The organism is Psychrobacter sp. TS_SC_6 (assembly GCF_056156305.1).
The window spans coordinates 1,845,486-2,306,858 of the sequence record NZ_CM149590.1 but is presented as its reverse complement, the minus strand read 5'-3'; the positions used below and the strand labels follow the sequence as shown (position 1 = coordinate 2,306,858).

Annotated in this window: 372 protein-coding genes, 9 tRNA genes, 1 other RNA gene and 8 pseudogenes (2 of these 390 running past the window's edge); 228 read left to right on the top strand and 162 right to left on the bottom strand. The window is 42.4% G+C overall.

Annotated elements, in window-relative coordinates; all coding sequences use genetic code 11:
* From AC0J5Y_RS09755 to AC0J5Y_RS09725, 7 genes and pseudogenes are all read left to right on the top strand, one after another.
* Nucleotides 1–732, top strand: the 3' portion of a protein-coding gene (locus AC0J5Y_RS09755; protein ID WP_475130501.1) for a hypothetical protein. Its footprint begins 432 nt before the window's first position; 732 of the gene's 1,164 nt are visible here — the last part of the coding sequence; its start codon lies off the left edge, out of view; its stop codon occupies nucleotides 730–732.
* A gap of 36 nt (nucleotides 733–768) precedes the next feature.
* A protein-coding gene (locus tag AC0J5Y_RS09750) for an IS3 family transposase (protein WP_475129904.1) occupies nucleotides 769–1,856 on the top strand; the annotation gives its coding sequence in 2 pieces (ribosomal slippage) (nucleotides 769–1,021 and nucleotides 1,021–1,856; 1,089 coding nt in all).
* Between the two features lie 217 nt (nucleotides 1,857–2,073).
* Complete coding sequence (locus tag AC0J5Y_RS09745) at nucleotides 2,074–2,256, top strand: hypothetical protein (protein WP_475130500.1); 183 nt, start codon at nucleotides 2,074–2,076, stop codon at nucleotides 2,254–2,256.
* 52 nt (nucleotides 2,257–2,308) lie between these two features.
* Nucleotides 2,309–3,474 (top strand): IS3 family transposase gene (locus tag AC0J5Y_RS09740; RefSeq protein WP_475130351.1). Its coding sequence is split into 2 segments (ribosomal slippage): nucleotides 2,309–2,564 and nucleotides 2,564–3,474, totalling 1,167 coding nucleotides; the frame shifts between segments, so codons are not numbered across the junction.
* A 305-nt stretch (nucleotides 3,475–3,779) separates the two neighbouring features.
* Nucleotides 3,780–4,142, top strand: a complete 363-nt coding sequence (locus AC0J5Y_RS09735) for a hypothetical protein (RefSeq protein WP_475130499.1) — start codon at nucleotides 3,780–3,782, stop codon at nucleotides 4,140–4,142.
* The gene (locus tag AC0J5Y_RS09730) at nucleotides 4,135–4,551 is read left to right on the top strand and encodes a hypothetical protein (RefSeq protein ID WP_475130498.1); all 417 of its coding nucleotides are present in this window, start codon (nucleotides 4,135–4,137) and stop codon (nucleotides 4,549–4,551) included. Before AC0J5Y_RS09735 ends, AC0J5Y_RS09730 begins: the two co-directional genes overlap by 8 nt.
* Nucleotides 4,552–4,749: 198 nt before the next feature.
* Nucleotides 4,750–5,010: pseudogene (locus AC0J5Y_RS09725) on the top strand (site-specific DNA-methyltransferase); the annotation flags it as partial.
* Nucleotides 5,011–5,056: 46 nt separating this feature from the next.
* On the opposite strand, the gene AC0J5Y_RS09720 reads toward AC0J5Y_RS09725, so the two are convergent.
* Nucleotides 5,057–6,222 (bottom strand): IS3 family transposase gene (locus AC0J5Y_RS09720; RefSeq protein ID WP_475130351.1). Its coding sequence is split into 2 segments (ribosomal slippage): nucleotides 5,057–5,967 and nucleotides 5,967–6,222, totalling 1,167 coding nucleotides; the frame shifts between segments, so codons are not numbered across the junction.
* 77 nt (nucleotides 6,223–6,299) lie between these two features.
* On the opposite strand from AC0J5Y_RS09720, the gene AC0J5Y_RS09715 reads away from it, so the two are divergent.
* The 11 genes from AC0J5Y_RS09715 (at nucleotide 6,300) to AC0J5Y_RS09665 (ending at nucleotide 23,053) form a co-directional block, all read left to right on the top strand.
* Nucleotides 6,300–7,733 (top strand): DNA methyltransferase, encoded by a 1,434-nt coding sequence (locus AC0J5Y_RS09715; RefSeq protein WP_475130497.1) that lies wholly within the window; start codon nucleotides 6,300–6,302, stop codon nucleotides 7,731–7,733.
* Nucleotides 7,734–7,736: 3 nt separating this feature from the next.
* On the top strand, nucleotides 7,737–10,436 hold the full coding sequence (locus AC0J5Y_RS09710) for a DEAD/DEAH box helicase (protein WP_475130496.1): 2,700 nt from the start codon (nucleotides 7,737–7,739) through the stop codon (nucleotides 10,434–10,436).
* Nucleotides 10,437–10,439: 3 nt separating this feature from the next.
* Entirely contained in the window at nucleotides 10,440–13,286 is a 2,847-nt protein-coding gene (locus tag AC0J5Y_RS09705; protein ID WP_475130495.1) for a TrlF family AAA-like ATPase, read from the top strand.
* A gap of 680 nt (nucleotides 13,287–13,966) precedes the next feature.
* Nucleotides 13,967–14,290 carry an H-NS histone family protein gene (locus AC0J5Y_RS09700; protein WP_475130494.1) on the top strand — a complete coding sequence of 108 codons (324 nt, stop codon included), beginning with the start codon at nucleotides 13,967–13,969 and terminating at the stop codon, nucleotides 14,288–14,290.
* Nucleotides 14,291–14,506: 216 nt separating this feature from the next.
* Nucleotides 14,507–15,337, top strand: a complete 831-nt coding sequence (gene gspN, locus AC0J5Y_RS09695; RefSeq protein ID WP_475130493.1) for a type II secretion system protein N — start codon at nucleotides 14,507–14,509, stop codon at nucleotides 15,335–15,337.
* Nucleotides 15,338–16,249 (top strand): type II secretion system protein N, encoded by a 912-nt coding sequence (locus AC0J5Y_RS09690; protein WP_475130492.1) that lies wholly within the window; start codon nucleotides 15,338–15,340, stop codon nucleotides 16,247–16,249.
* A 208-nt stretch (nucleotides 16,250–16,457) separates the two neighbouring features.
* Nucleotides 16,458–18,713 (top strand): type II secretion system secretin GspD, encoded by a 2,256-nt coding sequence (gene gspD, locus AC0J5Y_RS09685; RefSeq protein ID WP_475130491.1) that lies wholly within the window; start codon nucleotides 16,458–16,460, stop codon nucleotides 18,711–18,713.
* Nucleotides 18,714–19,031: 318 nt separating this feature from the next.
* Nucleotides 19,032–19,187 (top strand): hypothetical protein, encoded by a 156-nt coding sequence (locus AC0J5Y_RS09680; protein WP_475130490.1) that lies wholly within the window; start codon nucleotides 19,032–19,034, stop codon nucleotides 19,185–19,187.
* 71 nt (nucleotides 19,188–19,258) lie between these two features.
* The gene (locus AC0J5Y_RS09675; RefSeq protein ID WP_475132148.1) at nucleotides 19,259–20,269 is read left to right on the top strand and encodes a TatD family hydrolase; all 1,011 of its coding nucleotides are present in this window, start codon (nucleotides 19,259–19,261) and stop codon (nucleotides 20,267–20,269) included.
* 72 nt (nucleotides 20,270–20,341) lie between these two features.
* Nucleotides 20,342–21,232, top strand: coding sequence for a tRNA threonylcarbamoyladenosine dehydratase (locus AC0J5Y_RS09670; protein WP_475130489.1), 891 nt, complete (start codon nucleotides 20,342–20,344; stop codon nucleotides 21,230–21,232).
* A 21-nt stretch (nucleotides 21,233–21,253) separates the two neighbouring features.
* Complete coding sequence (locus AC0J5Y_RS09665; protein WP_475130488.1) at nucleotides 21,254–23,053, top strand: GAF domain-containing hybrid sensor histidine kinase/response regulator; 1,800 nt, start codon at nucleotides 21,254–21,256, stop codon at nucleotides 23,051–23,053.
* 127 nt (nucleotides 23,054–23,180) lie between these two features.
* Here AC0J5Y_RS09665 and efp read toward each other — a convergent pair whose 3' ends face one another.
* Nucleotides 23,181–23,753 (bottom strand): elongation factor P, encoded by a 573-nt coding sequence (efp, locus tag AC0J5Y_RS09660; RefSeq protein WP_475130487.1) that lies wholly within the window; start codon nucleotides 23,751–23,753, stop codon nucleotides 23,181–23,183.
* A gap of 193 nt (nucleotides 23,754–23,946) precedes the next feature.
* Here efp and epmB point away from each other — a divergent pair, with 193 nt between their 5' ends.
* The 8 genes from epmB (at nucleotide 23,947) to AC0J5Y_RS09620 (ending at nucleotide 34,517) form a co-directional block, all read left to right on the top strand.
* Entirely contained in the window at nucleotides 23,947–24,954 is a 1,008-nt protein-coding gene (epmB, locus tag AC0J5Y_RS09655; protein WP_475130486.1) for an EF-P beta-lysylation protein EpmB, read from the top strand.
* A 176-nt stretch (nucleotides 24,955–25,130) separates the two neighbouring features.
* Complete coding sequence (locus tag AC0J5Y_RS09650) at nucleotides 25,131–26,855, top strand: hypothetical protein (RefSeq protein ID WP_475130485.1); 1,725 nt, start codon at nucleotides 25,131–25,133, stop codon at nucleotides 26,853–26,855.
* 240 nt (nucleotides 26,856–27,095) lie between these two features.
* On the top strand, nucleotides 27,096–29,189 hold the full coding sequence (locus AC0J5Y_RS09645; protein WP_475130484.1) for an EAL domain-containing protein: 2,094 nt from the start codon (nucleotides 27,096–27,098) through the stop codon (nucleotides 29,187–29,189).
* A gap of 143 nt (nucleotides 29,190–29,332) precedes the next feature.
* On the top strand, nucleotides 29,333–29,791 hold the full coding sequence (locus AC0J5Y_RS09640) for a c-type cytochrome (RefSeq protein ID WP_475130483.1): 459 nt from the start codon (nucleotides 29,333–29,335) through the stop codon (nucleotides 29,789–29,791).
* Nucleotides 29,792–29,841: 50 nt separating this feature from the next.
* Nucleotides 29,842–30,870 (top strand): AAA family ATPase, encoded by a 1,029-nt coding sequence (locus tag AC0J5Y_RS09635; RefSeq protein ID WP_475130482.1) that lies wholly within the window; start codon nucleotides 29,842–29,844, stop codon nucleotides 30,868–30,870.
* 142 nt (nucleotides 30,871–31,012) lie between these two features.
* Nucleotides 31,013–32,062: a hypothetical protein gene (locus AC0J5Y_RS09630; protein WP_475130481.1), complete on the top strand. Its 1,050-nt coding sequence runs from the start codon at nucleotides 31,013–31,015 to the stop codon at nucleotides 32,060–32,062.
* A complete protein-coding gene (locus tag AC0J5Y_RS09625; RefSeq protein WP_475130480.1) occupies nucleotides 32,059–34,344 on the top strand; it encodes a transglutaminase TgpA family protein in 2,286 nt (761 codons plus the stop codon). The genes AC0J5Y_RS09630 and AC0J5Y_RS09625 overlap by 4 nt, the downstream gene beginning before the upstream one ends.
* Before the next feature lie 20 nt (nucleotides 34,345–34,364).
* A complete protein-coding gene (locus AC0J5Y_RS09620) occupies nucleotides 34,365–34,517 on the top strand; it encodes a DUF4031 domain-containing protein (RefSeq protein ID WP_475130479.1) in 153 nt (50 codons plus the stop codon).
* Here AC0J5Y_RS09620 and AC0J5Y_RS09615 read toward each other — a convergent pair.
* Nucleotides 34,514–35,380, bottom strand: coding sequence for a LysR family transcriptional regulator (locus AC0J5Y_RS09615; protein WP_475130478.1), 867 nt, complete (start codon nucleotides 35,378–35,380; stop codon nucleotides 34,514–34,516). The two genes, AC0J5Y_RS09620 and AC0J5Y_RS09615, sit on opposite strands and share 4 nt — an antisense overlap.
* A 211-nt stretch (nucleotides 35,381–35,591) precedes the next feature.
* Between AC0J5Y_RS09615 and AC0J5Y_RS09610 the strand changes: the two genes are divergently transcribed.
* Nucleotides 35,592–36,701 (top strand): S-(hydroxymethyl)glutathione dehydrogenase/class III alcohol dehydrogenase, encoded by a 1,110-nt coding sequence (locus AC0J5Y_RS09610; protein ID WP_475132147.1) that lies wholly within the window; start codon nucleotides 35,592–35,594, stop codon nucleotides 36,699–36,701.
* A gap of 157 nt (nucleotides 36,702–36,858) precedes the next feature.
* Here the strand turns inward: AC0J5Y_RS09610 and AC0J5Y_RS09605 are convergent, their stop codons facing one another.
* Both AC0J5Y_RS09605 and AC0J5Y_RS09600 read right to left on the bottom strand, forming a co-directional pair.
* Nucleotides 36,859–37,167 carry a DUF2164 domain-containing protein gene (locus AC0J5Y_RS09605; protein ID WP_475130477.1) on the bottom strand — a complete coding sequence of 103 codons (309 nt, stop codon included), beginning with the start codon at nucleotides 37,165–37,167 and terminating at the stop codon, nucleotides 36,859–36,861.
* A gap of 28 nt (nucleotides 37,168–37,195) precedes the next feature.
* Nucleotides 37,196–37,864: pseudogene (locus AC0J5Y_RS09600) on the bottom strand (DsbA family oxidoreductase).
* A 219-nt stretch (nucleotides 37,865–38,083) separates the two neighbouring features.
* On the opposite strand from AC0J5Y_RS09600, the gene AC0J5Y_RS09595 reads away from it, so the two are divergent.
* A complete protein-coding gene (locus AC0J5Y_RS09595; RefSeq protein ID WP_475130476.1) occupies nucleotides 38,084–38,647 on the top strand; it encodes a GNAT family N-acetyltransferase in 564 nt (187 codons plus the stop codon).
* 238 nt (nucleotides 38,648–38,885) lie between these two features.
* Here AC0J5Y_RS09595 and AC0J5Y_RS09590 read toward each other — a convergent pair whose 3' ends face one another.
* Nucleotides 38,886–39,155 (bottom strand): roadblock/LC7 domain-containing protein, encoded by a 270-nt coding sequence (locus AC0J5Y_RS09590; RefSeq protein ID WP_475130475.1) that lies wholly within the window; start codon nucleotides 39,153–39,155, stop codon nucleotides 38,886–38,888.
* Between the two features lie 396 nt (nucleotides 39,156–39,551).
* Here AC0J5Y_RS09590 and gdhA point away from each other — a divergent pair, with 396 nt between their 5' ends.
* Complete coding sequence (gene gdhA, locus AC0J5Y_RS09585; protein WP_475130474.1) at nucleotides 39,552–40,898, top strand: NADP-specific glutamate dehydrogenase; 1,347 nt, start codon at nucleotides 39,552–39,554, stop codon at nucleotides 40,896–40,898.
* A 127-nt stretch (nucleotides 40,899–41,025) separates the two neighbouring features.
* Here gdhA and hutI read toward each other — a convergent pair whose 3' ends face one another.
* The 5 genes from hutI to hutU form a co-directional block, all read right to left on the bottom strand.
* On the bottom strand, nucleotides 41,026–42,345 hold the full coding sequence (gene hutI / locus AC0J5Y_RS09580) for an imidazolonepropionase (RefSeq protein ID WP_475130473.1): 1,320 nt from the start codon (nucleotides 42,343–42,345) through the stop codon (nucleotides 41,026–41,028).
* Nucleotides 42,346–42,422: 77 nt separating this feature from the next.
* Nucleotides 42,423–43,466 (bottom strand): formimidoylglutamase, encoded by a 1,044-nt coding sequence (gene hutG / locus AC0J5Y_RS09575; protein ID WP_475130472.1) that lies wholly within the window; start codon nucleotides 43,464–43,466, stop codon nucleotides 42,423–42,425.
* Between the two features lie 183 nt (nucleotides 43,467–43,649).
* Nucleotides 43,650–45,212 (bottom strand): histidine ammonia-lyase, encoded by a 1,563-nt coding sequence (hutH, locus tag AC0J5Y_RS09570; protein WP_475130471.1) that lies wholly within the window; start codon nucleotides 45,210–45,212, stop codon nucleotides 43,650–43,652.
* Nucleotides 45,213–45,303: 91 nt separating this feature from the next.
* On the bottom strand, nucleotides 45,304–46,686 hold the full coding sequence (locus AC0J5Y_RS09565) for a YjiH family protein (RefSeq protein ID WP_475130470.1): 1,383 nt from the start codon (nucleotides 46,684–46,686) through the stop codon (nucleotides 45,304–45,306).
* 46 nt (nucleotides 46,687–46,732) lie between these two features.
* Nucleotides 46,733–48,466, bottom strand: a complete 1,734-nt coding sequence (gene hutU / locus AC0J5Y_RS09560) for a urocanate hydratase (RefSeq protein WP_475130469.1) — start codon at nucleotides 48,464–48,466, stop codon at nucleotides 46,733–46,735.
* A gap of 231 nt (nucleotides 48,467–48,697) precedes the next feature.
* Between hutU and AC0J5Y_RS09555 the strand changes: the two genes are divergently transcribed.
* From AC0J5Y_RS09555 to AC0J5Y_RS09540, 4 genes are all read left to right on the top strand, one after another.
* Complete coding sequence (locus tag AC0J5Y_RS09555; protein ID WP_475130468.1) at nucleotides 48,698–49,456, top strand: UTRA domain-containing protein; 759 nt, start codon at nucleotides 48,698–48,700, stop codon at nucleotides 49,454–49,456.
* A 314-nt stretch (nucleotides 49,457–49,770) separates the two neighbouring features.
* Nucleotides 49,771–50,607, top strand: a complete 837-nt coding sequence (locus AC0J5Y_RS09550; protein ID WP_475130467.1) for an amino acid ABC transporter substrate-binding protein — start codon at nucleotides 49,771–49,773, stop codon at nucleotides 50,605–50,607.
* A gap of 14 nt (nucleotides 50,608–50,621) precedes the next feature.
* Entirely contained in the window at nucleotides 50,622–51,359 is a 738-nt protein-coding gene (locus tag AC0J5Y_RS09545; protein ID WP_475130466.1) for an amino acid ABC transporter permease, read from the top strand.
* 73 nt (nucleotides 51,360–51,432) lie between these two features.
* On the top strand, nucleotides 51,433–52,176 hold the full coding sequence (locus tag AC0J5Y_RS09540) for an amino acid ABC transporter ATP-binding protein (RefSeq protein WP_475130465.1): 744 nt from the start codon (nucleotides 51,433–51,435) through the stop codon (nucleotides 52,174–52,176).
* A 107-nt stretch (nucleotides 52,177–52,283) separates the two neighbouring features.
* Here AC0J5Y_RS09540 and AC0J5Y_RS09535 read toward each other — a convergent pair whose 3' ends face one another.
* The 11 genes from AC0J5Y_RS09535 to uraD all read right to left on the bottom strand — a co-directional run bounded on the left by AC0J5Y_RS09535 (nucleotide 52,284) and on the right by uraD (nucleotide 63,091).
* Nucleotides 52,284–53,231 carry a DMT family transporter gene (locus tag AC0J5Y_RS09535; protein ID WP_475130464.1) on the bottom strand — a complete coding sequence of 316 codons (948 nt, stop codon included), beginning with the start codon at nucleotides 53,229–53,231 and terminating at the stop codon, nucleotides 52,284–52,286.
* Nucleotides 53,232–53,502: 271 nt separating this feature from the next.
* Nucleotides 53,503–54,150, bottom strand: a complete 648-nt coding sequence (locus tag AC0J5Y_RS09530) for an anthranilate synthase component II (RefSeq protein WP_475130463.1) — start codon at nucleotides 54,148–54,150, stop codon at nucleotides 53,503–53,505.
* Between the two features lie 31 nt (nucleotides 54,151–54,181).
* The gene (locus AC0J5Y_RS09525; protein WP_475130462.1) at nucleotides 54,182–55,600 is read right to left on the bottom strand and encodes an anthranilate synthase component I family protein; all 1,419 of its coding nucleotides are present in this window, start codon (nucleotides 55,598–55,600) and stop codon (nucleotides 54,182–54,184) included.
* Nucleotides 55,601–55,661: 61 nt separating this feature from the next.
* On the bottom strand, nucleotides 55,662–55,937 hold the full coding sequence (locus AC0J5Y_RS09520) for a Trp family transcriptional regulator (RefSeq protein WP_011514242.1): 276 nt from the start codon (nucleotides 55,935–55,937) through the stop codon (nucleotides 55,662–55,664).
* Between the two features lie 243 nt (nucleotides 55,938–56,180).
* Entirely contained in the window at nucleotides 56,181–57,017 is an 837-nt protein-coding gene (locus AC0J5Y_RS09515; protein WP_475130461.1) for a bifunctional allantoicase/(S)-ureidoglycine aminohydrolase, read from the bottom strand.
* A 113-nt stretch (nucleotides 57,018–57,130) separates the two neighbouring features.
* Nucleotides 57,131–57,673, bottom strand: a complete 543-nt coding sequence (locus tag AC0J5Y_RS09510; RefSeq protein WP_475130460.1) for an ureidoglycolate lyase — start codon at nucleotides 57,671–57,673, stop codon at nucleotides 57,131–57,133.
* A gap of 229 nt (nucleotides 57,674–57,902) precedes the next feature.
* A complete protein-coding gene (puuE, locus tag AC0J5Y_RS09505; protein ID WP_475130459.1) occupies nucleotides 57,903–58,883 on the bottom strand; it encodes an allantoinase PuuE in 981 nt (326 codons plus the stop codon).
* Between the two features lie 60 nt (nucleotides 58,884–58,943).
* Nucleotides 58,944–60,455, bottom strand: coding sequence for an NCS1 family nucleobase:cation symporter-1 (locus AC0J5Y_RS09500; RefSeq protein WP_475130458.1), 1,512 nt, complete (start codon nucleotides 60,453–60,455; stop codon nucleotides 58,944–58,946).
* Nucleotides 60,456–60,601: 146 nt separating this feature from the next.
* A complete protein-coding gene (locus AC0J5Y_RS09495; RefSeq protein ID WP_475130457.1) occupies nucleotides 60,602–61,954 on the bottom strand; it encodes a urate hydroxylase PuuD in 1,353 nt (450 codons plus the stop codon).
* 208 nt (nucleotides 61,955–62,162) lie between these two features.
* On the bottom strand, nucleotides 62,163–62,531 hold the full coding sequence (uraH, locus tag AC0J5Y_RS09490; protein ID WP_475130456.1) for a hydroxyisourate hydrolase: 369 nt from the start codon (nucleotides 62,529–62,531) through the stop codon (nucleotides 62,163–62,165).
* Nucleotides 62,532–62,569: 38 nt separating this feature from the next.
* On the bottom strand, nucleotides 62,570–63,091 hold the full coding sequence (uraD, locus tag AC0J5Y_RS09485; RefSeq protein WP_475130455.1) for a 2-oxo-4-hydroxy-4-carboxy-5-ureidoimidazoline decarboxylase: 522 nt from the start codon (nucleotides 63,089–63,091) through the stop codon (nucleotides 62,570–62,572).
* A 335-nt stretch (nucleotides 63,092–63,426) separates the two neighbouring features.
* Between uraD and AC0J5Y_RS09480 the strand changes: the two genes are divergently transcribed.
* A complete protein-coding gene (locus AC0J5Y_RS09480) occupies nucleotides 63,427–64,092 on the top strand; it encodes a TetR family transcriptional regulator C-terminal domain-containing protein (RefSeq protein WP_475130454.1) in 666 nt (221 codons plus the stop codon).
* 161 nt (nucleotides 64,093–64,253) lie between these two features.
* Here AC0J5Y_RS09480 and AC0J5Y_RS09475 read toward each other — a convergent pair whose 3' ends face one another.
* Nucleotides 64,254–65,531 carry a nucleobase:cation symporter-2 family protein gene (locus AC0J5Y_RS09475; protein WP_475132146.1) on the bottom strand — a complete coding sequence of 426 codons (1,278 nt, stop codon included), beginning with the start codon at nucleotides 65,529–65,531 and terminating at the stop codon, nucleotides 64,254–64,256.
* A 763-nt stretch (nucleotides 65,532–66,294) separates the two neighbouring features.
* Between AC0J5Y_RS09475 and AC0J5Y_RS09470 the strand changes: the two genes are divergently transcribed.
* On the top strand, nucleotides 66,295–68,370 hold the full coding sequence (locus AC0J5Y_RS09470) for a TonB-dependent receptor domain-containing protein (RefSeq protein WP_475130453.1): 2,076 nt from the start codon (nucleotides 66,295–66,297) through the stop codon (nucleotides 68,368–68,370).
* Nucleotides 68,371–68,614: 244 nt separating this feature from the next.
* Entirely contained in the window at nucleotides 68,615–69,853 is a 1,239-nt protein-coding gene (locus tag AC0J5Y_RS09465; protein WP_475130452.1) for a PepSY-associated TM helix domain-containing protein, read from the top strand.
* Between the two features lie 40 nt (nucleotides 69,854–69,893).
* Here the strand turns inward: AC0J5Y_RS09465 and AC0J5Y_RS09460 are convergent, their stop codons facing one another.
* From AC0J5Y_RS09460 to AC0J5Y_RS09445, 4 genes are all read right to left on the bottom strand, one after another.
* A complete protein-coding gene (locus AC0J5Y_RS09460; protein ID WP_475130451.1) occupies nucleotides 69,894–70,664 on the bottom strand; it encodes an ATP-binding cassette domain-containing protein in 771 nt (256 codons plus the stop codon).
* Nucleotides 70,665–70,709: 45 nt separating this feature from the next.
* Entirely contained in the window at nucleotides 70,710–71,780 is a 1,071-nt protein-coding gene (locus tag AC0J5Y_RS09455; protein WP_475130450.1) for an iron chelate uptake ABC transporter family permease subunit, read from the bottom strand.
* A 62-nt stretch (nucleotides 71,781–71,842) separates the two neighbouring features.
* Complete coding sequence (locus AC0J5Y_RS09450) at nucleotides 71,843–72,949, bottom strand: ABC transporter permease (protein ID WP_475130449.1); 1,107 nt, start codon at nucleotides 72,947–72,949, stop codon at nucleotides 71,843–71,845.
* A gap of 81 nt (nucleotides 72,950–73,030) precedes the next feature.
* Complete coding sequence (locus tag AC0J5Y_RS09445; RefSeq protein ID WP_475130448.1) at nucleotides 73,031–74,083, bottom strand: siderophore ABC transporter substrate-binding protein; 1,053 nt, start codon at nucleotides 74,081–74,083, stop codon at nucleotides 73,031–73,033.
* 377 nt (nucleotides 74,084–74,460) lie between these two features.
* On the opposite strand from AC0J5Y_RS09445, the gene AC0J5Y_RS09440 reads away from it, so the two are divergent.
* The 3 genes from AC0J5Y_RS09440 (at nucleotide 74,461) to AC0J5Y_RS09430 (ending at nucleotide 76,703) form a co-directional block, all read left to right on the top strand.
* Complete coding sequence (locus tag AC0J5Y_RS09440; protein ID WP_475130447.1) at nucleotides 74,461–75,405, top strand: TonB family protein; 945 nt, start codon at nucleotides 74,461–74,463, stop codon at nucleotides 75,403–75,405.
* A gap of 106 nt (nucleotides 75,406–75,511) precedes the next feature.
* Complete coding sequence (locus AC0J5Y_RS09435) at nucleotides 75,512–76,201, top strand: MotA/TolQ/ExbB proton channel family protein (RefSeq protein ID WP_475132145.1); 690 nt, start codon at nucleotides 75,512–75,514, stop codon at nucleotides 76,199–76,201.
* A 100-nt stretch (nucleotides 76,202–76,301) separates the two neighbouring features.
* A complete protein-coding gene (locus AC0J5Y_RS09430; RefSeq protein ID WP_475130446.1) occupies nucleotides 76,302–76,703 on the top strand; it encodes an ExbD/TolR family protein in 402 nt (133 codons plus the stop codon).
* 175 nt (nucleotides 76,704–76,878) lie between these two features.
* Here the strand turns inward: AC0J5Y_RS09430 and AC0J5Y_RS09425 are convergent, their stop codons facing one another.
* Complete coding sequence (locus AC0J5Y_RS09425) at nucleotides 76,879–77,424, bottom strand: DUF2799 domain-containing protein (protein WP_475130445.1); 546 nt, start codon at nucleotides 77,422–77,424, stop codon at nucleotides 76,879–76,881.
* A gap of 321 nt (nucleotides 77,425–77,745) precedes the next feature.
* Between AC0J5Y_RS09425 and AC0J5Y_RS09420 the strand changes: the two genes are divergently transcribed.
* Together AC0J5Y_RS09420 and topA are read left to right on the top strand one after the other, a co-directional pair.
* Complete coding sequence (locus AC0J5Y_RS09420) at nucleotides 77,746–78,342, top strand: hypothetical protein (protein ID WP_475130444.1); 597 nt, start codon at nucleotides 77,746–77,748, stop codon at nucleotides 78,340–78,342.
* A 279-nt stretch (nucleotides 78,343–78,621) separates the two neighbouring features.
* Complete coding sequence (gene topA / locus AC0J5Y_RS09415; RefSeq protein WP_475130443.1) at nucleotides 78,622–81,291, top strand: type I DNA topoisomerase; 2,670 nt, start codon at nucleotides 78,622–78,624, stop codon at nucleotides 81,289–81,291.
* A 92-nt stretch (nucleotides 81,292–81,383) separates the two neighbouring features.
* Here the strand turns inward: topA and AC0J5Y_RS09410 are convergent, their stop codons facing one another.
* The 3 genes from AC0J5Y_RS09410 to lon all read right to left on the bottom strand — a co-directional run bounded on the left by AC0J5Y_RS09410 (nucleotide 81,384) and on the right by lon (nucleotide 86,003).
* Nucleotides 81,384–81,947 (bottom strand): superoxide dismutase family protein, encoded by a 564-nt coding sequence (locus AC0J5Y_RS09410; RefSeq protein ID WP_475130442.1) that lies wholly within the window; start codon nucleotides 81,945–81,947, stop codon nucleotides 81,384–81,386.
* 141 nt (nucleotides 81,948–82,088) lie between these two features.
* Complete coding sequence (locus AC0J5Y_RS09405) at nucleotides 82,089–83,240, bottom strand: META domain-containing protein (RefSeq protein ID WP_475130441.1); 1,152 nt, start codon at nucleotides 83,238–83,240, stop codon at nucleotides 82,089–82,091.
* A 138-nt stretch (nucleotides 83,241–83,378) separates the two neighbouring features.
* Nucleotides 83,379–86,003, bottom strand: a complete 2,625-nt coding sequence (gene lon / locus AC0J5Y_RS09400) for an endopeptidase La (protein ID WP_475130440.1) — start codon at nucleotides 86,001–86,003, stop codon at nucleotides 83,379–83,381.
* Nucleotides 86,004–86,321: 318 nt separating this feature from the next.
* On the opposite strand from lon, the gene AC0J5Y_RS09395 reads away from it, so the two are divergent.
* The gene (locus AC0J5Y_RS09395) at nucleotides 86,322–87,683 is read left to right on the top strand and encodes a Na+/H+ antiporter family protein (RefSeq protein ID WP_475130439.1); all 1,362 of its coding nucleotides are present in this window, start codon (nucleotides 86,322–86,324) and stop codon (nucleotides 87,681–87,683) included.
* A 176-nt stretch (nucleotides 87,684–87,859) separates the two neighbouring features.
* On the opposite strand, the gene AC0J5Y_RS09390 is transcribed toward AC0J5Y_RS09395, so the two are convergent.
* Together AC0J5Y_RS09390 and AC0J5Y_RS09385 are read right to left on the bottom strand one after the other, a co-directional pair.
* Nucleotides 87,860–88,117, bottom strand: coding sequence for a hypothetical protein (locus AC0J5Y_RS09390; RefSeq protein ID WP_475130438.1), 258 nt, complete (start codon nucleotides 88,115–88,117; stop codon nucleotides 87,860–87,862).
* Complete coding sequence (locus tag AC0J5Y_RS09385) at nucleotides 88,117–88,740, bottom strand: 5-formyltetrahydrofolate cyclo-ligase (protein WP_475130437.1); 624 nt, start codon at nucleotides 88,738–88,740, stop codon at nucleotides 88,117–88,119. Before AC0J5Y_RS09385 ends, AC0J5Y_RS09390 begins: the two co-directional genes overlap by 1 nt.
* Before the next feature lie 252 nt (nucleotides 88,741–88,992).
* Between AC0J5Y_RS09385 and fumC the strand changes: the two genes are divergently transcribed.
* On the top strand, nucleotides 88,993–90,396 hold the full coding sequence (gene fumC, locus AC0J5Y_RS09380) for a class II fumarate hydratase (protein ID WP_475130436.1): 1,404 nt from the start codon (nucleotides 88,993–88,995) through the stop codon (nucleotides 90,394–90,396).
* A 187-nt stretch (nucleotides 90,397–90,583) separates the two neighbouring features.
* Entirely contained in the window at nucleotides 90,584–91,462 is an 879-nt protein-coding gene (locus AC0J5Y_RS09375; RefSeq protein ID WP_475130435.1) for a hypothetical protein, read from the top strand.
* Between the two features lie 79 nt (nucleotides 91,463–91,541).
* Here the strand turns inward: AC0J5Y_RS09375 and AC0J5Y_RS09370 are convergent, their stop codons facing one another.
* The 8 genes from AC0J5Y_RS09370 to AC0J5Y_RS09335 all read right to left on the bottom strand — a co-directional run bounded on the left by AC0J5Y_RS09370 (nucleotide 91,542) and on the right by AC0J5Y_RS09335 (nucleotide 101,342).
* On the bottom strand, nucleotides 91,542–92,360 hold the full coding sequence (locus tag AC0J5Y_RS09370; RefSeq protein WP_475130434.1) for a MipA/OmpV family protein: 819 nt from the start codon (nucleotides 92,358–92,360) through the stop codon (nucleotides 91,542–91,544).
* 99 nt (nucleotides 92,361–92,459) lie between these two features.
* Nucleotides 92,460–93,506 carry a rhomboid family intramembrane serine protease gene (locus AC0J5Y_RS09365; protein ID WP_475130433.1) on the bottom strand — a complete coding sequence of 349 codons (1,047 nt, stop codon included), beginning with the start codon at nucleotides 93,504–93,506 and terminating at the stop codon, nucleotides 92,460–92,462.
* Nucleotides 93,507–93,605: 99 nt separating this feature from the next.
* Nucleotides 93,606–94,814, bottom strand: coding sequence for an alpha-hydroxy acid oxidase (locus tag AC0J5Y_RS09360; protein ID WP_475130432.1), 1,209 nt, complete (start codon nucleotides 94,812–94,814; stop codon nucleotides 93,606–93,608).
* A gap of 192 nt (nucleotides 94,815–95,006) precedes the next feature.
* Entirely contained in the window at nucleotides 95,007–96,764 is a 1,758-nt protein-coding gene (locus tag AC0J5Y_RS09355) for an L-lactate permease (protein ID WP_475130431.1), read from the bottom strand.
* A 285-nt stretch (nucleotides 96,765–97,049) separates the two neighbouring features.
* Nucleotides 97,050–98,276, bottom strand: a complete 1,227-nt coding sequence (glcF, locus tag AC0J5Y_RS09350) for a glycolate oxidase subunit GlcF (protein ID WP_475130430.1) — start codon at nucleotides 98,274–98,276, stop codon at nucleotides 97,050–97,052.
* Nucleotides 98,277–98,302: 26 nt separating this feature from the next.
* Nucleotides 98,303–99,361, bottom strand: a complete 1,059-nt coding sequence (gene glcE / locus AC0J5Y_RS09345; protein WP_475130429.1) for a glycolate oxidase subunit GlcE — start codon at nucleotides 99,359–99,361, stop codon at nucleotides 98,303–98,305.
* Entirely contained in the window at nucleotides 99,358–100,836 is a 1,479-nt protein-coding gene (locus AC0J5Y_RS09340; RefSeq protein WP_475130428.1) for an FAD-linked oxidase C-terminal domain-containing protein, read from the bottom strand. Before AC0J5Y_RS09340 ends, glcE begins: the two co-directional genes overlap by 4 nt.
* Before the next feature lie 197 nt (nucleotides 100,837–101,033).
* On the bottom strand, nucleotides 101,034–101,342 hold the full coding sequence (locus AC0J5Y_RS09335; RefSeq protein ID WP_475130427.1) for a glutaredoxin family protein: 309 nt from the start codon (nucleotides 101,340–101,342) through the stop codon (nucleotides 101,034–101,036).
* Between the two features lie 226 nt (nucleotides 101,343–101,568).
* On the opposite strand from AC0J5Y_RS09335, the gene mtgA reads away from it, so the two are divergent.
* From mtgA to AC0J5Y_RS09310, 5 genes are all read left to right on the top strand, one after another.
* On the top strand, nucleotides 101,569–102,255 hold the full coding sequence (gene mtgA / locus AC0J5Y_RS09330; RefSeq protein WP_475130426.1) for a monofunctional biosynthetic peptidoglycan transglycosylase: 687 nt from the start codon (nucleotides 101,569–101,571) through the stop codon (nucleotides 102,253–102,255).
* Nucleotides 102,256–102,424: 169 nt separating this feature from the next.
* On the top strand, nucleotides 102,425–104,695 hold the full coding sequence (ppk1, locus tag AC0J5Y_RS09325; protein WP_475132144.1) for a polyphosphate kinase 1: 2,271 nt from the start codon (nucleotides 102,425–102,427) through the stop codon (nucleotides 104,693–104,695).
* A gap of 287 nt (nucleotides 104,696–104,982) precedes the next feature.
* Complete coding sequence (locus tag AC0J5Y_RS09320) at nucleotides 104,983–105,153, top strand: hypothetical protein (RefSeq protein WP_475130425.1); 171 nt, start codon at nucleotides 104,983–104,985, stop codon at nucleotides 105,151–105,153.
* A 52-nt stretch (nucleotides 105,154–105,205) separates the two neighbouring features.
* On the top strand, nucleotides 105,206–105,487 hold the full coding sequence (locus AC0J5Y_RS09315) for a hypothetical protein (protein ID WP_475130424.1): 282 nt from the start codon (nucleotides 105,206–105,208) through the stop codon (nucleotides 105,485–105,487).
* A 102-nt stretch (nucleotides 105,488–105,589) separates the two neighbouring features.
* Nucleotides 105,590–106,096: a hypothetical protein gene (locus tag AC0J5Y_RS09310; protein WP_475130423.1), complete on the top strand. Its 507-nt coding sequence runs from the start codon at nucleotides 105,590–105,592 to the stop codon at nucleotides 106,094–106,096.
* Between the two features lie 241 nt (nucleotides 106,097–106,337).
* Here the strand turns inward: AC0J5Y_RS09310 and AC0J5Y_RS09305 are convergent, their stop codons facing one another.
* Nucleotides 106,338–106,979 (bottom strand): MiaE family protein, encoded by a 642-nt coding sequence (locus AC0J5Y_RS09305; RefSeq protein WP_475132142.1) that lies wholly within the window; start codon nucleotides 106,977–106,979, stop codon nucleotides 106,338–106,340.
* Between the two features lie 744 nt (nucleotides 106,980–107,723).
* Between AC0J5Y_RS09305 and AC0J5Y_RS09300 the strand changes: the two genes are divergently transcribed.
* The 11 genes from AC0J5Y_RS09300 (at nucleotide 107,724) to AC0J5Y_RS09250 (ending at nucleotide 121,860) form a co-directional block, all read left to right on the top strand.
* On the top strand, nucleotides 107,724–109,928 hold the full coding sequence (locus AC0J5Y_RS09300; RefSeq protein ID WP_475130422.1) for a malate synthase G: 2,205 nt from the start codon (nucleotides 107,724–107,726) through the stop codon (nucleotides 109,926–109,928).
* 551 nt (nucleotides 109,929–110,479) lie between these two features.
* Nucleotides 110,480–111,568, top strand: a complete 1,089-nt coding sequence (locus tag AC0J5Y_RS09295) for a porin (RefSeq protein WP_475130421.1) — start codon at nucleotides 110,480–110,482, stop codon at nucleotides 111,566–111,568.
* A gap of 210 nt (nucleotides 111,569–111,778) precedes the next feature.
* Entirely contained in the window at nucleotides 111,779–113,413 is a 1,635-nt protein-coding gene (locus AC0J5Y_RS09290) for a CTP synthase (RefSeq protein ID WP_475130420.1), read from the top strand.
* Between the two features lie 189 nt (nucleotides 113,414–113,602).
* Nucleotides 113,603–114,478: a 3-deoxy-8-phosphooctulonate synthase gene (gene kdsA, locus AC0J5Y_RS09285; RefSeq protein WP_475130419.1), complete on the top strand. Its 876-nt coding sequence runs from the start codon at nucleotides 113,603–113,605 to the stop codon at nucleotides 114,476–114,478.
* Nucleotides 114,479–114,517: 39 nt separating this feature from the next.
* On the top strand, nucleotides 114,518–114,760 hold the full coding sequence (locus AC0J5Y_RS09280; protein ID WP_475130418.1) for a hypothetical protein: 243 nt from the start codon (nucleotides 114,518–114,520) through the stop codon (nucleotides 114,758–114,760).
* A 135-nt stretch (nucleotides 114,761–114,895) separates the two neighbouring features.
* A complete protein-coding gene (locus tag AC0J5Y_RS09275; protein ID WP_020444055.1) occupies nucleotides 114,896–115,120 on the top strand; it encodes a heavy-metal-associated domain-containing protein in 225 nt (74 codons plus the stop codon).
* A 334-nt stretch (nucleotides 115,121–115,454) separates the two neighbouring features.
* Nucleotides 115,455–117,803, top strand: a complete 2,349-nt coding sequence (locus tag AC0J5Y_RS09270) for a heavy metal translocating P-type ATPase (RefSeq protein WP_475130417.1) — start codon at nucleotides 115,455–115,457, stop codon at nucleotides 117,801–117,803.
* A 319-nt stretch (nucleotides 117,804–118,122) separates the two neighbouring features.
* Nucleotides 118,123–119,439: a phosphopyruvate hydratase gene (eno, locus tag AC0J5Y_RS09265; RefSeq protein WP_475130416.1), complete on the top strand. Its 1,317-nt coding sequence runs from the start codon at nucleotides 118,123–118,125 to the stop codon at nucleotides 119,437–119,439.
* Between the two features lie 91 nt (nucleotides 119,440–119,530).
* Nucleotides 119,531–119,839, top strand: a complete 309-nt coding sequence (locus AC0J5Y_RS09260; protein WP_020444053.1) for an FtsB family cell division protein — start codon at nucleotides 119,531–119,533, stop codon at nucleotides 119,837–119,839.
* 112 nt (nucleotides 119,840–119,951) lie between these two features.
* Entirely contained in the window at nucleotides 119,952–120,767 is an 816-nt protein-coding gene (locus tag AC0J5Y_RS09255; protein ID WP_475130415.1) for an IspD/TarI family cytidylyltransferase, read from the top strand.
* Nucleotides 120,768–121,236: 469 nt separating this feature from the next.
* Nucleotides 121,237–121,860, top strand: coding sequence for a BLUF domain-containing protein (locus tag AC0J5Y_RS09250; RefSeq protein ID WP_475130414.1), 624 nt, complete (start codon nucleotides 121,237–121,239; stop codon nucleotides 121,858–121,860).
* 390 nt (nucleotides 121,861–122,250) lie between these two features.
* Here AC0J5Y_RS09250 and AC0J5Y_RS09245 read toward each other — a convergent pair.
* The 3 genes from AC0J5Y_RS09245 to pyrC all read right to left on the bottom strand — a co-directional run bounded on the left by AC0J5Y_RS09245 (nucleotide 122,251) and on the right by pyrC (nucleotide 124,763).
* Nucleotides 122,251–122,326 (bottom strand) — tRNA-Glu (locus tag AC0J5Y_RS09245).
* A 458-nt stretch (nucleotides 122,327–122,784) separates the two neighbouring features.
* Entirely contained in the window at nucleotides 122,785–123,525 is a 741-nt protein-coding gene (gene rnt / locus AC0J5Y_RS09240; protein WP_475130413.1) for a ribonuclease T, read from the bottom strand.
* Between the two features lie 167 nt (nucleotides 123,526–123,692).
* Nucleotides 123,693–124,763: a dihydroorotase gene (gene pyrC, locus AC0J5Y_RS09235; RefSeq protein ID WP_475130412.1), complete on the bottom strand. Its 1,071-nt coding sequence runs from the start codon at nucleotides 124,761–124,763 to the stop codon at nucleotides 123,693–123,695.
* 353 nt (nucleotides 124,764–125,116) lie between these two features.
* Between pyrC and AC0J5Y_RS09230 the strand changes: the two genes are divergently transcribed.
* Nucleotides 125,117–126,355, top strand: coding sequence for an argininosuccinate synthase (locus tag AC0J5Y_RS09230; RefSeq protein WP_475130411.1), 1,239 nt, complete (start codon nucleotides 125,117–125,119; stop codon nucleotides 126,353–126,355).
* A gap of 131 nt (nucleotides 126,356–126,486) precedes the next feature.
* Here the strand turns inward: AC0J5Y_RS09230 and AC0J5Y_RS09225 are convergent, their stop codons facing one another.
* Entirely contained in the window at nucleotides 126,487–127,755 is a 1,269-nt protein-coding gene (locus AC0J5Y_RS09225) for a hypothetical protein (RefSeq protein WP_475130410.1), read from the bottom strand.
* Nucleotides 127,756–127,888: 133 nt separating this feature from the next.
* Here AC0J5Y_RS09225 and AC0J5Y_RS09220 point away from each other — a divergent pair, with 133 nt between their 5' ends.
* Entirely contained in the window at nucleotides 127,889–128,404 is a 516-nt protein-coding gene (locus tag AC0J5Y_RS09220; protein WP_475130409.1) for a L,D-transpeptidase family protein, read from the top strand.
* 133 nt (nucleotides 128,405–128,537) lie between these two features.
* Here AC0J5Y_RS09220 and AC0J5Y_RS09215 read toward each other — a convergent pair whose 3' ends face one another.
* Together AC0J5Y_RS09215 and AC0J5Y_RS09210 are read right to left on the bottom strand one after the other, a co-directional pair.
* Nucleotides 128,538–130,094: a CYTH and CHAD domain-containing protein gene (locus AC0J5Y_RS09215; protein WP_475130408.1), complete on the bottom strand. Its 1,557-nt coding sequence runs from the start codon at nucleotides 130,092–130,094 to the stop codon at nucleotides 128,538–128,540.
* A 268-nt stretch (nucleotides 130,095–130,362) separates the two neighbouring features.
* On the bottom strand, nucleotides 130,363–131,949 hold the full coding sequence (locus AC0J5Y_RS09210; protein WP_475130407.1) for an isocitrate lyase: 1,587 nt from the start codon (nucleotides 131,947–131,949) through the stop codon (nucleotides 130,363–130,365).
* 692 nt (nucleotides 131,950–132,641) lie between these two features.
* Between AC0J5Y_RS09210 and AC0J5Y_RS09205 the strand changes: the two genes are divergently transcribed.
* Both AC0J5Y_RS09205 and AC0J5Y_RS09200 read left to right on the top strand, forming a co-directional pair.
* Nucleotides 132,642–133,631 (top strand): LysR family transcriptional regulator, encoded by a 990-nt coding sequence (locus AC0J5Y_RS09205; protein WP_475130406.1) that lies wholly within the window; start codon nucleotides 132,642–132,644, stop codon nucleotides 133,629–133,631.
* A gap of 340 nt (nucleotides 133,632–133,971) precedes the next feature.
* Nucleotides 133,972–135,351, top strand: a complete 1,380-nt coding sequence (locus tag AC0J5Y_RS09200) for an NAD-dependent succinate-semialdehyde dehydrogenase (RefSeq protein ID WP_475130405.1) — start codon at nucleotides 133,972–133,974, stop codon at nucleotides 135,349–135,351.
* Between the two features lie 140 nt (nucleotides 135,352–135,491).
* Here AC0J5Y_RS09200 and purN read toward each other — a convergent pair whose 3' ends face one another.
* Both purN and purM read right to left on the bottom strand, forming a co-directional pair.
* Nucleotides 135,492–136,184: a phosphoribosylglycinamide formyltransferase gene (gene purN / locus AC0J5Y_RS09195; protein WP_475130404.1), complete on the bottom strand. Its 693-nt coding sequence runs from the start codon at nucleotides 136,182–136,184 to the stop codon at nucleotides 135,492–135,494.
* Entirely contained in the window at nucleotides 136,184–137,233 is a 1,050-nt protein-coding gene (gene purM, locus AC0J5Y_RS09190; RefSeq protein WP_475130403.1) for a phosphoribosylformylglycinamidine cyclo-ligase, read from the bottom strand. The genes purN and purM overlap by 1 nt, the downstream gene beginning before the upstream one ends.
* A 363-nt stretch (nucleotides 137,234–137,596) precedes the next feature.
* On the opposite strand from purM, the gene AC0J5Y_RS09185 reads away from it, so the two are divergent.
* The 3 genes from AC0J5Y_RS09185 to AC0J5Y_RS09175 all read left to right on the top strand — a co-directional run bounded on the left by AC0J5Y_RS09185 (nucleotide 137,597) and on the right by AC0J5Y_RS09175 (nucleotide 140,552).
* Nucleotides 137,597–138,706: an AI-2E family transporter gene (locus tag AC0J5Y_RS09185; RefSeq protein WP_475130402.1), complete on the top strand. Its 1,110-nt coding sequence runs from the start codon at nucleotides 137,597–137,599 to the stop codon at nucleotides 138,704–138,706.
* 276 nt (nucleotides 138,707–138,982) lie between these two features.
* Entirely contained in the window at nucleotides 138,983–139,795 is an 813-nt protein-coding gene (gene hda, locus AC0J5Y_RS09180; protein WP_475130401.1) for a DnaA regulatory inactivator Hda, read from the top strand.
* Between the two features lie 55 nt (nucleotides 139,796–139,850).
* Nucleotides 139,851–140,552 (top strand): DUF2057 family protein, encoded by a 702-nt coding sequence (locus AC0J5Y_RS09175; RefSeq protein WP_475130400.1) that lies wholly within the window; start codon nucleotides 139,851–139,853, stop codon nucleotides 140,550–140,552.
* Nucleotides 140,553–140,653: 101 nt separating this feature from the next.
* Here the strand turns inward: AC0J5Y_RS09175 and AC0J5Y_RS09170 are convergent, their stop codons facing one another.
* Both AC0J5Y_RS09170 and AC0J5Y_RS09165 read right to left on the bottom strand, forming a co-directional pair.
* Nucleotides 140,654–141,136, bottom strand: coding sequence for a Dps family protein (locus tag AC0J5Y_RS09170; protein ID WP_475130399.1), 483 nt, complete (start codon nucleotides 141,134–141,136; stop codon nucleotides 140,654–140,656).
* 240 nt (nucleotides 141,137–141,376) lie between these two features.
* On the bottom strand, nucleotides 141,377–142,036 hold the full coding sequence (locus AC0J5Y_RS09165) for a YcxB family protein (protein ID WP_475130398.1): 660 nt from the start codon (nucleotides 142,034–142,036) through the stop codon (nucleotides 141,377–141,379).
* A gap of 450 nt (nucleotides 142,037–142,486) precedes the next feature.
* Between AC0J5Y_RS09165 and serS the strand changes: the two genes are divergently transcribed.
* Nucleotides 142,487–143,773, top strand: coding sequence for a serine--tRNA ligase (gene serS / locus AC0J5Y_RS09160; RefSeq protein ID WP_475130397.1), 1,287 nt, complete (start codon nucleotides 142,487–142,489; stop codon nucleotides 143,771–143,773).
* Nucleotides 143,774–144,085: 312 nt separating this feature from the next.
* The gene (gene tkt / locus AC0J5Y_RS09155; protein ID WP_475130396.1) at nucleotides 144,086–146,083 is read left to right on the top strand and encodes a transketolase; all 1,998 of its coding nucleotides are present in this window, start codon (nucleotides 144,086–144,088) and stop codon (nucleotides 146,081–146,083) included.
* Between the two features lie 83 nt (nucleotides 146,084–146,166).
* Here the strand turns inward: tkt and AC0J5Y_RS09150 are convergent, their stop codons facing one another.
* Nucleotides 146,167–146,769, bottom strand: a complete 603-nt coding sequence (locus AC0J5Y_RS09150; RefSeq protein WP_475130395.1) for a YceI family protein — start codon at nucleotides 146,767–146,769, stop codon at nucleotides 146,167–146,169.
* 266 nt (nucleotides 146,770–147,035) lie between these two features.
* On the opposite strand from AC0J5Y_RS09150, the gene AC0J5Y_RS09145 reads away from it, so the two are divergent.
* Nucleotides 147,036–148,085: an NERD domain-containing protein gene (locus AC0J5Y_RS09145; protein WP_475130394.1), complete on the top strand. Its 1,050-nt coding sequence runs from the start codon at nucleotides 147,036–147,038 to the stop codon at nucleotides 148,083–148,085.
* Nucleotides 148,086–148,155: 70 nt separating this feature from the next.
* On the opposite strand, the gene AC0J5Y_RS09140 is transcribed toward AC0J5Y_RS09145, so the two are convergent.
* The 3 genes from AC0J5Y_RS09140 to exaC all read right to left on the bottom strand — a co-directional run bounded on the left by AC0J5Y_RS09140 (nucleotide 148,156) and on the right by exaC (nucleotide 151,346).
* Nucleotides 148,156–148,500 (bottom strand): DUF779 domain-containing protein, encoded by a 345-nt coding sequence (locus tag AC0J5Y_RS09140; RefSeq protein WP_475130393.1) that lies wholly within the window; start codon nucleotides 148,498–148,500, stop codon nucleotides 148,156–148,158.
* Nucleotides 148,501–148,677: 177 nt separating this feature from the next.
* Nucleotides 148,678–149,706: an alcohol dehydrogenase AdhP gene (gene adhP / locus AC0J5Y_RS09135; RefSeq protein ID WP_475130392.1), complete on the bottom strand. Its 1,029-nt coding sequence runs from the start codon at nucleotides 149,704–149,706 to the stop codon at nucleotides 148,678–148,680.
* A gap of 113 nt (nucleotides 149,707–149,819) precedes the next feature.
* Nucleotides 149,820–151,346, bottom strand: a complete 1,527-nt coding sequence (gene exaC, locus AC0J5Y_RS09130) for an acetaldehyde dehydrogenase ExaC (protein WP_475130159.1) — start codon at nucleotides 151,344–151,346, stop codon at nucleotides 149,820–149,822.
* Between the two features lie 507 nt (nucleotides 151,347–151,853).
* Here exaC and AC0J5Y_RS09125 point away from each other — a divergent pair.
* From AC0J5Y_RS09125 to AC0J5Y_RS09115, 3 genes are all read left to right on the top strand, one after another.
* Complete coding sequence (locus AC0J5Y_RS09125; protein ID WP_475130391.1) at nucleotides 151,854–153,800, top strand: AAA family ATPase; 1,947 nt, start codon at nucleotides 151,854–151,856, stop codon at nucleotides 153,798–153,800.
* A 139-nt stretch (nucleotides 153,801–153,939) separates the two neighbouring features.
* Nucleotides 153,940–155,115 (top strand): type I glyceraldehyde-3-phosphate dehydrogenase, encoded by a 1,176-nt coding sequence (locus tag AC0J5Y_RS09120; protein ID WP_475130390.1) that lies wholly within the window; start codon nucleotides 153,940–153,942, stop codon nucleotides 155,113–155,115.
* A gap of 92 nt (nucleotides 155,116–155,207) precedes the next feature.
* Nucleotides 155,208–155,298, top strand: a tRNA-Ser gene (locus AC0J5Y_RS09115).
* 83 nt (nucleotides 155,299–155,381) lie between these two features.
* Here the strand turns inward: AC0J5Y_RS09115 and AC0J5Y_RS09110 are convergent.
* The 3 genes from AC0J5Y_RS09110 to AC0J5Y_RS09100 form a co-directional block, all read right to left on the bottom strand.
* A complete protein-coding gene (locus tag AC0J5Y_RS09110; RefSeq protein ID WP_475130389.1) occupies nucleotides 155,382–155,600 on the bottom strand; it encodes a hypothetical protein in 219 nt (72 codons plus the stop codon).
* A gap of 215 nt (nucleotides 155,601–155,815) precedes the next feature.
* Entirely contained in the window at nucleotides 155,816–156,145 is a 330-nt protein-coding gene (locus AC0J5Y_RS09105; protein WP_475130388.1) for a CopG family transcriptional regulator, read from the bottom strand.
* Nucleotides 156,146–156,339: 194 nt separating this feature from the next.
* Nucleotides 156,340–156,415, bottom strand: a tRNA-Asn gene (locus AC0J5Y_RS09100).
* A gap of 313 nt (nucleotides 156,416–156,728) precedes the next feature.
* On the opposite strand from AC0J5Y_RS09100, the gene AC0J5Y_RS09095 reads away from it, so the two are divergent.
* From AC0J5Y_RS09095 to copM, 4 genes are all read left to right on the top strand, one after another.
* On the top strand, nucleotides 156,729–157,217 hold the full coding sequence (locus tag AC0J5Y_RS09095) for a M48 metallopeptidase family protein (protein WP_201532215.1): 489 nt from the start codon (nucleotides 156,729–156,731) through the stop codon (nucleotides 157,215–157,217).
* A gap of 43 nt (nucleotides 157,218–157,260) precedes the next feature.
* Complete coding sequence (locus tag AC0J5Y_RS09090; protein WP_475130387.1) at nucleotides 157,261–158,208, top strand: DMT family transporter; 948 nt, start codon at nucleotides 157,261–157,263, stop codon at nucleotides 158,206–158,208.
* 131 nt (nucleotides 158,209–158,339) lie between these two features.
* On the top strand, nucleotides 158,340–158,984 hold the full coding sequence (locus tag AC0J5Y_RS09085; protein WP_475130386.1) for a DUF411 domain-containing protein: 645 nt from the start codon (nucleotides 158,340–158,342) through the stop codon (nucleotides 158,982–158,984).
* Nucleotides 158,985–159,043: 59 nt separating this feature from the next.
* Entirely contained in the window at nucleotides 159,044–159,754 is a 711-nt protein-coding gene (gene copM, locus AC0J5Y_RS09080; RefSeq protein ID WP_475130385.1) for a CopM family metallochaperone, read from the top strand.
* Nucleotides 159,755–159,898: 144 nt separating this feature from the next.
* Here the strand turns inward: copM and AC0J5Y_RS09075 are convergent, their stop codons facing one another.
* Nucleotides 159,899–160,051: a hypothetical protein gene (locus AC0J5Y_RS09075; RefSeq protein ID WP_475130384.1), complete on the bottom strand. Its 153-nt coding sequence runs from the start codon at nucleotides 160,049–160,051 to the stop codon at nucleotides 159,899–159,901.
* 291 nt (nucleotides 160,052–160,342) lie between these two features.
* Here AC0J5Y_RS09075 and AC0J5Y_RS09070 point away from each other — a divergent pair, with 291 nt between their 5' ends.
* Genes AC0J5Y_RS09070 through AC0J5Y_RS09055 form a run of 4 tightly spaced genes read left to right on the top strand, consistent with a single transcriptional unit; the run spans nucleotide 160,343 to nucleotide 163,891 of the window.
* Nucleotides 160,343–162,103 carry a TrkH family potassium uptake protein gene (locus tag AC0J5Y_RS09070; RefSeq protein WP_475130383.1) on the top strand — a complete coding sequence of 587 codons (1,761 nt, stop codon included), beginning with the start codon at nucleotides 160,343–160,345 and terminating at the stop codon, nucleotides 162,101–162,103.
* Between the two features lie 50 nt (nucleotides 162,104–162,153).
* Nucleotides 162,154–162,855 carry a potassium channel family protein gene (locus tag AC0J5Y_RS09065; RefSeq protein WP_475130382.1) on the top strand — a complete coding sequence of 234 codons (702 nt, stop codon included), beginning with the start codon at nucleotides 162,154–162,156 and terminating at the stop codon, nucleotides 162,853–162,855.
* 15 nt (nucleotides 162,856–162,870) lie between these two features.
* The gene (locus AC0J5Y_RS09060; RefSeq protein ID WP_475130381.1) at nucleotides 162,871–163,416 is read left to right on the top strand and encodes a DUF3124 domain-containing protein; all 546 of its coding nucleotides are present in this window, start codon (nucleotides 162,871–162,873) and stop codon (nucleotides 163,414–163,416) included.
* A 43-nt stretch (nucleotides 163,417–163,459) separates the two neighbouring features.
* The gene (locus AC0J5Y_RS09055) at nucleotides 163,460–163,891 is read left to right on the top strand and encodes a DUF6122 family protein (RefSeq protein WP_475130380.1); all 432 of its coding nucleotides are present in this window, start codon (nucleotides 163,460–163,462) and stop codon (nucleotides 163,889–163,891) included.
* Between the two features lie 179 nt (nucleotides 163,892–164,070).
* Here the strand turns inward: AC0J5Y_RS09055 and AC0J5Y_RS09050 are convergent, their stop codons facing one another.
* From AC0J5Y_RS09050 to AC0J5Y_RS09030, 5 genes are all read right to left on the bottom strand, one after another.
* Complete coding sequence (locus AC0J5Y_RS09050; RefSeq protein WP_475130379.1) at nucleotides 164,071–164,403, bottom strand: hypothetical protein; 333 nt, start codon at nucleotides 164,401–164,403, stop codon at nucleotides 164,071–164,073.
* A 154-nt stretch (nucleotides 164,404–164,557) separates the two neighbouring features.
* Nucleotides 164,558–166,063: a tripartite tricarboxylate transporter permease gene (locus AC0J5Y_RS09045; RefSeq protein WP_475130378.1), complete on the bottom strand. Its 1,506-nt coding sequence runs from the start codon at nucleotides 166,061–166,063 to the stop codon at nucleotides 164,558–164,560.
* Nucleotides 166,064–166,068: 5 nt separating this feature from the next.
* Complete coding sequence (locus AC0J5Y_RS09040; protein ID WP_475130377.1) at nucleotides 166,069–166,524, bottom strand: tripartite tricarboxylate transporter TctB family protein; 456 nt, start codon at nucleotides 166,522–166,524, stop codon at nucleotides 166,069–166,071.
* Between the two features lie 117 nt (nucleotides 166,525–166,641).
* Nucleotides 166,642–167,661 carry a Bug family tripartite tricarboxylate transporter substrate binding protein gene (locus AC0J5Y_RS09035; protein WP_475130376.1) on the bottom strand — a complete coding sequence of 340 codons (1,020 nt, stop codon included), beginning with the start codon at nucleotides 167,659–167,661 and terminating at the stop codon, nucleotides 166,642–166,644.
* 501 nt (nucleotides 167,662–168,162) lie between these two features.
* Nucleotides 168,163–169,452, bottom strand: a complete 1,290-nt coding sequence (locus AC0J5Y_RS09030) for an SLC13 family permease (protein WP_475130375.1) — start codon at nucleotides 169,450–169,452, stop codon at nucleotides 168,163–168,165.
* Nucleotides 169,453–169,793: 341 nt separating this feature from the next.
* On the opposite strand from AC0J5Y_RS09030, the gene AC0J5Y_RS09025 reads away from it, so the two are divergent.
* Entirely contained in the window at nucleotides 169,794–170,519 is a 726-nt protein-coding gene (locus AC0J5Y_RS09025; protein ID WP_475130374.1) for a GntR family transcriptional regulator, read from the top strand.
* Nucleotides 170,520–170,640: 121 nt separating this feature from the next.
* On the opposite strand, the gene ppc is transcribed toward AC0J5Y_RS09025, so the two are convergent.
* Nucleotides 170,641–173,421 carry a phosphoenolpyruvate carboxylase gene (gene ppc, locus AC0J5Y_RS09020; protein ID WP_475130373.1) on the bottom strand — a complete coding sequence of 927 codons (2,781 nt, stop codon included), beginning with the start codon at nucleotides 173,419–173,421 and terminating at the stop codon, nucleotides 170,641–170,643.
* Nucleotides 173,422–173,832: 411 nt separating this feature from the next.
* Here ppc and truC point away from each other — a divergent pair, with 411 nt between their 5' ends.
* Nucleotides 173,833–174,603, top strand: coding sequence for a tRNA pseudouridine(65) synthase TruC (truC, locus tag AC0J5Y_RS09015; protein WP_475130372.1), 771 nt, complete (start codon nucleotides 173,833–173,835; stop codon nucleotides 174,601–174,603).
* A gap of 319 nt (nucleotides 174,604–174,922) precedes the next feature.
* Here truC and AC0J5Y_RS09010 read toward each other — a convergent pair whose 3' ends face one another.
* The gene (locus AC0J5Y_RS09010) at nucleotides 174,923–175,777 is read right to left on the bottom strand and encodes an AraC family transcriptional regulator (protein ID WP_475130371.1); all 855 of its coding nucleotides are present in this window, start codon (nucleotides 175,775–175,777) and stop codon (nucleotides 174,923–174,925) included.
* Between the two features lie 172 nt (nucleotides 175,778–175,949).
* Between AC0J5Y_RS09010 and AC0J5Y_RS09005 the strand changes: the two genes are divergently transcribed.
* From AC0J5Y_RS09005 to AC0J5Y_RS08940, 14 genes are all read left to right on the top strand, one after another.
* Nucleotides 175,950–176,363, top strand: coding sequence for an organic hydroperoxide resistance protein (locus AC0J5Y_RS09005; RefSeq protein ID WP_475130370.1), 414 nt, complete (start codon nucleotides 175,950–175,952; stop codon nucleotides 176,361–176,363).
* 401 nt (nucleotides 176,364–176,764) lie between these two features.
* Nucleotides 176,765–177,043, top strand: coding sequence for a peptidylprolyl isomerase (locus tag AC0J5Y_RS09000; protein WP_011514138.1), 279 nt, complete (start codon nucleotides 176,765–176,767; stop codon nucleotides 177,041–177,043).
* Between the two features lie 327 nt (nucleotides 177,044–177,370).
* Nucleotides 177,371–177,607: a hypothetical protein gene (locus AC0J5Y_RS08995; protein WP_475130369.1), complete on the top strand. Its 237-nt coding sequence runs from the start codon at nucleotides 177,371–177,373 to the stop codon at nucleotides 177,605–177,607.
* A 668-nt stretch (nucleotides 177,608–178,275) separates the two neighbouring features.
* On the top strand, nucleotides 178,276–179,163 hold the full coding sequence (gene otsB / locus AC0J5Y_RS08990) for a trehalose-phosphatase (RefSeq protein WP_475130368.1): 888 nt from the start codon (nucleotides 178,276–178,278) through the stop codon (nucleotides 179,161–179,163).
* Nucleotides 179,160–180,764: an alpha,alpha-trehalose-phosphate synthase (UDP-forming) gene (locus AC0J5Y_RS08985; protein ID WP_475130367.1), complete on the top strand. Its 1,605-nt coding sequence runs from the start codon at nucleotides 179,160–179,162 to the stop codon at nucleotides 180,762–180,764. Before otsB ends, AC0J5Y_RS08985 begins: the two co-directional genes overlap by 4 nt.
* A 19-nt stretch (nucleotides 180,765–180,783) precedes the next feature.
* Nucleotides 180,784–181,872 carry an acyl-CoA dehydrogenase gene (locus AC0J5Y_RS08980; protein WP_475130366.1) on the top strand — a complete coding sequence of 363 codons (1,089 nt, stop codon included), beginning with the start codon at nucleotides 180,784–180,786 and terminating at the stop codon, nucleotides 181,870–181,872.
* A 56-nt stretch (nucleotides 181,873–181,928) separates the two neighbouring features.
* Entirely contained in the window at nucleotides 181,929–182,720 is a 792-nt protein-coding gene (locus tag AC0J5Y_RS08975) for a PIG-L deacetylase family protein (RefSeq protein WP_475132141.1), read from the top strand.
* Nucleotides 182,704–183,435 carry an SAM-dependent methyltransferase gene (locus tag AC0J5Y_RS08970; RefSeq protein WP_475130365.1) on the top strand — a complete coding sequence of 244 codons (732 nt, stop codon included), beginning with the start codon at nucleotides 182,704–182,706 and terminating at the stop codon, nucleotides 183,433–183,435. The genes AC0J5Y_RS08975 and AC0J5Y_RS08970 overlap by 17 nt, the downstream gene beginning before the upstream one ends.
* 50 nt (nucleotides 183,436–183,485) lie before the next feature.
* Complete coding sequence (locus AC0J5Y_RS08965) at nucleotides 183,486–184,160, top strand: glycosyltransferase family 2 protein (protein WP_475130364.1); 675 nt, start codon at nucleotides 183,486–183,488, stop codon at nucleotides 184,158–184,160.
* Between the two features lie 117 nt (nucleotides 184,161–184,277).
* Nucleotides 184,278–184,949 (top strand): 2Fe-2S iron-sulfur cluster-binding protein, encoded by a 672-nt coding sequence (locus AC0J5Y_RS08960; RefSeq protein WP_475130363.1) that lies wholly within the window; start codon nucleotides 184,278–184,280, stop codon nucleotides 184,947–184,949.
* Complete coding sequence (locus AC0J5Y_RS08955) at nucleotides 184,946–185,938, top strand: FAD binding domain-containing protein (protein WP_475130362.1); 993 nt, start codon at nucleotides 184,946–184,948, stop codon at nucleotides 185,936–185,938. The genes AC0J5Y_RS08960 and AC0J5Y_RS08955 overlap by 4 nt, the downstream gene beginning before the upstream one ends.
* Before the next feature lie 2 nt (nucleotides 185,939–185,940).
* Nucleotides 185,941–188,394 (top strand): molybdopterin cofactor-binding domain-containing protein, encoded by a 2,454-nt coding sequence (locus AC0J5Y_RS08950; protein WP_475130361.1) that lies wholly within the window; start codon nucleotides 185,941–185,943, stop codon nucleotides 188,392–188,394.
* A gap of 95 nt (nucleotides 188,395–188,489) precedes the next feature.
* Nucleotides 188,490–189,842 carry an XdhC family protein gene (locus AC0J5Y_RS08945; protein WP_475130360.1) on the top strand — a complete coding sequence of 451 codons (1,353 nt, stop codon included), beginning with the start codon at nucleotides 188,490–188,492 and terminating at the stop codon, nucleotides 189,840–189,842.
* Nucleotides 189,835–190,566 carry a nucleotidyltransferase family protein gene (locus AC0J5Y_RS08940; RefSeq protein WP_475130359.1) on the top strand — a complete coding sequence of 244 codons (732 nt, stop codon included), beginning with the start codon at nucleotides 189,835–189,837 and terminating at the stop codon, nucleotides 190,564–190,566. Before AC0J5Y_RS08945 ends, AC0J5Y_RS08940 begins: the two co-directional genes overlap by 8 nt.
* A gap of 159 nt (nucleotides 190,567–190,725) precedes the next feature.
* On the opposite strand, the gene AC0J5Y_RS08935 is transcribed toward AC0J5Y_RS08940, so the two are convergent.
* Nucleotides 190,726–191,157 (bottom strand): Lrp/AsnC family transcriptional regulator, encoded by a 432-nt coding sequence (locus AC0J5Y_RS08935; RefSeq protein ID WP_475130358.1) that lies wholly within the window; start codon nucleotides 191,155–191,157, stop codon nucleotides 190,726–190,728.
* A gap of 168 nt (nucleotides 191,158–191,325) precedes the next feature.
* On the opposite strand from AC0J5Y_RS08935, the gene AC0J5Y_RS08930 reads away from it, so the two are divergent.
* The 4 genes from AC0J5Y_RS08930 to AC0J5Y_RS08915 all read left to right on the top strand — a co-directional run bounded on the left by AC0J5Y_RS08930 (nucleotide 191,326) and on the right by AC0J5Y_RS08915 (nucleotide 195,939).
* Nucleotides 191,326–192,420: an ornithine cyclodeaminase gene (locus tag AC0J5Y_RS08930; RefSeq protein ID WP_475130357.1), complete on the top strand. Its 1,095-nt coding sequence runs from the start codon at nucleotides 191,326–191,328 to the stop codon at nucleotides 192,418–192,420.
* A 228-nt stretch (nucleotides 192,421–192,648) separates the two neighbouring features.
* Nucleotides 192,649–193,608 carry an arginase gene (locus AC0J5Y_RS08925; protein ID WP_475130356.1) on the top strand — a complete coding sequence of 320 codons (960 nt, stop codon included), beginning with the start codon at nucleotides 192,649–192,651 and terminating at the stop codon, nucleotides 193,606–193,608.
* 86 nt (nucleotides 193,609–193,694) lie between these two features.
* Entirely contained in the window at nucleotides 193,695–195,098 is a 1,404-nt protein-coding gene (locus AC0J5Y_RS08920; RefSeq protein ID WP_475130355.1) for a YjiH family protein, read from the top strand.
* 388 nt (nucleotides 195,099–195,486) lie between these two features.
* Nucleotides 195,487–195,939: a hypothetical protein gene (locus AC0J5Y_RS08915; RefSeq protein ID WP_475130354.1), complete on the top strand. Its 453-nt coding sequence runs from the start codon at nucleotides 195,487–195,489 to the stop codon at nucleotides 195,937–195,939.
* Between the two features lie 224 nt (nucleotides 195,940–196,163).
* Here the strand turns inward: AC0J5Y_RS08915 and AC0J5Y_RS08910 are convergent, their stop codons facing one another.
* Entirely contained in the window at nucleotides 196,164–196,865 is a 702-nt protein-coding gene (locus AC0J5Y_RS08910) for a hypothetical protein (RefSeq protein ID WP_475130353.1), read from the bottom strand.
* 352 nt (nucleotides 196,866–197,217) lie between these two features.
* On the opposite strand from AC0J5Y_RS08910, the gene AC0J5Y_RS08905 reads away from it, so the two are divergent.
* Both AC0J5Y_RS08905 and AC0J5Y_RS08900 read left to right on the top strand, forming a co-directional pair.
* Entirely contained in the window at nucleotides 197,218–197,658 is a 441-nt protein-coding gene (locus AC0J5Y_RS08905; RefSeq protein ID WP_475130068.1) for a transposase family protein, read from the top strand.
* An 8-nt stretch (nucleotides 197,659–197,666) separates the two neighbouring features.
* Nucleotides 197,667–198,050: pseudogene (locus tag AC0J5Y_RS08900) on the top strand (transposase family protein); the annotation flags it as partial.
* A gap of 238 nt (nucleotides 198,051–198,288) precedes the next feature.
* Here AC0J5Y_RS08900 and AC0J5Y_RS08895 read toward each other — a convergent pair.
* A protein-coding gene (locus AC0J5Y_RS08895) for an IS3 family transposase (RefSeq protein WP_475130352.1) occupies nucleotides 198,289–199,454 on the bottom strand; the annotation gives its coding sequence in 2 pieces (ribosomal slippage) (nucleotides 198,289–199,196 and nucleotides 199,196–199,454; 1,167 coding nt in all).
* Between the two features lie 237 nt (nucleotides 199,455–199,691).
* On the opposite strand from AC0J5Y_RS08895, the gene AC0J5Y_RS08890 reads away from it, so the two are divergent.
* From AC0J5Y_RS08890 to AC0J5Y_RS08870, 5 genes are all read left to right on the top strand, one after another.
* Nucleotides 199,692–200,857 (top strand): IS3 family transposase gene (locus AC0J5Y_RS08890; RefSeq protein ID WP_475130351.1). Its coding sequence is split into 2 segments (ribosomal slippage): nucleotides 199,692–199,947 and nucleotides 199,947–200,857, totalling 1,167 coding nucleotides; the frame shifts between segments, so codons are not numbered across the junction.
* 355 nt (nucleotides 200,858–201,212) lie between these two features.
* Complete coding sequence (locus AC0J5Y_RS08885) at nucleotides 201,213–202,640, top strand: TolC family protein (protein WP_475130350.1); 1,428 nt, start codon at nucleotides 201,213–201,215, stop codon at nucleotides 202,638–202,640.
* A 5-nt stretch (nucleotides 202,641–202,645) separates the two neighbouring features.
* Complete coding sequence (locus tag AC0J5Y_RS08880; protein WP_475132140.1) at nucleotides 202,646–204,901, top strand: type I secretion system permease/ATPase; 2,256 nt, start codon at nucleotides 202,646–202,648, stop codon at nucleotides 204,899–204,901.
* An 11-nt stretch (nucleotides 204,902–204,912) separates the two neighbouring features.
* A complete protein-coding gene (locus AC0J5Y_RS08875; RefSeq protein WP_475130349.1) occupies nucleotides 204,913–206,082 on the top strand; it encodes a beta-barrel domain-containing protein in 1,170 nt (389 codons plus the stop codon).
* Nucleotides 206,083–206,434: 352 nt separating this feature from the next.
* Nucleotides 206,435–207,556, top strand: a complete 1,122-nt coding sequence (locus tag AC0J5Y_RS08870; protein ID WP_475130348.1) for a Fic family protein — start codon at nucleotides 206,435–206,437, stop codon at nucleotides 207,554–207,556.
* Nucleotides 207,557–207,664: 108 nt separating this feature from the next.
* Here the strand turns inward: AC0J5Y_RS08870 and AC0J5Y_RS08865 are convergent.
* From AC0J5Y_RS08865 to AC0J5Y_RS08850, 4 genes and pseudogenes are all read right to left on the bottom strand, one after another.
* Nucleotides 207,665–207,912: pseudogene (locus tag AC0J5Y_RS08865) on the bottom strand (IS3 family transposase); the annotation flags it as partial.
* Between the two features lie 2 nt (nucleotides 207,913–207,914).
* Nucleotides 207,915–208,487 carry a transposase gene (locus AC0J5Y_RS08860; RefSeq protein ID WP_475130347.1) on the bottom strand — a complete coding sequence of 191 codons (573 nt, stop codon included), beginning with the start codon at nucleotides 208,485–208,487 and terminating at the stop codon, nucleotides 207,915–207,917.
* Complete coding sequence (locus tag AC0J5Y_RS08855) at nucleotides 208,459–208,770, bottom strand: IS630 transposase-related protein (RefSeq protein ID WP_475130346.1); 312 nt, start codon at nucleotides 208,768–208,770, stop codon at nucleotides 208,459–208,461. Before AC0J5Y_RS08855 ends, AC0J5Y_RS08860 begins: the two co-directional genes overlap by 29 nt.
* A gap of 58 nt (nucleotides 208,771–208,828) precedes the next feature.
* Nucleotides 208,829–209,868 (bottom strand): annotated as a pseudogene (locus AC0J5Y_RS08850) (IS3 family transposase); the annotation flags it as partial.
* Between the two features lie 269 nt (nucleotides 209,869–210,137).
* Here AC0J5Y_RS08850 and AC0J5Y_RS08845 point away from each other — a divergent pair.
* From AC0J5Y_RS08845 to AC0J5Y_RS08830, 4 genes and pseudogenes are all read left to right on the top strand, one after another.
* The gene (locus AC0J5Y_RS08845; RefSeq protein WP_475130345.1) at nucleotides 210,138–210,437 is read left to right on the top strand and encodes a hypothetical protein; all 300 of its coding nucleotides are present in this window, start codon (nucleotides 210,138–210,140) and stop codon (nucleotides 210,435–210,437) included.
* Complete coding sequence (locus tag AC0J5Y_RS08840) at nucleotides 210,434–210,730, top strand: hypothetical protein (protein ID WP_475130344.1); 297 nt, start codon at nucleotides 210,434–210,436, stop codon at nucleotides 210,728–210,730. The genes AC0J5Y_RS08845 and AC0J5Y_RS08840 overlap by 4 nt, the downstream gene beginning before the upstream one ends.
* Before the next feature lie 37 nt (nucleotides 210,731–210,767).
* Nucleotides 210,768–211,142, top strand: a complete 375-nt coding sequence (locus AC0J5Y_RS08835) for a hypothetical protein (RefSeq protein WP_475130343.1) — start codon at nucleotides 210,768–210,770, stop codon at nucleotides 211,140–211,142.
* Nucleotides 211,143–211,232: 90 nt separating this feature from the next.
* Nucleotides 211,233–212,405: pseudogene (locus AC0J5Y_RS08830) on the top strand (IS3 family transposase).
* A gap of 253 nt (nucleotides 212,406–212,658) precedes the next feature.
* Here AC0J5Y_RS08830 and AC0J5Y_RS08825 read toward each other — a convergent pair.
* Nucleotides 212,659–212,735, bottom strand: a tRNA-Val gene (locus AC0J5Y_RS08825).
* Nucleotides 212,736–213,031: 296 nt separating this feature from the next.
* On the opposite strand from AC0J5Y_RS08825, the gene AC0J5Y_RS08820 reads away from it, so the two are divergent.
* Nucleotides 213,032–214,009 (top strand): glutathione S-transferase family protein, encoded by a 978-nt coding sequence (locus tag AC0J5Y_RS08820; protein WP_475130342.1) that lies wholly within the window; start codon nucleotides 213,032–213,034, stop codon nucleotides 214,007–214,009.
* A 113-nt stretch (nucleotides 214,010–214,122) separates the two neighbouring features.
* On the opposite strand, the gene hemB is transcribed toward AC0J5Y_RS08820, so the two are convergent.
* The gene (gene hemB, locus AC0J5Y_RS08815) at nucleotides 214,123–215,130 is read right to left on the bottom strand and encodes a porphobilinogen synthase (RefSeq protein WP_201531192.1); all 1,008 of its coding nucleotides are present in this window, start codon (nucleotides 215,128–215,130) and stop codon (nucleotides 214,123–214,125) included.
* Nucleotides 215,131–215,217: 87 nt separating this feature from the next.
* On the opposite strand from hemB, the gene AC0J5Y_RS08810 reads away from it, so the two are divergent.
* On the top strand, nucleotides 215,218–215,352 hold the full coding sequence (locus tag AC0J5Y_RS08810) for a hypothetical protein (RefSeq protein ID WP_475130341.1): 135 nt from the start codon (nucleotides 215,218–215,220) through the stop codon (nucleotides 215,350–215,352).
* A 14-nt stretch (nucleotides 215,353–215,366) separates the two neighbouring features.
* On the opposite strand, the gene AC0J5Y_RS08805 is transcribed toward AC0J5Y_RS08810, so the two are convergent.
* The 4 genes from AC0J5Y_RS08805 to AC0J5Y_RS08790 all read right to left on the bottom strand — a co-directional run bounded on the left by AC0J5Y_RS08805 (nucleotide 215,367) and on the right by AC0J5Y_RS08790 (nucleotide 223,321).
* Complete coding sequence (locus AC0J5Y_RS08805; RefSeq protein ID WP_475130340.1) at nucleotides 215,367–217,163, bottom strand: efflux transporter outer membrane subunit; 1,797 nt, start codon at nucleotides 217,161–217,163, stop codon at nucleotides 215,367–215,369.
* Nucleotides 217,160–220,462 (bottom strand): efflux RND transporter permease subunit, encoded by a 3,303-nt coding sequence (locus AC0J5Y_RS08800; protein ID WP_475130339.1) that lies wholly within the window; start codon nucleotides 220,460–220,462, stop codon nucleotides 217,160–217,162. Before AC0J5Y_RS08800 ends, AC0J5Y_RS08805 begins: the two co-directional genes overlap by 4 nt.
* Nucleotides 220,463–220,497: 35 nt before the next feature.
* Entirely contained in the window at nucleotides 220,498–221,844 is a 1,347-nt protein-coding gene (locus AC0J5Y_RS08795; protein WP_475130338.1) for an efflux RND transporter periplasmic adaptor subunit, read from the bottom strand.
* A gap of 547 nt (nucleotides 221,845–222,391) precedes the next feature.
* Nucleotides 222,392–223,321, bottom strand: a complete 930-nt coding sequence (locus AC0J5Y_RS08790) for a polyprenyl synthetase family protein (RefSeq protein ID WP_475132139.1) — start codon at nucleotides 223,319–223,321, stop codon at nucleotides 222,392–222,394.
* 658 nt (nucleotides 223,322–223,979) lie between these two features.
* Here AC0J5Y_RS08790 and rplU point away from each other — a divergent pair.
* The 3 genes from rplU to lolA all read left to right on the top strand — a co-directional run bounded on the left by rplU (nucleotide 223,980) and on the right by lolA (nucleotide 225,690).
* The gene (rplU, locus tag AC0J5Y_RS08785; protein WP_011280837.1) at nucleotides 223,980–224,291 is read left to right on the top strand and encodes a 50S ribosomal protein L21; all 312 of its coding nucleotides are present in this window, start codon (nucleotides 223,980–223,982) and stop codon (nucleotides 224,289–224,291) included.
* Nucleotides 224,292–224,385: 94 nt separating this feature from the next.
* On the top strand, nucleotides 224,386–224,643 hold the full coding sequence (gene rpmA, locus AC0J5Y_RS08780) for a 50S ribosomal protein L27 (RefSeq protein ID WP_010199200.1): 258 nt from the start codon (nucleotides 224,386–224,388) through the stop codon (nucleotides 224,641–224,643).
* A gap of 360 nt (nucleotides 224,644–225,003) precedes the next feature.
* Nucleotides 225,004–225,690: an outer membrane lipoprotein periplasmic chaperone LolA gene (gene lolA / locus AC0J5Y_RS08775; protein ID WP_475130337.1), complete on the top strand. Its 687-nt coding sequence runs from the start codon at nucleotides 225,004–225,006 to the stop codon at nucleotides 225,688–225,690.
* 95 nt (nucleotides 225,691–225,785) lie between these two features.
* Here lolA and scpB read toward each other — a convergent pair whose 3' ends face one another.
* From scpB to mrdA, 8 genes are all read right to left on the bottom strand, one after another.
* On the bottom strand, nucleotides 225,786–226,346 hold the full coding sequence (scpB, locus tag AC0J5Y_RS08770; protein ID WP_475130336.1) for an SMC-Scp complex subunit ScpB: 561 nt from the start codon (nucleotides 226,344–226,346) through the stop codon (nucleotides 225,786–225,788).
* 57 nt (nucleotides 226,347–226,403) lie between these two features.
* Nucleotides 226,404–227,270 (bottom strand): segregation and condensation protein A, encoded by an 867-nt coding sequence (locus AC0J5Y_RS08765; protein ID WP_475130335.1) that lies wholly within the window; start codon nucleotides 227,268–227,270, stop codon nucleotides 226,404–226,406.
* 32 nt (nucleotides 227,271–227,302) lie between these two features.
* The gene (trpS, locus tag AC0J5Y_RS08760; protein WP_475130334.1) at nucleotides 227,303–228,391 is read right to left on the bottom strand and encodes a tryptophan--tRNA ligase; all 1,089 of its coding nucleotides are present in this window, start codon (nucleotides 228,389–228,391) and stop codon (nucleotides 227,303–227,305) included.
* A 125-nt stretch (nucleotides 228,392–228,516) separates the two neighbouring features.
* Nucleotides 228,517–229,608 carry an LpxL/LpxP family acyltransferase gene (locus tag AC0J5Y_RS08755; protein ID WP_475130333.1) on the bottom strand — a complete coding sequence of 364 codons (1,092 nt, stop codon included), beginning with the start codon at nucleotides 229,606–229,608 and terminating at the stop codon, nucleotides 228,517–228,519.
* Nucleotides 229,609–229,872: 264 nt separating this feature from the next.
* Nucleotides 229,873–230,259, bottom strand: coding sequence for a 30S ribosomal protein S9 (gene rpsI, locus AC0J5Y_RS08750; protein ID WP_182406801.1), 387 nt, complete (start codon nucleotides 230,257–230,259; stop codon nucleotides 229,873–229,875).
* 10 nt (nucleotides 230,260–230,269) lie between these two features.
* On the bottom strand, nucleotides 230,270–230,698 hold the full coding sequence (rplM, locus tag AC0J5Y_RS08745; protein ID WP_010199223.1) for a 50S ribosomal protein L13: 429 nt from the start codon (nucleotides 230,696–230,698) through the stop codon (nucleotides 230,270–230,272).
* A 211-nt stretch (nucleotides 230,699–230,909) separates the two neighbouring features.
* A complete protein-coding gene (gene rsmD, locus AC0J5Y_RS08740; protein ID WP_475130332.1) occupies nucleotides 230,910–231,596 on the bottom strand; it encodes a 16S rRNA (guanine(966)-N(2))-methyltransferase RsmD in 687 nt (228 codons plus the stop codon).
* Nucleotides 231,597–231,632: 36 nt separating this feature from the next.
* On the bottom strand, nucleotides 231,633–233,621 hold the full coding sequence (mrdA, locus tag AC0J5Y_RS08735) for a penicillin-binding protein 2 (protein ID WP_475130331.1): 1,989 nt from the start codon (nucleotides 233,619–233,621) through the stop codon (nucleotides 231,633–231,635).
* Nucleotides 233,622–234,246: 625 nt separating this feature from the next.
* Between mrdA and AC0J5Y_RS08730 the strand changes: the two genes are divergently transcribed.
* From AC0J5Y_RS08730 to adk, 6 genes are all read left to right on the top strand, one after another.
* A complete protein-coding gene (locus AC0J5Y_RS08730) occupies nucleotides 234,247–235,581 on the top strand; it encodes a hypothetical protein (RefSeq protein ID WP_475130330.1) in 1,335 nt (444 codons plus the stop codon).
* Between the two features lie 239 nt (nucleotides 235,582–235,820).
* Nucleotides 235,821–237,866, top strand: a complete 2,046-nt coding sequence (locus AC0J5Y_RS08725) for a heme lyase CcmF/NrfE family subunit (protein ID WP_475130329.1) — start codon at nucleotides 235,821–235,823, stop codon at nucleotides 237,864–237,866.
* A 1-nt stretch (nucleotide 237,867) separates the two neighbouring features.
* A complete protein-coding gene (locus tag AC0J5Y_RS08720; RefSeq protein WP_475130328.1) occupies nucleotides 237,868–238,518 on the top strand; it encodes a DsbE family thiol:disulfide interchange protein in 651 nt (216 codons plus the stop codon).
* Nucleotides 238,515–239,090: a cytochrome c-type biogenesis protein gene (locus tag AC0J5Y_RS08715; protein ID WP_475130327.1), complete on the top strand. Its 576-nt coding sequence runs from the start codon at nucleotides 238,515–238,517 to the stop codon at nucleotides 239,088–239,090. Before AC0J5Y_RS08720 ends, AC0J5Y_RS08715 begins: the two co-directional genes overlap by 4 nt.
* Complete coding sequence (gene ccmI, locus AC0J5Y_RS08710) at nucleotides 239,087–240,367, top strand: c-type cytochrome biogenesis protein CcmI (RefSeq protein ID WP_475130326.1); 1,281 nt, start codon at nucleotides 239,087–239,089, stop codon at nucleotides 240,365–240,367. The genes AC0J5Y_RS08715 and ccmI overlap by 4 nt, the downstream gene beginning before the upstream one ends.
* A 219-nt stretch (nucleotides 240,368–240,586) precedes the next feature.
* Nucleotides 240,587–241,243 (top strand): adenylate kinase, encoded by a 657-nt coding sequence (adk, locus tag AC0J5Y_RS08705; RefSeq protein WP_475130325.1) that lies wholly within the window; start codon nucleotides 240,587–240,589, stop codon nucleotides 241,241–241,243.
* Nucleotides 241,244–241,632: 389 nt separating this feature from the next.
* On the opposite strand, the gene secB is transcribed toward adk, so the two are convergent.
* The 4 genes from secB to rsgA all read right to left on the bottom strand — a co-directional run bounded on the left by secB (nucleotide 241,633) and on the right by rsgA (nucleotide 244,543).
* Nucleotides 241,633–242,088, bottom strand: a complete 456-nt coding sequence (secB, locus tag AC0J5Y_RS08700; protein WP_475132138.1) for a protein-export chaperone SecB — start codon at nucleotides 242,086–242,088, stop codon at nucleotides 241,633–241,635.
* Nucleotides 242,089–242,280: 192 nt separating this feature from the next.
* Nucleotides 242,281–242,544, bottom strand: a complete 264-nt coding sequence (gene grxC / locus AC0J5Y_RS08695; RefSeq protein WP_475130324.1) for a glutaredoxin 3 — start codon at nucleotides 242,542–242,544, stop codon at nucleotides 242,281–242,283.
* A 292-nt stretch (nucleotides 242,545–242,836) separates the two neighbouring features.
* Nucleotides 242,837–243,292 (bottom strand): rhodanese-like domain-containing protein, encoded by a 456-nt coding sequence (locus tag AC0J5Y_RS08690; protein WP_475130323.1) that lies wholly within the window; start codon nucleotides 243,290–243,292, stop codon nucleotides 242,837–242,839.
* A 147-nt stretch (nucleotides 243,293–243,439) separates the two neighbouring features.
* Entirely contained in the window at nucleotides 243,440–244,543 is a 1,104-nt protein-coding gene (gene rsgA, locus AC0J5Y_RS08685) for a ribosome small subunit-dependent GTPase A (protein ID WP_475130322.1), read from the bottom strand.
* A gap of 251 nt (nucleotides 244,544–244,794) precedes the next feature.
* Between rsgA and orn the strand changes: the two genes are divergently transcribed.
* A complete protein-coding gene (orn, locus tag AC0J5Y_RS08680) occupies nucleotides 244,795–245,382 on the top strand; it encodes an oligoribonuclease (protein ID WP_475130321.1) in 588 nt (195 codons plus the stop codon).
* A 278-nt stretch (nucleotides 245,383–245,660) separates the two neighbouring features.
* Here orn and AC0J5Y_RS08675 read toward each other — a convergent pair.
* Both AC0J5Y_RS08675 and AC0J5Y_RS08670 read right to left on the bottom strand, forming a co-directional pair.
* A tRNA-Asp gene (locus tag AC0J5Y_RS08675) sits at nucleotides 245,661–245,737 on the bottom strand.
* Nucleotides 245,738–245,802: 65 nt separating this feature from the next.
* A tRNA-Val gene (locus AC0J5Y_RS08670) sits at nucleotides 245,803–245,878 on the bottom strand.
* A gap of 326 nt (nucleotides 245,879–246,204) precedes the next feature.
* On the opposite strand from AC0J5Y_RS08670, the gene AC0J5Y_RS08665 reads away from it, so the two are divergent.
* From AC0J5Y_RS08665 to AC0J5Y_RS08635, 7 genes are all read left to right on the top strand, one after another.
* A complete protein-coding gene (locus AC0J5Y_RS08665) occupies nucleotides 246,205–247,803 on the top strand; it encodes a cardiolipin synthase (RefSeq protein WP_475130320.1) in 1,599 nt (532 codons plus the stop codon).
* 102 nt (nucleotides 247,804–247,905) lie between these two features.
* A complete protein-coding gene (locus tag AC0J5Y_RS08660) occupies nucleotides 247,906–249,405 on the top strand; it encodes a tetratricopeptide repeat protein (protein ID WP_475130319.1) in 1,500 nt (499 codons plus the stop codon).
* A gap of 122 nt (nucleotides 249,406–249,527) precedes the next feature.
* Nucleotides 249,528–251,108: a 3-deoxy-D-manno-octulosonic acid transferase gene (locus tag AC0J5Y_RS08655; protein WP_475130318.1), complete on the top strand. Its 1,581-nt coding sequence runs from the start codon at nucleotides 249,528–249,530 to the stop codon at nucleotides 251,106–251,108.
* Nucleotides 251,109–251,116: 8 nt separating this feature from the next.
* Complete coding sequence (locus AC0J5Y_RS08650) at nucleotides 251,117–251,857, top strand: 16S rRNA (uracil(1498)-N(3))-methyltransferase (RefSeq protein WP_475130317.1); 741 nt, start codon at nucleotides 251,117–251,119, stop codon at nucleotides 251,855–251,857.
* A gap of 252 nt (nucleotides 251,858–252,109) precedes the next feature.
* Nucleotides 252,110–253,234, top strand: coding sequence for an extracellular solute-binding protein (locus AC0J5Y_RS08645; RefSeq protein WP_475132137.1), 1,125 nt, complete (start codon nucleotides 252,110–252,112; stop codon nucleotides 253,232–253,234).
* Nucleotides 253,235–253,287: 53 nt separating this feature from the next.
* Nucleotides 253,288–254,973, top strand: coding sequence for an ABC transporter permease (locus AC0J5Y_RS08640; RefSeq protein ID WP_475130316.1), 1,686 nt, complete (start codon nucleotides 253,288–253,290; stop codon nucleotides 254,971–254,973).
* Nucleotides 254,974–255,132: 159 nt separating this feature from the next.
* Nucleotides 255,133–256,491: an ABC transporter ATP-binding protein gene (locus tag AC0J5Y_RS08635; RefSeq protein WP_475130315.1), complete on the top strand. Its 1,359-nt coding sequence runs from the start codon at nucleotides 255,133–255,135 to the stop codon at nucleotides 256,489–256,491.
* Nucleotides 256,492–256,564: 73 nt separating this feature from the next.
* Here the strand turns inward: AC0J5Y_RS08635 and AC0J5Y_RS08630 are convergent, their stop codons facing one another.
* Nucleotides 256,565–257,443: a methyltransferase gene (locus AC0J5Y_RS08630; protein WP_475130314.1), complete on the bottom strand. Its 879-nt coding sequence runs from the start codon at nucleotides 257,441–257,443 to the stop codon at nucleotides 256,565–256,567.
* A 654-nt stretch (nucleotides 257,444–258,097) separates the two neighbouring features.
* On the opposite strand from AC0J5Y_RS08630, the gene gyrA reads away from it, so the two are divergent.
* The 6 genes from gyrA (at nucleotide 258,098) to AC0J5Y_RS08600 (ending at nucleotide 264,465) form a co-directional block, all read left to right on the top strand.
* The gene (gene gyrA / locus AC0J5Y_RS08625) at nucleotides 258,098–260,887 is read left to right on the top strand and encodes a DNA gyrase subunit A (RefSeq protein ID WP_475130313.1); all 2,790 of its coding nucleotides are present in this window, start codon (nucleotides 258,098–258,100) and stop codon (nucleotides 260,885–260,887) included.
* Nucleotides 260,888–260,999: 112 nt separating this feature from the next.
* On the top strand, nucleotides 261,000–262,070 hold the full coding sequence (gene rarD, locus AC0J5Y_RS08620; protein ID WP_475130312.1) for an EamA family transporter RarD: 1,071 nt from the start codon (nucleotides 261,000–261,002) through the stop codon (nucleotides 262,068–262,070).
* A gap of 224 nt (nucleotides 262,071–262,294) precedes the next feature.
* A complete protein-coding gene (locus tag AC0J5Y_RS08615) occupies nucleotides 262,295–262,963 on the top strand; it encodes a glutathione S-transferase (protein ID WP_475130311.1) in 669 nt (222 codons plus the stop codon).
* A gap of 87 nt (nucleotides 262,964–263,050) precedes the next feature.
* Nucleotides 263,051–263,311: a hypothetical protein gene (locus AC0J5Y_RS08610; RefSeq protein WP_475130310.1), complete on the top strand. Its 261-nt coding sequence runs from the start codon at nucleotides 263,051–263,053 to the stop codon at nucleotides 263,309–263,311.
* 32 nt (nucleotides 263,312–263,343) lie between these two features.
* The gene (locus AC0J5Y_RS08605) at nucleotides 263,344–263,961 is read left to right on the top strand and encodes an MBL fold metallo-hydrolase (protein ID WP_475130309.1); all 618 of its coding nucleotides are present in this window, start codon (nucleotides 263,344–263,346) and stop codon (nucleotides 263,959–263,961) included.
* A gap of 12 nt (nucleotides 263,962–263,973) precedes the next feature.
* Complete coding sequence (locus AC0J5Y_RS08600; protein WP_475130308.1) at nucleotides 263,974–264,465, top strand: MBL fold metallo-hydrolase; 492 nt, start codon at nucleotides 263,974–263,976, stop codon at nucleotides 264,463–264,465.
* 9 nt (nucleotides 264,466–264,474) lie between these two features.
* Here the strand turns inward: AC0J5Y_RS08600 and AC0J5Y_RS08595 are convergent, their stop codons facing one another.
* Nucleotides 264,475–265,440: an ATP-binding protein gene (locus AC0J5Y_RS08595; RefSeq protein WP_475130307.1), complete on the bottom strand. Its 966-nt coding sequence runs from the start codon at nucleotides 265,438–265,440 to the stop codon at nucleotides 264,475–264,477.
* A 69-nt stretch (nucleotides 265,441–265,509) separates the two neighbouring features.
* On the opposite strand from AC0J5Y_RS08595, the gene AC0J5Y_RS08590 reads away from it, so the two are divergent.
* On the top strand, nucleotides 265,510–266,529 hold the full coding sequence (locus AC0J5Y_RS08590) for a protein kinase domain-containing protein (RefSeq protein ID WP_475130306.1): 1,020 nt from the start codon (nucleotides 265,510–265,512) through the stop codon (nucleotides 266,527–266,529).
* Nucleotides 266,530–266,624: 95 nt separating this feature from the next.
* Here the strand turns inward: AC0J5Y_RS08590 and AC0J5Y_RS08585 are convergent.
* The 3 genes from AC0J5Y_RS08585 to AC0J5Y_RS08575 form a co-directional block, all read right to left on the bottom strand.
* A tRNA-Leu gene (locus AC0J5Y_RS08585) sits at nucleotides 266,625–266,709 on the bottom strand.
* A 214-nt stretch (nucleotides 266,710–266,923) separates the two neighbouring features.
* Nucleotides 266,924–268,651, bottom strand: coding sequence for a sigma 54-interacting transcriptional regulator (locus AC0J5Y_RS08580; protein WP_475130305.1), 1,728 nt, complete (start codon nucleotides 268,649–268,651; stop codon nucleotides 266,924–266,926).
* 43 nt (nucleotides 268,652–268,694) lie between these two features.
* A complete protein-coding gene (locus AC0J5Y_RS08575; RefSeq protein ID WP_475130304.1) occupies nucleotides 268,695–270,083 on the bottom strand; it encodes a two-component system sensor histidine kinase NtrB in 1,389 nt (462 codons plus the stop codon).
* A gap of 134 nt (nucleotides 270,084–270,217) precedes the next feature.
* Between AC0J5Y_RS08575 and rimO the strand changes: the two genes are divergently transcribed.
* The 13 genes from rimO (at nucleotide 270,218) to AC0J5Y_RS08510 (ending at nucleotide 285,587) form a co-directional block, all read left to right on the top strand.
* Nucleotides 270,218–271,813 (top strand): 30S ribosomal protein S12 methylthiotransferase RimO, encoded by a 1,596-nt coding sequence (gene rimO / locus AC0J5Y_RS08570; protein WP_475130303.1) that lies wholly within the window; start codon nucleotides 270,218–270,220, stop codon nucleotides 271,811–271,813.
* Between the two features lie 183 nt (nucleotides 271,814–271,996).
* A complete protein-coding gene (pyrH, locus tag AC0J5Y_RS08565; RefSeq protein WP_011514039.1) occupies nucleotides 271,997–272,722 on the top strand; it encodes a UMP kinase in 726 nt (241 codons plus the stop codon).
* Nucleotides 272,723–272,847: 125 nt separating this feature from the next.
* Nucleotides 272,848–273,402 carry a ribosome recycling factor gene (gene frr / locus AC0J5Y_RS08560; protein ID WP_011514038.1) on the top strand — a complete coding sequence of 185 codons (555 nt, stop codon included), beginning with the start codon at nucleotides 272,848–272,850 and terminating at the stop codon, nucleotides 273,400–273,402.
* A gap of 257 nt (nucleotides 273,403–273,659) precedes the next feature.
* Complete coding sequence (gene uppS, locus AC0J5Y_RS08555; RefSeq protein ID WP_475130302.1) at nucleotides 273,660–274,418, top strand: polyprenyl diphosphate synthase; 759 nt, start codon at nucleotides 273,660–273,662, stop codon at nucleotides 274,416–274,418.
* Nucleotides 274,419–274,593: 175 nt separating this feature from the next.
* Complete coding sequence (locus AC0J5Y_RS08550; RefSeq protein WP_475130301.1) at nucleotides 274,594–275,403, top strand: phosphatidate cytidylyltransferase; 810 nt, start codon at nucleotides 274,594–274,596, stop codon at nucleotides 275,401–275,403.
* Nucleotides 275,404–275,509: 106 nt separating this feature from the next.
* Nucleotides 275,510–276,718: a 1-deoxy-D-xylulose-5-phosphate reductoisomerase gene (gene ispC / locus AC0J5Y_RS08545; protein WP_475130300.1), complete on the top strand. Its 1,209-nt coding sequence runs from the start codon at nucleotides 275,510–275,512 to the stop codon at nucleotides 276,716–276,718.
* A 58-nt stretch (nucleotides 276,719–276,776) separates the two neighbouring features.
* On the top strand, nucleotides 276,777–278,150 hold the full coding sequence (gene rseP, locus AC0J5Y_RS08540) for an RIP metalloprotease RseP (RefSeq protein WP_475130299.1): 1,374 nt from the start codon (nucleotides 276,777–276,779) through the stop codon (nucleotides 278,148–278,150).
* Between the two features lie 263 nt (nucleotides 278,151–278,413).
* Nucleotides 278,414–280,849: an outer membrane protein assembly factor BamA gene (bamA, locus tag AC0J5Y_RS08535; protein WP_475130298.1), complete on the top strand. Its 2,436-nt coding sequence runs from the start codon at nucleotides 278,414–278,416 to the stop codon at nucleotides 280,847–280,849.
* 150 nt (nucleotides 280,850–280,999) lie between these two features.
* Nucleotides 281,000–282,016 (top strand): UDP-3-O-(3-hydroxymyristoyl)glucosamine N-acyltransferase, encoded by a 1,017-nt coding sequence (gene lpxD, locus AC0J5Y_RS08530; RefSeq protein ID WP_475132135.1) that lies wholly within the window; start codon nucleotides 281,000–281,002, stop codon nucleotides 282,014–282,016.
* Nucleotides 282,017–282,127: 111 nt separating this feature from the next.
* Entirely contained in the window at nucleotides 282,128–282,637 is a 510-nt protein-coding gene (gene fabZ, locus AC0J5Y_RS08525) for a 3-hydroxyacyl-ACP dehydratase FabZ (protein ID WP_011280792.1), read from the top strand.
* A 174-nt stretch (nucleotides 282,638–282,811) separates the two neighbouring features.
* Entirely contained in the window at nucleotides 282,812–283,591 is a 780-nt protein-coding gene (gene lpxA, locus AC0J5Y_RS08520; protein WP_475130297.1) for an acyl-ACP--UDP-N-acetylglucosamine O-acyltransferase, read from the top strand.
* Nucleotides 283,592–283,885: 294 nt separating this feature from the next.
* The gene (locus AC0J5Y_RS08515; RefSeq protein ID WP_475130296.1) at nucleotides 283,886–285,403 is read left to right on the top strand and encodes a sodium-dependent transporter; all 1,518 of its coding nucleotides are present in this window, start codon (nucleotides 283,886–283,888) and stop codon (nucleotides 285,401–285,403) included.
* A gap of 52 nt (nucleotides 285,404–285,455) precedes the next feature.
* Nucleotides 285,456–285,587 (top strand): methionine/alanine import family NSS transporter small subunit, encoded by a 132-nt coding sequence (locus AC0J5Y_RS08510; RefSeq protein ID WP_475130295.1) that lies wholly within the window; start codon nucleotides 285,456–285,458, stop codon nucleotides 285,585–285,587.
* 432 nt (nucleotides 285,588–286,019) lie between these two features.
* Here the strand turns inward: AC0J5Y_RS08510 and tgt are convergent, their stop codons facing one another.
* Nucleotides 286,020–287,171 (bottom strand): tRNA guanosine(34) transglycosylase Tgt, encoded by a 1,152-nt coding sequence (gene tgt, locus AC0J5Y_RS08505; RefSeq protein WP_475130294.1) that lies wholly within the window; start codon nucleotides 287,169–287,171, stop codon nucleotides 286,020–286,022.
* 219 nt (nucleotides 287,172–287,390) lie between these two features.
* On the opposite strand from tgt, the gene AC0J5Y_RS08500 reads away from it, so the two are divergent.
* A complete protein-coding gene (locus tag AC0J5Y_RS08500; RefSeq protein ID WP_475130293.1) occupies nucleotides 287,391–288,053 on the top strand; it encodes an SOUL family heme-binding protein in 663 nt (220 codons plus the stop codon).
* A gap of 58 nt (nucleotides 288,054–288,111) precedes the next feature.
* Here the strand turns inward: AC0J5Y_RS08500 and asd are convergent, their stop codons facing one another.
* Nucleotides 288,112–289,245, bottom strand: coding sequence for an aspartate-semialdehyde dehydrogenase (gene asd, locus AC0J5Y_RS08495; protein WP_475130292.1), 1,134 nt, complete (start codon nucleotides 289,243–289,245; stop codon nucleotides 288,112–288,114).
* Between the two features lie 492 nt (nucleotides 289,246–289,737).
* On the opposite strand from asd, the gene AC0J5Y_RS08490 reads away from it, so the two are divergent.
* Nucleotides 289,738–290,859, top strand: a complete 1,122-nt coding sequence (locus tag AC0J5Y_RS08490; RefSeq protein WP_475130291.1) for an endonuclease/exonuclease/phosphatase family protein — start codon at nucleotides 289,738–289,740, stop codon at nucleotides 290,857–290,859.
* A gap of 579 nt (nucleotides 290,860–291,438) precedes the next feature.
* On the opposite strand, the gene AC0J5Y_RS08485 is transcribed toward AC0J5Y_RS08490, so the two are convergent.
* Nucleotides 291,439–292,836 (bottom strand): peptidylprolyl isomerase, encoded by a 1,398-nt coding sequence (locus AC0J5Y_RS08485; protein ID WP_475130290.1) that lies wholly within the window; start codon nucleotides 292,834–292,836, stop codon nucleotides 291,439–291,441.
* A 193-nt stretch (nucleotides 292,837–293,029) separates the two neighbouring features.
* Nucleotides 293,030–296,020, bottom strand: coding sequence for an LPS-assembly protein LptD (locus AC0J5Y_RS08480; RefSeq protein WP_475130289.1), 2,991 nt, complete (start codon nucleotides 296,018–296,020; stop codon nucleotides 293,030–293,032).
* 326 nt (nucleotides 296,021–296,346) lie between these two features.
* On the opposite strand from AC0J5Y_RS08480, the gene AC0J5Y_RS08475 reads away from it, so the two are divergent.
* Both AC0J5Y_RS08475 and murU read left to right on the top strand, forming a co-directional pair.
* A complete protein-coding gene (locus AC0J5Y_RS08475) occupies nucleotides 296,347–297,462 on the top strand; it encodes an aminoglycoside phosphotransferase family protein (RefSeq protein WP_475130288.1) in 1,116 nt (371 codons plus the stop codon).
* A 69-nt stretch (nucleotides 297,463–297,531) separates the two neighbouring features.
* Complete coding sequence (gene murU, locus AC0J5Y_RS08470; protein WP_475130287.1) at nucleotides 297,532–298,260, top strand: N-acetylmuramate alpha-1-phosphate uridylyltransferase MurU; 729 nt, start codon at nucleotides 297,532–297,534, stop codon at nucleotides 298,258–298,260.
* A 119-nt stretch (nucleotides 298,261–298,379) separates the two neighbouring features.
* On the opposite strand, the gene AC0J5Y_RS08465 is transcribed toward murU, so the two are convergent.
* The 4 genes from AC0J5Y_RS08465 to AC0J5Y_RS08450 form a co-directional block, all read right to left on the bottom strand.
* Nucleotides 298,380–298,496: a DUF2474 domain-containing protein gene (locus AC0J5Y_RS08465; RefSeq protein WP_475130286.1), complete on the bottom strand. Its 117-nt coding sequence runs from the start codon at nucleotides 298,494–298,496 to the stop codon at nucleotides 298,380–298,382.
* Nucleotides 298,497–298,591: 95 nt separating this feature from the next.
* Complete coding sequence (gene cydB / locus AC0J5Y_RS08460; protein WP_475130285.1) at nucleotides 298,592–299,608, bottom strand: cytochrome d ubiquinol oxidase subunit II; 1,017 nt, start codon at nucleotides 299,606–299,608, stop codon at nucleotides 298,592–298,594.
* Nucleotides 299,608–301,104, bottom strand: coding sequence for a cytochrome ubiquinol oxidase subunit I (locus AC0J5Y_RS08455; protein ID WP_475130284.1), 1,497 nt, complete (start codon nucleotides 301,102–301,104; stop codon nucleotides 299,608–299,610). Before AC0J5Y_RS08455 ends, cydB begins: the two co-directional genes overlap by 1 nt.
* A gap of 457 nt (nucleotides 301,105–301,561) precedes the next feature.
* A complete protein-coding gene (locus tag AC0J5Y_RS08450) occupies nucleotides 301,562–304,162 on the bottom strand; it encodes an esterase/lipase family protein (protein WP_475130283.1) in 2,601 nt (866 codons plus the stop codon).
* Nucleotides 304,163–304,578: 416 nt separating this feature from the next.
* Here AC0J5Y_RS08450 and AC0J5Y_RS08445 point away from each other — a divergent pair.
* Nucleotides 304,579–305,666 (top strand): IS3 family transposase gene (locus AC0J5Y_RS08445; RefSeq protein ID WP_475129904.1). Its coding sequence is split into 2 segments (ribosomal slippage): nucleotides 304,579–304,831 and nucleotides 304,831–305,666, totalling 1,089 coding nucleotides; the frame shifts between segments, so codons are not numbered across the junction.
* A 239-nt stretch (nucleotides 305,667–305,905) separates the two neighbouring features.
* Here the strand turns inward: AC0J5Y_RS08445 and AC0J5Y_RS08440 are convergent.
* The 3 genes from AC0J5Y_RS08440 to AC0J5Y_RS08430 all read right to left on the bottom strand — a co-directional run bounded on the left by AC0J5Y_RS08440 (nucleotide 305,906) and on the right by AC0J5Y_RS08430 (nucleotide 309,463).
* Nucleotides 305,906–307,054: a tetratricopeptide repeat protein gene (locus AC0J5Y_RS08440; RefSeq protein WP_475130282.1), complete on the bottom strand. Its 1,149-nt coding sequence runs from the start codon at nucleotides 307,052–307,054 to the stop codon at nucleotides 305,906–305,908.
* 224 nt (nucleotides 307,055–307,278) lie between these two features.
* Nucleotides 307,279–307,917 (bottom strand): 2-polyprenyl-3-methyl-6-methoxy-1,4-benzoquinone monooxygenase, encoded by a 639-nt coding sequence (coq7, locus tag AC0J5Y_RS08435; protein ID WP_475132134.1) that lies wholly within the window; start codon nucleotides 307,915–307,917, stop codon nucleotides 307,279–307,281.
* A 205-nt stretch (nucleotides 307,918–308,122) separates the two neighbouring features.
* Complete coding sequence (locus tag AC0J5Y_RS08430; RefSeq protein WP_475130281.1) at nucleotides 308,123–309,463, bottom strand: MFS transporter; 1,341 nt, start codon at nucleotides 309,461–309,463, stop codon at nucleotides 308,123–308,125.
* A gap of 470 nt (nucleotides 309,464–309,933) precedes the next feature.
* Here AC0J5Y_RS08430 and AC0J5Y_RS08425 point away from each other — a divergent pair, with 470 nt between their 5' ends.
* Together AC0J5Y_RS08425 and AC0J5Y_RS08420 are read left to right on the top strand one after the other, a co-directional pair.
* Nucleotides 309,934–313,284 (top strand): autotransporter assembly complex protein TamA, encoded by a 3,351-nt coding sequence (locus AC0J5Y_RS08425; protein WP_475130280.1) that lies wholly within the window; start codon nucleotides 309,934–309,936, stop codon nucleotides 313,282–313,284.
* Between the two features lie 77 nt (nucleotides 313,285–313,361).
* Nucleotides 313,362–318,356, top strand: coding sequence for a translocation/assembly module TamB domain-containing protein (locus AC0J5Y_RS08420; protein ID WP_475130279.1), 4,995 nt, complete (start codon nucleotides 313,362–313,364; stop codon nucleotides 318,354–318,356).
* A 153-nt stretch (nucleotides 318,357–318,509) separates the two neighbouring features.
* Here AC0J5Y_RS08420 and hemP read toward each other — a convergent pair whose 3' ends face one another.
* A complete protein-coding gene (gene hemP / locus AC0J5Y_RS08415) occupies nucleotides 318,510–318,674 on the bottom strand; it encodes a hemin uptake protein HemP (RefSeq protein ID WP_020443783.1) in 165 nt (54 codons plus the stop codon).
* Between the two features lie 213 nt (nucleotides 318,675–318,887).
* Between hemP and AC0J5Y_RS08410 the strand changes: the two genes are divergently transcribed.
* From AC0J5Y_RS08410 to AC0J5Y_RS08320, 19 genes are all read left to right on the top strand, one after another.
* Complete coding sequence (locus AC0J5Y_RS08410; protein ID WP_475130278.1) at nucleotides 318,888–319,964, top strand: NUDIX domain-containing protein; 1,077 nt, start codon at nucleotides 318,888–318,890, stop codon at nucleotides 319,962–319,964.
* Between the two features lie 565 nt (nucleotides 319,965–320,529).
* Entirely contained in the window at nucleotides 320,530–321,636 is a 1,107-nt protein-coding gene (locus AC0J5Y_RS08405) for a lipocalin family protein (RefSeq protein ID WP_475130277.1), read from the top strand.
* A 342-nt stretch (nucleotides 321,637–321,978) separates the two neighbouring features.
* Nucleotides 321,979–323,424, top strand: a complete 1,446-nt coding sequence (locus AC0J5Y_RS08400) for a glyceraldehyde-3-phosphate dehydrogenase (RefSeq protein WP_475130276.1) — start codon at nucleotides 321,979–321,981, stop codon at nucleotides 323,422–323,424.
* A gap of 280 nt (nucleotides 323,425–323,704) precedes the next feature.
* Nucleotides 323,705–324,916, top strand: a complete 1,212-nt coding sequence (gene cgtA, locus AC0J5Y_RS08395; RefSeq protein WP_475130275.1) for an Obg family GTPase CgtA — start codon at nucleotides 323,705–323,707, stop codon at nucleotides 324,914–324,916.
* A gap of 69 nt (nucleotides 324,917–324,985) precedes the next feature.
* On the top strand, nucleotides 324,986–326,158 hold the full coding sequence (proB, locus tag AC0J5Y_RS08390) for a glutamate 5-kinase (RefSeq protein ID WP_475130274.1): 1,173 nt from the start codon (nucleotides 324,986–324,988) through the stop codon (nucleotides 326,156–326,158).
* A gap of 127 nt (nucleotides 326,159–326,285) precedes the next feature.
* Nucleotides 326,286–327,422 carry a uroporphyrinogen decarboxylase gene (gene hemE / locus AC0J5Y_RS08385; RefSeq protein ID WP_475130273.1) on the top strand — a complete coding sequence of 379 codons (1,137 nt, stop codon included), beginning with the start codon at nucleotides 326,286–326,288 and terminating at the stop codon, nucleotides 327,420–327,422.
* Between the two features lie 92 nt (nucleotides 327,423–327,514).
* A complete protein-coding gene (argC, locus tag AC0J5Y_RS08380) occupies nucleotides 327,515–328,582 on the top strand; it encodes an N-acetyl-gamma-glutamyl-phosphate reductase (RefSeq protein ID WP_475130272.1) in 1,068 nt (355 codons plus the stop codon).
* 232 nt (nucleotides 328,583–328,814) lie between these two features.
* Nucleotides 328,815–329,570 carry a hypothetical protein gene (locus AC0J5Y_RS08375; RefSeq protein ID WP_475130271.1) on the top strand — a complete coding sequence of 252 codons (756 nt, stop codon included), beginning with the start codon at nucleotides 328,815–328,817 and terminating at the stop codon, nucleotides 329,568–329,570.
* Between the two features lie 102 nt (nucleotides 329,571–329,672).
* Nucleotides 329,673–330,080: an ATP-dependent Clp protease adaptor ClpS gene (locus AC0J5Y_RS08370; protein WP_475130270.1), complete on the top strand. Its 408-nt coding sequence runs from the start codon at nucleotides 329,673–329,675 to the stop codon at nucleotides 330,078–330,080.
* A 531-nt stretch (nucleotides 330,081–330,611) separates the two neighbouring features.
* Nucleotides 330,612–333,149, top strand: coding sequence for an ATP-dependent Clp protease ATP-binding subunit ClpA (gene clpA, locus AC0J5Y_RS08365; protein WP_475130269.1), 2,538 nt, complete (start codon nucleotides 330,612–330,614; stop codon nucleotides 333,147–333,149).
* A 137-nt stretch (nucleotides 333,150–333,286) separates the two neighbouring features.
* Entirely contained in the window at nucleotides 333,287–334,024 is a 738-nt protein-coding gene (locus AC0J5Y_RS08360; protein ID WP_020443774.1) for a uracil-DNA glycosylase, read from the top strand.
* Entirely contained in the window at nucleotides 334,025–334,618 is a 594-nt protein-coding gene (gene tadA, locus AC0J5Y_RS08355) for a tRNA adenosine(34) deaminase TadA (RefSeq protein ID WP_475130268.1), read from the top strand.
* A 177-nt stretch (nucleotides 334,619–334,795) separates the two neighbouring features.
* Nucleotides 334,796–335,554 carry a (d)CMP kinase gene (cmk, locus tag AC0J5Y_RS08350; protein WP_475130267.1) on the top strand — a complete coding sequence of 253 codons (759 nt, stop codon included), beginning with the start codon at nucleotides 334,796–334,798 and terminating at the stop codon, nucleotides 335,552–335,554.
* Between the two features lie 306 nt (nucleotides 335,555–335,860).
* On the top strand, nucleotides 335,861–337,555 hold the full coding sequence (rpsA, locus tag AC0J5Y_RS08345; protein ID WP_475130266.1) for a 30S ribosomal protein S1: 1,695 nt from the start codon (nucleotides 335,861–335,863) through the stop codon (nucleotides 337,553–337,555).
* Between the two features lie 317 nt (nucleotides 337,556–337,872).
* Complete coding sequence (locus AC0J5Y_RS08340; protein ID WP_475130265.1) at nucleotides 337,873–338,178, top strand: integration host factor subunit beta; 306 nt, start codon at nucleotides 337,873–337,875, stop codon at nucleotides 338,176–338,178.
* 162 nt (nucleotides 338,179–338,340) lie between these two features.
* The gene (locus AC0J5Y_RS08335) at nucleotides 338,341–338,769 is read left to right on the top strand and encodes a lipopolysaccharide assembly protein LapA domain-containing protein (protein WP_475130264.1); all 429 of its coding nucleotides are present in this window, start codon (nucleotides 338,341–338,343) and stop codon (nucleotides 338,767–338,769) included.
* 73 nt (nucleotides 338,770–338,842) lie between these two features.
* Nucleotides 338,843–339,541 (top strand): orotidine-5'-phosphate decarboxylase, encoded by a 699-nt coding sequence (gene pyrF, locus AC0J5Y_RS08330; protein WP_475130263.1) that lies wholly within the window; start codon nucleotides 338,843–338,845, stop codon nucleotides 339,539–339,541.
* 122 nt (nucleotides 339,542–339,663) lie between these two features.
* Complete coding sequence (locus tag AC0J5Y_RS08325; protein ID WP_475130262.1) at nucleotides 339,664–340,461, top strand: metallophosphoesterase; 798 nt, start codon at nucleotides 339,664–339,666, stop codon at nucleotides 340,459–340,461.
* A 156-nt stretch (nucleotides 340,462–340,617) separates the two neighbouring features.
* Nucleotides 340,618–341,454, top strand: a complete 837-nt coding sequence (locus AC0J5Y_RS08320; protein ID WP_475130261.1) for a histidine phosphatase family protein — start codon at nucleotides 340,618–340,620, stop codon at nucleotides 341,452–341,454.
* Between the two features lie 128 nt (nucleotides 341,455–341,582).
* Here the strand turns inward: AC0J5Y_RS08320 and rpsT are convergent, their stop codons facing one another.
* Nucleotides 341,583–341,849 (bottom strand): 30S ribosomal protein S20, encoded by a 267-nt coding sequence (gene rpsT / locus AC0J5Y_RS08315; RefSeq protein ID WP_011513993.1) that lies wholly within the window; start codon nucleotides 341,847–341,849, stop codon nucleotides 341,583–341,585.
* Between the two features lie 528 nt (nucleotides 341,850–342,377).
* Here rpsT and AC0J5Y_RS08310 point away from each other — a divergent pair.
* The 5 genes from AC0J5Y_RS08310 to AC0J5Y_RS08290 all read left to right on the top strand — a co-directional run bounded on the left by AC0J5Y_RS08310 (nucleotide 342,378) and on the right by AC0J5Y_RS08290 (nucleotide 350,121).
* Nucleotides 342,378–343,079 (top strand): NAD-dependent epimerase/dehydratase family protein, encoded by a 702-nt coding sequence (locus AC0J5Y_RS08310; protein ID WP_475130260.1) that lies wholly within the window; start codon nucleotides 342,378–342,380, stop codon nucleotides 343,077–343,079.
* A 129-nt stretch (nucleotides 343,080–343,208) separates the two neighbouring features.
* Nucleotides 343,209–343,724, top strand: coding sequence for a ribonuclease E activity regulator RraA (gene rraA, locus AC0J5Y_RS08305; protein ID WP_475132133.1), 516 nt, complete (start codon nucleotides 343,209–343,211; stop codon nucleotides 343,722–343,724).
* 229 nt (nucleotides 343,725–343,953) lie between these two features.
* Nucleotides 343,954–347,685, top strand: a complete 3,732-nt coding sequence (gene mfd, locus AC0J5Y_RS08300) for a transcription-repair coupling factor (protein ID WP_475130259.1) — start codon at nucleotides 343,954–343,956, stop codon at nucleotides 347,683–347,685.
* A 233-nt stretch (nucleotides 347,686–347,918) separates the two neighbouring features.
* On the top strand, nucleotides 347,919–348,350 hold the full coding sequence (locus AC0J5Y_RS08295) for an HIT domain-containing protein (protein ID WP_011513989.1): 432 nt from the start codon (nucleotides 347,919–347,921) through the stop codon (nucleotides 348,348–348,350).
* Nucleotides 348,351–348,702: 352 nt separating this feature from the next.
* Nucleotides 348,703–350,121 carry an adenylate/guanylate cyclase domain-containing protein gene (locus AC0J5Y_RS08290; protein WP_475130258.1) on the top strand — a complete coding sequence of 473 codons (1,419 nt, stop codon included), beginning with the start codon at nucleotides 348,703–348,705 and terminating at the stop codon, nucleotides 350,119–350,121.
* A 142-nt stretch (nucleotides 350,122–350,263) separates the two neighbouring features.
* Here the strand turns inward: AC0J5Y_RS08290 and fdx are convergent, their stop codons facing one another.
* The 8 genes from fdx to AC0J5Y_RS08250 form a co-directional block, all read right to left on the bottom strand.
* Entirely contained in the window at nucleotides 350,264–350,602 is a 339-nt protein-coding gene (gene fdx / locus AC0J5Y_RS08285) for an ISC system 2Fe-2S type ferredoxin (protein ID WP_133104469.1), read from the bottom strand.
* Between the two features lie 97 nt (nucleotides 350,603–350,699).
* Nucleotides 350,700–352,577, bottom strand: coding sequence for a Fe-S protein assembly chaperone HscA (gene hscA / locus AC0J5Y_RS08280; RefSeq protein ID WP_475130257.1), 1,878 nt, complete (start codon nucleotides 352,575–352,577; stop codon nucleotides 350,700–350,702).
* Between the two features lie 104 nt (nucleotides 352,578–352,681).
* Nucleotides 352,682–353,263, bottom strand: coding sequence for a Fe-S protein assembly co-chaperone HscB (gene hscB, locus AC0J5Y_RS08275; protein ID WP_475130256.1), 582 nt, complete (start codon nucleotides 353,261–353,263; stop codon nucleotides 352,682–352,684).
* Between the two features lie 59 nt (nucleotides 353,264–353,322).
* Nucleotides 353,323–353,643 (bottom strand): iron-sulfur cluster assembly protein IscA, encoded by a 321-nt coding sequence (gene iscA, locus AC0J5Y_RS08270; protein ID WP_011280745.1) that lies wholly within the window; start codon nucleotides 353,641–353,643, stop codon nucleotides 353,323–353,325.
* A 215-nt stretch (nucleotides 353,644–353,858) separates the two neighbouring features.
* Nucleotides 353,859–354,245 (bottom strand): Fe-S cluster assembly scaffold IscU, encoded by a 387-nt coding sequence (gene iscU / locus AC0J5Y_RS08265; RefSeq protein WP_011513983.1) that lies wholly within the window; start codon nucleotides 354,243–354,245, stop codon nucleotides 353,859–353,861.
* Nucleotides 354,246–354,452: 207 nt separating this feature from the next.
* Nucleotides 354,453–355,679 carry an IscS subfamily cysteine desulfurase gene (locus AC0J5Y_RS08260; RefSeq protein WP_475130255.1) on the bottom strand — a complete coding sequence of 409 codons (1,227 nt, stop codon included), beginning with the start codon at nucleotides 355,677–355,679 and terminating at the stop codon, nucleotides 354,453–354,455.
* Nucleotides 355,676–356,188: an Rrf2 family transcriptional regulator gene (locus AC0J5Y_RS08255; protein ID WP_011513981.1), complete on the bottom strand. Its 513-nt coding sequence runs from the start codon at nucleotides 356,186–356,188 to the stop codon at nucleotides 355,676–355,678. The genes AC0J5Y_RS08260 and AC0J5Y_RS08255 overlap by 4 nt, the downstream gene beginning before the upstream one ends.
* A gap of 378 nt (nucleotides 356,189–356,566) precedes the next feature.
* Nucleotides 356,567–357,214 carry a hypothetical protein gene (locus AC0J5Y_RS08250; RefSeq protein WP_475130254.1) on the bottom strand — a complete coding sequence of 216 codons (648 nt, stop codon included), beginning with the start codon at nucleotides 357,212–357,214 and terminating at the stop codon, nucleotides 356,567–356,569.
* A gap of 508 nt (nucleotides 357,215–357,722) precedes the next feature.
* On the opposite strand from AC0J5Y_RS08250, the gene AC0J5Y_RS08245 reads away from it, so the two are divergent.
* Nucleotides 357,723–357,995, top strand: coding sequence for an HU family DNA-binding protein (locus tag AC0J5Y_RS08245; protein WP_011513979.1), 273 nt, complete (start codon nucleotides 357,723–357,725; stop codon nucleotides 357,993–357,995).
* Nucleotides 357,996–358,326: 331 nt separating this feature from the next.
* A complete protein-coding gene (locus tag AC0J5Y_RS08240) occupies nucleotides 358,327–360,201 on the top strand; it encodes a SurA N-terminal domain-containing protein (RefSeq protein WP_475130253.1) in 1,875 nt (624 codons plus the stop codon).
* Nucleotides 360,202–360,328: 127 nt separating this feature from the next.
* Here AC0J5Y_RS08240 and purH read toward each other — a convergent pair whose 3' ends face one another.
* From purH to mrcB, 6 genes are all read right to left on the bottom strand, one after another.
* The gene (gene purH, locus AC0J5Y_RS08235) at nucleotides 360,329–361,909 is read right to left on the bottom strand and encodes a bifunctional phosphoribosylaminoimidazolecarboxamide formyltransferase/IMP cyclohydrolase (RefSeq protein ID WP_475130252.1); all 1,581 of its coding nucleotides are present in this window, start codon (nucleotides 361,907–361,909) and stop codon (nucleotides 360,329–360,331) included.
* A gap of 201 nt (nucleotides 361,910–362,110) precedes the next feature.
* A complete protein-coding gene (gene fis, locus AC0J5Y_RS08230; protein WP_475132131.1) occupies nucleotides 362,111–362,371 on the bottom strand; it encodes a DNA-binding transcriptional regulator Fis in 261 nt (86 codons plus the stop codon).
* Between the two features lie 216 nt (nucleotides 362,372–362,587).
* Nucleotides 362,588–363,838, bottom strand: a complete 1,251-nt coding sequence (locus AC0J5Y_RS08225) for a DUF3426 domain-containing protein (protein WP_475130251.1) — start codon at nucleotides 363,836–363,838, stop codon at nucleotides 362,588–362,590.
* Nucleotides 363,839–364,015: 177 nt separating this feature from the next.
* Nucleotides 364,016–364,942 (bottom strand): 50S ribosomal protein L11 methyltransferase, encoded by a 927-nt coding sequence (gene prmA / locus AC0J5Y_RS08220; protein WP_475130250.1) that lies wholly within the window; start codon nucleotides 364,940–364,942, stop codon nucleotides 364,016–364,018.
* 116 nt (nucleotides 364,943–365,058) lie between these two features.
* Nucleotides 365,059–365,943: a tetratricopeptide repeat protein gene (locus tag AC0J5Y_RS08215; RefSeq protein ID WP_475130249.1), complete on the bottom strand. Its 885-nt coding sequence runs from the start codon at nucleotides 365,941–365,943 to the stop codon at nucleotides 365,059–365,061.
* Nucleotides 365,944–366,042: 99 nt separating this feature from the next.
* Nucleotides 366,043–368,526 (bottom strand): penicillin-binding protein 1B, encoded by a 2,484-nt coding sequence (mrcB, locus tag AC0J5Y_RS08210; protein WP_475130248.1) that lies wholly within the window; start codon nucleotides 368,524–368,526, stop codon nucleotides 366,043–366,045.
* Between the two features lie 415 nt (nucleotides 368,527–368,941).
* Here mrcB and AC0J5Y_RS08205 point away from each other — a divergent pair, with 415 nt between their 5' ends.
* Nucleotides 368,942–371,803: a heavy metal translocating P-type ATPase gene (locus AC0J5Y_RS08205; protein ID WP_475130247.1), complete on the top strand. Its 2,862-nt coding sequence runs from the start codon at nucleotides 368,942–368,944 to the stop codon at nucleotides 371,801–371,803.
* Between the two features lie 110 nt (nucleotides 371,804–371,913).
* Here the strand turns inward: AC0J5Y_RS08205 and AC0J5Y_RS08200 are convergent, their stop codons facing one another.
* On the bottom strand, nucleotides 371,914–372,636 hold the full coding sequence (locus AC0J5Y_RS08200) for a Bax inhibitor-1/YccA family membrane protein (RefSeq protein WP_133104482.1): 723 nt from the start codon (nucleotides 372,634–372,636) through the stop codon (nucleotides 371,914–371,916).
* A 394-nt stretch (nucleotides 372,637–373,030) separates the two neighbouring features.
* On the opposite strand from AC0J5Y_RS08200, the gene AC0J5Y_RS08195 reads away from it, so the two are divergent.
* Nucleotides 373,031–373,939 (top strand): NAD(+) kinase, encoded by a 909-nt coding sequence (locus AC0J5Y_RS08195; protein WP_475132129.1) that lies wholly within the window; start codon nucleotides 373,031–373,033, stop codon nucleotides 373,937–373,939.
* Between the two features lie 55 nt (nucleotides 373,940–373,994).
* Nucleotides 373,995–374,306, top strand: coding sequence for a YeaC family protein (locus AC0J5Y_RS08190; RefSeq protein ID WP_011513968.1), 312 nt, complete (start codon nucleotides 373,995–373,997; stop codon nucleotides 374,304–374,306).
* A gap of 92 nt (nucleotides 374,307–374,398) precedes the next feature.
* On the opposite strand, the gene AC0J5Y_RS08185 is transcribed toward AC0J5Y_RS08190, so the two are convergent.
* From AC0J5Y_RS08185 to alaS, 4 genes and pseudogenes are all read right to left on the bottom strand, one after another.
* On the bottom strand, nucleotides 374,399–374,773 hold the full coding sequence (locus tag AC0J5Y_RS08185; RefSeq protein ID WP_475130246.1) for a HopJ type III effector protein: 375 nt from the start codon (nucleotides 374,771–374,773) through the stop codon (nucleotides 374,399–374,401).
* Nucleotides 374,774–374,943: 170 nt separating this feature from the next.
* Nucleotides 374,944–375,111: pseudogene (csrA, locus tag AC0J5Y_RS08180) on the bottom strand (carbon storage regulator CsrA); the annotation flags it as partial.
* 366 nt (nucleotides 375,112–375,477) lie between these two features.
* Nucleotides 375,478–376,764, bottom strand: a complete 1,287-nt coding sequence (locus AC0J5Y_RS08175) for an aspartate kinase (protein WP_475130245.1) — start codon at nucleotides 376,762–376,764, stop codon at nucleotides 375,478–375,480.
* A gap of 309 nt (nucleotides 376,765–377,073) precedes the next feature.
* On the bottom strand, nucleotides 377,074–379,746 hold the full coding sequence (gene alaS / locus AC0J5Y_RS08170) for an alanine--tRNA ligase (RefSeq protein WP_475130244.1): 2,673 nt from the start codon (nucleotides 379,744–379,746) through the stop codon (nucleotides 377,074–377,076).
* Nucleotides 379,747–380,174: 428 nt separating this feature from the next.
* Between alaS and AC0J5Y_RS08165 the strand changes: the two genes are divergently transcribed.
* Nucleotides 380,175–380,387 carry a hypothetical protein gene (locus AC0J5Y_RS08165; protein WP_475130243.1) on the top strand — a complete coding sequence of 71 codons (213 nt, stop codon included), beginning with the start codon at nucleotides 380,175–380,177 and terminating at the stop codon, nucleotides 380,385–380,387.
* Between the two features lie 163 nt (nucleotides 380,388–380,550).
* On the opposite strand, the gene AC0J5Y_RS08160 is transcribed toward AC0J5Y_RS08165, so the two are convergent.
* Entirely contained in the window at nucleotides 380,551–381,972 is a 1,422-nt protein-coding gene (locus AC0J5Y_RS08160) for a L,D-transpeptidase family protein (RefSeq protein ID WP_475130242.1), read from the bottom strand.
* A 378-nt stretch (nucleotides 381,973–382,350) separates the two neighbouring features.
* Here AC0J5Y_RS08160 and prmB point away from each other — a divergent pair, with 378 nt between their 5' ends.
* Nucleotides 382,351–383,523, top strand: a complete 1,173-nt coding sequence (gene prmB / locus AC0J5Y_RS08155) for a 50S ribosomal protein L3 N(5)-glutamine methyltransferase (protein ID WP_475130241.1) — start codon at nucleotides 382,351–382,353, stop codon at nucleotides 383,521–383,523.
* A 65-nt stretch (nucleotides 383,524–383,588) separates the two neighbouring features.
* Entirely contained in the window at nucleotides 383,589–384,692 is a 1,104-nt protein-coding gene (gene aroC, locus AC0J5Y_RS08150; RefSeq protein WP_475130240.1) for a chorismate synthase, read from the top strand.
* A gap of 30 nt (nucleotides 384,693–384,722) precedes the next feature.
* On the opposite strand, the gene AC0J5Y_RS08145 is transcribed toward aroC, so the two are convergent.
* Nucleotides 384,723–386,087 carry a glycerophosphodiester phosphodiesterase family protein gene (locus tag AC0J5Y_RS08145; protein WP_475130239.1) on the bottom strand — a complete coding sequence of 455 codons (1,365 nt, stop codon included), beginning with the start codon at nucleotides 386,085–386,087 and terminating at the stop codon, nucleotides 384,723–384,725.
* A 158-nt stretch (nucleotides 386,088–386,245) separates the two neighbouring features.
* Here AC0J5Y_RS08145 and AC0J5Y_RS08140 point away from each other — a divergent pair, with 158 nt between their 5' ends.
* Nucleotides 386,246–386,917 carry an alpha/beta hydrolase gene (locus tag AC0J5Y_RS08140; protein ID WP_475130238.1) on the top strand — a complete coding sequence of 224 codons (672 nt, stop codon included), beginning with the start codon at nucleotides 386,246–386,248 and terminating at the stop codon, nucleotides 386,915–386,917.
* A gap of 85 nt (nucleotides 386,918–387,002) precedes the next feature.
* Nucleotides 387,003–387,381: a transfer-messenger RNA gene (gene ssrA / locus AC0J5Y_RS08135) on the top strand.
* 69 nt (nucleotides 387,382–387,450) lie between these two features.
* On the opposite strand, the gene AC0J5Y_RS08130 is transcribed toward ssrA, so the two are convergent.
* Nucleotides 387,451–388,416 carry a DUF2939 domain-containing protein gene (locus AC0J5Y_RS08130; RefSeq protein WP_475130237.1) on the bottom strand — a complete coding sequence of 322 codons (966 nt, stop codon included), beginning with the start codon at nucleotides 388,414–388,416 and terminating at the stop codon, nucleotides 387,451–387,453.
* Nucleotides 388,417–388,904: 488 nt separating this feature from the next.
* On the opposite strand from AC0J5Y_RS08130, the gene AC0J5Y_RS08125 reads away from it, so the two are divergent.
* The 10 genes and pseudogenes from AC0J5Y_RS08125 to AC0J5Y_RS08080 all read left to right on the top strand — a co-directional run bounded on the left by AC0J5Y_RS08125 (nucleotide 388,905) and on the right by AC0J5Y_RS08080 (nucleotide 402,648).
* Entirely contained in the window at nucleotides 388,905–390,494 is a 1,590-nt protein-coding gene (locus tag AC0J5Y_RS08125) for a class I SAM-dependent DNA methyltransferase (RefSeq protein ID WP_475130236.1), read from the top strand.
* On the top strand, nucleotides 390,484–391,920 hold the full coding sequence (locus AC0J5Y_RS08120; protein ID WP_475130235.1) for a restriction endonuclease subunit S: 1,437 nt from the start codon (nucleotides 390,484–390,486) through the stop codon (nucleotides 391,918–391,920). The genes AC0J5Y_RS08125 and AC0J5Y_RS08120 overlap by 11 nt, the downstream gene beginning before the upstream one ends.
* Nucleotides 391,921–392,045: 125 nt before the next feature.
* Complete coding sequence (locus AC0J5Y_RS08115; RefSeq protein WP_475130234.1) at nucleotides 392,046–392,321, top strand: hypothetical protein; 276 nt, start codon at nucleotides 392,046–392,048, stop codon at nucleotides 392,319–392,321.
* An 18-nt stretch (nucleotides 392,322–392,339) separates the two neighbouring features.
* On the top strand, nucleotides 392,340–395,534 hold the full coding sequence (locus tag AC0J5Y_RS08110) for a type I restriction endonuclease subunit R (RefSeq protein WP_475130233.1): 3,195 nt from the start codon (nucleotides 392,340–392,342) through the stop codon (nucleotides 395,532–395,534).
* A gap of 426 nt (nucleotides 395,535–395,960) precedes the next feature.
* A complete protein-coding gene (locus AC0J5Y_RS08105; protein WP_475130232.1) occupies nucleotides 395,961–397,466 on the top strand; it encodes a hypothetical protein in 1,506 nt (501 codons plus the stop codon).
* A gap of 23 nt (nucleotides 397,467–397,489) precedes the next feature.
* Nucleotides 397,490–399,517 carry a hypothetical protein gene (locus AC0J5Y_RS08100; RefSeq protein ID WP_475132128.1) on the top strand — a complete coding sequence of 676 codons (2,028 nt, stop codon included), beginning with the start codon at nucleotides 397,490–397,492 and terminating at the stop codon, nucleotides 399,515–399,517.
* 12 nt (nucleotides 399,518–399,529) lie between these two features.
* Nucleotides 399,530–400,222 carry a hypothetical protein gene (locus tag AC0J5Y_RS08095; RefSeq protein WP_475130231.1) on the top strand — a complete coding sequence of 231 codons (693 nt, stop codon included), beginning with the start codon at nucleotides 399,530–399,532 and terminating at the stop codon, nucleotides 400,220–400,222.
* A 286-nt stretch (nucleotides 400,223–400,508) separates the two neighbouring features.
* Nucleotides 400,509–401,760 (top strand): annotated as a pseudogene (locus AC0J5Y_RS08090) (IS256 family transposase).
* A 31-nt stretch (nucleotides 401,761–401,791) separates the two neighbouring features.
* Entirely contained in the window at nucleotides 401,792–402,067 is a 276-nt protein-coding gene (locus AC0J5Y_RS08085) for a transposase (RefSeq protein ID WP_298910444.1), read from the top strand.
* Nucleotides 402,068–402,192: 125 nt separating this feature from the next.
* The gene (locus AC0J5Y_RS08080) at nucleotides 402,193–402,648 is read left to right on the top strand and encodes an IS3 family transposase (RefSeq protein WP_475130230.1); all 456 of its coding nucleotides are present in this window, start codon (nucleotides 402,193–402,195) and stop codon (nucleotides 402,646–402,648) included.
* A 478-nt stretch (nucleotides 402,649–403,126) separates the two neighbouring features.
* Here the strand turns inward: AC0J5Y_RS08080 and AC0J5Y_RS08075 are convergent, their stop codons facing one another.
* Entirely contained in the window at nucleotides 403,127–403,732 is a 606-nt protein-coding gene (locus AC0J5Y_RS08075; protein WP_475130229.1) for a hypothetical protein, read from the bottom strand.
* 94 nt (nucleotides 403,733–403,826) lie between these two features.
* Between AC0J5Y_RS08075 and AC0J5Y_RS08070 the strand changes: the two genes are divergently transcribed.
* A protein-coding gene (locus tag AC0J5Y_RS08070) for an IS3 family transposase (protein ID WP_475130053.1) occupies nucleotides 403,827–404,992 on the top strand; the annotation gives its coding sequence in 2 pieces (ribosomal slippage) (nucleotides 403,827–404,082 and nucleotides 404,082–404,992; 1,167 coding nt in all).
* Nucleotides 404,993–405,126: 134 nt separating this feature from the next.
* Here AC0J5Y_RS08070 and AC0J5Y_RS08065 read toward each other — a convergent pair.
* The 10 genes from AC0J5Y_RS08065 to AC0J5Y_RS08020 all read right to left on the bottom strand — a co-directional run bounded on the left by AC0J5Y_RS08065 (nucleotide 405,127) and on the right by AC0J5Y_RS08020 (nucleotide 416,340).
* Nucleotides 405,127–406,488: a tyrosine-type recombinase/integrase gene (locus tag AC0J5Y_RS08065; protein WP_475130228.1), complete on the bottom strand. Its 1,362-nt coding sequence runs from the start codon at nucleotides 406,486–406,488 to the stop codon at nucleotides 405,127–405,129.
* Nucleotides 406,489–406,653: 165 nt separating this feature from the next.
* Nucleotides 406,654–406,740 (bottom strand) — tRNA-Leu (locus AC0J5Y_RS08060).
* A 125-nt stretch (nucleotides 406,741–406,865) separates the two neighbouring features.
* A tRNA-Cys gene (locus AC0J5Y_RS08055) sits at nucleotides 406,866–406,939 on the bottom strand.
* 357 nt (nucleotides 406,940–407,296) lie between these two features.
* Nucleotides 407,297–407,482 (bottom strand): hypothetical protein, encoded by a 186-nt coding sequence (locus AC0J5Y_RS08050; RefSeq protein ID WP_475130227.1) that lies wholly within the window; start codon nucleotides 407,480–407,482, stop codon nucleotides 407,297–407,299.
* 565 nt (nucleotides 407,483–408,047) lie between these two features.
* Nucleotides 408,048–409,061 carry a formate dehydrogenase accessory sulfurtransferase FdhD gene (locus AC0J5Y_RS08045; protein WP_475130226.1) on the bottom strand — a complete coding sequence of 338 codons (1,014 nt, stop codon included), beginning with the start codon at nucleotides 409,059–409,061 and terminating at the stop codon, nucleotides 408,048–408,050.
* A 60-nt stretch (nucleotides 409,062–409,121) separates the two neighbouring features.
* Nucleotides 409,122–411,455 (bottom strand): FdhF/YdeP family oxidoreductase, encoded by a 2,334-nt coding sequence (locus AC0J5Y_RS08040; RefSeq protein ID WP_475130225.1) that lies wholly within the window; start codon nucleotides 411,453–411,455, stop codon nucleotides 409,122–409,124.
* 592 nt (nucleotides 411,456–412,047) lie between these two features.
* Nucleotides 412,048–412,842 carry an ABC transporter ATP-binding protein gene (locus AC0J5Y_RS08035; protein ID WP_475130224.1) on the bottom strand — a complete coding sequence of 265 codons (795 nt, stop codon included), beginning with the start codon at nucleotides 412,840–412,842 and terminating at the stop codon, nucleotides 412,048–412,050.
* Between the two features lie 31 nt (nucleotides 412,843–412,873).
* Nucleotides 412,874–413,773 carry an ABC transporter permease gene (locus AC0J5Y_RS08030; RefSeq protein ID WP_011513926.1) on the bottom strand — a complete coding sequence of 300 codons (900 nt, stop codon included), beginning with the start codon at nucleotides 413,771–413,773 and terminating at the stop codon, nucleotides 412,874–412,876.
* 349 nt (nucleotides 413,774–414,122) lie between these two features.
* Nucleotides 414,123–415,151 carry an ABC transporter substrate-binding protein gene (locus tag AC0J5Y_RS08025; RefSeq protein WP_475130223.1) on the bottom strand — a complete coding sequence of 343 codons (1,029 nt, stop codon included), beginning with the start codon at nucleotides 415,149–415,151 and terminating at the stop codon, nucleotides 414,123–414,125.
* Nucleotides 415,152–415,290: 139 nt separating this feature from the next.
* Nucleotides 415,291–416,340, bottom strand: a complete 1,050-nt coding sequence (locus AC0J5Y_RS08020; protein ID WP_475130222.1) for an ABC transporter substrate-binding protein — start codon at nucleotides 416,338–416,340, stop codon at nucleotides 415,291–415,293.
* A 410-nt stretch (nucleotides 416,341–416,750) separates the two neighbouring features.
* On the opposite strand from AC0J5Y_RS08020, the gene AC0J5Y_RS08015 reads away from it, so the two are divergent.
* On the top strand, nucleotides 416,751–417,188 hold the full coding sequence (locus tag AC0J5Y_RS08015) for a hypothetical protein (protein ID WP_475130221.1): 438 nt from the start codon (nucleotides 416,751–416,753) through the stop codon (nucleotides 417,186–417,188).
* A gap of 112 nt (nucleotides 417,189–417,300) precedes the next feature.
* Here the strand turns inward: AC0J5Y_RS08015 and metG are convergent, their stop codons facing one another.
* Together metG and AC0J5Y_RS08005 are read right to left on the bottom strand one after the other, a co-directional pair.
* Nucleotides 417,301–419,403, bottom strand: a complete 2,103-nt coding sequence (metG, locus tag AC0J5Y_RS08010; protein WP_475130220.1) for a methionine--tRNA ligase — start codon at nucleotides 419,401–419,403, stop codon at nucleotides 417,301–417,303.
* A gap of 408 nt (nucleotides 419,404–419,811) precedes the next feature.
* Nucleotides 419,812–421,227: a GntP family permease gene (locus AC0J5Y_RS08005; RefSeq protein WP_475130219.1), complete on the bottom strand. Its 1,416-nt coding sequence runs from the start codon at nucleotides 421,225–421,227 to the stop codon at nucleotides 419,812–419,814.
* Between the two features lie 358 nt (nucleotides 421,228–421,585).
* On the opposite strand from AC0J5Y_RS08005, the gene AC0J5Y_RS08000 reads away from it, so the two are divergent.
* From AC0J5Y_RS08000 to dcd, 6 genes are all read left to right on the top strand, one after another.
* A complete protein-coding gene (locus tag AC0J5Y_RS08000) occupies nucleotides 421,586–422,299 on the top strand; it encodes a CoA transferase subunit A (RefSeq protein WP_475130218.1) in 714 nt (237 codons plus the stop codon).
* 91 nt (nucleotides 422,300–422,390) lie between these two features.
* Entirely contained in the window at nucleotides 422,391–423,020 is a 630-nt protein-coding gene (locus AC0J5Y_RS07995; RefSeq protein WP_475130217.1) for a CoA transferase subunit B, read from the top strand.
* 136 nt (nucleotides 423,021–423,156) lie between these two features.
* Nucleotides 423,157–423,957, top strand: coding sequence for a 3-hydroxybutyrate dehydrogenase (locus AC0J5Y_RS07990; protein WP_475130216.1), 801 nt, complete (start codon nucleotides 423,157–423,159; stop codon nucleotides 423,955–423,957).
* A 270-nt stretch (nucleotides 423,958–424,227) separates the two neighbouring features.
* Nucleotides 424,228–425,454 (top strand): iron-sulfur cluster carrier protein ApbC, encoded by a 1,227-nt coding sequence (gene apbC, locus AC0J5Y_RS07985; RefSeq protein WP_475130215.1) that lies wholly within the window; start codon nucleotides 424,228–424,230, stop codon nucleotides 425,452–425,454.
* Between the two features lie 145 nt (nucleotides 425,455–425,599).
* Nucleotides 425,600–426,742 carry a DUF2804 domain-containing protein gene (locus AC0J5Y_RS07980; protein WP_475130214.1) on the top strand — a complete coding sequence of 381 codons (1,143 nt, stop codon included), beginning with the start codon at nucleotides 425,600–425,602 and terminating at the stop codon, nucleotides 426,740–426,742.
* A 136-nt stretch (nucleotides 426,743–426,878) separates the two neighbouring features.
* Complete coding sequence (dcd, locus tag AC0J5Y_RS07975) at nucleotides 426,879–427,454, top strand: dCTP deaminase (protein ID WP_149489812.1); 576 nt, start codon at nucleotides 426,879–426,881, stop codon at nucleotides 427,452–427,454.
* Between the two features lie 88 nt (nucleotides 427,455–427,542).
* Here the strand turns inward: dcd and AC0J5Y_RS07970 are convergent, their stop codons facing one another.
* Entirely contained in the window at nucleotides 427,543–427,986 is a 444-nt protein-coding gene (locus tag AC0J5Y_RS07970; protein WP_475130213.1) for a ClpXP protease specificity-enhancing factor, read from the bottom strand.
* 126 nt (nucleotides 427,987–428,112) lie between these two features.
* Nucleotides 428,113–428,727 (bottom strand): glutathione S-transferase N-terminal domain-containing protein, encoded by a 615-nt coding sequence (locus tag AC0J5Y_RS07965; RefSeq protein ID WP_475130212.1) that lies wholly within the window; start codon nucleotides 428,725–428,727, stop codon nucleotides 428,113–428,115.
* 359 nt (nucleotides 428,728–429,086) lie between these two features.
* Here AC0J5Y_RS07965 and AC0J5Y_RS07960 point away from each other — a divergent pair, with 359 nt between their 5' ends.
* Together AC0J5Y_RS07960 and AC0J5Y_RS07955 are read left to right on the top strand one after the other, a co-directional pair.
* Nucleotides 429,087–430,415: a tyrosine-type recombinase/integrase gene (locus tag AC0J5Y_RS07960; protein ID WP_475130211.1), complete on the top strand. Its 1,329-nt coding sequence runs from the start codon at nucleotides 429,087–429,089 to the stop codon at nucleotides 430,413–430,415.
* A 128-nt stretch (nucleotides 430,416–430,543) separates the two neighbouring features.
* Complete coding sequence (locus tag AC0J5Y_RS07955; protein WP_475130210.1) at nucleotides 430,544–431,341, top strand: hypothetical protein; 798 nt, start codon at nucleotides 430,544–430,546, stop codon at nucleotides 431,339–431,341.
* Between the two features lie 354 nt (nucleotides 431,342–431,695).
* Here the strand turns inward: AC0J5Y_RS07955 and tnpC are convergent, their stop codons facing one another.
* The 3 genes from tnpC to AC0J5Y_RS07940 form a co-directional block, all read right to left on the bottom strand.
* The gene (gene tnpC, locus AC0J5Y_RS07950; protein WP_475132127.1) at nucleotides 431,696–433,384 is read right to left on the bottom strand and encodes an IS66 family transposase; all 1,689 of its coding nucleotides are present in this window, start codon (nucleotides 433,382–433,384) and stop codon (nucleotides 431,696–431,698) included.
* Nucleotides 433,385–433,495: 111 nt separating this feature from the next.
* Entirely contained in the window at nucleotides 433,496–433,840 is a 345-nt protein-coding gene (gene tnpB, locus AC0J5Y_RS07945) for an IS66 family insertion sequence element accessory protein TnpB (protein WP_475130209.1), read from the bottom strand.
* The gene (locus tag AC0J5Y_RS07940) at nucleotides 433,837–434,235 is read right to left on the bottom strand and encodes a transposase (protein ID WP_475130208.1); all 399 of its coding nucleotides are present in this window, start codon (nucleotides 434,233–434,235) and stop codon (nucleotides 433,837–433,839) included. The genes tnpB and AC0J5Y_RS07940 overlap by 4 nt, the downstream gene beginning before the upstream one ends.
* Nucleotides 434,236–434,372: 137 nt before the next feature.
* Here AC0J5Y_RS07940 and AC0J5Y_RS07935 point away from each other — a divergent pair, with 137 nt between their 5' ends.
* The 8 genes from AC0J5Y_RS07935 (at nucleotide 434,373) to AC0J5Y_RS07900 (ending at nucleotide 439,002) form a co-directional block, all read left to right on the top strand.
* Nucleotides 434,373–434,609 (top strand): helix-turn-helix domain-containing protein, encoded by a 237-nt coding sequence (locus AC0J5Y_RS07935; protein WP_475130207.1) that lies wholly within the window; start codon nucleotides 434,373–434,375, stop codon nucleotides 434,607–434,609.
* Complete coding sequence (locus AC0J5Y_RS07930) at nucleotides 434,606–434,866, top strand: hypothetical protein (protein ID WP_475130206.1); 261 nt, start codon at nucleotides 434,606–434,608, stop codon at nucleotides 434,864–434,866. Before AC0J5Y_RS07935 ends, AC0J5Y_RS07930 begins: the two co-directional genes overlap by 4 nt.
* 261 nt (nucleotides 434,867–435,127) lie before the next feature.
* Entirely contained in the window at nucleotides 435,128–435,328 is a 201-nt protein-coding gene (locus AC0J5Y_RS07925; RefSeq protein ID WP_475130205.1) for a hypothetical protein, read from the top strand.
* Nucleotides 435,321–437,441, top strand: a complete 2,121-nt coding sequence (locus tag AC0J5Y_RS07920) for a DUF3987 domain-containing protein (RefSeq protein ID WP_475130204.1) — start codon at nucleotides 435,321–435,323, stop codon at nucleotides 437,439–437,441. Before AC0J5Y_RS07925 ends, AC0J5Y_RS07920 begins: the two co-directional genes overlap by 8 nt.
* A gap of 355 nt (nucleotides 437,442–437,796) precedes the next feature.
* Nucleotides 437,797–438,216: a hypothetical protein gene (locus tag AC0J5Y_RS07915; RefSeq protein WP_475130203.1), complete on the top strand. Its 420-nt coding sequence runs from the start codon at nucleotides 437,797–437,799 to the stop codon at nucleotides 438,214–438,216.
* Nucleotides 438,217–438,293: 77 nt separating this feature from the next.
* Nucleotides 438,294–438,548 carry a hypothetical protein gene (locus tag AC0J5Y_RS07910; RefSeq protein ID WP_475130202.1) on the top strand — a complete coding sequence of 85 codons (255 nt, stop codon included), beginning with the start codon at nucleotides 438,294–438,296 and terminating at the stop codon, nucleotides 438,546–438,548.
* Between the two features lie 3 nt (nucleotides 438,549–438,551).
* Nucleotides 438,552–438,803 (top strand): hypothetical protein, encoded by a 252-nt coding sequence (locus AC0J5Y_RS07905; protein WP_475130201.1) that lies wholly within the window; start codon nucleotides 438,552–438,554, stop codon nucleotides 438,801–438,803.
* Nucleotides 438,784–439,002: a hypothetical protein gene (locus AC0J5Y_RS07900; protein WP_475130200.1), complete on the top strand. Its 219-nt coding sequence runs from the start codon at nucleotides 438,784–438,786 to the stop codon at nucleotides 439,000–439,002. The genes AC0J5Y_RS07905 and AC0J5Y_RS07900 overlap by 20 nt, the downstream gene beginning before the upstream one ends.
* Nucleotides 439,003–439,367: 365 nt before the next feature.
* On the opposite strand, the gene AC0J5Y_RS07895 is transcribed toward AC0J5Y_RS07900, so the two are convergent.
* The 4 genes from AC0J5Y_RS07895 to AC0J5Y_RS07880 form a co-directional block, all read right to left on the bottom strand.
* Nucleotides 439,368–440,084 carry a cytochrome c1 gene (locus tag AC0J5Y_RS07895; RefSeq protein WP_475130199.1) on the bottom strand — a complete coding sequence of 239 codons (717 nt, stop codon included), beginning with the start codon at nucleotides 440,082–440,084 and terminating at the stop codon, nucleotides 439,368–439,370.
* Nucleotides 440,084–441,289, bottom strand: a complete 1,206-nt coding sequence (locus AC0J5Y_RS07890; protein ID WP_475132126.1) for a cytochrome b — start codon at nucleotides 441,287–441,289, stop codon at nucleotides 440,084–440,086. The genes AC0J5Y_RS07895 and AC0J5Y_RS07890 overlap by 1 nt, the downstream gene beginning before the upstream one ends.
* A gap of 22 nt (nucleotides 441,290–441,311) precedes the next feature.
* Nucleotides 441,312–441,896 carry a ubiquinol-cytochrome c reductase iron-sulfur subunit gene (petA, locus tag AC0J5Y_RS07885; protein WP_475130198.1) on the bottom strand — a complete coding sequence of 195 codons (585 nt, stop codon included), beginning with the start codon at nucleotides 441,894–441,896 and terminating at the stop codon, nucleotides 441,312–441,314.
* A 431-nt stretch (nucleotides 441,897–442,327) separates the two neighbouring features.
* Entirely contained in the window at nucleotides 442,328–444,274 is a 1,947-nt protein-coding gene (locus AC0J5Y_RS07880) for an ATP-binding cassette domain-containing protein (protein ID WP_475130197.1), read from the bottom strand.
* A gap of 198 nt (nucleotides 444,275–444,472) precedes the next feature.
* Here AC0J5Y_RS07880 and AC0J5Y_RS07875 point away from each other — a divergent pair, with 198 nt between their 5' ends.
* The 3 genes from AC0J5Y_RS07875 to AC0J5Y_RS07865 all read left to right on the top strand — a co-directional run bounded on the left by AC0J5Y_RS07875 (nucleotide 444,473) and on the right by AC0J5Y_RS07865 (nucleotide 447,820).
* Nucleotides 444,473–444,754 (top strand): SlyX family protein, encoded by a 282-nt coding sequence (locus AC0J5Y_RS07875; protein WP_475130196.1) that lies wholly within the window; start codon nucleotides 444,473–444,475, stop codon nucleotides 444,752–444,754.
* Between the two features lie 221 nt (nucleotides 444,755–444,975).
* Entirely contained in the window at nucleotides 444,976–446,181 is a 1,206-nt protein-coding gene (locus AC0J5Y_RS07870) for an OmpP1/FadL family transporter (protein ID WP_475130195.1), read from the top strand.
* A 367-nt stretch (nucleotides 446,182–446,548) separates the two neighbouring features.
* Entirely contained in the window at nucleotides 446,549–447,820 is a 1,272-nt protein-coding gene (locus tag AC0J5Y_RS07865) for an OmpP1/FadL family transporter (protein WP_475130194.1), read from the top strand.
* A 413-nt stretch (nucleotides 447,821–448,233) separates the two neighbouring features.
* Here AC0J5Y_RS07865 and putP read toward each other — a convergent pair whose 3' ends face one another.
* Entirely contained in the window at nucleotides 448,234–449,733 is a 1,500-nt protein-coding gene (gene putP, locus AC0J5Y_RS07860) for a sodium/proline symporter PutP (RefSeq protein ID WP_475130193.1), read from the bottom strand.
* Nucleotides 449,734–450,269: 536 nt separating this feature from the next.
* Entirely contained in the window at nucleotides 450,270–451,142 is an 873-nt protein-coding gene (locus tag AC0J5Y_RS07855; protein WP_020443718.1) for a LysR family transcriptional regulator, read from the bottom strand.
* 308 nt (nucleotides 451,143–451,450) lie between these two features.
* On the opposite strand from AC0J5Y_RS07855, the gene leuC reads away from it, so the two are divergent.
* From leuC to AC0J5Y_RS07830, 5 genes are all read left to right on the top strand, one after another.
* Nucleotides 451,451–452,869 (top strand): 3-isopropylmalate dehydratase large subunit, encoded by a 1,419-nt coding sequence (gene leuC / locus AC0J5Y_RS07850; RefSeq protein ID WP_475130192.1) that lies wholly within the window; start codon nucleotides 451,451–451,453, stop codon nucleotides 452,867–452,869.
* A gap of 47 nt (nucleotides 452,870–452,916) precedes the next feature.
* Nucleotides 452,917–453,567, top strand: a complete 651-nt coding sequence (leuD, locus tag AC0J5Y_RS07845) for a 3-isopropylmalate dehydratase small subunit (protein ID WP_475130191.1) — start codon at nucleotides 452,917–452,919, stop codon at nucleotides 453,565–453,567.
* Between the two features lie 174 nt (nucleotides 453,568–453,741).
* Nucleotides 453,742–454,488: a hypothetical protein gene (locus AC0J5Y_RS07840; protein ID WP_475130190.1), complete on the top strand. Its 747-nt coding sequence runs from the start codon at nucleotides 453,742–453,744 to the stop codon at nucleotides 454,486–454,488.
* A 90-nt stretch (nucleotides 454,489–454,578) separates the two neighbouring features.
* Nucleotides 454,579–455,682: a 3-isopropylmalate dehydrogenase gene (gene leuB / locus AC0J5Y_RS07835; protein ID WP_475130189.1), complete on the top strand. Its 1,104-nt coding sequence runs from the start codon at nucleotides 454,579–454,581 to the stop codon at nucleotides 455,680–455,682.
* A gap of 584 nt (nucleotides 455,683–456,266) precedes the next feature.
* Complete coding sequence (locus AC0J5Y_RS07830) at nucleotides 456,267–457,442, top strand: L,D-transpeptidase family protein (RefSeq protein ID WP_475130188.1); 1,176 nt, start codon at nucleotides 456,267–456,269, stop codon at nucleotides 457,440–457,442.
* A gap of 183 nt (nucleotides 457,443–457,625) precedes the next feature.
* Here AC0J5Y_RS07830 and infA read toward each other — a convergent pair whose 3' ends face one another.
* The 4 genes from infA to AC0J5Y_RS07810 form a co-directional block, all read right to left on the bottom strand.
* Nucleotides 457,626–457,847, bottom strand: coding sequence for a translation initiation factor IF-1 (gene infA / locus AC0J5Y_RS07825; protein ID WP_010199824.1), 222 nt, complete (start codon nucleotides 457,845–457,847; stop codon nucleotides 457,626–457,628).
* Between the two features lie 124 nt (nucleotides 457,848–457,971).
* A complete protein-coding gene (gene truA, locus AC0J5Y_RS07820) occupies nucleotides 457,972–458,814 on the bottom strand; it encodes a tRNA pseudouridine(38-40) synthase TruA (RefSeq protein WP_475130187.1) in 843 nt (280 codons plus the stop codon).
* A gap of 33 nt (nucleotides 458,815–458,847) precedes the next feature.
* A complete protein-coding gene (locus tag AC0J5Y_RS07815) occupies nucleotides 458,848–459,933 on the bottom strand; it encodes an asparaginase (RefSeq protein WP_475130186.1) in 1,086 nt (361 codons plus the stop codon).
* A 151-nt stretch (nucleotides 459,934–460,084) separates the two neighbouring features.
* On the bottom strand, nucleotides 460,085–461,373 hold the 3' portion of the coding sequence (locus AC0J5Y_RS07810) for a FimV/HubP family polar landmark protein (protein WP_475130185.1). 244 nt of this gene lie beyond the right edge of the window; 1,289 of the gene's 1,533 nt are visible here — the last part of the coding sequence; its start codon lies off the right edge, out of view; its stop codon occupies nucleotides 460,085–460,087.

Here is a 461,373-nt window from a genome sequence, read left to right as displayed (position 1 = left end):
AATAAAACAGGTTATCAGATTCAAATACTGTTTGATTTTATTCGGGATAAGGGGTTTGTACCTACACTTCAGGCATGGGTAAACCCTTGGCCCAAAGTAGGGGCAAAAGCTGAAAGAACTGATAAAGAATCTATTGAATGGCAGGATACACGTTGTCCAAGTATGCATCAGATGTTAGCTTTGGCAGATTGTTTTGCAAAAGCTAAAACTCGGGAAGACCAGTATTGGTCTAGCATTGTGGCATTATTAATGTTTGCACCTGGAAGAGGTGGTGAGCTTTCAGAATTAACTATTGATTGTATTCATCGAGGCGAGAATGGAGCACTAGGTGTTAGGTGGTATGCTAACAAGGGGTTTGGTTATACAATTAAGTGGGTTCCAAAAGACCTTGAAGAGACTGTGCTAGAAGCACATAGGAGGCTAATGAAGATTGGGCAACCAGCAAGAAAAGCTGCTAAGTTTGCTTACGATAACCCTAATACTTTCTTACGTCACAAAAACTGTTGCACTTCAAAAAACCTCTCTGAGAATGAGAAGTTAAATGCATACGAATTTGCATGTGCAATGAATTTTTCTGAGTCTACTACTGATAGACTACTGGATGATTATATAGATTTACACTCTGATGCTGCTTGGATTGCTATCGGAGAAAACACTACCAGATGGATCAAAAAATTAAGAACTAATGGTAGTCCGGTAATCCCCCCAATAAATAAGAACACTTACAAATAGAGATTAACTGCTAAAATACACCAGCAGGAGAATCCTATGAAAAAGACACGCTTTAGCGACAACCAAATCGTCAACATCCTAAAACAAGCCGAACAAGGCGTCCCTATTACCGAGCTATGCCGTGAGCATAACATCAGCCAAAGTACCTTTTATAACTGGCGCTCAAAGTATGGCGGCATGGATGCCACACTTATCAGCCGTCTTAAAGAACTTGAAGTTGAAAATGCCCGCCTTAAAAAGATGTACGCTGATGAATGTCTTAAGTCCGATATTCTACAGGATGCCATGTCAAAAAAGTGGTAGCGCCCCAAAGGCGCAAAGGGTTGGTTTGTCACTACATTGAAGATCGTGGTATTGGTATCCGCAGGGCTTGTAGCATCTTTAACATCAGCGTCACCTGTTATTATCACAAGTCGGTGGTAACAGATGAGAACCAGCAAATAGCGGACTTACTTATCAAACTGACTGATGAGAACAAGAACTGGGGCTTTGGCTTGTGCTTTTTAACCCTGCGTAATGTCATGGGACTGCCTTACAACCATAAGCGGGTATATCGCATCTACTGCGAGCTTGAACTCAACCTTAGAATCAAGCCTAAGCGTCGCATTAAACGTGCTAAACCAATACCATTAGCAGTACCTGATAGGATTAACCAAAGCTGGAGCATGGACTTTATGCACGACGGCTTAACTGATGGCCGCGGCTTTAGACTGTTCAATGTCATTGATGATTACAACCGTGAGGCACTCACCATTGAAGTCGACTTCTCGCTACCGGCGCAAAGGGTCATACGCAGTCTTAATCAGCTTATTGAGTACCGAGGCAAACCTGTGCAGATAAGATGCGATAACGGCCCTGAATACATCAGCAATGCGCTCAAAGACTGGGCTGAGCAGCAAGGCATCATCTTAAGCTATATTGAACCTGGCAATCCACAGCAAAATGCGTATGTAGAGCGCTTTAACAGAACCATGAGATATGATTGGTTAAATCAGGAGCTGTTTGATAATCTAGAGCAGGTACGCGCACAAGCAGAAAACTGGTTATACCATTATAATCATAAGCGCCCAAACATGGGCAATGGCGGTTTTACACCGATACAGAAACTCAATCAGGCAGCTTAATTCTATTTATTAGGTGTCTTAAGTTTGGGAGGGTTACCGTCCTATATATAGAGACTTAGCTAAAAGTACATTAGAAGAGTATAAACATGCGAGCTGGCCGAATCTAAATTCTATTGATCGGCCCATTTGGGAATCCTTAGTCATAATTCGTGACCGTGAGTTTCATAATCAGTTCTCTGCCAGAAATTTTTCATGGCGTTTACCCACGGTTAACGAATTGAATGCCCAATTAGCTATCCGAGACAAACTGAAAAATCCGCCTAAAACCCTTTTTCAGAGAATGGGTTATAAAGACGAAGATAGAACTGAAATTCGTTTAACTTCACATCAAATTCGTGTTTGGCTATCCACTAATGCTGAGCGTGGCGGTATGGATGCTTGGCAGTTTGAGCTATGCTGAAGAAACCGTAGAGATAAACTTGGTAAACTAAGCACAACAACAGGAGTTTACCATGACCAAGAAAATCAGAACCTACAGTACAGAATTTAAAGCCGAAGCCGTCAAGAAGATAGCGGATAATAATGGCAATATTTCAGCGACCGCAAAGCAGCTTGGTATCGCCATGCAAACCTTATCTAATTGGCACAATAAAGCCAATCAAGGCAAGCTTGTCGGCACAGAGCAATACGATCCTGAGCTTATGAGTGCTCTTCAAGAAATAAAGCAGCTCAAACGACAACTTAAAATCGCTGAGGAGGAACGCGAGATCTTAAAAAAGGCGACGGCGTACTTCGCGAAAAACAGCTCGTGAAGTATGCCTTTATTAAAGACAACCAGCAAATATTTAGCATCACTTGCATGTGTTGTGTTTTGAAAGTAAAGCCCTCAAGCTACTACGATTGGCTAAGCCGCGATATCAGCGACCAACAGATACATCGCAACCAGTCTGAGCTATTGGTTAGAGCCGCTCACAGTGAAACGAAAGAACGTTATGGCGTAGATCGACTGCATGCTCATCTAAGTGAGCAAGGGCATTATATTAGCCAGTATATGGTCAGAAGCATCAAAGAAGAACATAGCATCAAATGCCGTCGCCATAAGCGCTTTAAAGTCACCACCGACTCCAATCACAACAAACTGGTCTATCCGAACGTGCTGGATCAGCAATTTGATGCCAGTCGCCCTAACCAAGCGTGGGTCAGTGATATTACCTATATCTGGACAAACGAGGGCTGGTTGTATTTAGCGGGAGTCAAAGACTTATACACCAAAGAGCTGGTCGGCTATGCCATTAACAAACGTATGACCGCTGATCTAGTATGCCGTGCACTCAATATGGCAATCAAGAATAAACGTCCAAGCAAAGGGCTAATCGTTCATTCAGACAGAGGCAGCCAGTATTGTAGCCATGCGTACCACAAGATTATCAAGCAGCATCACTTTACAGGCTCTATGAGTGGCAAAGGCAATTGTTATGACAATGCGCCAATAGAGAGCTTCTGGGGCACATTAAAGAATGAGTTGATATATCATAAGGATTATAAAACAAGGTTTGCCGCCATTACCGATATCATTAGATATATCGAGCTGTATTACAATCAGACTAGGATTCAAAAGGGCTTGGGCTATAAGTCGCCAAGACAGGTGTGGTTTGACTTTTACACTCAGGCTGCGTAACTAAAATCTCCCAAGTTTGGTTCTACGGGATTGACAGCAGGGGTCAGTTAGCGAGATGGGCAGGACGAGCAAGAATAAACGACAACCGTCATTATGATCTTCGAACTAGTGAAGAGCGAGATCAACAAGCTAGAAATATCATAGAATTTAATGAGCGTCCTACTGCGCTTCAAGCTATAAAGCATAATTTGCCTGTAAGTTATAAGGACTTAGGTTTAAATCGCATAGGTATTGCTGATGTCACCGAGTATGGAATGTGCACTCATGACTATGCTATGTCACCGTGTACTAAGGGTGGCGAATGTATGACGTGTAAAGAGCATGTATGCATCAAAGGGATGCCTAATACTTTAGAGAGTATCATTAGATTAGAAGGTCAAGTAGAATCACAATTCGAAAAAGCAAAGCGTGACGAAATTAGCGGTCACTTTGGTGCTAACAGATGGATAACTCATCTTAAATGGAAGTTGGCACATATTCGCACGCAGCGTGTATTAATTGAATCAGAGGACACCGCTGAAGGGACTGTTTTATGGATTCCACCAGACCATGACCCTAGTCCAATCAAGCGTGCTCTAGCACAAAATGATCTACAGGTTTCAGCCAGTAGCGAAGATTATGTTGAAGAATCTACACTTAATTTACTACTAGGAATCGAAAATGCCTAAACAAATTATCACACAGAAAACCCTCCAAGTTGCGTTGCATGAACTAGATAATTGGAGCGGTAAGCTAACATGGGACAAGTATGCTGAACAGCTTGCCAAAGTATTAGGTGAGGATACGATTAGTCGGCATACCCTAATGTCATACAAGGTGCTAGTTGAGGCTTTTAGGGAGCGAAAAGGAAGTTTGAAAGAAGCTAAAAATAGCGATGCACCAGATATTACGCTAGAGTTTGCAAAGAAACAAATTGATATGCTAGAAGCTAAAGTAAGACGACTCGAAAGTCAGAATGAGAAGTTACTAGAACAGTTTGTAAGATGGCAGCATAACGCTTATATGATGCCGAAAGTAGATATGAGGTTGCTTAATCAGCAGCTGGATAAACCTTTGACCAAAGTAAATAGAAGATGATTAGTATGCTTCTATACTGCCGTGTATTGAACTTAAATAGCAGATGTATACCTTTATAGATAATTATGCTTTAAGCAATTGTAAGGCTAAATTTAGAGCTCTAAACCATCAATAAAGGTGCTAAATACACTTAATGAATTGACTTAACTCAAATTCTTAACTTATAGAAATTAGATATTTAACCAACTTGGAAGAATCATGCCGTTATTAGACTGGGTAAACCGCAATCAGGCAGAAGAAACTGCTGATCAAGTACCATATCATTTGCTTAAGTTTGAGAAGTCTTATGGTGATAGCGATAAAGCAAAAGATAACTTAATTGTTAAAGGCGATAATCTTCATGCTTTGAAAGCACTACTGCCTCTATATGGTGGTCAAGTGAAGTGCATATTTATTGACCCTCCATACAATACAGAGCAGGCTTTTGAACACTATGATGATAAGTTAGAACATGCCCAGTGACCCCTGCTGTCAATCCCGTAGAACCAAACTTGGGAGATTTTAGTTACGCAGCCTGAGTGTAAAAGTCAAACCACACCTGTCTTGGCGACTTATAGCCCAAGCCCTTTTGAATCCTAGTCTGATTGTAATACAGCTCGATATATCTAATGATATCGGTAATGGCGGCAAACCTTGTTTTATAATCCTTATGATATATCAACTCATTCTTTAATGTGCCCCAGAAGCTCTCTATTGGCGCATTGTCATAACAATTGCCTTTGCCACTCATAGAGCCTGTAAAGTGATGCTGCTTGATAATCTTGTGGTACGCATGGCTACAATACTGGCTGCCTCTGTCTGAATGAACGATTAGCCCTTTGCTTGGACGTTTATTCTTGATTGCCATATTGAGTGCACGGCATACTAGATCAGCGGTCATACGTTTGTTAATGGCATAGCCGACCAGCTCTTTGGTGTATAAGTCTTTGACTCCCGCTAAATACAACCAGCCCTCGTTTGTCCAGATATAGGTAATATCACTGACCCACGCTTGGTTAGGGCGACTGGCATCAAATTGCTGATCCAGCACGTTCGGATAGACCAGTTTGTTGTGATTGGAGTCGGTGGTGACTTTAAAGCGCTTATGGCGACGGCATTTGATGCTATGTTCTTCTTTGATGCTTCTGACCATATACTGGCTAATATAATGCCCTTGCTCACTTAGATGAGCATGCAGTCGATCTACGCCATAACGTTCTTTCGTTTCACTGTGAGCGGCTCTAACCAATAGCTCAGACTGGTTGCGATGTATCTGTTGGTCGCTGATATCGCGGCTTAGCCAATCGTAGTAGCTTGAGGGCTTTACTTTCAAAACACAACACATGCAAGTGATGCTAAATATTTGCTGGTTGTCTTTAATAAAGGCATACTTCACGAGCTGTTTTTCGCGAAGTACGCCGTCGCCTTTTTTAAGATCTCGCGTTCCTCCTCAGCGATTTTAAGTTGTCGTTTGAGCTGCTTTATTTCTTGAAGAGCACTCATAAGCTCAGGATCGTATTGCTCTGTGCCGACAAGCTTGCCTTGATTGGCTTTATTGTGCCAATTAGATAAGGTTTGCATGGCGATACCAAGCTGCTTTGCGGTCGCTGAAATATTGCCATTATTATCCGCTATCTTCTTGACGGCTTCGGCTTTAAATTCTGTACTGTAGGTTCTGATTTTCTTGGTCATGGTAAACTCCTGTTGTTGTGCTTAGTTTACCAAGTTTATCTCTACGGTTTCTTCAGCATAGCTCACAGTGGCTTTCTATGATGTATCCAAGAGTTCAATTGTTGAGAGATTTTTTAAGAAGTAATGGCTTGTTCTTTATTATTTTAAGTGATCATCAAATTCACTACATGAAAGTAATGTGTGATGAAATATTTGGTAGGTCTAATTTCATTAACCAAGTTAGCTTGAAAATGAAAGAAACTGCTGGTGCATCAGGTGGTGGTGAGGATAAAAAGCTTAAGAAAAATATCGAGTATCTATTAATCTATTGTAAAAACCTAAACAGTTTTTCTAAATTTAATGACGTAAAGGAAGAAGAGGATTTATTTGAGTACATCGAAGATATGAAAGAAAAAGGTAAGAGTTGGAAATATACAAGAGTAGTAGAAAGCTTTGGTGAAAAAACTTATTTAAAGAGTATTGAAGATGGTGCTGGTGAAGAGATTAAGATATATAAGCATGAAAATGTGGTTTTAACTTCTATTTCAACGATATCTAAGCGCGATGACTTAACTGAAAAGGAAGTATATTTAAAGCACTATGAAAATATCTTCCGAGATACTAATGCTCAAAGCTCGATTCGCAAAAGAGTTCTAGAGTCAGTCGATGAAGGAGAGTTTTTCAGTATTGAATATGTTCCTAAGTCAGGTAAAAATAAAAATAAATTAACAACTGTTCATTATAAAGGTCAGAAATGTGATCAACTGGCTTGGCTAAGAGATATAGCGTTTAAGAAGGGTCGTAGAATAGTTAGACAGTCTAAGCTTGGAACATACTGGGAAGGGTTTCCGTTAAACAATCTAACTAAAGAAGGTGGGGTGAGGTTTCCTCAGGGGAAAAAGCCAGAGGCTTTAGTTAAAAGAGTATTAGACCTTTGTACAGTCGAAGATGACCTAGTCATGGACTCTTTTTTAGGCTCAGGTACTACGGCTGCTGTGGCTCATAAGATGAAAAGAAAGTATATTGGTATTGAAATGGGAGAGCAAGCAGAAACACACGTGCTCCCTAGGTTACGTCAGGTTATTAATGCGGAACAAAGCGGTATATCTAAAGACGTTAATTGGAGTGGTGGTGGTGGGTTTAATTACTTAACACTTGGATCAGCTGTATTTGACGAGACACGGCTACTACATCCAGATGTTAAGTTTAGTGATCTAGCTAACTATGTATGGTGGTTAGAAACGAAGACTCCTCTACAATCTACTCAATACTCTACGCCCTTCTTAGGTGTGCACAATGAGGTCGCTTATTATTTATTATATAACGGTATTTTGGGTAACAAACGTCCAAATGGAGGTAACCTTTTGACTCCTAAAGTTTTAAAGCATCTTGATGAATGCTATCAGCATGATGGCAAACGTATAATTATTGGTGAGGCTACACGTATTGGTGACTCAAGCTTAGAAGCATTAAATATCGAATTTAAGCAAATTCCATATGCTCTCTACGGTACTCAGGCGATTAAGGACTAGAATATGAGCTTAAGATTAAAGAACTATCAGAAAAAATCGCTAGAGGCTTTAAACAGTTTTTTCGTACTAGCTTCTTCAGTTGGTGCTAAATCTGCTTTCGAGGAATGCGTTGCCGAATATAGCTTTGAACGTGTTAATTATAATGACCGCCTTGAAGGTGTACCAAGCGTATGCTTACGTGTCCCTACAGGTGGAGGTAAAACATTGATGGCAGCGCATAGCATCCCCGTAGCAGCTGAAAACTATGCTAATACTGAGACGCCTATTGTGCTATGGCTTGTGCCTACTGATATGATAAGAACCCAAACTTTGTCAGCATTGTCTAATCTTCATCATCCCTATCGAAAAGCTTTGCAAGGCTATTATGGCGATCGATTGAAAGTATGTGATATTGAAACTCTACAGACCTTAAATAAGCATGATATTGAGGGTTCGTGTGTGGTCATAGTTACCACCATACAGGCTTTCAACATAGATAAGGATAAAACCTATCAGCGTAACGCCTATGCGTTTGATGAAAATCTAAGTGAGTTTTTTAAGAATTTATCAGCTGATCAAGTTTCGAGATTAGACAAAGTAACTGAGGATACTTTACAGTATCAGCAGTTTTTGACTAAAAAAGATGTAGGTCGAGTAAAGCATTCCTTAGTTAACTTTTTCAATATTTATAGACCTATTATTATTGTTGACGAAGCGCATAAAAACCGAGGTGGTAAAAGCTTCTTCCCTACACTACAGCGTCTTAATCCTAAATGCTTAGTAGAGTTCACTGCTACCCCTAAAGATAACAATGTGCTGTACTCTGTATCTGCTGCTGAACTTAAAGCGGCAAATATGATTAAACTTCCAGTTGTATTAACCGAGCACTCCCACCAAGACTGGCAGTCTTGTATTCGTGACTCACTCATTCACCGTGCAAACCTAGAGGTATTAGCTCAAAAAGAATATGAATATATTCGTCCGATTTTATTGATTCAAGCTCAAGATAAAAATGGTGAAGCTAACGTTGATGCTGTTAAAGACTACTTACTTTCAGAATTTAGTATCGATGAAGACTGGATAGCTATCTCTACAGGTCAAACCAAAGAGCTTGAAGACGTTAACTTATTTAGTGAGTCTTGTTCTATAAGAGTTGTTATTACTGTAGAGGCGTTGAAGGAAGGTTGGGATTGTTCATTCGCTTATATTTTAGCCAGTTTACAAAATATCAATTCGGCTACTGATGTAGAGCAGTTATTAGGTCGGGTATTAAGAATGCCTTATGCCAAAGAACGTGCTCAGCCTGAGCTTAACAAAGCATATGCACATGTTATATCAGATAGTATTGCTGAGGCCACTGCTAATCTAAAAGACCGTATGGTAGAAAATATGGGTTTTAATAGGTGGGAGGCAGATGCTGCTTTAATTCCAAACACTCAACCTGAATTAGGATTGGATGAAGTAGAAGGTAGTGCCACTCAGCCTAAAGAGCCTGAAGTATCGATACCTTTACCTTTCGATTTAAAGACAGAGGAGTTAGAGCCAGAATTGCAATCATCGGTTAAGAAGTATGAGACTAGTCAAGGCTCATCACTGGTGATTATGAAAGGTACAAGTGATGAGGTATTTGACAGAATACAAGACATGGCGTTAAACCAAGCAACACCTAAGCAACAAGAAAGTATACAAACCTCCTTCCAAGAAGCCAGAGCACAAAGACAAGCCTCTTTAGCTCCTGAAAACTGGAACGCTACCTTCGCACCTATTCCACAGTTAGGTCTGTTGTTAGAAGGAGATTGGCAACTTGCAGATAAGGAAGCCATCGAAGATAGTGTTGAGTGGAATTTACTAGATTTCCCAGTGAGTTTAGAACAGTTTAGTATCAGAGAGACTGCCACCAGCTTTGAGATTGATATAAGTATTGAAGAGAAGTCTCTTAGCTACAAACACCTAGATACGAAGCAGCTCCATTTTGAAGATATGCCAACGCCTATTTCAGAGAATGACTTAATTAACTGGCTAGATAAGAAGACCCGAAGGGCAGGATTAACTCAGATACAGCTGAGAGCGTATCTTATAAAGCTGCTGTCATATCTCATGAATGAAAAGAAATTCAGTTTGACTAGTTTACATCGTGCACAATTCCAGTTAGCACAAGCCGTAAATGATGAAATTAACAGGCTTTTTAGTTTGGCTAGAAAAAAAGCTTTCCAGTCTGACTTATTTGAGCATCTCAAGGTAAGTGAAAGCGTTACTCAGCATAACTCTTTTGAGTTTAAAGCAGGAATATATCCTGTGCGCAAACCATATCGTGGTAGTTATAAATTTAGCAAGCATTTCTATACCCAAATAGATGATCTTAAAGAAAAAACCGACGCAGGGAAAATTACAGAAGAGTTTAAATGTGCCCAGCTTTTAGACTTTCATCCAAAAGTTAAGCATTGGGTAAGAAACATACCTAAACAGCCACATTCATCTTTTTGGTTACCGACACAAAAGGATTACTTTTATCCTGACTTTGTTGCTGAGCTACTAGATGGTTCTATTTTCGTACTTGAATATAAAGGTGGGCACATAGATACTGCTGACGATGCTCGCATTAAAAATGACATTGGTAAACAATGGGCCAAAGATAGTGACGGTACGCGAATATTCTTGATGGCGACTGCTCAAGATAAGTCTGGGCGAAGTTTAGAAGAGCAAATTAATCAGGCGATTGGGTAAAATATGATTGATAAGTATCAAGGAATGAAATGGTTGAAGTGTGATCTTCAAGTCCAGACACCCGCAGATGCGAAGCATTGGACGGGAGAGAAGCTAATCAAGGGAGAAGAGCATTTATCAGCAGAAAAATTTGCCGAAGCATGTTATGAGCTTAAGTTAGATGTAGTAGGTATAACTGAACATAATTTTTTATCGAAAGACTTTATTCCTTTTTTGAAGGAAGCTTTTAATAATATCTACACGAAATATCAACATCAAATAACGCTTTTACTAGGTTTCGAATTTGAGGCAGCTGGTGTCGGTAAAGGTGTTCATATCCTATGTTTATTTGATTCTGATACAGAAATTGATAAAGTTGATAGTATTCTAACCGAATGTGGCGTGGGCGTACCTAGGATAGAAAATGGTCAGCTTAAAAAGTCTGATAGAAACCTAAAAGAAATTATAAGAATCGTTCAAGATAGTCATAAGGGTATTGTTATATTGCCTCATGCAACTAGCAATGATGGCCTTTTTGATAATGAAAAAATATCTGATTGGGTACAACAGGATCAGTTCATAAACCCATCACTTCTTGCTATTGAAATACCTAGACCTATAGAGAGAATGTCAAAAGGTTATCAGAAACTAATATTAGCGACTGATGACTGTCATCCTGACTGGAAACGTATTAGACCTATTGCAACTTTGATGTCATCTGATAATAAAACTTTAATTGATAAAGACTCAGAAGGAAATCATAAGCCTAATAGTTTAGGATATCGTTATTCATGGATAAAAATGTCTAAACCTTCTATTGAGTCATTGAGACAGGCTTTTCTAGATCACTCTTCTCGTATTAAGCTTCCCGATGATGTAAACAATGACGTACATCCTGAAACAATATCCGAAAATAATATTATTAAATCTATTTCTGTTAGAAATGTGAAATTTTTAGAAGATCAAGAAGTGCATTTCTCTCCCAGTTTTAATTGCATTATTGGTGGTAGAGGTAGTGGTAAGTCAACGCTTATTGAGTATCTTAGAACTGCTTTCAAAAGAGATAATCTTGAAAAAAGCACCAAAGCTTCAGAAAAAGTTGAACGTGTTAAAAGTACACTAAATTCAACAGGTGCAAAAATTGAAGTTCATTGGCAAAGTAACCAACTCAACCAAGATACGATAGTTTGGCAAAATGATACAGGAGCTTCGGTAATTAGCCGAACGGTAGTTGATAATGACAAGTATTTTAATGACCTACCTGTCAGTTTCTATAGCCAGCAGCAGTTAAATGATCTATCCGCATCAGTTGTGGTCAATGATGGTAATAGACAGGCTGGAGGGCTTTTAGATCTTCTCAATAGTTTGATTAGAGATGATTTATCAAGACTTCACGAGAGAGAAGTTGAAATTAAGCTTGAGATTGATGCAACCTATGTTCAACATCGAAACCTAATAAAGATGAGATCAATCCAACAAAATCTTGAACATGATTTTAATGAATTAGATCTCAAATGGAAGGCTCGTAAAGACATACAAGAAGATGCGACACTTCATGAACTGCTTATGGCTGAAAAAAATCATCTAAATGCTGTTTGGAATGAGTTTATAAGCAATAAAAAGGCGTTAGAAGAAAGTTTAGATAGATTTTCTAGCACTAAAATAGTAGCTTTATTAAAGGAAACTCCTAATAACGAGTGGATAAAAATATTTGAGAAAAGGGTTGAGTTAGCTACTCAAGAGCTTGTAGATAACGTCAGAAAAGAGTTGATACAATGCAATGATAAGATTGTTGAAATTACACAAAGTGATGCAGGTCAAGAGGTAGTTGGTCAGTTGAGGAAGGCTAACGAAGAATTTGAAAGTGCATGTCGTGAACGTGGAATGTCTATTGACGATGTTGCCAACTTAAGTGCTCTTAATACAGATAGGATTAGTAAGAGGGAACTATTGCATGAGAAAAACCAGCAAATAGAAGAAGCTGAAACTAATGCTAAAGATATTGAAAAGTTACTCAGAGGTTTGCATAAGGTTTGGAATGATCAATACGAACTTAGATCCAACTTAGCACAACTCAAGTCGGATGAGATGAAGGAAGATAAAACTGAAAACTCCATGATTGAAGTTAGTGTTTTAAAGCAACAGGATTATAGGAGCTTCGAAAAGCACTGGAAGGAGTTTTCTCCATCGGATGCACGTACTCGGCTAGGAAAAAACTGGACTAAAATAGGTGAGACGATATATGCTAGTTATGTTTCATCCGATAACTTTACAGCCTCATCACCTTGGGATTTACTCAATGACTTGATAGATAAAAATGCTGAAAAAGTTAATCTTAATCTTGAGGTTGATATAGACACAAAAAAGATAGGTATAAAAGAAGAACTTTATCAATACATTACTTCTAATCCAGATCAGTGGTTGAACCTGCGCTGTCAGAGAGTTCTTGATAGCGTAGATATTGAGTTGTTTAGACACGATGGAAAAAGTGCAGGGAGTATTTCAGATAATAATCTGTCAGATGGGCAAAGGAATACGGCTGTTCTAGCATTGCTACTTTCACAAGACGGTGGACCGCTGATAATAGATCAACCAGAGGATGAGTTGGACTCTAACTTTGTATACAAAGAGCTTATCCCATTGCTTAGAAATATGAAGCATAAAAGACAACTTATTATAGCTACACATAATGCTAATTTACCTGTAAACGGTGATGCTGAGATGGTTTACGCATTTGATGTTGAAAATGGTAGGGGTGTAATGAAAGCATGCGGTGGATTAGATAATCCTGAAGTAACGACGGCTATTCTAGATATCATGGAAGGTACAGAAGAAGCCTTTCGAAGAAGAAGAGAAAAATATAGCTTCTGATGAATATTTACCAAAAAAGTTGATTAAAATGCCAATAAAGCTCCAATAATGCTTTAAATCAACCATTATATTAAAAATAGTTGATTTAAATATATTTAATCTATACAATATATTGAAATTAAAGGCTTTTTTTATATCTAACGTTTCGATTTTCTTGATTATGTATTCATTACCGTTTTAACTTATACAATAACAAGATGTTGTATTTATGACTAAGAGCCCCCGTAATTACGGGGGCTTTTAGTATGTACAGATAATGAAAGTGTAAGGAGTCATTCATATCATTAAGTCAATTTAAAACCGATATGCCAATAGAACCTGTGCATCAATGTGCCTTATAGTAACTATACAGCCTTAATCATTACGGAGGCTATTTAAAGAAAGATTAATAAACAAAGCTATTTATTTAATATCATTAATTGTCATCGAATTAACCATCATTTATTGATTTTAGCAGGAAATAATGACAAGTCATTGTTATTGTCAGTATTTTTGTTTATATTAGCGTTGCTTATAATTTTAAGCATTCGAACCATATTTATCATTAAACAATCAAAAGTTTATCAATATTTGAAAGATTTATCATTTAATAATTACTGGTATTTAGTAATTTTTAATTAATCTGTTTTTTAGTATGAATACTATTTATTTATACCCTTTATATTAATATGGAAAACACTATGAACAAAAGTAATGTTATTGATTTAAACAGCTTAAATGTTGATGAGCTACGTGCTATTACTGAAAATGCGCAGCAGCTTATTGCTCAAAAGCAACACCAGCGCTTGTATGATGCTTATACGCAGTTTGAAAAAATCGCTGAAGAAAGCGATGCTAGTATCGAGGAGATTTTACAAGCGGGCGAAAAACTAGAAAAGAAGCGTAGCATTAAATACCGTAATACCGAAAATGACGAAGAAACATGGACTGGTCGCGGACGTAAACCAACATGGTTAGTAGAGGCATTAGCGTCAGGTCGTCGTCTTGAAGTTTTTGCTATTTAATTTTCTAATGGATAGTCGCTGTTATATTTAGCAATGAACGCTTTGTCTATAAAGTTCTGTTTGATTGACAAGTAGATTGAATCTTTATAGGCAGATAAAAGCCAGTATCTTTTTACCACTATTTTGGTAAAAAGATACTGGCTTTTTTGCTGTCATCTGTATGCTATTGTTTGCTATGATAATGACGTTTTTAGCTGATATAAGAGTTATGCCATCGTGCCCCAAGTATCTGCCTCGTCTCATAAGCGTCCCCGTAAGCTGTGGTGGTTGATTGGGCTGGTCTTATTTGCGCTATTTGCTATTTTGCAGATGCCCGCAGCATGGCTACTTGAAAAATATGCACCAGAGACGCCTTATGTACAGCACGTATCCGGTAACGTATGGCAGGGCGCTGCGATTTGGCAGATACCTCTGTCAGCGACGCCATTGATCGGGGCAGCCGAATGGTCATGGCAGCCGTGGCATTTATTATTGGGTAAGTTTGGTGCGGAGATTGATATTTTATCAGAGCAAACTCGCCTCAATGGGCAGGTAGAAATAGGCGCAAATTCTTGGGAAGTCACAGACATGAGCGGTAAAGTTGCGCCTGAGACTTTGTCTCGGGTTGTCGATTGGCAATTACCAAATACGCCAATTCAGGTCAATAATATCTCGCTCAAACGTCAGTCTGGTTCAAACGATGGTGACTCAAACAGTGACTCCAATAGAAACACATCCGGCTTTCGTCAAGCGTCAGGTCAGCTGACATGGATTGGCGGCGAGCTTGGCTATCCTAGCGGTGGCAAAATATTTTATCTCACCATACCGGCGCTGCGTGCTGAGCTGAGCACCGAGCAAAAAAATAACAAAAATCTGCTGCATATCAATCTTGTCAACAATCAGGACAAGCGTTTAGGCGACTTGTATCTTGATGGCGATAATATGTTGGATGTTAGCTTGACCCAGCGTCTGCTCGAGAGTATGCCTGAATACAAGGGGAAAGCGCCGCAAGATACGCCTGTGGTTAGTGTGCGTCAACCACTGTTAAATGGGCTAGGGACACACTAGATGATGACGCTCCCTACAAGTTTAAAACCTGTGCTAAATATTTTTAACCGCTTTGCCATTTGGCTGCTATTATTGGCAATCACTTGGTTAAGCTGGACGGCAGCGCGACTCTTATGGCTACTGCTTGCGCCACCGTTAGCGCCGACATTACCACTGGTACCTTTACAGGATAACGCCTTATCCGCTCCAGATTATAGCAGTCTATTTGCTATTTTTGCCGACCCTGATCCTATCGCTGCGGTGGTGCAGCCGCCGCCTAATATTGTGCTAAAGGGTGTATTGCTCGCCATTCCAGAGAGTTTGTCTTCGGCACTTTTAGAGGTCAACGGTGAAGTCAAAAATTACCGAATTGGTGACACTTTAAAAGACAGCGAGTATACCTTGGTTGCGGTTGCTTGGAACGTGATTATTATCGCCGATGCTATGGACAAGGAAACGGTGATTCGGATGCCAGAAGCCATGCCACTTGATCAAAGTGCAATGATGGCAAACGGGGTCAGTAACCAGCGCTTGCAAGATAACAGTATGTTGCCTAATGCGCCTGTTGCGCCTGTGCCTGATCTGGGCAATACGGACAGTCAAGCAGCTGCCGCAGCCCCTAGCGACAGCGCGCCTACATCAGCAATTGATGAAGCGGTGACTGAGTTGCAAGCGAACCCTGCCAGTTATTTGAGTAGAATGGGTGTGATGGCAGGCGGCGATAGCTATCAAGTCACGGCGGCAATGCCTGCTAATATACGCAATCGCTTGGGACTAGAATCAGGTGATCGAGTACTGAAAGTCAACGGGCAAAGTGTCGGTAGCAATCCTGCTCAGGATGCTCGCGTATTACAACAAGTGAAGCAGTCAGGGGAAGCGCAGATAGAAGTACAGCGCGGCGATCAAGTCATTACCATTCGTCAGAAGTTTTAGCGCATATAATATAGTGACGTTTTTCCTTAAAGTAAGGGTTTGTTGGCTGATAGGGTAGTTAACATCACTTAGTAGCATTTAAAATTATGACTTATTAAAAGCGTCAAAGCATTAAAGCATCATGACTTATCAAACTCAGTAACCATTACATTCAATAGTCATTGAATTCAGTATATACCAAGCGCCATCACTGTAGGTAATCATCAATATGGTCAGTTCTTATAATTTTTCAGTCACACCTTTGTATCATATTTTGCAGCGTTTGATGCGATTGTGCCGTCCTCTCTGCTTAGCTATACCATTATGGGCGGCTAGTACGGGGCTGGTGAATGCTGAAAGCTGGAAGGTCAATTTGCAAGATGCTGATATCAAAGCCTTTATCAATGAAGTGGCGACGATTACCAATCAAAACTTCGTCCTTGATCCACGCATCAACGGTAATGTGACTGTGATCTCCAACAAGCCGTTGTCACGTGATGAGATTTATCAGCTGTTTTTGAGTGTGATGCAAGTCAATGGTATCGCTGCTATTGATTCAGGAACAACGATTAAACTGGTGCCAGATAACGTCGCCAAACAAACCGGTGTTGCTGTTGATTTACGTGGTGAGAGCGTCGGTGAAACCTTGGCAACGCGGGTGATTTATCTGACAAATACCCAAGCAGCAGAAGTCTTAGGCGTTATCCGTCCGCTCATGCCACCGTCTGCACATGCCGCTGCTGTGCCTGGAGTCAATGCTTTAGTGCTGTCCGATCGTGCTGATAGTCTAAATCAGCTGACAGCGCTTATACGTGATTTAGACAGTAATGTGAATGACAGCTTACAAGTCATACCACTACGTCATGTCGATGCTGAGCGTATGATGGAGTTGATTAGCGCACTGGTAGCGAGTGCTGGTAGTGGTCAAGCGCAAGGTGGCAGTAATCAGCTAAAGGTTATCGCCGACACAGCGAGCGATAGACTGTTGGTTAAAGGCAGTCCTGAGATGATTGCCAAAGTTCAAGAGATGGTTAATCAATTGGACACAACGCCTTCAAGACGCTTAAGTGGTCTACGTGTTTTCCGCCTAAAATATGCCAGTGCCGGTCATATTGCTGAGATGCTGCGTGGTCTCCTTGCCAGCCAATCTATCAATAGCTCTGGCGGTTCTTCAACATTAGAGTCAGCATCATTGAATGATGCCGCTGCTACAGGGTCGTCGCTAACTGGTGGCGCTAATAGTAAGGTAGGTAGCAATAGTATCGGTGATACTGCTGCTACGCCTTTAGCGAATAAGAGTTCAGCGGGTACAAGTATCGGTATCGGTGGTCGACCTTTTAGTATTATCGCTGATGAAACTCAAAACGCCGTCATTGTTAATGCAGCACCTGAGCTGATGTTTGAGATCGAAGATGCTGTCAATCAGTTAGACAGCCGCCGTTCGCAAGTATTGATTCAAGCAGCTATTGTCGAAGTCTCAGGCGATGATGCAACGCAGCTTGGGGTTCAGTGGGCACTGGGTAATGCTAATAGTGGTTATGGCGTGGTGAACTTCAATAACGTGGGTGCAAGTGCAGTTTCGCTTGCTGCTGCTGCTTTGTCAGGTGGTACAGGTATAAGCGCGGCAGCAGGCTCCATTGCTGGTGCTTTGCTGGGCATTGGCAGTAGTAGTAAAGACAGCAAGGGTAATGCACAGTTTTATGGTGCTATCTTGCAAGCACTTGATTCCTCTACCAGTGCCAATCTGCTGTCCATGCCTTCGATTTTGACCTTGGACAATGAAAAAGCCAGTATCTTAGTGGGTCAGAACGTACCGTTTGTGACAGGCTCTTACACTACAGGTAGTGACTCATCGACCAATCCCTTTCAAACCATTGATCGCCAAGATATTGGTATCAATCTAAACGTCATCCCGCACATAGGGGCGAACGGCACTGTACGTTTAGAGGTATCGCAGGAGGTTTCCTCGGTCGTACCGGGCAGTACAGCAAATGCCAGCGGTCTTATCACCAATAAAAGCCTAATCAATACCACTATTTTGGCAGATGATCAGCAGACCATTGCCTTAGGTGGCTTGATGCGTGATAACTCAACCACGCGCCAACAAAAAGTGCCAGGTTTGGGCAATGTACCCCTTATCGGTCGACTGTTCCGTTCAGACAATGACAATAGCCAAAAAAGCAATTTAATCATATTTTTACAGCCGACTATCCTTCGGGATGGCGGTGCGGTAGCAAGCGTGACAGAGCGTAAATACAATCAGATGCGCGTCCTTCAGCTGGTCATCGATAAAAACGGTACGATTAAACAGCTACCATTAAGTGGTACCGAAGGTTGGAATGGTGATATTAGTGCTGATTACGAGCTTATGCCACTCAATCCTTTGATTCCTAAACGTGATCAAAAGCCAAAAACAACTTCCAAAGGTTTTACTCGTGTGGATAGTCCAAGCACAGGTATCACAACTTATCCCTTAAATCGTTAAGTGCTTTTATGGCTGTTTGCTAATAGATTATCTAGGCTTTTAGCGCTTACCAAACTCTCCTTTCATGTCTCTCTTAAAGTTTTACTATGCTTAAAAGTACGGTTATTACATACACCGTACTTTAGTCTGTGTATTCATATAATAGATAAACATATGCCTTGGCTATACGCGTATAATAAAAAAAGATAACATGGGTATGTCAAGCTTTAACTGATAGTACGATATATTTGTTAAAATAGATAAAGGTCACCTATAAAGCCGTATTTATCAAATATCGGCTAAGTACTATTCTTCAGTTAATTTTAAAAGGCAACTATAATGACAAGCACTAATAATAAAAAAAAGTGGCTGGCATTAAGCGTAGTGGGTATTGCATTGGTACTGATACCAAGACGCAGTAGTCAAAAGGCGCACAAACCAGTGCCTGAGAATGATGACTCTATAGAAAAAACTAAAAGCATAGATAGTGAGTAAAATGATTCTTTAGAAAGTGGTTAATGGGAAAGCTGACTTATCATAGCAATGATGAATTTTGGAGTTTCTTGATGACGGTGATTGGAGCATCAGATATCAATAATAAAGTAAGAACGAAGATTTTTCCTTTAATTGATACTCATACGCATTTTGATGCTCCTGTGTTTGATAAGGATAGAGGTGAGCAGGCGCAATTTGCCTATGATAAAGGTGTGCGCCATTTAGTTTTGGTTGGCTACTTGCATCGATATTTTGCACGGCTTTATGAGAATCAGCAGCAGATAAATGATCTTTGTCAGTTGGATAAAAAAAATCATTTGAACCAAAAAAAACGTTTTCCTAAAGTACATATTGCGCTAGGTTTACATCCTTTTTATATTGAGCAGCATATAGAAGCCCATTTGGAAGAAATGGCGCAAATGCTAAATGAACAACGTCCATTGGCCATTGGTGAAATAGGTTTAGATACCTTTACCGATGCTATGAAGCAGCCTGAAACGTTTGCCAAACAGCAGCGGTTTTTTATTGCGCAGTTAGATATGGCAGTGGCACATCAGCTACCTGTTATGCTGCATATTCGTAAAGCACATGCCGAAGCACTGGCTTTACTAAAAGCACATAATTATGACGCGCATAAGCTTGGCGGCATTGCCCATAGTTTTAGTGGCGGTGTACAAGAAGCCAAGGCTTTTGCGAAATTAGGGTTTAAGCTTGGCGTGACCGGGCAAATAACCAATCCCAATGCGAAAAAACTGCGCCTTGCCATTCAAGCTGCGGTTGAGAGTTATGGTATCGACTGTTTGGTTATCGAGACAGATTGCCCAGATATGATGCCTATCCTATGCCAGACGTTAGATGACAATTTAGAAGGTGTATCATCTAATGACACGTCTGTACTTGGAGGAGATAAAAATAGCGAATGGGGTGATACATCTATGCATAGTAGGAATATTCCTGCTAATTTGCTTTACGTATTACATAGCTTGAGCGACTTAATAAATGTTCCTGCGGCTATTCTCGCTCAGCAATTGTGGCTCAATAGTTGCGATGCTTTGCAAACTAAGTGGTCTTATACGCTTTGAAGTTTTTAGCGCATACCAATTAATATACAAATGTTTTAACAATAAAATCTTTAAAAGAGTTTCCACATCGTTATGAATGAAAACACACAAATGCAATCAGACATTATCCAGCCAGAGCCTATTGAAGAGCAGATGTTTGTATCTGAAACATTAGAGACACCTGATAGAGATGCCGAGCAGTATGAGCGCCGTTTTAAAGGTACTCAGACACTGTATGGTAATGCTGCAGTAGATACATTTTCTGCTGCGCATGTTTATGTGATTGGTGTGGGCGGTGTCGGTTCTTGGGCAGCAGAGGCTTTGGCGCGTACGTCTGTTGGTGCTATTACATTAATTGATTTAGATATATTGGTCGCATCCAATGTCAATCGGCAGCTGCCCGCTTTAGATAGTACCTTTGGGCAAAGTAAAATTGAGGCGATGGCAGCACGTATTCGTGAAATCAATCCAAAAGCTACGTTGCATTTGGTTGATGATTTTTTGACTACTGAAAATGTCGCAACATTACTGCCCAGTCGTAAAGAAGCAAAAACGGCGGCACAAACCGCTCCGATTGTGATTTTAGACTGTATCGATGATATGGATGCCAAGCTTGCCATTGCTTTGCATTGTCGCTTTAACAAACTAAAATTGGTCTGTGCTGGCGGGGCAGGTGGTAAAATAGACCCCAGTCAGATCAGAGTCGGCGATTTACGAGACACTTATCAAGATCCATTATTGGCCAAATTACGTAACAAACTGCGCCATGAAAAGGGCATCAATAGTACCCTAAAAGAGAAATTTGGTATCAAGTGTGTTTATTCGACAGAACCACCGCGCGTAGACAAGAGCTGTCAAACAGGTGGTTTGCACTGTGGTGGTTATGGCTCGGCGGTCGTCGTCACCTCAGTGGTTGCCATGATTATGGTAAGTGAGGCATTACAATTATTGCTTAAGCAGGCGGCTGTTAAACCAAGCCCCTGATATGAATTTATGGAGTCCACCTTGTCTATATCCAACGTACCAGACTTTGATTACCCTATGGCAGAAGATGACGCTGAGCGTATTAATAGACTTAAAAAATATCAGGTACTCAATACTAATGAAAAATCTTCCTTCACGCGCCTAACTGAGCTTGCACGACTATTTTTTAAGATACCAATAGTTGCCATCACCTTTATGGATGAGAAAACACAGTACCTAAAATCTGCGCATGGGCTGGACAATATTTTTACTACGACGCGTAAAGTCGCCATCTGTAATTATACAGTGCTCTCTGATGAGGTTTTTGTAGTACCAGACTTAGCAGCTGATACGCGTTTTAGCCAAAACCCATTGATCACAGAGTCACCTTATCTGCGCTTTTATGCCGGTGCACCCATCATCATGTATGAAGACGGCAAAAAGTATCGTTTTGGCTCTTTATGTCTAATGGATATAGAGCCTCATCACGATTTCAGTGATGAAAAAGCCAACATGCTAGCCCAGTTTGCGACGATGGCAGCCGATGCTTTACAGCTGCAAGAGCAACAGCGCAATGCCAGACATGCCAATGATATGAAGTCATCGTTTTTGGCCAATATGAGTCATGAGATACGTACACCGATGAATGGTATCATCGGTATGGTTGAGATGCTCAGTGACACCATGCTGAGCGTTGAACAAAGAGAGTATATCGAGAATATAAAAGTATCAAATGAACATTTGCTCGCGATTATCAATGGTATTTTAGACTTATCAAAAGTTGAAGCCGGTAAAATGACTATAGATTCTATCCCGATGAATTTATCTAGTCTTTGTAATGAGGTCGTTGGCTTATTTGCTATCAAAGCTCGCCAACGCGGCTTGGTTTTAGACTATCACTATACCGAGTCACTATCGCCCTATGTTAAAGGGGATCCCGTACGTCTTAAGCAGATCATGGTAAATTTGGTCAATAATGCGATTAAATTTACTCGTGAAGGCGGGCGTGTAACGATTGATGTTAAACATATGCAAGACAATCCGTATCTAGATAATAAGGATTGTGATCACGCTAAAGGAAGTAGTGATAGTCGTTTAGATTTAGCCATTGATGATAAAAATGACACAACGATCCATCAAGAAATGACTTTATGTATTGAGGTTACGGATACAGGCGTCGGTATTAAGTCTGAATCATTAGAGGCAATATTTGATGCTTATGACCAAGCAAATAAATATACCCATAGGCTTTATGGTGGTACCGGACTTGGATTGTCTGTCTGTAAGTCTCTAGTTGAGCTAATGGGTGGCTATATCGAAGTAGATAGTACAGTCGGCGTTGGCACGACCTTTAGGGTATTATTGCCGCTACCATGTATTGCTACAGAAGATTATGAGATATGGCAAACGGACAATGACTTTACCATAGCGTTGCCGAGTGATGAGCTGGTCGGTCATATCTTGTTGGTTGAAGATGATAGTGTGAACGCGATGATTGCCAAAAAAGCCCTTAATAATGGTGGTCATACGGTCACTCACGTCAATGACGGGCAACAAGCTATTGAGATATTTGCTTTATATCCTGAGCGTTATGATGTCATTTTGATGGATCATCACATGCCGATTATGGATGGGGTACAGGCAACCATCAAACTTCATGAGCTGTATGCTCCCCAAGATTTGCCGCCTATTATTGCGCTGACTGCCAATGCAATGGATGGCGAGCGCAAAAAATACCTTGATGTGGGCATGCAAGATTATTGTACCAAGCCTTTTAAACAAGAGCAGCTGAATGCGTTGGTTCAATATTGGTTGATGCATAAGCAGTCGTTAGAAGAGTAGCTGGCAGTTTAATTCGACCCTTTATTATTCCTGACTTATTTGCTAGCCATTAAAAAAGCTTAACCGATCGAAGATCGGTTAAGCTTTTTTGTTTTTACAGACAGACTAAAGCTATTTGTTAATAGCTTTAGCTAACGCGCGTTTGATAATCGCCAGTACGAGTGTCTACACGTACTACTTCACCTTGCTGCACAAATAATGGTACACGTACCACAGCGCCAGTCTCTAACATTGCAGGCTTGCCGCCGCCGCCTGAGGTATCACCACGTACACCCGGATCAGTTTCAGTGATTTGCAATTCAACGAAGTTTGGCGGTGTTACTGAAAGAGGAGCACCGTTGAATAGAGTGATGGTACATAGTGCATTGCTGTTTTCTTTTAACCACTTTACTGAATCGCTCATCGCTGTTTTGTCCGCTTGAATCTGCTCAAAACTCTCAGGATGCATGAAATGCCAAAATTCACCATCGTTATAGAGATAGTTCATTTCAGTGTCCATGACATCAGCAGCTTCTAAGCTATCGCCTGACTTAAAGGTTTGTTCCAATACTTTACCACTACGAAGATTGCGCAATTTGACGCGGTTAAAAGCCTGTCCTTTACCTGGTTTGACAAACTCGTTTTCAAGAATGGCACAAGGGTTGCCATCGAGCATGACTTTGAGACCAGATTTAAATTCATTGGTAGAAAAACTTGCCACGGAAGACTCCTAAGGGTTTAAAAAAAGGGTTGAAAAAAAGGATGGTGAATATTTTTAGTGAAAATGGAGTGCCAGATTTACCGTGCTAAAAGATATGAGCCATTCTGGTACATAAACGATAGGACGTTTGCTTTGATAGGCGACGCCCTAACAGCGTATAATATCGGCTTTTGGGCACAGGTATTAGGTTGTCATGATAAACCATTTAATCACACAAAAAAACTGGCAAACGCAATTATCCGAAGCCATTACCTCGATTGATGAGCTGCTTGAGATATTAGAGCTAAAATCTCTGCGCTCAGAGGTGTATGTGCCTAAGTATTTTGAGCTGCGAGTACCGCGTGCCTTTGTGGCAAAAATGACCGTTGGTGATCGTGATGATCCTTTGTTAAGGCAGGTGTTACCCAATCATAAAGAGCAAATGGCAGTGACGGGCTATGTGGCTGACCCACTAGCCGAAAATGCGCATAATCCTGTTAAAGGCGTACTGCATAAATATCAATCAAGACTGCTATTAACCATTACTGGTGCTTGCGCGATTCATTGTCGTTACTGCTTTCGTCAGCATTTTGACTATAGTGCCAATATGCCAACTGCCAGCGCAAAACAGGATATTATCGATTATATCAGCGCGCATCCTGAGATTAATGAAGTTATCTTAAGTGGCGGCGATCCATTAAATGTGACCAATAGACGTCTATTTGCTTGGCTAGATACCTTGGAGGCGATTGGGCAACTGACAACCATTCGTATACATACCCGTCTGCCGCTCGTGATTCCAGCAAGGCTTGATGATGCGTTATTAGAGCGTTTGTCACAAAGCCGCTGTCAAATCGTCATGGTCATTCATGGTAATCATGCCAATGAGATTGATGCGTTGACCGCAGAGTATTTGCAGCGCGCTCGTGCCGCAGGAATTACTTTATTAAATCAAGCAGTACTTTTAAAAGGTATCAACGACAGCGTTAGTGCGCAAACGGCTTTGAGCCAGCGTTTATTTGCGGCAGGCGTGTTGCCTTATTATTTACATGTGCTAGATAAAGTAGCGGGCGCGGCTCATTTTGACAGTGATGAGAAATTTGCCATTGAGCTTTATTGGTCGCTATTGGCTAAATTACCGGGCTACCTAGTACCCAAACTGGTCAGAGAATTGCCAAACGAACCTTTCAAGGTACCAATTAATGTTTACAATAATAAGTAAATTGTGCACTATGATAGGATTTTTATTTTGGCAAATACATAACAAGAAATAGATTTGAGAAAATTATAAATAAGCAACATATATAGAAGAATGGTTAGGTATGATAGCAACATTCTTTTTTTAAGAATATATCCTTTTACACTCATGGATAACTTACGCAATTACTAAGGATGGTAATGGTAAATTTATCGACGTTTCAAGCGTATTTAGCGGCTGAACCCTCTTTGTTAGAAGCTTGCAATAAGTCTAAGAGTAGCAATGAGCCGCACTTGTATAAATGGGCAGCACGATTGCCAGCGCAAACAGAGGCTCAGCAAGTCGAACAAATAGAAAAAGTATTAACAGAATTGCGCCTGATTCCTACTGATGATAGGCAGCGTTTAAGATTGATTGAGATTGTCATTAATGCCGCCAGTCAGCTGATTGCGGCGCTACGCCAACAGTACATTTATGAGACAGGGGCGCTCAATGAGGCTCAGCTTGGCTATGTTGCTCAGGTGAAGTCGCTGTACTATTCATTGATTATGACCTATGACGGCGTGATACGCCGCAAAATTATCTTTTTGAAGGATAAGCAGCAAGCACCTTCAAGTAATCTGTTGCAGCGCTATTTTACCAGTGAAAAATCATCTCCTGTTACTTTGGCGATTGCTACTTACCAAACGCTACTGATGTATCAAAAACTGCTATTTGAAGATGGCTTTTGCTATCAAAAGTCGCCAGCCTATATATGGGCCAATGTAAATGACTTATATCTCAACGCATGCCAGCAGCGAGCATCACATATCGTACTGAGTGCTTACATCCCAGTGCAGCAAGGTGATACTATCCATCACTTATATTGCCAAATATGCTTGCATGAGTTGCTAAATGTACGTGCACTGCGTCGACCTCATATCTTACTGCTTCAGCGTCTGCTGCCAGCGTGGAGTGCACATATCGTTGCTACCATAGAGCCGCGCACAGCAACGCGAGTGTTCGTCAATCTACAGAGTAAAGAGCCGCCTACTTATTTAACCGCATTATCTACTATCAACCCATATGAGGCTCATCACACCTGCTTATTTATAGAGCTTGAACCTTTATTGACGTATTTACAATCGCGTATAAAAACCTTAATCGATACTGATCGAAGAGGGATTGAGTATTTTCTGATTAATACCGTTTCAATGGCGATAAGATATCGTTATATTCAACCAAAGCGCATGTCTTCTATTGATCACAATACAAAGCAGACGGTAACGCTAATATCGGGTTTTAATGAAATACATTACCGTATCAGTAACGGTGAAGCTTTCAGCAGTTTAATAGCATCTAAAAACCTGCCAGAGTATCAGCAGCCGCGTTATGATACCTTGCCAAAAAACATTGCTACCCATAAAGAATTAAAGGCGGATACATTTGAGGGTAATAATCAGTTGTCACACTTTTGTACCCTACGCCTGTTTCTAGATTCATCTGAGCCATCTAGAGCATCTAAGCCAACTGATAAAATTGAAGATCTCGCTTCCATCGCACCACCTTTACAACTCATGAGCCTTTTTTTGTTGTGCCGCATAGATAAGGCTACCGCGCCTAGATGGTCCATGGGAGTGGTGCGTTGGCTTAATTTGGATAGCGCAAGACCCGAGATTGAGTGGCAAATCCTTGGTCATAAGATAATCGCCTGTGGCATTGGTCTACAAGATAGACAGAAACGCAGTCAGCATTTTGTGCCAGCGCTTATCATTGGAGCAGATGAACACCTACAAACATCTTATAGTCTACTATTACCAACTTCTCATTTTCAGACAGATGACAAGGTTCTCATGCGCATCAGTGATCAGCATAAATCTTTACGTTTGGGTCGTATTTTGATGGTGACGGATGAGTTTAGCCAATATGCTGTGGTACAGGGTTAATGATGTTAATCTACAGTCAACCTAGATCCCTAAAGACTCAGTCACTCGTGTATAGAATACAGTGATTGTGCTGAATTATTTAACAATTACCGTGGCAAGATAGGCAGCGGGTGGATAAATTATTGTTTATAATGACAACGAAAACAACGACGCTGTTCTTTAATATTCTGCTGTTTTTTATCTGTTTGGCTACCGCTCAGCGTCGATTCATATTATTTTTTAAGATTAAAAAGGCTTCCTATGCGTACTCAGTCTCTCTTGAACTTATTGGTTGTCGATGCTGATCAGCTTTATGCTGAGCGCCTTGTGCAGTTACTTGGTTCGTACTATGACAGCGTGAATTTGGGTTTTTTGGACGATAGAGATGAGCTGCTAAAAACATTGCGTCAATCATGGGATGTACTGGTTTTTGGTCAAGCATATGATATGAGTTTTACTGACGTGGTTGCTATCATTCAAGAGCAAAATATTGATTTGCCATCGGTTTGTTTGATAAATAAAGACACGGTAGCCAATGCTAACAATGACGAAGGCTTGCCGTCTATCATGAATGGTACGATGGTCAAAGCGCTCTATGCAGAGCAAGAAATGGCAGTCATCATGGCTATTTGCTTATTGCATGAAAACTTGCACAGTCGCCAACAGCTTAAGACATTGCAATCTGTGCTCTCTGAAGCAGAACAGCGCGCAAACGTATTGATCAAAAACTCAAAAAGTGCAGTCGCATACATTGATCAAGGTATTCATATCTTTGCCAATGATTCGTATCTGCAGTTATTTGGTTTTGAGGCGATGAACGATATTATTGGTATGCCTGTGATTGATTTGATTGCAGGCGGTGATAATGTTAAAGCTGTTAAACAGTTTTTACGTCAGTTCGACAAAGGGAACCGTAAAGACGTTGAGTTTAATTTTGAGAGTAGACGTAAGGATGGCAGTACGTTTGAAGCAAAACTACAGTTGGCAATAGCGACACTAGATGGTGAGCCGGTCACCCAGATTATTATTCAACAAAATAATAGCAATAGCATTGAAGTCGCCAAACGTTTGGCTGAAGCTGAGCGTAAAGACAGCTTGACGGGCATTGATAATCGCCACAGCTTTGAAGAGCAGCTGGCGGCAGCATATGAGCAGGCAAGAAAAGGTGCTTTAACGGCGGCACTTTTGTATGTGCAACTCGATAATGTCGGAAAAATTAGAAGCAGTTTAGGTCTGCAAGGTATTGATAGCACGGTGAAACAAGTCGCTAATACCTTAGATGAGCTGGTAGTCGATGGTCATGTCAGCCGCTTTAGTGATACAGCATTCACTATTTTGGTAGAAAATCAGACGACAGCTGCGCTTGAAAAGCTGGCTGAACAGATTGGTATGAGTATCAGTAAGATGCTTATTGAAGTGGATAAGCGCACAACCAACACGACAGCAAGTACTGCTATTGTTAAAATTGAGAAAAATACGCCTGAGCCTAGAGTGCTGCTTGAGCGCGCCATGGATGCCATCAATCAAATCATGATAACGACCTCCAATCATGGCGGTCGTTATCATCTATATGATGCAAGTGAACACGCCAATAGTGACGATCATGCACTGGCAGAATCTCTGGTCGATGCCATTACCAATAATCGCTTTGAGTTATTGTTTCAGCCGATATATGATATTAATAACGACCGTAGTGACTTCTTTGAAGTATTCGTGCGGCTGCCGCTAGCAGATGCTGAGAATACCGTATTGACGCCAGAACAGTTTATGGCGGTTGCAAAATCTCATCAATTATTAGAAAAAATAGACCGCTGGGTATTAATTAATGCCTGTAAAAGAATCAATGAAGTGCGTAAAACCCATCCAGAGGCGCGATTACTGGTACAGCTAACCAGTGCGTCCTTAATTGATAAAAAACTGCCCAGTGTTGCAAGCCAGCTCATCAATGCCATCGGTGGTAAAGCTGAGGCGTTGACACTGCAGTTCAATGAAAAAGACCTCTCAGATTATTTAACGGTAGCGAAATCTCAATTCACCGCGCTCAGTCAGGTAAACTGCCAGCTTAGCATCAATAATTTTGGCTCATCCGTAAAATCTGTGGAGCTTGCCGATTTTGTTCATCCTAATATGGTGCGTTTAGCCCATAATTATATCGAAGGGATTGATGCCGCTGACAATTTAGAAACGGTCAAATCAATTATCGTACGTACCAATGAGATTAATGTTGATGTATTGATGCCTTATATTGAAGATGCTGCAACCATGTCTGTTGCATGGAGTGTCGGTGCACGCTACCTACAAGGCAATTACTTAGAAATGCCGAGTAACAGTATCAAAGTCGCTACTGAGAGTTAAGTCTTATCCTATATTCATAAATACTATATAGATACTCTGCATTTATGGTCTACAGACGGCTATCGATGTCTATCAACCTTTGCATTATAGGGTGTTTGATGTAGACTCATCGACATCAATACCTATTAATTAAAGATGACACCATGTCTATAGTCAATAAATATCAAATGGTCGGTATGCTTGTCGCCGCTTTGCTGCTAAGTGCTTGTGAGAAAACGCCGCCTTATCACCGTGCGCCGGTGACATTGCCATTATATACTCAGGGTGATGCTATTAAGGGCGCTATTATTTATCGAGAGGCTTGCGCTCAGTGTCATCAGCTCAATGCTGGTCTCAATAAAAAAGGCCCACAGCTGATGAATATATACGGTGCGCCCGCGGCCGAGCTAGAGGATTATAATTATAGCGCAGGGCTAGAAAAATCGGGCTGGGTATGGGATGCTAAAACACTTGATCCTTATATTGCCGATGCCGAAAAAGCCATGCCAGAGTCAAAAATGCTATCAAACCCTATGCCGGATGCCAAAGAGCGTGCAGATGTCATCGCTTATCTGTCTACGCTACGTGCGGCGGCACCGATAACGGAAGCTAATGCCCAGTAACGCCTGATTTATCATCGCTACTTCCCTAAAAAATGAGCCAGTAATTTACTATGACCCATTCAGCTACCGAAACATCATCTGCATTTGCGCCTCAGTCAACAGTAGAGGTAGCCAGTCAATCCACTTTTAGCCCTGCTGACTATCGCCACAATCAGCAAAAAATTGCTCAGTTAATGGCGCAATTGAATCAAATTATATTGGATAAATCGCAAGTAGTGAAGCTTGCGCTTAGTGGTATTTTAGCAGGTGGTCATTTATTGCTACAAGACTTGCCAGGTATGGGCAAGACAACTTTGGCTCAAGGGTTGGCACAGTTGCTAGGGTTAAGCTTTAGTCGGGTGCAGTTTACCAATGATATGCTACCAGCCGATATCTTAGGGATGAGTATCTACGACCAAAGCAAACTAAAATTCGAGTTTCGTCCTGGCCCCATTTTTACGCAATTGCTGCTTGCTGATGAGATCAATCGCTCCAGTCCTAAAACGCAAAGTGCGCTACTAGAAGCCATGGAAGAGCGGCAAGTAACGCAAGATGGGCAAACCTATCGCTTGCCGCAGCCGTTTTTTGTGATAGCCACTCAAAACCCTTTGCAGCAAGCGGGTGTCTACCCACTTCCTGAGTCGCAGCTAGATCGATTTTTATTGTGCTTATCGCTTGGTTATCCATCAGCTGCAGCAGAGCGAGCATTGTTAAAAGGTCAAGATCGCCGCGAGCTTTTAAACAGTTTGGGTACGGTGCTTGATACAGAAGCGGTATTATTGGCGCAGCAAGGGGTTAAGCAGGTACACATTGCAGATGTGGTCTTAGATTATCTTCAGCGTCTGGTTGCAAAGACGCGGGCAAGCTCCGAGTATCATGGGCTGTCGCCGCGCGGTTTATTGTCGCTACAGCGTGCCGCGCAGGCTTACGCCTATGTATCAGGACATATGGAGGTCACGCCTGAAGATATTCAAGCGGTATTTGCTGCAGTCACTGATCATCGTTTGGGTCAGCGTTTTGTGCCAGCCTATGTCACGGGCGGGCAAGTTACCTCGACCATTTCTCAACGTATTTTGGCAGAAGTAGCAGTTATTGTTTAGATATTTATAATTCGATAAATGCTCATCTAAAATCATTGAACACTAAAGGCGATTCTCTAGGTGGTTATTCAACATATTGGTATCAAATGCTTTCTCTGAATATCAATGATATTGTCAATTTTATGGTAACGATAGGGTAGCCATGAGCCTTTTGCCAAAAGCTTTCACCGTACCAGTCGCCTCAGCAGCCAATCGATGGTTCGCCTCGCGTGCGCCCAAAAGTGACAGTGCCAAACTTAACTTGCGTAATGTCTATATATTTTTTAGCCGGGAAGGCATGCTATTTGCGGTGCTGCTGATCATTACTTTTATTGCCGGTATTAACTATGGCAATAACTTGGTGTTAGGGTTGTGTTTTTATTTGGTCAGCGTTTGGCTGATCAGCTTTCATGTAACCTTTACGCACATTTCAGGTTTGCAAATACGTTTGCTTGAGGTGACTATGGCAGAAGCAGGTGCGCCTGTTTGGGTTACCTTACAACTCCGTAGTGAGAGCCGACAACCTAGACGACAGCTTGTGTTTGACTTTGAGCAGCCGAATAAAAAGCCCAATAAGCGTGCTGGTAAAAAGACTAAAGACAGTAAGGACAATCAACATTCTGTGCTGGTGACCCAATTACAAGGCGAGCAAATTATTCGTCTGCCTATTCAAACTCATACTCGTGGTCAGCTTGAATTGCCACGGTTAAAAATAAAAACGGTTTACCCTTTGGGTATCATGCGGGCGTGGTCCTATGTTTATTTTGCCCGTACTGCTTGGGTCTATCCAAAACCTGAAGTATTTGATTGGCAAGCGCAGTATGCAGTTGCCAGTTTGGATGATTTACCTATAGGCGGGCAATATCATCAAGGTCAAGACGACTTTGAGCGGCTAGATGGCTATATCGAAGGAGAGTCACTGGCACGGGTTTCTTGGGGTCACGTAGCGCGCGGTCAGGGTATGCTTACCAAGCATTTTGCCGATCCTGTCGGTCACGAGCAAACCTTGGATTATGCCGATATGCCAGCGGCAAATCATGAGCAGAAGCTGGCACAACTGGCACACGGCACGCTCATATTAGGGCAGATGGGTGTGCCGTTTAATATGTGCTTACCAAATGAGGCACCGTCTGATGCTTCCTCTGCGGTAATGATGGGCGAGGGCAACAGCTTTGCACAAGCGTGCTTGCTAAGATTGGCAAAAGCGCCATGAATTCTAAACGATCTTCCTCAAATGACATTGAAAATGTATCGATCGATTTGCTTACTACAAACTCTACAGAGACAGCCATTTTTGAGCAATTGGCAACGGGTCAAAGCACCCGCTCTAGTGTTGAATACGGTTACGCTAGAAAATGGTATCGCAATTTTTTGGCGCTACCAGCCTATTACTGGGTATTAATTGCCCAAGTCATTGTTATTTTACCTCATGCGGCACACTTACCATTATGGCTAATGGGTTTTGCTGTCGTCAGTATTATTGCCCAATTGCCACGCATCAAAGTGCGTTTTAAAAAAATAGCATATTTAAAACGCGTCTATCAAGGCATGCAAATGCTTGGCTTCTTGCTGGGTCTTGTCGGTCTATGGCTGACCTACAATACTGCATTTGGACTGGATATGGGCGTGGCATTTTTAGTGCTCTGCCTTATCAGTAAACTGTGGGAGCTTTACAAGCGCCGCGATGCTTATGTGGTGTTGAATCTTTCACTGTTTGTACTTGCAGCGTTGTTTTTGATGGATCAAGGGTTGATAACGACTTTAGAAGTGATTGTTGGCACGATTGTTGTGTTGCTGGCATTTATCGCGCTAAATGATGATGGTAATAGTCGCGGTGATGGTCGTCTGCGCACCTTGGGTGTATTGGGTATTGGAGCATTGCCATTATTGGTGGTGCTGTTTTTGTTTTTTCCGCGTCTGCCGCCATTATGGTCAGTACAGTTATCTGGTCAGCAAGCGACTACAGGCGTCTCTGATAGTATGTCGCCGGGTGATTTTGCCAATTTGGGACAATCAACTGAGCTGGCTTTTCGCGTTGAATTTGAAAACAATCGTCCGCCACAACAGCAGCTTTATTGGCGGGGTTTGGTCTTTAGTGAGTTTGATGGCGTCACATGGCGGCCAAGCCCTCAGCAACGACAATGGCAACCTTCACCGCAAATGCCTGCTTGGATTGAAAATGCATTGGCGACCGTCCCTGACGAGGTAAAAGTCGCACCCAGCAGTTATGAGATTATCTTAGAGCCCACACAACAAAGCTGGCTGTTCGGACTCGATTATCCTTTTAGCCAGCGTCCTGACGTCAGTATCACCTCGGACTTTACTTTATTAAAAAACCAGCCTGTCACGCAGCAGCTGCGCTACGATGTATTACAATTCACGCCGATGCGTATCGACCCTATTTTGGAAAATGAATCGCGGCAGCTGAATTTGGCATTGCCAGCCGATGGTAATCCGCAAGCACGGGTACTGGCTAAGCAGCTTTTTGCCCAATCAGGTTCTGATCCAGTTCGCTATATGAGCGCTATTGAGCGCTGGATTAATCAAGCAGATTTTCGCTACACGTTATCACCGCCACGGCTGAATACCAACCGTATTGATGAGTTTTTATTTGAGACCAAAGCGGGATTTTGTGAGCATTATGCTTCTAGCTTTACCTTTATGATGCGGGCAGCGGGTATTCCGGCACGAGTTGTGGCGGGCTATCAAGGCGGCGAGCTGAGTCGCAGTGGCAATGTCTGGGAAGTGCGACAAAAAGACGCCCATGCTTGGACGGAGGTTTGGCTTGAAGGGCAAGGTTGGGTACGTGTCGATCCGACAGCTTTTGTTGCACCTGAGCGCGTTGAGCAAGGGATGGATGCGCTGACGCAGTCGCAGGGAGCTGCAATGTTTGGTGATGGCACTGGCGCACAAATCAGCTATCAGCAGTATCAAATGCTCCAATCTTTGCGCCGCTTATCAGATCAGGCCAGTTACTATTGGCAAAAAGACGTCGTCGGTTATGATCAAGACAAACAAGCGGACTCACTACTCAAATGGTTTAACATCCGCTCAGTGATGCAGCAGATTATTTGGTTGGCAGTGAGTGTTATTACCGTCATGTTAATTCTCGTTTTTGTCATTTGGCAACGCCGCCGCAAGCGCTGGCATCCAGCAGATCTGCCACTTGCACAGTTATCCAAACGTATTGGCAAGAATAATAAAACGTTGGCTAGGTTTGAGAGTGAAGGGCAATTGGCATGGCTCGAACGCTTGGCAGCAACGCTGGATAACCGCACTGACGATATGATGACTCAGGATCGTCACCTTGAAAGTGATAATGCCAAAAAGTTAACAAATTCGGCTAATTCAAAAGGCCTGCACGCAAAAATTGAGCAGATTCAACAAGACTATCGGCAACTGCGTTATGGACGCCTTAGCACATTGGATACCAGTGATCGCGAATATCAAACACGGCTGAAACAGCTTAAGAAACATATACGCCAACTGCTGTAAATGTTTTAGGGAATAGTAAAATGGCCATATACGTGGATTTTGTGAGAATAACCTTCAAAGGTTATCAGTGGTGTCATATGTTGGCCGATACGTTACAAGAACTGCATGCGATCTCGCTTTTCAGAGCAGCGTTTTTCTTTGAGACATATTTTTTGATAGAGGGCACGCCCTAGGCTAAGCGTTTTGCCAAATAATCTACCAGCAATCTAATTTTTGGCGATAAGTGACGGTTGCGAGGGTATACTGCCCATATTCCTTCTTCTTGCTCTCTATATTCGTCCAATATCGTCATTAGACGCCCAGTTTCTAGGTATTTTTGCACATAGTAATCTGGCAATTGTACGATGCCAAGCCCCTTTAATGCCGCATCAACCAAGCTATAACCGCTGTTATACCGTATTTTACCGCTCACGCGTATATTGCGCTCTGTATCCGCTTCTTTAAAATGCCAATAATCAAGTGTCCCTAATAAGCAGCTGTGTTGACTGAGTTCATCCAAGGTTTTTGGGCGACCATATTTCTCAAAATAAGCGGGCGATGCACAGACAAAGTTGGTACGGTGACTGAGTTTTTTGGCCATCATCGTAGAGTCGCTCAGCTTACCGATACGTATTGCCAAATCATAACCACCTTCAATCAAATCAATCTTCTGATTGCTCAAAAAAGCCGTCACTTCGATATCACTATATTGCACCATAAAATCATTTATCAGTGGCAATAGCTGCTGCTCTCCATAGGTGACAGGAGCTGTCAGCTTGATTCGACCTTGCGGTTTTGACTGCAAATTACTGACCGCTTGCTCTGCGGCATCGAGTCCATCAAGGATGCTGCGGCAATGCTGATAAAACACCCTCCCTTCTTCTGTTAGCGACACTTTACGAGTGGTTCGATACAGCAGTTTGGTATTGAGCCGCTTTTCCAATGCAGTGACTTGCCGACTCACTTGCGCTGTCGAGATGACAAGCTTTGCCGCCGCTTTAGTAAAGCTCTCAAATTCTGCCACGTAGACAAACTCACTGATACCATCCCACTTCATAATTATTACCACTGTGTAAAAGATATTTGCAAATATGCTATATTATCATTAGCAGGGAAGTAATATAAAATAATCACACTATTAGACCTCTTGCAAAAGTACCGTTTTATTGACCTCCGCTAACAGAGTATCAAGGGCTAGCAATGACTTATGCAAGAGATCTATTAAAATTCAATCATTAAAAGGAGAGACTTTTATGTCAGACAAATTTATTAAATCAAAAGCCGCCATTGCTTGGGGTCCTAATCAGCCATTATCGATTGAAGAAGTGGATGTCATGTTGCCACGTAAAGGCGAAGTATTGGTTAAAATCATTGCCAGTGGCGTCTGCCATACTGATGCGTTTACCTTATCTGGTGAAGACCCAGAAGGTGTATTCCCAGCGATTTTAGGTCATGAAGGTGGCGGTATCGTTGAGCAAATCGGCGAAGGCGTGACCAGCGTGCAAGTTGGCGATCATGTCATTCCTTTATACACTGCAGAGTGCGGTAAATGTAAGTTTTGTACTTCAGGTAAAACCAACTTATGCTCGGCGGTGCGTGAGACTCAAGGTAAAGGCTTAATGCCAGATGGCACCACCCGTTTTTATAAAGATGGTCAGCCAATTTACCATTATATGGGTTGCTCAACCTTCTCTGAATATACAGTATTGCCAGAGATCTCTTTAGCCAAAGTTGACGCCAATGCACCATTAGAAAAAGTTTGCTTGCTAGGGTGCGGTGTCACCACTGGTCTGGGCGCAGTCATGAATACCGCTAAGGTTGAAGAGGGCGCAACGGTTGCTGTTTTCGGTCTTGGTGGTATTGGCTTAGCAGCTATCCTCGGTGCAAAAATGGCAAAAGCCAGTCGTATTATCGGCATTGATATTAACGAAGATAAATTTGAGCTCGCCAAAAAGCTTGGCGCAACTGATTGCATCAACTCTAAAGACTATGACAAGCCTATTCAAGAGGTCATCGTTGAGATGACGGATGGCGGTGTTGACTACTCATTTGAATGTATCGGTAATGTCGATGTTATGCGCTCAGCGCTTGAGTGCTGTCATAAAGGTTGGGGTGAGTCAGTCATCATCGGTGTTGCTGGTGCCGGTCAAGAAATCTCAACCCGTCCATTCCAGCTAGTGACTGGTCGAGTCTGGAAAGGCTCAGCATTTGGCGGGGTTAAAGGCCGCTCAGAGCTGCCCGGCTATGTTGATCGTTATATGCAAGGTGATATTCCATTAAATGACTTTATCACTCATACGATGCCATTAGAGGACATCAATGAAGCCTTTGACTTGATGCATAAAGGCGAGAGTATTCGTACAGTTATTCATTTTTAACTGGTAGCAGTTATAAAATTAGCGCTATAGAATACGAAAAAGCCGCTCCTATCATAGGGGCGGCATTTTTTGGTCTATCTTTTAGTCTTTTTTAAAGCTATGCATATCTTCTAACATCCCCGTAAACCTCTGGTATAGTTAAAATACCTTAAAAACGCTACGGTACTGCTGGTATAAATTTTTTGCAGCCTCTGTCTGCGTAGGCACAGCAAGCAAGAAAAATTGATATCAGCAGTATGTTATGTATCGATATTGCTTTTCCCTGACTATATAGCCATGGCTCCATATCATCGACTACTTGATTATAAAAATGCGGACCTACATTTTCGATGATAAACTCCAATAAGAATTTAGCGGGCAAATTGCCAATATCGATATCAAATTCATCATTCATATAAACCGGCAGTTGATCTAAGATAAGAATCTCAGTCTCGTCTGATAGGGTGATTGGTTTATTTTTATTCATACAAATGGTCCTACTAAAAAATCTTAATTTACTCTTTCATATTGGATAGCTGCTCTAAAATATTGATATAATTGTTCACGCCTTGCGCGCCACTAACCAAGTGCTGCTCATTAAAAATGATTGCAGGGACGCTTTGGATACCTTGCCTCTACCAATGCTGCTCTACCTCACGTACATCATTGGCAAACCGCTGGTCCTCTAAAACCGTCAACGCTTCTTTACCATCTAACCCAATCTCTGCAGCGATATCAGCAAGTACCGTGATATCAGAGAGGTTTCTGTTATCGGTAAAGTGTGCGCTAAATAATGCCTGCTTTAACTCATGCATGCGCCCTTGCTGCTCAGCCCCGTGCAAAAGCTGATGCAGATTAAAGGTGTTGTGCATACGCAGGTCATCATTAAAGTTAAACTCAAAGCCCACATCAGAACCTGCCTCGGCAATTCTGGCACGGCTAGCATCTGACTCGGCTTTGCTTGAGCCGTATTTTTCCATGATATGCTCACGCATGTTTTGACCCTCACTTGGCATATTAGGATTTAGCTCAAACGGATGCCAGTGTATTTCATGGTCAGTATTGGTCTGCTCTAGTGCGGCTGCCAGTTGGCGATAGCCGACGACACACCAAGGGCAGACGACGTCTGATATGATATCGATGCGTAGTGGCTGCTCTGATATTAACTGCCCTGATTTTTCCATATGTTTTACCTAATTTATTGTCTGTTTTTTATCTAATGAAGTACCATTTGAAGTAAGCTTTCTTACCTGAAGCTGACTGTAATCAGTATACTTATTAAGCGATACTAAGATAAAGGCTAGATGATTACAATGGCGGATAAGTTGCTAATGATAAATACCAGCCATAATCACAAGCCAACTATTGATTATGGCGATTTAATGAGTTTTATAGAGTACCAAATGAAACCTTATATAGAAACAGAGCGTCTTTATCTTAGACAGTGGCAAGCAAGCGATTTTGCAATATTTGCTGCTATGAATGCCGATCCAGAGGTGATGAAGTATTTCCCCAAGCTTTTATCAGCTAAAGTGAGCGATATTATTGCGAATAAATGCCAGCAGCTGATTGCAGATAATGGTTGGGGGTTTTGGGCGCTCAGTTTAAAAGAGGGTTCAAACAAAAACGATGCTTTTATTGGTTTTGTTGGTTTAAATCAGACGCATGCTGATATGTATTTTGCGCCCTGTGTTGAGATTGCTTGGCGACTGCGTAAGGATTTTTGGGGACGAGGCTATGCAACTGAAGCTGCTCGTGCGTCTTTAGATTTTGCTTTCAGCGAGCTAGCGCTTGAGGAGGTGGTTGCATTTACTGCTGTGATTAATAAACGCTCTCAACTGCTTATGAAGCGTATCAGGATGACTGATACGCAAAACAATTTCTATCATCCTGCACTTGAGGCAAATCACTTACTCGCTGAACATGTGCTATATAAGATTACTTGGCAGCAGTGGCAGGCAGTTTGAGTAGCTTTAGAATGAGCGTTGCCACATCAGAAGAGAAGGCCTTAATGTATTACCATCTCATTGTGAATGGCTATTTCCATTATTTAAATGTACTAACGAGTCATTGCATATAAACAGTGTGCAATGCCTTAAATAATTTTTATAAGACAAGGTGCCTATTTTCATTTAAAGTGTTATTGATAAAGCGATTGATAGCCAGATGAGGTATCAAACAGCGTTGATGGTTCTTTAACACCACTTAGCCCATTAATTCCATCAATGCCTCCAAAGCACATTCAATATCTAAGAATATTAAGCCAAGTTTGGCATTCAGTTTAGCCCTAATATTCATTGCAGTCTTATAACCTGATGAAGTCATGATTACATAGTTTTTCACACCTTGAATCATAATACGGTCGGTGCTACCACGAGCCAATTCGCGACCAATACGATCACCCAGTGACAATAAAAGCTGCATAGCTCGAATGCGCTCTTCATCGACGTCTTTTGATAGTGCTAATGAAATCATTATTCATTGTTAAAGACAAATGCTTCAATATTCGCTTCAGTTGTCTAAAGCTTTCTAAACTAATCACCTTTTTTTAATTATTAAGTTTTTACTACGCACTATTTTCAGATATTTTAATGATAACAACTTATCCATAACTTTTGATGATGCTGATATTTACTAGACGTGTACATCAAAAAAATGATATACAGTTATGAGATAAAAATAGTCTGGACTTATTTATCTTAATTTAGAGACCCAAACCGTTGGATTCTAATCCCACCAGTTGTTATACCAAATAGCGTATAGTAGCGACATCAATTCCACTTCTGCGCTTACCATCCTATCGTTTGCGGGCATACGATAAAGCGTCGATGTAGATCAGCATGATTTCAATTTCTACCTTAAGGAACTTATATGAGTATCAGTCAGGCAATCGAAAAAATCGAAGCACGTTATGCCCATCAACCTGAGTTTATTCAGGCAGTAAAAGAAGTTGCAATCACGATTGCGCCACTATATGACTCTCATCCTGAATATGATGCTTTCAAAGTTTTCGAGCGCTTGGTTGAGCCTGACCGCGTGATGGGTTTTCGTATCAACTGGGAAAACGATAAAGGTGTAGTACAGGTTAATCGCGGCTGGCGTGTTCAATTTAGTAACGCGTTAGGACCTTATAAAGGTGGTATTAGATTTCACCCAACCGTCAATCAATCGGTGTTAAAATTCTTAGGTTTTGAGCAAATTTTTAAAAATGCCTTGACCGGTTTGCCAATGGGCGGCGCTAAAGGCGGTTCTGATTTTGATCCAAAGGGCAAGTCAGACAACGAAATCCGTCGTTTTTGCTATGCTTTCATGCGTGAGCTGCATCCCTATATCAATAAAGATACAGACGTACCGGCTGGTGATATCGGTGTTAGCGGACGCGAAATCAGCTATATGTTTGCCATGTATAAAAACCTGACCCGCGAATACGGCGGTGTATTGACTGGTAAAGGCGTAGGGTTCGGTGGCAGTTTGATGCGTACGGAAGCGACGGGCTATGGCGCGGTTTACTTCTTAGAAAATATGCTAACGGCTCAAAACGAACACATAGACGGTAAGCGAGTACTGGTTTCAGGCGCGGGTAACGTCTCTCTACATGCTGCTGAAAAAGCTCATATGCTGGGCGGTGTTGTGGTCACCGTATCTGATTCGCAAGGTACCTTGTATGATGGGGCGGGTCTAAATCAAGAAAAAATCAACTGGTTAAAATCGCAAAAAGCAAAAAGCCAACCATTAGCAGATTACGTTGCGGTCTATGGCGGTGAATGGTTCGCTGGACAAAAGCCTTGGCATATCAAAGGCGATATCGCTATCCCATCAGCCACGCAAAACGAAGTGAATGAAGACGACGCTAAGCTGATGGTTGAGAACGGCATTAAGTACGTGGTTGAAGGTGCTAATATGCCATTGACTGCAGAAGCCATTGATCATATCCGTTTGCACCGTGTGCACTATGCTCCAGGTAAAGCGGCAAATGCAGGAGGCGTTGCCGTATCTGGTCTTGAGATGTCACAGAACTCAGTACGTCAGTACAAAACTTTTGAAGAGATTGATGCGCGTTTAAAAGTTATTATGAAAAATATTCATGACGACGCTGCTGAAGCCTCAGAAAAATACCATCAAACTGATAAAGGTTATATCGATTATATGACTGGCGCTAATATCGTCGGCTTTAAACGTGTTGCCGATGCCCTAGTTGCTTATGGTATCTTGAACTAAGAGTGGTTTATAGATCATTAAGTTGTTAATGTCATAAATTCTTTTCATAAACCAAAAAGCCCTAGTCATTGATTGATTGGGGCTTTTTAGGATTTAAAAGAGCGTGGTCAAACACGAGTGGTAAAGTTTAACGCCATGCACCTTTGATCATAATACCTTTAATAGGATTTAGCCCCATTTGATAGGCTAAATCAGCAGGGCGAGTGATATCCCAAAGTGCCAAGTCTGCATCACAGCCAACTTCTACACGCCCTTTATCAGCTAGACCTAACGCTTGAGCTGCATGAACTGTTGCCCCTGCCAATACTTCTTCAGGGGTCATATAAAATAGGGTACAGCCCATATTCATTGCTAATAACAACGACGTTAATGGGGAAGTGCCAGGGTTGCAATCTGTCGAAACGGCCATCGGTACTTGATGCTTACGCAGCTCTCTAATCGGTGGCAACTTGGTATCCCGCAAGGTATAAAACGCGCCGGGTAATAGCACTGCAACCGTATTGCTGGCGGCCATTTTTTTGATATCGTCTTCTGATAAGTGCTCGAGATGGTCACTTGATAGCCCTTTATATTCTGCAACCAACGCACTACCGCCTATGTCAGATAACTGCTCAGAATGCAGTTTGACTGGTAAGTTTAATGAGCGTGCGACTTCAAAAACCCGTTTGATTTGTTCGGCACTAAAGGCAATGCTTTCACAAAAGCCATCGACTGCATCGACCAAGCCTTCTGCATGTAAGATAGGCAGCCATGCGCAGACTTGTTCAATGTAGTCATCGGCACGGGCTTTGTACTCAGCTGGTAGGGCATGGGCAGCCAGATAAGTCGTGCTCACATGAATATTGTGTTTTTCGCCCAGTTGGCGCGCAACGGTGAGCATTTTACGCTCAGTTTCTAGGTTCAAACCATAACCCGATTTGATTTCGATACTGGTGACGCCTTCTTTAATGAGAGCAAGCAAGCGTTTTTCACTTTGGATAAATAGCGCTTCAATACTGGCCGCGCGGGTGGCACTGACCGTGGCGACAATACCGCCACCTTGAGCAGCAATGTCTTGATAACTGGCACCATGCAGACGCGCTTCAAACTCATTGCTGCGGTTGCCGCCATAGACGATATGAGTATGGCAATCTATCAATCCAGGCGTTATCCAATGACCATCAGCGTCAGTGATTTGCTGACGCTGATAATGGGTGAGATAGGGTGTTATTTGCGTATGCGCCCCAATCCATGCAATTTTGCTGCCTTTGATACCGATAGCTGCATTCTCTAACTGACCGTATGGGATGCTATCAGCATCTTCTTTTTCATAAATATTAAAACCATAGTGCGCTGAAAACGTCGCAAGATTGGCATTGATAATAATATGGTCAAACGCAGTTAAAACATCCATAGCATCCGTAAGATTGATAGAGGCGTCAAGTATCTGTTCGCTAGAGTTGTTCATAATAAGCTCCTGCTTAATACTGATAATCAGGTAAATATATAAAATTCATTTCTAAAGTTAAGCTTGTAAGCCTTTATCTATAAATTCAGTAAATGCTGCTCAATAATAGTCGCCAAAAGACGAGCAGCAACTTTGCAGCTACGCGAATCAATATCAAAAGTAGGGTTAATCTCAGCAATGTCAGCTACTTTTACTTTACCAGACGCCATAATAAGTTTGACGGCGCGCTCAACAAAACTGAGCTCAATGCCATAAGCGGCTGGCGCACTGACGCCAGGGACAACACTCGATGGCAGGCAATCCATATCAATGGTCATATAGAGCACATCGACTTTACTAATAAATGCATCGATTTGCTGGGCGAGCATATCCCACGGCTGATGATGGCAGTCTTCATCACTGATAATGTGCACGCCCAATTGCTCAGCACGATCAAAGAGCGCAGCGGTATTAGAGAAACGACTGACGCCAATACAGCAATAATTAAATGGCTGACCTTGCTCATCAAGGTGTTCTGCAATTTGTCGAAATGGCGTACCTGAGGTGGCGACATCAGACTGACGAATATCAAGATGAGCATCAAAGTTGATAATGCCAATACGCGGCGGCGCATCTGTATCACTATTACTGTCTATCTGCTGTAGAGCTTGCCACAAACCTAAAAAGCTACCATAAGCAATAGCATGACCACCGCCAAGACCGATGGGTAAGCCGCCTTGCTTGATAATCTGGCTTACCTTATCGGCATATTTGCTCTGAGCTTGCTCAAGTGTACTCTCGGCAAAACCGTCGTTGTCATGACAATGAATATTACCCGCATCACCTAATAGAGTTGTCAGTTGATTGTCAAAGCGCTGCTGTAGCTCAGCGATGACTGGCAATGCAGCAAACGCCTGACGAATCAATGGCGGTGCAGCTCTTGCGCCCACACGTCCTTGATTGCGCCTGACACCTTGGTCACAAGCAAAACCGATCAAACCAATACGCTGGCTTATACCATCAAAAGCATAAGGCTGAGCCAACTGATACCAATAGCGAGCGCGAGCTGTCTCAAACGGCTCTGCGCGTCCTATCCATCGGTTCATATCGGCGACAGTATGGTTAACCATTGCGATGGTCATCAAAGACCTCCTTTTTCTAATATAGTTAATCCAGAATAAAAATGATGTATACGTTAATGGTGTTCTACTGGTATAAATTTTCTTCGCTGGCTGTTCGCAAGCGTGACAGATGCTTCATAAAATTCACACCAGCAGAACAGTAACCTTTTTAAAATGGATCGACTATATAAACTTACCGACTCTTTATTTTGATTCGTACCAATCGCGGCGCAGTTCTTGCCAATGCTCAGCAAGCGTGCCAGCTAATACCAGCTGTTTGGCTGCTTCAATATCAGGGGCTAGGTAACGGTCTTTATCATAAAAAGTCACTTGCTCGCGTAGTTTCTGATGTGCCACAGTCAAAGGTTCTGAGGTCTCTAATCCGCGATGGAAGTCGATACCTTGACCAGCGGCTAATAGCTCAATCCCGATAATGGTGGCAGTATTTTGTGCCATCTCATAGAGGCGACGTGCGCAATAAGTCGCCATTGACACATGATCTTCTTGGTTGGCAGAAGTTGGAATACTATCAACACTGCCGGGGTGGGCAATGGACTTATTTTCAGATGCCAGCGCTGCGGCGGTTACATGAGCAATCATAAAGCCTGAGTTTACCCCAGCATTATCCACTAAGAATGGCGGCAAGCCACCTGATAAAGTCGCATCGATCAGCAAAGCCACACGGCGCTCAGACATAGAGCCAATCTCGGCAATGGCTAGGGCTAAAATATCAGCAGCAAAGGCGACGGGTTCAGCATGAAAGTTACCGCCTGATATAGCGACCGGACCATCTTCATTATTGAAGATAAGTGGGTTATCAGTTACCGCGTTTGATTCGATTAATAACGTTTTGCCCGCTTGGTTGATGATATCAAGGCATGCGCCCATCACTTGTGGCTGGCAACGCAGGCAGTAAGGATCTTGTACTCTGTCGTCTTGCTCGCCATCATGCGAGGCGCGAATGGCACTGCCTTTAATCAATTGACGATGTGCTTTGGCGATTTCAATTTGACCATGGTGACCACGTACGTCATGAATACGAGCATCAAACGGCGCATCTGAGCCTTTAGCCGCATCGATAGACAGTGAGCCGACGATGGTTGCCGTCTCAAGCAAATCACGTGCTAGGAAATAACCACGTAGTGCCAGTGCGGTGGATACTTGAGTGCCATTAATCAGGGCAAGACCTTCTTTTGCCGCAAGGGTGATTGGCTCAAGACCATGCTGTGCTAAAGCATCAGCGGCGAGTACTTTTTTACCAGCGACATAGACGTGACCTTCACCCATCATCGCAAGCGTCATATGCGATAAAGGTGCTAGATCACCAGACGCGCCAACGGAGCCTTTGGCTGGGATATTGGGCGTGATTTGATTATTAATTAAACCAAGTAAGCTATTAACCACCTCTCGACGTACGCCAGACACACCTTGTGCTAAGCTGGCAACTTTCATCACCATGATCAATCGCACCACATTGTCTGGCAACGCTTCACCCGTGCCCACCGAGTGAGAGACGATCAAGTTACGCTGAAGCAGTTCAAGCTGGTCATCACTGATACGCGTCTTCGCCAACAGACCAAAACCGGTATTGATACCATAAGCGCTTTTATCACGGCGGATAATCGTTTGTACATCTTCGTGTGAGGCATCTATTGCCTCATAAGCGCTATCAGGCAAGGTCAATCTGACGGGCTGCTCATAGATATCGCGTAGTATCTCAAAGCTAAGCTGACGTGGCTGTAGGGTTAGTTCTTTTATAGTAGTCATGCGTATTGTCCTAGTGTTAAATGTTATTGGCTGTATTTATTATATGGGGGTAGTATTGATATTGTGTTTGTATTAATAGGTGCAATCTATCCTAACTTATCCAGCCAAAAGACATTGCCAAATGTCCAAAAGCTGCTGCCAGTAAGATACTAAGTGCTACACGCTGGAACCAAACGATGACCATTTTCCCAACAGAGATAGGAATCTCAGTTGCTAGTACACACGGAATCATAGCGGAAAAAAATAGCACACTGCTAATGGAGATAACGCCCGCCACATAACGAGTCAACAGGTCAGCTTCACTGAGTAATAGCGCTGGCAAGAACATTTCAGCCAATCCCGCTGACATACCTTTGGCCGCCACAAGTGGTTCTGGCAATCCGCCTAACCACGTAAATGGATAGAGCAGCAACCCTAAGGCGTCAAACACTGGCGTGTACTTGGCCAATAATAAACCAGTGAGTCCAACGGCGATAATAGAGGGCACAATAGCGGCTGCCATTGTCAAGCCATCACGAAAGTTGGTCCATAGAATTTGTTTAAAATCTGATGCACGGCGTGACGTGGACAAACCTAGCTCATATGCCGCTTTTAGACGCGTGCCTCTTTTGTAGTCTAAATGTGGACGCTCTACCTCATTATCAAACTGACTAATTGGTGGAATACGGGCAGTGATAGCGGTGACGATAAAAGTAATCACTAGCGTTGACCAAAAAAACAGATTCCAAAATTCCATCAATCCCAATGTTTTGGCAACAATTACCATAAACGCGGCTGATACAGTTGAAAAACCGGTCGCAATGATAATGGCTTCACGCGCAGAATATTGCTTTTGCAGATACACACGATTGGTAATTAACAGCCCAATCGAATAACTGCCCACAAAAGAAGCAACTGCATCAATCGCTGATGCACCCGGCGTTTTCCAGATAGGTTTCATAATCGGCTGCATCAGCACGCCAACCATCTCAAGCAAACCAAAACCCACTAAAAACGCCAGAATCAAAGCCCCAAGCGGCACAATCATACCAACGGGTAGCGCCAGTTTTTCAAATAGAAACGGCAGCATATCTTTTTCCATCATGAAGGCTGGAGCGTTACCAGTGATATACATTACAGCTAATACCAGTCCCAGTACTTTAAAGACAGTTAGGATTTTATGGGTGATGTTTTTGCGCCATGAGCCATCAATAAACGGTTTACTTACTCCAAATATCATCAGCATAAACAACAAAGTCACAGATAAAGTATATTGCTGATTGACCAGATAAGTTGCGCCATGGTCGAACAAAATCGTACTTTTTTCACCAATGGTAAATGGCACAAAAAACATCACCAAACCGATCATACTAAAGACAATCAGTTGCAGTAAGGCAATGGGTTTTGACAGCAATATCTCTGGCGTTGTCGTATCGGGCACGGTGTTAGCAACTTGCTCAGTTTTCCCTAGTTGTAGGGTATCTTGCTTGGTCATATTATCTTCCTTGATAAAATCATGTGATCTATGTGTCTATAGAGAATTACTTAATCATCGGTAGATTTAGACCATAATCCTGAGCAGTTTTAATCGCCAGCTCGTAGCCAGCATCCGCATGACGCATCACACCAGAACCGCAGTCATTGACCAATACACGCGACAAGCGTTTGGCTGCGGCATCCGTACCGTCAGCGACGATGACCATACCTGAATGCTGCGAGTAACCCATGCCAACACCGCCGCCATGATGCAATGATACCCAAGTCGCCCCGCCTGCGACATTGAGCATGCCGTTCAATAGTGCCCAATCCGATACTGCATCTGAGCCATCTTTCATGCTTTCGGTTTCGCGGTTTGGACTGGCAACAGAGCCCGTATCCAAATGGTCACGACCGATAACGATAGGGCCTTTTAGCTCGCCGTTTTTGACCATCTCATTAAAGGCAAGACCTGCTTTATCACGCTCACCGAGACCTAACCAGCAGATACGAGCTGGCAGACCTTGGAACTGAATGCGCTCTTTTGCCATATCAAGCCAGCGATGAATGTGCTGGTTTTCAGGGAACAGCTCTTTGATTTTTTGATCGGTTTTATAGATGTCTTCTGGATCACCGGATAGCGCCACCCAGCGGAACGGGCCTTTGCCTTGGCAAAACAGCGGACGAATATAAGCTGGTACAAAACCGGGGAAGTTAAAAGCGTCTTTGACTCCTTCATCAAACGCCACTTGACGGATATTATTACCATAATCAGTCGTTGGGATATCCATTGCCTGCAAGTCTAGCATCGCCTGTACGTGTATGGCACAAGATGCAGCAGCTGCTTTGGTCAATGCAGCGTGTTGCTCTGGATCTTCTTGTGCTGATCTCCATTCTTCAACGCTCCAGCCACTTGGCAGATAGCCATTGATTAAGTCATGGGCTGAGGTCTGATCGGTCACCAAATCAGGCTTCATGCCGCCAGCTTTGGCGCGCTTAACCATCTCAGGTAAAATATCTGCGGCATTGCCAAGTAGGGCGATTGAGACCGCTTCACCAGCCGCCGTATGTTGTTTGATCAATTCATAAGCATGGTCAAGATTGTCAGCTTGTTTATCTACGTAGCCTGTACGTAGACGGAAATCAATACTAGACTGCTGACATTCTATATTTAAAGACGTCGCGCCAGCAAAGGTCGCCGCTAGTGGCTGCGCGCCGCCCATACCGCCAAGACCCGCGGTCAAAATCCAGCGTCCTGCCCAGCTGCCATTATAGTGCTGACGACCTGCTTCGACAAAGGTTTCATACGTGCCTTGGACGATGCCTTGCGTGCCGATATAAATCCAGCTACCCGCCGTCATTTGCCCATACATAAACAAGTCTTTGCGATCGAGCTCATTGAAATGCTCCCACGTCGCCCAGCGCGGTACGAGGTTAGAGTTGGCAATTAATACACGCGGTGCATTTTCATGCGTTTGAAAGACGCCTACCGGTTTTCCAGATTGCACTAATAAGGTCTCATCGTCTTCTAATTCTTTTAGTGATTCTAAAATTTGATCGTAGCTTTCCCAGTTACGAGCAGCGCGTCCGATACCACCGTACACCACTAGACTTTTTGGGTTTTCGGCCACATCAGGATGCAGATTGTTTTGTAGCATACGATAAGGCGCTTCGGTCAGCCAGCTTTTGCAATGAAGTGTACTACCAGTAGGGGCGGCAATCTCACGACTTTCGTCACGGCGGGTAAACCCGTTATTTTCGACTTGTGCGTTTTTGCGCGTTCCATTTTCGGTGGTCATAACCATTCCTTATGATTGTTTATACAGTTGTCTAATAAGATTGTTTGCTGTTATGCAAAGTTGTATATACAAATTATCAAAGATTATTTTTTCATGCAAGCAATTTTTTAGTATTCATCAAATTATTTATAATAGAGAACCGCAAGGTCGGGTGTTTGGATGCAGGTTATGATGATTGTCATGATATTATGGCGCTCTTCTTATGGGCAAAATTGACGGTTAAAGACGGATATGACAAAGACGATTCCGGCGTATCAGCGGATTAAACAGGCGATATTGGACAATATTCATGCGGGCAAATGGCAGGCGGGCAATGCGATTTCTACAGAAATGGCGTTGGCAGCGGAGTTTGGCGTCTCTCGTATGACGGTCAACCGTGCTTTAAAGGAATTGAGCGAAGAGCGAGTATTGGAGCGCCGACAAGGGTCGGGCACGTTTGTCGCCCAGCAGCAGTTTAATCATACCTTTGTGGAAGTGCGCAATATTGCTCAAGATTTAAAGTCGGCCAATCGTGATTATCAAGCACAAGTTGTCAGTAAGCGCGTGATTACCGCTGCTATGTTCAATGATGAGCTACGGCGTAAATTTGGTCTTGAGAAAATGGTTGAAACTTCTGAATCGAAAGAAGGTAAAAGTATTGATAGCGAAGCCGCTGTTTTATATGAGGTCAAAATTATCCACTTTGCGGATGGTCAGCCGATACAGTTTGAAGAACGCTGGGTCGATGCTCTAAAGGTTCCTAATTTTATCGAGCAAGATTTTAGCGTGGTCAATACCAGTGATTATCTTATTGCAAAAAGCCCACTGGAGCGTGGTAGCTATACTATTCGAGCGCTGGCTGCTCCAGATGAGATTGCAGCGTTACTACAGATTACCCCGCAGTCGCCTACATTGGTACTTTGTCGTCAAACTTATTCAGCAGGTCAAGTATTAACTTTTGTCAAAATGTGGCACGCAGGTGAGCGGTACCAGTTTTCAGGTGAACTATAACAACCTTACGCATATTCACTATTTTTGTGCGTTTATACTTTCTAAATTGCGTTAATATACACATGAGCAGGTATTTAATTGGCAGACTTAGAATAAGTATTTGTTATAAAATGCCTCAAATTTTTAAGAAAAAAATAAAACCAGCATTGAAAAATATGCTGTGTATCCTCAAATTGAGCAGTCACAGTCAAATAATACCAAGCAGATATTTATGATGATATCTGATTATTTTTCAGTACATTTTTATTGGCAGGACATATTTTGCTTTATTTGACTCAGTCACTTTTATTTACTCACTATGATAAGGACGTCTTATGAAACGTCGCACGCTTTTAGCCCTTGCCGCAAGTACCGTATTGCTTGCCGCTTGTGGTCAATCACCTACCAATGATACTGAAACCAAGTCAACTGATACCGCTACAAGTGGCGGTTCTGATTTGCTACAGCGTATCAATAACGGCGGCACTATCAACGTCGGTACCGAAGGCACTTATCCGCCATTCACTTATCATGATGAGAGCGGTAAGTTGACCGGTTATGATGTAGAAGTCACCCGTGCCGTTGCTGACAAACTTGGCGTTAAAGTTGAGTTTCAAGAAACTCAGTGGGATGCAATGCTCGCAGGTTTGGACGCCAAGCGATTTGATATGGTGGCCAACCAAGTCAGCTTAACCACGCCTGAGCGTTTGGCAAAATATGATAAAGCGCAAGCATATAGCTGGTCAGGCGCAGTGGTTTTAGCGCCAAAAGATGATAACCGCTATAGCTCGTGGGAGTCGTTAAAAGGTCTGCGCAGTGCTCAATCATTGACCAGTAACTATGGTGAGCTTGCAGAGCGTTATCAAGCAGAAGTTGTTCCTGTCGATGGCATGGCGCAAGCGATTCAGTTGGTTAAACAAGATCGCGCTGACTTTACTATGAATGACAATCTTGCGGTTTTGGACTACCTAAAAAAATTCCCAGATGCAGCGCTTGAGATTAAACTGACTGCCCCTGTTAGTGAGCAGACTGGTTCAGGCTTGGTAATGATAAAAGGTGATGATGAAGTATTGGCAAAATTAAACGAAGCCATGGCAGCATTAGCAGCTGATGGCACGCTCACCAAGCTGAGCCAAGAATTCTTTGGTGCTGATATAAGCCAACAAAAATAATGCTAGCTTCTATTATGGCAGCCTCTATAACCTCAGGGTTAGCAGATTTATTGGCATTACTGCCATTTATGAGTCCTGATCGGGCGCAGATTGTTATCTCGTCCTTTTGGCCGATGCTTAAAGGCGCTATCTATTATTCGATACCGCTGGCATTGATATCGTTTGCGATCGGTATGGCAATTGCGCTGACCGTGGCACTGATTCGTATTGTGCCGCGTGCTGGTTGGGTTCATGAGATTGTCTATAGACTTGCTCGCATCTATGTGTCTGCTATTCGTGGCACGCCAATGCTGGTGCAGTTGTTTATTATCTTTTATGGACTACCAAGTGTCGGGGTTAAGCTTGATCCTTTTCCGTCAGCAATTATCGCTTTTTCGCTTAATATTGGTGCTTATGCATCAGAGACGGTACGTGCTTCTATCTTGTCGATTCCCAAAGGACAGTGGGAAGCAGGGTCGACTGTAGGATTGACTTATCTACAAACCTTCCGCCACGTCATTTTACCGCAGGCACTGCGCGTCTCCGTACCGCCGCTATCTAATACCTTTATCAGTCTGGTAAAGGATACTTCGCTAGCATCGCTCGTATTGGTGACTGAGCTGTTTAAACAAGCGCAGATCATCACTGCGCGTAACTATGAGTTCATGCTAGTTTATATCGAAGCGGCCGTTATCTATTGGGGTATTTGTCTGTTTTTGACCTTTATCCAAGGTAGGCTTGAAACACGTCTTGATCGTTATGTTGCCAAATAATATCGCTATCACCTCATGATATATTTCTCCCTCCTTTAACCTATGTGTTTTTTAATTTGCAAGTGGATGTCTTATGATTCAAGTCACTAATATTCACAAAGCTTTCGGCGGCAATCAAGTGCTTAAAGGCATCGATTTGACCATCGAAAAAGGCAAGGTGGTGGTAATATTAGGGCCATCAGGGTCGGGAAAAACCACTTTTTTGCGTTGTCTGAATGCGCTAGAAATACCTGACCAAGGCGTGATTGCCTTTGATGATGGCAGTTTAACGGTTGACTTTGCCACTAAACCTAAGAAAAAAATCTTACTTGCGCTGCAACGTAAGTCAGGTATGGTCTTTCAATCTTATAACTTGTTTCCACATAAGACAGCCATCGAAAACTTAATGCTTGGACCTACGGTGGTACAAGGCCAAAGTAAAGCGCAAGCACGCGAGCAAGCATTAGTATTACTCGATAAAGTGGGTTTGTCTGATAAAGCAGATCTCTATCCGTTTCAGCTATCGGGTGGTCAGCAGCAGCGTATTGGTATTGCTCGTGCATTGGCGATTGAGCCGTCTTTACTACTATTCGATGAGCCAACGTCTGCGCTTGATCCTGAGCTAGTACAAGACGTGCTTGAAACCATGAAACAGCTGGCATCAGAAGGTTGGACGATGGTCGTTGTTACTCATGAAATAAATTTTGCCCGCGATGTCGCTGATCATGTGGTGTTGATTGAAGATGGTAAAATTGTCGAAGAGGGCAGTGCCAAGCAATTATTCGAGGATTCAAAGCATCCGCGTACGCAAGCGTTTTTACAGCGTATTGAACAGTAATAAGCTTGAAAGATGTTAAATAAAAAGCCCCAGTTATTCATAGTAGGGGCTTTTTTTATTTAACAGAAAGAAATCTAAGGCTATGAAAAGTGATTGTAGGATATAGATTAAATCCTTTGCCGTCTTTTTAGCCAACGTGGTACACGAGTAGTAGTACCGTTTAGCACAGCATTAAATAAAGCTGCTAGCAGAATGAGTATGACGCCGACATACTGAATCCAAGATAATGATTGATGCAGTAATAGCGTTGCCAAAGCAATCGCGGTTAAAGGCTCAAAGATAGTAAACACTGATGCACGGGTGGCAGGTAGCTTCTCTAATGCCTTCATATAGAGCGCAAAGGGCACGACGGTTCCAATCAAAGACAATCCTAATACATAGCCCCAAGTAGATAAGGGTAAGGTTAATAGTTGTCCATAAGTGTTATAGGTTTCAGGTAGTAGGAGCAGTATGCTAGCACTGATGGTAATAGAGGTAAAAAATACTAAAGGAGCAGGGTGCGCGTCATGCATAGCGCGCTTACCTAATACCCCATATAGGGAATAACATATGCCTGATAATAAACCTAATGCAATACCCCAGTTGACTTGCGCCTGCTCACCTAACATTGTCAAGCCGACACCAAATACTGCCATGAGTGCCAGTAGGGCTGACTGCCGAGTAATGGATTCATTAAGCAAGAATGCTGAAAATAATAAGCTAAAAACGGGCGCAGTATATAGCAAGGCGACTGCAGGACCAGCACCGACATAGATAACGGCAAAAAAATAGCAAACCGACATGCCGAGTACACCAATCAAAGACTGTATTGCCAGTCCGAGCCATTGCTTGGGGCCTAGCTTAAGCAGCTGTGGCCATAGTTTTGGCAACATGACCAGGATGATAAGAGCGGCGGTCACGATACGTAAAATAGTCGTTTGCCAGCCGCTAAAGCCATTTTGATTGAGGTAGGTTGAGAATATCCCTAAAGTACCCCAGCAGACAGCGGCTGTAATGATTTGAATGGTGCCTATCCATGACTGCCGTGCTGACATTACGCTATCGGTATGTGCCATATCGCTCTCTATTTTTATTTGTTATCAGGTTTAAAGAATAAGTGGTCCAAGCCTTCTGGCTCATTACTTAATAGTATGCTGAAATAACAAAAGACAACCTGGTTAAAGGCTGCCTTTTGTTTGTTTTTTCAGTCTATCATTAAAGCGTGAATTAGGTACTAACACAAGTCACTTAGATATAAAATGCAATTTATTTGAGTTAGGTGCAGGCTTCACTTGAGCTTATTACCCTTTAGCTTCATATCCTCCAAACCAGCTTAAGCATCGTGATTTACACCTGAAGTAAAAAATTCGTTAGCAGACGCTTAGCACCTTCGGTCGCAAACGATTCTGGGTGAAATTGTACGCCTTGGATCGGATACTCGTTGTGTTGCAATCCCATAATCTCATCACCTGCTAGTGCCGACTCAGCCAAACCTAAATCGTTATGTTCATCATTAGCGACGACGGCAGTGACCGTTAAACAATCCGGTAGCGTGTCTGCTTTGACCATCAATGAATGATAACGCATGATCTCAAGCTCTTGCGGCAGTCCTTGATATATACCTGCCTCATTATGGCGTATCGACGAAACTTTACCATGCATCGGGACATTGGCACGTACCACATCACCGCCGAACACATGGGCAATGCCCTGCATCCCCAAGCAAACACCTAATAAGGGCGTGGTCTTGCCCATCACTTCAATCACTTCGCTACAAACCCCAAAATAAGCGGGATCGTCCGGTGCGCCAGGGCCGGGTGAAATAATGATTCGATCTAGATTCATTGCTTGCACGTCGGCTAGAGTAATCTCATTATTACGCTTGACGATGACGTTTGCTTGTTTATCGCCATCCAGCGTCTGTAAAATCTCGCCAATATATTGGTAAAGATTGAAGGTAAACGAGTCATAGTTATCGATAATTAAAACATTCATGGGTAAACTCTTTAATAAAAATAGTGTCAATTTACGGATGCATAAAGCTGTCTAATACCACTTTCATCGCCGACAGTTTGCGCTGGATTTCTAGATACTCATCTGCTGGATTGGAGTCATAGACATTGCCGCCACAGGTTTGCGCGTAGGCCGACTCGCCATTGATAAATAAGCTGCGAATAGGAATGGCAAAAATACAATCACCGTTGAAATTAAATGATCCTAGTGCGCCGCCGTAAGCACCGCGACCATCTGGCTCTAGCTCGTTAATCACTTTGATGGCTTCCACTTTTGGCGCACCTGACAACGTACCCGCAGGGAAATTACTGGCAAGGGCGCTAAACATATCTTCGTCAGGATGCAAAATACCGACGATTTCAGAAGAGATATGCTGTACGTGTGAGAAGCGTTTGATGTCCATTAGGCTACGTACTTTGACCGTACCAAACTGTGCCACACGGCCAATATCATTGCGATGCAAGTCAACCAGCATATTGTGCTCAGCAATCTCTTTATCATCATTAAGCAGGGCGCGGGCAAGCTGTCGGTCTTCGATCACATCGACGCCGCGTTTGGCAGTGCCTGCTAATGGATAGGTTTCCATCTCACCTTGACGCAAGCGAAACAATAGCTCAGGTGACGCCCCAATGATGCACTGCTGAGCAAATTTCATAAAGTACATGTGCGGCGATGGATTGACGGTGCGCAGTTTTTCATAAATCGGCATCTTATCGCCCGCAATGCGATATTTGGATTTAAAGCCGACTTCACATTGAAAGATACGCCCAGAGATGATGTCTTCTTTGACTTGCATGACGACTTTAGCGTGCTCTTCTTGACTCATGCCGTCACCTAAGAACTCAACAGTGGGCAATTCATAGCTTGGGATGGGGACATCAAGTAAGGCTTTGATTTGTTCAATGCGATTGTCTTGCTGTGCGGTCGGATAGTAAAAATAAAAAATCTCACCTGTCATTTTATCAAGTGTTAAGCCATCCAAATACACACCAAATTTAAACGGCTCAAAGTCTTCGCTCGGCTTAGCATTTAGGCTGGGTTCAAAAAAATTCACACTGTCATAGCCTAGATAGCCGACGAGACCACCGCTTTGATCGCGGGCAATGACATGCTGCGGGGTAATTTTGCGCAGTAATTGATAAGGATTGTCGGTTTGATAATGGCGTGTTTCAGCTGTTTTATTATCGGTAATGGCAAGGGTAGTGCGATCCAAGGCAGCGATGGTCATAACCGGATCAAAACCAATGGCATGGTGACGCGAAATGTGGCTTTCTTCGCCCAATGATTCGAGCAAATAACAAGTATCAAAAGCGCCTTCAATACGTTTGAATAACGCAAAAAAATCAATATCTTGCGTAAGTTTAATCCGCTGCGGCTTGCTGGGAATATCAATAGTAGCAGGCTGGTCATATTGTAGGGTAGGAGAGGTCATAACGAGGTCCAAAGTAATTCAAATAGGTCTTATAAAATAAATTCAGCTAATATTCTTGGCGTTAATTGTCTTGTCTGTGAGTGGCTAGCAGTGCGCTTACATCGTGAATTTGCATGGCTTTAGCGCCACGAGAGACCGTTGCGATACCAACGCCCAGCTGTTCGGATATGTCACGCTGGGTGATGCCACGTTCGAGCAAATCAAAAATACAGATGCGATTGGCAATCTCGTGTTGCTCTTTAGTCGTCAGTAGCGCTGTTAATAGCTCATCGATATCATTACTGTCATTGCAATGGGCTAAATGCGTCAACAAGCTACGATAAGGGTCAGTGCTCATAATATTTACTCTTAATAAAAAAGAGGTAAGTGGCTATCTTGTTTCAGTATTCTAGTACAGTAGTACATAAAAAACAAGTAAAGTGATTGATTTTTTAGCATTCTTGGTTAAAGCACTGTTTAAAAATATGAACTTAAGCATAAAATTAAAAAGCCAGCTAATCGTAATAAGCTGGCGTTACTATTAAAATTTTTGCTGGTGTTCTAAAGAACAATGAACGACTGTGCCTTTAGATTAGATGACTTATTTTACTGGACGGATAAACGGCATATGTCTATTCACGTCTTTATATAACAAGTATCTAAATGGACCCGGTCCGCCAGCGTAACAAGATTGTGGGCAGAATGCACGCAGCCACATAAAATCACCCGCCTCAACCTCTACCCATTCACCATTTAAGTGATAGACGGATTTACCTTCTAGTACATATAAACCATGTTCCATAACATGAGTTTCATCAAATGGAATCACGCCACCTGGCTGAAACGTCACGATATTGACATGCATGTCATGACGCATATCAGACTGCTCTGTAAACCTTGTGGTTTTCCATACGCCATTGGTACCCGGCATCTCAATGGCTTCAACATCATGATCGCTGGTTACAAACGCTTCAGGCACGTCAATACCTTCACAGTGTTGATAAGCTTTACGGATCCAATGGAATTTAACGTGCTTGTCGCTATTGTTCTTTAGCGTCCATTTGCAGCCAGGTGGTAAGAATGCATAGCCACCTGATTCAAGATGATGCGACACGCCTTCAATCGTCATGTCCATTTCACCTTCAACGATGAATACGACGCCTTCGGCATTTGCATCTAGCTCAGGTTTTTCTGAGCCGCCATTTGGTGCGACTTCAACAATATACTGTGAGAAGGTTTCAGAGAAACCGCTTAAAGGACGTGCAAGCACCCACATGCGCATGCCTGTCCAAAAAGGCAGATAACTGATCACGATATCAGTTAGTACACGTTTAGGAATAATCGCATAAGCTTCGGTGAAGATAGCACGATCGGATAGTAATTGTGTTTGAGGAGGCAAGCCGCCAGTTGGTGCGTAATAAGTGCTTTTTGTTGTCATGGTTCGTGTTCCTTAGGGGTTTGGTACCGCGATAAATTTGTGTCTGAATCTTTGATTTTTATGCGATTAATGCTCTGACATTAGCATAATTCTTCATCAGTTGACGATAGCCATTAAGCCTGATCTTTAGCTTGCTCAGCAGAGATATCAATGCAAACTTCCCACTCATCAATCTCGAATTCATGGCAGTTATTACCCTCGCCGTTGATACGATCAATCACTAAAAAGTCACAATCCGCTTTTAGCGCCAGTAGTGGATGATGCCAAACATTGGCATCATACTGTACACCTTGATGCGAATGAGCATAAAACACTTCTAAATCATCAGCTGATTTAGGCGCATCGCCAGCTTTTGCTACAACGACTATATAGTCTGTGCCATTCATAGAAAAGAACGCTTGCGTGCCAAATGGATGGTATTCCATCACCGATAACGTAATAGGGCAATCACGTCTTTTGGTACGGAAAATACTAAACCCAACTTCTCCGCCATCATGAGTGACTTTTGAGATGGCATTATGACGACAGGCAAAGCCGCGATTGATATCCCAGCTGTTTTCAGGGCATTTTTCTTGATCATCATAAGGCTCAATCACTGAGCCATAAGGCGCAAAAGCAGCTTTAGTTAAAGGTTTGGCAATGATTGTAGTTTTCATAAGTTCACCTTTAGATTAGATTAATTAGCAATATTATTTATTTGTTCTAGCAACTTATTAAGTGATAGATCTATTTGAGCTCAGAAAATACCGGACACAAGCTGTCATTTTTAAGCAATTACAGCATTCAGGTATCAACCACCTCAAGCGTATCATTCGTTAGCTTACGTGGTTTCTATGACCTACATACTTATTGATGTGATGATACGTCTTATGATTGTTGTTACGACTACATCCAGTTGGCGGTATTATCGGCCGTGGCTGGATGATTTTCATACCAGTGCTTGGCGATTTCATCGCGGCGGCAGATCCAGACATCGGGTTTACTGGTGATGTATTTTAGAAACTGTTTGAGCGCGGTTATACGACCAGCACGGCCAATGATGCGGCAATGCAAACCAATGGTTAGCATTTTTGGTGTATGCGAGCCTTCTTCATATAAAGTGTCAAAGCTGTCCTTTAAATACTGATAAAAAGGTTCAGCATTGGTAAAGCCAGGGCTTGAAGAAAAACGCATGTCATTGGTTTCAAGCGTGTAGGGAATGACCAGATGCGGTTTGCGAGCGATTTTGTTGCCTTCTTCTACTTTAACATTGAGCCAGTAAGGCAGCTCATCAGCATAAGAGTCAGAGTCATAGATGTAGCCGCCTTGTTCTGCGACCAGCTCGCGAGTATTTGGGCTATCGCGACCCGTGTACCAGCCAAGAGGCTGATTGCCGACCATACGCTCAAATATTTCAGTGGCGCGGCGCACATGCTCACGCTCGGTCTCGCGGTACATATATTGATAGGTGATCCAGCGCAGTCCGTGACTGGCAATCTCATGACCATCTTCTAGAATGCGCTCGACAATATGCGGCGTTTTTTCGGCAGCGGCGGCACAAGTAAAGGTAGTAATAGGTAAACCATATTCTTTAAAAGTATCTAGTACGCGCCAAACACCCACTCGGCTACCATATTCAAAGGCGGACTCAATCGACTGATGGCGGTTGTTAAATTCTGGCGTACCTAAAACATCTGATAAAAAACGTTCTGACTGACCATCACCATGCAAGACACTGTTCTCTGCGCCTTCTTCGATATTTAGCACAAACTGTACGGCAATCTTAGCGCCGCCCGGCCAATTGGCTTTGGGTGGATTGTCGCCATAGCCTTTTAAATCACGTGGATAAGCGGCTTGATCAAAATCGCTGGTTATCTTTTTTGTCATGGTGTTTTATCCTTTATAAAAACAGAGTAATAAATCTATTAGAAATGTAATAACTATTTTTTATTCTACTATGGTGTTAGGATCTACTGCATAAGGGCGCATTAATACCCAATACACAATGCCACCTAGTGCTGCGCCTAATAAGAAACCGTAACCTTCAAGCTTGGTCAGTGCAGGTATCAATACCGTGGCGATAGAGAATAAAGCGCCGATTACAAAGGCGATAAGCGCACGGATATTCCAGCCTTTGTAGTAGTAGTAAGCGCCCGTTGGTTGCGCAGAAAATAAATCATTCATATCGATATGTTGACGTTTAATCAGGTAATAGTCGATGACTAAGATACCAAAGAATGGAGCAATGACCGCACCAATAGCATTTACAAAACCGACAATACCGATCTTACTGATGAATGATAACCACAATGCACCAACGAAAAAGGCGATAACAGCAGTAATTAAGCCGCCCATGCGAAAGTTAATATGCTTAGGAAATAAGTTAGCCAAATCGTAAGCAGGGGGAATAAAGTTTGCAACCATATTGATACCGACGGTTGCGGCAAAGAAGGTCAGCGCTGCAATAATGGTCAAGGGTAGAGAATCTACGCGATCAACAATGTCCGATGGATTGGTCAATGCTTCGCCAAATATTACTAAGGTTCCAGCAGTAATGACCAAAGCGATGAACGAGAAAAACACCATGTTGATGGGTAGACCGAGTAAGTTACCCAAGCGCATATCGCGCTCACTACGCAAAAATCGTGAGAAGTCACCGAAGTTGATGACGACTGCGGCAAAATAAGCCACCATCGTACCGACGATAGCAGTAAATGCCTGTATGGAATTCCCACTATAATTACTGCCACTAGCGAAAATAGAGTTAATCGCAGGTAACAACTCAGAGCCTGATTGATACCAGATGACGCCCATAAGAATGACCATCACGACATAGACCAAGGGACCTGCCCAATTCAAAAAGTGCTTGATGGGCTCGATACCTGCCCAAAACAGCAAAATCTGAAATATCCAAACGATGACAAAGGCCATCCAAGCGGTACTGTTCAAGCCTAAAAATGTCGTATCTGAGCTGCCTATAATAATAGTCAACAAAATGGCAACTGCGGTAGAGGCAAAGTAAGTCTGCACCCCGTACCAAAAGATACCGATAATAGCGCGTAAGATGGCAGGTAAGTTAGCGCCATTGATACCCATGCTGGCACGTATCAAGACTGGAAAAGGGATGCCATATTTGACACTAGGCTTACCAGTTAAGTTGACCATCAGCATGACGATGAATCCTGAGCAGATAATCGCTGCCATGACCCACCACCCATTCAGTCCATAACTCAAAAACAAGGAGGCCGCTAAGGTATAACCGAATAAGCTCTGAATATCATTGGACCAAACATTAAATATCGCAAACCAACCCCAATTACGCTGTTCAGGCTGTAGTGGGGCAAGATCTTCATTATATAATCTTGAGTTTTTGCGTTCTGGATTAAAGGTATTGCAATCATAGAGCTCGCTATTGGATTGAGTATTAAGCTGACTTCCTTGCTCATTTGCAGTGGACATCCTTTTCTCCCTTTAGATTGGAATCAATCGAAACAAACATTGTTAACACTTATTAATGTTTATTGTTAACACTTTAAGGATGTCTAGGTCATTGGTCAAGGTAATTGTTTGATCAGCGTTTACTCTTCTTTGTCTAGAATGCTCATTTATAACCCTGAAGCATAAGCGACCAGTTGTTGGCGCTCTTCATCGCTTAGCTGAGTGATATTACCCAGTGGCATATAGCCACTTTGTACGGCAGTCACAATCTTAGCTTGATGCGTTTTTACGTCTGCAGGGGTTTGGACAATAATCCCCGCTGGTGGTGCGTTAAATCCAGCTTGTGTGGGTTGTGCCGCATGGCAAACGCCGCATTTTGCTTCTACTACTTTTATGATAGCGTCATCAGCTGAAGCAGCAACAGGTACCACTTCGGTAGCGGCAGTTCCCCCAGCAACCGCATTGGCATCAGCCTCTGTAGCAGTGGCAGTGGCAGGTGCTACTGTATTCGTATCTTGAGTGACAGCAGTAGGCGGTGTATTTGTCGGTGCTACTTCAGTGACAGCAGGCGTCTTGATTGGAGAAACTGGTAATGGCTCGATAGGTGCTGGACGCATCCAGACAATTAGTAGTACGGTTGCGATCGCAGGAATCACTAAGAACTTTGGTCTATGGCGACCCAAGTGTTTTTCGTTGAAGTAATGACGAGCTGTTGCCGTAATGACACCAATGAATACCAATATCAACCAACCATGCGCATGTGAATACATCATTGGATAGTGATTACTAATCATGATAAAAATGAGCGGCAAGGTAAAGTAGTTATTCATTAATGAGCGGTTTCTTGCCATCAATGCCAAATCTGCTACTTCTGGACCTGGCTTTACGCCGCGGCGTACACAATCTACGAGTGCACGCTGAGCTGGCATAATACCGAAGAAAACATTACCTGCCATGATAGTACCTAAAATGGCACCGACATGGATAAAGGATGCACGATCACTAAACAGCTGGTATGAGCCCCAAGTGGCGAGAATCATGAGTACAAAGATAGTGATACTAAAAGCCAGTTTATTTTTGCCGACATTGCTGCGTACAATGACTTCATAAATAAAGTAGCTACCGAATAAGAACAGTAGACTGGTCGATATAGCACCAATACTGCTACCAAAGTCAACTTTGCTCGGATCAATCAAGTAAGCCGTAGCATTGATGTAGTAGACGATAATGAGCATCGCCATACCGGTCAGCCATGTGGTGTAGGCTTCCCACTTAAACCAATGCAGCGTTTTTGGCATCTCTTCAGGTTCGAGCTTGTATTTGGCAATTTCATAGAAACCACCACCATGTACTGCCCAAAGATCACCTGAAATGCCTTTTTTGGCTTTCCATTCTGGCGGCTTCTGAAGACTCATATCTAGCCATACGAAATAAAATGATGCGCCAATCCATGCTACACCAGCGATCACATGGAACCAGCGAAAGAATAAGCTTAGCCAATCGAGAAGATATGCACCCATGTTGTCAATGTCCTTTTATATTATTATATCTTGGTAACTCGTAGCGACTTTTGCTCACCTTCGTTATTATAAAAAATTGTGATACAACATAGCGATACCAGCATTATTCATTTGGTCGTAAGTCACTGACCTCATTGTCAGATGTTCAAAGTTTCCAGCGCTCGTTTGGTCTTGTTTTTATAATGTTTCGAGTCATAAAGCGATAACTTTATGATCCGCGATAAGTGCCGTAGCCGTGTGCGCTAAGCAGTAGCGGCACATGGTAGTGACCGTTGTCTTGTATCATAAAATCGATGACCACTTGTGGATAAAATGCTGTGAGGTTTTGTGTATCAAAATATGCTTGGGTATCAAAGGTCAGCGTATAGCGACCGATATCTAAATGATACTGGGCAATATCAATTTCTGGATTAAATGCCCAGCTATCTGGTGTCACGCGACCATCAGCGTTGGTGACACCGTTTGCCAATAATGACGGCTCGCCACTGGCGCTAATACGATGTAGCGTCACTGCGATATCAGCAGCAGGCTTGCCAAGATGGGTGTCTAAAATATGTGATGAGAGAGTACCTGACATAATAATTCCTTTTATGTATGAGAGAGACAAAGCAAGATTTAAGCGTCGCCTAACAGTTTTTGTAAACGTAAACGCGTGATTTTATTTTGTTCAGTAGCCGCATTGAGCAATTCAGTCTTGCGATCATTTGGCAGGCGAGCTTGCAATAGATCAAGCATTTGCTGCGCGCTTTTACCAGTTGCAAAGACGATAAAGATAAAGCCGAATTTATCGAGATAGTCTTGATTGCCCTGTGCTAACGCTTCAAGTACTGCATCTTCAGCGTCATTGGCGCCTGATTGCTCATGAGCGGCACTGTCTTGCGTATTGCGATACTTCTCCTTTAGTGAGTCGACATTACCGATCTGTGGATGACCATCAAAAGCTTCTAGCAAGTTAGCTTCACTCACTTTAGCTTGTTGCCATGCGTCATCGCTTGCGCTCAGTAAAGCCTCTGTATCTGCAAACGGACGCGCGTCTGCCAAGGTTTGCGCCCATTGACTACTGGTACAGCACGTTAGAAATTCTGAGGTCGCATTGGCTTGCGAGAGGGCGTTCAGTTGCGGTAGTGATAAGCTCACAGTGATATCCTTATCTGTTGACACAAAGTGTTGACGGATACACATTTATCATTTGAGTGATATGAATTTATAAGGTACAGACAGTATCGTGTGCTGATATTAGTCTGTTGATTACTTAACTCAGGGAAAACTCAGGTGAAAGTAGTATCGATTGAGTCATAATTGGTTAATATATATCCATTCTGCTTAAACCTGACTAAATGGTCAACTACTTTATGCAAAATATTTTTATTTTTTTCTAGATATGCTAATAATCAGTGTGTTTATTCACAGTTTATCTCAAAGTCACGCTAGAATATGGTACTTACTGATATAAATGTCTAATGGTGCAACCTATGACTCAAATTTCTAAAGCAAAAGCTTCATCCGCCTCTGAGAGCGTGGTTCATCGCAATCAGCAGGATATTCGCGCCCAAAACCAAGCGGTGATTTTGACTGCCGCTGAAGAAGAGTTTGTGCTGAAAAGCTATCGCGGTGCCACCATGCAAGGTATCGCCGATCGAGCAGGGCTGCCAAAAGCCAATGTGCATTACTATTTTAAGAGTAAGACCAATCTGTACAAAGTGGTTTTGCGTGCCATCATTCAAGAGTGGAATGATGGCTTGGTGACGATGACAGTAGACAGCGATCCAAGAACTGTTATCGAAAAGTTCGTCCGTACCAAATTGCATCAAGCATTTACAAACCCAAATCGCCATAAGCTATTTGCGTTAGAGGTTATCGGCGGTGCCCCGCATTTACATGATTTTATGTCGACTGCGATGAAAGATTGGGCGCTGGATAAAACACAAGTTATGAAGATATGGCATGAGCAAGGCAAAATCGCCATTGCTGACCCTTTACAGCTATTGATTTTGATTTGGGCAACCACGCAGCGCTATGCAGAGTTTGAAACAGAAATCGTCGGCTTAATGCAAAAGAGCGCGTATGATGAGACAGACGAGGCACGCGCTGCTGACTTCTTAATACCTTTTATACTACGAGGTTGCGGACTCGAGTAGTGGTAGATTGGAACAACTGCTATTACTGAATGGCTTGACGTATAAAGGATTGCTTTAACGATATCGCTGCTAATTAGCGCTTTATCATTAAAACAATCCTTTTTCGTGTCATTCAGAAAAGCTTTTTACATTGTCTTATACAATCATCTGAGCTTTCACTATTAAGCGGCTTTTATGTCATCTTCAAGATGCTGTTCAGCCGTATCAAACTCAGTGCCAAAGCTTTTTGGTAAAATCATATCAAGCGTAATCGCGATAATACCCGATACGGTCACTGCTGAGCCAAAGATATTACGGAACATCTGCGGCATTTGTGCAAATACATCAGGCACAAAGGCAACACCCATCGCCAAACCTAGAGAAGTGGCTATGATTAAGATATTACGATGGGTAAAGTTTACGGTCGAGAGTATGCGAATACCAGCAGTCGCTACGGTTGCAAACATCAGCAGTGTCACACCACCAACTACTGGTTTTGGCAGCTGAGTGAAGATAGCACCTAGGATAGGGAATAAACCCATAAAAAATAAGATACTACCGACATAAAAACCCACATAGCGACTAGCGATACCCGTCATCTGAATAACGCCATTATTCTGGCTAAAAGTAGTGACTGGGAAGCTGTTAAAGATGCTAGCAATGGCAGAGTTGACACCATCAGCTAATACCCCACCTTTAATACGCTTCTCATATAGTGGACCTTTGATAGGCTCGCCTGAGATCATCGAGGTCGCGGTCAAATCTCCGGAAGTCTCAATACTGGTAATGATATACATAAAGGCAATCGGTATAAACGCTTGCCAATCAAAACTAAAGCCAAACTTAAAAGGCACAGGTACAGTCAGTAGCGGGGCTTGTGAGACTAATGAGAAGTCAATACGACCCATAAATGCTGCTACCAGCAAGCCTAACATCAGACCAATAAAAATAGCGCTTGAGCGAATGACTTTATTGGGTACGATGCTAATAAGCACGACACTGATTAATACCCCACCGCCCAGTAGCAAATTCTCCATGCTACCAAAATTCTCTGCACCAACACCGCCTGCTAGATCGGTTAGACCAACTTTGGTTAGTGACAAACCAATAGTGACAATGACACAGCCGGTGACGATGGGGCTCATCAAGGATTTAAGTTTAGTAATAAACTGACTCAAGAATATCTCGACAAAGGCACCTAAAAATGTCACGCCAAAAATAACAGAGAGAATCTCCTCAGGACTACCACCTCGGTTTTTTACCACAAAACCTGCGGCTAACACTGCCGCTAAGAAACCAAAGCTGGTGCCTTGCAGAGCCATTAGCCCTGAACCGACAGGACCAAATTTACGGGTTTGAATAAAGGTTGAAACCCCAGATACCATTAGCGCCATACTGATCAGGTAGGGAATATGCTCACCTAGACCCAAAGCACCGCCAATAATCAATGAGGGCGTAATAACACCAACAAAAGCAGCGAGTACATGCTGTACCGCACCTAAAAATGCTTTTACAGGGCAGGACGGTCGTGCAGTCCGTACAATAAATCGGGATTTCCTTGAGTATGCTCACTCATTTTGGCTTTCTCCTAAAGTGACTTTTAGTCCAAGCTCTGTAAAGATATTTAGAGACAACGTTACGTGGATAAATAGGAGACATATGAGGGTCTCTATAAACCCTTATCGCTGCTAGCTGTTTACACAGTATCAAATACAGAGTCGCATGATCCTTATGCAAATACATGCAAGCAAATAACAAGTATTTCTCAGTCTGACCGATAGTCACATTTACAAACCTGACTAATTAGTCAACTATATTAGGGTATATGTAGTTGGCAGTATATTGCAATCCTTTTTTTGCCATTACGCGTTTATAAATAATTCCTCAGTCGCTGATAATTGCCTGTGCATATGACTCATTATCTTCTAAACACTAATATATTAAAGGGATTTGTCAGATGTGCAGAGGCTAATGCCAGCATACACAGCCACTAAGAGAAAGTTTCTCAGATTAAATATTGCCAAATTGTTAATACTTCGTTATTATGCCTGTCAATATTTAAACGCTAATCATTATCATTAGTGTTAATAACGTCATTATTATATGAAACTTAACAATTATTAAAGCACCAAGCTTTTTAAAAGTGATTTTGGGCAAAAATTACTGATTATTGGTTTCTTAAACAAGTTTTAAAATTCTTTTATTAGATAAAGTGAGTATGTTATGCGCGAAGTAAAATCAGCAAGATTTTCTAGTCGATTGACCGTATTGTCTATGGGCGTAGCAGCAGTATTAGGTGCACAAGTGGCGAGTGCTGCTACCTCAGAAAATATGCCGAGCACTACCTTACAGACCATCACTGTGACGGCAAACAGCTCAGTACGTGAAAGCGTGCAAGAGCGCGGCATGGATGTAGAAGGCTATACCCCAGCTGCGCAGGCAAGCCACTTAAGTGGCTTTTTAAATGTCGTACCCGGTGTCACCGTAGGCGGTACGTCAACAGTTAATCAGCGCATACGGGTGCGTGGGCTTGACGATACCAATCTCAAAGTAACGATTGATGGCGCCCGTCAAGAAGGCACGCTGTTTTATCATATGGGCGATGTGACCATTGACCCTGATTTATTAAAACAAGCGGAAGTGTCAGTCGGCAATAACTCGGTAACGCTAGGTAATGATGCGCTAGGTGGTGCAGTGGCCTTTACAACGGTTGATGCCGTAGATTTATTGAAACCGGGGCAAAAAATCGGTGCCAAATTGCACGCAGGTTATGCTAGCAATAATGACGAACTACTCACCTCAGCGACTGTGTTTGCTGCACCGTCTGATAAAGTAGATTTATTGGCTTATTATGGCAAGCGCGATACCAGCCCGGGCGAGGATGGTGATGGTCGTGAGCTGTTTGAAGACAGTACAAGTGAAAATATCTTATTAAAGGCTGGCGCTTATATTGCCGATGATCATCATTTCGGCGCCAGCTTTAGCCGTACTGATAAAGAGGGTATTTTCCCATTCCGTCCTGATTTTCCTAGTCGCACTGATGCCCCAATACCGCAACAAATTAAGCGTGATACTTTCGGCCTTGATTATAAATTCAATCCTATCAATAAGTTGATTGATGTTGATGCTAATGTTTATCAAACCGAAACACAGATTTCTCGCGATACCGACTATACAACAAAACCAGGTTATAACTGGGAAGCAGGCGTCAAAACCACTGGTGGGAAAGTTCAAAATACCAGCATTATTGATACTAATTTTGGTACACATAAATTAATCGCTGGTGTTGAGCACTATAAAAAAGAATCTGAGCTTGAGCGCGACTTCGTTAAAAAGGGCACAGATGAAGCCAAAAATACCTCGGTCTATTTAGAAGATCAGTGGAAAAATGGCAAATTAGCTCTAACGCCGGGTGTACGCTATGACCGTTATGAGTCGCCTGAATTTGTTGCTGGTGGCAAAACTTATGATAACGTCGTCGGTGCCCTTGCTGCCAGTTATGAGATTGCGCCGATGACGCAAGTGTTTGCCAGCTATAATCAGCTATTTAACGGTCCTGATTTGAGCCAAGCAATTTTTAACTCAAACGGTGACAATACCTACGTTAATAGTGACTTAAAAGCAGAAGAAGGCTCAAATGCTGAGATTGGTATCGTTACCACATTACGGGACTTAACAGTAGCAGGGGATGCGCTACAACTGAGCGGCAAATACTTTGAAACCGATATCGAAAACTACATTGAATTTGTTCGTTCTGGTGGTACCAACATTGGCTTAGACTGTGCAACTGGACAACAAGGAACAACAAGTTCACCTAAGCCTTGCCAAGGTGCGGTCAATAAAGATGAAGACTTTAAAATCAAAGGTATTGAGCTTGCTGCTGATTATAAAATGGACAATTTTAGTATGGGTCTAAGCTATGCTCGCGCTCGTAGTAAAGGTGAAAAAACAGGCGATAGCATTCCATCTGTCACTGGTGGTAGCTCTAACTCAGGCGATCGTTACATGGTGAACTTAAACTATGAGCCAAATGATACCGTTGGTCTAGGTTGGCGCAGTACTTATGTGGCATCAATAACCGACAATAAACAAAATACCAAGCCAAATTATGATGTGCACGATGTGTATATGAATTTTTCACCACGTCAACTTGATAATATAAAGGCGACGGTTGGGGTATATAACCTCTTTGATGAAGCTTATGCCAGTCATGCTTCAAGATACAGTGCATCAGATGACAATTTTACCGACTTTGAACCCGGTCGCAATATCAAAGCATCTTTAACTTATCAGTTCTAAATTTATACCAATCATGCGTAAAAAATGAGTATCAAAAAAGCCAGCTGCTTTATGTAAGAGCTGGCTTTTTTATGTTGAAACCTCTTTTTTAAATCATATGTCTTTTTTAAATCGTTTTATACGTCTTTAACACATCAGCATTTAGCGCAATTCTAACGCTAAAATTAACAAAGAATAATAATCAATGATTTCATTTAACCTGCGCCAAATTTGCCTATGGATTCACCGTTATACTGGACTTGTGATGGCCACTTTTTTACTCATGGCTGGTATAACGGGCGCACTATTGGCATTTCACGATGAGCTGGACGTGGTATTTAATCAGCGTTTGGCGGTTGTTGAGCAAGCGCAGACACCGCCATTGGCTATCGCCACCCTGCATGACAAGGTGATAAGCCGCTATCCTGAATACAGTTTTTCAACCATGCCCGTGGCAATCGAGCTTAACCGCGCTGTTGTCTTTGCGGTTGATAAAAATAAAGGTGATGTAAAGGTAGAACCTAAACCCTTGTTCCAAGAGGTGTATATCAATCCCTATACTGCGGATATCATTGGGGCACGTGATAAAGACGAGTGGGCATGGCGCAATACCATGTGGAAAGTGTTCTGGCTGCATCGTGAGTTATTGCTTGGTGATATCGGCAAGCTGGTACTGGGTATTATTGCGCTTGTTTGGACGATGAATTGTTTTATTGGATTTTATTTAACCTTTCCGAGAGCACTTAAAAAGAAAAACACTCAAAAAAATACAATACCTAAAAAACGTGCGTCGTTTCTAAAGCGCTGGCTGCCTGCGTGGAAAATCCGAACCACAACCAATACCTTTAAGCTTAATTATGATGTGCATCATGCGTTTGGTTTATGGTTGTGGCTGATGCTGTTTGTGATTGCTTGGTCAAGTGTGGGTTTTAATTTGCAGCAGATCTATAAGCCGGTGATGCAAGCGGTGGTAGGGCTTGATAGTAAAGCAGGCAACAAAGGCAAAGAAAGTAAATCAAATAAAGCAGATAAATCTAGCGCCCCAGTGAGCACTGAAATGATCACTGCTAATATTGTTAATAAAACCAATAGTATCGATTATTTAAGCAAACAAGCGAATATTGCCGCGCAAGAAAACGGCTTAATCGTACAGCAATTATTGGGTATTCGCTGGGTTGAGGAGGATAAACAGTGGCAGCTGCGCTTTAAAACCAATCAAGACATTGGCAAGAAAAGTGGCGCGTCTTCAATTACAGTAAATGCAAGAGATGGTAGCGTTGAGAAAGTAAATTTTGCTTATCAAAACGCCTCATTTGGTCATAAAGCTGATCAATGGCTATCCACCTTACATATGGGACATATCAGTCATGGTGTCGGTCATCTGGCATATCAGATATTCTTGGCATTGATTGGACTAGCCGTTGCCGTCTTGTCTGGTACTGGCGTGTATTTGTGGTGGAAAGGTCGACAGCAACGCTTAAAATCTTTGCGAAAGCTGAGATAAAATAGGTCTAAAAGTGACAAAGCCGCTTATAAGTACGATTTTAAGCCGCATCTACGATTACCGGACGACCTTGATGATTAAGTACAGTCACATCAACGTTATAGAGATCTTTCATGGTTTGTTGGGTGATGACATCGACAGGACGTCCAATAGCTTGTACTTGACCGTCCTTCATGGTCACCACCGTATCAGCAAACTGGGCGGCTTGATTGATGTCATGGAGGACAATGACCACGGTTTTTTGCTGGCTATGACTTAACTCGCGCAGCTCACGCATCAAGCGTCCGGAATGATACATATCGAGATTATTTAGCGGCTCATCAAGCAATAAATACGGCGTATCTTGGCAAACAATCATCGCAATCAGCACTCGTTGGCGCTGTCCGCCTGATAAGGCAGATAAAAAACGCTCCGCTAAGGACTCAAGCTCAAAGCGCTCGATAATCTCTTTGACATTTTGCTGATCTGTCGCCGTAGGTCGTCCTTGATGATACGGGTAGCGCCCAAACATCAGCAATTCATGCACTCGCAGCCGACCTTGTACATGATTGTCTTGACTAAGCATTGCTACCGTTGTCGCAAGGGTACGCGCATCGCATTGAACAATATCACGTTCCTCATCATCTACAGCAAAGCTAACCTGTCCGCTTTGCAAGGGTTGCAACCGCGCCATCACCGAAAATAACGTCGATTTACCAGCGCCATTGGGACCAATTAAAGCGATGACTTGTGACGGTGGCAACAATAAGTTGATATCGTGTAAAATCTGCTGCTTGCCAATATGATGCGATACACCCGTTATTTTTATCATAATGCTTCTTTTTTTAGCTGAATGTTTAATAAGTGTTTAGAATTTTTAATTCAAGCGCCGCTGGCTCATAAATATCAATGCTAAAAATACCAAGCCGCCTGCCAGCTCAATAACGACGGATAATACGCCTGCCATACCGAGTACTTGTTCAAAAAGCGTTTGACCAAGTACCAAGCAAATCATCGCTACTAAACTCACTAAAATAAGCCGTTCGCTATGATACATATGACGCGCCATTCGATTGGTTAAAGCGCAGACCAATAAGCCAAAAAAGGTCACTGGACCGACCAACGCCGTAGCTGTAGCAACCAATACCGCGATAACAGTTAATAGCCCAAATGCCAAACGTTGATAGTTAATACCAAGGTTAGTTGCCTGCGCTTTACCCAACATGAGCACATCACATGGATACCGCCAGCGCCAAATAAATAGCGCACTCACGACACAAATAAATAGACTGATGACTAATAGCTGCGGATTGACCGTATTAAACTGCGCGTAACTTGCTGATTGCACCACTACAAAATCATCCGGATTAATCAGTCGCGCAATCAAGGCTGATAAGCTGCGAAACAAGACTCCAAAAATAACCCCCACCAATATCAGCCGCGTTAAATCCTGACTGCTTTTGGAAAACAGTAATTTAAACAGCAATAACGACGCGCCAAACATCAATACAATCTCAAGCGAAAATTTGGCAACTGGATTAAGACTGGTGAAGCTAATCGCCCCGAGAAAAAATACCAATACGCTTTGTAATAATACATACAGCGAATCAAAGCCCAATAATGAGGGCGTGAGGATAGGGTTATGGGTTAAAGTCTGGAAAAGCAGAGTAGAGACGCCAATCGCATAGCCGACAACCATCAGTGTCAATAGTTTTTTACCCCGTAGTGGCAGAGCAAAGTCCCAATGCCCATGGACATTGAGGGTTAAAAATAATATAGCGGAGATTAATAAAACAAGAGCAGCAACATATTTAGGATATTGACTGATAGCCAACCATAGCCTTGCCCGGAATTTTAACAGGGGGTTCAGGTTGGCGGGAGCATTCTTAGCAGCACTATCAATAGTAGCATCAGTCGTTTGACCAGATGAGGCAGAAGGTAAAAACATACGCTAATCTTATAAAAGAGAGTGGCAAGTAAAACAATGATAATTTAGATAATTTAACTCATTTAGGACTCAGCAGGCGCACGTAATAACAGCCATAAAAAAACTACCGTTCCGACCACACCAAAGACGGTCGCTACCGGAATCTCGAACGGATAGCGAATCGAGCGCCCGATAATATCGCATAGCAACACCGCTGAAGCGCCCAATAACGCTACCGCTGGCAAGCTGCGCCTGAGCTTATCGCCCATAATGCGACTAACGATATTCGGCACGACCAAACCAATAAAAGGAATCATTCCAACCGTCACGACGACCACGGCACTCATCATGGCGACCATACCAACGCCAATCCATGTTACATGACGCTTACTAATACCCAAATTTAAAGCAATATTATCGCCCAAACCAATGATGGTCAGCTTATCGGCGATAATATAAGCAATGATACATAGCACGCCAGTTAACCATAGCAGCTCATACCGTCCTGACAACACGCTTGAGAAATCACCAAATTGCCAAACGCTGAGCATCTGTAACGTTTCTGTTTGATAGGCAATAAAGGTGGTAATAGCATTAATAATTCCGCCAAAGACAATGCCAATCAACGGAATCATTAAAAAATCTGTCGGCGGAATACGATGAATCAGCAGCATAAAGAGCATCATGCCAAATACCGCCGCAATGGTTGCCACACTCATTTTTATAATTAGCGCGCTGGCCGGAAAGAGCAGACTCACCACCAGTAAGCCAAGAGCAGCGCTTTGAGTTGCGCCAACCATAGATGGCTCTACAAAGCGATTCTTGAGTACCACTTGAATAATCATCCCAGCCACTGCCATGGCAATGCCGGTCAAAATAATAGCAATCGTCCGTGGTAAGCGGCTGACCAACATCAGTGAGCTGTCTGAGTTGGTACTATGATTGATGAGGCTATGAAAAACACCTGACCATGAAAAGTCAGCAACACCGATAGATAAACTTAGCAATACCAACATTCCCATGAGGACAAAGCTTGCTGTATTTATTAACCAAGGCGCTATTTTTGCGTGTCGTGATTTAGGATTTAACTGACCATTTACCTTCTGCTGCCATCTTAAGGGTACAGAAGATATAGATGTATCACTATTAGCGTTATCAATATCAGTGGCGTGATTAGAAAATAGAGGCATGACGGCTGCTAACTTATGGCTGGCGTAAAGGGTAGACGCAAGAATGGGCACTTACGTCTGTTTTTCAACGAATAAAAATGTTTACTTTGCTTGGCTAAATGCTGTTTTAATCGCGGTCAAATCTTGCATCCACTGATAATAGCCGCCAAATGCTAGGTATGAATCTGGGCTTAGATAGACCACTTGATTCTTTTTCCAAGCCGTCGTTTGCGCGACTAATGGATTGTCCAAGACAGCTTTTGCACCAACGCTTTCTTCACCGATAGCCGCGCTACGGTCAATCACAAACAGCCAGTCAGGGTTGGTTTTTTGCAAGTATTCAAAGGAAACCGGCTGACCATGATCGGCGTCTTTTATCTGATTATCAACCATAGGTACGCCAAGTACGGTATGGATAAAGCCAAAACGTGACTTTTCACCATAAGCAGACAACTTATTACCATTAACCATGATGACCAAGCCATTGCCGTTATCTTTGGTTGCTGTTTTCGTCTCACTAATAAGACCGTCGATATCCTGTTGCAACTTCAAGGCTTGATCGCTTTTGCCAAATAATGCACCCAAATCATGCAATCGCTGTTTGCTAGACTCATAGATATTGGTAGTATCAATACTCATATCGAGCGTTGGGGCGATGCTTGAGAGCGCATTATATTTCTCTGCCATACGCGAGCCAACCAAGATAGCTTGTGGCTGCATTGCGTTTAATGCTTCAAGATCTGGCTCAAATACTGTGCCGACTTCTTTCGGAGCTGGTTGAGTTTTTGAATGCAGATTATTCAATTTTAGACCGCTTGGCATGCCATCAACAGCGACATCGAGTGCTGCCAAATCCTGCATCAAGGTCATGTCATAAACGACTAGCGGGGATGGGTTGATTGCTAAATCAACAGAACCCTTAATGGTATCAACGCTAATAGTGGTCGCAGAAACCGCCTCGTTAGTGGCGACATTTTTGGCTTGATCAGCGGTTTTATTTTCAGTGTTGCTATCTGCGGGTTCTGAGTCATTAGATTCAGGAGCGCTACAGCCAGTTATGGTAATACTAGCAAGCAGTGCAGTCATTAGTGCAGCTATTAAGGGACGTTTAAAGACAGGAGTAGCATGGTGGATAGAGAATGAGGTAATAGACATAGATAACTCGGTATAGGACGGGTTTTGGCAGTTTTATACAACCTGCTCGATAAAAATCTTCATTTAACAGCAGGTTAAATAATTCAGCTGCTATCATAAAGTAATTGAGACGTATTATCAATAAAGATGATAATGATTTTTATTAGTTAAGTGTATTAAGGTTATAATAAACTCGCATACTGAACTAGATTGAGCTTAAAAACTCACAATGCTAACTGAAATACTAGAAATTTACTATTGATAATAATTATCGTTTGCATTATTATCACCACCATTCTATGACGGTTAAATGCTAGAGTATTATGAGTTCAACGGATTTAGAGACGCCCCCACTTAGATCAATCTTGATAGCTATACTAGTTGTAGTAGGGCTTCACGTGCTTACGGCAGTGGCATTGGTGGCAATGAAACCGTCTGCGCCGAAAGTCGCGCTACCCAAACAGACGCCGCCTATTGAAATAGAGCTGGTATCATTACCTGCTGCTTTACCTAAAGAGCCGGTAAAAGTTGCCAAAAAACCTGTTGAAAAAGAAGTGACTAAGGTTGTGATAGATGAAAGTACACCAGCGCCAAAACCACAGGCTATAATAAAACCAAAGGCAGTCACAGAGACGCCAAAACAACCAGTGGTACAAGAACGCAAACCTGATATTACACCGCTGGTCAAAAAAGAAAAGACAACGTCGATTGCCCAAGAAAAGCCGTCACAAAAACAGACTAAGCAAGAAGAGCCAGATCCTGCCATTGATAAAGCCATATCTGAGCAGCTTGCTAATAACCAAAAGGTCAACAATCAGCAAGCTGAGCAGCATCGATTTGTAGCAGCACAAGTGGAAAAAGCAGCGCAAGAAGTACAGATGCAACAGGCGCAAGCTCAGGAAGCGCAAAGAGTAGCAAATGCTAAAGCCGCTCGAGATGCCCAAGCTAAAGCGAGTGCCGAAGCAGCAAATGATGCGGCTCAAAAAGCAGCAAGAGCGGCTAAGCAAGCAGAAGAGGCCGCTAAAGCCGCCGCTGCCAGCAATACACCGATGAATTTTAATGCCAGTAGTGCCAATTGGCGTGCGCGTCCCAACTTTAGCTTTCCTGATCGTGGGGCACGTGGTGCCAATTCAGGCGATACCTTTAACTTGGTGTTATTACTACGCGTGAATAAGCAAGGCGGTATTGATAGCGTTAGTTTGGTACAGTCTTCTGGCAATGCCATTTTAGATAGAGAGGCACAACGCCAAGTGCGCTCAGGCAAGTTTAAACCCTTTACTAATGATGCTGGCGCACCAGTGGTTGGCAATGTGACCTTGCCTGTGAGCTACGCAGTACCTTAATGATTATCCATCTATAAAAACATACATTATAATCTTTTCACGATAAGACTAAATGCGATAGTCGCTGCAGGTTTATGTGATGGCACAACTTACTAGGGAGTCTGATATGGACTTTATGCAATACTGGCAAATCAGCGACATGGTGACAAAAACTTTGTTCTTTTTGTTGCTTGCTTTATCTGTTCTTTCTTGGATCACGGGTATTATTCGTGTGCTACAAAGTCGAAAATTGGCAGCAATGGTTGCCGATGACTTAAGTCAGCAGATTCAGGCAAAACGCTCAGAATGGAGCGTGGCAGATACTGCGACACGGCGCTTGATGACAGAGCAGACGTTACTAAAGCACATTGGTCGTTACCGTTTTGCTAGCGAGCGCGGTTTGCCAATCCTTGGTACAACGGCAGCCATTGCGCCATTTATCGGTCTGTTTGGGACAGTTTGGGGTATTTTTCATGCTCTACATAATATTGGCATGAGCGGTCAAGCGGGACTTGGGCAGGTAGCGGGACCGGTCGGTGAGGCACTTATCATGACAGGTTTAGGGATAGCTGTGGCCATTCCAGCGGTGGTATTCTATAACCTTGCCGTACGTATCAATCGTAGCATCATGTACCATGCAAATGATCGCGCCCATGATTTACTGGCACAATCTGCTGAGCTGGCAGTCACACAACAATCATCAATAAATAATGAACCTGCCGTGACTCAAGCTCAGTTAGTAAAAGGTAATCATACAGAGACTCAAGCCCCTCAACAAACAGAACATTATCATAAATCAGCGCCATCACAGCCGTAACCCTATTTATTGATAGGGTTTTACATTAAAAGAAAGCGAAGCGACAGATAAGCTAAAAAGTAATAGCTTTGATGATTATACAAAATGTATCGAGAATATTATGGCATTTCAATTGGGTGATGATAATAGTCAAAGCATGAATGAGATGAACCTCATTCCGCTGATCGACATCATGCTGGTATTGATGATTATCTTTTTATTGACGGCGACCGTACTGAATCCAACGGTACCATTAGATTTGCCAAAGACCAGTGCGACGTTAAATGAGACACCACCCGAAGCGATCCAAATCAGTATTGATAAAGATGCAGGGATATTTTGGGACAGCGACCCTATTAGTATGGAAGAGCTAGAAGTACGCTTGCAGCAGCAAAGTGCCGCTGGCAAAAATCCTTCTGTACAGCTACGTGCTGATAAAGACAGTAAATATGATACCGTCGCTCAAGTGTTGGCGGCAGCGAGTGAAGCGGGGCTAAGCAAAATAGCCTTTGTAAATGAATAACTGTTAAAGCCATAAGACTGTTAGAAATATCAGCAAGCTTATTGACAGAAAAATCAGCAGAATAATAATAAGAACCATTAAAATAATAAACTTTCTCTCCGGCCTCACAAGGTAATCTTGTGAGGTTTCCTTTATTTTATTGATGTATTATCCAACTTTTATTCTTTATAAATGCTTACCAGCCGTAGCCAAACGGGCGATAACCGTAGCCGCCATAGCGTCCAGGACCATAACCAAACGGATAAGGCGAACGCAAGTAATCAAGGTCACGTTGGCGAATATAGTAGTAACGTCCTTGCGCGTAAGCTTCTTCAAGTTTTTCAATGCCTTCAAGCGGACAGACAGGTTGCCAGTCGTAACCTTCACGACCACGCTTATAAGCATTTAGCTCGGTACAGTAATTTTTAAGCCCTAGCTGGCGACCTTGTTCCCACTGAATGCGGTTTGGCATCACAGCGCCAACACTGGCACAGCTATTGGCATAATGCCCAAAGTAATCACCCGAGCGCCCATTGATACCGTCAGCATAGCCAACTTCTTGCCAGTTATTGCTTTGGCACTGCTGTGGTGTCAGGCTTTTTTGGGTGGTAGCACAGCCTGATAAAGTAAATAGGGCAACGCTCATCAGCGTTGACACAACACAGTATTTATTGATCAGTCGCGTGCCCGATTTATGAGTAAAATTGGCACTTAATGAGTTTCGCTTAATAAGATTATTCATAATAAACCTGCGCGCGTTTAAAATTATGGTTTATCATAGCACCTTTTTAGGCTGACAACTTTTTGTATCCTGTTATCGAACAAGTAAATTTCTGTACTAAGTATTTGATATGCCAATGTAAATATCAGTGACTTTATAGGTAAGCTACTTGCTTGTCTCATGACGATAGAGAATCTAGCAAGCGGTAATTTGTATACTTGCTCTCTATTCTTCTTGATTTTTGCGTGCTGACACGCATCATAAATACGGTTCTAAAGGTCAGTCATATATATAAATAAGCGCTGCTATGAGCGAACTTATTAGCTAAAAGGTCAGATTGTCATGGGTATGTGGATTGCTATTCTCATTGTACTATTCGTATTAGGGAGTATGATGGCGCTCAAGCCGAGCGGTATCGATCAGCGTTTAGATAAGCTGCGTATGACCGCGCGCCGCTTGCAGCTCAATCCAAAGCTGGTCACTTGTCCTGACTGGATAAAGGGTAAAGACAACGAGCATGGTCGCGGGATGATGGGACAGTATTGCTTAATATTAGAAAATACCAATCTGCCATTTACCCGCTATCAAGTGATTGATGGGCAATGGCGACCAGATAGCAGTTTTGTCGATACGACTACAGAGGATAATAAGCTTATTGTGCCAACGGCCATTCGTGCTACTCAAAGCAATACCCATACGGTAATTAAGAAGCCCAATGTCAGTTTGGACAAGATGCCACTTGATTTGCCAGTCAGTATTGAACCCTATGTAAAAGGCTTATTGACTAAGGCCAATAGTATTGTGATTTATTGGGAAGATATTGCGTACGTGCGTCCTGCGACCAACCCTGCTTATCAGCAAAAATTGATTGAGAGCGATTTATTATTGCTTAAGCAAAAGCTTGAAGAGTGGGCGCTACAGATGCAAAAAAGCCTATAGAAATCGCGACAAGGTAGCAAATTGTTTTTTTGTCTCCATAAACACACGATATGCAAGTGCTTTTGGCAGACGTTCAGTCATTTTCAGTTGACAGTTTAAGCCTTAGCAGTGTAACGTCTTTATAACTGAATCCTTTCGTTATGGTTAACGTTTGTTTTATAACCGATTTTACTAGCAGCCATTACTACAATAATTTGCCATGCTCTTATAACCAAACTTATAAATGGCATGCTGTTAGACAATTCTTATTTTAATTTACTTATTATGGTGTCGTCACCTATGACAAAACCCACAACTAAAAAAAGCGCAGTGCCCGCTGCTGATAAACCCAAAGGTCGCCCAAAGGGTAAGTCTTTGGTGATTGTTGAATCACCCGCCAAAGCAAAAACCATCAATAAATACTTGGGTGATGATTTTATCGTGCGCTCAAGTATCGGTCATGTCCGTGATTTACCAGTCGGTGCGAGCAAAAGCGCAAAGAAACCAGCAACGACCAAAAAAGATGACAGCCTGACCAAAGAAGAGAAGACTCAGCAAGCATTGGTACGGCGCATGGGCGTTGACCCTGAGCATGACTGGGCAGCAGTCTATGAAGTCTTGCCAAACAAAACCAAGGTTATTAAAGAGCTAAAAGCCTTAGCCAAAGACGCTGATAAAATCTATCTTGCAACGGATATGGATAGAGAAGGAGAGGCGATTGCTTGGCATCTCAAGGAAGTCATCGGCGGCGCGGACAGTAAATATGAGCGCGTGGTCTTTAACGAGATTACCAAATCTGCTATTCAAAATGCCTTTAAACAGCCGTCCAAGCTCGACATTGACCGTGTTAATGCTCAGCAAGCGCGTCGTTTTTTAGACCGTGTCGTTGGCTTTATGGTATCGCCATTACTGTGGCAAAAGGTCGCTCGTGGTCTATCTGCCGGTCGTGTACAGTCAGTTGCTATGCGCTTGGTTGTTGAGCGCGAGCATGAAATTCGCGCCTTTACTCCAGAAGAATATTGGCAGATTCATGCCGATACTCATATTGCTGAGAGCAAAGCCACAGACGCTGAGCAAATTGGTATTCGTTTAGAAGCGACCAAGCAAGGCGGCAAAACGCTAAAGCTCATTAATAAAGAGCAGACCGATAAAGTATTAGAAGTTCTTGAAGCAAATGAATTTATTGTCAAAGAACGTGAAGAAAAGCCAACGCAGTCACGTCCAAGCGCGCCTTTTATTACTTCGACTTTGCAACAAGCAGCCAGTACACGATTAGGCTTTTCAGTTAAGAAAACCATGATTTTGGCGCAGCGTTTGTACGAAGCGGGTCATATTACTTATATGCGTACCGATTCGACTTTTTTATCAGGTGATGCACTTGCTGCTGTACGTGGCTATATCGAAGACAGCTATGGCGCAAAATACGTGCCAGAAAAGCCGAATTTCTATGGTAATAAACAAGGCGCACAAGAAGCGCATGAAGCCATACGTCCGTCTAACGTCAATATAAAGTCAACGCAGCTTAAAGGGGTTGAGCGTGATGCGATACGTTTATATGAGCTAATCTGGCGTCAGTTTGTGGCCTGTCAGATGTTACCAGCAAAATATTTATCAGTGAACTTATTCGTTGCTGCGGATGATGTCGAGCTAAAAGCGCGTGGTCGCACCTTGGTATTTGATGGTTATACTAAAGTCATGCCACCTGCCAAGACCGACGATAACTTATTACCTGATGTGAAAAAAGGTGATAAATTAACAGTAGATAAGCTTGATCCGAGTCAACATTTTACTAAGCCGCCACCGCGTTTTACTGAAGCAAGCTTGGTTAAAGAGCTTGAAAAGAAAGGTATTGGTCGTCCATCGACCTATGCTTCTATCATCTCGACCATTCAAGATCGTGGCTATGTAAAACTAGAAAACAAACGGTTATTTGCCGAAAAAATGGGTGATATCGTCACTGACAGATTGACGGCAAGTTTTCCAGATTTGATGGATTATACCTTTACCGCCGCGCTTGAGGACAAGCTTGACCATGTCGCAGAAGGCGATACAGACTGGAAAGATGTCCTCGATAATTTCTACGGGGATTTCAAGACGACCCTTGATCGCGCTAAAGAAAAAGATGGCATGCGCCCAAATGATCCGACTGATGTACCAGATGTGCATTGCGATCTTTGTGATCGTCCGATGCAATTGCGTACAGGCTCAACCGGCGTATTCTTAGGGTGTACAGGTTATAACTTATCACCAAAAGAGCGCTGTAAAGGTACTAAGAACTTAATGCCAGTCGAAGCTTTTGCCAATCTTGATGATGCAGAAGGTGATGATGAAGCGGCAGAAGTCAGAGATTTGATGGAGAAAAAGCGTTGCCCGAAATGTAGCACGGCAATGAATGGTTATATCGTTGATGGCGGTCTTAAGCTACATGTGTGTGGTAACAATCCTGATTGTGATGGTTACATCTTAGAAGAAGGCAAATTTGAAGTTCCTGGTTCTGATTCTCCAACTATTGACTGTAATAAGTGTGATGGGCAGATGGAGCTAAAGACTGGACGATTTGGTCCTTACTTTGCTTGTCAGCAATGTGACAATACCCGTAAAGTGTTAAAAACGGGTGAGGCTGCGCCGCCACGTATGGATCCTATCCATCTACCAGAGTTAAAATCGGTCAAGCATGAAGATTATTTTATCTTACGTGAAGGGGCAGCTGGCATGTTCTTAGCCGCATCTAAGTTCCCTAAAGTGCGCGAGACACGTCCGCCAAAGCTTACTGAGCTGCGAGAGATTAAAAATAAAATGGAAGATAAATTCCAGTATCTGTTTGAAGGACCAGATGAAGATCCGGATGGTAATCCGACGATTTTACGTTGGTCGCGTAAGAAAAAAGAGCAGTATATCGGCTCTGAGAAAAATGGCAAAGCCACACGTTGGGGCGTTTACTGGCGTAAAGGCGAGTGGGTAGAAGAATAACGGTTTTTCTATCGACAATAAAAAACCCTCTTAACCATATAATTTGGCTAAGAGGTTTTTTTTATGCAATTAAGCTCTCATCTTAAAACTTATTAGACTTTTTCAATGATACCGCAAGCCACGCGATCACCTGCATTACCCGCTGGTTGACTGGTGTAATCGTCAACACCGCTGTGCACGATAAAGGCTAGACGGTTAACACTATATTTACCGGCATCAGCAGCGGAGATTTTCTTATCTACATAGTTGATGGTTGCAACACCATCGGCATTTGCTGTTAGATTGGGCAGGTCGCCTGCATGACCATTCATGTCATCTGGATTAGAATGTGGTTTGTTATCTGGATTAAAGTGACCACCTGCGGCTTTCCCCATATCCGCACAGCTACCGGTTTCATGAATGTGTAATGACACGGTCTGACCCGGCTGCAAGTTCATCAGCTTACCGTATACCTGCACACCGCCATCAACGGGACGCAAAAACATTTGACCGACTTCATTTTTATCACCAGCAACAGCATTAATGGTCGATTTTAATACAGGTTGGTTTAAAGGATTGCCGGTTTGCATCTGACCTTCTACCGTTTGCGTTTGGCAACCTGTCATTGCTAAAGCAGAACTACATAATATTGCACTTGCAAGCATTGTCTTATTCATTATTATCTCCGTTTTAAATTCGTGTTTTTGATATCATCAATGATTTACTGTATCAGTATAGCTAGGCACTTGAAGGAGTTATTCACTAAAAGCGCAACAATCGGTTAATAAATGTAAGTTACTTATGGGGTCGGAATTTATTTACGGTGTTTTCTTGGCTTCGTTTTGCCATACTAAGGTTTCGCCTGTTGCCATCATTTGCAATAGGTTATAACGAGGTATATCGGTCTGATTGTCAGATTTTGGTGATATCGGTTGTGAGGGTTGTAAGCTTAAACTAAGAGTGCTTTTACTATTACTGATAAGTTTAGAGAGCTCGCTCTCAATTCTATTACCTGTCTCGCCGCAACCCATAAGTGTTTGTGGTCCTGAACCGACTAATAAAGTATGGTCTTTCATAAAAATAAAAGGACCGCCAACACCATTGCAGCTAGAGCTGAAAAACGCATATTGACTATTATCATACCCTCTAAATTTTAATGACACTGGAAAATCTGGATGATAAAAATCACCAATAGGCTGGCGAGATATTACCTGCCCTTTGTCATTGATAGTATTACGAACAGCGCTAACCAGTTGCCAGTCATAGCGCTCTAACAAGGCTTTATTAATAGGTAGTCCAGTCGGTTCTTTAAATGTTCTAACCGTACCATCAAATGTTAATGTATTTCCATTTTCGATTTTAACAACCAAGTTTTTCGATGCCATCTGAGTATTAACGAGATTGCTTTTTGCGACTGGTAATAGCTCAATATCTAATTGCATAGTGCTACTGTTATCAGGAAATAATGCTTTGATATTTGTATTATTTGTTTCATTTTCAGGAGCGTTTTTGCAGTTTGAGGGTTTTTCATTTAGCCTGCTACCATACTCAAAAGGTGGTGCAGACATCCATATGAATTTGATAGCAAAATGTTGGCAGCCTTGAGATAAGTTCAGTGAACTGGGCGCGATTTCTAAAGTAATCGGTGTATCAGTGCTAATATTAATGGCGTTACTTTTCTTATCTTTAATATGTGTTAACTGCCAATGATAATTACTTGCCCATTGCAGCGTTGTAGCTTCAGAAACTCTTTCATTAGCTACCACTACGATCTTTTCTTCTAGCTTTTCAGTTTTTACAATGGACTGATATGATATTGGATCAGAAGTGCTAGAGCCAGTCACTATTGAGTTAGTAGGTATATAGTTATCCTTTGCAATATTAGACTGACAGCCTACTAACCCTACTGGAAAAGAGATAGCGAGCAATAAGGATAGCGTTAAGCGATTTAAAATTAGGTGGTTTAACATTATGGCTATTTCCGAATAAACATTTGTCTAAAATATAGCATAAGGTTTAATATAGATTGTTGTTTTTTCATGCCAAAAAAAGCCACCCTTCATTACGAAGAGTGGCTCCTTAATTTATTAGATTAGTAACTAATCAGATTAGTTGTGTAGCGCTTTACCTTTGGTCTTATCAACCGTTACTTTGGTAGGTTTTAGTGGCACTGGCATACTGATCAAAGCCACTTTTAATATCTCATCAATCGTCGCCACTGGCTGAATGATTAGACCTGCTTTGACATTGTCAGGGATATCCGCCAAGTCGCGCTCATTAGTCGCTGGAATCAAGACGTGCTTGATTCCACCACGATGCGCCGCAAGTAGCTTCTCTTTTAGACCACCGATACGTAAGATTTTACCACGTAACGTAATCTCTCCTGTCATGGCAATATCTGAACGAATCGCGATACCTGTTAAGGCTGAGACCAGCGCTGTGGTGAGCGCGCCACCAGCAGATGGACCGTCTTTAGGTGTGGCGCCTTCTGGCATATGGACGTGGACGTCAGTCGTTTTAAAGGTCTCGTAGTCAATCCCTAAGCTATCACCGCGAGCACGTACTACGCTCATGGCAGCGCGAATAGATTCTTTCATCACATCGCCGAGTGAACCAGTAAAACTAAGCTCGCCTTTGCCTTTCATGGCGACGGCTTCGATGGTTAATAGTTCGCCACCGACCTGTGTCCATGCTAGACCAGTGATACGACCAATTTCAGGCGCTTCTTCAGCCAGACCATAGTCATATTGATGCACGCCTAAATAGTCATCAATGTTTTTGTCATCGACTACGACCAGTTGACGTTCTGCTCTTTTCGGAGCGCGGGCGCCATGCGTTTCGACCGAACCGCGAACGACTTTACGGCAGATTTTATTCACTTCACGCTCAAGGTTACGTACACCTGCTTCACGGGTATAGCTACGCACAATGCTATGCAGTGCTGCCTCAACGATCTCAATCTCGCCTTCTTTAAGCCCGTTATTTTTGATCGCTTTTGGCACCAGGTACTTCTGCGCGATATTCACTTTTTCTGCTTCGGTATAACCCGGTAGACGAATCACTTCCATACGGTCAAGCAACGCTGGCGGGATGTCCATGCTGTTCGCAGTACAGATAAACATCACTTGTGATAAATCTAAGTCCATATCTAAATAATGGTCATTGAAAGTATCATTCTGTGATGGGTCTAGCACTTCAAGCAATGCTGATGCTGGATCACCGCGGAAGTCATGCGCCATTTTATCGATTTCATCCAATAAGAAAAGCGGGTTTTTGACTTCTACTTTTGCAAGTGATTGAACAATTTTACCTGGCATTGCACCGATATACGTACGGCGATGACCACGAATCTCAGCTTCATCACGTACGCCGCCAAGCGCCATACGTACAAACTTGCGACCCGTTGCACGAGCAATCGACTCGCCCAATGAAGTTTTACCAACACCCGGAGGACCGACCAAGCAAAGAATAGGACCGCGCAGTTTTTTCACTCGTGATTGTACAGCGAGATACTCTAAGATGCGATCTTTGACATCTTGTAAGCCATAATGGTCTTCGTCTAGGACAGTTTTAGCTTTATCTAAATTGATAGAAACTTTAGTCGTCGCATTCCACGGCGTGTCCAAAATCCATTCAATATAGTTACGCACCACTGAAGATTCGCTCGAAGCCGGTGGCATCATTTTGAGCTTTTTCATCTCTTGCTCAGCTTTTTTGCGCACATCTTCTGGCAAGTCAGCTTCATCAAGACGTTGTTCAAGCTCAGCCACATCATCTTCAGCATCGAACGCACCGTCATTCATATCTGACAGCTCATTCTTAATGGCTTTCATCTTCTCATTTAAGAAGTATTCACGCTGATTGTCTTCCATTTGCTGACGGACAGCTTCTTGGATATCTTGTTCGATGTTTTGCTCAGCACTTTGCTTGACCAAATATTCAGTCAAAGTGTTGATATGGGTTTTGATATCATTTTGCTCTAAAAATGACTGTTTGATATCAAGATCCATCGACACACGAGTTGAGATAAAGTAGACCAACTCAAGCAAATCATCGATACGTTTTGCAACGCGCGTTAGCTCGCGCGCATTACGTAGACGTGCATCCGCATAGCTTTCAAACAGCGAGGTTAAAGCTTGAATCGTGTTTTTCTGCTGGCTCTCATCCATACTGACATCAAGGTCTGCACGCTCAAAGCTTGCCATCAATAATTCATCGTGATTTTCGATAGCATCGACGCGCGCACGATATTGACCCTCGATTAAGACTTTGATGCAGTTCTCATCGCTATCATGCGGCATGGTGCTGACGATGCGGCAGACCGTACCGTACTGGTATAGATTGTCTTGATCGATGTCTTCGGTCAAAGAGTCTTTTTGAGCCAAAACCAGTACTTTGTTGCCGTACTCAGCTTGTGCCAGCTCAACGGCTTTTACCGATGGCTCACGACCGACAAACAAGGCAATTTGCATATGCGGATAAACAACGACATCGCGCAGTGCCAATAATGGCAGATAATCTTCAACAGTATCTTCTTTACTGTCTTTCGCAGTGTCATCTTCTTGAGCGGCGTCAGACGCTGACTTGTTTTCTACTGCGTTATCAGACGCTGATTCTAACTCGTTCTGTTGCTCGTTTCCTAGCTCACTTTGCTGCTTGTTGTCATCAGCAACGTTAGGGGATACGTCGACATTGATGTCGATATTGTCTTTATCAATTTTATGTTCATTCATATATTCTTCCTCGTTCACCAGACTTGTAAAGTCAAGTTAGTGGTTCATGTTTAGATAAATGGTGCTGCTATATAAAATTGCAAGGCTCTGTTATCAACAGTTGAGAGAATATTGTGCCTTTATCTACTTTTTCTCTTCAGGCTATTAGGTTTTGCGCGTGGGTTTTATTTGTAAAATCAGGTAAAATAGCGCGCGTCTTAATCGCTCCGTTCAAATAGCAACTGTGTGGATTAAAAGGCTGAGACGACATAAGTAAATTGGCAGCATACCAAAATGGGTCGATAGCAGGCTACAAAGTATAGGATAAGGGGCGAGAATATGACCATCAATGCGGTACTACTGGCAGTTGTCATCATGCTAGGGTTGTCACTAGCGCGAGTGCACGTCGTGCTGAGCTTATTAATCGGTGCGCTGGCAGGTGGGCTCATCGCTGGTCTCGGTATGACTGATACCTTGAACGCCTTTCAAGAAGGGATTAAAAACGGCGCGCAAATCGCGCTGTCATATGCGCTGCTAGGTGCGTTTGCAGTAGCGATCGCTCATTCCGGCTTGCCACAATCTTTGGCAGGGGCGGTGATTAAGCGCATTGATGCAGGCGGCACCAGTGGCATGATTAAATACATGCTGTTTGCAGGTCTTGTCACTATGAGCTGCTTTAGCCAAAACTTAATTCCGATTCATATCGCCTTTATTCCGCTGCTTGTGCCGCCATTATTATTGGCATTTAACCGCATGCATATTGATAGACGCCTGATTGCTTGTCTGATTACCTTTGGACTTGTCACGACTTATATGTTTATTCCGTATGGGTTTGGCGATATTTATCTCAATCAAATCATGCTTAAAAACGTTGGTGAAGCGGGCATTGATATTACTGATATTTCTGTGGTTAAAGCGATGGCAATTCCTGCATTAGGGATGCTAATCGGTCTGCTGATCGCGGTATTTATCAGCTATCGTAAACCGCGTCAGTATCAGCAGCTAGCAATTGATAAAGCTGCACATGATGAAGTGTTAGAAGGTGACGCGTTAAGTAAAACTGCGGCTACGGCGCAGAAACAAAGTAAAATGAAAACGCTGGTGGCGTTGGCTGCAATTGTCACCGCTTTTGTGGTGCAGCTTTATACAGACTCGCTATTGCTGGGTTCTATGTTTGGCTTTGGTGTCTTTATGGCGACAGGCGTCGTCAAATGGCGTGATGCCGATACAGTGTTTAATGACGGTATCAAACTGATGGCGATGATTGGCTTTATTATGATTACGGCGCAAGGGTTTGCGGAAGTCATGAAAGCGACTGAGCAGATACAGCCTTTGGTTGATGGGGCGGCAGCATTATTTGGCGGTAATAAAGCGATGGCGGCGTTTATCATGCTGCTGATTGGTCTGATTGTGACCATGGGCATCGGCTCGTCATTCTCTACCATTCCTATTTTGGCAGCGATTTACGTACCGCTATGTATCTCGTTAGGATTTTCGCCACTCGCGACGGTTGCGATTATTGGTACGGCTGGCGCGTTAGGTGACGCAGGGTCGCCAGCATCAGATTCGACATTGGGGCCAACTTCTGGTCTAAATATCGACGGACAGCATGACCATATCAAAGACAGTGTGGTGCCGACCTTTATTCACTACAATATTCCGTTATTGGTGTTTGGTTGGATTGCAGCGATGGTGTTGTAGGTTTTTTAACTTAAATACTATCTAATAAAAAAGCCACTATATAGGTGGCTTTTGCATTTTGAGCTATTGGTTTGTCTTTAAGTGTTAAAGCTGAGTAGGATTCGCCCTACGCACCATAAAAAAGTTAATCTCGACTATCGGTGCGCGAGGCGCACCCTACAAGTTATTCAATATTTTTAAGTATGATCCTTGTCAGAGCTTTCATCAAAATCCTTAATTTCACCATTCAAGCTACTCAAAAATTCATCACTTTGCGCCATTAATTCATTTAAACGGCGTTCATTGATAGTATTTGCTAACTCGTCAGCGCTAAACGGTTGCTCTTGACTGTAGTAACGTTGCTCTCTAGCGTCCTCGTTGCCTAACGTTTGCAAATACTCGTCCACATTGTCAGCGCTAGAATTTTTTTCAGACTTTTTATGGTTATCTTTCATCAAAACCACCTTATGCCATTTGGTGTAATGAGGCCGTCTAATGGCACATCCCACGGCTGACGTTGTAATTGTTCAACCACCTGAAAATCATAACACCAGCCAATCTTTAACGGTTTTTTAGCGCCTGACTGATAGATTTTACCAAGCGTGGTGTCATAAAAACCGCCACCCATACCCATACGATTGCCGTTTAAGTCTACTGCTACCAGCGGGCAGATAATCACGTCTAATTCTTGCGCCCATAATAGCTTGCGATTTTGATTTTGTTTCATACCTAGGCGATGGATGCGGGTTGGCACATTTAACAATTTAGAATGGTAAATTGGTACAAAACGCAGCCTTTTGTCATTTTGACCCTGACTATCACGACCTAACGAACCCACAACAGGCAAATAAGGAAAATAGCCTAAGTGTTTACACCAATTTAGCAGTGGCTGTGTGGGCAGTTCACCAAAGCCATCATAATATAAGCCAATACGTGCATTCACTGGTAGCCGCTGCTGTAGCTTAGATAGATGCAAGCTTGCGGACAGAGCATATTGTCTACGTGCGCCATCACTTAACTGACGACGCTGGCGAGTAAAGTGTCGTCTGGGTGGGTTATTGATTTTATATGAGGTCAACTCAAGTTCTTTTGATTGAGGTTTTGATTGAGGAATTTTGGGTTCAGGATACATAGAGAGACGGTCCGGTCATATGTTAAGTTGGTAAGGACAGGCGTTTTTAGACGCGACTCGAGGCTATTTGTGAATATTCAACACGTTCTAGTCATGCTATCATAACGCCACTTTATATCGTATTCTCCTTTATGTGCAGCAGATGTTGCATTTTTTATGACTCAGCAATAAAACAACAAACCATCAAAGAGGGTAGTTATGTCGACACAGAATCAGGCAACTCGTATCGAAAAAGACACCATGGGCAACGTAGAAGTCCCAGCTGACGCTTATTGGGGTGCGCAAACGCAGCGTAGCCGTGAAAACTTCAAAATCGGTGGCGAGACATTGCCGCGTCCGATGATTGAAGCGATGGCGCTGGTCAAAAAAGCCGCTGCCATTACCAACGCCAGCCTTGAGCGTATCGACGGCGATAAGCGTGATCTAATCGTACAAGCGGCTGACGAAATCATCAACGGTGGTCTGGTCGATCAGTTCCCGCTAGTCGTATGGCAGACAGGGTCTGGCACACAGTCAAACATGAACATGAACGAAGTACTTGCCAACCGTGCCAACGAAATTGCTGGTTCTGAGCGCGGCAGCTACACGCCAATTCATCCAAATGACCATGTAAATCATGCTCAATCTACCAATGACAGCTTCCCAACGGCGATTCGTGTTGCTGCGGCTCGTGAAATCAATGGTTTATTGGTTCCAGCAGTAAAAGCACTACGTGATACGCTAGCTGCCAAAGCCAAAGAATTCGATAGCATCGTAAAAATCGGTCGTACGCATTTGCAAGACGCCACGCCTTTGACCTTAGGCCAAGAGTTCAGCGGCTATGTCAGCCAACTTGACCATTCATTGACTCGTATTGACAACGCGTTACAAGGCTTATATGAGTTACCACTAGGCGGTACGGCGGTTGGGACTGGTCTAAACGCCCATCCTGATTATGCAGTAAAATCAGCTGAGCAATTAGCGACATTGTCTGGTCTTCCATTTGTGACGTCACCAAATAAATTTGAAGCGCTTGCCGCTCGTGATGCGGAAGTGTTTGCTTCAGGCGCACTAAAAACGCTAGCAGCGAGCTTAAATAAAATCGCTAACGACATTCGTTGGTTGGCATCTGGCCCTCGTTGTGGATTGGGCGAATTGACGATTCCAGAGAATGAGCCAGGCTCATCTATCATGCCGGGTAAAGTGAACCCAACTCAGTCAGAAGCCATGACCATGGTTGTGGCGCAAGTCATGGGTAACGATGTCACTATCAGCATGGCAGGTGCATCAGGTAACTTTGAGCTAAACGTTTATAAGCCAGTTATCGCGTTTAACTTGTTGCAATCTATCAAGCTACTTGGCGATGCTTGCAACAGCTTCAACGAAAACTGTGCTGTGGGTATCGAGCCAGTAAAAGACAAAATTGATGACTTCTTGCATAACTCATTGATGCTAGTGACTGCATTGAACCGTCATGTTGGCTATGAGAATGCAGCAAAAATCGCTAAGACTGCTTACAAAGAAAACAAAACGTTGAAGCAAGTGGCGGTTGAGTTAGAGCTATTAACTGAAGCTCAGTTTGATGAGTGGGTGATTCCTGCTGATATGGTACATCCTAAGTAATTGTTCTAATGATTTCTTAGAATAGCAAAAAGACCTTGTCATGTGGCAAGGTCTTTTTTTGGTTGTAATTAGCATATCAAATTAAGAGAGTAACACTATATACTGATTGCTAGAGAGAAACGCTATGACTGATTTTTAGATATATATTTTCATATTATTGTGTATGTTATAAAACTGGAGCTCATGAATGTTTTTAAGTTCTAAGTCGCTTGAGAAGTTACGTATTTTGATTAATGAAGATACTGAGTATAGGTCAGGTCCTCAGCTTGTTCGCCTATTTAATAATCTTGGATTCAATGATACTTACGAACAAGGTTTCCCATCACGCTGGGTATATACTGATAAAAAATTGGAAGGTATTAATGGAACTCCTCAGCTAGATTGCTGTATCAAAGAATTATTTAATCCTGCCAACTTTATAGACCGTTTAGAAGACTTAGATAACTATATCGCGGGATTTAATAAATATATTGCTTTTGATAAATGGAAGGTAGTTCGTAACGGTGCTAATATTGATTTTAAGCGGTTGGATAAGATTGAGGTGCAGGAGCCTTTAAAACCTAATCAGACTAATACTGAGAACCAATTTTTAAGTCAGGAATTTTCAAATGTTTCTGTACAAAAAATTGGTTTAGAAGGAATGGTGTCGGAAGTAATAGAAGGAAGAATAAAAGAAATAGAAAGGTGCTATTCTTCAGAAGCCTATTTGTCTGTGATTATCATAGCAGGCAGTACTCTCGAAGGAGTTTTGTTAGGTTTAGCGAATCAGTATCCTAGACATTTTAATACTGCAAAATCCTCTCCTAAGGATAAATCAGGTAAAGTTTACGAACTCTCCAAATGGTCGCTAAGCTCTTTTATTGATGTTGCTTATGAATTAGGTTTGGTACAACATGATATTCAGAGATTTAGCCATACGCTACGAGATTTTCGGAACTATATTCATCCGCATCAGCAAATGAGTGTTGGATTTAATCCAAGAGAAGATACCGCCAAAATATGTTTACATGTATTGAAGGCAGCTATTCAAGAAATTGGAGAAAATATCTCAAAGGTTAAAGTATAGTTTTTATCAAATGTTCTATAAAAAAAAGACCTTGCCACATCACGCGGTAAGGTCTTTTTTTATAACGATCTAATCTCAATTAAAACTTATAAAGCAACCCAAGCGTCGTCGTTGCATCCGTACGCGAGTCAACCATTGGACTGTCATATTGCTCATTTGGCAGATAACTTAAGCTTTGATTGGCAAAGCCCGCCCAGCGCTTACTGAAATCATAGTTGGCACTAACATTAATATAAGGATTCAAGCTTGAGTTGGCGGTATAAGCAGCGACGCCGCCCGTTGTTCTAGTTGACTCTGTATCGCTCACGCCGTAGTAGTATTGATTGTAGTCGGCATCATTGTACTCAAATCCAACGCTTGGATAGACCGTTAGCTTGTTTTTGCTAATTTTACCAATATAGCTTAAGCGGGCAGTATTACCGCCGCTACGATCTAAGATATCTGTTGCATATTGAGCACGAAAGCCACCAACCGGTGTCAAACGCGTATAGCTTAAGCCTGCAGCAGCAGAGGCTTTACGCTCATCAAGTTCGCTTAGTGCGCCAGTAGCATCATCAGGATCAAACTCACTGCCAGCGAGCTGAGCATAAGCAGCAAGCTGATTTTTGCCATCATTGATGATATAAGCACCTGCTTGAGCACCGCGTGCGTAGATTCTATTATTGTCATAGAACACCCCTGGCAATACTTTTATCTCGGTGCTTTCTTCCAAATCATAAGCAGAGTTGACTGCCATGACGTTGACACCGACGCTTAACTCAGCATCAGGATCTTTCGGTAGGTTTTTATTGAAGAGTGCTGCATTAGATAGGCTGGCTGCGCCAAGCATGACAGTAGCCGTCAACGTGCTAAGCAAAGCACGCTTAAAAGTAGGGGATAGCGATGATGATGTAAACATAATTTGTTCTCATAAATGATTGAAAAAAACAGATGAAGATAGAGAAATGTGCAAGATTCTTATTACGTTAGAGCCAGTTAAAAACAAAAGGGGTGTAGGCTAAACAGTGCTTTGCTCGATGGCATTGAGCACTTCTATTAATTGCTGATGGATATCTTGCCACCACCACATAAAGCCAAGGCTAATCAATAACATCACAACCCACGGCAGCAACTGCCAAATAAGCACAGATTTAATGGCTGTGCTTTTCTCATTCAAGGTTTCGTTAGGAGTAGGGCGAATAGGATTGGTAGGGTTAACAATTACGTTTGAGTTTACACCACTATTATTATCCACATGACTCTCATTATGCAAACTATCATGATTTAAATGAGGGTTGGTTGAATGAACATCATTATCAAAGTCAGTGACGCTATTCACTGGCGTATTAATATAAGTGGTGTGATATTCGTTTTGTTGCTCACTTTGATAATGGGGTAAATAATCATTCTCGTAAGTGGCAATATTCTGTATGACAGCTGCCATACGTTGACGATAGGCAATCGCAAAAGCCAGTGCAATGATAAGACCGGTAATCGCACCGCCAATGTGACCAGCATTGTCGATACCCGGCACTGCAAAACCATAGACTAGGTTGATGCCCATAATAAATATCAGGCTTTTAAGATTCAGCACCATGCCATTGACTGATATCTTAAATAGTGCAGCAATCAATAACGCCGCGCCAATACCCATGATACCGCCTGATGCGCCTGCAGATAATCCGGCTTGTCCTGTCCCGTCCACAATACCTTGCCATGTGACGTAATTATTCAGTAAGTTGCCACCGATTGCTGCCAGTAAAAATAGCGCCAAAAACCTCGCTGAGCCAAACATCGGCTCGGCAATTTGCCCAAAAAAGTACATGGCAAAACCATTAAACAGTAAATGCATCAGCCCAATATGCAAAAACGCACTGCTGACCAAGCGCCATGGCTCATTATCCATAGTAAAAGGTAAGGCATTGGCACCCCATTTTATCAGCGCTTCAGTTGAAGGATTATTGGCATCGACACCCGTTAATACCTGCATGATAAATAGCCCAATAAAGCTGACTAATAACACAGTAGTGATAGGCGCTGTCTTTAATAATTGTTGAATGGTCATAACATCTAATTATCAATAAAAAATTATCAGTACAGTATAAAGGGTATAGATAGTATAAAGAAAGCGACCAACAACTCTAAGCAGCTATCTTATCTATACTTACCAGCGCATCGGCGCTACGTAAGGCAAGGCAGTTTTAAGATGCTCGTAAGTACCTTTGACTAAGATATCATCGCGCACTTCATTGATATCGGTATGACCGCAAAACGCCATGCTGATATCACATTCGTTATAAATCAGCTCAAGCGCTCGACGGACACCATCTTCGCCATACGCGCCAAGACCATAAAGAAAAGCGCGACCAATCATCGTGCCATTGGCTCCTAAGGCCATCGCTTTGAGTACATCTTGCCCAGAACGAATACCGCTATCGAGCCAAACTTCAATCTGACTGTCTTCAGCACGCACGGCTTGTACAATATCGGATAGAGATGAAATGGAAGAAGGTGCGCCATCCAATTGGCGTCCACCATGATTGGAGACCACTAGCGCATCGGCACCGCTACGAGCTGCCAGTACAGCGTCTTCTGGCTCCATGATGCCTTTGATAATCAGTTTGCCACCCCACATGTCTTTAATACGAGCGACATCATCCCAGCTCAGGGCCGGATCGAACTGCTCAGATGTCCATGCGGATAGCGATGAGATATCTTCGACGTTTTTGGCGTGACCGACGATATTACCAAAGGTACGGCGGCGGGTTTGGAGCATATTCATACACCATTCCGGCTTGGTCATCAGGTTTAAGATGTTGGCAAGCGTCGGTTTAGGTGGCGCAGATAGACCATTTTTAATGTCTTTATGACGTTGACCGAGTACTTGTAAGTCGGCGGTCAGGATGAGCGCTGAGCAATTGGCTTCTTTAGCGCGGCGAATCAAATTGGCGATAAAGTCCATATCACGCATCATATATAGCTGAAACCAAAACGGCTGGCTGGTATGGGTGGCGACATCTTCGATAGAGCAAATACTCATGGTCGAGAGTGAAAACGGTACGCCAAAATTCTCTGCTGCCTGTGCCGCGAGGATTTCTCCGTCTGCCCACATCATGCCAGTAAAGCCTGTTGGCGCAATCGCAACCGGCATTTTTACGGGCGTGCCCAACATTTCGGTGGCAAGCGAGCGTCCTTCCATATTGACCAATACCCGCTGACGCAGTTTGATACGGTCAAAGTCGGTTTCATTATTGCGATAAGTGGTCTCAGTCCATGAGCCTGAGTCGACATAATCATAGAACATGCGAGGCACTTTGCGCTCAGCAACCCGTCGTAGGTCTTCAATTTCAGTGATTTTGCTCAAATCTTTCATGGGTTCTTCCTTGATGCTTATTGGGTAACTGTTTATTAACTACGATATTGGTGTGATTAATATTTTGTCGTTAATCATTGAATGATATTAACTTAACCGTGACATAGAACTGACGCTATCATAGTTAGTATAATAGCGTCAGTTCAAGTGCTGAGTGCGGATTCAAAGATTTACTAGTACAGCTAACTCATGTTAAGTAGCCGTTTTTTTACTCGTGATTGCCATGATGCCAAAAAATGCGATTGGCCAAATGACAGCCAATATCCACCACCACATTTGACCGAAAATAATACCCATACCGATCAATCCTGCCTGAATCACATAGTATGTCATTGCGACTAAGGTTTTGCGAATAACATAGCCTTCTTTATCCATCAGACCAACCACCGCGCAAGCAGCAACGACGTTATGTACCGCAATCATATTACCTGCTGCGCCACCGACCGCTTGCAGTGCTACTACTTGTGCAGCAAGGTTGGCATCTAAGCCGATTTGACTGGCGGTTGACCACTGAAAGTAAGCGAACATCATATTACTGACGGTATTTGAGCCTGCAATGAACGCACCCAGTGCGCCAATCCACGGAGACACGAGTGGCCATGTATTTTGAAATGCACCAGCGGCACTCTCAGCCAGTAAGATTGGCATAGCGGGTAGCGAATTTGCGACTTCAGCAGCTGACCCAGAGTTGATGAATACTTGTACCATCGGTACCGAAAACAGCAAGGCTGGTGCGGCAGCTACCATGGTTTTTGCAGAACTACTCCAACTACGTTTGACGGCTTGTCCGTTCATTTTGAACAACAAGATAGAGATTAGGGCAACAATAATTAGAATGATACCTGGAGAATAGGCAAGTTGGATTTTACTAGAAATAGTGGTACCAAAAAGATTGGTAAATTGTATAGTGGTCAAATCTCCAGTCAAAAATGCCTTCAGCGGTGCAATGACTCGAGTGATGATTAGTAGACCAATAACGATGAGATAAGGAGAAAATGCCCGAACCAAAGAAAATCTTGGTGCAATGGAATCATCAAACTTTTCTTCAGGTAACGAGCCGAGCCAGTCTTTATCCCATTTAGCGCGTGGCGCAAAATCAAAAATCTCTTTAGGCATCAAAAAGCCGCGCTTTGCTGCAGGAAGCACAATCATAAGACCGATAAAACCGCCGACCAATGATGGGAACTCAGGACCTAGGTATTTAGCCACTAAATAATAAGGAACGGTAAAGCAGAGACCAGCAAAAATTGCAAAAGGCCATACTTTGAGCCCTTCAACGAAGGAGCGATTCTTACCAAAGAACCGAGTCAAAAATCCACTCAAAAGTAACGGAATTAGAAAACCCACCAGCGCATGTATCAGACCGATGTTACCCGCAATTTGTAATAGATAGTTTTCAGTTGAGAGTGGCACAATCGCTTGCGTTATATCTGGCTTATCATTGATACCAGTCCAAACGCCAAGTAATACTGGCGTACCAACGGCACCAAATGATACGGGCGTCGACTGAATAATTAACATAGCCATAACTGATGCCATCGCTGGGAAACCTAAAGCGAGCAACAACGGTGCACCGATAGCAGATGGCGTACCAAATCCTGATGAGCCTTCTATCAGCGAGCCGAATAACCACGCCACAATGATAACTTGAACGCGTCTATCGGGCGAGATGTCCATAAAGCCTTTACGAATAGCGACAATAGCGCCCCCTTCCTTCAAAGTATTCAGCAATAAAATAGCCGCAAATACAATAAATAAAAGCGTGAGTGCGACGATGATACCGTTTACAGTAGCGGCGGCGACTTGGGCACCACTGGCTTGCCAAACGAACAACGCTAATAGCGCGGTTACTAAATAGGCAACGCCCATAGAAATCTTGGCAGGCAGCCGCAATATGACAAGTAAAACGAGGACGACCAAAATAGGCGCTAAGGCCAAAAAAGTGTACATAATAAACCTTCCTTGGTATATGTAGTTGGAGTCATCTTTGAGATATCATTGAAGGATATTTCTTTTTTGTTTATCAGTATTAAGCCAAAAGAAGCCTATAGTTTTTTGGTGCTGCGGGCGTCATTCAAATGGCAGTAAAGAACTTATTTCAAAAATTAGCTGAGACCTTGAATCCTTTGTTACAGTGATTATCCTTACCGTAACTGTATTACAGTGACGGTATTTACTATTATTGCGCTTACTATGACTAAAAGCTGAATGACTGTTCTTTATAGTCTATTCAGCTCATGATGGCTTGATTGGTGAGGGATCTAACAATTCGATCCAATGCTTGACTGGGACGGACGCATGGCTGCCTAAATGCAATTGGCATCCGATATTGGCTGTCACAATCTGATCTGGGTTATCGATGGTAAGATCGTTGATTTTATTGGTGAGTAGTTGCTGGCTCAGCTTAGGCTGAAGGAGCGAGTAAGTACCAGCAGAGCCGCAGCATAAATGTCCGTTTTGGGTTTTAGAGAGCTTAATCCCAGCGCGTTGCAATATCTGCTCAACATGACCGCCTAACTGCTGAGCGTGCTGTAGCGAGCAGGGGCAGTGGACAGCGGTCTTGCGATTCGTCTGTTTTACCACCAACTTTTCTAGGTCTTCTTTGATTAGAACTTCACTCAAATCTTGGGTCAGTGCACTGATACGCTTAGCTTTAGCCGCATAAGCGTCGTCATGTTTGAGTTTTTCGCCGTATTCTTTGACCATCGAGCCGCAGCCTGAGGCGCTGATGACAATGGCTTCCGCCCCAGATTCGATATATGGCCACCATGCATCGATATTGCGCCGCATAAACGCAAGACCTTCTTCATGGGCTGGCATATGATAGCTCACAGCGCCGCAGCATCCGGCATCTGGCGCAGCAATCAAGCTGATGCCTAGCCTATCAAGTACTCGGGCGGCGGCATTGTTAGTATTGGGGGTGGCAGAAGGTTGGGCACAGCCCTCTAGCACCAGCATTTGACGCGAGTGTTGCTGTGATGGTCGCGGACGGGTGATTTGCTTAACAGGGACTTGGGCTTTTAAGTCGCGAGGTAAAAAGGAGCGAAACAGTTGCCCGAGTTTTAAGAGAAACCCAAATCGGTGCGGATAGGGCAATACCTTTCTGATAAGCCAACGTTTGAGTCTTTGATTGGCAGGTCGCGACAGTTGTTCTTCCATAATATCGCGGCCGATTTCAGCCAAGCGGCCATATTTTACCCCAGAGGGGCAAGTGGTCTCGCAGCTACGACAAGTCAAACAGCGGTCTAAATGAAGTTGGGATTTTTCGCTAACATCACCAGTTTCAAGCATTTGTTTTAGTAAATAAATACGGCCGCGAGGACCGTCACGCTCATCGCCAAGCTCTTGATACGTGGGGCACGTGGCATTACAAAATCCACAGTGAACGCAAGTACGCAAAATATCATCGGCTTCTTGAATATCTGGGTGATCCAGATATTTTATATTGATTTGAGTTCGCATTACGACTTCCTTGTCATCGAGCCAATCTACATCCAGCTGTATAAACGATAGGGATTGAAAACACCATTCGGATCAAAGGCGTGTTTGAGGCGTTGGTGGAGCTTTTGCAGCGCCTCAGACTGAGTATGAAAGACCTCCTGACGCCTGTCACCACCGCGATAAAGGCTGACCTGACCACCTGCAGCCTCAGCGAGCGCTTCTAATTTGTCCACGGTAAAGTCGCCACGAAGCCAGCGCTGTGATCCCCCCCAATCAATCAGCCAGTCTTCTTTTGGTAGCATATGCACAGCGCTACTTTTTATAGAAAACCGCCATAATGAGGACGCGTCTAAGAAATAATCCAATTGCTGCTCACGAAGCATTGACCAAAACGCATCTGTATCCTCTAATGTCGCGCCTTGCCACTGGTTGACAGTACTGTCTACCGCACTTCGCGCGCCTGCCAAGCGCAAATATAAATGATCGTCAAACCAACACGCCCCCGTTAAAGGTTTAGATTGCCCTGAGAGGCGGTTCATGGTCTCAATAGCCTTTGCAGCGTCCATTTCCTGCTTGACAGTCACAGTGGCGGCAGGCTTAGGCATGACTTTTAGACTGACTTCAGTGATGATACCCAAGGTGCCCATAGCGCCTGCCTGCATCCGTGAGACATCATAACCGGCGACGTTTTTCATCACCTGACCGCCAAAGCGAAGTTCTTCTGCATGGCCATTAATCAGGCGAATGCCTAAGACATGGTCTCTTATTGAACCGCTCCAAGGTCTTGCTGGACCTGATAAATGACAGGCCAAGGTCCCGCCCAAGGTTGCTTGTCCGTCAAATGCCGGTGGCTCAAACGCTAAGCACTGATTGTGTTCTGCTAAGACGCTATTAATCTCAGTAATAGAGGTTCCAGCACGAGCAGTCAGCACCAATTCGATCGGCTCATAACTGATGATGCCTTTATGCTCGCGAAGACTGATGGGATCGCCTATTGGCTCACGTCCCATAAACTGCTTGCTGCCCCCGCCCATGATTTGTAGTGCTGTGCCGTCGTGGCTGGCTTGTCTTACCCGCGCAATCAGCTCTTGACTAATATCTGTCATGCCAGATCTCCTCGCTGTGGTTGAGAGTCATGGTTGTGCTCAGGTCTGTCAAGGGTACGGTACTCTTGACAGCGCTTGAGCACTGGAATGCCCTTACCTGGATTTAACGTACCAATTGGGTCAAAGGCGTGCTTGATTGCATGAAATTGTGTCAGTTCTTGATCGTTAAACTGAATCGTCATTTGGCGGATTTTTTCGACGCCAACCCCATGCTCACCAGTTATGCAGCCGCCTACCTTGACGCAAAGCTCTAAAATCCGGCTGCCAAATTCTTCAGTGCGCTCAAGCTCTCCTGGGACATTGGCATCAAATAAGATAAGCGGGTGCAAATTGCCGTCCCCAGCATGAAACACGTTGGCGACGCGCAGACCGTATTGATCTGAGAGTATTTGCATTTCGGTTAAGACATGGGCAAGTTGGCTACGCGGAATGGTGCCATCCATGCAGTAGTAGTCAGGGGATATTCGTCCGACGGCAGGAAACGCCGATTTTCGACCTTTCCATAATAAGGCGCGCTCCGCCTCACTTTGCGAGACACGTGTTGTGGTTGCGCCAAGCTCGATAAACAGCTGCTCAACCTCTGCAATCTGTTCTTGAACTTCCGCCTCGCTACCATCTAACTCACACAGCAGCAAAGCTTGGGCGTCAATTGGGTAGCCTGCATGGGCAAACGCTTCGGCGGCTATGATGGCAGGACTGTCCATCATCTCAAGTCCGGCTGGAATAATACCTTTGGCAATCACGCCGCCGACCGCGTCTCCTGCGGTTTGAACATTGTCAAAAGCGGCCATGATAACCTGAGCCTTTTCGGGGCTAGGTAGTAGCTTGACCGTCACTTCTGTAATTACCCCAAGCAGCCCCTCAGAGCCGGTAATCAGAGCCAACAAATCAAAGCCATTGCTATCGAGACCTTCACTACCAATAGTGATGAGATCCCCTTCGACTGTGACCATCTCAACCTTTAATAAGTTATGAGTGGTCAGACCATATTTGAGACAATGGACACCGCCTGAGTTTTCGGCGACATTGCCACCGATGGAGCAGGCAATCTGTGAAGAAGGGTCTGGGCCATAATACAAGCCGTATTGACTTGCCGCCTCACTAATAGCAAGGTTGCGCACGCCTGGCTGCAAACGCGCGCTACGGGAAAGAGGATCAATATCAAGGATATGTTTAAATCGGGACAATACCAATAAGACGCCATCAGGGTTGGGCATCGCGCCTGCACACAAGCCCGTACCGGCACCGCGCGCCACCACAGGGATTTGATAGCGATAACAGATTTGCATAACCTTGCAAACTTGCTCAACAGTTTCTGGGAGCACCGTAATGAGGGGCATATCGCAATATACCGATAGGCCATCACATTCAAAAGGCTTTTGCGTCTCCTCATCATTGATCACGTACTGAGGCTCAATAAAATCGCGAAACAGCTCTGCTAGAGCAGCTTTATCAGGTCTTTGGCTCTGATTCATGGTGGCATTCCTTTGCTCACTAAACGGTCGACACTCACTGTAGTATTATACAGATGACCTCAAGCTTATAATAAAAAGGGAAAGATTGGCTATCAATATATAGGCTAAAATTGAATAAAATGATAGATAATGTTTTGAATTGGTAGGAATTAAGCTTGTTTGTGGCTGTGTTGAATAAGCGAGCAGGGCTGTCAAAGTTACGATAAACGCTGTAAATCCAGTACTGAAAATGGATAATCTAAGCGTTTTGTCGGTGTCAAAATGACAGGGATCGTCGTCGCAAAGGCCATCATAAGCGGCTCAGAGAAATCGGCAATATCGACAGGCTCATAAGTAACGCGTTGCACCATTTGTAGCTGTGTCATCAGCTGTTCAGCAATAGTACATAAATGACAACCTGAGGTGCCAAGTAGCCACCATTTGGTCATATTTTCAGGAGAACCAAGCTCAGGTTTTTCTTCAATCATATGAGCACGCAATGTGCTTATATTATTATTCTCGTACATAGCTACCCTCTTATATTAACCCTAAATGCAAAACTTACAAATCCAACGTTCTTTTTTGCTGATTTTTTACGTGTACTCATGTGACATGATAAAGAAGTGGGGTAAATAATGACAGCGATTGTGAGATTAGGTAAGATGAGCTGCTATTTATAATTGCTGACCTATATTGCTAGGCTAAGCGCTCCTTACTTTCTCTAACTATATTTCAATCACTTGGACAACACCCATGACAAGTTTTGGCACATTTATCAAACGACTATTATTGGCATTCATGGTGTTGGTCGTCGCATTCCATGTGTTGGTTGCAGGGCTGCTATTAATTTGGAAAACACAGCCGATCAATAACAGCATGTTTATGCTCACTCATCGCATTACGGGCGGGGATGTTAGCCAAACTTGGGTTGAATATGACGCGATTGCCAAATCTGCCAAACAAGCGGCGATTGTCAGTGAGGATTCGACGTTTAGCCAGCACAGCGGCTTTGATATAAAAGGCATTAAGGCGGCACAGAAAAAGAACGAAGAGACGGGGAAAATGTCAGCGGGCGGCTCAACCATCACTCAGCAATTGGCCAAAAATCTATTTTTGACCTCGCATCGCTCTTATACCCGAAAAGCTGAAGAGGCTGTTCTCACCATAATGATTGAGACATTATGGGATAAGCAGCGGATCTTGACCGCGTATTTGAATGTAGCAGAGTTTGGCAACGGTATCTATGGTGTCGAGGCTGCCGCGCAGCATTATTTTGATAAATCGGCAAACAATCTAAACCGTGATGAGTCTGCGCTCTTAATAGCTATGCTGACCAATCCAAAATACTATCAAGACAATCAAGGGGACAAGCGCTTGCGTAATAAGCAGCGCATCATCAAAAAGCGTATGAAAAATGCCGTATTGCCACAGTCTGCATAGGCGTACTGTCATTGAAAGTAAACACGGCAAAGTCTGTTTACGGAACAGCCTCACAGCCTATTTTTAAAGTAACAATCCTAGAAAGTATGGTATAAAAGCAAGGGCAGAATCAGATTGTTATAAAAATAATGCTAAGTTGATAATGGTGAAGGAGTATAACGTGTCAGAGATGGATAATACCCAGAATAATAATGAGATTACTGATGTTATTGAGGTGGATATTGATACAAATGACGAGGTCAATATAAACGGTGGCACTGATAATAATGTCCAAATAAGTACTCCCTCTACTAGCCTTACTCATTCAAATGGTAATAAAGCATTAACCGAGATTGATTGGCAACGTTCGGAAGAAGGCAATTATTCACCCAGCAGCTATATCAATCGTGACTTGTCTTTATTGCAGTTTCATCTGCGGGTCTTGGCACAAGCGGCAGATCCCCACCATCCTTTGCTTGAGCGTTTATTCTTTTTAATGATTTTTTCCTCCAATATCGATGAGTTTTTCGAGATTCGCGTTGCTGGTATCATGCAAAAGCTGAATCTGGGAGATGTGTCGACCAGTGTACATGGTATGCGTCCTAGTGAAATTCTTAATAAAATATCAGCAGTGACTCATGACGCCATCGCTGAGCAATACCGTATTCTAAATGAAGATATCTTGCCAGCACTGGCACTTGAAGATATTCGCTACCTAAAGCGCGATGAGCTCAATGCTGAGCAATCTGCATGGATGAAGCGCTATTTTACTGAGCAAGTATCGCCGGTATTGACACCTATTAGCATTGATCCTGCGCATCCATTCCCGCGCTTGGTGAATAAAAGCTTGAACTTCATTGCGACTTTGGAGGGCAAAGACGCCTTTGGTCGCGATATCAATTTGGCTATCGTACCCGCGCCGCGTAGCTTGCCGCGCGTGATTCGTTTGCCTGATGAATTAACTGGTGGCAAAGAGCACCATGTGATGCTATCAGCGATTATCCATGAGCATATCGGTGAGCTATTCCCTGGTATGAATGTCACCGGCTGTCATCAGTTTAGGCTGACGCGTAATGCGGATTTGGACTTGGCAGATGATGTTGATGACATTGCCAAAGCCCTAGAAGGTGAGCTTGAAAACCGCCGCTTTGGTGATAAAGTGCGGCTTGAAGTCACCACTGAATGCCCAACACCAATTAGTGACTATTTGCTCAATGAGTTTGAGCTGCATGACAATCAATTATATCGTGTCAATGGACCGGTGAACCTAACGCGGCTGCTGTTTGATTTTAATATCCCAGCGCTGCGTTATCAGCCTTTTACACATGTAATACCAAAACCGTTTCGCCGCGACGTCGACAAGCTTGATAAAGCAACCAGTATGTTTGCCGCAATGCGTAAAGGCGATGTCTTGGTGCATCATCCGTTCCATGCGTTTTCGCCGATTATCAATTTACTTTGGCAAGCTGCCAGTGATCCAAAAGTATTAGCGATTAAGCAAACGCTTTATCGTTCAGGTACCAATTCAGAAATTGTCAAAGCGCTAGCTGCAGCAGCACGTAATGGTAAAGAGGTGACAGCAGTCATTGAGTTACGCGCGCGTTTTGACGAAGCGTCTAATATTGCTGTTGCCAACTATCTGCAAGAGGCAGGGGCGGTAGTAGTCTACGGTATTGTCGGCTACAAAACCCATGCTAAACTCATGCTCATTGTGCGCCGCGAAGATGAGAAAATGCGCCGTTATGTGCATTTAGGCACGGGTAATTATCACGCAGCAAATGCTAAAGTCTATACCGATTATGGATTATTCAGTGCGGATCCTGATATCTCAGAAGACGTCCACAAGATATTCCAAGAGCTAACCGGCATGGGCAAACCTGCCAATCTCAAAAAGCTATTGCATGCACCATTTACTTTGCATGATAAATTGATGAGCTTTATCGATGATGAGATTACTCATGCCAAGGCGGGCAAGCGCGCTCATATTATTGTTAAAGTAAACGCCTTAACCGAACGTCGTTTGATTGATAAACTATATGATGCGTCACAAGCAGGGGTCAAAATTGAACTGATTTTGCGCTCCATATGTTGTCTGCGTCCGCAAGTGAAGGGTCTGTCTGAGAACATCACCGTACGTTCTGTTATCGGTCGTTTTTTGGAGCATACTCGCATCTATTATTTCTATAATGATGGTGATGAGCGCTTGTACTGTGGCAGCGCCGATTGGATGGATCGTAATTTGTTCCACCGTGTAGAGGTAGCGTTTCCGATTGAAGATAAAAAATTGTCTAAGCAAATTTATCAAGACGGACTGTTGAGTTACCTTCAAGACAATAAGCAAGCGTGGATACTCAGCGGTGACGGTAACTGGCAACGAACCAAGCCAGCGTCAGATGAAGCGCCTCACATTGCCCAAGAGCATTTATTAAAGGTGATTAATCGTGTTGGCGAGCCGGTGTAATTGTTTTGTTTATTAGCGGTTATTAAGGCGATTAATCTCATTTAGTATTTTTAATGGTATCCACTTTTTCCAACAAATATAACAGCCAAGCATAGAGATTACTTCTTGCTTGGTTTTTTTTAGCCTACCAATCTTACTTTCTGGTTACAAACTGTCTGGTAAGCTCACACTTATTCACATATTTATACGGCAGTACACTGGTGAACGTATCAAATTTATTCCTATAATTAAATAGATGTAAACATTCACCCTTATAAAGTATTTCAATAAGAAAACAGGATTTCACCATGAGTCATACCAACAACAATAGCTCAGATATCAAAAAAGCCGCTGAGCAAGCAGATAGCCAACAGATTGAGAAAAATTTAGAAAATGGCAAGCCAGTTGATGTACCAGAATTATTAACAGAAGAAGAGCAAACCTCTTTTATCAACGATGACTTACGTACAGACAAATAGTTAGCAAAAAATTATTGAAACCCATATTAATAAAGCGAGCGAGGGAAAAGCCATGTCACATGATAGTCAATCAGACAATATTCAAACTACCAACATGCACCCAAACAATGAAGAGCCTGTATTCGTCGACGATCCAGCGAAGCTACATCCAGATAATCCATCGGACAGTTATGAAGGTCGTAAGTACAAACCCGAAATTGACGGACCTCAGCAGAAGTCGCAGGAGACGGATGAGATATACGCTGACCCACGTAAAGAAGAAAATCTGCCTCCAGGTGGCAAAAACGTTGGTGATCTAAACGCTTATGATCTATCCCAAAAAGGCAATAAATAGTTTTCCATCGTCGTGACTCTCTTAATTCTCATATAAATGATCATTGTTAGACGTCTGATGAAGAAACAAAAAGAAAGATACATTAAAAATAAGGATATTACGATGGAAACCAAAGATCCAGCATTAAACAAAACGCCTATTAATCGTAGTGATGCTCATACCGGCGACACGTACGCGCGCACAGTCGATACCATCGCAGCCGATGATAGGACAGAAAAAAGCACCGAGACATTTCAAGAAACAGTCATTGGTACCAGATATGTGAGCGATGATATCGAGCATGGCGACCATAGACATGAAGACATTCATCATAATAGTCATAACATGATGTCTACCGACGATAGTATTGAAAATCATACCACTATTAATAAAGGAACAGATACGTTCCAAGAGAATGTGGTAGGATCTGAGCATGTCAATGATGGCGATAATGCTGCCCGTCAGCCAGACCGCCGCGATCAAAAGGGCAATGCTTTTGATGATGGTATCAATGAACATACCACTATTGATCAAGGGGCCAAAAGCGAAGGCATAAACGATTTAGATCGCTATGCAAATATTGATAATGCCCAAACCCGCGTGTTAAATTCAGATGGAAAAGATTTTTAAAACATTTAGACAATTCAGATAATTTGAAAAAGGTGTTGCAAGTACTGACGTACGATACGTCGCTTGCAACACCTTTTCTTATTTACTCACTATATAGTCAGGGAAAAGCAATATCGATACATAACATACTGCTGATATCAATTTTTCTTGCTTGCTGTGCCTACGCAGACAGAGGCTGCAAAAAATTTATACCAGCAGTACCGTAGCGTTTTTAAGGTATTTTAACTATAGACTTAATAAATTAGAGAGTAGCAGGATTGCCGCTATGAAAACGCAGCTCAGTATCTGGAGTTGATATCAGTTCTGCTTCTACTTCTTTAAAGAACGCCACACGCTCATCGATATTGTCTTCAGACAATGACTGCGCCAGTGCCAGATAATCCTCAAAATGACGACTTTCTGATTTTAATAAATAACGATAGTATTTTGCCAAACGCTCATCATGGATAACCTCAGAAAGTGCCGCAAAACGTTCACAAGAACGTGCCTCGATAAATGCGCCAATGATAAGCACATCTACCATAGCAGCGGGTTCATAAGTGCGTTTGTGCTTTAGCATCCCTTTGGCATAGCGTCCAGCACTTAGATATTTCCATGCTTGCCCGCGCTCATTCATAATGCCGAGCACTTGCTCATAGTGCAGCATTTCCTCACGTATCAATTGTGCCAATTTACGCTGCAAATCATAAGAGAACTCATAGCGAAAGATGAGATTCATTGCGGTACCGGCGGCCTTTTTTTCACAATTGGCATGGTCTTGAATAATCAGCGGTAAGTTATTAACAGCGGCGTTGACCCAAGCTTGGGAGGTACGTGCGCCCAAGAAATCAAAAATAGGCGATAAATCCACCTTTAGTGGCGTACTAAGTTGGGTGATAGACATGATATCAACGCTATCACTACTGTTATCTTCAGAATCTATTACAGGTTGATTCCCTACCGTAGTTGAAGGCTCAGATTGAAAATTAGAAATAGTTTTAGGCATAGATGCATTTTCTTGGTTTATGGTCATGGTTTGCTTGGACTTTATCGATGAGTGGATTGATAAAATAATGAAAAAAAGTAGATATATACGCGCGATATATATTTAAACTCTTCAAACTACTTCGATATGATAGATAACCATTACGCATAGAGTAATATCGTAATGATTACTTACAGTTTATACTTGTGAGTAATTTAGTAAGATAGCAAGGTAATCGTTGATGGCGCATACGGTATATAGACTATCATTTATCTACAGCACAAGCATTTAGTTACTAAATGGGGTTTCCTTGTTTATTACCTTATTTGGTAGTAGGATAATATTTTGCTTTTAACGTATTTTGTCTTACTATTGATTGTCAGCTGATAGCAGATAGTCAATAGTATATCAACTATCAATCGCGTCTCAAAATCTAAGGTTTATAGCCTATCTTTATGTAAAACCTATCTAGATAATACAACGTTAAGCACCGCTCAAATAATGACGGCCAATGTAACGCAGCAGTAAATTTACTTGGCTTGTCGCTTATTTATTACTTTGTAACCCTGCTTTATGCACCTTTTTGCATGAATGTGTACATGGACGAGGTATGTTTTAGCAGCCCAGTATCAACAACTCTAACAAACAGATAAGGATAACAGTATGAGCCAGTCTTCTAATGCCAATCGTGTTCAAAAAGGCATTCTTGCCATTGATCAGCAGCTGTTCAATTTTATCGAAAATGAAGTGCTGCCGAAAGTCGGTATTGATTCAGACGGTTACTGGTCAGGTTTTGAAAAGGTCATCAAAGAGTTTACCCCGCGTAATAAAGCACTGCTTGCAACGCGTGCTAAGATTCAAGGACAGATTGACCAATGGCACCTGCAACATCCTACCAAAAATGGCGACATTGATTATCCAGCGTACAAAGCATTTTTACAAGAAATTGGCTACCTATTACCAGAAGGCGAAGCGTTCAGTGTCAGCACAGAAAACGTCGATGATGAGATTGCCCGCATTGCAGGACCGCAGCTGGTAGTACCAGTACGTAATGCCCGCTATGCGTTGAACGCCAATAATGCGCGTTGGGGCAGTCTATATGATGCTTTATATGGCACCAATGTTATCAGTGATGAAAATGGTCAGGAAGCAAAAGGTGGCTACAATCCAACACGTGGCGCAGCCGTCGTCGCTTATGCCAAAAAATTCCTAAATGAAAACTTTGCCTTAGCATCAGGCTCCTATAGCGATGTAACAGGTTTTAGAGTCGTTGATGGTAAGCTTGAGATTGCGCAAGGCGATAGCAGCACGCAACTAAAAGATGCCGGACAGTTTGCAGGTTTTGTAGGCAACGCTGATAGTCCTAGTGCTGTGTTATTAAAGAACAATAACTTGCATGCTGAGATTCAAATTGATGGCAATCATCCTATTGGCAAAGATGATCTTGCACATATTAAAGACGTGTTATTAGAATCGGCGCTGACCGCGATTCAAGATTGTGAAGACTCCATCGCTGCTGTTGATGCAGAAGAGAAGGTGGAAGCGTATCGCAATTGGTTTGGCTTGATGAATGGCGATTTGCAAGAAACCTTTGAGAAAGGCGGCAAGACCCGTACGCGTAAACAGAATTCTGATCGCGAATATACTACGCCAGAGGGTGATACGCTGACCTTGCCAGGTCGCGCGCTTCTATTGCTACGTAACGTCGGACATCTCATGCAAAATCCATCGATTTTGGTAGATTTAGGCAATGGTCAAGAAGAAGTTTTCGAAGGTTTAATGGATGGTTTGATTACACCATTATTGTCATTGAATGATTTAAAAGGTAAAACCGAGTTATCAAACTCACGTAAAGGTTCAATGTATATTGTGAAACCAAAAATGCATGGTCCTGATGAGGTAAAGATGGCGAATGACTTGTTTAACGCCTCAGAAGACCTACTGGGCTTAGAGCGTTATACGATAAAGATCGGCATTATGGATGAAGAACGCCGTATGACGGTCAACTTAAAAGAAGCCATTCGCCAAGCAAAAGAGCGTGTTATTTTCATCAATACGGGCTTCTTAGATCGCACAGGTGATGAGATGCATACCAGTATGAATGCCGGTCCATTTGTCCGTAAAGGCGATATGAAGTCGCAAACGTGGCTGCCTGCTTATGAGCAGTGGAACGTCGATATCGGTCTTGAAGTAGGTTTACAAGGTCACGCGCAGATTGGTAAAGGCATGTGGGCAAAACCTGACGAGATGCAAGAGATGATGGACACCAAGATTGCTCATCCACAGGCAGGTGCCAATACGGCATGGGTACCATCCCCAACGGGCGCTACCTTACACAGCATGCACTATCATCAAGTCAATGTCGCTGAGGTTCAAGATAGCCTGAAATCACGTGCGCGCGCTAGCGTAGATGATATCTTAACCATTCCATTGGCAACAGATACCAATTGGACTGAAGAAGAAAAACAGCAAGAGATTGATAACAATGCTCAAGGTATCCTAGGCTATGTTGTACGCTGGGTAAACCAAGGCGTCGGTTGCTCTAAAGTACCTGATATCAATGATGTCGGCTTGATGGAAGACCGTGCGACATTGCGTATCTCAAGTCAGCACATTGCCAACTGGTTACATCATGATGTGGTCAGCGAGCAGCAGGTCATGGATACGATGAAACGCATGGCTAAAATCGTTGATGAGCAAAACGCTGGCGATGCTGATTATCAACCAATGGCGACTGACTTGGACAACTCCTATGCCTTCAAAGCCGCGTGTGATTTGGTGTTTAAAGGTCGCGAGCAGCCAAGTGGTTATACTGAGCCATTATTGCATCAAGCACGTCTAGATCTAAAAGCCAGTGCTGGCTGCTAAAAGCTAAAACAAGACTGAATTTAGCAATAAGCACCCTTTAAGTGAGGTAAATGACTGCCAATAAAAGAGGTAAGTCATTGTCCATCTGTCGCACTGTTGATTGCCAAAATTTTTAGCGTTCCTGATTTCGTTCGTCATTCTCACCCTTATTCGTTTTAAACGAGTAGGGGTGTTTTTTTGTCAAAATTTTCTTTAAGGCAAAACCTTATACAGAGGATGGGTTTGAAAGTTTTTCCCAACTAAAGCTGCAAAAAAATGTTGCAAATTATGTCAAAGTTGTTATGCTTGTAGCTGAAGTATGAGTTTGGTAACGGATGTTACGCAACAGAGCGATAAAGACCAAAGTTTACATGGCAGTTACTTTTTTAATCCCAGTTATGTAAGTCATGGTTTTTTTCATCTTACGGTAATAGAACTTCGCCACACTTGTTTCTGACTAATCTCGGTAGCCAGTTACACATTATATCTTTGAGGATTTGTGACGATACCATTTTGGGCACCGGCTAATAATAGCTCGCTCATTACTAAAATTGTAAAGTGGAGATACCCCCATGAAAAAACTACTTTTAGCTACAGCAATCGCTGCTCTATCTGTATCTGCAGCCAATGCAGCACCAACTGTTTATGGTAAAGCTTTTTTAGCGGCTGACTACGTTAATACCGATTTTGATTCAAATACAGGTTCTCCTGCTTTCAATTATGATGAAGATGAAGTACAGATCAACTCTCATGCTTCGCGTATTGGTATCAAAGGCTCTGAAGCCATGACTGCTAACACTGATGTTATCTATCAGTTAGAGTATGGCACGCGCATTGATGGTGATAGCAATGGTTTCACTAACCGTGATACTTATCTTGGTGTAAATAACAAACAGTTCGGTGAGTTCCGTGTTGGTAAAAACCAATCAAGCCTAGCTAGCATTGACAACGTAGTTGTTGGTCAAGGTTACTGGGATAACCTAGGTACTACAAGAAACGAAAACGAAGCTGTTGACGCCTTAAACATGGCTGATAGTAACCGTATCCCAAGTTCAATCATCTGGACTGCACCTAAGTATAATGGTCTACCATTACAATTGACAGCAATGTACAGCTCTGATGATGCAAACGGTAACGACAATGCAGGCTTTGGTGTTGCTGCTATGTTTGATCAAGGTACTGGCTTCACCGCTGGTCTAGCTTATGACAAAGATCAAAACATCAATGGTGATATTATCCGTGGTACGGCTACTGTAGATTTAGGTAAATTTATCGCAGCTCCTGTAACACTAGGTGCTCTATATCAAGTAGCTGATTATGACGGTGTTGATAACTCAAGCAACAGTAAAAAAGAAAAAGGTTTAATTGTTAGCGGTCAAATGGGCTTAACCAACTTTGCCCGTCCAGCTTCTATCTATGCTCAATATAACAACACTAGTAATTTGAACGGTTTTGAAAACTCTGATTCAGACCAAATCGTTGTTGGTGGTAAATACTTCTTTAAAGACAACATCATTATGCATGCTTATGCTGGTATGAATAAAGCTGATAATGCTGGTTATGCATGGACTGATAGTTCAGAAGAGAACGACCAATTAGTTCGTACGTCTGGTGATTCTGAAATCATCGTAGTTGGTACTGGTCTAGAATACAAATTCTAATCTAACCATTAGAATCTGAATAAAAAACTCATCCTTCGGGGTGAGTTTTTTTGTTATGGCTTTTTTAATGAGTGAGTAAGTTATAATAGCTGAGTGTTTATAGCAGACAAACGCTAAAAATGCAGAGTTTCAAATAGTTTGTGCTTTTGCCCTATATTTTTTGACGTATTTTTAGTAAAATCCTTCTTTACCAATTACCGACAGAGTACTATGACCAAGTTTATATTTGTGACCGGTGGGGTAGTGTCCTCACTAGGAAAAGGTATCACCGCAGCTTCCCTTGCTGCTGTCTTAGAAGCACGTGGCGTAAACGTGACCATGACTAAGATGGATCCGTATATCAACGTTGATCCAGGCACGATGAGCCCGTTTCAGCATGGTGAGGTATTCGTAACCGAAGATGGCGCCGAGACAGATTTGGACTTGGGCTATTACGAGCGTTTTTTACGCCATTCAAAGATGAGCAAAAGCAACAACTTCACCAGTGGTCGCATCTATCAAAATGTCTTAAATAAAGAGCGCCGTGGTGAGTATCTTGGTGGTACGGTGCAGGTGATTCCGCATATTACGGATGAGATTAAGAGCAAAATTCTTGCCAGTGGCGAAGGCTATGATGTCGCTATCATCGAGATTGGCGGTACCGTCGGTGACATCGAGTCGTTACCCTTTATGGAAGCAGTACGCCAGATGCAAGTCGAGCTTGGTCGCAATCGTGCCATGCTGATGCATCTCACGCTGGTGCCTTATATCGCCAGTGCAGGTGAAACTAAGACTAAACCAACGCAGCATTCAGTCAAAGAGCTGCGTTCTATCGGTCTGCAACCTGATATCTTGATTTGCCGCTCTGATCATCATATCTCACAAGACAATCGTCGCAAGATTGCACTATTTACCAACGTTGAAGAGCGTGCGGTCATTATGTGTGAAGATGCGCAAAGTATTTATCAGATTCCACGTACCTTACATGAACAAGATCTCGATGATTTAATCTGTGAGCGTTTTGGTCTTGATTTACCAGAAGCAGATTTGAGCGATTGGGATAAAGTTGTCGAAGCGCAGCTGAATCCTGAGTCGACGGTAACAGTAGCCATGGTTGGTAAATATGTTGAATTACCAGATGCCTATAAGTCAATCAATGAAGCATTGTTACATGCCGGTATTACTCATAAATCCGACGTCAAAATTGATTATATCGATGCTGAACGTTTAGAAGACGATGACAGCTTACTAGCGCAACTGCATAATGCTGATGCCATCTTAGTGCCAGGCGGCTTTGGTGAGCGCGGTACGATGGGTAAGATCAAAGCCATTACCTATGCTCGCGAAAACAACGTACCTTATTTAGGTATCTGTTTAGGTATGCAGCTTGCAGTGATTGAATATGCGCGTAACGTGCTACATATCGATGCCAATTCTTCTGAATTTGATCGTAAAACTGCTGAGCCTATCATTGGCTTGATCACCGAATGGTTAGATGAGCGCGGCGAATTGCAGATTCGTAGTGATGATTCAGACCTTGGTGGTACGATGCGTTTAGGCGCGCAGCAAGCTGAGCTGGTCGCTGGTAGTAAGCTTGCCCAAATCTATGGCTCGACCAATATCACTGAGCGTCATCGCCATCGTTATGAGATGAATAACCGTTATATTGAGCCATTAGAGCAAGCAGGTATGACCATATCAGGGTATTCTGCCAAGCAGCACCTAGTTGAGTCAGTTGAACTTGCTGATCATCCATGGTTTGTTGCGGTACAGTTCCATCCAGAATTTACCAGCTCGCCACGCGGTGGTCATCCATTGTTCAATAGCTTTGTAAAAGCAGCAAAGAACTATAGAGAAGCGAAATAATCGTTAACTTATTGCCGCTTTTGATATAAAAAAGACTGATCTTCGGATTGGTCTTTTTTTTGGCTGATTTTTTGGCAGTGGTTTGCATGCAGATTTTTCTAATGGTTTACGGCTAATTACGCTTATAGCCTTTTTTTAATTGACCTATCAGTTACAATAACAGATAACAATAAAGAGGATACCTACTCAATGGAAAACCTACCAACCGCGCAGTCGCATATTCAGCTTAATACACCTGATAATAAAAACATCAGTATCGGTAATGATCAGCCATTTGTCTTATTCGGTGGCATGAATGTTTTAGAGTCTAAAGAGATGGCGTTTGAGATTGCTGAGCAGTATGTCGATATTTGCCAGCGTTTGGGTATCGGCTACGTGTTTAAAGCCAGTTTTGATAAGGCCAATCGCTCAAGTCTGACCTCGTATCGTGGTCCGGGGCTAGAGAAAGGTATCGATTGGCTTGGGCAAATCAAAGAAAAATTCCAAGTGCCGATTATCACCGATGTCCACGAACCTTATCAAGCGGCACCAGTCGCTGAAGTAGCTGATATTATCCAGCTGCCTGCGTTTTTATCCCGTCAAACAGATTTGGTGCATGCGATGGCAAAGACCGATGCGATTATTAATATCAAAAAAGCGCAGTTCTTAGCGCCGCATGAGATGCGCCATATCGTCAATAAGTGTCTTGAGGGTGGTAATGATAAGCTTATCCTGTGTGAGCGCGGTAGTGCCTTTGGTTATAATAACCTAGTGGTTGATATGCTGGGTTTTGATACCATGAAGCAGATGGAGATACCCGTGTTCTTTGATGTGACGCATAGTTTGCAGCAGCCGGGCGCGCGTAGCGATAGCGCGGGCGGACGACGTGAGCAAATCACAACGCTTGCACGTGCAGGTATGGCAACTGGATTGGCAGGATTGTTTTTAGAGGCGCATCCAAACCCAGAAATGGCAAAATGTGATGGTCCGTGTGCGCTACGTATGAGCCAATTAGAGCCGTTTTTACGCCAGCTTAAACAGCTTGATGACTTGGTCAAAGGCTTTGAGGCTTTGGATACTCATTAATATCATCAGTTATGAGAGGATAAGACAGTGGCGATTAAAATGGCACAAGTAAGCATTGAAAACATCAATGATTCAAAAGGTTTAGATAGCGTCATGACCGCTTTGAAGAATATAACGGGCGTCACCGCTATTGAGTTAGATGCAGGCAGTCACATGGCGTTGGTGCGTTATGATGATACCAAAACCAGTATCCATGCCTTTACCGCCGCGATCAGTATGGTCGATTATGTCACTCAGCCATTTCCTATCGATGCCCCGCAAAATCCACGTTATCATGATTAGACTTATAAAAGTATAACCAAACTGACTTGTGGTCAACGCCAATAGCTCTTATGCTGGTCTTGGGTCTTTTGATAAAGTCTTATACCCTTAAAGTACACAAACCATTTATTCACAGATAAAAATAAGGAGCCGAACATGGCAAACCAAACCCGTATTATTAAAATTGATGGCATGACTTGTGGTGGCTGTGTGGCAAGTGTCCATAACGCCACTGCTGATATCGATGGTTTAGATGACATCAGTATCGAGCTTGCAGACAATCAAGCGACAGTTACCTTTGATGATAGCAAAACCAGTGCAGAGACGATTGCTGCTGCTATCGATGACGCAGGCTTTGATGCCACTGTTACCAACGCTTAATTTTATGCTTTGTTATAAACAAACCAGCTATCATGGCTGGTTTTTTAATGGTTAAAAACCATGGCTATCAGAGTAGTGTTCTCAGCTCTCTTATTTCTGCAATATGTCCTTTTAATCTGAAATAATTGGTTGGCTGAAACAGTTGAGTTGGTGCTAATCATGACCATTTACTATATAGGTTGATACACTAGGATGACTACTATTTAGATGCTCTGAAAAACAATATGATATTAATCTTTAGAATGTACTGCTTGTTTGATTTGGATTTTTATTCCTCCACTGATAGATTTTTATAGCTCATACAAATTTATAAACGCCATAACGAGTTTTATTTATGAATGATTCTACCCGTACCAATAACCAAAATACCTACGACGTCGATACCGATATCCAGTCTAATACCCCGCTTACGCCGCAGCGTGCGCATTTGCAGCTGGCAATAGAGGGGATGACGTGTCAAGCCTGTGCATCACGGATTGAAAAGGTTTTGAATAAAAAGCCATCGGTCTATGAGGTCAGCGTGAACTTCGCAGGCGAGACCGCCAATGTGGATTATGATCCGACCCAGACGACGGCAGAGCAGGTGACGGAATGGGTCAACAAAACGGGTTTTGTCGCCAATTTGCAGGCAGCTGATAGCTTGTTTGCTCAAAAAGATGAGGATGCAAGCACTCAGTATCCATGGCGTTTGATTGGACTATGGGTCTGTTTGATACCGTTTTTAATTGGTATGGCAGGTATGCTTTTTGGGCAGGGTATGTCATGGATGCCACCGGTTTGGATGCAATTCATATTAGCGACTATTGTACAGTTTGGATTTGCATTGCCATTTTATAAAAGTGCTTGGGCGTCTATTAGAGGCGGTCTTGCCAATATGGACGTACTGGTCGTCATCGGTACGGTAACCATTTGGGCATATTCAACGTATCTGTGGCTGACCCATGGCGATGATAGCTTAAACAGTCTGTTGCAAAGTGGACATGCAGGCGGACACGGACCAGCTGTGTATTTTGAAGCAGGCGTGATGGTCATTGCTTTTGTGCGTACGGGTAAATATCTTGAAGAGCGCACTAAAAAGCACAGTCTGAATAGTATTGATTTACTATTATCGCTGACACCAGACGAAGTTGAGCAACAGCAGCCAAATGGTGAGTTTAAAAATATCGCTCTCAAAGAGGTACAAGTAGGTGATATCTTGCGTGCCAAACAAGGTAGCCGCGTTGCAACCGATGGAGTGGTCATCGATGGTGCTGGCTGGTGTGTCGAGAGTCATTTAACTGGTGAGTCAGTACCGCTTAAGAAAGAAGTAGGCGATGGATTATTAGCGGGTGCCTTGGTCGAAAACGGTAGCTTGTTATATCGCGTCAATGCCAAGGGTAGCGATACTAAACTTGGTGATATGGTACAAGCATTAAGCGACGCCCAAGGCTCAAAAGCCAATTTGGCACGTCTTGCTGATAGAGTCACTGCGGTCTTTGTGCCCGTTGTGGTAGTGATTGCACTGGTTACCTTTGGTGTGACGTGGTGGCTGACTGGTATGCTCGATACCGCTTTGATGCACGCGGTATCGGTGTTAGTCATTGCTTGTCCCTGTGCGCTTGGTTTGGCGACACCAGCCGCAATCATGGCAGGTATGGGCGTGGCTGCGCGTCACGGTGTTTGGTTTAAAGATGCGCAAAGCTTAGAAGCCGCAGGCAATATCGACACGGTGGTACTTGATAAAACGGGTACCTTAACCATTGGTAAGCCGACTATCGTGGACCATGTGATGGTGGATAAATCAATAGCGGTTGATGATGTACTACAGATTGCCGCAAGTATTGAAGTACATGCCAGTCATCCGCTCGCAACTGCTTTGGTCAATGCAGCGACAGCACGTGGTTTATCCTTATTCGATGTGTCTGATATCAGCGTTATTAAAGGTGCAGGTATACAGGCAAATATTGAAGGCTTAGGTGTGGTAAAGGTTGGCACAGCAGAGTTTGCCAATCTTGTATTGCCTAAATTGATGCCAAAGGTATGGCAAATCGCTAGTACTGTTGCGATTAGTATTAATGATGAAGCACTGGGTGCATTTGCTTTAGCAGATGACTTAAAATCAGATACGCCGCAGGCGATTACTGCGCTACAAGATGCAGGTATTAATGTCATTTTGATGAGCGGTGATAAACAATCTGTCGTCGATCACGTTGCCGGACAGCTAGGTATCGAAAAAGCGTATGGCAAGATGAGTCCACGTGACAAGGCCAGCCAAATTGCTCTACTGCAAACAGCGGGTCATAAAGTCGCTATGGCAGGAGATGGCGTCAATGATGCACCAGCGATGGCAACTGCCGATGCCAGCTTTGCCATGTTTGAAGGCACGGATGTCGCCCAACATAGTGCCTCTGCGCGCTTGATGGGTGAGTCGCTGATGCATATCGACGCCGCGCAAAAAATTGCGAATGCCACGCTGCGTAATATCAAACAAAATCTGTTTTTTGCCTTTATCTATAATTGCCTTGGTATTCCGCTCGCTGCTTTTGGCTTTTTGAATCCTATGATTGCCGCTGCTGCTATGGCGCTTAGCTCAATTTCTGTATTAATGAATGCACTGCGTTTAACGCGTTTTAAGACAAAGGTTGAGCTGACTAATACCGTATCAAACTCCCACACTAAAGCAGAACGTCTAATAAAAGCGTAAGAGTTATATGACGTTTGATATCATAGGTACTGAGATAAATTGATAGCGGCTCATTTGACTATTAATTGGCGATTTTATGACCGTCCGTTGCTTTAAGATAAGGGAAGTTTGGCAAAATTTATGCTATGATACCAAGCACTATAGCGAATGGTTAAGGGATGAAATAAACCTTTGATTACGTTTAAAATAAGCCGATTGTATTAATCACCAAAGCTTTTTTTGCGCATTACTATACGATATTCTGCTTTATATTTTTTGTATTCTAGTTGCCGTTATTTATCTCATAAACTTGGCATGACCAAAGGAATTAACAGACATTATGTACGCTGAAGAAACCAACAACGTCACCGCAATTAAAGACATTCGCGCTCGTGAGATTTTAGACTCACGTGGTAACCCAACGATTGAAGCTGATGTGATTTTAGCTGATGGTACTATTGGCCGTGCTGCTGCTCCAAGTGGCGCATCGACTGGCTCACGTGAGGCGCTTGAGCTACGTGATGGCGATCAAAGCCGCTATATGGGTAAAGGCGTCAAAAAGGCGGTAGCTAACGTCAATAGCCAAATCCGCAGTGCTTTGATGGACAAAGATGTTACTGCTCAGCAAGCCATTGATGATGCAATGATTGCGCTAGACGGTACAGAAAACAAAGACAATCTTGGTGCCAATGCCATACTTGCGGTTTCACTTGCGGTTGCTAAAGCGGCTGCTAAGTCACAGAGTCTGCCATTACATCAATATATCGCTGATCTGCGCAACCAGACGTCGCTTACGATGCCTGTACCGATGATGAATATCATTAATGGTGGTGAGCACGCGGACAATACCGTCGATATTCAAGAGTTTATGATTGAGCCGGTTGGTTTTAGCAGCTTCTCAGAAGCATTGCGTGCTGGTACCGAAATCTTTCATAGCTTAAAGTCTGTTCTAAAGTCGCAAGGCTTGAATACTGCTGTTGGTGATGAAGGCGGCTTTGCGCCAAATCTTCGCAGCAACGAAGAAGCTATTACCGTTATCATGCAAGCGATTGAGCAAGTAGGCTACACAGCTGGTAAAGATATTCACCTAGCTTTAGATTGTGCTGCTACTGAGTTCTATAAAGATGGCAAATACATCTTGGCAGGCGAGGGCAACAAATCTTTTGATAGCCAAGGGTTCTCAGATTATTTAGTGGGTCTTACACGTCAATATCCTATTATCTCTATTGAAGATGGTCTTGATGAGTCAGATTGGGATGGCTGGAAATACCTAACTGAGCAAATCGGTGATAAGGTACAGTTGGTCGGTGATGATTTGTTTGTGACCAACCCTGCTATCTTGCAAGAGGGTATCGATAAGAAAATTGCCAATGCGATTTTGATTAAGTTTAACCAAATCGGTACCTTGTCAGAAACACTAGATGCGATTTATCTGGCGAAGAAAAATGGTTATGCGACGGTTATTTCTCATCGTTCAGGCGAAACGGAAGACAGTACTATTGCTGATTTAGCGGTAGGTACTGCGGCTGGTCAAATAAAAACTGGCTCACTATGTCGCTCAGATCGCGTTGCAAAGTACAATCAGCTACTACGTATCGAGCAGCAAGTACGTGCAAGCTATCGTGGTCGCGAAGAGTTCATTGGTCTACGTGGTTAATCAGCCAAAATTGTCGCTTACGCTGGGCGATATATAAATATATCGCCCAGCAAGTTTATATTCTCTTTATATCGTTTGGCGTTATTATATTATGAAATACTTTAGCCAATTTATACTACTTGCGTTAGCCGTTGCCGTGCTGTCAGGACTGCAATATCAGTATTGGCTGGGTGAAAATGGTCGCGTTGAGCATAATAAGCTTCTGACTGAAGTGGATGAGCAGCAGCGCTTAAATGACAATCAAGTATCAGCAAATAACTTACTGCGTACCGATGTCAATGATCTAAAGACTGGTCTCGAAGCGGTAGAGGAGCATGCTCGTTTGGATTTGGGTTTGATTAAGCCAAATGAGACTTTTGTACAAGTATCAACCGCGCCTACCACTCATAGCCGTTATTGATTTTGACGTACAGTCGGTATTGATTCTAAAGTCGTTGCAATGAGCTATTATTGATAATAATAGTTTTTTTCATTTTATACCTCTTAATACCCATCTTTCTTATCCTATTTTCATGGAATCAACCCATGAGTACTGCATTATGAATACCACTCCTGATATCCATGCCATGATCGTTGCTGCTGGACGCGGTAGTCGCTTTGGCGCGTCTATTGCTAAACAGTATACTTTACTACAAGGTCAAACCTTATTACAGCACAGTGTGGCACGCCTGGCTGAGAGTAATTATATTGATCAATGTCTATTGGTTGTGGCTCAAGATGATAGCACTGCTCAGACACTGAGCTTTGCGCTTCCTATCTATTATGCTATTGGCGGTACTGAACGTTGGCAATCCGTGCAGGCAGGCGTGGAGGCAATGATTACTGCGGGCGCAGATGAGTCGGATTTGGTTGTGATCCATGATGCAGCTCGTCCTGCAGTGCCAACTCATGATATTGATGCGGTCATTCAAGCAGCGATGCTAGAGCCTTATGGTGCTATTTTAGCGACACCGGTTGCTGATACCCTAAAACAGTCTTACATAGCATCTAACACACTATCCTATCAGCAACTGAATACTCAGCCGGAGCTTGTTAATAATCAAAGTGGTTATGACACGCTTCATACTTATGCTCAAACAACCATTGATCGCAGCCATATGTGGCAGGCACAAACACCGCAAGTATTTAGGCTTGGACAATTACAAAAAGCTTTGAGCTATGTCACTGAGCATAATCTGGCTATTACCGACGAAGCCAGTGCTTTTGAGTATTTAGAACTGCCGATTCGATTGATAACAGGCAGTCGCCAAAACATCAAACTGACTTATCCTGATGATATTATTTTACTGACAGCCATTCTCAAGGCTCAATTCGCCTCTGGCTTATAAAATTCTTATCACACTCCGCTGTCTGTATTTTTTAACTTTATAAATTTTTTATTCTGTCGTAAGAATATCAAATATTCATCAGATTTATCTCTGTAAGGCTTATGTTGCAAGCTCTATAGCTAGTATTAAATTTGAGACATGAAATGACAATCATAAATTTTTATTATTTATATTTACTAAATGACCATTTATTTTTCCTATAGTATTTTTGACAGCCTTAGATATTTTTTAGATGAATATTTCCTAAATATTGTTCAATATTAACAACTTGTTATTTGACATAAACATATATTGCTTTGATCACTAAAACAGCCTATGATGTAACCAACTTAATACAATTAATATAAATATTTATAAAATCAATAATATACCAAGCCGATTTGTATTTAGAAACGTCTTGCTTCTATGTTTTTTCTAAAAATGAGTATGGTTGTCTTAGCTACATTTACCTAATATAGGGAGAAGCTGATTGTCACCAACGATTGATTCTACAAATCCAGTAATGTCAGATCTATGCCAGCTTGTATATCTGAGCCATATTACGTCTACTGGTCTATCCAACTCTAGTACGCTTAACGATATCGCAGAAGTCGCAAATAAGCTGAATAAAATTGATGATATTACAGGTATTCTTTGCTATGGCAATGGTTACTTTTTTCAATATGTCGAAGGTACTGAGCAAGCACTGACCAACCTTAAAAATCGCTTGTTAATAGATGATCGCCACAAAGATTTAGAAATATTAGATTTTTCAGCGATTGATGAACGCCGCTTTAAAGGATGGTCATTACGCTCTATTACGCTTGAGCGCTGGATGGTTAATGAGCCTAAGCTAAAAGCCTTTATGCCTTTTAGACCTGATAGCTGGAAGTCAAACGAATGGCAGCAGTTTTTAGATATTCTGCAAGGCTATTATGAAGCGCAAGAAGTGACCGGTGATACTGATTCTCAGCCTATAAAATATAGCACGCTAGGGTTAACATTGGGCAAAGTAGTAGGGCAGCACCAAGCATTTTTCTTGATCCAAACCATATTGGCTGGATTGATTGTGTTAGCGCTATTGTGGCTGATTCTATCCGATAAGATTTTCTAAATGTCTGTATATGTATCCATGAAGTCAGCATGAATTGCTGGCTTTTTTGTTTTTACAATCAGGTATGAAGTGGTTGTGAGGCTGTACGGACAAGGCGTAATATAGTTGAAATACTTTAAAGTCGCTACAGTGCTACTGGGATAAATTTTTCGAAGCCTCTGGAGTGCAAAGCGCACAGCAAGCGAGAAAAATTGATACCAGTAGTACAGGACTATTGATGTATCGATTTTACTTTTCATTGACTATAGGTATGTTTTCTACTGAGAAGTAGAAACTAATACACATAAAAAAACCCTATCACAGTATGTTGTGATAGGGTTTTTAGTGGTACGCTTATTAGTCTTATCGAATGCTTAACAAGCATATTTGCTAATAAGTGACGCCAAATAGTGGCGTCCCCAGGGGGATTCGAACCCCCGTTACCGCCGTGAAAGGGCGGTGTCCTAGGCCTCTAGACGATGGGGACTAGTACAACGCTTCAGCTGCTTTCACCTTTATGCTGAAGTGGTGCGTATTTTAATGGGGTCTGCGCTTGCTGTCAAGCCTTTTTCTCCGTCTTTTCAAAATTAAATATCTTTTTTTAAGCGCGCGACGGGGATGCAGGTCATTACGCTTCAAATGATATCGAATCCACAACGAAGTACACGCACTGATCGTTAATGCAAGCAGCATATAACCGATGATCGTCGCCCATAATTTAAACTGTGGTTCCATCGTAAAGTCCCTCATAATAAGCTTTAATCGTCTATAACAGACGTTAAAAGCACAATAGGTAACTTAAACCATCTATAGATCTAATCATCGCTTGAGCAAGATGTACGTAAATGATTAAATCGTCCTGTTAAATTGTAAGGTTAAAGTTAGTAAGTCTTACAAATAGCATTATTATGGGTAGCGAGCAATACGTACTCTGTAATAACTGATTTATTTGCTATTATCAGTCACAGTTTCTGTGATTTCAGGCTCGCTGTGCATGGCATTAGCGAGCATAGGATAATTATTTAAGATATAACAAAATAGCTCAGCGGTCTTTTGCGTATCATACAGTGCTGAGTGAGCATCGTTACCATCAAAATCAAGCCCTGCGGCTTTACAGGCACGTGCTAGAACTGTTTGACCAAAGGCAAGGGCTGATAAAGTCACCGTATCAAAGACTGAGAAATTATGGAAAGGATTGTGGCTCTTATTATTGGTACGTAATACGGCGGCATTTAAAAATGCCAAATCAAAATGCGCATTATGACCAATTAACACACATTGACGACAGTCTTCAGTACGGCGTACTTCTTTTAAACCTTTGAAAATACGACGTAGCGCTGTTTTTTCGTCTTCAGCAATGGCTTTACGCAGTGGATTATTGGGGTCAATACCGGTAAAGGCGAGGGCGCTTGGCTCAAGATTTGCCCCTTCAAAAGGTTCGATATGGGCATTGAATGCCTCACCAGGATAAAAAACACCCTGCTCATTCAGTAGCACAGGAATACAGGCAATCTCTAGTAAGGCGTCAGTTTGCGCGTTAAAGCCTGCCGTTTCGACATCGACCACCACCGGTAGAAATTTACGAAAACGTTCTTTTAATTTCATTGGTGCTAGCGTTTCAGTAGTCGCATCTGTAGTGGTGGCTACATCAACTTTGGGTAAAGCAACATCATTTTGAATGGTCATATCAGGTTAAATCGCTTTTATCAGTCAGGCTATTATATTAAATAAAAAATAAACATCCTATGACGCTCATATCCTTTTTAATAGAAAGGTGGCATTGCTATCATAGGATAAAGCAAAGTGACTCTACTTTATAAAGAAAAGAGAGCTTGCATTAGAAGTTATCAAAACTATCCTTTGATGGACCAAGGTAATGTCTCACCTGCCATCAGCGGTGTCAACGAACTACCATCAAAGTAAGGATAAGCTGCTGGTATCTGCATGGGCGCATTGATCAGGGTAACGGTGCTTTCATTGACAGGCAAGCCATAGAATTGCGCACCAAAACGACTGCTAAACCCTTCGAGTCTATCGATTTTACCAACGCTATCAAACGCGGTGGCGTAGAGTGGTAGCGCAGTCGCTGAGCTATAGCAGCCTGCACAGCCACAAGCGGCTTCTTTTTTATCGGTTGCATGAGGCGCAGAATCGGTGCCCAAAAAGAATTTTGGATTGCCGCTGGTGGCGACATCTAATAATACTTTTCGATGACTCTCGCGCTTTAAGATAGGCAAGCAATAAAAGTGCGGTTTGATACCGCCAAGCAATAAGTGATTGCGGTTAAACATCAAATGCTGAGGCGTAATCGTAGCAGCGACTTGATTGCCCTGTGACAAGACAAAATCAGCGGCATCACTGGTGGTAATATGCTCCATCACAATTTTCATGGTTGGGAACTTTGCGATGATTTGTACCATCACTTCATCCAAAAAGCGCTTTTCACGATCAAAAATATCAACATGGTCGTGAGTGACTTCGCCATGTAGCAGCAAAGGTAGATTATATTTTTCAAGCGCTTCAAAGACATTGACACAGGCATTGATGTTGGTGACGCCATCAGCAGAGTTGGTGGTGGCGCCAGCAGGATAGAGCTTGACCGCTTGTACGATGCCAGACTTTGCCGCCAGCTCAATATCTTGTGCGGTGGTATGATCTGTGAGATACAAAGTCATGCGTGGGTCAAATGATGCTTTACGCTCAGCGCTCAGATTGCTCGCTTCTAGATGATGCATGATACGCGCGCGATATGCTTGAGCGTCATCGACATTTTTGACTGGTGGTACAAGATTTGGCATACACATAACGCGATTAAAGCTCTCTGCCGCATGAGGGACTGTGGTTGCTAGCGCCTTATCGTCACGCAAATGAATGTGCCAATCATCGGGCTGTAGGATGGTCAATTCTCTAATTGAATCAGTCATAGTATCGTCGCGCTCTATATCGTCATATCTGGGAGTAAAAGGGAGTCTTGCTGTGCGGCTATCATAACAGATTTGCTTACCTGACTAAATATGTGGCTGAATATCTATACATAATATCTCTACAGAAATGGTAGGTAATTTATTCATCTGTAGAAGTAAGATGCCATGTTCACTCTATTATTGGCGAGAAAATTATTGCTTTAGTGGCAACCAAACTTGGGCAAAAACCTCATACCTAACGGCAGTGCCACTTTTGCCAATGGTAAATATGATGTACACTGAGCGAGCAATCTATCTTCCTCGTGATATAGTCGATTTACCTATCATTAAATTCCTCATACTAGGAGTGTTTCATGGCTCAGCTTGATCCAAAAACTATTAATAAAATCGTGTTGGCATATTCAGGGGGTCTTGACACCTCAATCATCGCTCGATGGCTACAAGAAACCTATGATGCAGAAGTGATCACTTTCACTGCGGACATTGGTCAAGGTGAAGAAGTTGAGCCTGCGCGTGCTAAAGCTGAAGCCATGGGCATCAAACATATTCACATCGAAGACTTGCGCGAGGAGTTTGCTCGTGACTATGTGTTCCCAATGTTCCGTGCCAACGCCATCTACGAAGGAGAGTATCTGCTTGGTACTTCTATCGCGCGTCCACTCATCGCCAAGCGTTTGGTTGAAATCGCCAAAGAACATAACGCTGATGCGATTAGCCATGGTGCAACCGGTAAAGGTAATGACCAAGTACGTTTTGAGCTAGGTGCCGTTGCATTGTCTCCAGATGTCGTGACTATTGCGCCTTGGCGTGAGTGGGATTTATCAAGCCGTGAAAGCTTGATGGAATATGCTAAAGAGCATAATATTGCCATCGATTATGCAGGCAATAAGAAAAAATCTCCGTACTCGATGGATGCCAATTTATTACATATCTCTTATGAAGGCGGCATTTTAGAAGATCCATATGCTGAAGCAGAAGATGACATGTGGCGCTGGTCAGTAAGCCCAGAAGAAGCACCAGATGAAGCACAATATCTGGAATTAGAGTATGAAAAAGGCGACATCGTTGCCATCGATGGCGAAGCGCTTAAGCCATACGAAGTAATGATTAAGCTTAATGAGGTTGGCGGTAAGCACGGTATCGGACGTTTGGATATCGTTGAAAACCGTTATGTTGGTATGAAGTCACGTGGTTGCTACGAGACACCAGCGGGCACCATTATGTTAAAAGCGCATCGCGGTATTGAGTCATTGACACTTGATCGTGAAGCAGCCCATTTAAAAGATGAGCTGATGCCACGTTATGCTAAGACTATCTACAACGGCTATTGGTTCAGCCCTGAGCGTATGATGCTACAGGCGTTGATTGATAAGTCACAAGAGTATGTTAATGGTACGGTACGTGTCAAATTATACAAAGGTGCGGTAAGCGTGGTTGGTCGTAAGTCAGATGATTCACTATTTGATGAAAAAATTGCGACCTTTGAAGATGATGCGGGCGCCTATGATCAAAAAGATGCAGAAGGTTTCATTCGTCTAAATGGTTTACGTTTGGCAATTGAAGCCAGCCGTGGTCGCGATTTATCAAAATAAGCAAAGTTAACGAGAGGTTTTTGAAATCCCTGATGAATTAACTGACCGATAAAAAAGAGTCGCTATTTATATAGCGCCTCTTTTTTTATTGCTGATAGGTTTTTATTACACTATTTTCAGGCGCGGCTTTGTCATTCAGCTTTTGACTTTTTATCATAAGCAGCGGTATCTTCTTCCACTATGACGATCGCCACATCTTGTTCTTCAGATTTGGAGTCTTGCGCTAATACTTCTTCTCTTGCAACTACAATACCGTTAGATTTTTGCGTTTGATATTTGATGGTTGCCAAAACTCCAAGACCGCCAATAACAAGCAGAATCAGCAAAATAACAGGGTTTTTCCATAGAGGCGTAGATGCCTCGTATTCAATCGGCTTTTCGCTAAGAGTGCTTGGCGTATTATTATTGTTGCTATTACTGCTCAGCAATACTGAGCTGACCAAAGGCGGCTTTGGTGGGTTGATAGGTTCAGAAGTAATACGTAATCGATTATGCTGCAAATATCTCTCTGATATTTTAGCCAGTTGTACTAGCCAGCGTTGATGTGGCAAGCCAATAGCCGTCATCGGTGCAAACATCAATAGGTCATTGTGTTTACCTTGTTGGATGTTTTCAGCTGAGCGTCCAATGGCTTTTAAGTAGTTGCCAGTTGCTAACCGCATGTCTTTTACTGGCTCAAATTGTTCGGGTATGAATGCTATCAGCTCATACCAGTAAGGATCAAAAGCTGGCGGGTTATCTCTCAATTGCTCAGTGCTTAATAGGTAACGTTCAGTACTGTTTACTGACTCTGTTTCTGAAGTCTCTTCTGCTGATAAAATGTTTTGCGTATCATCGCTATCGTCTGCTGATTCGGTAAGTGCAGACTTTGGGACAAGGGCTGCAAAACGTGCTTGGGATAAAAACTGTGGCTGTAGAGTAAACCATTTATTAATCTCATCATGATCAAGCTGGCTATATTCGACTAAAATAGCCAGCTCGCGTAGCACTATCACACATAAGGAAGTAAGTAGGATTTGCACTTGTGGCGTTGTCGCATCAATCTGAGCTGCAATATACTCACTGGCTTTAGTCACACGCGCATTGTCATGAAATATCGCATCGGCGGCATCATGGCGATGGTACAACGTTGTATTTAGAGTGGCAAAATTCATAGAATTGTACTGGCGCAACTCTTTGACGGCACTGCGACCAAATAGCTTTTTGCTCAGAGTTTGTCCTTGATGGCGCTGCTGATACGCGAGAAGGGCGCTGATAATCGCTTGCAAGCTGCCATCCATTGCCAGACGTGCTTGCGGCAATGACAGCGCTGCTGCATCTGCTAATAATGACACCAAGGGCTTGGTATCTTGATATAGAAAATCATACATCGATACCCGTGTCGGTGAAATAGTCGTCATAATCTGCTAGCATCAAAAGTGTGCCTTTATATTAAGGTGCCAAATGCTTTGATACAATCCCTTGATAATACAAAGTCTCACTCATTTTTAGGCCCCTAATAGTCATCATCGAAATAACTGCCGGAAAATTGCTATGACAGATAACGAAAATATTACGACCCAGATAGTGATTAGCATTGCTCAGCAAACTTTGACCGTTTCTAAGCGGCAAAAAGTTATTGCTCACTATCCTGTGTCAACGGCTCAAAATGGGATAGGCAGTCAACAAGACAGTGGTTGTACACCACTTGGTCAGCATATTATTGCAGAAAAAATAGGCGGCAATGCGCCAAGTCATGCGGTATTTATTGGACGTATAGCGACGGGAGAAATATATAATGCTGAGCTTGGGGCCTTGAATCCCAAACGTGATTGGATACTAAGCCGCATTCTTTGGCTAAGTGGTCTTGAGGAAGGCTTTAATAAAGGCAGTAATAGTCAAGGTAGTTGTGATACTTACCATCGCTATATCTATATTCATGGAACGCCTGACAGTGAGCCGATGAGCGTGCCACTCTCACATGGTTGTATACGTATGCGCAATCAAGATATTATCGAATTGTTTGAGCAGGTGCAGGAAGGAACAGCAGTGACTATTATCGCTCAATAAAAGTAGTATTAAGTAGCAGTAGTAGCAATGTATGGATTATAAATTGAGTCGACGATATAAAAAAGACAGCCATTATTAAGTAGGCTGTCTTTTTTCTCTAATATTGGTACCTATAGAATGACAATATATTCAATCACCAAAATACTGAGCAAGCATAAAACTTATCCAAACGTTTTTCTGTGGCTTTCTCTATCGGTACTAAAGAAGCATTTAACCAGCCTGCTGCATATAAAGCAGAAGAGTCAGAGCTGGCTTTACTTTGATAGTACTGCTGATAGTCAATCATATTGAGCTGTTTATCCAGCACCTTCTGCGCTTTTACAGCACCTTTTAGCCAACGTTTGGTTTTCTTCTTGCCATATAAAGGTGCTACTAATTCGCTGAGAGAACATAGGTTTTTTAGATGAGTATGTAGGTTGTGCAATGCTTTTATGATGGATTCTTCCTCTAACTCATTATCTGAATCATCATAGCTGTCCTCTAAATATTGCTCAGCTTCAAGTAATTTGTCATAGTATTTAATAAGTACTTTTTCAAGCTTACTGATAGCCAGCTTATCTGTTTGAGGCTCAAGGCTAGGATCGCTCATAGTAAAGGCGATGAGCTCAAGCAACATGATCTGGAAGTCGTTAGCACTGATTGCAGTCATTGGTATAATTTTGATAGCATCAATATCCGCTGTCCAATCAACGATAGGTGCACCGTGCTGTTGTAACATTGGTTCAATATGAGTACTAAGATGAGTAAGCTTACGATAATCAGCGAGTAAAATAGCAGTTTGTTGTAGTATGGCTGACCAATCCGGATTGATCTCATCTGAGAAGCTATTAAAGGCTTGTAGTACAGTGTGCAAGCGCTCTATACCGATAGATAGCTGTAAAAGGTGTCTATCGTCTTTACTGCCTGCTACGATGGCGCTGCTATTTGGGAGTATTTGCAATAAGCAGTTATGCACGACAGCGCGTAAAAAAGCAGGCATAGTGGTTTTTTTATTGATATTAAGCGTGCTCAAGTCAGCAGCAGTGGCTGAGCTATAACTTCGTCCCTTAATAAGCAAGCCACCACGCTCTGCTTTGGTCACAGTAGAGACACACAATTTATGACGTTGACACCACGTTTTAGCCGTCGTAAATAAAAAATCTAACTCACCGGATATGAGTTCAAATTCAACTTCTTGAATGGCATCTCTTTGAGTATCATCAGTACCATGGATAATTTCTCCATAGTCGTAAGCCATCTCAATACTGTTAACGACTTCATCGCTCGTATCTTCTATCAATAAGCGGGTAGTACGCTCTACATCAGTCAGATATAAACGGGTCAGTTTTTTAGCCAGTTTTTTGAGCTTAAAATCTGTCAAGGCTGGGATAATCAGGCTATCTTTATAAATCGTTAAATCAGGCATCAGCGTGTTATTTTCGAGCATCGCTTGTACTTGCTCATTATCTAAGGTGGCATTGTGCTCTAGGCGCGCTGCGATACCATCGCCACCCGCTTTGATAGTCTGCACCCAAGCATCACCCTCCTGACGAATACGTAGGCCAATACCAGCCTGTGCCAGCTGCTGGTCAGGGGTGTCATAATAATGCGCAGCCAGTTGTGTTACTTGTGATGATTTGACTTTCGCTTGGCGCATAAGCCCTTTTAATCGTGACTCTGGTACCAAGAATTTCAGCTCTATCTCTTGCATGATGGCTCCTGATTGTTTTAATAAATTTATGTTATTACCATCGTATGAAAGCTATCAGTGAATAACAAGTAAAATTTTCGTTTGGTTGGCTAAATCGAGCCAAATAACTATTGAGTAGATGAATATCAGTTAATTAGAACGGTGACTGAATAGTTCTGTTATCTGGGTAGATATCGATATTTATAGCACATAAAAAAGCCGCCCTACCATGTAGGACGGCTTTTCTTATAACTTTTACTTATAAAATGCACTTATAAGTGGTCGGACATTAGAACTGGTTCATTGTATTCTTGCCGCCGCCAGCTTTAAGGGCGTTTTCACCAGAGAAGATCTCTTTATGATCATCGCCAAGGTCGGAACCCGCCATTGCTTGGTGTTTAACACAAGCGATGCCTTCACGGATTTCTTTACGTTGGACGCCAGCTGCATAAGCAAGCATACCATCTTCACCGAAATAGCCTTTAGCAAGTTCATGAACGCTAAGAGCCGTGGTGTGATAAGTAGGTAGCGTGATTAAGTGATGGAATACACCCGCTTCACGTGCTGCATCGCGTTGGAAGTTTCTAGCCGCTTCGTCAGCTGCTGTATCAAGCTCAGTACCATCGTAATCAGCACTCATCAAGTCAGCTTTGTTATAGGCAGATAGGTCTTTACCTTCTTCTTCCCACTGAGCGATGATTTGCTTACGGAAGTTCAGCGTCCAGTTGAATGATGGGCTGTTATTGTATACAAGCTTGGCTTTTGGCTGCTGCTCTTTAATACGGTCAACCATCATTTTGATGTGTGCGACGTCTGGAGTCGGTGTTTCGATCCATAGTAGATCAGCGCCGTTTTCTAGAGCAGTTACACAGTCGAGTACCACACGGTCGATATTGGTTTCTTCACGGAACTGATAGAGACCGTTTGGTAGACGAACTGGACGTACTAGTTTGCCGTTATGCTTAAGTAAGCTGTCATTCTCTTTGGCGTTTTCTAATGTGACTTCTTCCATCTCGATAAAATCGATGTACTGAGAAGCAAGATCGCCTGGCTCATTTGATACTGGGATTTTTTGCGTTAATGACGCGCCTTCAGAGTCAGTACGGGCAACGATTACGCCGTCTTCAACACCAAGCTCTAGAAATGCATAACGAATCGCGTTTATTTTAGAGATGAAGTCTTCATGCGGTACGGTAACTTTACCTGCTTGGTGACCACATTGTTTGGCATCAGATACTTGGTTTTCAACCTGAATGGCACAAGCACCCGCTTCAATCATTTGTTTGGTCAATAAATACGTTGCTTCTTCGTTACCGAAACCTGCATCGATATCTGCAATGATTGGCACAACATGCGAATCAAAGTTTTCGATTTTTTCTAAGATAGCTGAGGTATCTTGACCCGCTTCTTCAGCAGCATTTAGCTCGCGGAAATAATCGTTCAATACTTTTGCATCCGCTTGACGCAAGAAAGTGTAGATCTCTGCAATCAGCTTAGGTACAGATGTTTTTTCATGCATAGATTGGTCAGGTAGTGGACCAAACTCAGAACGTAGAGCTGCTACCATCCAACCAGACAGGTAGATGTAAGTTTTAGACGTTGTGCCAAAATATTTTTTCTTCGCATACATGGTTTGCTGTGCAACAAAACCATGCCATGCACCTAGAGACTGGGTGTATTGAGACGTGTCATTGTCATACTCTTCCATATCTTGACGCATGATTTTTGCGGTGTACTTAGCAATATCTAAACCTGTTTTGAAACGGTTTTGTGACATCATACGTGCCGCATCAGTTTCGCTGATGTTCTGCCAGTTACCGTGTTTTTGTTTTAGTTCACGTACTAAATCGATCGCTGATTTATATGCAGTTGACATCTATGGTCTCCTTGGTGGTGAATAAATAAGTAAATTAAAATAATTTTGGTCTATATAGAAAGATGCTGGTAGAAGTAAAAGTTTGAAATATAAGCTTCTCCCGTGAGCAGTCTCTACTAAACTATAAGAAAATGGTGATAAAAGCAATTAAAACCTGTCTATTTGGTCAGCTTTTAATTTTAACGCTCTTTTTTGAACAATTATTTCAGAGTTAATTGGTTGTTTTATAAGTATGTTTTGCTACTGAAGTAACTATTACCCTAAAGCGTATAAGATATTTGTCCAAGCCTAAAAATAAGCACAAAAAACTAAGTTTTTATAAGATGCTTTTATAAGTTTTATGTGCGTATTTCAGCACGAAAATACGATAAAATGCACTTAGTAACGCATTCATTGAAATATGTAGCAACGGTCTAATGTTGAATAGTCCCTAATGAGCGCTTGCTAGCCACTATAGCTAGGTTACCTTGATTTATCTAGTTTATGATTATTATCTTGGGTATTTCGTTTAATTATAGTATATATAAAACAATGGCTTGTGTTGGGTGGATTCAGTTATAATAAGCATATTCCAAAATAATTAACATAAAAATATCCTTATATCATGCTGTTAGAGATGAATTATAATAAATGATAGGACAAAAAATATCACGTTTATGGTGGTATTTATTCTAAGATAAAGAGAAAAATATATGAATTTGCAACGGGTAGATTTAAATTTATTGGTACATTTGGATGTGTTGTTGCGAGAAAAAAATGTCACACGTGCTGCTGAGCAGTTGGGCATCACTCAGCCAGCGATGAGTAATATTTTGCGCCGTCTGCGTAAGTTATTTAATGATCCTTTATTGGTGCGTTCATCTGAGGGGATGACACCGACCGAGCGCGCTCTTGAATTACAACCTCGTATCCGTGAGATACTTGCCGATTTGACGCAAGTGTTAGAGCCACGTACCGAGTTTCGCCCTTATAGCACCTCACGTGTTTTTCGTATTATGACCTCAGATTATGCTGAGGCGACCTTGGTTCCGAAATTGGTGAAAGCGCTACGATCAGAGGCACCAAATGTCATTTTGGATTTCTTAACACCATCGGATGTGTCCTATCGTGATATGGAGCAGGGGCGTGTAGATTTGGCAATCAACCGCTTTAACGAGATCCCGCAAAGCTTCCATCAAGTGTTGGTATGGCGTGATACCTTTAGCTGCCTATTATCATCTGAAAGTCCTTATGCTCATCGCTTTAATCTCAAAAACTACCTTAAAGCGCAGCACGTTTGGGTATCGAAAACTGGAATGGGTGTGGGCTTCGGTGTCAATCCAGAAAAATCTGGTGGCTTAGGTTCTATCGATCAAGCTTTGCAGCGTTTAGGTCAAAAACGTCAAATCAGCGTCTTTACCCGTCACTATCAGATGCCTGCTATGCTGGCAGCAAACAAAGATTTGATTGCGACTTTGCCGACCCGTGTGGCAAAAATGCAGGCCAATAACGACAGTATTATGATGGTCGAGCCACCATTTTTTATCCCTGAATTTGAGCTAACGATGGCGTGGTCACCTCTACTACAGCACCATCCAGCGCATCGCTGGTTGCGCCAGCTGATTATGCATGTGGCACGTCAAATTGTCGATGATGAAGAGAATCCACCACAAGAAATCCCTGTGATCAATCATTTGTTTTAGGTTGTTTGTTATACAGCTGTATACCGTCTTTTAAAGCTCAATCTTGTATTAAACCAGCGATCACGCTGGTTTTTTATTTGTCTAAAGATGTCAGAACTTCCTGCATGAGAGGCTCTATACAAGATTTAAGTTTGCTTAATAACACCGTCACATTCTTAACATCTTGCGCACAATTCTTTATAACTTGTAAACCTACTCGCCCAGTACTTTGTTATTATGGTTAAACATTAAGAAAAATGATGAAAAAGATCTATATTGTTAAGTTATTCTATAAAGTTGAGCTGTTAGCAATAGGTTGTTTCATATACTAAAGATATTGTAATAAATAAGGATAATAATCATGGCAGATATTACTACTGTAAACCCAGCAACAGGCGAAGATATTAAAGAATATAACTATATGAGTAACGATGAAGTCAACAACATTGTTGAAGCCTCGCATCAAGCGTTTCTAGAATGGCGTAAAACTAGCCATGAAGAGCGTGCGAAGGTTATTAATTCTATCGGCGAGACCTTGATGAAGTACAAAGAGGAGCTGTCTCGTCTTATGACTGAGGAGCGCGGTAAACTATATAGTCAGAGTCTACAAGAAATTGATCTATGTAAAGCGATTTGTGATTACACCGCAGAGAAAGGTGTGGCAGCCCTTGCTGACGATGAACGTGACATCGAAGGTCTCAAAAAGGGTATTGTTACTTATCAGCCCATTGGCATTATCTACGGTATGCAGCCTTGGAATTTTCCAGCTTATCAAGTGTTCCGTTATACCATCGCCAATTTGATGGCAGGTAACAGTATTTTGCTTAAGCACGCAGCAAACGTGACTGGTTCTGGCTTATTAATTGAAAAAATATTCCATGAGTCTGACTTACCGAACGATTTGTTCCGTACGATTCTAATTGATCATGATCAGTCAGAAAAGTTAATTGGTAATGATAAAGTACGCGGTGTGACGCTTACTGGTAGTGATGGTGCAGGTAGCATCGTCGGTCAGCAAGCAGCAAAAGCAATCAAAAAATCAGTCTTAGAGTTGGGCTCAAATGACGCATTTATCGTTTTAGAGGATGCCGACTTAGAGCTTGCAGTACAAACTTGTACTTTAGCGCGTCTTATAAATAACGGCGAAACTTGTGTTGCTGCCAAGCGTTTTATCGTTGTCGACAGTTTATATGACGAGTTCCGTAAGCGCATCGTTGAAGAGTTTGCAAGTAAAAAAGCCGGCGACCCTATGGATGACAGCTCTGATCTTGGTCCACTAGCGCGTAAAGATCTGCAAGAAAAATTGCATGCGCAAGTAGAGGAGAGTGTCAGTAAAGGCGCTACTATCTCTGTTGGTGGTAAATTACCAGAAGGTAAAGGTAGCTTCTATCCAGCGACTATTTTGGAAAATGTCGAAAAAGGTCAACCAGCTTATGATGATGAGCTATTTGGTCCCGTAGCATCACTAATACGTGCTAAAGATCAAGACGATGCGTTACGTATTGCTAACGACAGCCGTTACGGCTTAGGTGGCGCTATCTTCTCTAAAGACGAAGACAAAGCTATCCGTCTAGCCAATGAGCAGTTTGATACGGGTATGGTCTATATCAATGGTTATGGCCTTGCAAATCCGGCATTACCTTTTGGTGGCGTGAAAAACTCGGGTCATGGGCGCGAACATGGCGGTTTCGGTATCAAAGAGTTCGTAAACATCAAAGGTGTGCACGTTCATAACAGTTGAGACTGTATGCAGCTTTTAAAGCTAAAACGCTTTAGGTATTAAGTAGCGAAAAGCCCAGTCATTCATAAATTGAGTGACTGGGCTTTTTTTGGTCAATATTTTGAAATGAGTGCTATCTTTCTGTGCTTGTTGATATTGCTTTAACTGTTTAAATATAGCTTCAAAGGTAGCGTCGGCATACAGATGCGTTGCTGATTTAATAATTGCTCGTTGTTCAACGACAATACACCTTTGGCCAATAGCAAGATTGTCCAAGGTAGTAGCTGATGCTCAAGCGTTTGTACACGCGTTTGCAAACTGCCAGCAGTCTCTTTTTGATGCACCTCTAACAAGGCTTGGGTCAAAACAGCACCTGCATCAAGCTCAGCGGTAACGACATGAATGCTGCAGCCATGCTGACGCTCACCTGCTTGAATGACACGCTGATGAGTATCGAGACCTTTATAAGCAGGCAAGAGCGCAGGATGTAAGTTAATCATTGGTGCTGGCGTGTTATCAATAAATTCAGCACTTAAAACACGCATAAAACCAGCTAACACAATCAGATCAGGTTGCCATGTGGTTAGTTGGGCGCTGGCATGACTCTCAAAAGTTTTGATTCCCATGCGTTTGCCATTAGCAACGTGAGATAAGACCGCCACTGGAATGTCAGCATCTTTTGCCCGTGTGATGGCATAAGCGTCTTCACGGTTACTAATAACGCCGACAATCTCAATCGGTAGCGCACCAGCTTGCATGGCATCAATCAATACTTGTAGATTGCTACCACTACCTGATACCAAAACGGCAATGCGTAATGGTTTGTTATGAATTTTTGTATGGCTGTCTGACATTAACGGTACACCACAGCATCCGCTTCGCGACTAACCATCTCACCTAACTGCCATGCTTTTTCGCCAGCATCACTTAACGTTTTAATAGCAGCTTCTGCTTTCTCTTTTGGTACGACGATAACAAAACCAACGCCGCAGTTAAAGGTACGATACATCTCACTTTGCTCGATATTACCTTGGGTTTGTAACCACGTGAATAGCTCTGAGAACTGCCAGCTATTCGTATCGATGCTAGCGGCTAGCGTTTCAGGTAATACACGGGGCAGGTTATCGGTTAAGCCACCGCCAGTGATATGTGACATCGCATGTAGGGCTGAGCTACCAAGCGTATCTTGCAATGCTTTAATCGCTTTAACATAAATACGTGTCGGTGCCATTAAGGCATCTTGGATAGACTGACCATCTAGCTGTTCATTGCTACTAGTCACATCCACACCGCTTACTTCAATAACTTTACGCACCAATGAATAACCGTTAGAATGTGCGCCACTTGAAGCAAGGGCAATCAATACATCGCCTTCAGCCACATTTTCGCCAGTGATGACTTCCGCTTCTTCAACCACACCGACGCAGAATCCTGCTAGGTCATAATCATCGTCTTGATACATACCAGGCATCTCAGCGGTTTCACCACCAATCAGTGCACAGTTTGACAGTTTGCAGCCTTCACCAATACCAGTAACAACAGTAGCAGCAACATCGACGTCAAGTTTACCAGTTGCATAGTAGTCTAAGAAAAACAAAGGCTCAGCACCGCAAACCAATAAGTCGTTAACACACATGGCGACCAAGTCGATACCGATGGTGTCATGGCGATTCAATTGTAATGCCAGTTTAAGCTTAGTACCCACACCGTCAGTACCAGAAACTAGTAAAGGTGAGGTGTAACCAGTTGGAATGCGACATAGCGCTCCAAAGCCGCCAAGTCCGCCCACCACTTCAGGACGTGAGGTGGCTTTTGCCACGGATTTAATACGTTGCACCAACGCATCGCCAGCATCAATATCAACGCCAGCATCTTTGTAGCTTAAAGAAGGCTTGTTACTCATGGTCATCTCACAAATTTTATAGGGAATGAAGGTCAGTCAGTAAAAACGCGTGTCGGTCATATGAATTTTGCAGATTGTGCGCGCATTATACCCAAAAATCACCCTTACTCGCAAAACAACTTGCTTTTATTTGACCTAAACTTGCTTGATATCTATCTAATATTTCAGAAAGACGGCAATAAAGATAACATGAAAATTAAGAAACAAAAAATGACGGCTTTTTTATAGGACTCTGCGATAATAGAAGGCTAAAATTATGGTCAATAACTGTTTACTATTGGAATGTTGTTGTTCAATAAGATCTATAATCAATTTTAAATCAAATCACCCTTTTAAATCAGCCCATTCGTAGGACTAGCCTTCATGACAAACCAATCAATAGATCCCTTTTTTCGACGCCTATTTATCGTCGTTGCTATTGTTGTGGCTATGACTTTGTTGTACTTAACGATGCCGGTCATTATGCCGTTTGTCTTTGCTTTTGTGTTGGCTTATCTGTTTAATCCGTTGGTCAAACGCTTATCAAAATATATCAAACGTTGGATTGCCATTATTATCGTGTATTCGACCATTACGCTGAGTATGGCACTGCTACTGTGGTGGCTAATACCGACTCTGTGGCATCAGCTGCAAGCAGCGTGGGAGTATCTGCCAAAGGTGGTCACTTGGTATAATGACGTGGTACGTGAATGGTTTGCTAGCAATAGCCGTATTCGTTTGCCTGAGCTTGAGGCGAAGGGCTTCTCTGAGACCTTAGTTGAATATATGCAAACCAATTATAAATTTGAAGATGCTAGTACCATGATGAGCCAAATACTGGTGTCCAGTATGAAATTCATTAATAATGCAGGGCTTATCGTATTGGTACCAATTTTGACCTTTTATTTCTTATTTAATTGGGATCAGCGTTTACATACGTGGAAGATGGCGATACCAGCGCCTTATTGCAAAAAGGTAGTGGCAATCGCTCAAGAATGTGATCGCGCCCTGATGGCATTTATTAAAGGTCAGCTATTGGTCATGGTATTATTGGGTGCTATTTATGCTGTACAGTTACAGCTTATTGGGCTTGAGCTTGGGCTGATCATCGGTATGGTTGCTGGTATTGCTAGCTTTGTACCGTATTTGGGCTTTGGTATTGGCTTCGTTGCCGCGATTATCGCCTGTCTGTTCCAGTTCGGCTTAGATTGGACGTATTTATCCTTGATTGCTGGCGCATTCTTGATTGGACAAGCTGCCGAAGGCTATATCTTGCAACCGCTACTATTGGGCGACAAAATTGGTCTATCGCCATTATGGGTAATATTTTCGGTACTGGCAGGTGCAAGTTTGCTCGGTTTCGTGGGTATGCTGATTGCGCTGCCAGTTTCTGCTGTCTTGAACGTGTTATTCCGTCATTTTTATACTCATTATCAAACGACTGACTTTTATAAAGGTCGTAAGCAGTTGGCGTTGTTTGACAAAAAATACTGACCTTACAATCTTATTCAGTAGAAACTCACTGGGTTATATACTTTATTATAATGAGTGAGTGAGTTACTTGCTGAATAAAACAGGATTGATAAGGTGTAATGGGTAAAAGACTTGTCAGTCATTTTGCAAATATGTTATATATAGGCGCAGTAGTAATGGTATTGACCTTTACTAGGTTGGCTTTGGATAAAATGAATTTTATCAAAGTCAGTTTATAAGTATATTAGTCGTTTAGCCTTTTTATTGATTGTGCTACGCAAACCGAGTTGATGATTCATGGCAGAAGCACAGCTAAGTCTCAATCTGGACATAAAGCATGATGCAAGTCTCAGCGACTTCGCTGGTCCGGGTTGGATGTCTATTATCGATGCAGTGCGGCAGCTCCATGTCGGCCTGATAGGTCAGCTGTACCTATTTGGCAGTCCTGCTACTGGCAAATCGCACTTATTATCCGCTATTTGTGAGTCGTTTATTGAGATGGACAAGTCAGCGATTTGTCTGTCGTTAAACGAGCTGATTCATACCGATGTCAATGTATTATCATCGCTAGAAAATTTCTCTTTGATTGCGATCGATGATTTGGAAGTCATTGAACAAAACAGTCAATGGCAAGAAGCTTTATTTCATCTGATCAATCGTAGCCGCGAAGGGCAGCGCCAACTTTTATTTGCCGCTAATAAGCCTGCATCCGAGCTGCCGTTTCAGTTAAGAGATTTGCTTACCCGTTTGGCACAAGCGCCTTCATTCAAAGTACCGACAGGACAGGATTTTGCAGACCGTGAAGCATTGTTGCAGTCGATATTGCGCAGGCGTGGTTGGCAGTTTGATGAACGTATTACCAATTATCTGCTCACTGAAGGACCACATCGTATTGGCGCAATGATGGAGGTGCTCAATTACATTCAACCCATGTTCTCCAATTTGGGTCGTAGTAATATATCAAAAGCGGTCATTGCTGACGCGCTGCGGACGATTGATGAGCAGACGCTTGCTGCTGAACTTGCTGATATCGCACAGGAGTCGCAAGTAAACAGTGATGCCGCTGATCAAGACCATCATACTCAGCATACGATGCCACTTGATTTTTAGCAGTCAGAACACAAACTTTCTATCCGAAATGCTTTTTACTACTATTGGAAAAATTATGAAATCAAATGCGTCTTTGCTAAAAAAGCTGTCTATCAGCACGGTGTTTGTCGGTGCAGCTTTTGTGTCTATGCTATCGCAAGCGGCAGTCACCTTAGTAGTTGATGATCATATCAAAGTGACGGCAATCAATGGTCAAGAGCTGACACAGAGTGTTCTTCAGCCATTGACCAAGTCATTTACCTTGCAGCCAGGTAAGCATGTGATTACCGCTAAATATGATCGTCTTTATGATCTGCGCCGTGATGAGCATGATTATTTGCGTTCAGGTAACGTCAGTGTTGCCGCTGAATTGGCAGACAATCAGACCTACCGCTTAACCATGCCAAATCAGCCAGAAGACTATGCAGCTGCCAAGAAGTATGCTGAACGTCCAACGCTTGCGATACAAAGTAATAACACCATCATTGCCAGTCAAGAAAGCGTCGGTGGCAGTAGCAATAGCTTGTTCTCAGGTCTTGGTAAAGCATTAGGTGGCGTTTTTGGTGGTAGCGGTGATGCTGAGCTACAAAACCAGCGTGCTATTGCTGCGCTCGATCAGCCATCCGTAAGCACTCGAGCGTCTGTGAATACGGGTGCTACCGTGACGCAAACGACAAGTGTCAACGCATCTACCAGTTCACTTGATCAGTTTATGCAGATTTGGCTACAAGCCACACCTGCTGAGCGTGAAAAAATGCGTCAATGGATGCAAAAATAAGCGTTAAACACTGATAGGTTAAAAAAGGTAAAAAGATTACACATAAAAAAGCACCTATATTAGGTGCTTTTTCTACTTTAGATTTTATGGCTATTTAGCTGTTAGCCCAAAAAAGCATTATACATCCAGATTAATTTTTCTTGCTCTTGTACATAAGCATCAACAAGATCTGCTGAACCCTGATCTTCTGCTTCTGCTGCTAGAGTCGACACTTGACGTTGTTCTTCAATTAGCTCTTGTAAACCTGTTACAACGCCTTTAACGCAAGTAGTGCCGTCTTTAACATTCTTATCTTCTTGAATACTGGTATGCTGAGCAAAATCGCTATAAGCATGTAACGGTGTGCCGCCTAAGGTCAAAATACGTTCAGCGATTTCATCGATTTGGATTTGCAGCGAGGTATATAGCTCTTCAAACTTTGGATGTAAAGTGAAGAAATGCTCACCTTTGACGTTCCAATGATAGCCACGAACATTGATATAAAACATATGGTAGCTAGATAGCAGACCATTTAACTTGCTGATGACTTCGCTCATATCTGCTTTTTCTAGACCGATCTGGTTAGTGTCGTTATTATTACTCATTATATTATCCTTTTCATTGAGTGTAGGTTTCAAACATCAAGTTATTAAACCTTTAAAATTAAGAAATTTATCGCGAGCGACTATCAACCTAAAGCATAATAGTCGCTTATTATGCGTTACTCAACCTTTGATGCTTACCATCATAGCAAGCAATTAAAAATAAGTTAAATGAATCAAATTAAAATTTGTAATATGTTTTATAAAACAACTAAATCTTTGATCTAACAGAAAGCGCTAAGCCTATTTAGCAGGTATCTGTAAGCTTTCAGAGTTCAGACCTTTTACTGCGACGACTTCTAATAAGTGCTGGCGTACCGTATCGATAGGGAATTTTTGAGCTTGCAAGCGTTTAGGAATAATCTGACTGCCTTGCTGACCTTTCATTTCAAACATCATAAAAATATAGTCATCTGTCTCATCCCAGCTCTTCACAGCGCTCCAAGGAATCACCGCTTGTTGGGTGCTGCCTGCACGCATCTGCATACCGCGCATCTGATTGCTAAACATATCTGGCTGATTAACAGGCACTGCCATTATCAGACCATGCTTCTGTACACCCAGCTTCATTTGGCGCATCTCATCAGGCATCTCTTGCTCAGCGACTTGCTTTTCAAACTCTTTTTTCACATACCATTTAAAACCAAGCGTACGAACCAGTAGGTAAATAACAACGGCTGCTAGCATGACCCAAAAGATAATGGTCGAATAACCGGTCAAAAAAACCAGTCCAGCAACGGCTAAAACCACAGCGACTGCCATGATGATCCATTCTTTAAGCTTGATACTCGACAGACCAAATGACGGGCTGGCACTAGCAAATAGCTCATACTGTGCTTGATGAAATTCTGCCTCGGTTAGGTTTAAGGCAACAGGTTGCAGCGTGTAGGGGTACAGAGCCATAAAGGTTTCTCAAAGACTTATAGTGAAAGCGTTAAATTAAAAGCGCCAAATGTCGACAGCGAGGTAATATTTGGCTGGAAATAGAATAAAGATATGCGCTTATCTTACCGAAAATCGCCCTTAAATGAAACATATAAGCCACTCTGTTCGCTAATAGATACCATATTTCAGCCATTAGTAAAGGTAAGTCATATTTATAGAGAGCTTGCGACCTTAAATTATATGATTAGTACGTTAATATGAATAACCATTTCCTATTTAAAGATTACGAGAATAGAAGCTCAAAACTCAGTCAAGAGATGGGTAAAAAACTGCCAAAACATGGTCAAAATAGCCGCAGCTTGGTATTATAGTAGCTACCACCTAATTTTAAGCACTATCGGGCAATCGAGCTCAGATTTTCATTATTTTCACACCTTTTATCCACTTTTAGCGCGACAGGCACCTATTATGATAGACCCAAAACTCTTACGCGGCGATTTGACAGATTTACAGCAGCAATTGGCCACCCGTGGTTATACGCTTGATATAGCGTTCTGGCAAAATATTGAGAACGAACGTAAATCGCTACAAGTAAAAACCGAAGAGTTGCAGTCGCGCCGTAATGCAGGCGCAAAACAAGTTGGAGCGCTCAAAAAATCTGGCGAAGATGCTAGTGAGTTGCTGGCTGAGATGCAAAGTGTCAGTGGTGAGATTAAGACAGCCGAAGACGAGCTACGTACCTTACAAGAGCGCATTAGCCAAGCGGCAATGCAAATTCCAAATATCCCAGCAGCAGATGTGCCAGTTGGTACATCAGAAGACGATAACGTCGAAGTACGCAAATGGGGCACACCGCGTGAGTTTGATTTTGAGATTAAAGATCATACGCATATTGGTGAGACACTTGGTATGCTCGATTTTGAAGCAGCAACCAAGCTTACAGGGAGTCGCTTTAATGTTTTAAAAGGACAGTTGGCGCAGATGCATCGCGCCTTGATTCAATTTATGCTGAACACTCATACGATTAAGTATGGCTACACTGAAACCTATGTACCGTACATCGTCAACTCTGAAAGCTTAAAGGGCACGGGTCAGCTGCCAAAGTTTGAAGATGATTTGTTTAAATTGAGCAATCATACGAATAATAATGACATGGATTTTTATCTTATTCCAACGGCAGAAGTACCGATGACAAACTTGGTACGTGGTGAGCGCTTGGATATCAAAGAGCTGCCATTGAAGTTTACTGCGCATACGCCGTGTTTCCGTAGTGAAGCTGGCTCGCATGGTCGTGATACCCGTGGTCTGATTCGTCAGCATCAGTTTGAAAAAGTCGAGATGGTCAATATCGCCACAGCTGAACAATCAGATGAGCTGCTTGAAGCGATGACTGGACAAGCAGAATTTATCTTGCAGCAGCTTAATTTGCCGTATCGCACTGTCAAATTGTGCACCGGTGATATGGGCTTTGCTGCGCAAAAAACTTATGATATCGAAGTCTGGTTACCAAGCCAAGAGACCTATCGTGAAATCTCAAGCTGCTCAAACTGCGGCGATTTCCAAGCACGCCGTATGGGTACACGTGTTAAGGACGGCAAACAAACCAGTCTTGCACATACCTTAAACGGTTCAGGTTTGGCAGTCGGTCGTACGTTATTGGCAGTGATGGAAAATCATCAAAACGCTGATGGAAGCATCACGATTCCAGAAGTATTGCGTCCGTTTATGGGCGGTGCTGACACGATTTTATTATAGTTTTTTGATATGAGGGTTTTTGACATATAGTTCTTTGATGATTGATAGCAATTAGTGAGTTGGTATTCAGGCTCGCGGATTGTGTTTTATCGCGGTAAGTATCGGTTAAATTGATAAAACTGATACAAATTATTATTAAATACGAACGGTTCTGTCAGTGCATTTTTGGCTAGATAGAGTGCAAATATGTTAATATTACCCCTGTATTTACAGATTATTCGTTAAGGGCGCCTATTGCGTCCTTATTTTATGACCCTCTGAGTAAACTCTCCTCTTATCCTCCATACTTCTACCCGAATATTAGGACACTCTATGCCAGCTCCAATTAGCGAACGTAAATTAGCCAATGCCATCCGTGTACTGTCGTTTGACGCGGTTCAAAAAGCCAATTCTGGGCACCCGGGTGCACCAATGGGTATGGCTGATATTGCCGAAGTTTTGTGGCGCAAGTTTTTAAAGCACAATCCTGCTGACCCAAGCTGGCACAATCGTGACCGTTTTGTTTTGTCCAACGGTCATGGCTCGATGCTTATCTATTCGTTGCTACATTTATCAGGCTATGACATGAGCGTTGACGACCTAAAAGGTTTTCGTCAATTGCATTCAAAAACGCCGGGACATCCAGAGCTTGGCTATACGCCAGGTGTTGAAACCACCACTGGTCCATTAGGGCAGGGTATTGCCAATGCGGTTGGTTTTGCAATTGCAGAAAAGACGCTTGCCGCGCAGTTCAATCGCGACGGTCATAATATCGTTGATCATCATACCTATGCATTCTTAGGCGATGGTTGCTTGATGGAAGGTATCAGCCATGAAGTTTGCTCGCTAGCGGGCACATTAGGTTTGGGCAAGCTGGTATTCTTCTATGATGACAATGGCATCTCTATCGATGGTAATGTTGAAGGCTGGTTTACTGACGACACCCAAGCACGCTTTGAAAGTTACGGCTGGCAAGTTATCAAAGTTGATGGTCACGATACCGATGAGATTACGCAAGCTACTGAGAAAGCAATTGAAGAAACGACTAAGCCAAGCTTGATTATTTGTAAAACCACCATCGGCGCTGGTAGCCCAAACAAACAAGGCTTAGCAGCCAGTCATGGTGCGCCACTCGGCGATGATGAAATCGTCTTGACGCGTGATGCATTGTCTTGGACGCATGCGCCATTTGAGTTAGATGATGAGATTTATCAAGCGTGGGATGGTAAAGCCAAAGGCGACGTCTTGCAGAAAAACTGGGATGCAAACTTTGAAGCGTATAAAAAGGCTTATCCAGAGCTAGCAGCTGAGTTGCTTCGTCGTTTAGAGGGTGATTTGCCAGCGGATTTTGAGCAAAAAGCGCAAGCGTATATTCATCAAACGCAAGAAGCGGGCGGTGATGTTGCCAGTCGTAAAGCCAGTCAGAATGCTATCAACAGCTTGCAGCCATTATTGCCAGAACTACTTGGCGGTTCAGCGGATCTTGCTGGCTCGAACCTTACGCTATTTAAAGGCGCCAAAGGTATCGAGAAAGACACTGACGGCAACTATATCTATTACGGCGTACGCGAGTTCGGTATGACTGCGATTGCCAATGGTATCGCCTTGCATGGTGGCTTTATCCCTTACGTAGCGACGTTCCTCATGTTTATGGAATACGCACGTAACGCGGTACGCATGGGCGCACTCATGAAGCAGCGCGTCATTCACGTCTATACCCATGACTCTATCGGTCTGGGTGAAGATGGTCCAACGCATCAGCCAGTTGAGCAATTGACCAGCCTACGTACCACGCCAAACCTACGTACATGGCGTCCGTGTGATGCGACCGAATCTGCTAGTGCTTGGGTTGAGGCAATTAAATCAGAAAGTAATCCATCAGCGTTGATCTTTAGCCGTCAAAGCTTGCCACATCAAGCGCGTGATAGCGAGCAAGTAGCGAACATCACTAAAGGTGGTTATGTACTTGCGAAAGAGCAAGGCGAGCTACAAGCGATCATCATCGCGACAGGTTCAGAAGTCGGTCTTGCGATGGAAGCGTATGAAACGTTGAGCGCAAATGGTGTTGGCGTACGTGTGGTCTCTATGCCATGTGCAGAGGTTTTCGTCGAGCAAGATGCAAGCTACCGTGAAGCAGTATTACCTGCCAATATCCGTGCCCGCGTCGCGGTAGAAGCGGCACACGTCGATTACTGGTATAAGTTCGTTGGTCTAGATGGCAAAGTTATCGGTATGACTACTTATGGCGAATCTGCACCTGCTGATCAGCTATATAAAGAGTTCGGTATCACCACTGAAGCAGTAGTTGCTGCGGTAAATAGTTTGGTGTGAGTTCTTAAAACTGCTTAAATAAAAAAGAGTTGCTAGGATTTCTAGCAACTCCTTTTTTTTGACTATTTTTAAAGCTATTTCAACTAATTAGCAGCAATTAGCCTTCCTGATATCTCAAGCGGGATGATATTGCTAATCACTTTTGGAAAAGCAGTAACCCCGTAGTTGTAACGATCTACCAAACCTGTCGCGCGAAATTTTAAGGTAGGTCTAGAAGTGACAGGGTCATTCTCTACATCTGACAATTTTACTCTTACCGTTAAAGGTTTGGTTTGACCCAATACCGTAAAGTCACCTGTCACATTGGCTTCCTTAGCATTTATCATGCTGACTTTTTTAGAAACAAAAGTCATCGTCGGATATTGTTTCGTATTCAAAAGCTCTTTTCGGCGCAAAAATGAATCTCTCAAGCTGCGATCAGTATTGATACTATTGGTAAAAACAGTAAATTTAATGGTGGTGCTGGCAGGTTTATTGACGTCATAATTGATGGCGCCATTGACCTTGTTGAACCTGCCGTCAGTCATGGCTTTACCCAAATAATTGACCTCGAACTCGACATTGGTCTTTGGGACGTCCAGTTTCCATTTTTGCGGAACGGTCGCCGCCAATCCCATGACTGGTAATGATAATAGTAGGCAGCTGCTGAGCATGATTTTCAGCAAAGAGGTGACAGGTGTGGTCATATGTCTGATCCAAAGAGAAATAGGCGGTATATCAGTAGTTAAAATAATTTAATTCAAATGGTTCTATAGTAATTAATCCGTGCTCTATTCTTTTTAGAATCAATCGACTATAGTAAGGCGATATCCTACTATAATTAAGCGATTTCAATGTACTATTAAAGTTATAAGCGCTTGAGGCGTGTTAGGTAAATGGTTTAAGACAGATAGCATACTATTTTAATTATAAGTGTTTTTATCTTTTTTATTGGAAAACGATTATGTCCCTCATGTCCAGCTTCAAAGGTGTTTTAGGTGAAACAGTCCTTAATGTTGCCATGTGGTTAAAGCTAGAAAAAGACCTTTATCATCGTTTAAATAATATCACTTTACCATTAGCCAATGGTGGCAGTACGCAAATCGACCACATCATCGTTTCCGTATACGGCATATTTGTCATCGAAACCAAAAACTATAAAGGCTGGATATACGGAAAGGAAACGCAAAGGCAGTGGACACAATCTTTCCCGAATGGGAGTAAATACAAATTTCAGAACCCATTGCGCCAAAATTATCTGCACATTAAGACGCTTGCAGATTTATTAGGTTTGGAGCTGTGCCATTTCCATTCGATGATTGCCTTCATTGGTGAGTGCGAGCTAAAAACCCGTGATGAGTTGCCTGAACACGTATTGACCAGTGGCATGGTGTCTTATGTGAAGAAAAAGCAGGATAAGTTACTTACTGAAGATGAGGTCACATCCATTGTTGAGCAGATAGAAAGCAATAGATTTAGCAAGTCTTGGCGCACCAACAGAAAGCATAAAGCCTATCTAAAAGATAAGCATAGCAACTCAAGCAAGTTGCCTAGCGATCATTCTAATAGTCAGTCAGTTGCTAAAATGACTAATAAGCTGACACCTGAGCCAGTAGTAAAAGAAACGGCTAAAAGAGCCATCCTGAAAAGTAGAGAAATGCAGCGATGGTCTGGTCAAACTGAGATTGAATCCAGCGATTTACCAGTTGATAGTCTGAATACTCAGCAGACAATGATACCGCACAATATTGCTGATAAAGTGTTTCTGACACCATTTGAGATTGTAGAGTTTGAGCCACAGGTGGAAGCACCTGCGATATTTGAAGCAACAGACGATGCTGCTAATCTCGTCCAAATACCAACTTGCCCGAGATGTAACGGCGAGATGGTTGAACGCACTGCGAAAAAAGGCGCACGCCAAGGACAATCCTTTTATGGGTGCGCGCAGTTTCCCAAGTGTCGCGGTGTGGTCAATGTAATACCAAACCCAAAAAGTACGATTAGCTGTGTCAAACTTTTTTAGTCTACAAGGCGTAGTACTTTCACTCGTTTTTCTTGCTACTCTAATTTTTGTGAATGGTGTAAGCTAATAGCTATTTAACAGTTTCATCATCGACCGCACATACCTCAGAGCGCACAATAAAGCGTTTGCCTTCAGGTATTTCTAGCGAAAAACTGGCGCCGCGTCCGTCGACCACATCAATGGTCAGATCAGTGTGCTGCCAAAGTTTGTGCTGTGCTTTGCCCATATAAAATGGACAGCCAACTAGCTCGCCGATCAACACATCTTGTCCACCCACTTTAAACTCGCCAAGTGGATAGCACATGGGTGAGCTACCATCACAGCAGCCACCTGATTGATGAAACATGAGTTCGCCATGTTTGGATTTTAGTAGCTCAATTAACGCTTTGCAGGGTTCTGTCGCTGTCACTTTCATGATGATTTCCTTATCTTGAATATAATCAGGTCAATATAAAAAGTCGCATCGTCTTCAATCACGTTATTCATAACATGTGATTGAAAATGATGCGACCTATTGTTCGTGATTAGGGCGTGTTCAAACGCCCTAAATGTACCAATCAACAAAGCAAGATTAAGCTATCACAAGACATGCCTACATACTGTAGTCAATGACAATGCGACCCTCGATTTTGCCGTCACGCATACGCTGGAAGATATCATTGATATTCTCTAATGGCTCAGCGGCAACGGTCGCTTTTACTTTGCCTGCGGCGGCCATCTCTAATGATTCTTGTAAGTCCAGACGGGTACCAACGATTGAGCCACGAATGGTAATGCCGTTCAAAACCGTATCAAAGATTGAGACGGGGAAATCGCCAGTTGGGAGGCCATTACAAACTAAGGTACCACCGCGTCGTAACATGCCTAATGCTTGATCAAATGCTTTTGACGATACTGCTGTCACGAGCGCCCCATGAGCGCCGCCGATTTCTTTTTGTAAAAACTCTCCTGGATCAGTATTTTTGGCATTTACAGTGACTTTTGCCCCCAGTTTTTTGGCAAAGTCGAGCTTTTCGTCGTCAATATCAACAGCAGCAACGTTGAGTCCCATGGCAATGGCGTATTGCACAGCCATATGGCCAAGGCCGCCGATACCTGAGATGACGACCCAATCGCCTGGCTTGGTATCGGTCATTTTTAGACCTTTATAGACGGTAACACCCGCACATAACACAGGGGCAATCTCAACAGAAGCAACACTTTCTGGAATAATGCCAACATAATTGGCATCTGCTAGGACATATTCTGCAAAGCTGCCATTGACGGAGTAACCAGAGTTTTGTTGCTTTTCGCACAAGGTTTCCCAGCCGCCCAAGCAGTGCGTGCAGTGTCCACAAGCAGAGTAGAGCCAAGGCACACCAACGCGATCACCTTCTTTGACGTGGTGGACATTTTCACCAACGGCAGTGATTAGACCAACGCCTTCGTGTCCAGGTATAAATGGTGGACTGGGCTTAACGGGCCAGTCTCCTTCAACCGCATGCAGATCAGTGTGACAAACGCCTGATGCTTGCATCTTAACGACAATTTGGCCAGCACCTGGCGTTGGAATGTCCACTTCTTCAATTTGCAAAGGTTGTCCAAATTCACGTAGCACGGCGGCTTTCATTTTGTTACTCATGTGATTTATCCTTATTAGGTATTTTTAAATGACGATTTTATGAATATCAGCCAAGCACTCTATGGTTTTGTCATCTTGACGGTACGCCATAAAGTGCTGTGGACGTTAATGCTCTAGAAAAACCCCATTGCTTTCGGACTATAAGAGACCAGCATGTTTTTGGTCTGCTGATAATGATCGAGCATCATTAAATGGTTTTCGCGTCCGATACCAGATTGCTTATAACCACCGAAGGCGGCGTGTGATGGATAGAGGTGATAACAGTTGGTCCATACGCGTCCCGCTTGAATACCACGGCCGAAGCGATAGGCTTTATGCACACTACGTGTCCAAATCCCAGCACCTAGGCCATATAATGTATCATTGGCAATTTGCATGGCTTCCTCATCGTCTTTAAAGGTAGTAACAGCCAGCACCGGTCCAAAAATCTCTTCTTGGAACACACGCATGTCGTTAGTGCCCTCAAAAATAGTAGGTTGCACATAATAGCCATTGCCAAGATCACCGTCATGTTTGGCTCGATCACCGCCAACTAAGACTTTTGCGCCTTCTTTTTTACCGATATCAAGATAAGAGAGAATTTTTTCTAACTGATCTGAGCTTGCTTGCGCACCAATCATGGTGTCAGTGTCTAATGGATTGCCCATTTTGATGGCTTCGACACGGGCGACACAGCGTTTGATAAATTCATCATAAATGCTTTCATGGACGAGAGCACGCGATGGACAGGTACAGATTTCCCCTTGATTCAGTGCAAACATCACAAGACCTTCGACGGCTTTGTCTAAGAAATCATCGTCTTCATCCATGACATCGGCGAAGAAGATATTGGGACTCTTACCGCCCAGCTCTAGGGTGACAGGAATGATGTTTTCGCTAGCGTATTGCATGATGAGACGACCCGTGGTGGTCTCGCCCGTGAAGGCAACTTTATTGATACGTGGGTTGGAGGCTAGAGGCTTACCCGCTTCAACGCCAAAACCATTGACGACGTTAAGCACGCCCTTTGGTAAAATATCGGCAATACCGATGGTCTCAAGCATAAACAGAATAGAGGCTGGTGTTTGCTCGGCAGGTTTTAGGACAACACAGTTACCAGCGGCAAGGGCAGGTGCCAGTTTCCAGACCGCCATTAAGATAGGAAAGTTCCACGGGATGATTTGACCGACGACGCCAAGTGGTTCATGAAAATGATAGGCAACGGTATCGTCATCGATTTGACTGATGCCGCCTTCTTGTGCACGAATGGCGCTGGCGAAATAGCGAAAGTGGTCAATGGCTAAAGGAATGTCTGCGGCGAGGGTTTCACGCACGGGTTTGCCGTTTTCATAACATTCGGCAATGGCGATGGCTTCTAGGTTGGCTTCCATGCTATCAGCGATTTTGAGTAATAGATTGGCACGTTCAGCGACGCTGGTTTTGCCCCACGCGTCTTTGGCGGCATGAGCTGCATCGAGGGCTTTTTCGATGTCGGCTTCTTTGGAGCGGGCAACTTGGCAAATGGTTTTGCCATCAATGGGGCTTGTGTTGTCGAAGTATTCACCATCGAGTGGCGCGGTCCATTCACCATTGATGAAGTTGTCGTATTTTTCGCGAAATTGGACTGGGCTACCTTCCGTATTGGGATTTGCGTACAGCATGAAACACTCCTTGTTGTGTTGTTTGTTTTATCGGATAATACAGGTGCAATTTTATCTATCTTAATATCTGCTATGGCAACGCAATATCAGTTACTATTGTGATTGCTTAACAGCAATTTTTCTCTATCGCGTTTTATACTACTCGACTTTTTCTGGCAATTATACTAAAATTTTATAATGACTTATGAGTCAATATATAACTTAAAGTTTTCTTTTTGAGTAAAGTTAACATCGCTGTAATGCTTTATTTAAAAAGCGATGAAAAAAATATCGGAATAAATTTCTTGTTGGAAAAGTCAGGCGGCAATGTATTGACTTTTTGAATTTTCATGAAATAAATTCTATTTGAATATATCTTATTAACAATTGTTCGTTTAAATGATGTGCTTGAAAATCGGTTACCTATGAGCGCTGCTGGTCTTATGTGAACCGCTGCGCTACTCTGTCAGTCATCATGACCGTGTTATGGTTATTATCTTTTTTTATATTATTGGTTGGTTTTGATATATGCGTCAATCTTCTGCTCTTGATATCTTGAAAACAGGTCAAAACGTCTTTTTAACGGGCTCAGCAGGTTCAGGTAAGACCTATACGCTCAATCAATATATTGATTATTTGCGTGCGCGTCGTGTGCCTGTCGCTGTGACTGCCAGCACTGGTATCGCCGCGACTCATATGAGTGGCACGACGATACATAGTTGGTCGGGCATCGGAATCAAAGATGAGCTGTCCGATCGCGATTTGAGCAATTTGTCGCGCAAACAGTTTTTGGCCGATCGATTAAAAGACACGGCAGTGTTGATTATCGATGAGATATCGATGCTGCATGCCAAACAGCTCAATTTGGTCAGCCAAGTACTCAAACATGTGCGCAAAAATGACAAAGCTTTTGGTGATATCCAAGTGGTCGTAGCAGGGGACTTTTTTCAGTTACCACCCATTGGTAGTAAGGGCGAAACCAATCGCGAGAAGTTTGCTTTTATGTCAGAAGCTTGGCTCGATGCTAAGTTTCACATTTGCTATTTATCTGAACAGCATCGGCAAGTGAGTGAGGCGGCGAATGGCGGACTTGATTTGGATGATATTCTCAATCAAATTCGCCGTCAAGAAGTGACGTTTGAGGCGATTGCTGCACTTGAGGCGACCTATAACCAAAACGTCGATATCAAGCGCACGCGTCTTTATACCCATAATCTTAATGTCAATAAAATCAATGACAAAGAGCTGGCTGACTTATCTGGCGAGATGATGCGCTTTGAGGCGACGTCGACTGGCGATAGTAAGCTGGTTGAGACGCTGAAAAAAACGGTACGTACGCAAGATGAGCTAATACTCAAAGTTGGCGCTAAGGTGATGTTTATCAAAAACAATACCGAGCTTGGTGTCTCTAACGGCACGATGGGTGAATTGATCGGCTTTACCGCTGTTAAGATTGAGGATGGCAAGGACAACAGCGATGCCTTAATCGAAGATGATGACGATAACACTGCCGATGATAAAAACACTGGCGACGATAAAAAAACGATCAAGGGTAAAAAAAGCGCCGCCAAAAAAGACGTCGATCAAGCAAAGATCAAAAAACCAGCCACCCAAAAAATGCCCGTGGTTAGGCTCAATTCAGGACGCGAAGTCATCGCGGAGCCAGAAGAATGGATTATCGAAGACGAGACGGGCGATGTGCTCGCAAGCTATGAGCAAGTGCCATTATGTCTAGCTTGGGCGATTACCATTCATAAGTCGCAAGGCATGACGCTTGAAGCTGCTGAGATTGACTTGTCACGTACCTTTGAGCTTGGGCAAGGATATGTGGCGTTATCCCGGCTAAAGTCGCTGGCAGGCCTGCAGCTGCTCGGTATGAATGATATGAGCTTGCAGCTTGATCCACTGGCACGCGGTGCAGATAAGCGCTTTTTGGTATTGTCTGATGAAGCGGATGCCAATTATGCAATGCTTGATGAAGAGAGCATGACGCAGGCACATGAGAAATTCACTCTCAAATCAGGTGGTACGCTGAGTAAATCCGTGATTGATGCTTATGCCAATCTACAAAAAAAGCGCCGTGAACAACAGCAAGCTCAGCAAGATAAAAAACAAAAACTGGGCAATCAGGTCTCTGATAAGTCAGACAGTACTTTACTCGCCACACGAGTACTTCTTGAAGAAAGTTTATCTATTGCGGAGATATCGCAAGAGCGCCAACTGTCACAAGCGACGATCATGCGCCATATTGCTGAGTTGAAATCTCAAGATACAAGCCTAGCTTGCGACCATTTGCGCCCAGCAGACGAGATTATGACGGCAGTTGGCAATGCTTATGTGGCGATTAAAGTTGCTAATAACCCAAATGACTTTAATGATGATGGTAGTATTAAGCTGCGTCCGATATTTGAGCATTTAAAGCAAGCCATTGATTACAATACCATTCGTTTGGCATTGATATTTATTACGCCTTAGTCAAGACTAAATTGCTAGAGTTTATTAATAGTCATGTGCTTGCTGTTTTGTGGTTTGCTGCCTTGTGGTTTACCGTATTGATATAGCTCATGGCTATGCGTCATTCTTTTTCATGCCTCTATTATAGCGATACCCCTTTATGCCTGATTTTTCTAGTGCTACCTACCGTTTGACGTCCAATCCTGCTACCGCAGGGTTTCATACGACCAGTGACCAGACTCAGCCTCTGCGCGTGGCTATCAATGGTTTTGGTCGTATTGGGCGTAATGTATTGCGCGCATTATTAGAGCGCTTTGAGGTGCTGGGACGGGCGATTCATGTGGTGGCGATTAATGATGTGGCACCCGCCGAAACCTTATTGCATTTACTTAGGTTCGATAGCACACATGGGCGTTTGAGCCAGCTTGGCGTGACAGCGGATATCGTACAAGATGGCTTCACCGATCATCAGCAAAAGCCCTGTGCAACAGCAAAAAATGATATTCAGCTGTGCTTGACCAAAAATAATCTTACTTACTGCATTCGTTTATTATCAAGAGAAAACCCAGAAACACTGCCATGGAAAGAGTTGCAGGTCGATGTGGTGCTTGAGTGCACCGGACACTATCGCTCATATGAGCAGGCAAGCTTGCACATAGAGGCGGGCGCCAAACAGGTGATTATCGGTGCCGCACCATTTGACCATGTCGATGCTTGTATCGTGATGGGCGTCAATAGTGATGCTTTGACGCGTAATCTGCCTATTATTTCTAGCGTCTCTTGTACCACTCAGGCGCTCGTACCGCTTATTGATACCCTTGATAAGGCATTTGGCGTTGAGTCGGCGATGATGACTGAGATTCATGCAGTGACGGCTGATCAAACTGTACTTGATCAAGCGCACCGTGACCTAAGGCGTGCGCGTGCCTCTGGTTATAATATCATTCCGACGACTTCAAGCAGTATCGCTGCTACGGAACGCGTGCTACCAAATATGGTGGGTAAAATAAATGGTCATTCAATCAGAGTTCCGACGATTGATGTCGCTGCTATTGATGTGACGTTTGTATTTGAAACGTTAAATGTCAGTATTGATGCGATACGTAACGTTTTAAAATCAGCGAGTCAGGCGCACTTAGCGACGATCATGGACTATACAGAGGAGCCGCTGGTCTCAAGTGACTTTATCCATCAGACAGAATCATTGATTATCGATGGTCAGCAACTGATGCAAGTCGGCAATCAATACAAGGTTTTTGCTTGGTATGACAATGAATGGGGCTATGCCAATCGCATGCTAGATATGTGCTTGCATCTTGCTTCAAACAAGCTTTAGACTCATGATTATAAACCGTTCAAAAATTAATTTAATTTTTTTGACATAACTGCTTGCATTCTCATTTCAGATCGCTATAATGATGCACAAATGGAGACGTGGCAGAGCGGTTGAATGCACCGGTCTTGAAAACCGACAAGGGTTAATAGCCCTTCGAGAGTTCGAATCTCTCCGTCTCCGCCAAATTCGAAAATCCCCAATCAGAAATGATTGGGGATTTTTTTACATTGCTGTTTTATATTGCTACAAGCTTTAAAACCTTTGTTTTATTTGGCTAATAACTCGTCAAATTCGATTTTCTGCCCATCTACTAATATCATTTTACCCTCAGTGATCTCAATGCTTACTCCTGTGTTGTTTTTAATAGCACGCATGACATTGATATCTTCAATACTACTCTCAATGATTATTTTACCAGATGGTTCTGAAGCGATAGGTGGCTCAAACTGGGTCAGTGGTACATTGAAACGTTTATTTTTGGTCAAACGTTTTATCTTTCATCGTGAGAGTTCCAAATTCATAGTCAATAACATAACCTTGTTTAAACCCATTATCTGATACCTCCATATGAGCTGTGATAGTTGTTATCTTAACTATATTATCAATCGCAAAAAAAGACCAAGCACCGTTAGGTTAACTCAGTCTTTATTAATGCTTCGAATATTAAATGCTTAAACCATTAAATACTAGAACACTCCTGCTACTTATCTTCTTGAAGCTCAGACAATGAATGAGTAATGTTGTTATTATGAGTCACCACAATCGCCTCATCAATAATGCGCTGACTCACACCTTTTTTACGTAACGTCTCAATAAAAACCTCATCATGGGCAAGCGTATAGTCTTGGTGGTCACGATCAAGACCTTGACGAATATATAGGCGAATCAAGCCTTGAATACGCTTGAAACCGAGCTCTGATGCGGTCGCTGTCAAAAGCTCAATCATCTCTTCAGAGAGGCGGATGCTGACAGGACGCATGATTTTTTGCGGATGGTCAGAAAACTTATTTTTTATACGTGCAGGTATCATAATAAACCATTACTATTAGTGAGTAGGAATAAAGCACTCAGGCAAAACTGACTTAGTCATATCTACCCTTACCATACAACAAAAGTCCCCAAAAGAACACCCAAGCTGCATTAATAACCATATTAATACTGTGTTAGTAAATGCTAAGCAAAAAAAAACCTCCATCAAATAAGTGATGAAGGTCTTTTCGTATATGGCTCTCCAACCTGGGCTCGAACCAGGGACACACGGATTAACAGTCCGTTGCTCTACCAACTGAGCTATTGGAGAATAATTGGTAATAACACCAAGTTTTACAAAGGCTTTGACACGCCTAATTGCTTGTCTTGTTTGCGTTATGTGGGGCACATTTTAGCCAAGTAGTCATGAGCTGTCAACCTTATTATGAGATTAATTATAAATCTAATCATAATTGTCTAAATATCGACCATAACACCATTGTTTTATCTACTTTAATAATATGTTGATGACTCAATAATAGAACAACCACTATCTATACCAACAAACTATTAAAGCAAAAAAATATCCTTACCGTATAATTGATATAGATAAATATCGCGCATAAAGATAAAGGACAAAAGCAGTGACCACCTTAAAATATATTGCTCATTATTCTGAGAACATCCAAAATCAGGCTGCCATGTTAATCAGTAGTGGCAAACTGGGCGATTATTTGGATAAAAACTATCCCGAGAGACACCAAATCCAAAACGACAAAGCGTTATATCACTATATTAATGACATAAAAAATCAGTATATGCGCAAAAGCAATCCATTGTCTCAAGTGACTTATAACAGTAAGCTCACCGTACTCAAACATGCGCTGGGTATTCATACTTACCAGTCTCGCGTGCAAGGCAGCAAGCTTAAAGCGCATAATAGCATTACAGTCGCAAGCTTATTCAAAGAGGCGCCGCCTGAGTTTTTGCGTATGATTGTTGTTCATGAATTGGCGCACTTTAAGGAGCAGGAGCATAACAAAGCTTTCTATCAACTATGCTGTCATATGGAGCCTGATTATCATCAGTTAGAGCTCGATACGCGTTTGTGGTTGCAATGGCGCGAATGCTGATCTATCGTGGTTGGCATAATAAGGTGGATGAATAGGATAAGCTATGGTGTCGTCAGCGCAACAAGGGACTTTAGGCTATAAGAAAACATGGCTCCTTCCTCTGCTTTGTCTGCTCGCTGGCGGCGCTTTAATCGGTATCTCTACCAATTTGGCAAAATATGCAGGCGAGATTGGTCTGACGCCACTGGCATTTCTGTTTTGGTCTATTACAGGTGCCGCGGTTATTTTATTTATTTATGTACTGTGGCGTCATGAGCTACCGCCTTTAAACAAACCTATCCTCAGCTATTATCTTGTTGCAGCATTGGTCAGTGTTGCAGGTTCCAATTTAATATTTTTCTCAGCGATTCCCCACGTTGGCGCAAGTTTTGTCGCTTTGATTATCTCCTTGCCACCGCTGTTTACCTACCTTGCTGCAATCGTGTTGCGTATAGAGCCATTTACTAAGCTTCGCGCACTTGGTGTGATCGCGGCACTTGCGGGAGCAGGTGTACTGGCAGCGCGTAAGTTTTCTGCGCCAGATGCCAGTGTGTTTTGGATCGTCTTGACGCTTTGTGGTCCTGTTTTGCTTGCCATTGGTAATATTTATCGGACGCTATATTGGCCAGACAATCTCTCTGCTAGTGCGCTTGCGCCTGGTATGCTGATTGCTGCATCAGGATTACTAGCTCTGGTCAGCATCGTTCCTCATTACTCTTTAGCGGTTCCGATGACAGGGCTTTTACCGCTTGGTGTAATGGTGCTACAAGCATTTGTATTCGCTGCGCAGTTTTTACTGTTGTTTTTACTGCAAAAAACAGGCGGTCCTGTGCTGCTGAGCTTATTAGGGGCAGTAGGGGCGGTAGTCGGTGTGCCAATTGCTATTTTTTTACAAAATGAAAGCCCACCAGAAGGGCTAATCCTAGGCGCTTCATTGATCGCACTTGGCGTAATGTCGGTCACCTATGGGGGAATAAACATGAGGAGGGCAGAGAAAGGGTTAGTAAGTTAATGATATGCCAACCTGCCAGCATTGTTATCTGAATGTCATGTTTTGTTAAAGTGACTGGGTTGAACGCCTGACTGTCTTGATTGAGCCTCAGTGTTATTTGGTATAATGCAAGAAATACATGAGATCGCATTATGAACGCCTTTACATCCGATTCTAGCCCTACCTTCAAACGTCATTCTTATAAACTCTTGCAAAGTACCGTGTGGTTAGTTGCCGCCGCTGCCTTATTCGCCTGTAGCCAACCTGACGGTAGCGCGTCCAATGCAAGCTCCTTACAAAATGACAATGGCGCAGCAGTCACCGCAAATGTTGTTGACTCAAATGCTCAAATGGAAACGGCAATAACAACGCCAGCCAGCAATCCAGATTTATTGAAAAACGTCTCAGCAATGGTCTATAAAGATGCCAATTGCGGCTGCTGTAAAGACTGGATAAGCCATGCAGAAGATAATGGTCTGAGCGCCACTGCGCAAGATGTTACGGATTTGGCAGTATTTAAAGAGCGCTACGGCGTACCAACTGAGATGCGCTCTTGCCATACTGTTGTCACAACCGATGGTCATGTCTTTGAAGGTCATGTACCAGCCAAATATGTGGCGCAGTTTTTAGAAAACCCACCAGTACAAGCCCTAGGTCTTGCGGTACCTGGTATGCCAGTTGGTAGTCCAGGCATGGAGTATCAAAATAAATTTGCACCTTATCAGATTATGCAGCTTAATAAAGACGGTACTACGGAAGTCTATACTGATATTGTCTCAACCGAGCAACAGCTATAAGCTAGCGCTTTTTTATCTTATAATACCTAAATTAAATCATTATTAGCCAAGGCGGTACCATGAATAATAAATTAAGCACCTTTGCTCTCGCTACTAGTGTCCTATTGGCACTAAGCGCCTGTCAACCAGCCAACGATAAGGTTGACACGACTGCCCCAAAAGATACTGCAGTAGACCCGCATGCGGGCCATGATATGAGTGCAGGCACTATGGTCGCTGACGGCACACCAATGGCAGCTATGCTGAAAGATTACACTGACTCAATGACTAAGATGCATGAAGAGATGATGCTTGGCATAGAGTATAACGATCCAGATGCAGCATTTGCTCAAGGCATGTTTGCTCATCATGTTGGCGCGGTAGACATGGCAGAGATTGAACTAAAATACGGTACCGATACAGAGATGCGTAAGCTGGCGCAAGACATCATCGACGCCCAGCAGCCTGAGATTGAGCAGATGAAAACATGGCTCGCCAACAATCCTGATAGCAAAATGCCAACAGCGGATACTAAAGCCATGCAGCAAGCTTATGCTAAGGGTATGGATGCGATGCATGGTGACATGATGAAAGGTATTGCTGACCCAGTACCAGATATGGCATTTGCTCGTGGCATGTTACTTCATCATGTTGGGGCAGTCGACATGGCAGCAACGCAGCTTAAATATGGTAAAAATCCTGAGATGCGTAAGCTGGCGCAAGAGATCATCGATGCACAACAGCCAGAGATTGAGCAGATGCAAAACTGGATCGCAGCAAATGAAAGTTAAATTTAACACTTAAACCTTAATATAATAAAATGTAGACCTTTTATTTACTAGGTATTTTGCAATTCGAGGTATAAATAAGCAGCCGCTAGAGGCTGCTTATTTATATGAGTGGCCAAAAAGGTTAGGGCAGCTGTAGTAAAGGTGCTATTTTTCACCACACTCACAGCATTTTGCACAGCGATCGCATTGATCACAAGTTGATGCCGCGTTACAGCCGCATTTTGGGCAGGTACAGCCAGTATTATAATGTAGCGTCGGTATCAATGAGTGTACGCTATCTTTAGAAGTCATTTTCATAATACATCCTCGTCCTTGATCGTTTATTCAGTCTGGCAATAATCGCTACTGCAATCAGTGATTTTATTGTTAATCCATTATAATAAATAGTGCCCGTTCACATAGGTGCTCTGCTGATAAAACGGTAGAGACAATGTTGTTAAAGCTACCACTAGATAAGTAATTATGACGAATATTGTAATGGCTGATGTTAGAACACATAACTGGTTACGATTATCTAGAACCACGCTTAGTATATGACAGAAAAAAGGAGTATAAGTATTCTGGTTATTCCTTTTCTGGACCTAAGCTATGTATGTGGGCATACCGTATCGGTTATTGAATAAATTTATCGTTGTCATAAGCCTTATTGGTGTCGGTGTTGCCTTAATTGACAGTGGTTTTACATTGTCCGCATGGTTACAACAAGTGTTTCACCTGTTTTATATGAGTATCATTTTACTCAATTTTGTCACTACGCTAAGACGTTATATACGTCCAAAAATACGCCTGACGGTCAATAAAGTAGCTGTCTTTGATTTGCTGACCAGCATTGCCATTTTAATCTTGCTCGTCCTACATTTTACTGAATTGTTTCAATCGGGTTTGTCTACGCCCGATGATGGTTTTATTGCCATCAAGATTGCCGTACTAGTCACTTTCATCCGTGAAATATCAGATAATAATTTTAGTCTTAACCGAGCCTTTTTAAACCCCGGTCAATTTTTTATCTTAAGTTTTTTATCAGTGATACTGGTCGGATCATTATTGCTAATGATGCCAAATGCTACCAATCAACCCATCTCCTTTATAGACGCATTATTCACTGCGACCAGCGCCGTCTGTGTGACTGGATTGATTGTCGTCGATACCGCAACCCATTTCACTACCTTTGGGCAAGTGATTATCCTAGGTCTTATCCAAATTGGCGGTCTTGGCATCCTAACGTTTGTGACTTATTTTAGTTACTTCTTTAAGGGTGGTATCAGTTACGAGACCCAGCTTAGTATCAGTGAGATGACATATTCGCCACGTATGGGCGATATGGTAACAACCTTAAAGTCTATTTTATATGTCACCTTTGGTATCGAGGCGCTGGCGGCAATCCTAATTTATATTAGTATTTATGATTTGGCAGGCATGAGCATATTTGAGCGTTTATTCTTCTCTGTATTTCATGCCGTTTCGGCATTCTGCAATGCTGGATTCTCTACTTTTAGTGCAGGGTTATACGATGAGTCACTGCGCTTCAACTATCCTTTACAGCTGATTATCAGTATTACCTTTTTATTTGGCGGTATGGGTTTTTTGATTGTCGTTAACTTGCTCCGCTATCTGCGTCACCGTATGCAAAGAGCGCTGTGTCGTGATGGACAGCGCTATGCCTACCAGCCGTGGCTGTTGAGTATCAATAGTCGGATCACTTTAATCACCTCTGGCGCTTTGCTGTTAGTAGGGCTGATTGGGGTGATGATGTTTGAATATCATGGTGTGTTGGCTGAGCACAGCAGTTGGTATGGCAAGCTGGTAGCGGGTCTTTTTACTGCTGCGACACCGCGAACCGCAGGCTTTAACAATATCAACATGAATGACTTGGCTTTTCCAACTATTATGCTGACCATTTTTTTGATGTGGATTGGGGCATCTCCAAACTCTACTGGTGGTGGTATTAAAACCAGCACCTTTGCCATTGCTTTCCTAAATACCTTGAGTTTGGCGCGTGGACAGACCAAAGTTGAAGTATTCAAACGCGAAATTGCAGATAACTCGATTCGCCGTGCGTTTTCTATCATGTGGCTGTCCTTATTGGTCATTGGGCTGGGCGTGACTTTGATCAGTTATGATCAGCCTGAGCTTGATTTGATTAAAGTGATATTTGAGTGTTTTTCAGCTTATAGCACGGTGGGATTAAGCTTAAATCTGACCATGGAGCTGTCTACTTTTAGCAAGCTTGTGGTGTCATTCATTATGTTTGTTGGGCGTGTCAGTATGCTGACGATTTTTATTGCTTTACTCAAAAATAGACACGAGCGTAACTACCGTTATCCAACGGAAGAGATTACTATTAACTAACCCGTCTCATCACTACCACTATAGTATAGATGTGAGTGAAAAGGAGTATTATGAAATTCATTATCGCAGGTTTGGGCAGTTTTGGGTCTTCGCTTGGTATGGCGCTGACCAGCCAAGGTCATGAGGTCATTGCTATCGATAGCAGTATGCAAAAGGTTGAAACCTATAAAGAAGTGATTACTCATACCATCTGTATGGATGCGACCGATGAATATACGGTCAACGGTCTACCGATTAAAGACACCGATATTGTCGTGGTAGCCATTGGTGAAGACCAAGGTGCCAATGTCATGGCGACAGCGCTTTTTAAAACGCTAAAAGCGCGACGTTTGATCAGTCGTAGTATCAATCCACTACACGAAAAAGTCCTACAGGCGATTGGGGTTGATGATATTTTTCATCCTGAGAAAGAGGCGGCCATGCGCTGGGCAAAACGGCTGTCCTTGCGCTATTTTGTAGACTCGTTCGAGTTAAGTGACAACTTTAGTATTGTCGAGATTAGCATTCCTACTGATTTGATTGGTAGAACCATCGGCGAGCTACAGCTTGAACACCGATTTAGTATCAAATTGCTCAGCACCATGCGTTATGAGCATTATGAAGACAGCTTCGGTCGGATGCAAACCAAACCAAATATACAAGGCATGGCAGCACCTGAACAATTACTACAAGATAATGATGTACTGGTCATTTATGGTGCTAATGAACATATTAATAAGTTTTTACGTAGTGTTGGGGTTAAAGCCCGTTAAATAAGGAAAGAGGCCATGAGAAAATATCGAGTATCTATCCTATGTCTGACTGCCCTGATATTATTTTCAGGCTGTGATCGGTCTATACAAGATCCAAATGTGATGTTTTCAGAGAAGCATAAGGACCCAATTCAAGAGCTGGAAAAAACGTCAAAAGAAACGGATCACAGTCAGTTTGGCTACCAACAAACGTTTTATGTGCCCATATATTCGGACATTTATACCGATCGAGACAATCGCAAAGTATTGCTTTCTGCGACACTCAGTGTACGTAATACCACGTTAAAAAAATCACTATATATCAATAAAATTGATTATTATGATACTGATGGTGCCTTAGTAAAGTCCTACTTAAGAGCGCCTATTGAGTTGCCAGCGATGGCAACTCTAAATTATATTGTCGAAAAAGAAGAGGATAAGGGCGGCTCTGGTGCCAACTTTATTATTGAAGTAGAAGGGGTGGATGATACGGTGACGCCTGTCATTGAGGCGGTCATGATTGGTAACTTTAGCAATAAAAGCTTTGCTTTTATGACTGAGGGTACGCCTGTTGTACATTGATAAATGTATGCCAGCCGCTTAATTTTACCAAGCATTAAATAAGATGAATGAGAAAAATTTGTGGTTACTATCAGATAGCCGAGTAAATATGATGCAAACACTTATTCACTACTTTTTTCACTTCGGAATGCCTTTAATCGTTGCCTATGTTTTTTTCCGTAGTGACTATAAAAAGGTTTATCTGATATTGCTCGCCACTATGGTTATTGATTTGGATCATCTGCTAGCAACGCCTATATTCTTGCCCAATCGCTGTAGTATAAATTTCCATCCGCTGCATACTTATTATGCAATGGCGGTATATGTAGGTATGTTACTGCTACCTAAGCCCTATAAAGTCATTGGTTTGGGCCTACTATTGCATATGCTCACTGATCTAAATGATTGTGTCATAACGTATGCTAATATTCCTCAAGCGTTGGATAATGCGCCTGCTCGTGAACTTGTCATATGGTTAGCGGATAGTTTGAAATAAGCTTTGTTAAACAGACGGCCGCGTCGCTAAAAAATCAATCTAAATGTTGATTGCTTTAGATAGATAACGACTGTGCGGATAAAATACAGATGGTATTATTGCCTAAAAATTATAGTTAGATTAATGGTAGTCCAGAATCAATATTGATACCCATGACCTGATAAGGCGAGTTAAAGATTTTATTGCCCAGCATCAACCCACTTGTGTCCCGCCGGAGCTGGAGGCAAAACGATATTCGTGAATGAGATATCCTTCTCTTTACGTTGTAATTCAAGCTCTTTAAACGCTTCAACAAAGGCAAAAGCACCAAGCTCGCTTGAGCCGCCATAGGGAACAATATAAGGTTTCTTACCTTCTTTTTTGAGTTGTCCTACGATATCAGGAATGTCTTCCCCTTTACGGTTGTTGCCTGCCCAGTGGATATGGCAGCCAAAAATCTTATCCAATAAAAGATTGCCTTGCAACTGTTCTGGTTTTTGTCCACTCAAAACTAAATGGCATTCAAGTCCCAAGCTGGCTGCGGCAGCTGCGGTCTGGCGACAATGGTTTGACTGCGCGGCACCAGCAGTACGTGAGGTATTTCAGTGATTCGACCTAAAAAAAACGGTGATCATACATATAGTATGACCACCGCCGGAGAAAACGAATAAGCAGACTTGCGATAGATTAAACAGCTGTCTTCTTAAAGCGTTTACGATACTGTTTACGAATGACTGGCATAAATACCATCAGTACCACAAGTACCCATAACGACATAGTAATTGGACTACCCCACAAGATAGACATTTCACCTTGAGAAATAGACAAGGCACGGCGTAGGTTAGACTCCATCAGCTCTCCTAATACATAACCTAGAATAAGCGCTGATAATGGGAAATTCAACTTACGTAAGAAATAACCAAATATTCCAAGTCCTACCATGAGTACCATATCAAAAGTCGTGCTGTTGATAGAGTAAACACCAACGAAACTAACGGCGGCGATTGACGGTATCAAGATATAGTTTGGTACATCAAGCAATTTTGCAAACAGACCAACTAACGGAATGTTCATTACTAACAAAATAACGTTACAGATGAACAAAGAGGCGATAAGACCCCAAACGATGTCAGGCTGCTCAGTAAATAGCTGCGGACCTGGTGTAATGTTATACAAGGTTAATGCACCCATCATGACCGCAGTTGTACCAGAACCCGGCACACCCAAGGTCAACATTGGCACGAATGAGCCACACGCTGACGCATTATTAGCGGCTTCTGGTGATGCCAAACCACGAAGATCGCCTTCACCAAACTTGCCACTATCGCCCGCAATTTTACGTTCGCTAGTGTATGTCATGGCACTCGCAATCGTTGCGCCTGCACCTGGAAGGATACCGACGACAAAGCCCATGAGGCCACTACGTACCATGGCGCCAAAAGTAAAGGTCAACTCTTTAAAATTGAATAAGCTACGCTTGCCCTGCTCGATGACTTTCTGACCAGTACTGGTTCTTTCCAGCAATATCAAGATTTCACTAATACTAAAGAAACCAATAACGATGGTGGTGAACTGAATACCATCTGATAAATTCACTGAATCAAACGTGAAGCGGTAAATACCAGTAACCGCATCGACACCAACAGTAGCAAGACCTAAGCCTATCATAGCTGCAACGGCTGTTTTGATAGGTTGATCACCGACCAAACCACTCAAACAGGTAATGGCAAATACCATCAATACAAAGTATTCAGCAGGTCCAAAAGACACCGCCCATTTAGCCAATAATGGTGCAAACAGTACCACACCAAGGGTAGCAATAGTAGAACCAACAAACGAAGCTACTGCAGATATGGACAAGGCGATACCTGCTTTGCCTTGCAGAGCGAGAGGATTACCATCCAATGAGGTCATCACCGCTGCGGCAGAGCCTGGCACGTTGATTAAGATGGCAGAGATACGCCCACCATATTCACAACCAAGATATACAGCCGCCAGTAAAATAAGCGCGCTCTCTGGTGGCAGACCGAGGGCAAAGGCAAAAGGTAATAGTATCGCCACACCGTTGATAGGGCCAAGACCCGGCAACATACCTACGACAGTACCAATAAAGGCACCAATGAGAGCAATCAATAAGTTTTTGGGTAAAGTGGCTACGGAAAAACCGTGCATTAAAAAATCAAAAGTTTCCATAATAGCTATCCCATTATTCCTGATAATATTCCAAGTGGCAGAATGACGTCTAAAGCCATGTCAAACAAGGCATACAAGGCGATACTGATCACAACTGAAAAGATAAGGCTTTTAATAGGGTTGCCGGCGAACAATAAAGCAACCGCAAAACACATCAGGGTGGTAGCAACAACAAAACCCAAAGGCTCAAAAATCAAGCTATAAATTAACAATACGCTGACACACAAAAGCAAGTTTCGAATCACTATACTGTTGTAGCCTAAATCAATGACTTTGGTAAATCGCGCGGGACGAAAAGCAATGACTAAGGTCAAAAGCGCCATAATTGAAAAAATCAGAATAGGATAGGGTCGAGGGCCGATAGGGTCATAGGCAATAGGGGCGACGTAACCAATGGCTAAGTATATTAGAAATAAACTAAATAGCCCCATCAGCCCCGAGAACAGACGTTCCATTGTCATAGCAGTAATCCTTAAACTTTAAAATAAAAAGGTTGATAGATGTGTCATCTGTCAACCTTTGATGAATGCTATAAAAATTTAGTATTCAATCATTAAGGGAGTATGGTCTTAATCAGGCTATTTGGCTTCAGCGCCAAGGAGGTTATATTCAGCTGATAGCTCACGTAGCTCCCCAGTACGCTTATAAACATAGGCTTCAAGCTCTTCACCTGTCATAGAGAAAGGTAGTAGCTCTTGCTGTTCGCGCAATTCAGCAAACTTTGGATCAGCAAGCATCTTGTCAAACGATGCTTTCCACCAAGCGTAAGCAGCAGGACTAACATCTGGACCCATGTAATAACCACGCATGACAGGCCAATTAACGTCATAGCCTTGCTCTATAGCAGTAGGAATATCTGCCATACTACCGCCCAGCCTTTCTTCTGCAAACACAGCTAATACTTTTAGTTTACCAGCACTGGCTTGGGGCATAATCTCTGCAATACCAGCACTCACGACAGTAACATGGTTACCCATTACCGCCGTAATCGCCTCTCCGCCGCCTTCCATCGCCACATAAGTCATGTCGCTAGGGTTAACGCCAACTGCTTTGGCCAAAATGGCCGTTTGCATCCAATCCTGACCACCAACACTACCACCAGCCGCAAAACTAACCGCTTTTGGATTTGATTTGAGTTCAGCGACCAATCCTGCTAGATCTTTGATTGGTGAATCGGCATTCACAGCGATAGCACCATAATCGGTACCAACGGCAGCTAACCATTTCACGTCTTTTTCAGTAAATTTACCAAATTTACCTTGTGATAAGTTGAGGAGAGAACCGGTAGAGAACGCAACAATCGCATCGCCATTATCACGATCATTGGCAACGATTTTATTGTAAGCAACCGCACCAACGCCGCCTGGCATATAAGTGACACGCATCGGATCTGTTAAGAGACCAGTGTCTTTTAAGCCGGCTTGCGCAAGCTTACAAGTCAAGTCAAAGCCACCACCTGGTTTTGCAGGGGCGATACATTCTGGACGTGAAGGACCTGAAAATTCATCTGCGCCTGCGCCAGCAGTTTCGTTAGCGTTATTACATGCGGTGAGGGTCAATACAGACAGGCCAAGAGCCAAATAAGATAGTTTGTTCACACGACGCTCCTTGTGTGTATTTTTACAATAAAAATTCAATAAAATTTTGTTTAACATATAAAATTATTACATTCGAAGTGAAGACTCGATTAACGAGATGACTAAACTTCGTAACAGTAGAGATTTATCACTTGCCAAAAGTAACAGAATATTTTAAAAATAACAAGAAACATATGTATGTATATATGAATTTTATAGTAATATATTAAACTGAAGGCGGCATAGGGTCTCCTGTTATAGCAATATGCAGGATGAGTAAATAATATTAATACCTTCAAAAAAATATTTAATTTAACCAAAACAGATAGATAGGAATAATTAGTGATGGCAGAGGTGATTTAGATGTATCAAAAATCCCGTTGATATCAATACCATTACGAAGCTATGACAACAATTTAAGCAGTTATATATTTAGTGAGAAAAATAGATATATTGGGGTCAAAATATAGCAAGCAGGTGTAAAAATTTTGAAAAATCACGGTATATTTTGTCGATAAGAAGTTAAAACATCAGCTGAATAATTAGAATTGCGAGTATTCCAATACCAATATCTAAGGGCACTGCTTTGAATAATAGCGCATTAAAAAGCTTGTCTTTGTTTATAACCACTTGAGAAGCGCCTAACATCAGACTACCTCCTGATGAGAAAGGCGAGAGTGATGAGCTTTGCGCCCCCACAACAATACAGGTAAATAGTAATAAAGGGCTTAGTCCAGAGGCAATGGCTAGGGGCAGGACCATAGGGAATAAAGTAGGGGCGACTACCCCGAGGGTACTAGCAAATATCGACATAATGGCGCTAATAACGAAGACTAAAATCGGTATCATCCAGATAGGTACATTGGTACTTAGCCATTCTGTCAGCTCGTAAATAACGCCTATTTCTACTCCGAGGCTAATCAACATACCAACACCACAAATCATAATTAGGGTATTCCAAGGTATTAAAGCAATCACTGCTTTTTCATCGCCTAATTTTAAAAATAAGCTCACTAAAGCAAAAAATATGGCGATAAAACCAATATCAATCCGAGCGTTCAAAAACTGAATCGCTGATACTTGTGGCATGAGTAGATTTAAAATGGGCACGATAAGTACAATAGCCATCATAATAAAGATCAGTATAAGAGACTGTTTTTGCTTACTGTCAAAGGGTTCTGGTATGTTCGTCTGAATCGCGACTTTGCTGTTTTTAGCATTGATAAAGCTATAAGCACCCAATACAATCATAGGCATTATAAAAGTGACAGCGAACACCCCTAACACATAAGTAAAGGTATTATCATTTGCGACACCTGCGCCGCGCATGAGCTCTCTAAAAATAACACCGCTTTGTGAAGTGATAAAGTTAGCACCAGCTAAAGCACCATAGTTCACTGATAAAGTAGCGATAACAAGATTCAAGTTAGTGCGTTTAGACAACAGCAGGATCATCGGTGCCATCGTCGCTAAGACCGTATAATAACCAGCCCCTAAGCCTGCAATAATCGTGGCCACAAGGAAAATGACTAAAGGTAGGAATGCGGGAAAGTGACGGCACTTATAGATTAGATGATTAGATAGCTTCTCTAAAGCACCGTTAGCTAGGGGGAAGTTATAGAAAAGAGTCACCGCAAAAATAACAAAGAAAATTTTGAGAGGCCATAGCTCAACAATTTCATGTGCCTTCATCCCCATACCGAAACAACCGATCAGATATGAAAATGCAATAGCAAATAGGCCAATATTAATCTTAGTGGTATAGCCTAAAATGATACATATTACGATGGCGGCTAGAATATAAAGAGTCACGACTACTCCTTGACCTTAACTGTATGAATTCTATAAAAAACCATAGCAGTTTTTACAGAGTAAAGAGTATTACGCTAATATTGACACAGGGTTTTCTGGACTAGAATACCTTATAAGTCTTCAAACTACATTTGTTTGAATAGAATAATAGCAAAAAAGTTGCCGTTAATTAGGAAAGATTAAGCATAAAAATATAATAATGCTTTAATATTAATGTGATACCTATCGAATGCGATGAAAGCTTAAGAGAAGTTGATCAGAGATAACGTATTTTTACAGCAATAACAGTGCTTGACGAGATTGAAACAGTTAATAAAAACCTTTCCACTGTGGTGAAAAAAATGTTAAATAATTTCAAAGAATTTAAAATGCCACGTTATGAGCAAGTGCGATGTCATATACAGACGTTACTGACAGAGAGTAAGTGGGATGAAAACACACCCTTACCTACGGAACAGGAGTTTGCAGATAAGTATGAAGTATCTGTAGGCACTGTCCGTAAAGCTGTCGAAAAATTGGTAGAAGATGGGGTGTTAATAAAGCAGCAAGGCAAAGGCACCTTCTTAAAACGTCCAGATTTTGCAAGCTCATTATTAAGGTTTTTTAAGTTTCGTGATAAAGAGGCGAGCTATGTCACACCGACGGGCATCATCAAAAAAATCACAGTCATCGACGGCATTGAGGACATTAATAGAAAACTAAATATAAGTAAAAACAAGGCTCTTATTTATATAGAACGTCTGCGTATGGTTGAAGACAGAGTTTTGCTAAGTGAAAAGATTTGGTTACCTAAGAGTCGCTTCCAAGCTTTTGCAACCTTAAATCCTGAAGATTTCGAGAATCTTCTCTATCCATTTTACTATACCAAGTGTGGTCAATTTGTGTCATCTGCTGTAGAGACGATGTATTTTATAACGGATCACAGCGACGATTATCTGGGCAATACTAAGCAAGAAAACTTAGTTAAGGTATGCCGCATTGCGAAGAATCTAGAAGGTGATCCTATCGAATATAGAGAATCCTATGGGCTGGCAGAGAAGTTCAGCTATGAGATTAATATTATTTAGGCGTTTATTAAATCTATATCGATAATTAAGTGACCGTTTGAGATAAGCAGATTAAAAGACAGTACCTTTAGTAAATACTAAAAGTACTGTCTTTTTTGCATATATTTTTCTGTTTTATCCATTACCCTGTATTGCGTAGACCTGCTGCCAAGGCATTAATACTACGGATTAATGGATCTTCAACGTCGAGATCACCATAATTGGTATCGCTTGTAGCGTCTTTTTGTCTGGCACGCTTTAATAGCTCAATTTGGATATAGTTGGTTGGATCTAAATACGCATTCCGCCATTCAAGGGAAGCGGCAAGATTCTGCTGATGCTCTAATAATGACTCTTGGTTAAGCAATGAGTTTAAACCTGAATAGGTCAGCTCGTGCTCATCCGTCACTGCTGTCATAATCTGTTCACGTAACCTCTCATCGTCACATAATTGGCTATAAGCATGAGCAATACTCATATCAGACTTGGTAAACGCCATTTCAATATTGCTAACAAAGACGTTAAAAAATGGCCAGCAGTCAATCATTTCTTTCATTAGTGCTTCATCATCGATGACGCTATGCAACGCACTGCCGACACCATACCAAGCGGGCAGTGTAAAGCGCGCTAATGACCAACCAAATACCCAAGGAATCGCCCGCAAAGTCGTCTTACTTGGTAGACCTTTATTACGATGGGCAGGGCGCGAGCCAATATTTAATAACGAGATTTCTGCCACCGGCGTTGCTTGTGAGTAGAACTGATAAAACCCTTCGGTATGGTCGGTAAGCTTGCGATAACGCTGCTCACCTGCATCTGCTAAACGAGCAAAGAGCGCTTCATAATGTGGCAGCTCAGGTGGTTGTACTACGAATCTTGAAGAACAAGCTTTAAGCGTGCCAGTGATGCCCATGGTTAGCTCAAATACAGCGGTATCGGTGTTGGCATACTTGGCATAAAGGACTTCACCTTGTTCGGTCACTTTAATCTCACCATGCAGTGTCCCTGCGGGCTGAGCGGCAATCGCCTTATGGGTTGAGCCACCACCACGACTGACTGAGCCACCGCGGCCATGAAACAGGCGGGTTTTGATGCCATAGTCTTCTGCGATATGGTTAATGGTCTGCTGCGCGCTATAAAGCTGCCATGCAGAAGTAATGATGCCACCATCCTTTGACGAATCTGAATAACCCAACATGATTTCTTGGGTATTATCTGAGTGTCGTAGCAACCCTCGATAAAGCGGATTATCTAAAACCGCAGGCAGGATCTGATCGATATTCTTAAGATCTTCGATGGTCTCAAATAACGGTGCTATGGGCAAGTCGGCAGACAGTTGTCCTTCGTCATCCACTCTACATAAGCCTGCAAAGCGCATGAGTAGCAATACTTCTAATAATTGACTGGCATTATTGGTCATCGAGATAACATAACTGCCAAAAGTATCTTGCCCAACCAGTTTACGCAGTGTCGCCACTGAGTGCATCAAGGCCAATTGTTCGCGGGTTTTATCCGTTAAATTATCGGTATAAATGAGCGGTGTGCCGGGCTTCTCTAATAAACGAGTTAACCATTCCTGACGCTCGGTTTCACCCAGCGTTTGGTAGTCTGGCAAATTTGAGGCATTGGCAAAGATATCGGCAATCACTTCGCTATGATAAGACGATTCTTGGCGAATATCGAGCGCTGCCAAATGGAAGCCACAGGTTTTGACCAAACGTATTATATCGAGTAATAAGCCTTCGCCATGTGCAGTATCATGAGTATTCACACTTTGACGGATGATGCGCAAATCTTCTAGCAGTTCTTGCGGATTGGAATAGGCATCTTTTTTAGCCGCACTATCATTACCCTTACTTTGAATCAGACGATTGGTGGCTTTGACCTTATTCAGGATTAAGGAGAGGAATCTGCGATAAGGTTCATTGCCGTAATCATCAAGATTGTAATCAAAGACTCGTCTATCGAGCTCACTATAAATTTCAATCTTGGAATACACATCAGGTTCGATAGTAACAATCGTATCACTATGAATAAGCTGACGACGTAGTTTCTTAAGCAGCACTTGATAGTGACGTAGCACGGTATCTGCATGCATCAATACCGCCATTTCTGTGGTGTCATGAGTGACAAAGGGGTTGCCATCTCTGTCGCCACCGATCCAAGAGCCAAAGCTTATGAAAGCAGGTAATGGATAGTCTGTTAGCTCAGGATAGATATCAATAATGGCGTTTTTAATATTACGATAAACTTTGGGAATGGCGTTGAATAAACTGGCATTGAAATAATGCAGACCATTATTTATTTCGTCATAGACCAAAGGCTTACGCGTCCGCACTTCATCAGACGACCATAGCAGATCAATCGATTGCGCCGTTTTTTCTCTGGCTTGCTCGTAGGCAAAACTGTTTTGTGCAACGTTATTTAAGGCATCGCTATGAGTGAATAAACCTTGTAATAAGTTCATCGTTGTACGGCGACGCGCTTCAGTAGGATGTGCGGTAAAGACAGGGATGAATTTTAGTTGCTCAATGAGCTCTTGCATCTGTGCTGGCTCAATATTGCGTTCACGACACTCTAGTAAAGTACGGCGAAACGATCCTTCCCAGCTCTGTTCTGATTGCATACGTAATGCATGGCGCTCTTCACGTAGATAATTCTCTTCACTTAGATTGGCTAAGAAAAAATAGATAGAGAAGCTGCGGATGACATTTTTTAAGGTTTGATTGTCTAAAGAAGCAATAAAATCGATGAGCTTCTGCTTATGCGCTTCATTAGGCTCACGGCGCTGTTGAATAAAACCTTTGCGCAGCGTTTCAATAGTATGCAGCGTTTGTTCACCAGTCTGGCGAGAAATCGCATCCCCTAGGAGGGAACCCAATAAACTAATGCGTTCACGTAATATGTCATTATCTATTATCATCCTTGACCTGATCCTTAAATTAATTAAAAAATAGTGAAGCAGTAAATCTGTAATTTTGTATAAAGAAAAATACTGCTTAATATAATGTTTAGTAATGAGCAGTGAATAGGACTAATATTCACTTTTATTAGAGACTTAGTATCTTTGATAAAAGCGAATCAGCACAGTAATGAGGCGATAAAGGCTGGCAAGCTATCTTCTAGAGTGTAGCATGGGTGACTTCGCATATTAAAGAAGTTAGCGGATTAAGTTAGCGGCAATACCGAGGCGGTTAAAAGCGCGTGAGACTGAGAGTTATAGGATAGGCAAGGAATATGGGCAAAATTATTGGAATACCTTTTATACGTGAATTGGTAGCGTTTGCTAAAAAGGATATATAATTATGATATCTAAAATATAGGCACTGAAAAAATGAATATCGAAAGCGACACCGCCAATCAAATCGCTAATCAAATAGAAATCATCTATGAAGATGAATTTCTGGTGGCGATTAACAAAGAGGCTGGGCTGTTGGTGCATCGCAGTTGGCTGGATAAAGGCGAGACACGCTTTGCCATGCAGCTCACCCGTGATGCGGTAGGTTGCCATGTGTTTCCGGTGCATAGGTTAGACAAGCCTACGTCAGGCGTGTTGTTGTTTGCCAAAAGTTCAGCCGTGGCGCGCAGCCTTACGGAGGCTTTTACTGAACACAAAGTGACCAAGCAATATTTAGCTGTGGTGCGCGGCTATATGTCAGAACAAGGTACCGTTGATTATGCGTTGAGCTTTCAGCCCGATGCTATTGCCGATAAGTTCGCTAATTTGGATAAACCTGCTCAAGAGGCGGTGACCCATTGGCAAAGTTTGGCACAAATTGAGTTGCCATTTGCGGTGTCAAAAAAGCATGACACGAGCCGCTATAGTCTAATGCGCTTAACCCCCGAGACCGGACGTAAGCATCAACTGCGTCGGCATATGAGACATTTATTTCATCATATCGTGGGTGATACCAGCCACGGCGACGGAAGGCACAATCGATTTTTTCGTACTCAATATGGTTGCGCGCGCATGCTACTGCATGCTCAGACTTTAGCGCTCAGCCATCCGGTCACTGGTGAGCCATTACTATTAAAAGCGGGATTAGACGACCAATGGCTGCGCATTATGGAAGAGTTTTCTTGGGTAGAGAGTGCCAAAGATTAACCAGCTTAAAGTTTAGAGTTTATCTTCAAATTTTGACGCGGCACTGGTATAAATTTTTCTGGCGTGCTGTGCCTGCGCAGCTCGATGCTGCAAAAAATTCATTCCAGTCCTGCTGTATCGTTTTTATACTAAGCTTACTATAGTTAGCAGGTTTTAAAATAATAAAGATCGGAAATACGGATGCTGTAACCAAAGGTTTAGGTTCATAGTGAGGACTTGAACTGACATTTGCTGTCAAATTCGTAGACAGTAACTTGGAAGATTACCGTTTCAAAAAATACTCATTTGTAGTAATAACTTCACCAGTTTTTTCAACCCCTTAACTCAAATCGCTATTGGGACTGTTTCCAAATAATCGTTTATATTCTCGGCTAAATTGGCTGGGGCTTTCATAGCCTACTTGCATGGCAATCTGTGATATTTGAGAGTCATTGGTTATGATCAGACGCCTCGCTTCCATTAATCGTAATTTTTTTTGATACTGTAGCGGACTCAACTGTGTAATCTCTTTAAAGTGTTGGTGAAAACCTGAGATACTCATACCGCATTGACTTGCCAAGTCTGCAATGACCATTGGCTCATCTAGATGCGACTTAAGCCAAACGATTGCTTGGCTTATACGATGGGTATGACTGCCATGAATAACGAGCTGTCGCAGCCTATTGCCTTGCTGTCCTGATAATAAGCGATAGTAAATCTCTTGCTGGATCAAGGACGACATAAAATCAATATCATTTGGATAATCGAGCAAATTGATCAGTCGCTCGAACGCGGTCATGATGGTGTCATCTAATTGCCATTTTATTCCCAAGTAGCCTTCTTTTACGGGTTGTTGAGGCGATATTCTAGTGAGTACCTCTCGAATCATCACAAGATTTAACTTCATTGATAAAACGATGACAGGATGGTCGTGTGATGCCTGTTTAATGTTCATACTGACTGGAGCATCTACTGGACAAAACATCAGATCACTGTTACCAAAATTCTGGCACTTTTCTCCTAAGTAAATCTCGCGCTCGCCTTGCAGGACGATACATATGCTAGGCTCTTGAATGTAGCTGACGGTTTTACTTGGTCTGTCAGCGCAATAGAAAAATAAGTTTGGAATAGTAGATTCGATTGTTTTATTTTTGGGTAATAGTCTAAGCAGTTGCTCAATGGTTTTTGCTTGCATGATATTTTTCGTATGTTTAGGTTTGCTTGATAGTATAAATTTTTGGATAATTAGGCAAGAGTTTTATAGGACTGTTCTAACGAATGATCAGCTGCGCATTTATAATTGTCCTATCACGACGTATCAAGTCTGATTTTAATCATATTCAATAAATCTACATAAGGAACGCATAATGAAAATATTTTATAAAACTCGTGCTACAGCAACTGGTGGTCGTTCTGGACATACAGGTCTTGACGATGGTTCGCTCGGTTTTGATTTGGTATCTTTTCAAGAAAAAGATAAAGAGGGGGTGAATCCAGAGCAGCTGTTTGCGATGGGTTATGCAGCGTGTTTTGATAGTGCGCTAAATATGACTGCACAACAAATGAAATTACCAGTAACCGCTTCGAAAACATCTGCTCAAGTTGGTATTGGTATGAAAGCTGATAATAGCTATAACTTGGATATAGAGCTGTCTGTCGAGGTATCTGGTATTGATGAAGCGCAAGCACAAAGTCTGATCGAGACAGCTCATCAAGTTTGCCCCTACTCTAATGCCACTCGTGGCAATGTTGATGTGCGCTTGCATGTTATGGTTGTTTAAATAGTGTTTGTCATTAAAATTTAATAACTATAAAAAATAGTACAATAATAATAGAATTTAAAATTGCTTGGCTACCTAGAGTAGCCAAGCAATTTTTTATGGTACTAAGCAATATAAATACTAAAATTCTTACACAAGCTCCAGTTTATTGTCTTCCGCTGACTAAGTTACAAGGGCTAGCGGCGATTAATAAATCGACTGTATAAGCACGGGGTACATAAGCTGCCAATTATTTTTAGCTCAAATTAAACTGTTTATGGGCATCTGCTAGATATATGGTACTGACACTCAAAAGGCAGATAATGACTTTTGATGAAGCAGCGCAGATCAGTAAGTTTAGCAACCAAGGTAAGTAATGATATAATGCCCCGATAATCGATATTTTATAAAGGGTTTACCTTATGGCTCGTACAGCTAGCGCATTACACATTTTAGTAAAAGACAAGGAACAAGCTGAAGATATCCTTGCCAAGCTTAAAAAAGGCAACATGTTTGATGTGTTGGCTAAGAAATACTCAACCTGCCCATCAGCTAAAAAAGGCGGCAGCTTAGGTGAGTTTAAACAAGGCGACATGGTACCGCCATTTGATAAAATCTGCTTCAGCGGCGAACTCCTCACCCCACACTTAGTGAAAACCAAATTTGGCTGGCATGTGGTTAAAGTGCTTTATAGAACTTAAGGGCTATATTCTGAGCTTCGATTGATATCAACCTAGTATTTCCCGGTACATTCCATATTTTGCCGATAAAAAAAGCCTCAGTCGTTAGACTGAGGCTTTTTAAACATATGGTATGCATAAGCAGACTTGAATTGCTGATAGCACCCTATATAGTTGAAATACTTTAAAGTCGCTATAGTATTACTGGTGTAAATTTTTTGCGGCCTCTGGCAGCAACGGGACAGCAAACAAGAAAAACTTGCACAAGCAGTACGTGTTGTATCGATATTACTTTTCACCGAATATAGTACTGTCGTTGATGAGCTGAATAAGCTACAAAATAACTTTATGAGCGAGATTGAAGGATGTGTTACGTGGGCTGATTTTTTACAGCGTCAGGTGTACCTTAGTTTTGAGAGCCAAGAGGTGATTATCTCTTGTCTGATGGAGCTTTATCCTGAGCTTGTTGATACGTTTGCAGGGCAAATCAATGCTGATGAAGCACAGGCTAACTACAATACTACTGACATGGACATGGTCATTGAGCTATTAATAACCAACTTTGATATTGAACAGGATATTTAGTACTTTGATCATAAAGTATCAACAGATGAGTTGTAGGTAACCCATCAAAGGGCATGGAAAGAAGGTATTTATATTGATGATAAGCAGTGGGCAGTTCTGAAAAAGAGCGCTGCAGCGATATTGGTGGAAAACAGTGAAGTCTCAAGTAAAGGGGCTGGCGGTATCTAAGCTATATAGGCTATAGGATGTGCAATCCATCTTTAGCCATCACAATCACTGAACCTGTTATGTTTGATACCTGCGCTGATACTCATTGTAAACCAATACCACGCTTTCAAATAAAACAGATACCTTGTATTGCAACGCAGAACGGGTTTAAATTTATATCGCTTCAGTCTGAGTGCCATTAGCGAGTGTCAATAAAGAAGCTATACTGAAATTATCAATACAAACAAAGCTTTATAAGTTACAGAAATGATAATAAATTAATCAATCTTACTATCGGACTTTGATCTGGTTTATGGCAAACTTGGTATCGAATTTGAGAGTTTATTAGCACCTTTTTTATTAGCACCTTTAAGTAAGGTTTCGAGGTACAGTCGATGCTAAATAAAATGGATACGTTATCTGACAACATGAAACTGGTATAAATTTTTATATTGCACTGATTACAGCCCTCGACTAAATGACCCTTTATTAAATGATACTTGATTAAAGAGGAAAAGGCAGTGACTTCAGGAAGAAGCGCTCGTACAAATGGGCGACCTATCTATATTCAGCCGAATAACTTTGCCGACTATTTATGCCCTCAGCAAAATTATTATTTGTTTCTAGATATAGATGGTACGTTAGCTGATTTCACACTGAATCCAAAAGACAGTGTTATCCCAAAATCAACCTTATTGCTTTTACAAAAAATACAAAATCATGGGGTGAAAATCGCTGTCGTGACAGGACGCAGTTTGGCGGAAGCAAGGAAAATGCTGTCACCTTTAAGTTTGTCAGTTGCCGCCACTCATGGACTAGAGATCGCATTGCATAATGACAGCGATAATGATGAGACAGACCCTGTCTCTATTGACACCACTGAGCTTGCAATTATAAGACAAGCCATTACCCAATCTTGTATTGCTTTTGATGGCTTTACAATAGAACACAAACCCTATTCTGTTGCCCTGCATTTCCGAGAAAATCCTACTTTGGCTGATACAGCTTATACCATCATGACAGAAGTTTTAATAAAGCATACCAATTGGGTGTTAAAACCCGGTAAATATGTTTGGGAGCTGGTACCAAAAGGAGTTAATAAAGGCACAGCCATTCTAACCTTACTAAAAAAAACTCAGAGCAGTAAGAGTCTTTGTCCTATTTTTATTGGTGATGATAGTACGGATGAGGCAGGATTTATGGCGATACAAGATGAAAGTATATCGCTAGATGGCTATCAGGATCCCATAAAAGGGATGGGAATTAAAGTTGGTCATGAGCCGACGCACGCCCATTACTATGTACATGATACTCATGAAGTGACTATCTTACTAAATAACTTTCTGAGTTTCTATAAACAACGTAGGGCGCTAACAAAAGAACCAGTGAGAGTGAGGCACATGATATGAGCCGCTTAATCGTCTTGTCTAATCGAGTTAAAATGCCCGATAACAATCCAATGGCAGGCGGACTGGCGATAGCACTGCAAGATGTATTAATAGAAAAATCAGTCATTTGGATGGGTTGGAATGGTGAGATCAGCGATAGTATTAATGATGATTTTATTCATGGATTTAATAGCACCAAACAATCTGTCTCGCCAGATATGGATATATCGCAGGGCAAGACATCTATTACTTATATGACGACGGCTTTTACGACTCAGCAATATCAGCAGTTTTATTGCGGCTATGCTAATAACGTTCTATGGCCATTACTGCACGAGCGCGTTGATTTAATGAGTCAAGCGCCGGAGGATTATACAGGCTATCAAGCGGTAAATCGCCTTTTTGCTGAGCAATTAAGGACAGTTGTAGAGCCTCGCGATGTGATCTGGGTACATGATTATCATTTTTTAAGTGTGGCGTATCATTGTAGGCGGTTAGGTATTCGCAATCGCATCGGCTTTTTTTTACATATCCCTTTTGTGTCATTGCCATTTTGGAAATCTCTTGATAACAGCTCTGAGCTGATTGGCCATCTTGCTCATTATGACGTACTTGGCACGCAAACGAAGCAAGGGTGCGTTAACTGTCTGGCTGTCTGCCGACATTATCTAAAAGATAAGTTGTCAGAAGCATGTTTTTTAAAGTATTTACCCATCAATATTTTACACGAAAAGCAGCATGCTGCGAGTGCAAAGCCATCATCTGCTGTGCGGTTAATGTTTGATCTAGAGTTAAAACCTCAGCATTCTTTAATGATAAAGGCTTATCCAATCGGTGTGAATGTCGAGAGAATCCAGCAACAGGTTAGCCACTTATCTGCTCATGGCTCATTACAAGCCGCCAATCCTAATCTGCATAAACATACCATAAAGTCTGCCGCGCAGCAGGTTATTGCCGTGGACAGAATCGATTACTCAAAAGGGTTATTAAGACGTTTTTCGGCATATCGCGATTTTTTACAGCAAAATCCATCATACCAAAATCAGCTAAAATTATTGCAAATCGCCTGTCCTAGCCGCTTAGATGTCCCTACTTATCAGCAACTTTATAATGAGGTTAAAACGGCTGTTCATAATATTAATCAGCAGTTTTTGCCCAGTAACGATACAAAAGATCCCTCTATAGAGGATTGGCAAGTAATCAAATATTGCGAAAGTGTCATAAGCCATAAGACATTAATGGCGATGTTTTGGCAAAGTGACATTGGCTGGGTCAACTCGCTTAAAGATGGTATGAATCTGGTGGCTAAAGAATATATTGCGGCTCAAAATCCTGATAATCCTGGCGTGCTGCTGCTCTCACGTTATGCAGGAGCAGCAGAGCAAATGCACGCTGCGGTCATCATCGATCCATATCAGCCAAGCAGTATGGCGGAGGGTTTAAGCATTGCCTTGACGATGCCACTAGATGAGCGGCGGTCGCGCCATCAGTCGTTACTGCAAGGACTACAGCAAGATAACTTACAGACTTGGCAGCAGAGTTTTTTAGAGGACTTGTATGATGATAAAAGCTGTCAAACAGATAGCTTAAGGCCTGCCACCGTCTACCTGTCTGACTCATAAGAATGGTTAGGAGACCTTTATGCTACTGTCCGATAAAACAAATCCTTTGTTATCAGAGATTAACGCCAGCATAGAAAATATCATATGTGCTGATAATGAGAGCATGAAAATGCTCGTTTTAACCGATACTTTACGCTATGACATTCTAAAAGCTTTAATTAGCTATAGTGAGAAAATCCCGTATCCTGCCAGTGGTGCTAGCGCTATAAAGGGTGAAGTCTCAAACACATTAAATCGTTGGCGGATATTGGCCTATGTGGCAGGAATTGATTTAACGATTGCAAAATGGTTTGAGTCGCATTTAGATGCCTTAAGTATTTTATATGAGGTGGGTCATGGTAAAGCTGATCAAGGATTATGGGCTATTTGGGCAGCAGAGGGCTCCCCTGATCCTATTGTTTATCAGCAGGGTAAAATCAGTGGTACAAAAGGGTGGTGTTCAGGAGCCAACATTGTAGAGCATGCGCTAATAACCTATCGTAATAAGCGCGATCAATCACAACTACTTACCATAGATATGCAGCAAACCGGCATAAAAATTGATAACGAAGCATGGCAGGCAGTAGGGATGCAAGCCACTGATACAGCAACTTTACGGTTTTCTGAGGTGCCAGCCAGTCAAGTTGGAGCAGCCAATACCTATCTAGAACGAGTGGGATTTTGGCACGGGGCGGCAGGCGTTGCTGCTTGCTGGTATGGGGCAACAGCTTACTTAGCAAGCTACTTAATCGATGCCTATCAGCAGAAACCACACGATTATAAAGCCATGTATTTGGGTCAGATTAGTACGAATTTGGCAGTCACTCAGCAGTATTTTTATTATGTTGCCGATTTAATAGATAGCCAGCCACAGCTGAATCATGAGCTTGCCATACGTCAGCTAAGAGCGCACGTTGAAAAGGTCGCTCGCCAAGTAATAGACGTTGTCGGGCAAGCATTGGGAGCAGCGCCATTTTGTCACAATGCCCATTTTGCCAGATTGTCAGCAGATCTACCTGTGTTTATACGCCAAAGCCATGGCGCTTTTGATTTGCAAAAAATCGGCGAGCTATCTAGCGTTTTAGTGCGTGAGTCAACAGCTAGGCGGAGCAATATATGGCAACTGTAATATCCAATAAGACGATAGAGCTTGCAGAAAAAGAGGTTACCGTGACCCATTCTGATATGCTTGAGAGTAGCCATCCGATTGTGGGTGACCGGATTATTGAAGGCGCGGGCACCAGTCAGGAGGCTTGGAGAAATTGGTCAGGATTGCATGATTTGCCTCGATTGGACATGGCAAAAAGCTTTGCCCTGCATCAACGTGTCTGTATCTTTGCCCCGCATCCTGATGATGAAGTACTGGGCTGTGGTGGTCTCATGCAGCAACTGGCGGTGCATGGCAATCCTATCGTTCTTATTCACGTGACCAATGGCACACAAAGCCATCCAAACTCGACACTCTACACTCAAGAAAGCCTTGATATGATCCGACCACAAGAAAGTATTAAAGCGCTGGAAGTATTAGGCATTGCTCATCAGGTCACGACCCTTACTCTACATTTAGCAGATGGCGAAGTCTTTAGCCAACAAGACAAACTTTACCAAAAATTATCAGCCATTATCCAACCTAACGATATTTTAATAACGCCTTTTATGCGCGATGGGCATCCTGACCATGAAGCAACCGGACGAGTGGTTGCCTCTTTTGCCAAACAATATCATTTAGCCTGTTATCAGGTACTCATTTGGGCATGGCATTGGGCAAAGCCTGCGGACAGCCGTATTCCTTGGCATTGCGCCATAAAAGTTGATTTAACCCCGGAGCAGCGACAGCGTAAAGTAGACGCCATCGCCTGCTTTGAGAGTCAAGTGACCATTGATGTAAGTACGGGTAATCCACCTGTTTTATCCGCGCAAACGATCGCTAGAATCAGCCAGCCGTGGGAGGTGTATATACATGAGTCACGTATCTAAAGCCAGCTTGGCTGACGACAGTCAATATGAGAGTTATTCAGAATCGTACTTTGATACGTTATATAGAGGTAATACCGACCCATGGCAATATCAGACTCGCTGGTACGAAAAACGAAAGCGTGATATGTGTCTTGCGGTACTGCCGCAATCTCAGTATAAGCATGGCATCGAATTGGGCTGCGGCAACGGTGTGCTTAGTGAGCTCTTAGCACGTCGTTGTCAGGCTTTGGTCAGCCTTGATGGCAATCATCAGGCGGTGCAACTTGCCAAAGCGCGCTTGGCTGAGCTGTCTCATGTTAAGGTTATTCAGGGTGTGATTCCTGTTAAATTATTCACTCTAAAAGCTGCGCTTTTGGAAGCTTATCCTTTAGCGGGCGATACACCTGTTATGGCAGTGCCCTTTGATTTGATTGTCATTAGTGAAATTTTATATTATTTATCGCCGACCGATATTGACACAGTGATCGCTTGGATAAAGCAAAACCTTGCTATAGGCGGTACATTGCTATGCTGTCATTGGCGCTACGCAATTGAGGGTTTTGCCATGACAGGTGAGACCGTGCATAAATGTCTTCATCATGCCTTTAACCTCATGGAGAATGAGAAGCATCAGATTGCGTTTAATCATCAAAGCCAAATACTAGACAGTGATTTTTTGTTAGACGTTTGGCAACGATCCCAAAGTTCGGTAGCGAGGCAAGAAAACTTGATATAAACAAGTATAAAACTCAGAAATACTGAGCAAAATAGGCGAGGGTAGAAGGGATGAAAATCGGTATCGTAATTCCTGCTCATAATGAGGCGCTGACTATCGCCAAATGCTTGGCATCAGTACGGATTGCTATCGAGCAGTTACCCTCAGTTATTGACGTTTATACGCTGGTGGTACTGGACAGTTGCAGCGATGATACGCAGTTTCTTGTCGAAGCTGCAGGTACTGATTATCTATGCTGTGACTATCGATGTGTAGGACAAGTCAGAGACATTGGCATTCGCCATGCGATCGCAAATGGTGCAACCTGGCTTGCCTGTACAGACGCTGACTCATCTGTGCCTATGGATTGGTTGGTACAGCAAGTAGAACACCTTTGCCATCAACTGACAGATATGATTTGCGGTGTGGTGGACATCGACAGCTGGACACATTTGACCGCGCAAACTCAAAAAGAGTATATCGCCCATTACCAAGATAGGATGGGACATCGTCATATTCATGGGGCAAACTTAAGTTTTAGCAGTGAGGCTTATCTGGCGGTTGGCGGCTTTGCGCCTATGCCTTGTCATGAAGATGTGGATCTGGTTGAAAGATTTGCAGCACAAAGCTATGCCATCACTTGGAGCAATCGCATCCGTGTGCGGACCAGTAGTCGCTTGCAGGCTCGGGCAAATGAGGGTTTTGCAGCGTTTCTAACCAATCTAGAACAAAACAGTCGACATTGAGATACGTCATATAGGGTTATACAGATTTATGATTGAGTGCCAACAAAATTTAACAACATACAGCCGTGACAAAACTTAATCTAATAATTTATTACTATTTGCCAGCGAGAAGCCAGCATGAATCATTTAACATTAACGATTAATCAGCAAGATTATGCGTTTGATAGTCTTGACCCGCGAACGACATTGCTTGATGTTTGTCGTCATCACCTACAGATTACTGGACCAAAAAAGGGCTGCGATCACGGGCAATGCGGCGCTTGTACGATGCTTATTAATGGGAGACGGGTCAATGCTTGCTTGACATTGGCAATCATGCACGATGGTGATGAGATTACCACCATTGAAGGTATCGGACTACCTGAGTCGCTATCAGAGTTACAACAGGCTTTTAAAGACCATGATGCGTTTCAATGTGGCTACTGTACACCGGGACAGATTTGTTCAGCAACGGCATTGATAGAGGAGATTAAGCAGCAGTGGCCAAGTCATGTGACGACTGACTTGCAAAATCCCAATGGCCTGCTGGTACAAGAAATTGCTGAGCGCATGAGTGGTAATCTTTGTCGTTGTTCAGCCTATCCTAATATTATTAGCGCTATCTCTCAGGTACTTGAAAAGCAAGTACCAAAGGCCTCTTCAGTGACTGACGATGAGTCTGATAATAGGGCAGCCAATCGAGCTATTAGCGGTATTTGGTCACCGCCGCCAAGCGAGGCACAAATTGGCAATCAGTCAGTAGTAAAGCAAACTGACAATGCTGCTAATGCTGAAGGAGAACAGTCATGAAACGCTTTGAATATATCCGTGCGTTAGAGCCGCAACAAGCCGTGATGTTTGCTACTCCTAAAGACGCTTCATTCATTGCTGGTGGCACCAATTTATTGGACTTAATGAAGATTGAGATTGAGGCTCCTCAAAAATTGGTTGATATCACGCGCCTTGAATTATCAGCAGTCGAACCTAATTCTGATGGAGGTTTGCGCATCGGTGCATTAGTCACCAATAGCGACTTGGCCGCACATCCCTTAGTCACCGCAGGCTATCCTGTATTAGCTCGCGCAATGTTAGCAGGGGCGTCAGGGCAACTGCGCAATAAAGCGACTACAGGCGGCAATCTATTACAACGCACCCGTTGTTACTACTTTTATCAGCCCGATAGTCCTTGCAATAAACGCAATCCTGATTCTGGTTGTCCCGCTATTAAAGGTGAAAATCGTCCGCTTGCTGTCTTAGGAACGAGTGATAACTGTATTGCTCAGCACCCATCAGATATGGCGGTAGCGATGCGCTTACTCGATGCCATCATTGAGACGCTCAGAGCAGACGGTACCTCTCGTCAGATTCCAATCAAAGACTTCTATTGCTTGCCAAGAGACACCCCCAATATCGAAACGGTTTTAGAGACAGGGGAGCTGATTACTCATATTGTGCTGCCAGCCCCAGTGAAGGGCATGCACACTTATGATAAGGTTCGCGATCGCGCCTCTTATGCCTTTGCGTTAGTGTCCTGCGCGGCAGTAATCAATATTAATAATCAAAAAAAATTAGAAACGGTACGTTTGGCATTTGGTGGTATCGGCACTAAGCCTTGGCGTAATGAAGCGGTTGAAGCGCTATTAACGGGCACAGACGGTAACCTTGGCATTATTTCACAAGCGGCAGATTTGTTATTAAAGGATGCCTGTGGTAATGGTCAAAACGACTTTAAGATACCGCTGACGCGTCGCTTGTTAAAGCAAGTTATTGAGCGCGCACTAACGAGTAAGGGAGCATAATCATGTCACTATTGGACTCAGTACTGCCATCAGAACCCACAAAAAAACTGACCATGGATAACCCTGTTGATACTCTTTTTGATAAAACGGCCAGTCAATTGGTTGGTAAACCTATCAACCGTGTAGACGGTTCCTTGAAGGTCAGTGGACAAGCGACTTATAGCGCAGAATTTTATATTGAAGGACAGGTTTACGGCGTCTTAGTTGGTGCGACCATTACTAAAGGCAAGGTTACGCATATTGATAGCCATGCTGTAGAAGCGATTCCAGGTATTATTAAAGTGGTCACTGATCCCAAGCATTTTTTGCGTAATGCCCAGCAAGGTGGAGAGAAAAAAGCACCCACTCAAGGAGTCGCTGAGATTTTTTACCATGGTCAGCCAATAGCTGCTGTAATCGCTGAAACCTTTGAAGCGGCTACCGAAGGTGCAAAAGCTCTCAAGGTAACTTATAAAGATGAAACAGCAGAGGCGGTGATAGATTTTAGCTCAGCATTGGGAAATGCGCATCCGGTTGATGAAAACAAAGGCTCGGACAAGAATCATAAACAGGGTAGCCCTGAGCAAGCACTTAAAGAGTCTGAGGTTTCGTTTGATCAGATTTATCATACGCCAAGCCAGAGTAATTCCCCCATGGAGCCACATGCCACCTTGGCTTATTGGGAAGATGAGAAGTTAATTATGTATACTTCCAATCAGATGTTGTCTTCTTGCAAACAACAAGTGGCGGATGCCCTAAATTTGGATCCAGATAATGTGCAACTGATTGCTCGTTATGTTGGTGGCGGTTTTGGTAGTAAACTTGGTATTGCACCTGAATCGATTGCTGCGGCCATTTCTGCAAAGGAGCTTAATCGTCCAGTATTGATTGTGATGACTCGTCTGCAAGTTATGGAAACCACCATAAGGCGCTCAGATACGCGTCAACGGATTGGCATCGGCTGTAATAAGAACGGTATTATTAATACTTTTATCCATAATACCATCACTAGCAATTTACCCGGTGAAAGCTTCTTTGAACCCGCAGCCCTGTCTACTCACTATCTCTATCGCGGTGAGAATCGACAGGTCGACTATCAGATGGTTGATGTCAATAAAGTTCTATCAGGTTCTATGCGCGCCCCTGGAGAGGCGGTGGGCTTAATTGCTGTTGAATGTGCCATGGACGAGTTGGCCATTCAGTTAGATATCGATCCTATAGAGCTACGCCGCCGTAATGAGCCTAAGCAAGATCCCAGTCAAGAAATCCCTTTTTCAACTCGGCAGCTGATTGCCTGTATGGAAAAAGGCGCTGAACAGTTTGGTTGGGAGAAACGCCATAATATGCCTGCCAAGCGCTTAGAAGGAGACTGGTGGTTGGGTATTGGTATGGCTGCTGCTGCCCGTGGTAATCAGTTAAAGCTTTCTGAAGCAAGGGCAACCTTACAAGTCGATGACTCAAAAAAGCTTGGGATCAAAGCCATTATTGAGACGGATATGACCGATATTGGTACGGGCTCTTATACCGTATTTACCCAAATTGCTGCTGACCTGCTTGGTCTACCGGTTGACCATATTGAGATGAAGCTTGGTGATACCAGTATGCCACCAGCCGTTGGTTCAGGTGGTAGTATGGGTGCGGCAAGCTCAGGTAGCAGTATTTATCTGTCGTGTCAGCAATTGCGTGAAATGCTGGCAAGAAAGGTCGGACTATATCCTGATACCATCCAGCTAAGAGATGGTCAGATTAGCGAGATGGGAGAGCATAAAGAGACAGTGACAGAGACCATTATTGAATCTGGTAAAGATGTCGCCGCCGAGCTCGCAGGTAAGTTAGCAGAAAAGACGAACATCTCCCTCCCCGAATCTGTATTGGAACGCCTACCAGAACAACAGGAGGCGAAACACAGCAGGTATGATTTTAGTGATCACAACACTTATTCACTGGCTGATATCGTGGCGCAGTATGAAGAGCAACAGTTAAGTGCTAAAGGTAAGATTAAACCGGGTAAAAATGAAAAAACCCATCGCCAATCTTCATTCGGGGCCAATTTTGCAGAAGTCGCTGTGCACCGAGTGACGGGTGAAATTCGAGTTAAGCGGATGACGGGTGTGTTCGCCGCTGGGCGTATCCTTAATCACAAAACTGCTACTTCCCAGTGCTATGGCGGCATGGTATTTGGCATAGGTTCAGCGTTGATGGAAGAAGTTATCCATGATAAGCATGACGGGCGCCTATGTAATCACGACCTTTCTGAATATCATATTCCTGTCAATGCTGATGTACCGCAACTAGAAGTTATTTTGCTAGAAGAAGATGATCGTTATACCAATCCAATGCATATCAAAGGCATTGGTGAAACAGCCATTTCAGGTGCTGCCGCAGCGATTGCCAATGCTGTTTATAATGCAGTTGGCATTCGGGTACGAGACTTTCCCATTACGCTAGATAAGCTTATTGACCAACTGCCAGATTGATTCTTATCAAATACTGTTTTGCTAAAAAACCCGATTAAACAGCGGGTTTTTTTAGCTTATTCTCTAAGCTCATTGGTAAGTCTATAAGGAACGTTATGAATCAAGCTGCTGATATCCTTGAGCTTGCTGAGCAAGCGACACAACAAAACATTGATGCTGTATTAGCTACCGTAGTTCGTACAGAAGGCTCGGCGTACCGTCAGCCGGGTGCGATGATGCTTATCTGCGCTGATGGACGTTCGGTAGGAATGATTAGTGGTGGTTGTCTTGAGCCGCATATTATCAAACGTGCCTTTTGGCTAACCCGTCATGGCGCGAGCGTCCAGATATACCAAACAGGGGATGATATTGGATATCATAAAAATGGGGACTCTGATTTGACTATTGTAGACGATGATAATGCTAGTACTAAAGATGCAGATATGTTTGAAAACGATCTTTTAGAGGGCGAGCTCAATTTTGGATTGGGTTGTAATGGACGAGTGCATGTATTGTTTGAGCGTTTAGCGACAGCAATACCGCTATTGGATCTAATTCGTCAGGTTCGTAATACTCAACAGCCAGTAACGATTGCCACTCTTATTAGGTCGGATAGTAGCGAAAACGGAGCGCTCGACCTGCAAGTTGGTAGTCGTATTTATTTAGATAAGTATTTAAAAACAGAAAATATGGCTGATGTATATTTGAAGCGAAATATGGCAAGCAACTTAAATACTGCCATAGCTGATGTGTTGTTAAATGCGATTAAAAAACTATCAAACCATAAGTTTCATCAAAAAAATACTGAATATATGAAGCTAATGGGCGATTTAGAATTACAAGCTACAGGTGATGGGCAGCATAAAACCGAGTGGTTATTCCAGCGTATTTGTCCACAGATACGATTACTGATTTGCGGGGCAGGTAACGATGTTATACCACTGGTAACAATGGCAAAGCTACAAGATTGGCATGTCACAGTAATAGACAGTCGTCCACAATATGCAACGCGTTTGCGCTTTAGCCAAGCAGACTCGGTACTGTGCGTCGCATTAGATGATAGCGACACATTGCGCAAGCTCAGTGCAGGCGCTGCTATTGCTGTCATGTCTCATAGTCTGACTCAAGACCGCGCTCGACTTGCCGTGTTACTAGAGCAGTCTGCTCACTATCGTTATCTTGGACAACTGGGACCCCGCTATCGTACTGAACGTTTAATCGAAGAAATCCGTCAGGCAAGTGCTAATCCGCAAATGTTAGCAGATGGTATTAGCAAACTGCATTATCCTATCGGTTATAAATTGGGCGGGGAGGGACCTGAAGCGCTGGCGCTCAGTATCATGGCGCAAATGAGTGCAGTGATTCATGGACATACCTCGCAAACCTCACTTTTAAATAGCCAATATGACCTGGATATCACAGAGCAAACGGCTTTTAGTAATTATGAAAATGATTACGCCCATGACTAGCGATGTTGATACCAATCATTCTATGTTACCCATCAAGACGGCATTGCCTAGCAGCACAGAGAATGATGGACAAGACCATGCTGTTATCGTCTTAGCGAGCGGTCTGAGCCAGCGCCTTGGTCAATCTAAGCAACTGCTTAATAAGCATGGCGAACCTCTTATCAATTACATGACCAAAATAGCATTAGCCACCAAGCCCCTTGCCGTTATTGTTGTCATTGCTCAAGATCCACCAGCAATCACTGATGCGATCAATAGGTTGGTCTATCAAAATCCAATACTCTATACCGTGACTAATTTAATACCTAAAACGGGTATGGCGCATAGCTTGTCTCTTGGTATTGACGCTTTGTTTGGCTTAAAGAACTTAGTGATTAAGCGGGTGTTAATCATGGGGGTCGATCAAGTATTACTAAATAGTAATCATTTGACAGAGTTACTAGCGTTCAAAAGCACAGTGGTCGCTAGTCGTTATCAATGTCTAGATAAAGCGTATTCTACTGATATCAGTAAAAATAATATCATCGGTCTTCCAATAGTCATTAATGTTGAGTGTCTCAAACGATGGCAACCAGCATTGATAGGGGATAAAGGTCTGCGCCATTTGATTAGAGCCTTACCATCAAATGAGTTAAGTACGGTCATAAACCATCAACTTAGCTATGATATCGATACGCCCGAACAGCTTCTTCATGCCAGACAACAGCATTGGCTTGATATTTAGTCATGTATAAAAAATGGGTAATTATAAACATAGGAGTATATAGTTTAAGGATTACGATGAAATAAAATGATAAAAGTAGCGTAGGATCAAAGGACAAACTGATCAAAAAATATTATCAAGAGGAGCTATGCTGAACATATTTTTTTGGGTATAGTTATATTACAAACTCGAAAGCAGAACACTGGTTTCGCTGTTAAGAATGCCGTCAATCTCTCTAACTTGACGCAATACTTCATCAAATTCTCTCAAGCTTGTGGTGTGTATTTCTGCTACCAAATCCCACGCTCCATTGGTCGTATGTAGCTTAATCAGTTGCGGGATACCTCGTAGCTTTCTAATCACTTGTGACGTAGACTTTCCTGTTACTTCAATCATCATCATCGCTTTGATGGTCTCTTTATCTAGTGCTTCATGCACTCGAATCGTAAATCCTAAAATAGCGCCGTTATGCATCAGTCTATCCAATCTGTTTTGGACAGTAGCACGAGAGACTTTGAGTTTTTTAGCAAGGTTTGAGATGGTTGCTCGACCATCTTGTCGAAGTTCAGATATCAGCTCACTATCTAAAGAATCATAAGTGTAATAGGCCATAAAAATGCTTCCTTCATTGAATTTTGACATTATGATAAGTAGCACCTAACAATATATCAAAAATACGTCCATATTTAATAACTTATTGACATTTTAACTGACAATTATAGTTGGTAGGATATCAATTGTCGGTTCAATAAACAATATTCATGAAAAGGAAAAGCATCAATGTCTAAATTTATCGTATCACCCAAGGAAGGCGTGCCATTTGTTAGTGTACAAGCGATGGCTAAAATGATTCATGATTATGGTGTTGAGCAATGTATTGTAGATCTAGTAGATGCTTTAGAGCAGGATTTTCTTCGTTGGGATCAATTTGAAAAATCTTCTCGCTTTGCTTCACATTCAAAAGACGGTGTCATCGAGTTGATGCCAGTTAGTGATGGAGAGATGTTTGCTTGTAAATATGTTAATGGTCACCCCATTAATACCAAACGAAATCTCCAGACGGTAGCGGCTTTCGGCTTGCTGTCCGATGTCGAAACTGGATATCCTATTTTGCTGACAGAAATGTGCATCCTTACGGCATTACGTACGGCTGCCACATCAGCTATGTTGGCCAAACATTGCGGCCCAAAAGGTGCTAAAAAGTTGGCATTAATAGGAAACGGTGCTCAGTCTGAATTTCAAGCATTGGGTATGAAAGCCATAACGGGTATCTCAGAAGTTCGTTTGTATGATATTGATCTAGCGGCATCGCAGAAAACGGCTGATAATCTTTCAGACTCAGGTTTAAAAGTCATTGTTTGTCGCACCTTAGAAGAAGCGGTTTTAGGCGCAGAGATCATTACTACCTGTACGGCTGATAAAACCAATGCCACTATTTTACACGACGATATAATCACAAAAGGTGTTTATATCAATGCGATAGGCGGTGATTGTCCTGGTAAGACAGAGCTGGATAGCAATATATTAATGCGAGCAGATCATGTGATTGTGGAGTTTGAGCCTCAGACACGCATTGAGGGGGAGATCCAAAATCTATCAAGCGATTTCCCTGTTACTGAATTTCATCGCATCCTCAAAGGTGAAGTGCAAGCTCGAACGTCAGCTGATGATCTAGTCGTATTTGATGGTGTTGGGTTTGCATCAGAAGACTTTACGGCATTGGTATTTTTACGCGACTTGATCAGAGAGCAGGGAGGATATGAGATTTTAGATCTGATACCTCAGCAAGCTGACCCTAAAAATCTATATTCGGTAGTGAAAGAACATAGCAAAGATCATAGCCTAGTGACAAATGAAGCTGTGGCTATGTGCTAAATTATCGTAAAAAATTAATCAATACACTAAATGATAAGCCTTTCTCATTTTGTATAACGTTTAAAACCCGCATCATTTTTTTAAATTTTATCTATGTTTGGCAAAGCTCTTGGATAGTTGTGGATATGTTTATTGTTTTAAATCTATCTGCTAATTTTCAAGAGCTTTAATATATAAAAATGAATTTGAGTTGATGTAAAAATTATTTTATTTAATAGAGACAAAATCATGACTGATTTGATGAAAAATATAAGAATAGTAGAAGTTTATTCAGATATCGCAGGATATAAAAAAGGCGCCTCTCTAGGTATTGATGCATTAAAAGCGTCATCAAAAGAACTCAATGCAGATTATTTTGAAAAATTGCAATTCGACAGTATTGAGGATGATAGTAATAGCGAAGGGGAATCACAATTTGCGCATGCAAAATATGCTGATGTGATTGAACCGATTATCTCTAAGTTAGCACATAAAATAAAAGATATAAGAAATGAGAATAAATTCCCAATTGTCTTAGCCGGAGATCATTCTAGTTGTGCAGGAACGATGCATGGCCTAAAAATGGCGCATCCTGATGCTGAAATTGGTGTGGTCTACATAGACGCACACGCTGACTTTCATTCACCATATACCAGTGGATCAGGAAACATGCATGGCATGCCTTTGGCGATGGCTTGTGCCATTGACAATTTAGAATGCCAGCGCAATGAGCTCACTGAAAAAGAAAAAGAGTATTGGGAAAAGTTAAAATTTATGGCATCAAGCGAACCATCAATCAAGCCAGAAAATGTGGTCTTTTGTGCTGTTAGGGATTATCAAGAAGAAGAAATGGATTTAATTAGAAGACATAAGATCCCTGTGTATAGCGTTGCTGAGATAACTCAGAAAGGAATCAGTGCCACAGTAGAAGAAATCTTCAAAAAACTAGAATATTGTGATCATATCTATGTCTCATTTGATGTTGATAGTGTTGATCCTTTATATGTGCCAGGAACCGGTACGCCTGCAATGAATGGTCTTTCTTATGAACAAGCCATGCAACTTAACATAGAATTGATCAAGAATAAGAAAGTATGCTGTTGGGAAATGGCAGAAATCAATCCTTTGTATAATAATTCAAAAGATGACTCGACCAGAATATTTAAAATTTTAGAAAAAGTGACACAGTCTCTTTTAAATAACTATTAGTATAAATTATTTAAAATGAGTTAAAGGATCTAGCATAAAAAAATCTATTTATGCTAGTTAAAAAATGGACTGCGAGTAAAAATAATATGGACATTATTAAAGCCAATGCTTCAAGTCAAGATGTCGGCAGTATCAGTATCAGACAATTTTTGAAATTCTTTATACCCTCTATAATAGGTTTGTTGCTTTTCGTATTTCCAATTCCCTATGTAGATGGTAAATTTGGATCATATGCAGAAGGCTTTACCATTCCTATCTCTGTTTTAAAGGATTATATACAAGGTTACATAGGCAGCCTTTTGCCACTGTTTGTCGTAATCTCAATTATGATTACATTGTGTTGTACTTTATACACTAAAATCATAAAACCTTCAGTTATTTTAAATAATACATTTTTAAATAATTTATTGAACGTTACAACGCCTTGGCTTGTTATTAGAATGCTTGGTGCATTTTTTGCTGTCGTTACCTATTTTAAGTATGGTTATGAATTTATATATTCAGATAGTATTGGGGGTTTAATATTATATGAATTAATGCCAATACTTTTTATTGTATTTTTTTTGGCTGGGTTATTGCTACCGTTATTGCTTGACTTTGGCTTATTAGAATTTTTTGGGGTTTTATTAAGTAAGGTAATGAGACCTCTATTTGGTTTACCCGGTAGGTCATCTGTAGATTGTTTGACATCATGGTTGGGTGATGGAACTATTGGCGTATTGTTAACTGATAAACAATTGGAAAGTGGGTTTTATACTAAAAAAGAAGCAGCTGTTATTGCTACAAGCTTTTCAGCAGTTTCGATTACATTCTGTTTGGTCGTCATCTCTCAGGTTAAGCTAGAAAGCTACTTTCTCAATATGATTGGGGTGGTTGCTTTATGCGGGATTGTTTGTGCTTTAATAGTACCAAGGTTATTGCCTTTATCTAAAATTGACAATACGTATGTAGTAGAAAATAGTGATAGAGATCATGAGACCATTCCCGAAGGAAAAACATTATTTGCCCACGGGTTACAAAAAGCCGTTCACAAAGCAGAAAAGAGTCCAAGCTTTTTTACTTTCTTAAATGATGGGTTAAAAAATATTTTGGATATGTGGATCGGAATATTGCCTGTCGTTATGGCAATCGGGACGATGGGCTTAATCGTTGCAGAAGAAACACCTATATTTGATTATTTAGGTATGCCGTTTATTCCATTCTTAGAATTAATGAATATACCTTTTGCAGCAGAAATGTCAAAAACCATTATGGTGGGTTTTGCTGATATGTTTTTACCTGCGATCATCGGTTTTTCAATAGAATCCGAGTTAACGCGGTTTGTCATTGCTTGCTTATCAGTCTCTCAACTGATCTATATGTCAGAAGTAGGTGGATTGATTTTAGCAACAAAGATCCCGGTTAGCTTTTTTCAGTTATTGATAATCTTTCTATTAAGAACCATTATTTCATTACCAATTATTGCATTATGTGCTCATATGATTTTTTAAATAGAATTTTCTGAAAACTGGCTGTACCAAGTCTGAATAAAAAAATTAGCAGCAAAAAACCACTTATTAAGGCGGTTTTTTGCTATTAAAATCAAGCTACTCACAAGATCGTCGTTTTTCAAAGCCAGTTAACCAACTGCAACTTAATATGTTTGGTTGATATTAAGCGTGCCAAAACACCGCTTTAGCCTCGTTATCATACAAATCATGGTCAGCATATGCGCAAGGGCAGGGTCTCTAAGACCATGCATGTCATAAATTGTAGCGGTAGACAAGCGATTGCCACCTTAACGATCCTAAGCTACTGCCAAGGTTTTACCATTCATTTTCATCTGGTCGAGCCCTCAGAGATCAGTATTACGAAAAAAAAGTTTACAGAGGTTGGGGTATGAATGAGTATAAAACAGTTTTAGAAATTATGAGCCGAAATAAGAATACTATGGAGGCTAGCCTGGATTTCCATAATAATGTTGAAAAAATGAAAAAAGAATTGGTTAGAAAGCTTAAATCCGATTTATACCTAAATGCTAAAAATCGTCCTCAAAAAATTATTCTAAGAAATATGAAAGTAGGTAGTAAGTATGAAAAATTTAGCTTCGGGAGCATAGAAGATATTGGAATTATTTGTTTTGAATTTCAAGATTATTATAATAAACCAAGTTTAGGCGTAAGATTTTTAGGAAAATTCAGACATTCTGAATTTGCAAGTGAAAATAAAAGTAAAATAAACAGATTGCTAAACGAGAATATTAAAAACAAGCAGTTTGAAAGTTCTAGCTGGTGGCCAGCCAAGGAAAAGTTTAAGCCTTTCGATTGGAGGAACTCTAGTAAGCCTTGGTAAATGATGAAAGATAACACGATGGCTACAAAGATTCTAGATGAGGTTCTAGAAATCTATAAAGTGTTAATTGAAAATGGTTATGAAATTACATAGAGGGTAATCTCCGAGACCATTCCGAAAAAAGCAGCTGCTTTACATATGATTTCCTTGGCTTGTCTAACCTCTCTCAACATGCCCTATTAATTTCGACATATTTTTAGTAAAATAATTCTTATAAAATTTTTTCATTCAGAATTACTAATATCTAAGTCATTAATTTCATTATTGTGAATATATTTATTTTGTTGTTGTATCTCATCTATTTTTTGTTGATTGCGTTTTTTTACTTCATTAATAGCATCGCTAAGTTGGTCGTTAGTTTCTTCTATTTCGGATTTTATGAGATCATAATCTCTATCTGTTTGAGATTTCGAACTTCGTATAGGTGTATCTGTATTAAGTAATACTACATCGTCTTTAAGATTAGATAAAATATCATTAGGAAAACTATTAGTTACTATATCAATACCCCGTTCTATTTCTAATATGTTGTTATTTTCTTGTAATTTTTGAATATTTATTGTTTCAATCTTCGAGGGATAAGCAGGGGTAAGATTAACAACTTTTAAAGATTTACTAAGCATTTTCTCCCTAGTTTTACTGATTGTTTCTTTGCTTACATGTAAATCTCTCTCTTCAGTTTTGTCAATGTCATGGCTCTTTTCTGCAGTATCAAGCGTTGTTACATGAGCTTGAGTCATGGTTGATGGATAATCCTTTTCTATATTATTATGCATAGTAGTATCTTCAATAAATTCCTGACTATTAACTATATTTTTTGTACGATTTTCATACGAATTTATATAGAATAGAAAGAAGACACCTAGGTGTATAAGTATTGCAAATCCTAGCGCTGCTGACCATTTTTTAAAGAATTTAAACATCATAAAAAATCCTTTCTTCTAGTATTAGAGTGTGGCAGCCATGTATATTTTTAAAAAAACATTGATAAGATTTTCTAACAATAAAAATTTATATTGAAAGTTTTATTAATCAAATATATAACATATAATATGAAATTATCCGTTAGTAGCAAGTTCTTAGTGTACGATCGTTTATGTAATATTTAGGAAAATATAATATGGTTTAATCCAGATGACACAACAATAGCTTCTACTATTTAATCAAAGTCAAGGTGAGTATTTGAGTAGAATCACTTGATTGCATTATAAATAGACCTCTTGCAAAAGTAGCAGAGGGAATTAAAATAACTAATACATTCATAACTGGCTAGGAACCATGCCAAACATAGATAAGCTACTCAAACAAAGTGACGCTGGTTTTAAACGCTATACTGGCATCCATAAAGCCACCTTTCATGAAATGCTGGATGCTATGCAAGAGCATGAATTATCTAAGACCAAATCAGGCAGACCCAGTGCGCTTAGTCTTGAGGAACAAATATTACTGGCCCTTACTTATTGGCGTGAATACCGAACGCTATACCACATCAGTATGGACTTTGGTATTCATGAGTCTTCTGCCAGCCGCATTATTCGTAAAGTAGAAGACGTACTGGTTGATTCAGGCAAGTTTGAACTGCCCAAAAAGCTGCCATGTCGCGTCGATGACGATATCAATTGGCGGGTAGTCATCGTTGATGCGACCGAAACCCCAATTGAGCGTCCAAAAAAAACCAAAGCGACTACTACAGCGGTAAGAAAAAACAGCACACATTAAAAGCGCAGGTTATCGTTCATTGGCAAACAGGCTTGATACTTGATGTGCAAACCTGCAAAGGGTCAATCCACGATTTTAAGCTCTATAAAGATACTTGTCCTGACTGGTTACCTGAAAATACTAACTATCTAGCAGATAGTGGTTATCAAGGTATAGCAAAACTACATAACCAAACCTTCACGCCATTTAAAAAACCTCGTGGTGGTCAGTTATTAGAGATATGCAAACAGGCGAATCATTATCTGGCAAAGTTCCGTATTATGGTTGAGCACAAAATAGGCTTAATCAAATTGTTCAAAATCGTGGCTCATAAATATCGCAACCGTCGTCAGCGCTATGATCTTAGAATGAAGCTGTTTGCTGGTATCGTTAATTCCGAGCTTAACCTATGACTTTCGCAAGAGGTCTAATATAGGTATATATAATAAAATGAACGCTACAGTAAAACTTAGTTATTGCTTTTTTTGGAGGCATAATTTTTAGGAAAATCTAGTTTAACTTTAATATCAAATATTTGTAACCATATTGATGTTTATATGCTGGATTTTCCATTGACGGGAATAAGATGCTATGGACAGCAGAATTGACCTATGCTGTCAAATCTGTAGACATTGACTTGGGAGATTTTAATTACGCAGCCTGACGATAAAAGTCAAACCACATCTGTCTTGGCGTTTTATAGCCCAAGCCCTTTTGAATCCTCGTCTGATTGTAATACAGCTCAATATATCTAATGATATCGTTGATGGCTTCAAACCTTGTTTTATAGTCCTGATGATACACCAACTCATTCTTTAATATACTCCAGAAGCTTTCTATTGGAGCATTATCAAAGCAATTACCACGTCTGGACATTGAGCCCTTAAATCTATGTTTCTTAATGATCTTATTATACTCGTAACTACAGTACTGACTTCCTCTGTCAGAGTGAACAATCAGCGCTTGGCTGGGTCGTTTGTTCTTGATGGCCATATTAAGTGCACGGCAAACTAAATCTGCTGTCATACGCTTGTGGATAGCATAGCCGATGATCTCTTTAGTGTAGAGGTCTTTAACGCCTGCTAAGTATAGCCAACCCTCATCTGTCCATATGTAAGTGATGTCACTAACCCAAGCTTCGTTAGGACGACTGGTATCAAATTTTTGATCGAGCAGGTTTGGATAGATAAGCTTGTTATGGTTTGAGTTGGTGGTAACTTTAAAACGCTTGTGACGACGGCAAACAATGCCGTATTCCTTTTTGATTTGTCTGACCATGTATTGACTGATATGATGGCCTTGCCCTGCAAGATGAGCATGCAATCGCTCACAGCCATAGCGCTGCTTAGTCTCATCATGAGCCACGCGAACCAGCAGCTCACACTGGTTGCGGTGGATCTGCTGATTACTGACACCACGATTTATCCAGTTGTAATAGCTTGATGGCTTGACATCTAATACGCGACACATACAGGTAATGCTAAATATCTTCTGGTTATCCTTGATAAAGACGTACTTCATCAACTGTGTTTCGCGAAGTACGCCGTGGCCTTTTTTAGAATATCTCGCTCTTCCTGAGCAACTTTGAGATCACGTTTAAGACGTTTATTCTCTTCTAGTATAGCCATGAGCTCAGGATCGTATTCTTTAGTACCGATCAGCTTGCCTTCATCAGCTTTGTTTTGCCAGTTAGATAATGTCTGCATGGCGATGCCAAGCTGCTTTGCCGTTGCTGAAACATTGCCATTATTATCTGATATCTTTTTAACGGCTTCAGCTTTGAATGCTGCACTATAGGTTCTGATTTTCTTAGTCATGATAAACTCCTCATTGAGTCGTTAGTTTACCAAGTTTGGTTCTACAGTTTTTTCAGCATAGCTCAGGCAGCTTAATTCTATTTATTAGGTGTCTTAAGTTTGGGAGGGTTACCCTATCTACCTAATTATTTTAAGGTATAGTTAATAAACCTTATATAGTCGGTGAAAAGTATGAGCTATGCTGAAGAAACCGTAGAGATAAACTTGGTAAACTAAGCACAACAACAGGAGTTTACCATGACCAAGAAAATCAGAACCTACAGTACAGAATTTAAAGCCGAAGCCGTCAAGAAGATAGCGGATAATAATGGCAATATTTCAGCGACCGCAAAGCAGCTTGGTATCGCCATGCAAACCTTATCTAATTGGCACAATAAAGCCAATCAAGGCAAGCTTGTCGGCACAGAGCAATACGATCCTGAGCTTATGAGTGCTCTTCAAGAAATAAAGCAGCTCAAACGACAACTTAAAATCGCTGAGGAGGAACGCGAGATCTTAAAAAAGGCGACGGCGTACTTCGCGAAAAACAGCTCGTGAAGTATGCCTTTATTAAAGACAACCAGCAAATATTTAGCATCACTTGCATGTGTTGTGTTTTGAAAGTAAAGCCCTCAAGCTACTACGATTGGCTAAGCCGCGATATCAGCGACCAACAGATACATCGCAACCAGTCTGAGCTATTGGTTAGAGCCGCTCACAGTGAAACGAAAGAACGTTATGGCGTAGATCGACTGCATGCTCATCTAAGTGAGCAAGGGCATTATATTAGCCAGTATATGGTCAGAAGCATCAAAGAAGAACATAGCATCAAATGCCGTCGCCATAAGCGCTTTAAAGTCACCACCGACTCCAATCACAACAAACTGGTCTATCCGAACGTGCTGGATCAGCAATTTGATGCCAGTCGCCCTAACCAAGCGTGGGTCAGTGATATTACCTATATCTGGACAAACGAGGGCTGGTTGTATTTAGCGGGAGTCAAAGACTTATACACCAAAGAGCTGGTCGGCTATGCCATTAACAAACGTATGACCGCTGATCTAGTATGCCGTGCACTCAATATGGCAATCAAGAATAAACGTCCAAGCAAAGGGCTAATCGTTCATTCAGACAGAGGCAGCCAGTATTGTAGCCATGCGTACCACAAGATTATCAAGCAGCATCACTTTACAGGCTCTATGAGTGGCAAAGGCAATTGTTATGACAATGCGCCAATAGAGAGCTTCTGGGGCACATTAAAGAATGAGTTGATATATCATAAGGATTATAAAACAAGGTTTGCCGCCATTACCGATATCATTAGATATATCGAGCTGTATTACAATCAGACTAGGATTCAAAAGGGCTTGGGCTATAAGTCGCCAAGACAGGTGTGGTTTGACTTTTACACTCAGGCTGCGTAACTAAAATCTCCCAAGTTTGGTTCTACGGGATTGACAGCAGGGGTCAGTAATATCGATAGCAATACTGTAGTGACTTTAAAGTATTTCAACTATAGGTCTTGTTTTTATCTCGCATATGGTATGGCACTTCATGTGTTAATCTAAATAAACTAATATTTTTATAATGAGTAATGTTTAGCACATGGAAATCAAGAAATTAATATAAATATATTTGTAGGTCTAATTACTGAAGTTTAATATGAAAAAACTATCACACCAAAAAACTTTATCTTATAGATTAATACCATACAGTCACATAACAATCTTAGTTGCGACGATGTGTTTTGCTATAAATACGCAAGCTGCAGTAAAAGATATGCAAATCAACACCTTGATTACACATGCAGTTCAAACTCATCCTTTAGTTGGATCAGCTCGTGCCAATCAACAGGCAACCACGGAAGGTATCAATGCAGCAAAATTGAATCTATTACCAACCCCAAGCGTCAGCTCAGGCTATGATAGAGATGACGATTTTGTCTCACAAGTGACTATTCGCCAGCCATTATGGACAGGCGGTAAGCTCACCGCTGACGTCAATCAAGCCATATTTGATGATAAAGCTGCAGTTGAGTATATCTATGAGCAGCAAAATCTTGTAGCAAAAACCACGATTGATGCTTGGCAGGCTTATATACAGGCCATTGCTAAGCAAGGCGTGCATATCGATGGTTTAAAAGAGTTGAATGAATTTGAAGCCATGATGCAGCGCCGTGTTAATCAGGGTGTCTCTGCGCGTATTGAGCTTGATCTAGTGACCAACCGTATTTTACAAGAGCAAAATGCCTATCAAGCGGCAGTAGAGCAGCAACGCATTGCGGCTGCGCGTCTTGAGCAAATTGTCGGAGAGCCTTTGTTGCAGAGTAGTGTAATGAGTTTACCCAATATCAAAGTCCTCGTAAATCAAGCCAAACAACAATCCACCAATTTTGAGCGCATGGCGTTTGAGCAAGCCGGTTTTTATAATCCCACCGTGGTAAAAGAGCATTTTCAAATTGAGTCGGCAAAACAAGGTGTCGAAGCCCAACAAGCCTCTAAATATCCGATGGTTTATGCTCAATATGAGCACGCTTACTATCACGAAGACAATGAAAATAAAGGCAAATTCTCATTAGGATTAAGTTACGCGCCTGGTGCAGGGTTTTCTAACCTAGCGTTGGCACGTGCCTCGCAGGCGCAGGTGAGCAGCCTGGTACAAACCCAAGAAGCGGCGCGTCGGCGCGTTATAGAAAACGTTCAAGTACAATATCAGCAATTTGTTAGCGCTAGAGATCGAGAAACCTCATTAGTAGCAGCGGTAGCGGGAGCACAGATTGTCGTCAGCTCTTATCGTCGTCAGTTTATTGCCGGACGTAAATCGTGGTTAGAGGTTCTAAATGCCGTTCGTGAGCACAATGAGTATCAAGTACAGCTGGTGCAGACGCGAGCAGACATGCTAGGCGCGTTTTATCGTCTTCAAGTAGATTTCGGCAGTATGCCGTGGCAACAGTATGGACACAATCGTGAACCAGTGACATTATTTAAGCCATTGGATCCAGTAAAAAAGTGGATTAACAATCAAGAAGTAAAAAAATCCGCCAAGAGCATGGGTTATGTACCGATAGTAGAAGAAGATTATATAGAGATTAGGTTGCCTAACAACATAGAAGACAGCCTCAATAACGGTAATTTTATTATGCTAAACGAAGATTATAGTATCACGCCCATCGTTGATCATAATACTATGATAGAGCTGAAGAAATGACTGATATGAATGAAGGATTTAAGTCGATAACCGCAGATTTAGAGAGTCACCAGATGAGTAATATGGCAGATCAAGTATTGACGTCATCTGAGTTGATGCAGACTTTGGCTGATGCTATCAGGAATTTATTGAGCCAGCAAGGTTATCCGATAGACAATGTGCGCTTACAGGAAGTGGTTGCCCGCTATGATGGCAGGTCAACCAATGATAAAGATCAAGTCATCAATGAGCTTGGTAGCGTGGTTGCAGTATTAAAAGACGTTGGAATAGACAAGACGCCAGAAATACTAGAGCAGCCAGACGCAGCTTTTTTACCTTTATTGTCCTATCGTCCAGATTTGGGTTGGGGTGTTATCGACGGTCAAACACCGCAAAAAAGCTGGAATTTTAAACAAGAAAATAATCATATCCATACGCGTGCTGATGAGCTGACATTGGTGCTAAGGATTCGTCTTAGTGATGAGCATATCCAAAAGCGTAAATCCTCTTTTACAGACTTATTAAAATCCGATTTAGGTAACTATAAAGGCGTTCTTTTCGAAGCTATTATCGCTACCTTTTTGATTAATATGTTGGCATTGGCCGTGTCGCTGTTCTCTATGCAGGTTTATGATCGAGTCATACCCACTCGCAGTGAATATACGCTTATTATTTTGGCCAGTGGTGTCTTTCTCGTTATCCTTTTTGAAGCGTTTATGAAATTCTCACGGTCGAGAATTATGGACAAAGTCGTTGTAGGATTGGATCAATACTTGTCTCGTGAGGTGTTTCAACGTCTGCTAAAAGTTCGTATAGACCAGATGCCAGGCTCAGTCGGCTCGATGGCGGCGCAATTACGTGGTTATGAGCAGGTGCGTAGCTTTTTTACAGCCAGTACTTTATTTGGCTTGGTCGATTTACCTATGACCATTATTTTCATCTCCTTAGTTGCTTTCATTGGGTCACCACTAGTGGCAGTCGTTCCTGTCATTGCCGCCGTGATTGCTGTCACGATGGGACTGTTCGCTCGTAAGCGTATTGATACCATTGCTGCTGAAGGTGCTACTGCCTCTTACTATAAGACAGGTCTGCTGGTTGAAGCGGTTGAAGGTGTTGAAACCATCAAAGCGGGAGCTGGAAGTTGGAAATTCTTATCGCGTTGGCTTGATGTGATGAAGGTCACTATCAAAAACGATTTAGACATGAAGCACGCCAATGATAATCTGACCTATTTTACCCAGATGCTACAGCAGATCAGTTATGTTGGGATTGTGATTGTAGGATCATTCGTGGTGATCAGCGGCGATATGACCATGGGGGGATTGATTGCTTGCTCGATATTGGGTGGTAGGGTATTAGCGCCTGTTATGATACTACCGAATTTGCTGGTGCAATATTCACATGCTAAGGCCGCTAAGCTTAATATTGAAACCTTGTTTTCATTAAAGCAGGACAACCATGGCGTTGCTTATCCATTGTCACCCAGTCGTATTAATGGTTTTTATCAATGTGAAAACTTAGAGTTTAATTATCAAGGTAATGATAGAGCTGCCGTAGATATTAAAAAATTAACGATTCGTCCAGGGGAGCGTATAGCCATTTTAGGGCCTATCGGCTCAGGTAAGTCTACATTGCTTAAAATACTTGCTGGATTATATGCGCCCACTAAAGGACGGGTTTTATTAGATGGTCTTGATATTCATCAGATCAGTCGCGAGACCTTAAGTGAACATTTGGGTTATCTACAACAAGATCATCGTTTATTCCAAGGAACGCTGCGAGAGAACTTATTGATAGGAATGGCGGCGCCTAATGATGATGTGATGCAAGAGGTACTGAGCAAGACTGGACTGATAAATCTTGTCTCTAGTCATTCTAGTGGTCTTGATTTGCCTATTAGCGAAGGTGGGCGTGGATTATCAGGCGGACAAAAAAAACTCGTTGCCTTTACGCGTTTATTATTGACTAAGCCCAATGTGTTTTTACTCGATGAGCCGACAGCGTCTATGGATAATAGGCAGGAACAGCGCTGTCTTCAAGTACTCAAGCAAGAACTGACAGAAGGTCAAACTTTTATTGTCTCAACTCACAAAACGGCATTGTTAGAGTTGGCTGATAGACTGATTATTATGGACAATCAACGCATTATTATGGACGGTCCAAAGCAAGCAGTACTTGACGAATTGAAGAAAAATGAGCAAGCTAAAAATCCGCCTGCACAATCGCCAAATTCTAAAAGTATAGTGAAGCCTATCATCACTAAAACGCTCATAGACGCTTAAGGTAAGTAGGTATGTCAGACTATAAATATACGCCCACCACCATCAATGTGGGTCGTTCAAGGCTAAGTATTTGGATCGGATTAATTGGCATCATGGTCTTGATCGTGTGGGCATCCTTTGCCAAAATCGATCAGGTAACGCGTGCAAAGGCGACTGTGATTGCTAGCGCTCGTACGCAAGAAATTCAAGCTTCAGAAGGGGGTGTCCTAACAGAATTGGCAGTGATTGAAGGGCAGGAAGTAAAAGCCGGGCAGCTGCTTGTCGTCTTAGAAGAAGAACGAGCCAAAGCAGCTTTAGATAACTCTGCTTCTAAAACAGCAGCATTAAAGGCTAAATTGGCTCGACTAAATGCAGAGATTTTTGAGAAGCCTCTTGTCTTTCCTAAAGAGGTACAAAATTACCCTGAATATATCCAAAACCAAACTGCACTTTATAATCGTCGTCGTCAAGCCATCAACGAAGAAGTGTCTTCTCTTGAAGCGATGCTGGTACTAGCAGAAAAAGAGCTTCGAATGAATGAGCCGTTATTGGAATATGGCGATGTCAGTCAAGCGGATGTTATTAAATTGCGCCGTCAAGTGGCTGATATTGAAGCGCAAATTAATAATAAGCGAAACAAATATTTTGAAGAAGCGCAAGCAGAAATGACGAAGGCGCAAGAAGAACTAGACACTGAGCTTGAGCAACTGCGAGATCGCGTACAGGTCTTAGAAGAAAAACGTTTGATGTCGCCCACGGATGGCAAAATCAAAAACATCAACGTGACCACGATCGGTGGTGTCGTTAAGCCTGGCGAAGTTATATTACAAATATTACCAACGAGTAGTGATTTGATTATCGATGCAAAGGTCAGTCCTGCAGATATTGCTTATGTTAAAGAAGGTCAGACCGCCACTGTGAAGCTTGACGCTTACGACTATTCAATCTTTGGCGCGATGAATGGTACAGTGAGCTATATCAGCCCGGATACCCTAATGGAGCAAACACCTAAAGGAGAGGAGCCTTACTATCGAGTGTTAATTATTATAACCGGTGCTGAGTTTAAGGGTAGAGAAGATACAATAGTGATTAAGCCTGGTATGACAGCTTCTGTGGATATCAAAGCAATGGAACGGACGGTATTGTCTTACCTCACTAAGCCAATTACAAAAACCTTGTCAGAAGGTATGGGTGAGCGTTAAAACCTCTACCATGTCAGGGTAGGTCAACCAAATATCGTAATAGGACAATATCTTACATGCATTGATTTTATTGACATGCAGTTCTTAAAAAAGTAAAAGAATCAGAAGTAAATTATCGAACTATAAAATTTAACACGTAATTGGGCACTATATTTTTATAGTGTTTTTACCTTCACTCAAGCCCTCCTTAGAGCAAAAAGCCGCTTAATTTTATTAAAAATTCCTCTTTAATGTTTCGATTTTTAAGGCCGACTTTCTGGTTTTAAAATTTCTAGGTAGTGTTTCTATTACTTATTCTCTGCATAATATAAGGAGATTACTGTTTTAATCTCTGCACATTTCTGAGGAAAATATGAAGCATATTACCTATATTCATGAGCATTCAAACTGGACTGAGTGGCAATGGTCGGACAAAAAACTATTGCCACTCGTCAGTCGTGTACGAATATTACAAGGCCGTTTATTAGGAAAACTGCTAACGCTAGGGTTTGAGTTAAATGTTGAGGCGCAATTAGATGCTGTGACTTTAGAGATTGTCAAAACCTCTGAGATAGAAGGGGAGTCTCTAAATAACGAACAAGTGCGTTCCTCAGTTGCGCGGCATTTAGGGTTAGATAACACTAGTATGCCAACGACTACTCGTGAGATCGATGCAGTGGTAGAAATGATGCTAAATGCTACCTATCATTATCAACAGCCGCTATTGCTAGATGATTTACTGGGATGGCACAGGGCATTATGTCCAAATGGATTTAGTGGGCTTTATCGTATTCAAGCAGGCAGTATCCGTGATGATAGTCAAGGACCTATGCAAGTGGTCTCTGGTGGGTATGGTCGTGAGCAGGTTCATTTTGTTGCCCCAAATGCAGAGAAGTTACCAGATGAGCTAGCGAAGTTTTTGTTATGGTTTAATAGCTCATCAAATGAGCAAGATGGTATAGATTTAGTCATCAAAGCAGGTATTGCTCATTTATGGTTTGTGACGCTCCATCCATTTGATGATGGAAATGGACGGCTAACGCGAGCAATCACAGAACGAATGCTGACAAAAAGCGATAATAGTGCCCAGCGCTTTTATAGTATGTCAGCGCAGATTCTTAAACAGCGTAATGACTACTACAAAATACTAGAGCGCACGCAAAAGGGTGATACTGATATCACTGATTGGCTGGTCTGGTTTTTACAAACGTTAGAGCAAGCACTGATTGCTGCTCAAATGACCACCGATAAAATCATTAATAAAGCAAGTTTTTGGCAGACGCATCGAACGCATGCTTTGAATAGTAGGCAAGTAAAAATGCTGAATATTTTGCTGACTGACTTTTACGGCAACCTAACCACTAAGAAATGGGCAGTTATGACCAAGTGCTCTATAGACACGGCACTACGCGATATTAATGATTTGATAGAGAAGGGTATGATGCAAAAATCTGGGGCATCGGGACGCAGTACGAGCTATGAGTTGGTTTTGTAATATAAGACATATAGTTTAAAGAGGTTTACAACAACAAAATATTTATACCAGCAGCACTGTATTGACCCCTGCTGTCAATCCCGTAGAACCAAACTTGGGAGATTTTAGTTACGCAGCCTGAGTGTAAAAGTCAAACCACACCTGTCTTGGCGATTTATAGCCCAAGCCCTTTTGAATCCTCGTCTCACTGCGAGCACAGCTCTTGCCTTGCGTCGCTGCAAAGCACTGCTTTGCTAATCGCTCCTCATGTAATACAGCTCAATATATCTAATGATATCGTTGATGGCTGCAAACCTTGTTTTATAGTCCTGATGATATACCAGCTCATTCTTCAATGTGCCCCAGAAGCTTTCTATAGTCACTGTACTACAAAAGAGTTATGATTTGGATGAATATCATAAAACAACTTAGATAAGTCATTTTCCATCCAGCCTTGTCGTAGGAACTTCACTTGAGCCCACTTCTTCTCGATAGGATTTAGATCAGGGCTGTAGGGTGGTAGCCATAGAATACGATGGCCATGTCTGTTGAGTAGTTTTTGAATACGCCTATTTTTATGAAAGGCAGCGTTATCCATCACAATCACGCATTTTCTTTTAAGCTTTGGTATTAGTATGAACTTGCACCAGTTATAGAAAATCCCTTTATTAATGTTTGTTTTTAAGTAATCGAGTGCAAAGAGCATTTTGTCATATAGGGCACCAATGACATTGGTTCGATCTTTAGCTTGCCAGTTATAACTGTCAATACAAGGGCTACCAATGGGTGCATAGCCACAAGGGCGCATTGTTTCACTCTCAAAGCCACGCGCGTATATGTAGACAATAGCAAAGCCTTGAGAGATGAAGTGGTTAAGTTTTTTTAGGTAGTGAGCTCTCTTTACTGGACAAGCTTTGGGATGCTCAAGTGTCTTTTTTTTTGCTAATACCAATACGCTTTAAGGCTTTACTAATACCCGTTGGACTACATTTAAAACGCTGAGCTCTCTCATAATGGTAATCGTCAGGGTAATCCTTAACATCTTGAGCTAAGGCTTCATCCTCTATTTTGTAGGGCTTAATATCTCGAGTGGTTTTACTGTGAAGACGCTTCTTCCACTTCTGGATAGTCGTGGGACTGATATCATAGAAAACAGCAGCTTCAGCAAAGGTCATGCCCTCATCTAAGCTTTTCAGGACTTGTTTGCGATAATCTAGGGAGTAAGTCATGGTCATTTATAGTGATAATCGTTTAGTTGATTTACTTTATAACATTTTTGGAGTCAGCTGACTATATTGGCGCATTGTCATAACAATTGCCACGACCACTCATAGAGCCTGTAAAGTAATGCTGCTTGATGATCTTGTGGTAGGCATGACTGCAATACTGGCTACCTCTGTCTGAATGAACGATTAGCCCTTTGCTTGGACGTTTATTCTTGATGGCCATGTTCAATGCATTGCAAACTAACTCTGCGGTCATGCGCTTGTTGATGGCATAGCCGACCAGCTCTTTGGTATATAAATCTTTAACGCCTGCCAAGTACAGCCAGCCCTCAGCAGTCCAGATATAAGTAATATCGCTTACCCATGCTTCATTAGGACGGTTTGCATCAAACTTCTGATCCAGCACGTTTGGATAGACCAGCTTGTTGTGATTGGAGTCGGTGGTGACTTTAAAGCGCTTATGGCGACGGCATTTGATGCTATGTTCTTCTTTAATGCTTCTAACCATATACTGGCTAATATAATGCCCTTGCTCGGTTAGATGAGCATGCAGTCGATCTACGCCATAACGTTCTTTCGTTTCACTGTGAGCGGCTCTAACCAATAGCTTAGACTGGTTGCGATGTATCTGTTGGTCGCTGATATCGCGGCTTAGCCAATCGTAGTAGCTTGAGGGCTTTACTTTCAAAACACAACACATGCAAGTGATGCTAAATATTTGCTGGTTGTCTTTAATAAAGGCATACTTCACGAGCTGTTTTTCGCGAAGTACGCCGTCGCCTCACTCGAGCATAGCTCTCCCCTTACGTCGGGGCGAAGCAGTGCTTCGCTTTATCCCTCCTCATTTAAGATCTCGCGTTCCTCCTCAGCGATTTTAAGCTGTCGTTTGAGCTGCTTTATTTCTTGAAGAGCACTCATAAGCTCAGGATCATATTGCTCTGTGCCGACAAGCTTGCCTTGATTGGCTTTATTGTGCCAATTAGATAAGGTCTGCATGGCGATACCAAGCTGCTTTGCGGTCGCTGAAATATTGCCATTATTATCCGCTATCTTCTTGACGGCTTCGGCTTTAAATTCTGGGCTATAAGTTCTGATTTTCTTGGTCATGGTAAACTCCTCATCGAGTCGTTAGTTTACCAAGTTTATCTCTACGGTTTCTTCAGCATAGCTCAGCTAAGACTGTTACGAATATTGCAAAGAATAGTATTGCGAAAGGGGCTGCTGCTAAGGCAAGTAAAGAAATCATTCCTCAAGAATATAGAACTCAAATTGATAATAAAGTTAAAATAGTTCAAAAAGATGAGAGTTTACCTTCATTCGTAAAAGATAGTTTTAAAGATGGGAATTATAGAACTGTAGTCACGAATGAAGATATTGTGGTTTATAGAGTATACGGTGGGAATGCTAAAGCTGAAGGCGGTTTCGTTACTACTTCACCAGCAAATAATAAAATTCAAGCAAAAATCGACGCGGCTTTATTGCCTGAATGGAAAAATACAAGACGATTCGAAGCAGAAATTATTATTCCTAAGGGTACAACCATTAATGTTGGAAGAGTTGAAGAGCAAACCATCAGAGAATCTGGTACTGTTTTAAAAGGAGATGTTGATCAGATTCTTATGCCTAAGGATTGGCCTTCATCATGGATCAAATCGACTAGAAAGGTGAAACCTTGAATTATAATCAAGTTACTTTAGAAATGTTAAAAGACTATGCATTTATAGTTATTGAATCAATGAAATCTGATAGAGACTATCAGAGGTCGGATGTTCTTAAAGATTATGTAGTACTATATTTAAATTTCATTAATTCGATAGAAAATAACTATGAAATAGATTCTAAACATAAGTTTACTAGAATTGAGTCCTTATCAAGAGCTTATTTGGAAGTAGATAGTGATTGGGGTAAACCTTTTTTGGAAAAAATGCATGAATTCGAAAAATTAGGTCGAACATATTATAGTTTGTAATCATATCTAGAATCTATTGGACTTTCATAAATAGATATTGTTTATAGCTAAAAAGGTTTCAGACACTATATTAATAGAAAGTATTAATTCTGAGAGTATTTCAAAAGCAAGATCAGCAAATGCATCTAAATTCTTTAACTCTACTGACATTAATACTGCAATTTCTAAAGCAGAAGCTGGATTTGCAAGAAACCCAGAAGTACGTAGCGTAGTAATTACTTTTGATAGACCAGTCGGTGATGGGTTTATGGGTAATACTAAAAAGAATGTTAAAAATGGCACTGCAGGAGAGTATAGAAGAACTAATACGGTGATAGTCAATTTTGGTGAGGAGTCAGGCAGACCATATACTGCTTTTCCTAACATTGAACAAGGTAAAACTTATACCATCCCTGACTATATCAAACCTTAAGGAGCACTCATGATTGACGTCTGTCTGAGCTATGCTGAAGAAACCGTACACCTAAACTTGGTAAACTAAGCACAACAACAGGAGTTTACCATGACCAAGAAAATCAGAACTTATAGTACAGAATTCAAAGCCGAAGCCGTCAAGAAGATAGCCGACAACGATGGGAATATTTCAGCGACTGCAAAGCAACTTGGCATCGCCATGCAAACGCTATCGAACTGGCATAACAAAGCCAATCAAGGCAAGCTTTTAGGAACTGAGCAGTACGATCCACAGCTTATGGCCGTGGTGGAAGAGAACAAGCGCCTCAAACGACAGCTTAAAGTTGCCGAGGAGGAACGAGAGATATTAAAAAAAGCGACGGCGTACTTCGCCAAGCACAGCTAGTAAGGTACGCCTTTATTGAAGATAACCAGTCCCTCTTCAGCATTACTACTATGTGCCGTGTGCTAAAGATTAAGCATTCAAGCTACTACGACTGGCTGAATCGCGATATCAGCAAGCAGCAAGCAGCAGATACATCGCAACCATTGCGAGCTACTGGTGAAAGCCGCTCACAGTGAAACTCGTAAGCGCTATGGTGTTGAGCGACTGCATGCAAAGCTAACCGATCAAGGGCACGATATTAGCCTATATATGGTTCGACGTATCAAAGAAGAGCATGGTATCAAATGCCGTCGCCATAAGCGCTTTAAAGTCACCACGGACTCAAACCATAATAAAATGGTTTATCCAAACGTGTTGGATCAGCAGTTTGATACCAGTCGTCCTAACGAAGCTTGGGTTAGTGACATCACTTACATATGGACAGATGAGGGTTGGCTATACTTAGCAGGTATTAAAGACCTCTACACTAAAAAGCTGGTCGGCTATGCTATCAATAAGCGCATGACAGCAGACTTAGTATGCCGTGCACTCAACATGGCCGTCAAAAATAAACGACCCAGCCAAAGACTGATTGTGCATTCTGACAGAGGCAGTCAGTACTCTAGCCATGCCTACCACAAAATCATCAAGCAGCATCACTTTACAGGCTCTATGAGTGGTCGTGGCAATTGTTATGACAATGCGCCAATAGAAAGCTTCTGGGGAACATTGAAGAATGAGCTGGTATATCATCAGGACTATAAAACAAGGTTTGCAGCCATCAACGATATCATCGGCTATATCGAGCTCTACTACAATCAGACGAGAATTCAAAAGGGTTTAGGCTATAAATCGCCAAGACAGGTGTGGTTTGACTTTTATCGTCAGGCTGCGTAACTAAAATCTCCCAAGTTTGGTTCTACGGGATTGACAGCAGGGGTCAAGTTCGCAGTAGAGGTCAAAAAAAGAGTTTTAATTTAGAGTGTTTTGAAGGGCTGGTCACGTTTTGGTCACCGTCGCTTTTTTAAATGACTTAGAGCTGATTGAATAATCATCACTATGAGTTGATTCAAGAACAGGTTTTCCGCTACAGCCCATATCTTACGGACAAAAAAAGCCCCAGTCGTTAAACTGGGGCTTTCTAAATATTTGGTAGGCATAAGCAGACTCGAACTGCTGACCTCTACCATGTCAAGGTAGCGCTCTAACCAACTGAGCTATACGCCTATTTAGGTTGAGTATTCTATCAAGTTTCCACTATTTTGCAAGCCTTTTTTCTAATAAAACTGCCTTATTATTGCGATATCACGATTCAACTTCATATTGACGGTCAAATAAGAATTTTCATGTAGTTTTAATCGCTATAATAGCATTGTAATTTAGTTTTTATTATCAATAGTGGGATGTAGCTTGATACTGGGCAATCTAGTAACACTATTGCAGATATAAAAAAAACGACTTTTATGATAATCGAATAGTATTTAATAAAGTTAAGTTAACAGTAAAAGGGTTAGGAGCATCGAATGGGCTTATTAATTGATGGGCAGTGGCAGGATAAATGGTATGACACAGCATCTAGCGGTGGACACTTTGAGCGAGAAGATGCAGGCTTTAGAAACTGGGTAACCGTAGATGGTAGTGCTGGTCCATCGGGTCAGGGTGGCTTTCCAGCCGAAGCCAATCGTTATCATTTATATGTCTCTTTGGCGTGTCCATGGGCAAACCGTACTACTATTTTTCGTCAGCTAAAAGGCTTAGAAGATATTATTTCGATGTCTGTAGTTCACCCTTTTATGGGTGATAAAGGTTGGACGTTTGCAGAGGGTACAGGTGTTGTCGCTGACCCTATTATCAATGCACGTTATCTGTATGAAGTTTATACCGCGGCAAAGCCAAATTATACGGGGCGGGTGACAGTACCGGTATTATGGGATAAAAAGACCAATACCATCGTCAGCAATGAATCTGCTGAGATTATTCGTATGTTTAACTCAGCTTTTGATGACGTTGGGGCAATAGCTACTGATTTTTTACCATGCGATGCAATAATAGAAATTGATGAGATAAATGCGTTTGTTTATGATGCTATCAATAATGGCGTCTATAAAGCTGGTTTTGCAAGTACACAAGCTGCTTATACAGAAGCGGTATTTGCGCTATTCGCTGCGCTAGATACGTTAGAGGCGCGTTTGGCAGGCCAACGTTATTTAATAGGTCGCACGATAACTGAGGCGGATTGGCGTTTATTTACGACGTTGGTACGTTTTGATGCCGTTTATGTCGGACACTTTAAATGTAATATTCGCCGCATCATTGATTATGTCAATCTTTGGGGCTATTTGCGTGATTTGTATCAAGTACCGGGTATTAAAGACACCGTGAATATGGAGCATATCAAAGCACATTATTACACCAGCCACGCAACGATTAATCCCACTGGAGTGATACCGGTTGGTCCTATTATTGATTTTGATAAGCCGCATGGGCGGGCACATTTATAGAGTGCTATTTTATAAAATGCTGTTTGAGTTTTTAGGATAAAGAAATAAAAAACCGTACTCGCTGCTGTAAAGTCGCGGGTACGGTTTTTTTATTAAGTAAAAATATGCTGAAATTAAGCGTTATTCAGCTGTCTTGCCGCTTCTAATGCAAAATAGGTCAAGATACCATCGGCACCTGCACGGCGGAAGCCAATTAGTGACTCTAAAATGACGGCATCAGTCAGCCAGCCGTTTTGAATCGCTGCCATATGCATAGCATATTCGCCAGAGACTTGGTATGCAAACGTTGGTACACCAAAGGTGTTTTTAACTTCACGGATTAAGTCTAAGTATGGCTGACCTGGTTTAATCATGACCATGTCAGCGCCTTCATTGATATCCATGGCAACTTCATGTAGCGCCTCAGCGCGATTACCAAAATCCATCTGATACTGTTTTTTATGCCCACCTTTTAAATTGCCCGCACTACCGACGGCATCACGGAATGGACCATAGTAAGCGGAGGCATATTTTGCTGAATAAGCCATGATAGCAGTATTCACAAAACCTTCAGCTTCAAAGGCATCACGCATCGCTTTGATACGACCATCCATCATGTCACTAGGTGAGATGATATCAGCGCCAGCACGCGCATGGACCAGCGCTTGCTTGACCAATACTTCAACCGTTGCATCATTAACGACATAGCCTGAGTCATCCAGCAAGCCATCCTGACCGTGTGAGGTATAAGGGTCCAATGCCACATCGGTCATGACGACCATCTCTGGAACGGCATCTTTGACCGCTTTTACCGCACGCGCAGTGAGAGCGTTTTCATCATAAGCAGACCTACCATCAGGGGTTTTTAGTGAATTATCAATCACTGGGAAGATATCGATGGTCGTGACGCCTTCGCTCAACAAGTCTTTGGCGTGCTTAATGAGCAGGTCTATCGACAAGCGCTCAACCCCCGGCATACTAGCGATTTTTTGACGCTCGTTAGTACCTTCTAACACAAAAACGGGCGCGATAAAGTGCTTGGGATGCAGCTCAACTTCACGAATCATCGCGCGTATATTGTCGTTATAGCGCAGGCGACGTAGGCGAGTTTCAGGGAATTGGCGGTTAAAAGTATAAGTCATGTTGTTTCCTTATCTGAATGGCAATCACGGTTATTTTTTAATTACTAAGGTTTTTAATAGGTTTTCTACTGAGGTTTTTAAAAAGGTATGTCATATAATGTCGATACTATACCCAATACCAGCTATCAAAAGCAAAAAGCCCTACTGACTTACTATAATGAGTCGGTAGGGCTGATTGTAGTTATCGACTATCAACGCGATAAAAGTACGTCACACGCTTAGGGCTTTATAAAGATTTATGGCTCAATAATCTGCGTGACTGGTACTTGCTCGACATTGCTTTCAGGAACAGTGGTTTCTTCAACAATCACACCGATAGCGGCATCAGTCTTGCCATCGTTATTGACATCGACCATAGCCGTTGGCTTAAAGGTCGATTTTTCTACTGGCTGTGCCTGTTTAATGGTGAGGGCTTCTTGAGCAGAAACCACACGCGCAGAACTTGCCGCATCGATAGCATCAGTAGCTTTTGCCTTGTTACTATTGGCAGCTGCATTGACTACTTGGACCAGATTTCTATGTTGCGGTACAGGAATCACGGTTGGTATATCAAGATTAGCACCGCCACCTAATACTTGATAAAGCTCGATTTGGCTGATGATTTTCTGTAGCTCTAAATCTAGAATGCCTTGCTGCGTTGAAAATAACGAACGCTGCGCATCAAGAACGTCTAGATAGTTTGAGATACCTGCTTTAAAGCGCGCATCAGCAATTTGATACGTTTGCTCAAAGTTGTCTTGCAAACGATACTGCGCCTCTAACTGCTCGCCTAAGGTAGCTCGTGTAGCTAATACGTCAGACACTTCACGGAAAGCGGTTTGAATAGAGCGCTCATAGCCTGCTAGTGTCTGTTTACGCTCGATTTGTGCCACATCATAGTTGGCATCTAAACGACCAGCATCAAAGATAGGCAAACTAATGCTTGGACCGAATGACCAGCCGACAGAACCACTTTTGAATAGGTCATTTAAGCTGCCGCTGCTCAAGCCAACATTACTGGCTAAGCTGATAGAAGGGTAGTAAGACGCACGCGCCACTTCGATATTCGCACCAGCCGCCTTCAGATTATACTCTGCTTGCAACACATCAGGACGATAGCGTAGCAGCTCACTTGGCAAGCCAGCACTAAATACTTGCTGGCTTGTGATGTTACTGACGGCAGGCGTCGGAATCAAATTGGTCGGAATCGGTCCACCGACCAAAAACTGCAGCGCATTACGTGATTTTAGAATACTACTTTGGGCACGTAAAACGGCAAGTCGAGCATTTTCAAGCGAGGCACTAGATTGCAAAGAGGGCAGTTTAGGATCAATACCGGCTTCGAAACGTTTGCTAGCAATAAACAGAGATTTCTCACGGCTCTCGACCGTTGCCTCAGCCAGTTGTAGCTGCGCCAAGCTATAGCTCAAATTGGCATAGCTTTGAGCAATGTTGCTAATCAGACTGATTTGGGTCGCGTCTTTTGCCGCTGTCGTCGATAAAAAATTCTGCAACGCTTGATCTTTTAAGCTGGCAATTTTACCCCAAAAATCGAGCTCATAATTGGCAAGACCTAAGTTTACGCTATAAGCACCGCTAGAGTTTCTATCACGGTTATTTTGTGCTGAGCGAGTATAGCCACCACTGCCATCAATGCGGGGTAGATCATTGATATCAGTAATTTGATACTGTGCACGGGCTTTTTCAATCGCTAAACGAGCACTCTCAAAGTCTTTATTGTTCTCCAAACCTAGAGCAATCAGACCTTTTAGACGCTCGTCGCTGTAAAAATTCTGCCAGCGTTGACTAGCAAGACTGGCTTGCTCAGCGTTACTAACAGTCTCTTTATCAAACGCACCATAGGTCTGTTCGATAGGAATGTTTGGCACCGCAAGCACAGGACGCGTATCGGCCTTTGGAATGGTATTACAAGCCGCCATGCTGAATGCCAAAGCCGTTAAGCCAAGCAAACGACCGCTATTTTGGCGAACGCGGACAGTCAAAGAGACTGCTTTAGTTACTGAGTCGGGGGTAACAAAATAACGTAAACTCATTGTGTATTATCTCCAAAGCTTGCAGGCTGAGCACTCTTAGAGAGCGTCATGTTTTGCATATCGTCGTCAACGTGTGTGATCGGTGGCTCATTATATTCTGTTGGTCCAACTGGACTGTCTGGATTATTTGGATTAGAGCCGCCAGGCGTACTCCCACCATTATTTGGCTTGTTGTTCTCATACTTGTGAGGGAACATACTACGTACCCAGATATAGAACATCGGAATAAAGAAGATGCCTAGTAATGTTGCAGTGACAACACCACCGACCACACTGGTACCAATGGCGTTTTGACTACCAGAACCGGCACCTGTGGCGATGAATAATGGCACAACGCCGAGACCAAAGGCAAGCGAGGTCATAATAATAGGACGCAGACGCTGACGTGCAGCGGTCATGACGGCCTCTTTTAGGGTATAACCTTCCGCTTGATGGTCCCTTGCAAACTCGATAATCAAGATGGCATTCTTGGCTGAGAGCCCAACCACCGTGAGTAGACCGACTTGTAAGTAAACATCATTGGATAAACCACGGATCCAAGTAAATAGAACCGCCCCCAATACCCCAAGCGGAATGACTAACAGTACTGAGAATGGAATTGACCAGCTTTCATACAAGGCAGCAAGACATAAGAATACCACTAAGATTGAGATAGCATATAGCATCGGCGCTTGAGCACCTGACTTTTGCTCTTCTAATGATAAACCTGTCCATTCGTAACTGATGCCGTCTGGCAGCTGTTCAACCATGGCTTCCATGGCATCCATCGCTTCACCAGTACTAAGACCAGGGGCTGCACTACCTTGGATATTCATTGAAGCCAAACTGTTATAGCGCGTGAGACCCGGTGATCCGGTTTCCCATTTACTACTAGAGAAAGCATCAAATGAGATCATCTCGTTACTGTCATTACGGACATACCATTTACCGATATCATCAGGATTGGTACGGCTACTAGGCTCACCTTGTACAAACACGCGCTTAACACGACCACGGTCAACGAAGTCGTTGATATAACTTGAACCCCATGCAGTTGAGATCACACTATTGATATTTGCCATGGACAAACCATAAGCGGCGGCTTGTTCTTGGTTGATATCAATTTTAAGCTGCGGCGCATCTTCTTGTCCGTTTGGACGTACACCAGCTACTTTATCGTTTTGCGCGGCCATGCCAAGGAGCGTATTGCGCGCCTCTAACAAACCTTCGTGCCCGACCCTACCTGAATCTTGGAGCATCAAGTCAAAGCCACTAGAGTTACCAAGCCCACTAATCGCTGGTGGAATGATATTAAAAACAGTTGCTTCGTTGATTTGAGTAAAGAAATAACCTTGTGCACGATCAGAAACTGCTCGCGCGGTATTTTCTGCACCCTTACGATCTGCCCAGTCATTCAATTTGACGAAGGCAATACCAACGTTTTGTCCTTGTCCAACAAAGCTAAAGCCCGCAATAGTAAACGCTGACGCCACATTATCTGGCTCTTGACCACTATAGTAAGCGCTGACTTTATCGAGTACCGCTTGCGTCTCATTCAGTGTCGAACCAGCAGGCAGCTGTACGGCGGTAAACATGATGCCCTGATCTTCTTCTGGTAAAAACGAGCCAGGGATGCGTAAGAATACCACTGCCATAATACCGATAATGGCAGCATAGATAATCAGATATAACCATTTAAAACGGAAACTTTTACCGACAAATTTTTCATAAGATTTACTTGTTTTGGTAAAAGAGCGGTTAAACCAACCAAAGAAGCCTTTTTGATTTTCGCTATTGCCTTTTTCATGACTTTTACTACGTTTCAGTAACGTCACACAAAGGGCAGGGGTAAAGATAAGTGCAACCAGTGCCGACAGTACCATACTGGTAATCAAGGTAATGGCGAACTGACGATAAATGACGCCCGTTGAGCCACCGAAGAATGCCATCGGAACAAATACCGCTGATAAGATAAGCGCGATACCGACAACAATTTTACTGATCTCACCCATTGATTGTATCGTAGCATCTTTAATAGAAATATGGGGGTCTTCTTCCAATAACCGCTCGACGTTTTCTACCACGACAATCGCATCATCGACCAATAGACCGATGGACAGTACCATCGCAAACATGGTTAAGACGTTAATACTAAATCCTGCAATATACAGTACTGCAAATGTACCTAGTAGTACCACAGGTACGGCAAGAGTTGGAATGATAGTCGCGCGCCAGTTCTGTAAGAAAAGGAACATGACGATAAATACTAATACGATCGCCTCGATTAAGGTCTTGACCACTTGTTCAATAGACAAACGTACAAATGGGGTCGTGTCGTAAGGAATAACTGATGTTAGACCGCTAGGGAAATTTGCTTCTAGTTCAGCAACTCGATTACCGACCAATTCGCGTGTTTCAAGCGCGTTCGCACCACTTGCGAGTGATACGGCAAGACCTGCTGCTTGTTGGCCATTAAATAAGGCAATAGTACTATAATCTTCACTACCAATTTCAACCTTTGCAACATCGCCTAAGCGTACTTGAGCGCCTGATGTATCGGTTTTTAGTAGAATATCCTTAAACTCGTCAGGTGTTTTTAGATAGCTCTGTACAGTGACGGTTGCATTAATCACTTGCTCATCGACATCAGCAGGCGCTTGACCTAATTGACCGGCTGATACTTGCGCGTTTTGCGCTCGTACAGCATTGACGATATCAGATGGCACCAAACTATAGCCGCGCAAGCGTTCAGGATCTAGCCAGATACGCATGGCGTAAGAGGCACCAAACGCTTGAACTTGTCCAACGCCTTCAACACGGCTGAGCTGATCCACGACATTAGAGTTGATGTAATCGCCGATATCAGCACGATCCATACTACCGTCTTCAGAGACAAAGCCAAACACGGCTAAGAACCCTTCCGAGGCTTTATTAACATTGACCCCTTGACGCTGTACTTGCTCAGGCAGTGAGCTCATCGCAGCCTGTAATTTGTTCTGTACCTGAACCTGTGCGGTATCAGAATCTGTACCGTTCTCAAAGAAAAGCTGTACAGACGCACTGCCATTTGATGAACTTGATGACTTCATATACATCAAGCCATCGAGGCCCTTCATGCGCTGCTCAATAATCTGTACCACTGAGTTTTCAACGGTTTCAGCGTTCGCACCAGGGTAGCTGGCACTGACCGTGACGGTTGGTGGCGCAATCGCCGGATACTGCTCAATCGGCAAGTTGATAACCGATATTATCCCGATAAGCATGACTAAAATAGCCATCACCCATGCAAAAATAGGGCGATTAATAAAAAAACGTGACATAGTAAATCCCTAAGTCTTCCTAGCTTTGAATGGAATTATTTGGCAGCTGATTGTGCAGCTTGCTGCGGTGTTTTGGCAGCAGCCTCTTTTGAAGCAGGCACAGAGTTTGGATTTTCTAATGGCTTCGCAATAACCTCTTGTTCAGGCTTCACTTTTGCGCCACCAATAATCACGACTTTATCGCCAGCTTGAAGACCGTCAGTGACGACCCATTGTCCTTGATAAGTACCATTAATCGTAACCGGACGAACTTGGATCTTGTTGTTTTCATCAACGATATAAACTTGCGTCTCGCTTTTGGTCGAACGCATCACGGCACTTTGAGGAACAAGTGCTGCGTTGGTGATCACGCTTTGAGTCAAGCGGGCGCTGACATACATACCGGGTAATAGGATATTGCTGTTATTTGGAAAGACGGCACGTAATGTCACAGCCCCTGTTGATTCATCGACTTTCGCTTCTGACAATGCCAACTCGCCACGTACAGGATAGGTTGAACCATCTTCTAACACCAATTCAACTGAGTTCATGCCAGTTTTTGCTTTGCCTGCAGAGATCTGCTGACGCAATTTAAGCAGCTCAGAAGATGATTGACTGATATCGACATAGATAGGATCTAGGCGAGAGATAGTTACTAAAGGAGTAGGTTGACCTGAGCTAACCAATGTACCAGCAGTGACGCTAGAGCGATCTGTACGACCTGAGATAGGCGCACGTACGATGGTACGATTGAGATCTAAAGTGCTCGCTTGCAAGCCAGCCTTCGCCGTTTGGATACCTGCTTTTGCGCTTTCAATACCGGCTTGTGATTGACCGATAGCAGCATTGGCGCTTTGGACAGCTGCTTGTGCAGTACGCACAGCGGTTTGTGCTTGATCGTATTGCTGCTTTGAGATCGCATCAATAGCCACCAAGCCTTGCAGACGTTGCAAATCATTTTGTGCTTGTGATAGTGACGCTTGACGGCTGGCCAAATCCGCTTTAGCGTTGGCGTTATTAGCCAATGCTGTCTGATAGTTGGCCTCTGCTTGGGCTATTGCCGCCTGACCACTGGTAATAGATGTCGCGTAGTTGTCTGTATTGATGCGATATAAAGGTTGACCTTTTTTGACGTTGCTGCCTTCACGGAACAACACTTCGTCGATAATGCCGTTTACCTGTGGGCGGACATCAGCGGTTTGATAAGCCGCGGTACGTCCAGCAAAAGTCTGTACTTGTGGTACGGTATCAAAAGTAACCGTCTGAACGTTGACGACGGCAGGCGGCATTTGTTGCTGTGCCGCCGCCGCGTCGCCAGCGGCATCCTCTTTTTTGTCACAGCCAACCAGTACAGCTCCAGATAGTACAGTTGCTATTACAAGCGCAAGATAAGAGTGCTTCATCAATGTCCTCGGCAATATAAATATCATATAATAATAAATAGTGACAGTATAAAAAGTTTATGGATACATCTTAATGTAGAAGATATAAAAAACTATTAGGCATTTATCGTTATTACAGAACATTGAATGCTCAATAACCGGATAAGTAAATTTAATAAGAGATTATAAACTATAGGGTATACCCCACAGTCAAGGCAAAAAAAACCGTTTTTGGTGGCTATAATTGCCGCTTATGGTGATAAAAGATTAGAACCTATTGAAAACACAAGCATTACGCTAAAAATGAAGGGCAAAATTTACATTGGTTAGTCAGTCATAACATTGTTAAATTTTGTTTATTTAAAAAATATAGAAGTGCATCATTGATAAAAAGAGACACATAAGAAACAATATTTAGTCTGTTCAGAAAAACATTGCTATAGCAATAATTAAGTAAAAATTTAACAATAAAAATATTTAACTGCTTATATCAATATAAGCAGTATCGATTTGAGTGTTATCAATGTAGTAGCAATATAAATAATAACGAAACGTTGTTATTCGATAATTATAATAAGCGCGCGCTGGCAAGTTCAGTCAGCTGGTATAGACCTTGACGATAGCGGTTATCCGGCAAACTGCTGAGTGCTTGTTGGGCAAGCTTGGTTTCTTCTAAAGCCCGCTGTTTACAGTAATCTAGTGAGCCTGAATGGCGTACTAAGGCGATTAACTGTTCTGCATTGGGTGTTTTGCCCGTTTGGACGGCGATGCGCAGCTGCTCATAGCCTTCTTTGTTGCTGTCTTTGAGTAGTTCGAGTGCTTTAATAGTAGGTAGGGTGGGTTTGCCTTCAGCTAAATCATCGCCGAGGTTTTTGCCCATCAGCGCACTATCGCCACTGTAATCAAGTACGTCATCGACAATTTGAAAAGCATTGCCAAAGTGCTGACCAAAATCAGCCAATGCTTGCAAATGCTGCGTTTGACCTTGTAAAATCGCAGCGCCTTGAGTTGCCATCATAAATAATCGTGAGGTCTTACCATCGATGATATTGAGGTAATCTTGCTCAGTGGCTTCAGGATTATGCTGATGCTGTAGTTGTAATACTTCGCCTTCAGCAATATCACAAGTACCGTCTGAGAACACTTGCAATAGTGGCAAGCTTTGAAAACCCACTAACAAATTAAAAGCACGAGCAATCAAATAATCACCGACCAATACCGCTGTCGCATTATCCCAAGTAGCATTGGCAGTAGGCTTACCACGGCGCTGTCCTGACTCATCTATCACATCATCATGTACCAAAGTTGCCGTATGCAGCATCTCAGTAATCGCAGCCAAATGCATGGCTTGCTTCGATGGCTCATCCTTAAGCATTCGCGCACATAACAAGGTGATTAATGGGCGCATACGTTTGCCACCTGCATTAATCACGTGCTGTGAGACATTCATCACCAGCTTAACTTTGGAATTAAGGCTGCCAAATACTTGTTTGTCCATAATATCAAAATCATCAGCCACAATGCTCTGGATATCAGAATAGGTTGGTGTAGATGATAGATTGACTGATAGCGCGGTAGACGATGGCGCAGCGGTGTTAGATAAAGAAGTACAAGTCATAATAGATAATCATACCAATAAAAATAAAGAATATTTTAATAGCGATACTTTTAATAGTGATACATAGCAAAGCCAGCGTTTTATGCATGATAGCATAGCTGTCTAGTGATATTGTTGATTTAAGTATAGCAAAATGCGATACGGCGCTTGAGGTTCAGGCGAACATTACATCATTTATTATAGTGAAAATGAGCAAATCACTGGTACGTAGCTATTATCAGCCAAGTCTATTTACAAAAAACTGTAAGTATCTGATTAGATAAGCTATAATAGCCGCTGTTGGATTTTAACCACTATCTCTGCGTGTTATTAGGCGGTCTGTATTAATAGCTATATACATTACGCTGGTTAATCAATGACATGGTCCCTAATACGAGCATAGATTTTTGGTATTACCACCATACAAAAACAAGAGGTGCGGCTTGCTTTTATCAGCAAAAAGCCGTAAAATCTTGCCTTTAATTTTTCCCTGTCGTGTTCGTCGTCGAAGTGTTGGTATGATATCAGCCACGGCACACGGGTTAAACGGAGTCATACAATGTACGCAGTAATCAAAACTGGTGGTAAACAGCACCGTGTAGTCGTTAATGAATTGCTTAAAGTTGAATTACTTAAAGCAGAAACAGGCGAAACAATCAAATTTGAAGATGTGTTGATGATTGTTGATGGTGAAACTGTCAAGATCGGTCAGCCTATCGTTGAAGGTGCTAGTGTTGAAGTTGAAGTTGTTGAGCATGGTCGCGGCGAAAAAATCCGTATCGTCAAGCACAACCGTCGTAAGCATTATCACAAAGAGCAAGGTCACCGCCAATGGTATACCTTGTTAAAAATCAAAGCGATTAATGCTTAATTAACGATTGTCAGTTTATTGATAATTAATAACGCACTAAAAGCTTAAGAGTTGTCGCATTAGCGATAAGTCACATTAACAAGGAGATTTTCTCATGGCACATAAAAAAGCTGCCGGTTCAAGCCGTAACGGTCGTGATTCAAACCCAAAAATGCTAGGCGTAAAAATCTTTGGCGGTCAAGCCATCGTCGCTGGTAACATCATCGTTCGTCAACGTGGTACAGAATTCCACGCAGGCGAAGGTGTTGGCATGGGTCGTGACCATACTTTATTTGCACTGAATGACGGTGTGGTAAAGTTTGCGACCAAAGGTAAATTTAACCGTCGTTATGTGATGGTTGAAAGCGCCTAGTTGCCCATCTAGATTGTTTTATCTTTTGGATAAAATAATTTGATGACTAAAAAAGCCCTTATTACCGTTTGGTAGTAGGGGTTTTTTATGCTTATAAGCTTATGTTAACCGCTGATTAAAACGGTTAAAACGATGATAAAGGCTATTTATTACTTTGTAACTGTTGTATTTACAAGCCTGTATGCCAGCAGTAGTAATGATTGCAAATCATGACTAGGCGCGTAATAAAAAAACTGGCACACTGTCCTCATTGTTTTATCAGGCCGGTTTTGTACTCGTATGATAAATACTTATCGAAAACAAAAACTTGATAGAACGTTTTATTTTTATGCTATTTTGCATTTTGAGAGAGGATTTATAATGACTTTATTAACGAAAAAAATGACTTTAAAACAAAAAGTAATGAGCGGTGCTTTAACTGGTGTATTAATGACTACGCTTGGCGTCGCAGCGCCTATGATGGCAATAACGCAAACAGCAACAGCAGCGCCAGCTGACAATATAACGGCAGCTAAGCGATTAAATAAGCTTTTGACCAATACTAAGAGTATGACGGCCAACTTTAGCCAGACGACTAAGGGCGCTAATAGCGGTACGTTCAGCGGTACCATGAGCGTGCAACGTCCAAATAATTTCCGCTGGGAAACCAAGTCACCGTCAGAGCAGCTGATTGTGGCAAATGGTAGCTCGATGTGGATTTATGATAAGGACTTAGAGCAAGCGACTAAACAAAACGTAGACAGCCAAGTGGGTAATACGCCAGCGCTATTACTATCAGGTGATCCAAGTAAAATCGATAAGAACTTTAAAATTACCCAGCCGTATGCCAATAAAAACTACTATGTGCTGTATCCAAAGTCAGGTAGTGCTAGCTTCAAGAGCTTATCTATGAGCTTTAGCGGTGGTAAGCCTGTGATGATGGTATTAAATGACAGTTTGGGACAGACCACGTCGATTAAGTTCAGTGGTATTAAGATGAACCCAAGCATTGGCAGCAGCCAATTTAAATTTACACCACCAAAGGGTGTTGATATCATTAATCAGTAGGATTGGTCAACATTTCATTGATGAAGCTGATCCATCAAAACCATAAAAAAGGACATGCCATTTAGGCGTGTCCTTTTTTATGGAAAACATGTTATCTAAGAAACTGCGTTGATGGCATTTATATCTGGCATCGGTGGTAGCTCATCCAAATGGTTCAATCCAAAAGCATCTAAGAATTGTGCGGTGGTGTATAGCAATGCCGGACGCCCTAAGGTATCTTTATAACCCTTCTCTTCAATCCAGCCTTTATCAAACAGTTGGCGTAATATATTGCTCGATAACGTCACACCGCGTACATGCTCGATGTCACTGCGTGTCACGGGTTGCTTGTAGGCAATGACACTTAAAGTTTCTAACAAGGCTTGGCTGAGACGTTCTTGACGCTGCGGAAAGACACTCTGTATTAAGGCACTATGGCTATCAGCGATTTGCAAGCGATAACCACTGGCAGTATGATGCAAACTTAATACGCCAAGATTTAAGCGTTGCTTTAGCCGTTCTAGTGCCTGCTCTAACTTATCAGTCGTTAAGAATAAGTGTTTTTTTAAGTGATTAGTAGTTAAGGGTGCTTCTGAAGCATGAAGTAAAACTTCAATCTGTTTACTTATGTCTTCAATAGATAGTAGGTGGTCTTTAGGGTCGTCTATATCTGCCATTTCAATATAATCTTCTTCAGTTTAATGATTTTAGACTTACTATAAAGCCAGTTAGGATTATGCTAACCATTCTAAAGTCAATTTTCCCAGTAAATTGTTATGAGCGGGCAGACTGCTATCAGCGTTATTTGCTGTGTTAACACGACTGTCCGTACTATTAGCAACCACACCAATCAGTTGGCGCTTGATTAATTCAAGCACCGCGACAAAGCTGACCACCACACCTATTTTTCCTTGGTCTTTATCTAATAGTTCATAAAAAGAGCGCGCGCCGTCCATACTCAGTTGGCGACTGATACTAGCGATACGATCAGCAAGTGGCACAGCATCGACCTTGATGCTATGCATCTGATAGTCGGGTTGCAGCTGCATTTTAAACAAGCTATCAATCAATAGAGTAGGTGAATAGCTGGGCAGCTCAGCATCCATAATGTCTTGACTGGGCATACTGACCATCGCCAAAAAGACATCGCGCTCAAGTCGGATTAAATTGTCTAAACGCTGACTGGCAGCTTTGACTTGGGCGTATTCTTCAAGACGCTCAATCAGCTCAGCTTTTGGATCGCGCTCATCGGTAGGCGTTTCTGGTTTAGGAAGTAACAACTCAGTCTTGATCGCAATCAAGGTTGATGCCATTAGTAGATAGTCGCCGGCCAACTCAAAATGATTGGTGTCCAATTCACTGATATAAGCCAAATACTGCTCTGTAATCGGTAATATCGGCATCTGTGTCAAATCGACGTTGTTTTTTTTGACCAAATACAATAAGAAGTCCAATGGCCCAGCAAATTGCTCTAACCAAATCGCAAACGCTTGCGGTGGCACATACAGATCTTCTGGCAAATGCTGTACAGGCGTCTGATAGATGCGCAGAGACATATCATGAATCTCTGCGCTAGACTCAATTAATCGCTTACTTTGCATGGCAGCAGGCTATTATCATCATAAATAATAAGTTATTTAAGTTTAGCAAGTGGACGAATACCAATCGCACGGCGAGTCTTATCTAGTTGCTTACGGCTATGACGGCGGGCTTTTTCTGCCCCCATCTGTAGGATTTCTTCTAACTCTTTTGGGTTTGCCATCAGTTCCTCATAACGTGCGCGGAACGGGGCAACTTCATCATTGATTTTATCAAACAACGCTTGTTTGGCATCGCCCCAGCCAATACCAGCGGCAAACTGCGCACGCATATCGACAATCTCAGTAGGCGTTGCAAAGGCTTTATAAATCTCAAAAATAGCAGAGTCATCAGGGTCTTTTGGCTCAGCAGGTAACTGCGAGTTGGTAACGATCTTCATGATGGCTTTATGCATCTGCTTTTCACTGCTAACTTGTGGATTTAGATCACCAAATAGGGGAATGGTATTGCTATAGCTCTTACTCATCTTACGACCATCAAGACCTGTGAGTAGTGGGATATCGTCATCTACAACAGCAGATGGTAGCGTAAACAGCGGCTTATAACGATGATTAAAAGTGCCAGCAATGTCACGAGCCATCTCGATATGCTGAATTTGGTCACGACCAACTGGGACATGCGTGGCATTAAACATCAAGATGTCTGCTGCCATAAGAACTGGATAACCGAACAGCCCCATATTGATACCTTGGTCGGGATCAATATCTTCCTTTTCCATATTGATATCGACTGACGCCTTATAAGCGTGCGCACGATTCATAAGACCTTTTGCACATGAACAGTTTAAAATCCAAGCTAGCTCAGGGATTTCAGGCACATCCGATTGACGATAAAAAGTCACGCGCTCTGGATCAAGACCACAAGCAATCCAAGTTGCTGCAATGGCTTTGGTCGATTCATGAATAATAGCAGGGTCATAACAGCCGATAATACCGTGATAATCTGCTAGAAAAAAGAATGCTTCATCATCACTGTTTTGGATAGACTCAATCGCTGGGCGAATTGCACCAACGTAATTCCCCAAATGTAGGGTGCCAGTCGGTTTGATACCCGTAAGGATACGTTTGGGTGCTGCTGAGCTATTAATAGTAGTTTGGCTGTCAGAAATCTGATTATGACTCATGGAAAATCCGTTATTTATTGATCAAATTATTATAAATTTATGGTTATTTATCTGCTGATAATAGCAAAAAATATTAGCTGTAAATTATAGCAAATTTTGCCAGTGATTTTCTTTGGAATAAAAGCTTACTTATAGATATCCCTACGACCTTCGGGAGCGTTTTTAAAACGGCGATGGAACCACATCCATTGAGTGGGGTCAATACGAATCAAACCCTCTAGCAATTCATTAACGCGAGTCGCATCAGCCACTTCATCATTACTAGGGTAGTTATCCAATTCGGGTGTAATCGTCAGATGATAATGAGGGCGTTTTCCACGAGGTAAATTATCTGGTGTCTGCCGATAAGTATGCAGCGCCATTACGGCTGGTGGATGCTCTTTATTACCTAAGGTTGCCAATCGCCGCGTTACCGTCAGGGTTGCTGCTGGTACGCCAAAAAATGGCGCCATAACGCCTTGTTTTAGACCATAATCTTGATCCGGTGAATACCAAATCACACGACCTTTTTTAAGGGAACTAACAAGGCTACGCATATCACGGTTGGAGATTTGTTTACTCAGAATATTTGTGCGCCCATTATAAATGAACCAATCAAGCAATGCGTTATTTTGTGGACGATACATACCATCCATTGGGAAGAACTGGGTACAAAGCATACCGCCTAGATCAAGCATCGTGTAATGGGCACCCAATAAGATGACCGCTCGACCCTCATTTTGTGCATTAACAAGATGCTGTAACCCTGAGATAGATACGGTGCGAGTAAAAACATTTGGACGGAACCAAGCACATAAGGTTTCAAATACGCCAATGCCTTGATTGACAAAGACTTGCTTTGCCATGAGCTCATGTTCAACTTCTGGCTTTTCTGGAAATGCCAGTTTGAGGTTAATTAAGGTATCACGGCGGCGTGAGCCTACGACAGTATAGATCAAAATACCAAGCTTACGACCGAGCCAAAATTGCCACCGTAGCGGCAAAAAAATCAGCGGCAAAAAAATAGCAAATAATAGCCAAATACCCCAATATTTAGGCACTAAAAACTGCCATTCAAAAGGTTTCTTTTCTGCTTGATCAGTCTGCTTATGCGTTTGGGTAATCGTTGGTGTGCCAGCAGGTAGAGCCGGAGACTTAGCAGGCGGCTGTATACTTAGTGGCGGCACGCTGCTCTTTGAGACAGATTTGCTAGGATCATATTGTTCGGGCGTTTTCATAAGACTGTTACTAGTAATGAAAAGTTATGATTATGATGGGGTAGTAAGCGAGACTTTGCAAGGTGATTTATCCTTTGTGAAGACAGATTTATAGGCAATATAGTTATATATGAAAATTGTTTTTTATAAAAGCATCAGGCATAAAAAAACCTTATAAGCTGCGGACAGCTTATAAGGTCTTGCAAATCTATTCTTATACTTAATGCTGCAGCCGTTGCTCTGAGATAAAGACAACAATTGCAGAAATATAAGTGATAGTTTTGATTAACGTTTTGAGAATTGTGGACGTTTACGTGCTTTACGTAGACCCAATTTCTTACGTTCAACTTGACGTGAGTCACGAGTAACAAAACCAGCTGCTTTTAGTGCAGGTTTGTTGGTTTCATCAAGCTCAATCAATGCACGCGTGATGCCGTGACGGATTGCGCCAGCTTGACCACTAATACCGCCGCCTTTTACAGTGATGTAAAGGTCATAAGCAGTAGGGGTGTCAAGTAATTCTAAAGGCTGACGAACAACCATGCGCGAGGTTTCGCGGCTGAAATATTCGTCAAGTGGTTTGCCGTTAACAACGATGCTACCAGTACCTTTCGCTAAAAAGACACGAGCGGTAGAAGTTTTGCGGCGACCAGTTCCGTAATTGCGTTCCATAAGTGTATCCTTAGATGTCTAGTGCTTTAGGTTGCTGTGCTTCATGTGGATGTTCGGTACCCGCATAAAGTTTCAGCTTCTTGATCATCGCATAGCCAAGAGGACCCTTTGGAAGCATACCCTTAACCGCTTTGTGTAGAACATCTTCAGGCTTATGTGCAAGCAGTTTACTGAAGTTGGTTTCTTTGATACCACCTGGGTAGCCACTGTGACGATAGTACTTTTTATCTTGCGCTTTTTTACCCGTTACCGTGATTTTGTCAGCGTTGATGACAACAATAAAGTCACCAGTGTCAACGTGCGGTGTAAAAGATGGCTTGTGCTTGCCACGTAAGCGAGTAGCGATTTGAGTGGCTAAGCGACCAAGGGTTTTGCCGTCAGCATCTACGACATACCAGTCATGGGTCACTTCAGCTGGTTTTGCACTAAGTGTTTTCATGATAAAACCTTAAAATTAGAATTCGTTGAGAGTTTAGCTGGGAACGGGGCTCTCAAAAAACAGACTGCACATTATAAGCAGTAGCGCCTACGCTTGCAAGCTGCATTGGGGTTTATTTTCGCCTTATATACATTAAACTGCAGCGTTGGCCAGTTTTTTAGCGGTTTTAAACATTTATAAATTTTATTAACAGAATTTATTAACCGGACAATTATGACGATAATAGATGATAAAGTCCAGCAACAACTTGTCCAACTTTGGTCTGTTTCAGACAATCAAAATACAATGTTTGCGATTCATCGTCTTTTTGCAGCGCAAGCGTGGTATTGAAAACCGTTGCCAGTTGACTCAATTGCTCATCTAAATCTTTATCCGCTTCTAGGTAGATAAGTGTGTCTGCATTGATTAGATCCTGGGTAAACAAAGTGGTCAAAATAGATTGCCATAAATCCTTAGCATAAGGTGGATCTATAAACACGATATCAAAGGGACGCGGTACAAGCTGCTTTTGTTGTAGAACTTGTTCGGCTGTGCCCTGAATGATTTTATGGCTGTCACTATCAAGACGTAACATCTCGGCACTTTGACGTAGCATTTGAGTTTGGGCGGCATTCATTTCAATAAAAATACAATGAGCAGCACCGCGCGATAAGGCTTCAAAACCTAAGACGCCGCTACCGGCGCAGCTATCGAGCACTTGAGCGTCATGAATATCAGAAATCAGCCAATTAAATAAGGTCTCACGTAGCCGGTCTGGAGTCGGACGTAATCCTTCTGCATCAATAAAACGTACGATACGGCGTTTAAACTGACCACCGATAATACGTACATCACCAGCCGTAATAGACTTGGTTTTTTGATTTTTAGTAGGCTTACACGCGCTTGAAGATTTTTTCATAAAATTAGCTTAGTTATCTACTCTATACTGAATATGTTAGCCAGAAGTCGCTGTCGTTGTAGCGGTTTGAGCCTGTTCTTTTGCGGCTTCTAGTGCTTTGTCTTCTTTTTCACGTATCGCATCACGCATGGCTTTTTCAAATGCTTTTTGCCGTTTAATGACCTTTAGTTGATCAGGGGTGGGCGGCAAAATAGGATTGGTGTCGCGCTGCAATACCCAATAGTCAAATAAAGCGCGGCCGATAGGGGCAGCAACGGCACTACCACCGCCACCGTTTTCGACCAATACAGCAAGGGCGATTTGTGGGTCTTCTACGGGCGCAAAACCATTGAACCAAGCATGATCCCAGTGGCGCTTATCTATCGAGGATTTATCATAGCGTTTGCCCTGTGCGATAGATTTGACCTGCGCAGTACCTGTCTTGCCAGCAATACGATAGCGCGGTGTATAGATACCACGTCCTGTTCCCGCCTTGATGGTTTCTTCCATCGCATCATGCATACGTAACCAGTCAGAAGGCTTGCCATTGTAATCAATCTTACCATCAGGCTTGGTAATGACATCGACTGCCGCCGCGCCGTCACTACTTTTTAAGAGATGCGGGGTAATGTGCTGACCTTTACTAGCGGTCATGGCAGTGGCATTAGCTACCTGTAACGGGGTGGCCAAAAAATAGCCTTGACCAATGCTGACTGAAATGGTTTCACCAGGTAGCCAGTCTCTATCATAGGTTTCTTTTTTCCATTTTGGCGATGGCATAATACCTGAGCGTTCATTGGGTAAATCGATGCCAGTTTGCTCACCAAACCCAAAACGTATCATCCAGTCATGCAATCTTTGAATCCCCATCTCATAAGCCAGCTTATAATAATAAGTGTCCACCGACATCATTACCGACTTTTTGAGGTTGACTGAGCCATGCCCACCGCGTTTCCAGTCACGAAAACGGTGACTGTCACCAGGTAAGCTAAAATAACCGGGGTCATAGATGGAAGTTTCCCACTCGCGCAGACCGTAATGCAGCGCGCCCAACCCTTCAAAAGGCTTGATGGTAGAGGCAGGTGGGTACATACCTTGCAAGGCTCGGTTGTACAGTGGCTGATCAAGATCATCGCGCAAATCGCCATAATCCCTAAAAGAGATACCAGAGATAAACGGGTTGGGATCGTAGCTTGGATTACTGACAAACGCCAGTACATCGCCGTTTTTGGGATCGATTGCGACAATGGCACCGCGCCTACCATCAAGCTGCTGCTGCGCCACAACCTGCAACCCATAATCTAAACTTAAGGTGATGTCGTTACCGGCGATTGGTGGCTTAGTATCGAGTTGACGCAGCACATTACCGTGCGCGTTGGTTTCTACTGACTGATAACCAGGTTGCCCAAGCAAAATATCTTCGTAATAATCTTCGATCCCAATCTTACCGATAAGGTCGGTACCAGCATAGCGATCTTTATTGATTCTCTTTGATTCTTTGTCATTAATACGTCCGACATAGCCAATAACATGGGCAAAAAGTTCATCATACGGGTATGAGCGTGTAAGCTTACTTTGGATGCTAACACCGCGAAAAAAGGGTTTGCGTTCACTAAACTGCGCCAATTGCGCCTCAGTTAAATCAATCTTGATGGTTACCGGATCATTTTTACTTTTACTCACACGCGCCAAAATATCGGTGATATTTTCATCCGTCAAATCAAAGATGGGCGCGAGTAATTGTAAAGTACGCTCAGGGTTTTCGACTTCATCAGGGCTGAGCATAGCGGTGAAAACCGGCTGATTGTCAGCGAGGATAACGCCATTGCGATCATAAATATAACCACGACTTGGTGGGGCGGAAATCAATTTGATGCGATTGTTGTCTGCTTGGGTCGTATATTTATCGTGAGCAAAAAATTGCAGAAATCCATAACGTACTATTAGCCCTAGCAAGCCCACAAATATGATTAATCCAAGAATAAGAATGCGACTGGTAAAAATGCGATTGACCTGTTCGGTATCAGGAGTGATCGGTTTGTTCATATAAAGTCAGTACCCAAACAGTCAGTGAGACAATAAATCAAAAAGTTATCAATGGAGGTATTTATGAAGTAGCAGTCGACCATGTCAAATATCATGTAGACAAAGCGAGGTGAGCATAAAGGATAAGCTAAGGACTTTCAACAACATAGCGTGATATAAAAAGCATTTAATATCTGAAATATTATCATCATAGATCTACAAACATCTCGCAAACCACAACGGCAAATTATAACAGATCGAAAGCGATGACGCAGTAGACAGTCATTTATTTTATCACTGTTATAAAAGGTGTCATTATTATGCATATGACTGTGGTTGGTGACTCATTTCACAACGGATCTAATCACCAAGTAAATTTAAAAGAAGTAGTTATTAAATTGGTTACTGGTCATACGGCAGTAGGTTATTTTAAGGATTTTTTGTGCCACAGTAGCAGTGTGAAACGTGTCATCTCTAGTCACAACTTGCCTAGGGTCTACATGTGCTAATGGATGGCAAGTATGCTAAAATCAGGCGATTTATTTCGTAGTAGTTATTGGGGAAAGGGCTTCTTATTGCTAAGCGTTGTTAATGTGCTCAGAATATTTGGTCAACATCGATCATCACGGCAAGGATACATAAAGTTATGGATGTAACTTCATTGTGGCAAACAATCGCTGAGCACCCTGAGTTTTTTGCCATGCTTACCATTCCGCCGGTGACAGCATTTGTGACATGGATTCATGTCTGGATGGCGCTCAAGATGCTGTTTTATCCGATTAAGTTTCGCGGTATACGTATCCCTAACTTCCCATTTTTTGGGCTACCAGGTCTTGGCTGGCAAGGTATTGTGCCAAGAAAAGCGGGTAAGATATCTGGCGTGATTGTTGATCAGACGCTATCTAAGCTTGGCTCGCTTGATGAGTTTTTTCAAGCTATGGAACCAGATCAGATGGCGCTGTTCATCACTGAGGCGGTTGATAAAAACCTTGAAAACTTGATTGATGAAATTATGCTTGATCATTCGTCAGCACTGTGGGGCAATCTGCCTTATGCGCTCAAGCGCCGTGTCTATGCCCAAGCACATCAAGAGCTGCCAAGTATTATGCAATCTTTGGTGACTGATTTGACCTATCATGTCGAAGATTTGGTCGATATGCGTAAGATGATTGTCAATAAGATGGAGAGTGATCGTCGTTTGATGGTCAATATGTTCTTAAAAGTCGGACAAAAAGAAATCAATTTTATTTGGCATATTAGTGCTTTGATTGGGCTGATTTTTGGCATTATCCAAATGTTTATATTTTTGGTAGTGCCGCAACATTGGACAGTGCCTTTCTTTGCGGCCATTTGGGGCTTTTTGACCAATTGGATTGCGATTTGGATGGTATTTAATCCTGTAGAGCCTCATTTTATCCGTTATGTGAAGTTTTTTATGCTGAAGAGCCATTTTCCCTTTATCAAGTTGCAATTGCCGCATATCGCACGCTATCGACTTCAAGGCGGCTTTATGAAGCGCCAAGAGGAGGTATCTGAAGTATTTGCCGAGATAGTGGTCAAAGATTTGGTGACGCTTGAGAATATCATGAATGAGATGATGTATGGTGACCGTGCTATTGAAACACGTGAGTTGATGAAATCGCATCTATATAAAGTCTTAGAGTCACCAGTGATTAATACCACTTTACGATTGGGACTCGGTCGCCGTGAGTTTGGACAATTAAAAAACACCATCATTGATAAATCTATCGTTGCCACTATGGTGCCACTACGTGACCCTGAGCTCAATGAAAGCCGTGCCAGTAAGATATTTGGACTGTTTCGTGATCGCATCCGTGCGCTGACGCCTGATGAATTCCAAAACTTATTACGTCCTGCCTTTCGTGAAGATGAGATGACACTCATTGTGCTTGGTGGCTTAACAGGGTTCTTGGCAGGTTGGCTACATCTGGTATTGGTGTTTTTCCCAGCCATGCAGTGATAAGCAGTTTTTAGTTTTTTGACACACATCGCATACAGAGTGGATACACAAACGTGACAAGTTGACGCTAATGTACCATGCTGTAAGCACCCCAAGCTGCAATGGCTGATGGGGCTACTTAGCTAATAATAACAGCAAAACATACCAGCAGTAATAAGTACTGGATACTTTCGACTATCCTGAAATAACAATCCCTAAAATAAACAATGACCGTATTAAGGTAAACAAGGTTAGACCGTATGTTAATCACAGAATTGGGTTATTTTGCCGTGCTAGCCGCATTTATGTTGGCGATTTTGCAGGTAGTATTACCAACGATAGGCGTTATGCGTGATCATGTTGCTTGGCAGCGTTTGGCACCGAGCTTGGCATGGGCGCAGTTTGCCGCTATGACTACCTCGTTTGGCGCATTGATGGCAGGCTTTTATTTTAATGACTTTAGCCTTGTCTATGTGTCGCAGCATTCGAATACCTTGCTCCCTTGGTATTATAAGTTATCAGCGACGTGGGGCGGGCATGAAGGCTCGCTACTGCTATGGATGACTATCATGGCAACATGGTGTGCTTTGGTCTCATACTTTAGCCGTGGTTTGCCATTGTCGATGCGCGCGCGTGTATTGGTGATATTAGCCGCTGTACAAATGATGATGCTGGCCATGCTCATCTTTACCTCGTCACCGTTTGACCGCACTTTGCCAAACTTGCCAGTGGATGGCGCTGATTTAAACCCTGTCTTACAAGACTTTGGTTTGATTATCCATCCACCGATGCTGTATATGGGCTACGTTGGTATGGTGGTGCCATTTGCGTTTTGTATGGCGGCATTGTGGGAAGGGCGCTTGGATGCGGTTTGGACACGCTGGTCACGTCCATGGGCATTGGCTGCTTGGGGGTTTTTAACTATTGGTATTGGACTGGGTTCTTGGTGGGCATATTACGAGCTTGGTTGGGGTGGTTGGTGGTTTTGGGATCCAGTAGAAAATGCTTCATTGCTGCCTTGGCTGGCAGGTTTGGCATTGCTACATTCGCTGGCGGTCACTGAAAAGCGCGGTGTCTTTAAGGCGTGGACGATTATGCTGGCAATTTTTGCCTTTGCATTAAGCTTACTTGGAACATTCTTGGTACGCTCTGGGGTTATTACCTCTGTGCATTCATTTGCTGCTGATCCCACGCGTGGTTTAGTGATTTTAGTGATTCTTGGTATCATTGTTGGTGCTGGCTTATTGATGTTCGCTGTGCGTGGCTGGCGTCTGACTATTGAGAGTCAGTATCAGCTGATTTCACGTGAGTCATTTTTAGTCATTAACAACGTCATCATCTTGATTGCGACCTTAGTAGTATTACTTGGTACGCTCTATCCTATCATTGCCGACGCCTTCAATTTAGGTCAGGTATCCGTAGGTCCTCCGTACTTTAATGCGCTGTTTGTGCCACTGACTTGGCTATTAATGATAGCAATGGGCATGGGCTCTAATATCCGCTGGAAACAAGACAGTCGTCCGCTGTTGGGCGTTGGTATTGTCATTGGGGCAAGTAGCCTTGTTTTAGCTGCCGTCATTACCTACTTTGTTAGCCCATCTGCCATGCTCAATATTGGTGTAACGCTAGCGGTAAGTTTTTGGGTATTGTTATGGATGGCAGTTGATTTTAAAGACAAGACCAAAAACGCCCCAAGCTTCTTCAAGGGCCTAGGTAAGCTCCGTTTGAGTTACTGGGGTCAGCAGACAGCTCATATCGGCGTTATTATAGCCGTCATCGGTGTCGCCTTTACCAGTACCTTTAGTATTGAGCGCGATGTGGCATTAAGGATTGGCGAAACGGTTAATGTCCAAGGTTATGACTTTGCATTAACCGATTTAAGAGAAACGAGAGGCAGCAACTTTGATGCAACGCAAGCCGAGGTCACAGTAACTAAGAACGGCAAAGAAGTAACAATACTTCATCCTGAAAAACGGATTTACATCATCAGTACGATGCCGACCACTGAGGCGGCAATTAATGCCAACCTCATGCGTGATTTGTATGTCGCACTTGGTGAGCCTATCGCTGAGGGTAGCAATCAATGGGCAGTACGTATTTACGTGAAGCCATTGATTCGCTGGATATGGCTCGGCGCTATTATTATGGCATTAGGTTGTCTATTGAGTATGCTTGATAGGCGCTATCGTCTCAAAACAAATAAGACGCCCGCTCAAATTACAGCAAGCAAGTCAGGTTTTGCGACCGTTGCTGACTTAGATGGCAACAATGCGACAGATTCCACGGCAACAATAGGGGAGAAATAAGATGACTCAATCAGATAATTCTCCCAAAAAAGGTGCTGATAAAAAAGGCAATCAAACGATGAAAAAAAGCCAAATTAGGATATGGTTTTTGATTCCGCTGATCATCTTTGCCGCTTTTATAGTCATGCTGTATTTTCGTTTAGGTCAGCCGACAGAAATCGTAACCAATACCGCTCTTGAGCGTCCCGTGCCCGCTTTTGAGCTGCCGTTATTGTCAGATACCAGTCGTATCATGACCAATGATAACCTGCCAGATCAGCCTTTTTTGATGAATATTTGGGGTTCTTGGTGCCCAACTTGTATCATTGAGCATCCTTTTTTAATGCAGTTAGAGGAACGCGGTGTCAATCTGGTGGGCGTCAATTATAAAGATGATATTGGCGATGCTCTCGGTTATTTAAACCGAGGCGGTGACCCATTCTCGATGTCTATTCAAGACTTATCTGGTCAATTTGCTTTGGATTTGGGTTTGACTGGTGCACCTGAAACCTTTGTGGTTGATGGTAAAGGTGTTATTCGTCAGCACATTGTCGGTGAGATTAATGAGAGTAATTGGCAGAGCCGTATCACTCCCTGTCTGATGGTGCTCAATGAGGCTGATAAAAATAATGTCAGCCCTGATCCTGACCAAGTTAAGGAGGTGTGCAAATGATTATGATGCCATTAAAATTTATCATGAAAAATTTGGCAAGTTTGATCATTGCTTGTCTTTTTGGTGTGCTTAGTATCAATGCTTATGCCGCCATTGACGTCTACGACTTTGACTCAGTGCAGCAAGAAGCCCAGTACCGTGGTCTTATCGAAGAGCTGCGCTGCCCAAAATGTCAAAACCAAAACTTGGCAGGTTCTGATGCGCCGATTGCCCAAGATTTAAAGCAAAAAACCTATGACATGATTAAAGAAGGTCGGAGTGATGGTGAGATTCGCGCCTATATGCAAGAGCGTTATGGCGACTTCATTACTTATAAGCCGCCTGTACGTCCGTCAACGTGGATATTATGGTTTTTCCCGCCATTATTATTAATTGCATTGATCGTTGGCTGGTTTTGGCAAAGTAAGCGCAGTCAGCGGATAGCCCGTGGTCAAAGTGACATCTTGGCAGACAGCGCTGCTGCGTTATCAGCAGGAGAAAAAGCAGAGCTTGATCGTCTGTTATCACGAGCCAATCGCAATAATAGTGTCAAAACAGATCATGACATCACAAGCATAGAGGACAAAAAATGACCCTATTTTCTACTTTTGGCTTATTTATTGCCCTAAGCTTACTGATTGCACTCATACTGGCAGTGATCGTTATCACACCTTGGCTACGAGCATCACGGTTACGAGAAAACCCCGTTGACAATCAGCTCCTCGATATCAATATTGGTGTATTTCGTGAGCGTTTGACAGAGTTGCAATCGGATAAAGACAATGGCACGATTGATGATGCCCATTATCAAAATCAAAAGATCGAGCTTGAGCGTCAGCTATTGGATGCTCAGCGTGAAGTGACACCCATGGTCGCACCTGGCGTCAAGAGTCGTCTGATTATCATGGTATGGGTGCCTGTGCTAGCAGCATTGGCTTATTTCTTAGTCGGTGATCGTACACCAGTATTTGATTTGTGGGCAAGCGAGGACAAAGTTGCTCAAGTGGCAGATGACTTATTGACCGGTAAGATTGATCAGCCACCCGCTTGGGCGATTGAAGATGGTACTCAGTTGATCAGCGCGATGCAGACCAACGTCTATCGTCATGCCGATGACCCTGATCGCTGGATGCGTTTGTCAGAGCTGTTTTTGTCGTTAGAAGCTACTGACTCAGCGATTGAGGCTTTGTCTCGTGCTTATCGTCTGTCGCCTGACAACGAAGAAATCGCCACCACGTATGCGCAGATTAGCTTTTTTGCTAATAAAGGTCAGCTTGATGCCAATAGCCGCCGTGTGCTGCAAGACGTCCTCGCCAAAAATCCGCAGCACGAAGGTGCGCAAATGCTGATGGCAATGGGCGAGGCGCGCGGTAATAATTTTGAACAAGCGCAAGGTTGGATTAAGCGGCTACGTAAGAGCATTGCTGCCAAACCAGGTGACCATACCCAAGCATTGAGCAGTCTTGATGAGCTAAGTGCCAATGTCACGGCACAAGAGCAGCAAGCGTCTGAAGGGATTGAAGTCACCATCTCTATTGATCGGTCATTATTGCCCCTAGTGAAAGCTGAAGATGTGCTGTTTGTCGCGATACGTGATGTGAAAGGTGGGCCGCCATTTGCCGCCAAGCGTTTACCGATTAGCGCGATTAAGCAAGGCAAAGCAACTGTTAGTCTAAGTGATTTAGATGCGATGATGCCAGAGCGCACATTAAAATCTGCGCGTGATGAAAAAGTTCAACTCGCTGTCATAGCTCGCATCAGTCATAGTGGTACTGCCATTGCCGAGTCAGGTGACCTATCAGGTAATCCTGTGGTGATAAGCGTCGAGCAGAATCAAGTCAATGTGGCTATTAATCAGCAAGTTCCTTAACTCGCTGAGTCCAGAATATTATCCTATATTTAGTGTGCGCTATCGTCTCATCTATGGCGCGCAACCTTCTCTCATGAACAGATAAGTCATCATATGTTGCTGCATCAATACTAAAAATACTTGAGCTTTTGAAAGCCACAAGGTAAGGTAAGCTCTGCAAACTACCAATCCCTAAGTTTTGTTAGTCCCCAAATCCTATTTATTAAGGAGAATCGTGTAATGATGCGTATTATTTTGCTAGGTCCACCAGGCGCCGGTAAAGGTACCCAAGCCCAGTTTATTTCTAAAGAATATGATATTCCGCAGATCTCAACGGGTGATATGCTGCGTGCAGCAATCAAAGAAGGCACTGAACTTGGCAAACAAGCCAAAGACGTGATGAACGCTGGTGGTTTGGTTTCTGATGATCTGATCATTAACCTCGTGCAAGAACGCATCGCTAAGCCTGATTGTGTGAACGGCTGTATTTTAGATGGTTTCCCGCGTACTATCCCACAAGCGCAAGCGCTGGCAGATGCCAACGTGACGATTGACCATGTGATTGAAATCAGTGTACCTGATGATGAAATCGTCAAGCGATTATCAGGTCGTCGCCAACATGCTGGCTCTGGTCGTGTTTATCACGTTGACCACAATCCACCAAAGCAAGAAGGCATTGATGATGTCACCGGTGAGCCGCTTATTCAGCGTGAAGATGATAAAGAATCAACCATTCGCGACCGCTTAGCTACGTATCATGAGCAAACATCAGCCCTCGTTGGCTTTTATCAGAACAAAGCTAAAGAAGGCGGTGATGCGCCTAAGTATGATAAGTTCGATGGTACCCAAGGTATTGATGACGTTAAGCAACAAATATTTTCTGCCCTAAAAGGCTAATATTTGTACTGACGCTAGAATATATCAGATTAATCGAATAGTGTTATGAAAGACCCTGCCGCTAGTAATAGCAATCAGCAGGGTTTTTTAATGGGTCAAAGATAATGACCAATCGCAACATATAGTTGAAATACTTTAAAGTCGCTACAGTGCTACTGGGATAAATTTTTCGAAGCCTCTGGAGTGCAAAGCGCACAGCAAGCGAGAAAAATTGATACCAGTAGTACAGGACTATTGATGTATCGATTTTACTTTTCATTGACTATAAATCTAAATGATTAAAAATAAACTCTAAAAATTTCCATAAAACAGCCATTTACTCATAATAAGTAAATGGCTGTTTTACTAAAACGTTTTACTGATACAGCCAGTAGCGTTTAATTTAAAAATTAAGCGTTACCTTCAGCATCAACTTGTGCTTGCTGCTGACTTTGCGCAAAAGCTTGATCAAAATTCACTGGGGCAAGTAACAATTGCGGGAAGCTACCACGCGTTACGATGTCGCTGATGACTTCACGAGCATATGGGAACAAAACATTCGGGCAATAAGCACCTAGGATTTGACCAATTTGATCTTCTGGGATGTCTTTTAATAAGAAGATACCTGCTTGATGAACTTCCGCGATAAACGCCGCTTCTTCAGCATTTTTCGCAGTGACACTAACGGTCAATACAACCTGATAATGATCATCGTCCAGTTTTTCGGCATTACTAGATAGATTAATATCAAGCTCAGGATTCCACTCTTTGGTGAATACGCTAGCGCCTGGGACTTCAAGTGACATGTCTTTGACATAAATACGTTCTAGTGCTAATTGTGGTTGTGCTTGTTCTTCAGCCATGATAATTCCTCTAAAAGTTAATCAAGTGATTGGGCAAACTGTCATTTTAGTAAAATAGCATTGTAATATAATTCGAGACAAAAGCTCGATATTTTTTATCAAAGCCCTTTATAGCTGTCCCTATCGTTAGTTATATAAATGACTCACATAGATTAGTAAAATAAATAAAGACAGCCAGAATAGCAAAATAGCAAATTAACCCGCTAATAGCTCGTCAAGTTTGCCTTGTTGGTTCATTTGATTGAGCTCATCAAAACCACCGACAAAGGTCTCACCGACGAAGATTTGTGGCACAGTGCGATAATTATTGGTCTTTTGCATGAGAGCACGGCGATCCTCGCTGCTCATATCGTGCATGCCAATCTCTTCATAATCAACGCCTTTTGATTTCAGCAGTTGCTTGGCATTTGAGCAATATGGACAGATAGGGGTAGTATAAACTTTAACAGATACAGTCATGATAAATCCTTATTTATAAATGTATAGAGCAATTGTTATCGGATAGGTTATAGGATGGGAGAGTAGTATTATAAGATTTGCCTATAGAGGCTGCAATCAAGTAAATCACAAGCCTATATTCTATTATGCTTACTATAAAGTGGGGATAAGCAATAGAAATTCAAGCCAAATATATACAAAAGCGTTGTCAGTATGATAAATGCCACATAAAAAAAACACCCTATGAAGAGGTGTCTTTTTTATGCACTACCGATAGATAGTAAGTCATAGTTTAATAAAGTGCGCTATCAAACTACTTATGCAAGCTCGGTTTTGCTTTGACTTTAGTCTTCGGCTTAGCATCTTTTAAGCCAACAAGTGGCATCCCAGCAGCTTGCCAGCCACCAACACCGCCTTCTAAGCGATAAACGCTTTCTTTACCAATCATCTGAATGGCAGCACCTGCTTGTACGCCCATATCGCAGATAATAATCACTGGCTGTTCAATCGCACGAATTTCCTCGATACGGTCTTTTAGCTCAGTAAATGGGATATTGCGACTGCCTTGGATATAACCGGTGACAAACTTCTTTTTGGCACGGATATCGATAAGCTGCGCATTTTGCGAGTTCACCATCATACCAAGAGTATTGGGTGAAATCTTTTTACCGCTACGTTTGTTTTCAATAGCAAAAAATAGTACAGCTAGTACGGCTAATATACCAAATAAAAAAGGGTGGTTGCCCACAAATTCCAGCGCACGATCCAAACCATACCTCCAAAAAAATAAGTGTTCTATTACGCTGAGAAGACAGCCTAATGGATTGAACAAGGCGTTATTATACCGATTAGCCTATCCATAGTAAACGTGTGATGGTCATCATCGTGATTAACAGTAGATAAGAATTAATAATGCTCAATAAGGCTTAGTATCAGCCTCTTCTCTTAGCGTCACAAGGTTTTCAACGCGGCGCTGCAATACTTTGCCCTCAGCAACTGCCTCCCATAATGCGCAGCCTTTACTATTATGAGTATGGCGACAGTCGCGGAACTGACAGTCACCAGATAGTGGCGCAAGCTCAACAAAGCCAGAAATAATGTCATCAGGCGTCAAGTGCCAAATACCATACTCGCGAATACCAGGGGTATCGACGATGCCGCCTTGGGTCAAATCGGCTGGATTAAAAGGCAGTAAGCGACTGGTGGTAGTGGTATGTTGACCAAGTTTTGAGTTATCAGAGATGATATTCACGCTTTGTGCTGATTCAGGTAGCAGCGCATTGATCAAGCTGCTTTTACCGACGCCAGATTGCCCTGCGAAAATAACCAGCTTTTTATCTATATAGCGTTTTAGTTCATCAAGTCCTTCCTGCTCATCGCTATCAGCGACGTTTTCTGGACAATCAACTGAGGTCAAAACGCTTTCATAACCAAGTGCGGCATATTGCGCCAATAACTCATTGGTACCGACGCCTTTTTCTTGAGCCAATAAATCGGCTTTATTGAGCACCAATAAAGGCTTGACCCCAGCATGATGGCAAACGACTAAATAGCGATCTATAAGGGTCGGTGCGGCAGCAGGTAAGGGTGCAAATACGATCGCTAAAATATCGACATTGGCAGCGACAGGCTTGAGCTTATGATAGCGGTCAGGTCGGGATACCAATGACGTACGTGGTTTCACTGATTCTATCCGACCAAATCCTGTATTAGAGTCAGCATTCCAGCGCACTTGATCACCTGCTGCTAGCATCGGCAGATTGGTTCGTACGTGGCAGCGCCAAATATCACCGAGTGCCAACGCTTGCCAAAACGGCTCAGGGTCATCAGGTGCAACCTCAGGCTGCACGGGTATGAATGCTGGTAAACTGGTTACTTGTACTTCCAACTGCTTGCCATAATGCGCCATGACCACGCCATCCATCAAACTGTCATCGATACTGTCTTGACTTAATAATTGCTGCTTATCGATGCGCCGAATCTGTTGTTTCGTTAGTTTGCGTTGTCGGATTAATGCCATGGGTTGGTAACCTATTATAAAATATTGCTCAGTGTAGCGTGAAAATTTGCTAACATACAGCCTAAAGCGCCTGCACTGGGCAGAGATTTTGTAATATTTTAGTATTCATACATTCTAAGTGAAATTCACAGCTGCCTAAGTACAAACATTTTTTGCACTAAGACAGTTAGATAGGCGCATTATTTTATTCACATTGCTATTAAAGCATTGCTTGTAAGTTGTCTCAAACTTTATTGACCATAGGATATTTTATGACCACCGGCGACCATCCCAATAAAATTAAAATCAGAAACCAAGGCAAAAAAGGGCTGGTATGGATTGATTTAGAAATGACCGGACTTGATACTCTAAATGATGAGATTATCGAGATAGCGACTGTTGTCACCGATGAAGATTTGAACGTCCTTGCCGAAGGACCTGTCTTTGCGATTAAAGTATCAGATCAAAAGTTAAATGGTATGGATGACTGGAATACCAAGCAGCATGGGCAGTCAGGACTGGTCGACCGTGTACGTCGTAGTACGGTGACATTGGCTGAGGCGGAAGCTGAAACCATTAAATTTTTGAATAAATGGGTTGATAGTGGCAAGTCGCCGATGTGCGGTAACTCGATTTGCCAAGACCGCCGCTTTATGGCACGTCAAATGCCAGAATTAGAAAAATTCTTTCATTATCGTAATCTTGATGTGTCGTCTATCAAAGAGCTGTGTTTCCGCTGGCGTCCTGATGTTCTCAAGAATTTTGAGAAAGGCGGCAGTCATTTAGCATTAGATGATATTCGTGATTCAATTCGTGAGCTTAAGCACTATCGTCAGCATTTTTTTAAACTGATACCTTAAAATCGGCACCTTAGAAAAAAAGGTATCAAAAAAGCCTTCAGATGAATCAAGCGCTACGATTGGGCTAATTTTTTTGAAGGCTTTGAGAAAGGAGTCTTTTGCTCTTAAAGGCATATAGAATAAAAGCAAGAAGCGTTAACAGCTTATGAAGATGTAGAGAGTTTAAAAGAAAAATATTATATAAGTCAAATATTCGTATAATTTATCGGGCACAAAAAAACCTCAAGTAAAGTAATACTTGAGGTTGAAACTTTTGTATTAAAACTAAGTTTTAAATATGGCGCAGCGGACGGGACTCGAACCCGCGACCCCCGGCGTGACAGGCCGGTATTCTAACCAACTGAACTACCGCTGCTTAGGTCGTACTTAGTTTATTTAACCACTTAGCCTATTACTTAATAGTAACGCTATACTAAATAGTGGTGGGTGATGACGGATTCGAACCGCCGACATTCTGCGTGTAAGGCAGACGCTCTACCAACTGAGCTAATCACCCTTCGAACAATTGCTAGGCAATTTATTCAACATCAACTGAGCTCTAAGTTTGTCACTAAGCTCTGCTGCTGTGGGTGTGTATTATATAGATTTACACATGGCTGTCAAACACTATTTTACATTTTTTTAAAAATGATTATTAAAAAGGCTTTTGAGAGTATGGCTAGATGCTGTGACAGCACATATGGCAACTACCTAGTCAGTGAATAGTTACCTATTGCGTGGCGGATAAAAGCCTCTATACTTGATTGCTTATATTTGATTATATTCTGCTATTAAAGGTTGGAGGCGAAAACAATAGACTCTTTATCTACTACTGAGCAGCAAGTGGCAGCATGGTCATGGACAGACTTTGCTGGTCTTGGTCTGGTCTTTCATATTATTTTGATGATCGTGATGACCTTGCGCATTGTCTCGGTACAGCGCAATATTGGGGTGGCAATTGCATGGATAGCGGTTTTGTTTACTTTGCCCGTATTTGGCTTGATGGCTTATGTTCTGGTAGGTGAGCCGATGATAGGTCGGCGTTATCGCCAGCGCATGGATCAGGCGCGGCTATTGATGAATGAGATGGCACAGCGCGAGCGCTTGATATTTGATGAAGGGCAAGAGGTGCTGCCAACCCATTATCGCGGAGTCAGCCATATTGGTACGCGCTGGACAGGGTTTGGGGTTTTCTCAGACCACGATATGCAGCTGTTGACGCACGCCAATATTATTTTTAAACGTTTGATTGATGACATCGATGCCGCTCAGCGCAGTATTTTGATGGAGTTTTATATTATTTATCCTAAGGGGCAGGTGCTTGATGTTATAGAATCATTAATGGCAGCCGCTCAACGCGGAGTTGAATGTCATATTCTGATTGATAGTGTGGGGAGTTTTAGTTTTTTTAACAGTAAAGCCCATCGAAAATTAGAAAAAGCAGGCGTTTTTGTCCATCAGTCATTGCCAGTAGGGTTATTTAAAACGTTATTTAAGCGTTCAGATCTACGTAACCATCGTAAAATCGTAGTCATTGATGAGTATATCGGTTATATCGGTAGCTTTAATTTGGTCGACCCTAAGTTTTTTAAGCAGGATAAAGACGTCGGTGAGTGGATTGATGTGGCGATACGCAGTGTCAGTGATAACGACATCAGTATTGCTACTGCGATGGCAAAAGTAGTGGCAACTGATATTGGTGCGGAAAATAGCGACAATCTAGATGCGTTGCATCAACGAGTCAACAGCTACACACGTAAGCTATATGTGCGCAATCCGACGATTAATGACATCAATAGTCGCATTAAAGTGTTGGATGAGGGGCTAGAAAATGTAGAAAACCCCTGTACTGGTGCGATGTCGACAGTGATTCCGCAAATGCCGATAGTAAAAGGCGTGGTCGCGCAGCTGATTCCTTCAGCGCCACAAGTGACCGCTCACGTTATTTATAATACCTTAGTCACCGTTTTACATCGTGCTAATCACTGTATTTGTATCACAACGCCATACTTTGTACCGGATGAAGCTTTGTCAGGCGCGCTAGTGACGGCAGCCAAGCGCGGGGTAAAAGTTACACTGATTATCCCTGAAAAGGTTGATTCATTCTTAGTTCAGCACGCCTCGCAAGCGTATTACCAAGAGTTGTTAGAAGCGGGCGTTTCCATTGCTCTGTTTAAGGGTGGTTTGCTGCATGCCAAAACAGTAGTTATAGATGACGATTATTGTCTATTTGGCACCGTCAATATCGATATGCGCAGCTTTTATCTGAACATGGAAGTCAGTTTGGCGATTTATACGCCTGAAATGGTCGCGCAAGTTGCCGCTTGTCAAGATTCGTATTTACAAAGCTGTCGTTTTTTAACCTTGGATCAGTGGCAACAGCGTCATAAGGCTGAACGCTTGTTTGATAATGTGATACGCTTATTTAGTCCATTATTGTAGCACTACATATTTTAAGTTAAGGTAAGCACTATATTTTGCATAATTGCCTTTAGTTCATTGCCTCTATGATTAATTTATTTTTTTAAAGGATACGCGTTTCTTATGTCTGCATCGCCCTTAACGCCTCTTGATTATATTGCAGCAGGTTATTGGCAAGATTTTTTGGCAAGGCGTGCTGTCGCAGGTGGTATCGCTTACGAAGTGGATTTGCATCACTGTGGTTTGGATGAATCGCTGGCAAGCTTGCAGCGCATAGATACGCTACTGTCGCAGATACGCCGCGATATGGTCAAATCAGGCATTTGGGATGAAGCAACGTTATTAAAAGATGAACGCTATCGTAATTTTATGGTGTTTTTGGCGTTTTATGCAGGACGAGTATTGGCGCAGCAATGTCAACAATCGGCGCGTTGGTTTGGTCAGTTCGAGCTAGATGCCCGCTATCCTGAGTTAGTACCGAGCAACGATGATTTTTATCAGCATATGGCGATGTTTTATGGCGCTGATACTGATATTAAGACCAAAAAAAGCAGTGATAAAAGTAGTATGCCGCTTTTCTTTGCTTTAGAACCGATAGGGGTGCGTTTATTTGGTCATATCGACCGCGCGTTTAAATCGGCGCAAGGTGGTCAAGTTGCTAGTGGCTTATATCAAGGGGTGAGCGCCAGATTACCAAAAGCTGTCAATCATCAGCCTCATCTGGTTGGTACGACCATAGCAGATAAACCAAACACTCAAACAACAAATGAAAAGGTATTTATTGAGAAAGTAGGCCTTGAAAATAGTAGCACATCCCTTTATTTGAATAGTAAGTCGTCCATAGATATGGTGACAACTCAACTTTCAGATGACAAAGTGGACAATGTATCTTCTATATCAGCTACTACAATTACATCAACGCCACTAGCAGAAGATATAGAAATAACAAACGTAACGGTAGCACCTATAGTAGAACCAGTAAAAACCACAGCAGTCGCAAAAAAACCACCCACGCCAGAGATTTTTAGCCAACTATTAACAGACCTACATGAGATAGAAGTAACACAGACCACGGGCGAAACTGAATATGAGAAGGCGTGCAAGGTTTTAGATCAGTTTGAACGTCATATTGCAAAGCAAGAAAAACCCCGTAAGCAAGTCATCTTTTCAGAGGCGCATCTGCAAGCAAAGCAGCAGGCCTTATTGGGATTAGAAGACGCTGCGAATGCAGGAAACAGTGCTGCGATGTTACGCTTGGCGATGTATGAGCTGCTCGGCGAAGGTCTGATAGCAAACGAAGGCGCTGATAAAGTCGCTGGTATAGAGGCTGGGGTTGAATGGGTGCAACAAGCAGCAGGTAAAAATGACAGTCGCGCTCAACGTTTACTGAGTAAAATGTATTATCAAGGCGTAGGGGTTACGCAAGACCTTAAGATTGGTAAATATTGGCTCGAGCAAGCGGCAGAAAATGGGCACATCGAAGCGGCAAGCTTGGTCGGTCAGTGGCAACAAGCACAAACGTTAATCAATACCCAAAAGCAAGAGCAGCATAGCCTTAAGCGCTATCAGCTATTGTTTGCAGTGATTATTGTGATTGCCTTACTCATTATTATTTTGGTCTAAAAAACGATGACCAACATCCTTGAATTTAAAAACGTATTGTTTGGCAATAAATTCAGGTAGAATTGGTGCGTTTTTTGTGCGCGACTCCTATTATCTGCTCCATTAATTATCTGGGCTTTTGCATGCCATCTTCTGACACCTCAAAAAATCTTTCTATTCAGGCACAGCCTCTGCAGAGCCATGCGGTATATAAGCCGCCTACGTATTATCAAGTCGGCATAAGCTTATTAAAGCCGTTATATCGCCTGCAAGTATGGCACCGCTCGCATGCGCGTGATAATTATCAGCAAGAAGTTGAACAGCGTTTTGGTAAGCGTTATCCTGCGCCTCCTATAGCCACAGAAACGTATCTGCCAGCTGAGGATTTGAACAGCAGCATCAATGTTAATAAGCGAAATAAAACCATCTGGTGCCACGCGGTCTCTTTGGGAGAAACCAATACCGTTGCACCATTATTGGATGCACTATTGTCTCGTGGTTATCGGATATGGCTGACCAACACTACCCAAACTGGTTTTGCGCGCGGTGCAAGTCGATTTGCAGAAGACATTGCGCAAGGTCGATTAAGTCACAGTTATGTGCCGGTTGACAGTCCGGTGGTGATTGAGCGCTTTTTGACTCATGTACAACCTGTTGCTGCCTTATTTGTAGAAACAGAGCTATGGGCAAATATCTTAACCAAATTATCTGAGCATCATATGCCAAGTATCTTGGTGAATGGGCGACTGTCAGCATCTTCTTTTAAAAGCTATCAAAAAATTGGCGCAGTCAGCACCAGCATGATGAAAAATTTGAGTTTAATCATTGCGCAAGATAATGACTCCGCCAAACGCTTTCGACAATTGGGTGCGCATAGCGCCCAAATCCGGGTGGCAGGCTCGCTAAAATGGGTCATTAATACGCCTAAATTGTCTAATGTACATGAAACAGATAATGATAAGGCGATTGATATTGTAAATAGCGAGCAGGCAGAGTTAGCAGAAAAAACGAGTGTGGCGGTGAGTGATTTGGGCGTAGTCAATCGCCCAATTTGGGTAGCAGCAAGCACTCATAGTGGTGAAGAAGATACGGTACTGTCATGGCAGCAGCAATTACTGTCGAACCCTGCATTGGCAAAAACGCTACTTATTATCGTTCCACGCCATCCAGAGCGTTTTAATGAAGTGGCAACGCTGATTCAACATTCAGGCTTGACCATGGCACGGCGCAGTGCAGCAGAAACTATCGACCTAACTACCCAAGTCTATCTGGCGGATAGCATGGGTGAGTTAATGCATTGGTATACGCTTGCTGATGTGGCATTGGTTGGCGGCTCATTGGTCGAGGTTGGTGGACATAATCCGGTTGAGCCGGCAAGTGTGGCGACACCAGTATTGATGGGTGTTCATACTCAATCTTGCCAAAGCGTCGCGGATAAACTGGCGAGTGTCGGGGCGTTATATCAGCCAAATAACCCCTTTTATCAAGCGATTGGTCATCATAGTCAGCCAAAAAATGAGAATTTACAATCTATCGATGACGAAACGCTTCTTTATCAACAACTGAAATATTGGCTGAGTCATTTAACGTCGGCTAAGCAAGCAGGACAAGCAGGCGCGCAGATGACGGAGCAGCAGCAAGCCGTATTAAGTCGTCAGTTAACGATGATTGAAAAGGTCATTGAGCAGCATGAGCATCAAAATGTTAGCCAAGAGTTAGATTAAGAGCCATTATGAACTGTATCTTGTTACCCGCTAAAAACTTCTCTAATGAATCTGCCTACATCAATGCAGCGGCGCAAATTGAACATGTGAATCAAGTTTTGGGAGCTAAAGTAGGCGATACCCTAAAAGTTGGGCAGCTAGAAGGTCATCTTGGCAGCGCTGTCATCACCGATATGACACCAGAACGTATTTTGCTTGGTAATGTAGATTTAAAAATAGCGCCGCCGTCTAAGCTTGACCTTACAGTAGTGCTGGCATTGCCACGACCAAAGGTGCTGCGCCGTTTAATTATGGACATGACTGCGCTTGGCGTCCGCGATATTATCTTGATTAATAGCTATCGTACGCAAAAAAGCTATTGGCAAAGCCCGATGCTGAATCGCCTTGATGAGTTTGTATCAGAAGGTCTGCAACAAGGCATTGATACCGTCGCCCCGCGTATCAGTTTGCAAAAACGCTTTAAGCCCTTTGTTGAAGATGAATTGGCAGAGCTCATTACCAATCGTGCGATCGTAGCGCATCCTTATGGGGCATTATCATTTTCGCAATATATACAGCAACAGCTAGAAAACGCTGAATCACCTCAGCAAATACTACCAAGTATGGTTTTTATCGGTGCAGAAGGTGGCTGGATTGACTATGAAGTTGAGATGCTTGCAAGGCAAGGCTGCCAAGCGGTAAATATTGGTGCACGAATATTGCGCACCGAAGCCGCGGTCAATGCTATCTTGGGGCAGTGGCTGTTGTAAGATAATAACTGCCATAAGTCTTAATTAGAAATGGGGCAATATCCATTTTCATCACATAAATTTCTGTTTTAAAGCTATGGCAAGCCGTATTAATTGTCGATTATCTAACTAAATAATCGGGCTAAATAAATGTATTGATAATTAATCTCATTTCCCTTAGTATATGTCTTTCCAGATATTAGGGGTCGCGTCAATCTATGATTTCTAATGTCATTTATCCTATCTATCTGCCGCGCTATTATGGGGAAAGCCATGTCATTGAATGTAATCAGTGCAAATTTATCTTCTACTAAGCTTACTTTACCAGTTGCCGTATTTGGCATGATGTTGGCGCTTGCTGGCTGTAGTAAGTCATCGACGCCAGAAGAAAGTGTTGATGCCGAAACGACTGCGCCAAGCACTGAGCAAGAAGTAGCAAAAACAGAAGCGGCTACCGCTGATGGACAGACAGTGACTATTTACTCATCACGTAATGAGCAGCTAATCCAGCCATTGTTAGATCGTTATACTGAACAGACAGGTGTGAAGGTTGAGCTGGTGACAGACAAAGATGGTCCACTGATGGCGCGTCTGCAAGCAGAAGGTCAGAATACCCCAGCCGATATGCTTTTGACAGTTGACGCAGGTAACTTATGGCAAGCGGCTGAGCAAGGTTTACTGCAACCTGTTGCTTCTAGCGTTTTGGAAGCAAATGTACCGGCTAAGTATCGTGATCCAGAAGGTCGCTGGACGGGTTTGTCATTGCGCGCCCGTACGATTTTTTATGACCCAAGTAAAGTCAGTGCTGATCAGTTATCCACTTATGCAGATTTGGCGGATCCAAAGTGGAAAGGCAAATTGTGTCTACGCACCTCGAAAAAGGTTTATAACCAGTCATTGGTTGCGAGCATGATGGAGCATTTAGGTGCTGAAAAAACAGAAGCTGTTATCCGTGGTTGGGTTGATAACTTAGCAACCGACGTATTTAGTGATGATACCAGCCTACTAGAAGCCATCGCTGCTGGTCAGTGTGAAGTGGGTATTGCTAACAGCTACTACTATGGTCGCCTGCTTGATGAAAAACCTAACTTCCCAGTAAAAACATTTTGGGCAAACCAAGGTACGACAGGCACGCATGTGAATATCTCAGGTGCTGGTGTGGTAGCGGGTTCAGACAATGCCGATGGCGCATTAAAACTGATGGAATGGTTGTCCTCTGATGAGGCACAAGGTCTTTATGCTAGTGCTGATAAAGAATTCCCAGTAAAAGTTGGAGTCGATGAGTCAGAGATGCTTAGATCTTGGGGTCAATTCAAACCAGATGACATCAATGTACAAAAATTTGGTGAATTACAAACTCAAGCCATTCAAATGATGGACAAAGCTGGCTATAAATAGAAGTCTGCCAGTCATTTAATGGAGTTATGATACGTATGACACGGTAATAACTTATGATAACAATGCCAGAATCGTCTGCAAGTCAGAACAATACTGTCAATGAAAGCAATGAGATAGGCAATACGAGTAATTCTATTCGCCAAGACCATGCTACCCGTAAACGTGTCATCTCGAAATCAGTCTTAGGACTGATTTCGTTGTTTATGCTAGTACCGATTTTAATCGTGCTATTGTCATGGACACAGCCCGTCGCTGATATTTGGGGGCATATGCGCGAGTACGTATTGCCGCAAGTCCTCAAAAATACGGCTATTTTATTATTAATGGTCACAGTAATTTCTGGCACGATTGGCACGGCATTGGCATGGCTTACGAGTATGTACCGCTTCCCTGGACAGCGGTTTTTTTCGTGGGCGCTGATGTTGCCGCTTGCTATGCCAGCTTATGTCTTAGCATTTGTCACAGTTGGTATCGTTGATTTTAGTGGACCATTACAAACGGCATTAAGAGATTTTGGTTTTACGACTGCTATCCCGTCAGTACGTAATGTCTGGGGTGCAGGGCTGATCTTGTCATTGGCATTTTATCCTTATGTGTATTTGCTGGCGCGCCAAGCCTTTTTATCTCAGGGTAGGCGAGCTATTGAAGCTGGGCAGATGCTTGGCTTAAGTCGTAGTCGAGTATTTTTTCGGTTGGCATTACCGCAAGCATTACCTTGGGTCATCGGTGGTTTGCTACTGGCAAGTATGGAGACACTAGCAGACTTTGGCGCGGTGTCAGTATTCAATGTTGATACTTTTACTACTGCCATCTATAAAGCTTGGTTTGGGTTTTTTAGCTTGACGACCGCAGCGCAGTTGGCAGCACTATTAATTGGTGTGGTCTTCATCGTCGTCTTGTTTGAACAATATTGGCAAGCAAAACGCGGTAATATTATTGCCCAAGGTAGTAGCCAACGTTTTGAGGTCAGTAAACCTGCTAGGTTTGCTATGACGCTGCTTTGTACGCTGGTATTTTTGATCGCGTTTTTGATCCCCTTTGCACAGCTTATCTATTGGACAGCGGCAAATTTTCAGCAAGATTTTGATGCCCGCTATATTGATTTTGTCATCAATAGCCTCATGATTGCTAGTATGACCACTGCGTTTATTGCGGTCTTGGCGATTATGATTGCGTGGATTAAGCGTCAATATCCGGACAAATCTACCAAGCTTATGACTACTTTAGCCAATTTGGGTTATGTGGTGCCGGGTACGGTATTAGCGGTCGGTATCTTTATTCCAATTGCTTGGCTTGATAATCAGCTGATTGCTTTTGGTATAACCTCTACGCAGTTCTTATCTGGCAGTGTGATTGTTATGCTGCTCGCATTATCAACACGTTTTATGACGGTGAGCTTTCAGCCGGTAGACCGTCAGCTTCAGCGCTTGACCGTCAATCAAGAAGCGGCGGCTAAATTGCTTAGCGATAGTCCTTTTCAGCGCTGGCGGCAAGTGATGTTGCCCGTATTGAGTCCAGGGGTATTAACGGGTTTGCTGATGGGTTTTGTCGAAGTGATGAAAGAGATGCCGATTACTTTGATGACGCGGCGTCAAGGTTGGGATACGCTAGCCGTTCGGGTATTTGAGATGACCAGTGAAGGCATGTGGGGACGCGCTGCCTTGCCAAGTTTGTTGATTGTATTGGTCGGTCTTATTCCTGTTTGGATATTACTGCGTCAAAGCGATAAGCAGGGTTAAGGTATTTTTTTAATTAAAGTATTGTGCTTAAATGATCAACGGATTCTAATTGGTGCTTCTCAGGTTATTCACACTTTTAAAGTTTCATGTTTTTAACGTCTAATATTTTGAATGTTGTGACGCTGGATTTTCTTCACTAATAGCTTATTGGTACTGTCTATGTATACTGACTTGATGAACGATTCAATAAATCCAGCACATGCTGATGCTGTAGAGCCTCAGAGTAAAGCACGACAAAGTAATGTGAAAAAGCCACCTGTGACTATTCTGACTAAAGCGCAAATGGCAAAGGCTGTCGCTGAGAGAGAATTGCGACAAGGTATTGCTGGTGTAGATGGCTCATGTATAAAGAAACATGAGCCCGCTGCCACTCAGCCCTATTTTAGGGTACAGGATTTGGTAGTGGGTTATGATGATACCATCGTGGTCAATGGTTTATCGCTAAACTTGCAGCAGGGTGAAATTGGCTGCTTTTTGGGTTATAGCGGCTGCGGAAAGACCACGGCATTAAGAGCGATTGCAGGATTAGAGGAGAGTCGTAGCGGCAAAATCACGCTTAACAATCAGAGGCTGACAGAGCAAGCAGCGCGACTCTCATTTGCTGTTGCGCCTGCCAAGCGCGGCATGGGGATGGTATTTCAAGACTATGCGCTGTTTGGACATTTAAGCGTGGCAAAAAATATCGCTTTTGGTCTCAATAAATGGTCAGCTGCCGACAAAAAAGCCCGTGTTGCTGAAATGCTAGCGTTGGTAGAGCTGTCTGAACACGCTGATAAGCGTCCCAGTGAGCTCTCAGGTGGGCAGCAGCAGCGGGTGGCATTGGCTCGTGCATTGGCGCCGAAGCCGAAGCTACTGCTACTCGATGAGCCGTTTTCGAACTTGGATGTGGTGCTGCGTGAATCCCTAGCCATGAATGTCCGCGATATTCTTAAGCGCACCAATACCACCGCTATTTTGGTCACTCATGATCAAAATGAAGCGTTTGCGCTCGCTGATAAAGTTGGGGTGATGCATAAAGGTAAGCTGGTACAATGGGCGACCCCAAGTGAGCTATATCATGAGCCAGTCAGCCCGTTTGTTGCGGAGTTTGTCGGTGAAGGAGCGATGATAGACGGCATCATCAAAGAAGGCCATGTCGAGACGGCACTTGGTAATATTTATCGACGGATGGAAGTCTATGATGCGTCCGGTCAGCCGCAGTATTGTGAGTACGATTATCCGAATGGGACGCCGATTAAGGTATTGGTGCGTCCCGATGATATTATCCATGATGATGACAGTACGCAGACCGCATTGGTCGTTGGTCGGGTATTTCGCGGTGCCAACTACTTATATCGCTTGCAGCTTGCTGATGGTCAAACAGTATTGTCTTTAGTCGCCAGTCATCATAACCATGAAATTGGCACGCAAATTGGTATTTTGCCAATTCTCGAGCATGTCGTGGTATTTGATGAAAAAGACATCAACGCCACCACGTGGTCCGAGTATGATAGGTCAGAACGGTTTGAGGACATCTGATAGCGTTTATTACGTTATTTTTGTTACAAGAACGCCTGATATTTAAGGGTTAAGGTTTTTAAGATGCCTGTACTTAAGAGGCACGCGTCGCTAACAGATGCAAGTAGCGTCCAAGCCATTTATAGGGCTCCAATTGCGAGTAGCGTAGCTCCATGCGTATGACCGCTTCAGGATCATTGTGCCCACCACGTTTAAGTGGCGAATAATCATGAAATACTCGCAGACCACTAGCGACTTGAGTACTATAGTCGTGCGCCTGTAGCCACGCTTCAACCTCTTCTTTTGCCACTGGATGATTGGGCGTTAGGCTCTTTTTATTGTCGGCTTTATAATCTGTATTATCGAGTAAGTTAAAATTGCCCATTATCAAATTGCGATAATCAAAACTCGCTGGATTATAAAAGCACAGTGAAATTGCGCCTCTCGCTGTCAGGTATTGATCAAAGAAATCCATCACCGCCGCAGGTTCTGCCAACCATTCAAGCAGTGCATGACACATAATTAAATCAAATTTTTCCGTCTTATCAGCCAATTTTTCTTCAAGCTCTTGATACGGGCAGACATGCCATGTGATCTTTAGATTGTCATCATATTGTGCAGCGCTTGTTTGCGCTTTTTCTAGCATATTGGCTGAGATATCATTGATGACAAGCGTGTGCTCTTGAGCCGCAAGCTCAATGCCAATTTGCGCCAGCCCTGCACCAACATCTAAAATACGTAACGGTCGCCCAAGTTCGCTGCTCGTCTGCGCGCAGTATTCAAAAATATCACGGCGTAATACTGCTAATCGAATGTCTCCCTTTAAGCCACCATAAACCTTTTTTTCAAAATGATCGGCAATCGTATCAAAGCTACGGTCCGTACGCACATCTTCCTTTAACGCTTGTACAGTCAAACTTTCTGTAGAGTCTATCGCATCGTTATTATTAATATATTGAGGATTGGTTGGCATAAAAGGTTATCTGTATCAGAGAGTTTATGGTGGCGTATCGTACAATAAAGCAGAGCGCTAATCTAGCGTTGACGTCTTTTTAGGATTGTTTTTAAATTGCATGAATCTATAGTAAGCTCAGTATAAAAACGATACAGCGGAACTGGAATGAATTTTTTGCAGCCTCTGTCTGCTCAGGCACAGCACACCAGAAAAATTTATACCAGTGCTGCGTCAAAACATGAGGTATCTGCTTTATTTAGAATCGACTATATAGCTCGGATTACCCGCTACTTAAAGGCAAAGGGCGTTAAATCTCATTGTTTGAATAACAGTCGTTTTATCTATAAAAATAACAAAATTAGCCAGTCTGAACGAGTCTGTCGTTAAAGTCGTTTTGGTAGATATTGCTAGATTAAAAAGTCAGTGTTAATGAGCTATTTTGCTTGATTTTAATAGCACCCAGAACCCCCTAAATCAACAAATTTGTGCTAAAATAGCTTCTTTTATTCAACATTAAAACTATCGCTAATTCTCTATAGATTTGAATGGTTGCTAAGCCTTTTTTGATGGTCACTGTATTTATTATATAACGGCGCTTTGGTGCCGTTATTGTTGCCTATTATTGCTTAGATATGCCAATGCTAGAGAGTAGATGTGAGTGAGGGAGTGTATATGAGCGAATCGGTCAGTCCTATTGCCATTGTGGACGAATTAAAGCAGTCCTATTTGGATTATGCGATGAGCGTGATCGTCTCGCGCGCGCTACCTGATGTGCGTGATGGGTTCAAACCCGTACACCGCCGTGTGATGTACGCGATGCATGTATTGTCTAATGACTACAATAAAGCCTACAAGAAGTCCGCACGTGTGGTTGGCGATGTCATCGGTAAATATCACCCACATGGCGATAGTGCCGTCTATGATGCCATCGTACGTATGGCACAGGATTTTAGCTTGCGTTACCCGATGGTTGATGGTCAAGGTAACTTTGGCTCAATTGATGATGATCCACCGGCGGCGATGCGTTATACCGAAGTGCGTATGACCAAGTTGACTCATCAAATGCTTGCTGACTTGGATAAAGATACCGTTGATTGGGAAGACAACTACGATGGCTCTGAGCGTATGCCAAGTGTGTTGCCTGCGCGTATTCCAAACTTATTGATTAATGGTGCTACCGGTATTGCGGTTGGTATGGCGACCAATATGGCGCCGCACAATCTGACGGAAGTAATTAACGCTTGCTTAGCTTATGCTGCAAACCCGCAAATATCTGCTGAAGAGCTGATGTCGCATATCTCAGGTCCTGATTTCCCGACAGGTGGCATTATTTATGGTCGTGCGGGTATTTTAGATGCTTATCGTACTGGTAAAGGTCGCTTGCATGTCCGTGGTCGCTACATTATTGAGCCGATGAGTGAGACGGGTGTCAATCGTGACCGTGAGCGTATTGTCTTTACCGAAGTGCCTTATCAGACCAATAAAGCCAAGCTGATTGAGCGTATTGCAGAACTTGTGCGTGACAAAAAAATCGAAGGTATTACCGAGATTCGTGATGAGTCTGATAAAGACGGCATGCGTATCGCTATTGACTTACGTCGTGGCGAAACAGCGGAAGTGATCGTCAATAACTTGTTCTTGCAAACGCCGCTAGAATCGAGCTTTAGTATCAATATGGTGGCGCTTGATAATGGTCAACCGAAGCTATTGACTTTACGTCAGCTGATTGCCGCCTTTGTTCGCCATCGCCAAGAAGTGGTGACGCGTCGTACCATTTTTGAGCTCAATAAAGCCCGTGTCCGTGGTCATTTGCTTGAAGGTTTGACCGTTGCACTTGCTAATATCGATGAGATTATTGCGACAATTAAAGCCTCTGCAAACCGCGGCTTAGCACGTGAAAACCTACTGAGCAATATTTGGGGTTCAGGTAGTGTTGTAGCGATGCTAACCGCGGCAGGTAGTCAATCGGTACGTCCTGACTTTATCGAAGGCGAAGACCCAAAAGCGCCGTTTGGTCTGATTGATAATCAAGCAAGCTATCGCTTATCACTTGAGCAAGTTAATGCGATTTTGGATATGCAGCTTCATCGCTTAACCGGTCTTGAGCAAGATAAGCTGACCGAAGAATACCAAGACTTACTGCGTGAAATCGCTCATCTAGAATCTATCCTTGGCGATTTTGATAAGCTAATGACCATTATCTCAAATGAGATGATTGAGATTCGTGATAACTTCGGTGATGAGCGTCGCACTGATATTATTGATTCACGTATGGACTTTAACCGTGAAGACTTGATCCCAGAGCAAACGGTTGTGATGACAGTATCACGTACTGGTTACGCGAAAACTCAGCCAATTGACGATTATGTCGCGCAAAAACGTGGCGGTAAAGGCAAATCAGCGACGGCGATGAAAGAAGACGATGTGATTGATCACTTAGTTGTGACCTCAACGCATGCAACCGTACTGTGTTTTACTGATACAGGTCGCGTCTTTAGTTTACGTGGTTTTGAAGTGCCTATCGCCAGCCGCGGTGCCCGTGGACGTCCATTGGTGAATTTGATTGGCTTAAATGCTGATGAAACAGTCACCACGATATTGCCTATTCCAAGAATAGTAGAAGAGTTATCGGTCAAAGGCGAAACATCAGCAGATGCTCTAGTAGATAGTAATGATGATCTATTAGACGACAGCACGCAAGCAGAGCCACCGTTTGTATTCTTTGCAACGGCAAATGGTACGGTGAAGCGCGTAGAGCTGAAACAGTTTGCCAATATTCGCTCGAACGGTTTGATTGCGGTTGGCTTAGAAGAAGGCGATAAATTGGTGAGCGCTCGTATCACCAGTGGTGCTCAAGAAGTGATGCTATTTGCGTCAAGTGGTAAAGCGATTCGCTTTAATGAGACTGATGCTCGTGCGATGGGTCGTACGGCAAAAGGCGTCCGTGGTATGCGTCTGACTGCTGATGAATTTATCAAATCATTGGTTGTTATCGAAGATGATGTGCGAGAGATTCTGATTGCTTGTGAAAATGGCTTTGGTAAACGTACCTTTATCAATGAGTTCAACACGCAAAATCGTGGCGGTGGCGGTGTTATCGCTATCAAAACTAGCACGCGTAATGGTGCGCTGGTTCGTGCTACCAAGGTGGACTCTACAGACGATATTATTTTAATCTCAGACAAAGGTACTTTAGTACGTACCCCAGTTGAGCATGTAGCAAGCTCTGGTCGTAATACTCAAGGTGTCACGCTGATTCGTTTATCAAAAGATGAAAAGCTGGTTGCTATGGCGCGTGTTGAGCACGAAGAGGGTAACAATGAGCTGATTGATGCAATGAGAGAAGATGGAACGTTTGAAGTAAAAGGTCAAGAACAGATGGATGTTTATGCGGCGAATAGTGATGCTACAGAGACAGACTTTGATGATACTAGTCGTACAGAAACTGACAATGACGAATAACGATTTTATGAGTTAGTTTTTTGGTCTATTCTTTTATTACCTTTTATAAAAAAGCCTCTGACGTTATCGTTGGAGGCTTTGTTTTTTTTTCTGTTTTTTTAAGGCTGTTGTTATGCTTACGACCAATCAGACCGTTCAGGGAACTTTGGCTTCAGTAGCATCAAGTTTTTTGTTTTCTTTGATGTTTCTATTTGGGCTATTTATGCTGCCATTGACGGGTACGCAGGTGGCTTCGTGGCGCGTATTGATGATGCTCTTGAGCCTAGTGCTATTGGTCAGTCTTACAAAACAGTGGCAGCATGTATTTGATTATCTCAAAACACTAAAGACGCCAAAAGAGTGGATTATTTTTGTACTGCCAACCCCAATTTTAGGTGGGCAGATTTGGCTGTTTATGTGGGGACCGGTCAATGGCTTTGGTCTTGATGTGACCTTGGGCTATTTTTTATTGCCATTGGTCATGATTGTGATTGGGCGTTTTTTCTATCATGAGCATATGAATGCTTTGCAATGGTTAGCAGCGATATGTGCTGCGCTCGGTATCGGCTATGATATATTGCAATATGGCAGTATATCTTGGGTAACAGCCTTTGCGTGCTTGGGTTATCCGCCTTATTATTTGCTACGTCGTAAGCTTGCTGTGCCGCCTATTACAGGTCTGTTATCAGATTTGACGTTACTGACGCCAGTGGTGCTGATTATGCTTTATAGCAGCGGCGGCTTTAGTGTAGCGATGCAAAACACCAAATTTTGGTACATATTGCCGCTGCTAGGCGCTTTTAGTGCGCTTGCCATGTCTCTAACTATGGTTGCTAGTAGTAAGCTGCCAGTGTCGCTATTTGGCGCGCTCAGCTACATAGAGCCTATGCTGCTATTTGTATTATCTATTACGGTGTTAAATCAAAGTCTGGATGAAGGTGGCTCGTTATTCATGTATGGCATGATTACACTGGCATTGTTTATTATGATTGCTGATAGTATGAAAGGCTTTCTTATCCGACGCCTTGACAATCATTTGCATGGTTACCGAGAGCCGCAAGTTGGAAGTTTTCCACCGCGTCACCGTTTTATCGACCATCGTATAGAGGGTATATTAAAGGCACACCGTTTTCGCAAAATCAAGAAATACCAACAGCGGATAGATAAAATCACGCGTAAAATCCAAGCGTTAGATTCAAAGTAGTTATGGATGTAATGATAAGTAGCATGGCTCGATAAAGGTGGTTTGATAAGTCACGCTACATAGTAAAGCTACAATAAAAACAGTAAGTGAGTTATTATCAAGCATTATTATTAACTTAAATCGGGTTGGTTGATTTATTAAACTCCTTTATTTAAACAGAATGTTGAAGAATTGACTTATAAAATCTGCTATTGAATACTAAAAACTTATTATAAGGATGGTTTATGCTACACCTTCATCACTTGGCAAACTCACGCTCATTTCGTATCTTATGGCTATTAGAAGAGCTGAATGTTGACTACCAACTGACCTGCTACCAGCGTAACAGAGCGTACCGTGCCCCTGATAGCTTAAGGCAAATACACCCGCTCGGTCATGCACCGATGCTAGAGGTCGACGGTCGTGTGCTGATTGAGTCAGGCTTTATCATCGAGTATCTATTAAAGCACTATGATAAAGAAAAGCAGTTTAAGCCTGCTGATGATAATGAAGCGGCATGGGAGGCCTATACATTTTGGCTACACTTTGCTGAAGCATCAGTGATGCCGCCATTGGTCATGCGTTTGGTATTTACTAAAGTGGTTGAGCAGTCGCCGATGCTGATCAAACCTGTGAGTAAAAGCATCAAGAAGCAAGTCGAAAAAAGCATGATCAGTAAAAACTTGACTGTCATACTCGATATGATGGAGCAGCATCTACATGACAACCATTGGTTTGCCGGAGCAGAATTTAGCGCCGCTGATATTCAGATGCATCTGGCTGTGGTCGGTGCCAATGCAGGTGCAGGTTTAGACAGTAGTAAATATACCAATATCTTAACGTGGCTGAAGCGTTGTGAAGAACGTGATGCCTTTAAACGTGCAGAAGAAAAGGGCGGTCGTCTACAGTTTTAAGTGCGACGATTATTATTAATTATTGATTTAATATAATAATAAAGGGTTTTGTTTATTTATAGACAAACCCTTTTTTTAGGATGAAAAATGACAGATTTGAGTAAGTCGAATAATACCGACCATACCAACGGTGCTAATGAACAACCATTTAATGAAGTTGATAATAATGTGAATAGTCAGCAAGTTTCCATTAAAGCATGGTCGCAAAAACTGTTGGTAGTGATTCTATGCATTGCCAGCTTCTATGGTGGCTGGAAGTCGTATGAATCCAATATGGTCAATGAATGTACGGCAAATGGCGGACAGATGATTGAAGGCAAAAAAACGATGATATGTCAGTTGTCATAACAGCTCGTAATGATAATCAGCAGAGATAAGCGATGCTAAAACTCACTTTTTTGGGTACCTCGGCAGGCGTGCCAACCAAGCAACGTAATGTAACGGCGCTTGCCATCGAGTGCCTCAATCCTTATAGCTCAGGGACAAATCAACAGCAAAACAGGAAATCACGGCCGTGGGTATTGATTGATTGCGGTGAGGGTACGCAGCATCAGCTCTTACATACCCAGTTATCTTTACATCAGTTACAAGCGATTTGCATTACTCATGTGCATGGTGACCATTGCTATGGTTTGCCGGGGTTGTTAGCGAGTGCGGCAATGTCAGGACGTACTGCACCACTGATACTGCTTGCGCCAAAAGCGATTGCCACACTGCTTGATGCTGTTATTTTGACTACCGAATTGCACTTTCCATTTGCTATTAACTTTATGGCGATAGAAAATTTACTATCTGAGCCAGATAGTAAAAATAAAGCTCAGGCAACAATCATCTTTGACAATCAACATCAGCTTGAGATTGATATTACGCCTTTATCGCATCGCGTTCCCTCTTTTGGCTTTGGTATCACCCAGACGATAAGTCGTCGCCATCTTGATAAGGACAAGCTGATAGCAGATAATATTCCAGCCAGCGCGCTGTGGGGCAAGCTACAGTAAGGTCAGGATGTCATGACTGCTGATGGTCGCAAGCTTCGTTCAGCAGATTATGTCGATAATGAGAGTCAGCCTACAAGGGTAGTGGTAGCTGGCGACAATGATACGCCGGAGCGCTTACAAGCGGCAGTGGTCGGTGCGGATGTATTGGTACATGAAGCGACATATACCAGTGACGTCTTAGCGAAGATTCAAGCCAAAAGTCCAGATTTTGATCCAATGCATAGTAGCGCGCAGTTATTGGGCCGATTTGCCCAAGACAATGGGCTTAAGAACCTAATTCTCACTCATTTTAGCGCCCGTTATCAGAGCTTTGACAATCCAAATAGCAACACGCCAAATATGGCGCATATTCGGTTGGATACCGAAAGTGTTTACCAAGGTAATCTATGGTTGGCAGCAGATTTTGACCAATATCTGGTGAATGGTGCAGAGGAAGAGGTGGGTGATCATATAGGCAGTCGCGTACAGTATTTAGGCTCTGCACGCGACCATAAAAATACATGATATGAGTTTTTAAGACTGACTGTCTTCAGCTGCTAATTGGGTCTGTCCTATCCAATAACGACTGAACTGATACGCCACTCGACCAGAGCGTCCACCACGTTCTGATGCCCAGCGTAATGCGGCTGCTCTTATATTATCAGGTAGCGTCTTATTTTCTTCTTCATTATGATTGCTTTTTTTAACGCCATTCATATTATCTAGATTGCGATGTGGTGAAAGTGATAAGTAATGGCGAACGATGTATAAATACGTGTTTTGATCCATTGGATGAAAGGATAGCCATAAACCAAAACGGTCAGATAAAGACACCGTCTCATCAATGGTTTCATAAGGGTTAACCTCGTCGGTTTGACCATTATAAATATTAACATTGTCTTTCATCAGCTGCGGTAGTAGATGGCGGCGGTTACTGGTTGCATAAACCAATAATTTGTCTTGCTCTGAATCTAGGGCACCATCAAGCACACTTTTTAAGGTGCGGTAGCTTTCATCTTGACCATTAAATGCCAAGTCATCACAGTACACCACATAGCGACATTTGCAGTCAGCTGGCAGCACTTTAATTGCTGCCCGTATTTTATCAAGCATCCGTAAGTCATCACGAGCAATTTCAATGATGCGCAGACCTTCGTTATGATAGGCTTGAAGCAATGCTCGAATCAGCGATGATTTACCAGTGCCGCGTGTCCCTGTCATCAAGACGTGATTGGCAGGATAGCCCTTGAGGAATTGACGCGTGTTTTGTACCAGCTTTGATTTTTGCGTGTCGATACCATGTAGGTCGTCTAAATTTAAAAACAAATTCACGGCTAGCGGCTCTAAATGTCCAGTCTGCCCACCGACCCAGCGATAAGCCAGCTGCGCAGGATCGATCTCAATGGTTGGCGTGATTTGCTCTTGTAAATACTGACTGAACAGATTTAATAAATGGTCGGGCAGAGCATAATTCATAACAGGCTTAGTAGATTGGGGCATAATACTCAGTCGCTCATAAAAATTAAAATGACGTTTGGCTTACTAGATATATAGAGGCATCACTTTACCATGAAAAATAGTGCCAGTATTCCTCATGTATTACAAGCAGATGCAAAACAAGCCTTGCGAGTGCAAGCCCCACGAATCCTGCCAGCATTAACGGCATTCTTTTCCAGCCTAAATTATAGCGATATCTCGCATCAACGCCTCAGTCAGCAAAATCATGGTAGTGAATTTGATTATCAAGGTTTAACGCGTGCCCAACACTCGCAGTTTGGGAGCGTAATGATTAAATGGCAGTTATATGCTAATGTTAATCGAAACTCTGCTGGTTTAACCTATGAAGCTGACGTCCTAACATCTATAAACAACTTATCAAATAATCAAAACAGCTTTTCCGCTATCGTACCACCACTATTATTTTATGAAAATATTACCTTACAAATATTAGGACGGCTGCAGCATTTGACTGTGCTTGTCATGCCTTATTATCCAAATGGCAGCTTGAAAAATCAGCTGAGCACACAAAAGCATATATTATTAACACAGGCACAAAAAAATCAATTTATCCTACAATCTGCTAATCTTACTTACCATTTACATAATATCGGCTGGCTACATAATGATATTAAGCCCAGTAATATTTTGCTAGAAGGTTTTTTGCCAAGTAATGCAGATATTAGCCGTATCACCTTTGATTTATTACTGACGGATTTTGCTTTAGCGCGCACTCCTTATCAGCCAAGTGTAGCAAATATTGCTGGCACGCCTGCCTATCTTGCTCCTGAGCGTTGGCAAGGGTATGGCTCAACGGTTCAAAGCGATATATACGCTTTTGGGGTTATGATGTATGAGATATTAGTCGGCGAGCGACCATTTGCCGTTGATGCTCGAAGTAGTGATCCAATGATTGATTGGGCGATAAAACATTGCCAACAGTCTGTTCCGACCTTGCCATTAGAATATAGTCGCTATCAGGGTATTATTGATAAAGCATTGGCAAAGCGGATGGAGAAAAGGTATCAGAGTATGGGTGAAATGCTTTTAGATTTAGAAGGTATGGAATGGCAAGGTAACCGAACTCAATAACTAAGGTTGAAAATATAAATCCAGTAAATTCCGGACACAAAAAAACCTGCTAAAAGCAGGCTTTAATATTTGATCTAAGATGTACTATCCGAAAATGGTGGGGCTGGAGAGACTCGAACTCTCACACCTTGCGGCGCCAGAACCTAAATCTGGTGCGTCTACCAATTCCGCCACAGCCCCATTTTCGTTACCTTATCATCTTTGGTGTTAATATTCAAACCCCATTGAGATAAATAACTGATTCGGTAGTGCGTCTCAGTGGTTGGCTATTATATAGATTTTAAATAGTTTGGCAAGCCCTATTTGCACTTATTTTTAATTATTTAGCGTTTATTTTCACATATTTTTATAAATGTTTGATATTATTCATATTTTAATTTATAGATTCGAAGCATCAATAACGATTATTTCGTCCTTCTGCTAAAGAAACATCTAATTGCTGTAATTTGCGTGTCAAGGTATTGCGACCCCAACCGAGTAAATTGGCAGCGGCTATCTTTTTGCCACCACTATGGTCGAGCGCTGCTGCCAATAAAACGCGTTCAAACTCAGGTGTTGCTGTCTGTAAAATATCGGTTGCACCAGCTTGTAGTGACTGCTTCGCCCAAATAGCCAAAGCTTGTTGCCAGCTATGGGTGCCAAAAGTATCCTGACTTTGTAGATGATTATTTCCAATAGCGTCTTGTGAGGATGTATGCTGCTGTTGTTGGTCTAGAGTAGAGGGGATGTTTTCGAGCAACTCTGGAGGCAAGTCATCGATCATAACGGTGTCGCCAGTCGCCATTACTGTTAGCCAGAGACAGACATTCTCAAGTTGACGGACATTACCTCGCCATTCAAAAGACTGCATCATTTGCATTGCTGCCGGATGTAACTGTTTTGGTGCCGTATTCATCTGCTCAGCCGCGCGCTGCATAAAATAAGTGGTTAATGCTGGTACATCCTCGCGGCGAGTCCGTAAGGGCGGCAATGGCAGGCGAATGACATTCAGGCGATAAAATAGATCCTCACGGAATTTGCCTTGTTTGACCAATTCTTCTAAGTTTTGATGGGTAGCAGCAATAATGCGTACATCTACTTTGACAGGCTGCTGACCACCCACGCGAAAAAACTCACCATTTGCCAGCACTCGTAGCAGCCGCGTTTGGGTACTAAAAGGCATGTCTCCAATTTCATCTAAAAATAATGTGCCGCCATCTGCTTGCTCAAAACGACCTTGGCGTGACGTTGTAGCGCCAGTGAACGCGCCTTTTTCATGACCAAACAACTCAGACTCAATCAAATCATGAGGAATTGCTGCCATATTTAGTGCAATAAAAGTTTTATTATTTCGCGGTGAGTGCTGATGTAAGGCGCTAGCGACCAACTCTTTACCTGTACCTGATTCACCAGTGATTAAAACGGTAATCGGTGAGTGCGCAAGTCTACCAATGGCACGAAATACCGTTTGCATGGCTTGTGATTGACCAATGATGCCGCTTGGATTGTTATTGGTTTGGGGTTTGGGTTTTTCATGAGTTTTACTTTCAGCAGCTTTAGGGGTTTTTCTAGCTGATTTGGCTGCATTTGATTTGTTCGCAGGCTGTTCTTTGGTATCAGTACTTACATTCGTATTAGACTCGACTGAATGATTTGATATGACTAGACTCGGCTGATAATTAATGGCTTTATAAATCGTTGTGACCGCATCATCTAAATCAAACGGCTTGGGCAGATATTCAAATGCACCAGTCTGATAGCTGCTAATGGCAGAAGTGAGGTCTGAATGCGCTGTCATAATGACAATCGGAAGCTCAGGAAAGTGCTTGTGTACCCAGTCACTAAAGGATAGACCATCCATCATCGGCATACGAATATCGGTCAATATCACGTCAGGTAACAAGGCGGTTGACTCTGATGCTTGCAAAATATCATTGAGGCGTGTCCATGCTGCTTGTGCTTGGGTAAAGCTGATAACTGTCAATCCAGCGTCTTCAAAAGTATCTGCAAGTACCATACGCAGCGCCGCATCATCATCGATGAGCCATAAAGTAGCAGGCTCATTATCAGGACTGTTATTAACCGTGACCATTGGCGTTCGCTCATTGCTTTTAAGAGATTGGGTGTCATTATACTGGATCATGTACTTAGCCTGATAAGCAGTGAGAAGAATTGAGGTGAAAACATTAACTTTCAGCAATTGGCTGATGAAAAGGCAAATAAAGGGTAAAACGGGTCTGACTATACTTACTGGTTTTATGATCGACATTAGTATTCGTACTGGCGCCCTGCGATTGAGTAGAGCTGACATCAATCATACCATGATGACGGCTGATAATATCTTGCACAATGGATAAACCAAGCCCAGTTCCTAGCGCGCGACTGGTCACCATAGGGAAGAATATCTGCCCAATGATATCAGGATGAATGCCAGAACCATTATCGGTGATAGTAACTTGTAGTACTTGTTTATGTTGCTGCCCAGCAATCGTATGTTGAAAAGCAACACGCGTTTGAATATGGAGTTTGGGTTGATAGCCATCGTCAAAATCAAGATTATTAAATGGAATATCTGATGTTAATTGACTGGATACGGCTGGCACGATTTGCTGCAGCGTTTCTGCAAATTCCGCCATGGATTCGCAAGCATTATTAATCAAGTTTAAAAAGACTTGAATCAGCTGGTCTTTATCAGCACAGAGTTCAGGTAACGATAAGTCATAGTCACGCTGTAATAAAACTTGCGGATATTGATGGATGATCAATGCCAAAACGTGCTCTATAGGCTCATGAACATTGAGCATTTGCCAATGTGGTAATTGATTGGAACCAAGAAACTGCCCAATCAGCTGAGTTAGGCGATCTGTCTCTGAGATAATGATATCGGTATAGCTGCGCAATTTGTCAGCGGTTTTTTGACGATCGTTATCAGGGTTTAAAGTCGGGCTCGATACAAGGCTAGGGGAGTCAGTATCAGCAGTGTGAGTATTAAAAGAGCGTTCACTAAATTTGATAAATTGACGCTGCAATAATTGCGCGGCACCCCGAATACCAGCCAACGGATTTTTGATTTCATGGGCAACCGAGCGCAGCATATGACGTGCAACACTATACTGCTGCTGTTGGCGCTGTTCTTCTGAGATGCGACTTTGGCGATCTTTACCCCATATCTCTATAATAAAGTAATTTTGCTGCTGATAGATAACAGGGGTGACGCTATAGTCAATCGAGAGTGATAAGTTGCTATTTAATGGGCTGTTTATCAGATGGTCATGGTCAATAAAAGGTTGTTGGTATCGTTTAGCTTGAAAAAAACGTTCAGTCAAAGAGCACGTTTTGTCTTTTGGACTATCCATAAGTGTGCTTGTTTGGGGTTTCAACTCTTCAGGCGCAAGCAGCATCAATATAGACTGGTTAAGCAAGCGTCCGCTACTGATCGCTAGTAACTGCTCAGCTTGGGTGTTTAGCCAATTAATAGACAATTCATCATTAACCCACAAGATAGCCGTAAACAAATGCTGTGAGATAAAGGCTAAGTCAGGCGTTGGTTTTGCGCTTATAAAATCAGCGGTCATGAGTAATACCTAGATAAATAGAGGCTCGATATAATATTTAACCATAAATCAACACTATAGAGCGGCAAAACTGGCGATTTTTGTAAAAAAAACGTACAATGCGCACAGCCAATTTATCTCTAGCAAGGTTAGCCATGCCCAATATTTCTACCGAGTCCGTTAATACGACTATAGCCCCTTCACAGCTAGCTTCTACACCAAAAGACACTGCCACTCTCTTTAATCCTGCTAAGCCGACAGCAATGCCTGCGCAAGGCTCGACGGACAGTGTTCAACCTTACCATCACAAAGCCAATCATAATCAAAATCGTAGTGTCGAGCAAAGCAGTGAGGTAGTTTCAGCAGCGTCAACTAAAGCGACAACAGCAACGACCAATGCCCCTGTCAATGCCGCACCTAAGATTGGGTTCGTGTCACTTGGTTGTCCAAAAGCCTTGGTCGATAGTGAGCGTATTATCACAGAGCTTAGCCGTGATGGCTATCAAGTAGCCAGTGATTATGAAGGCGCAGACTTAGTAGTGGTCAATACTTGCGGCTTTATTGAGTCAGCGGTACAAGAGTCGCTCGATGCCATCGGTGAGGCTATCAGCAAAAACGGTAAAGTTATCGTGACGGGCTGTTTGGGTAAAGAAGCGGATAAAATCCGTGCGATGCATCCAGCCGTATTGGCAGTGACTGGTGCGCATGCCTATGATGAAGTGATTACTGCCGTTGCGCTACACGTGCCAAAGCCTGAGCGCAGCACAGATACAGTATATAATCCTAAAATAGATTTGATTAATGAGGCGGGTATCAAGTTAACCCCAAGCCATTATGCCTACTTAAAAATATCAGAAGGTTGTAATCACCGTTGCACGTTCTGCATCATCCCAAGTTTACGTGGTGACTTGGTGTCGCGTCCGATTGATAGTGTGATGAACGAAGCGATGGCGCTGAAAAAAGCGGGCGTGAAAGAGTTACTAATTATTTCGCAAGATACTTCTGCTTATGGTCTGGACTTAAAGTATAAGACGAGCTTTTGGAATGGTATGCCGCTGAAGTCTAAGTTTTATGACTTATGCCAAGCGTTAAACGATTTGGGTATTTGGGTGCGTCTGCATTATGTTTATCCGTATCCGCATGTAGATAAAGTCGTAGAATTAATGGGCGAGAAGAAATTATTGCCTTATCTTGATATTCCATTCCAACATGCCAGCCATCGCATCCTAAAAGCCATGAAACGTCCTGCCCATAGCGAAAATACCTTGGCGCGTATCCATGCATGGCGTGAGATTTGCCCTGATATCGTCATTCGTTCAACCTTTGTTGTTGGCTTCCCAGGCGAGACAGAAGAAGATTTTCAATGCTTGCTTGATTGGTTAGTAGAAGCCCGTCTAGATCGCGTTGGTGCCTTTACCTATTCAGAAGTTGAAGGTGCGGTTGCCAATGACTTGCCAAATCATGTGCCAGAAGACGTCAAGCAAGAACGTTACGAGCGTTTGATGACGTTGCAGCAAGATATCTCAGCGCAAAAGTTACAAGAGAAAATTGGCAAAACATTGATGGTATTGGTCGACGAAATTGATAGAGAAGAGGGCGTTGCGATTTGCCGTAGTTATGCTGACGCACCAGAGATTGACGGTCACGTCTACGTCGATGATATTGACGCTCACGTCAAAGTTGGGCAGTTCTTAACGGTTACTATCGACGATGCTAGTGAATATGATTTGTTTGCCAGTTACAAAGGCTAAGCAGTCAGTGTAATAGGCGCATGAAAATTGCCCAATTGCGGGCAGTTTTTGCTACAATTAGCGCAATTTGACCTTTGTACCTGCTTATCCTTAAGTTGGGCAATGCCGTCAAATCTCAAAGTAAACTCTATTTGTATATTACCGATAACTTTAATTATAATTCAATACTGACAAGGTGACCTCATGTCTGACAAAAACCCGCGTTATTCTCGTATCTTGCTAAAACTCTCTGGTGAAGCCTTAGCGGGTACGAAAGATATGGGTATTGATACCGAAGTGCTCGATAAGATGAGCTTATCTATCGCCCATTTGCGCGGGCTTGGTGTCCAAGTGGGTATCGTGGTCGGTGGTGGTAACTTATATCGCGGTGCCCAATTACAAAAAGAGGGTTTGGTCGGTCGCGTCACTGGCGATCAAATGGGTATGCTTGCAACCGTTATGAATGGCCTTGCAATGCGCGATGCTCTTGAGCGCCGTAATATCAAAACGCGCCTAATGTCTGCCCTGCCGATTGGTGAAGTTACTGAGAGTTATAGCAGCCGTAATGCGATTCGTTATCTTAAAAATGGCGAAGTATGTATCTTTGTCGCGGGTACGGGCAATCCTTTCTTTACCACTGATACGGCTGCTTGCTTACGTGGTATTGAAATCGAAGCAGGTTTGATTCTAAAAGCGACCAAAGTAGATGGTGTTTATGATAAAGACCCAAGCCTACATAGCGATGCAGTAAAATATGATGGTCTGACCTTTGATGAGGTGTTAGAGCAAAAGCTTGGAGTTATGGATTTGACTGCCATCGCATTATGTCGTGAGCACGATGTGCCATTACAAGTCTTTGATATGAATAAGCCCAATGCTTTATTAAATGTTGTGATGGGTGAGAATGAAGGCACACGCGTCTATCATTAATAACGTACCCAAAATATGATAAAAGATAGGCAGAAGTAAGACAGCTACTTATCTGTGGCAATACCTGAATAGTTCTTATAATAAACAATAAATAATTTGTCGGTAGCGATAAATAAGGATACCTCATGATTCAAGAAATTAAGCAAGACGGCGAAGCGCGCATGCAAAAAACCTTGGAAGCGCTTGAAAGTACTTTTAGTAAAGTCCGTACGGGTCGCGCGCATCCAGGTATGTTGACAGGTGTAATGGTCAGCTACTACGGGTCGCCTACGCCGTTAAATCAAGTAGCGAGTGTTAACGTTGAAGATTCGCGTACGCTACTGGTACAGCCATTTGACCGTACCATGGTGCAAGCGATTGACAAAGCTATCCGCGAAGCAGATTTGGGTCTTAATCCAATGACTGCTGATGTGATTCGTGTTCCTATGCCAGCATTGACAGAAGAAACTCGAAAAGATATGCAAAAATTGGCACGTGGCGAAGCAGAAAACAGCCGCGTTTCTATTCGCAATATCCGCCGTGATATGATGAATGACATCAAAGAGTTGGCAAAAGAAAAAGAGATCTCAGAAGACGACGAGCGCCGCGCCAGTGACGACATTCAAAAAATCACTGACAAATATATTGAAACCATCGATAGCCGCTTAAGCAAAAAAGAAACCGATTTGATGGCAGTATAAGTATATTTTTCTGCTGTCAAAAATGATGCGCTATCAATATTTTATATAACAAGTCGCTAAGAACAAACAGCCAATATCAAGGTGCTATTGGCTGTTTGTTGCCGTGTAGACAATTAACCTTACTCTATAGCTTGTTTATATTGTCCTTTTTTATAAGGACTTTATATGAATCTCTTTATATAAATTATGAGTTAGGGTTTTTATAAGGTATGGCGCGCGTTATGATTATTTTACTTAAACAACAAGCAAGTTAGCCTATGTCTATGTCAGAGAGTTTAGCTCCAGTCCTTCTTCCACGCCATATCGCTGTCATCATGGACGGCAATAACCGCTATGGTAAAGTCCATAATTTAGGTAAAGGTCAGGGGCATATCGCTGGCAAAGATGCGCTAGACCCTATTGTTGAATATTGCGTCAGTACGGGTATTGAGGTTTTGACCGTCTTTGCCTTTTCCAGTGAGAATTGGCAGCGCCCACCGACTGAAGTAGCATTGCTGATGCATTTGCTGAGCTTAACCATCAATGAGCAGATGCCTCGTATGGTTAAGTACCGTATTCGTTTGCGTTTTATCGGCGACCGCAGTCAGCTTAGTGATGATTTGCAATTATTGATGGCAGATGCTGAAGCAAAAACGGCTGATTTTGATGCCATGACATTGGTCATCGCCATCAGTTACGGTGGACAGTGGGATATCGCTCATGCAGCAAAGCAGCTATTACAGCAAGTACAGGCAGGTCAGTTATCAATTGATGATATTGATAAGGGAAAACTTGGAGAGTATGTGCAATTGGCAGATGCGCCAGAAGTGGACATGCTGATACGTACCGGCGGCGAGTACCGTCTTTCCAACTTCTTATTGTGGCAATCCGCCTATGCAGAGCTGTTTTTTACCCCAACATTGTGGCCAGACTTTAGCGTCGATGAGCTAGCAGCAATGCTAGAGGATTTTGCTCAACGTCAACGCCGCTTTGGTAAAACCAGCGAGCAAATAGTGACGGCTCAGCAAATATCTTAGAGGTCATATCAAGAGCATTAGACGACTTTTGTCAATTTAGGGCACTTTCAATAGCGTGCGTCACTATCAATACGCTATTATAGTCAGCTTCTGGCTATGATACGTCATTATCTATAGTCAATATTTATCGCGCAATTTGATCAAATGTTCTTCATTATTATAAGGCTCAATAAGTATGTGGCAACGAATTAAGACGGCAATTGTTCTCGTTATTATCGTTGGTATTGCAATGTTTGCGAGCCAAACCCCTATATTATTTGCACCACTTTTAGGGATTGGAGTGATTATTGCTGCCCATGAATGGACGAAACTGATGCCAAAGTGGCGTCAGCCCGCGGTCTTCGTCCTATTGGTGTTGCTGCTGACGTTAGTGTCACTTATGTTTAAAGTCACGTGGCTTTTTTGGTGGGCAGCTTCTCTCATCATATGGTTAATGGCGCTGTCTTGGGTACGAGTTTTCCCCACGTCTACCAAATGGTACGGCAAGCAGTTGGCGCTAATGGGAACAGTGATATTAACGGCTTCAATTACGGCTATGTTTTACTTATGGCAATTGTCGCCATGGTGGCTACTGTATGTGTTTTTATTGGTCTGGTGTGCAGACAGTGGTGCTTACTTTGTTGGGCGCAAGCTTGGTCGCCGAAAAATGGCACCGAATGTCTCGCCCAATAAGAGTATGGAAGGGCTGGCGGGTGGCCTAGTCACAGGACTACTGGTCGTAGTAATTATAAGTGTCTTTAAATTACAATTGGCGGGTGCAGCTCTCATCGCCTTTGTGGCATTATCGGCTCTGACGATTTTAGCTTCCGTACTGGGCGATTTGTTTGAGTCAATGCTCAAACGCCGTGCTAATGTTAAAGATTCAGGAACGATTCTACCGGGGCATGGTGGAATACTTGACCGTATTGATTCACTGCTACCTGCTACGCCGATATTTGCGCTTGGTTTTTGGGCAATACAGCAGTTTGGTTTGATTGTCGTTTGACTTGCCTAATATTATCAAAATCGCTTACGCAGTTATCTGACAGAACATAAACTTAGCGGCTCATTTAATTTTCATCTTATTACTACTGTATCATTTATAGGCACCCATGGTTATGACCCAACGTATCGCCGTATTAGGCGCGACAGGTTCGATTGGCGACAGTACGTTAGCCATCTTGGCAGCACAACCACAGCATTACGATGTTTATGCCTTATCTGGATATCACCGTTTAGATAAGCTGCTTGCTCTTTGTCAGCAGTTCGCTCCTAAGCGGGTAGGCGTACCAACAGCTGCGGTTGATGAGTTTGCACAGCGTCTGAAAGCTACAGGTCTCGATATCGAGGTGGTGGGCGGTGATGCAGGGTTGGTAGATATCGCTATCGATTCACAAACTGATACTGTCGTTGCTGCCATTGTTGGCGCCGCAGGTCTGCCTTCTACTCTAGCTGCTGCTCGTGCAGGCAAGCGTATCTTACTTGCGAACAAAGAAGCGCTGGTGATGGCAGGGCAAGTCATGATCAATGCGGTCAAAACACATCATGCAACTTTGCTGCCTCTTGATTCTGAACATAATGCTATCTTTCAGTGTTTACCTTTTGCCATTCAGCAGGATAATACCCAAATTCACCGACCAAATCATGGCGTGCGTAAGCTATGGCTAACAGCTTCTGGTGGACCGTTCTTACAGCAGTCATTTATGCAGATGCAGCAAGCTAGTGTCGCTGAAGCGGTCAAACACCCAAACTGGTCGATGGGACAAAAAATATCGGTTGATTCTGCCACGATGATGAACAAGGGGCTTGAGCTGATTGAAGCCTGTCATTTATTTGATTTGCCTGAAAATAAGATAAATGTGGTGATTCATCCACAAAGTATCATTCACTCAATGGTAGAATATAGCGATGGCAGCTTTTTGGCGCAGCTTGGCAGTCCAGATATGAAAACGCCCATTGCTCATGCGCTAAGCTACCCTGACCGTATTGACAGTGGCTCTCAGCCATTAGACTTATGTGCCTTAAGTGGTTTAGAGTTTATCGAGCCTGATTTGCAAAAATTCGCCTGCTTACGTCTGGCACGAGAGGCGATGCAAGCGGGTACGCACGCGACCATTATTCTAAATGCGGCGAATGAGATTGCAGTATCGGCATTTTTGAATAATCAAATTCGTCTGACGGATATTGCTGATATTAATGAACAAGCATTGAATGAGATACAAGTTTCGGCATTGACTGAGACTGCCGATATTGATGAAATTTTGGCAATGGATAACCTAGTGCGTCAGCATACTGAGAAGCTGGTGGCAAGATTGATCTAGATGTATCAAGCGCTATCGCCTTTATAATGATGTTAAGAGTACCTACTGAGAAAAAATCATGACGTTTCTATTAACGCTCCTTGCGGCAATATTTGTCTTAGGTCCGCTTATTGCTTTGCATGAGTGGGGTCATTATATTGTAGCGCGTCTTTGCGGCGTTAGAGTACTTACGTATTCTATTGGTTTTGGTCCCAAACTCTTTGGCTGGACCAGCAAAAAAAGTGGGATTGATTATCGTATTTCAGCCCTGCCACTCGGTGGCTATGTCAAGATGCTTGATGAGCGTGAAGGTGAGGTGGCCAAAGATGAGCAGCATTTAGCATTTAATCGTCAGCATCCGCTTAAGAAAATAGCTATTGTGGCTGCCGGTCCTATCATGAACTTCGTTATTGCCATTGCATTGTTCTGGGTGTTATTTATGACTCCCTCAGAGCAGCTTGCCACCAAAATTGGTCAAGTATTGCCAGATACGCCTGCCTCGATAGCACAGTTACCTGCCGGTGATAAAATCGTTGCGATTGATGGTCATGACGTACAGACGTGGGAAGGGATTAATTATCGCCTTGCTGGACGCATGGGCGAGACAGCCAATATAAGCGTGACGTTGCAATCAGAAGCCAATAATAATGCAACCAAAACTTATCAAGCACCTGTAAAAGAATTTATGCAAGGTGCCGCGCAAGGTAAAGATGCCTTATCAAGCTTTGGTATGATACCGTGGCAACCAAATATTGCACCGATAGTCGGTGATGTAACGCCTGATGGCGCAGCAAGTCGTCAAGGTCTCAAGGCTGGCGACCGCATCACTGCTATCAATGACGAAGCCATTAATGACTGGATTAGCGCCACTCGTATTATCCGCGACAATCCTGAGACTTTGCTGACATTTAGCGTATTACGGAATGATCAGCCGATTGAGTTGCAGATTATGCCGCAAGGTAAAAAAGACAATTTAGGTAACGATTATGGACAAATTGGTGCTATGGTGGCACAGTCTGAGATTGTCATTCCTGATGCGTACAAAACCACTGTGGTCTATGGTCCAGCTGAGTCGTTAGTCAAATCGTTTGAGAAAACTGAGCAATTGGCCGTTATGACTGTCAGCTCAATGGGCAAGATGCTATCAGGTATGATAGGTCTTGATAACTTATCAGGTCCGATTACCATTGCTAAAGTCGCTAAACAAAGTTTTGATATCAGTTGGCAAATGGTATTATCTACGGCAGCCTTAATCAGTTTGAGCCTCGCGGTTTTGAATCTGTTGCCAATTCCAGTATTAGATGGCGGTCATATTGTCTATTATCTAATTGAGCTGATACGCGGCAAGCCACTCTCTGAAGGCGTGCAAATGGTAGGCTTAAATATTGGTTTACTCTTGCTGGCAGGTTTCATGGTGTTAGCAATTGGTAATGATATCAGTCGGCTATTTTGATGATATAGCATACTTCTTGCACGGTAAGATGCGATAGACTAATGGTTTTATGCTTATCCTGTGTCTATTGTTAGGCTGATAAGCAATTTCTTTAATCGCCGTGCTGCTGTACTAATTTTATATTTTAGTTTATTTTATGACGCGTTTTATATAAAGTGTTCTGAGTCTGCTCCCTAAGTGTTTACGATATGACACAAAAGAGACCAGATAAGATGTGCTTTTCAACTTAACTTAAGCAAGTTTTTTATTGACGGATAGTGTTTATGCGTACGCCTTTATTTATGAGCGCGGCTGGGTTGCCGTTAGTTGTAGCAATGATGAGTATGCCGGTTCAGGCTGCAGAATTTGTGGTCACTGATATTGGCTTTAATGGTCTACAACGCCTAACACCTGATAGTTTATATCCAGTACTGCCTATTACAATAGGCGATACGGTCAATGATGCAAATCTGGCTGCCAGTATCAAAGCACTATATGCGACCGAAAACTTTGCTGACATTCAAAGCCGTATCGAAGGCGGCAAGCTGCGCTTTGATGTCGTTGAACGTCCGACGATTGCAGAAGTTAATTTTGATGGCAACAAACTTATTCCCAAAGAAGGGCTTGAGCAAGGCCTAAATAATGCAGGTCTTGCTGTTGGTAATGTGCTTAAGCAAGCAACCCTACAGGGCGTTGCAAACGAGCTACAACAGCAATATATCAGCCAAGGCTATTACAATAGTAATATTGAAGTCGATCAGACGCTGCTTGATGGCAACCGCGTCAAGCTTGATGTGCGCTTTATCGAAGGCAATCCGGCCAAAGTAGTTGATATCAATATTATTGGTAATAAGCACTTTAGTGATAAAGAAATTAAAGAAGTCTTTGCAGTAAAAGAGTCTTCATGGACACGTCTCTTATCTAAATCTGATCGTTATGCAAAAGAGAAGCTGGCGGCAAGTTTAGAGAATCTAAAAGCCCTGTATCTAAATGATGGTTATGTACGCTTTTCAGTAGACAATGCGGTGCTCAATATCAGTGAAGATAAGAGCAGTGTATTTATCGAAGTCAGTCTTAGCGAAGGCGAGCAATATCAGTTTGGCGAAATCAATTTCTTAGGTAAGCCAACTTTTGAAACCAGTGAATTAAAAGAGCTGGTTACCTTTGATGCTAAAGAAAAGTACTCACAAGCCAAGCTTGATGCCACCACTTCCGCTCTTAAGAGTCGTTATGGTAATGAGGGTTATTATTTAGCGCAAATCAGACCAGTACCGCGTATCAATGACGAGACCAAAGTAGTCGATATCGATTATTATATTGATCCTGCACGTCCTATTTATGTGCGCCGTATCAATTTTACGGGTAACTTAAAAACCCAAGATGAAGTACTGCGCCGTGAAATGCGTCAGTTGGAAGGGTCATTGGCTTCTAGTGATAAAATTCAGCTGTCACGTACGCGTTTGATGCGCACAGGTTTTTTTAAAAATGTCAACGTTGATGTGAAGCCAGTTCCTAATCAACCAGACCAAGTCGATGTACACTATACGGTTGAAGAGCAGCCATCTGGTAGCTCAACCATTGCTGCCGGTTATTCACAAAGTGGCGGTGTTACCTTCCAGTTAGATCTTACCCAAAATAACTTTATGGGTACTGGTGACCGTGTTAAAGCTTCTTTGTCACGCTCAGAGACACGTGATTCTTATAGCTTGGGTTATACCGATCCGTACTTCACAGAAAATGGTGTATCACAAGGTATTAGTGCCTACTATCGTGAGACCAAATTCGATGATCGAAACGTTAGTAACTATGTTACCGATGCTTATGGTGCCACACTTAATTATAGTTATCCGGTCGATGAAACCAAACGCGTGAGTGCAGGTATCAATGTCGATAATACCACTATACGCGGTGGGCGTTTCCTTGGTGTCTCAAACGTACAGGAAATTATCGATGATGGCGGTACCGTCGAAGACTTCACAGGCGATTTTGAAGGTCGTACAGGCTTCAAAAATGAATATCAAAGCTATAATCTGCTTTTCGGTTGGGATTACAGCACCTTAGATCGTCCCGTATTTCCGAATAAAGGCATGAGCCATACAGTCGATGCGACCATTGGTATGGGTGATGCTGGTTATCAGAAGCTGGTTTATACTGGTAATATTTATCAACCTATCTATAAAGACTGGGTCGCTCGCGGTTATACCAAGCTTGGTTATGGTAATAACTTACCGTTTTATGAAAACTTCTATGCCGGTGGCTATGGTTCAGTACGTGGTTACGAGGCTTCAACACTAGGCCCTAAATCACAAAGTTATGCTGATGCAATTGATAAAGAGACACGTTATGCTCAAGACGAAGAGGTTGGTGGTAATGCCCTAGTCAGCTTTGGTACTGAATTGATTCTACCAATGCCATTTAAAGGCGATTGGGCAGATCAAGTACGTCCAGTACTATTTGCTGAAGGTGGTCAGGTATTTGATACCACGGATAAAGAAGATCGTGACTTTATTAACCCTAAAACAGGTGCTCCTTATGAAAATAAAGATGGTAGTCCTGTAAAATTATTGACTCAAGATAGCAGTCTACGCTTTAGTGCCGGTTTAGGCGTCACTTGGTATACGCCAATTGGTCCGATTTCTTTGAGCTATGCTGTACCTATCGGTGACAAAGAAGGTGATGAGACTGAAAAGGTTCAGTTCCAAATTGGTAACACTTTCTAAGCATCTACTAATTGCTTTTTGCTATGCAAAGGGTTTTATACTAGTTATTCAGCCCTTTAAGTAGTTGAAGCGTTCGTTAGATTTAGCCGGTCGTCAAGATGATATCTCAACTTGACGACCCTCTTATTCATGCCAATACTAACACCCATTATGATAACGATTGAGCAACTCATCTCGCAGATTGAGCAGCGTCAGCCTGTTCTTAACAAGGCTGAGCTTAGCGCTGAGCAGAGCCGTCTATCCTTAGAAGGTATCGGTAATTTAACCACGGCTAACTGCCGGCAATTAAGTTTTTTGAGCAACCCCCGTTATCTCTCTAGTCTGGCTAATACTCATGCTGGTGCAGTACTCATCACTGAAGAGCATCGTAACGAAGCGCCAAATGATACGGTAGCTTTAATCGTTGCTGTCCCTTATTTGGCTTATGCTAGTGTAAGTCAACTTTTCGCTCGCCAGTGCCCAGTGATTGGCATTCATCCGACGGCCGTCATTGCCGACAGTGCAGTGGTTGGCAATAAAGTGACTATCGGCGCTTTTTGTGTCATCGGTGAGCAAGTGCAGATTGGTGATCGCAGCGTGCTTGAAGCTCATGTGGTCATCGAGGATAATACTACCATTGGTACAGATGGCGTTATCAAATCACAAGTGGTGATAGGACCTGACTGTATTATTGGTAATCATGTTAGGTTACACGCTGGGGTGACGATAGGCTCAGAAGGCTTTGGCTTTGCCCCCACTGCCAATCCTAGTATCACAGGTTGGGAGCGTATTGCACAGTTAGGGCGTGTGCTGATAGGTGATCATGTACGCATTGGCAGTCAAACCTGTATAGATCGCGGTGCTATCGATGATACGGTAATTGGAAATCATGTTATTATTGATAACCTCGTCCAAGTGGCACACAACGTCCGTATCGGTGATGGTACGGCTATCGCTGCTCATACAGGTATCGCAGGTAGTACTACAATTGGCAAACGCTGCATTATTGGCGGGGCAGTCGGTATTACCGGACATATTGATATCACAGATGATGTTACCTTATCTGGTATGACTATGGTCACTAAGTCAATCACCACTGCCGGATCGTACTCTTCTGGCACGGCTGCTATGCCAACTGCTAACTGGCGCCGTGCGGCTGTCCGTTTTCGCCAGCTTGGTCGTGATTAGCTTTTAAAGATTCATAGTTAAAAAAATTCATACTTAGATTATGTATAATATTAAAACTCAGCAAAGCTTTACTCTCAAGCAAGACTTTAAATACAGCAAGGAAGCGTTACTATGAGCACTAGCAATATTGATAACCCAACGGCAGAAGACATCAAAAGCTTGGCTGAACAAGGGTTAACGTTGCCATTAACTTACCATACATTAAAGCATTATTTGCCACATCGTTACCCATTTTTATTGGTGGATAAGATAGTTGCTTGTACACCAGGCGAGTGTATCACGGGCATAAAAAACGTCACCATTAATGAAGAGTTTTTTAATGGGCATTTCCCTGATGAGCCTATCATGCCAGGCGTATTGATGGTTGAGTGCATGGCTCAGGTATCAGGTGTTCTGGGTTTTATTAGTGCAGGACTGACGGCAGAAGATGGCTATTTATACTTGTTCGCAGGGGTTGATAAAGTGCGCTTTAAGCGCCGTGTTATCCCTGGTGATCAGCTGATTATCCGCTCTAAAATTGTGATGCAAAAGCAGGGTATTTATAAGTTTGATTGTACTGTACATGTTGAAGATGAGCTGGCGGTTAGTGCGCAGATTATGATTGCCCGTCAAGAGCAATAAACCACATTAGCCACTTTTAATAATGTATAAAACATGTAAACCATGATGTTAATGCTTATGTATTAGCATCATCTTATTTTTTAACAAAGGCAGCTTGAGGCTAGTTAATTTCACCAAGCTGTCTGTATTTGTTTTACTAATTTAATTGCATTCGATGATACAAAGGCCTCTATTATGAGTCAGATCCATCCCACAGCACTCATCTCACCGTCTGCTACGATTGATAAAACCGCAACCATTGGCCCTTACTGTATCATCGGTGATGAGGTTACGATTGGTGCTCATACGGTGTTACATCGCCATGTGGTCGTTACTAGATTGACTCGTATCGGTGCATACAATCAGTTTTATCAATTTTCAAGCATTGGCGAAGACCCTCAAGACCTCAAATACGCGGGTGAGCGTACTTGGCTTGAGATTGGCGATCATAATACCATTCGAGAAGCCTGTAGCTTGCACCGTGGTACTGAGCAAGATGGTGGGCTGACAAAAATTGGCAGCCATAACTTGCTCATGGTTAACACTCATGTGGCTCATGATTGCTTAATTGGTGACCATAATGTATTGGCTAATAATGTTGGCGTCGCCGGTCACGTTACCATTGGCAATCATATTATCGTCGGTGGCAACTCAGGCATTCATCAGTTTTGTACAATTGATGATTATAGTTTGGTTGGTGGTGCAACTTTGGTCTTAAAAGATGTAGCGGCGTTTACCATGGTTTCAGGTAATCCTGCTAAGGCACATGGTCTTAATATTGAAGGTATGCGCCGTAAAGGCTGGTCTAAAGATAGCATCGACGTGCTGCGTCAAGCTTATCGTGTGATTTTCAGATCTGGTTTAACGACAGTTCAAGCACTTGAAGTATTGAAACAAGATCTGCTGCCAAAAGAGTCGAAAATCGAATTTTTAATCGATTCGCTACAGAAAAGTCGCCGTGGAGTCGTGCGCTAAATTCTGTTTAGGTACATCGGTAGGTCATTTTAAATAGTTTTTACCATAGAAACTAAATGTTATAAATAGTAATCATAAATATAAAAAGCCATAACTATTAGTTATGGCTTTTTATATTTATGATTACTTGACTTTTTTAGTTGCTTAGCAGAAACTTGCTTATGAGCTGTAGTAAGGTTACAGCAACTTATTTTAACTAACAGCTGACTTATAATCTTTTTGATTGTTTGAACCTATTTAATACAAATAATAAATATGATCAAAGAGATTATTGATAAATTTTAGGAGTGTTATATGGCACAGCAGAGGGAAAATTGGTCTGGTAGAACTGGATTTATCATAGCCGCTATCGGATCAGCGGTAGGCCTGGGTAACATATGGCGTTTTCCCTATGTGGCTTATGATAACGGTGGTGGGGCATTTATGGTGCCTTATCTTATTGCTTTATTAACCGCAGGTATTCCACTATTATTTTTAGATTATATTATAGGGCATAAATATCGTACTGCAGCGCCGCGTGCTTATAAGAAATTCTCACCATCTGGACAGTTTGTAGGGTGGTGGCAGACGCTGGTATCTTTTGTGATAGCCATCTATTACGCAGCCGTTATTGTTTGGGCTGGTAGTTATATGTTCTTTTCGTTTGGACAAAAATGGGGTGAAGACACCACCACCTTTTTTGTCAGTGACTTTGTAAAACATACAGGAGACTTAACCTCCGTCTTTGTACCACAGATGTTCATAGGTTTGGTTATCGTTTGGGCATTATCCATCTTAATTATGTTAGGTGGCATACGTAAAGGGGTGGAACTTGCCAATAAAATTTGTCTGCCGCTGCTGTTGGTATTGTTTGGGGTTATGGTATATAAAGCAATCAATTTACCGGGGGCTATAGTCGGCTTAAATGCCTTTTTTGAGCCAAACTGGGTAAAAATGAAGGATCCTAATGTCTGGTTAGCCGCTTATGGCCATATCTTTTTCTCTTTATCAGTAGGTTTCGGTATTATGGTGACATATGCCTCATACCTGAAGAAAAATACCAATTTGACCGGTGCAGGCTTAGTGGTTGGTTTTGCCAACTCTTCGTTTGAGCTTATTGCAGGTATTGGTATCTTTGCTGCTATCGGCTTTATGGCAGTCTCAACAGGGCAAGATGTCTCTGAAGTTGCTAGCGGCGGTGTTGGCCTTGCGTTCTTCGTATTTCCGAAAATCATTTCTACTATGGGTCCAAGTGGTGATTTGATTGGTTTCTTATTCTTTGGCTCTTTGGTCGTGGCTGGTATTAGCTCTCTTATCAGTATTCTAGAAGTACCTATCTCAGCTTTCCAAGAGAAATTTAATTGGTCACGTAAGAAAGCAGTTGCTATCATATGTGGCGTATGTGCGGTTATCTCTATCTCAGCTTTCTCTACTGGCAGCTCATTAGTATTAGTAGATGTCATCGATCACTTTGCGAATAATATCGGTATCGTGGCGGGTGGTTTAATGTCGATTGTATTGGTTACTTGGTTTAACCGTAATAAAATTCCAAATTTACTTGCTCACAGCAATCGCATCTCTAGTATCAAACTGGGCGGCGCTTGGGTATTTATGCTCACCGTTATTACCCCAACTGTACTTACCATCGCTTTAGGGCTTAAGTTTATTGATTTGGTTAAAACACCCTATGAGGGTTATTCTTCAACTATCTTATTACTCTTTGGTTGGGGGGTAGTCGTATTGTTTGGCTTAGGTGCGTTTATATTAAGCCGTATCAAGGGTGTCCATGATGAAGAAGATGCTAAAGCTCGTGCAATTGATGATGCACGTTAGTAAGCAACCTAAATAGTTAGCAGATAGATTAACGTTTTAATAGGAATTTATTATGAGCACTTCAGCTATTATTTTTATGATTATCTCTATGGTACTTATATGGGGTGGTCTGACTGCTTCTATCATACATCTAAGAAAAAACCCAGATGTTCCCATGAGCGAAGTACCTGATGATAACTTTTAAGTATTTAAGTATCAAATGTTTTAGGCAGAAAGGTTGTTAATCAAGAAAAGAAAATGCCAGTCAGTGCAAGCCGACTGGCATTTTTGTATTTAATATACTGCTATAGCAGATTCATTATTAAGTCTGAATTTACTCAAAATACAGTTGAATCCAAATAAAACAGATACGTCATATATAGTTGAAATACTTTAAAGTCGCTACAGTGCTACTGGGATAAATTTTTCGAAGCCTCTGGAGTGCAAAGCGCACAGCAAGCGAGAAAAATTGATACCAGTAGTACAGGACTATTGATGTATCGATTTTACTTTTCATTGACTATACCAACACAGAGCGTGTATGAATTTTTCGAACGTGCTAAACTTACGCCGACAGAGACGGCGTAAAATTTACTTCAGTCCCACTGTATTGTTTTAATATTGCCTTCACTATAGATTAACGCAAATTCAGCTCTGGCACCGTCTGACCGCGTTTGCTATAAAATTCATTGACGAACTCATCAAATTTATCTTGTTCGATGGCATCTCTGATATTTTGCATCAAACGTTGATAGTAACGCAAGTTATGAATCGTCGCTAACTGCGCGCCAAGCATCTCTTTACATTTATTCAAATGCGATAAATAAGCACGACTAAAATTCTGGCAAGTATAGCAATCGCATTCAGGGTCTAACGGACCTTCATCGATGCGGTATTGGCTGTTGCGTATACGTACCACGCCCGCATTGTCGGCGTCGCCTGTGACAAAATAATGACCATTACGCGCATTCCGAGTTGGCATGACACAATCGAACATATCGACACCACGGCGTACTCCTTCAATGAGATCTTCAGGCTTGCCGACACCCATCAGATAGCGCGGTTTATCGGTAGGCATGTCATCTGCGATATAATCTAGGACGTCTATCATCTCTTCTTTTGGCTCACCAACAGACAAACCGCCAATGGCATAGCCATCAAAGCCAATTTCAAGCAAGCCTTCTAGTGATTGCTTGCGTAAATCAGCGTACATACTGCCTTGAATGATGCCAAATAATGCATTGGTACTGCCAAGCTTTTTATGCTCATCAACGCAGCGTTGTCCCCAACGTAGTGACAACTCTAAAGACTTTTTAGCTTCATCGTGGGTGGCTGGGTAGGGCGTACACTCATCAAACTGCATCACGATATCTGAATTCAAGCTATATTGAATCTGCATCGATTTTTCTGGTGATAAAAAGACTTTAGCACCATCGATAGGTGATTTAAAAGTTACACCTTCTTCAGTGATCTTACGCATCGCGCCTAGACTGAATACCTGAAATCCGCCAGAGTCAGTCAAAATAGGCTTATCCCAATGCATGAATTTATGTAAGCCACCGAACTTATCAATAATATCGGTACCAGGGCGTAACCATAAATGAAAAGTATTACCCAAGATGATATCTGCGCCAATTGCTTCGATATCACGTGGTAGCATACCTTTAACGGTACCGTAAGTACCTACTGGCATAAAGGCCGGCGTTTGTACATCGCCATGATTTAGGTGAACTGTACCACGGCGTGCGCGAGTGACACCACTGGCTGTTTTATGTAAGACAAATTGCATAAGGTAACCGCTATATGAGCTATGAAAATGTTGCTAATTATAGCATTGTTAGGCTTTTTTTGGTTATTGATGTTTATCTGATATAGATTTCACGGGATGTTTTTAGTCGACTATAACTAAAAGCTACAGACATCGTAATCAGGTCATTGCTAAAGTAGAAAACAGACCAAAAACTCAAGTCTTAATACCTTATATGCTTTTGGACAATGGAGATAATTCATGACCAAAAAAAATTACTTAATGAGCAGCTTATTATTAAGTAGCTTGTTATCGATATCAGGAGCAGCTATGGCTACCGAAGAGCCGAAATATACTGTCTTGTCGCAAACTGAAAATTTTGAATTGCGTCGCTATGATGAGCAACTGGTGGCGCAGACTTGGGTTACCGGTAATCAAAATACCGCCAGTCGTGCAGGGTTTAAGGTGTTAGCGGATTATATATTTGGTAGCAATACCGCGCCAAGTGGGGAGAGTAGTAAAATCAGCATGACTGCCCCTGTGAAGATGCAAGCTAAAAATAAAAATAGCAGTGATGAGTCGCAAAAAATAGCCATGACAGCGCCAGTGAGTATGCAACAAAGCGATGGAAAATGGCGTGTGCAATTTATCATGCCAAGCCAATACACGCCGCAAACGCTACCAAAACCAAATAATTCAAATGTTGAAATAGTGAAAGTACCCGCTAAGACTTACGGTGTTATTAAGTTTTCAGGGCTTGCTGGCAGTGAAAAGGCGGCTGCGAAAACGTTAGAATTACAGTCTTGGATGCAGGCGCAAAAATTAACGATGAGAGGTGAACCCGAATTAGCACGTTACAATCCACCATGGACGCTGCCATTTATGCGCCGCAATGAAGTAATGATCGCTTATCAGCAAGAATAACTCATAAAAAAAGACAGCAATCGCTGTCTTTTCTATATCCGAATTCAGAATATTAGCTTTAGCTATTTTGCTCGCGAATGATGTTCAGCATACGGCGTAATGGTTCAGCCGCGCCCCATAACAGTTGGTCACCCACGGTGAATGCGCCTAAATACTCAGGCCCCATATTAAGCTTACGCAGGCGACCTAGTGCGACCGTCAAGGTTCCGGTTACTGCAACAGGCGTTAAGCGATTCATAGTGGCTTCTTTATTGTCCTCAACCACGTCTAACCACTGATTACCGCTATTCTTCAGTGCTGCTTCGATCTCTTCTAATGGAATGTCTTTTTTGAGCTTAATCGTTAAGCCTTGTGCATGACATCGCATCGCTCCAACGCGAACACACATACCATCGATAGCAATCTTATCTGCTTCAGAGTTGCCAAGGATCTTATTGGTTTCAACACCGCCTTTCCATTCTTCACGAGACTGCTTGTTATCTAACTGTGAATCGATATAAGGAATCAAGCTACCGGCTAATGGCACGCCAAAGTATTGTTTAGGAAAATCTTCTGAGCGTTGAGTCTGAGCTATTTTTTTATCAATCTCAAGAATGGCGCTAGCAGGATTGGCAAGCTCATCTTTAACAGCATCACGTAATACACCCATGCCTTCAATCAGCTCACGCATATTATTAGCACCAGAACCACTAGCGGCTTGATAAGTCATGGCGCTGACCCATTCTATCCAGCCTTTATTAAACAGCTCACCAATTGCCATCAGCATTAGTGACACAGTACAGTTGCCACCGATAAAGTCTTTTTTACCCTCAGCGAGTGCATTATCGATAACAACTCGATTAACCGGATCAAGAATGATGATGCTATCATCTTCCATGCGTAAGGTGCTTGCCGCATCAATCCAATAACCAGTCCAACCGCTATCCCGCAGTGGTTGATGTACTTTTGAGGTATAGTCGCCACCTTGGCAGGTAATAATCACATCACAAGCGGTAAGGGCGTCAATATCATGAGCATCTTGTAGTTGGCTGGTCTTAATCCCATCAAAACTTGGCGCATCACCGCCTGCATTACTGGTTGAAAAGAATACTGGCGTAATACCGTCAAAATCTTTTTCTTCCATCATACGTTGTAACAATACTGACCCGACCATACCGCGCCAGCCTACCAACCCTACTGTTAAATCACTCATCAAACTCAATCCTTTTTTACAATAAATTGTTGCATCGCCAACCAATAACAATGCCGTGAATAGCTCCAAAAAGCAAGGTTTTTTGATGGGTTTCGCGGGTTTTACTAACACTATTAACTATGATAGTTATAAATTTGAGTTATGGTCATTCTTCTATCGCTGCTAATGAATTAGAAATGATGTTCAGCATGAGTAAAGTGTCGACTTTGATAAGGGAACAAGCACAGGCGTACTCCTAATCTTTGTAATGTTTTATGGTATCTATTAGGTAATTAGTGTTCAATAGTAGGCGCAGGTTGTCTGAAATGCTAAAGTAAGCCCTTATGTATAATGCTTACCTTAAGTACTTTTCGTTTTTATGTTTTTTATTTAAATATTTCTATATACATTTTATTAAGAGAATTTATCGTTTAGCTATTACAGACGCTAAGCCATAATAATAATGAACATAATCAACAGTCTAGCTGTTGATTTGATAAATGGTCGATACACATGGTGGATTTCTCCTTTCTATATTACGGTGCGCAAGGACTGGCAGGTCTCGTCGCATTTATCACTATTTGGGGATGGCTACCACTTGACAATTGGTGGGTACGCGGTGTGGATTTCCCTCGTATTCAAATCATGATACTTGGTATCATTGCTTGGCTTGGCATGGTGATATTTGGACCTCAGTGGCAGCTAGAGCAATGGCTGTTGTTTGCGGCTTTGAGTATTACGTTAGCCTTTCAGTTCAGAATGGTATTGCCTTATACGAGGCTATGGAAAAAAGAAGTACAAAATGCTAAGGATAAGCCGGATGTTGAAGAATATCAGTTAAAAATCATGGTTTCAAATGTGTTGACCACCAATGATGATACTTATAAATTGGTTGAGTTAGTACAACAGAAACAACCTGATATCTTAATTACTTTAGAAAGTGATGAAAAATGGGAAAAAGCGCTTAATCAAGTTGAGTCTGATTACCCTTATACGGTAAAAGTGCCTTTAGATAATTTATATGGTATGCATCTCTACTCTAAGCTTGAGCTGATAGACCCTGAAATTAAATATTTGATTATTGATGATATACCCTCTATTCATACTCAGCTACAGTTGCAAGGTGGGCGCGTCATTTGGCTTTATTGCTTGCATCCTATGCCCCCTAGTCCAACAGAAGCTGATAAATCTACGACCCGTGATGCTGAGCTATTGATGGTTGGCAAGCATATTAAAGATAATAAGCAAACGGCTATATTGGCAGGTGATCTTAATGACGTTGCTTGGTCACAGACCACACGTCGTTTTCAACGTATTTCAGGGCTACTAGATCCCCGTATCGGCCGACATTTTATCAATACTTTTCATGTTAACTATCCGTTTTTACGTTGGGCATTGGATCATCTTTTCCATAGTGCTTGCTTCACAGTGATTGATATTGAACGTTTACCTTCGATTGGCTCTGACCACTTTCCTGTGATGACAACGTTGCAATATGAGCCAGAAGAGGAAAGTAATCAAAAAGGAAATGCTCCTACAGCACAAGCAGCCGACTTTAAAGAGGCGGAAAATAAGATCGAAGCAGGCAAAAAAGAAGGTTGCAAGGTGTCTAAAGAGCGTGAAGAATCGGAATAGAAGTGAGCAAGATACCTGCTAGCTAAGCAAATCAGACGTAAGCAAATGCTTACGTTAAATAAGGTCTTTAGCCTCTAGTCGCTGCACATCAATTGTTTTAGAATACATCCATCAATACAAGGATACGCAAGGATGTAGTGTTGAGACAGTATCAATAATAGGACAGGACAGCCCACTGTCTCATGGATTACTGTTTATGACTTAGGATGAGTCAACACGGAAGAGATAACAATAATAATATGAAAAACCATAGCCCCGAACCAATCGCCCTAGGTTCGGGGCTTTTCTTTGTGTGTAAAATAGTGATTTATATGTTTTTACTCGTCATTTTGATGCTTGAGCATTTATAGTTAAAATATCTCAAAAACGCTACAGTGCTGCTGGTATAAATTTTTTGCAGCCTCTGTCTGCGTAGGCACAGCAAGCAAGAAAAATTAATATCAGCAGTACTTGATGTATCGATATTACTTTTCCCTGACTATATGTGTCTGCTATCATTTTTACATAAATGCTCAAGCATAAAAAAGGGTATATGCATTAACATATACCCTTCTTCAACACGTTTTAACTGCTTATGGATTAACCAAGCACCTGAATATAAGCGCCAGCACGTAGCTCTTGTAGCCAGTCTTCTTTGGCTTGTGGTGCTAGACGTTGATATAGCGCTTGACGTGCCATAGTACGACGATACTCATCGCTGACATCTTGTTGACGCTTACCTTCAACTTTGAGTATGTGCCAGCCAAATTGAGTCTTAAACGGAGCAGAATAATCACCGACAGCTGTGTTTTTCATCATTGCTTCAAACGGAGCAATCATTTGATCTTCACCAACCCAATCTAAATCGCCGCCGCGCCCTGCTGAACCAGGATCGTCTGAATACGTTGATGCTAGACTATCAAAATCAGCACCATTACGTAGCTGACTATATAGGTCATTGATTTTTTGTTCAGCAAGAGCATCTGTTTGCAGCTCATCAACTTTAACCAAGATATGACGAGTATTCCACTGAGGAACAAGCATAGTATCACTGGCTTTCTTATTGGCAAGCTTGATGATATCGATACCTTCAGGGGTGACTAAAGGCGCACTCACAGCGCCAACCTCAAGTTTGGTAATCTCGCTCGATAGCTCAGTTGGGAGGGCAGCGGCTTTATGAAAGCCCATATCACCACCTTGTAATGGAATAGGGTAGCTGCCTTGACTGGCTGCAATCGCTTCAGCGACATTGACATTTGACGCAAGAAGGCGTGTACGTAAATTTTGTGCCACTTTCAAGGCGTCATTACGCTGTGCTTCTGATAGGCGACTATAGTCATCCATATATGGAACACGGACATGGACCGTCTGATACTCACTTTGGTTTAAGCGTTTGGCTTCAGGTGATGCCAAAAATGCATCGATATCCTGCTCACTAATACGCACACGATTGGTTATTTGACGCTGTTGTAAGGCTTGAATCGCTGCATCTTCAATCAACTGCGCACGCAAAGTCGCGTAACTGCCCGATTGCGCTGAGTCTAAACGCTGTTGTAAAGCGGCGATGCTATTTAAACCTTCTGCTTTTGCTATTTGTTCTAAGCGTTTATTGATAGACGCTTCATCAGGATTTAACCCAACACGTTTAATCAATGACAGCTGTAGTTCGCGCAAAATAAGCGCATTTAATACTTCTGACTGTAACTGTGCTGAATTGGCAATAGGTTCACCCGCAGCTTTCGCACGCGCCTGTGTCTGAGCAATGGCAGCAATGAGATCACTTTTCAAAATCGCATTTTCATTCACCAATGCAATGATGCCATCTGTACTATTGGCAGGCGTTAAACGAGCCACATTGTTTTTTTGAGTCGTCGGCGCTTGCGCTTTTGCAGAGTTTACCGTTGCTGCTTGGGCACTAACGCTCATACCAAGAGCAGTCATTAAGCCCATTGATAGGAATACTGCTTGGCTTGTCTGGCGTAAAGAAAAAAATCTCATGATGCTCCTCATCAATGTCATTGCATCGGATGGTAATCGGTTAAATCCACTCGTCACTACTTTAGCATCAAATAATGTTAACGCTAAAAATAACAACACTTAAGCAGTGGCTAGGGTTGTTTATAATAGAATGCAAGCCTAATTTATACCATACCTACTAGGCTATAAATTGGGCTTGTCTCTTATCATGTTATTAGTCTTTCCACGCGCTTTGAACAGGCTCAAAACCCAATACTTTATCAGCAAGTAAGCGTGTCAAACGGCTACTACCACTGCCAAGACCACTTAATCTCACTTCTGCCATAATCGCTTGTGTGGGTTTTTCAGCGATATTTAGGTCATTATAATAACGACGACCATAAACCGCAAAGCCAAAACAGCAATCTTCATAATCGATCCCAATCAGTGAATCGAGTACTTGATTGCGATTATAGTCGTATTGACCTTGAGCCAGTACACGCCAGTTATTATTAATTGGGAAAACAGCTGACGCTGTCAATGCAGACAGTGGTAACTGGTTGGTATTTTCATCACGTTGACGTTTGATAAAGCCTACATTAAACAAGCTATTATCAGATGGCTGATAACGTAACTCAGTAGTAATATAATTTAAATCGTAGCTATTGGTTAGCGCGCCACTCACATCGATCCAGACATTATTATAAGGCTGGGTGCTAGTATCCCAAACCAATCCTGAAGACGATGAAGTAAAGACAGGTTTTGTATCGTCAAGCGTAACACGCCCATCATTAACATAAAACTGCTCTGCAATGCTACCATCAAAACGTGTCACGCCCGTTGCATCGATGTAACGATAGTTAATACCTGGGGTAAAAGCATGTAAATCTTGTAAGCGGTCATGCCCTAAAAACCAGCTGTCTGAAAACAGTTGCTCATAGTTAATAGAGGCAATACGAGTATTAAAGTTTGGAATGTCGTTTTGGTCTTTATAAGGCGAGTAAGTATACTTCAGGCGTGGGCTAAGCAAGCGATAGCCACCTAAAGTGTCGTCAAATGCGCCAAACGGTGAGCCGCCTTGATAAAAATGTAAACCTGCATCAATACTAGCTTGCGGGACAAACACTGACTGGCTGCCATCCTCTTTGTCCAATGAGTTGTCGACCAAGCTGTCTTGATCATAAGTGGTAAACAGATGCTGTAAGCTTAGCTTTGGCTTGATATAGCCCCATGAGTTCTCCATAGGATAAGAGGCACTGAGTTTATTATAAAAACGTGTGCCACTTTTTTCATTTTCAGAACCATCATCGATGGATTTTTTGAAATAAGCAGAGTCACTGACGCCAGTAATATCAAAATGCTTTGCCCAAGGCAGGCGGTAATCAAGTTTGAGCTGCGGTAGGCGCGAGTAAGGCTTGTCTTTATCTTGCAACATCTGCCCATTGTTATTCAACGCATCAAGTGTTTGGAAGGTTTCTACTTTTAGCTCGCCGTCGACATAGTCATTATAATAATTCAGTTGCGCTCGGCGCGGCAAGTTTAAGGTGTTATCTGATAAACCTAGCGTATCAAAATCATTAAGGTAGTCGGCATCAGACACGTAGCTGTATTTGGCCTCACCGCTTAGGCGTGGGATGCTGGTAGATGACCAATAATGATCATAGAACAAACTGCGGCGGTCTTCGCCATCGTATTCTTTATCATTAGGCAAGTAGGAACCATTAAAGATACCCTCGCCATAATTTTCTGTTAAATAACGAAACTCTCCAGATAGCATAGGATTACGAGTGGTATAAATATGCGCGCTTAGCGTGGCATCATAGTTGGGGGCTAGATTGAAATAGTAAGGCATATCAATTTCAAGTCCATTTTCGCTACTAATGCTGGCATTAGGCAATAAAAACCCACTACCGCGTCGACTGTCTATCGGAAAGTTAAAATAGGGCAGGTAAAATACGGGCACATCAGCAATACGGAAGGTGGTATTGTAAGCTTCACCGCGTCCTGTATCAGTGTCTAAATCTATACTTTTGGCATCAAATTGCCACTTGCGATTGGTCGGAGGGCAGGTGCTATACATGACCTCATCCAATTCATATTGGCTCTCATTCGGTCGGTTTAAGCGCTTGGCATAACCATGTGCTTGTAGCTCAACACTAGCAAAGGCAACATTTGTAGCAGTAGATTGCCCTGTTTCAGTATTATAATTCAAATTGTCAGCGACACCAATGAGACCACCTTGTGTTGCTTTATCAGTAAGGCTAGTTTTACCATTTTGCTGAGTGCGGTCTTGTGCCCCATTTACAGAGACATTGCCAGTAGCTTGGTCAGTAAACATCACTTTACCTTGCGCCGCTGCTACCCCGTTGCTTAAGTCCAATACGATTTTTTCAGCCTCAATATGCTGGGTCCCTTGGTCGATGATGACATTACCTGATAGTTCAGCATAATCGACATTATCATAGTAGCCATAATCGGACTCTGCAAATAGTGGCGCTTGATTGTTAGGCAGACCATTTAAATTGGGTGCTGGTTGTCCACTACTGGCGCTTGCTTCATTAACAGCCCGTTGATAGTTAGGGTTTTTCTTAGGATAAACCCACTGTCCTTCACAGCGCGCCGCACTATCGACGGTATGTGGCAGCAAGCGCAGATTGCTACCTACGGTTGGGATATTAGTCGTTACAGGCGTTAAACTGTTTTGAATATTATTTTGTTCGTTGTTTACGCTAGTGCCTGTATTGTTTGATGTTGCAACATTCGTATCTGGCGTCAGCTCATAAAATTCTGCTAAACGTTTAAGGCTTTCTTGAATACTCTCATCATTGGTATCAATTCGACGACTACCAGCTTTTGCTGCGTTGCTTGTATTTACTGGGGCAACATGGCTATCTTGGCTCGTCTTGGTATGATCATTAATCGCAGTGATATTATTGTTATTTACAGCCGCGTCATTACCTAGAGTAACATTACGACTCAAACTGGCTTTTTTATAGGCTGCTGATTGCTGACTGTCGCTTTGATAGCTGATGTCGTGATTGATTTCATTATTCAAACCAGCATCAGTTGCTACGTCATCGGCATACTGGCTTGAGCTATCAGTCACCAATGGCTCAGGCATCATCGAGTCAGTCTGAGTGATAGCGGCACTAACGGTCAAGCTCGATAAGCCTAGCGCGCCAAATAAAATCAAACGGATGCTTTGGTAAAGCGGAGAATATAACAAGGGCACACCTATGATTTGTAGAGCCTATTGGATTGCAATATATCGTCTATCAAGTCTGTTTTAGACAGCTACAGCGCTTTATAAACGAATAATAAATAATATAATCTTAAAAGTTGGGACGTTTTACATATAATGACGACTAATCATAGTCAAAAAAAACCAAATCAGCTACACTATTTATCAAATTAACAAAGTTTATTAGATAGCCATGCTATTTTTAAGACAACAGCGACTGTGCAATAAGCGCTCGCTATTTTAGCAAGTATTTGTCCTACTTATCACTCATTTAGTCATTTACGACTTATATTTAACCTGCGATGCTTTTTATGACCGATAAAACACTATTAAATCCTACGATACCAGCCTTGAATACGCGCCAAGAGTCATTAGAGTGCTGGTTAAAGCAAGTGTTCGAGAATCAAACCTTTACCCTTGAGAGCTTACCAGGTGATGCCAGTACTCGTCGTTATCACCGTATTCAGCTAGTAACTATTGATACGGATGATACGACAAAAATAGCGCGTTATATTGTCATGGATTCGGCTGATGAGCAAGACGCGATGCAGCAGTTTATCACTGTGGCAGCACTCATGTCGCAAGCCATCAATGTACCGACGCTGATCGCGCAAGATGTGACAAAAGGCTTTTTGGTCTTGCAAGATTTTGGCGCGGTAGAGTTTGCTCATTTATTGGTTGGTGCTACGCCTGCGCAAGTAAATGACTACTATCAATTAGCGATGCAGACATTAGTTGCGTTGCAACAGATACCGGTAGAGACAGCAAGATCTCAGCATCAATTGCCTGATTATGATGCCACCATGCTGAACCGTGAAATGGATTTATTTAGCGACTGGTTTATTCCGCATATCGGCGTGACACTTGATACATCCTTATGGGAAAACCTAAAATCAGCCTTGATAGAAGAGATTCTATTACAACCGCAAGTCATCGTCCATCGTGATTATCATAGCCGCAATTTGATGCAAGATCAGGCGGATAATACGCGATTAGGGGTGATTGACTTCCAAGATGCAGTGATTGGCGCGCATAGCTATGACTTGGTATCATTGCTACGTGATGCCTATGTCGAATGGTCGGAAGCACAAATAACGCAGTGGATTTATGATTTTTGGCAATTGCAAAAACAAGCAGGGCTGTTAACAGCAGACAGTGCTGAGCAACTTGAAAGTCAGGTCAATATTATGGGCATACAGCGGCACCTAAAAGTACTTGGTATTTTTATCAGACTTTATGAGCGTGATGGTAAAAGTCGTTATTTAGGGGATATTCCTAAAGTCATGCGTGATTTTCTATTTGAATTAGAATGGCTAAGTACAAAAGGCAGTGCACGTCTGCAACAAGTCGTTTTGCCATTTAATCAATGGATAATAGATATAGTATTGCCTGCTTATCAAACCAAATTTGTGCAGCAATATATTTAATGCCAATGTATTTAAAGCTATTGATCATCAGCCGCCTCGTATAAATTTCGCCAAGAATAAGGATTACCTATGTCGATAATAACGCAAGCCATGATTTTGGCAGCCGGTAAGGGTACGCGCCTGCATCCATTAACCTTACAGACGCCAAAGCCGTTAGTGGAAGTAGGCGGGCAGTCACTTATTATTTGGCATATTAAAGCGCTACAAGCTGCTGGTATTACTGATATTACGATTAATGCTTCTTGGCTGGCTGATAAGTTGATGGACACGCTTGGCGATGGCACGCAGTTTGGCGTACAGTTGCATTGGTCACTTGAAGCAGGTGAGCCATTAGAGACAGCAGGTGGTATTTTTAAAGCGCTACAAACTGGAAAGTTAAAAAATGAACCATTTATCTTAGTCAACTCTGACGTATGGACGACTTATGATTTTAGTCAGTTAGTCCCGTATGAGCTAAGCGCAGACCAGCGCGCCCATTTGTTGTTGATTGATAATCCTGAGCATAATGAGGGTGGCGACTTTGCTATTCATACTGGTTTGGCAAGCGAGCAGGCCATTGGTAAAGCTGATAAATATACTTTTGCTGGCATCAGTGTTGTATCGCCACGATTGGTTGATGGCTTGGTATCAGGTCAATCTGCTGCCCTTGGACCTTTACTTAGAAAAGCAATGATAAAATTCCAAGTAACCGCTGAGATCATGCTTGATAACTGGATAGATGTTGGGACACCTGAGCGCTTGGCACAGGTCAATGAGTTTATAGAAAATAAAGGGGCAAGCGAACATTGCGGTGCTTAACTGACAATGGGCTATAGCTTTATTTAAAAACATAGTAGGAATGAACTCCATAAAAAAACCGCAGCGCTAATTATTGATTAGCGCTGCGGTTTTTTATGGATAGCTCAAGGGGTAAATATTTATACGCCCATGGCTAGTTTGATTAATCGAGCAAAGATAAAGACCACTAAGAACCCTGCTAGATATAAACCAGCAAACCATAGCCATTGCGATTGTTTCTTACTCAGCTTTTTCATGAAAATCTCCTGATTGGCTTATGAGTTGTGGCCATCATGAATGAATAATGATAGCCACAGTTTTTGGCTGATGCGTTATATATGGCTGTTCGCAATCAATACATAGGATTGTGATCGGATTTACCTTTGAAAGTATAATAGGCAAAAGCAGTGTAACTTAAGATAATCGGCAGCATAATAACGGCGCCAACCAACATAAAGGATAGCGAAGTATCAGCCGCCGCTGCCTCATAAATCGTCATTTGATACGGTACGATATAAGGGAACATAGCAAAACAGACGCCGATGTAGCCCATCAAAAATAGAGCAACCGTTAATAAGAAAGGACGATATTCACGCTCCGTTTTTAAGTCTTTACGCATCAGAAAAAACAATAGCAGAACGATAATAGGCATAGGGGCGAGATACAATAAACTCGGGAACTTAAACCATCCTTCGAGTGCATTGATATCTGAAAAATACATAAATCCTGTCACAACGATCATGGCTACCACTAATGCAGACAGCATGCAACCAGACACTTTGCGTGCCCAAACTTGCAAAGTGTGCTCCGTTTTTATGATGAGCCAAGTAGAACCAAGTAACGCATAACCGATAATCATCGCAAAGCCACAAACGATAGCGAAAGGCGTCAACCAGTCAAAGGGTCCACCAGTATATAAGCGGTTGCTGGCTTCAAGACCTTGTACGAGCGCCCCAAGCATGATGCCTTGAGAGAAGGCTGCGACGACCGAACCGACAAAAAAGCAGGTGTCCCAAATATGACGACGTGACGAAGCTTTAAAGCGGAACTCAAATGCCATTCCGCGCAGAATAAGACCAAAAAGCATGGCAGTCACGGGCAAATAAAGCCCCGTCATGATGATGCCGTAAGCGACTGGGAAAGCGGCAAACAAACCACCGCCGCCCAATACCAACCAAGTCTCATTACCATCCCAAAACGGGGCAATAGAGTTCATGATTCGGCTACGATTCTTATCTGAGCCTGCAAATGGGAACAAAATGCCACAGCCCAAATCAAACCCATCAAGTAACACATAGATAAAGACGGATAGAGCGATAAGTCCGCCCCAAATGAGAGGTAAGTCTAATACATCACCGTAGTTAAACATTAGCGCAACCCTCCATCATCAACATCGTCTGCAGGCGTATCTAAATCTTCCTCAGTATTTTTGGCAGGATTCTTATCGCCGCTTAATGCGCGACCTTGACTCTCTGTCACTGAATGCTCATAGAAGTTATCGTCAGCAGGGTTCTCATAAGGCTTGGGCCCTTGTGCAATCAAGCGCAAAATATAAAATGTACCAGCACCGAATACGAAAATATACAGGATGATGAAGCCAATCAGCGTCGTTGCTACTTGCTGAGCGGCAAGTGGTGACATACTCTCAGCCGTGCGAATCACGCCATATACTGTCCATGGCTGCCGACCCGTTTCGGTCACAAACCACCCAGCCAATATTGCAATAAAACCAAGAGGTGTCATCATCATCCAAGCACGGTGAAACCATAAACTTTCGGGGTTAAACTGTTGTTTCTTGAAATACTTGTAAAGACTGAATAAACCGACCAATATCATCAGCATGCCAATGCCAACCATGATACGGAATGCCCAAAAAACAACAATGACGGGCGGTTGATCTTCAGGTGCCCAGTTTTTAAGGCCCTTTACTTCGCCATCTAGCGAATGGGTTAAGATTAGCCCAGATACGTAGGGTATACTGACTTCATATTTATTGTTTTGGTTTTCTTGGTCAGGAATCGCAAATAAACGTAAAGCCGCGCCGCGCTCATCCTCCCAAATACCTTCCATTGCTGCCACTTTAGCTGGTTGATGCTCAAGCGTGTTTAAGCCATGCGCATCGCCGATAAGCATTTGAGCTGGTGCAACAAATATGGCCATAATCATCGCCATACCTAGCATGATACGACCATGACGACGGTGCTCAGTATGTTTTTTAGATTGTAGATAATAAGCACCGATACCACCAACGACAAAGGCAGTCGTTAAAAACGCGGCCGTCATCATATGGGCATAGCGGTAAGGGAATGACGGGTTAAATATGATCTCAAGCCAGTCAGTGGGGTATAGCAACCCGTCTGCACCCATCATAAAGCCTTGCGGCGTTTGCATAAAGCTGTTGGCTGCCAAAATCCAAAAACCTGAAATCAACGTACCGATGGCGACAATGACAGTGGAAGCGAAATGCATGCGTTTACTGACGCGTCCCCAACCAAATAGCATGATACCTAAGAAAGAGGCTTCTAAGAAAAACGCGGTCAATACTTCGTAGGCGAGTAGAGGGCCTAGGACGTTACCAGCTTTGTCTGCGAACACCGCCCAGTTAGTACCGAACTGGTAAGACATGACCACACCTGACACCACGCCCAAACCAAACACCACGGCAAAGATCTTTACCCAGTGCTTATAAACTTCGGCGTAAATAGGATCACCCGTTCTCAACCAACGGAACTCAAGAACTGCCAACCAGCTGGCAAGCCCGATAGAAAAGGCGGGAAAGACAATATGGAACGAGATAACGAAAGCGAATTGGATGCGCGCCAGCATCAGCGCATCAAGCTGGTCAATCATAAACGTAGCGAACATAAATGGTCACCCTTATCTATTAGCTGAATAGCGCTGGCTTCCATACAACGCAAGTAACTGTCCGTAATTGACCATATAATAAGGTGGCAACGATTGATTACGGGCAGTAGCTCAGTGTTCACTCGCGAGCAATATTTAAAATAATATGCGGCTAAGATCATCACTGTTTAGCTGGGTTAAATAACTTACATCCTTATAAATTAATATATTACTGTCATTTGCTATGGGTCTATTATGCGCCTCCCTAGATATACACGCAAGCCGCCCAAACGCGTAGTAACATACCTAGTAGTCACCCAAATAGTATTAAATGTACCTAAAAAACTTGAATTAATAGCCAGAAATGACAATATATTGTCCAATTTATAAGTAACATAGAATAGAACGGTTAAGACAGGGTTTACAAATAACTAGCAGATCCCTTTTTTGCTGTTGTAACACGTGACTTAAATTTGTCTTATTCCTGTAACTGCTTATGCAAAATCCGTCGTAACGTCAAAATAGTTTGCGGATTGGCCTGAATGCTATGACCGCCGTTAATCACTGTCTCAGAGGCAGCGCCGTCAAGATGAGCGCTTGTATAAGGCACGATACCATCTGACAGACGCTCAGTTAATGCTTGGCTAATTTCTTCATTAACGATAACCGCAGCGACCAGTGCTTCAGGTAGCAAGGTGTCTGTCTTGGCAGGCGCATCTTTTGCAGTCTCTACATCAACTATGGCAGCTGAAAAGTCTAAATTATCTGAATTTTCTACAGTGCTGGTACCACTGATATCGACAGTCTCAATCACGCTATCGTCATCTTCTATTATTGCTTGCGACAAATCAAGCTTGACGCCTTCCGGCTGCATTGCTGCCAGACCTCTTGTGATATCAGAATCGTTATTGGCAATGATCGAATGATAAGTAATACGCTTATTGATGCTAATGTCTTTGGTTAATTGAATAAAAGAAGACTTGTCACTCAATTGACTGGCACCATTTTGCAGGTACAACTCCCCTAGAGGATTATTCGCCAAATCACCTTTGATAGCAATGGTTGCCAAATTGTCTGTAACAGTTTTTACTAAGCCCACAGGCAGATAAATAATGCGGCGTAACGCACGGGTAAACCAGCGATCGGCATAGTCAGTACCTTGGAATGGCGAGGATAAAAAGACTGCCGTGTCAACTTGCGGTAGCGCATTCAGTTCAAAACGGTTGCGTAGCTCTTTATTGGTAAGTGCTTGTTTTAGCATGGCATCAACCTGACGTTGGCTGCTGTTCGCTAATAAACTGTTATTATCTAATGCATCCAGATTATTCGCCAAATTATCATCAGATAACATCATGCGAGCAATGATACCGCCCATGCTATGGCTAATAATCACGCTGTTCTTACTGGCAAGATTTTCCCCTGTAGGGTCTGTTTGCTGATAAGTGGCAGTGATTAATTTTTGGATTTGATAGCGATTTTCTAAAATAGGCAGATTGGTCGGATAAAAGATTTGCCATACCTGATAGTTATTACGTAATTTATCATCATTAAAAATATCGTTGGTTAAATTGACCCACGTTGCTGGACTTGATGCCAGACCATGCAGCATGATAATCACACGCTTACTAGGATCATAGGGCTCAAGCATAAAAAGTTTGGGTAAACTGGCTTCTTTTTGGCGGGTAATAAGGTTTAGATAGCCGACACCATCGAGCTGATTTTCTGCCAACCAGAGTCCATAACCGGCAGAGAAGTTGGCGGCCAGTGGATAGTCATCGCCTAAGATAGAAGCGCTCTCGCTGCGGTAAGGGTTATATAAATGGATATCTAGCTGCTCACTATTTAGGGTGTCGAGTACACTAGTGCCAGTAGGCTTAATTAGCCCTGTCATGAGCAGATGCCCAGTAGGATAAATGCGTAGACTGGCATCTTCTTCTTGAGCATTTTTTGCAGCGTTGCTTGCGCTATTATTGCTAAGTCTGCTACTAGCAGCTTCTTGACCGATTTGACCTGAGAGCGAAGAGAGTAATAATTGACGAATAGTGGTGGTATAGCGATCGTCCAATGACGCCACTAAACTGATACCTGAACCTGGCCGCTTGCTAATGGAGTTTAGCCCCGACAAGCGCAGCTCATAAGTAGACACTAGGTCTGCCAGCGCAGAATTCTTCTCATTGGCATTTTTAAGATAGTTATTTTCGTTTGGCAAATAGACGTTCAGATGATAATTTTCTACTTGCACCTTCATTACTTTGACTTGATCGGTCGGCTGTCCTTTGACGGGTAAACTATTGGCAATAGTGGCAAGCTTATTACTATCATGCATGCCAGTATTAGCGGTCGTCGCAAGATGCTCTACTTTTACGTTGCGCATCAATTGGTTCATGTCGCCTGTTGATTGATAAAGCTGAGTAATAACATCGTTGCTCGCGGCATTATAGATATCTTGAGTTTGGATATCGATATCGCTTGGGATACGATTTTTTGCCCGCCCGCCGCTTACTTTTTCATCAGCTCCATCAAAGTCATGCGCTAGGCTGTCATAGAATAAGTAGGTATAGCTGGATTTGATGGCGTCAAAGAGACGCTCTTGATAGTCGATTAAACATATCTCGGTTTTGCTTTGCTGCGTTTTAGCTTCAGCATCGTCTAAAGGTGCATTGGCATAATAGGGGTCAAGTGGTGGGCGGGTAAGCGCATTGCTACAGCTTTTTGAGGTAGCGAGTTGGCGCGCTTTTGCATAGTGTAACTCTGAAAAGGCGGCCAGTGCTGGGCGGTAGTGCCTATTGAACATGCTGTCAGCAAGCTGCGTTAAGCACAGCTCAAACTGCTGCATACAGGCTTGCTCATTGAGCCCTGCTGACAATAATAATGATGCGGTATCACTACTGAGCTTGTTATCAGTGACAATATTACCTCGCTGCGCCGAGATAGTCTTGGCAGATGCCTGTCTATTAACAGAGACAGTGCTACAAGCAGGTAATATTGCCATAGCTGATAGCAGTGCCAATACAGCTAAAGGCTTCTTATTTTTATGAGTGGCTTTTGGCGCATTATTGACAGGGTCAGCAAAAATCATAGGTAATTCCAGTGAATAATGGACAGGCATGTATCATTGAATACTGATTATATTGGGATGAGTGTAGCGGAACTTTGGTACTTCGACTATCGTATTTATCGCTTTATATTCAAATTTTGCTAAATTTACTGGATACGATGCTGGAGAAAATAGCACTATATGGAGAAAATAGCACTATAGTTGAAACACTTTAAAGTCGCTAAAATATTGCTGGTGTAAATTTTTCTCAGCCTCTGGCAGCAACGGCACAGCAAGCAAGAAAAGTTTGCACCAGGAGTACATGTTGTATCGATATTGCTTTTTACCGACTATACTGAAAAGATATAATAATAAAGAAGGGCAGGGTAATCCCCCCAATAAATAAGAACACTTACAAATAGAGATTAACTGCTAAAATACACCAGCAGGAGAATCCTATGAAAAAGACACGCTTTAGCGACAACCAAATCGTCAACATCCTAAAACAAGCCGAACAAGGCGTCCCTATTACCGAGCTATGCCGTGAGCATAACATCAGCCAAAGTACCTTTTATAACTGGCGCTCAAAGTATGGCGGCATGGATGCCACACTTATCAGCCGTCTTAAAGAACTTGAAGTTGAAAATGCCCGCCTTAAAAAGATGTACGCTGATGAATGTCTTAAGTCCGATATTCTACAGGATGCCATGTCAAAAAAGTGGTAGCGCCCCAAAGGCGCAAAGGGTTGGTTTGTCACTACATTGAAGATCGTGGTATTGGTATCCGCAGGGCTTGTAGCATCTTTAACATCAGCGTCACCTGTTATTATCACAAGTCGGTGGTAACAGATGAGAACCAGCAAATAGCGGACTTACTTATCAAACTGACTGATGAGAACAAGAACTGGGGCTTTGGCTTGTGCTTTTTAACCCTGCGTAATGTCATGGGACTGCCTTACAACCATAAGCGGGTATATCGCATCTACTGCGAGCTTGAACTCAACCTTAGAATCAAGCCTAAGCGTCGCATTAAACGTGCTAAACCAATACCATTAGCAGTACCTGATAGGATTAACCAAAGCTGGAGCATGGACTTTATGCACGACGGCTTAACTGATGGCCGCGGCTTTAGACTGTTCAATGTCATTGATGATTACAACCGTGAGGCACTCACCATTGAAGTCGACTTCTCGCTACCGGCGCAAAGGGTCATACGCAGTCTTAATCAGCTTATTGAGTACCGAGGCAAACCTGTGCAGATAAGATGCGATAACGGCCCTGAATACATCAGCAATGCGCTCAAAGACTGGGCTGAGCAGCAAGGCATCATCTTAAGCTATATTGAACCTGGCAATCCACAGCAAAATGCGTATGTAGAGCGCTTTAACAGAACCATGAGATATGATTGGTTAAATCAGGAGCTGTTTGATAATCTAGAGCAGGTACGCGCACAAGCAGAAAACTGGTTATACCATTATAATCATAAGCGCCCAAACATGGGCAATGGCGGTTTTACACCGATACAGAAACTCAATCAGGCAGCTTAATTCTATTTATTAGGTGTCTTAAGTTTGGGAGGGTTACCGCAGCGCTTCAAATAAGAGTGAATGTAAGAGCATGATGACATTTTATGTGACGTTCATAATACGCGTTTATATTTGGTACAAAAAAGCGCCTTAGTTTTATATTGTTCATTTCTCAATATAAAAAAAGACGCTAGATTGCTGTTTTTAGCCAGTGTTGATAATGTATTTCTTATACGCCACGGTGGTCATAATATGTTGATTTACATATTCGGTTTTACATTTGATGCTGGCAAATCCCAAATGTAAAACTTACCATCTTCGATTAGCTTGATTTGCTGACGGATAATTGTGTTGTCAGGTACAGTCTGCTCCAGACGACGTAAGCGCTCTAACGCCTTGTCACGGCGATCACTCAATACATCCGATTGTGCCAAGCTTTGCTCTGCTTCCGTATAACCTAAGCTAACCGCTTGATCAAGATACTTTTGACCTTCTTTAAAACCACCGCCTTCTGAGAGCATCATGCCATATATAAAGTTGGCTTCCCCGCTATCCGGCTTAATTTTGATGGCACGATCAATATATTGCCCACCACGTACCGTATATTCTGACCCTAGGTCTAAGTTACGTCCCATACCATTTAGCTTAGCAGCACGCAGTAACACATCGTAAGAAGCCTTAGGTGATTTGGCATAAGGTTCAATCCAGTCAGTTAGTACTTTAATTTTTTCACGAGCGTAATGACGCTGGGTGCGGTTAGGGAAGTTTGGCGGATAATGGCGTGCATATGGTGATGTGTCTTTAATAAAATCATCGAGTAGACTGACATCCAATTTGTCTGTACCAAGACCGGTTTGCTGCGCTATCAAGATGGTAGGTACAAAGCTGATGTCTGAAAGTTGCACTTGCGGCGTTGGGATGTTTGACAGCTGACCACCACGTAAATCGATACCCGTTGCAACCATTGGTCCACGCTCATAAACCCGTGTCGTTCCTGTAAGCTCAGTATTCTGATTGGTTTGGATGACTTGATTTTGAATAGTATTTTGAGGCGCACGAGTGGGCTCTGTATTGTTTATTTGAGTAGTAGTAACTTGGGCACTGCTTTGTTGATTAGCGTTGATATTTGCTTGAGCACTCACTTGTGCTGCAGTACTTATTGCCACGTCTGTTTGAACAGTGGTTGCTGCCTGAGTAGTACTGACAGCTGCATTAGGTCTAGCAAGACGAATCACTCGTTTGCTTGAATCAATCGCGCTCGGTACAGAAGTAGTTGCCGTCGCTGAAGCATCAACTTCAGCAGCATTCACAGGCGCAGATAGCATCATGGCACAAGCTGCGGCCAATGCGGTTAAAGTCGCAAACTTTGGCGATTTTTGAGAGTGGGTCGGTTGATTGATGGCGTTCATAAAGATAGTTACCTTATTTAATCGTTGTTTTGTCTATTTGGTCATTATTGATAAATCCATTGCTTAATAGCTGCTAGGCATTGACGTCGTACTCATATAGTTACGGCAAAATCGTACAATTTTTTATACCCTAGCAAATTAATCTCAATACGAACAGTAGTAGGAGTGTTAAAAGTCATTACTGAGGCATTTTTTGCGGCCCTGTGTTTATCAAAGTAAATCAATTAAAAATGATAAGCCGTGGCTTTCATGCGGTTTGCCATCCAGCGCATGGTATGACGCATGAGTGGCGACAATGCAGCGCCACCATTAGCAAGTGCCAACTCACGATGATGTAATTCCTCGCTATCCATTTGTGCCAATATCTCTTTTGAGCGCTGATCTTGTGGGGGCAGTTGTCCAATATGATCTTGCAGATGTTCGCTAACTTGTGCTTCTGTTTCAGCGACAAACCCCAAGCTAAACTCGTTAGAGATAGCACCTGCTACTGCGCCGAGACCAAAAGACATGCCATACCATAGGGGTGTAAACACACTTGGATGACTACCAAGCTCACTTAGACGCGTCTCACACCAGACCAGATGGTCGACTTCTTCTTCAGCCGATTGCTGCATGGCTTGTTTGACACTATTATCTTTTGCCGTAAATGCTTGCCCATGATACAGTCCTTGCGCGCATACTTCTCCGGTATGATTGATACGCATCAGCCCTGCAACGTGCCGCGATTCTGTAATACTCAGCTCAGGAATCTCATCACTACTCACAGGCAGAGGGCGAGTACTCGGATTGGAATGCGGTACGACCGCTCGCAATGCCTTGTCTACCCCAAGCAGTAATTGATCGATTTTAGATAAGGGACGCAAAGCCATGATTCACTCCTGATGGCATTATTTATTATGAATAACGTGTTGCTATGAAATTTTTAAAGCGTTGCAGCGACTACTACTCAATCTTAGCGCTTACTATAGCAAACATCATCAATGCTCGGCATCATAATAATGAGGCGTTTAGCAATCGATTTATAATGACAGTTGTCATCAATGCAGTTGATTCAAGTTATCAAACATCTTAATCATGTCTGTTTAGCTGATCATCATAAGTTTGTATGCTGGCATGCTTAATATGTTTATTGAGCTTGGTATATAAAAATACCCCAAAGGCAATATTAAGCAAGCCTGTAACAAGGAATAACTGCGGTAATGACATGCCTAAGCTAATTAATACCACGATAGAAAAAATCGCTGAGCCAACCATAAATATGGCATTAAATATGTTATTGGCACCAACGATGCGTGCACGATGGCTTTTGGGTGCGTAAGCCTGCATAGATGCATATAAAGGGACAATATATAAGCCGCCACTAAAGCCCAAAAAGAATAAATCGACAAACACACGCCAGCTACCAGAAATAGCAAATAATCCGCTCACTCCGATTAACGTCTCAGTATTCACATCAATCGACAATCCTGATAGCGAAAAATACAAGTCGATAGCAAAGATGCTCAAACCAGCGATACCAAAGGGTAATAAACGTAAGCTGACCTGATTCTTGGTAAGCCTTTTGCATAATAATGAGCCGATAGAGACACCGACTGAGAATAAAGTCAGCAGGAAAATTACCACTGATTCATCGCCATGAAGAATGACTTTGCTGAATTCAGGTGTTTGGGTCAAAAAAGTCGCGCCATAAAACCAAAACCAGCTGTTGCCCAAGATAACGAAGAACAAAAACCGTAAGGAATATAAATAACGTACCGTTGACACACTGGTGGTAAAGATATTCCAATTAATCTTTAAATCAGGCTGCATCGCTGGCATGGTGGGTATAGATCGGGCGGCGAAATAACCTAATATCGCAACGACTAATACGGTCAGACTAATCCAATATAGCGGCTGTGGCGCTTGGGTTAAGATGCCAGCGATAATCATACCAAGTAAAATCGCTAATGATGTACCCATTTGAAACAGACCATTGGCACCGACCAATTCATTTTCTTGCATCGCTTGTGGCAAATAGGCATATTTGATGGGCCCAAAAAAGGTAGATTGTGTGCCCATCAAAAATAACGCAACAAATAAGAATGCATACCACTCAAATACAAAACCCACTGCCGCAATCACCATAATGGACAGCTCAAGCAGCTTGGTTAAGCGGGTCAATTTAGACTTTTCAAACTTGTCAGCGATTTGGCCTGCCAGCGCCGAAAATAGAAAATACGGCAAAATAAATAACATGGCCGCCAAGTTATTTAAAATACTAACCTCAACGCCAAGCTGGCTCGCCGCCGTGTAAGTCAGAACTAATATCAGGGCTTGCTTAAAAATATTGTCATTAAACGCTCCCAGAAACTGAGTAAAAAACATGGCGCTAAAACGGCGACGCTTAAATAACTGAAACTGATTGGCCATGAAAATTCCTACAAATGGGTCAAGACAAGTAAAAGTGAAGCAAGACGGATCAGATGGTCATTAATACTAGGGTTATTATCAATGCTATCAAAAACTTAACTAAATATGGCATAGGTTTTATCAATGTTAAGCCGTATAATAGCAAGGCTTTGGCAAAAATACATACGTCCAATGCTATGATTTCATAATTAACTAAGTTATGATTTGTAAATTTTAGCCGACTAAATCCTAATACAGTGACCAATAGCAAAGGTTTACCGATGCTTAAATGGTCTGATATAACCAATTTTTTTATATACAATACATATTAATGCTTCAATCATAGGCTAAATCGACAGACAAAAAGTAAAGTCACAAGTTAAATGATTGTTTTAGCTCATTATAATTGTTGTTGCCACTGTATTTACCGCCAAGACTTAGCAGTCGTCAGCGTCAGCAACGTTGCACTGCGTGAGGGAATAGGAATGAATATGAAACATCAGCCTTCAACGCCAGTGCATAACGTACCTGTTAAGTTGCCTGACCTCTTAGGTTGCAAAAATAGCTCAATCACATCTGGCATTGCTATTAGTGCTAACGATACTCCGCGTCTTTATTTTACCCGTACAGCGCTTTTTAGTGCATTGACCACCAGCTTGGTCGGTTTTGGCTGCAGTCTTGCCCCTGCAGCTTTTGCCGCTACTACTGATTCAAATAATAGCGCCATAAGCAGCCAGATAACAGCAAAAACTGCTACAGCAGCGTCACCAAAAATCCCAAAAGCGGCTATTTCTGATGATAACAGTCAGCTGGATATGGCGTTAGATGCGCTGCGCCTAAAAAAAGCTGTTGAGCAAGGTATTATTGAGCAATCCGTATTGGATGATTATAGTGAGCAAACGCTAGGTCTTAAGAATTCAAACGCGAAAAATTCAGCTGGCAAGACTAACAGTAATGTTACTCCAGAAAATGCCAATAGCTTTAATAATGATTTCGATGATGCGCAAGGTTTTGATACAAATCAAGATCTAGAGCAGCAAGCGGCCGCGATACAGCAGCAGGGCTATCAGATGATGACGCCTGAAGACATTGATCGTGAGCTTGCGGCGATGGACAGACAAAACGCGCAAGATATCGATAAGATTGGCACTAGTAATAATAGTGGTTTTGATGCACCTGTCGCCACTTTAGACGATCGTACGCCGCCGATTGGGCTGGATGTGGAATTAGACGCGACCAATCTACCGACTCCCAGTAATTTAGATACATTAGGCATCAATGAGAGCGCTGCTGAGACAGCAGAGATCATGGCTCGTCCTATTACGGTTAGCGATGCTGTCAGCAGTGGTAATGCAAGTGAGGTGATGGATAATGATATTTTAGCCAACGTCAATCAATCAAAGAATACAGAAAACTCGATCAATCCTGATGACTATTTGCCAGATTATCAAAACGATACCGAAGCCGTTAGCGAAAGTATCGAGCAAGCCAAAACGCCGAGTCCAATGGCGCGCAATAAAGGCAATATTGTCAAGCGTCTCTATAATCGATTGTTTAATTCAGGCTCACTGGCGCTACCACACATAGACACTACGATTTACTTACAACAAGCCGCAGCTAATAACAGCAATGCTGTCAATACCAAGCCGATACTGGTCAAAGCTGATGACGACGTTCAGCCTATTAAGAATATCAAGGCGGCGCTTGATGATACCACTGTGCAGTCTGTCGTTGATTTTACAGCAGCTTTACCGCGTTTACGTCAAACCGCCTTAGATGCCGCAAAAGCAGTTGGTTATTATGATGTGACTTTGCGTCTAAGCCAGCCTTATACAGACACGATCGACGTCGTCATTGAAAAGCTGGGTGAGCCCGTACGTGTCGATAGCCGGATAGTCGACATTCGCGGTGCAGGCAGTGAGCAAAAAGAGTTCGCTGAGCTTGAAAAAGATCTGCCACCAAAAGAAGGCGATATCTTTAATCACCGCGTCTATAAAGACAGTAAATCTGCCCTTGAGTCGCTCAGTAATACTTACGGTTACTTTGATCAATATTGGTTAAATAAATCCGTCGATATTATCTTGCCTGACAATACAGCAGATGTTTCGCTGGTTTACAATACTGGCGATCGCTATGAGTTTGATGAAGTGGTATTTTTTACTTATGATAGAGAATCAGGGACACTGACCCGTGATCCTGCAAAACTGCCCGTTGAATTGTCACTGTTAAGGCAGTTATTTGATTTTAAAGAAGGCGATCCTTTTTATCGTCCTGCTGTCACCAAATTCAGTAACGATTTATCGGCGACCCGTTATTTTAATACCATCAACGTTGAGTCGATTTTGCCGCCCGATGAGCGCACACAAAGTGCTACTTTGGCCTTTGATAACTCACCAAATGTAGATAATTTTATTGAAACAATGGATGACGAAGTAAACAATGCTTCTGATGTTAATGCGCGCCCAATAGAAAGTGTTGATAATGACGGCGAGCTTTATGCCAATAGCGGAGAGAAAGTAAATGCCGCTGACATTGCTGCTATCGAATTTGAAGCTGATGAAGAGACGATTGAGAAGCTGCAGGCCATTAAGCAAAAAGCAGAACGCTTAAGCCGTTTGCCAAATGATCGGGTATTGGATGAAAAAGACCAAGATTCAAGCAGTATCTTAGGTAAAATCAGTGATGCTATTAGTGATATTGCACAAAAAATATTCCCTGATGAGCAAAGTATGCTGGCGGATGAAAGCTTTGTGCCGCCAACATTGGCAGGGCGTAAAACACCGCAAGAAGTGTTGGAGAGCAAGAAAGTCCCCCTATACGTGTTTGTGGCGGCGAATAAACCGCGTGATGCTCAGGTGGGTATTGGTTATGGGACAGATACGGGCGTCCGTGCAACCGCAAAAATAGATTATAATCTGCTCAATCGTAAAGGCTATCAGGCAGGACTTGAGACAGAAGTTTCAAGAATTACCAAAAATGTCGGTGTCTATGCTAGCAGGCCTTGGAAACACCCTTTGAATGACAAGCTTGAAGCAAGCTTAACTTATGAAGAGGAAGTGATTAATCAAGGCGAAGGTAATTTTGATTTATCTACCAAAACCCTAAAAGGGTCGCTGGCACGTAATATCCGCCGCGATACGGGTTGGAATCGCAGCTACTCTCTACGCTACCGTTTAGATGAGTTAGAAACGGGAATAGAGGATGAAGCACAGTTAAACGAGCTTCCTATTCGCTTTACGTCTTCAGAGCCTAGACAGCAAGCCTTATTGCTTGGTTATGGCATCAGTAAGACAGATGTGGATAATGCAACCAATCCCACCAGCGGTATCCGCCAATACTATTCGATTGAAGCCGGTGCTGATAAAGCGCTTAGCGATACCAATCTGGCAATTGCTCGCGCTGGTATCAGCGGTATTTATAGCTTTGGTGCTGATGACAAGCATCAAGTGCTTGGCAGTATCAATACTGGTTATATTTGGGCAGATGACTTTGAGGAGGTGCCTTATAAGCTGCGCTTCTTTGCTGGTGGTGACCAAAGTATCCGTGGTTATGACTATGAAAGTTTATCGCCACTAGATAAAGGTTATCTGACCGGTGGACAAATCCTCGCGGTTGGTAGTGCAGAATATAACTATGAGTTTAAACCCGGCTTTCGCGGTGCTGTTTTTACTGACATTGGTAATGCTTATGACAAAGATTTTGAGACAGATACCAAAGTTGGTGTCGGCGTTGGTATCCGCTGGGCATCACCTGTTGGCGTGGTGCGCGTCGATGTCGCGGCTGGCGTAACCGAAGAGAGCCTACCAGTCAGATTGCATTTGTTTATTGGCTCTCCTTTATAAAATTATATAAAAAAAACCGTTGTCTTTTTATTATTCTAGCGATTGCTGGTAATCATTCTTTAACGTAGTTGAGTGTCATGTCAACCAAAAATACCCTGCCTAATAAGCCATTAGATGAAGATCCAGCACAACGAGATGCCCGTGCCGTAAGACGTTGGTATCCGTTGTCTTTTGTGCTCAAATTGCTGGTACTGATTCTTATCGTGCTAGCGATTATGTTTGCTATCTTCTTATATGCGGCGGGTACTGAGTCAGGCACTAAGTTTATCTTAGAGAAAATCAGTGCAGAAACAGGTATTGAGTTCAAATACGGTAGCGGCAATCTGCGCGAAGGTCTATGGCTCACTGATATCGATATTGTTGCCAATGAAGATCTTGAGATATTGGTAGATAAAGCTTACGTTAAAATAGGCTGGCGCGCCGTCTTTGCCAAAGAAGTACATTTGCGTGATGCGGATATACAAACCATTGAAATTATCAATAAAAAACCGCCAACAGGTGAGGCATTCGATTATAGAACCTTAAGCTTACCGGTTAATCTACGTTTTGATTATGCAAAAGTAAAAACCATCATTTATAAGCAAGTAACTCGTGACCCCATTGTTGTGCATGATATTGAAGCCCGCGATTTGACGTGGGTTGGCAGTATGGTGACGGTTGGTCGCGGTAGTTTGCAATATGGCGATATTGTTAAAGTCAGTGCATTAGAAGGTCATGCCGATTTGCAAGGCGACTATCTTTTAGATTTGAGTGCCATTGTAGAGGTCAGTGCTTTAGAAAAAGCCTATATTGATCCCTTGAATATCACCGCAACAGGTACGTTAAAGCGCACCGTTGGCAAGGTTAGTAGCCGCTACAATGATAGTGCGGTTAGTGGCGACTTTGTAGTGCAGGGATTGGATCCTGATGCACCATTTCAAGCAAAACTTGAATGGGATGACATTCTGGTTCCTTATGCGGACAGTCAGAACATTCATTTAAAGAGTGGCATCGCGACCGCATCAGGTGTTATCTCAGAAATACGCCTACGTATCAACACTGAATTGACCGCTAAAGACATTCCTTCAGGACGTTATCAAGGACGCGCCATTCTTGCCAATCGTCAGCTACGTGTTGATCGCCTAGATGCAGATGTGGCTGCTGGCAACTTGATATTGCAAGGTATTTTGGATTGGAACAGCAGCTTTGATGCAAAGATAAGAGCGAGCGGCAGTAATTTTGATGTACGTCGCGTCATTCCTAAACAATATGCGGACTTTAAAGCATATGCCCCGCAAAAGTTAAACGGTCGATTATCCGTTCATTATCAGCATAAAAATACTGTCGGTAATATGGAAATGGATGCCGCATTACGTCAGCGTGATGGCGAGCAAGTCAATGCCAATATTGTCCGTGGCAAAACCTCAGCCAAATCTAAACAAGCCGCCCCTTTATATATTGATGCAAAATGGCAGAACCTTGTGCGTAAAAATATCCCTAATATTGGCAACATCAATAGCCCTAGTGGGCAAGCAAAGGTGATTGTTCGCGGCTCAAATCTTTCTGTCGATGGCAAAGCCATTATTAATGAATTAAATGCTGCGCCTAAAGGCAATTATGATGTACGTCTCCGTAAAGCGGGTAGTGTTATTGATATTAACCGTCTTAACTATAAAGGAGTGGTGGGCGATTTGTCAGGGACAGGTCAGATTCAATTAGCCACTAAAAAACGTCCGCTTATTTGGCAGATTGATGCTCGCACTAATGGCTTATTGCCCAAGCAATACCGCAGTGACATACCGCTTGAGCGTCTAACTGGGCGTATCAGTGCCCGCGGGCGTATGCTCAATATCACTAAAAACCGTGTCAAAGGTCAGCGGCATATTATTAGTTTCAATAATACGGCTTTGCAGGCGCAGTTGGATGCCACGCAAAAAGGTCGTGCTATCGGCATTACTGGTGGCGGCGATGCCAGTGTTGATATTATCGGCGGTAAGCTGTCAGTTTTTGATGCGCGTTTTGATGGTCAAATTGATACGGCTGATGTACCAAAAGGTCGCTTATCCATCGATGCCGCTGGTACGCCAAATCTGATCAGTGTTCGCAAGTTAAATTATAATGGTGAAGCAGGTGCGGTCAAAGCCAGAGGTGTCATTGACCTACGTAACAATATCGGCTGGACGTTAGATGGGCGCTTTGATAAGTTTAATTTAGGTTATTTCTTGCCCAATAATGCCGCCATTATTACTGGTGATTTAAAAACCACTGGCGAGTGGCAAAGTCCGCCAAAGAACAATACTAAGGCAAAAGGCGTACTGAAAAACTTTGTCGTAAACTTTGATGGTGTCTTAGACGCTGAGCAATTGCCAGCAGGTAAGCTGACTATTGATGCTAGTGGTAATGCACAGCTCATTCGAATCAAGCGTTTCCGCCATGTGGGCGCAGCAGGCAGTATTGATGCTAAAGGCACCGTTGATGTGCGCCAAGGTCTTGCTTGGGATATTGATGCGGTCATGGATCGTTTTAATTTGGGTTATTTCTTCAAGGACATACCGAGTACAATTACCGGCACTATTGATACCAGTGGACGTTGGGGCGATACGCAACAGACGATTAATATCAAGCAAGTGAATTTGAATGGGATGCTAAAGGGTCAACCCCTTAGCGCCAAAGGCAGCTTGACAGCCAAACTACATCTACCAAAAGACTTGGCAAGCTACTTTCAACGTTTGCAGAAGCAAGATGCACAGGCACAATATAAGCAAGTCAACGCTTTGATCGAAAGCTTAAATGCCAATAATTTGGTACTGCGTTGGGGTAATAATTACATCACCGCCAATGGTAATGCTAAGCAGCTACAAGCCAAAATCAATATCACAAGCCTTGATCAGCTCTCAGACAAGCTTGGTGGTAAAGTCTCGGGCGGTGCTACCTTGTCACAGCCAGCAGGACAAGCATTGCCGACGATTTATGTTGATTTGGTTGGTGAGCGTATCTCGCTACCAGGCTTTATATTACGTCAAGGTCGCATACGCGGTAAACTGGTTAACTTGGCAAACAGTCCAAGCCAGTTTATTATTACTGCCGAAGGCTTAGAAGCGGCGGGGCAAAATTTTAAAAACTTTAATGCAACCTTTAATGGCACTGAACAAGCTCACGTAGTGGATTTTGATCTGCTTAATGAGAAGCTCAGTAGCTCAGCAAGGCTTAAAGGTGGCTTTAATCGAGATAAGCTCAGCTGGTCAGGTGTTATTGGCAAGGGTCAAGTTAAGTCCAAATATGCAACCTTAAACCAATTGCAGCCAGCGCAGCTGATTGTTAATTTGCCTAAGAAGCAAGGTAAAAATAGCACAGAGCTAAAAGTACAGCTGGCGGCACATTGTTGGCAGGCAACCGATCAAACAGGAAAGCTCTGCTTACGTGAAAACCTTATCGCTTCAGCTGCCAGTGGACAAGTTGATCTGGCGATACAAAAACTAGACACCTCATTATTTTCAGTGTTTTTACCAAAAGATATCGATTGGCATGGCAAGATTAACGGTAAAGCGATTGTTGGCTGGCAACGTGGTCGTCCACCAACGATTAATACCACGCTGTATTCTGACAACGGTAAAATTGGCTTGATTCAAGATGGTGATAGCTTGCCTGTCACCTTACCTTACAAGCGTATCTCGCTCATTGCTGTGTCTGTACCAAATGGTCTAAAAATACGCTCAGATATCAATACGGGTGATGGTGCTCGTGGTTATGCAGAAGTGATCGTCGATCCATATAAGACGCCCAAACCTATATCAGGTGCGTTGGTGCTCAATGAGCTTAATTTGGCTATTTTTAAACCTTTCTTCCCTGGCATGCGCGTGCTCGAAGGTAACATCACTATGGCGGGCGGTTTGGGTGGCACACTGGATAAGCCACAGTTTTATGGCGATGTGAAGTTAGCGAATGGTCGAATGGCGATGCTTGATTTGCCGGTCAATTTGACCAAAGTGAATGCGACGGCCAAAATCCGTGGAACTCAAGCAACGATCGATGGTAGGTTCAATAGTGGTACAGGTAAAGGGGTCGTTACTGGTACTGTCAATTGGCAGCAAAAGCTACAGGCTAAGCTGAGTATAGATGGTAAAGGTTTGATATTGACCCAGCCGCCATTATTGGTGGCGAGTGTTGATCCTGATATCGATATTATCGTGCGTCCTGCCGATCGCTACGTCAATATCACTGGGGCAGTCAGCGTGCCATCAGCGACCATTCGTCCGCCAGAGGCCAGTGAAGACATTATTACTCAGACCGAAGATGCTGTCGTACTTGATCGTCGTCTTATCGGCAATATTGATGAGGTTTTGGCTATCTCAAAACCTTGGTCAATCAATGCTGATATCGGTATCGATTTGGGTAATGACATCAATTTCCGTGGTTTTGGTGCCGTTATTCCTCTAGCAGGTGCCATTCATGTCACGCAAAGCGGTACAGGCATCATGCGCGCAAAAGGGGTGGTACAGGTCTCACGTCGTACCAATATTAATGCTTTTGGTCAAAACCTAGAGCTTAACTATGGTCAAGTGCGCTTCAACGGCGATGTGATGAAACCGAGTTTAAGTATCGAAGCGGTCAAAAATATCAGCGGCAAAACAGTCGGTGTCCGTGTCAAAGGTAATACTGAAAGTCCTAATATCATCGTTTTCAATAATGCGGGGCTTACGCAGCAGCAAGCGATGAACGCCTTGGTCACGGGTCGTATTAATAATCAAAGTGCCACTCAAATCAGTGAGCAAGGCTTTAAGTCTCAAGTCACCAATAACTTAGCGGCCGCTGGGCTGAGCTTTGGGCTGAGCGGTACACGTAATTTGACCAATCAAATCGGTCAAGCATTTGGCTTCCAAAGCTTAACGGTTGATGCTTCAGGCAGCAGTGAAGATACCAACGTCAATGTCACCGGTTATGTGACCCCTGACTTATATATCCGCTATGGTGTGGGCGTTTTTAATGCGCAGAACAGCTTGTCGATACGTTACCAGTTGACCCGCCGTATCTATGTAGAGGCAACGTCAGCAGCAGAAAATGCCGTGGATGTGGTTTATAGTTGGCAGTTCTAAAGGTTGTACTTAAATATTTACCCTCATGTTTGCCGTGATTTTGGCAGATCAGTTGACTGTAAATAGATATTTATAAATTGATCCATCATCAATATTTGATCAAATAAAAAACGCCTTTATAAAAAGGCGTTTTTCTATGAGCATTAAGAGAATTTATTTGGTTAAAATTAATCGATTATTACGCGTTAAGCGTAGGCGATATTCTTCTCCTTCATGTTCAATACGTACCTCCTTAGTCAAAGCAAACAAATGCTGTGATTGCAAAGTAGGCAGACGGTTTTCACGGAAGTTCAAATGACGAGAGATTACAAGACTCATGGTAAATTCCTTTTGATAGCAAAGTAGCAAATATTCAACACAATAAATACTAATAGAATATAATTTATTAACGATAATAATTATCATTTAGATTGAGTAATTTTGCAAGCAAATTTATAAAATAAATAATAGCGATTATGTAAACTTATCTAACCGTTTTTTTTATTTAAACAATCTTAGCTATCAGTCTCAGCAGCACTAAAGGAAAATAAGATGACAGTCGAGCAAAGTAACTCTATAAAAAACACTTCAATACCGACAGTCAATGTAGCGGTTGCCGTTATTCGTTATCAAAATCAGTATCTACTAGGATTTAGAGCGGCTTCTCAGCACCAAGGCAACCGTTATGAATTTGTAGGTGGAAAGATAGATGCTCATGAAACAGCCAAACAAGGGCTGATACGAGAAGTTGCCGAAGAGACAGGCATCGATATTGCTAATAGTACGGCAGTTAAACTGGGTCGATTGCATCATGATTATGGTGATAAGCAGGTCTGCTTACAGGTCTACCGTATTGAGATAACCGCGCAACAATATGCGCAATATAAAAACCTAAGCTATGGTTTAGAAGGTCAACAGCTAACATGGGTAGGGGAAGCAGAGCTGCTGGCAGGGCATTATGATTTACCCGCTGCCAATAGGACAATCCTTGCGTGGTTACAATTACCAATGCAGATAACAGTTACTTATCCATTATCGCATTTTGATGCTGCCTCTAATCCTATGGCTGGATGGTTACAGTATCATCATGAGCATATAACGGCTGGTGCTTGGGTTTATATGCGAACAAAAGCAGCAGGCACAGAAAACGGTATCAAGCAGCTATTACAACTACGTCCTGATATTCAAGCGATTACTCCTGACCACTTAGATATGGAAAACAATATAGAAGCAAATAATCAAATAATAGCAAGTCATTTAACACAGACACAGCTTATGCAATGGTCAAGCGCAGTAGCTAAGCCGCCCATGTCGTACTCTACCTTGTCTACAAGCTTGCCATTAATCGTTAGTTGTCATGATTTAGATAGTATTAATGCTGCCAATCAACTGGCGTATATCCGATTACAGCAGCAATTGCCACCCGTTATCGGTATTTTCTTGGCACCTGTCGAGTGTACTCAAACTCATCCTGATACACCAGCATTAGGTTGGAAGGCGTGGTCAAATTTAGCAAAATTAGCGGATATGCCAGTTCTTGGCTTAGGTGGACTATCGCCTATGATGTATAAACAAGCCGTGCTACATGGAGGCGTTGCTGTTGCTGGAATTCGCCAGTTTTTAAAATAGTTTTTGGTGCCATTACTATACGCATTTTTATAACAATTTTGGGCATCCAGCTACCATTTGAACACCGCTAAAACCAGAGTATGATAGGTCAAATAAAAAAATTCTCAGAGGAAAATATAATTGGTGAAAAGTAATATCGATAAAACACGTACTGCTGGTGCAAATTTTTCTTGCTTGCTGTCAGAGGCTGCAAAAAATTTATACCAGCAATACTGTAGCGACTTTAAAGTATTTCAACTATAGCACTAGATGAGTAATTGGTTAGAATATTCTTTATCAGTTAATAAAAATGTAACTTCGCATATCTTATAAACAGAATTACTTACAAACCGTTGCGCTTTCCTACATTGCCACACTGTTTTGATTGGGGCTTTACCATTACTATAAGTCATTACTTATCGAAGGGCGCAGAATAGCTCAATGGGTTATTACAGCCACTCTTAATTCTTATCAAAAATTTAATTTTTATTTACTTACTGTCGTAGAAGTGATTAATGGAAATTATTTTGTATTTGTTTGATAAAAAAGCGCTTTTAATAATCACTGTTAATAAAATGGTATCCCTATGAAAACCAATAAGTTACCGAAGTCAGTATGGTCTGATTATAAGGCAGCTGGTTCTCAATCACCGCATACTGACCAGCTACTTAAGCATCAGATAAATAAAGATCAGGCAACACCAGCAGGTAATATTGACCGTGCTAGTAATGATGCTAGCTATAGGTATAGAAGCTGTAATGACGAGTATTTGGATAGTCTGGCGCAAGATATGTCTAGCCAATCCATCTTTTTTGGCTATAAAAATGTCAAAAAAACTGGAGTAAGCACAAAAGATTCTAGCATAATGGATAATAATATCTTTATAGCGAGTGCAGTTGATATCAACTCTAGTAAAACCAATATTTTTGAAGAATTTGAGCAATCGACAGTTGAGGCAGGAAATAATATCTTTACTAAAGATCCAGCAACTATTGCAGAAATACCGGAGCGTATATTTATGAATGGTCTTATCAAGCATACTGGAATAGCCTTAGCTATTATCATACCGTTAGCAGCGTTTTCTGCTTATGCAGCGACACCGCCTGTGACCCAAGCCGTTGTTAGCAAGCACATGACCAATGCAACGGCAGAGATGATCACGGTTAAACCTAGCAGTATTATTCATAAATCTGCTAATACACCGACTACGGTAGATAGTGTTGATTTAAAAAAATATGCTGGTACTTGGTATGAGATTGGTCGTTTGCCGATGTATTTCCAGCGCAACTGTGCCAGCGATGTGACAGCTAATTATGTTGAAAAAACTGATGGTTCAGGTATCAAAGTTATCAATCAGTGTAAGGCTAAAGATAGCTCGAACATTATTGCTGAAGGTTTAGCAAAACCTGCTGATGCGACAGGAAGCAAACTAAAAGTTACCTTTTTGCCATCGTGGATTCGTTGGTTGCCAGTAGGGCGAGCTGACTATTGGGTCTTGGCACGTGATCCTGATTATAAAACCGCTCTGGTTGGTACACCTGATAAAAAGTATTTATGGCTGCTGGCTCGTTCGCCAAATGTAAGCCAAGAGACTTATGCCAAATACCGTCAAATTGCCCAGCAACAGGGTTATGATTTGAAAGAATTTAAATTAACGTCGCAGAGTAAGCAGACGGTGGATTTGATTCCATAAAAGTCTGATTATGGTTTATAGCCGTCTTCTCTCATGGCTCTTGTGTTTGTCATGGTTTGAATTGAATGACGATAAGGCAGCATAATATGCTGCCTTTATTGTAATGACCCGTTTTATTACGCTAAATCGGTAGTCCTCAAATAGCTTGTGATTCATACAAATTGTTATCACTAGCAAAATAAGGCGTTTTAAGCTAAAATCTAGCTTATCTACAGACTCCTATGATAATAATCGATGACAGCCGTCGTCTGTTAGCATATCTGAGTGAGTACATAGACTGTATATACCCTATTCCATAATATTTCTTCCTATTTTACTGATTCCCTAATACTGACCATAAGGATGTTTCTCGTGAGTAATGCTGATATCTTACGCCAATTACATCAAGACCATTTGAGCAAATACAACACCCAAGAGCATCACGCGATTGAGCTCATCGGGCTATTGAATAAGCTCTACAATGAGCAAGATGTGCAAGTGACTTTATTTGGTGATACGCTAGATAGCAGTTCCGTGGGGCAAATATTGGCGCTGCATCAGAAAGTTGCTTTGCGTGATCAAGGTGCTCATGCGATTGATATCGCTGATACTTTAGCGATGGTTAAAGTGTTAGCAGAGAATAAAGACATCCAAGCGACTCGTGTTGATGTTGGTCAGCTAATTGCGAATGACAGTGATATTCAATCGGCATTACAGTCTGTTGATAATACTAAAGCGGCTATCAATGGCGCAGCAGATGTGGTGCTATATGGTTTTGGTCGTATCGGTCGTATCCTAACTCGTTTATTGTTGTCGCAAGCCTCAAGTGCGAAAGGTATGCAGCTAAAAGCCATCGTAGTACGTCCCGCAGCAGCAGGCGACTTGGCGAAGCGTGCGTCATTGCTAGAGCGCGATTCGATTCATGGTAGTTTTGCAGGCGGCGTGATTGTTGATGATGAAAACAATGGTTTGATTATTAATGGTCGCTTTGTGCAAGTTATCTACGCCAAAGACCCAAGCGAGATTGATTATACGGCTTATGGTATTAACGATGCACTAGTCATTGATAATACAGGTATCTGGAAAGATGAAGCCGGTCTTGGTAAGCATTTACAATCGACTGGTGTGAAAAAAGTGCTATTAACGGCACCTGCTGGCGGCGAGATTAAAAACGTTGTATATGGTGTTAATAATAATACGATCGGCGATGACACTATCGTGAGTGCGGCGAGCTGTACGACCAACGCAATTACCCCAACGTTAAAAGTATTAAATGATGAATATGGTATCGAAAATGGTCACGTTGAAACCATTCACTCGTTTACTAACGATCAGAACTTAATTGATAACTATCATAAAGCGGATCGCCGTGGTCGTAGTGCGGTATTGAACATGGTTATCACCAGTACCGGTGCAGCGAAGGCAGTTGGAAAAGCGCTACCAGAGCTCAGCGGTAAATTGACGGGCAATGCCATTCGCGTACCGACACCAAACGTTAGCTTAGCGATTTTGAATTTAAATCTTAAAACAGCGCCAGCTGGTGCTGATGCGTTAAATGAGTTTATGCGCAAAATTTCAAATAGTAGCCAGTGGCAGACACAAATTGCTTATACGGATTCTACAGAAGCGGTATCAACGGATTTTGTTGGTGATACACATGTAGGTATCGTTGATGCTCAAGCGACTATTTTGACGGATAATCATGCTATCGTTTATATTTGGTATGACAATGAAGTGGGTTATAGTACGCAAGTATTACGTTTGGCAACGCAAATGGCAGGTATCAGTTATGCGCAGATTCCAGCTTAATACGTTTGTATAGTATCAATGACTCGGTCATAATGCTTTGATTCAAAGAGTAGAGTGATGGTCATCAGTTATATAAACAAACGGATATGGTTTTAGCGGTAATACCTACAGCACCCGATAGTCCGATTGGTTATCGGGTGTTATTGTCATGAATAAAGCAATGATGTAGAGCAATATAGATGAAAGTTTGCCATTTTTTTAAAAGATAACTATAGGCAAAAGAAGCGGTATATAACTGCTATTTCGCTTATAAACTAAAGTGTAAATAAAGGAACGTAAGATGCGATTTATTGATGAAGCCGTCGTAACGGTAAAAGCAGGTGACGGTGGTAACGGAATCGCCAGTTTTCGCCGAGAAAAATATGTCCCGCGCGGTGGTCCTGATGGTGGTGATGGTGGCAAAGGCGGCGATGTTTATGTCATTGCAGAGGATAATACCAACACCCTAGTTGACTATCGTTATACCCGTCGTCATGACGCTATGCGTGCTGAGAACGGCCATAGTAGAAACTGTTCAGGCAAGGGCTCAGATGATCTTTTCTTACCAGTACCTATTGGTACGACAGTCGTTGATACCGAGACAGATGAAGTATTGGGTGATTTGATTGAAATTGGTCAGACTTTATTGATTGCCAAAGGTGGCGATGGTGGTTTGGGTAATACCCATTTCAAAAGCTCTACCAACCAAGCGCCGCGTAAAGCGACGTCAGGTTTTGAAGGTGAGCTAAAAGTTCTTAAGTTTGAGCTAAAAGTCGTGGCTGATGTTGGTTTAATTGGTTTGCCTAACGCAGGTAAATCAACCTTTATCCGCCAAGTCTCTGCTGCTAGACCAAAAGTAGCTGACTATCCATTTACCACTCTGGTTCCTAATCTGGGTGTGGTTGATATTGGTCGTCATCGCTCTTTTGTTATGGCTGATATCCCAGGTTTGATCGAAGGCGCTTCAGAAGGTGCTGGACTTGGTATTCGATTTTTGAAGCATGTCGCTCGTACGCGTCGGCTGTTACACTTGGTTGATATCAAGCCTATCGATGGCAGCGACCCGGTCGCAAACGCTCGCGTTATCTTAAATGAGCTTGAGCGTTTTTCACCTGAACTGGCCAATTTGCCACAGATTTTGGTATTAAACAAAATCGATCAAGTGCCTGAAGAGGAGTTAAATGAGCTTTGTACCCATATTGTGGCAGAGCTTGGCTGGACAGGTATCGTTTTCCGTACCGCCACCTTAACAGGTGAGGGTGTTGATGCTATCAAGTACCACTTGATGAATGAGATCGAGCGTGAACGCGAACGTGAAATCGAAGATCCTATCTTTGCTGATGCACAAAAAGCACGATTTGAGCGTCTAGAGGCAGAAGTTCGTCTAAACACTGAGGCCCAGCGTGAAGCGTATCGTGCTGCTCGTAAAGCGGCGCGCGAAGGTATCGATTTAAATGACGATGGTAGCTTTGACGACGATGATGATGGTGTCGAAGTGGTTTACGCTCCTTAATCTGATTGTCTTTGCACATATTTTTAGATGTATCCGCATGATTAATTTACCATAGCAACAGGAGTTTATATGGCAGTTGGCATAGAAGACACGATAGAAGAAGCAAGGTTTGTTGAGCAAGCTCGTAACTTTGATATTCAGCGCGTTATTGTCAAGATTGGCTCATCGTTATTAACCAATAATGGTCGAGGGCTTGATCGAACTGCCATTTACGAATGGGCAAAGCAGATCGCCAAACTCCATAAGCAAGGCGTAGAGGTGCTGCTTGTCTCTTCAGGTGCTGTTGCTGAAGGGGTGGTGCGTATGAATCTTGAGGAGCGTCCTAAAAAACTGGCGGCATTACAAGCCTGTGCATCTGTCGGACAGATGGGTTTGATTGAAACTTGGTGGTCAGCATTGATTCAGCACGGTATTCAAAGCTCACAGTTGCTACTAACGCATGATGATTTGTCTAACCGTAGTCGCTATCTTAATACTACTGGCGCGCTTACGCAGCTACTAGAATGGCGTGTACTGCCGGTCATTAATGAAAATGATACCATTACTATTGACGAGATTAAGTTTGGTGACAACGATACTCTAGGGGCGATGGCAGCGGCGATGGTCAATGCCGACTTATACATTATCTTAACTGATCAAGAAGGTGTCTTTACTGACAATCCACGCAACAATCCTAATGCAAGAATGATCCGTCAAGAGCGTGCGATGGCTGATTATTTGTTTGATATTGCAGGTGATGGCGGCAAGCTTGGGCGCGGCGGTATGCTGACTAAGATTCGTGCTGGTCGTCTTGCTGCTATGGGCGGCTGTCCGACGGTAATTGTGAGTGGCGCTATTGATGATGTCATTACTCGTGTGGTATCAGGCGAAACAGTCGGTACCTTACTGACCACCAATGATCAAGACAAAATAATTGCTCGCAAACAGTGGCTTGCCGCACATTTGCGTATGTCGGGCTCTTTAATTGTTGATGCAGGTGCAGCAAAAGCAGTGGTTGAGCATCAAAAAAGCTTGCTACCAGTTGGCGTGTCTGAAGTGCGTGGTGATTTTGATGAAGGTGATGTGGTCGAAATCGTCCATCAGGATACTGGTGAGCGTATCGCCGTTGGTCAAGTCAACTTCTCTTCTCGCGATGCCTGCCGCGTTGCTCGTGAGCGTACTGAGCAGTTCGATCGTATCCTTGGTAACAAAGAAGAGCGTGTCGTCATGGTACACCGTGATAACTTAGCATTGACGATGTAAAAAAATTAATATCTATAGAGCTATAAATATCTTGATACTAAGCGCTTTGCTATTCTTTCCTTTAACGTAATTTATCCAGTGTTGTATGCGCTTTGGTGACATATAGTGCTGTTTTGGAGATTTGTACATGAGTGCTTCAGACAATAATAATTCGCTTGAGCAAAAATTTGCGCCTTTAAAAAATGATAGATTGCTACGTGCACTTCGTTTTGAGCCGATCGATACCACACCTGTTTGGATGATGCGTCAAGCTGGTCGTTATTTACCAGAGTATAAAGCGACCCGTGCTGAAGCAGGTGATTTTATGAGCCTGTGTAAAGATACTGCGCGTGCGACAGAAGTCACTTTACAGCCATTACGTCGTTATGATTTAGACGCGGCTATTTTATTCAGTGATATATTGACCATTCCTGATGCTATGGGATTGGGTCTCTATTTCGAAGCGGGTGAAGGTCCAAAGTTTAAACATCCTATTCGCCAGCAAGCTGATTTGGATAGATTGCCTGTGCTCGATGTCAATGATTCTCTTGATTATGTCATGCGTGCGGTAACCAGTATTCGTACTGCGCTCAATGGGCAAGTGCCGTTATTTGGCTTTTCTGGTAGTCCTTGGACACTAGCCACTTATATGATTGAAGGTGGTAGCTCAAAGGATTATCGCTATACCAAAGGCTTTTTGTATAGCAATCCTGAATTCTTACATCAATTGTTAGATAAGTTAGCGACGTCAGTGATTGATTACCTCGATGCGCAAGTCGTGGCAGGCGCACAGATACTACAAATATTTGATAGTTGGGGCGGCGCGCTAGGTCATCGTCAATTTATCGATTTCTCACATGCTTATAATAAGCGTATTGTCGCTGAGCTAAAGGTGCGTCATCCTGAAATACCGGTAGTGTTGTTTACTAAAGGCGGCGGGCTATGGCTTGATATTCAAGCGGATAGTGAGGCGGATGCGTTGGGTCTAGACTGGACGATGCCGATTGATCGCGCCCGTCAAGTTTTGACCGAAAGTCAGCGTCAGTTAACGAAGCACCATAAAAAACTACAAAGTAGCAAAGCCATTCAGGGTAATTTAGACCCAGCAACTTTATACGGCTCTCCAGCGACTATCCGTACTGAAGTCAATGCGATGCTCAATAGTGCTTATGCCAATGGCGAAAAGACCGGTTATGTGGCAAACCTAGGTCATGGTATTACCCAGTGGGTCAATCCTGACAATGCCAAAGTGTTCATCGATGCGGTACATGATTATAAAATTTAAAAAGTTAGATTTGAGATATAGTCTTTGCTATTAGGCAGATTCTATCTCTCATATTCATTAAGTAATAGTAAAATAGCAGAAAAGGATATCTTATGATTTCAGCAGCGATTGTCGGTGGGACAGGTTATACAGGTATTGAGTTGATACGTCTATTATCTGCTCATCCTGAAGTGTCTATTGATTTGCTAACCTCGCGTAGTGAAGCAGGCACTCGCGCTGATGAGATATTCCCAAGTTTACGCGGTATCTCAGATATTATATTTAGTGATTTAGGGGATAAGACGCTTGATGCGTTACAACAGTGCGATGTGGTATTTTTTGCTACACCGCATGGCGTTGCAATGAAGCAAGCAGAAGCGCTTACTCGAGCTGGGGTAAAAGTCATTGATTTGGCGGCAGATTTTCGTTTGCAGTCATTGAGCGAGTTTGAGCATTGGTATCAACAAACGCATACTTGTCCTGACCTACTAAAAACAGCCGTTTATGGTTTACCTGAAGTCAATCGCGCCAAAATCGCTAATGCTTTGGTGGTTGGTAACCCTGGTTGCTATCCGACTACGGCTATCTTGGGGTTAAAGCCGATAATTGACGCGCAAAATAAGCAATCTAAACAGTTTATTGAATCACGCATTGTTATCGATGCTAAATCTGGAGTTTCTGGCGCTGGTCGCCAAGCCAGTCTTGCACTGAATTATGCTGAAAGCACAGACAATTTTAAAGCATATAGCGTTGAAGGCCATCGCCATTTACCAGAGATTGAGCAAGGTGTTGCCCAGTTACTAGACAGTCAATTTAGCCATCGTATTCGTTTTTTGCCGCATCTGGTACCGATGATACGCGGTATGTTGAGTTCGATTCATATGGAGCTGACCGATACAGGTGCTTTAGTGGATTGGCAGCAAGTATTTGAGCAAAGCTATGCATTAGAGCAATTTGTAGATGTCATGCCAAAAGGGCTATATCCAGATACTCGCAGTGTGCGCGCTAGCAATCGCTTACGTATTGCTGTTCACCAAAACAATGAGCGTGCCGAATTAACTGTTATTGTCGTACAAGACAATTTAGTCAAAGGGGCAGCTGGGCAAGCAGTGCAAAACATGAATGTCATGTTTGGATTTGACGAGTCTCTTGGTTTAAATTTTGCGCCTATTGTTCCTTAACAGATGTTTACTTATGATTAAATTATCCTCATTTATGATACTAGGTATTGATTATAAATTCCGCTATAATAACTTGCCTTTCCTGTTAAGAGATACTGCCTAAATGCGTTTTAAGAGTGTACTACGCTTTTGCTCACCGCCAGCACGCTCATCGTGCCAAGACTCTGTTTCGTATAAATTGGAGCGTAGCTTACATTGTTCATCTCTCAATATTGAAACTCAGCGTAGTGTTATGAAGCATTACAGCATTGCTCGCTCGCAGCAGGGCGCTTCTACATTGGTGTTAGCGTTATTTGTGATTGCAATATTGGTAACGGCAGTCGTCGCATTATTATTTGGTCACAAACTTGGTTATCAACGTGGCTATTATTCACTGCAAAATGAAACCCAGCAAGCAGTCATTACCAGCAAAGAGTCGCTCCAAGAGCTAAAAGATTTACGTGTCAGTCATAAAATAGCGACCAATGAAGTTGCTACTTCTAAACAAGAATTAGAAATAAGTTTGGCAAATTTAAAAGAGTTACGCGAAAACCAGCGAGTTATTATGGTTGAAAATAGACAAGTAGCGCAGCTCAATGACCTCTATGCTGATATTGTGAGTGAGAAGGGCGGCATGCCTTTACAGATACTGGGCGCAAAGATTGAGCCCTTGCCTGAAAATGCCTTTGAATATGGCTTCGATATTGGTATGCTCGCAAGTGATGGTAAAGCCAAACGTTTGAATCCAACGCTGACTTTGCTTGATGATGATGATTTTGTAGAAGTGCCATTAGATCCCGTTAGCTACACGATTGAAGGCGTGACGCGTATACGTGGTCGCTTTACAATGCCAGTGGGTTTCAAGCCGTTACAAATCAAGCTAAATCTAAAAGCCGCTGGTCAAGAAATCGAGCAGTTGTATGATTGGAAGCTTGGTGCTAAAGTTGATAATATGCCATTATCACTGTTAGATTTGCCAGACGTCGATGAAAGTCCTATTAAGCCTTAATTGTCGTAGCAGATATCTAGTGTTACCCCTTATCTTTAATTATTTTATAGTTTCTTAAAGACAACCATTCATTAAACCTACTGATTCATCTGTATTCCAATTATGATAAAACAAACGATATCAAGAGCGACGCCAATCACATCAGATTGGCATTTTCCTAATATGCCCATGCGCCTTGCGCAAATTGGCACGCCTGAAGGCGAAACGACCCCACATGCTGATGTATTGGTGGCAGAGCCAGAAGTGGCCAAGCCGCCTATGTATGCCGTGGTAATGTATAATGATAATTACACGCCGATGGAATTTGTCGTCTATATTTTACAGTCTGAATTTCGTCATAGTGTGGATTCGGCCGTTGAGATTATGTTGACGATTCATAATAGTAGCAAAGGTATTGCTGGTATTTACCCTAAAGATATTGCTGAGACCAAGGCCAAAAAAGTTAACAGTCTGGCACATCGTGAAGGATATCCATTATTGACTCAAATCGAACCGCACCAAGGCGAGTAAAGCCTTACTTTAATTTTTGATGATATTCATTTATCTTCAACTCACTATATCTAACTATATATCTTTAATATTTCTCATAAAATATATTCTTTTAGTGTTTTTAGAGCAAGTTTATTTAGGTATGAACCTGCTCTGCACCTCTCTTTTTTAAACAAGCTTAGACTTTCTCATATAATCGCTTGTCTCATTACTGCCTGTCTTTATTCTCTTTTTGCATTATTCAAATTCTTGAATTGTCTGTAGCTATAGTACATGCGCTCTATTATTTTTTGAATGAATATTATCATTGAAAATGATCTAGGGACACTTCGATACATTTTAGTATGTGTTAATAGATTGACTATATCTGAGTATCATGTTGAGATAAAGACAAGTGAGGATCATAGCCAAGCCATAGAAGCCATTATTTAACAGCGTTATTTAATAATACTCATATTGCTCTTGAACAATCCATCTACCGCCCTGATTTACTTACTAACTCATTCATAAAGCTATCAATTATAAAGATAGGTATAACCGTAGGAAGTCGTTATGTTAAGTCGTCATCTTGAAGTTTCTTTGCGTTTAGCAATGACACTTGCGCGCCAAAAATCGCATGAGTATCTCACTGTTGAACACCTTTTACTGTCACTCTTAGAAAATACGCACGCTGCCAACACATTGACAGCCTGCAATGCAAATGTCTCAGCACTACGTACTGAGCTTGAGGCTTATATTAACAAGCATACGCCAACGGTTGATCCTGATACTGAGCAATCCCCGCAGCCGACTCAAAGCTTCGATCGTATTCTACAACGGGCTATTTTTCATGTGCAGTCTATTGGTGGCGGTCGTTTGGTTGAAGGGTCGGATATTCTGGTGTCGATGTTTTCAGAACATGATACTTATGCGGTTTATTTGCTCAAAAAACAGGGCATCAGTCGTCTTGAGCTGACTCAATACTTATCACATGGTCAAGATAAAGATGAGCCATCTGAGCCGCGTGCTTCTGTGACGGGAGAGCGCCGTAGTAGTGCCTCAGAAAAAACCAGTAAAGATCCATTGGTTGAGTTTGCGACCAACTTAAATCAGTGTGCTGCTGAAGGTAAAACGGATCCATTGATTGGGCGAGGTCCTGAGATTGAGCGTGCCGCGCAAGTTTTGTGTCGCCGCCGCAAAAATAATCCATTATTAGTCGGTGAGCCGGGTGTTGGTAAAACCTCTATTGCTGAAGGGTTGGCGTGGTTGATTATCAATGATAAAGCCCCGAAACCACTGAATGGTTGCGTGATTTATAGTCTTGATATTGGCTCATTGATTGCGGGTACTAAATATCGTGGCGATTTTGAGAAACGTATGAAATCGCTATTAGATGCGCTGAAGAAAAAACCCAATGCTATCTTGTTTATTGATGAGATTCATATGATTATTGGCGCTGGCTCATCAATGAGTAGTAATATGGATGTGTCCAATCTGATTAAACCAGCACTTGCCAATGGTGAACTGCGTTGTATCGGTTCAACCACTTTTACTGAATACCGTCAAGTGTTTGAAAAAGACCACGCTTTATCGCGTCGCTTCCAAAAGATCGACGTGAAAGAACCAAGTGTTGATGATACGATTGATATTTTGCGTGGTCTTAAACCGCGGTACGAAGAGTTCCATAATGTGGTCTATACTGATGAAGCACTGGTTACTGCCGTCCAATTATCAGCGAAACATATCCATGAGCGTTTTTTGCCGGATAAGGCCATTGATGTTATTGATGAGGCTGGCGCTTATAAGCGTTTAGGGATCGTGGCTGATGCAGACGATCTAGAAGCGGAAGAAAGTTTCATTGCTGATATAGAGCAAGAGTTTGATGCAAAGATTGGGGCTGATGTTGACGGTTTCGACAGTGATAATTATAGTGATAACGAAATGCAGGATGAGGCAGATATTGCGAAAGCCGATGATCGTGCAAAATCGTCTGTTGATAAGAAAGCAAAAGGGAAGCGCGCTCCGATAAAAATTGATGTAGCAGATATCGAAGCGATTGTTGCCAAGCTTGCACGTATTCCGCCCAAGTCAGTATCTAGTGATGATAAGAGTATTCTTAAGCATCTAGATCGTGATCTTAAGCATCTGGTATTTGGGCAGGATGAAGCCATTGCAACTTTAGCAGATGCAATTAAGCTGTCTCGTGCTGGTCTGAAAGCACCAGATAAGCCAATAGGCTCCTTTATGTTTGCTGGTCCGACAGGGGTTGGTAAGACGGAAGTTTCTCGTCAATTGGCAAATTTGCTGGGTGTTGAGCTGGTGCGCTTTGATATGTCAGAGTACATGGAAGCACATACCGCTTCACGTTTGATTGGTGCGCCTCCAGGTTATGTGGGTTATGATCAAGGTGGTCTATTGACTGAAAAGATCAATCAGCATCCGCATTGTGTGTTATTGCTTGATGAGATCGAAAAAGCGCATCCGGATGTATTTAATTTGTTATTACAAGTGATGGATCACGGTACATTGACAGATAATAATGGTCGGGTTGCTATCTTTAAGCAGGTCATTGTTATTATGACGACCAACGTCGGTGCTGAGAGTATCAGTCGATCTTCTATGGGCTTTACCCAGCAAGATCATAGCCGTGACAATACAGAGTCACTCAAGCGTGTGTTTACTCCGGAATTCCGTAACCGTCTTGATGCTATTATCCAGTTTAATCCGCTTGATACTTCAGTCGTTGTATCCGTGGTTGATAAATTCTTGGTTGAGCTACAGGTACAACTTGACGATAAGCAAGTTACTTTAGAGATTGATGATGAGGTACGTGATTATCTGGCAGCCAAAGGCTATGATCGCTTAATGGGTGCACGTCCAATGCAGCGCTTGATTCAAGACGAAATCAAAAAGCCTTTGGCAAATATGATTCTATTTGGTGATTTAGTGAATGGCGGGGTTGTACATTTAACCTTGGAGCCAGAGGCATTAGATGGTGATACTGTGAAGCTCGATAAGTCGTCAGATAAAGGGTCAGCGGATAGCCGTATTATATTAACTGTCGTTGAGACTCATGAGCCACGTCCAGACTCCGAATCATTAGCCAGTTAAGTTATCTTTCGCACTATGATAAAAACGGTTACTGCGGTAACCGTTTTTTTATTGCTATTATATATGATAACGCAACCCTAATATTTTGTTAATATCAACCTTAACTCATCCTGATAACAAATAAAAAAGGATTCATCATGGAATTGTTTGACGTACAACCCACAAAAACAGTCGCGCAAAAGCAAGCGATTCTCGACAATGTACGCTTGCCAGAAGATTGGAAGCAGGCGTTGTCAGAAGAATTAACTTCTGACAATATGGATAGCTTGCGAGCTTTTTTAAAAGAAGCCTATCAGTCAGAAGATGGTATTTATCCCCCAGCACAGCTGATATTTAATGCGTTTAATTTGACACCTTTATCACAGGTGAAAGTTGTTATCTTAGGGCAAGATCCTTATCATCGTCCTGGACAAGCAATGGGGCTGTCCTTTTCTGTCCCTAAAGTTATCCCAAAGCCTCCATCACTTAACAATTTATTGAAAGAGATGGCGGACGATATTGGCATCAAACCTTCAGCACATGGTGATTTGACGTATTGGGCACAGCAAGGCGTATTATTGTTAAATAGCTCCTTAACAGTAAGAGAAGGCGAACCAAACAGTCATCAAAATCAAGGCTGGGAGAAGTTCACGGATGCGGTTATTGATGTTATTAATGAGCAGACTGAGCATACTGTTTTTATTTTATGGGGCAGTAAAGCTCAGAAAAAGGGCAAGTATATCAATACTGATAAACATCTGATTTTGACCGCCGTACATCCATCACCACTTGCTGCTAATCGTGGTGGTTTTTTTGGTTCTAAGCCGTTTTCCAAAACCAATGATTATCTGGTGCAATATGGTCAAACGCCTATCGACTGGCAATTACCACAGTAAATGAAAAATTTTCTAAACACCAATGTATTGCCTTGCCAGCTAATACATAGTCCATTTACTAATGGTAGTCCGCTGATAGGTGAGCAGATTAAAACAGCTCTATTTTGGTCTGTTGAGGATATCAAGTGGATGAAAAAAGCGCTAAAACTTGCCAAGCAAGGCGCTGAGAGAGAAGAAGTGCCAGTAGGAGCTCTCTTGGTACATAACCAGCAAATTATTGGTCAGGGGTTTAATGAGCCGATTGGACGCTGTGATGCGACGGCTCATGCTGAAATCGTAGCGTTAAGAGATGCTTGTACACGCTTAAAGAATTATCGCTTGCCCCTAAAGACGACCTTATATGTGACTTTAGAACCCTGTACCATGTGCATGGGTGCGATGATTCATGCGCGTGTGGATAGATTGGTATATGCAGCGCATGAGCCAAGAGCAGGGATGCTTGGTAGTCAAATGAACTTGGCTGAACAGCCTTTTTATAATCATCGTATGCAAGTCGATGCAGGCTTGTGCCGTGAGCACAGCAGCCAGATGCTCAAAGATTTTTTTCGGCAGCGTAGAAAAGTGGCAAAAGCCAATCGTAAGATAAGCGATTAACAAGATATGATTCTTGCTGCTAGTGATAGGTGGCTTTGTTTGCTATAATATCGCCCTATTTACTTGTTAATAGATTGATTTTCTTATAATGCTTTGATAAGTAAGTAAAAAATGCCTTATTTATACTTTTATGATTATTTATGTGGTTATAGAAAGCGCCGACTTTAAGTGAGTATTATGACTGTTTCCAACCCTAATGCGATTACTAACAGTGAGAAGCCCTCATTGCGTTATCCTGTTATTTGTATTGATGGGCCAAGTGGCGCAGGTAAAGGCACAGTTACATGGCGCTTAGCACAAGCTTTAGGGTATCAGCTACTTGATTCAGGTGCGTTATATCGTATCGTTGGACTTAAGGCGTTTGAAGCGGGATTGATTACTGCTGATGCAAGCCAAACCATTGATGAGATGGCTGTATTAGCGTTAACTCAAAGCTTAGAGATTGCTTTTGTACCTAACAATGCATCAGGACGTGTCGATATTATCGTCAATGGCGATGCAATTGGTGAGCAAGTTCGTAATGAAACGGTTGGCGGTTACGCATCACAGATAGCAGTATTTCCAAAAGCTCGTCGAGCATTGCTAGCGCTGCAACAAGATATGGCAACTCGTTCAGGATTGGTTGCGGATGGTCGTGATATGGGTACAGTTGTGTTTCCGGACGCTGACGTTAAGGTGTTTTTGACAGCCAGTGCTGAAGCGCGTGCTGAGCGCCGTGTAACACAGCTACTAAATGCTGGTCAAGTAGCAGATTTTGAAGCGATTCTAGCGACGATTAAGGCCCGTGATGATCGTGATGAAAATCGTACGACGGCACCATCAAAGCCTGCAGCAGATGCGCTACTATTAGACAGCTCTGACTTAGATGCTGATACAGTTTATGAGCAAGTAAAACAATATTGTCAGGATAAAGGTATTTGCTTCAATAGCCAATAATAACAAACTAGTAAGTATGAAAAGGTTTCCTATGGGATTGATTTTAGTATAAAATTACAGTAGTAGATGCCAATAATCTTTAGCAAATAATGGAATCTACTGTTTAAAGCACATAAGTTAAAAAATATAGCACATTTTAATATAAGACAGTTGTTGCTAGTGAGTTTGCTGAACCATTTGCTTATTACCAACAAACGTTTTTTTATATGACTGCATAGGATATAAAACCAGTATTCTCGTTTTATACAGTTATAAATTTGATCCGTACTGTGCTGGACAGGATACGGCTATACAAAGGTAGACATAATGGAATCATTTGCTGAACTATTTGAAGCGAGCATCGAAGAAACAGGTCTGGATATCGAGCGTGGCTCGGTTATCACTGGTACTGTTGTCGCCATCGATAACGACTGGATCACTGTTGATACTGGTCTAAAATCTGAGGGTATCGTCGCTCGTGAAGAGTTTTTAAGCGAAGAAGGCGAACTTGAAGTTGAAGTTGGCGATACAGTAGACGTCGTGGTTGAAGCGGTTGATAACGGTATGGGTCAAACCTTACTGTCACGTGAAAAAGCCAAACGCGTTGAGACTTGGAATTTCCTTGAAAAAATCTCTGACAATGATGAGATTGTAAAAGGTATTATCTCTAGCAAAGTAAAAGGCGGCTTTACCGTAGATATCGGTTCAGTACGCGCGTTCTTGCCAGGTTCTTTAGTAGATGTACGTCCTATCCGTGATACGACGCATCTAGAAGGTAAAGAGTTAGAATTCAAAGTAATCAAACTTGATCAAAAACGTAATAACGTTGTAGTTAGTCGCCGTGCGGTTATGGAAGCTGAAAACTCAGCTGAGCGCGAAGAGCTATTGAACAAGCTTGAAGAAGGTATCGAGATCGAAGGTATCGTTAAGAACCTAACTGATTACGGTGCATTCGTCGATCTTGGTGGTATTGATGGTCTATTGCACATCACTGATATGGCATGGCGCCGTATCAAGCACCCATCTGAGGTTGTTGAAGTTGGTCAAGATCTTAAAGTTAAAGTACTTAAGTTTGACCGTGAGCGCAATCGCGTCAGCTTAGGTCTAAAACAACTAGGTACTGATCCTTGGGATAACGTTGGCGGCACATATCCAGTGGGTGCAGTTGTGAAAGCTCGCGTAACCAACTTGACTGATTATGGTTGTTTCGCTGAAATCTCTGAAGGTATTGAAGGTCTAGTACACGTATCAGAGATGGATCATACCAACAAAAACATCCATCCGTCGAAAGTTGTTCAAGTGGGTGATGAAGTTGAAGTAATGATCCTTGATATTGATGAAGAACGTCGTCGTATCAGCTTAGGTATCAAGCAAACTCTAGCCAATCCATGGGATGAGTTTGATAAGAAACATGAGCGTGGTGATAAAATCACTGGTACGATCAAATCAATCACTGACTTCGGTATCTTTATCGGTCTAGATGGTGGTATTGATGGTCTGGTTCACTTGTCAGACATTTCTTGGAATGAAACTGGCGAAGATGCTATCCGTAACTACAACAAAGGCGACACTGTTGAAGCAATGGTATTGTCTGTAGATTCAGAAGCCAATCGTATCAGCCTAGGCGTGAAGCAATTAACGTCAGATCCATTTAATGAATACCTAGTCAATAATGACCGTGGTGCTATCGTTAATGGTAAAGTAAAAGAAGTAGACGCTAAAGGTGCTACTATCGAACTTGCTGATGAAGTTGAAGCGTATCTACGTGCCTCTGAGATTCAACGTGACCGCGTTGAAGATGCGACTAAACATCTAACGGTTGGTGATGATGTAGAAGCGAAAATCATCAGTGTTGATCGTAAAACGCGTAACATCAGCCTGTCTATCAAAGCGAAAGACGAAGCTGAAGAGCGTCAAGCGATTAAAGAGTTAAGTAGCACAACTACGACCAGTACTGCTGCTGCTGGTTCTGATGCACAACCAAAAACGATTGGTGACTTGATCAAAGAACAAATGCAATAAGCTATTTACTGCTAATGTTATGATCTTATAAAAGAAAGCGACTCCGGTCGCTTTTTTTTATGATTAAATTTTAGTATTAACGATAACTGATACAGTTTTTTCCTTGATAGAGGAAGTCTTGTTTCCAATTTCCTTCAATATCCGCTATCATTTACAACATCGAGTAACGAGATATAAAATCAGATCCAAGTCATTATAAATGAACAGATATTTAGTCAACAATAGCGTGGTTGTCAGCTATTATTTTGTAATATCTGTGGTGATCATTTTAGTTATTTCCATCATCTTATCTATCAATGAACAAGGCAAGTATGATAATGCAACAAACAATCAATAAGTCTGAATTTATTAGTAATCTGAGCGCAAATTGTGACACGATGACAGATACCGTTGTCGATGACGCTGTACGCGAGATATTAAATTTGATGACTCATACGCTCGCCAATGATGGTCGAGTAGAAGTTCGTGGGTTTGGCAGTTTTTGTCTTCATCATCGCCGTGCTCGTATGGGTCGCAATCCTAAAACAGGTGAAAGCGTACCAGTACCTGCAAAAGCAATTCCGCATTTTAAGCCAGGCAAAGCATTACGTGAAGCCGTAAACGAAAAAGTAGCAGGCGGCTAGTAAGCCAGTTGAAGTAATATAAGATATCCTATCGATCTATTATCAACATATGAGCCGATTTTTCTTATTTATACTAACCCTTTTATAATGTAGTAATATCAATCAGTATGGCTTAGTTTTTATTCATCTATCTGTTCTATTAAAAACTTAAGGAGACGTCTGATGCGTATTTTATTATTAGTGCTGCTGTTTTTAAGCTTCGCTTATTCACTGGCTTTGGTATTGGCAAACAATGCTGAGATTGGTGTGAATTTGCTGTTTTCACAAGCGCCTACGATGAATTTGGGTTTGCTACTGATTCTGTGTCTGATACTTGGTATCGTCATCGGTATGTTATTGGCATTGCTGATTTTCCGTGTTTTACAAAACAAGTGGGAAATATCGCGTCTACAAAAGGCAAACGCCAATTTGCAAGAGCAGATAACCCAAGCCAATGTGGTGATTGATCGTCAAGCGAATGCACCAACTGTAGAAGAAGCTGTTTATGGCGCCACAGCAGTCAATGTACAGGATACGACAACGCCCAATACTCATCACAATGCCAATGTGCATGATGGAGCAAGTTTGACCAAGCAAAAACGCGATTACTGATAATTTGTAAGACACGTTTTTATGGCTCATTCTAAATATTATAATTTGAAACCCGATATAAAGAGGCATAACAATGAACAACGCAATTAATTCTCCTGTCATCGTTGCGTTAGATAATATGACGAAGGATGCCTCTCTTGCATTAGCTGACCAATTAGATCCGGCATTATGCCGATTGAAAGTAGGTAAAGAGTTGTATACTCGCTGTGGTCCTGAGATAGTCAAAGCACTCCATCAGCGCCAGTTCGAAGTTTTTTTAGACCTTAAATTCCATGATATCCCCAATACCACCGCGCAAGCAATATTGGCCGCCGCTGAGCTTGGTATATGGATGGTTAACGTCCATGCTAGTGCTGGCTTTGAGGCAATGTCATTGGCAAAACAGCGCTTGCTAGATAATAAGTTCGATACGTTACTGATAGCAGTGACTGTCTTAACATCTATGGACAATGAAGCACTCATACAAACGGGCATCACCGATGGTTTAGAGGCACAAGTGAGCCGCTTAGCACAATTGACCAAGCAAGCTGGTCTCGATGGTGTGGTATGCTCAGCACAAGAGGCAAAGGCACTAAAGACATTATGTGGTCAGGATTTTAAACTGATTACACCTGGTATTCGTCTGTTAGATGACAATGCTGATGATCAAAAGCGTATCTGTACACCAAGACAGGCATTAGATGATGGCTCTGATTATTTGGTGATTGGGCGCTCAATTACCCAAGCAGCAGATCCTGCAGCGAAATTACAGTTAATACTCCAAACTCTCTAACTTTTCAATTAGATACTTCAGTCAAAAAGTAAAAAGACAGCCTAATCCGCTGTCTTTTTACTTTTTGTCCCTAGATGAAAAGGTGCTAAACTGTTTATGTTTATTTAATGATATAGGCTGCTATGAAATTACAGATTTTGAGTGACTTACATATTGACAGTTATATACGTCAATCTCATCCGATAGGGCATATCCCCAAAACCGACGCAGACATCGTACTGGTGGCGGGAGATACAGCAAATAGCGATATTGGTATGCCATGGCTACAAGAGCAAGCAGCGCGCTTACAAGTCCCTCTAATCACTATCGCTGGTAATCATGAGTACTTCAATGAAGATGTGCTGCATTTTGATAAAAAGCTGGCGACTTGGAACAATTATGATAGTGAGTCAAAGCAGGGCGTACGATTTTTGCAGTGTCAGCATATTGATATCGGAGAGGTGCGCATTTTAGGTTGTACGCTTTGGACAGACTATCAATATCAAGCCAATGAAGAGACTAGGGCAGTGGCAATGCGCTTTATGCGTGACTACAAACAGATCTATGCCGGTAGCGAGCTATTTTCACCTGAAATATCGATACAGATTCATGCTAAGCAGCGTCAATGGCTTAAACAAGCATTGATAACGGCAAAAGCACTGGGAAAAAAGACGGTGGTGATGAGTCATCATAGTATCAGTCCATTATCTGTCTCTGAGAAATATGCTGAGCTACCAAGTAATGCTGCATTTATCAGTGATTTATCAAGCTGGATGTATGAAGAATGGGCACCAGCACTATGGGTGCATGGGCATACGCATGAAGCATTTGATTACTACATTCATAAGACGCGCGTCATCGTCAATCCGCGTGCTTATCCAAATGAGGTTAGTAGTACGGCATTATCATTTAAATGGGATAGAGTAATTGATATCAGTTAGTCAAACGTAGTAAATATGAGTCTTTATTTTTGAGGTCATAGCGTTTCAGTTCTCATAAAACGAACGGGTTTGTTCTCGATATATTTGCTTTAAATTATATTGCAATTGGAATTATATTTGGTTCATTCCTGAGAGAGAATCTGATAGGCTTGTATGATGAGTAAACTTCCTAATAACACCACATCGCGCCTATCCGCTGAGAAGCTTGCGAGCCATACTCCAAGTGCACCAGCGCCCTCACATCTTCCTGATAGTATGATGTCGTCGGTCAGGTTGTTGCCTGAAGATAAGCGCCTGATTTTGTTTACCAGACATTCCCTGCGTGAGCGCTCTGATGGTAATGGTTTTGCCAGTTATCAGCTGCCATTGACACCCAAAGGTCGTATATTGGCAAAATCTTGGGGTCGTTGGTTGGCAGGACATCTGCCGTATTCGCTCGATGTTGATAGCATTTCAAGCCCGATTGGTCGCTGTATTGATACCGCGCAGCTGATGCAAGAAGGGGCAGGACTAAGGCGTGATATCGCATACCAATCATTACTGGTTGAACCCGGTAGTCTCGTGACTGAGCCTGATATTGCAAATCCCATCTTTAAAGAGATTGGTGTTCTCAATTTTATCAATCGATTCTTGCAAGGCAATCTTGAAGGCACCAAAAATGCTTATCAGGGCGGTCTCGATATTCTATCGCTTTTTTATCAAAATCAGCCGCAACACGGGCATCTAATGCTTGCTGTCAGCCATGACACTTTATTATCTGCATTCTTAGCGGTGATGTTTGATGTTGTTGAGATTGATTGGAACGATTGGCCAAAAATGATGGAAGGGGTATTTTTGTGGTTCGATGACAAGCCATTCGAGCAGGCAAGTGCGTATTTTGTCTGGCGCGGTGAATTTTATGTACGTCCAATACACACTTTGCTTGAAGCCTACCGTACTGCTGGCTTTCATCCGAATAAGCTATTATTGCCACCAGAAGTAAAATGGACATAAGCGTTATTTACGAAATTATTAATTGCTTTTGAGCAGGCATAAAAAAACCTTGCCCCAGTATTAGAACCAGTGACAAGGTTTTAGTTACGATGCTACCAAAGCATCATACGGTCTAAACACAACCAATCTTAAGCTAGTAAGCCTTTGATGGTTTTGTTTAAGCGGCTCTTACGACGAGCAGCTTTATTCTTATGAAGAATACCTTTGTCAGCCATACGATCAAGAACCGGTACCGCTTTTTTGTAAGCTTCGGTAGCCGCGTCATAATCTTTAGCAGCGATAGCCGCGTCAACACGTTTCAAATAAGTACGAACCATAGAGCGTTGTGACGCAGAGTTCTGACGACGTTTGGTATTTTGACGGGCGCGTTTACGAGCTTGTGCAGTATTAGCCACGCGAATCTCCTTGATAAAGACAGATAAAATTATGAATGTGGATTGCAATAAAGGGTTTAACCATCATCGATAACGAGCAGCCGTCTCGCCGAGCATGATGTCGATGCCTACTATTAAAGTATCTGATAGTAATAAATCATCGCAAGCGCCAAAACTGTTTGGAATAATTAAACAGCGTTGACGTGTAAAGCCGGTTATCTTAGCAAATTATCGTCCTTAGGACAATAAGTTTGATGATTAATGCTCAAAGAAGTTACGGTATTACGTGGATGAGCAGGATTTTATGCCTTTAATGGGTATTTATAGAGGTATTTATCACAATATTGAGTGAGTATTTGAGTCCAAACCAGCGTATGAGCTGAGTGAAACTGTTTGCTGATAAAATCTCTTACAATAAATCATGCATAATAGCCTCGATGATTGATTAATTTAGGTATGATACTACAGTGGTAAGCGTCACCGACGGACTTTAAAAAGTCACATTTTTGACGATCATAAGTATTCCAACACTCTATAAATGGATAGGATATGCAGCGAAAAGCAATGGTAATAGGTGCAACGGGATTGGTCGGGCAACATCTTGTAAAGCAGCTGAGTGAGATTTATGACACATTGATTGTGATTGCACGGCGTCCTCCTCGCTACATCAATGCGAGCATGCGTTTTTATCAAGTGAATGATTTTGACAACTTAGCCGAAATCTTTGCCAGCATTGGCGCTGATCGGAAAACGGATGCTTTTAGTTGCTTGGGTACCACCAAAAAACAAGCGGGTAGTGATGAAGCTTTTCGCAAGATTGACCATGATTATAATGTTGGTTTTGCCAAACTCTGCCAAGATAAAGGCGTTGAAAACTTCTTTTTATTGTCCTCGATGAATGCTGACATCAACAGTCGCTTTTTATATAATCGGGTAAAGGCTGAAACGGAAGAGTCCATAATGGCATTAGGGTTTGCCCAATTGGTTATTTTCCGTCCATCGTTACTACTTGGTAAGCATAAGGGTCGACCGCTTGAAAGTCTGGGACAAAAAGCCTTTCAGCTTATCTCGCCATTGGTGTCCGAATCATTATCCTTACATCCTATTTCAGCTAAGCGTGTCGCTAGTGCCATGGCGATGAGCGCCCATGATATCTATCATCGCAGTAAATACCGCAGCAAACCCGCGATTAAAACCACTGATATTATCGAAAATAAACAGATGCTTGCGATGACCCGCGTAAAGAATTAAGCTACTAACCAGATAAATTTTACATTTACTACTATAATAAATAGCCTAAGTAATTTTTGATTTATTTAATAAATCAAAACAATTTAACCATAATAGACAAGGAGTCTTACCATGCCAGAATCAGCAACAATGACCAAAGAAAACTTTGTAACTTGTGATTTATTAGATGCCAATCCTGAATCACAGGTATGTCTGCCTAATATCGAAGGTAAATCGTTTTACAGTTTTGGCGGCAAAGACAAATTCTGCGGTGAGATTGTGACCGTCAAATGTTTTGAAGATAATAGTCGCGTCAAATCGTTGCTTAACAATGATGGTAAAGACAAAGACGGTAATGGCAAGGTGTTGGTCGTTGACGGCGGTGGTTCGATGCGTTGTGCGCTGTTAGGTGATATGATTGCACAGTCGGCTATTGATAATGGCTGGGCAGGGGTTGTGGTGTATGGCTGTGTTCGTGATGTTGATGATATGGCGCAGATGGATATCGGGGTCATGGCGCTTGGTTGTATCCCGCGTAAATCAAATCGCCGCGATGAAGGTCAAACTGATCTTGAAATCAGCTTCGGTGATTTAACGCTAAATTCTGGTATGTTTGTCTACGTAGACAATAACGGCATTATCGCTAGTAACAAGCCATTAATTTAAAGAAAAAGTCTGTTTTTGAAGAATTTCCTATAAAGACTTCAGCTTGCGAGCTGAGGTCTTTTCGTTTATCAGCCCCATTCTTAGCCATAAATTTTTACTTTATAAAGTGTTTTGCTCTTTATATTTTTTATAATAATGCTATGTGACAAACCGTTACGGCATAAATTTTGGTAATTGCGCAAATATTCGTATAATAGCTTTCTGACTCTTAACATTGATCTTACTCTTTATGCCTATCACTGCTTTGACTGACGCCTTCGACCCTATTAATCAGCAATTATTCCCTATCCAAAATGCCCAGCGCCGCTGGCTTGCACCTGTGCACGGTGCAGTCAGCAGTTTATGGCTGGCAAGTTTGGTGCAAGCACCTATATGGAATGTTGCCGAACGTCTAAAAGTCGTAGTGACGCGTGACCAAAATCAGCTCAATCAAATAGAGACAGAATTGGCATTTTGCGGTGTGGATGCTCATGTATTTCCTGATTGGGAGACGCTGACCTATGATGAGTTGTCACCGCATCAAGATATTGTCAGCGAGCGTATCAATTTATTAACTGATATGCCAACATCAGGCGTGCTACTGATATCTGTGCAAGCATTAATGCATCGTGTTGCGCCACCAAGCTGGTTAATTGGACAGCATTTTGATTTAAGTGTTGGTGATCAATTTGATATCAATACCCAACGCAGCTTATTAGTAAAAGCAGGTTACCGAGTGGTAGATAATGTCTTCGAGCCAGGTGAATTTGCAGTACGTGGTAGTATCATTGATATATTTGCCATGGGTCAGCCATTCCCGCTACGTCTAGATTTATTCGACGATGAAATTGAAACCATTCGCTTTTTTAATCCGCAGACCCAACGGACATTAACTGTTGATGATTTAAAATCAATGATGAGTGGCAACGATAGTAGTATGGGCAAAGAGTCATTGTCGCTACTGCATAAACTGCCAGACATCTCAAAGCCTATTAAACAGTTTCAGATCCTACCCGCAAAAGAGTTTCCACTTGATGAGGGGCGTGAAACCTTTCGCACCAATTTTGCTGCCATGTTCCCCGATAGCAATAGCCGTAAGTTCGAGTTGCATAAAGATGTGATGGCAGGCATTGCGAGTAGCGGACTGGAATATTATCAGCCACTATTTTTTGATTTAAAAGACTGGACGGTGGAAAGTAGTTTATTTTCTTATCTGCCAAGCGATACGCTATTCATCACTGATGAGATGATTCATGAAAAACAGGCGGATTACTGGTCGCAGATCCAGCGCCGCTATGAAGAGCGCCGTCATGATATCGATAAGCCTATTGTCGCCCCTGAGTTGCTGTATTTATTATCAAATACTCTTAACGAGCATCTCAATCATTATCCACGCGTGATACTCAGTGCACGTAATGAACTTTCGACAATGAACGATGGGCCTGCGATTGACGAGTCAGTATTGGAGAATCAATTACAGTTAACTGCACAAATACCGTTAGATTTTGCTCAAAATAAACAGCAAGGCTTAGTAACGTTAAGTGCGCAAGAACCGCCACAGTTAGCTGTCAATCATCAAAAATCAGAGCCGCTCACTGAGCTGCTCGCGTTTTTAGAATTACAGGCACAAATGGCAACACCGGTATTGATTGTCGCTGAGACAGCAGGTCGTCGTGAGATTCTTATTGAGCTGTTTAAAGGTAAAATCGATATCAAGGCTTATGATAGCTTTGAAACGTTTTTAGCCGCCGATAAAACAACGGGGCTTAATAATAAAAAGTTGCCACAGGTTGGTCTAACGGTTGCACCTATTGAACGCGGTGTCTATGTGCCTGAGCGTTTGGTGCTGATTAGCGAAACGCAATTATTTGGTCGACAAGTGCTGCAAACACGCCGTCGTCGTCAAAGCGGCGTCTCAGAAGAGTTCTTAGTTAAAAGCGTCACTGAAATAACTGATGGCAGCCCAGTCGTTCATATTGAGCATGGTATTGGGCGTTATAGTGGTCTGATAACCTTAGATGTCGGAGATGGTGAGCAAGAATTTATCCACTTAAAGTACGCTGATGATGCCAGTATTTACGTGCCGGTTGCCAACTTGCAAATGATTAATCGCTATAGCGGCGGTGATCCCGCGCTTGCGCCATTGCATAAGATTGGTAGCGGAAAATGGGATAAAGCCAAGCAAAAGGCACTGGAGCAAATTCACGATGTTGCTGCGGAATTGCTCAATATGCAAGCACGGCGTGAGGCAAAGGTCGGTATCCACTTTAAAATAGACCCATCACAGTATGAGCTATTTGCTAGCCAATTTGCCTTTGAAGAAACGCCTGATCAAGCCAACGCCATCCATGCGGTTATGGAAGACATGCGACAAAACCAGCCAATGGATCGTCTCATCTGCGGCGATGTAGGTTTTGGTAAAACGGAAGTTGCCATGCGAGCCGCCTTTATTGCGGTCAGTGCCGGTTACCAAGTGGCCGTCTTGGTGCCAACCACCTTGCTAGCCGGTCAGCATGAAGATAATTTCCGCGATCGTTTTGCTGATTGGCCGGTACGTATTGAAACCCTTTCGCGTTTTGGGGGTAAAAAACATCAAGATACAGTATTGGCGGACTTGGCAGCTGGTAAGGTCGATATTGTTATCGGCACTCATAAACTGCTACAACCCGATGTGAAATTCTCTAATCTAGGATTAATGATTGTCGACGAAGAACATCGCTTTGGCGTGCGTCATAAAGAGCGTATCAAGGCGATTCAGACCAATGTCGATAGTATGTCGATGACAGCGACTCCGATTCCTAGAACGCTCAATATGGCACTCTCTGGCATGCGTGACATGTCGATTATTGCCACGCCACCAGCCCGTCGTCTTGCGATTAAGACCTTTGTCATGCAGAAGACCGACGCTTTGATGAAAGAGGCTATCTTGCGTGAGTTGTTGCGTGGTGGTCAGGTTTATCTATTGCATAATGATGTGGCCAGTATTGAGCGCATGGCAGAGACCATACGTGAACTGGTGCCTGAAGCGCGAGTAGGGGTCGCTCATGGGCAAATGCAAGAGCGTCAACTAGAGCAAGTCATGCAGCAGTATTATCATAAAAAATTCAATGTGTTGGTATGTTCTACCATTATTGAGACCGGTATTGATGTACCGAATGCTAATACCATTATTATCGAGCGCGCGGATAAGTTTGGTTTGGCTCAATTACATCAGCTGCGTGGTCGCGTGGGTCGTAGTCATCATCAAGCTTATTGCTATCTCCTTGTACCGTCTATTAAGGGGCTTAAAGGAGATGCTAAGCGCCGATTGCATGCTATTGAGCGCGCTAACACATTAGGTGCAGGCTTTATGCTGGCAAGTGAAGACCTAGAGATTCGCGGTGCTGGGGAAATACTTGGTAAGCAGCAAAGTGGTAATATGCAGGCAATTGGTTTCAGTCTATATATGGATATGCTGGAGCGAGCAACAAAGGCGATTAAAGCCGGTAAAGAGCCTGATTTAAGTACACCATTATCGCTAACCAGCGAAATTAATCTGCATAGCTCGGCACTGATACCGGAAGAGTATCTGCATGATGTGCATCAGCGTTTGTTATTTTATAAACGTATTGGCAATGCCGATGACAAAGAGGCACTGACTGATATTCGAACTGAAATGATTGATCGTTTTGGTGTTTTGCCGGACCAGACCAAGCAGTTATTTGCTGTTCATGGCTTACGCATACAAGCCGAGCCTCTAAAGATTAATAAAATTGATGCCAATAGTAATAGCATGACGCTTGAGTTTGCACCCGATACGCCAGTCGAGGCTTTGGCGATTATTAAGCTGATTCAAGCAAATGGGCAGCGCTATCGCATGAATGGTGCTTCTGGCATTCGCTATCAGGATGCTGATAAATTGGCAACACCGCAGCAGCGTGTTACGGTGATTCAAGAGTTATTAAGCTATTTTAGAAAGCATATGGTGGTAGAGTCGATTTAGGAATTCAATCATCACTATATACTATGAAAAATAATTGTTTAACCTTTACCTTATAGGTTAAAAGACTTAAAAAGTAGGACGTTTAGGCAATAAATTATGACGCTATTTTATCGATTGGATAACTGATAAAATAGCGTCACTGTATTTTTACCTTAAATATCTGTTTTAAATGTTAAGCCTAATCTTTCTTTCTTATTCTTTTACTTGAGTTTCATAACAAGAGAACCGCCATTATGTTCCAACTTCATCATAAACTTGCTGCTGATAGTTTTTTAGTGGGTGATTTCCCATTATCAACCTGTCGCTTAATCAATGATTGTCAGTTTCCATGGTTGATATTGGTGCCACGAGTATCAGGCATCAAAGAATTGTATGAGTTGTCTGAGGCCGACCAAACGCAGTTTTTGCGTGAGTCGAGCTGGTTATCAAGTCAGCTCGCTAAAACTTTTCAGGCAGATAAGATGAATGTGGCAGCACTCGGCAATCAAGTACCACAGCTTCATTTTCATCATATTGTCCGCTATCAAAACGATATGCAGTGGCCAAATCCAGTATGGGGCGTTCCTGCAGTGCCTTATAGCAAAGAAGTATTGGCGCAAATGCAACAGACTTTGATGATGGCACTTCGCGGTCACCATCAAATGCCGTTTGATTGGCAGATGTAACTAACTACTTAATAATAGTGTTAACATTGCTTAGTACCTGTCAGTTAAAAGGAGCCAGATATATTATCTGGCTTTTTTGCCATTGGCTCAAACTTCATATTTATGTTTAATATAAAGTCTTGAGATGATGATTTCATTGGCTTTGGTAACAAAATAAATGACAAGCGGTATGCTTTGAGGACTCAATGACATAGCTGTTAATAAAATTAAAACGTATAATACGTAAATTAACTGTTTAATTTCTCTTATATTATTTATAAGCATAAATATTTTTTATAAGGATAAGGTACATTATTTATACTATCTTTATGAGTACTTTCAATGATTTTACTGATTTAAGCGAATAGCTCTCATGGCACTTTTAGACACCTTTAGCCCAAAAAAATCTATACAAGGTGCTGATGTCTGTCGATTTGATTATCCTGAAATTTTTGTTCTCATACTCAGCGTAATACTGCTCGCTATCCATTTTGACTTCAGTCCAACTTCGATGGCCCTTTTAATCGTTGTCTGCTTACCTAGCCTCATGATTTTAATTTATAACTTTCGTCGTCAAAAAAGCTTTTGGACGTCTAATATCGTTATTATTTTATTGTCTTCTGTTATTGGTTCCATTCAGTTTTGTCCCATTATCTCATTAAGTTTAGCGTCGTTGATCGGATTGCGTATTATTATTAGCAGCCCTGAGGATCATCTAAAGCTGTTTTCTGTATCCATCGTTACCATCATTGTTTTTTACTACGTTAGTGTCATTTTGAGTAGTGCCGAGATAGATTGTCACACCACTTGGATAACGCCTATCATCTTGCTAGCAACGATGCTCGTAATGCTTTATCACTTTCGCCATATATATTATGAGTATATTCATTATGAGGCACGGGCTGAGCAAGTGGCTGGGCGCTTAAGTACGATGGTGTCGGTAATCAATAAGTTAACACGTTTCGTACCACCGCAAGTATGGGAACCTATTGTTAAAGCGGATAGTCCAGTTGCCGTCGCTAATAAACGGGCTAAGCTGACGATTATGTTTTCAGATATTGTTGGTTTTACTGAACTGTCTGATAGCTTAAGTGCAGATAATTTGGCCGATATTTTAAACACTTATATGCACTGTATGACCTTGATTGCCAATAAACATGGGGCAGTACTAGATAAGTTTATCGGCGATGGTATGGTCTGCTTTTTTGGTGAGCCGAGTAGCCGTGGTCCTCGTCAAGATGCCCTAGACTGTGTAGCTATGGCAATAGATATGCGCCGTGAGATGCGCACACTGCGGCAAAAATGGCGACTGATGGGTTTCGAGGGATTACATATACGCGTAGGTATTACCACAGGCTACTGTCATGTAGGTAACTTTGGTAGTAATAATCGTCTGAGCTACACGCTTATTGGCAAAGAAGCTAATCTGGCTTCAAGGCTGGAAGCAGTCGCTGGTAAGGGTGAAATATACATCAGCGAAAGCACTCACGACTATATCGCTCATGATTTTGACTGTGAATATGCAGGTGCTTTTCAGTTAAAAGGATTCGATAATAAAATAAGCGCTTGGAAAGTATTGGATCCTGATGAGAATAAAGGAAAACTATCAAAATGGATCGACCATACGCTACCAGGTTTTAACCTGCATTTAAATTTTAGAGACATGCAAGATATTGATTATCAAGATATCAGAATTCGTCTAAACCTTGCACTTGAACGCATTGCCCAAGAAGAAGAAGCAGTTGCTATTGAAATAAGTAAAGCCAGTAAAAAAGAAGGGAAGCATAAATAATTTATAGCAATAGCATTATGATAGTAAATAATTTTCTTTGCTCATGGATAGATTGTGACTACTTAAAGTATCAGATATTAGAATAGGAAAAGCCAGCTATAAGATATAGTTGGCTTTTTTATGAGTATAAAGTCATCAATAATTAGTGATTTTCTTTAGCATGGTTCAAAGTGTACTTAGGAATCTCAATGACTAAATCGTCATCCTCAAGCATCACCTGGCAGGACAAGCGTGAATCAGGCTCCAGCCCCCAAGCACGATCAAGTAAGTCGGCTTCGATATCATCCATCTCATCCAAGCTATTAAAGCCTTTGCGTACGACGACATGGCAAGTTGTACAAGCTTTTGACATCTCGCAAGCATGTTCGATCTTGATGCCTTTTTCGAGTAAGGCTTTACATAAATTTTCGCCTGCTGCTAATTCAACTTCGATGCCTTTGGGGCAAATTTCGTGATGGGGTAATACGGTGATTTTTGGCATAAGGTAGTCTATCCGGTGCTAATCCATTTAAAATAACATCTAAAAGTATAAAAACGTGCTTAATTTGACACATCAGAAATATGATAAAGCCTTTCTTTTACCAGTCTTGGGCGCTGGTACCTGCCATACTGGTCTTGACACTTTGATTCATGATAAGAGCAGCAAAGGCATCGCTATGAGGTTTAAGCACCAGTTTTTTTGCATCAATAAGGGTTAAGTCATTGGTATCAAGCGCAGCTTGCAAGTCTTGCATAGTGTGTGCCAAAGACTGCTTAGTATCTTCTGAAAGCAAAGCGTCAAAATCTTTCAATGCCGATTGCAGGGCCAGTATCTCACGTTCTGCTTCAACCTTGGTTTCAATCAATGAGCGCGCGTTTTTGTCTTCTTCAGCGTATTTAAATCCTGCAATTAGTAACTGTTCTTTTTGTTCATCAGACAAGCCATAAGAAGGCACAATCTCAATTTTATTTTCGGTCTTGGTAGTGGTTTCCTGTGCACTCACTGTTAGCTGCCCATTAGCATCAATGCTAAAAGTCACTTCAATACGGGCAAATCCCGCTTTCATGGGCGGAATGCCATATAGCTCAAAGCGTCCCAGTGAACGACAGTTATCGACAGTCTCGCGCTCACCTTGTACCACATGAATCACCATGCCAGTCTGGCCATCTTGATAAGTGGTAAATATTTGGCGTTTCTTAACTGGAATAGGGGTATTACGCGGGATAAGTACCTCAACCAAACCGCCCATGGTTTCAAGACCAAGCGATAGCGGAGTGATATCTAACAACAATAAATTATTATCACTATCACCGTTGACCAGTTGATGTGCAGTTTGTGCCGCACCTAAAGCAACGACTTCATCTGGATTTATTCGACAAAGTGGCTGCTTTGCAAAAAAATCAGTAACCACTTGTTTAACAGCAGGCATGCGGGTCGAGCCGCCAACTAAAATAACTTCATCTAAGTCAGATGTTGAAAGTTTAGCATCACGTAATACTTGTTCGCAAACGCTTAAAGTGCGGCGATTGACTGGGTCTGCAATCGCTAATAAATCTTCACGGCGCAATATGCCCTTAAAAGATTGCTCATTCACGATGATATCAATCTCAACTTGCTCAGCATCCGTCAGTGCTTGCTTATAAGCTTTGGCTTGTTGAGCAAGGATTGACTTATCATGCAAACTGACGTCTTTAGGATCGATGTTCAACTGCTTGATCAGCCAATTGGTCAATAAGCGATCGATATCATCGCCACCAAGTGCACTGTTACCACCTGTCGCTAGCACCTCAAAAACACCATCGTTTAGCTTTAAAATAGACACATCAAACGTACCGCCGCCCAAATCATATATAAGGTAATGTTTTTCAACGCCCGCATCAGTCTCTTGGTCGAGACCATAAGCAACCGCAGCAGCAGTAGGCTCATTTAGTAGACGCAGTACCTTGATACCTGCTGCTTGAGCAGCATCTTTAGTCGCTTGACGCTGTGCTTCATCAAAATAGGCAGGCACAGTAATGACGGCACCTTGAATACTATCCTCAGGCAATGCGCTAGCAGCACGCTGTTCAAGCGCTGCTAAGATACGCGCTGACACTTCAACAGGAGACACTGATCCTTGTGCAGTGACAAAAGCGGGCATCTCATCTTTGCCACCACTTAGCTCATAAGGATGAGAGAATTTGATATCAGCTTGGCTACGACCCATAAAGCGCTTGGCTGAAATGATGGTATTTTTTGGATCATCTACTACGTGGGCGAGGGCATCCGAACCAACCAATGGGCTACCTTCACTTGGATAATACACCACAGAAGGCAACAAGGTATCTGTCGCTGTGCTTGCTTGCAAAACTTGTGCCTTGCCTGAGCGTACCACGGCGACCAGTGAGCGTGTCGTACCAAGGTCAATGCCTAGGCCAAAACGATGCTCATGAGGGCGGGTGCTTTGATTGGGTTCAGCAATTTGCATTAAGGACATAAGATAACTCAAAGATAAAATGAATAAGTGAGATGATACAAGGACGATAGATCGACTACCATCATTACAACATAAAACAGTTTTGCTATAAATAGGCGAATCAATTACACATATAAATCATCGTCATCTAAATGTGTAGCCGCTGAAATTCCATCAATGGCTGTCAAGACGTCAGCATTTAACTTTACCAAAAACTTCAACTTTTGGGTCGAACCAATAGCGGTTTGCCAGTCTTGAGTCTTATAAGCATTTTTAAAGCTTGCTGACTGCTTTGCTAGACGTTCTGTAATCTGTGGATATAACTGCTTTAGCGTCGCTATGTCTTGACCACCAATAGCGTCGTCCAAATCCATACGCATTTCCATAGCGTCTTCTAAAAAATCTAGATCGGCGATGGAATGCTCTAGGCTTTGCGCTTGACCTGCCATATCTAGCAAGTAGCTGGCTCGACTATCAGGCGAACTCAGAGTTTGATAGCCCTGATTAATAAGCGCTGATGCTTGCTCAGATTGCTGCTTCGCCTTTGTGATATTAGCTACATTTTTTGCGACATTGTCAGGATGATAGCGTTTTTGCAAAAGACGTAAACGCTGATCCAAATTGTCTTGTACAATATCAAACTGCACAGGCTGCTCAAATAAGGCAAAAAAATTATCAAACTGCGGTTCTAATACGGTGTCTGTCATATCGTCTGCCTTTATTTTATTTATTATTTTAAGGGCTTATATTTAATTTAATAAAACGCTTATACTGTAAAGGATTCACCGCAGCCACATTCGCCTTTCTGGTTAGGATTGCTAAATTTAAAGCCTTCATTGAGGCCTTCTTTTTCATAATCCATTAACAAACCATCGAGATATACCAAGCTTTTAGGGTCAATAAAAATACTAACACCAAGGCTCTCATAACGGGTGTCATTTTCGTCAGGGATATCGACGAACTCTAATACATAAGCTAAGCCTGAACATCCTGCCGTACGAATACCTACGCGTATGCCTTCGCCTTTACCGCGATTGTCCAAAAACTCACGCACATGTTGAGCGGCGCGTTCTGTCATTTCAATCATGCCAACTCCCATTGACTATCAATAATAGGGATAAAAATTCAAAATAAGTAATGAAATAAAAAGGTGACAATTACATAAGCGTCATTGTCACCTCCTTGGCGTTAGCTGCTTTTTGGCAGCTTGCGCTTTTATACAGAGAACAAGTTGCTAAATACTATATAGTAAACTGCTTATATACTACTTAATATAGCTAGTCGTTTTAAAGACAGCTAAGCTTAAGCAGGAACATGCTTGCCTTTATAATCACTGATAGCCGCTTTGATAGCATCTTCTGCAAGGACTGAGCAATGCACTTTTACGGGTGGTAATGCCAATTCTTCAGCAATGTGGCTATTCTTAATTTCACCAGCTTGATCCAAGCTTTTGCCTTTTAGCCACTCAGTAACGAGCGAGCTTGACGCAATGGCTGAACCACAACCGTAAGTTTTGAAACGTGCATCTTCGATAATACCGTTATCATCGACTTGGATTTGTAAACGCATGACATCACCACAGGCTGGTGCGCCGACCATACCAGTGCCGACATTTTTGGCATTTTTATCAAGATTGCCAACGTTGCGTGGATTTTCGTAATGATCAATAACTTGGTCACTATAGGCCATGGGGTTTTCTCCTGGTTAGATGATGAGCCGTCATTTAATGGCTGTCTTTGTTAATAGGTTACTGGCTCATCGATAATTGGGGTCAAACACTTAATGTAGAATTGTCTGATTCGTTAACTATGGCGATATTTTTATGTTTAATAGAAAAAGTAGATAAAAATATCACTGTTGCCATTATTTTTTAAATTATAAAGCTTAAATTGAGTATTAGTGCTCAGACCATTCTACTGAATCTAAATCAACGCCTTCTTGATACATATCCCAAAGTGGCGATAGCGCACGTAATTTATCAACGGCTTGATGCATCTGGCTGATAACCGTATCGATATCTTCTTCAGTAGTATAACGACCAAAGCTAAATCTGATTGAGCTATGTGCCAACTCGTCTGGGCGACCAATAGCGCGCAGCACATAAGATGGCTCAAGAGTCGCTGACGTACAAGCTGAACCTGATGATACCGCTAAGTCTTTTAGCGACATCATTAATGATTCGCCTTCAACAAAGTTAAAGCTGATATTTACAATATTAGGTACACTGTTTTCTAAGTCACCATTTAGATAAATCTCTTCAATATCTTGTAGACCATCCCACAGTTTTTGGCGTAATTTTGCCGCATGGGCATGGTCTTCTTGATAGCGCTCATTGGCTAACTCAAATGCCGCCCCAAGACCCACGATTTGGTGAGTCGGCAAAGTACCTGAACGCATACCACGCTCATGACCACCGCCATGCTGCTCGGCTTTTAGGCGAATACGCGGCTTGCGACTAACAAATAGGGCACCAATACCCTTAGGACCATAAGCTTTATGACCTGAGAAACTCATTAGGTCAATTTTCATCTCTGCCAGATTGATAAGTACTTTACCGACAGATTGTGCGCCATCAACGTGAAAGATAACACCTGCTTCGCGCGTGATTTCACCAATCGCTGCAACATCAGTCACCGTACCAAGCTCATTATTCACCATCATGAGTGATACTAGAATCGTATCTTCACGTAAAGCAGCTTTCACTTGCTCTGGTAAAATCATACCAGTGCTTGGCTGCGGCTCAAGATACGTAATCTCAAAACCTTCTTGCTCAAGCTCACGGCAAGTATCTAATACCGCTTTATGCTCAATTTTACTGGTAATAATATGCTTACCACGAGACTGATAAAAATGAGCCGCACCTTTGATGGCTAAGTTATCAGATTCTGTCGCACCAGAGGTAAAGACGATTTCACGAGGATCAGCATTGATGACCTCAGCAACTTGCTGACGAGCCGTTTCTACCGCTTCTTCTGCTTGCCAGCCGTAGCCATGCGAGCGTGATGCTGGGTTACCAAAGATGCCATCTACCGTCAGATATTCGCTCATCTTGGCAGCGACTGACTTAGCAACTGGCGTCGTGGCGGCATAATCTAAATAAATAAGGGTGTTATGTTGGCTCATGCTGGGTTTGCCTCGCTGGTCGATAAAGTAATAGTGTTAATGTCTTTTATAGAAATATCTTTTAGAGCATCGCTGTGCTGCCGGTCTGATACAGACTGCACGTGCTCCATGTTTAATAATTGCGCTAATGTTATATTTTTCAAGTACTGCTCTACATGATTTGATAATGCACACCACAAATCATGGGTCAGACACATTGTACCACCTTGGCAGTCGCCGCGTCCTTCACACTGCATGGCATTGACCGATTCATCGACAGCAGAGATGATACTCATCACATCAATCTGATCAAGCGGCTTTGCTAAATAGTAACCGCCAGCGGCACCGCGAATACTGGTAACCAAACCACGCTTACGAAGTTTTGAGAATAACTGCTCGAGGTAGGATATAGAAATGGACTGTCGCTTGGCAATATCGGATAAAGACACCGCGCTTTCTTGTTGGCTGGTTTGTAATGCCAAATCTAGCAAAGCAGTCACGGCATATCTGCCTCGAGTAGTTAAACGCATGTGTTATCTCCAAACTTTTTAAGGATAATTTTATTTAACAACGTTCTTAGTTCGGTCAGATGTTTGAGATAGCCAGTCACATATGAATAGCTATGCTACTGATAAGAAAAATCATCTGTCGACTAAGTGTGTCTTATCGTTATTAAACAACAGATGGTTTACCCGATGTGTGCAACGACAAGGTAATTATACTCAATCCTGAGTAATTTAGTCAAGATTAAAGTGTGGTTGAATGGTTAGTGATATTAATGACAATGATTGATAAAAACAATGATTGGATATAAAACGAAAAAAGCGCTTGATAGACGATATGTCATATCAAACGCTCTTAAGAAATATTTTAAAAAACCATCTATACATCAGATTATGTTTTGAACATTAATTTATCACAAACAGTGCAATGATGGCAGCAAGAGCAATAATAGAAGCAATTATTGTCGTGATGATAAAAGTCTTTTGTTTGCTTTGTAGCTCCTTGACAGCGGTTTCGAGCTCACGATTTTTGATGGTCAAAGTAGTAATTTCGATTTGCTGTTCTTTAATACGTAGCTTATAGCTTTCTTTTTTATCTGCCATTTCCGCTTCACTCGGCTTGGGCTTGCTTTTCCCGCCCTTAATTTTTTTAATTAAGCCTTGAATTAAGCTACCTAGACCAAGCTGCATAATAAACTGCTTAACCAGCTGAACCTGTACTGTTTCACCACGCATTTGCAGCTTTTCAGTTGTTTCACTATCATGCGTGGTAATGGCATTTATCACTTGCAGGCTATAAGCATTTATCACTACGTCAGGCTCACTGCGACCAATAGGTAACCTGTCATCTAGTAATACGCCTTTGGTACTAAAAGTAGCGAACACCTCTACATGTGGTAGATATAATCTAAGCGCAACGACAGTTTCTTGCTTAGCAAGTGGATAAGCGGCTTTACGGAGTTCTGGATCTAAACGTAACAATAGGGTCAGCGCCGATTCGATAAACACCAAAATGACATTAAGAAAAGAGTGAGACAACGTAGAACGCTTCATGTAGATAATCCGTTTTTATTGTTCAAATAAAACATAAGAAGATAAGTAAGGGTTGAAACCGACCCAAATTGTGCAATGACATTGCGCTTATAGTAACGCCTTTATGATAAAAAGTAACGCTGGTTTCTGTCAGTTGTAAAATTATTACCTGACAACAATTCTTTTATTTACTGTGTTAGAAGTTGCCATTCATAAGCAGTATTTATAAAGACCACTTTAAGTACTTGCATCAATTCATGAAGACTTAGAGATAACTTAAAAGATAAAATAGCGAAATTATTAAAATATTGCATCAGCTTTAGGTAACATTGGGTGTCAAATACGTTGTAGAGTGCACAAAAATATGTAAAATTGCTTGCGCTCCTTATGTTGCCTTGCTATAAAGGCGATAACAAAGCAAAACCTGTTTATGCATGAGCCAAGTGGTTTTTATTGCTTAAGTGCTCTGAGAGCGATACAATGCTTGGCGTGAGCGTTTTTTTACCCCCTAAAACTTGAAGGAAATTTTATGAACAAGTCAGAATTAATTGATAGCATTGCTGAGAAAAGTGGTCTAAATAAGACTCAAGCTGGTGATGCATTGAATGCCGTTATGGAAAGCGTTGGCGAAGCTCTAGAAGCTGGCGATAGCATTTCACTAGTTGGTTTTGGTACTTTTAGCGTAAAAGACCGTAAAGCACGTACTGGCCGTAACCCTAAGACTGGTGAAGAGCTAAGTATCCCAGCTAGCAAAGTACCAAGCTTCAAAGCTGGTAAGAACCTAAAAGAGCGCTTGAACTAAGCCATAGCTATGCAATAGCAGGTGACAGTTTATATCTTCTATAAGCGACTCATCAAAAAAGCACCTAGATATTAGGTGCTTTTTTTAGTGCTATAGTTTGTATTATATCGCTTGAATATTTTGAGTCTGCATCAAAAATCACGTATCATAGGGCGCGCGACAGAGATGTTGTTCGAACAAAGACGGTGTTATCCGCCTTGAGCGACCATAATTAAATGCACCCCTTCTTAGTTTTACCATTTTCTTACCATTGCCAGCTTGTAGAGCGTTGATATTATTAATAGTATTACAATGGTTTTCATCAATATAGGTTAATAAAGCAGAGATAACTATGGATAAATTGCGCGATTTCTTAAAAAGCTGGCCGGGTCGCATTTTATTGATTTTATGCCTATCGCCACTCGCTCTATTGGGCGTCGAAAGCTACTTTGGTGGTAATGTTGATCCCAATCAGATCGCTCAGGTAGGGGAAGCGAGTATCGGCCTATCAGAGTATCAAACGGCAGTAAACAATCGCCGTACTGAGCTTTTAGAGCAAGTTGATGATGCCAGTTTATTAAATGAAGATGTGCTACATGAGCAAGTATTAAAAGGTCTGATAGACCGTACTTTGCTAGAGCAACAGGCTGGTAAGCTTGGTATGACAGTCTCTGATGACACCATCAATCGTCTACTGCGTCAAGAAGAAATCTTTAAAGGTGCAGATGGCGAGTTTTCAAACGATCAGTTTGCAAGCTTTTTACGTCAGCGTAATATGACCAAAGATCAGCTATTTTCTGAGTTCCGCAATCAGTTGAGCTTAGATCAGCTGAATGCCAGTATCGTTGGCACTGCTGCATACCCGATGAAAGCAGTCAGTCAGCTGATTGATTTACAGCTAGAGTCACGCAATATCTGGTTACATCGTTTTAATTGGCAAGATTATGTGTCAAACGTTAAATTGAGTAAAAATGACATCCAAGCATATTATGATGCCAATAAAGACACGCTAAAGAGCGCTGCTATGGTCGATGTGGCTTACCTGCAGCTTAGCCCTCAGACCATCCAAATCAACGAGGTGACTAAAGAGGACTTACAGCAGCAGTACGAAGTCTATAAGCAAAGCCTTGCCGTCGTCGATGAGCGTAAAATCAGCCAAATCTTATTAACTGGTAGCGATGCCAAAGTACGTGCTGATAAAATTAAAGCGCGTCTTGCCAAAGGTGAAGCCTTTGCAAAGGTTGCTAAAGCTGAGTCAGATGATCCATCAGGCGAAACAGGCGGTGATATCGGACGCTTTAATCCCTCAGTATTTGGCAATGACGCTGCAGCAGTAGAAAAAGCGTTAGAAGGTTTGAGTGTAGGCGATGTCAGCGTACCAGTGAAGACCAGCTTTGGTTATCAGATATTTACCGTGACTGAAGATAATGGTAACAAGATACCAAGCCTTGAGAGTATGCGTGATGATTTGATAGCCAAAGCAAAAGACTACAAGCGTCAAGAAATCTACGCTGACAAAGTAACGGCAATTAATGACTTAGCTGCAGATGGGTTTAGTATTGAAGATATTGCTCAGCAAGAAAATGTGTCATTAAAACGTCTTAAAGATTACCGCAAAGAGAATAATAAATCTGTCCTTGCCCAGCCAGCGGTGATTAAACAAGCGTTTGATGAGTTTACCATTCAAGACCAAGCGGTTACCGCCGGTATCGAAGTTGGCAATGGCACAGTATGGGTGCAGCCAAGTAACTATCGTCCGAGCAAAACATTGTCTTTAACTGCTGCGACGCCTAGAATCACGCAGTTATTACGTCAGCAAAAAGCCAGTGAATTGGCGTTAAATGATGCGAAAAAACTTGCGGCTGGCATCAAAACTACCGCTGATATTAATAAGCAAGGGGTAACGTTCCAAGCACTTGGTGAGATCAACCGTCAGACTACACAGCTGACGGAAAAAGAGCGCGGCTTAGCGTTTAGTAAGCAAGCACCTGAGAACGGTGTGGTTGCCGTAGCAAGTAAAACAGAAATGGGCGCAACGGTATTGGTTGGTGATCGTATCAAAACAGAGCAGCAATCGCCATTATCTGATGCGCAAAGAGCGCAAACCGCAGCGATTATCCGTGATAATTTAGGCCAAGATCAGTTGCAAGATTACTTAGACTATTTGCGTTTGATGTATAAGGTTGAGATTAATAAAGCCAATATGGAAAATGCTCAAGGGAGATAAGTACTTTATGCGCTATCCATTTTAAATAGATCTATTTTTAAACATTTAAAAAGCCACTGTAATCATACAGTGGCTTTTGTTTATTCAAGAGGATGAGTTTTTAATGAGGATAGCGCTCAATCACAAATTAATGACGGAAATGACGCATACCCGTGAATACCATGGCGATACCGTGCTCATTTGCAGCAGCAATGGTTTCATCATCACGCATAGAGCCACCCGGTTGGATAATCGCCGCAATACCTACTTCGGCAGCGTTATCGATACCATCACGGAATGGGAAGAAAGCATCAGATGCCATCACTGCGCCTTCGGTTGCAAGTCCAGCGTGCTCCGCTTTAATAGCAGCGATACGGGCTGAGTTAACACGGCTCATCTGACCTGCACCGACACCAATGGTACGCTGACCTTTAGCATAAACGATTGCGTTAGATTTGACGTATTTTGCAACGTTCCAGCTAAACAGTAAATCAGCAATCTGCGCTTCGGTTGGTTGCACGTCTGTGACGATTTTTAAATCATTGGCGGTAATTAAACCCAAATCTTGCTCTTGCACCAGTAAGCCACCATTAACGCGCTTATAATCAAGCTGACGGTCACGTAGCTCAGGTGCTGGCAAGTCGCCGCAGACTAAAACACGAACGTTTTTCTTTGAAGCAGTCGCCTCTAGAACACCGTCTTCGATACTTGGTGCGATGATGACTTCAACAAATTGATTGTCGATAATGGCTTTAGCAGCAGCAAGTGTTAACGGGCGGTTAAAAGCGATAATGCCGCCGAAAGAAGATTCAGGATCGGTACTGAAGGCAGTACGATATGCTGCTACTTGATCAGTGTCGACAGCAACGCCGCAAGGGTTAGCATGCTTGACAATCACACAGGCAGGCGTACTAAAAGCTTTTACACATTCAAGCGCGGCATCAGTATCGGCGATATTGTTATAAGACAATGCTTTGCCTTGCAATTGCTTAGCAGTAGCAATAGATGCTTGATTGCTTTTTAAAGCGTTGTTTTCCACATAGAACGCTGCTTTTTGATGCGGGTTTTCACCATAACGCAGGTCTTGCACTTTTTCTAGCTGAACGTTAAAGGTACGTGAAAAATCTTCCGGCTCTTGATCCTCATTAACACGGCTGCCTAGAAAGTTGGCAATCATCCCGTCGTATTGTGCCGTATGTTCAAACGCTTTAACCGCTAAATCGTAGCGTAAGGCCTGAGTCAATGTCGTCCCATCTCCTAATGCTTCAAGTACACGTGTATAGTCAGCTGGATCAGTCACAATACCAACGTGTGCATGATTCTTTGCCGCTGAACGCACCATCGTAGGTCCGCCAATATCGATATTTTCGATAGCATCAGCCATGGTAACGTCACTACGGGCAATCGTTTCTGCAAATGGATAAAGGTTTACGACTACCAAATCAATACGCTCAATCGCATGCTCACTCATCACGGCATCATCTGTACCACGGCGGCCCAAAATGCCACCGTGAATCTTGGGATGAAGCGTTTTAACCCGACCATCCATCATCTCAGGGAAACTTGTATAGTCTGATACTTCGGTAACAGCGACATTATGCTCTGTTAGTAAACGGAAAGTACCGCCAGTCGATAACAGACCAAAACCTGCTTTAATCAGACCTTTAGCGAACTCAACGATATTGGATTTATTGGAGACCGACAGTAGTGCTAGTGGGGCTTTGCTCATAAAAAAAATTCCATAAAAAAAGCCTGACGTAAACGTCTGGCAAGGTAACAATGACAATCAGTATAGAGCATATCGTAAGTGATAAGATCATAAACTACAAACTGCCATATATAATATCGGTTAGGGTAGGTAAGTATGTCATAAATAGGACAAATCTGACTTATTAATAAGTCAGATTTGTCAAAAACATGACTTATAGTATTACATTAAACCATATATTTTGAGCTTTTTGCGTAGTGTACCGCGATTTAGACCTAAAATCTGCGCACACTTAGTTTGATTACCGCGGCTCTTTTCTAGCACCACAGACAGCAAAGGTTGCTCTATCTCTTTTAAAATAAGCTCATATAAGTCGGTTGGTATCTCATCACCTAACATTGCAAAATATTGACGTACCACACGTTCAACATGTATACGTAATGGCTCATGCGCATGACCTGTGTGATCTAAAGCAGATTCCACATCACGGATTGAGCGATGGTAGTCCTTTTCATAATAATCAAGATTACCAGCGCTTTTGTTAACATGACTGGCATTATACTGTGCCTGTGGTGTCATAAGATAATGTCCTTGGGGTTAAAGAGTAAAACCATGAGGCTCTCGTTGGTTATTATATCAAAATCAGCAGCGATCATCTTAAGAAGATGAGGTTAATGAGCGAACATCAGTCAGCGGAGATCAGTAAATGGGATTGATGTCAATTTTACTAATTTGAGCATTGGAAATAGGTACTGTAAAGAGTAACTGCTTACGACCATTAGAAGCTAATTGATTTTGTTTACCAACCAAGTACTTATCTGGTGAAGCGATAAACTCACCAATCAGTGCATGGGCACCATATATACTGACTTTTATATGAGGATATAACTGTGCTTGTGAGCTTTGGTTATTTAGAGTAGCACTTATATCGCTAGAATCAGCTGCACTGTTTATTTGACCGGGTCGATATCTGATATCACTCATAGTTAATGCAGTTAAGTCAGCACTGGGCAGGCTACAAGCTGCAATCGCACATATCGTCTGTAAGCGTTGAGCATGTGCAGGATTTTTAACTAAGTTATTTAAGTTAAACATAATGTACTGAGCAAAAAGTAGTAGTACTAGCACCAAACAGCCTAATGTCCATAGTAATGAAGCTACTGAACGATGGGATGGTGTTGGTGAGAATTTGGCATGCGCTTGTAGTCTTTTGGCATGCACCGCCTTACTACGGTCTTCCTCTTTAAAGTTGACACCCATGCTAATGAGTAATTGCGATAAATCAGTATCATTGGTTGGCGTATCTTCGGGTGGGTGCTGTTCTTTCAGCAGTTTTTCGAGCCACGAGCCATCAGCATCATTATCAATATTGGCATGAATACTGTTAGCCGCCGTTGAGCTTAAAGCCACTTCTGCGGATGAAGGAGAGCGGTTTGAATGCTTAGTAGAGGTAGAGATTTCTTCAAATAAATCAATGGATGTATCTGAATGTTTATCTAATTTTTTCACAGTACTTCTTGCTGATAGAGTGCTTTGGGCAGTGTTCTTGGTATCAGTGGCTTGTGTAAGCCAAGCATCCATATTATCTAGTGAGTCGTATTCTAGACTCTTATCAGCAAATGCCTCGATATCGTCATGAATCATGTCATCATGTATCATATCGTCATGAATTAGGATATCTGTATCATTTGAGTCTGTAGCAGCTAAAATAGAATGTTTCTTATGAGAGGTTATGTCATTAATTTTCTTATCACGCTCGCTAGAAACTTCTGTACCTGTCAGCATACGATTGCTGTCTATATCAGCAGTGACGATAAGATTGTTATTCACCAAAAACATTTGCTGGCAATATTCACAACAGACTGTCGCGGTTTTTTGATTTAACTGGGTGTTTTTTATATTAAAAATGGTATGACAATGAGGACACTGGGTCTTAATGGGTGTGGTCATAGGGTTGAATCCAAAAAGGTATCAGTAGGAATACCGTATAGCCACTCACCAACCGCTGCCAATTACTTCACTGTCATTGTTGAAGTATCATTAATTATAAACTAGGCAACTCTAGAGTAGCGCCAAATACACAACATTTAACTACTACTCTATCGTAACAGATGTAATTTAATGTTGCTAGCCTGTAAATGTACCAGACAATCTCTGCCAATGTTGATCTTCTTGTGCCGTAAAAGCATGCTTAGGATCAAGCGCAAAATAAGGCTGATACGCTTCGGTTACTTGCTCAGTTTGTGATTCAATCAAACCGGCAAGGACGATGCGACTTTTTGGTGCCATTAAGGTGACAAAATAAGGTGCTAAACCTATCAGTGGTTTGGCTAAAATATTGGCAACCATCACTTCTACTGGCGCTATGTTTTTCTGTTGCCAAAATGCAGTGAAGTCCTCTGGTAAAAACGCTTGCAAACAATTGTCGACCGAGTTGCGTGCCGCATTTTGATTGGTTGCTAGTACTGCTTGAGGATCAATATCTACGGCATAAACGTGGCGCGCTCCTAACAATAAGGCGGCTATACCCAAGATACCTGAGCCGCAACCATAATCAATCACTACTTTATCTGTAAGGTCTTGCTCAGTTAGCCAATCAAGACATAGGCGAGTGGTCGCATGGTAGCCAGTACCAAATGCCAGGCCTGGATCCATAATAATATTGGTCGCTCCAGGATTGGGAGGAGTCAGCCAATTAGGTACAATCCACAAGTCATTGGCACACTCAATGGGTTTATAATTGGACATCCATTCACGCTCCCAATCTTTGTCATCGACAGCACTTACCCAACTACGGCTCGCCTGTACTTGGGCTGCAATCTCATGACTGAGTTGCTCGATAACATCACGAGTTCCAGTCTCTATCGTAGCATCGAAGAGCCCTGTTAAAATCACCTCGTCCCATAATGGTGATTCACCAGGAAGTGGCTCAAATAAAGGTTGGTCGCCTGCATCATCAAGTGCAATAGATAGTGCGCCTGCTTCTAATAATAGCGCTTCAGCGAGATCGACGTTGTCTTTTTCACACTGTAAGTGCAGTTGTTGCCATGCCATAAAAGTAACCTTGTTTCAAAATAAGAAATAGATAATAAAAATTAACGATCGACTATAAAAACCTATTTTAGCGCTTATATAGTCAATCGTCATGGTTAATCAAGAAGATAGCACTATTAGCGTAATGCTTGTTTGGCTTCTTTTATCACCCGTGCATTACCTTGTGCTTGTCCAGACTGTAGAATAATTTGCCATAGCGCACGGCGGCGACTGCTGTCTTGAGAGACACTAAGGCCACGTCGTCCCATTGCTTCAGCCTTGCGTGGCTGGTTTTTTTTGAGTGCCACTTGCGCAAGATAAAAATATACTGCTGATGATTTGGGTGCTAGACGCTGAGCTCGGGTAAAGCTGCTCTCAGCGCTATTGAGATTGCCTGCCTTTAATTGATTAGTGCCCACTTGCATCAGGTTACGAAAGGCGGGCAAGTTGCTATTGTTGTTAGTGATTTTCTGACTGCGCTGCGAGTTCTGCCGCGCACGCTCTAGGAGCTCATTATGCGACGGGATAGATGGCACGAATATCACTTCATCTTCACGAGCAGGCGTGAGAATGACGGTATTAGGCTGAGTTACGACCGGAATTTGACTCGTGCTTTGATTAGTCCCCAAGATTACAGGTGGCTTTTCTGTTACCGATTCTGTTACCGATTCTGTTGGCGACTCTATTGATACAGGTGGATGATAAGGCTCAATAGGATAATTATCATCAGTCTCATCAGCTTCAGTATTCTCAACACTTTCATAATCACTATGATCAGTGCTAGGGGTTTGCGTCACTATTGTGGATTGTTCAGGTTGCGTCGTTTTTTGACTACTGGTTGATGGTAAGGTTTGAGCAGAGGGCGCTTTTATTGAAGTTGGTGCAGTCTGACAAGCACTTAAGCTTAGCATGCCAAAACAAGCGCTAATTAAAAGAGCTGTATGCAAATGCTTTGGCTGTTTTTTGGACTGAACTTCAATCGTCTGCTGAGTCAATAACGCTTGCAATATAGATAACGCCATATTAAAACCCTTTTTAAGTTTTAAAAATCTTAAAATCGTTCAGCTACTAACCTTTAAAGTCAAATTTTCAGCTATCACGACTGAAATAGAAGCAGTTCACTAAAACCATTCAACAGCACGATCATACCAAGTATCTACACGATTGGGTGTATCACCGTCTTGCTCGGCATCATCGCTGTTATTATCAATAGCTTCACCATCTGGAATCTCTAATCCTTCACGGCGACGCTGCTTATTGATATCGCCTTGCTGATTTTGCCACTGCATCTGCTCGCTCGCACGATCCTGTTGGTATAAGCCAATTGCACAGCTGCTGGCCTCTTGGGGCAAATATGCTGACATGACAGGCAAGTAGCGTGCGCTGGCACAGCGCTCATTCGACAGCTTACCTGAGTTGTTCTCTAACCAGAGCCATTCGATGCCTTCTGGCTCTGGTAGCGCAACAGGTGTCAGTTTTAGGCGATTCATATAATCAATCCAAACTGGCAAAGCACCGCTACCGCCACTAAGCCCAATCGGTTTATTATCATCACGTCCAACCCAAACTACGCTGACATAGTTGCCGCTATAACCGGCAAACCACGCATCGCGGTAATCATTGGTAGTACCTGTCTTGCCCGCAAGGTTTAGATTGTTACCAAGCGATTGCACGCGTTTAGCTGTACCGTTTTTGACGACATCTTGCAGCGCATAGTTAATCAAAAAGTTGGTCTCAGGCGGAATACTACGCTGAGTATTTAAGCCTGTTCGCTGTAAAATACTACCGCGATCATCAATCACACTACGGATACTGTGAATAGGCGTACGGAAGCCGCCCGTCGCAAAGACTTGATAAACCCCAAGCATGTCCATCGGGCTTAGATTGACTGAGCCCAATAATGCTGAAGGATAAGGGGGTACTTTTTCTTTAACGCCCATACGTTTTAATTGCTTGGCAAAGGTGTCGACTCCAAACTCCATCCCTAAGCGTACGGCACTATGGTTATACGATTGCGACAGCGCTGTGGTAAATGGTATGTAGCCATGATCGCGATTGTCATAGTTTTTGGGATTCCATTCGGTACCGTCGCTTAGATTGACCGTAATAGGGGAGTCATCGACCGAACTTGCCAAATTATAGCGACCACTTTCGAGAGCGGTCATATAAATAATCGGCTTTAATAATGAGCCTACTTGGCGTTTGGCATCGACCGCACGGTTAAAGCCAGTAAACTCGCTGCCGCTACCGACAACAGAAACCAGCTCACCTGTCTCAGGGTTGGCACTGACCAGCGCCCCTTGTAAATCTTTGGTTTTGCTACCACTACGGCGTAGTTCACCAAGCTCTCTCTCAACCGCTTTGTCCGCTGCCAACTGGGCAATAGGGTCCATTGTACTGATGATAATCAGACCTTCGTTTTTGAGATCATCGGAATAATAGACTTTATTTAGTTCACGCTTGACGATATCTAAAAAGTCAGGGAATTGGCTTTTACCTTCAACAGGCTTATCAACCACCCCAAGTGAGTTTTTTAATGCTTTATCATAGTCTTCTTGACTGAGCGAGCCGACGGCCAGCATATTGCTAAGCACAACATCGCGACGCGCCTTTGAATCATTTGGATGGCGGCGCGGATTATAAACGCTCGGTCCTTTTGCCATACCGACAAGCAGTGCTTGCTGATCTAGGCGCAGCTCATTGAGCGGCTTATCAAAATAAAATTGTGATGCCAACCCAAAACCATTAATAGAGCGTTTGCCGTTTTGACCCAAATAAATCTCGTTGAGATATGCTTGCAAAATCTCATCTTTACTATAATGCAGCTCAAGTAGCACAGCCATCAAGGCTTCATTGGCTTTACGCTTCATTGTGCGGTCTGAATTCAGATAAAAGTTTTTGATCAGCTGCTGGGTGATGGTCGAGCCACCTTGACGTGATCCACCAGAGAAGTTATTGATGACTGCACGAGCGATACCACGTATCGATACCCCTTTATGTTCATAAAAACCACGATCTTCTGTCGCTATTAGCGCATCAATAAGCGGCTGCGGTACTTGATCTAACGAGACAACCATACGGTCTTCATTACTATCGGGATAAATACCGCCGATATTCACCGGTTCAAGACGAATAATGCCTGTTTTCGCAGGTATGGTGCTTTGTACCGACTCAATTTTATTACCAGCAATGGTCATTTTGATGACTTGCTCTTGATCCACATCATTGGCGCTATAGGTAAATCCACGCGTATGAATAAAATAGGTGTTGCCGGACTTATGATACGTACCCGTGCGATCATAGGCTTTGTTGCTTTGATAATTGAGTAATTCAAGCCAAGTCTTCATGGTGTCTTTATCGACATTGGCGCCTTCATATAACTCAAGGGGCTGCGAATAAACCTTTGCCGGAATGTCCCAGCGTTTACCCTCAAACTTGTGAGTAATGGTGCGATCAAGTTTGACCAAGTAAAGTGCTAATAGCACCATGCCAGCGATGACAACAATTAATAAAATACTACTAAACACCATACCGCGCTGCTGGGAAGGTAGCGTGTTGATAGCAGGCTTAGAGGACTGTGGTTGCTTAGAATTAGATTTTTGCACTGATGACACACCATTTTGGGATGAAAAACTGCCTCATAATGACGCAAATTGACAAATTTTTCAATCTATCATCATCAACGCAGGCATTCATTTGCTCTCAGCGCTCAGGAGTTATACTGCTGAGAGCTTGTGCTTATAGTATAATCTTTATAAAAGTGCCGATGGTTATTTGAAAGTATCCGCCATCTCTTATGGTCGTAACACTGTCTCAATTTTGAATAAGAATAATGGTTTGCATTAATACTCACTATTTTAAAGAAGTATAACCATCAATGTCGCGTAGCCCCAAATATAGCAGCCAGTTAATCAATATACATCAAACATAATGTTTTTCTCATATCGAGTAGATCAGATGAGAGAGCGTTGATTTAAAGCTATTTACTCAATGTTCTGTCTAAAGGAAATAAGTGCGATTATGTCCAGTATTCCATCTCCTATGCCGCCAACATCACCGACATTACCAAGGTCATTAAAAAGCAATACTCATTATCAAGACAATTCTATTATTGACGGGCTGGTATTGCCGCTGGCGGGTCATTGTTTTCATTGCGGTGATCCCGTGCCGCAGCCGCCGTTTCATACCGATATATTAGGTAAATCGCGTGAGATGTGTTGTATGGGCTGCCAATTGGCTTCACAAAGTATTGTGGAAGCGGGGCTTGAGCAATATTATCTTGATCGCTCGGAGATTAACCGTACGGCAAGCTTACCCGTTCAGATGACCCGCCTTGAAGCTTATGATCATGATGAAATAAAATCACAGTTTGTCTACGCCCAAGACGGTATGTCAGTAGCAGAGTTGTCTGTCAATAATTTGCGTTGCGCCGCTTGTACGTGGTTGATTGAATCGCGTCTTGATGAATTAGAGGGCATCAGTAAATGTCAGGTTAATTTGACCAATCAACGCATGCGGGTGATTTGGGACGAGACCAAGCTACCGATTAGCCGTATTTTGGCGGTTATTAATGAAATTGGTTATGAAGCCAAGCCTTATCGGCAAGATACTCATGAGGCTATGCTGGCACGTCACACCAATCAGATGCTATTGCGACTAGGTATTGCAGCCTTGGGTTCGATGCAGGCGATGATGTATGCCGTTGCTATTTATTTTGGTGAATATAGCGACATGCTGATATTTCAGCGCGATTTTTTGCGTTGGGTATCGCTATTTGTCAGTACGCCTGTTTTCTTTTATGCCGGCCTGCCTTTTTTTACATCAGCATGGTCAGCGATTCGTGCTCGCCAAGTCAATATGGACGTGCCCGTTAGTATTGCCTTGATTGTCACATTTTTCGCCAGTCTATTTGCCACTATGACTGGACAAGGGGAGACCTATTACGACTCAGTCAGTATGTTTATTTTCTTCTTGCTGGCAGGGCGTTATATTGAGCACAATGCTCGCTTAAAAGCGGCAACTATGGCAAACGATTTGGTGGTAATTGAGCCAGTATTGGTACAGAAAATTGCTGAAGACAAAGACTCTGCTGCAAGTATTTTGCAGCTATTAGAACAAAACAGCGTTCAGAAAAATGTGCGTAAACAAGAAAGCGAAGAGTCTGTTAATCAGGTTGATGATGGAGCTGTGAATGGGGATGTGATCGTAGTTAGTAATGAGGCAAATAGTCAAAATACAGTGAGTACTACGCCTAATTTTACGCAAAGTATGGATGCTAATGTCCATCAATTGACATCACGTATTGCTCAAGAATGGCAGCAGACTCGTCAGCAACGATTAACTGTCTCAACAAACGATGAGCCAAAAGAAAAGCAGATGGTGACCGCTCATAGCCTACAAGTGGGCGACATCGTCATGGTTGAGGCAGGTTCTGAGATTATCAGTGATGGTATCTTGCTCAGCTCAACCGCTACAGTTTCTCAAAGCCTACTGACAGGTGAAGGTGATTTAATCATCAAGAACCAAGGCGATTATATCGTTGGCGGTGCGCAAAACGATAGCCAACCATTTGAGATGTTGGTCACAGCGCTGCCAGAAGACAGCCAAATCGGTTTGATTGACAGGCTAATGAATCGTGCAATGAGTGAAAAGCCAAAACTTGCACAGCAAGCAGATAAGCTAGCACGTTGGTTTGTCGCGCGGATTTTAGTGTTGTCTATTTTAGTATTTATCGGCTGGTATATCGTGGATCCAAGCCAAGCGATTTGGGCAACGGTTGCGGTATTGGTCGCGACGTGTCCTTGTGCGCTGTCTTTAGCGACACCAATTGCGCTTACTGTATCGACCAATAGATTGGCTGGTTATGGGTTTTTGACGACGCGCGGGCATACCCTACAAACGCTGGCTGAAATTACCCATGTGGCATTTGATAAAACGGGAACCTTGACCTATGGTAAACCCAATTTATTAAACATTAAGCTACTTACTGATACAGGCGTCATCACAAAGGCAAATGAGCAAAGAGACAATGTATTAGCTATTGCGGCAGCGCTAGAGGTGGGCAGTCGTCATCCTATTGCTCATGCGCTACTGACCGCCGCATATCAACTGCATCTGCCAGCGACACAAGCGCTGCAGCATTACCCAGCAGGTGGCGTTGAAGCAATGATTGATGGTGTGCGATATCGTATTGGTCATGTAGATTTTGCTTTAGACAAAATGAATAATGTTGCCAATGCGGATAACGACTTAAGGATTGATTTGGTTGCCGAGCGCGCCAGCTCAGCGGTAGTCTTATCTTGTCAAAAGGATGAATCAGCAAGCTGGCAAGCACTGGCATATTTTTATTTTAATGATAAGGTACGTGATAGCGCTCAATCTATGCTCGATAGTCTGAAAGCACTAGGTATCGAGCCTGTCATGCTCACAGGTGACCCAAGTCCACAAGCCCTGGTCATGGCTGAAAATTTGGGTATGCAGTCTGCGTATAATGGTCTGTCACCAATGGACAAAGTCAATCATATTCAGCAGCTACAAGCTCAAGGTGCAGTGATATTAATGGTTGGTGATGGTATTAACGATGCGCCAGTATTGGCAGCGGCAGACGTTTCAACCTCGATTGCCGGTGCAGCAGATTTGGCGCAAGTATCTAGCGATAGCATTATCTTAAACGGACAAATCGAAGCTATTATTGCGGCGAAACGTATCGCTGATAAAACCGAGCGCATTATCAAACAAAACTTGCGCTGGGCACTTATTTATAATGGCAGTGTTTTGATACCAGCAGCTTTGGGTTATGTGCCACCTTGGCTAGCTGCTATTGGCATGTCACTAAGCTCATTATTTGTGGTGTTGAATGCCCTGCGTCTAAAGCGTGCTTAATTTAAACCAGCTTAAACTCATTTAAATAAATCTCTGAAGATTACCCACAAAAAAACCGCCTTTATAAAAGACGGTTTTTTATTCTAATTAACGGATAAACAGTATTTAGCTTAGTCTTGTAGGTAGCTTAGTAGACGCATAAATTCGATATACATCCACACTAGCGTTGCAAGAAGACCAATACTGAATAACCATTCGTAGTCTTCTGAAACACCCATTGCCACACCACGCTCAATATTATCAAAATCTAATAACAGCGTAAAAGAGGCGATAACAATCACAAATAAGCTAAATCCAATAGCGATAGCCCCACCTTCAAACAAGAAAGGCAAGCTTGAACCAAATGCTAAAGAAAGTACCCACTGCGCCACATAAACTAGCATGATAGCGATCAAGGCTGAGGTGACGATTGAACGGAACTTTTCAGTCACTTTAACCAAGCCTGAGCGATATAGCCCTAGCATAACCGCCGCTGTCACAAAGGTCGCACACATTGCAGTGACCGGTACACTTGGGTACATTCTCATGAAAAACAGGGAAATACCACCTAAGAATATACCTTCCAAAAGTGCATATGGGACGGCAAGCGTCTTAGCTTTTTGCGGTTTAAAGGTAATGAAAATCGCCAAGCCGAAAGCAGCAAACATACTACCGAAGGCTGCCATCGTGATAAAACCTTGTGATAAACCTGCCATCAACGCATAAAAGAAAAATCCAATACCAGTAATCGCCGATAAGCCAAGCAATAAGCTGGTTTTTTGAATCACGCCCTTCACTGTCATCGGAGCGCCGCCAATAGCAAGCTCTGCGCGACTGACAATAGGATTGGCCATAAGTATGTCCTCAATAAAATATAGATAATAGTTATGTCAGCTACTTTAGCAAAATCGCCGTTATTGTCAACGGTGTTTACGTGACAGTGTACAAGGCTTTGCACAACTACTGAGTCGATTATTACTCCTATACACAGCGATATCAAATAGCTAAATACATACGCCCAAAACAGCGCATTGTGGCTTTTATATGGGGTCAATTACGACCGTTAACAACGATAATTGATAAACAGGCTAGTCTAATTGCCTATTTCTCGCTATCATTGCTCTGTAATTTACCATCATGCCGAGTCGTTTTATGGAAACCTCAGCGCAGTCCGCAAGATTGCCGCACCTACATGAATCAGAGCTGTTCCACACTATCAAAAATCCAGCCTTTCGCCGTATTGGCTTGATGGGTCGTGCCGGAAAGCGTAGCGTAACCCAAAGTCTCGGGCAGATTGCTCAAATAATTAACGACATGAATCTTACGTTGATTATGGATGTGCAAACCGCCAACTTGCCAACTCTGAATCTCACTGAAATTGAGAGAGTCAAAATCGTTAAGCGTAGCCTTATCGGCGAGATTTGTGATTTGGTCATCGTGGTTGGCGGTGATGGTTCTATACTCCATGCTGCCGAAGCACTAGCGCGCTATCGTGTGCCTGTCTTAGGCGTTAACCGTGGTCGCCTTGGTTTTTTAGCCGATGTCAAACCTGATGAAGCGGCCTTCAAACTACGGCAAGTTCTGATGGGTGATTATCAGTTAGATCACAGGTTTTTACTGACGATGGAGATTCGTGAAGGTCGTAAGATTATTCATGAAGACATGGCACTCAATGATATCGTGTTGCATGCTGGTAAGTCTGTGCATATGATTGATTTTCAGATGAAAATCGACGGGCATGATGTCTATCGGCAGCACAGTGATGGTCTCATTGTGGCGACACCGACGGGCTCGACAGCTTATGCACTCTCTGGTGGTGGTCCTATCATCCATCCGAGCATGGACGCCATATGTTTGGTGCCTATGCACCCGCATACGCTGTCTAGTCGCCCTATTGTGGTCAGTGGCACCAGCGAGATTTGTATTCGTATTCACGAGGACAACCGCACCCAGCCGATGGTCAGTGCTGACGGTAAACCAAGCACGCCGCTTGAACAAGAGCAGCGTCTATATATTCGTAAGCATCCGGACAAATTAACCTTGCTACATCCGCCAGGGTTTGACTTTTATGAAGCGTGCCGAACGAAGTTACACTGGAATGTGCATGCTGAGGAATTCAGTCTCGACGCTGATGATGATATCATGGACGATGAATAAGCGTCTTTATTAGACAAACATGTGATATAAAAAATAGTAGTGGAGAGTAGGCACGATGGACAAACAGACGATATTAGCAAGCCTAACACCTGAAGTGGTCGATAAATTTCGTATGGCAATTGAGCTTGGCAAATGGCAAGACGGTCGTAAGCTGACTGCTGAGCAGCGCGAGACCTGTATGCAAGCCGTGATGGTATGGGAACATGAACATCTGGCGCCTGCTGAGCGAACTGGCTATATTCATAAGCCGGTCAGAGAAGATGGTTCGGTCGTTGGCGCTGAATGTGATGTTGAACATGAACATCATTATCCCAATATGCCAAATCCGAAAGGCGCGGTACAGCCCGTGAAGTTTCGCGATAAATAGACGTATATTTAAATGCACTGATAAAAAAAAGCATAAAAAAAGCCACGCTATAATGATAGTGTGGCTTTTTTATAATCGTCAATCATAAACCATTAAAGCGTGCTGGTATCTACGATAGGGCGCAGTGTTAATGGATTCTTCTCCATTAAAAAACCTTGCCAGCCCCAATGTAAAAAATTGCGAATATTGGGATGATCAACTCCTTTAGGCGTCGCTTGAACTGTTTGGTAATGCTCACCAAACAACTTTAGCGTATCTAATTGATTTAAGCCGTGATGCTTTGCAAAACCAAAAATCTTGGCACTGCCTTCGTTTTCACCAGCAGCATTATGTACCATGCCATTCACAAAAGGCGCTGGTGCATAGCGATAAAAATCATCAATAAAGCTGATGACATCATTGAATCCAATGGCATTTTTACTCAAACCATGAAGTAGAGCCGATACATCTGATTGGCGGATACTCATAAATAAATGACCTCAAAGCTGTTAAAAAGCCAAAACTGGCATGCTTGATACAAGCTTAATGATTATTGATAGTTGGATATGAAGCTAACAGGTTAGCGATTAAAATAGTCTTCATCATCAAATGAAGGCGCAAAGCTGCCTTGCTCAAGATGCTGCATTTGCGACTGTACCGTGCGCTCATGTTGAATGCGCTGATAAATCTCTTCGCGGTGTACGGCAATATCTTTTGGCGCATCAACGCCGATACGTACTTGATTGCCTTTGACACCTAGGACAGTCACACTGACCTCATCGCCAATCATTAGCGTTTCGCCCACGCGGCGTGTCAAAATTAACATGCGTCACACTCCTTATGTCGCATCAACAGATTATTACTCATCAGATTGCGTCTCAATTACAGGACATCACCGCAGCATCAAACATGCAATGTATTAATCATAACCACAATGCTAAATGTTGTGCCAATAACGGCAATGATAGGTAGATTCATTTAGCCCAAATGAAAGCCCCATTATAGGGGGCATAACCGAGGCTGTCACGGTTTTTCACAAAACTATTGGATAAATACTTAGCCTAGCAATAATAAAAAATAAAAATAGGATCTAAAAAGACCCTATTTAATTTAAGTATTATTAAAAGTAACGAATCACCAATGAATAAAACTGTAAAAACTGAATTTTTATATTTGCTGGTTTTAAGCGATATTATAGTCCAGCGATTTTGCTTTCACCGTCTTCACGATCAAGACCAAAGGCCGTATGCAGTGATCTTACCGCTTTTTCCAGATACTGCTCTTGGATAAGAACAGATACCTTGATTTCACTGGTCGATATCATTTGAATATTGATGTTGTTTTCCGCAAGGGTTTGGAACATAAGGCTAGCAACACCTGCGTGCGAGCGCATGCCAACGCCGACTAATGAGACTTTAACCACTTCATCATTGGCCAATATTTCTTTAGCACCGATTTCATCTTTGACTTCGCTTTCTAGTACCTTCATGGTTTTTTCCATGTCCGTACGATTAACGGTAAAAGTAAAATCAGTCATACCATTGGTAGATAGGTTTTGCACGATCATATCAATTTCGATATTAGCGCGACCAATAGGGCTGAGGATAGCAGAAGCAATGCCAGGGTGATCAGGGACACCGCGTACGACAATTTTTGCTTCGTCTCGATTAAAAGCGATACCTGAGATGATTGCTTGTTCCATACTGTCTCCTTCGTCTATCGTAATTAGGGTGCCGACATTGTCTTGAAATTCTTGGTCGAAGCTACCATCGTTGTTTTCATCAAAACTGGATAATACGCGTAGCGGTACGCCGTATTTGCCAGCAAATTCTACTGAGCGAATCTGTAAAATCTTAGAGCCAAGACTTGCCATCTCAAGCATTTCTTCAAAAGTAATCTTTTCAAGTTTTTTGGCTTTCGAGGTGACGCGTGGGTCAGTAGTATAGACGCCATCAACATCAGTATAGATTTGGCATTCATCAGCGCCTAAAGCCGCGGCAATCGCCACGCCTGTCGTATCAGAGCCGCCGCGCCCTAACGTCGTCGCATTGCCTTCTTTATCGATACCTTGGAAGCCTGCGACAATGACGACATTGCCAGCATCTAGCTGCTCACGGATGTTTTTGTCATCGATACTTTCGATACGCGCTTTATTGTAAGCATTATCGGTTTTAATGACGACTTGACGACCGGTAAATGAACGTGCACCGATACCTAACTCTTTAATCGCCATAGCAAGCAGTGAGATAGACACCTGCTCACCGGTTGAGACCATTTGGTCATATTCGCGAGGATCCGGCTGGCTACTGATTTGGCGTGCTAAATCAATCAAACGGTTGGTTTCACCGCTCATGGCAGACACGACAACGACCACTTGATGACCATTATCATGCCAGCGTTTGACTCGTTTAGCGACGTTTTTGATGCGGTCGATACTGCCCATTGAGGTGCCGCCATATTTTTGTACTATTAACGCCATAAAAATCTACCTATTATTCACCAATGGTTATCTGTTATTGAGAGACATCAATTCGTCATGGCACTGTCTAAATTAAGTGCTAGATTGATTTTAATAACGATAAAGCCAGATTATAAGAACTGCGCCCTTTGTTTTACTTTTCGATGGTTTACTGTCTTATTATGCCAATAGACTTCATACGCTAAAATAAGTCTAAGCGTTGACCTTTATATCATATTCGAGCCATAACTTTAAGTATCAGTAGGCATTAGATACATGGCGATTGGTTATAATGCTTATAACCAAACATCTGTTGATCTATCTTAATACTTAACCAAGCTGGTCTGCAATCCAGGCAGGTAGTGCGTTGATAACCGTGCTAGTATTGGCAGCTTTTGGCGCGCCGCCTTGGGCATAGTCAGGTTTACCGCCACCTTTACCGCCAAGCTCACCTGCTAGATGACGAATGATGTCACCGGCTTTTACTTTAGCAGTTACAGACTTTGCCACACTTGCGGCTAGTGCCAACTGCTCATCTTTATCACCAATCAATACAATCACGCTATCAGGCAGTTTGGACTTGATATCGTCCATTAACGTACGGATAGATTTACCATCGACATCGCTTAATGTGCTAACAAGTACTGGGGTACCAGCGATGGTTTGCACGTCATCAAGCAAGTTGGCTGCTTGGGCGCTGGCGATTTTTTGCTCTAAACGCTCGAGCTGCTTCTCTAAATCACGCTGCTTATCTGCCATGGTACGCACGCGCTGTGCAACTTCTGGACGCTTAACTTTCAGCTGACTGGCAAGCTCGCTGAGCTGTTGCTCGCTTTGTTGAATGTTTTTAATCGCATTCATGCCAGTGACGGCTTCAATACGGCGGATACCCGCAGCAATGCCGGATTCGTTAGTAATTTTTAACACACCAATATCACCGGTATGCTTTACATGTAAACCGCCACATAGCTCAATAGAGAAAGGCTTGCGCTGACCATCAACGATACTGTCGGTGCCCATGGTTAGGACACGAACGTCACTACCATATTTTTCACCAAACAGCGCCATGGCACCTTGTTTCATGGCTTCATCAATAGACATGTTTTGGATACGAGCAGGCGTATTGGCTTGAATTTGCTCATTGACCAAGCGCTCAATACGCATAATTTCAACGGCACTAACCGGTTTGTCATAGGAAAAGTCAAAACGCAAGACGTCGCTTGAAACTAGCGAGCCTTTTTGCGTAACCTCATCACCCAATACTTCTCTTAATGCAGCATGTAAGAGATGCGTGGCAGAGTGGTTTTTGGCACTAGCGACGCGGATGCTCGATAATACTTGTGCATCTGCTGTCTGCTGAGCGTTAATTTCGCCCATGGTTACAACGCCATAATGGATAATGGCTTGACCAGATTTTTTGGTATCTTGGACTTCAAAAACGCCGGTTGCGCTGCGGATTTCACCCAGCTCACCAACTTGACCACCACCTTCAGCATAAAACGGTGTACGGTCAAGGACAACCACGCCTTCCATGCCCTCAGCCAAGCTATCGGCTGGGTTGCCATCTTGATACAGCGCATCAATCGTTACGCCTTCTTCTTCAAGCTGCTCATAACCGATAAAGGTGGTTGGGTTCTCTACTTGAATGACACTACTATAATCAACGTCAAATTTGCCCGCATCACGCGCACGTTCACGCTGTGCTTGCATATGTTCATCAAACTCAGCTTCATTAATTACGATACCACGTTCGCGTGTGATATCAGCAGTCAGATCAAGCGGGAAGCCGTAAGTATCGTACAGTTTAAAGGCGGCTTCACCAGAGAGCGTGTCGCCTTCTTTTAGGCCTTCAAGCTCGCTGGCAAGTAAACGCAAACCTTGCGCTAGAGTTTTAGCAAATTGCGCTTCTTCTTTTTGAATGGCGTTTTCTATGACGCTTTGCTTATCTGCTAGTTCTGGATAGGCGGTGCCCATTTCAGCAACCAGTGGCGCGACCATTTTATAAAAGAAATCACTGTCTGCGCCAAGCTTATTACCATGACGTACCGCACGGCGGATAACACGGCGCAGTACATAGCCACGGCCTTCGTTACTTGGCGTGACACCATCGGCGATCAAAAATGCCACGGCGCGAATATGATCGGCGATGACTTTTAGCGACGATTGTTGTTCATTGTTAATCTCTAAAATCTCAGCCGCCGCATCCATCAAGTGGACAAATAAATCTATCTCGTAGTTGCCATGAACGCCTTGCATGATGGCGCTGATACGCTCTAGACCCATGCCAGTATCGACGCTTGGTGCTGGTAGCGGTAGCATAGAGCCGTCTTTTTGACGGTTAAACTGCATAAAGACGCAGTTCCAAATCTCAATATAACGGTCGCCGTCTTCTTCAGGCGTACCCGGCAGGCCGCCTTCGATATCTGCGCCATGGTCATAAAACACTTCGGTGCAAGGACCACATGGACCAGTATCACCCATCGTCCAAAAGTTATCAGAGGCGTAAGGCGCGCCTTTATTATCGCCAATACGGATGATACGTTCGCTTGGAATACCGATGTCTTTATGCCAAATATCAAAAGCTTCGTCATCAGTCTCATAAATGGTGACATACAAGCGGTTTTTATCAATCGCAAGCCATTCATCTGACGTCAAAAATTCCCAAATATAACCAATACCGTCTTGCTTAAAGTAATCGCCAAAAGAGAAATTACCAAGCATCTCAAAGAACGTATGATGGCGCGCCGTATAGCCGACGTTATCCAAATCATTATGCTTACCGCCAGCACGCACGCACTTTTGCGAGGTTACCGCACGCGTATAGTCACGTGGTTCCATACCCAAAAAGGTCTCTTTAAACTGATTCATACCGGCATTGGTAAATAGCAATGTCGGGTCATTGTGCGGAATCAAACTCGATGAGGCGACGGGGGTATGCTGCTTGCTTATGAAAAAATCGATAAAAGCTTGACGAATATCGGCTGAGCGAAATGGCTGGCTCACAGCGGCTCCTTACTGACGGATGTATTTAGTAGAATAAGTAAAATAATTTTGCAAGCGATTTTAGCACAAACGTGCCAAAGGTGTTGAAGATTCCTAAGTAAATACATGGTGAAGTCGACTCATTTCTTATTGTAAACCAGACAATTTTATTTTGACTGTCAGTCGAATATTTCAATAGTAAGGATAAACAAGCACCTAACCATAGGTCTTCCTGAATAAAATTAGGTCAGTACAAAGAATGGAAAATCTTAAATAACAGGCGGTTTGATATTAGTAAAAACACATAGTATAAATCAATACTGTTAATAAGGTTATAGATAGTGACTACCTACTATCATTGAGCTAAGCATAAAAAATAAAAGACTTACTATTAATATGGATATAGTGTATAAAGTGGTTATACCCACAATAAAAGTAAGGAATAAGTTATGAACTGGCCACTTTTTTCTGTTGTTTCTTCAATGGCAGCAACTGTCATCATCGGTCTCTTTATTATCGGTGCTTTGGTCACAGGATTTAATGAAATCCCACATATCCAAATAGCAGTCGCTATCGGTTTCTTAGTTTCTATTCCCGCAGCATTATTTTTAACCAAAAAAATTGGCAGCATTACAGGTAATGAGGAGGGTTATAAAGCATAGTTCGTGGTGAAAAAGATCGTAGTATCATGTAATCGAGCATTTTACATATGCTAGTCAATTTATTTTTTCGTTGAAAACTTTGGTACTGAATCTTTCGGACTTTAATAAAAAAAGACCTTGATACGATGATCAAGGTCTTTTTTATTAAGTACTATACATTGAACTATTTCAGCTCAACGGTTGCGCCATTTTCGATATTGGCATAAACCTCTAAAACGTCCCAGTTGGTCAAGCGCACACAGCCCGCTGATGCTTGGCGGCTGATGCCTTCAGGCTTAGGTGAACCATGTATACCATAAGAAGGTTTAGATAAGCCCATCCATACGACACCTACGGGACTGTTCGGTCCTGGTGGTAACATATGTATTTTTTTATTCGCGCCTTCACCGACGGTCGCTTTGTACCATGGCATTTTAACCTTATTAATGATTTTAAACGTGCCTTGTGGTGATGGCGTGGCGTCACTTCCTATGGTAGTTGGATAGGTGGCAACCAGCTTATCATTGTTATAAGCATATAATGTCTTATCAGCTTTGTTCGCAACGATACGATTAATACGCTGCTTAAGCGGTGCACGGGTATTCAACACCGTAATGGTTTCACCAGCTTTATATTGTTTGTTTTTATTAAGCTTGTCTAAATAACGCACATCCATATGGAAGCGCTCACCAAACATCTCCTTGATGTCTTGATAATACAAGCCCTTCATTTTTGACTTGGCTTCTGAGTCTGCAGGCGTAGTAGCAAAATTAGTATTCACATCATCTTCGGTGATGGTATAAGTTACTAACACTGGCTTGTTGGCTGGTATGTTTTTAGTCAAAGCGTCCCAGGTTTTTTGATCCATTTTACCCGTTGCTGGCAAGCCTTTCATGGTTTGGAAGTTGATCAGTGCTTTTTTACTGTTCATACCCCAGCCGCCATCAATAGCGCCCGGAGACGCATGATTCCAGTCAAGCAGCGCCTGCATTTTGATAGTCATAGCTGAATTAACTTTCATACTCGGTGTCCATGTGGCACCGTTTACTTGTTTGGCATAATTAGACAAATTCAGCGTGGTATGTTTTTTACCATCAACATCAGCGATACTTTTGATAGAAGTATCCGTTGCACTATCAGCCATGGCAGAGCTAGGTGCTGATACCGCTTGACCTTCGCTAATATCGTCACTGTCTGATTGCTCATCCTTACGAGTCAATTCCTCTACGGTCATATTGTCAGCGGTAACCGCGACCGATGCTTTCACTTCAGCGTCCTGCTTGGCATCAATCAGCTGGGTCATACGGTCCGCTGATTTGGCTTTACTCGTATCTAGCTTTACGGTCGTACTAGAGTCAACTGAGCTACTGCGACTTTCTTGCACATTCAAACTGACTTTTTTCGCAATATTAGGAAGCGAGTCAGCTGTGCGTACAGGTAAAGTGCGTGCACCATCAGCAGGTGCAGCAATCGCACTCATACTAACAACAGCGATAGATATAGCGGTGATAAGAGGTTTTATTTTCATCATATTTATATACTTGTGGTGGCTGCTAATAAGGCTATTATGCGCATAATTTGGATGCTTCGCAAACTTTTGACACATATTTTTTCGTTTAAGACTTGCCAAACGTCAACAGTTGACGTATTCACTACAATTAAGCAAGAGTTGAGTCAGGCTAGGGCTGCCTTTTCCACTCAATTAACAGTTACCACAATACGTTATGAGTTTTAAGATAATGATAGATGGCTATACTAAATCTCCTTTTTAAACCGTTCTTTTAAAGCCATGGGCGACTTAATTGTAAATACTGCTGGAGATTTTGTTGAAGTAAAAAAATACAGTCATTGGCGCATCATCTTGTTTCCGTCTATAATGTGGAACGAGATTTTTATTTAAGAAATTGGCTGTTCAGTGAAATCATTGAAAGCGATTTAACCCATCCGCATGTAGTCAGTGAGCATGTAATCAGCAAGGTGCGATATGTCAGAAGACCAAGTAATGAGCGCAGAAGAATTTCAAAATCAATACTTTAATGATGATTCACAAGGTATCAATGATGATATGGAATACGATTTAGAGACAGGGCTGGTCGGTGAGCACGATGAATTTGCGACTTTGCGTGCGGAGCTTGAAGAGGCACGTGAGCAACTGGTCACTATTCGTGACTTTATTCGTTTTTCAGTGACGCAATTACGTAACTATGATGTGGTTGTCGCCCAAGGCACCACCGATGAGTTTGCCGAAGCATCTGCGATTGTATTGCATTCTTTGTCTTTGGATTGGTCCGCCAATGATCAGATTCTGGACTGTCGTTTGACCACCTCAGAGAAGCAATTGGTTCTAAGCTTGTTAGAAGAGCGTATCGCTGAGCGTAAGCCATTAAGCTATTTGATTAATCTGTCTTATTTCTGTGATTTGCCGTTCTATGTCGATGAGCGCGTATTGATTCCTCGCTCACCTATTGCTGAATTGATTCGTCAGCAGTTCCATCCATATTTTGAAGTGAGCGAGCTGGCAAAACCAATAGGCGTAAGTGTCAATAATCAAGCGCCGGCTTTTTATGATCATGGCTTAGAAATTAAACAGCTATCACAGCCTGAGCGTATTTTAGATTTATGTACCGGTTCTGGTTGTATTGCTATTGCGCTGGCGACTCGTTTTGTCGATGCTTTGGTTGATGCCGTAGATATTGATAAAGGCGCACTAGAAGTCGCGATGGTCAACGTCGATCATCATGACCTTGGTCATCAAGTCAATGTGATTGAGTCAGATTTATTTGCTAAGATTCCGGCTGAACATCAATATGAGCTGATCGTAACCAATCCTCCATATGTCGATGCCGCCATCATGGCAGACTTGCCACCAGAGTTTTTGTATGAGCCTGAGCATGCACTAGCTGCTGGTCAAGATGGTTTGGACTTGGTACATCGTATCTTGTTTGAAGCGCCAGATTATCTTAGCCCAGAAGGTTTGCTAGTCTGTGAAGTGGGCGATAGCGAGTGGGCGTTAAAACAAGCTTATCCTGAGATTCAGTTTGATTGGTTAAGGTTTGCTCATGGCGGTCATGGCATCTTTGCGATTACCTATGATGAGCTTATGAGCTATCGCTCATTATTCGCCAATTATGTACAGTTACTAGATAGCAATCGATAAATCAATCAAGATTGATACTATAATTAAAACAGTCAAAAATCGACTTCATTTGTTTAAGGATAAATATGGCAGGCAACAGTATTGGGCAGGTCTTTACCGTCACCACCTGCGGTGAGTCGCATGGCGCAGGTTTGTTGGCAATCGTCGATGGCGTGCCACCAGGTTTAGCCTTATCCGAAGTCGACTTGCAAGTAGATTTAGATCGCCGTAAACCGGGTACTTCTAAGTACTCGACCCAGCGCCGTGAATCTGATGAAGTCGAGATTATCTCTGGCGTTTTTGAAGGTAAAACGACAGGTACTTCTATCGGCTTACTGATTCGTAATACTAATCAAAAATCTAAAGACTATGGTGAAATTAAAGATACTTTTCGCCCCGGCCATGCCGATTATACTTATAGTATGAAGTATGGCTTTCGTGACTATCGTGGCGGTGGTCGATCATCGGCGCGTGAGACTGCCATGCGTGTCGCTGCTGGTGCTATTGCCAAGAAATATTTGCTGGAGCGTTTAGGTGTACAAATTCGCGGCCATGTTACCCAAATTGGTCATGAGTATAGTAAGGTTGTAGACCCAAGCACAATCGACTGGGATTTTGTCAATAGCAATCCCTTCTTTTGCGCAGACGCCGATGCTGTCAGTCGCTTTGAGACCTTGATAGATAGCTTGCGCCGTGAAGGTACGAGCTGTGGTGCCCGTCTTGAGATTATTGCAAGCGGCGTACCAGTTGGACTTGGTGAGCCGGTATTTGACCGTTTAGATGCCGATATTGCCCATGCCATGATGAGTATCAATGCCGTTAAAGGTGTTGAGATTGGTGACGGTATGGCAGTGGCAGCACAATTTGGGCATAGTTCTCGTGATGAAATGACACCCGATGGTTTTACTGCCAATCATGCAGGCGGCATCTTGGGTGGTATCTCATCAGGACAAGATATCCGTGTCAGTATTGCCCTGAAGCCAACCTCTAGCATTACTACGGCTGGCAAGAGTATCAATACAGAGAGGGAAGCGATTGAGATGCTGACCAAAGGTCGTCATGATCCTTGCGTTGGTGTACGTGCAACGCCCATTGCTGAAGCCATGTTAGCGATTGTGTTACTGGATCATTATCTGCGTCATCGTGGTCAAAACGCAGATATTAAACAACCAGTTCAATCCATTACTTAATGTCTTTACGTTATAAGTAGGATTGCTATATTACTTCAACCCTTTACAGTTGGCATAGTAACTGACCGCTGCTGGCCAATCTGAGAAGATGCCTTTAACCCCAACTTCTTGCGCCAGCACATCAATGATATTCATGATGTCACCATCGTTATTAATAGCGTCGCTAAGCCCACTATAATACCAGCCACCACCATTTTTTAATGGCCCTGACCGTTCAAGCGACCACGTGAGAATGTCCAGGCCATTGGCTTTGGCTTGTAAGGCATATGCCGACGGTAGCAGCTTGCCATTACCATCGCTGGTGACCAATAGCCAAGTTGCAGGGGCAATGATATTAACGCCGCGCGCTTTCAGCTCAGCCAGTGAATGTTCCCACGTTGATGGGTCGTTTTTATCAAATATTTTACCCGCCGCGCTCTCGTTGCTATCATCGATGAGATAGACGGCATTGGCGGCATAGTTCGGTTCGGTATTCATCCAATAATCAATATCTGCAAGATTAAACGACTGCGGGTATACATCGCTGGCGGGCACGCCTGCCACTTTATAAGTATCAATCAGTTGTTGACGATAAGTATCTAAACTATATCCATTAAATGGCATAGTAACCACAGGTTCTTTGAGCTCAGGTGTATGCTTCATGCCCAAGCTACTGGCAAGTGCGATATGCTCTTTTAATGTCAATACCTCACCATTTTGCGAATACAAATCCGTTCGCCATGGTGCAGTCGCATTCATGTAGGCACTAATACTGGTTGCTTTTGGATTAGCGGCGTCCATTTTTCCCGTTAAGCTTTTAAAATCCCTAACGCTAATATCTGAAGTTCGACATTCAATATCGGCGGCATTGGTGAGAGTTCCATTCGCATCCATTATAGGTGGGACACTACATTGATTCGCTAATGGCGTGGCGACAATATTGGTCGTGGTATGCAAATCGTTTTGGGCATGGCGACATACCAGCTCACCGTCATTAGTGAAGGCCACATCACACTCTAAAATGCCTGCACCCATCTGTGCTGAGGCTATGTAACTGTCATAAGTATGCTCAGGAAATTGTAGAGGCGCGCCGCGATGGGCGATAGAGAAATCTGTCTTGCTAGGTGTTTGACCCTTACATGCCAGTAACTCATCTTTTAGCGGGCTTTCATCCATATCGTTGATCAGATAAAATGGTCGAACGCCATAGGTATAAGCTAGCGACTGTATAGGTTCAATCGTTGGCGGTAGAGTAGGTGGTACGACCGCTGATGAACCGTCATCTTCATTACAGCCTATTAATAAAAAAGCGCTGATAATTGCTAAAGGTAAAGTAAAACCTTGGCGTCTGAGTCTATTCAGCACTGCGTTATGCAGCTGCGCCCGCTCATTCGCTGAATTTTTTGAAATTGTCATGTAAACTACCCTCAAAAATGTGCATAAATCATCATTACTAATTTTATGGTTACTGACTTAATTCCTAAACTATAGAGTTATGTTTAAGGAATGATGACAACCAAAGTAATTTTGTAATATTAATTTTGTTTAAATTTTTGACTCTCATAGGATAATTAATGAATAACTATTTAGATAGCGTTATTGTCGAACACAATCCTGCAAACAAAGCGATTAATCGATCCGTGATTTGGCTGCATGGTTTGGGCGCTAGCGGTCATGACTTTGAGCCGGTAGTGCCGCAGCTCGGATTAGCGGATGAAATGGCAGTGCGTTTTATCTTTCCGCATGCACCCAACCGCCCAGTGACGGTCAATGGCGGTATGGTCATGCCTGCATGGTATGACATCTTGGAGATGAGCCTTGAGCGCAAAGTTGATATTGCGCAGATTGAAGAGTCCGCACAGCAAATCCATGACTTGATTGCTCGTGAGATTGAGCGCGGTGTGAAACCTGAGCATATTGTGATTGCAGGATTTTCGCAGGGCGGGGCAGTGGCTTATCATGTGGCACTCAGTTACCCACAGCGCTTGGCTGGCTTGATGGCGCTTTCTACCTACTTTGCAACCAATGGCAGTGTTCGCTATAGCGCTGTCAACATAGATATGCCAATTCTGATCGAGCATGGGTCTCATGATCCAGTTGTTCCAGTTATATTAGGCGAACAAGCAAAGCAGTTATTATCAGAGAAAGGATATAGTGTTGCTTATCATACCTATCCTATGGCACATCAGGTATGTATGCCGCAGATTCAAAATATCGGTAAATGGTTAAATACCATACTGGCTTAGATGGTTAAGCTGTAACGTAATGTAATACAGAGCTTTAATCAGTTGCAAGCAGCCGTATATATGCTATATAATCATCGACCTTATTGGGGATGTTCTGGCTTCGACGCTGGTGATGAAACTCAATGATGCATGTCGAGAGTATATGTCCTCTCGTTAATCAAACATATATTGTTATAGTCGCAAACGACGAAAATTACGCTCTAGCAGCTTAAACCCAGTTTACTTGGTTTAGACCCTGCTTACTAAGTTGCTGATCATCTACAGTTGGTCAACTAAGTTGAAGCGTCCGCATGTAGAAGCGCCACAAGTGATTGTCTCAATCGCTTGGGTTTAAAAGTAGAGAATCGGCTAATCCATCCTGACTGTCGGATCGGTGCAGACTAAAATTAAAGACAGAAACTAAACATGTAGATTCATGAGCGTAATGCTGGCGGACGCGGGTTCAACTCCCGCCATCTCCACCAAACAACGATAAAGGGCTGACCGTCTATGACAGTCAGCCCTTTATTTTGGGCGGTTATCCCGAACTGGGGTTAAGTACAGTTGTTCATATACTGTGATTCTGTCAGATCTGGGTTACGACAGTCTGTTGACGGATCATATCCGTCATCATAACCTGAACGTTCAATCACGAATTTACGTAAATCAGCCTGTGTACCGCCACCAAGTGTGAAATCATTTAACAGATCTATCATGTCTTGTGATATTTCAATATCATTGCCAACGAGATAATCAATATGTGCCGCTTGTGCTGGTGTTAGTGGTCCCGTTATTTCTACAGCGTGATCACCTGTTCTATTATTGTAGTCTTCTTCACTGTAGAAGTTCTCCTCGCTATCTTCAGCTAGACCATGAAATACATCGTCAATATCATCTTCAGTTATGACTACTTCATCTGCTATATTAGATAGATCCAAGTCATGTGACACTTTTTCTTCAATTGCTTTTTCAGATGTCATATCTTTTGAATCTAACGAAAAGGAAATCCTTGTGACTTTCCAGCTAAGGCCGTCTCTATGCATAATCACATCTAATGACTCATCCGCATCATCAGCATCAATGATCTGAACTTTGAATCGATTAAATGACAGGTAGCCTGCCTTATAATCAATATCCTCATTTTTGGCTGCAAGCTTATCTTCAGGCGTGTCATTACTTAAATCAAAATCCAATTTTTGCCCTTGAAGCATTAATGCAACACCATCAGGTGTGACCACACCATCGATGATTGGGTCTATCATTGCAGCGGCTAACATAGTTCCTAGAGCCTCAAAACCATCTTGCTCATCACTCGCAGCAAGCTCTTCAACCATAGCGGCTTTGACTTGATCTTTTATGCTTTGCTTAACGCTAGGGAAATCAATATAACCTGAGAGCTTATCTGCGTCTTTTTGTTCAGCAGCATTTTTAATGTTATATAAAGCTATATATGGTGAAGCGTAAAGGTAAATCGCGAATATAACCAACAAGCCAGCCAACCAAGGTAAAAGCTTTTTCAAAAAATCTCTCCTGAATTTCTAACAATATTAAAGTGCGATGAAGCACTATTGATCGCTAACGCTTAGTCTAAAATGGCTGCCATGCTTACAAAGCATAATTTTCGCCAATTTTCTGTATTTATACAGGTTTACATAGTAGTAACATTTGGAAATTAATGCTAACATTAGTTGACTTGCAAAACAATTTAATAAAGTCTTATTTATCAAAAATATCTTTTAGGATTCGACAGGAATATCACCGTTGTCGTCCGTACAATAATTTTCTTAGGTTTATATAAGTTCTGAGTCCAGCAAAATAAAAATTAACCATTGTTTATGATCTATATTGAGCACGAGATAACAGTTCCTTCCAAAAATGAGTCGATAGATAAGCTTGCTTAAAAGCACAATCTCGCTAAAATTGTTACCACAAAGCAAATCACTTTCTTATATGGCTAATCGTGCATTCATTGCATGGTTAACTATCAAAATATAGAGAATAAAGAAACATGGCTAAAACACCGGTAAGCAAAAAAGATAAAACAGACAATGGTAATTTTGAAGAAGCTCTCTGGGATGCCGCCAACAAGCTACGAGGTAGCGTCGAATCCTCAGAATATAAGCACATCGTCCTTAGCCTGATTTTCTTAAAATTCATCAGTGATACCTTTGAGCAGCAACGCCAAAAGCTTATTGATACAGGTTTCGAGAAGCATATCGACATGGTGCAAGCCTATACCAAAGACAACGTGTTCTATTTGCCTGAGGAGAGCCGCTGGAGTTTCATCCAGCAGAATGCTAAGCAAGAAGACATCGCGCTTAAAATCGACACAGCGCTTAGTACGATTGAGAAGACTAACCAATCATTGAAAGGCGCATTGCCTGACAACTACTTCTCTCGTCTGGGCTTAACGGCCAGTAAGCTTGCCGCCTTGATTGATGTGGTCAATAACATCGACACCATCGGTAATCCCGAAGAAGACACGGTAGGGCGCGTGTATGAGTATTTCTTAGGTAAATTTGCGGCGACTGAAGGCAAAGGCGGCGGTGAATTCTATACGCCTAAATCTGTGGTCAATCTGATTGCTGAGATGCTAGAGCCATACCAAGGCAAAATCTATGATCCGTGCTGCGGTTCAGGCGGTATGTTCGTCCAGTCCATCAAGTTCATCGAAAGTCATCACGGTAATACCAAAGACGTGTCTATCTATGGGCAGGAGTACACCAGCACCACCTATAAACTCGCCAAAATGAACCTTGCCATACGTGGTATCTCTAGCAACTTGGGCGATGTGGCTGCCGATACGTTCTTTAAAGATCAGCACGAAGATCTCAAAGCGGACTTCATCATGGCAAATCCTCCTTTTAACCAAAAGGATTGGCGGGCGGCTGATGAGCTGGTCGATGATCCACGTTGGGCAGGCTATCCGACACCGCCGACAGGCAATGCCAACTATGCATGGATATTGCACATGATATCTAAACTTTCTGAGCACGGAACGGCTGGGTTCGTACTGGCAAATGGCTCGATGTCTACCACCACCAGCGGCGAGGGTGAGATACGCGAGCAAATCATCAAAAACGATCTGGTCGATTGTATGATTGCGCTGCCGGGTCAGCTGTTTTATACCACCCAGATTCCGGTGTGCTTATGGTTTATCAGTAAAGACAAACAAGCCAAATCCGCTGACAGCAAAGCACGTGGCTTGCGTAACCGCAGCGGTGAGACGCTATTTATTGATGCGCGCGCTATCGGCAGCATGATTAGCCGCACCAATAAAGAACTTACGAAAGATGATATCGAAGCGATTGCCAAGACGTATCATGCATGGCGCGGTGAGAAGGAAGCTGGCGGTTATGAAGCGTATACGGATGAAGCAGGTTACTGTAGATCAGCGACTCTTGATGATATCAAAGCCAATGACTATGTGCTCACCCCTGGACGCTATGTCGGTGCTGCTGCTATCGAAGATGATGGCATACCGTTTGAGACTAAAATGCTGGATCTAAGCCAAACGCTGTATGCACAGATGCAAGAGTCACAGAAGCTCGATGCGACGATTCGTCAGAATTTGGAGGTGTTGGGTTATGGCGAGTGATTTTAATTTAGATCAATTTCCTTTACCAAAAGATTGGACTCGACAAGAATTAATAGACTGTACTGAAGATGGGAATATATCCTATGGAATAGTGCAGCCTGGCAAACATTTAGACGAAGGTATACCAGTTCTACGTGTAAACAATATAGGAAATAATAGCTTAGACCTTGAAGCTGTAATGAAAGTTGATCCTAAAATTGAAAAAAAGTATTTGAGAACTCGTTTATTGGGCGGTGAAGTACTATTAACCCTTGTAGGGTCAACTGGTCAAAGCATCATAGCGCCTGAATATATGAAGGGATGGAATGTTGCTCGTGCAATCGCTGTAATAAGAGCTGATAAAAATATAGGAGCAGACTGGATCAATATTTGCCTTCAATCTAGAGAGATACATCATTATCTTAATTCACGAGCAAATACTACAGTTCAAAAAACATTAAATCTTAAAGATGTTCGAAGTATTCCAATCCCTATACCTCCGCTTAAAACTAAATTGTTTATAGAGAACATAGCTACTTCATTGTCAAAAAAAATCGAGCTAAACCGCCAAATGAACGAAACGCTAGAGGCGATGGCGCAGGCATTGTTTAAGAGCTGGTTTGTGGATTTTGATCCGGTGATTGATAATGCGCTTGCGGCTGGTAATGCTATTCCTGATGAATTTACCGAACGTGCCGAGCAACGTAAAGGTATTGAGAAAAAAGACAATTCAGAAATTCAAGACCTATTCCCTGATGAGTTTGAGTTTACGGAAGAGATGGGATGGATTCCGAAAGGTTGGGGTGTAAAGAAAATTAGTGATTTAGTTGAATCGGTATCTATAACTTATCCACTCAAAACTGTTAATGAAGTCATATTTCTAAATACAGGTGATATATTAGCTGGAAAGTTGCTCCATAAAAATTATTCTGATGCATCTAGCTTACCTGGACAAGCTAAAAAATCTATAAAAAGAGATGATATTTTATATAGTGAAATCAGACCCAAAAACAAGCGATATGCTTATGTAAACTTTGAGGCGGATGACTACGTTGTTTCTACAAAGTTAATGGTATTGAGATCAGTAAGTAGTGTTAAGTCGCTTTTTTCTTATTTTTATCTTAAACAAGAGAGTGTTGTTTTAGATTTACAGTACATGGCAGAAGATCGTTCGGGAACTTTCCCTCAAATAACATTTGATGTTTTGTCACAATTAACGCTGACTTTACCTAATGAAACAGCGTTAGTTGATTATTTCACCGATCAAGTTTTAGTACCTTATCACAATAAAATATATAAAAATGAAGAGAGCTCTGAAAAGCTGGCAGAATTCCGCGACACTCTTTTACCTAAGCTAATGTCAGGTGAGCTACGTATTGCAGACGCTGCCGAGATGGTAGAGGAGGTATCGCATAAAAGCACTATGCAAAAAGCGCATAGCGGCTAGTTTGACTGACTGGTGTTTTTTTTATGACCAGGTTGTCGCAAATTTTGCGCCAACTGCCGAGCAATCCTAGGTAGTTCGCCAAGAGGGACAGCGACAAATTTATCTAATAGAAGCAATATGCAAAAATGCATATTACTAACGGGCTTAGAGAAGGCGAATTGTATAAAAAGGCAACTGTCGCACATTTTGCGCCAGTTGCTGATGATGGCAATAAACGCAGTGGCGCGTTTTTGTTTGTCGATTTTTTGCATCGTAATAACCGCTTGCTTAACAGCGAGGGCAACATGGTAATTAATGACACCGGACTTGCCGCCTTAACGTTGCTGGTTGCTGAGTCTGATCCCAATCAGAAAGACACTTTGATTAAACTGATTATGAATATGCTGTCGTTAGAGCAGTGATAAATAGAGGCGTAACCGATGACATTCACTGAAGACAGACTTGAACAAGCCATTATTGAGCTACTAGCAGCTGAGGGCTATCCGCACACCCTTGGTGAAACACTTGACCGCAGTCCTGATGACGTGCTGATTAAGTCTGACCTTCGACAGTTTCTAGCCGCTCGTTACCGCGATGAATCAATCACAGATTATGAGATTGAGTCCATCATTCATAAGCTCGAATACCTTCCTGCCTCTGACCTCTACGACACCAACAAAGCCATCATGAAGTTTGTCGCTGATGGCTTTTTCTTAAAGCGTGACGACTATACCCAAAAAGATTTATACATCCAGCTCATTGATTATGAAGCACTCGATAACAATCGCTACCGCATCGTCAATCAGATGGAGATACAAGGCTTTGAGCGGCGTATTCCTGATGGCATTCTCTATATCAATGGCCTGCCACTGGTAGTGTTTGAGTTTAAGAGCAGCATCCGCGAAGATGCCACTATGTTTGATGCCTATACCCAGCTGACCACTCGCTATAAGCGCGATATTCCAGAGCTGTTTAAATATAATGCGCTATGCGTGATTAGCGACGGGGTCAACTCAAAGATGGGCTCATTCTTTGCCCCTTATGAGTTCTACTACTCTTGGCGCAAAGTCACAGGCGATGAGAAGTTAGAGAAAGACGGCATTCATTCCTTACTAACCATGATGAGCGGTTTATTCGATAAAGCGCGTTTGCTTGATGTCATCCGTAATTTTATTTACGTACCTGATAAATCAAGCTTTGATGCGAAAATCGTTTGTCGCTATCCGCAGTATTATGCTGCCACCAAACTGTTTGACAATATTAAGCGCCATATGAAAGTGCTTGATGCAAACGGCAAGTTTGATGAGAGCGATGCTTTACGAGATGGAAAGGGCGGTACCTACTTTGGCGCGACTGGCTGTGGTAAAAGTTTTACCATGCTATTTCTCGCACGTCTGCTGATGCGCGACGTTGAGCTTGGTAGTCCAACCATCATCTTAATCACGGACCGCACCGACTTAGACGATCAGTTATCTAAAACCTTTACCAATGCTAAGACCTATATCGGTGATGACGAAATCATTAGTGTTGAAAGTCGTGCTGAGCTACGAGAAAAGCTAAAAGATCGTAAAAGTGGCGGTGTGTTCTTGACCACCATCCATAAGTTCACTGAAGACTTAGCGTTACTGACTGAGCGTACCAACGTCATCTGTATCTCAGATGAAGCCCACCGTAGCCAAATCAATCTCCAGCAAAAAATCACCGTCCTTGATGATGGGGTTAAAAAGACTTACGGCTTCGCTAAGTACCTACATGATTCATTGCCTAATGCTGCTTACGTGGGCTTTACGGGCACACCGATTGATGCCACCTTAGATGTCTTCGGTCCAGTCGTTGATAGCTATACTATGGTCGAGTCGGTATTTGATGAAATCACTGTGCGTATCGTCTATGAAGGCCGCGCTGCCAAAGTATTACTCGATAGCAAGCAACTTGATGAAGTAGAAAAATACTATCAAGAAAGCGCCGACGCTGGTACTAATGAGTACCAAATCGAGAAAAGCAAAAAAGCCATGGCCAGCATGTCTACCATACTGGGTGACCCTGATCGCATCAGAGCCATTGCTGAAGACTTTGTGACACATTATGAAGCGCGAGTAAACGAGGGCACGACACAAAAAGGCAAGGCGATGTTTGTCTGTAGCAGCCGTGAAGCTGCCTATCAGCTATATAAAGACATCATAGAGCTGCGTCCTGAATGGGATGAGATAAGAGCATGCGAGGAAGGCTCAACCTTATCTGAAAGCGACAAGAAAAAAGTTAAACCTATGGAGCGAGTCAAAATGATCATGACTCGTAACAAGGATGATATCAAGCCCATGTGGGACAATCTCGGTAACAAAGACTATCGCAAAGAGCTCGACCGTCAGTTTAAAAACGGCAAATCTAACTTTAAAATCGCCATCGTTGTCGATATGTGGCTCACAGGCTTTGACGTGCCTTTTCTCGATACCATCTATATTGATAAACCCCTGCAAAAGCACAGCCTGATTCAAACCATCTCACGAGTCAATCGTAAATTTGAAGGCAAGGAAAGCGGCTTAGTGGTCGATTACATCGGCATCAAAAAGCAGATGAACCTGGCGCTCTCGCATTACACAGGTGGTCAAATCCAAAACCTAGACGATATCCAAAAATCAGTCGTCGTGGTAAAAGACCATTTAAACCTACTTGATACCGTCTATCATAAGTTTGACTCCAGCCTATACTTTAACGGCACGCCACTAGAGCAGCTCAATTGCTTAAACGCAGCGGCTGACTTTGCGCTGCAATCTAAAAAGCTAGAAAAACGCTTTATGGATTTAGCCCGTCGTTTGAAGTCTGCCTATGATATTTGCGTAGGCAGTGAATCACTCACCAAGACTCACAAAGACAAGATTCACTACTACTTAGCTATTCGTACCATCATCTTTAAAATCACCACTGGTGGCGCACCTGACGTTGAGCAAATGAACCAAAAGGTGCGTGACTTGGTAAAAGCAGCACTGATGAGTGATGGGGTAGAAGAAATCTTTAAACTCGGTGATAACAATGTTGATAGTGCGGACGGTACGATCGATATCTTCGATGAAGACTATCTAGCCAAGCTTGAGGTGGTTAAGCAGCCCAATACCAAGTTAGAGCTGCTACAACAACTACTTGCTAAAGCCATTGGTGAGCTGAAAAAAACCAATAAGGTGAAAGGTGTTGATTTCAGTAAGAAAATGAATGCTTTGGTCGAGAAGTATAATGACCGTGACGAGCAAGACATTCTGCGCGCCGAAGTCATTGGCGATTTCTCTGATGAGATCATCAAGCTGTATAACGAGCTACGGGTTGAGATGGCATCGTTTGGTGAGATGGGTATCGATTTTGAAGAAAAAGCATTTTACGATATTTTGCTGTCACTGGCACATAAGTACGACTTTACCTATCCAGAAGCTAAGCTGATTGAGCTGTCCAAAGAAGTGAAACAGCTCATCGACGAGAAGGCTAAATACACTGACTGGAATAAGCGTGATGACATTAGAGCAGAGCTACAGTTTGATCTTATGGTGCTGCTTGATGAATGGGGCTATCCACCTGTTGACTCAAAAGAGGTCTATAAAGAGATATTTGAGCAGGCTGAGAACTTTAAGAAGCATAGGGTGGTTTAGATATACTCATACATAATTTAGTATGACCTCTTTGAGTTTGAAAATGCTGTAACGATAATTTAATTCTGTCAGACATGGCTGCCTGACTCAAGTAAATCAGCCTCCGATATAGTTGGGACGGTTCAATATATATATTTTACATTCTATGCAAATTGAACCTCGTACCATCAATAAGCTGAATTAGCTTTCTATAAGAGATTCTTTCTCAAAAATCAATAAAATTAGAGTTATTTTTTAGGCTTAATGCTAACATTTGTTTGCTGGATGTGTGTTTTTTGTATATAATGTGCTGATTTTATGACTTACGTAATCTTTGAAGAAGGCGACTTTAATTGCTGATAGAGAGATTATCGAGTAAGCCCTGAATTTAAAACTTAGTAAAGAAATTATAAAAATAGCTAGAAATTCCAATTAAAAGGGTGAGTTATGAAAAAGGCTATATTGACACTTTTGTGTTTGTTGGCTGTTCAAGTTAGTAATGCTGAAATTATTAAAGTGAATGGAGAAGGTGCTACACCTATTATCAAAAAAGATCTGAATGGCACACGTAATCAAGCCTACAACAATGCAAAAACTGATGCTGTCATTGCTCTCATTAAGCGTATTAATGGTCCGCAGGCGATGAATGAAGCGAGTCAATATTTAAATGACATTGTAAAACAAGTTGACAGCAACTATGTGCTAAACCGAGGCAGTAGTACCAACAGCAACAATGAATTAGTCACTCAAGTTAGTCTGGAAATGGATGACCAAGAATTTCGTTCAATTCTTAATGATTTAGGATTGGCAAAGAAAAATAGTCGAACCAGTCCGATTATGATTGTGATGGATGAATACTTCGGCGTACCAAAAGATAACGCTAAGCCAGTTAAAGAATTTACTTCTTATTTTTCAGATCGTAGCTATAGCTATGATGAAGATGCAAGTTACAAAGCCAGTGAAAGTGCTAAAGCCAGTGCGTCGGATTCTTATTCATCAAAAGGACGCTCGGCTGCCGCCTCAGGTTATGCTTATGATAATTATTATGGGGCCGGTGTAGGTGTTGCTGCCCGCTCATCAAGCCATAATAACTCAGGTAAATCAGCATCTTCAAGTAGCTACAATGCCAGTGAGTCGGCAAAATATAGCCAATCTGAAAGTCAAAAGGATATTCAAAGTTTTGTGAAATATGTGGAATATCAAACACCCAGTACTAAGGCTGAGCGTAATAATCAAACATTAAATTCAATTGCAAGTTCTGCATCTCGTTATGACTTGCGGTTGCTCGATTCTGACCGTTTCAGAAGTCAGTATTTAAATGGTCGTAGTATGACGATTCAACAACTAATGAGTGATGTAGAGCTTAATAAGCTAGTAATCGCAGCGCGTAAAGAAAAAGCGGACTGGTTTATGGCTGGTAGCTCTTATATTTATGATCGTGGTCGTTCAAGTGCCACGGGTCAATTTGTCTGCGATGGTGCGGTAAGTTTTAAGATTTATTCAGTAGATGATTCGACTTTAATGGGCGGGGAAACTCGTACAGAGTCATCGACAGGTGCGACCACAGATTCATGCCGTACCAATGTAGCCAAGAAACTGGGTGAATTGGCAGTTAGCCAAGTTGGACCACAGATTTTAGGTTATGCAAAAAATCGCTCTATGTACGGTAAAGAAATTACCATTTTTGTGAAAAGTGTTTCTGGTAATGTTTCTTCACGTTTAGGTGATGATTTGTATATTGCCTTAGATGAAATGGATGGCGCAGAAAATATCGATATTCGCACTCAAGACGGCAAATTGGTTGAAATGACCATGACCTATAAGAGTGAAAAACCGATTAGTGCAGAATTGGCTAAAGCGCTACGTAAAGTAAGCCCAACGTTATCAAGTGCCGAGCGATTACTAGCTGGAAATACGATCACACTCTGCATCGGTGGTACACAGTGCACATAAAATTTAAAGTCTTATGTTTGGCTATGCCGATGCTTGTTTCAGCATGGGCAAATGCGAATATTCAAATCTACCCATCGAAAGGTATTTTTGGATTGGAGCAAGGTTGTCGTACCGATCCTAGCAAATATGAAGCGAATGGTTCTTCTATTGTGTGTGATTTTAGTCAAGCGATTGACAATGAAATCATTCGTAAACAAGCCGAGCAAATTTTTGTACAAGGTTTAAAACAAAATTTCGGTGAACAAGTTGTCGATACTATTTCACAAAAAACTAAAAATCGTACTTATATAGCATCTTTAGAAGTTCTACGCGCGAGTGAATACATTGTAAAGAAGGATTCGACAGCAGAAATTTTTCTGCCAGTTACTTTAAGTTTAAAACTCACTAACGTGTTGTCGGGCGAGGTCATTTATAGTGACAGTGCGACGTTGTCGCAACCAATTCAGGTACTTACTACTGAAATTGATTCCACTACAACAAAAACAGCAATTAAACAGAAATTTCAAAGTACTTTGTTGACATTGACTAAGCAAGTGACTGAAGAATTAAAATCGAAACTTAAAATTTCTGAAACTGAAACTCAAGTGATCGATCGCTGGAAATCTTATCTGGTTCTAGATAAAGGTTTTAAGCAAGGAATCGCAGCACAAGATGAGCTGAGTTCAACAGAGGGTGATTTGATTCGTGTAGTACACGCGGACAGTGATTATGCTGTGGCTGTGCCAATATTGATGCAGGGCAATAGTAAGCGCTTTAGCAAAGTATCGACTAATACACGTCAGGCTATGAATAAGCCTAAAGCATTAGTGGTTAATGTACTGACTTATCAAGGCGAATCAAAAGATTTAATTGAGCAAATTTTTTCAGATGCAGTCGGTGAGCAAGCCTCGTTTACTTTGACTCCAGTCAACAAACGTTATAGTGCTATGGCACAAAGTGTTAGTGAACAGACTGCATTAGCGCAAAGTGAAGACATTAACCAACGTGAGTTACCTGAATTTTTTATTCGGATTAATGTCATTCCTGTCATTGCTTATCAACAGCAGATTGGGAAAATGACTCAGCAACAAGTTCTCCATAGTGAAGTTTTTGCTGAAATGATTGATCGTTCTGGTCGCGTGATCTACTCAGCACATGCAACAGATGATATTAAAGACGTGATTTCAGAAGGAATGGGATTTTCTCTAGAGGCACGTAAAGAAGTTGTATTGAAAAATGCACTTTTGAAATTAGGTCAAAAATTTCAAAAAGGGATTCAATTTACTCGTTCTGATTTAAAAGTTTCGAGTTCAAGTGGTCATAACATTACCATTGATGATGCGGGGGAACGCTTAAGTACCGGAATGAAAGTCCATGTTTATCATTCAGATAAGGCAGCAGGACGTAATATTCTGATTCCAACATGGGAAGCGACTGTTTTGGAACGTCAAGGTGCGAAAGTTACAGCGCAATTAGATTTCCCTGTCAACAGCAGTGATCGCATGCCCGTGCGTTCTGGAGACAGGATTTTGCTTGATAGTTCTGCTCCAGTGGGTGACTCGAAACAATCGCGTGTTTTATGTCCAAGCTTACCGACCGAGCAAGTTGGTGAAATTTCATTTGATGGTTTTGGTCCTTTGATTTACCACGCTTTTGCCAGTCAGTCGAAACGACCATTTTATGCGACAGGTTCAGGCTTTAAAGGACAGACCCTACTGAAAGATTCAGTCGTTGCTATGACTGAAAATGCTGGGTTTAAAAAAGATATGAAAGCTAATTTTTATATCCCAAGAGATAAATGTTTACAGCCAGTACTTAAGATTGAAGTGAAACAAGACAGTATTAAATGTAATGCAGACAAAAGTAATTGTGATGCCACATTAGTTATGGCCAGTGGTGCACGCATATTCAACCAAACGTCTGAAAAAATAGGGGCTTATGGTTTGCAACAAGAAATTGCATTAAAGGGTATAGATCATCAGCATCGTCATGAAATGTATAACATTCAGATGTTTGAGGCTTTACCAAAAATTTTAAATCAAATCGTGCAAAAAGCCGATTCTTCACAATAGGGATAACAAGGTATGAAAAAAATTGCAATTGTTTTAGCAATAGCAGCTTCAATGGGAACATCAAGCGTCTATGCAGGGTTTGGGTCACTGAGTAAGATGGCATCGTCATTATCTGAATCTGTTACTGGCGTATCTTCTTCAAATATGGATATCAACGGTTTCTTCACGCAGGCTAAAGCAACCAATGAGATGTTTACTCAGAGTCGTGCTGCTTTAGCGTCATTACTCGCAAGTAAACAAGATTCAGATGAATTAAAAGCAAAACAGAAAAGTCTGAAAACAACCTCTGATCTGAAAGAACAAGAAGCCATTCAAAAACAAATTGTAGTATTGTCTAATGCTGTTTTAGAAGCCTCTCGAAAAGATGAAGCAGGAACAGTAGCTAAGCTGTCAGCATTGAATACGGAGCAGAAGAAACATTTGTTGGACTCTGCAACAAACTTTGTAATCGCAAGTTTAACCGCTCGTGAATTGGCGGTAGGCGCTAAACAAGTAGGGACTAGTTTAATAGCGAATCCAAGAAGCTTGACCAATACAGGAATGTCTTTAGTTGAAGCTAAAGGTGTGGTCGGAGATATCACTGGTATTGCTAAAAATTCAACGATGGCTTTGGTGGAGTATCCAAAACTATTTAAAAAGGCTGGTATTGAATTCAAAATGCCGACAAGTTCATCAGATAAACCAAAAGTACTGAATGATATTTAAAAAGATTAATTTAGGTTAAACCTTGAATACAATCAAAATTGTAAATGATGATTAAGTCATTCAAAGAAATAAGAGAGCTCTAGAGGGCTCTCTTATGTTTTGGTATTTTACGGAATTTAAAGTACCTTGGACTCTGACCCCTGCTGTCAAATCCGTATAGTTAAACTTGGGAGATTTTAGTTACGCAGCCTGAGTGTAAAAGTCAAACCACACCTGTCTTGGCGATTTATGAGCCTTTCCCAAACTTTGTGTAACTGCTTATAATCCACTAACAGGAGAATAAGCAATGACTACTCAATCTGACATTAAAAAACTGGCTGAGCAAATGGCTGGTAGCATGAAAAGCTTCGATGACATCAAAGACTTTCAAAAGCAGCTCATGCAATCGTTTATCGACACTGCCCTTGAAGCTGAAATGGAAGACCATCTCGGCTACCCCAAGCATGAGAAAGCAGACAAGCCTAATAAGCGCAACGGGCACACTAAAAAGACCGTCCGCAGTGACACAGGCGCTTTTGAGATCTCTACCCCAAGAGACCGTGACAGTAGCTTTGAGCCTGTATTGGTTGCTAAGCAACAAACCCGCATCTCAGGTCTTGATGATAAGATCATATTCCACTACAGGCATAGCCTTACGTCTTGCGCTTCGGGCAACTGTCCCCCGGACACTTGCTTCTCCTCGCTCATACGCCAAAGGTCAAACCACCACTGAGATTGTAGAGAGCATTAAAGAGCTCTACGACGTCGACATATCAAGCTCTCTTGTCTCAAGGGTCACCGACAACGTCTTAGATGACATCACCGCTTGGCAGAACAGGCCACTGAGCAGTGTTTATCCTATCGTCTACTTAGACTGCATTGTCGTCAAAGTACGTCAAGACAAGCAGATCATCAATAAAGCTATTTATCTGGCACTAGGCGTGGGACTGGATGGTAGAAAAGAGCTGCTTGGCATGTGGTTATCAGAAAATGAGGGCGCCAAGTTCTGGCTGGGCGTTCTCACTGAACTACAAAACCGCGGGGTTCAGGACATTCTTATTGCCTGTGTAGATGGTTTAAAGGGCTTCCCTGATGCCATCAACACGGTTTATCCCAATGCTCAGGTTCAGCTTTGTATCGTGCATATGGTGCGCTATTCGATGAAGTTTGTACCTTGGACAGATAAAAAGGCTGTAGCGGCTGATTTAAAGGCCATCTATGGCGCTGATACGATTGAGATAGCAGAGGCCAATCTTGAGCACTTTGATGAGGTGTGGGGTGATAAGTATCCTCATGTCATCAAGTCTTGGCGTAATAACTGGGAGGGCCTCACGGTGTTCTTTGGTTATCCTAAAGACATCAGAAAAGCGATTTATACCACTAATGCAATAGAGTCGCTAAACAGTGTGATTCGGACGGCGGTGAATAAGCGTAAGGTATTCCCGTCTGATCAAGCGGCATTTAAGGTGGTGTACTTAGCCACCCAGCAGGCATCTAAAAAGTGGTCGATGCCCATTCGTAACTGGTGTAGTGGCATAATAAAACTGGACAGCGCATAAGAGGCTATACTACCCCAAAGAGGAAACTAGTATGACCAACAAACGCAACCAATACACCCGAGAATTCAAACTTGAAGCCATCAGCTTAGTCACTGATCACAACCGTAGCATCCCCGACGTTTCTGATTCACTTGGCATAGGCAAATCCACCTTACAGAAATGGCTGAGTCAGTACCGTCAAGAAATGGGTGGCCAAGCACCTAAAGTCGGCAATGCCTTAACCGATGAACAGCGAGAACTCCAAGAACTGCGTAAACAAGTAAAGCGGCTGACTATGGAGCGCGACATCTTAAATGAGGAGGGATAAAACGAAGCACTGCTTCGTCCCGACGCAAGACGAGAGCTATGCTCGAGTGAGGCTTCAGCTCTGCTAGCCTTGGACAGTCTGAGCGATTATCGCTGATAAGTCAGCTGGCAGAGCAAGACAAACAGATGAGTAAAACTCAATTGTGTGACCTGTTTGGCATGGTTAAGAGTAGCTATTACTATGGCTTGCAGCCAAAGCCGATAAATATTGAAATGGTCAAACTTAAAGCCTTAATTCGCCAAATATTCAATGACTCAAAGCAATCAGCTGGTGCTCGCAGCATTGCCGCCATACTAATGAATGAACATGGCATCAAGCTGACCCGCTATATAGCAGGTAAACTCATGGCGCAGATGGGGCTCATCAGTTGCCAGCTAAAAACACATAAATACAAGCGAGCTGATGAAGAACACCAAGCTCATGACAACATACTGAACCCTAATTTTAGTCCAACTGCCCCTAATCAAGTCTGGACAGGGGATGTGACTTATATACGCATCAAAGGCGGCTTTATAGTTAAAATATCTCAAAAACGCTACAGTGCTGCTGGTATAAATTTTTTGCAGCCTCTGTCTGCGTAGGCACAGCAAGCAAGAAAAATTAATATCAGCAGTACGTTATGTATCGATATTGCTTTTCCCTGACTATACGTTTGTTTTTTGAATAAGTATGAGACAGGTAGCGATAAATCCAAGACTTAGTGCCGTTAGATCTGATTATTAGATGCATGGATTAGGATAGATTCATAGGACAGTATAGAACGCCAGATACAACAAAGCCCCTGATATCAGGGGCTTTAGCTGTTCTATAAGATAGTATAGGACTATGTAATGGTACCCGGAGCCGGAACGGTAATACAAGATCAAGTGTTTGATATATATAGACAAATATTTATATATATAATCTAGTACACTTGTGAGTATACTTAAGGTTTGTTTTTCAGTTTTATAATTTAATAGTAACTAAATATTATTGCTTGAAGAGGTTTTAGTATAACACAAGCTATGAACGTAATATGGTAAGGCAAAAGCTGTCGATAGACTTGTAACACGTATGAGGTTAGTCTGAAGCATCGCCCTGATTTAATGCTTTAGTATTATTTATGATGAGCTCATCATACATTTCCTCTATCGAATTATTAATCAACTGATTCGCTGTAAAGCCACTAAAGTCTATAAGTTTGTCTAACTTAGCCTGATTTTTCTTATATATCTTTATACTGCTCTCGCTTACCTTACTTTTAGTAACATACCGCTTTTGGCCATCCCAAGCTTTTTTCATACTGTATAGAACGTAGCTTCTTGAAGAAAAACCTTTTTTATTTTCAGTACCTATCTCAGGGCTTTCAACATTAGATAATACATCCAGACTTGCAAGAATAAGCTCGTATTTTTCCTCAATGCTCTCAGGAAAAAACGTATCTTTTAGTATGATATGTTGACTATCTGCTCTATCTAAATAGTCATAAATCCAGTTGATTTGATTAGGATTATTAACATCTATCCATTTAGTGTGTCTATTTTCTACACGGTTTTTGAGATAGATTGACTTTGCATGGATTATTCCGGTAGCTATCCCATTAGCTGCTTCCCATGTTATGAAAGTATTATAAGTAGGAAGAGTGCGTCTATAGCTATGATCAAAACTGTTAATATTGTATAGCAAATAAGTGATTACTAACTCGAGTAGCTCACTGAGCTATGCTGAAGAAACCGTACACCTAAACTTGGTAAACTAAGCACAACAACAGGAGTTTACCATGATCAAGAAAATCAGAACTTATAGCCCAGAATTCAAAGCCGAAGCCGTCAAGAAGATAGCGGATAACGATGGCAATATTTCAGCGACCGCAAAGCAGCTTGGTATCGCCATGCAAACGCTATCGAACTGGCATAACAAAGCCAATCAAGGCAAGCTTATCGGCACTGAGCAGTACGATCCACAGCTTATGGCCGTGATGGAAGAAAACAAGCGACTGAAGCGACAACTTAAAGTGGCTGAAGAGGAACGAGAGATCTTAAAAAAGGCGACGGCGTACTTCGCGAAAAACAGTTAGTCAGGTACGCCTTCATCAAAGATAACCAGCACTTCTTTAGCATCACCACTATGTGCCGCGTGCTAAGGGTAAAGCCCTCAAGCTACTACGATTGGCTAAGCCGCGATATCAGCGACCAACAGATACATCGCAACCAGTCTGAGCTATTGGTTAGAGCCGCTCACAGTGAAACGAAAGAACGTTATGGCGTAGATCGACTGCATGCTCATCTAAGTGAGCAAGGGCATTATATTAGCCAGTATATGGTCAGAAGCATCAAAGAAGAACATAGCATCAAATGCCGTCGCCATAAGCGCTTTAAAGTCACCACCGACTCCAATCACAACAAACTGGTCTATCCGAACGTGCTGGATCAGCAATTTGATGCCAGTCGCCCTAACCAAGCGTGGGTCAGTGATATTACCTATATCTGGACAAACGAGGGCTGGTTGTATTTAGCGGGAGTCAAAGACTTATACACCAAAGAGCTGGTCGGCTATGCCATTAACAAACGTATGACCGCTGATCTAGTATGCCGTGCACTCAATATGGCAATCAAGAATAAACGTCCAAGCAAAGGGCTAATCGTTCATTCAGACAGAGGCAGCCAGTATTGTAGCCATGCGTACCACAAGATTATCAAGCAGCATCACTTTACAGGCTCTATGAGTGGCAAAGGCAATTGTTATGACAATGCGCCAATAGAAAGCTTCTGGGGCATATTAAAGAATGAGCTGGTATATCATAAGGACTATAAAACAAGGTTTGCAGCCATCAACGATATCATTAGATATATTGAGCTGTATTACAATCAGACGAGGATTCAAAAGGGCTTGGGCTATAAATCGCCAAGACAGGTCTGGTTTGACTTTTACACTCAGGCTGCGTAACTAAAATCTCCCAAGTTTAGTTCTACGGGATTGACAGCAGGGGTCAATGAGCTATTAGACTTCTCGCAAAAGTACAACTTCATTGACTTCCCTTAACGTACTTTCAGGGGCTAGTGATAATTTATGCCAGAGAGCTATTGATCATTATTTTTCAATAGCTCTAAAACCTTATCCTCTCCCAGTTGGTCAATTAATGCTTGCAGCTGGGCAGTAGAGTCAGCTTGTAGTTGCGCATCTGCTTTAAACTCAGCTATTTCTCTACCTTCTCTCAAGGCATCTAAATAGTCTGCCCACTTCTGCATCATATCACTACGATCGTCAATATACTCGAATCGTCCATAAGCGGTGCCATTAGGATCTTTAGTCGTATGACCTAATGCCATCTCAACAAGCACAAGCGGATACTTGAGCTGCTCTTGCAGTATGGTCTTCGCTGTCGCTCTAAAGCCATGAGCACAATGTATGTCTTTATACCCTAAATCCTTTAAACGCTTATTAGCAGTAGCGTCAGATATGATCTGATGCTTTTTTGCCGTTTGGCTAAAAAATACGTATTCAGTATGACCATTAATCTTTTGTTGCTCACGCAATATAGACACGGCTTGATCAGGTAGGGGTACGACCATATCTTTGACCATATTAACCTTGCCTTGACCCTTCAACGGCTTTAATCGCCACCTGCCAGCCTCTAAGTCCAAATCAGCCCATCTCATACGTCTTAAATCACCATTGCGAACAAAGAGAAGCGCTAATAGCCTAAGGGAATTTATGGTGTTTGGGTCACTTTCTATTGTCTCGATAGCTTTAAGTAATTTACCCAAGTCCTTTGGTTTAGTAACCGCAGGACGATGACCATAACTTGATTTAGCCAACTGGCTCTTAATGAGCGCCGCAGGATTGCTCGTACAGAAGCCTCGTGCCCCAGCATAGACAAACACATCACTGGCAATGCCAGCACAGCGTTCAGCCTTATCTGTAGGCTTACCATTCTTATTTAATGAGTTAGCTTGAATGTCTAACAGGACTTCAAGCATTTTAGGGGATGTGATATCGCTGATTGGCTCGTCACCGATATATTTGCATATAAGCTCAAGACGACCTTTTTTACGAATGAGAGTATTACTCTTCTGAGTTTGATCTAGACTGTCAAAGTACTCCCATGCAAAATGATTAAAAGAGTTTTTAGTTTTACTAATAATACTTTTCTTTATTTCTTCACGATAAATTTTTGGGTCAATACCTTTGCTTAATAGTTCTTCATATTCACGCCAAACTTCACAGGCACGAGCATACGAGATACTGGGATATATACCGATGGATATAATGCTTTGCTTAGGATTTGAAGGTGGGTAGTAGCGATACATCCATGATTTGGTTTCAGTAGGACGTACCATTAAGAATAGCTTAGGATGGTTTCTGACGGGAACGAAGTATTTTTTATCTTCAGGCTTATGGCTGCTGATGCTCCGGTCTGAACTGATCGCTTTTCTTTCCATATCCTAGATCTCCATGAGTAGACTCAAAACTCGGTATACTTGACAGTATACTCAAAGTGCATGGATTAGGATAGATAGAGCAGGACAGTATGGAACGCCAGATACAACAAAGCCCCTGATATCAGAGGCTTTAGCTGTTCTATAAGATAGTATAGGACTATGTAATGGTACCCGGAGCCGGACTTGAACCGGCACGCTATTACTAGCGAGGGATTTTAAATCCCTTGTGTCTACCAATTTCACCACCCGGGCAAAACTTGTATTATCTAATAAGTAAGCTGTCTACTTGTTAGATAGTGGTCGCTATTATAAGCATTTATATTAATAAAGCAAGCTAAAATTAATATAAATCCTAATAAATTTTTAACCTAAATAATTGGAGGCTGAGGTCGGAATCGAACCGGCGTTAACGGAGTTGCAGTCCGCTGCATGACCACTCTGCCACCCAGCCAATCAAGGACGCCTATATTAGCAAATATAATTTAAATTACAAGCCCTTTTTGATATAAAGACCGATTATTTATCAAGTTAGGCGTATTTAGCGCCATATCACGATAAATATTATCCTTAATAAAGTTGTTAAACGATACTTTTATTGTTATGGACAGCTTTTTTCACATCTCTATAAGTCGCAGTGCAAATAAGTATCAGCACGCCTAGTGTGATTGCTCGGCCGATTAAGATATGAAGCCCATAAAAAAACGTGGTTTCCATATTAACTCTTTTATCTTAGGTATTAAAAATGAATGATGAATACATCAAGCTATTAAAAAGTTCATCAAAACGTTGATAAGATATAAATATAGTTTTAAACGTTAATTGTCGGCGGTATTCTGGGTTTATGGTCATAGTCGCCAACGCGCTGTTTAATAAAGTCAAAATGCTCATTGCTCATGAGGCTGATAATGACACAGACGATTGTACTGGCACCATAAGCGGTCAGTGATGCAAGTAGCACCATATATTGACGTAAGAAACCAGTGGCAAAAATCAATCCTGTTGCTGTACGACAATCATGGTTCCGCGACCGACAGGCATCATGGTTTTTGGGTTTACGCGCCTTTTATGGCAATATTCTTGCCATAGATGTCAGCCATCATAGTTGTAGATAAGTGCTGACCATTTGCGGAATCAAATTATTTATATTGCCATCAAGCTAATTAATCTGCCCATAAGGTTAGATATGGCTAAAATTAATTGGCTTGATCAGCCATGGCTGGCGTGAATATGTTCACCCAAGGTATATCTATTAGAAGTAAGTTCACGAAATTGCATCCCCAAAGGGTGGAGGAATAAAACGCCTTTGCCTCTGTATGACTTCATCATAAATTATGAAGGATGTGTCAAAATCATAGGGCAACGCTCGATATGCGTCTGTAAATGGCTGAACCATTACGCCAAAAATGATGCATACGCGATATAGCTGGATGCTGATAAAGATTTGTACAAGCCTCTATAGCAATAATACGGATGAGCGGTACGTGCAGCTGTTCGACTTATGCTAGGTTTAGATAGCGTGTATCAGGTATATATAACCATGGATAGAGTATCTATGTATTTTAAGAGTCGGCATAACCTGCGTAGTAAGTCACGCGGTTATCACGTAAAAATCCTGCTAGGCCTAAGCCATAACGCTCGGCAACACGTACCGCAGTACTGGTCGGTGCAGACATGCCAATCAGCCAAGGTATACGACTACGAATGGATTTTTGTACCAGCTCAATCGATAAACGCGAAGTCATTAGCACATAGTCAACCTCTACCTTATGATGCAACTGCCATCCTATGAGCTTATCGAGGGCGTTATGGCGCCCCACGTCCTCAAATAGATACAGTTGCTGCCGATATAGGGTTGCGGCAGCATGGACAGCGCCTGTGAGCTGATAGGTATGCTGGGCTGCATTGATTTGTGCCTGCATACTCAGTAAATCGTCAAGACTAGGCATCGCTCTACTAAGTAATAGCTTGTTTATCTGATATTCACTTAGATCGGGTAGTGCTTGCGTCAGACCTGTAATGCCGCACATACCGCATCCTGTGCGTCCCGCCAATTGGCGTTTTTGCGCTTGAATACGCTGATGACAGCGCTGGTTTAAGACTAGCTCGACCACGTATATATCATAGTCTTGTAGCTGCTCTGAGAGCTGATCCAAGCTTATAAGTTCATCAGTCACATTAGAATTAAGAGAGTCTTTATTAGAAGAATTTTGAATCAAAGAATCAGGAGTAAAGTCTTGATAACTTTCATCGTCTGTTAATTGAGTAATATTCCAATCTAATAACTCATGACTATGCTGAATCAATCCTTCACTATATAAAAAGCCGATGGCAAGGTATTCGAGCTGATAAGGACTTGCCATCAAGACAGCGTAATGAATCCCATTAATCACAATGGCTACAGCTGCCTCAACAGCCAACATTCCTGACTTGGTATCAATATCCAGCGGCGCATTCTTAGCAGCATCTAAAAATCTATCTGATGGATAGCTATGTTTATATGCCGCATGTAGCCGTGATAATGGCGCATCTTTCTTACAGCTATCTTCTGCAGCCAAGTGAGATTTGTTTGCCATTGTGAGTGCTTGTTAGCCTGTGTTATTAATAAAATAAAAGTCCTGGTGCCGAGATACCCATCATACGGCAGTTGCCATACTGCTTTGTTCAAGACACTTTAATACCACGGTAACAGACTTATAGGCAGGTGTTCTGGATTCCGGCGCATGACTGTCCAGATCAAGGAGGTCATTACATTCAGGATAATAGGTTGCCACTGCATTCGCTGCAATATCCATCTCTGTCAGTATCAAAGGTCCTAACGTGCGCTCAACATTTTTACTATCTTGACGCGAGACCATGATTTTATCGCCTTTTTGCCAACCTAAGCGACGGATTTCATCTGGATGCATAAAGAGCACATCACGACGATCAGTCTGTCGGTAGCGATCTTGAAAGCCGAATATCATGGTGTTAAATTGGTCATGACTACGGACACTCGTTAGTTGCCAGACGTTTTGCTCAGTAGGCTGCCTGATATCAAGGGTTTGTGAATTATTTTGATAATCGGATGTCGTTTGTGCTATTTGCGCGGCAACGTAGGTAATCGGATATCTTGGTACTTCAAATTGTGCTTTGCCACTATCGGTATTCCAAACCCGATGGCGTGCTGCATGATACAAATGAAAACCACGCTCAGCGGCACGAATACGCTGATTAAAATTCTCAAACCCTTCAATCGCTTGCGCAATATAATCACGGATAATATCAAAATCCGTACTCATATCCTGCCAAGGAATGGAAGACTCAGACCCAAGCACATGAGTTGCCATGTCTGCAACGATTTGCGCTTCGGATTTTAGCGCGTCGCTGATAGGCTTTAAGCGTCCTCTGGTCGCCACAATTTGACACATTGAGTCCTCAATGGTGGCAAACTGCTCACCTTTATCAGTGATGAGGCGCTCGGTACGACCGATGCAAGGCAGGATAAGGTTGTTTTTACCCGGATATAACATGGTTTCGTTAAGCTTGGTTGCGACAAAGACATTTAATTGGGTGGTAGTCAGCGCCGTTTGAATCGCACTTTTATCTGGTGCGGCAACCGCATAGTTACCACCCATACTAACAAACGCTTTGATGTCGCCTTTTATTAGTGCCTTTGCACCGGCGATGACATCAAGCCCATCTTCTCGTGGCATCGGCTGCTTAAAAACGCGCTCAAGACTATCAAGCAAGCTCTGCTTAGGACGTTCATGAATACCCATGGTACGATCACCCTGCACGTTTGAATGTCCACGTACAGGTGATGCGCCTGCCCCATCAATGCCAATCATTCCCATCAGTAATAGCAAGTTGGTAATCATGGCGACATTATCCTCGCCTTGGACATGCTGAGTGATGCCCATGCCCCATGTACAAATCGTTGCTGGACTCTCAGCAACTAACTTTGCAAGCGTAATAATCTCTGCTTTACTGATGCCGCAGCCGAGCTCTACATCTGGCCAAGATTGCTGACGTAACCAAGCATCCAGAGCGTCATAGCCTGAGGTATGTTGCTCAATAAAATCACTGTTTATTTTACCGTTTTTGGTGAGCCATTTAGCCATACCAGTTAATAAAGCCGCATCGCCACCGATTTGTATTTGGATAACCTCATCGACCATCTCATCACTTTGACCTGCTGCCATATGGGAGGGTTTTTGTGGGTTTCTAAACTTACTTAGACCTTGTTCGCGCATGGGGTTGATAGAGATAATCTGGCAACCTTTTTTATGCGCGTGCGCTAGCATCTCAAGCATACGGGGATGATTGGTCGCCGGATTTTGCCCAAACATTAAAATGAGTTTAGCCTGCTCAAAATCTTCCAATATCACAGTGGCTTTACCGATGCCCAGCTGCTTGCCAAGCATCACTGACGTTGGCTCATGACACATGTTTGAGCAGTCAGGCAAGTTATTGGTGCCAAAACAGCGCACGAATAGTTGAAACATAAAGGCAGGTTCGTTGGTCACCCGTCCTGAGGTATAAAACAGTGCTTCATCTGGCGAATAAAGCTGTTTTAATTGGTCAGCGATAATCTCATAAGCCGCTTGCCAAGAAATCGGCAGATAGCGGTCTTGTGATGCATCATAATAGAGTGGTTCTGATAGGCGTCCACTGTGTTCAAGTTCATAGCCTGACCAGCCTTGTAGCGCTGTGACCGTATTATTAGCAAAAAAATCCGCATCTGCTCGTCTGTTCATCGTTTCACTGGCGATGACTTTGATACCGTTTTCACAGACGTCGATGGTTTTACGTGACTTGTGATCCGGCCACGCACAGCCTGGACAATCAAAGCCATATTGTGGCTGATTGCTACCGAAAACACTGATGCCACCGCGCAAAAAAGCCTTGTAATCCATTAAGGTATGCGTAGAGGCAATCAGTGCAGGCCATCCCGCTGCAGGTTGCATATAAACAGGAATTTTGCGCATGATAAACCTCATAAGCGAATGCTGATAGATAACGGCTATTTTACTAAGAACAGATGTATAAATGCTTACTATATAATGAGTATTGACAAAGTGATGCTATCATTACTTATCAATAACAAAAACCTCAAAGCAAATCAGGCGTAGCTGATGATTAGAGGGCTTTGGCATATAATAAGCGAGCTGATTCAAAAGATATAGTCAATGAAAAGTAATCTCGACACATTATGTACTGCTGGTATCAATTTTTCTTGCTTACTGTGCCGTCTTTGCCAGAGGCTGCAAAAAATTCATACCCCGCAGTACTGTAGCGTTTTTAGGGTGTTTTGACTATAGGGAAGTTAGATTCTTGATTGGGGATAACGATCAGCTATAGTCAGGGAAAAGTAATATCGATACATCAAGTACTGCTGATATTAATTTTTCTTGCTTGCTGTGCCTACGCAGACAGAGGCTGCAAAAAATTTATACCAGCAGCACTGTAGCGTTTTTGAGATATTCTAACTATATTCTTGTTATAGTAAACCAAAAGCAAAAAACGCCTACGATTAAGTAGGCGTTTTTTATTTATATTCAAAGAAATACGTGTTATCGGTTAGCTTAAGATCAAGCTGTCATCATCAACTTTCTCGCCGCGCGTTTGCTCAAACATATCGAGTAAATCATGCACAGTCATACCTTGACGTTTATCACCAGCCACATCTAATACCACCTGACCTTGATGGAGCATAACGGTACGTGTGCCATGCGCTAATGCCTGCTGCATAGAGTGCGTGACCATCATGGTAGTAAGCTGATTATCAGTGACGATTTTATCCGTCAATTCTAAAACGAAAGCTGCAGTTTTAGGATCAAGCGCCGCCGTGTGCTCATCAAGTAATAGAATCTTAGACGGCTGTAATGATGCCATCAATAGGCTAACCGCTTGGCGCTGACCACCGGATAACAGTCCCATACGGTCAGTCAAACGATTTTCTAAGCCAAGTTTTAAGACCGACAATTTTTTGCGAAATAAGTCACGGTTATTTTGGTTTAGAGCAAAGTTTAAACCACGTTTACCACCACGCTTATATGCAAGCGCCATGTTTTCTTCAATCGTTAACGCTTCACAAGTTCCCGCCATTGGGTCTTGAAATACACGAGCCACCCAATGAGCACGCTGGTGCGCGGTCTTTTTGGTGACATCAATGCCATTTAACAAGATTGAGCCACTATCGACGCGAGTGGTACCACTGACCGCGTTTAAAAAGGTCGATTTGCCCGCGCCATTGGTACCGATGACAGTGACAAACTCACCATCAGCGATATTTAGATCGATACCACGTAGGGCAGGGTTTTCAATGGGCGTTCCAGGATTAAAGGTCAACCGCAAATCTGTAGCTTGCATCATAATTATGATTCCTTATGGGCGCACATTGACATTAAGCCCGAACTTTACGACTTAAGAATTTATTTTTAGCTTTTGGCAATACCAATGCCAATACCACGAGTAGGGCCGTAATCAAGTTCAAATCTTGCGGACCAAAGCCGATACTACGTAGCGTATCGCTCGATAGTGCCACTTGAATAAACAGCTTGTACAATACCGCGCCGACGACCACCGCAAAAGTAATCAGCCAAATGCGCTTGGCCGGAATAATCGTCTCACCGATGATGACCGCTGCCAAACCAATAACAATGGTACCGATACCAATTGAGATATCTGCGCCACCTTGGGTCTGGACAAACAGCGCGCCAGCTAAGGCAATCAAACCGTTAGAGATTGCCATACCGATGATGGTCATCCATGAGGTATTGATGCCTTGTGCTTGTGCCATACGTAGATTTGAGCCGGTTGCTCGCATAGATAAACCGGTTTCAGTACTATAAAACCAATTTAAAAATAACATGGCCAGTAGCACGACAATACCAATGATCAGACAGCGCATCCAATAGCCATTGCCATCATTAACCAAGGTACTAAAAACAGTCGTTTCACCCAACAGCGGCAAGTTTGGCGCACCCATAATCCGCAAGTTGATAGAATAGAGCGCAACCATCACCAAGATACTGGCAAGCAATTGCAAAATACCAAGCTTAACGTGCAACCAAGCAGTGACGATACCGGCAATTGACCCTGCTAGCATACCAAAGGCACAGGCAAGCCATGGATTGACACCAGCGATGATAGAGATACCAGCGACCGCACCACCTAATGGAAAACTACCGTCAGCGGTCAAATCAGGGAAGTCGAGGGTACGAAATGAGATAAGGACGCCAAGCGCCACGAGGCCATAAATCAGACCACTTTCAAGTGCACCAAAAAAAGCAATTAAAGACATAAGAGATCAGTAAGTCATAACCAAGTGTTTAGAGAACCATGAGGTTGAGATAAGTGGCATGTATCCGCCATCATCTATAAGCCAAACACTTAGGCGGTGAATTTAACAGATTGTATAATCTGCAGCTAGGGTAAAGCGCAACCGATCACTGTCATAAATGATCATAATCTTTGCTTATTGAAAGCCTTTAAACAACAAGCCCAGCCTACTGAAACATAGCTGGGTTTTGTTTGTAGCAATAATTCGCACCAATAAATAGCAAGGTAAAGCTAATGTAGACGATAATGACGGCTTGCGCAATCAACATTATCGTCTACCGTTTATTTTATACTGATTATGTAAAAGACAGTTACTCTACCACTTCTTTTGCTTTATCAATAACGGCTTGCGGTAAGGTGATGCCTTGCTCTTTAGCATGTTTTGGGCTGACATATAAGTCAAGAACTTTTGGCGTATATACGGGAATTGCGCCTGCTTTTTCACCATTTAGGATACGTACAACGATTTTGCCAGTTTCACGACCAAGGTCATAGTAGTTAACGCCCAATGCTGCGATGGCACCGCGCTCAACTGAGCTGGTATCCGAGGCAATTAATGGAATCTTACTTTCTTTAGCGGCTTGGTATAGTGACTCGTAAGCTGAAACCACGTTATTGTCCGTTGAGGTATAGATCATATCGACCTTACCTTCTAGGCTGCGTGCTGCCATCGCAATATCAGTACTACGCTGAGCAGGAGCTTCATGTACTTTGATGCCAAGTGGCGTCAGTTTTTCTTTTAGATTTTTTAGGATAATCGTTGAGTTGACTTCGCCTGGGCTATAAACGTAGCCGACGTTTTTGAGACTAGGAATAATTTGGCGCATCAATTCGATTTGTGGCTCATAAGGAAGTGCATCAGAACCACCAGTGACGTTGGTGCCAGAACCATCAAGCTTTGAGACCAGTTTGGCTTCAACCGGATCAGTAACTGCTGAAAACACTAACGGGATACTGCTGGTTGCAGCAGCGACGGACTGAGCCGATGGCGTACCAATAGCAATGATAACGTCTGAATTGTCGGCGACGAATTGCTTGGCAATCTGACCAGCAGTAGCAGTATTACCTTGAGCACTTTGGAAGTTGACTTTCAGGTTTTCACCATCTTTAAAGCCGGCATCGTTTAGCTCATCGATCACACCTTTACGCACATCATCAAGCGCTGGATGCTCAACGATCGCAGTAATAGCAACCGTTTTCATAGCAGTGCTGGCATCATTACCAGTAGTAGCAGCGCCATCCGTGCTAGCATCCTTTGCTGGCTGGTTACAACCGGTCAAAATTGCGGTACAAACACCGCCCCATAAAAGAGCTTTGGCAAAACGATTTTGATACAACATGGGTCTTACTCCTGAAAATAATAATGTGTCCGTACATTATATAAAAGATAAATAGAAGATCTTACGTACTGTGGTTATAAACAGTGTTTGTTATAAATTATAAGCTATCTACTGTGTATTCACTCTTATCTAACAGCGATTATTTGCTGGCAGTTTTTGCTTTTTCATCAACATTAATGGCATTTTTTAGCAGCTCATCTGACAATGTAACACCTTGGGTTTTAGCATGTTTAGGGCTGACGTAGAGTGTCAATTCATTCATCACTTCAGGCTTAACACTGCTGACCGCTTCACCATTTAAAATGCGATAAACCATCTTACCTGTCGTACGACCAAAATCATAATCATTGACACCAAGTGCTGCTGTGGCGCCGCGTTGGACACTGAATTCATCAGAGGCAACAATAGGCAGTTTTAGCTCATTGGCAGCTTGTGCCATCGCTTCAAATGCTGAGGCAACATTATTGTCAAAAGAGGTATAAATAATATCTGCACGCCCCTGTAGGCTACGCGTTGCCATGCCAATATCAGTTGGACGGTTGGCTGGAATATCTAGTAATGATAAGCCACGTGACGGTAGTGCTTTTTTGAGCTCCTCACGTAGTGATACCGAGTTGGCTTCACCAGGACTGTAGACATAGCCAATGGTTTTGAGGTTTGGCTTAATCTTTTGGAGCAAATCTAGCTGCGGCTCTAATGGCAATTGGCTTGATAATCCGGTCAAATTGCTTTGAAAGGGTTTACCATCTGCTGTAATAAGCTTGGCACCAAGTGGGTCCGAGACGGCAGTATATATAATTGGTATGGTCGTGGTTGCAGAAACGATAGATTGTGCCGATGGGGTTGAGATGGCAACGATGGCATCAGGATTGTCGCCGACGAATTGCTTAGCAATTTGTCCTGCGGTCGCCGTATTTCCTTGCGCACTTTGAAAATTAACCTTTAGATTTTGACCTTCGACATAACCATTATCCGCAAGCTCATCAATAATACCGCGACGCATATCATCCAGTGAGGGATGCTCAACGATTTGAGTAATTGCCAATGTTTTGGCAGGTTTTTGAGCAGTAGTGGCACTGTCATCAGTGGTCGTTGCAGTATCTGCAGGCTTAGAGCAGGCTGATAATCCAAGCGCAGCGCTCATAGCAGCACCAAGTAGGCTAAAGCGTAAAGTAGTAGCAAAAATCATTTTATAGTGGCTCGTAGGTTAGAAAGTGCAAGTTACCCGAGTCAATGTTATGTGAATGCTGAGATAACGGGCTAACATCAAAGTAATCAATCCATTGATCATTATGTTCATATTATGACAGTAATGTAACTTATGGCAATAAAAAATTAAAGCGTATTCGTTACCAGTGTCATTAAAGCAAGTATTGACTGTTTTATTTAGCAAAACTCCGCTTAAAAAACGCACAAACTAGCAATTCAGCGATTACAAAGGCACTTCATAATGAACGATAAGCTAATTTTTATACGAAAGTTAAAGTTACAGTGAGTCTGAAATCCATATGATTATTAATCATGCTGGCATTAGTGAATGTTCAACAGACTCTACCATCTACTTAATCTTTTTCAAATGAATATTTTAAGGATGACATTATGAGCACGATTAATCTTAAGTTATTAACCATCGCTGGCATTACAGCAATTTCATTGATTTCCTTACCTGCTACGGCAAAAGAGGGTCACGGCAATAATCATGGCAAGGGAAAATCTGCGTACGTTGGTAAAGATAAGCATGAACAAGTACATCTCAAGCAGCATCAGTCAGAGAAATATAAATTTAAAAATGGTTATAGTAGCAACGCCCAACCTAATATCAACGCTTATCGTAATGCTAGCCCTAACGCCTCATTCAAGCGTGATCTCGATCAATACGGTTACAGAGTAGTCGGCAACATTGACAGAGATATTTATGATCGTTCGGTAATTTTAGACCGTTATGATGACCGCTACGTTCGTATCCGCACGCCAGAAAATAAAATTGTGACGGTAATTAACGACACGTTGCAGATCATTGATATCTTGACTAGATAAACATCAAGCTTACTTTCTATTCTTTTTAACATAAAAAACGGTCTATTTAGACCGTTTTTTGTTTTGTTCTTTCACTATTATTTAATTAAATTACTTAATTAATTTAACATTTTTAAGCAAGCGTATCACCGATAACGGCTTCATCAGGTAAAGTAATTACCACCAGACCTGTTTTCGGGTCACCTGACGACAATATCATGCCCTCTGATATGCCAAATTTCATCTTACGCGGTGCCAAATTGGTCACGCAAATAACCTTTTTATCTAGCAGTTGCTCAGGCTCATAGAATTTGCGAATACCGCTAAAGACGTTGCGAGGTTGTGTTTCACCCACATCTAGAGTGAAATGAAGCAGTTTGTCCGCGCCTTCAACATGGTTGCAAGCGATAACATGAGCGACTTTCATCTCGACTTTGGCAAAGTCCTCTATCCCGATATAATTTGCTTGTTCGGTACTGCTTTGCATTGCTGCAGGCGAGGTATTTTTTGCTGCGGCTTTATCGTCTTGGCTAGCGGTAGGCGCACCTACTTGTGTCAATGAGGCTTTAGAATCTTCAACCATCGCTGCAATATCTTTTTCTTCAATACGCTGCATCAATGGCTTAAACTTATTGATTTGATGTCCAAGTAGCCACTCATTACGGCTGGCAAAACTTAAATCATCAATGTTCAAGAATTCTTTAGCATTGGCAGTCAACTCAGGCAAAACAGGAGCCAGATATATCATCAATTGACGGAAGATATTGATTGCCACGGAGCAGACCTCTTGAACTTCTTGCTCTGCGCCTTCAACCTTGGCAAGCGCCCACGGTTTTTTGTCATCGATGTATTCATTGGCTTTATCAGCACACTGCATAATCAAGCGCATGGCACGAGAAAATTCACGGTTTTCATAAGCCGCGGCAATCTCATCGCCAGTTTTAGTAATATCTTCTAATAACTCTGATTCGACGCAAGTCTCGGACAGCATACCGTCATATTTCTTAACCAAGAATCCTGCGCTACGACTGGCGATATTGACTACTTTACCGACGAGGTCTGAGTTGACCTTTTGCATAAAGTCTTCTAAATCTAGGTTGATATCTTCGACTTTATCAGACAGTTTACTGGCGAAGTAATAACGCAGATATTCAGGATGCAGGTGTTCAGCGTAGGTTTCGGCCTTGATAAAGGTGCCGCGTGACTTACTCATTTTTTCGCCATTGACCATCAAGAAGCCATGAGCAAAGACACCAGTCGGGGTGCGGAACTCACTACCAGCAAGCATGGCAGGCCAAAATAGGGCGTGGAAGTAAACGATGTCCTTGCCGATGAAGTGATATACTTCGGTTTTATGCTCGTTTTCTTGAACCCAATAATGGTCAAAGTCTAGAGCCTCTTCTGTACCAGCACGTTTCTCACATAAGTTTTTAAAGCTTGCCATGTAGCCAACCGGCGCGTCTAGCCATACATAAAAATATTTGTCTGGTTCATCACTTGGGGTATCAGGGATTTGGAAACCAAAATATGGCGCATCGCGTGAGATATCCCAACTGGTCAAACCGGCGTCAAACCATTCTTGCAGCTTATTGGCAACTGAAACTTGCAAGCGATTGTCACTGCGCGTCCAATCTTTTAAAAACTGCTCAAACTCTGGTAAATCAAAGAAATAATGCTTTGAGGTTTTTAGAATAGGCTTCGCATTTGATAATGTAGAGTACGGATCTTTGAGCTCTGTGGCATCATAAGTGGTACCGCAGACTTCACAGTTATCACCGTATTGCTCTGGGGCGGCGCATTCAGGACAGGTACCTTTAACAAAACGATCGGCTAAAAATAGCTGTTTTTCAGGGTCGAATAGCTGCTCCACATCACGAGTAGAGATATGACCTGCATCTCTAAGGCGACGATAAATCAGCTCAGAAAATTCCCGATTTTCTTCTGAATGCGTTGAATGATAATTGTCAAAATTAATCAAAAACTTGGCAAAATCGGCTTCATGAGCGGCTTGTACATTGGCAATTTGCTGTTCTGGTGTTACGCCATTGTCTTCGGCTTTGAGCATGATGGCAGTACCATGAGCATCATCAGCACAGACATAAGTCACCTTATGACCTTGTGCCTTCATCGACCGCACCCAAATGTCAGTTTGGATATACTCTACAAGATGCCCTAAGTGGATGTCGCCATTGGCGTAGGGCAGGGCACTGGTTACTAGAATCTCACGCACTTTCATCACCTATATTTTTATATAAACGGATTGATTATCAATAGAAATTGAAAAAGTGTGCCTATGATACCGTAATTCGGCTAAATTTGTGATATTCCTTATCAATTAATACGGCAATCAGCGCTATAGTTGATTCACTTTTAGATGAGTGCAGCGCTACTGGTATTCATTATTCGCAGCCTCTGTCTGCGTAGGCACAGCAAGCAAGAAAAGTTCATACCAGTAGCGCGTTATAATAAGTGTAATGTATTCATTGATATTTATGATAAAAGTCTAACATGGTAAATTCTTATAAAGCGCTTATAAAAACCCCGCCAAACTTTTGCGTAGCGGGGTTTTTGTAGTCAGTTTAAAACAGTAGCGATGGCTCGTTTTTAAATTGACTACATTACCTATTTCACTGATTCAACCCAATTAGAACGAACCAAACAGTGTGCCTAGGGTGATGACTACAACTACGGCAATCAGTGGAATAATCATAGTGACCATTGCTAAGTTTAAGTAGGACTGTTTATGTGTCAGACCACAAATGGCAAGCAAAGTAATGACCGCGCCACTGTGCGGTAAGGTATCTAGACCGCCTGCTGCCATTACCGCCACTCGGTGCATCAGTTCTGGATCAATACCGGCTGCTACTGCCATTCTTAAATAGTCTTCACCCAAAGTTGATAGTGCGATACTCAAACCACCAGATGATGAGCCAGTAATACCAGCCAGCGTGGTCATAGCGACAGCTTCTGAGATGAGTGGATTGTCTGGTGTTAGATTCAAGATACTATCACGAATGAGAAGAAAGCCTGCCAGAGAGGCGATAACGGCACCATAGCCTACTTCCGACGCGGTGTTAAAGATCGGTAACATCGAGTCATAAGTACCGCGGTTGATGGTTTTTTGTAGGTTGGTCCAATGACCGAGACGCATGACGATTAGCACGATACAAGCTACAACCAATGAGAGGATGATCGACCATAGACCAAGCGAACCTGCGATATTCAAATCTGGGAACTGAGTTTGCAAGCCACTAAAATCCATTGACGGGAAGACAACATAAGTCAGTAAAGCGTTCAAACCGATGACCAGAAATAGTGGAATCATCGCAACGGTGAATGAGGTATGATGAGTGCTGAGCAAGTTGGTCTCTGCTGCGCCTCCACCAACACCGCCTACATCACTCTCATCATGCTGACCATACCCTTCGCCCGCGGCATTAGCTTTTCTGGCACGCGATTGCAACCACAACCAACCACAGATAAACATGATCGTACCGCCAATAAGACCCAAAATAGGCGCGGCAAATACGTTGGTATTATAGTAAGGAATCGGAATAGCATTCTGAATGGCAGGCGTACCAGGTAATGCTGTCATGGTAAAGGTAAACGAACCTAGGGCAATCGCTGCTGGAATCAAGCGCTTAGGAATATCAGCGGCTTTGAACAAGTCTTTGGCGATTGGATAAATAGCAAATGCCACGACAAATAGTGACACACCGCCATAGGTCAAAATACCGCAAACTAAGATAACCGCCAAAATAGCTTTACTGGCGCCAAGCTTTTCGACCACTGTTTTGGCAATCGCTGTTGCTGCTCCAGAGTCCGCCATCAAACGCCCAAATAATGCGCCCAATAAGAAGATAGGGAAGAATTTGAGTAGGAAACCACTCAATGCGCCCATAAAGACATCAGTATAGGCAGGAATACTGCTTAAAAAATCACCTGAAAGTAGTACGGCTAAAGCAGCCATAATTGGCGCTAAAATCAGTACGGAATAACCGCGATAAGCAAAGAACATCAAAAGTAATAAAGTAATAATGATAGCAAGTGTGCTAAACATGACCGCCCTCCTTGGCTAAGTTAAGCCTGAGAGTATGCAGGTCATAGAGAAATAGGTCAATAAAATTAAACGTAACGGGCGATTTAACGTATTTTATCAAACACTATTTTAGACAATTAGGATGGTGACCTCACCTATATTGCTCAAGCTGCGCTGCCTTGTACGCGCTTTATATTATTGTCTAGTCGCTGCTAGAATTATATGTTAAGTTATTACAGCTGTACTCTAGGTTTTATAGTGATATAAATTGTATTGCTTTAAATATAAAACTGATTGGTAATCTAGTGTTTGCTTGAATAAGCAAAACCTATAATGAATCAATGTAAATAATAAAAATGAGACGTGCAAGGAGATAAGCATGAGTCAATCAAAGGTGTATGACAGCGCAAAAGCGGCGCTGAGTGGTGTTGTGCGTAACGGACAAACGCTAGCGATCGGTGGTTTTGGTCTATGCGGTATTCCTGAAGCGTTAATCGAAGCATTGCGGGATAGTGGTGTTGAAAATTTGACGTGCATCAGTAACAACGCTGGTGTCGATGACTTTGGCTTGGGATTGTTATTACAGACGCGCCAAATTAAAAAAATGATCTCATCTTATGTGGGTGAAAATAAAGAGTTTGAGCGCCAGTACTTGGCAGGCGAGTTGGAAGTTGAGCTGACTCCGCAAGGTACATTGGCAGAAAAACTGCGTTCAGGTGGTGCAGGTATTCCGGCATTTTATACCGCAACTGGCGTTGGCACCTTAGTTGCTGAAGGTAAAGAAACCCGCGAATTTAACGGTCGTACTTATGTGCTTGAACATTCATTACGCGCTGATGTGTCTTTAATCAAAGCGCAGAAAGCCGATAAGGCAGGCAACTTAATTTTTAACAAAACGGCGCGTAATTTTAACCCAGACTGCGCGATGGCGGGCAAGATTACCATTGTTGAAGTTGAAGAGATCGTAGAAACAGGGACCTTTAACCCTGATGAGATTCATCTGCCGGGTATTTTTGTTCAGCGTATCGTATTGAACAGTAGTCCTGAAAAGCGTATCGAGAAAATTACGACCAAAGCGGTTGAAGGTGTTTAATATAAGGCGCTTAATATCGTACGCTTGTACCGCAATTCATAAATAGTCAAATTGATAATATTAGAATATCGTAAAAATTAAGGAAGTTATCATGGCATGGACAAGAGAGCAGATGGCACAGCGTGCCGCACAAGAGTTACAAGACGGTTATTATGTCAATTTAGGTATCGGTCTACCGACTCTGGTTGCGAACTATATCCCTAAAGATGTTGATGTCTGGCTACAGTCAGAAAACGGCTTATTGGGTATTGGCGAGTTTCCTACTACAGAAAATGTCGATGCAGATTTGATTAATGCCGGTAAACAAACCGTCACTGCCGAATCGGGTGCGAGTTATTTTAGTAGCTCAGAGTCGTTTGCCATGATTCGTGGTGGTCATGTCAACCTTGCGATATTGGGCGCGATGGAAGTCTCCGAGCAGGGCGATTTGGCAAACTGGATGATTCCCAAAAAAATGGTCAAAGGCATGGGCGGCGCGATGGATTTGGTCGCAGGCGTACAGCGTGTGATTGTGCTCATGGAGCAAGTCAATAAACACGGCGAGCCAAAAATCCTTGCCAATTGCGAGTTGCCACTGACAGGGAAAGGCGTGGTTGATCGTATTATCACAGAGCTTGCTGTACTTGATGTGACTGATAATGGTCTAAAATTGGTTGAGCTTGCAGATGGTGTTAGCTTTGATGAGCTACAAGAGAAAACACCAGTGAGCATTGCTCAATAGCTTTGACAAACCACTCAGTAGTTCAAACACTGATTAGTAAATTGTTTAATAGCCACTATATTTTAGTGGCTTATTTATAGGCTTGATTCATTACTACTCATCACTACATAGCACCACCTACTATTAAGGACAATATATGGCGACCCAATTACAACAGGATTTGACGGGCAAAGTAGCATTGGTCACAGGCGCTGCCAGCGGTATCGGACGTGATATCGCCGAAACTTATGCCAAGGCAGGCGCGGCAGTCGGTATTGCAGATATCAATATTGAGGCTGCTCAGCAAACCGTCGATGCTATTGAAGCCGCAGGCGGGCGGGCCGTTGCAATTGCGATGGATGTAACGTCTGAAGCGGCTGTTAATGACGGTGTTCAGAAACTGGTCGATACCTTTGGCGGTATTGATATTTTGGTATCTAACGCTGGTATTCAAATCATTGACCCTATCCATAAAATGGCGTTTGAAGATTGGAAAAAAATGCTCGCCATTCACCTAGATGGGGCATTTTTGACCACCAAAGCTGCCGTACAGCACATGTATAAAGACGACAACGGTGGCACAGTGATTTATATGGGTTCTGTGCACTCGCATGAAGCCTCATTATTTAAAGCGCCTTATGTCACCGCCAAACATGGCTTGCTTGGTCTATGTCGTGTATTGGCAAAAGAGGGTGCTGCCCATAACGTACGCTCGCATGTCATATGCCCAGGGTTTGTCAAAACGCCTTTAGTCGAAAAACAAATCCCTCAGCAAGCAGCTGAAAAAGGCATCAGCGAAGAGTCAGTAGTGAACGATATTATGCTCGTTAATACGGTTGACAAAGAATTTACCACGGTTGATGATATTGCTCAACTGGCTTTGTTTTTGGCTGCATTTCCAAGTAATGTCTTTACCGGACAATCGATTGTCGCAAGCCACGGCTGGTTTATGAATTAAAAAATGACTTGGTCTTTTAGCTTAAGAGCGATGAGCTTGCTAAAAAAAGATCCATCGATTCAGGTTTAGGGCGTGTCCTCATTTTTATCTCCATTTTTAAAATAAAGATATGCCCTAGTCTCAAAGCTGTACGCAAAATGCCAGTCCTACTGGCATCATGGTTTTTTTATACTTGCAATTGAGCTACACTAATACGATAAAAGGTTTGGCTAAAAAAATCACGCCAATTTTTAGCATACCAACCCACTTGTATAGGCAGTCACGGTCGCTATGTTTAACTTTATGAAGAAAAAAAATACCGCACAAAAGGAAACTCCAGAGCAGAAAGCTGCGCTTGATAGCGCTGTCGATAAAGTATTGCTGGGTTATCATGTTGGGAATAGCAGTATTGCTACGATGGTCACTGGGCTTGAGCGTAATGGTGGGGAGCTGACATTAGAGTTGCGTCTGCCACATGAAAGCGATCCTGAGGCTATTCAGCAAGCGCTTGGGCAGTTATTACAGCCGCATGGTATTCAAAGCATTCATATGAATGTTCGGATACCAGAGCCGATGAAAGGTGAAGGCTCAAGTTTGCCAAAAGCAATGCCAAAAACCACCAATGCGATGGATAGTCTTAGTAAACCTGTTGCCAAGAGCGATGATAGTACGCTAAATGCGGAACCACCTATCACTAAGCAAGCTCCTACCCAAGCGTCGTTGTCCGCTCATCCGCGTATTCGTCATATCATTGTCGTTGCCTCTGGTAAGGGCGGCGTGGGAAAATCAACCACTACTGTCAATATCGCCTTAGCATTACAAAAGCTCGGCAACCGTGTTGGCGTATTAGATGCTGATATTTATGGACCTAGTATGCCAGCGATGCTAGGTGTGAATAGTGTCAGACCTGAGCTTGAAAATGAGCAGTTTGTACCTATCAATGCGCATGGACTAGCGATGTTATCGATTGGCAGCTTGCTTAATGGTGATAATACGCCTGTTGCCTGGCGCGGTCCAAAAGCAACCGGCGCGTTGATGCAGCTATATAATCAAACCAATTGGCCACAGTTAGATTACTTAGTTATTGATATGCCACCAGGCACCGGTGATATTCAGCTCACCCTTGCTCAGCGTATTCCGGTGACGGGCGCTGTCATTGTGACGACGCCGCAGCATATTGCTTTACTTGATGCGCAAAAAGGCATTGAGATGTTTAATAAAACCAATATTCCTGTGCTTGGCGTGGTTGAAAATATGGCGCTGCACACTTGTAGTAACTGCAATCATACTGAAGCTATCTTTGGTACGGGCGGCGGCGAAAAGATCGCTGAGCAATATCAAGTGCCGCTATTAGGACAGCTTCCACTGGCAAGCGCTATTCGTGCACAGGTAGATAAAGGTGAGCCAAGCGTATTAGTAGATGATGAGTTCGCGTCTTACTATCTGAGTATTGCTAAAAATATTGAAACCAATATTAATAAGTTCGCCAAACCGGTTAATGATAAGCGTATTTTTTAATGGTTATAGTTTCCTACTAGGAACCACAGCGTTTTTATTTTTAATGGGCTATTGTTTGCTATTATGATAAAGTATTAGTTAGCGATAGCCATTACATAACAAACTGCTTAACTCTTGGTATAAATTTGGCTAGGATGCCGCCATTATGAATGAAAACAATCATCATCAACCTTTAGCTGATATCTCTAATAAATTGAAACCGGCGGTGCTCGACCAACTAATCCAAAACAGTCAGCCTCATTCTGGTGTTTTTGCCCAAGTTAAAGAAGTCAACTATTTAGATTATCACAGTCACCTTATCTCACAAAAACCTCTGCCCAATTGGCGTAAAGACTTAAAAGCCAACCAATTCTGCTTTATTCAAATCATTCAACCCCCTTATCGAGTCTGCTTGGCACTGGCGACCATTAAGCTTGCGACCAGTGCTTTTGTTTATCTTTATAATGATGAAACAAACGAGATAGAGGTGTGTGAAGCCTTGCAGCCTTTGACGCGTGATACGCGTTTGAAGGGTAGTTGTTATCAAGGGCAGATGGCATTTAGACATAAAAATCTGACATTGACGTTAGATTTTACTCCGTCACAAGTCAACGTTGTGTTAGACAGTAATCATGTGGCGATTGAAGCAACGTTACAGCGGCAGTCGCAGCCATTGGCGGTCTGCACACCGACTGGCAGGCGTGGCTGGACTTTTACGCAAAAAGAGCCGCTTACCAAAATCGTAGGTCACTTAGCTATTAAGGCCAATTCAACGTTTAATAGGGGACAACAAGCTCAGCAAATATCATTCAATGATGACACTATTGCAAATCTCGATTGGACACTCGGCTATATGCGTCATGAGACTAATTGGTTTTGGACCTGTATCAATAGCTATTTGCCAGATGGTCGTCATTTCACATTGAACTTATCGATGGGTGTTAATGAAACGGGCGCTAGTGAAAATGCGTGCTGGCTAGATGGGCAGATATGTTATTTACCGCCTGTTATGTTTATTCGTGATGCTCTAAATTGGCCACACAATCAACAAGACACTGTTGCTAATAGGCTAGATGCCACATCGCAGCCTTGGCACATCTATCATCAAAACCTTGGCTGGAGCAATGTTGATATTGATCTAACCTTTACCCCTATGACGGTTTATAAGAAGACCGATGATTTTGGTATCGTTGCCAGTGTTTTTGAGCAACGGCTTGGTTTTTATAATGGTGAGATTCAAATCAAACAAGAGGTGATTAAGCTTGATAATGTGATGGGACTGGCAGAAGATCATTATGCAAAATGGTAGACGATTATCATTTTGACTAGAGATTTATTTTAAACGTAGCCAAGCCTATAAATTGAGCGATCAATTCCGTATAATCGTCGCTATCAAAACACCATTCATATTATAAGTTTTATTTTATATCTGCTAAGGAATAACAATGTCTATCAAATCTGACCGCTGGATTCGTAAAATGGCCGAAGAGCATGGCATGATTGAGCCATACGAGCCGGGTCAAGTGCGTTTTAATGACGCAGGCGAGCGTTTGGTGAGTTATGGCACCTCAAGCTACGGTTATGATGTACGCTGTGCGCCTGAATTCAAAGTATTTACCAACGTCCACTCAGTCGTGGTCGATCCCAAGAACTTCGATGAAAAAAGCTTTATAGATATTGTAGGCGACGAGTGCATCATTCCGCCTAATTCTTTTGCATTGGCTCGTACGATGGAATATTTCCGTATTCCACGCGATGTATTGACTATTTGCCTTGGTAAATCAACCTATGCTCGCTGCGGTATCATTGTCAATGTCACACCACTTGAGCCTGAGTGGGAAGGGCATGTGACGTTAGAGTTTAGTAATACCACCAATCTTCCTGCACGTATCTATGCTGGCGAAGGCGTGGCGCAAATGCTATTTTTCCAAAGTGATGCTGATGATGTCTGTGAGACGAGTTATAAAGATCGTGGTGGTAAATACCAAGGACAGCGCGGTGTTACCTTACCAAGAACCTAATCGTTTAAGGTTATCACCACTTTTGGGCTGACAATAAAAAAAGCTGAACATATTTAATGTGCTCAGCTTTTCTATGCGATATATTTTGTTATTTTAATACTTTTAAACCGGCTTTATTATCACGTTTGGGCTTAGGGGCTGTTACGTTTGTTTTAGAGCTGCTACTCGCAACGGCATCGTCTTCAGGCACATAATTGTCATATTCATTGGGATCGAAAAACATCCCTTGAGAGTTCTCTTTTGCATAAATACCTAGCACTGCTGTAAGCGGTACCCAGATCTCTTGTGATACACCGCCAAATCGCGCACTAAAATGAATGTAGTCATTCTCCATACTCATATTACCAGTGGCACGGCTAGCAATATTGAGTACGATACGACCATCTTGCACATGCTCTTTTGGAATTTGAACATTATCGGCGGTTGCATCGACCATCAGATACGGCGTTAGTGCATTGTCTTCTATCCATTGGTACAAGGCACGTACCATATAAGGACGTGTTGGAGTAATAGATGTGGTTTCTTCGCTCATCTTTGGCTTCCTATATTGACGATATTAAGTAAGTGTTAAAAGGTATCAGCGGCAAAAGATTATTTACAGAAATTCATTTGCGCTTCATTATTTGTTATTTTAAGGCAGCATTTGACTGTTGTCTAATTAACGCACGCTTTTTTGAAAGCTATCTCGCTCAAAGACCCGTTTTTGATAGTCAAACAGAGGGCGACTGATAGCGTGTGGTAGTTCAATGTCCATCTCTTCCAAGCGCCATAATAAAGGTGCTAGCAGCACATCACACCAGCCAAACTCATCTGCCATAAAGTAAGACTTATGCGCAAATAATGGTGATATAGTGATGAGAGAATCGCTCAGCTGTTTTTTAGCCATAACTGCTTGGGCTTTATTGAAGCTGTCTGGATGCATAAGCAATCGCTTACCGAGTGAGAGCCAATCGCGCTGAATACGCCATGCTAACTGGCGAAATTGTGCCCGCTCTTGTGGCGTTTCAGGCAAGAGCTTATTGGCATGATAACGCTCTTCAAGGTACTCGAAGATGACGTTTATCTCATAAAGCGCAATCTCACGCTGCTGTAGGACAGGCAGGGTATGATAGGGGTTTAACTCAGTTAAATCCTCAGGACGCTCAGAATGCAAACGTGATAAATAATAAGCGAGTTTCTTTTCTTCAAGCAATAGGCGCACCACATGACTGTCGTAGCCGTCATCAGCGTATAAAATTAGTTGACTACTTGGAATGTCATTCGCATCAATCATGAAAGCCTAATGTTAATAGTAAAGCCTGCCATCGTAAACAATGTTGCTGTGTTTATCAAGGCGGTGTACGTAAACACTGCCCCTTAAAAATTTGGCGCTTAGCTTTCTTTTGCGGCTGATATATAAATGTTTAAAGCATAAAAAAGCACTACCGGAGTAATGCTATTTTCATAATGCATGGTTTAACTTGATAAAACGATAGACAACAAAATTTTCCCTAAAATCCTTTATTTCATTGATGTATAGCGTTTTTAGATATATGATGTACTACAACGTACAACATTATTCTATAATATAAAACATTCTAAATGGCTACCAAAGTGGCTACCAGAATGGCTACCAAATCAAGGGATAGGAAAATGGTTAGAAAGGAGGTTAGCACCGATACCCAGATCAAACGGGCAATCAAAGAAGCCGTGCAAGCTGACAAGGCAGTCAGTTACCCAATAGCAGGTTATAAAGGCTTAGAGGTGCGCATAAGACCGCATAAAGAAGGTGCAGACGCTACCGCCGACTTTAGACACCGCTACACCCACTCCATTACAGGCAAACGCCCTTACATGACGCTAGGACAATACCCAGCATTAAGTCTTGCTGATGCTAGACAATATCACAGCGATAACATGCAGTTGCTAGCTAAAGATATAGACCCAATAGAGCATAGAGAAAGTGAAAAACAAAAGCAGATAACCGACCGCCAAAACACCTTAAACTATTTCATCAACGAATGGCGCGATATTCAAGCCAGCAAAGACCTAAATAAACGCACTATTAAAAATCTTGAGGAGCTAGTAAGACCGATTGAAAACCAGTTAGGGCGTATGAAAGTAACAGACATAACCCCCAGTCTAGTTATCAAGTTTATTAATAACATTCAAAAAACCAACACCTATAAAGGATTGAGAGTAAGAACGTTATTAAAGAGTATCTTACAGATTGCTAAGGCTCATATGGTGATCGAATATAACCCCGCCAGTGACTTAGTTGGAACGCTCAAAGCGCATAAGCCTAAGCACCGCCCAGCATTAAGTAATGATGTGACCGCCTTTGCCAAACTGCTAAATGACATTGACCAGCTAGACGATGCAAGTCAGCTATACAACAAGCGTATCTTACAGCTATTGGCTTTAACCTTTACTCGAGTAGGCGACCTATGCGCGATGCGATGGACTGATATTAATTGGCTCAAAAAGCAATGGCAGTTTAAGCCACAAAAATCAGGTAACAGGGGCGATATGGTAGCCAGTCTAGTGATACCACTAGCACCTCAAGCCATAGCAATATTAGAGCAGATGCAACCCTTAACAGGGGATAGTGAGTATGTATTCCATAACTCTAGACGTATAAAAGCGCCTTACCACCATACGCAAGAAGTAAACAAAGTATTAAACAGTGATTTAATGAATAACGGACAAGGCTATAAGGATATACATAGCCCTCACGGCTTTAGAAGTGCAGCTAAGACTATGCTGATGGAGCGTTTAGGCTATGACGAACTGATAACCGAACTGGCACTAGGTCACCGCATGCTTAACGCTTATGGCACGGCATACAATCGCATGACAGGCTTAGAGCAAAGAGCCGAAATGATGAACGACTGGGCGAACTACCTAGACGATATAAAAGCTGGCAAGTTTGATAATGTCATTCATGCAGATTTTAAACAAAAAGTACAAAAGCAGGGATAAAACACTACTGCTACAATGACCATGCAAGGCTAGGACTAATTACCCGAACGCCAGCCATTTCATGCCTTAGGCTGGCATGCCTTGCACCTATTTTTAACTAAGGTATGAATAACAAGTAAGGCATGATTATGTGTGATAAAGAAAATGAGGCGCGTCAGTATAAATTATTGAATACGGCTTTTGAGATTAACTTATCAACACCCTGTAATGACTTCATTGCAAACGCAATTTTGCATGACATAGATTGCAGCGAAATTCAGTCTAAAAATAACTTATCTTTTTTAGAGCATATAGAGTCATACGTAAATAGTTATGTACGACAATCCGAGTTAGATTATAAAAAAGATAATGATTTTAGTGGCGACCCTGATTGTGGCTGTGATTATGATTGTGAATGTAGTTTGAATGTTTTTGTAATGTCTGCCTTTAAAAATATAGCGCGTAATTTTGTATTGTATGCAGATGATAACGATTTAGTGAATGAGATATTAGATAGGTATGTAATAGAAGAAAAGAAGAGGTTATTAAATTGCAATCTAACTGAAATACTAAAAATAATTTTATATAGATGCTTATCTTATTTAGCCTATGATCTTGGCTTTTATCATGTATCTTGTAAACATCATGAATTGGCAATCCTAATATATGGAGGCGCATTAACTAATTCTAGTTTTGATGACGTAAGTTATATGGAAACAGTAGCATCAACTATGGGTAAAAAAGCAGCTGATAAACGATGGTCAAAGCATAACCAAACTAGACCTGAAAAAAAGAAACAATATCTACAGATCATGGATCAACAGAACTTTACTACGTTTGCTGAAACAGCCGAATATATCAAACAGCATATTGAAACAGATAAAAAGCCGTCTTATGACACTATCAAACGATGGTTAAGCGAAGCCCGTAAAGGCGATTTTTCATAACATCATACTGTGGTATGCAGGCATACAACACGCTATGCAGGCATACCATGCGCTATACACGCATAAATATTCCTTACAACGCCTACCTACAATAGCATGTCCTTAACGATTTCAATCCATAACCGTTAAGGAGTTAAGGCAATGCCTAACACTACCCACGCAGCACCCACCAGCAAGCTAAACCTAGCTTACCTATTAGCGAACCCTAAAGAGCTTTATCAGGTTAAGCAGATAGCCGATGTATTCCACAAGCACCCCGAAACGATTAAACGATGGATTAAAACGGACAAGATCACAAAGCCGTTATCTATCAATGGCGTTTACTACTTCAAAGGTAAGCATCCGACCATCCCCCTATTGCGGAGGCACCCAGCGATGAGGTAACAACACATCCACATCGTCTTGAGTAGGCAAGCGTCTTAGCACGTCTGTCAAATAGGCATATACATCTAAGCCATTTAAGCGTACCGACTGGATAACCGACATAATATTCGCAGCACGCTGCCCACTTCGCAGCGAACCTGCAAACAACCAGTTTTTACGCCCAAGCGCCCACGGACGCATCTGATTCTCTGCCCAATTATTATCAATCGGCAACCTCCCATCGTCCAAATACTGAGTCAGCGCCTGCCAACGTTTCAAGCAATAATCAATCGCCTTAGTAATACTGGCATTCTTAGTGGTTAACTGTCTTTTTTCTTGTAACCATTGGTGCAGCTTATCAGCAATCGGTTTTGCTCTATCCTGCCTGATTTGCCGGACTGTCTGGGGATCTCTTGGCATTGGGGATGTGTTTTTTTCAAATCGCTCATCAATCTCACGTTCAACTGCATACAACTGCTGGAACAAGGCTAATGAGTCAATGCTAATAATACTTTGTCCAGTGACATGCAGTTCATGAAACTTACGCCGTGCATGGGCCATACAACCGATTTCAGTCACGCCTTGATGAAATAAAAACTTATATCCACTGTAATCATCGCAAATCAGCTTACCGTGCCATTTGTCTAAAAAGGCTTTAGGGTGCTCATTACGACGGCTCTGGGCAAAGTCATACACCACCGCTTTTAATGCACTGTGCTGTGGGGTGAGATACGCCCAAACATAGCCTTTCTTTAATGATTTACTGCCGGCTGTCACAGGGTTTTTCATGATAGACACCGGCGTTTCATCGGCATGTAAGATAGGCTCGGACAGTAACAGCGCATGCAAGCGATTGACTAAAGGCTCAAGGGCGACGCCGCAGCGTCCTACCCAATCTGCCATCGTCGCATCGGGGATATTTACCCCACTTCGCAAATAGATAAGATTCTGCCGATATAGGGGCTGATGGTCTGCATACTTACTTATGAGGATGTGAGCAAGCAGTTCAGGGGTGGCGATGCTCTTGTTAATGATTTGCTTGAGTACTAAAGCTTGATGAATGATGTCACACTCACGGCATACCCATTTTGGATAGAGGTGTCGCTCAATATAGAACTGCTTGGGGATGAGTCCAAGTTTGTCCTGTTTGTCTCCCCCAATCTGCTTCATTTGACAGCCGCAGTCACAGATGGTGGTTACCGGCTCGTGAACCAGGGTTTTAATCTCAAGGTTGTTAGGAATAACGGTGTATTTAGGACGCTTTGGTTTCTTGGCTTTGACAGTGGCTGCCTGTAGCGCCTCGTCAGCGGTTTGTGTGTTTGGTTCAAGTTCGCTCTCGCCGATGAGTGTTTCTGTCTCTATGGGTTCGACGGCAGGTAGCTTGGCAAGCTCCTCTTGGCTTAAGTCGTTGTGGTAGTCATCTCGGATTTGTTCTAGCGCAGATAAATCTTCTTGCGCAGCTTCTTGATTTAAGTGGGTTTGTTTGGCACTTAAGCCTTCGCTCTTTTGTCCATACAGCTGATGGATGAGCCGCTTTTGTTTTTCGATGAGTTCAAGTACTTTTAGATACAGCGTATGGTTTTTCTCTTGGGTATGCGTGAGTATCTGCTGTAGTTGATTGTGAAGGGTGTTTGTTTGAACAAGCTGTTGTTGTAGATGTTGGTTGTGCTGTTCAAGCATGCTGATTTTCACCAGTAGCTCGGCGTAAATAGGGTCTTGGGTTAAGTTGGATGGGTTGGCAACAGTCATGGTGCTATGTTGCCAGAGTTTTATTTGTCTGTCATCGGGTATTTATAGAATGGGGGTCAATTGATCTTTACCCATGTTACGCCAGGGCAGTCCGCTGACTAAGGCATTAAATTGCTCACGGTTGATACTGATGCCGGTTTGAGTAGTGGTGAGTGGTTTGGTTAAGCCATGAAATTTGCTGTCGTCTAGCTGACGGCTGCAGAGCCAAACCCCAAGTCCGTCATGAACTAAGACCTTGAGCCGTGTGCCTGTTTTGTTATAGAACAGGTAAGCACAGTTAGGGCGGATGCCCTGGTGCTGTGTGATGATGTGGGCCAGTAGTTTGCCACTGCCACATCGCATGTCCATGGGCGCGGTGGATAGCCAGATGTGATTGATGGGTATCATTGCAATCCTCGTAGTAAGTCAATCAAACTTTGGGGATCAATTTGGGCAATAGTGAGGCTTATTGGCCCGGATCTCTGCGTTGAGATTTGCAGTTTGATGTTTTGTATCACGGATGGTGATGGGAAGAGATTGATTGCTTTAGGTTCAATCGTTATTGGGATGAAGTGCGGGTTTGCTTCAGCAGCGCTCTTGGTGGTGACAGGTAATTTGCTAATCTGAATCTTTTTGCTTTGATGCTGACGTTTCCAGTTATGGAGAAGATTCTGGTTGATGCCATGGTCTCGAGCGATACTGGCAATTGAGTGCCCTGAACTTTCGGCTTCTTGTACCAAAAATTCTTTAAACTCAGGACTGTAAGTTCTACGTTTGGGCTTATTAGGTATGTGTGTTGTCATGTTAGGGTCCACGATTATTGATCGTGGACACTATCTCGCATTTTTTATGTGAGGAAAAGATGGGATGGTCGGATGCTTACCTTCAAAGGTAGCGACATTGTGGACTATCTAAACGCTACTAATGAGGGGGCTTAGTCATGGATAAGTCAAAGCGCAGCCAAAACCAAATCATCAAAGACCATCTTTTGACTGGTCAATCAATCACACGCTGGCAAGCTATCGAACTTTATAGAATAGCCACGCTACCCACTCGCATTAATCAGTTAGAAAATACAGGCTTAACCATACAGCGTAAGCGAGTAGATAAAGACGGCAAGCACTGGCATGAGTATTGGATTGATGCCGATAATCTAGCTAATGAGGTGCAATCATGAGCCAATCAAACGACAGGTTATTGCAGATAGCGGACACGCTCGAGCATATCAACGAGCAGCTGATCTTATTGGCAATTGATACTGAACATTACGCTATGGCACTGCAAGCCGTACAAACAAACGACCCCGTTTCTAATGGCGTTATTCAAGCCGTTATTGCTGCATTGTTTAGGGACTCATTGTTTGCCACCGATGCCAGCGAACAGATGGATAGTGTTCTATCTATGCCTGAAATGGAGGTAACGCGCTATGAGTGATGATAATTTTATAAATGAAGTAATGGACAGGCTAAAAGACAAAGGCATGATAACTGATAACTGATGACTTTATAGATCAGCTCATCATTACCTTACACGCCAATGTGACTGCCATTAATAGCCTGATAGAGGTAGTAAAAGTAGAAAACAAACTACTAGCTTTACGCTGTGCATTACCTACAGGCAACAGACAAGTGGACTCACTAAGAGAGCTATCTACACGCATAGCAGAAATAGCCTTTAACGTGGAGGACGTAAGAAATGACCAACGATAATAAAACCAATCTAAAAGCCGATCACATGCCAGCTATAAGGTCACAAGCAGGCAAGCGCAAGCTATTAGCAAACTTCGTCAAGTTTATGGCATGGGTAATAGTGATCGGTTTATTACTGTCACCGCTAGCTTGCACCATACAGATAACCGATGACAATAATGAGCAGCAAGGGGGCAATGATGAATAATGCAGACAAAACAAAGCCCCAAGCTGATGACAAGGGGCTTAACGCTTTACTAGGCTCAACAAAGCAAACTACAATCGAAATTATAGCAGATGATGAGATAACAAACAGCCTGATAGAACTAGGACAGGGCAATAAGTTAAGACAGTTTGGCGATACCTTTACTATTCAAAATGGCGATAGTAAAAGCGACATTATTAATACCGCTGGCAAGGTGGCTTTTATACTAAGTGACAACTTGCACCAGCCAGCCAATATAGGCATTTACACCCCTAACAGCGATGAACCCATAGAAGTAACCGACCCAAACACGCCCAGCGCCTTTATTATTGGCAGTCTTAACCTAGATAGCGTTTGGTATGCAGTAAAGAGCCTTACTGAGGGTATAGAGCTATATAGACAGCTGATAAGCCAAGGGCTAAACGTGACTATCTTAGTCAGTGTTAATCCCTTTCATTTTAATAATATGGTGAAGCATTTTGCTGAGGTTAAGCAAGTTATTGTTACTGCTACTATAGATAAAAAAGATGAGATCACAAAGCCACTGCTAGGGGTAAACGTCAAAGCCATAATAACTACTTTTGACTTGCTGCTATCGTTTGATAACTACCAGACGCTTGATGATGTTTTGAATGAGCCTGATACCATTGTAAAAGACTTACTAGCTGAGGCATGGGGAAAGCTAGGCGATATTGCAGACCAAGATAGTAAAGCGACAGCTTACCCACTAGATGCATGGGGGAATGAGGGCGAAATATTAAGAGATGCTTTAACGGCAATTACCTATCACGCGCAAATACAGCCAGCAATGGCAGGGCAATGCATGCTAGGGGCTTTAGCGACTACCATTCAGCAATACATAAACGCGCCTTATGCTTTAGGTGATAAGTTTATGCCAGTATCGCTGTTTTTACTCACTGAGGGCGACAGTGGCAGCGGTAAAAGTAGAACGGTAGGCTTTACCCATAAAGAGCTATTCAGTTACCAAAACGACAAGCGCAAGGAATATAGGTTATTGCTAGATGAATGGTTAGCACAAAAAGCCAGCATGCCTAAAAAAGACTTAGAATTATGGTTACTTGAAAACCCCAAGCCTAGGCAATCCATACTTTTAGTTAAATCAGGCACTATTCAAGGTTTTTTAGACAATATGCTGATCGGTAATACCACTGATATAGCATGGTCAACCGCTGAGGCTGCATTATTCCTAAGCGGTCATAGTTTAACCAGTGATACGGCAAAAAGTAATATAAGCCAGCTATGTGATATATGGAGTGACGGCTCGTTTGATAGGCTGCTATCGCCTCGTTATGACACCATAGAGCAAAATAGCATGAATGGCGTTAGGTTTACCTTAGACTTGCAAGGACAACCGCCAGTAATCGCCCCAGCGTTAAATGATGAGGCTATGAATGGTCAAGGATTGTTACCGCGCTTTTTGTTTGCCTTTCCTGACAACATGAACGGTCAAATAGTCTATAACACTGATGAAAGGCTAGACGCTAAGCCAGACTATGACCCAAGATTGCAGGCTTATTGGCAGCGATTGAAAGCCTTACTTGATCCTATCGCTGATAGTGTAAATAAAGATAACGAGGGCAATATTCTCCGCTTTAATATGCCCTTTAAGGATAGGCAGGCTAGAAAGGCATTAGCCAATTATCAAACAGAAAAAGAAAGCCAGTTATGCAAAGGTGGTCAGCTAGAAAAATACGCCAGCTATGCCAGACGCTTACATGAAAATGCCAGCCGTATAGCCTCAATACTCGCTTACTTTGATGGTAGACGTGTTATAACCGCTGATGACATACATAGAGCATCAAAATTAACTGACTACTCTATAAGCGAGCGTATGAGATACACAGACAAGCCCCAAGCTGGTGATAATGATGCTCAAAAGTTAATAAGCTGGCTAGTGAATTACTGTAATAAGCGATCAATTAAAGAGCTAGCTTACTCAATGGCTCAAAGCAAAGTTACGCCTAAGCATTTACGGCAAAAACAGAACTTTGAGTTGATAGCTGAGGTATTAGAAAGCGAGGGTTATATTAAGATCATAACCAATGGCAGGGCTAGAACCATACAGATAAGACCTGAGTTATTAGAGGCTAAGTAAGGGGAAAACTAGGAAAGTGGGAAAACAAACGTTATAGGGCTTGTTATTCCTACCTTAGCCAGCTTTCCTATATTTTAACCCATTAGGCAAGTGGGGAAAGTGAACGGTTTAAAGACTGCTAACTTTCCTTCCTTGCCTTTTTGTTTTCAAAAGGGGAAAACGTTATAGGGTATATATATCAATACTTTAAGAGCTTACTTTCCTACTTTCCCCATTTTCCCCACTGGTGACATGAGGAGTTATAGCAATGGCTATTTTACGGCATGGTTAAACGCACCTAAGCTGTTAAGTAATGCTAAGGTTAAAAGCAGATAAGTGTTATAATATAACAAAATTGCTTAATGATTTAGATAACATGCCAGCACTTGCCACTACTCACAGTCTAAGCGACTACTTAAAGTTACCTATCTCACGCTATCGTGAGCAGCTAAGACAAGGTAACGCTAAAAATATCGAAGTCAGCTACACCCATCGAAGCAAACCCTATCAATACTCTATTCAGCTAACAAAAACATCATGCAATTATGGCGGTCATCGTTACTGGTGGTTATGTCCTAACTGTCATCATAGGACATCGACCTTATATTGTGCTGGCTTGTATGTGTGCAGACATTGCATAGGTGCAAATTATGGCAGTCAGTTGCAGCAACCCATTGACCGTGTATTCAGTCGCATAGCAGCGATTAGAGCGCGTTTAGGTTGGCAGCAAGGCGTTATCATGGTATCGGTGCAAAGCCTCGCTACATGCACTCAAAGACGTTTGATAGGTTGGTAAATGAGCATGACAGGCTAAGTGCTCAAGTTTGGCAATCAACCCTTGATAAATTGAATTGCACCAGTTGAGGTTAAGCAATGAAAATACCTGATTTAAACGACTTGATAGCAGATCTGCAGACAGCCAAAAAGATAGCCATTGATGACCGCAACCCAAACGCCATAGTCACAGCCACCATGAGTCAAGCCAAGTTACTAGGCATGGATAACATGAGGGACGTAACGCCAAACAGTAATATTAAATCAGGACTAGGGCATTTTTACGGACGCATTTCTGAGCTAACACCTGAGGCAGCATTGGCAATCAGTAAGCGATTAGATGAGGAGTATTGAACCATGAGCAGATTAACCCTTGATGACTTACTCGATCAGTTAGAACAGGCACGGCAAATGGCGATAGAGGAACGCAAACCGTCTGCAATGATACAAGCGACAGTTACGACAGCAAAGCTGCTAGGAATGGACAGACCACAGTTAAAAGACGTAAATGCCGATGCTGTGCAGACCATTAGCGAGCTGATGAACGAATTGGCAAACGATGACCAGTTGCTACCTCAAAGGATAAACCATGTTAAAAATGAGTATTGATGACCTGATGACTGAATTAGATGATGCTAGATTGACCGCTAAGGCTAACGGACAGGCATCTGCTATGGTTGCAGCGACAATGAGCAAAGCAAAGCTGCTAGGGCTAGATAAGGGCGTTATTCATGATGATGTTGAATTGCAGCCAGTGACTTTTATTATTCAAGGCGTTGATGCTCGCAATCCTGACAGGGTGTGTTAGTTTTCGGACACGTTAGAGGGGGGCTATAAATCGAGATTTAAAAGGCAAACCACATAAGAGCGCCACTGTTCACACGCACAAAATAAAAAGCATTTCCAAAATAGGTTAAAGCAGGTTAAAGGTAGTTTCTTAACAAGTACAAGGTAGGTTGTTGGACACATTAGAACCTGACAAAACCGTACATGAAATAAAATAATTAACGGCTACCAATAGCCAAAATTTAAAGCTACTGGCTACCAAAACGGCTACCAAATAACAAATAGATATGTTTATTATTATATAAATCAGTTACTTAAGGTATTAAAAAAGCACTACCGGAGTAATGCTCTTTTTATACCAACATCTTGCTCGATTATCAATATCGCTTATTTGATATCTTTCCAGAACTCTTTGTTCAATAAGTACACTGGAATCAGTAACACTAACAAGAATAAAATCACAAAGAAGCCAATCACTTGACGGTCGTGACGAACAGGTTCTGCCATCCACGCCATGAAGTTTACCAAGTCACCCACTTCAGACTCGAACTCTTCTTGGCTGAGCTCTTCTTGCATATTGTGCAAGACGTGAGGCATAGCAGCATTGGCAAGCACTAAGTTATTAGCACCCCAAGGACGGCTTGGATCTTCATAAAACGACAGCAAGTAGGTGTATACCCAGTCATCACCGCGCAGACGTGTCTCAAGAGACAAGTCCGGTGGCGCTGCGCCAAACCATGATGCTTGTACTTCAGGATCAATCTCAGCATTGATATGATCACCGATTTGATCGGTGGTCACCATCAGATACTTTTCGACTAGCTCAGGTGGTATCTCTAAGTCTTTAGCAATGCGCGAATGGCGAACGTACTGTGCTGAGTGACACCCAGCGCAGTAGTTCATAAACAGTTTGGCACCGTTTTGTAATGAGCCTTTATTGGTAAAATCAATAGGGGCTGTGCTACAAGCTAAATGTTCTTCAACACCTTTAGTATTGACAAACGTGCCGCATTCACCGCCGCCTGCTGCCAGTGCGCTACCAGCAGTCAAGGTTAATGCCGCGCCTAAGCCTAGACCAGCTAGGGATTTAATTAGCGTGCTCATCAGTGACCTCCGGTAACGCGTTCTGGTGGCTGTTTACACTTCTCGATAGCAGTGTAGAACGGCATCAATAAGAAGAACAAGAAATATAGAACAGTAAATATACGTGACATGATAGTCGCTGTTGGCGTTGCAGGTGTCGCACCTAAGTAGCCTAGTACCAGAAAGCTAATCGCAAAGATAGTCAGCGCAATCTTAGACAAGATGCCCTTATAACGTATCGAGCGTACTGGCGATCTATCAAGCCAAGGTATTAAGAACAATACGGCAATAGCAGCACCCATCGCAATCACACCACCAAGCTTATCAGGAACAGCACGTAAGATGGCATAGAAAGGCGTGTAGTACCATACTGGTGCAATATGCGCTGGTGTTTTCAGTGAGTTGGCAGTCTCAAAGTTTGGTGGCTCAAGGAAGAAGCCGCCGCCTTCTGGGAAGAAGAACACCACAGCAAAGAATAAGATAAAGAAGACAACAATACCAACCATATCGTGTACGGTGTAGTACGGATGGAATTCAATACCATCTAATGGCACGCCGTTTTTATCTTTTAGCTTCTTAATGTCAATACCATCAGGGTTATTAGAACCCACATGATGCAGAGCCACTAAATGCATAAAGACCAAGCCCACAAGCACGAGCGGAATCGCAACTACATGCAAGGCAAAGAAGCGGTTTAAGGTGATACCTGAAATAATATAATCACCACGAACCCACTCAGCAAGACCATCACCAATGACAGGTAGAGCCGCAGGTAAGTTTAGAATAACCTGAGCACCCCAGAACGACATGTTGCCCCAAGGAAGTAGGTAACCGAAGAAACCTTCTGCCATCAATGCTAAGTAAATACCCATACCTATAAGCCAAATCAGCTCACGCGGTTTTTGGTATGAACCATATAGCAAGGCTCTGAACATATGCAGATATACCACTACGAAGAACGCTGACGCGCCGGTCGAGTGCATATAACGGATGAGCCAGCCACCCTTAACATCACGCATGATATATTCAACAGAGGCAAATGCTCCTTCGGCACTTGGGTTATACATCATCGTCAGCCAAATACCAGTAACTAACTGATTGACCAGTACGACCATAGATAGCACGCCAAAGAAGTACCAAAAGTTGAAGTTCTTTGGTGCATAGTACTTTGACATATGATATTCATAGGTTTCGGTCGCAGGAAAGCGCGCGTCCACCCAATGCATTAACTTTTTACCCATGCTCATATTAAGCCTCCCCAATCGTCAAGATGGTACCATCCATGCCGTACTCTGGGATAGGTAAGTTAAGCGGTGCAGGTACGCCACTATAAACGCGACCCGCTAAATCATATTTAGAGCCATGACAGGGGCAGAAAAATCCACCATACCAGTCATTACCACCTAAATCCGCTGCGCCAACATCAGGACGGTAGTTTGGTGCACAGCCTAAATGCGTACAGACGCCTTCTACCACCAATACTTCTGGCGAGATAGAGCGTTCAGGATTTTTACAGTACTCAGGTTGCAAAGAGGCATCAGAATCAGGGTCAGACAATAATGGCTGCACTGAATCAAGCATGGTCAGCATCTCTTCAGTGCGCTTAACCACAAAGATGGGTTTGCCACGATATTTGACAACAATCATTTGTCCTGCTTCGATAGAACTAATATCTTGGGTCACTGCCGCACCAGCAGCTTCAGCTTTAGCACTTGGGGTCCAAGAGCGGACAAAAGGTGTTGCCACGGCAGCTACCCCAGCTGCACCAATTACGGCAGTCGAGGCAATCAGAACTCTACGGCGTTGTACGTTAACGCCTTCGGCATGGCTCATTAATACTTCCTCCAGGTGAATGAAATGGGATTATCCCACACTGGGTTTGTGACTTAGAATAGAAACAATTATCAAGCCACGTTAGCTGTGCCTAATTTTGCTAATTGTTGCTATTCTAAGCTATTTTGGTCATAAAATAAATTATTGTGTTAAAAATAAAGCAACCTCGATAGGGCACGCTACAACGTTAAACAAGACAATCAAGACCTAACATCTTGATTATCATTGTTTAACACCGGCTTTATCTCAACAAAAATGTTATGAGTAATGACCTTATAAATGATAAGGGTATTCGGCAATAGCGAATGATACTTGAAATTACGACAATGTTCACTAACTTTCAGCACATCACTACTTTGTAAGTCGCTGTGACGCGATTATCACCACTTTATATTATGAAATGATGATAATTGCGTGCGTAAAGGCTTAGATTAACTCTCAAGCGTATTCCAGCGTTCAAGCTTGATCATCATCTCATCTTCAATGGCAAGCAGTCTCTCACTAGCAGCCGTTGCGGCATCAAAGTCTTGATTAAACCAAGTGCCGTCGGCTAACTTTTCTTCTAGCTGCATTTGTTCCGCTTCTAAAGCAGCAATCTCTTTCGGCAACGCATCAAGCTCACGCTGGTCGTTAAAGTTGAGCTTTTTAGTAGCAGCATTAGGTTTCGCTACTGCCGCTGATTTATTAACAGATTTGCTGTTGGTAGTGGTATGACTACTAGAAGATTTAGCTGCTTTAACAGCTTCTTCGCGATTCTTTTGTACCAAATATTCCTGATAGCCGCCGACATACTCGCTGACCGTCCCTTTACCATCTTCATCAGTATCAAATACCCAAGTGGAAGTGACGACATTGTCCATAAATGAGCGATCATGGCTAATGAGCAAAATCGTGCCACCAAAGCTTGCGACTGATTCTTCTAGTAGCTCAAGTGTCGCCATGTCCAAGTCGTTGGTTGGCTCATCGAGTACGAGGATATTTGCAGGTTTTAAGAGTTGCTTGGCAAGTAGAACACGATTACGCTCACCACCTGATAAGGCTTTGACGGGCGTACGGGCACGCTCTGGAGCAAATAAGAAATCTTGTAGATAGCTCATAATGTGCGTCTTACGACCGCCGACTTCGACGAAGTCAGAGCCTTCTGAGACGTTTTGCGCCACACTGGCTTCCAAGTCTAACTGATCACGCAGCTGATCAAAGAAAGCAATTTTTAAGTTAGTACCTAATTCAACGCTGCCTGTTTTGATCACATCATCGTCTGACATATCGAGCAGGGCTTTAATAAGCGTGGTTTTGCCTGCGCCATTCGGACCGACGATACCGATTTTGTCACCGCGCATGATGGTAGTGCTAAAATTGTCGACCAAGACATGGTCATCATATTGTAGATGTAGGTTTTTGACTTTGCAGACCAGCTTGCCGCTCTTCTCGCCTTGACCCATGGTAATATTTACATTACCGACTTGCTCACGGCGGTCACTACGTTCTTCACGCAACGCTTTTAGCTCACGAACGCGGCCTTCGTTACGGGTACGGCGTGCTTTGATACCTTGGCGAATCCATACTTCTTCTTGGGCCAATTTTTTATCAAAGTTGGCATTATTCTTCTCTTCAGCTAGTAACTGTAGCTCTTTTAGCTCTTGGTAGCGTGCATAGCCACCTTCACCTTGAGTGACGTCATAGCTGGTCAATTGACCACGGTCAAGCTCAATGATACGAGTCGATAATTTATTAACGAACGCTCTATCATGGGTAACGAACAATAATGTCAGACCTTGCCAGTCTAATAAAAAGCGCTCAAGCCACTCAATGCTATCAACATCCAAATGGTTGGTCGGTTCATCGAGAAGCAGTACATCAGGTTTAGTCACTAACGAGCGTGCTAATAAAACACGGCGCTTACGACCACCAGATAGTGACGATAAGTCATCATCTGGATCAAGACCCATCGTCGTGATAAGACGTGTTGCTTCGCGCTCTAAATCCCAACCATGTACCGCATCGATATCATGCTGCAAATCTGCCATACGCTCGCAGGCATCCATGTCACCATTGGCACATAAATCAGTTTGCGCATTATAGTTAATCAGTAGCTCGGCAGTGCGTTTGCTGCCACCCATAACGATATCTAAAATTCTTCCGCTGGTTTCAGGTACATCCTGCTCGAGCATAGCGACGCGTACACTATTATTAATAATAACTTCGCCGCTATCAGGCAACAATGTGCCATTAATCAGTTTAAATAAGGTGGATTTGCCTTCGCCATTGCGACCAATTAAACACACGCGCTCGCCTGAATCGATAGCAAAGTCAATACCATCAAGGACAGGAGCGACGCCAAAGGCTAAGTGAATATCTTTTAAATGTATCAGTGCCATAGAGTATCTTAAGCTTATATAATAGTGAGGTAGGGGTTGTTGCAAAATTTGCAGCAGTATAACATGCTGCCACGTAACTGTAGCGTGCGTAGATAGATTTATCAGCACGATTTTATGACGATTAATTTGTCAAGCAATGTAAACATCTTATCAAGGCGTTAGCCACCGTTAGCCGTAGCATCTAGTACTGAGAAAAATATGAATGAAGCAAATCCAAAAAATAACAGTGTATCCAATCCGCAAATCGACAGCTTAGCCACACAAGCTGATTTACAATTACAGTTGGTTGAACTGCAGATGAGTATGTCTCATCTTGAGCTGACCGTAGAACGCCTTGACGATGTCATTACTCGTCAAGACAAACATATCCAAACGCTACAACGACAATTACAATTTATTTATAAACAAGTTGAAAGCCAAGATAGCGATGCAGGCGTGGCACCTTTTGACGTCATGGCAGACAGACCACCTCATTATTAACCATAATATGGCCATACATAAACAGCGACTAAACTGAATTATTTTGAATGAATTTATATGTGTATTTTCAAATAAAACTACCTTGCAGTGACTATCCAGTCATATTAGAGAAATAATGTTGTTTTAGTGTACTAAAAACATTAGTATCCTTTCCCTTATGTGCCGTCTACCTAACAAAGTTCGGGATAGCGGTAAACAACGTGGATGTTTGGAGATACACAATGGGCGCAAATTTTAATCTTAAAACTCTTACAGTAGCTATCGCTGCTTTTTCTGTTGCTAGCGTTGCAAGCGCGGCAGGTCTTGATCGTTCAGGTCAAGATATCACGGCGTTTTTGCAGGATGGTGTATATGCTGAAGCGGTTTATACCTATATTGATGGCAATGTCACTGGTAAAGATTCTTCAGGTAATAAGATTGATGATATTGCTGAATCTTATGACTTCTTTCGTTATGGTGTAAAAGCCGATATCAATGACACTTTTAGTGTTGGTGTTTTATATGACGAGCCTTTTGGTGCAGCGGCTGACTATAGTGGTAAGAACGATTTTGTTGATGCAAAGGGTGAAGGTACCAATGTTGAAGTTCGTACTGAAAGCATCACTGGCATCGTTGGCGCAAAACTTGGCGAAAATAAGAACTTCCAGATATATGGTGGTCCAGTAGCTCAACGTGTGAAAGCCAATGTGAAATTGCGTGGAACTGCTTATAGTATCGCTAATGGTTATACTACCAATATCAGTGCTGATCAGGACTATGGTTGGTTAGTAGGTGCTTCATATAGTAAACCTGAAATTGCCCTACAAGCGGCATTAACGTATCGTTCAGAAATTGAGCATAATACACAGGCTGCAGAAATCTATCCTTTCGCTCAGAGAGTTGGTCTTTCGCCAAATAGAATCGATAATATTGGGATCACTACCCCTGAATCAGTGAATTTTGATTTCCAAACGGGTATTAATCCTACGATGATAGCTACAGCAAAAGTACGCTGGGTACCATGGAGTGATTTTGCGATTACACCATCATTATACAATGAGACTAGCCAAAAATTAGCAGGTCAGCCTGGTATTCCTCCTGAAGGTTTAGATTTGGTTAGCTATGATAAAGACCAGTGGCATGTTGAATTAGGTCTTGCTAAACGTCTAACACCAGTACTAGCGGTGACAGGTACGGTTGGCTGGGACAGTGGTGCTGGCAATCCCGTTACGTCACTAGGTCCTATCGAAGGTTATTACAGTGCCGGTCTTGGCGCAAAATATAACTTAACTGACAACTGGGCACTTTCTGCTGGTGGTAAATACCTGTGGTTTGGTGATGCCCAAGGTCAGATACCTAGTAAGACTGTTGTCAGTAATTTTGAAGACAATGATGGCTTTGCTCTTGGTGTAAAATTATCTTATCAAGCCAAGCAAAAATTTAATTAAACGCTCATGCCTTTACTCTAAATAATACTATTTTAACAATTTTAAAAGCGATCCTTAAGGGGTCGTTTTTTTATGTATTAAATTAAAAATTTAGAATTGCTAATTGTGAGATTTAAGTTTGCTAAAATTACAATTTATGACTTACTTTATGAATTTTTGTTTTGTATTTCTGTTCGTCAGCGTTAGGTCTAGATAAATGTACTGAACAGTCATTATTAAGAAATAAAGTGTTTTAAGTGTTGTTTTAGTGTCAAAAAGTGATTACTATTCATTCAGGACGTCGTTTACATAAGTTTATATTTTAAGCAACAATGCTGAATATGAGTTATGAAGATGATTTAACAACTAGGATGTTTGGAGATACCCAATGCGCGCTACTTTTCATTTAAAAACTCTTGCTGTAGCGATAGCTACTCTTTCTATAGCCAGTATGTCTAACGCTGCAGGTCTTGATCGCTCAGGTCAAGATATCACAGCATTCTTACAAGATGGCACTTATGCTGAAGCGGTTTATACCTATATCGACGCAGACGTTAGTGGCTTTGATAATGCGGATACACCTCCACCTGGTAGAGATAATAGAGAATATGTTCGTGGTGTAAACACAGGTGATATTGCTGAGTCTTATGATTTTTTCCGTTATGGTGTAAAAGCAGATATTAATGACACTTTTAGTATCGGTGTTTTATATGATGAGCCATTCGGTGCAGCAGCTAAATATAGTGGTAATAATGATTTTGTAGACAATAGACCGGCAGGTACTGGTACTGGTAGTGTTTTAGATCCTACTAGTCCTAGATCAGGTGAAGGTACTAATGTAGAAGTTCGTAGTAATAATATTACTGCTATCCTTGGTGCGAAGTTAGGTGCCAATAAAAACTTCCAAATATATGGTGGCCCAGTAGCACAACGCGTAGAGGCTGATGTTAAGCTACGCGGTGAAGCTTACAGTCTTGCTAATGGCTATACCTCAAATATTAACCCAGATCAAGATTATGGTTATATTGCTGGTGTTGCCTATAGTAAGCCAGAAATCGCTCTAAAAGCTGCCTTGACTTATCGCTCTGAGATTGAGCACAAAGCTGATATATCTGAAAGCTATCCTAATGCATTTATTGTAGGCTCTCCGGTCAGTCGAAATGGTGAAATTGAGATTAATACACCTGAATCAATCAATTTTGACTTCCAAACAGGTATTAACCCTACTACCTTGGCTACAGCAAAAGTGCGCTGGGTACCGTGGAGTGACTTTACACTTACACCACCACTCTATACTGAAGTGAGTACGGTCGGTGGCACACGTCCTGGTCTGGATCTTGTCGAGTATGAAGATGACCAGTGGCAAGTAGAGCTTGGTCTTGCAAAGCGTGTAGCACCGGCACTTGCAATCAGTGGAACAGTTGGTTGGGACAGTGGTGCAGGTGACCCAACGACGTCATTAGGTCCTATTGATGGCTATTATAGTGTTGGACTGGGCGCTAAATACAATGTGACACCTGAATGGGCAGTATCAGCCGGTGGTAAATACCTATGGTTTGGTGATGCCAAAGGTCAAATACCAACAGGACAGATCGTTAGCGATTTCCAGGATAATGATGGTTACATTCTTGGTATGAAGCTTTCTTATCAAGGAAAGTAACACTTTATTTTAGATAACCACAGTATAAGTAAAAAAGCGATCCATGATGGGTCGCTTTTTTATGTGTCTACTCTAAAATGAATGGATGATAACTGCCAGATTGATAGAAGTAGAGAGATGATTGCGCTCATTTTTTTATTACGTTAATTGATGACACAATGAGATTTAACGCGAGCTATAGTTGAAATACTTTAAAGTCGTTACAGTATTGCTGGTGTAAATTTTTTGTAGCCTCTGTCTGCGTATGCACAGCAAGCAAGAAAAATTTACACCAGCAGTACGTGTTGTATCGATATTACTTTTCACCGACTATAGCATTGAAAAAATCTAATGATATGTAATCAGCCAATAAAAAGCCTCACTACTGTTAGAGTAGCGAGGCTTTTATATTTAAAACAGTAATAACAAAGTGCTTATTGATTTAAGTTCATTTCCATTTCTTTAAACTTCGCTGAGACTGAGGCTTTTGGACCACCTGTCATCATACTTACAGCAAAGATGGCAATAGTACTTAAGATAAAGCCTGGAACGATAGCGTATAACCAGCTATTTAGTGCCATACCATTCATCTGGAAAGGACCATAGATCCATAATATGACAGTTAATGCACCAACGACCATACCGGCAACCGCACCGTTTCGGTTCATACCGCGCCAGATAAGACTGAAAATAACCAACGGTCCAAATGCGGCGCCAAATCCTGCCCAAGCGTTAGAGACCAAACTTAATACAGAGCTTTCAGGATTAGAAGCCAGCAAAATAGCAACGATGGCGACTACGATAACTGAAAGACGACCGACCATTACTTGGCGGGCTTCTGGTGCATCTCTATCAAAAAACAGCTTATACACATCTTTGGTTAGTGAGCTTGATACGACCAATAGCTGTGATGAGATCGTACTCATGATCGCGGCTAAAATAGCAGCTAACAAAAAACCAGAAACCAGTGGTGTGAATAAGAATTGTGTAAATACTAAGAAGATAGTTTCAGGATCTTCTAAAGTCATCGCTGTTTTTTGTACATAAGCGCGACCTGCAAAACCAGTCATCAATGCACCAACTAAACTCACAATCATCCAGCTCATACCAATGTTACGTGCCGTTGGTATATCTTTAACTGAACGGATAGCCATAAAGCGCACGATAATATGCGGCTGACCAAAGTAACCCAAACCCCATGCCATTAATGAGACAATGCCAAGGATCGTCATACCACTGGTGACATTAAGTAGGTTTGGATCGATGTTGCGAACTGCTTCAGTAGTGGCTGAAATGCCACCCAAGTCCGTAAAAGCGACAACAGGTACGATCACCATAGCAAATAGCATGATGACACCCTGTACAAAGTCAGTCATTGACACTGCTAAAAAGCCGCCAAATAGAGTATAGGCGACAACCACACCAGCAGTCACCCACAAACCTGTGGTATAAGATAAGTTGAGTGAGCTTTCAAACAGTTTACCACCACCAACTAAGCTAGCGGCTGTATAAACAGTAAAGAATAAAATAATTACAACTGCTGAGATAACACGCAGCATATGCGACTTATCTTCAAATCGATTTGCAAAGTAGTCAGGTAATGTGATGGCATTATCTGCAATCTCAGTGTAAACACGTAAGCGCGGTGCCACAATGATATAGTTTAAAAATGCACCCAATGTCAAACCGAGGGCAATCCAGATACTCACAACGCCATCGGCATACATATAACCCGGTAAACCAAGTAATAGCCAGCCGGACATGTCTGATGCGCCAGCGGATAATGCGGTTACCGCAGGACCGAGACTACGACCACCAAGCATATATCCTTCGGTATCATTGGCTTGCTTAAAATAAGCATAAACCCCAATCCCGATCATCACTAAGAAATAGGCGCCAAGTGATATCAGTACGCCACTAGAAACTCCGTTCATATAAATAGTCCTTAACCAACGTTGTTGGCCGTCATTATTTTTAACGAGAAAAATTAAGTCTTGCAAGACGATGTTTAGAAACAATATCTAAAGACAAAAAAAGCCATTAAGTAGGACATAATGGCTTTTATTCAATATCTTCTGTTAGTTTTATATGATTGATGCTGTTGTAGGACCAATACTTATCAAACAATGTTGTATAGAAGAGGGCAAATATACTTTTGTGTTGCTATATTCAATGCCAACATCTCTTTACCACTTGCCAAATATTAATCGCTTATATAACCAATCATTTAAAACCATTAAACCTACTGTTTACTATCATATATTACTAGAAATTTTCAATATATGATTATCAGTGCCAGTTGGGTAAAATTATGTTATAAAAAACGTAAGAGGCATTATAACGTATGAGCGGTATAAATGCTAACTCAGTATTTTTTAGCAAGTAATATTTTAGAAAGTTATTTTATCTTAGCTATACAACCATAGTAGATAAGGGGTTTTTATTGAGTAAGCTCTTATTCAATAGCAGCTTATTCAATGGGGGCTAGTAAATCTAATAGTGCAGTCACACTGTTTGATTGGGTCAGTTTTGGGTTGATTACCACGCCTAGATGACGCTGTAATTCGATATTATCTGCCATATCAATACGCTCTAAGTCTTGGCTAATCATCGTTTGCGGCAATACTGACCAACCAAGTCCTACAGACACCAGCATCCGAATAGATTCAAGTGGGTTGGTGCTCATAGTGGCATAAGGCTTTAGATTGTGTTTGGCAAATTCAGCCAAGGTAATTTGACTGGTAAAGGTATTGGCCGATGGCAAGATAGCAGGGTAACGTGCCAATTGCTCTAGTGTCACATTAGATTTACTAGCCAAAGGTGATAAGGTACCAGTCATAAAGTAAAGGGGATCCGACCATAGGGTATGATAGGTCAAACGCTTATCATAAACAGGTGGTAGGGTCAAAAAGGCTAGAGATAGGTCACCATCAAGTACCGCCTTATGTGCGGTTTCTGAATCGACAAAATGTACCTCTAGCTGTACGGCAGGATAGGCTTGGATAAAATGCTTAAGAACAGGGGCGAGGTGGTGTAAGCCTATATGATGGCTAGTACCAATGACAAGTTTGCCGGATACAATATGCTTAGAGTGCTGCAGATTGATTTTAAAGTTTTCGTAGTCTTCAAGCCATCGTTTGGCATGAGGTAACATCTCACTGGCTGCTTGAGTTGGGACAATACCGCGACCCACCGTATCAAATAATGTGATATTAAACTCATCTTCTAAGTTTTTGATGCGTTTACTAACCGCAGGCTGAGTGATAAACAGCTTTTCTGCTGCACCCGAAATACTACCTGTATTCATCACAGTCACGAATGTCGTCAAATTTGTGGTATTCACACCGATGTCCTTAGCTACATAACGAGCTATAAATAAAAGTTGGCTGACCCAATCATAATGTATTAGAAATAAAAGTTTGGGACTATGCAAAAATCATCAATTATTATTATAGAATTAGCCTGCTATAATCACAAGACATCGAAACGTATTTTAGACATATTTATTGTATTTACTTGATAATCTGCGTCATAAATCTTATTTTAGGCCTCAATTATCGCAACCATTAGTAAGTAACAGATAAAAACCTAGCACACTATAGGTTTAATAAATGAAAAATATAGTCATTAGCCACTAAAAAGGATAGCAATATGGCCGGTCAAACGTTATATGACAAACTTTGGAATGCTCACGAAGTCACCAAGCGTGATGATGGTTCGAGCCTGATTTATATCGACCGCCATTTGCTACATGAAGTGACAAGTCCGCAAGCGTTCGAGGGTTTGGAATTGGCTAATAGAGCGCCATGGCGTCTGTCGGCTAATATTGCCAGCCCTGACCATAACGTACCGACAGTCACCAAAGAGCGCTCAGAAGGTGTGGCAGGTATCAAGGATAAGGTCTCGCGCCTACAAGTACTGACCTTAGATGATAACTGTAGCAAATTTGATATCGCTGAGTTTACGATTAATGATGCTCGTCAAGGGATCTTACATGTCGTCGGTCCTGAGCAAGGCTTGGTGCTACCTGGAATGACGGTCGTTTGCGGAGATTCTCATACCGCGACTCATGGAGCACTTGGCTGCTTAGCACACGGTATCGGTACCTCTGAGGTTGAGCACGTATTGGCAACCCAGTGTTTGATTCAAAAGAAATCAAAGAATATGCAAATCCGCGTCACGGGTGAGCTTGGCGCTGGCGTAACCTCAAAAGATGTGGTGCTTGCTATCATTGCAAAAATCGGTACTGCTGGCGGAACAGGGCATGCGATTGAATTTGCTGGTCAAGTATTTGAAGACATGAGCATGGAAGGTCGTATGACCGTCTGTAATATGGCGATTGAAGCGGGCGCACGCGTCGGTATGGTTGCAGTCGATGATACGACTATTAACTATGTTAAAGGTCGTCCATATGCGCCGAACGAGTCACAATGGCAGCAAGCAGAAGATTACTGGCGTACTTTTTACTCAGATGATGACGCTGTGTTTGATAGCGTGATTGAGATTGATGGTAGCCAAATTGCACCGCAAGTGTCATGGGGAACCTCGCCTGAGATGGTGGTTGATATCACACAGTCTGTGCCAACGCCTGATCAAGCGATTGATGAAGCGCAAGAAGAAGGCTGGTTGCGTGCTTATACCTATATGGGTTTAGAAGCGGGTCAAAAAATTACCGATATTCAGCTGGACCGCATCTTTATTGGCTCTTGTACAAACTCGCGTATTGAAGATTTGCGTGATGCCGCCGCCGTGATCAAAGGTCGTAAAGTGGCTGATACTATTAAAGAAGCGATTGTCGTTGCGGGCTCTGGACAAGTAAAACTTCAGGCGGAAGCAGAAGGCTTGGATACCTTGTTTACGAATGCTGGCTTTGAATGGCGTGAGCCGGGCTGTTCTATGTGCCTTGCGATGAATGCAGATAAGCTTGAACCACAAGAGCATTGCGCCTCGACATCCAATCGCAACTTTGAAGGTCGTCAAGGCAATGGTGGTCGTACGCACTTGGTCAGTCCAGCAATGGCAGCGGCAGCGGCATTGGCAGGTCACTTTGTGGATGTACGAACGTTTTAGTTATTACGCGTCATTTAACAATAAGCACAATATCGACAGGAAATACTATGCAAGCTTATAACACCCAAACCGGTATCGTTTGCCCACTTGATCGCGCAAACGTTGATACCGACCAGATTATCGCCAAACAGTTTTTGAAGTCTATTAAGCGTACCGGTTTCGGCGTCAATTTATTCGATGATTGGCGTTATCTGGATGAAGGCTACCCGGGTCAAGACAATAGCACACGTGTTATCAATCCTGACTTTATTTTAAATAAACCACGCTATCAAGGTGCTACTATCTTGCTAGCCCGCCGAAACTTTGGCTGTGGCTCTAGCCGTGAACACGCCCCTTGGGCGTTGTCAGAATATGGCTTTCGTACAGTCATTGCACCAAGCTTTGCCGATATTTTTTATAACAACTGTTTTAAAAATGGCATGCTGCCGATTGTATTGGATGAAGAAATCGTTGATACCTTAATGAAAGCCACGTTTGCTAACGAAGGCTATGAGCTGACTGCAGATCTTGAGCGTCAAGTGGTCATCACCCCAACTGGCGAAGAGTATGCTTTTGAAGTCGATGACTTCCGTAAGCATTGTTTGTTAAATGGTCTTGATGATATTGGACTGACTTTACAACAAAGCAACGCTATTAAAGAATACGAGCAAAAAATGATGCAAAAAACCCCTTGGATATTTAATGAAGTCAGAGCCTAGTGTTTAATCATAAAATAAAACCGCTAATAGCAAACGATTAATAACGAATATGAATCGCCATAAAAATAAGCTTAGCGCTAATACAGCGTTGAGTTATGGCGACTAAGTGGCTAAAATGAACGGTAATCTATTCTTATATTATATATTTCCATTTGATAAATAGTAGCCACCATTATGAATAAAATACGTTTTGCGATATGGGCAAGTACGGCTATTGCCATAACCTTATTATCTGGTTGTCAGGCATTGACAGGCTATCAACAGATAGAGCAAGCAGAAAGCGCAAAGGTATGGACGGGTACTATTAAGCCCATCTCTGGCGAGGTAAATATTGCCTGTGTCGGCACCTATCATTGTGAGATTGTAAAGATAGATCGCACGATGGTGATATCGCCTGAAAATCATAAACCTGTGAATGCCACCATGGTGGTTGCAATGAATGCTGCGAGCCAAAACAATAAAACTCGCACGGGAAGTAAGCATTCTCAGGCTGCTATGACGATGGATATGACGCCGCTTATTCATAATAATGCCATTAAGATTGTGCCATTATCAGCGTCTGCTATGCCAAATCTTATTAACTATTATGCTCGGGTCAAACCCGCTAAACGTGAAGTGCACGTTAATTTTTATCCAAAAAATAATCTAGGCTATGTCGAGCGTTTTGCTATGATTCATGACTTTGTTAGCCCCGGCACTTATCAGCTGCGTGCTTATCAAAAAAAGTCTGGCCAAAGCTCCGGTAGCTTGTTAGAGACAGCATCGCCAGAGCCTTTATGTGTTGAGCTTTATCAAGGCAATACCGTGCAGCGCCGCTTCTGCAAGCAGATTGGCACTGAGCATCAAGGAGAGTTTGTAGAAACCAGTATCGTTAAGGCGGCATCAGTACCATCAAAAGTAAAGGTAAAAGCCAACGTATAATTATTAAAACCTCGTCGTTATTAGCTAAAAACAAAAGCAAGTATAAAATAAGTTATAGAAATATAAATTTACTCAACCTCAAGGACCAGTATGGCAACGATTTTAACATTAGCGGGCGATGGTATCGGCCCTGAAATCATGACTCAGGCCATTGATGTGCTGAACGCTGTCAATGATAAGTTTGCGTTAGGTTTGACCCTTGAGTCTGGATTGATCGGCGGTGTGGCAGTTGATGCAACAGGTGAACCTTTGCCAGATGAGACGCTACAACGTGCACAGGCAGCAGATGCGGTGTTATTAGGTGCAGTTGGGGGTCCTAAGTGGGATGGTATTGAGCGTAGTAAACGTCCTGAGCGCGGTTTGCTAAAAATCCGTAGTGAGCTTGGTTTGTTTGCCAATCTGCGTGTAGCCAAACTTTATCCGCAGCTTGTAAATGCTTCAAGCATTAAACCTGAGATTATTTCAGGCTTAGATTTGCTGATCGTGCGTGAACTGACTGGTGGTATTTATTTTGGTGAGCCGCGCGGTATTCGTACACTAGAAAATGGTGAGCAGCAAGGCTATAACACCATGGTGTATAGCACCAGCGAAATCAATCGTATCGGCAAAGTTGCTTTTGAATTGGCGCAAACACGCGCGCAAGCAGCAGGAACCGCTGCCAAAGTCTGCTCTATCGACAAAGCCAATGTATTGGAAGTTACTGAGCTTTGGAAACAGACCATGATTCAACTACAGCAGTCAGAATATAGTGAAGTGGCGTTATCTCATATGTATGCTGACAATGCTTGTATGCAGCTGATTAAAGACCCTAAACAGTTCGATGTTATGGTCACTGGCAATCTGTTTGGTGATATTTTATCTGATGAAGCAGCGATGCTGACGGGTTCTATTGGTATGCTGCCATCAGCCAGTCTTGATGAAGCGGGCAAAGGCATGTATGAGCCTTGTCATGGTTCAGCGCCTGATATCGCAGGACAAGATATAGCCAATCCACTAGCGACCATTTTATCGGTCGCTATGATGTTACGTTATACTTTTAAACAAGAATCAGCAGCCCAAGCGATTGAACAAGCGGTCAGTGACGTGCTTGATGATGGTTTACGTACGGTCGATATCTTGGATCGTAATGAAGTTGGACTTATACAAGTCGGTTGTCAGCAAATGGGACAAGCTGTATTGGCAAAATTGATCTAATACAGATTACTTTATCCTAATCTGAATTTTTGAAAATTTAGGTGTAATGAACCCATAATTTGCTAAGCAAGTTATGGGTTTTTTACGGCTCACTTTTAGAGGAGTTAAGTATTCAATAATGTTAACGTCTTTAAACAGAAAGCCGTATAAAAGCGTTTGTTTTAACACAGATACTGCAGTCTAATGCGCTTATTAACACAATGCTGTTATATGCTCACATGAGAATATGTCACCATAGCTTATCTATAACTGATTTATATATATCAATATTTACTAGCTCAATCCACATTGTAAAATCAGTCCTATACTAGTCACAGGCTTTTTGACATGGACATATGGTATGTCGAACTAATTATATAGTTGAAATACTTTAAAGTCGCTACAGTATTGCTGGTGTAAATTTTTTGCAGCCTCTGGCAGCAACGGCACAGCAAGCAAGAAAAATTTGCACCGGCAGTACGTGTTGTATCGATATTACTTTTCACTGACTATATAATTATAATTATGCATTGGTGGTAATAATTTTATAATTACTTATAAGTTATTTGTAATAAAAAATATAACTTAACAAATTGGAGTAATACATGTATCAATTGACCAAAATTAGCATGGCAATCGCAGCGCTTGGTCTATCGACCATTTTATTTATGGGGCAGAGTATTGCAGTAACAAGCGAGGTCAAAAATGACACGGTCGAAGGAAGTGCAAAGGGTTCTGCCACTAAGAGCACAGAGTCCAATAATACAAATCAAGTAACTAGTAATAACAGCGATCTCAGCCCAGTAACCAATGGCGTAAGTCAAAAAGTTGCTGGTAAAAGTAAGACAGCAGTATCGTTGAATAAGTTTTTGCCGACTATAAGATATACCACTGAAAATCTATCAATGGAGGCGCAAAAGGTAAATAGTGCTACTTGGAAACAAGGTATGAAGAGGAACCGTGATACTACCACTAAGCTGCAAGCGCTATTAAACTGGCATCAAAACGGCGTTGGCGCAGTGGATGGCCATTGGGGGAAGAACTCTCGTAAGGCGATGCAGGCTTTTCAGATGGCAAATGGGTTGGCCGTGACTGACACATTAAATATTGAGACATGGCAGGCATTGACCAAGAATGATAAGCTTATGGCACAACCGGTATTGGTCAACTATCAGCTCACTGATGCAGATATCAATATAAAAACTGCGGTTATTCCAGCAGGGGCAGAAGCCAAATCCAAGCTTGAAGGGATGTACTATGAAACTGTCATTGAAGGTTTGGCGGAAAAGTTTCATATCAGTGAAAGTTATCTTAAGGCGCTCAATCCGAATGCTAAATTCACAGTAGGCGAAACCATTACTGTCTACAATCCAGGCAATCCTAATACCAAGCCTGTCAGTCGAGTGGTTGCTGATAAGACTACCGAAACATTATATGCGTATAATGATAAGGGTATATTGGTTGCCAGCTATCCAACCACAGTAGGAAGTACAGCGACGCCATCGCCAACAGGTACGCATACAGTTGCAGTTAAAGTACACGAGCCTAATTATACTTATACAGCAGAGAATGGTAGCAAGTCTATTTTGCCCCCCGGTCCTAACAACCCTGTAGGGTCAGTATGGATTGGACTCAGTAAGCCGTCTTATGGGATTCATGGTTCGCCCGATCCTGCTCGTATCAGTCGTCAGGCATCAGCAGGGTGTATACGTCTAACCAATTGGGATGCGCTTGCATTACTTGGCGTGATACAAAACGGTGCAACTGTTGAATTTAAATAATGGCTAAACTCTAAACGAAAAAATACCGCTGATCTCTAGCGGTATTTTTTATGGTAAAAACCATATTAGCTTACTAAAATATGATAGGCAATAATGAGTAGGTTAGCAGTATCATTATTATTATCAGTTAAACCACTCAAGCATTATACATATGCTCTTATAACTATCTTAGTAGATAAGAATTTAGTTTTTACCACGGTAAGTAATGCGACCTTTAGATAAGTCGTAAGGTGTCATCTCAACCTTAACTTTATCACCAGTCAAAATTCGGATGTAATGCTTACGCATCTTACCTGAGATGTGCGCAATGATTTCGTGTCCGTTTTCTAAACGAACTTTAAACAAAGTATTTGGAAGGGTGTCAATGACTTCGCCTTCAAATTCAATAATCTCGTCTTTTGCCATAATTTGTATCATCAATCAATTTAAAATAAGCCCATATTATACGTAAGTTAGCAGCTTAAAGCAATACGGAACCTGATTTTTACTTGACAGCCTGTAAGTGATATGTATGCCAAATCCTATGAATTTAATCGGGCAGGTTGAGCCAAATAGGGGTGAGTGGCGCATTTGGTAGTAATGTTTGAAAATGTTCAGGATAATAGGCATTAATAAAATATAGTCCATCACCAGAGGCGGTAGGCGGCGCTATCGTACGATCCTTTTTAGCCAAGATATTTAAAAAGTCAGCTGGTTCTAACTCATGTCTACCGATGGCATATAGCGTACCCATCAGGTTTCGCACCATATGATGCAAAAATCCATCCGCTTGAATATCAAAGACGATAAATGAACCATGGGCAAATAGGTTGGCATGGCTAATATGGCGCACGGGCTGATTGGATTGGCAAGCGGCAGCACGGTAGCTACTAAAATCATGCGTACCAACGATATCAGCTGTTGCAAACTGCATGGCTTTTAGGTCAAGCGGCTCGTGAATATGTGTCACTTGATGGTTGAGGATGGCAGGTCGCTGAGTTTGATTGAGAGTAACATAACGATAACGACGGGCAATAGCAGCAAAGCGAGCATGAAAGTCAGCAGGCATGGGCTGAATCCAGCGCAAGGCAATATCGTCAGGCAATAGGCTATTAACACCGCGCAGCCAATTGTGTGCGGGTCGATAAGCGTGGGTGACAAAATGGGCAATCATGTTACCAGCATGAACACTTGAGTCTGTGCGCCCTGCGGCAATCACTTCTACTGGTTCATTGGCAACAGTACTAATGGCGGTCTCTAACGCTTCTTGTACGCCCAATACCTCTCTTTGGCGTTGCCAGCCATGATAATTGGTGCCCAAAAATTCAATAGCAATGGCTAAAGTATAAGTTGGGCGGTTTGCTTCGTTATTTGCAGTTACGGGTTTGGTCATGTTTGAGCTTATACAGAATTTATGGGGGAAGGTTTAGCGTTTTTTGATACTGGTGTCCGTTTGCTGGACGTTATTTAACCAGCGTTGTCGACGCCTTGCTGGGCTGTCATAGCGTAACAATAACCATAGTAGACGCGCATAAATGGCAGGAATGGTTAAACGACCACCGGCAATCACTTGATAATCATATTGCCAACTACCCGCAGCATAAGTATCACTCACGCCACCAAATGGCGATTGGCTAGCACACACTACCATATGACCTTTTTCATAAGCCAGTTGCAAGGCTTCTGCCAACTCTACTGAATAAGGGACATTGCCAGCGCCATAGCCTAATAAAATAATGCCACAAGGCGGCTGTGATAATAAGGCGCGTAGCTGTTGGTTTAATGCATCGGTTGCATTGGGTAAGCAGTACAACGCATGAACGTAAGCGTGCTCGGCACGAACTGCAATATCAGCACTAATATTTTGTTGGTCATCAAGCCAATGCAACCGACGAGTATCTGGCAAGCTTTTGACATAACTATTGGCAGGATAAGCCGCTCTAGAGTGACCAGTAAATGCCATAAAGTCATGGCTATGTATTTTTTGTACTGTTTGCGCTGGCCATGATTCGCCGCCAAAGGCAATCTTAACTCCAGATTCACCTGCACTTGCTAGCTTTAACGAGTCAGTAAGGTTGTTCCAAGCATCACTCTGTGCATCTACTTTATAAAAATGCAGTTCCTCACTATCTAGGAGCGGACGCATACTACCAGTCACGACAATACAAATATCGCTACCTGCAAAGGCTTCTGCTAAGAATGCTCCCAAATAACTGAGTGTATCTGTACCCGTAATTAACACAAAACGTCTACTGCCTTGTTGATATGCCGACAGTAAAAGCTGGTAAAAATGCACAAAATCACTGGGTGTAAACTGACTGCTGTCTTTAATCAGGGTATTATGAAGCCAAGCAATGGGCGATAGATTAAGCGCATTATCCGATTCGGCCAGTAGTTGCTGCAAAGTTGGCAAAAAAACCTCTGCTAATAGCGGCGCTAATGGACGACCATAACTGCCAAAAGTGCCGCCGGCATAAATAAGTTGAATAGGTGCAGGGATTGTATTTGTCATAGATGAGTACACTGTATTGGTTTTAAATTGAATAGACGATAGAGCAGAATTATTGAAAGAGAAATCATTGCTAGAAATAGAAAAAGCACCATCATTATACATTCAGCGAGTATTCTAAGTGGCTAGAATACTTGCTGTCACACCAGTCATTTTAAGCAGTGCGTTCAAGCAATCGTTGTGCTTGCTGCTGCTGTTCACTATTGCCTTTAGCAATGACTTCATTGAGTAAGCGTTTGGCACTATCGTATTCGCCAAGTTGCACGTATTGACCTGCTAGATCTAGCGTGACTTGATTGCTGTCTAAGGATTTAACAAAATCAAAATCTGCTGCGAACCGTGACGAAAAATCTTCAGTACTGCTAGTATCGGCTACAGGAGCTATATCAATAGCATTGTCGAGATGAGTATTGGCATATTCGCTATCCACTTCAACTGGCGTACTTGCTGTTGCAGACTCTGATAAAGATAAAGATAAAGAATCAAAGTCAAAATCATCGTCTATTACCGTATCATCATCGAACATCTGAGTAATAGGGTCACTGCTAGAAGCGTCGGACTCATTTTTTGTACTATTTGTTTCTTCGGCGCTGATACCTTCAATATTTACGTCTTCGATACTGATATCTTCGAAACTAAAATCTTCAAAATTATCTTCAACCATAGAATGCTGAATTTCTATTTGATCTGGCGTCTCATTCGACACATCAGCACTGTGTAAAGATAATGTCAGATGGTCATCATCTAAATAAGTTGTCTCTGTTGTGATAGACGCATTATTGATAACGTTATCAGTGTCTAAATCTAAGACAAAATCATCTTCTAATGATAGCTCATTTGAGCTGCTGTTAAAACTATCACTGGTAGCGTTATCGTTAGCGTCATTGGTGGGAGCCTCTATAACAGTAAGATTCTGCTCAGAGAACTCAAAATCAAAATCGCTATCAGTACTAAGGTTAGTATCAGCATGCACAGGTTTATCCATGCTGTCTTCTAAATCACTCAGACTAAGATCAAATGCTTGCTCAATATCATCGAAATTACTATCATCAAAAGCATTTGAAGCTGTTAAGGTTTCACTCGTTGCCTCTGACAAGTTATTTTTATAGTCAACATTTTGAACCGTATTAGTATCCAGGACGGGACTATTGCTGCTCGCTTTATTGGTTGGTAGATCAAAATCTAAACTCTCAAACCCAGCATCTTCGCTTTTGTCTGCTAACATAGTTTGTTTAGCGACTTGGTTTTGTTCTTCAGTCAGTAAAGATTTTAACTCATCAGCTTGTACGATACTGTTGTCATCATTATTTGCTTTGATAGCATCATAGACTTTATTAAAATTCTCAGACTCATCTATTGTGGCATATACCGCAAGGAGTTTGAGAGATAATTGGCTGTCATTTGGTTTTTCATTTAAGCCACGATTGAGGGTTTCAATCGCTT

What these genes read in the sequence shown, in the direction of transcription:
- AC0J5Y_RS07895 (WP_475130199.1), bottom strand. Translation starts at nt 440,084, where the DNA reads ATGAGCACGCTAATTAAATCCCTAGCTGGTCTAGGCTTAGGCGCGGCA.
- AC0J5Y_RS07995 (WP_475130217.1), top strand. Translation starts at nt 422,391, where the DNA reads ATGGCATGGACAAGAGAGCAGATGGCACAGCGTGCCGCACAAGAGTTA.
- AC0J5Y_RS08120 (WP_475130235.1), top strand. Translation starts at nt 390,484, where the DNA reads ATGGCGAGTGATTTTAATTTAGATCAATTTCCTTTACCAAAAGATTGG.
- tnpC (WP_475132127.1), bottom strand. Translation starts at nt 433,384, where the DNA reads ATGCTTGAACAGCACAACCAACATCTACAACAACAGCTTGTTCAAACA.
- AC0J5Y_RS08940 (WP_475130359.1), top strand. Translation starts at nt 189,835, where the DNA reads ATGACTAGCGATGTTGATACCAATCATTCTATGTTACCCATCAAGACG.
- AC0J5Y_RS08820 (WP_475130342.1), top strand. Translation starts at nt 213,032, where the DNA reads ATGGGCTTATTAATTGATGGGCAGTGGCAGGATAAATGGTATGACACA.
- AC0J5Y_RS09210 (WP_475130407.1), bottom strand. Translation starts at nt 131,949, where the DNA reads ATGTCAACTGCATATAAATCAGCGATCGATTTAGTACGTGAACTAAAA.
- AC0J5Y_RS09170 (WP_475130399.1), bottom strand. Translation starts at nt 141,136, where the DNA reads ATGAGTAATAATAACGACACTAACCAGATCGGTCTAGAAAAAGCAGAT.
- AC0J5Y_RS08615 (WP_475130311.1), top strand. Translation starts at nt 262,295, where the DNA reads ATGCTACACCTTCATCACTTGGCAAACTCACGCTCATTTCGTATCTTA.
- frr (WP_011514038.1), top strand. Translation starts at nt 272,848, where the DNA reads ATGATTCAAGAAATTAAGCAAGACGGCGAAGCGCGCATGCAAAAAACC.
- putP (WP_475130193.1), bottom strand. Translation starts at nt 449,733, where the DNA reads ATGAACGGAGTTTCTAGTGGCGTACTGATATCACTTGGCGCCTATTTC.
- AC0J5Y_RS08645 (WP_475132137.1), top strand. Translation starts at nt 252,110, where the DNA reads ATGTCATTGAATGTAATCAGTGCAAATTTATCTTCTACTAAGCTTACT.
- AC0J5Y_RS08040 (WP_475130225.1), bottom strand. Translation starts at nt 411,455, where the DNA reads ATGCGCAAAATTCCTGTTTATATGCAACCTGCAGCGGGATGGCCTGCA.
- AC0J5Y_RS08190 (WP_011513968.1), top strand. Translation starts at nt 373,995, where the DNA reads ATGGACAAACAGACGATATTAGCAAGCCTAACACCTGAAGTGGTCGAT.
- hemP (WP_020443783.1), bottom strand. Translation starts at nt 318,674, where the DNA reads ATGAGTCTTGTAATCTCTCGTCATTTGAACTTCCGTGAAAACCGTCTG.
- AC0J5Y_RS09275 (WP_020444055.1), top strand. Translation starts at nt 114,896, where the DNA reads ATGGCAAACCAAACCCGTATTATTAAAATTGATGGCATGACTTGTGGT.
- AC0J5Y_RS08935 (WP_475130358.1), bottom strand. Translation starts at nt 191,157, where the DNA reads ATGGCCTATTACACTTATGATTCTTTAGATAGTGAGCTGATATCTGAA.
- AC0J5Y_RS09000 (WP_011514138.1), top strand. Translation starts at nt 176,765, where the DNA reads ATGGCTCGTACAGCTAGCGCATTACACATTTTAGTAAAAGACAAGGAA.
- AC0J5Y_RS08215 (WP_475130249.1), bottom strand. Translation starts at nt 365,943, where the DNA reads ATGGCGTTATCTATATTGCAAGCGTTATTGACTCAGCAGACGATTGAA.
- truC (WP_475130372.1), top strand. Translation starts at nt 173,833, where the DNA reads ATGAATATCGAAAGCGACACCGCCAATCAAATCGCTAATCAAATAGAA.
- AC0J5Y_RS08965 (WP_475130364.1), top strand. Translation starts at nt 183,486, where the DNA reads ATGAAAATCGGTATCGTAATTCCTGCTCATAATGAGGCGCTGACTATC.
- AC0J5Y_RS08290 (WP_475130258.1), top strand. Translation starts at nt 348,703, where the DNA reads ATGGCACTTTTAGACACCTTTAGCCCAAAAAAATCTATACAAGGTGCT.
- AC0J5Y_RS08980 (WP_475130366.1), top strand. Translation starts at nt 180,784, where the DNA reads ATGCTACTGTCCGATAAAACAAATCCTTTGTTATCAGAGATTAACGCC.
- AC0J5Y_RS08015 (WP_475130221.1), top strand. Translation starts at nt 416,751, where the DNA reads ATGAGCACGATTAATCTTAAGTTATTAACCATCGCTGGCATTACAGCA.
- AC0J5Y_RS08915 (WP_475130354.1), top strand. Translation starts at nt 195,487, where the DNA reads ATGAATGAGTATAAAACAGTTTTAGAAATTATGAGCCGAAATAAGAAT.
- purN (WP_475130404.1), bottom strand. Translation starts at nt 136,184, where the DNA reads ATGTCAGACAGCCATACAAAAATTCATAACAAACCATTACGCATTGCC.
- uraH (WP_475130456.1), bottom strand. Translation starts at nt 62,531, where the DNA reads ATGTCAGGTACTCTCTCATCACATATTTTAGACACCCATCTTGGCAAG.
- AC0J5Y_RS09405 (WP_475130441.1), bottom strand. Translation starts at nt 83,240, where the DNA reads ATGTTAAACCACCTAATTTTAAATCGCTTAACGCTATCCTTATTGCTC.
- AC0J5Y_RS08960 (WP_475130363.1), top strand. Translation starts at nt 184,278, where the DNA reads ATGAATCATTTAACATTAACGATTAATCAGCAAGATTATGCGTTTGAT.
- rpmA (WP_010199200.1), top strand. Translation starts at nt 224,386, where the DNA reads ATGGCACATAAAAAAGCTGCCGGTTCAAGCCGTAACGGTCGTGATTCA.
- AC0J5Y_RS08030 (WP_011513926.1), bottom strand. Translation starts at nt 413,773, where the DNA reads ATGTCTTTAATTGCTTTTTTTGGTGCACTTGAAAGTGGTCTGATTTAT.
- tnpB (WP_475130209.1), bottom strand. Translation starts at nt 433,840, where the DNA reads ATGATACCCATCAATCACATCTGGCTATCCACCGCGCCCATGGACATG.
- AC0J5Y_RS08260 (WP_475130255.1), bottom strand. Translation starts at nt 355,679, where the DNA reads ATGAGCCAACATAACACCCTTATTTATTTAGATTATGCCGCCACGACG.
- AC0J5Y_RS09175 (WP_475130400.1), top strand. Translation starts at nt 139,851, where the DNA reads ATGAAATCAAATGCGTCTTTGCTAAAAAAGCTGTCTATCAGCACGGTG.
- lon (WP_475130440.1), bottom strand. Translation starts at nt 86,003, where the DNA reads ATGAATGAACATAAAATTGATAAAGACAATATCGACATCAATGTCGAC.
- AC0J5Y_RS09150 (WP_475130395.1), bottom strand. Translation starts at nt 146,769, where the DNA reads ATGACCACACCTGTCACCTCTTTGCTGAAAATCATGCTCAGCAGCTGC.
- AC0J5Y_RS09360 (WP_475130432.1), bottom strand. Translation starts at nt 94,814, where the DNA reads ATGAAAGATTTGAGCAAAATCACTGAAATTGAAGACCTACGACGGGTT.
- AC0J5Y_RS09140 (WP_475130393.1), bottom strand. Translation starts at nt 148,500, where the DNA reads ATGAAAGTGACAGCGACAGAACCCTGCAAAGCGTTAATTGAGCTACTA.
- AC0J5Y_RS09230 (WP_475130411.1), top strand. Translation starts at nt 125,117, where the DNA reads ATGGCTCAGCTTGATCCAAAAACTATTAATAAAATCGTGTTGGCATAT.
- mfd (WP_475130259.1), top strand. Translation starts at nt 343,954, where the DNA reads ATGCCTATCACTGCTTTGACTGACGCCTTCGACCCTATTAATCAGCAA.
- AC0J5Y_RS08790 (WP_475132139.1), bottom strand. Translation starts at nt 223,321, where the DNA reads ATGGACAAACAAGTATTTGGCAGCCTTAATTCCAAAGTTAAGCTGGTG.
- proB (WP_475130274.1), top strand. Translation starts at nt 324,986, where the DNA reads ATGGCAGTTGGCATAGAAGACACGATAGAAGAAGCAAGGTTTGTTGAG.
- rpsA (WP_475130266.1), top strand. Translation starts at nt 335,861, where the DNA reads ATGGAATCATTTGCTGAACTATTTGAAGCGAGCATCGAAGAAACAGGT.
- AC0J5Y_RS09520 (WP_011514242.1), bottom strand. Translation starts at nt 55,937, where the DNA reads ATGAGCACTGACCCTTATCGTAGCTTGTTGACGCATTTAGCCCATTGC.
- AC0J5Y_RS09620 (WP_475130479.1), top strand. Translation starts at nt 34,365, where the DNA reads ATGGCCATATACGTGGATTTTGTGAGAATAACCTTCAAAGGTTATCAG.
- AC0J5Y_RS08370 (WP_475130270.1), top strand. Translation starts at nt 329,673, where the DNA reads ATGATAAAACAAACGATATCAAGAGCGACGCCAATCACATCAGATTGG.
- AC0J5Y_RS08610 (WP_475130310.1), top strand. Translation starts at nt 263,051, where the DNA reads ATGACAGATTTGAGTAAGTCGAATAATACCGACCATACCAACGGTGCT.
- AC0J5Y_RS09705 (WP_475130495.1), top strand. Translation starts at nt 10,440, where the DNA reads ATGATTGATAAGTATCAAGGAATGAAATGGTTGAAGTGTGATCTTCAA.
- fdx (WP_133104469.1), bottom strand. Translation starts at nt 350,602, where the DNA reads ATGCCAAAAATCACCGTATTACCCCATCACGAAATTTGCCCCAAAGGC.
- AC0J5Y_RS09640 (WP_475130483.1), top strand. Translation starts at nt 29,333, where the DNA reads ATGTCTATAGTCAATAAATATCAAATGGTCGGTATGCTTGTCGCCGCT.
- AC0J5Y_RS08165 (WP_475130243.1), top strand. Translation starts at nt 380,175, where the DNA reads ATGAACTGGCCACTTTTTTCTGTTGTTTCTTCAATGGCAGCAACTGTC.
- clpA (WP_475130269.1), top strand. Translation starts at nt 330,612, where the DNA reads ATGTTAAGTCGTCATCTTGAAGTTTCTTTGCGTTTAGCAATGACACTT.
- AC0J5Y_RS09335 (WP_475130427.1), bottom strand. Translation starts at nt 101,342, where the DNA reads ATGTACGAGAATAATAATATAAGCACATTGCGTGCTCATATGATTGAA.
- AC0J5Y_RS08140 (WP_475130238.1), top strand. Translation starts at nt 386,246, where the DNA reads ATGAATAACTATTTAGATAGCGTTATTGTCGAACACAATCCTGCAAAC.
- AC0J5Y_RS08195 (WP_475132129.1), top strand. Translation starts at nt 373,031, where the DNA reads ATGGGTCGTGCCGGAAAGCGTAGCGTAACCCAAAGTCTCGGGCAGATT.
- asd (WP_475130292.1), bottom strand. Translation starts at nt 289,245, where the DNA reads ATGAGTGATTTAACAGTAGGGTTGGTAGGCTGGCGCGGTATGGTCGGG.
- AC0J5Y_RS09565 (WP_475130470.1), bottom strand. Translation starts at nt 46,686, where the DNA reads ATGACCAAGCAAGATACCCTACAACTAGGGAAAACTGAGCAAGTTGCT.
- AC0J5Y_RS09085 (WP_475130386.1), top strand. Translation starts at nt 158,340, where the DNA reads ATGAACGCCTTTACATCCGATTCTAGCCCTACCTTCAAACGTCATTCT.
- AC0J5Y_RS08605 (WP_475130309.1), top strand. Translation starts at nt 263,344, where the DNA reads ATGCTAAAACTCACTTTTTTGGGTACCTCGGCAGGCGTGCCAACCAAG.
- AC0J5Y_RS08465 (WP_475130286.1), bottom strand. Translation starts at nt 298,496, where the DNA reads ATGAAAAAGCTGAGTAAGAAACAATCGCAATGGCTATGGTTTGCTGGT.
- lpxD (WP_475132135.1), top strand. Translation starts at nt 281,000, where the DNA reads ATGATAACGATTGAGCAACTCATCTCGCAGATTGAGCAGCGTCAGCCT.
- AC0J5Y_RS08880 (WP_475132140.1), top strand. Translation starts at nt 202,646, where the DNA reads ATGAATGAAGGATTTAAGTCGATAACCGCAGATTTAGAGAGTCACCAG.
- AC0J5Y_RS09430 (WP_475130446.1), top strand. Translation starts at nt 76,302, where the DNA reads ATGGCATTTCAATTGGGTGATGATAATAGTCAAAGCATGAATGAGATG.
- AC0J5Y_RS08065 (WP_475130228.1), bottom strand. Translation starts at nt 406,488, where the DNA reads ATGGAAAGAAAAGCGATCAGTTCAGACCGGAGCATCAGCAGCCATAAG.
- AC0J5Y_RS09700 (WP_475130494.1), top strand. Translation starts at nt 13,967, where the DNA reads ATGAACAAAAGTAATGTTATTGATTTAAACAGCTTAAATGTTGATGAG.
- topA (WP_475130443.1), top strand. Translation starts at nt 78,622, where the DNA reads ATGACAAAACCCACAACTAAAAAAAGCGCAGTGCCCGCTGCTGATAAA.
- hda (WP_475130401.1), top strand. Translation starts at nt 138,983, where the DNA reads ATGGCAGAAGCACAGCTAAGTCTCAATCTGGACATAAAGCATGATGCA.
- tadA (WP_475130268.1), top strand. Translation starts at nt 334,025, where the DNA reads ATGAAAAATTTTCTAAACACCAATGTATTGCCTTGCCAGCTAATACAT.
- AC0J5Y_RS09670 (WP_475130489.1), top strand. Translation starts at nt 20,342, where the DNA reads ATGAATGAAAACACACAAATGCAATCAGACATTATCCAGCCAGAGCCT.
- AC0J5Y_RS08485 (WP_475130290.1), bottom strand. Translation starts at nt 292,836, where the DNA reads ATGAGATTTTTTTCTTTACGCCAGACAAGCCAAGCAGTATTCCTATCA.
- rplU (WP_011280837.1), top strand. Translation starts at nt 223,980, where the DNA reads ATGTACGCAGTAATCAAAACTGGTGGTAAACAGCACCGTGTAGTCGTT.
- grxC (WP_475130324.1), bottom strand. Translation starts at nt 242,544, where the DNA reads ATGACTGTATCTGTTAAAGTTTATACTACCCCTATCTGTCCATATTGC.
- AC0J5Y_RS09595 (WP_475130476.1), top strand. Translation starts at nt 38,084, where the DNA reads ATGAAACCTTATATAGAAACAGAGCGTCTTTATCTTAGACAGTGGCAA.
- hscA (WP_475130257.1), bottom strand. Translation starts at nt 352,577, where the DNA reads ATGTCCTTAATGCAAATTGCTGAACCCAATCAAAGCACCCGCCCTCAT.
- AC0J5Y_RS08405 (WP_475130277.1), top strand. Translation starts at nt 320,530, where the DNA reads ATGAAAACCAATAAGTTACCGAAGTCAGTATGGTCTGATTATAAGGCA.
- AC0J5Y_RS09550 (WP_475130467.1), top strand. Translation starts at nt 49,771, where the DNA reads ATGAAACGTCGCACGCTTTTAGCCCTTGCCGCAAGTACCGTATTGCTT.
- AC0J5Y_RS09615 (WP_475130478.1), bottom strand. Translation starts at nt 35,380, where the DNA reads ATGAAGTGGGATGGTATCAGTGAGTTTGTCTACGTGGCAGAATTTGAG.
- AC0J5Y_RS09300 (WP_475130422.1), top strand. Translation starts at nt 107,724, where the DNA reads ATGAGCCAGTCTTCTAATGCCAATCGTGTTCAAAAAGGCATTCTTGCC.
- AC0J5Y_RS07930 (WP_475130206.1), top strand. Translation starts at nt 434,606, where the DNA reads ATGAGCCAATCAAACGACAGGTTATTGCAGATAGCGGACACGCTCGAG.
- AC0J5Y_RS08955 (WP_475130362.1), top strand. Translation starts at nt 184,946, where the DNA reads ATGAAACGCTTTGAATATATCCGTGCGTTAGAGCCGCAACAAGCCGTG.
- pyrH (WP_011514039.1), top strand. Translation starts at nt 271,997, where the DNA reads ATGTCTGACAAAAACCCGCGTTATTCTCGTATCTTGCTAAAACTCTCT.
- cydB (WP_475130285.1), bottom strand. Translation starts at nt 299,608, where the DNA reads ATGTTTAACTACGGTGATGTATTAGACTTACCTCTCATTTGGGGCGGA.
- gdhA (WP_475130474.1), top strand. Translation starts at nt 39,552, where the DNA reads ATGAGTATCAGTCAGGCAATCGAAAAAATCGAAGCACGTTATGCCCAT.
- adhP (WP_475130392.1), bottom strand. Translation starts at nt 149,706, where the DNA reads ATGAGTAACAAAATGAAAGCCGCCGTGCTACGTGAATTTGGACAACCT.
- metG (WP_475130220.1), bottom strand. Translation starts at nt 419,403, where the DNA reads ATGAAAGTGCGTGAGATTCTAGTAACCAGTGCCCTGCCCTACGCCAAT.
- AC0J5Y_RS08005 (WP_475130219.1), bottom strand. Translation starts at nt 421,227, where the DNA reads ATGTTTAGCACACTTGCTATCATTATTACTTTATTACTTTTGATGTTC.
- prmB (WP_475130241.1), top strand. Translation starts at nt 382,351, where the DNA reads ATGTCAGAAGACCAAGTAATGAGCGCAGAAGAATTTCAAAATCAATAC.
- AC0J5Y_RS09605 (WP_475130477.1), bottom strand. Translation starts at nt 37,167, where the DNA reads ATGAATAAAAATAAACCAATCACCCTATCAGACGAGACTGAGATTCTT.
- AC0J5Y_RS09690 (WP_475130492.1), top strand. Translation starts at nt 15,338, where the DNA reads ATGATGACGCTCCCTACAAGTTTAAAACCTGTGCTAAATATTTTTAAC.
- purH (WP_475130252.1), bottom strand. Translation starts at nt 361,909, where the DNA reads ATGAGCAAAGCCCCACTAGCACTACTGTCGGTCTCCAATAAATCCAAT.
- AC0J5Y_RS09145 (WP_475130394.1), top strand. Translation starts at nt 147,036, where the DNA reads ATGTCCAGCTTCAAAGGTGTTTTAGGTGAAACAGTCCTTAATGTTGCC.
- AC0J5Y_RS09320 (WP_475130425.1), top strand. Translation starts at nt 104,983, where the DNA reads ATGAGTCATACCAACAACAATAGCTCAGATATCAAAAAAGCCGCTGAG.
- AC0J5Y_RS08335 (WP_475130264.1), top strand. Translation starts at nt 338,341, where the DNA reads ATGCGTATTTTATTATTAGTGCTGCTGTTTTTAAGCTTCGCTTATTCA.
- epmB (WP_475130486.1), top strand. Translation starts at nt 23,947, where the DNA reads ATGATAAACCATTTAATCACACAAAAAAACTGGCAAACGCAATTATCC.
- AC0J5Y_RS08340 (WP_475130265.1), top strand. Translation starts at nt 337,873, where the DNA reads ATGCAACAAACAATCAATAAGTCTGAATTTATTAGTAATCTGAGCGCA.
- cmk (WP_475130267.1), top strand. Translation starts at nt 334,796, where the DNA reads ATGACTGTTTCCAACCCTAATGCGATTACTAACAGTGAGAAGCCCTCA.
- AC0J5Y_RS09075 (WP_475130384.1), bottom strand. Translation starts at nt 160,051, where the DNA reads ATGAAAATGACTTCTAAAGATAGCGTACACTCATTGATACCGACGCTA.
- scpB (WP_475130336.1), bottom strand. Translation starts at nt 226,346, where the DNA reads ATGGCAGATATAGACGACCCTAAAGACCACCTACTATCTATTGAAGAC.
- AC0J5Y_RS07865 (WP_475130194.1), top strand. Translation starts at nt 446,549, where the DNA reads ATGCGCGCTACTTTTCATTTAAAAACTCTTGCTGTAGCGATAGCTACT.
- AC0J5Y_RS09555 (WP_475130468.1), top strand. Translation starts at nt 48,698, where the DNA reads ATGACAAAGACGATTCCGGCGTATCAGCGGATTAAACAGGCGATATTG.
- hutG (WP_475130472.1), bottom strand. Translation starts at nt 43,466, where the DNA reads ATGACCATCGCAATGGTTAACCATACTGTCGCCGATATGAACCGATGG.
- lpxA (WP_475130297.1), top strand. Translation starts at nt 282,812, where the DNA reads ATGAGTCAGATCCATCCCACAGCACTCATCTCACCGTCTGCTACGATT.
- AC0J5Y_RS08085 (WP_298910444.1), top strand. Translation starts at nt 401,792, where the DNA reads ATGACCAACAAACGCAACCAATACACCCGAGAATTCAAACTTGAAGCC.
- AC0J5Y_RS09635 (WP_475130482.1), top strand. Translation starts at nt 29,842, where the DNA reads ATGACCCATTCAGCTACCGAAACATCATCTGCATTTGCGCCTCAGTCA.
- AC0J5Y_RS07890 (WP_475132126.1), bottom strand. Translation starts at nt 441,289, where the DNA reads ATGCATTGGGTGGACGCGCGCTTTCCTGCGACCGAAACCTATGAATAT.
- AC0J5Y_RS09290 (WP_475130420.1), top strand. Translation starts at nt 111,779, where the DNA reads ATGACCAAGTTTATATTTGTGACCGGTGGGGTAGTGTCCTCACTAGGA.
- AC0J5Y_RS09735 (WP_475130499.1), top strand. Translation starts at nt 3,780, where the DNA reads ATGACGTGTAAAGAGCATGTATGCATCAAAGGGATGCCTAATACTTTA.
- AC0J5Y_RS08795 (WP_475130338.1), bottom strand. Translation starts at nt 221,844, where the DNA reads ATGAAGCACTCTTATCTTGCGCTTGTAATAGCAACTGTACTATCTGGA.
- AC0J5Y_RS07965 (WP_475130212.1), bottom strand. Translation starts at nt 428,727, where the DNA reads ATGATTGATGCGAATGACATTCCAAGTAGTCAACTAATTTTATACGCT.
- AC0J5Y_RS08905 (WP_475130068.1), top strand. Translation starts at nt 197,218, where the DNA reads ATGCCAAACATAGATAAGCTACTCAAACAAAGTGACGCTGGTTTTAAA.
- AC0J5Y_RS09715 (WP_475130497.1), top strand. Translation starts at nt 6,300, where the DNA reads ATGATGTATCCAAGAGTTCAATTGTTGAGAGATTTTTTAAGAAGTAAT.
- AC0J5Y_RS08295 (WP_011513989.1), top strand. Translation starts at nt 347,919, where the DNA reads ATGTTCCAACTTCATCATAAACTTGCTGCTGATAGTTTTTTAGTGGGT.
- petA (WP_475130198.1), bottom strand. Translation starts at nt 441,896, where the DNA reads ATGAGCCATGCCGAAGGCGTTAACGTACAACGCCGTAGAGTTCTGATT.
- gyrA (WP_475130313.1), top strand. Translation starts at nt 258,098, where the DNA reads ATGAGCGAATCGGTCAGTCCTATTGCCATTGTGGACGAATTAAAGCAG.
- AC0J5Y_RS07960 (WP_475130211.1), top strand. Translation starts at nt 429,087, where the DNA reads ATGGTTAGAAAGGAGGTTAGCACCGATACCCAGATCAAACGGGCAATC.
- AC0J5Y_RS09315 (WP_475130424.1), top strand. Translation starts at nt 105,206, where the DNA reads ATGTCACATGATAGTCAATCAGACAATATTCAAACTACCAACATGCAC.
- dcd (WP_149489812.1), top strand. Translation starts at nt 426,879, where the DNA reads ATGTCTATCAAATCTGACCGCTGGATTCGTAAAATGGCCGAAGAGCAT.
- AC0J5Y_RS07915 (WP_475130203.1), top strand. Translation starts at nt 437,797, where the DNA reads ATGCCAGCACTTGCCACTACTCACAGTCTAAGCGACTACTTAAAGTTA.
- AC0J5Y_RS07935 (WP_475130207.1), top strand. Translation starts at nt 434,373, where the DNA reads ATGGATAAGTCAAAGCGCAGCCAAAACCAAATCATCAAAGACCATCTT.
- AC0J5Y_RS09305 (WP_475132142.1), bottom strand. Translation starts at nt 106,979, where the DNA reads ATGTCTATCACCCAACTTAGTACGCCACTAAAGGTGGATTTATCGCCT.
- AC0J5Y_RS09045 (WP_475130378.1), bottom strand. Translation starts at nt 166,063, where the DNA reads ATGGAAACTTTTGATTTTTTAATGCACGGTTTTTCCGTAGCCACTTTA.
- lolA (WP_475130337.1), top strand. Translation starts at nt 225,004, where the DNA reads ATGACTTTATTAACGAAAAAAATGACTTTAAAACAAAAAGTAATGAGC.
- AC0J5Y_RS08590 (WP_475130306.1), top strand. Translation starts at nt 265,510, where the DNA reads ATGAAAAATAGTGCCAGTATTCCTCATGTATTACAAGCAGATGCAAAA.
- AC0J5Y_RS08115 (WP_475130234.1), top strand. Translation starts at nt 392,046, where the DNA reads ATGCATATTACTAACGGGCTTAGAGAAGGCGAATTGTATAAAAAGGCA.
- AC0J5Y_RS09065 (WP_475130382.1), top strand. Translation starts at nt 162,154, where the DNA reads ATGAAATTCATTATCGCAGGTTTGGGCAGTTTTGGGTCTTCGCTTGGT.
- AC0J5Y_RS08185 (WP_475130246.1), bottom strand. Translation starts at nt 374,773, where the DNA reads ATGAGTATCCGCCAATCAGATGTATCGGCTCTACTTCATGGTTTGAGT.
- AC0J5Y_RS08245 (WP_011513979.1), top strand. Translation starts at nt 357,723, where the DNA reads ATGAACAAGTCAGAATTAATTGATAGCATTGCTGAGAAAAGTGGTCTA.
- AC0J5Y_RS09340 (WP_475130428.1), bottom strand. Translation starts at nt 100,836, where the DNA reads ATGAATCAGAGCCAAAGACCTGATAAAGCTGCTCTAGCAGAGCTGTTT.
- AC0J5Y_RS08425 (WP_475130280.1), top strand. Translation starts at nt 309,934, where the DNA reads ATGAAACATCAGCCTTCAACGCCAGTGCATAACGTACCTGTTAAGTTG.
- AC0J5Y_RS09370 (WP_475130434.1), bottom strand. Translation starts at nt 92,360, where the DNA reads ATGTTTACATCATCATCGCTATCCCCTACTTTTAAGCGTGCTTTGCTT.
- AC0J5Y_RS08475 (WP_475130288.1), top strand. Translation starts at nt 296,347, where the DNA reads ATGACCGATAAAACACTATTAAATCCTACGATACCAGCCTTGAATACG.
- serS (WP_475130397.1), top strand. Translation starts at nt 142,487, where the DNA reads ATGATAGACCCAAAACTCTTACGCGGCGATTTGACAGATTTACAGCAG.
- AC0J5Y_RS08660 (WP_475130319.1), top strand. Translation starts at nt 247,906, where the DNA reads ATGTCTGCATCGCCCTTAACGCCTCTTGATTATATTGCAGCAGGTTAT.
- murU (WP_475130287.1), top strand. Translation starts at nt 297,532, where the DNA reads ATGTCGATAATAACGCAAGCCATGATTTTGGCAGCCGGTAAGGGTACG.
- AC0J5Y_RS09525 (WP_475130462.1), bottom strand. Translation starts at nt 55,600, where the DNA reads ATGACCTCTCCTACCCTACAATATGACCAGCCTGCTACTATTGATATT.
- iscA (WP_011280745.1), bottom strand. Translation starts at nt 353,643, where the DNA reads ATGATTGAAATGACAGAACGCGCCGCTCAACATGTGCGTGAGTTTTTG.
- AC0J5Y_RS09125 (WP_475130391.1), top strand. Translation starts at nt 151,854, where the DNA reads ATGCGTCAATCTTCTGCTCTTGATATCTTGAAAACAGGTCAAAACGTC.
- AC0J5Y_RS09680 (WP_475130490.1), top strand. Translation starts at nt 19,032, where the DNA reads ATGACAAGCACTAATAATAAAAAAAAGTGGCTGGCATTAAGCGTAGTG.
- AC0J5Y_RS08580 (WP_475130305.1), bottom strand. Translation starts at nt 268,651, where the DNA reads ATGATCCAGTATAATGACACCCAATCTCTTAAAAGCAATGAGCGAACG.
- pyrF (WP_475130263.1), top strand. Translation starts at nt 338,843, where the DNA reads ATGAACAACGCAATTAATTCTCCTGTCATCGTTGCGTTAGATAATATG.
- AC0J5Y_RS08375 (WP_475130271.1), top strand. Translation starts at nt 328,815, where the DNA reads ATGAAGCATTACAGCATTGCTCGCTCGCAGCAGGGCGCTTCTACATTG.
- ccmI (WP_475130326.1), top strand. Translation starts at nt 239,087, where the DNA reads ATGACCCTATTTTCTACTTTTGGCTTATTTATTGCCCTAAGCTTACTG.
- AC0J5Y_RS09025 (WP_475130374.1), top strand. Translation starts at nt 169,794, where the DNA reads ATGTTAAATAATTTCAAAGAATTTAAAATGCCACGTTATGAGCAAGTG.
- AC0J5Y_RS08870 (WP_475130348.1), top strand. Translation starts at nt 206,435, where the DNA reads ATGAAGCATATTACCTATATTCATGAGCATTCAAACTGGACTGAGTGG.
- AC0J5Y_RS09540 (WP_475130465.1), top strand. Translation starts at nt 51,433, where the DNA reads ATGATTCAAGTCACTAATATTCACAAAGCTTTCGGCGGCAATCAAGTG.
- AC0J5Y_RS09165 (WP_475130398.1), bottom strand. Translation starts at nt 142,036, where the DNA reads ATGGCTCTGTACCCCTACACGCTGCAACCTGTTGCCTTAAACCTAACC.
- AC0J5Y_RS07970 (WP_475130213.1), bottom strand. Translation starts at nt 427,986, where the DNA reads ATGAGCGAAGAAACCACATCTATTACTCCAACACGTCCTTATATGGTA.
- AC0J5Y_RS09465 (WP_475130452.1), top strand. Translation starts at nt 68,615, where the DNA reads ATGGCCACTTTTTTACTCATGGCTGGTATAACGGGCGCACTATTGGCA.
- hscB (WP_475130256.1), bottom strand. Translation starts at nt 353,263, where the DNA reads ATGACAGACACCGTATTAGAACCGCAGTTTGATAATTTTTTTGCCTTA.
- rplM (WP_010199223.1), bottom strand. Translation starts at nt 230,698, where the DNA reads ATGAAAACACTTAGTGCAAAACCAGCTGAAGTGACCCATGACTGGTAT.
- rsgA (WP_475130322.1), bottom strand. Translation starts at nt 244,543, where the DNA reads ATGGCATTAATCCGACAACGCAAACTAACGAAACAACAGATTCGGCGC.
- AC0J5Y_RS09060 (WP_475130381.1), top strand. Translation starts at nt 162,871, where the DNA reads ATGAGAAAATATCGAGTATCTATCCTATGTCTGACTGCCCTGATATTA.
- iscU (WP_011513983.1), bottom strand. Translation starts at nt 354,245, where the DNA reads ATGGCCTATAGTGACCAAGTTATTGATCATTACGAAAATCCACGCAAC.
- AC0J5Y_RS08950 (WP_475130361.1), top strand. Translation starts at nt 185,941, where the DNA reads ATGTCACTATTGGACTCAGTACTGCCATCAGAACCCACAAAAAAACTG.
- AC0J5Y_RS08640 (WP_475130316.1), top strand. Translation starts at nt 253,288, where the DNA reads ATGATAACAATGCCAGAATCGTCTGCAAGTCAGAACAATACTGTCAAT.
- trpS (WP_475130334.1), bottom strand. Translation starts at nt 228,391, where the DNA reads ATGAGTCATAATCAGATTTCTGACAGCCAAACTACTATTAATAGCTCA.
- argC (WP_475130272.1), top strand. Translation starts at nt 327,515, where the DNA reads ATGATTTCAGCAGCGATTGTCGGTGGGACAGGTTATACAGGTATTGAG.
- leuD (WP_475130191.1), top strand. Translation starts at nt 452,917, where the DNA reads ATGCAAGCTTATAACACCCAAACCGGTATCGTTTGCCCACTTGATCGC.
- AC0J5Y_RS08080 (WP_475130230.1), top strand. Translation starts at nt 402,193, where the DNA reads ATGAGTAAAACTCAATTGTGTGACCTGTTTGGCATGGTTAAGAGTAGC.
- AC0J5Y_RS09365 (WP_475130433.1), bottom strand. Translation starts at nt 93,506, where the DNA reads ATGACCATTCAACAATTATTAAAGACAGCGCCTATCACTACTGTGTTA.
- AC0J5Y_RS09470 (WP_475130453.1), top strand. Translation starts at nt 66,295, where the DNA reads ATGCGCGAAGTAAAATCAGCAAGATTTTCTAGTCGATTGACCGTATTG.
- AC0J5Y_RS08550 (WP_475130301.1), top strand. Translation starts at nt 274,594, where the DNA reads ATGTGGCAACGAATTAAGACGGCAATTGTTCTCGTTATTATCGTTGGT.
- AC0J5Y_RS07870 (WP_475130195.1), top strand. Translation starts at nt 444,976, where the DNA reads ATGGGCGCAAATTTTAATCTTAAAACTCTTACAGTAGCTATCGCTGCT.
- AC0J5Y_RS09005 (WP_475130370.1), top strand. Translation starts at nt 175,950, where the DNA reads ATGAAAATATTTTATAAAACTCGTGCTACAGCAACTGGTGGTCGTTCT.
- gspD (WP_475130491.1), top strand. Translation starts at nt 16,458, where the DNA reads ATGGTCAGTTCTTATAATTTTTCAGTCACACCTTTGTATCATATTTTG.
- AC0J5Y_RS09120 (WP_475130390.1), top strand. Translation starts at nt 153,940, where the DNA reads ATGCCTGATTTTTCTAGTGCTACCTACCGTTTGACGTCCAATCCTGCT.
- rpsI (WP_182406801.1), bottom strand. Translation starts at nt 230,259, where the DNA reads ATGGAACGCAATTACGGAACTGGTCGCCGCAAAACTTCTACCGCTCGT.
- AC0J5Y_RS07955 (WP_475130210.1), top strand. Translation starts at nt 430,544, where the DNA reads ATGTGTGATAAAGAAAATGAGGCGCGTCAGTATAAATTATTGAATACG.
- AC0J5Y_RS08920 (WP_475130355.1), top strand. Translation starts at nt 193,695, where the DNA reads ATGGACATTATTAAAGCCAATGCTTCAAGTCAAGATGTCGGCAGTATC.
- AC0J5Y_RS09225 (WP_475130410.1), bottom strand. Translation starts at nt 127,755, where the DNA reads ATGACGACTATTTCACCGACACGGGTATCGATGTATGATTTTCTATAT.
- purM (WP_475130403.1), bottom strand. Translation starts at nt 137,233, where the DNA reads ATGAGTAACAAGCCTTCTTTAAGCTACAAAGATGCTGGCGTTGATATT.
- AC0J5Y_RS08455 (WP_475130284.1), bottom strand. Translation starts at nt 301,104, where the DNA reads ATGTTCGCTACGTTTATGATTGACCAGCTTGATGCGCTGATGCTGGCG.
- AC0J5Y_RS07925 (WP_475130205.1), top strand. Translation starts at nt 435,128, where the DNA reads ATGACCAACGATAATAAAACCAATCTAAAAGCCGATCACATGCCAGCT.
- AC0J5Y_RS08630 (WP_475130314.1), bottom strand. Translation starts at nt 257,443, where the DNA reads ATGCCAACCAATCCTCAATATATTAATAATAACGATGCGATAGACTCT.
- AC0J5Y_RS08875 (WP_475130349.1), top strand. Translation starts at nt 204,913, where the DNA reads ATGTCAGACTATAAATATACGCCCACCACCATCAATGTGGGTCGTTCA.
- AC0J5Y_RS08930 (WP_475130357.1), top strand. Translation starts at nt 191,326, where the DNA reads ATGTCTAAATTTATCGTATCACCCAAGGAAGGCGTGCCATTTGTTAGT.
- rseP (WP_475130299.1), top strand. Translation starts at nt 276,777, where the DNA reads ATGACGTTTCTATTAACGCTCCTTGCGGCAATATTTGTCTTAGGTCCG.
- AC0J5Y_RS08400 (WP_475130276.1), top strand. Translation starts at nt 321,979, where the DNA reads ATGTTTCTCGTGAGTAATGCTGATATCTTACGCCAATTACATCAAGAC.
- AC0J5Y_RS08720 (WP_475130328.1), top strand. Translation starts at nt 237,868, where the DNA reads ATGACTCAATCAGATAATTCTCCCAAAAAAGGTGCTGATAAAAAAGGC.
- rimO (WP_475130303.1), top strand. Translation starts at nt 270,218, where the DNA reads ATGCCCAATATTTCTACCGAGTCCGTTAATACGACTATAGCCCCTTCA.
- AC0J5Y_RS08805 (WP_475130340.1), bottom strand. Translation starts at nt 217,163, where the DNA reads ATGAGTTTACGTTATTTTGTTACCCCCGACTCAGTAACTAAAGCAGTC.
- AC0J5Y_RS08205 (WP_475130247.1), top strand. Translation starts at nt 368,942, where the DNA reads ATGTCCAGTATTCCATCTCCTATGCCGCCAACATCACCGACATTACCA.
- AC0J5Y_RS08910 (WP_475130353.1), bottom strand. Translation starts at nt 196,865, where the DNA reads ATGATGTTTAAATTCTTTAAAAAATGGTCAGCAGCGCTAGGATTTGCA.
- AC0J5Y_RS08450 (WP_475130283.1), bottom strand. Translation starts at nt 304,162, where the DNA reads ATGATTTTTGCTGACCCTGTCAATAATGCGCCAAAAGCCACTCATAAA.
- AC0J5Y_RS09040 (WP_475130377.1), bottom strand. Translation starts at nt 166,524, where the DNA reads ATGACAATGGAACGTCTGTTCTCGGGGCTGATGGGGCTATTTAGTTTA.
- AC0J5Y_RS09010 (WP_475130371.1), bottom strand. Translation starts at nt 175,777, where the DNA reads ATGCAAGCAAAAACCATTGAGCAACTGCTTAGACTATTACCCAAAAAT.
- AC0J5Y_RS07990 (WP_475130216.1), top strand. Translation starts at nt 423,157, where the DNA reads ATGGCGACCCAATTACAACAGGATTTGACGGGCAAAGTAGCATTGGTC.
- copM (WP_475130385.1), top strand. Translation starts at nt 159,044, where the DNA reads ATGAATAATAAATTAAGCACCTTTGCTCTCGCTACTAGTGTCCTATTG.
- AC0J5Y_RS09280 (WP_475130418.1), top strand. Translation starts at nt 114,518, where the DNA reads ATGGCACAAGTAAGCATTGAAAACATCAATGATTCAAAAGGTTTAGAT.
- AC0J5Y_RS07830 (WP_475130188.1), top strand. Translation starts at nt 456,267, where the DNA reads ATGTATCAATTGACCAAAATTAGCATGGCAATCGCAGCGCTTGGTCTA.
- AC0J5Y_RS07875 (WP_475130196.1), top strand. Translation starts at nt 444,473, where the DNA reads ATGAATGAAGCAAATCCAAAAAATAACAGTGTATCCAATCCGCAAATC.
- AC0J5Y_RS08970 (WP_475130365.1), top strand. Translation starts at nt 182,704, where the DNA reads ATGAGTCACGTATCTAAAGCCAGCTTGGCTGACGACAGTCAATATGAG.
- AC0J5Y_RS09270 (WP_475130417.1), top strand. Translation starts at nt 115,455, where the DNA reads ATGAATGATTCTACCCGTACCAATAACCAAAATACCTACGACGTCGAT.
- puuE (WP_475130459.1), bottom strand. Translation starts at nt 58,883, where the DNA reads ATGACAAAAAAGATAACCAGCGATTTTGATCAAGCCGCTTATCCACGT.
- AC0J5Y_RS08500 (WP_475130293.1), top strand. Translation starts at nt 287,391, where the DNA reads ATGACCAAAAAAAATTACTTAATGAGCAGCTTATTATTAAGTAGCTTG.
- fumC (WP_475130436.1), top strand. Translation starts at nt 88,993, where the DNA reads ATGTCGACACAGAATCAGGCAACTCGTATCGAAAAAGACACCATGGGC.
- mrdA (WP_475130331.1), bottom strand. Translation starts at nt 233,621, where the DNA reads ATGAACAAACCGATCACTCCTGATACCGAACAGGTCAATCGCATTTTT.
- AC0J5Y_RS09070 (WP_475130383.1), top strand. Translation starts at nt 160,343, where the DNA reads ATGTATGTGGGCATACCGTATCGGTTATTGAATAAATTTATCGTTGTC.
- orn (WP_475130321.1), top strand. Translation starts at nt 244,795, where the DNA reads ATGACCACCGGCGACCATCCCAATAAAATTAAAATCAGAAACCAAGGC.
- AC0J5Y_RS08035 (WP_475130224.1), bottom strand. Translation starts at nt 412,842, where the DNA reads ATGATGCAAGCTACAGATTTGCGGTTGACCTTTAATCCTGGAACGCCC.
- AC0J5Y_RS07905 (WP_475130201.1), top strand. Translation starts at nt 438,552, where the DNA reads ATGAGCAGATTAACCCTTGATGACTTACTCGATCAGTTAGAACAGGCA.
- pyrC (WP_475130412.1), bottom strand. Translation starts at nt 124,763, where the DNA reads ATGACTGATTCAATTAGAGAATTGACCATCCTACAGCCCGATGATTGG.
- AC0J5Y_RS09460 (WP_475130451.1), bottom strand. Translation starts at nt 70,664, where the DNA reads ATGATAAAAATAACGGGTGTATCGCATCATATTGGCAAGCAGCAGATT.
- bamA (WP_475130298.1), top strand. Translation starts at nt 278,414, where the DNA reads ATGCGTACGCCTTTATTTATGAGCGCGGCTGGGTTGCCGTTAGTTGTA.
- AC0J5Y_RS08225 (WP_475130251.1), bottom strand. Translation starts at nt 363,838, where the DNA reads ATGACCACACCCATTAAGACCCAGTGTCCTCATTGTCATACCATTTTT.
- rnt (WP_475130413.1), bottom strand. Translation starts at nt 123,525, where the DNA reads ATGACCATTCAAAATGATGTTGCTTTACCCAAAGTTGATGTAGCCACC.
- AC0J5Y_RS09310 (WP_475130423.1), top strand. Translation starts at nt 105,590, where the DNA reads ATGGAAACCAAAGATCCAGCATTAAACAAAACGCCTATTAATCGTAGT.
- infA (WP_010199824.1), bottom strand. Translation starts at nt 457,847, where the DNA reads ATGGCAAAAGACGAGATTATTGAATTTGAAGGCGAAGTCATTGACACC.
- tgt (WP_475130294.1), bottom strand. Translation starts at nt 287,171, where the DNA reads ATGCAATTTGTCTTACATAAAACAGCCAGTGGTGTCACTCGCGCACGC.
- AC0J5Y_RS09395 (WP_475130439.1), top strand. Translation starts at nt 86,322, where the DNA reads ATGACCATCAATGCGGTACTACTGGCAGTTGTCATCATGCTAGGGTTG.
- AC0J5Y_RS08725 (WP_475130329.1), top strand. Translation starts at nt 235,821, where the DNA reads ATGTTAATCACAGAATTGGGTTATTTTGCCGTGCTAGCCGCATTTATG.
- AC0J5Y_RS09730 (WP_475130498.1), top strand. Translation starts at nt 4,135, where the DNA reads ATGCCTAAACAAATTATCACACAGAAAACCCTCCAAGTTGCGTTGCAT.
- AC0J5Y_RS08430 (WP_475130281.1), bottom strand. Translation starts at nt 309,463, where the DNA reads ATGGCCAATCAGTTTCAGTTATTTAAGCGTCGCCGTTTTAGCGCCATG.
- AC0J5Y_RS09645 (WP_475130484.1), top strand. Translation starts at nt 27,096, where the DNA reads ATGCGTACTCAGTCTCTCTTGAACTTATTGGTTGTCGATGCTGATCAG.
- AC0J5Y_RS08440 (WP_475130282.1), bottom strand. Translation starts at nt 307,054, where the DNA reads ATGAACGCCATCAATCAACCGACCCACTCTCAAAAATCGCCAAAGTTT.
- AC0J5Y_RS09090 (WP_475130387.1), top strand. Translation starts at nt 157,261, where the DNA reads ATGGTGTCGTCAGCGCAACAAGGGACTTTAGGCTATAAGAAAACATGG.
- AC0J5Y_RS08420 (WP_475130279.1), top strand. Translation starts at nt 313,362, where the DNA reads ATGTCAACCAAAAATACCCTGCCTAATAAGCCATTAGATGAAGATCCA.
- AC0J5Y_RS08635 (WP_475130315.1), top strand. Translation starts at nt 255,133, where the DNA reads ATGTATACTGACTTGATGAACGATTCAATAAATCCAGCACATGCTGAT.
- AC0J5Y_RS08755 (WP_475130333.1), bottom strand. Translation starts at nt 229,608, where the DNA reads ATGAAAACGCCCGAACAATATGATCCTAGCAAATCTGTCTCAAAGAGC.
- AC0J5Y_RS09260 (WP_020444053.1), top strand. Translation starts at nt 119,531, where the DNA reads ATGAAATACTTTAGCCAATTTATACTACTTGCGTTAGCCGTTGCCGTG.
- AC0J5Y_RS09625 (WP_475130480.1), top strand. Translation starts at nt 32,059, where the DNA reads ATGAATTCTAAACGATCTTCCTCAAATGACATTGAAAATGTATCGATC.
- AC0J5Y_RS09410 (WP_475130442.1), bottom strand. Translation starts at nt 81,947, where the DNA reads ATGAATAAGACAATGCTTGCAAGTGCAATATTATGTAGTTCTGCTTTA.
- AC0J5Y_RS09215 (WP_475130408.1), bottom strand. Translation starts at nt 130,094, where the DNA reads ATGCAAGAGATAGAGCTGAAATTCTTGGTACCAGAGTCACGATTAAAA.
- AC0J5Y_RS08020 (WP_475130222.1), bottom strand. Translation starts at nt 416,340, where the DNA reads ATGATTTTTGCTACTACTTTACGCTTTAGCCTACTTGGTGCTGCTATG.
- hemB (WP_201531192.1), bottom strand. Translation starts at nt 215,130, where the DNA reads ATGACTTATACTTTTAACCGCCAATTCCCTGAAACTCGCCTACGTCGC.
- AC0J5Y_RS09105 (WP_475130388.1), bottom strand. Translation starts at nt 156,145, where the DNA reads ATGATACCTGCACGTATAAAAAATAAGTTTTCTGACCATCCGCAAAAA.
- AC0J5Y_RS09435 (WP_475132145.1), top strand. Translation starts at nt 75,512, where the DNA reads ATGGACTTTATGCAATACTGGCAAATCAGCGACATGGTGACAAAAACT.
- AC0J5Y_RS08000 (WP_475130218.1), top strand. Translation starts at nt 421,586, where the DNA reads ATGAGTCAATCAAAGGTGTATGACAGCGCAAAAGCGGCGCTGAGTGGT.
- AC0J5Y_RS08995 (WP_475130369.1), top strand. Translation starts at nt 177,371, where the DNA reads ATGAGCGAGATTGAAGGATGTGTTACGTGGGCTGATTTTTTACAGCGT.
- AC0J5Y_RS08100 (WP_475132128.1), top strand. Translation starts at nt 397,490, where the DNA reads ATGCCGATGCTTGTTTCAGCATGGGCAAATGCGAATATTCAAATCTAC.
- AC0J5Y_RS09710 (WP_475130496.1), top strand. Translation starts at nt 7,737, where the DNA reads ATGAGCTTAAGATTAAAGAACTATCAGAAAAAATCGCTAGAGGCTTTA.
- hutI (WP_475130473.1), bottom strand. Translation starts at nt 42,345, where the DNA reads ATGAACAACTCTAGCGAACAGATACTTGACGCCTCTATCAATCTTACG.
- AC0J5Y_RS08855 (WP_475130346.1), bottom strand. Translation starts at nt 208,770, where the DNA reads ATGACCATGACTTACTCCCTAGATTATCGCAAACAAGTCCTGAAAAGC.
- AC0J5Y_RS09630 (WP_475130481.1), top strand. Translation starts at nt 31,013, where the DNA reads ATGAGCCTTTTGCCAAAAGCTTTCACCGTACCAGTCGCCTCAGCAGCC.
- AC0J5Y_RS08410 (WP_475130278.1), top strand. Translation starts at nt 318,888, where the DNA reads ATGACAGTCGAGCAAAGTAACTCTATAAAAAACACTTCAATACCGACA.
- hemE (WP_475130273.1), top strand. Translation starts at nt 326,286, where the DNA reads ATGAGTGCTTCAGACAATAATAATTCGCTTGAGCAAAAATTTGCGCCT.
- AC0J5Y_RS08045 (WP_475130226.1), bottom strand. Translation starts at nt 409,061, where the DNA reads ATGGCAAACAAATCTCACTTGGCTGCAGAAGATAGCTGTAAGAAAGAT.
- AC0J5Y_RS08250 (WP_475130254.1), bottom strand. Translation starts at nt 357,214, where the DNA reads ATGAAGCGTTCTACGTTGTCTCACTCTTTTCTTAATGTCATTTTGGTG.
- leuC (WP_475130192.1), top strand. Translation starts at nt 451,451, where the DNA reads ATGGCCGGTCAAACGTTATATGACAAACTTTGGAATGCTCACGAAGTC.
- AC0J5Y_RS09530 (WP_475130463.1), bottom strand. Translation starts at nt 54,150, where the DNA reads ATGAATGTTTTAATTATCGATAACTATGACTCGTTTACCTTCAATCTT.
- cgtA (WP_475130275.1), top strand. Translation starts at nt 323,705, where the DNA reads ATGCGATTTATTGATGAAGCCGTCGTAACGGTAAAAGCAGGTGACGGT.
- AC0J5Y_RS07920 (WP_475130204.1), top strand. Translation starts at nt 435,321, where the DNA reads ATGAATAATGCAGACAAAACAAAGCCCCAAGCTGATGACAAGGGGCTT.
- ispC (WP_475130300.1), top strand. Translation starts at nt 275,510, where the DNA reads ATGGTTATGACCCAACGTATCGCCGTATTAGGCGCGACAGGTTCGATT.
- AC0J5Y_RS08320 (WP_475130261.1), top strand. Translation starts at nt 340,618, where the DNA reads ATGAGTAAACTTCCTAATAACACCACATCGCGCCTATCCGCTGAGAAG.
- ppk1 (WP_475132144.1), top strand. Translation starts at nt 102,425, where the DNA reads ATGGATAATACCCAGAATAATAATGAGATTACTGATGTTATTGAGGTG.
- exaC (WP_475130159.1), bottom strand. Translation starts at nt 151,346, where the DNA reads ATGCTGTACGCAAATCCCAATACGGAAGGTAGCCCAGTCCAATTTCGC.
- AC0J5Y_RS08885 (WP_475130350.1), top strand. Translation starts at nt 201,213, where the DNA reads ATGCAAATCAACACCTTGATTACACATGCAGTTCAAACTCATCCTTTA.
- AC0J5Y_RS08110 (WP_475130233.1), top strand. Translation starts at nt 392,340, where the DNA reads ATGACATTCACTGAAGACAGACTTGAACAAGCCATTATTGAGCTACTA.
- AC0J5Y_RS07980 (WP_475130214.1), top strand. Translation starts at nt 425,600, where the DNA reads ATGAATGAAAACAATCATCATCAACCTTTAGCTGATATCTCTAATAAA.
- AC0J5Y_RS09455 (WP_475130450.1), bottom strand. Translation starts at nt 71,780, where the DNA reads ATGTTTTTACCTTCTGCCTCATCTGGTCAAACGACTGATGCTACTATT.
- AC0J5Y_RS09055 (WP_475130380.1), top strand. Translation starts at nt 163,460, where the DNA reads ATGAATGAGAAAAATTTGTGGTTACTATCAGATAGCCGAGTAAATATG.
- AC0J5Y_RS09420 (WP_475130444.1), top strand. Translation starts at nt 77,746, where the DNA reads ATGGGTATGTGGATTGCTATTCTCATTGTACTATTCGTATTAGGGAGT.
- AC0J5Y_RS07940 (WP_475130208.1), bottom strand. Translation starts at nt 434,235, where the DNA reads ATGACAACACACATACCTAATAAGCCCAAACGTAGAACTTACAGTCCT.
- rraA (WP_475132133.1), top strand. Translation starts at nt 343,209, where the DNA reads ATGACCAAAGAAAACTTTGTAACTTGTGATTTATTAGATGCCAATCCT.
- AC0J5Y_RS08985 (WP_475130367.1), top strand. Translation starts at nt 179,160, where the DNA reads ATGAGCCGCTTAATCGTCTTGTCTAATCGAGTTAAAATGCCCGATAAC.
- prmA (WP_475130250.1), bottom strand. Translation starts at nt 364,942, where the DNA reads ATGGCATGGCAACAACTGCACTTACAGTGTGAAAAAGACAACGTCGAT.
- AC0J5Y_RS08975 (WP_475132141.1), top strand. Translation starts at nt 181,929, where the DNA reads ATGCTTGAGAGTAGCCATCCGATTGTGGGTGACCGGATTATTGAAGGC.
- AC0J5Y_RS08255 (WP_011513981.1), bottom strand. Translation starts at nt 356,188, where the DNA reads ATGCGTTTAACTACTCGAGGCAGATATGCCGTGACTGCTTTGCTAGAT.
- AC0J5Y_RS09515 (WP_475130461.1), bottom strand. Translation starts at nt 57,017, where the DNA reads ATGACAACAAAAAGCACTTATTACGCACCAACTGGCGGCTTGCCTCCT.
- AC0J5Y_RS08595 (WP_475130307.1), bottom strand. Translation starts at nt 265,440, where the DNA reads ATGCCCCAATCTACTAAGCCTGTTATGAATTATGCTCTGCCCGACCAT.
- rsmD (WP_475130332.1), bottom strand. Translation starts at nt 231,596, where the DNA reads ATGAAAAAATCTTCAAGCGCGTGTAAGCCTACTAAAAATCAAAAAACC.
- hutU (WP_475130469.1), bottom strand. Translation starts at nt 48,466, where the DNA reads ATGACCACCGAAAATGGAACGCGCAAAAACGCACAAGTCGAAAATAAC.
- AC0J5Y_RS09445 (WP_475130448.1), bottom strand. Translation starts at nt 74,083, where the DNA reads ATGTCTATTACCTCATTCTCTATCCACCATGCTACTCCTGTCTTTAAA.
- AC0J5Y_RS09375 (WP_475130435.1), top strand. Translation starts at nt 90,584, where the DNA reads ATGTTTTTAAGTTCTAAGTCGCTTGAGAAGTTACGTATTTTGATTAAT.
- AC0J5Y_RS08715 (WP_475130327.1), top strand. Translation starts at nt 238,515, where the DNA reads ATGATTATGATGCCATTAAAATTTATCATGAAAAATTTGGCAAGTTTG.
- tkt (WP_475130396.1), top strand. Translation starts at nt 144,086, where the DNA reads ATGCCAGCTCCAATTAGCGAACGTAAATTAGCCAATGCCATCCGTGTA.
- AC0J5Y_RS09510 (WP_475130460.1), bottom strand. Translation starts at nt 57,673, where the DNA reads ATGAAAACTACAATCATTGCCAAACCTTTAACTAAAGCTGCTTTTGCG.
- AC0J5Y_RS09500 (WP_475130458.1), bottom strand. Translation starts at nt 60,455, where the DNA reads ATGTCCACTGCAAATGAGCAAGGAAGTCAGCTTAATACTCAATCCAAT.
- AC0J5Y_RS09295 (WP_475130421.1), top strand. Translation starts at nt 110,480, where the DNA reads ATGAAAAAACTACTTTTAGCTACAGCAATCGCTGCTCTATCTGTATCT.
- truA (WP_475130187.1), bottom strand. Translation starts at nt 458,814, where the DNA reads ATGACCAAACCCGTAACTGCAAATAACGAAGCAAACCGCCCAACTTAT.
- glcE (WP_475130429.1), bottom strand. Translation starts at nt 99,361, where the DNA reads ATGACAGATATTAGTCAAGAGCTGATTGCGCGGGTAAGACAAGCCAGC.
- AC0J5Y_RS09200 (WP_475130405.1), top strand. Translation starts at nt 133,972, where the DNA reads ATGGCAGATATTACTACTGTAAACCCAGCAACAGGCGAAGATATTAAA.
- AC0J5Y_RS09205 (WP_475130406.1), top strand. Translation starts at nt 132,642, where the DNA reads ATGAATTTGCAACGGGTAGATTTAAATTTATTGGTACATTTGGATGTG.
- AC0J5Y_RS09450 (WP_475130449.1), bottom strand. Translation starts at nt 72,949, where the DNA reads ATGCCTCTATTTTCTAATCACGCCACTGATATTGATAACGCTAATAGT.
- AC0J5Y_RS09480 (WP_475130454.1), top strand. Translation starts at nt 63,427, where the DNA reads ATGACTCAAATTTCTAAAGCAAAAGCTTCATCCGCCTCTGAGAGCGTG.
- AC0J5Y_RS08200 (WP_133104482.1), bottom strand. Translation starts at nt 372,636, where the DNA reads ATGGCCAATCCTATTGTCAGTCGCGCAGAGCTTGCTATTGGCGGCGCT.
- AC0J5Y_RS09355 (WP_475130431.1), bottom strand. Translation starts at nt 96,764, where the DNA reads ATGTACACTTTTTTGGCCTTAGCGCCTATTTTGGTCGTCCTCGTTTTA.
- AC0J5Y_RS09220 (WP_475130409.1), top strand. Translation starts at nt 127,889, where the DNA reads ATGACAGATAACGAAAATATTACGACCCAGATAGTGATTAGCATTGCT.
- AC0J5Y_RS08810 (WP_475130341.1), top strand. Translation starts at nt 215,218, where the DNA reads ATGTCATATAATGTCGATACTATACCCAATACCAGCTATCAAAAGCAA.
- AC0J5Y_RS08730 (WP_475130330.1), top strand. Translation starts at nt 234,247, where the DNA reads ATGGATGTAACTTCATTGTGGCAAACAATCGCTGAGCACCCTGAGTTT.
- AC0J5Y_RS08490 (WP_475130291.1), top strand. Translation starts at nt 289,738, where the DNA reads ATGGTGGATTTCTCCTTTCTATATTACGGTGCGCAAGGACTGGCAGGT.
- eno (WP_475130416.1), top strand. Translation starts at nt 118,123, where the DNA reads ATGTACGCTGAAGAAACCAACAACGTCACCGCAATTAAAGACATTCGC.
- AC0J5Y_RS08310 (WP_475130260.1), top strand. Translation starts at nt 342,378, where the DNA reads ATGCAGCGAAAAGCAATGGTAATAGGTGCAACGGGATTGGTCGGGCAA.
- AC0J5Y_RS08360 (WP_020443774.1), top strand. Translation starts at nt 333,287, where the DNA reads ATGGAATTGTTTGACGTACAACCCACAAAAACAGTCGCGCAAAAGCAA.
- AC0J5Y_RS09590 (WP_475130475.1), bottom strand. Translation starts at nt 39,155, where the DNA reads ATGATTTCATTAGCACTATCAAAAGACGTCGATGAAGAGCGCATTCGA.
- AC0J5Y_RS07910 (WP_475130202.1), top strand. Translation starts at nt 438,294, where the DNA reads ATGAAAATACCTGATTTAAACGACTTGATAGCAGATCTGCAGACAGCC.
- AC0J5Y_RS08575 (WP_475130304.1), bottom strand. Translation starts at nt 270,083, where the DNA reads ATGACCGCTGATTTTATAAGCGCAAAACCAACGCCTGACTTAGCCTTT.
- AC0J5Y_RS08510 (WP_475130295.1), top strand. Translation starts at nt 285,456, where the DNA reads ATGAGCACTTCAGCTATTATTTTTATGATTATCTCTATGGTACTTATA.
- AC0J5Y_RS08160 (WP_475130242.1), bottom strand. Translation starts at nt 381,972, where the DNA reads ATGTGTCAAAAGTTTGCGAAGCATCCAAATTATGCGCATAATAGCCTT.
- AC0J5Y_RS08925 (WP_475130356.1), top strand. Translation starts at nt 192,649, where the DNA reads ATGACTGATTTGATGAAAAATATAAGAATAGTAGAAGTTTATTCAGAT.
- AC0J5Y_RS08240 (WP_475130253.1), top strand. Translation starts at nt 358,327, where the DNA reads ATGGATAAATTGCGCGATTTCTTAAAAAGCTGGCCGGGTCGCATTTTA.
- apbC (WP_475130215.1), top strand. Translation starts at nt 424,228, where the DNA reads ATGTTTAACTTTATGAAGAAAAAAAATACCGCACAAAAGGAAACTCCA.
- AC0J5Y_RS08515 (WP_475130296.1), top strand. Translation starts at nt 283,886, where the DNA reads ATGGCACAGCAGAGGGAAAATTGGTCTGGTAGAACTGGATTTATCATA.
- uppS (WP_475130302.1), top strand. Translation starts at nt 273,660, where the DNA reads ATGTCTATGTCAGAGAGTTTAGCTCCAGTCCTTCTTCCACGCCATATC.
- AC0J5Y_RS07900 (WP_475130200.1), top strand. Translation starts at nt 438,784, where the DNA reads ATGTTAAAAATGAGTATTGATGACCTGATGACTGAATTAGATGATGCT.
- AC0J5Y_RS08945 (WP_475130360.1), top strand. Translation starts at nt 188,490, where the DNA reads ATGAATCAAGCTGCTGATATCCTTGAGCTTGCTGAGCAAGCGACACAA.
- AC0J5Y_RS08025 (WP_475130223.1), bottom strand. Translation starts at nt 415,151, where the DNA reads ATGTTGTATCAAAATCGTTTTGCCAAAGCTCTTTTATGGGGCGGTGTT.
- AC0J5Y_RS09675 (WP_475132148.1), top strand. Translation starts at nt 19,259, where the DNA reads ATGACGGTGATTGGAGCATCAGATATCAATAATAAAGTAAGAACGAAG.
- AC0J5Y_RS08765 (WP_475130335.1), bottom strand. Translation starts at nt 227,270, where the DNA reads ATGCAAAGTAAGCGATTAATTGAGTCTAGCGCAGAGATTCATGATATG.
- AC0J5Y_RS09535 (WP_475130464.1), bottom strand. Translation starts at nt 53,231, where the DNA reads ATGGCACATACCGATAGCGTAATGTCAGCACGGCAGTCATGGATAGGC.
- AC0J5Y_RS08095 (WP_475130231.1), top strand. Translation starts at nt 399,530, where the DNA reads ATGAAAAAAATTGCAATTGTTTTAGCAATAGCAGCTTCAATGGGAACA.
- AC0J5Y_RS08325 (WP_475130262.1), top strand. Translation starts at nt 339,664, where the DNA reads ATGAAATTACAGATTTTGAGTGACTTACATATTGACAGTTATATACGT.
- AC0J5Y_RS08655 (WP_475130318.1), top strand. Translation starts at nt 249,528, where the DNA reads ATGCCATCTTCTGACACCTCAAAAAATCTTTCTATTCAGGCACAGCCT.
- AC0J5Y_RS09185 (WP_475130402.1), top strand. Translation starts at nt 137,597, where the DNA reads ATGACAAACCAATCAATAGATCCCTTTTTTCGACGCCTATTTATCGTC.
- AC0J5Y_RS07880 (WP_475130197.1), bottom strand. Translation starts at nt 444,274, where the DNA reads ATGGCACTGATACATTTAAAAGATATTCACTTAGCCTTTGGCGTCGCT.
- AC0J5Y_RS08650 (WP_475130317.1), top strand. Translation starts at nt 251,117, where the DNA reads ATGAACTGTATCTTGTTACCCGCTAAAAACTTCTCTAATGAATCTGCC.
- leuB (WP_475130189.1), top strand. Translation starts at nt 454,579, where the DNA reads ATGGCAACGATTTTAACATTAGCGGGCGATGGTATCGGCCCTGAAATC.
- AC0J5Y_RS08145 (WP_475130239.1), bottom strand. Translation starts at nt 386,087, where the DNA reads ATGACAATTTCAAAAAATTCAGCGAATGAGCGGGCGCAGCTGCATAAC.
- AC0J5Y_RS09390 (WP_475130438.1), bottom strand. Translation starts at nt 88,117, where the DNA reads ATGAAAGATAACCATAAAAAGTCTGAAAAAAATTCTAGCGCTGACAAT.
- AC0J5Y_RS09425 (WP_475130445.1), bottom strand. Translation starts at nt 77,424, where the DNA reads ATGAATAATCTTATTAAGCGAAACTCATTAAGTGCCAATTTTACTCAT.
- fabZ (WP_011280792.1), top strand. Translation starts at nt 282,128, where the DNA reads ATGAGCACTAGCAATATTGATAACCCAACGGCAGAAGACATCAAAAGC.
- AC0J5Y_RS09545 (WP_475130466.1), top strand. Translation starts at nt 50,622, where the DNA reads ATGGCAGCCTCTATAACCTCAGGGTTAGCAGATTTATTGGCATTACTG.
- AC0J5Y_RS08105 (WP_475130232.1), top strand. Translation starts at nt 395,961, where the DNA reads ATGAAAAAGGCTATATTGACACTTTTGTGTTTGTTGGCTGTTCAAGTT.
- AC0J5Y_RS08800 (WP_475130339.1), bottom strand. Translation starts at nt 220,462, where the DNA reads ATGTCACGTTTTTTTATTAATCGCCCTATTTTTGCATGGGTGATGGCT.
- hutH (WP_475130471.1), bottom strand. Translation starts at nt 45,212, where the DNA reads ATGACTACTATAAAAGAACTAACCCTACAGCCACGTCAGCTTAGCTTT.
- kdsA (WP_475130419.1), top strand. Translation starts at nt 113,603, where the DNA reads ATGGAAAACCTACCAACCGCGCAGTCGCATATTCAGCTTAATACACCT.
- aroC (WP_475130240.1), top strand. Translation starts at nt 383,589, where the DNA reads ATGGCAGGCAACAGTATTGGGCAGGTCTTTACCGTCACCACCTGCGGT.
- glcF (WP_475130430.1), bottom strand. Translation starts at nt 98,276, where the DNA reads ATGCGAACTCAAATCAATATAAAATATCTGGATCACCCAGATATTCAA.
- AC0J5Y_RS08125 (WP_475130236.1), top strand. Translation starts at nt 388,905, where the DNA reads ATGGCTAAAACACCGGTAAGCAAAAAAGATAAAACAGACAATGGTAAT.
- rarD (WP_475130312.1), top strand. Translation starts at nt 261,000, where the DNA reads ATGCTTACGACCAATCAGACCGTTCAGGGAACTTTGGCTTCAGTAGCA.
- AC0J5Y_RS08175 (WP_475130245.1), bottom strand. Translation starts at nt 376,764, where the DNA reads ATGGCGTTAATAGTACAAAAATATGGCGGCACCTCAATGGGCAGTATC.
- AC0J5Y_RS09650 (WP_475130485.1), top strand. Translation starts at nt 25,131, where the DNA reads ATGGTAAATTTATCGACGTTTCAAGCGTATTTAGCGGCTGAACCCTCT.
- AC0J5Y_RS07815 (WP_475130186.1), bottom strand. Translation starts at nt 459,933, where the DNA reads ATGACAAATACAATCCCTGCACCTATTCAACTTATTTATGCCGGCGGC.
- AC0J5Y_RS09495 (WP_475130457.1), bottom strand. Translation starts at nt 61,954, where the DNA reads ATGGGTGCATATCTTCTCGATTGGCTAAGCTTATTCTTTCGCTGGTTC.
- mtgA (WP_475130426.1), top strand. Translation starts at nt 101,569, where the DNA reads ATGACAAGTTTTGGCACATTTATCAAACGACTATTATTGGCATTCATG.
- AC0J5Y_RS08600 (WP_475130308.1), top strand. Translation starts at nt 263,974, where the DNA reads ATGACTGCTGATGGTCGCAAGCTTCGTTCAGCAGATTATGTCGATAAT.
- AC0J5Y_RS07840 (WP_475130190.1), top strand. Translation starts at nt 453,742, where the DNA reads ATGAATAAAATACGTTTTGCGATATGGGCAAGTACGGCTATTGCCATA.
- ppc (WP_475130373.1), bottom strand. Translation starts at nt 173,421, where the DNA reads ATGATAATAGATAATGACATATTACGTGAACGCATTAGTTTATTGGGT.
- AC0J5Y_RS09255 (WP_475130415.1), top strand. Translation starts at nt 119,952, where the DNA reads ATGGAATCAACCCATGAGTACTGCATTATGAATACCACTCCTGATATC.
- adk (WP_475130325.1), top strand. Translation starts at nt 240,587, where the DNA reads ATGATGCGTATTATTTTGCTAGGTCCACCAGGCGCCGGTAAAGGTACC.